Raw genomic sequence first — 334,171 nt, 5'->3', positions numbered from 1 at the left:
TCCGTAAAGCTATAACCGCCCCTGAGGGAGTACACGGGGGCGGTGTCGAGATGCTGTCCCCCATCATAGGTGTAGCCGCCGATCATGGGGGAAACCGAGAACTGCCCCGCCGATACGGCCCCGAACGCCGTGCCCGAGAATGCCAGTACCAGGGATACGGCCGCACATGCACATATTTTTTTCAAAAAAACACCTCCCGTGTTGGCGTAGCCTTGGCAGAATAGCATGGTTGGCGGGACCGGTCAAAGAAGAAGGTTTTCAGACCGGGGTGGCAACAAGCAGGGAGGTGCAGAAACGCCATGCGAAGGGGACAGGCCAGAACTGCGTCAATTTTGATTGACCCCGCCGGGTTGGTAACAGTATATTTTCAGACCACGTAACGCCTTCGTTGACGATGACGACAATGATAACAATACAAGGGGTATCGTATGAATTGTACTATCGAACAGTTTGAGGATGTCGTTGCCAAGTTCAAATTTTTTGCCGAGTCGGTTGAGCTTGAACTTTCATCCGAAGCGGATGGACTGCGGCAGGAATTGGTTGTGGTTTGCGCTGAGTTGCTGACGACCGTGAGGGAGGAGATCAAGGCTGGGGCTGATTCTATCTTATAAGGGACTTCCTGGAAAGCTCTTCGTCTGACAAACGGCAGCGAAACCTTTTCTTGGATTCCCGGCCTGTTGATCTTTTCGATGTTGCGTCCTGAGGCGTTACCGGTAATTAAGGAGATGCTATGCACCTGATTGAAACGATGTGGAGCGGCCTTGGCGGCATGGGCTCGGGAACCATTTTATTAAAAATGTGTTTCATGCTCTTCCTGGTGGGTTTGTTTTGGGTAAGCTGCGAATTCGCCAAACACGTTATCAGCGTCGGTTCCAAGCTGCTAACGGATGCTATGCGCTATCTCGCGGTGATGGTGAGAGGGTGGCCGGAAGGACCTGATAAGCACTCAGAGGACAAATAGGGCAAAAGCTACAAGACGTGATACGCTCGCCGTGGAGGAGGCAATTTGAGATGCCGGTTACATGGTGAAGGGTACTTAAAAGGCTTTCAGGATTTGGACGGACCACATGATATCGCGCACAAAGGCGCATTCGCAGAATACCGTGCACCTTTTTAAATTGTTTTCATCAAAGCAATACCGTGGGCATTCGGGAGATTTTACCTTATTCACGGTATATCGCGTGCCGGTGAATAGATCAAAGAATTCCGCTACGTCGATAGCCAGCGTTGAACTGCACGATGGAGCATGATGGGTAAAGAGCAATAGACCCATCTCAAGGTTTTTGAAGTTGACCTGATAACCATGCAACTTCAAGTATGGATCTGAGAGGAACTTGCTTCTGGTTGACCACGTTGCTCCGCAACAGGGGCATTTCTTGAACAAAGGCATGCGTGAGGTCGCCCTCCGGATTGATAAAAGGCTGTTAGTTGACTCTAACGAACTCAGGGACAAGCTGTCAAGCCAAGTATACAGAATAGCGTAATATTATGGTCGTCTCTGTCTTTATGGCGGACGTGGGTGCTGGTAATGCATTGATTCTTATCAACTGGTCGGGTATATATTTTGAGATTTCTCATTGATTGGGAAAGAAGGGGATACATGGCTGCCGTTACCATTCAGATACAGAACGACATAATGATTGTTAATGTAGTCGGCAGACTGTCATTTGATGAAATTGTCGATACGATCAAGCACCGTTATGACATGGTAACGTGTCATGTATTATGGGACTTCAGTCGCGGCAATGTCGGTGATATCACAACCGAGCAGTTCAAGCAAATACTTGCACTGGCAAAAGAATACCGACCCTTCTGCGAAGGCGCCAAGACCGCCTATGTCAGTACCATCGATAGCAACTTCGGGATGACGCGTATGTTTTCGACAATGGCGGAAATTGCCGGCCTGCCTTACCCCTATAAAGCTTTCCGATCTTTTGAAGAAGCTGTTGATTGGCTGCGGGAGTAGTCAACCTTCTCATCTGCCGAAACTCTGATACTTGCCAAGCAGAGCATTTTCCCCTCAGAATCGTTCTCTATGCGTATTGCTCTTATCTCCCCATACTCCATCGGTGCGATGCGTGGCAACATCACCACCGTCCGCCGTATTGACCAATGTCTCAACAAGGCGCACATCGAGACTCTCGTGTTGGCTGCCGACGTGCTTTCAGTCGAGGAAATGGTGCAGCGCCTGCTCCCGTTTTCACCGACACTGATCCATGGCTTCCATGCCAGATACTGTGGCGAGATTGCCGTGATCCTGGCTGACCGTCTTCAGGTTCCCTCTGTTATAACCATCACTGGCAGTGACCTTCATGATCCGGCCCTGCGCGATCATCCCGCGACCGTCACAGCGTTGGCCCGGGCCGCGGCAATTACCTGTTTCTGTACGTCGGAAGCAGATGAACTGGTTGCCCGTTTCCCAAGGTTACCGGGACGCGTCGCCGTGGTGTCCCAAGGTGCAGAGGCGTTGCCGGACAGCGGAAGGAGGGATTTCGGCATTCCAGGCGACTGCTTTGCCATCTTGCTGCCGGCGGCGCTACGGCCGGTAAAAAATGTCGAATTTGCCATTGCCGCCACCGAGAAGCTCTGGCAAGTCGATACGAGGTTCCGGCTGGTGATTGCCGGAGGGGAGATTGACCGCAGCTACGCCCACAGCATCCGTTCGATGCTTGATGTTGCACCTTGGGCACGTTGGCTTGGCGAGGTTCCGCACGAAGAAATGGGTGCTCTTTACCGCCGTGCCGATCTGGTGATCAACTGCTCAATACATGAGGGGATGCCCAACAGTCTCATGGAAGCCATGGCTCTGGGACGGCCGGTCGCGGCGGTTGACATCCCCGGTAATCGTCCGCTGGTTCGACAGGGGGATACCGGCTGGCTATTCGACGATGAATCGACTTTCAGGACACTGGTGGTAACGCTTGCGGGTGATAAAATGCTGCGGCAGGAGATCGGAACGCGTGCAAGGGAGTACGTCGAGGCCAACTTATCGCCCTACGCCGAAGTAGAGAAGTACCGGAACCTCTACCGCAGCTTGGTCTGAACAGGGCACACATCCCCGGCACATGGGGAGGCGATGTTGCATTACGGCATTTACTATGGTACACGAACAAAAAATGACCTAGCCATAACGTGGCTAAGTCATTGATTATGCTGGTCGGGGAGACAGGATTCGAACCTGCGACCCCCTGTGCCCAAGACAGGTGCGCTACCAGACTGCGCTACTCCCCGACGCGAAAGAGATACTTAATATCACATGTATGGCGGCATGGCAATAGAAATTACTTTTCCTCCGTACTGCCCCCAACAAGACGTTCGCGCCATTCCCTGATGATTCCGTCATAGGTCAGGTTATAGTCGGCCAATGCCGCTGTAATAGCCGTCTCGATATTCAGACCGTTACCCAGGCCGACGAGTATCTGCTTTACCCGGTGCCAGCCATAGGTGGTCACCAGATAGTCCACCATGCTGTAGCTCTGCTGGTAGGCCAGCATGGCATCGGCAGAGGCGAGGCCGCTGAAGCTTTTTTCGAGTTTTCTGAAGTCGGTAACGACGCCTTTGCGAACGGCATGCTCCAATTCGGTCAGGGGGCGGTTATACTGCGTCCTGCCGAAGACTTCGGCAATACCTTCGTTGAGCCAGAGCGGGCAGTTGCCGCGTGTCAGTTCGAATACCACCACATGGGCATACTCATGATACAGAACTGCCCGTAAGGCCGGGTTTATCTCTTTTGCGGAGCCGAAGGGGAGCCTGATCTTGCCGTCGTAGACCCCGCCGGACCAGTCGGGCGAATCGGTTACGGTCCGGTAGTCGCTACGTTTGTAAATGCCTACCGGTACGCGTGCCTGAGGATAGTGGTCAAGTTCGGAATTGACCGTGCTGGCCGCCGATTCCAGCACGTCCAGGACTGTCAGGGCAAAGGCCGTATCCACATCAGGATCGTAGGAAAGATCGAAACGGGAGCTATGTCCCTGGTCCATGGACGCTTCGACGGCCGTTTCCTTGCGCGCCTTGCTGAGTACATCGAGAATTTCCTTGCGTCCCGGCGCGCGTTTCAGGGCGAGTTCCCAGAGTTCCACCGCCTGTTGGCGGTCGTCGGTATCGTACAGCACCAAGCCAAGAAAAAAGAGCACCTCGATAGAGTCGCCCGCCTGTGAACGGGCCTGTTCCAGTTCGGAACGGGCTATCTCGTATTTTTTGAGGTGGTAGTTGCAGATGCCTCGCAGCAGGGCATAGGCTGCGTCATCGGGATAAAGTTCCTGGGCCTTGAGGAATACCGCGTCCGCCTGTTCGTAGCGTTTTTGCGCGAAGAGTTGGTGCCCGTACGCCGCATATGCGCTTGCCAGATTATACGTAATCTTCTCGTTGAGCGGGAACAGGCGATGGCTGCTTTCCAGTTGTTCCAGGTCTTTTTCGCTATACCGGGGAGCCGTTGAGGGGGACGTTTTATCGTTTTGGGGGGGATCGTTATTGACCGGCTCGGCGGCGTAGAGGAGAGAAGACGACAGGCATGATGCCGTCAGGAAAAGGGCGGCGTGGTACAACAGGGAATGCCGGCATCTTCGCAATGCCGGCATTCGGCGGTTTTGGTGCCCGCGCGGCGTCATGGGCGGGAGATGAAGGCGTGCACCGATGCTACGATCCCGGCGCAGTCGAGTCCCACCATGGCGCGCAGTTCGTGCTGTTCGCCCTGGGGTATGTAGTGGTCGGGGTAGCCGAGGCGCAGAACCGGTACGCCGGTCAGGCCGTGCTGTTCCAGCAACTCCAGTATGGCCGTACCGAAACCGCCTTGCAAGGCGTTCTCCTCCAGGGTCACAATCCGGCCGTGCGTGCGGGCGAGTTCCAGGATCAGCGCCTCGTCCAGCGGCTTTACGAAGCGGGCATTGACAACGGCCAGTGCCATGCCGTGCTCTTTTTCAAGTTGCCCGGCCGCCTCCAGGGCGGGGTAGACCATGGTGCCCAGGGCCAGCAGCACGCCGTCCCCTCCTTCGCGGAGCAGTTCGGCCCGACCCACGGGGAGCGGGGCCAGGGTCTGCTCCAGCGGCACGCCATAGCCGTTTCCCCGGGGATAACGCACGGCGGCCGGGCCGCCCAAGTGAAGGGCGGTGGTCAGCATGTGCTGGAGTTCGTTTTCGTCTTTGGGCGCCATCAGGGTCATGTTGGGCAGGTGACGCAGGTAGGAGAGGTCGAAGGCGCCGTGATGGGTGGGGCCGTCGCTGCCGACCACCCCCGCCCGGTCCACGGCAAAGGTCACCGGCAGGTTCTGCAGGCAGACATCGTGGAAAACCAGGTCGTAGGCGCGTTGCAGGAAGGTGGAGTAGACCGCGAATACCGGCCGCAGGCCACTGGCCGCCAGGCCGGCGGCAAAGGCCACCCCATGCTGTTCGGCGATGCCCATGTCGAAAAAACGTTCGGGGTATTCCTTGGCGAATCCGCTCAGACCGGTGCCGTCGGGCATGGCAGCGGTGATGGCCACGATCCGTTCGTCTTCGGCAGCCAGTTTACAGAGGGTGTTGCCGAAGATTGCGGTGTAGGATGCGGCACCGCCTTTCCCCTTGAGCACCTTGCCGGTTTCGATCTCGAACGGTCCGACGCCGTGGAAAAGCGACGGGTTGTCTTCGGCAGGTTTATAACCTTTGCCTTTCTTGGTCAGGACATGGATCAGGACGGGATCATGGAACTTCTTGATCCCCTCCAGGGTTTCCAATAGCTTCGGCAGATCGTGTCCATCGATGGGACCGATATAATTGAAGCCGAACGCCTCGAACATCATGCCGGGGGTGAAGAGCCCCTTGAAGGACTCCTCCAGCTTGCGGGCGACATGCAGAACCCCTTTGCCAACGTCCATCCGTTTGAGAAACGCCTCCGTATTCTTTTTAAAGCGATACACGAATTCGCTGGAGGAGGTACGGCTCAGAAAGGTGGAGAGGGCGCCGACATTTTCGGCAATGGACATCTCGTTGTCATTGAGGATGACGATCAGGTCCTTGGCCAGGGCGCCGGCGTTGTTTATCCCTTCGTAGGCCATGCCGCCGGTCATGGAGCCGTCGCCGATCACCGCAACCACCTTGTTCCTGCGCTCATCCAGGTCACGTGCTGCGGCATAGCCGGTGGCCGCCGAGATGGAGGTGGAGGAGTGGCCGACGCCAAAAGCGTCGTGGGGCGATTCGGCCCGTTTGGGGAAGCCGGTGATGCCGTTCAGGGTGCGCAGGGTGGGGAACCGCTCCCGCCGGCCGGTGAGGATCTTGTGGGCGTAGGCCTGATGGCCCACATCCCAGATGATCTTGTCGGCAGGCGAGTCGAATGTCCGGTGCAGGGCAATGGTCAGTTCCACAACGCCCAGGCTGGGCGCCAGATGGCCGCCGTTCTTTGCGCACGTTTCGATGATCATGGTGCGAAGCTCCGCAGCCACGGCCGGAAGTTGGGACAGAGGGAGCTTTTTCAGGTCATCGGGGGAGTTTATCGTTTCAAGGATAGCCATTGACAGGTCCTTATCTAATTTAAAAACATTACCACGGAGGGAGACTGAGGAAAGCGGAACGGACAGGATTGAAAACTAGGTTATTCAGGATTTTTAAAATTGCATTTGTGCATCCTGTCCATCCCTGTAAATGGTTTTTGTCTTTCCTCCGTGTCCTCCCTGGTGGACACTTCCCGTTTCAGTTCTTCCTGTTGACGATATACTGGGCGATGTTCCGCAGCGGATCGGCCTCGGGGCCGAAGATCTCCAGGGCGGCCATGGCCTCATCCATCATGGTCCGGGCTTCTGCCTTGGCCGCCGGCAAGCCCATTACCGCCGGATAGGTCGCCTTGCCGCGGGCCTCGTCGCTGCCTGCATCCTTGCCGATCTCCTCGGTGGTGCCCTCGATATCCAGGATATCGTCGGCGATCTGGAAGGCCAGTCCGGCAGCCTCGCCGTATCGCTTGACGGCAGCCAGTTTGGTCTCGTCCGCTCCCCCCAACAGTGCGCCGGCAACCACCGAGGCCTTGATCAGGGCGCCGGTTTTGTGGGTGTGGATGTACTGCACGATGGGCAGGTCGATATCCGGCTTGCCTTCGCTCTCCATGTCCACGACCTGTCCGCCCACCATGCCGTGGGAGCCGGCACCGACCGCGATTTCGTTGATGACCGCCAGGCGTGCGGCAGGCGGTACATCGCTGTTGAGGCGCGGGTCGCTGGCCAGCTTGAAAGCCTCGGTCAGCAGGGCATCCCCGGCCAGGATGGCGATGGCCTCGCCAAAAACCTTGTGGTTGGTGGGGTTGCCGCGCCGGAAATCGTCGTCGTCCATGGCGGGCAGGTCGTCGTGGATCAGGGAGTAGGTATGGATCATCTCCATGGCGCAAGCCGCCGGTATGGCGCGCTCCGTGTCGCCGCCGACCGCCTGGCAGGCGGCCAGCATCAGGATCGGCCGCACCCGCTTGCCGCCGGCAAAGACCGAGTAGCGCATGGCCTTGTGCAGGTTGTGGGGAAGCTCGGTTTCCTTGGGGAGGAAGCGGTCCAGGGCTTCGTCAACCCGTGTGCACTGTTCTTTCAGGTATGTCTTCAAATCCATGGTGGGGGTCCTTTTTTTGCCGCGGAGACACCCGGGTGCCGAGCTAGCCGACCGAAGAGGTGCGAGCAAGTATCTGGGGCGGGGAAACTGCGTTGTGTCTCTGGGGCAGAAGTTTTGACTTTGATTTTATTCTTCCGGTTCGAACGGCTCTCGGCCAAAGGTTCCGTCCTTGCGCTTCAGCAGCACCTCGACCCGTCGTTCGGCCTCGTCCAGTTTTTGGGAACAGAAAGCGGCGTGTTTGACCCCTTCTTCGAAGGCCTTGAGGGAGTCCTCCAGGGAAATCGAGCCGCCTTCCAGGCGTTTGACGATCTCTTCCAGCTTTTTCAGGGACGTTTCGAATTTTTCCGTTGCCATGTTAAAAACCTTTTTTTGCCTATTTTCACTATCGGGACATTATACAGATATGCCGTCTACGGTCAAGTATTCACGCTTCCCGGCTCTCCACCCGGCAGAGGGCCGTGCCCCGGCGGAAGTTGAGCTTCAGCAGTTCGCCCTCCGCAAGCTGCGCGGCGTCGGTGGCCACCGTGCCGTCTTTACAGCGTCGGGCAATGGCGTACCCCCGGGCAAGGGTGGAGAGCGGCGAGAGCACTTCCAGCCGTGCGGCCTGTTCCCCGAAAGCCAGTTTGAGAACCTTCAGTTTCGATTGTATCAGCCGTTCACCGTCCGACTCGAGTTGGTGCAGGCGCTGCCGGCGATCGGCAATCAAATATATCGGACTATTGAATGAAAGCGATTGATTGAGGCGATTTAGCTGTTCTCTGCGCCGAATCAGGACGTTCTCCAGGCTTACGGCAAGCCGCTCCGTCAGGTCGTCCACCCGCTGGGCCAAGTGCCCCACCAAGGTCGTGGGGTCGTGGAGTGCCCGCCGCAGCAGATCGAGCCGCGCTTCCCGGGCGGCCAGGTACGATTCGATCCCCAGGCGCAGGCGATGGGCCAGGGAATCTATCTGGCCGCGCAGCTCCTCGGCGCTGGCGGAAACCAGCTCCGCGGCAGCGGACGGGGTGGGGGCGCGCAGGTCGGCGGCAAAGTCGCAGATGGTCCAGTCGGTCTCGTGCCCCACGGCCGAGATGATCGGGATGCGGGAGCGGCGTACGGCTCGCGCCACGATCTCCTCGTTGAACGCCCACAGGTCTTCCAGGGAACCGCCGCCGCGGCCGACGATCAGCACGTCCACCTCGCCCAGGCGGTTCATGTCGGCGATGGCCGAGGCGACTTCCCGGGCGGCGCCGTCGCCCTGGCCGCGCACCGGGTAGAGCAGCACCTCCAGCGATGCGAAACGGCGCTTGAGGACATTGAGGATGTCGTGGATAGCGGCGCCGGTCGGCGACGTCACCACCCCCACCCGTTTGGGGAAACGGGGCATGGGGCGCTTGCGGACCTCGTCGAAAAGCCCCTCCCGGGCCAGGCGTTCCTTGAGTTGCATGAAGGCCAACTGCAGGGCTCCGACGCCGGCCGGCTCCAGATATTCGCAGATGATCTGGTATTCGCCGCGCTGGTCGTAGACGGAGAGGCGCCCCCTGACGATCAGGCCCATGCCGTCGGAAAGGCGGAACTTCAGGTTCTTTGCGGCGCTTTTGAACATGACGCACCGCACCTGGGCCCCGGCATCCTTGAGGGTGAAATAGAGGTGCCCGGAGGAGGGGAGGGACAGGTTGGATACCTCTCCTTCGACCCAGACCTGGTCGAAGTTGTCCTCCAGTACCCCCCGGATGAGGGCGGTCAGGCGGCTGACCGTGAGAATGGTCTTTTCGGCAAAGATATCCATAGGGGTATCTTAAGCGTCGCGCTCTCCGGCGTCAATCCCTATCGCCTGAATCCGTGACGCCTCCATGCCGCCGCTTGTCCGGAAGGCGTATGCTTCTGCTGGGATGCTGATCGCCGGCCGTCCGGCGGCGGACCGGCGTGGTGAGTGGTTTGCTGCAATACGGGCGGCGGCTCTTCCGGCCACTACGGCATTCCGGCGTCAGGTGAGGAACTCCCCCCTGCGCGGGTCAACCCCGGGACAGCGCGGGAATGGCGGCGGTCCGGCTTTTCCGCTTTACTTTCAGGCCATATTTATCTATCCTTCACAATTCCATTTTAGTGTGCGTAACCGAAGGATTTATGGCCATCAGCAGATTACGAAATTTTTCCATCATCGCCCACATCGATCACGGTAAATCCACCTTGGCCGACCGTCTCCTGGAATACACCGGCGCGCTTTCCGACCGGGAAAAACAGGATCAATTCCTGGACAAGATGGATCTGGAACGTGAACGGGGCATCACCATCAAGGCCCAGACCGTTCGGCTCAACTACCGGGCCGACGACGGCAACGATTACGTCCTCAATCTGATCGACACCCCCGGCCATGTGGACTTCACCTACGAGGTGTCCCGCTCTCTGGCGGCCTGCGAAGGCGGGCTCCTGGTGGTTGACGCCTCCCAGGGGGTCGAGGCCCAGACCCTGGCCAATGTGTACCTGGCCCTGGACAATAATCTTGAGGTCTTCCCGGTCCTCAACAAGATCGACCTGCCCGCGGCCGACCCGGAGCGGGTCATCCAGGAGATCGAGGAAATCATCGGCATCGATGCCCACGACGCGGTGCTGGCCAGCGCCAAAGAGGGGATCGGCACCCACGAGATCCTCGAGGAGATCGTCAAGAAGATACCGGCGCCCTCGGGGGACCCCTCCGCGCCGCTCAAGGCGCTCCTGTTCGATTCGTGGTACGACCAGTACCAGGGAGTCATCATTTTGGTGAGGCTCTTCGAGGGCACCCTCAAAAAGGGTGACAAGATTCAGCTCATGTCCACCAAGCGCTCTTACGAGGCGCTCAAGGTCGGGGTGTTCGCCCCGGTGATGCTTGAGGTACCCGCGTTGAGCGCCGGAGAAGTCGGTTTCGTGATCGCCGGTATCAAGGATGTGGCCGACGCCAAGGTAGGCGATACGGTGACCCTGCTGAACCGGCCGTGCGAACGGGCGCTTGCCGGGTTCAAAGAGGTCAAGCCGATGGTCTTCTCCGGCCTGTATCCGATCGATACGGCCCAATACGAGCAGTTGCGCGACGCCCTGGCCAAGCTCAAGCTCAACGACTCATCCTTCTCCTACGAGCCGGAAACCTCGGTAGCCCTGGGGTTCGGCTATCGTTGCGGCTTTCTGGGCCTGCTGCACATGGAGATCATCCAGGAACGGCTGGAGCGGGAATTCGGCCTGGACCTGATCACCACCGCACCGACGGTTGTGTACAAGGTCCATCGCGTCACCGGCGAAGTGGTCACCATCGAGAGCGCCAACCAGCTCCCCGAACCACAACACGTCGACTATCTGGAAGAGCCGTTCATTCTCGCCCATATCCACGTGCCCAATGAATTCGTCGGCGGCGTGCTGGCCCTGTGCGAGGAGAAGCGCGGCGTGCAGCGGGAGATCAAGTACCTGACCCCCACCAGGGTCATGATCATCTACGAGATGCCCCTGAACGAGATCGTGCTCGATTTTTACGACAAGCTGAAATCCATCACCAAGGGGTACGCCTCCCTGGACTACGAGCACCTGGATTACCGCCGCAGCGAATTGGTCAGGATGAACATCATGATCAACGGCGAGGTGGTGGACGCCCTGTCCCTGATCATCCACCGGGACAAGGCCTATTTCCGCGGTCGCGACCTGGTAGCCAAGATGAAGGAGTTGATCCCGCGCCAGATGTTCGAGGTGGCCATCCAGGCGGCCATCGGCAACAAGATCATTGCCCGCGAGACGGTCAAGGCCATGCGTAAGGACGTGTTAGCCAAATGTTACGGCGGGGACATCACCCGCAAACGCAAACTCCTGGAGAAGCAGAAGGAAGGCAAAAAACGTATGAAAAACGTCGGGAACGTGGAACTCCCTCAGGAAGCGTTTCTGGCGATTCTCAAGGTGGACGACAAATAAATCCCCATTTCCGCAAAGGAACACTCAAATGGAAGACAACAGCGAAACATCACCGCAACCCTCAGTACCATCCGCAAAATCATCCCTCAATGACTCTGCGCCGGACGTGAAGCAGAAGAGCATCATCCGCGAATATGCCGAATCGATCCTTATTGCGTTACTCTTGGCGCTGGTCATCCGCACCTACCTGGTGCAGGCCTTCAAAATCCCGTCCGGGTCCATGGAAGACACCCTGGCCATCGGCGACCACCTGCTCGTCAACAAGTTCATCTATGGCACCAAGTTCCCCTTCAGCGATAAACGGCTGCTTACGCTTCGCGATCCGCGCCGGGGCGACGTGATCGTCTTCGAATACCCGGAGGACCCCAGCAAGGATTTCATCAAGCGGGTTATCGGCACGCCGGGCGATGTGATCGAGGGCAAGGACAAAAAGGTCTTCGTCAATGGCAAGCCCTACGAGAACCCCCACGAGGTGCACAAGGAAAAGGATATCGTCCCCAAGGAGATGAATCCGCGGGATACCTTCGGCCCGGTCACGGTGCCGCCCAACTCGTATTTCATGATGGGGGACAACCGGGACCGTTCCTATGACAGCCGCTTCTGGGGCTTTGTGACCCGGGACAAGATCAAGGGCTTGGCGTTCATCAAGTACTGGTCGTGGGACAAGGATACGTTCAGGCCCCGTTTCGGCAGCATCGGGAAACTGATAAACTGATTTTAAGTCGAAAACAAAACCATAATCTGCCACAGAGGCACAGAGACACGGAGAAAATCGGGAAAAACTGGACAAAATATGGATTCCACTTTCCCTTAAACCTGTTTTGCCTTTCTCTGTGAATCTCTGTGTCTCCGTGTCTCTGTGGCGGGTGTTTGATTCATTAAAAGCATTATTGAATGGAGGATTGAGATATGGACACGTTGGGAAACTGGAAGCGGACACACTACTGCGGCGATTTGCGCGCCGCCGATATCGGCTCCGAGGTGATTCTGATGGGCTGGGCCCTGCGTCGCCGGGACCATGGCGGTTTGATTTTCATCGACCTGCGCGACCGGGAGGGGATTGCCCAGATCGTCTTCGATCCCGAGGTGTCTGCTCCGGCCCACGGCGTGGCGGAATCGGTGCGCAGCGAGTTTGTCCTGGCGATAAAGGGCACGGTCATCCCGCGGCCGGAAGGTACGGTCAACCCCAACATGAAGACCGGCGAGGTGGAGATCCGGGTCACCGAATGCAAGCTGCTCAACCGTTCCAAGCCGCTTCCCTTCATGCTGGACGAATTCAGCGAAGCGAACGAGAATATCCGTCTCAAGCACCGCTACCTGGACCTGCGCCGTCCCCAACTCCAGAGCAACTTAATCCTCCGCTCGAAGGTTGCGCAGCTAACACGTTCATATCTGACGGAAAATGGATTTATCGAATTGGAAACACCCTTTCTGACCAAGTCGACGCCGGAGGGTGCCCGCGACTTTCTGGTGCCGTCCCGCATCAACCAGGGCTCGTTCTATGCTTTGCCCCAATCGCCCCAGATCTTCAAGCAGATCCTGATGATTTCCGGCTTTGACCGCTATTTTCAGGTGGTGCGCTGTTTCCGCGACGAGGACCTGCGGGCCGACCGCCAGCCCGAGTTTACCCAGATCGACTGCGAGATGTCCTTTATCGACCGCGAGGATATCATCACGATCATGGAGGGGTTGATCGCCCGCATCTTCAAGGAGGCCAAGGGGGTCGATGTCCGGCTGCCGGTGGAGCGGATCACCTATGCCGAGTCCATCCGCCGTTTCGGCGTGGACAACCCGGATATGCGCTTCGGCATGGAACTGTGCGATCTGACCGATCTCGTCAAAGGTTCCGGTTTCAAGGTCTTTGCCGATGTGGCGACCAAGGGGGGCATCATCAAGGGGATCAATGCCAAGGGGTGCGCCGGCTTTTCCCGCAAGGAAATCGACGACCTGACCGAGTTCGTCAAGATCTACGGCGCCAAGGGGCTGGCTTACGTCAAGTTCGAGGAAGGGGAGTGGCACTCTCCCATTGCCAAGTTCTTTACGCCGGAAGAGATTGCCGCCATGAATACCGCCTTTGGTGCAGAGGAGGGCGACCTGCTGTTCTTCGTGGCCGATAAGCCCAAGGTGGTGCACGATTCCCTCGGCAAGCTGCGCAATCATCTGGCCGGGATTCTCAAGCTTGCCAGCAGGGACGACTATCGTTTCGTGTGGATAACCGACTTTCCGCTCCTGGAATGGGACGAGGACGAAAAACGCTGGGCTGCGGTGCACCACCCCTTCACCGCGCCCATGGACGAAGACCTGGAATACGTGGAATCGGACCCGGGCCGCTGCCGTGCCAAGGCCTACGACCTGGTGCTCAACGGCAACGAGATCGGCGGCGGCTCCATCAGGATTCATCAGGAAGAGGTCCAGTCGCTGATGTTCAAGATGCTCGGCCACTCCGAGGAGGACAAGCGCGCCAAGTTCGGCTTCCTGCTGGATGCGCTCGATTACGGTACGCCGCCCCACGGCGGCATCGCTTTCGGCATGGACCGCCTGATCATGTTGCTGACCGGCAGCGACTCCATCCGCGACGTCATCGCGTTCCCCAAAACCCAGAAGGGCGCCTGCCTGATGTCGGAAGCCCCCTCGACGGTGGATACCAAACAACTCCGCGAGCTTGGGATCAAGCTGGCGGAGAAACCGGCATAGCGAACCGTAATGGTGCGCTGGCCCACCGCCATACTGCTCCTCGTCTGTTGCTGTCTTGTCGTTGCATGCGCCACGCAGGCGCCGCCGCCGTCTTGGCGCCTGCAGGCCATGGCCCTGGTGGATGACTTGTCCCTTCATGACGGCCCGCGCCAATTCCCGGTGGAGTATCGCAACATCGTCGAGACCTTCGAGCACGGTGAAGCGGTGCTGCAGGTGCAGAAAAACGACAGGGAGGCTGATGCCTATTATCTTCTGGCCCTGCAAAAGGGCGATCTGCTGAAAGCCGAATTACAACGGCTGAAAAGGGAAGCAGAGGAAGAGGCGAGGCGGCAGGCGGCCGAACGTGCGGCTCGCGCCGAGGAAGAACGGCTTCAACGGGAAGCTGCCCAGGCGGAAGCCCGCCTGCAGGAGCGCAATCGCTTGAAGGCCGCCGCCGAGGCCGCGGCGGCCAGAGCGAAAGCCGCTTCGAAGGAGCCGCCCGTTGCGCTCCCTTCCACCTACACGGTTCGCCGTGGCGAAACCCTTCCGCAAATTGCCGGAAGAACTGAAATCTACAATGATGTTTCACTCTGGCCCCTCATTTACCGTGCCAATCGTGACCAGATACGCGACCCTAAGCGGCTCTGGCCGGGGCAGGTGCTCACCATTCCGCGCCACTTCTCCCATGACGATGCCGTCGAGGCGCGCCGTTATTCCGGCAAAAAATAAAACAACATTATTACGCAGCAATTTAATTCGCAAAGCAGTCGAAACAACAGGTAGTTTTTTCTTGACAGTCAAATGCCTTTTGTATACTGTATACAAAATTAGTGTTCCGTATTAAGTATTGCAATAACAATAAGTTATGGTTTGTTTGCCTGTTTTGGTGGATACGGTTGCCGTAAACCGTCGACTATCGTCCAGGGGGAAAACGGTACCTGGTCCGCACCGTATGCGCATGTTTCCGGTAACGATAAAAAAACTAAGGAGAGGAACACGCAATGACGACACAAAAAATCATTTGGTCGAAAATCGATGAAGCACCCGCACTGGCAACCTACTCTTTGCTTCCCATCGTCAATGCCTTCACCAAGGCGGCCGGCGTTGTCGTTGAAACAAGGGACATCTCTGTTGCTGGAAGGATCATCGCCAATTTCCCGGAAAATCTGACGGAAAGCCAGAAGATGCCCGATTACCTGGCAGAGCTGGGGGCGCTTACCCAGAAACCGGAAGCCAATATCATCAAATTGCCCAACGTCAGTGCTTCGATCCCGCAATTGAAGGCCGCTATCAAGGAATTGCAGGAAAAGGGCTACAATATTCCTGACTACCCTGAAGAGCCGAAAACAGACGCCGAAAAAGCGCTTCACGCCCGTTATGCCAAGTGTCTGGGAAGTGCCGTGAACCCTGTTTTGAGAGAAGGCAACTCCGACAGAAGGGCGGCGCGCGCGGTTAAGGAATATGCCAAAAAGCATCCGCATAAAATGGGCGCATGGAGCGCGGACTCGAAGACGCATGTCTCCCATATGAATGCCGGCGATTTTTACCATAGCGAAAAATCCCTCACCATGAAAAAAGCCGGCACGGTGAAAATCGAGTTTGTGGATCAGAGCGGCAAGGTCACGGTTCTGAAAGAAAAACTGCCTCTTCAGGCGGGTGAAGTGCTTGATGGTTCGTTCATGAGTGTCCGCGCCCTGCGTAAATTCATCGAAGAGCAGATAGAGGACGCCAAGGCCAAGGGTGTGCTGTTCTCCGTGCACCTCAAAGCCACTATGATGAAGGTTTCCGACCCCATCATGTTCGGTCATTTCGTCTCCGTCTACTTCAAGGACGTCTTCGAGAAACACGCGGCCACCTTTAAAGAGCTTGGGGTCATCCCGGATCTCGGCATGGGTGACCTGTACTTGAAGATTCAGAAGCTGCCGGAAGCCAAACGGGCCGAGATAGAAGCGGACATTCAGGAGGTCTACAAGAAACGGCCTGCGCTGGCGATGGTGGATTCGGATAAGGGCATCACCAATCTGCACGCAAGTAATGACATCATCATCGACGCCTCCATGCCGGTTGTCATTCGCGACTCCGGCGGGATGTGGGGGCCGGACGGAAAATTGCACGATGTGAAATGCGTGATCCCGGATACCTGCTATTCGGAGTGGTATCAGGAGTGCATGGATTTCTGCAGGAAAAACGGTCAGTTCGACCCGACTACCATGGGCTCTGTCTCCAATGTGGGGCTCATGGCGCAAAAGGCCGAGGAGTACGGTTCTCACGACAAGACCTTCAAGGTCCCTGCAAATGGTACGGTGCGCGTTGTCGATGAATCCGGCGAAGTGTTGATGCAGCATACCGTGGAAGAGGGGGATATCTGGCGTGGTTGCCAGGCAAAGGATCTGCCGATCCAGGATTGGGTCAAGCTGGCGGTGAAGAGAGCGCGGGCGACCGGGGCGCCGGCGGTGTTCTGGCTGGACAAGAATAGAGCCCACGATGCCCAGATGATCGAAAAAGTTACCACATATCTCAAAGACCACGATACCAACGGTCTTGAAATTCACATCATGTCTCCTGTGGATGCCATGCGCTTCACGCTTCCCCGGGCAAAGGCCGGCCAGGATACCATCTCCGTCACCGGAAATGCCTTGAGGGATTATCTGACCGACCTGTTTCCGATTCTTGAACTTGGTACCAGCGCAAAGATGCTCTCGATCGTCCCGCTTCTGGCTGGTGGCGGCCTCTTCGAGACGGGAGCCGGCGGCTCGGCGCCCAAGCATGTCCAGCAGTTTCTGCAGGAAGGGTACTTGCGCTGGGATTCGCTCGGTGAATTCCTGGCGCTGGGGGTATCGCTGGAACACCTGGCCAGTACCTTCAAGAATGAGAAAGCCCAACTCCTGGCCGATACGCTCGATCAGGCAAATACCAAGTTCCTTGAAAACAACAAGAACCCGGCCCGCAAGGTCGGCCAGATCGACAACCGCGGCAGTCATTTCTACCTGGCAATGTACTGGGCTGAAGCATTGGCAGAGCAGACCAAGGACAAGGAGCTCGCGGCGCGTTTTGCCAAGGTAGCGCAGCAACTCAAGGAAAATGAGGAAAAGATCAACGCCGAGTTGATCGGTGCCCAGGGAAAACCCCAGGATATCGGCGGCTACTATCAGCCGGACCCGGTTAAGGCGGAAAAGGCAATGCGTCCCAGCGCAACCTTGAATGCAATAGTTGACGCCATTGCCTAAAGGGATTAAGAAGCAGAACAAAAATATTCGAGGAGGAAACAGTATGGCACGGAAAAAGATTGCTCTTATTGGTGGTGGACAGATCGGTGGCGTTCTTGCTCAACTGGCGGCTCTGCGTGAACTGGGCGACGTGGTCCTGTTCGATATCGTCGAAGGGCTGCCCCAGGGCAAGTGCCTCGATATCGCTGAGGCTTCTCCGATTGACGGTTTCGATGTCGAACTGAAAGGCACCAACGACTACAAGGATATCGCCGGAGCCGATGTGGTCATCGTTACTGCGGGCCTCCCCCGCAAACCGGGCATGAGCCGTGACGATCTGATCGAAGTCAATTCCAAGATCATCGCGAGTGTCGGCGAGGGGATCAAACAGTACGCCCCCAACTCCTTCGTGATCGTCATCTCCAACCCGCTGGATGCCATGGTTACCTTGCTGCAGCGTATCACCGGTTTCCCCTACAATCGCGTCATCGGCCAGGCCGGCGTGCTCGACTCCGCCCGTTTCGAAGCCTTCATCGCCTGGGAATTGGGTGTGTCCGTGAAGGACGTCACCGCCATGACCCTGGGCGGCCACGGCGACGATATGGTGCCGCTGGTTCGCTATGCCAGCGTCAAAGGTATCCCGGTCCTGGAACTCCTCGAGCGTAAATACAAGGACAAGGCCAAGGCCAAGGAAGTTATGGAAGCCATGGTCAAGCGCACCCGCGGCGCCGGCGGCGAAGTCGTGGCCCTGCTCAAAACCGGTTCGGCTTTCTACTCCCCCGCTTCCGCGGCCATTTCCATGGCCGAATCGATCCTCAAGGACCAGAAACGCGTGCTGCCCACCTGCTGCTTCCTGCAGGGCGAGTATGGCGTCAAGGGGTACTACGTCGGCGTACCGGCGGTCCTCGGCTCCAATGGCGTGGAAAATATCCTGGAGTTTGCCCTTGATGCCGAAGAGCAGGCAATGATGGACAAGTCTGTCGCTGCGGTCAAAAGCCTGGTCGACAGCCTCAAATAGTTCTCGGAAGCGAGTCAGGCTCTTGTTTGGAAATGCAAAAGAAGGGCTAGCGCCCTTCTTTTGCCACATTTGGCCTGATATTTCACACTATTTACTACGGAATAAAGGAGTCTTTCCAGATGGAAAAAACACTGCCAAAGATCGAGATTATCGAAAAGTACTGCAAGGGGTGCCACATCTGTGTGGAATTCTGCCCCACCAAGGTTCTTGAGATGAAGGGCTTTGTCGCCTCCGTCAAGAACCTGGAAGCCTGCATCAAATGCATGCAGTGCGAACTGAGGTGCCCCGATTTCGCAATAAAAGTTATAACTGACTAATTTTACGGGAGGAATGAACAGTGGCAAAAAAAGTAGCGTTTCTTCAGGGTAACGAGGCCGCAGCCCACGGCGCCATCTACGCCGGCTGCAACTTTTTCGCCGGATACCCGATCACACCCTCGACAGAGGTCGCGGAAGTCTGTTCCTTGGAACTTCCCAAGCTGGGCGGCAAATTTATCCAGATGGAGGATGAGATCGGCGCCATGGCGGCCGTCCTGGGCGCCTCCCTGGCCGGTTCCAAGGTTCTGACCGCCACCTCCGGCCCCGGTCTTTCCCTCAAGCAGGAATTGATCGGCTACGGATGCATCGCCGAGATTCCCTGCGTTATCTACAACGTCATGCGTGGCGGCCCCTCCACCGGTATGCCCACCGGACCGAGCCAGTCGGACGTGATGTCCGCCAAGTGGGGCACCCATGGCGATCACCCGGCAATCTTGCTGGTGCCGGCCTCGGTGCAGGAGACCTACGAAGAGATCATTCGCGCCTTCAACCTCTCCGAAAAGTACCGCACACCGGTCATGGTCATGCCGGACGAGATCGTGGCCCATATGCGTGAGCGTATCGTCTTCCCCGAGCCGGGCGAGATCGAGGTTGTGCCCCGCAAGGCGCCGACCGTCCCCCCCGAGCAGTACAAGCCCTACGACACCAGCTTCGGCGATGTGCCGCCCCTGGCCTCGTACGGCACCGGCTACAAATTCCATGTCACCGGCCTCAACAAGATGCAGGACGGTTTCCCCACTACCAAGGCCGAGATTGTCCAGGCCGAAGAGGAACGTCAGGTCCGCAAGGTTAACGCCAACGTGGACGATATCGTCACCTTCGAGGAATATCTGCTGGATGACGCCGAAGTCGCGGTCATCGCCTACGGCTCCACCTCCCGCTCCGCCCGCTATGCCGTCAATGCGGCCCGCGAGCAGGGTATCAAGGCCGGCATGTTCCGCATCAAGACCTTCTGGCCGTTTCCGGACAAGCAGCTCAAGGCCCTGGCCGGCAAGGTCAAGGGTTTCGTAACCCCGGAGATGAACCTGGGCATGTGCACCGGAGAGGTCGAACGATGCGCCCAGGGTAAGGTTCCGGTCCTCGGCATCTTCCGCGTTGACGGTGAGCCGATCAATCCCGATCAGATTGTCGCGAAGATCAAGGAGGTTAAATAACCATGGCTTTTGATTACGATAAGTATATTCGTCCCGGCAAACTGCCCCACATCTGGTGTCCCGGCTGCGGCCACGGCATCGTCATGAAGGGGCTCATCCGGGCGATTGATTCGTTGCAACTGGATACCAAAAACACCGCCATTGTCTCAGGCATCGGCTGTGCATCCCGTCTTCCCGGCTATATGGACTGCTGCACCCTGCATACCGCCCACGGCCGCGCCGCAGCTTTCGCCACCGGCGTCAAGTTGGCCAAACCGGAGATGAATGTAATCCTGGTGGGCGGCGACGGCGACGGCACCGCCATCGGCGGCAACCATTTCATCCACGCCTGCCGCCGCAATATCGACATGACCTACATCATCCTCAACAACAAGATCTACGGCATGACCGGCGGCCAGTTCTCCCCTGCCACGCCGACCGGCGCCAAGGCATCCACGACCCCCTACGGCAACCCTGATCCCCCCTTCGATATCGCCAAACTGGCCATCGGCGCCGGCGCAACTTTCGTGGCCCGCGGCACCGCCTACCACGCTACGCAGATCGATAAGCTCATCGCTGAAGCCATTCAGCACAAAGGCTTCTCCGTAGTGGAGATTCTGGACGACTGCCCGACCACCTACGGTCGCCGCAACAAGTTCAAATCGGTCATCGAGATGATGAACCATCTCAAGGAAACCGCCGTCCCGGTCAAGGCCGCCGAAAAGATGACTGCCGAGCAGTTGCAGGGCAAGGTCCTGACCGGTGTCCTCTACAAGGAGGAAAAGCCGGAGTACACCACCGAGTATGCCAAGGTGATCGAGCGCGCCCAGGCCAAGTAATCATTACAGGAAAAGGAGCGATAGAGAATGTCCAGATATGAACTCAGGTTTTCCGGCGCAGGCGGACAGGGTCTGATCACCGCCGGGATTATTATGGCAAAAGCCGCCTCCATCTATGAAGGGAAACAGGCCGTCCAGTCCCAGAGTTACGGCCCTGAGGCCCGCGGCGGCGCATCCAAGTCGGAGGTCATCATCTCCGACGGGCCGATCGACTACCCCAAGGTTACCGAGTGCGATGCGCTCCTGGCCATGACCCAGGAAGCCTGTAACAAGTACTCCCATGACCTCAAGGACGGGGGGGTCCTGCTGGTTGACTCCGACCTGGTCACGACGCTGCCCAAAGGCAATTTCAAGACCGTGGCCTTTCCGATCATCAATACCGCCAAGAACGAGGTGGGTCGCGAGATCGTCGCCAATATCGTGGCCCTGGGCGCCATGGTCGCCCTGACCGGCCAGGTAAGCCGGGAAAACGCGGAGAAGGCCGTACTCTCCAGCGTCCCCGAGGCGTTCCTGGAACTGAACAAAAAGGCTTTCAGCATGGGCTATGAAAAGGCGCTGGCCGCCAAGATCTAAAGCCAACGCGTGAGCAGTCCCACGATATAAAAGGCCCGGTGCGTTTGTACCGGGCCTTTTATATTTTTGTCCAATCATTGTCCCGTGTCCCACGGCTAACCGTACGGGGCCCTAACGTGTTCCCGCCATGATCCCCGCACCATTGGGAAGCTCGATCTCCAGGCGTCGCGTATCCCTGAGGCCGGCAGCTTTCATCATGTCCTGCAACTCTCCCTGGGCATAGGATTTCCCGGCCGGCGTCCCCACCAGCATGTTGAGCGAGAACAGGGCAGGGTGGAGCGGGGCTGCCCGGGTGTCGTCCAGTATAAATTCCTGGATCAGCAGCAGGCCCCCGTCATTCAGTGCGGCGGCGGCCTTGGCGACGATCGCCGCGCAGGCTGCGGGCCCTTCGCTGTGCAACAGGTGTGAAACCCATACCACGTCATAGCCGGTGCCGATGTCGTCCGTGGTGATATCGCCGGCGCTGAAGGCGATGCGCCCGGAGAGACCGAAGCGGTCCACCGTCTGTTCGGCAAAAGGGCGGGTGGTGGGCAGGTCGAAGACAACCGCGGTCAGGTCGGGATTCCGTGTGCAGAAATGGATGGCATAGGTGCCCGGCCCGCCCGCCAAGTCGAGCATCCTGCGGCGGCCGCTCAGGTCGATCTGCGCCGCTACCTTGGGGGCCAGCAGGGAGGCGAGGTTGAACATGCCCAGCAAAAAACTCTCCCGTTCCGCGGCACCGGCCTCGTGGGACGAACGCCTGCGGACCGGGGCGCCGTTTTTTACCGCCTCGTCCAGGCGGCTCCATCCCTCCACCAAGTGGTGATGGTGCATGATGATATGCCCCATGTAGGTGTCGGATGTTGTGGAGAGGTATGCGGCGCTGAAGGGGGTGGCACGGAACATCTCCTCCTCCTTGGCGAGCAGGTCCATGGCGGTAAGTGCATTCAGCAGCATGTCAAGGCCGCGCTCATCGGCGGCAATGAGCCGCGCCAGTTGGGAGACGGTCAGGGGACGGCCGGCCAGATGGGTGAAAACATCCAGTTTGACACCGGCGTGCAGCGTGCAGGTGCTCCAGTAGCTTCCCGAGAGTTGCAGCAGTTCCGGCAGGGTCATGTGATGTTCTCCTTTCGCAAGTAGAATTAACCTAAAGACGGCAGTTATTCACCACAAAGGCACAAAGATCACGAAGGATTCAAAGAGTTAGCGGCGAAAAGGTGTCCACCCAAAAGGTGAGTCCAGCCAATTATGGGATTGTCATATAACTAACTGAAATTATTATTTGTGTCCTTTGTGTCTTTGTGGTGAACTGCTTTTTCTAGGATTAATGCCCCATGCCTCCCCCCTCCTGATGCGAGGTCCGTTTCAGGAGGAGCAGCAGCGGGAGGATGGCCAGAAAGGTCAAGCCGATGATGAAGAAGATACGGTTGAAGGCCAGGGCGCCGGCCTGCTTGCGCAGGGCACCGTACATCATGCCCAGGGCCGTCCGGTCGGCCTGGGTCACGGCGATGCCCCTGGCGACCAGGGCGTGCTTCAGCCCCTCGAAACGCATCTGCCAGGCCGGATTATAGGGCGAGATATGGGCGACCAGGTTGTTCTGGTAGAACTGTTCCAGACGTGCCAGGAGGGTGGTGGCCATGGCGATGCCGACGCTGCCGCCGATGTTGCGCAGCAGGTTGAACATGCCGGTGGCGTTGCCCATCTCCGGCTTGGGGATGGTGGCCAGGGTAACGGTGGTCAAGGGCACGAAGATCATGGCCAGGCCGAACCCCAGCACGATGCGCGGCCAGGTATAGTTCCAGAACGCCCCTTGGAGATTGAGACCCTGCATGATGAACATGGAGGCGGCGCCGATTAAAAGGCCGAAAAAGACGATCTTGCGGCCGTCACGCTTGGTCATGGCTGCGCCCACAAAGGGCATGGTCAGGAGGGTGGCCACGCCGCCGGGGGCCATGACCATGCCGGCGTCGGTGGCCGAATACCCCATCAGGGTTTGCAGGAAGAGCGGAATCAGCATGATCGAACTGTACAGGCAGAAACCGACCACGAACATGATGAAGTTGCCGGCCGAAAAAGAGACGTTTTTGAACAGGCGCAGGTTGATGATGGGATGCTCGTGGGTCAACTCCACCCAGATCAGCGCTATGAGCGAGATGACGGTGATCACGCTGAAGGTGATGATGAACCGCGAACTGAACCAGTCGTCCTGCTGCCCCTTGTCCAGCACCACCTGGAGTGATCCCATGCTGGCGGTGAGCAGGAACAGCCCCCAGTAGTCGATGGCGATTCGTTCTCTGCCGCGTTTGAGATAGGCCGGGTCGTAGATGAAGAAGGCGCACATGATGAAGGCGACGATGCCCACGGGCAGGTTGATGTAGAAGATCCAGCGCCAGTTGAGGTTGTCGGTGATCCACCCCCCCAGCGCCGGGCCGACGATCGGGCCGGTCATGGCCCCGATGCCGAAGATGGCCATGGCCATGCCCCGCTGGTTCGGCGGGAAGGTCTCCATCATGATGGCCTGGCTGATGGGGATCAGCGCGCCTCCGGCGGCGCCCTGCAACACCCGGAAGAAGATCAGCGAGGCCAGGTTGGGGGCCGAGCCGCACAAAAGCGAGGCCAGGGTGAACAACGCGATGCAGGTCATGAGGAAGCGCTTTCGCCCGAAGACCCGCGCCAGCCAGCCGGTCATGGGAAGCACCACGGCATTGCTGACCAGATAGGAGGTCAGCACCCAGGTGACCTCGTCGGTGCCGGCGTTGAGGCTCCCCTGCATGTGGGGCAGGGCCACGTTGGCCACCGAGGTGTCGATGATCTCCATGATGGTGGGGAGCATGACCGTGATGGTGATCAGCCATTTATTGATGTTTTTGTCTTCGGATGTGGACATGGCGCCTTGGGGCGGGGCGATAGCGGATCGCCCCCGGGGTTCAATTAAACGGGTTCAGGTCTTTGAGGATATCGGCGGTGCTCCGCCCCACCAGCACCGTGGGGATGACGCTCATGCCCACCCGCAGGAGGTGCTCCGGGTCAGAACTGTTGTCAATGGTGATCTTTACCGGAATCCGCTGGACAACCTTGACGTAGTTGCCGGTGGCGTTCTCCGGGGGGAGCAGGGAAAACGCCGCGCCGGTCCCGGCCATGATGCTGTCCACGCTGCCGCTGAAGGTCCGGCCCGGATAGGTGTCCACCGTGAATTCAACCTTTTGGCCGGGCTTGATATAGGTCAACTGGCTTTCCTTGTAGTTGGCCGTAATCCAGGCGTCCTGCAACGGCACCAGTGCCATCAGGGACTGCCCCGCCTGGATGTTGGTGCCCGGCTCGATGGACTTGCGCGTTATATAGCCATCCCGGGGCGCAAGGACCTTGGTGTAGGAGAGCTGCAGTTTGGCTTCATCCATTTGCGCCTTGCGTTGGGCTATTCGCGCCTTGTTGCCGTCCCGGTTGGACAGCCCCGCCTCGGCCTGGGCGCGTTTGAGGGCTTCGGCCGCTTCCTTCTGCTTGGAGTCGGCGACCCGCTTGGCGGTTCTGAGGCGGTCGAGTTGTTCCTTGGGGATCACCTCGCGGCTGAAGAGAGCTTCGCCGCGGGTCAGGTCCAGCACCGCCTGGTCGTAGGTGGCCCGGGCCGACTGGAGGCTTGCCCGCGCTCCTTCGACCTTCAGGTATTCTCCGCCGGTTTCGTTTTCCGCCATGCCGACGCCCGCCTCGGTCTGGGCGACTTTCACCCGGTAATCCCGGTCGTCGAGCTCTACCAGCAGGTCCCCCTGTTTGACCAACTGGTTGTCGTTCACCAGCACGCGCGTCACGGTGCCGGAAACCTTGGCGGAAACCGGGACGATGCGGGCCTCGACGAAGGCGTTGTCGGTCTCGATGTGGGTCTTGCTCCTGATCAGCCATTTCAGGCCGAACCATCCCCCGGCGATGAAGATGATCAGGAGGATGATAAACGCCTTGCGGCGCTTGCTGATGCCCTGTTTGGCCTCCTCCGTCCCCGGTGCCGCCGTGTCGGGCGGGGGCGGGGTGGCGCCGGTTGAAGTTTCCTCGCTCGTTGCTGCAATCGTATCGTCTGCCATTACTTCCTCCGCTGGCGTAATTGGTTTATAGCTCTCCCACGGCGCGTTTCAGGCGGGCCTGGGAAACCTGGTAGTCGTACAGCGCACTGTAATAATCGGTCTTGGCCTGGGTGACCAGGGTCTGGGCATCCAGCACTTCCGTTGCCGTGCCGACCCGCTCCCGATACCGCTCCCTGTTGATACGCAGGTTTTCCTCGCTCTGACGGATGGCGGTTTGGGCCACGCCGATCCGTTCCCTGGCCACGTTGACGTCGTTGCGGGAGGTGTCGATCTCCAGATGCGCCTGGGATTCCGCTTGACGCAGGGCGTCCTGGTTTCTGGAACGGTTGCGCACGGCCCGTTCCCTGTTTGCGGTGGAGGCGAAGCCGTCGAACAGGTTGACCTTGACGCCGATGGTTGCCGCCATGATGGTCTGTTCCAGCGCCTTGTCGTTTTGCACGTAGTTGAGGGCGGCCTGGGTGTAGAGTTCCGGGTAGAATGCGGCCTTGCTTTCGCGCACCTCCATATCGCTGGCTGCCACGCCGTGGCGCAGGGCCAGGACATCGTGACGTCGGGAGAGTGCGTCGCCTTCGTCCACCGGCGTCGCCGCGCCGCTCGACAGGGATACCGCCTCATCCAGTTCCGCGCGAAACCCGGGTTGGGAATCGGTCAGATAATTGAGTTGGAGCCAGTTGTTTTCCAAGCGGTTCTTCATGGTCAGAAGCTTCTGCTTGGCCGCAGACAGGCGTACCTCGGCCTGTAGCACATCGTTGCGGGTAACGGTCCCCTCCTCGAACAGTGCCTGGGCCACGCGGCGGTGCTCTTCCACCTGGGCGACCTCGTCCGCGGCCGCTGCGATCAGCTTGCGGGTTTCCAGGATGGAGAAGTAGGCTTCGATCACCTGCAAGGCTACGTCCGTGCGGCGGGCTTCAAAGGACTGGACGGAGGAGTCGGCAAGTGCCGCGCTCATCCGTTGCCTAGCGTCCCGGCGGCCGAAGTCGTAGATGGTGTAGGTGGCGGAGAGCCCGGCAGAGGCGTAGTCCGCCTGTTGGGTTTCGGCTGCAACGACGCCGATTTTTGCGCCCTGGGCGGCCTGTTGCATGGTATAACCGGCCTGGGCATCGATGCGGGGATAGTTTGCCGCCGATGTCTGGCGAATGTCCTGTTCGGCTATCCGGGGAGCCCAGGCCGCTGCCTTGAGGGTGGGATTGTGCTGTCTGGCCCGCTCCAGGCATTCCTGCAAGGTGAGCGGCGCCGCCCAGGACGGGGTGCCGATCAGAAGCATGCCGCCCGTGAGGAGGCTAAAAAGTAGGTTTCTCATATATCCTCGTTTCTCCGCGAAGGATTTCCAATAGGCGTCCAAGTTCGGCAACATCTTTTTTGCTCAAGCCGCTGGTGAGTTTCGCCAGGGCATTTTTCGAACATTCCCGCAACTGCGATTCAAGTGATCTCCCCCGGGGGGTGAGCTTGATCTGATGCGCCCGCCGGTCATGGGGGTGGGGGTGCCGCTCAACCAGACCGTATTTTTCCAGGCGGTCGATCAAGCCCCCCAGGGTGGTGCGGTCCACCTGGCTTTTTTCGGACAATTCCACTTGGGTCAACCCGTCCTGCTGCCAGAGGAAGGCCAGGATGGCGTATTGGGGAGGCGTCAGGTCAAATTCCTCCAATTCCTCCCTGAACAGTGCAAAAGCCCGTTGATAGGCCTTTGCCAGCAAAAAACCAACGCTCTTTTCAATATGGTACATGGCGTAGAGACCCTCATCCATCTATGATGAATGGTCATTATGCATATAATCAGTATACTGTCAATGGACTGGTGGCGATATGAACAACGTATCGGCACGTTGCAAGAAATAGCTTGAATTTATACGGAATCATGCAATAAATATGAGAACATGCACAACGGCATGAAATTCCCGGCGCAACGGCTGCCGGCTCGAGGGAACCATTACTGACATGTTGCTGACCATGGACTCCGAACATCCCCAGCCCCACCGGGTTGCCCGTGTTGTGGACTGCCTGAAAAATGGCGGCATTATCGCCTATCCCACCGATACGACCTATGGTATCGGCTGCTCCATCTTCAACAAAAAGGGGATCGAGCGTATTTACCTCATGAAGGGGCGCGAGCGGCATAAACCGTTTTCATTCATCTGTTCAAGCCTGTCCGAGGTCGCGCGTTATGCCAAGGTCGGCAATAATGCCTTCAAAATCATGAAACGTTACCTCCCCGGCCCCTACACCTTTGTGCTGGAGGCCACCCGTGATGTGCCCGACCTGCTCTTGACCCGTCAGAAAACGGCAGGGATCAGAATTCCGGACAACCGTATCTGCCTGGACGTGGTCCTGGCGCTGGGCAATCCGATCATAACCACCAGCGCCAACCTTTCCGGGGAGGACCCGGTCGGCGACCCGCTCGTCATCGAAGACACATTTGGGCATCAACTCGATTACGTTATCGACGGCGGCCTGCTCACTACGGATGTCAGTTCGGTAGTGGCGTTGACCGGCACCACCCCCGAGGTGCTGAGGGCCGGCGTAGGCGACGTATCGTGGTGCGTCTGATTAACGCTGAAAAGGGATACTGTTTATGCGTAAACGTACCGTTCGAAGCGGCCTGCGCCTTATCCTGGCCGCCCTTTTGCTGATCGTTTTGGCCAGCTTCTATCATGTGGGCATAGCCGATCTGTTTTCCTTGTCGGACACGGCGGAGATGCGCCTGTATCGTTTGGGCATCTTCTGGGCCGCGGCCTTTGGCGGTTACGGTGTGGTCCTGGCCGCCTTCGGCCTGGTGCTGCCGGGGGATTCCCGTGATGTCCAGGTGCGCATTCTGCCGATGTTTTTTATGGTACTGGCTACGGTGGCGCTCTTTTTCTACCTGCTGGCATCGTCCTTCAATGAACCGCCCCGGCCGGAACGCCTGCAGCCGGGCGATACAATTACGATCTGACTGAGGTGCGGGTAATGGTCCTTGGCGACGCCGCTGCCCCCGTGGAATGTTCCCGGACTGGGGATGGGGGATTGATATCGTTGATTGAAATCGGTACGGCGCTGGCCGGAAGCCTTGCGGTTCATGATGTCCTGGAAGCCATCCTGAAACAGGCCGAACGGCTGATCGGGCCCAGGGCCTGGGCGCTGTTGCTCGTGGACGAGCTTTCCGGAGAGCTGGTCCTTGAGGTGGCTTCCCCGTCCCTGGCCGAACAGCATAAAGGCGTCAGGCTTGAACAGGGGGAGGGCATCGGCGGTTGGGTCGCCTTGCACGGCAGGCCGCTGCTCTTGCCGGATGTGCAGAGCGATGGGAGGTTTACGGCCCATCTGGGCACCCGGATACCCTTCGCCGTTCGCTCGGTTGCCTGCGTGCCGCTCATGATCAAGGAGCGGATCATCGGCGTCGTCGAACTGATCAACAGTTATGACGAGCCTCCCTTTACCGACGCCGATGTGACGATCATCTCGGCCATTGCCGATTTTGCCGCCATAGCCTTGGAAAACGCCCGCAACTATGACCGGATCAATGAACTCGTCATCACCGACGACCTGACCGGCCTGTACAATTCCCGTTATTTCGAACAACTTCTCGACACCGAGATCGAACGCGCCTCCCGTTACGGTACGTGCCTGTCGCTTGTGTTTCTCGACCTGGATCACCTGAAGAGCGTCAACGACACCCACGGCCATCTGGTCGGGAGCCGGATGCTGAGCGAGTTTGGCAGGCTTATTGGCGACAATATCCGTTCCAGCGACATGGCTGCGCGTTTCGGCGGGGACGAGTATGCCGTCGTACTGCCCCAGACCAGCCGGGAGCAGGCATTGGCCATGGCAGCCAAGCTGCTCGATCTCATGCTCTCTGCCGGTTTTCGCGCCGATGACGGTCAGCCTATCCGGCTCACGGCCAGCTTCGGCGTAGCCAGCTTCCCGCAGGATGCCCAGACCAGGGTGGAGTTGATTCGTGCCGCCGATATGGCCATGTATGACGCCAAACGGGCCGGGAGAGGAACTATCAGGTCGTTTGCGCTCAAGACGGCTTCTTCATGATTGTACACAAAACAGATCGGCTTTAAATGCGTAAATCAAGTTGACTTACCCGCGAGGTAATTGTAACGTTTGTTCATAATCACGGCATCTCAGGAGGAACACATGGAAAACAGAACACCAGCCATTGAAACCTTAGCGCTCCATGCCGGCCAATCGCCCGACTCCGCTACGCTTTCCCGCGCAGTACCCATCTACCAGACCTCGTCCTATGTCTTCAAAAATTCCGAGCACGCGGCCAACCTGTTCGGCCTGAAGGAACCCGGCAATATCTACACCCGCTTGATGAATCCCACCACCGACGTGCTGGAACAGCGTCTGGCGGCCATGGAGGGCGGCGTCGGGGCGTTGGCGGTCGCCTCGGGTCAGGCCGCCATCACTTCTGCCGTACTCAATATCACCCAGGCCGGCCAGAACATCGTCTCCACCAGCTATCTGTACGGCGGGACCTATAACCTCTTTCACTACACCCTGCCCAAGCTCGGCATCACGGTAAAGTTCGTGGATTCTTCGGACCCCGAGAATGTTCGCCGCGCGATCGACGAAAACACCCGCCTGGTCTACACCGAATCGGTCGGCAACCCCAAAAACAACGTTGACGATTTCGAGGCCATCGGCGCCATCGCCCATGCCGCCGGAATCCCGTTCATCGTCGACAACACGGTCACGACACCGCTTCTGTTCAAGCCGCTGGAGCATGGGGCCGATATCGTCGTCTACTCCCTGACCAAGTTTATCGGCGGTCATGGCACCAGCATCGGTGGCGCCATTGTCGACGGCGGGAAATTCCCCTGGAACAACGGCCGGTTCCCGGAATTCACCGAGCCGGACCCCTCCTACCACGGTCTGAAATACTGGGAGGCTCTGGGTAATCTCTCCTATATCCTCAAGATGCGGGTTTCGATACTGCGCGACATGGGGGCCTGCCTGTCGCCCTTCAACTCGTTCCAATTCCTCCAGGGGCTGGAAACGCTGCACGTCCGCATGCCGCGCCACGTGGAGAACGCTCGCGCCGTTGCCGTCTGGCTGGAGCAGAGCCCGCTCGTCGCCTGGGTCAATTACCCCGGCCTGGCCAGCCACAAGGATCACGCCCGTGCCCGCAAATACCTGCCCAAGGGGGAGGGGGCCATCATCGGTTTCGGCATCAAGGGAGGCATGGAGGCCGGCAAGAAGTTCATCGACAACGTCAAGCTGCTCTCCCATCTGGCCAATATCGGCGACGCCAAGTCGCTGGTCATCCACCCGGCTTCCACCACGCACCAGCAGCTTACCGAGGAGGAGCAGGAAGCGTCCGGCGTTACGGCGGACTTCATCAGGCTCTCCATCGGCCTGGAGAATATCGACGACATCATAGCCGATATCCAGCAGGCGCTGGAGGCGTCCCAGCGGTAACTCGCCTCCACGCGATAGTGCCATACGAAAAAGGGCAACCCGATGGGCTGCCCTTTTTTAAGCTTTATCGAGAGACTTCGCACGCCGTGATGTCGTTGCGTGACGCCTCCGTTGCTGACAAGAACCGTCGACAGGCGCCCCCTTGTGATTACCTCTGTTTTTGTGTATTATAAAAAAAATTTAGAGCATTCCATCCCGCGTCCAGGAGCCCGATTCATGTATAAACTCACGATCCGCACGAGCTTTGCCGCAGCCCATAACCTGATCAACTACCAGGGGGATTGCGAGAACCTGCACGGACACAACTGGCGGGTGGAAGTGACCGTGACCGCCAAGGAGTTGGACAAGGCCGGGCTGGGCATCGATTTCAAGGTGCTCAAGCGTGAGGCTGGCGTCATCATCAACGAACTTGACCATAAGTATCTCAACGAGAACCCGGCCTTTCACGATGTCTCCCCTTCCTCGGAGCATATCTCGCGCTACCTGTACCAGCGCCTCTCCGAACGCCTCAACAACGACGTCATCACGGTGGATTCCGTGACCGTCTGGGAGTCTGACAACGCCTCTGCCTGCTATTATGAGTAATCCGGCTCGCGTCAGCGAGATTTTTTCCTCGATCCAGGGGGAAGGGTATCTGGCCGGGCGGCGCCAGATATTCATCCGTCTGGATGAGTGCAACCTGGATTGCCGCTACTGCGATACGGCGTACGACAGCGGCACCCCCTGCCAGGTGGAAACCGCGCCCGGCTCGGGGGCCTTGCGCCCATTGCCGCAACCGCCCGGCGGAGACGCCCTCGTTACCTTGGTACGGGAGTGGTGTAACCGCCTGCCGGGTGCCCATCACTCCATCAGCGTCACCGGCGGGGAGCCGTTGCTTCAGGCTGAAACGCTGACGGAGTGGCTGCCGGGGCTGCGCCGCATCCTCCCGATCCACCTGGAGACCAACGGCACCCTGCACGCCGAATTGGGGCGGGTCATCGACAGCATCGACTATATCAGCATGGATATGAAGCTTCCTTCCACGGCGGGCTGCGGCCAGGAACTCTGGCAGGAACATCGCCGTTTTCTGGAGGTTGCCGTGCAGCGGCAGGTCTCGGTCAAGGTGGTCATCGGCCAGGATACGCCAGTGGACGAGATCGGCCGGGTGTGCGCCATCATGGCGGCGGTGGCCCCTTCAACCCCACTGTTTCTCCAACCCCTGACCAACCCGGCAGGCGCGGTTGACGTTACCGCCGTGCAGATCCTGCGCTTGCAGGAAACGGCTGCGGCGCTGCTCCCCGATGTGCGGGTGATCCCGCAGATGCACAAGATGCTGGGGGCGCTGTGATTATCGAAGAGATGACCATGACCGAGTTCGAGGCCGGCCTGGCCCAGACCCGGACCGTCCTGATCCCCTTCGGTTCGGTGGAGGAGCACGGCAGCCATCTCCCCCTCTCCACCGATACCCTGGAGGCCTACGAGGTTTGCAAGAAAGCCTCCCTGGTAACGCCGCTGTTCGTGGCTCCTCCGGTTCATTACGGCAATTGCCGTTCCACGGCGCGGCATCCCGGCACCATCTCCATCTCGACCCGGACCCTTGGGGCGCTGTTCCAGGATATCGTCGTCGCGCTGCGCGGGCAGGGGCTGCGCACCTTTGTCGCCCTGACGGGGCATGCCGGGGGGGCGCATCGCATGGCGCTCCAGGATGCGGGTGAAGCGCTGATCGCCCGTTTCGCCGACATTTCCGTAGCGGTCGTCAGCGAGTTCGACCTGGCCGGGGATGATGGGCGGGACATCATCGAAACGCCGGGCGACTCCCATGCCGGTGAAATCGAAACCTCCCGCATCCTCCACACCCATCCCCAGCTGGTCAAGGGGCGAGCACCCCGCGAGTTTCCCCGTTTTCCCAACGGTATCCTGGTGCGCGACAAGCGCCGCTACTGGCCCGGCGGCGTGTGGGGCGATCCGGGCAAGGCATCGGCCGAAAAGGGGGCCCGGCTGGAAGATCTGCTGGTGCGAAAACTGGTCGAACTGGTGCAGGAGATGGAAGAGGGCTGCGATGAATAGCAAACAGATCATCAGAGAGTATGACCTGGGCGGCGGCGTAACGGCCAGTCTCCGGGATGAAACCCGCCACTATTTCGGCGGTTATTACCATGTGCGCATCGAGGTCAGCGCCGATATACCTCTTTCCGCCTCACCCTTTTCCGGCCCTACGGAGTATCAGGCCGCGCGTCTGCTCCTGGGGGAGCGGATTCGTTTCCGCCATGTCCTGGAAAAGATGGCGGTGCCCGAGGCCGATATCGCGGCCGCGCGCCAGAGCCTTCTGGAGGCATTCGACACGAATGTGCTTCCCTATCTTTCCCGTCCCGATTTCCCCGCACGCTTCATGCGCAGCGAATACGACAAACGCCAGAAGTCGTCGGTCCGCCGGTAACCCCATATGTCGTCACCAGTCGCGATTATCGACAAACTTGCCTTTGGCGGCAACGGCGTCTGCCGCATCGACGGCAAGGTCTGTTTCGTCCCCCTGAGCTGTCCCGGCGACGAGGTCCGTCTGACGGTCATTGCCGAGAAACGCTCGTATGTGACGGCCCGGATCGCCGAGCTTGTTACCCCATCACCGCTGCGGGTCGCCCCTCCCTGCCCGCTGTTCGGCACATGCGGCGGCTGCAGTTGGCAGCACATCGCCTATTCCCAGCAGCTTGCGGCGAAACGAAGCATCCATGCCGAAACCCTGTGGCGCGGCGGCCGGGTCGAAGGCGAGCGGGTAGGGGAGGCCGTGGCCTCGCCCCTGGAATACGGTTACCGCAACCGGGTCCAGTTCAAGCTGCACGCCGGCGCCGCCGGGCTGAAGATCGGTTTTTTCCGTAACGCGACCCATGTTGTGGACGATGCCGCCCAGGGGTGCCCCATCGCCGCGCCGGCCATCAACGAGGCTCTGTCCAGCCTGCGGAGCGTTCTGGCATCGTTTGCCGAAGTGTCAGCCATCCCCCAGATCAACATCGAGTGCGGCGACCGTGAAACGGTCGCAACGATCAATTACATCGGCAACAACCATGATGCTGTTATCCGTTTTTTCCAACGCCATTTTCACGAATTGATACCCTTGACCGGTCTGTTCCTGCAGACCGGCCGTAAATCCTCCCTGCAGAGAGTCTGCGGTGACGGCTACCTTGCCTACGCCATGCCGGCCGCCGCTCCCGATTCCCCGCCGACTACGCTCACCTTCCGTCCGGGTGGATTCTCCCAGGTGAACAGCCCCCAGAACCGGGCCGTTTTGGAGCTTGTCCGGCGTATGGCCGCGTTTCGCGGTCATGAACAGCTGCTCGACCTGTACTGCGGTAACGGTAATTTTTCCTTGCCCCTGGCAGGGGGCGTAGCGAGTGTCACCGGGGTGGAGGGGTATGGGGATTCCATCGCCACGGCCCAGGATAACTGTCGTCTAAACGGTGTATCCAATGCGGAATACGTCTGCGCCGATGCCGCCGAGGGAGTCGCCCGGTTTGCCGCAGCGGGGCGGCGGTTCGATACGGTCATTCTGGATCCTCCCCGCAGCGGGGCGGCGGCAGCCATAACGGGACTCAGCCGTCTGAAGCCGGACACGATCATCTACATATCCTGCGATTCCAGCACTCTGGCTCGGGATTGCGGCCTTCTGGCGGGGCAGGGCTATCACGTGGCGGAGAGTGTTCCGCTCGACATGTTTCCCCAGACATTTCATTTGGAAAGCGTAACCCTGCTTCACAGAGGGCAAGCGGAGGCATCAGCGTGAATATCCTGAAAAAACTGTTTTCCAAAAATCCTGCCGACCTGATGGCTCGTGGCGACCGGCTTCTGATGGAACGCCACTATTTTGAGGCGCGCTGTGCCTATGAGGATGCGCGGCGACTCCTTTCCGGTTCAAACGGTGTTCAGGGAGTGGAAGGGCTGTCGGCTGTCTGCGAAGAGCGGATTGGCAGCGCCAACCGTGCGCTGGCCGAACTGAATATCGGTGAAGCGGAATCCGCCCTGGGGCGTGGGCTGCCGGATAAGGCGCTCGAACACCTGGGACTGGCAAAATCACTGACCGACGATGCCGTGCTACGGGAAAAGGCGGAGGGACTGGTTGCGCTCTGTTGTGGAAGCGACGACGAGCAGAAAGAAACTGTTTCCGTAAGCGGGTGCTCATCATGCAGTTCCTGCGCTCCGGAAGATCTCGTAACAGATGATTCTAGCGACGTAAACATGTCGCAAATGGAATACTATGATCTGTTGATTCAACAGCTTCCACGCGAAATGTATAGCCGGTATTCCGATTTGGGAGAGGAATTTGCATCCATGTACGTGATTGCGAGCGGGAACCGGCATGGCGACGCTTTAGAGCTGCTTGAAGCGTGGTACACCGGTTCAGATCGTGATATCTACTGCTACGAAAAGGGAATGATCCTGTTTCGGCTCGGTCACGTTGACGCGGCCGAGACAAATTTCCGGGATGCGATTGGGGCAAATGCCGCTAATTCCCTGGCGCATCTGGGGTTAGCCCTGCTGTTGATCGAAGGGCGGCGGCTGCACGAAGCGGGGCAGCAGCTTGAGGTCATGATGTCTGCCGGGATATTGGCGGAACAATCCCACCTTCTGCGCGCGGATGTTCACGTGCTTGCCGGCGACACCGACCGGGCAATTGATATGTATAGCGGGCTTCTGACTACTCCGTCTGCCCGCATGGCGGCCGAGAGGCTCCGCGACGTTCTGGTGCAATGCGGCCGCAGCAATGACGCAGCATATATCGTAAGGCGATATCTCGGGGGGTGTGGGCACTGAGGTCGCCGTTACGTTACTTACAACGGCCTGAAGTGGCACAAATCCGGAGGTATGAGCAGACATGAACAAATCCGAGCTTATTGAGCAGTTGGCGGTCAGGAAGGATATCTCCAACAAGCGGGCTGAAGAGATCGTTAATCTCATTTTCAACTCCATGACAGAAGCCATGGTGGAAGGCGAACGCATTGAGATTCGCGGCCTCGGCAGCTTTGTCATCAAGAGTTACGATACCTATACAGGAAGAAACCCCAAAACGGGTGAGCAGATTACGGTCAGCCCCAAGAAGCTTCCCTTCTTCAAGGTCGGTAAGGAGTTGAAGGAACGGGTGCTCGGCTAGGTCTGGAAAACCTCTCAAGCGGAAGCTTTATGATGCGTTGTCGATTTGGTGCGATGTCCCCCTCACCTTTTACGGGTGTGGGGGATGACTGTCGGCTGTTGCCATAATCCCTCATCCCAGGCCTGATATTACTTTCAATCGTTAATTTACTCTGTTGCAGTTGACGGTTCCCGTGGCGTGTTTGTCGGACATGACCCGGTGCCGGAACAATTAGCTGTGCTTTTCGTGGGGGCTCTGGTATAGTTTTCAGATAGAAAACTATACCTTTTTGCGCTCACGTTGCGTGAAATCCGCGCAAAGAATAGCATGATTGATAACGGGGGCATGCCGCAGTTCTGGCTGGTCTCCCCGGAATTAAGGATATGGAGCAGTACCAATATGCCTCTCAGTCTGATTGAGGGCGCTTTGGGTGGGATTGGCCTGTTTTTGCTCGGTATGCGCCTCATGTCGGACGGCATCCGGACCGTGGCTGATGCTCGCATCAGAGACGTCTTTACTAAGCTTACCTCGAACCGTTTCTATTCCATGCTGTTCGGCATGGCCACCGCCTTGGCTGTTAATTCCGGCAGCGCTGCGGTGATCTTTACCATCGGCCTCGTCAATGGCGGCGTTCTGAATATCTTTCAGGCGTTGAGCGTTTTGGGGGGGGTGCTCATCGGTGCTTCACTGCCCCTCCATATCCACATCATTCCCTACAGCCTGATTTCGACCCCGCTCATCTTTTCCGGCGTCGTACTCAAATTCTTCGCCCGCAAACGCCGCTATGCCAACGCCGGCGACCTTATCCTGGGGATCGGCCTGCTCTTTCTTGGGTTGACCCTGCTGGAGGGAAGCTATCGTCCCTTTGATCATCATCCCTTCTACACCACCTTCAATGAGTTGTTTTTTCATCAGCCGATCCTGGCAACCATCTTTGGGGCGCTGATATCGTTTCTCGTTCAGTCGGCCCGTTCTTCGGTGACGGTTGTCGCTTCGCTGTCGTCAGGGTATCAGATCGATCCCATTACCGCCTCGCGCATGGTGTCGGGAGGTCTGATCGGCGTGGCGGCGATGGGGGCCTTGGCCTCGGTCGGAGGGAACTCCGTGACCCGCAGGGTCGCCACGACCTATCTGTTTTTTGCCTTCTCAGTGGCCCTGCTGCTCGTGCCCCTTGCCTCACTCATGTTGGAGGCAGCCCAGCGCCTGCCGTTCGTCGAATGGTCGGGCGCCTGTAGCGAGGGCCAGCCGCTCTTCTGCCAACTGGCATGGGTACACACGGTCTCCAGCCTTCTGGTGGCGTGTCTTCTGATCGCGATTAGCGCCCCGTTGGCCCGCATGCTCGGCGGCTCATCCGTAATCACCGGCAATGGGGCGGTTGCATCCCAACCCTGTGCCGGCTACCTTGACGAGCGCATCCTTAATACGCCCCCGCTTGCCATGGAACAGGTCCGCAAGGAAATTATCCGCATGATGTCGGTGACGGCGTTCATGTACGCCGACATCCACGAAATACTTTCCGATTTCGACGCCCGCAGGGCGGATACCATTCGGCAGCATGAGCAAGTGCTCGATTCGCTCAATCACGAGATCACCACGTTCCTTGCAGCCCTGGCCCGGACTGCGGACAGCCCTGAGATCAGCTACGATATCCCCGGCCTTTTCCAGACGGTCAGCGACCTGGAGCATGTGGGTGACCGTTGCGAGAATATCCTGGAGGGGATCGTGGGTAAAAAGGAGGCCGGCGTCGTTTTCTCGGAGGATGCCATGGATGACCTGAAGCGGCTTGCCCTGGTTGTAGCTACCGCTATCAGCGATACCGAACATATGATCAGGCATGGCTTCATCCGGGACAGTTTTGATTTGGCGGCCGCAAAAACAGCGGCTCGCGTCGTCTTTGAGACGGCACGGCAGAACCATTTCGAGCGGATGAGCAACGGCGTCTGCCCGCCGCGGGCCGCCAAGCTGTTCAATGAAATGACCTCCGACTTCGAGGGGATAGCCAGGCTATGCTGGAACATCATCACCTGCCAGGGGAGGAAACGCTGATGGGTGGCAGGATTGCGGCTATCGATTTCGGTACCAACACCGCCCGCCTGCTCGTGGCGGAACCTCGGGACGACGGCTTTGAGCATGTCCGCCTCGAACGGGAGATCGTCCGCATGGGCGGCGGCTTCAGCCGCGAGGAAGGACTCTCCGGGGACGCCCAGCGGCGCGGCCTGGACTGTCTGCGCCGTTTTGCCGATATCATCGGCTCGCTGGACGTCTCCCAGGTTCGTGCCGTCGCGACCAGCGCCGTGCGGGATGCGGTCAACGGCCAGGCATTCGTGGCGTCGGTCCGCGAGAAGACCGGTATTGAGCTCACGGTCATTGACGGCACGCATGAAGGGGAGTTGACCCTGGCCGGGGTTCTGGCCGGGCTCGACCGCAGGGCAGAGGAGCTCCTGGTCTTTGATGTGGGCGGCGGCAGCACCGAATATACGCTTGCCCGGGACGGCCGTGCCCGGTTCGTCCGCAGTCTGCCCATGGGAGTGGTCAGGCTGACCGAAGGCAAGGTGACGCCCGAGGCGGTGTCGGAAAAAATCGGCAGGGAACTGGATCTGCTTGTGCAGGAGATGGCGACGGCCCACAGCAGGCCGGCATCCGGCGCAACCCTGGTCGGTACCGCCGGCACCGCAACCACCCTGGCGGCCATCGCCATGGAGATGAAGGATTACGACTATCGCAAGGTTAACAATGCCACCATCACCCGGCGGCAGATCGAGGCCATTTACGCCCGCCTGCTGCCCATGACCCCGGAGGAGCGGTTGACGATCCCCGGCCTGGAAAAGGGGAGGGAAGACCTCATTATCGCCGGGACGCTCATCATCCTGCACACCATGGAAAGGTTCGGGTTTGATACCATGAAGGTGAGTGATTACGGGTTGTTGGAAGGGTTGGTGGTTGCGGGCGGCATCGCCGGCTTTTGAGCCGAGGTGCGTTCCGCCAGTTCGCGGGCCTTGGCTTGTGACGCCTCAGCCTTGGAATTATCCCCCAATTCACTGAAAATATCTGCCAGCGCACGCTGGGCCGCGCCGGCCGCCTTTAACCTGCCGGCGCTGTAGTGAACCTCATAGGCCCGTTCCAGATAGCGGGCCGTTTTCTTGAGATCGCCGCCGGCGCGAGCCGTGGCCGCCAGCTCCTCCAGGTCCGAGGCGATCTTGGCGCTTGCGCCGATCTGTTTATCGATCCCCAGCGCCTCCTTCAAAAGCTGCTCCGCCCCGCCGAAATCCTTGCCGTTCCGGGCGACGATTCCCAACATCCGTAGGGAATTGGCCCTTTCCTCCCGGTTGTCGTCCCCGCGATTCTCCTCCAGCGCCCTTTTGACCGTCTGACCGGCCTTGAGCCACTCGCCCTGCACCAGGAGGATACGCCCCACCAGATTGAGCCGCCTTCCCAAGGATGTCCCCGGTCCCGTTGCTACGGACCGTTCCGCCCACGCCAGCGCGGTTGCCGGATCGCCGCCGGCCAGGCAGACCAGCGCCTTCTCATGGGCCGCCTCGCCGTAGAAATCCGCTTGAGGGGGGAGCAGCTCCAGGGCCGCGTCAATGGCGGCCGCTGCGGCCGCAAGGTCGTTGTTCAACCGGCTCAGGCGGGCCAAATTGATGAGCTCCACCGATTTCGCGGGGATGTCCTCGATGGATGAGCTTACGGATAGCGCCTCCCTGAGCAATTTTTCGGCCTCGGCAACCTCTCCTTTCTGCTCGGCACGGATGGCCCGCTTGAGGAGCATGTCGGCCCGGGATTGTGCCTCGGAACGCACCACCTTGTTGCCGCCGCCAAAGCAGCCTGCCAGGGCGAGGCAGATCAGCAGGACGCCCAGCCGTTGCAGGGGCATGTGCAGACTACTCATAACTGTCACCCTTGATGAATAGCTGGTTGCTCGCCGGCGGCGGGGACGAATCCCTGAGCAGCCAGGTGTTCTGGAGGGAATTGAGCAGCTTGTCGGTGCTGAACATGACGTCTTCGGTCTGGGAAAGGAGGCCGGGTAGCTTTGTGCGGGTGTCCCGGGAGATGCGCGCCACGTTGCCCAGGGTCTCGTCGGCCTTATCCAGAAGGGGGGGGAGTTTCTTGTCCAGCGTATCGATGGCGCCGTTCACCTTGTTGAGGGTCGGCGTCAAGTCGATACTCTCGATCTTCCGGTTGGTGGTGTCGAGCACGCTGCCTGCCTGTCCGGCAATGCGGTCGATGTTGCCGTTGGCCGATATGAGCAGTCTGTCGGCGTTCCGACGGGTGCCTTCCAGGTTGCGGGTCAGCACCTCCAGATTGTGGATGCTTTTCTTGAGATCGCCGTTAGGGTCGTTGATATAGCCGATAATGTCCCTGACTTCGATCAACACCGGCTTGACCTTGTCGGCAATCTCTTCGGCCAGTTCGTCCAGCGCCTTTGTCTTCACGTAGCTGATGGCCTCGTTGTTCTTCAACTCCGGCTTGTCGAGGGAGCCGACCGAAACCTCGACGATGGTGTCCCCCACCAGCCCCTCCTTCACCAGCTTGACGATGGAATCGTTGCGGATCCAGGTCTGGTACTTTTTGTCGATCTCGATGGCGATATCCACCATGGCCTGGTCGTTCAGGGCGATGGACGTGACCCGGCCGATTCTGAACCCGGAAAGTTTGACCGGCATCCCCTTGGTGAAGCCGGTGCCGCGGTCAACGGTAAAGTGCAGGTTGTATTTTGAGGAGAATAAATCTTTCTGCAGGCCGAACAGGACGAGGGCCACGGCAATGCCGATCAGGGCAAGCGCAATGAAGATGCCGATCTTTCGTTCGAGGTTTTTGAATCTGGGGTCTTGTTCACGTATCATGGTTCGGCGCGTTCCTCACTGGAGCGAAATGATGCTGTCGACCGGCACGTCCCGGGCCATGCCCTGCGAGGTGGCCAGATAGATTGACGTCATGCCGGGCGCTCCGCGGTGAAATTCCGTTGTGATGGCACCCCATTGGGTTCGTGCCGCCTCCGGCAGGTCGTCGAAGCAGTTGGCGTAGACCATGACCTGCGGGGTGCATAAGGCGGCCCGGATAAAGGCTGCCATGCGTTTCTCGTGGGGCGTCAGATGGGCGGGCAGGGCCATGATGTTGCCGCGGTAGCCGAACATTTCCAGGTACCGCAGGGCCGTTCTCTCCGCTTCGGGAGGGATGCTCCCCCGGGTGTAGAGCAGGGGGAGCGTCATGTTCTCCCACAGTTTCAGGTTTGAAATCAGACCGCCCTTTTGCGGGACAATGCCGATACGGTGCCGCATCCGGTATAGCTGCGTCGGCGGCAGCCCGGCCATGTCCTGCCCGTCCACATGCACCGAGCCGAGGGATGGCTGGGACAGGCCGGTAATGAGCCGCGCCAGCATGGTGCCCACGTCCTCCCGGGCAGTGACGACCAGGGCCGAGCATCCTGCCTGGATCTGGAGCGAAACCCCTTCCACAAGATCCGCACAGACTACGTTTCTGAACTCCACACTCCACGCCATGTCCTACATACTAGCGGCAAATCAAACTATGTCAATTGTTAAGCGCTCGATTCGGGCCCGAGGAACGTGCCTCTTTGCGACTGTTTTCATTCTAGGAAAACGACATTCGCAATTACCAAGGATTGCAAACGAATTGCATTCCCGGCGCTCTTTTAGTATAGTTCACAATCCTACGTGGCTTTATACAAACTGACTACCCCAAGGAAACCAGATGAAGAAAGAAATTCTATCCGGCAATGAGGCCATCGCCCGCGGTGCCTATGAGGCTGGCTGTCGTGTGGCCTGCGCCTATCCCGGCACCCCTTCCACCGAGATCCTCGAAAACACCGTCAACTACAAGGAAATCAATTCCTCCTGGGCCCCCAACGAGAAGGTCGCCCTGGAGGTCGCCATCGGGGCCTCTTTCGGCGGCGGCCGCGCCCTGTGCACCATGAAGCATGTCGGCGTCAACGTGGCGGCCGACCCGCTCTTTACCCTTTCCTATACCGGTGTTAATGGTGGTTTGGTACTGGTTACGGCCGATGATCCCGAGATGCACTCCTCCCAGAACGAACAGGACAACCGCAATTACGCCAAGTTTGCCAAGGTGCCGATGCTGGAACCTGCCGATTCCCAGGAATGCAAGGAATTTACCCGGCTGGCCTTTGAACTCTCCGAACAGTACGATACGCCGGTCATGTTGCGCACCACCACCCGCATCTCTCACAGCAAGTCCATTGTCGCCCTGGGCGAACGGGCGAACGATCTGCCCGAGCCAAAGCTGATCAAAAATGCCGCCAAACTGGTGATGCTGCCGGGCAATGCCCGCGTCCGGCACCCTTTCGTGGAGGAACGCATCAAAAAGCTCTCCGAGGCGGGAGCCGACATGGCCATCAACCGCCGGGAACTGCGCGACACCTCCATCGGTATCATCACCTCCGGCGTCTGCTACCAGTATGTACGCGAGGCCTTGCCCGACGCCTCGACCCTCAAGCTGGGCATGGTGCATCCCTTGCCCCAGGCATTGATCCGTGAATTTGCCGCCCAGGTGGACAAGCTCTACGTGGTGGAGGAGTTGGACCCCTTTATCGAGGAGCAGGTCAAAGCCATGGGTGTTGCCGTGACCGGCAAGGAACTGATTTCGTTGTGCGGCGAGTTGTCGCCGGGCCGCATTCGCACCGCTTTCGGCCTCCAGCAGCCCCCTGCCGATGCCGGGGACAAGCTTCCCGGACGTCCCCCCAACATGTGCCCCGGCTGCCCCCACCGCGGGGTCTTCTTTGCTCTCAATCAGCTCAAGGCCTATGTTACCGGCGATATCGGCTGTTACACGCTGGGTTTCATGCCGCCACTCTCGGCAATGGATACCTGCGTCTGCATGGGCGCTTCCATCGGCATGGCCACCGGCGTAAGCAAGGTCGTATCCGCCGAGGAAAAGAAGAAGGTCGTGGCCGTGATCGGCGACTCCACCTTCCTGCACACCGGCATCAACGGCCTGATGGATATGGTCTACAATAATTCGACCTCCACGGTCGTGATCCTGGACAACCGCATTACCGCCATGACCGGCCGCCAGGATAACCCGGCCTCCGGCTTCACCCTGATGGATGATCCGTCCCATCGCATAGATTTCCCCCTGCTCTGCACATCGCTGGGGGTCAAGCATATCCGGGTGATCAACCCCTTTGACCTGGAGCAGACCAAAAACGTGCTCAGGGAGGAGATGGAACGTCCTGAGCCCTCGGTAATCATCACCGACAAACCCTGCGTCCTGGTCAAACGGGAAGGAGTCTTCCACAAGGGGCCGGTCTACGAGGTCGCGGTCGAGAAGTGCACCGGTTGCCGCGCCTGTCTCAAGATCGGCTGTCCGGCCATCGAGTGGCGTCCGGCCGGGGACGGCAGCAAAAGGGGCACGGCCTTCATCGACCCGCTGCTCTGTACCGGCTGCGACGTCTGCCGGCAGTTGTGCAAGTTCGACGCGATCGGGAGGGCCAAATGAATAACCGCATAACCAACATCCTGCTGGTCGGGGTCGGCGGGCAGGGCATCCTGCTGGCCGCAGAGATCCTTTCCGAGGCCATCCTGTTGGCCGGTTTCGATGTGAAGAAGAGCGAGATCCACGGCATGTCCCAACGTGGGGGGTGCGTGGTCTCCCACGTACGCTATGGCGCGGAGGTCTTTTCCCCTACGGTGCCGGAAGGGGAGGGGGATATCCTGTTCGGTTTCGAACTGATGGAGACCTGCCGTTCCCTGCCCCTTCTCAAGAAGGGGGGAGCCGTGGTGGCCAATGATCTGCGTATCGCGCCGCCGTCGGTGCTGATGGGCCAGGAAGCCTATCCTGAGTGGGTGACGGAACGGATCAGGGAACGCTTTCCCGATTTTCTGCTGCTGGACGGCCAGAAACTGGCCGGCGAGGCGGGCAATGTCCGGGCGGCCAATACGGTGCTTTTGGGGGCGGTCTCCCGGCGTCTGGATATCGACGAACAGTACTGGCTGCAAGCCATCGAAAAGATGGTGCCGAAGAAAGCGGTAGAGGTGAACAAAAAGGCCTTCCTCCTGGGCCGTTCCGTTGATTGGAGTAGGTCATGACCCAGTTGGAATCTATTATCGCAGCAAACCGGCGCTTCACGAAGCCGAACGCCTTTCCGCCGCTGCCCAAGTCTCCCAAGAAGCAGTTGGCCATCTTCACCTGCATGGATACCCGTCTGGTCGATTTCCTGGAGCCGGCCATGGGGCTTAAACGCGGCGACGCCAAGGTCATCAAGAACGCCGGCAACATCATCGTCGATCCCATGGCGGGAGCTGTCATCCGCAGCCTGGTGGCCGGCATCTTCATGCTGGGAGTAGAGGAGGTGTTCGTCATCGGGCACCGGGATTGCGGCATGGCCGGACTGGAACTGGATGCCGAATCGGTCAAGCGCGACATGATCAGGCGCGGTATCTCCCCGGACGTCATCGATATCCATGTGCCTGATCTCAAGCAGTGGTTGGGCCTCTTCGCCCATCCGCTGGAAAACGTGGAGCGAGTGGTCAAGATCATCCGTCACAACCCGCTGATCCCCAAGGACGTACCGATACACGGCCTGCTGTTCTGCCCCGACGATGGCCATCTGGATGTGGTCGTGGACGGTTACACCCAGGAGAATTTTGCTGCCCATATACTTTAAAGAGGTAACGACGCATGTATTTTAATGAAGAGTTTGAGACCCTGCCTCGCCCGGCGCTGGAGGCGTTGCAACTCAAACGGCTGCAAGTCGTGGTTGAGAGAGTGTATGCCAATGTCCCGTTTTACAAAGATTCTTTTGATAGGGCCGGGCTCAAACCTGCTGACGTGCGCAGCCTGGACGATCTGCAACGGTTTCCCTTTACCACCAAGCAGAACATGCGCGACTCCTATCCTTACGGTCTGTTTGCCGCTCCTCTGGAAGAGGTCGTCCGCATCCACGCTTCTTCCGGTACCACCGGTAAGCCGACCGTGGTCGGCTATACCCAGAAGGACATCGAAACCTGGAGTGAGTTGATGGCCCGCTCGTTTATGGCGGCCGGCGCCCACAGGGGGGATATCATCCATAATGCCTACGGTTATGGACTTTTTACCGGCGGTTTGGGAGCCCATTACGGCGCCGAACGGCTGGGGGCGTCGGTCATCCCCATCTCGGGCGGCAATACCAAACGCCAGATCATGATCATGCAGGATTTCGGCTCAACGGTATTGACCTGCACCCCATCCTACTCGCTCTTCATGGCCGAGGAGGCCAGTGCTGCGGGAATCGATTTCAAAAAGCTCAAGCTGCGGATCGGCATCTTCGGGGCCGAACCCTGGTCAGAGGCCATGCGGGGCGAAATCGAGGCGAAACTGAACCTGTCGGCCATCGATATCTACGGCCTGTCCGAGATCATGGGGCCGGGAGTGGCCATCGAATGCATCGAGGCCAAGAAGGGGCTGCATATCTGGGAAGACCACTTCATCCCCGAGATCATCGATCCTGCAACCGGCCTGCGCCTGCCCGACGGGGAGCTGGGCGAACTGGTCATCACCACCATTACCAAACAGGGCATTCCCCTGATCCGTTACCGCACCCGCGACATTACCAGCATCACCTACGAGCCCTGTGTGTGCGGTCGGACCCATGCCCGCATAAATCGCATGTGCGGCCGCTCGGACGACATGCTGATCATTCGCGGGGTCAATGTCTTCCCCTCCCAGATCGAATCGATCCTGGTGGGCATCGAAGGGGTTGAACCCCATTATCTGCTGATTGTGGACCGCAAGGATAATCTGGATACCCTGGAAGTGCATGTGGAGGTGGATGAAGGAATCTTCTCCGACGAGATCAAGATCTTGCAACTCTTGTCGAAGCGGATCGAAAAAGAGATCAAGGATGTGCTGGGGATCACCTGCACCGCCAAACTGGTTGAACCCAAGACCCTTCAACGCAGCGAAGGCAAGGCGACACGGGTTATCGACAAACGGAAATTCTAGGAAATTCTAACATCGAAATCTGCCACTGAGACACAGAGACACAGAGGAAAACAGGAGAAAAGCGAAATTCCTTTAGGGGTTACCCCCAAGCTTTTTTACGATTGGTTTTGAAGTTCTTCGTGCCTGTGTGGCTCTGTGGCAGAAGCCGGGTTTTGACCCCAGGAGGTACATCATGAAAGTCGAGCAGATATCCATCTTCATCGAGAATAAATCGGGCCGTCTGGCCGAAATTACCCGCATCCTGGGTGAGAACGGCATCAACATCCGGGCACTGTCCCTGGCCGACACCTCGGATTTCGGCATTCTGCGTCTGATCGTGAATGATGTGGAGAGGGCCAACCACGTGCTCAAGGGCAAGGGGTTCACCGTCAACAAGACCGAGGTGGTCGCCGTTGAGGTGCCTGACCGTCCCGGCGGTTTGGGAGCCATACTCCAGACCCTGGATACGGAATCGATCAATGTTGAGTATATGTACGCCTTTGTCGAGCACTGCGGTGGCAATGCGGTGATCATCTTCCGTTTCGATGAGACCGATAAGGCTATTAATGTGCTTAAGGCCAACAATTTCAGCGTGTTGGCGGGGGAACGCCTGTACAGCATGTAATCCGGTTCGAGGCATCCGGTTCAACTCTAGGGGGGGAAATGAAAAAACTGATCGCAGTGTGCGGCGTCGTGTGCGTCGGTCTTCTATCTGCCACAGCAGTATTTGCCGCGGGAACAATCAAGATCGGCGGGCTGTTCGCCGTGACCGGCCCGGCGGCCTTTCTGGGGGAACCGGAGCGCAATACCGCCAAGATGGTGGTGGAAGAAATCAACAAGGCCGGCGGCGTCAAGGGGCACAAACTGGAGCTGGTGGTCTATGATACCTCCGGCGATGCAACCAAGGCGGTACAGCTCGCCACCAAACTGATCAGGGACGACCATGTGGCGGCCATCATCGGCCCCAGCACCACCGGCGAGTCCATGGCGGTCATCCCGGTGGCCGAGCGTGAAAAGGTGCCGCTCATCTCGTGTTCCGCCGGTATCAAGATCACGGAACCGGTTAAGAAATGGGTATTCAAGACCGCCCAGAACGATACCCTGGCTGTCGGAAAAATCTACGAATACCTGCAACGGCATAAACAGTCGAAGGTTGCCATCCTGACCGTTTCCGACGGTTTTGGTGCCTCGGGCCGCGAGCAGCTGAAGGCCCAAGCCAGAAAATACGGCATCACCATCGTGTCGGATGACACCTATGGTCCCAAGGATACGGACATGACCGCCCAACTGACCAGGATCAGGGGCTCCCGGGCCCAGGCGATCATCTGCTGGGGCACCAACCCGGGACCGGCGGTTATCGCCAAGAACGCCCGCCAGTTGGGCCTCAAAACGCCCCTGTTCATGAGTCACGGCGTATCTTCCAAAAGGTTCATCGAACTGGCCGGTGATGCCGCCGAAGGGATCAAACTCCCTTCCGGCAAGGTGATCGTGGCGGACCTGCTTCCCGGTTCGGATCGACAGAAAGGGGCCCTGACGGCCTTTGTCAAGGATTACCAAAAGCATTACCGGGCCGAGGGGGATCACTTCGGCGGCCATGCCTGGGATGCGGTCATGCTGCTGAAAAACGCCATCGAACGCGGGGGCGATACACGCGCCACGATTCGGGATCAGTTGGAGAGGACGCGCGGGTTTGCCGGCATCGGCGGGACCTTCAGCTATTCGGCCCAGGATCATGCCGGATTGAACAAAGACGCCTTTGTGCTGGTAGAGGTGAAAAAACGGCACTGGTCCATCGTAAAGTAGCGGACGCCTCACTATGAAAGGGAAACTCCCTCCCCATGAAGGGGAGGGAGTTTCTGCGTAAGAAACGGACGCCAATGCAGCTCGAACAGATCCTCCAATATTCATTTTCCGGCCTGTCCACAGGAGCGATCTACGCTCTGATCGGCATCGGTTTCTCCATCATCTTCAATGCCACCGGCATCATCAATTTCGCCCAGGGCGAATTCGTCATGCTGGGGGGGATGCTGACGCTCTTCTTTCTGGAACTATTGCACCTGCCGCTCTGGGCCGCCGTCCCCTGCGCCGTGGCGGTATCCGCCCTGGCCGGGATACTGTTCGAGCGTCTTGCCATCAGGCCGCTACGCCAGCCGACCCCCATCAATCTGGTGATCATCACCATTGCCGGCAGCATCCTGATCCGCGGCCTTGCCATGCTGCTGTGGGGCAAGGATACCCATGCCATTCCGCCATTTTCAGGGGACGAACCGATTTCCATCGCCGGGGCGACCATACTGCCCCAACACATCTGGATACTGACCATCACGGTGCTGATCATTGCCGTCAACAAATTTTTCTTCTATCACACCATCAGCGGCAAGGCCATGCGGGCCTGCTCGTACAACCGCCGCGCCGCCAGCCTTGTGGGTATCGACGTGCGCCGCATGGTACTGTTCTCCTTCATCATCAGTTCCATGCTGGGATCGCTGGCCGGCATCATCGTGGCCCCCCTGACCATGACCGCCTATGACGTGGGAATCATGCTGGGGTTGAAAGGGTTTTGCGCCGCCATCATCGGCGGGATGAGCAGCGGCATCGCCACCGTGGTCGGGGGGCTGATCCTGGGGGTGCTCGAATCCCTGGGAGCGGGATTGATATCCTCCGGCTACAAGGATGCCATTGCCTTTATCATCCTCCTGCTGATCCTGTTCATCCGGCCCCAGGGACTGTTCGGCAAGGCCGAATCGGAGCGGGTGTGACGGCATGAAACGCGAGCTGCTCAAATTTTTGTTTTTTGCCGTACTGATTCTTGCCGCGCCGCTGGTTTTCACGGGCGGCTACCTGATGAACGTGCTGGTGTTCGTCGGCATCAACACCATGCTGGCGGTGGCGCTCAACCTGCTGTTGGGCTATGCCGGTCAGATCTCCCTCGGCCACGCGGGCTTTTTCGGCATCGGCGCCTATCTTTCCGGGATATTGACCGCCACCTACGGTTGGAATGCGTGGCTCGCCATGCCGCTGGCGGCGCTCACGGTCGGCATACTGGCCGGGCTGATCGGCTTCCCGATCCTCAAGCTCAAGGGGCATTACCTCGCCATGGCCACCCTCGGCCTGGGCATTATCATCTATATCGTGTTCAACGAGACCGTGGATCTTACCGGAGGCCCGTCCGGCCTGTCGGGCATCCCCAACCTTGCCATCGGTTCCCTGGTATTCGACAACGACTTGAAGAACTACTATCTGATCTGGACGTTCGGCCTGGCGGTTGTGCTGTTTTGCGTCAATCTGGCCGGTTCCCGGGTCGGTCGCGCCCTACGGGCGGTTAACGACTCCGAGGTCGCGGCCCGGGTCATGGGGGTCGATGCCCGCATCCTCAAGGTGCAGGTCTTTGCCCTGTCTGCCGTCATATCCTCCCTGGCCGGCAGCCTCTACGCCCATACCATGACCTTTGTCTCCCCGGCTTCGTTTGGTTTTAATTTCTCCGTGGAGTTACTCACCATGGTGGTGATCGGCGGCCTGGGCAGTGTCTACGGCTCGTTTCTGGGGGCGGCGCTCCTGACGCTTTTGCCCGAACTCCTGCGGGGCGCCCAGGACTACGATATCATCATCTACGGCGGCCTGCTGATGATCATGGTCATGTTCATGCCGGGCGGGCTGGTGCGGGGCCTCCCCGAACTTTTCAGAAGAGCGGCCAGGAGACGGGAGGGCGCCGGCAATGCTTGAGGTCTCCGGCATTACCTGCATATTCGGTGGCGTCACGGCCCTGGATGGCGTCTCCTTTACCATCGGGCAGGGTTCCGTTACCGGCGTCATCGGTCCCAACGGCGCAGGGAAGACGACCCTGTTTAATATCATTACCGGCATCTACCGCCGCACCTCCGGCAGTGTGAAGCTGGGCGGCAAAGACATCACGGGGCTTCCCCCGGAACGGCTGGCGCGCCTCGGCATGGTGCGGACGTTCCAGAACATCGAACTGTTCGGTGCCATGAGTGTTCTTGAAAACGTCATGGTCGGACTCCATACCAAGAGTTCCAGCGGGCTCTTGGCCTGTTCCCTGATGATGCCCTGGAGCATCGCCGAAGAGCGGCGCATCCGGGAAGCTGCCATGCATTGGCTTGAGTTCACGGGTATCGCGGGACTGGCGGACGATACGGCCGGTAACCTCTCCTTCGGCAAGGGGCGGTTACTGGAGATCGCACGCGCCCTGGCGGTGGAGCCCCGCATCATCCTGATGGATGAACCGGCCGCCGGGCTCAACAGCCAGGAAACCCTCGGCTTGGCGCAACTGATTGGAAAAATACGCGGGATGGGTATTACCGTGGTGCTGGTGGAGCATGACATGGAGTTGGTGATGGATGTGTGCGACCGGATCGTGGTGCTGAACCTGGGCAAAAAGCTGGCGGAGGGGACGCCGCGGGAGATCCAGGAAAATACGGAAGTAATTGCGGCATACCTGGGGGATGGGTAAGACTTGGAATATCGGTGACGGGTTAATGTTCACGTCCTTATTTTGCGAGGGTAGTGGTTATTCCGATGTTGCGACTTAAAAATATAAATACCTACTACGGTAAGGTCCATGCCCTTAAAAACGTTTCCCTGCATCTGGGGGAAGGGGAGATCGTGACCCTGATCGGCGCCAACGGGGCCGGTAAAACCACGATCCTCAATACCATCTCCGGGGTGACGCCGGCCGGCAGCGGTGAGGTGCTGTTCCGCAAGGAGCCGGTCACGGCCCTGACGCCGGACAAGATCGTCAGATACGGCATCTCCCAGGTACCCGAGGGGCGCCAGGTGTTCAAGCCGCTCTCGGTCGAGGACAACCTGGAGTTGGGTGCCTATCTGCGTTACCGCAGCCGTGAGGATCGAACCGTCATTCGCAGGGATATGGCGCAGGTATTTACCCTGTTCCCCCGGCTGGAGGAGCGGCGTCGGCAACTGGCCGGCACCATGTCGGGGGGGGAACAGCAGATGCTGGCCATCGGCAGGGCCTTGATGGCAAACCCCAGACTCCTGCTGCTGGACGAGCCTTCCATGGGGCTGGCGCCCATGGTGGTGCAGGAAATCTTCCGGGTGTTGGAGCGGTTGCGCCGGGAGAACGGCGTCACCATACTGCTGGTGGAGCAGAATGCCAAGGCCGCCCTGAAGCTGGCCGACCGGGGCTACGTGCTGGAGACCGGCAAGATCATCCTGGAAGGGCCGTCGGCCGAGTTGCTGGAGAATGCCGAGGTCAAACGGGCCTATCTGGGAAAGGACAAAAAAGAGATTTGGGAACGATGATACGTCGTCACGGAATCGCCGGGGAGAGTTAGACCTTGAGGATTTTGCGAAGTAATGAGATCCTCTTTTTGCTTTCACTTTCATCCCGGCGGCCGCGTGCCGCAAAAAGGTAATAACTATTGTGTTGATACTTGCCATTGAATCATCCTGCGATGAAACCGCAGCCGCAGTGGTGCGTGACGGCTGCGAGACGCTCTCGTCGGTGGTGTCGTCGCAGATCGCCATCCATGCCGAGTATGGCGGCGTTGTGCCGGAAATTGCTTCGCGCAAACACCTGGAGATGATTACCCCGGTGGTGAACCAGGCGTTGCATGAGGCTGGTTTGGCCATGGGAGACATCCAGGGGGTGGCGGTCACGCGTGGGCCGGGTTTGGCCGGGGCTCTTCTGGTGGGGCTTTCCGCCGCCAAGGCGATCGCCTTTGCCCAGGCCGTCCCCTTTGTGGGCGTTCATCACATCGAGGGGCATATCTTTGCCACTTGTCTGGAACAGCCGGTGGAGTTCCCCTTCCTGGCGCTGGTCGTGTCGGGCGGCCATACCCACCTCTATCTCGTTGAGGGCTTCGGCCGCTATACGACCATCGGCAGAACCATCGATGATGCCGCCGGCGAGGCCTTCGACAAGTCCGCCAAGATCATGGGGCTCGAATATCCGGGCGGCGCCCGCATCGATGCCCTGGCACGGACGGGGGATTGCCGGGCGGTGCGTCTGCCCCGCCCGCTGATCAATGACGGCAGTCTCAATTTCAGCTTCAGCGGCCTGAAGACGGCCATGCTGCAATGGGTCAACAAACATCCCCTTGCCATGCCGAGCCAGGATGCCAGCGATCTGTGCGCCTCGTTCCAAGAGGCGGTCTGCGATGTCCTGGCATTCAAGACCGAGGCGGCTCTCCGGCGCTGCGGGGCGCGACGCCTGGTGGTAGCGGGCGGGGTGGCCTGCAACAGCGGTCTGCGCGCCCGTATGACCCGCATGGCGGCAGATCTCGGCGTGGAACTGCATATCCCCAAGCCCGCCCTGTGCGGCGATAACGCGGCCATGCTGGGGGTTGCCGGCAATTATTATCTGTGCAACGGTCACGCCTCATCCCTGTCCCTGGACGTTACCGCCACCTGGGAGATGGACCGCATCAAGGACATGTTCTCATGACAGCATTGCGTCGCCCCCTCAAGGCCCTTGGCCAAAATTTTCTCGTCGACGGCAACATCATTGCCAAGATCATCCGTGCTGCCGAACTGACCCCGGATGACCGTATCCTCGAGATCGGCCCCGGGCGAGGCGCGCTGAGCGAACTGCTGGCGCAACACGGCAGCAGGCTGACGCTCGTGGAGTTCGACCACGCGCTGGCGGCCGCCCTGAAAGAACGCTACACCGGAAACGATCGGATCACGGTGATCGACGGCGACATCCTGGCGCTCGACCTTGCCGTGGTGCTGGGCGCGGAACCGGCGGCCTGGAAGGTGGTGGCCAACCTGCCGTACAACATCTCGACGCCGATACTCTTCCGCCTGCTGGAGTTGCGCAGTCTTTTTTCGCGACTGGTGCTGATGCTGCAACGCGAGGTCGGGGAAAGGCTGGTGGCCTCCCCGGATTGTGCCGATTACGGTGTGACGACGCTGCTGTTGGGGTTGTGGTTCGATATCCGCCGGGAGTTCATCGTTCCGCCGACCTGCTTTCATCCCCGTCCCAAGGTGGACTCGGCTGTGTTGAGCTTCGTGCCGCTTGCGCGCCCCCGGGTTGAGGTCGGTGATGAGTCGGTTTTCCGAAAAGTGGTCAAGGGGGCCTTTGCCATGCGCCGCAAGACCTTGTCCAACTGCTTGAAAGCGGCTGAACTCGCCTCGCCGGATGAGATGCACGGGATTTTGGAACAGTGCGGGATCGATGGAAAACGCCGGGGCGAGACCCTTTCCATGGAAGAGTTCGCTGCACTTTCCCGGTGTCTGACGGCTCTTCAAACAGTGGGACGCTGACAACAGCAGGGGATTGAGAGAAGAACGCCACAACAAAAAAACCGCCTCTCAGCGGTTTTTTTGTTGTGGCACTGGGTAGAATAATTAGGCTTTGGCCTTGGCCGGTTTTGCCTTGACGGCTTTCGCTGCTTTAACCGGTTTTGCCGGTTTCGCTGCAGCTGCCTTTACCGGTTTTGCCGGTTTGGCGGCGTCCTTTTTGGCGGCACGCACGGCGCGGGCCTTTTCCAGGTTGGCAGCCAGATTGTTTTCGTTGGCAGCCTTGCGGCGGGCCTCGGAGTAGTTCTTGGCGGTCAGGGACTGGGATGCGGGGATATTGAACTGTTTGCGGTACTGGCCCGGTTTCATGTCATGAGCCTGTTTAAGGTGGCGGGTAAGGGTCTTGAACCCCGTTTTGCCGCAGATCAGGCAGCAGACCTGATCGTTCTGGAAGGCTTTTTTGATCGGCATGGCCGGTGCACCCGGCGCAGCGGCGCCTTCTGCCGCCGTGGCTCCTTCGGTTTCCAGCTTTTTCAACGTCGTGAAGACCCGGTTGATTTCCTGGATAAGATCGTCACTGTTCATCTCTGTACCGGCCGCATGGGAAGAAACAATACCCGCAGTCAGTTCAACAAGAGTTGCTGTCATACGTCCTCCTTGATATATATGTTTAACTCTATTACGGGTTATCACGAAATACCGGTATAAATCAAGAAAATAAATAGGGAAAAATTGATTAACTACTGAGTTGCCGAATACAAAAACTAGTTGCTAAGTATAACGAGGATGTGGCATGAAGAACAGCAGTAAACCAACCACGCATGAAACGGAACAACAGCCATGACAGCACCATTATTTTACCTGCTACTCATAGTGTCGCTACTTTCCCTGATACTGTCGGCCCTGGTGCTGGCGCGGCTCTCGCGCATCGCTTCAAACGCATCGTTTGACGTGCGTATCGATGCCCTGGAGCGGCAGTTGGAACGTATGGAGCGCATGCTGCGCGACGAACTTGCCAGAAACCGTGAGGAAGCCCAGCTCTCGGCCCGCCAGGGACGCGAGGAAGGAACATCGCTCGTGGGTGCCCTGGGGGATTCGCTCCTGAAACGCATGAGCGAGATTGCCGGCTTGCAGAAGAATCAACTGGACATCTTTGCCGGCCAGCTGAAAAACCTGACCGCGAGCAATGAGGGGAGGCTGGACAAGCTGCGGGAGACCGTGGAGGACCGTCTGCGGCTGATTCAGGAGGATAACGCCCGGAAACTGGAGCAGATGCGGGCGACGGTTGATGAAAAACTGCACGATACCCTGGAAAAACGCCTGGGCGAGTCCTTCAAGCTGGTCAGCGAACGTCTTGAACTGGTCCAGCGCGGTCTGGGGGAGATGCAGACCCTGGCCAGCGGTGTCGGGGACCTGAAAAAGGTTCTGACCAACGTCAAGACCCGCGGCACCTTCGGCGAGGTTCAACTGGCCAGTCTGCTGGAGCAGATACTGGCGCCGGGGCAGTACGAAAGCAACGTCGAATCTAAAAAGGGGAGCGGACAGCGGGTGGAGTTCGCCCTGCGCCTGCCCGGCCGGGACGGTACGGCGGAGGGCATGGTCTGGTTGCCGCTGGACGCCAAGTTTCCCCAGGAGGACTATCTCCGCCTGGTGGAGGCCCAGGACAACGCCGATGCCGTTGCCGCCGAGGAAGCTGCCCGTCAGCTGGAACGGGCGATCAAGGAGATGGCCAAGGCCATCCGCGACAAGTATCTGGACCCCCCCCATACCACCGATTTCGGCATCATGTTCATTCCTACCGAGGGACTGTATGCCGAGATATTGCGGCGGCCCGGCCTGGCCGAGACGTTGCAGCGGGAATACAAGGTCCTGGCGGCCGGGCCCACCACCCTGGCGGCGCTTTTGAACAGCCTGCAGATGGGTTTTCGCACCCTGGCCATCGAGAAACGTTCGGCCGAAGTCTGGACCCTGCTTGGCGCGGTGCGGACCGAATTCGCCAAGTTCGGGGGGGTACTCGAAAAAACGAGCAAGAAGTTGCAAGAGGCGGGCAATCATATCGATCAGGCCGCCATCCGCACCCGGGCTATCGAACGCAAGTTGCGGGACGTGCAGGAACTGCCCCAGGGAGAGGCCGCCGGACTCCTTGGCTTACCTGAAATGGGTGAGGGGGATGAACACTGATTATGTCTGAAAAGGGCAATATAGCGCGGGCAGCAGGTATCCTCGGTTCGGCAACCATTCTGTCGCGAGTCATGGGCATGGTGCGCGACATGGTGGTGTCGCGTCTGTTCGGCGCAGGATTTGCGAGTGACGCCTTTTTTGCCGCCTTCCAAATCCCCAACATGCTGCGGCGTTTTTTTGCCGAGGGGGCTCTGACCTCGGCCTTTGTGCCCATTTTTTCCGAGACTCTCAACAAGCGGGGCGAACATGAGGCGCGGGAACTGGCCAATGCCTGCTTCAGTCTTTTGACCATTGTCATGGCCGGTGTGACCCTGGCCGGCATCCTGTTTTCTCCGGTCATCGTCGGCTTGATGTTTCCCGGATTTCACGCGGTGCCGGGCAAGTTCGAGCTGACCGTACTCCTGAACCGGGTGATGTTCCCCTACATCTTCTTCATCAGCCTGGTGGCGCTCTGCATGGGGATTCTCAACACGGTCCGCCATTTTTTCACCCCAGCCATCTCCACGGTCTTCCTCAATCTCTCCATGATCGTTGCAGCCCTCTCGTTGCGGGGTTTCTTCGATGTTCCCATTACGGCGCTGGCAACAGGCGTGTTGATCGGCGGTATCGTGCAACTGTTTCTGCAACTGCCGGTGCTGTGGCGCAAAGGATTTCCGCTCCGTCCCCGTTTCGCCTTCGGCCATCCCCAGGTGCGCCGTATTGCCCTCCTGATGCTGCCGTCCATCTTTGGCGTGGGGGTCTACTATCTCAATATTACCGTCAGCGCCATACTGGCCTCGCTGCTGCCCCAGGGGAGCGTGTCGTACCTCTACTACGCCCAGCGGTTGTTCGAATTTCCCCAGGGTATCTTCACGGTCTCCGTTGCCCAGGCCGTACTCCCCTCCATGAGTCGGCAGGCGGCCGCGGGCGACATGAACGGCATGAAGGAGTCCCTCTCATTTGGCCTGCGTCTGACCCTCTTCATCACCATTCCGGCCATGGCCGGCCTTCTGGTCTGCTCGACCCCCATCTTCAGCCTGATCTTCATGGGGGGGGCATTCGACTACGCAAAGGCGGTCAATTCGGCCCAGGCGCTCTTCTATTACTCCTTGGGCCTTTCCTTCGTAGCCATGACGCGGGTCCTCGCCCCGGCCTTCTATGCGCTCAAGGACACCAAAACGCCGGTCTGGAGCGCCTTTTGCGCGTTCCTGCTCAATTTTGGTTTCAGCCTGGCTCTGATGGGGCCCTTCAAACATGGGGGATTGGCATTGGCCACCACGATTTCGGCCTTGGGCAATATGGTTATGCTGCTCTGGTTCCTGCGGCGCAAGATCGGCCCGTTCGGCGGGCGGGGGGTTGTGTACTGCGGTCTGAAGTCGTTGGCTGCCGCCGTGCCGATGGCCATCACGGTCCGTTATCTGTGCAGTTGGGCCGATTGGTCGCTCATGGGGCATAAAACAGGCAAAGCCCTGGTGCTTGGTGGCGCCATAGCGTCGGGCATCGTCATCTACGGGCTCTGCGTCCGGTTGTTGCGGTCGGAGGAGGCATTTGAGATGCTGGCAATGCTCACAAGGAAACTGGGACGGAAAAGGAGTGCCCCTTGAATTGGCGGCATTGCAGGCAAGGAATATCTTTCACGGATGGAACACGTTGAATTTAAAGGGCAACGAATTTTTCTGAAAAAATGACAGTTATGAACAGGCCAACTTGGCATGGAAATTATTTGTTGTATCCAAGCCGCCGCCAACCGGCTAACTACCCAAAATCCAAAGGGACGAATATAACTTGTTGAAATTGTTTTGAAATGCGTTTGTGTAAAAAAAAGGCAAAGTGCAAAAATCACTTGTAAAAATATAACTTTTGTATTTCATCAACACTGTTGTCCACAGCTTATCCACAATTTTTGTGGATAAGCTGAAACCTGATGGTAAAAGACGTCACATTCCTGTGACTTATCCCCCCGGCACGCCGATCATTCGAGCTTTTTAGCCTCTTCCCATAGGATATCCATGTCGGCAAGCGGGGTCTCATTCATCTTCTTTCCCTGCCCCTGGAGATTTTCCTCCACATACCGGAAACGCCGTTGAAAGCGGTTGATCGTTTTGCGCAGGGCCTCCTCGGGATTGAGCGACAGGAAACGCCCCAGGTTGACGATGGCGAACAGCAGGTCGCCTAGCTCGTCCTCCATGCGGGTCTCATCGCCCCCGTCCCACGCCTCCTCAAACTCGTGCAACTCTTCCATGACCTTGGCAAAGACCTGGTCGGCATGTTCCCAGTCGAAACCGACCCGCGAGGCCTTTTCGGTGATCTTCTGAGCCTTGAGCAACGCCGGTAGATGCGGGGGCACGCCGGACAGGGCCGATGGCCGCTCCTGCCCCTTTTCGGCCTTCTTGATGCGCTCCCAGTTTTCTACCTGTGCCTCGCTGTCACGGATCTCCATGTCGCCGAAGACATGGGGATGGCGTCTGACGAGCTTGTCGCAGAGTTCCTGGATGACGTCGGCCATGTCGAACGCTCCCGCCTCTTCGGCAATTGCGGCATGAAAGACCGGTTGCAGCAACAGGTCGCCCAACTCCTCTTTCAGATGTTCTGGAGATTTTGCGTCGATGGCCTCAATGACTTCGTAGGTCTCTTCCAGCAGATAGCGCGTCAGGCTCTCGTGGGTTTGTTCGGCATCCCAGGGGCAGCCGCCGGGGCCGCGCAGGCGGCGCATGATATTCACCAAGTCGTCGAAGGTGCTGCGGTTTGCGGTCATAACGGTCTCGTTGCTCATTTCGCGGCCACAAGATCGGCGGCCAGCTCATCGTAGACCGCCAGGGATTTTACGCTCGCCGCTTCCTTTTTCGTGATCTCTTCGAAGGATCTCAGCTTGCCGTTGAACCGGTTGGCCTGGGTCTTGAGGTTGCTGGTACTCTCCGACAGGAAGCTTTTTTCCTTGGGGTCGACATCCTTTTTCATCAGCCCCTTGACCTTGTTCCAATATTCATCCGTTCCGCTGGCGTAGTGGTTCACGCTCTCAAGGAAGGAGAGGGCGCCGGACGAAAGGTCGGCGACCGTAGCCAGTTTTGTTTGGGCATCGTTCATGTCTTTCAACAGTTTCTGATCGGCAAAATGGGATGCTTCGGTTATTGCCTTCTCATCGAGCGGTTTGGCCGGGTCGATGACCTCGACCAGCGCGATGAAGCGTTGGGATGAGTTCAGGTAATTGGTGACCGAAACGGAGGCGTTGTTGAGTGCCACCGTAAACTGGGTGACGAACTTGGTGAAGATTGAAGCCTGCCCGGCGTAGGGGATCGGGAGCATTCTGGCGGCAACCGCCGCATAGGAACCGGCCTGGATGTACCGGTTGTAGCCCGCCAGGTTGGTGCTCATCCATTTGACGAAGCCCTGAAAATCGCTGGTGGTTTGACGCTGGGTCTTGACCTCGGCGGCAATCTCCCGGAGGCGCTGGACCTTTTTCTGACGCAGACGTTCGGCTGAGATGGTCTTGACGGTTTCAAGCTGTTTGATTCTGAGTTTGAGCCCTTCGTTCTCCAGTTGGAGATTGAACAGATGCTCCTCGCTCGGCGTGGTCGGGCCGCAGACATTTTCCTCCGCATGTACGCCGGCGGAGGAAAGCAGGATCAGGGCGGCCAGCACACCTATCGTCCCGACTGATGGACGTCGTCTTTCGATCATAATGTTGCATCCTTTTCTGTTGGTTTGGTTATGGCGGAAGTGCATGCGGTTTTTATATAGCTCTGCGCCGGGCACAATGCAACGTCTTTTGCCATGTGGACGTGCATGCGGCGACAATGAATTGCATTTGCCCCCGTTTCTGTACTACCATAGGCGAGCCGTAGTCGTCGGGTACCCTTACCATGCCGCGCCGCCGAACGGATTTTGCGCACTAGAGGCCGATGCCATGCCATTCCTCGGACATTTTCGCTTGAGCCTGATCCAGAAGATGATCATCAGTTTTGCCCTCTGCGGGATATGTATGATGGCCGCGCTGATATATGCCGTCACCGGCCTGGGGTCGATGCATCGCATGGAGGAGGAGATCGCCAGAAGCGATCTGTCCGCAGCCACCATTACCATTACCCTGCGCGAGATGATGCTGACGCAGGAACGCTATGTCGGCAAGTTTCAGATCCTGCGGCAGGCGGAATTCCATGAGCTTTACGACCAAAATGCGGAAAAATTCCGCTCGGAGTTGGCTTCTTTGCAGCGCGTTTACCAGGGCAAGGGCGGCGACAAGCTTGTTGCGGCGTACGCGGCCTACGCAAACCTTACCAGGCGGGTGTTCAACGGCAGGGAGGTCGACGCCGGGGCCATGAAGCAGGCTACGGCCCGGGTGGAAGATCTTATCGAACAGATTCGGGTGGAACAGAAGGAATCCCTGGCGAACAAGTTGAAAGTATCCGATGAAAAGGAGGCCAAGACCGTCACCCGCTCCATCGGTCTGGCCTTTGTCGGCGTGCTGTTCGCCTTCTTGGTGGCAGTCTATCTGATCTATACCTTCGCCTCCTCCATCGGCAAGCTGCAAACCGCCACCCACCGCATTGCCGCCGGCGACTTCGACCACGATCCGGGCATTCCGCCGGGTGACGAGATCGGCACCCTGGCGCAGGATTTCACGCGTATGGCGGCCAGACTCAAGGAGTTGGAGCAGATCAGTCTCGACGCCAGCCCCCTGACCCGGCTGCCGGGAAATATCGCCATCGAACGTTCCATCAGCCGGCGATTGCGTGAGCAGCTGCCGTTTGCCATGTGCTACCTGGATCTGGACAACTTCAAATCCTACAACGATCGCTACGGTTACATCAAGGCCAGCGAGATACTGCGTGAGACCGGTGAACTGATCCATAATGCGGTCAAGCGCCTGCATGATCCCGAAGCCTTTGTCGGGCACATCGGCGGCGACGATTTTGTCGTCATCGTCGGCGCGGAACTGGCCAAATCGGCCTGCCAGACGATCATTCAGGAATTCGACGCCATGGTCCCATTCTTTTATTCGGACGAGGATCGCGCTGCCGGTTCATTTGAAGGGGTTGACCGTTATGGCGTGCCCCGGGTGTTTCCGCTCATATCCATGTCGATTGCCGTTTTGGTCTGCGAGCCGGGCGATTATGCCACCGCCGCCGAGATCGCTACGGCTGCGGCCGAGGTCAAGGATCACGTCAAGGAGTCGTCGGGCAGTAACTATATCATCGTGAGAGAGGCGGGAAACTATGATGTTTGAGCGGGCTGCTCTTGCGCTCATACTGTCGTTGGTGGTGGCGTTTTCCGGTGGCTGCAGCCTGCTGAAGGGCAAACCGCTTCCAGCGGCCACGCCAGCCATGGAACAGGAACGCCGTTTTGCCGGTGCACTGCAGTATCTGATGCAGGGGAAAGAACGGGAGGCACAGGGGTTGCTGGAACAGGTCGTCGCTGGCCAGGCGTTGCCCGGCGTGACGGATGAAGCGCTTTTCCGGTTGGCCTTGCTTCACCTGCGCGACGAGGGAGGAAAGGGGGACACCCATGCCAATGCCTTGCTGGCGCGATTGAAAAAGGAGTTCCCCCGCAGCGCCTGGACCAGACAGGCGGCGCCCTTGGCCGCCTACCTGGTGGCTGTGGGCGCTCTTCGCGACAGCCAGCACGACTTGAGAACCCTCAGGGAGCGAAATCTGTCCCTCACCCGGGATAACAAGGAACTGCGCCAGAGTCTCGAACGTTTGAAAAATCTTGATCTTGAGTTGGAACAAAAGATCAAGCGCTGAATAACGCCTCACCCTGCCAACGCACCCTCTGCGATCTGTGTGCACAGAGCCATCGCTATCGAGCTGCTACCCCTCCATCCTCCAGCATCAGGAAAATAACGGGTGTCGGCAGGCGTTTTACTTCCGTTCATTCCCCAGGTATTCCCCAAGAAACCGACCCTTGTATTCCATGAACCGGTCATTGGCGATCGCCTCCCTGATCTCGGCCATCATGGTCAGGTAGAAGTGGATGTTGTGCAGGGCGGACAAGATCGCCGAAAGCACCTCGTTGGCCACAAACAGGTGGTGAAGGTAAGCGCGGGTGAAATGCCGGCAGGTGTAGCAGTCGCAGCTGGGGTCAATGGGGAAAAAATCCCGTTTGTAGTTCTTGTTGGTGAGACGGATCTTGCCCCGCCGGGTGAAGAGTGTCGCGCTACGGGCGTAGCGGGTGGGGATGACGCAGTCGAACATGTCGACACCTCGCTCGACACTCTCCAGGATGTCTTCCGGGAGGCCGACTCCCATCAGGTAACGCGGCTTGTTTTCCGGCAGATGCGGCGCCGTCCAGCCCACCACTTTTTTGAGCAGTTCCAATCCTTCGCCGACACTGACGCCGCCAATGGCATAGCCGGGCAGGTCCAGCTTGCGCATCTCCCGGGCGCACATGGCCCGCAGATCCTCGTACACGCTCCCCTGGACGATGCCGAACAGGGCCTGGCCGTTGTCGGTCATGGCGTTACGGCACTCCTTGAGCCAGCGGATGGTCTTTTTCGTGGATTGCTCGGCGTACGCCTTGTCGCAAGGGTAGGGGATGCACTCGTCGAAGGCCATGATGATGTCGGCCCCCAGGTCCTGTTGAATGCGGGTGGCGCTGGCCGGGTCGAGATAGATTTCCTCACCGGTCACCTCGTGTTTGAAGAAAACGCCATCCTCGGTGATCCGCTTATTGGGAAGGGAAAAGACCTGAAATCCGCCCGAGTCGGTCAGAATCGGTTTGTCCCACGACATGAATTTGTGCAGACCGCCGGCCTTTTTCACCAGACCTTCGCCCGGTTGCAAATGAAGGTGATAGGTGTTGCTGAGAATGATCCGCGCCCCGGTTTCCTCTATCTGTGCAGGGGTGAGCGGTTTCATGGCGCCGTGGGTGGCCACCGGCATGAAAATCGGCGTGGGAATCTCACCCCGCGAGGTAGTGATAAGGCCCAGTCGGGCGGCACAATGCTTGTCTTTTTTTATTAATTGGAATAACATCTAACCCCTCGTTATCAATTCTGTTCTAAATCTTGTTCGCATCGTAGCTACGGTGACCGGGTCACGGAGAGGTACAGGTGTGAATCATATCATGTGTTCGTAACAAAATGCTTACGATAGCGTGTAGTTTACTATCAGAATGTCGCTCCAAATGCAATCCCGGTGATGCCTGACGCCTGGAGCTGTTTCGCCTGTATTCTGTATACACAAAACCCTTGCAATTTTTTATAACGGTGTTTACTATGCCCTGTCTGGATTCCACAGAGAAAATGACATGGCATTAATTGCATGACTGCCGCATCAAATACACCCGAAGGAGGATAGAATGCAGGTCGTCTCAAGGTCGTGTTGGCGTGGTCCCCCGCCTTTCCCTTATCATCTCGCTATCCCCATGCTTTATTTCCATTGATGCTCCGAGCGTTATTACCATTTTGAAAAGGAAGGAACTCTATGCAACTACTATCATCGTCTATCGGCAGAAAGATCGTGATGGCGATCACGGGACTGCTCATGATCTTGTTTGTCGTGGTCCATCTGATCGGCAATACGACCATTTTTGGCTGGATCAGCGGAGGCATCAACGCCTATGCCCACCACCTCCATGCGTTTCCTCCCCTGGTGTGGGCATTCCGGGCCTTTATGCTGGCTGCCGTTTCCATTCACATCTGGTACGGTATTCAGTTGACCATTGAGAATCGCGGCGGCCGGCCCCAGCCGTATGCCGTCAAGGCGACCCAGAAGGCCACGTTTGCCAGCGAGAACATGATCTGGACCGGCCTGCTCCTTCTCTGCTTCATTATTTATCACCTGTTGCACTTCACCATGAAGGTGGTCCCCGGCATGGCCCTGGTGCCCGATGCCGAGGGGGCGATCAACGTCTTTACCATGGTAGTCTCCAGCTTCCAGAACTTTTTCGTGGCCTTTATCTATGTGGCGGCCATGGTAACCCTGTTTCTGCATCTGTCACACGGCATACAGAGCTTTTTCCAGACGATGGGGTGGAGTACCGACAGGACGCTGCCGATCTATGTCAAGGCAGGCACCCTGGTTGCGCTGGTTTTGTTTCTGGGGTACGTCGCCGTTCCGTTGTCAATCTTTGCTGGAATTCTGAAAGGTTAAGGGGGTTACCGTGATACTTGATGGAAAATGTCCAACCGGACCGATTGAGCAAACCTGGGACAAACACCGCTTTGACCTGAAACTGGTCAATCCTGCCAATAAACGGAAGTACAACGTCATCGTGGTCGGCACCGGCCTGGCCGGCGGCGCTGCCGCGGCTTCGCTGGGAGAGTTGGGTTACAATGTGCAAGCGTTCTGTTATCAGGACAGCCCGCGCCGCGCCCACTCCATAGCCGCCCAGGGCGGTATCAATGCTGCCAAGGCATATCCCAACGACGGCGACTCCATCTATCGCCTGTTTTACGACACCATCAAGGGGGGCGACTTCCGCGCCCGCGAAGCCGACGTCTGGCGTCTGGCCCAGGTGTCCAACAACATCATCGACCAGTGTGTGGCCCAGGGCATCCCTTTTGCCCGCGACTACGCCGGCTACCTGGATAACCGTTCCTTCGGCGGCGCCCAGGTCTCCCGGACTTTCTACGCCCGCGGTCAGACGGGTCAGCAACTCCTGCTGGGGGCCTACTCGGCTCTCTCCCGCCAGATCAAGGCCGGCACGGTCAAGATGTATAACCGCCGCGAGATGCTCGACCTGGTCGTGGTGGACGGTGTGGCCCGCGGCATCACCGTGCGCAACCTGGTGACCGGCGAGTTGGAAAGCTACGCCGCCGATGCCGTCTGCCTCTGCACCGGAGGGTATGTCAACGTGTTCTACCTCTCCACCAACGCCATGGGGTGCTCGGTTACGGCCAGCTGGAAGGCCCACAAAAAGGGCGCCCTGTTCGCCAATCCCTGCTACACCCAGATCCATCCGACCTGTATCCCCCAGGCCGGCGACTACCAGTCCAAACTGACCCTCATGTCGGAGTCGCTGCGTAACGACGGGCGTTGCTGGGCACCCAAGAAAAAGGGTGACACCCGTCCTCCCAACCAGATTCCCGAGGAAGATCGCGATTACTATCTGGAGCGCAAGTACCCGAGCTTCGGCAACCTGGCCCCGCGTGACATCGCCTCCCGCGCCGCCAAGGAACAGTGCGACGAGGGTCGCGGCGTCGGCCCGGGCGGCCGCGGCGTGTATCTGGATTTTGCCGCTTCCATCAAACGCCTCAGCGAGGATACCATCCGCGAGCGCTACGGCAACCTGTTCGAAATGTACGAGAAGATCACCGACGAGAACGCCTACAAGTCGCCGATGCGCATCTATCCCGCCCCCCATTATTCCATGGGCGGCCTCTGGGTCGATTACAACCTGATGAGCAATGTCCCCGGCCTGTTCGTGCTGGGCGAGGCCAACTTCTCGGTCCACGGCGCCAACCGTCTGGGAGCGTCGGCCCTGATGCAGGGGCTAGCCGACGGCTACTTCGTCATCCCCTATACCATCGGCGGTTATCTGGCCACCATCAAGCCGGGCCAGGTCAAGGAAGATCACGCCGAATTCAAGAAGTCGGCGGAGGACGTCAACAAAAATGTCAACAAGCTCCTCTCCATCAACGGCAAACGCACCGTTACCGATTTCATGCGCGAACTGGGCACCATGATGTGGGAAAACTGCGGCATGGCACGCACCAAGGAGTCCCTTGAGGCAAACATCAAGAAGATTCCGGCCCTGCGCGAGGAGTTCTGGAAGAACGTCAAGGTCACCGGCAGCGGCGCCGATCTCAATCAACAGTTGGAGAACGCCGGCCGCACCGCCGACTTCCTGGAGTTCGCCGAACTTTTGTGCCGCGACGCATTGCACCGCAACGAGTCCTGCGGCGGCCATTTCCGCTCGGAATACCAGTACGACGACGGCGAGGCCAAGCGCGACGACGTCAACTTCTGCTATGTGGGCGCCTGGGAATTCAAGGGCGTGGGTGCCGAGCCGGAGTTGCACAAGGAACCGTTGAAATTCGAGAACGTACATCTCGCCGTAAGGAGCTACAAATAATGAGCGATCACAAGACCATGACACTGACACTGATCGTGTGGCGCCAGAAAAATGCCAGCGATCCCGGTAAATTCGAGACCTATACCGCTAAGAACATCACCGAGCACCATTCTTTTCTGGAGATGCTCGACTGCGTCAACGAGGACCTGATCCTCGAAGGCAGGGAGCCGATCGTGTTCGACCACGACTGCCGCGAGGGCATCTGCGGCATGTGTTCCCAGGTGATCAACGGCGCACCCCATGGCGGTCAGGTGCGCACCACCGTCTGCCAACTCCACATGCGCAAATTCAAGGATGGCGATACCATCTACATTGAACCCTGGAGGGCGCGCGCCTTTCCGATCATTAAAGACTTGATCGTCGACCGCTCGGCTCTGGATACCATTATTCAGGCCGGTGGCTATACCTCCTGCCACACCGGCGGGGTGGCCGACGGCAATGCCATCCTGATCCCCAAGCCGGTAGCCGACGAGGCCATGGATGCCGCCGAATGCATCGGCTGCGGAGCCTGCGTGGCCGGTTGCCCCAACGGCGCCGCCATGCTGTTCACCGGGGCTAAGGTCTCCCAACTGTCGATCCTGCCCCAGGGCAAGACAGAGGCTGCCGCCCGCGTCACAGCCATGACCAAGGCCATGGCTGAATGCGGTTTCGGCAACTGCACCAATCATTACGAGTGCCAGGCTGCCTGCCCCAAAGGGATCAACGTCAAGTTCATCGCCCGCATGAATCGGGAGTTTCTCAAGGCGCAGTTTGCCTAATTCTGATACGTTTTACGGCAATATGTGGTATAATCGGGGCATCCTGCGGGACGCCCCGATTTTTTTATCGCGAATGAGGATTTTACTTGGATTTCAGTTTCGTTCACCTGCGTTTTACCATCCATACCAGTGATGTTTCCCGTGTGGTTTCGTATCTGTACCGCAGTGGCCCGGACTTTGCCGAGGTATTCAGAAAACTCGTCTGCACGGGAAACGCATCCGCATGCTCAACGGGCTCCGGTTGTACGGAGTGTCCCTATTGTGTATTGTTCAGCCAGCAGCTTGGTGCCGACCCTTCTGCCGTGAGGTGCCATCAAAAGCCCCCCTTGCCGTTCATCTTTTCGTTCCCGCCCCACGGCGCCGCCCCGAGACAGGCCGACGACTTCGTCTGCACGCTGGTTCTGGTGGGAAAGGCGCTCAACCATACGACGGAGTTCATACGCGCATTCCGTTCCCTGCTCGCAAACGGGCACAACGCGGGGCATTTTGCTGTGGCGACAATTCCCCGGGTGGAATCCTTGGACTTCCACGGGAATCCGGCCGTTATAGCTACCGGGGATGGTGCGCCGGATCTGGGAAATCTGGTTACCCTGGACGCCCAGGGCATTGTTGACAGCCGTTGCCGCCCGACCGATGCCGTCGGCGTTACCTTCATGACCCCCCTGAAGTTGGCCAAGACCGGCAAGGTCATGAACTTTTTCGATGCCGGGCAGTTTGTCCGTTCGCTGATGCGCAGGGTCTCTGCCCTGGCCTACTACTATTGCGGCTACGAGATGCGGGACAACTTCAGGGAGTATGCCCATGTTGCCAACCGTATCGAACTGCTTGAAGACAATTTTTTCTACGCCGACGCCGGCCGCCGTTCCCTGGCCCTGTCCGGGGTCATGGGAGATGGCGTCCTAAACGGCGATTTCAACGATCTTATGCCGTTTCTGGCGCTGGGGGAGTATCTGCATTTGGGCAAGGGGGCCTCCTACGGGATGGGGCATTACCGGTTGGCGTGGTGACATGTCCGGTTTTAACTCGCAACTTTGCAGGCCGCTCGGTATAATTGACGAAAAAATATAATTACTGTATTTTTTAAAATCTTGGAGGATTGTGGCGAAGCAAGCCGTACATAGCCTATCGGTTGACCTGGAGGATTGGTTTCACGTCTGTGGTCTCAAACAGCAGCCGTGTATCCCGCCTGATGACTGGCGTGTCCACAGAGCCACGGAGGTGCTGCTTGACCTGTTCGCAGAGTTTGGGGTAAAAACAACCTTTTTTGTCCTTGGCTGTGTGGCAGAGGCCGATCCGGAGCTGGTGCGCACCATTCATCGGCAGGGGCATGAGATCGCCTCCCACGGTTATTCGCACCGTCTGGTCCACGAACTCAGCTCGGCGGAGTTTGCGGATGAATTGCACAAGACCGAAGACGTCATCATGGGGATCACCGGTAGCTTGCCGGTCGGATTTCGCGCCCCCCAGTGGTCGGCAACAGCCCATACCCCCTGGTTTGACGACATCCTGGCGCAGCGCGGCTATCGCTACGACTCCAGCCGCAACCCGCTCCCCTTTATCGGGGATCGAAACGCTGCTCGTCACCCGTACCGGATCGAGACGGCGCACGGGGCGTTGTGGGAGATACCGCCCATGGTATCAGGGTCACCCTTGGGAAATCTGCCCACCGGTGGCGGATGGGGATTCCGCCTGTTTCCATTCGGGCTGATCGCGGCGACGGTCGAGAGGTATGGCCGGGCCGGCCGGCCGGCAGTGCTGTACCTGCATCCCCGTGAGGTTGACCCCCTGGGGCCGCGTCTCAAGCTGCCGCTCCTGAAACGCTTTGCCTCCTATGGGACGCGCCGGGATGCGTTGCCGCGGCTTCGGAGGCTCTTGGCCGGCTACACGTTTATCACCTTGCGGGAAATGGTCGATTCATGGCAGTCTGTATCCTGATCCCGGCGTTCAACGCCGAGAAGACCCTGGCCGCGATCCTGGAGGAGTGTTCCTGCCTGGGGTATCCGTTGGTGGTGGTGGATGACGGGTCGGCCGACGCCACGGCGAGTATAGCTGCCGGGTATGGGGCGCTCCTGTTGCGCCATAATCGCAACCGGGGCAAGGGGAGGGCGCTCAGGACCGGTTTTGCGTGGGCGCTGGAGCATGACTGCGATGCCGTCGTCACTCTTGATGCCGACGGCCAGCATGATGTATCCTCGATTCCGCGGCTGGTCGCTGCTTTCCGGAATGGCGGTTTCGATATCCTGATCGCCTCCCGCTTCAGCCAGTTCCAGGAGATGGGCGGCCTGCGCAAGGTCTGGAACCGTTTCGGCGTCTGGTGCATGCGCCAGCGGACCGGGTTTGAGATCAGCGACAGCCAGTCCGGGTTCCGTTGCTATTCCGGGCGGCTGCTCCGCTCGGTGGCGCTTGCTGCCGACGGTTATAACCTGGAGATGGAAATTCTCATGAAGGCGTGGCGCAGCGGGTTTTCCATCGGTTCCCTCGCGGTGCCGGCGCGGGTGGCCGATGGCCGCGCCACGAGCCATTTCCGTCCGGTGCGGGATACCTGGAACATCTGCATGACGTTCCTGCGTTACATGTAAGGAAGATAACACCGACGTACCAACCGAACCGATTCAGACGAGTGGAGTGGAAAGCATGATCCAGACACTGAAAAACTATACCAGGGAAAAAGTGCTCTCGTACCTCCTGTCCATGGCGACGAATTCATCGGATGAGACCCTGATCAAGATGACGCACCTGATGGAGTTGATTCCCAAAAAAGACTACTACAAAGAACGTATCCGCTGGATTCGCGGCCTGATCCGCGAGAAACATCCCAGTATCGAATTCCCCCGCCGCATCTTGCGCGACCTGCACCCCAACCAGCGGGACAAGTGGATCAGCAACCTGGCCATAAATCACCTGCTGAACGGCACCAACAAACGCAAGGAATGGGCCGACCAAAACGGCTTCTATCCCCCCTCCACCGTGGTGATCAGCCCGACCATGCGCTGCAATCTCTCCTGCTACGGCTGCTATGCCGGCGATTACAAAAAATCCCTGGAACTCTCCCTGGACGAACTTGATTCGGTGCTGAACCAGCTCAAGGAGATGGGAATCTATTTTGCGGTCATCTCCGGCGGCGAGCCGTTCTACATGAAAGGCATCTTCGAGATATTCAAGAAGCACAGCGACATGGCCTTTCTGGTCTTTACCCACGGCGGCCTGATCGACGAGCGGATGGTGGAGCGGTTGACCGAGGTGGGCAACGTCATGCCGGCCTTCTCGCTGGAGGGATATGAGCAGGAGACCGACGAACGTCGCGGGGCCGGGCATTTCAAAAAGGTCATGCGGGCCATGGACCTGCTGCGCGAGGGGGGGCTCTCCTTCTGCGGTTCGTTCACCCATTCCCGCAAGAACACTGACATCATCACCAATGCCCGTTACATCGACATGCTCCTGGACAAGGGGGTTTTTGCCATGTGGCTGTTCTCCTACGTGCCGGTGGGGCGCAAGCCTGACCCCGAGCTGATGCCGACCCCCGAGCAGCGCGATCTCCTGCGCCGGACGGTGACCGGTTACCGGGCCACCAAGCCGATGCTGTTCGTGGATTTTTGGAACGACGGCCCGATGATCTCCGGCTGTCTGGCCGGAGGGCGAAAATATTTCCACATCAATGCCAACGGCGATATCGAACCGTGCGTCTTCTGCCACTTTGCCGCGGATAACATCCGTCGCACGTCACTGCGCGATGCGCTGGCGTCGCCGCTGTTCCAGAAAATCCGGCAGAAACAGGGGGAGCACGACAACCTGCTGCGCCCCTGCATGCTGATCGATCACCCCGATGCGGGCCGTGAACTGTTCGCCTCGGAAGGGGCCTACGCCACCCACGAGGGAGCCGATGAGATCTTTACCGGCCTGGCGGACAGTATGGACGACTATTCCCGACGCTACGGCGAGATCGCCGATGAGGCGTGGGAGGCGGAATTCAAGGGGCACCCGGTCAAAAAGGGAAAGGCGTCGCGCACCTAAGATGGCCCTCTACAGCGGTATCAACCTGTTCCTTATCAACCTGTTCACCATTGTGGTGCCGCGCAGGCTGTTTCCTCCGGCCGCCTTCTGCTGCGTGATGCTGTTCTACCTCCTTCTTGGCGAGAAGCGCCGCGGCTTTCGGGCAAACATGCGCACCGTCACCGGACGCGCCAATGTGGAGCGGCTGGTGGTTTCAGCCTACTACAAATATGCACGCAACTGGTGCGACGTGATGCTGATGATGCGCCTTACCGGCCCACGGTTGCAGGCCCTCATCGGCCGGCGCAGTACCCAGAAACCGCTGGACGACGCTCTGGCCGCGGGAACCGGCGCCATCCTGGTCTCGCCCCATTTCGGCAACTGGGAACTGGGCGGACTGGGACTGGCCGACCTGGGATACAAGGTCAACGTGCTCACCTTCCGGGAGCCTGATGAGAAGGTGAACGAACTGCGGGAGAAGGTGCGCGGCATGCGCGGTATCGGCTTTATTTACGTCGATCGCGACGATACCTCGCCACTTGCGATCATCGAGGCGGTCAACGCCCTGCGGCGCAACGAGGTGCTCTGCCTCCTGGGGGAGCGCGACGGCTCTTCCCATACCAGCATCATTGATTTTTTCGGAAAGCCGACCCCCTTCCCGGTGGGGGCCGCCTATCTGTCCCTGGCCAGCGGAGCTCCGGTCATCCCGGTCTTCGTACCGCTTGAGGGGGATCGGTACGCCACGTTGATGGATGAACCGATCTATTTCAAAGGGGGCCATGGGGGGCATACCGAGGCGATTCGGAGCGGTATGGAACAACTGGCTGCGGTGTTCGAACGCTATATCGGGCGGTATCCCGACCAGTGGTACAATTTCTTCGATTTCTGGGGCGGGGAACACTCCGCCGCGGAACCGCGCAAACGAAGGGAAGAACGCTGACAAAAGGCACGTGCGAGGCACTATATTGGTGAGAGGACTTGTGAATGAGTGAAGAGTTGATTCCAAAAGTGAAACAGTTGATCATTGAAAGCCTGCGCATCGAAGGGATGTCCCCCGACGAGATCGAGACCGACGCCCCCCTGTTCGGCGAAGGTTTGGGGCTCGACTCCATAGATGCCCTGCAACTGGTTGTGGCCATGGAAAAGGATTTCGGCGTGGTCGTGCCCGACGCGGCCACCGGCACGAAGGTGTTTGCCTCGGTGCGCAGCATGGCGGAGTATATCGCGGAACATAAAAAATGAAGGTGCTCTTCGTCTCGCCCGGCTGGGAAAAGGGGCGACTGTGGGGGGAGTTGGCCTTCAAGTTTCCCACCCTCTCCCTGGCGTCGATTGCCGCCGTTACCCCGCCGGAATGGGACGTCGCCTTCCTTGACGACAATTTCGAGACCATTGACTACTGCTGCACAGCCGACCTCGTCGCCCTGACCGCCATGACCCCCCAGGCGCCCCGCGCCTACGAGATCGCCGACGAATTCCGCCGCCGGGGGAAGACGGTGGTCATGGGGGGCTTCCATGCCAGCAACCTGCCGGACGAGGCGCTCGGCCACGCGGATGCCGTGGTGGTGGGGGAGGGGGAACTGGTCTGGCCGCAGCTTCTGGCCGACTATCGCCAGGGGAGCCTCAAGCGCCTCTACCAATCCGGCACCCAGATGGAGATGGCCGCCATTCCTCGCGCCCGCCGCGAGATCTTTACGGGGAAGCGTTATCTGCTCACCAACACCGTCCAGACCACCCGCGGCTGCCCCTTCGACTGCGAGTTCTGCTCGGTGACCGCTTTCTACGGCCGCAAATATCGCAAGCGGCCGGTGGCAAACATCCTGCAGGAACTTGAGCTGCTCCGCAAGGCCAACTCGTTTCTCTTTTTTGTGGATGACAACATCGTTGCCGACCGGAAGTACGCCCTGGAACTGTTTGCCGGCATGAAGGGGATGGATTTCAAGTGGCTCTCCCATTCACCCATCGATTTCGCCGCCGACCGGGAGTTGATGAAGGCGGCTGGGGAATCGGGCTGCGTGGGGATGTTCGTGGGCTTCGAATCCCTGAACCAGGAGTCCCTGTCGGCCATGGGCAAGGTCACCAACCGGGCCCGTTCCTACCTGGAGGACGCCCAGGCCTTTCGCGACAATGGCATCGGCATTCTGGGCTCCTTTGTCATGGGGTACGATGGCGATACCCCGGCCATCTTCGAACAGACGTTGCGCTTTTGCGAGGACGCCCGTCTCGAGGCGGCCATCTTTCCCATCCTGACCCCGTATCCCGGAACCAGCGTCCGTCGCCGCCTCGAGGCCGAAGGGCGCATCTTTTCCAACAACTGGCGCGACTACGATATGGAACACGTTACCTTCCGGCCGCTCGGCATGAGTGCCGAACAGCTCCAGCAGGGTTATGAACAACTCTGCCGCTCATTCTACTCCTTTTCGTCCATGTACCGCCGGATTTTCAAACTGCACCGCTCGGTGCAGGTCTTCGGACCGATGAATTTCGGTTTCCGCGCGGCCTTGAAGCGCAGGAAGGTGACGGCATGACGCATCGGGCCGTTTGGTCTTCGGCAGGGGAGGGCGCCGCGGCAGCGCCATGCCATCCGGGGGCGGTATCGTTGTGATGACTGCCGCTCCGAGACTGCTGTTGATCTATCCCGCCACCCAAAAATTGGGGTGGGTGCGCCGTTTTCAACTTCCGTCCCTCTCCCTGAAGCAGGTCGCCGCGGCAACGCCGCCCGAGTGGGAGGTGCTGCTGGCCGACGAAATCCATGAAGATATCCCTTTTGACGGCCAATTCGACCTGGTGGGAATTACCGCCATGACCCATCAGGCGGTCCGGGCCTATGAGATTGCCGACCGTTTCAGGCAGCGGGGGACTCCGGTGGTTTTGGGCGGCATCCATCCCACGGTGCTTCCCGACGAGGCGTTACAGCATGCCGATGCGGTGGTGATCGGCGAGGCGGAGCCGGTCTGGGCGCAGCTATTGAGCGATCTGCAGGCCGGGCGCATGGCGCCGCGCTACCGCGCCATCCCCCATGGCGATCTCCTGGAGATCCCCTGGTCGCGGCGCGATTTTCTGGCGGGCCGCACCTACCTTACCACCCAGACCATTCAGGCCAGCCGCGGCTGCCCTTACGACTGCCCGTTCTGCACGGTCACCCCCTATTTCGGCCGCACCTTCCGCTATCGCGACCCCGACGACATCCTGGCGGAACTGCGCTCCTTCGACCGCAAGCTGACGGTATTTCTCGATGACAATATCCTGGGCGACCCGGAGCGGGCCAAGCCGATCCTGCGCGGCATGGCCGGTCTCGGGCTGCGCTGGGGCGGGCAGGCCAATCTCCGCTTTGCCGAGGACCCCGAATTGGTGAGCCTCCTGGCACAATCCGGTTGCATCGGCATCTTTGTCGGCATCGAATCGGTCACCGGGCTCCAGGCCAACCACCCCAAGACCGGCAGCAGATTCAGTCAGGCCGACCTGATCAAACGGGTGCGGGACACCGGCATCGTGCTGGAAGCCTCCATGATCTTCGGCTTCGATGACCATGACGAGAGCGTTTTCGAGACCACGGTCCGGTATCTGGAGGAGTGTGCGCCCAGTATCCCGACCTTTCACATCCTGACCCCCTATCCCGGTACGGCGCTGTTCGAGCAGTTCGATCGGGAGGGGCGCATGCTCCATAAGGAGTGGCAGCACTATGACCATAATCAGGTGGTCTTCCGTCCCAAGCTGATGTCGCCGGAGCAGTTGTACCGGGGATGGCGGGCGGCGCGTCGTGAGGTCTACCGCTGGCCCTCGGTCCTCTCGCGCGTCATGCGGGGAAACGGCAAGCTCGTCAATCTGGCCTATAATGTCCTGCGCCGGGGAGGCGTCTACGGGGACGAGGAGGTCGTGTACCCCCCAAAGGGTTCCGGCGGCCCCCTTGGTCACGAGCAAGGAATAAAACCATGAACATCCTGTTGCTCCGTCCCCATCCCGGCAATGACCGTTTCGGGCTTGGCCCCTTCTTCCGGGTCGAGCCTTTGGGGCTCGAATACATCGCTGCGGCCCTGATGGGTACGGGGCACCATGTCACTATCGCCGACCTGCGTTTTCGGCCAGGTGCCGCAACCTGGGTACGCCGCACACGCCCCCGCCTGGTGGGCATCAGTTGCCTCCACTCCCTGGAATTCGACCGGGTGCTTGAAACCGCCCGAGAGGTGCGACTGGCCTCGCCGGAGGCCTTCATCGTGGTGGGAGGGCATGCCGCCGCGGCCTTCCCGGCGCCTTTGGAGCATGACCCGATCGACGCCATTATGGTGGATGACGGCGAAGAGGCGGTTGTGCGCCTGGCAGCCTGCCTGGAACAGGGTGGGGAGCTTGCCCGGGTGCCGGCACTGCGGCTCAGGACTGCCGATGGCTGGATCACGACCCCTCCCCTGGAGGAACGCACCCCGCTCGACCTGGTCCCCCTGCCTGCCCGCAACCTGGTGCAGCGGCATCGCACCGGGTATCACTGTCTGCTGTTCAAGCCGGTCTGGCTGATCGAGACCGCCCGGGGCTGTCCGCACCGCTGCTCGTTCTGCTCGGTGTGGCAGCTTTACGGCCGCACCTGCCGGGAGCGCTCCATCGCGGCGGTGGTGGAGGATTTTGCCACCTGCGGCGATGCTATCTTTGTGGCTGACGACCTGTTCTGGTATAATCCCGAGCGCAGCCTCGAGCTGGCCGCCGCCCTCAAGCGCCGCGGGGTGTATAAACGCTGGATTCTGGTCCAGACCCGCACCGATCTGATCCGCCGCAGTGGCGAACTCATGGCCGCCTGGCGCCCCCTGGCCAAGGATTTCGACATCTTCCTGGGGTTGGAGGCGGCCAGCGACGACGGTCTGGCCGGCCTGTCCAAGGATTCCGGCATCGGCGACAGCATCGAGGCGGTGCGCATCGCCCGGGAACTGCGCTACGGCATCAACGGCAACTTTCTGGTGGACCCGGATTGGGATGAGGCGCAGTTCCGGGAATTGTGGGCGTTTGTGGAACGCCACGGCCTGCAGCGGGCCGGTTTCACCATCCTGACCCCCCTGCCGGGGACCGACTACTATCAAAGCGAGTTGGCCCGCACCGCCGGCCAGCCGTGGGCCAACTTCGATATGCACCACCTGCTGTGGGAGCCGCGTCTGGGGGCAGAGCGCTTCTTCGAGCTGTACGCCGAGACCTGGCGCCGTTCGATCCTCAATACCGCCGGCAACAAGAGTCTCCTGGACTGGGTCCGCCAGGTGCGCCCCTCCCAGATACCCTATATCATCCGGGTCCTGCTGCGCACCCAACGCATGATGAAGCCGGCCGAATACCTGCGGGAACACCGCGCGAACCGCTGCCGGGCCCCGCAAATCACCTGTGAAGGTAAAAAATGATCTGTTTCATGTTTCCCGGTCAACCTCTGGCCCACGATGCCATACTTCCCTGCAACGCCGATTTCAGCGCGGTCGCCGCGCTGGCCCGCGCCCATACCGGGCTGGACTTGGCTACCTTCACCTGGCCGGAGGGAACGCATACGGAGCAGGTGGCCCTCCAGGTCTACGGGGTGGCCGTGAGTCTCTATCGCCAACGCTGCCTGCGGCTGGAAGGGGTGAAGCCGGCGCTGGCGGCCGAGCACAGCATGGGAATCTACGCCGCCCTGGCGGCCTGCGGTTCGGTCAGCGAAGGGGAGGCCCTGGAGATTGCCTTTCGGGTGGGTGCCTGCATGGAACAGCGCTTCCTGGGACGGGATTATGCCCTGGGATGCCTGGTGGGGCTTACGGCGGAGAAGTTGGCGGTACTGGCCGCCGAAGGTGCGGTCTTTCTTGCCAATCACAACACCTCGCACCATTTTCTGCTGGCCGGCAGGCGTCACGACATGGAGGCCACCTTGAGCGAAGCTCTCGCAGCGGGGGCCTTTTCGGCCAAGCTCTTCCCCTGCGACGCCCCGTTGCATACCCCGCTCCTGGCCGAGGCGGAGGAGGAGTTGACGGCCATTTTCCGGGATTATCGCTACCGGGAACCGGCTATCCCGCTCATGAACCACATTGATCAGGAGTTCCTCACCGCCGCCGAGATTCCCTCGTTCCTGATGCGGGAATTGACGGAAACGGTCCACTGGGAACAGACCTATCGCGCCCTGAAGCGGTCCGGCGCAGCCCGTTTCGTGGAAGTGGGGGCGGGGGATTCGCTCAAGAAATACAATCGCTGGATCGAGAGCAGGCTATGAACTACCACGAAACCGCCATAACCGTGCGCTTCAACGAGGTGGACGCCTACCAGGTGGCCTGGCACGGGCATTACGTTGCCTGGATGGAGATCGGCCGCAGTGAACTGGCCGGCAGATTCGGGCTGGATGCCTTCCAATTGGGGGCTCTCGGCTATCTTGGCCCGGTGGTCGCGCTGGAGATAAAGTACCTGCGTTCCGCCCGCTACAACGACCTGTTGACCGTCCGCACCACCTTGACGCCGAGCGAGACGGCCACCCTGGTCTTTGAAAGCGTCATACTGGACCCTGACGGCAAAAAACTGGCCACCGGCCTGACCCGCCACGCCCTGACCGACCTGAACGGCGTTCTGCAATTCCAGATGCCGCCTGCGGTTGCCGAGCGGGTCGAGCGGATGAAGGCCTGGCTGGAGGCGACATGAAGATCCTACTGGTTTCGGCCAACCGTGAACATTCCCCCTATCCGGTGTTCCCCATCGGTCTCTCCTATCTGGCTGCCCCCCTGGCAATTGCCGGCCATGAACTTGCCGTGCTCGACCTCTGTTTCGAACAGGAGCCCGAAACGGCCTTGGAGGAACGACTCGCCTCATTCTCGCCGGCCCTGGTGGTGGTCTCCCTGCGTAACATCGACAATGTGACCTGGCCCGGTTGCCGTTCCTATCTGGCCGGGGTGCGGGAGGTGGTCTCCGTCTGCCGCAGGAGTGCCCGGGTCGTGGTGGGCGGTTCCGGTTTTTCCCTGATGCCCCGGGAGATCCTGGCCTATGTGGACGCCGATTACGGCGTGGTGGGCGAGGGGGAGGAGGTGCTGCCCCGGCTCGTGGAAGCGATCGGGCAGGGCGCCTGCCCGTCCGGCCTGCCGGGAGTGCTGGCGCGGGGTGCTGATGAATTTCTGCCGGCGTTGCCGGTGGAGCGGATCGCTACCCCTGACCGGAACCTGTTCGACGTGGCACGCTACCAGCGCCAGGGTGGCATGGCCAATGTGCAGACCAAGCGCGGCTGCCCCTTCGCCTGCATCTACTGCACCTATCCCCTGCTGGAAGGGCGTCGGATGCGCCTGCGGCCGATCCGTGACATCATCGCCGAGGTCCGCGCCCTGGTGGAGGATCACGGGGTCAGCTATATCTATTTTGTGGACGACATCTTCAACTACCCGACCGAGTTCGCCGAACAGCTCTGCCGGGCCATGACCGCGGAGCGGCTGGCGATCAACTGGTCGGCCTTCATCAATCCGGCCTTCATGCCGCCCGGCCTGCTGGATGTCATGCTGGCCGCGGGGTGCGACGCCGTGGAATACGGCACCGAATCCGGCTCGCCGGTCATGCTGAAGAATCTGGGCAAGGCATTTACGGTGGCCGACGTCCGTGAAGGTTCGCGTCTATGCCGCGAGCGGCAGGTGGATTTCGCCCATTACATCCTGTTCGGCGGGCCGGGGGAGACGCGGGAGACTATCCTGGAAAGCTTCAACTTGATGGACGAACTGGAACCGACGGCGATCATCGCCATGACCGGCATCCGTATCTTTCCCGGCACGCCGTTGCACCGGACCGCCCTGGCGGAAGGGGTCATCGATAGCGCCACCAACCTGCTGGAGCCGGTCTTCTATATCTCGCCGGCCGTCAGGGACGAGTTGACCGAACTGGTCACGTCGGAGGCGATCAAGCGCAAAAACTGGGTCGTACCCGGCCTGGAGGTGAATATCAGCGACGCCATGCTGGAGGCCCTGCGCATGTTCCCGGTCAAGGGGCCGCTCTGGAAACTGATGAAGCGCCTGGGCAGAAGCCGCATCAGACCGTTGTGATGCCCTCATCGACTCCCGTGATTGCTTCTGCCAAATCATCCGCGCCCCGTATCGACCTGCGGCTGGCGGCACTCCTCATCGGCATCACCCTTTCCACGGTGGATTCCAGCGCCCTCAACCTGGCGCTGCCGTCCCTGGCGGCCCATTTTCACAGCCATGCCGGCGACGTCCAGTGGGCCTCCACCCTCTATCTGGTCGGTTCGGCCCTCGCCTTTCTGCCCCTGTCCGGTCTGGCCGGCAGGGTCGGCACGGTGCGGGTCTACCGCGCCTCGCTGATCTGCTTCAGCATGATCTCGTTCTTCTTGGCGCTTTCGCCCAACCTGGCGGTACTGTACCTTCTGCGTTTTCTGCAAGGGGTTGCCGGAGCAGGCATCGTCGGCCTGGTGCCGGGCATGACCGCCGCCACCTTTCCCGAACGTCGCGGCTGGGCTCTGGGGATGGTGGCGGGTGCAGTCGCTGCCGGTACCATGATGGGGCCCCCCCTGGGCGGTTTCATGGTGGATTGGTTCGGCTGGCGCAGCATCTTCTTCATCAATCTGCCCTTCGGACTGGCGGCCTTTCTGCTCTCCGGCCGTCTGACCGAACTACACGGCGTGGGGCTGCGGGAAGGGCTGCGCCGCGCCATCCGCGCCCCCCGCTTCCTGCTGGCCCTCCTGGCCACGGTCTGTTTCTTTGCCCAGTCCTTCGGCAGCAACCTGTTATGGCCCTTTTACCTGGAAGCGGGCGGCATGACCCCCAGCCGGGTCGGGCTCGCCATGCTGCTGCCCCCGGTGCTGCTGATGGTCCTCGGCCCGGTGGCGGGACGGCTCTCGGACCGTGTCGGCTACGAGCGGGTCAGTTGGCTCGGCAGCGCGGTGTTGGCCCTGTCCTCCTGGGTTCAGGGCATCACCGGCCGGGTCGTGCCCGGTCTGACCGGTATCGGTATCGGCCGGGCGTTGTTTCAGGCCGCCAACAATGCCGCCGTGCTCTCCCAGGCGCCGCCGGAGACCGAGGCGGTCGCCTCGGGCCTGCTCTCCGTGGCCCGGGTGGCCGGTCAGGGCTTAGGCAGCCTGTTGGCGGGGAGCATGTGGGGCGCCTTTGAGCACCATGGAGCGCGGCATGCCTTTCTGGTCTCCAATCTGGTTCTGGGCGCTATTGCGGTGCTGGCCGGCGTGTTGATCCTGTCGCGCAGGCGGATCGGGACCATGGGAAGCCATTCGGAATAAGTATGTCGTATTTTTGCGCCGGGCAACTTTCTGAACAGGCCGCTTTTATGGCAGCTTGCATGTGGCCGGTTGCGTCATGGCGCGAAGTTGCATTCTTCGCCCGGGAACTGGCCGCCCTGCCCAAGGATGGCCCCCATCCGGCCATGAAGCGGATGGCCGTGGGAGAAAAATTTGTCTGGCCCGTTCGCTGACACCACAAGGAGATTGAGCATGGAACAGAGAACACTGGGAACGCAAGGGTTGGTTGTCTCGGCCCAGGGGCTGGGGTGCATGGGGATGTCCGATTTCTACGGCCGGCGGGACGAGGCCGAAGCCATCGCCACCATCCACCGGGCCCTGGAATTGGGCGTCACCATGCTGGATACCTCCGACATGTATGGCCCGTTTACCAACGAGGAGCTGGTCGGCAGGGCGATCAAGGGAAAACGCAAGGCTGTGGTCGTGGCGACGAAATTCGGCATTGTCCGTACCGCGGACCCGAACTATCGCGGCGTATGCGGCCGCCCCGACTATGTGCGCTCGGCCTGCGACGCCTCCCTGAAGCGGCTGGATATAGACCATATCGACCTCTACTATCAACACCGGGTGGACCCGGAGGTGCCGATAGAGGAAACCGTGGGTGCCATGGGCGATCTGGTGACCGCCGGCAAGGTCCGCTTCCTTGGCCTGTCCGAAGCCGGTCCGCTCACCATCCGTCGCGCCCACGCCGAGCATCCCGTCAGTGTGCTGCAAGGCGAATACTCGCTCTGGAGCCGTGACCCGGAGGACGAACTGCTGCCGACCTTGCGGGAGTTGGGGATCGGCCTGGTGGCCTACAGTCCCCTGGGGCGCGGGTTCCTGACCGGGCAGATCACCCGGTTCGAGGACTTCGATGCCGACGACTACCGTCGCCTCTCCCCCCGTTTTCAGGGTGAGAACTTCGGCAGGAACCTGCACCTGGTGGAGCAGATCAAGGCCATTGCCGCGCGCAAGGGGTGCACGCCGGGGCAACTGGCCCTGGCCTGGGTGCTGGCCCAGGGAAACGACATCGTGCCCATACCGGGAACCAAGCGCAGAAAATACCTGGAAGAGAATGTGGCCGCCGCAACGGTGGCGATCAGCACAGCCGAAATGGCCGAGATCGACAGGGTGCTGCCCAAGGGCGCGGCTGCCGGCGAGCGCTATCCTGCTGCCATGATGGCGATCATCAACCGATAGGCCCTGACAATACAATCCATACCGATAAGGAGTTGTCGACATGCACCATGAACTGCGCCGCAAAGAGCGGGCCCTTACGGAGCCGGAGGCGAGGGCGATCCTGGAACGGGGCGAATACGGAATCCTTTCCACCTGTGACCCGGATGGCCAGCCGTACGGCATCCCGCTCAGTTACTGCCTCGGCAACGACGCCATCTACTTCCACTGCGCCCTGGAAGGGCACAAGCTGACCGACATTGCCGCCGACAGCAGGGTATCGTTCTGTGTCGTGGGCACGACCGAGGTCCTTCCCGACCAGTTTGCCACCAGGTATGAAAGCGTCGTCATCTCCGGCAGGGCGACGGAGGTCTTCGAGGAGGAGAAGCAGCAGGCCCTGGAAGGACTCCTGGCCAAGTACTCCACGGCGTTCCGCTTGTCGGGGTTAGACTACATCGAGGCCAAGCGGGAACTAACCAAGGTATTCAAGATCAGTATAGACGACATCTGCGGCAAGGCGCGAAGGTGACGGCACTCCACGGGATGACGCCGTTTCCGCACTAGACAGGGAGTAACGCGATGGAACACGCATTCACCGGTTTTTTGCCCCATGTGACGGGATTTTTCGAACAACTGGCCGCCAACAACACCAAGCCGTGGTTTGAGGCCCACCGCCATGAGTTCGAGAGTTACCTCATGGAGCCCCTCAAGGCGCTCGTTTGCGACCTTGCCGACGCCATGCTGGCCATCGATCCCCAGGTGATCACCATTCCGGCCGTGGACAAGACCATCTCCCGCATCTACCGGGATACCCGTTTTTCCCGCAACAAAGCCCCCTACAAGACCTGTCTCTGGGTCAGTTTCAAGCGTCTCAGCAAGGAGTGGAAGGACGCCCCCTGCTTCTTCTTCGAGATTACGGCGGACAGTTACCGGTACGGTATGGGGTTTTACGGCGCGTCACGGGAGACCATGGATAAACTGCGCCGGTTCATCGACACAAAGCCGGTCGAGTTCAGGAAGATTGCGGCCTGCCTTGGAAAACAGACGGTCTTTGAGCTGGAAGGGGACCTGTACCGGCGGCCGCTCAATCCGGGCTTGGCGGAGGATCTGCAACAGTGGCACCAACGCAAGAATGTCTACCTGGTCTGCAACCGCGAAGCGGATGCGCGGCTGTTCTCGCCGGAGTTGCGCCGGGAACTGGAAGAGGGATTTATCCGGCTTGCCCCGCTCTATCACCTGTTATGGCGGGTGCGGGGCGGGTAGGGCTCACCGCGTCAGCTGAAAATTTTCGGCTGGTACACCATCCCTGTCAGGCAGTTGATTCCGCTGCCATGCCCGCGAATAGAAGCGGCACGGCGGCGGAATCAACCACGTTATCCCCCCTTGATCGCCTCAACGCCGTTCAGGCGTGTCCGCCCTGCTGCCGATAGGCTATCAGGTCGGCAACGGTAACCACCGGGAGCTTATGCTTCTTCGCAAACGAGATAATTTCCGGCATCCGGGCCATGGTGCCATCCTCATTGGTCAACTCGCACAGTACGCCGCACGGTTTGAGCCCGGCCAGGCGCATCAGGTCAACCGTTGCCTCGGTGTGCCCCCCACGCTCCAGTACGCCGCCGGGACGCGCCCGCAAGGGGAACACATGGCCGGGGCTGTTCAAATCCGACGGCCGGGCCCGGTCGGCAATGGCGGCCTGGATGGTGGTCACCCGATCTTGGGCGGAAACCCCGGTGGTCACGCCTTCCGCAGCCTCGACGGTGACCGTGAAGGCGGTCTGATAGCGGCTGGAGTTCTCCGCCACCATCATCGACAGGTTGAGCGATGCAACCTTTTCGGGGGTCAGGCAGAGACACACGATCCCGCTGCACTCCCGGATCATGAGCGCCATCTGGGCCGGGGTCAGGGACTCGGCGGCAAAGATGAGGTCACCCTCGTTTTCCCGTTCCGCATCATCGGTGACCAACACGCCGGCACCGGTGCGCAATGCGGCCAGGGCGCTTTCAACACGTTCAAAAGGGGTACCAAAAGAGACCAGCAGTTCCTGAGACATGATTCGACTCCTTCAACAAGGGGAATTGGTCTCAGGGCGGCAGGACGGCAGACGGGACATGCCGGCGCGCACGTGGATGCGTGTCGGTTGGATGTCGGTTACCAAGTGGGTGGGTCGCTGCCTTATCCTCTTTCATCCGGACTGTTACCGTCGGCTCTGGCGTCTCACCAGATCTGCTGACCCTCCTCCCCACAGGGAAGAAGCGCTCGCGGGCTCCCCGGAAAAACCGGGATACCGCCGGTGGGGAATTTCACCCCGCCCCGAGAATAAGTGCGATCACCATACAAGCGTACCGGCCGCGCTGTCAAGGGCCTTCACACCGAAGCAATCACCCCGGCGGCTGAAAAGCCGTAAAACGAAAGGACTTGGATCTCTGTAGATGGGCACAATTGATGTCAGCTCTGGACATGCTCCGGTGAAAACGTTAGAATGAAGACCTTGTAATCAGATGTTCACCGGAGTTTCGATGGAATTCAAAGACCATATCGTGGTGGTAACCGGCGGCACGCGCGGCATTGGCCGGGCCGTTTCCCTGCTGTTCGCCCGTCAGGGGGCACGCGTCTTTGCCGCCTACCTGAGCAACGACCAGGCGGCGGCAACTCTGGTCGCTGAGGCGCAGGGGCTGGCCGGCACGATCAGCGTGATCAAGGCCGACGTGGGCACGGCTGCAGGGGCCAGGGAGCTGATCGACGCGGCCTCGCGCGAGAGCGGCCATATCGACGTACTGGTCAACAACGCCGGTATCATCCGCGACGGCTGGCTGGCCATGATGGCCGAAGAGGATTGGGCGGCGGTCATGCACACCAATCTTTCCCCCCTGTTCCACTGTTGCAAGTGGGGGGTGCGCAAGATGATGGCCCGCCGCTGCGGCAGCATCGTGACGGTGTCCTCCATTTCCGCCCTGACCGGCACCGCCGGCCAGACCAATTACGCAGCCTCCAAGGGGGCCGCCATCAGTTTTGCCAAATCCCTGGCCCGGGAGGTTGGGGGGATGGGCATCCGGGTCAACACCGTCGTGGCCGGCCTGATTGCAACCGATATGACCGCCGGGCTGAAGCAGGACGTGGTGGAACGGATCGTCAAAGGCTCGGCCCTCGGCAGGATCGGCACCCCCGAAGAGGTCGCCGAAGCGGTTCTTTTTCTGGCCTCCCAGCGGGCCTCCTACATCACCGGCCAGACCTTGGTCGTGGATGGCGGCACGGTCTAGGAACAGATGTGCCCTGGGGGAGGATCCGGGGATTTTGTTGTTCAGGTTTTACTTTATATTGTTAATATAACGTATCGATATACGGTGCTAAATGGTTAAAAAACGCGTTGTCATAACCGGGCTGGGGGTTTTCTGCGGGGCCGGCAAGAATGTGGCCCAGTTCAGCGATGCCCTGCTGAACGGTAAGAGCGGCATCGGGCCCTTGGACCTGTTCGACGTGTCGGCCTTTCCTTCCCATATCGGTTGCCAGGTCAAGGGGTATGATCCGCTGGACCATTTCGACCGTATAACGGCGCGGAAACTCTCCCGTGCCGACCAGTTCGGCCTGATCGCCGCCGCTGAGGCCCTGGCGGACAGCGGCCTGTCCGAGACCTATTCACCCTTTGACATGGGGATTTCCATGGGTGGAGGGGCGGCCGGCATGTTCCAGGCGGAGCGGTGGCTGAAAGCGCAGCTGGTTGGAGAGAACGCGCCGCCGGTCTTGCTGCGCGGCGTGCTGCCCGACAAGACCGCCACCGAGATAGCCCGGGCCTGCAACCTTGCCGGCTACCAGGGGACGGTCACCACGGCCTGCTCCTCCTCGGCCACCGCCATCGGCTGGGGCGCCGAACTGGTTGCCACCGGCCAACAGCGCGCCGTGCTGGCTGGTGGTTCCGATACCCTGTCGCTTCTGACCTTCGGCGGCTTCAATTCGCTGAAGGTGGTCGATCCCGAGCCCTGCTCCCCCTTCAGCCTGGGGCGTCAGGGAATTTCCCTGGGAGAGGGAGCGGCCTTTCTGGTGTTGGAGAGCGAAGAGGATGCCGTGGCGCGGGGAGCCCGGGTGTATGGGGCCGTACTCGGCTATGCCCTGGCCGGCGAGGCGTATCACATGACCGCTCCGGAGCCGACCGGTTCCACGGCGGCGAGGGTCATGCGCAACGCCATTGCCGCAGCCGGTATCGACAGCGGTCGGGTAGGGTGGGTCAACGCCCACGGCACCGGCACGCCGCTCAATGATGTGGTGGAGTCCCATGCCATGCAGCTGGTCTTCGGGGAACGGATCCCCTCGGTTCCGCTGATCTCCACCAAGGCCATGACCGGCCACTGTCTGGGGGCGGCCGGCGCTATCGAGGCCCTGGCCACGGTCATCGCCCTCAATCATCGCATCATTCCCCAAACCTTGAACTTCCGTGGCCGCGACCCGGAATGCGACCTGGACTACTGCCACGAGGGGAAACGCTCCTGCGAGGCCGACATCGCCATGTCCAATTCCTTTGCCTTCGGGGGCAACATCACATCACTGGTGCTGGGCATATGATCTACTCCTTCAACGATATCGTCGTCAGCGGCTTCTCGGCCGTGACCGCCGCCGGCAACGGCATGAAGGCGGTGCTGGAACTCCTCGGGTCGGGTCGGGACGCCCTGTCGCCCGTACCGGACGATGTGCCGGGGGGGGCGGGCCAGCGCTGGGGCAAAGCGTCAGGCTTCAAGGCCTCGGATTTCATGCCGCCGCTCAAGGCTCGCAAGATGGACCGGTGCAGCCACTTTACCGTCGGTGCCTCGGGGCTGGCTCTCAAGGATGCCGGGATTGATCTGAAGAGCATCGATCCCGAGCGGATCGGGATCGCCCTGGGGTGCGGTTTCGGTGGCGTGGCCAATTCCGCCGAATTTCTCGGCGGTTATTTCAAAAGCGGCGCCGAGGGATTGGCGCCGGTGCTCTTCCCCAATACCGTCTCCAATGCTCCCGCCAGCAACGCCTCCATCGAGCATGGCCTGAAGGGCCCCAACGTTACCCTGGTGCAGCGCTTCTGCTCAGCCGAGTCGGCCTTTGTCATGGCCTGTCGTTTCATCGCCGAAGGGCGGGCCGACGTCATGGTGACCGGCGGGGCCGATGACCTGACGCCGCTGATGATCGCAGGCTTTGCCGCCACCGGCCAACTGCGGCGTTATGCCGCCTGTTTCGGCGAGGGGAGCGGCATCCTGGTGTTGGAGAGCGCGGCCCACGCCGCCCGCCGCAATGCCCCGGTCAAGGGAAGAGTCGGAACGGTCGCCACCATCGGCCTGCTCCCGGCCGGTCGTGAACAGGAGGGGGTGGAACGTCTGTTCAGCGGCGTTGAGCGATGCGATCTGCTCTCCCTTTCCGGCACCGTCGGCGGCACCCCGCTTCTGATGCAACGGGTCGAGGCCCGGGGCATCATCGACACCGCCGCCATTCTGGGACGTTCCCTGGCCATGGGGGGCACGGCCATGGCTACCCTGCTGGCCAAGCTTCAGCCCGGCCAACAGGGGGTGCACCTGGCGGCCTCTCCCGAGGGCCCCTACTACGCCATCCGCTTCACGGGAGGCGCAGCCACGGCGTGCATCCCCGGCGAAGTGAAGGGAGCTTCGCATCACGTCTGATCCTGCGGCATATCTCCCCCACCGTTACCCCTTTCTGCTCCTTGACCGGGTCGTCGAACTGGAGACCGGCGCCCGTGCGGCCGCCCGGGTTGCCGTCACGTCGGGCCGCAGCTTTCCCCAGGTGCTGCTGGTGGAGTGCATCGCCCAGTTGGCCGGCATCCTCACCATTCAGGACGAGGGGGAGGGTGGTTTTCTGGCGGCCGTCGACCGGGCCGAATTCTCCGGCGCGCCCCGGGCCGGAGATGAGCTTTCGGTCTCGGTTCGGGTGATCAAGGCCTTTGGCAGGCTTTTCATGGTGGAGGGAGAGGTGACATGCGACGGCCGGACGCTGGTGACGGCCCAACTTACCCTGGGAGTAGGTAAACTATGATGCCGATTGCACGAGGTTCCCGCTTTTTTCAGAGCCCCGCCACCTGGTGGCGGACCTCTGCTGTATGCGCCGCGCTGTTTCTGCTGCTCGTGGGCGCTTTTCCCTGCCAGGCCCGCCAGATCCCGGCCGTGGACGGGCTCGAAGCTCTCCGCAAGGCCTTTACCGGAGTCACGGACTTTACGGCCGATATCAGCCAGGAAAAGCGCCTCTCGGTGATGAAACGGGCCATGACCATGAACGGAACGGTGCGCTTTCGCAAGCCCGACCAGTTCTATCTTGAACTCAAAGCACCCTATGCCAGCCGCATGGTCCTGCGGGACAGTACCATCGAGCAGGTCATGGGTACGGGCGGGGAACGGAACCGGATCGTCCTGCCCCCGGAGCAGGGACTGAAACGGTGGTTCTCCCGACTGGCCACACCGATCACCACCCTGCCGGAAGGTCTGGGCGTCCACGCCGATGCGACCGGCCCGGTCTATACCGTCACCATTGCGCCCCGCGGCAAGGGGCAGGTCAAGGAACTGGTCATAACCTTCCTGGAAGATGGCACGATCAGGAAATTGGTCATCATGGAGCGGAACGGCGACCGTGCCGTGATGACCTTCAAGAAGGTGCGCCGCAACGTGGGGCTGACGGACCGCGATTTCCGGCTGGAGTGACAAACCTAACCAATGCGGGTCCTTTTGCCCTCACGTAAATGCCGTATGACATCATAGCGCGTTGTCTCCGTGACGCTGCGACAAATATTTTTTCGGGATAACCCTTGCGACCAATGATCGGACCTTCGATGAAACGTCATTTTCCCCTATTGTTCCTGTTTTCCATCTTCTTCCTGGCTTCCGGCTGTGCCATCTTCACCCCCAAGCCTCCCCTTGAGTATCGGCCCGGCGTCCAGGTGGATACCCTTTCGGCGGGCGTGTCCCTCTCCATCACCAAGGGTGAACAGGGCATGGGCGCAAACGGCTTTCTGCTCTACCGGCGCCCCGACCGGATGAGGATGGTGATCCTTTCCCCCTTTGGCACCACCATAATGGAAACCGTTGTGGTGGGCGAAGAGGTCACGGTTGTGGACAATTCCAAGGGGGTGGCGTTCCGCGGCTTGCTGGCCGAGCTTCCCCAACAGGGGCAGGGGGATACTTGGCGCCAGGCGCGCTGGGTCATGGAGGTGCCGGCCCCCGGCAGTTCGTTGCGCGACGGTACCGTGGAGCGGACCGGCAGTATGGGGCTGAAGGAACGGGTGACCTTCGAGAACGGGCTGGTGGTTGTCAAAAGTCTGGCTAACGGCGACGAGGCCCATTACAACGATTACGAGCTGGTGAACGGCGTGCCCCTGGCCACGGAGATCATCATGTACAGCCACGACGGCGGCCGCTTCCGCATCAAGATCACCGAACCGGAGGTCAACACCGACCTGGCGCCGGAGGCCTTCACCCCCCATGTGGACAACCTGACCATCTACCCGTTGTCCGCACTGCAAGGAAAGCAATAATCCATGTTCCGCGCGTGGTCCTCACGTATCATCGCCGCCAGCAACTCCCTTACGCGCCGTCACCTGGCTTGGGTCTTCCGTGTCGCCTCGACGCGCCCCCTGGCCGTCATTTGCCTGTTCGCGGCTGCCGTGGTTCTGTCGGTCGCGGTGATTACCTCCATCCATTTCGAAACGGATATCTTCCGGCTTTTCCCGTCCCGCCAGCCAGCACTCAGGCTGTTGCTCGATTCGCTTGAGTGGACCGGCAGCGCCAATGAAGCCTACTTTCTGCTGGAGGGCGATCCACCGTCCCTGCCTGCAGAGGCTGGACGTTTTGCCGAGCGTCTCGGACAGGCCCGCGTCGATGGACAGCCCGCCTTCAAACGAATCACCTGGAGGATCTACGACGAAAGTCAGGCGGCATCCTTCAAAGAACTGATTGCCTATGCCGTCATCCATCCCCAGCTCTTCATTCAGCCGGATGATCTGCCTCGTTTTGTTGCCCGTTTTGCCCCCGACCAGGCAAACGCAGCCCTGCAACAACTCCAGGCCAACCTGGCCGGGCAGTTCGGCGGTTTTGCCAGCGGCTTGGCCACCGTTGACCCGTTTTCCCTGCGCGACCTGATCCTGCCGCGTCTCAAGACCGGCGGTCAGGCCCTCGACCTCGATCCGGCATCCCCCTATTTTCTCTCCCGCAACGGTGCGGTGCTGATCATGATCGCCGAACCTGCCAGACCGGTCCAGGACATGGTGTTCGCCCGCAAGCTGGTGGCGGCCATCAACGATGCCCGCCGTAGTTCTCCGATCTCGATCTCCTGCGCCGGTGCACATATCAGCGCCGTGCTGGATGAAGCGGCGATGAAGTCCAATGTCCTCGTCAGCATCGTTATCTCGCTCTTGGTGGTGTTGGGCATTTTCTACATTGCCTACCGGCGCTTGTTGCCAACCCTCCTCATTCCGCTGATCCTGGCGTGCGGCGTGCTGTTCGCCCTGGGGACCGCCGGGCTGTTTCTCCGGTCGATCCATATCATTTCCTTTGCCTTTACCGCCCTCATCACCGGCATCGGCACCGACTATTCGATCCATATCTATGACCGTTTCCATAGCGAGCGGGCTGCCGGCAAAACATCTCAGGAAGCGTTGGAACTGGCGATTCTCGACACCGGCCGCGGCGTCTTCACCGCTGCCATTACCACGGCGGTCCCGTTTTTGGCGCTGATGGTGTCGGATGTCCGCGCACTCTACGAACTCGGCCTGCTGGTGGGGCTGGGGGTGATCTATTCCCTCTATGCCACTTTGTTTTTCCTGCCGCCTCTGCTGCTGTTCATGGAACGCCGCTTTCCCATCACCTACCGTCCCATACCCGGTCTCGGCCTGCCACGCCTCTGGCGCGCCGTGCTGCGGCATCCGGCGGTGGTTGCCGCAGGTTCCCTGTTGATGACGGCAGGGCTCTGCTGGGCGGCCTTTGCCATCACGTTCGATGGCGAACTCAAAAACCTGCAGCCGCGCCATTCCGAGGCTTTTCTCGCGCAGGAGAAGATTGAACGGAACTTGAGTATCGCGCCGAAACAGATACTGGTGGCGTTGGAGGGGCGTGATCTTCCCGATGTTCTGGAACGGGTTTCTCGGCTGGACGCACTGGCGGCATCCCTCCAGGCGCGCGGACAGATCGTGGCGTGGTCATCCCTCTGCCGTGTGATCAACAGCCAGAAGACACAAATGGAGTTGTCTCTCCGGCTACGGGAGCAGTTTGGCGGCGCACGCCTTGAAAAGTCCATGCGGGGGGCGCTTGACCGGCAGGGGTTTGCCACGGAGCAGTTCCAACCGTTTCTGGATGGGATGAGCAATCTGCAACGAGCCGTACCGGTAAGCCCCGAAGAGGCTGTGGCCCGCCTTTCGGCCTCGCCCCTCAAGGGGGTTGTCGATCGCCATCTGGTTAAAACCGCCACCGGTTACCACGCCCTGGCGTATCTGCACTATTCCGGCTCCACGCTCGATCTGCCCGCCTTTCAAGCCGCGCTGGCGGCTCTGGACCCTGCGGCGCGCATGACCGGCATCGACCTGATCAGCAACCAGTTGAAGGATGCGGTGCGGAACAGCTTTACCGGCGCCTTCCTGTTGGGTGGGGTGCTGGTGTTGTTCTTTCTTTTGGCTCATTTTGCCAGCATGCCGTCGGGGGTGCTCTATTCCCTGTTTCCGGTGGCGGCGGCCTCCGGGTGCATGTTGGGAACCATGGCGTTGAGCGGCATGGGGCTCAATTTCATGAATGCCATGGTGTTGGTGACGATCGTGGGGATGGGGAGCGATTTCGGCCTGTATATCCGCTTCCGGGTCACGGGGGCGGCACCCGGCGAACGGGAGCGGCAGTATGTGCAGATCGGCCGGTCGGTATTCCTTTCGGCCATGACCACCATCGTCGGGTTCGGGTCCCTGGCCCTGACCGACTACGGCGCCATGTCCTCCATCGGCTGGGCCACGAACCTGGGGGTGGGGTTCATCACCTTCTTTTCCCTGGTGACCCTGCCGGCGGCCATGGCCCTGAAAGGGTTTTACCAGGAGGATTGACAAGGCTCAACGATAGAATGTCACGCCCACCAGGAACTTGCTGGAATTGAGCGGCTCGTTGGGCGCGGCGGTTCCGGCGTTTGAGATGTGATGGTAGCGGTACTCGGCCATGAGCGCCGTGTCCTTGCGTACGAAGTACTGCACCCCCGTTCCCCCCTGGTAGGAAAAATCCAGCTTGGTCCCCATGGTGGGCAGCCCCAGATCCACATAGAGTATCCCCCCGCCGGCAAAGACGTAGGGGGAGATGCCCTCCAACCCGGTAAATTTCCAGCTTCCCAATAGATACCCCCCCACCATGGACCTGGCGTCATGGTCCACGGCCATGTGATAGGGCACCTCCACCAGCAGTTCGTGTCTCCCCTGATACCAGCTTCCCCTGCCGACCTCCTGGGAGAGGAAACGGCCATAGCGGGCGATGGCGTCCCAGGTCTGCACCTGGGTGCGGGTGGCGCCGAAATAACGGTGGGTGATGCCGTAGCCGGTCAGCAGGGCATATTCCGATTGGGCCGTGGTGACGACGGTTTCTGCCCGGACCGGGAGCGGGGCGAGGAAGGCAATGAGGGCAAGGGTGATCAGGATTGTTCTTTTTGTCATACGAGAAGTTCACCGACCTGTTGTGTGGAGTGGTATTGCCGGTTGTGCGATATCATGTCTCGAACCCGTCCGGCTTATCCGCGGCCGTTAAACGGGTGGTTTCAAGTTCGGCAATGACCTGAGCGCCCAGGAGCAGGATCAGGGCCGACACCTCGATACTGAGCAGGGTCACCACCACCGTGGCAATGGAGCCGTAGATGATGTTTACCATGGAGAGGGATGCGTAATACCAGACCAGTATGCGGCGGGTGATCTCCCATAACAGCGTGGCAGCCACTCCGCCGATCAGGGCATGGCGAAAGGTGACCCGTACCACCGGCATCACCAGGTAGATGGACGTGAGCATCAGCAGTTCGCCGACGATCCCCAAGGTATATAATGCAATCCGCTCCGTTCCGGCCAGGCTCACGCTCCGGTTGAACAGGACCAAATGCCGGCTTTCAAGGGTCTCCACCGCACCCACCACCACCGATACCAGCACGATGCCCAGGGCAAGGGCACAGATATAGACGAAGGGGATCAGGGCGGAGACGAGGAAACCGCGGCGCTCGTGCCTGACGTGGTGGAAAAAGATCACCGAGATGGCGTTTTCCAGGACCGTAAAGGCGATGGAACTGAAAAACAGCATGACGATAAAACCGATGAAGCCGATCACCTGGCGGTTCTCCATGAAGACCCGCACCTGTTCCAGCAGGGTGGTCGTATAACCGGGCACTACCATCTCCAGATAGGTCGCCATGGTGGCTACCAGCCGTTCCTCGCCGATAACGTGGGATAGCACGGTCAGGACCAGGATCGACAGGGGTACCACCGACAGCAGGGTGTAGTAGGCCACGGCGCCGGACAAAAGAAAACCCTGGTTGCGCCGGAAATCCCGTATGACGGCCGCCATGAAGCTGAAGAACCGGCCCGGCGGCCACGGAGTACCGCGTTGTTCGGTGGTCATGGGCGAGAACTCGCCTTCATGCGGGTCGGTCCCGTTCGTGTCATCACCATTTCTGCTTCCGCTCGAAGGCCAGTATCTCCGGCAGATGGCGCAGGAATACCAGGATGCTGTGGGGCGATTTCCAGAGCATCTTCGTGTAGCCCCAGTGGATGCGGGTGCGATGGTAGAAACGGCGGATGAATTCGTTGTAGAGCCTTTCCAGTTGCTCCTTGGTCATCCCCGCAGGCACGAAGACGAAGTTCATGCAGTTCATCAGCTCCCAGTTCTCGTCGAACTCCCCCTGCTCGCGGATGGTCTTGTAGATCGGCGCGCCGGGGAAGGGGGTGAATTTTGTGACGTTGATCTCTTCCAGCGGCAGAGACAGGGCGTAGTCGATGGTGCGGCGGATGGCGGCCTCGTCCTCCCCCGGCAAGCCGATCATGAAGAGCCCCTTGACGCGCATGCCCGCCTTCTTGACCATTTGCAGCTTTTTGCCGACCTCGTCCAGACCGTAGAATTTGCGATGTTTCTTGAGGACCTCCGGGTCGCCCGATTCGATGCCGAAGTTGACCTGCCAGCAGCCGGAACGCTTGAGCAACGCCAGGAGTTCCTCATCCACGTGTTCGAGCCGGGCGATGCAGTTGTAGGTAACCTTGAGCCCCCTTTTCGCCTTGAGGTCGCAGAATTCGGCCACCCGTGTGCGGTCGAAGGTGAACAGGTCGTCGTAGAAAAAGACGTGGCGGATGCCGTAGTCACGGTTGAGCATGGCCACGTGCTCGACGATGTATTCGGGCGAGTTGAAACGGAAGCCGCGGGAGAATACCGACCGGTCGCAGTAGGAACAGGCATAGGGGCAGCCGCGGCTGGAGATGATGCTCGTGTTGGGGGCCGTGGGAAAACTGAACAGCGGCAGGGTGTAGCGTTCGGGAAAGCCGGGCAGCAGGTGATAGGCGGGGAAGGGAAGGTCGTCAAGGTCGGCGATCAGGTCGCGCTGGCTGGTGAGCACGCCTTTGCCGTCGCGGCGGAAGGCGATGCCGGGCAGGGACTCCACCCCCTTAAAACCGGCCTGGGCCAGCTCCAGCATGGTCTGCTCCCCTTCGCCGATCACCAGGTAATCGATGGCCGGGAAGTCATCCAGGAGCGGCGCGCCCATGGTGCAGGGGTGGGCGCCGCCGAAGACCGTGACGATCCGGGCGTCCCGTTCCTTGATGGCACTGGCGATGCGGTACCCCTCCCGGAAGGCGGAGGTGGTGGTGGAGAATCCCACCGCGTCGGGGCGGCGGCGGATGACCTCATCGGCCAGGTCGTTAACCCCCAGAGGCGTTGCATAACAGTCGATGATCTCGACTTCGATGCCGTGGCGCTCGAGCCAGGCGGCGATACTCATGATCCCCAGGGGGGGCATGATGTTGAAGATGGTGGTGATGTCCTGCACGCCCGGCATGAAGTTGCTGCCGTGGGGGTGGATGAAGATTACTTTCACTCAACGACCTCCAGGATGCCTTCCATTCCCTTGTCCCGGTGACTGGCAAGGAACGGCGGCTTTTTGTCGCAGTAGAACGGATAGCTGCCCACCTTGGTGGGGGTGAAAGCGATGACCTTCGGGTCGCGGGAAAGCGATACATTTACTTTGATGCTGGCCTCCGGGGCATCAATGACGATGGTGTGGGGGATGAACCAGCCGTCCTTGCGCACCAGCATCTCCACCGGTTGGTTGATCTTGACCACGATGTGGCGGGGTTTGAAGAAATAGTCCCCCCCCAGCACCTCCACCCTTTGGACGCCGTCCTTGTCCATGGGCACGACGAACGGCGTATCATCGGCGCAAATGGCTGTCCCGGCAAGCAACAACAGCAGTCCGGCAATAATTGTTTTCATGGCGTACACCCCCTTGCGCACGTCCTCTCTCTTCGCCCCGGAACAGGCAAAGCATTAACCGCGCGCTATTATTTTATAGACTAGCATAGCCGGCCACAAATTCCATGCATTTATTGGCAAAAACGCGTCGTGAAAAGCGGTACTCCTCCTTTGACAATTGTTGCAAAATAGGCCATAGTCTAGCGGTTCATGCCGGTACGATAACAGCGGAGTAGCAATGCAGCAGCGCGCCATAACACCCGAAAAAAGCGACGACGATCTCCAGTTCGATGCCACCCTGCGGCCCCGGGCCCTGGCGGACTATATCGGCCAGGAAAAGATCAAGGGCAACCTGCGGCTGTTCATCGATGCCGCAAAGGGCAGGGGCGAGGCGTTGGACCATGTCCTGCTCTACGGCCCTCCCGGCCTCGGGAAGACCACCCTGGCCAATATCGTGGCCTGCGAGATGGGGGTCAACATCAAGTCCACCTCCGGACCGGTCATCGAGCGCCCCGGCGACCTGGCGGCCATCCTGACCAACCTGGAACCGCACGACGTGCTCTTCATCGACGAGATCCACCGGCTGTCCCACGTGGTGGAGGAGATCCTCTACCCGGCCATGGAGGATTTTCAACTGGACATCATCATCGGCCAGGGACCGAGCGCCCGCAGCATCAAGCTCGATCTGCCCCGTTTCACCCTGGTAGGGGCCACCACCAGGGCCGGTTTGCTCTCCTCGCCGCTACGCGACCGCTTTGGCGTGATCTCGCGTCTGGAGTTCTACACCGAACCGGAACTGGCCACCATCATCAGCCGTTCTTCCCACATCCTGGGTATGGAGATCGAATCCCAGGGCGCCATCGAGCTTGCCCGGCGCAGCCGCGGCACCCCCCGCATCGCCAACCGCCTCCTGCGGCGGGTCCGGGATTTTGCCCAGGTGCGGGCCAACGGCGTCATCACCCGGGCGGTCGTTCAGGAGACGCTCAAGCTGTTGGAGATCGACGAGATGGGCTTCGACCAGATGGACCGCATGATCCTTCTCACGATCATCGACAAGTTCACCGGCGGCCCGGTGGGGCTGGATACCATCGCTGCGGCCATTGGCGAGGAGAGCGACACCATCGAGGATGTGTACGAACCGTTTTTGATCCAGAACGGCTTCCTGAACCGCACCCCGCGCGGCCGGGTCGCCACCCGCGCCGCCTACCTGCACTTCGACCGCATAGCGCCCGAATCATCCCAGGGGAACCTATTCTGACCATGCAGCAGTTTTTCGATTTTCCCATAACACCCGCATACAGCTTCGACAGCTTCGTCGTCTGTGACGGCAATGCCGCGGCGCTCCAGTTCGCCCGGCGCATAGCCGACACCTCCGATGCCGAAAATCTGCTTTATCTGCACGGTCCGGCCGGTTCCGGCAAGACGCATCTTCTTCAATCCATCGCCCATTCCCTCTGTCCCGCTGAAACCGCCTGCTACCTGTCGTGCCGCGACCGCTTTTCCGCCCAGGACCTGATCGCACACTTCAACGGAGCCTCGGCCCTGGTGGTGGACGACCTGCACCTGCTGCCTGACGAAGCCTCCCTGCGGGCCGCCTTGTGGCAGGTGTTCAACGATTTCTACGCCAGCGGCCGGAAGGTTGTCCTGGCCGGTCTCCTGCCGCCGCGGGAACTGCCCCACCTGGACGACCACCTGATCTCGCGCCTTTTGTGGGGTCTGGTTGCCCGCGTGGATGCCTCCGACGACCACTCCCGGCGCATGATCCTGAAAAAAATCGCCGATGACCGCCAGGTGCGGGTGCCGGACGATGTGGTCGATTATATCCTGATGACCGCCAGCCGCGAGGTCGGCGCCCTGATCGAGACCTTTGAGGCGCTGTTCCGTCTTTCCATGGCCGAACAGCGTCGCATCACCTTGCCGCTGGCACGTCAATCCCGTGAACAGATGGTGAGCCGGGGGACGCCCCCATGACACCCCCCTTCCATAATCGTTTGAAGACCCCGGAAGAGGTCGAACTTGAACGCAAACAGCGTGAAGCAAAACGCTATCAACTGGAACTGAACGACTGGGAACGGATGTTTTCCGGCCTCAAGGCCGAGATCCGCACCTTTGAGCAGCTCTACGAGGATACCGTGGGCGGTCGGATCACCGTGCTGGAAGAGCTGGAATGGCAGCTGAACGGCATCCTCGGCACGGAAAAGGCGTCCCCCCGCCAGGAACAGCCGCCGGACGAACAGACGTTCAGCCATTTTCAGCGCACGACCGACCTCTTGGACGATGAGGAGGAGGGACCGCCCGACACCTCTTCCATGAGCATCAAGTCGCTCTATCGCGGGGTCGCCAAGGCGGTGCATCCCGACCTGGCCTCGGACGAGGCGGACCGCCTGCGGCGCCAGGAGTTGATGGCGGTTGCCAACCAGGCTTACGAATCGGGCGACCGCAAGTCCCTTGAAGAACTGTTCTGGGACTGGGAGGTGGGGACCGAAACCGTTTCAGGCAAGGACGTCGCCTCGGAACTGGTGCGGGTTATCCGCCAGATCGCCCGGCTCCAGCAGAATATCCACGCCGTCATCCTCCAGATCGACGAGTTGAAGCAGACGGACATCTATCGCTTCAAACTGCGCGTGGCCGAGGCCCAGGCCGACGGCATCGATCTTTTGGCCGAGATGGTCGCCAAGGCGGACGAGGATATCGCTCACCTGCGCAAACGGCTTTCGGTACTGCGGGGTGAGGAAGCCGTGGCCGAGACATCGAATTCCCCCCATGTGAAAACGCGGGTCATCCGCTTTCCTGCCGATAAGAGCTACGGTACGCTCTATGTGCGCAACATCGGCTCGACGGACTACCGCGACTGGCAATGGCTGGGGAGCGCGCGGGGCGTCAAGGAGGTGTTCCTGGGCAAGGGGGTGCGGCTGGACGTCAAGGGGGTAGACGGCAATGGGCTGGATTTTCTGGACGGCATGCAGCCGGAGGATCTTCAGGCCCTGTTCCTGAACGATATCGACGACAGCGCCCTGCCGCATGTCACGCGCCTTACGGGACTTCAGGAGTTGTGCCTCTCCAATACCACCATCAGCGAGGAGGGGCTGGCCCAACTCGCTTCGCTTGAAGAACTGCAACGCGTCTACATCTACCACACCGCGGTCGGCGACCAGGGACTCCATAAGCTGACCGGCCTCCCGGGGCTGAAATGGTTGACCTGCAGCGGCACCAAGATCAGCGAAGAAGGCTTGAACAATTTCCGCCGGGCAATGCCCGGTTGCAAGGTCGTCAACTTCAAGTGGCGCTACGACAAGTAGGGCTGTGATGACGCCATGATTTTACAGGTCATCCGCCTTTTGTAACCCATTTGCGTATGCTCCCCCTTCCCATTTCCCGCACGCTGTTGTAGTATGCACGCCCCCAAAAACACAAAAGAACAGGAAGCAATATGCCCGTCAGCAAAGATCATCTTACTACGATCATTCGCGCAATCATCGAAGAAACCTCCCTCACGCCACCGCAGGTCACAAACACCGTTGAACTCCTGCAAGAGGGGGCCACGGTTCCCTTTATCGCCCGCTACCGCAAGGAACACACCGGCGAGCTGGATGAGGTGCAAATCCGTGCCATTGAAGAGCGTTTCGCCTATTTCTGCGAACTTGAGGAACGCAAGCAGACGATCCTCAAGTCCATAGAGGAACAGGGAAAACTGACCCCGGAGTTGCGGGAACGGATCGAAGCTACCCGCCAGAAGACCGAACTGGAGGACCTCTACCTCCCCTACAAGCCCAAACGGCGCACCAAGGCCACCATTGCCCGCGAACGGGGACTGGAGCCCCTGGCCGACCTGATGGCCGCCCAAGGGGCGACCGCCGGAACGCCGGAGGATGCGGCCCTGGCCTATGTGGACCCCGACAAGGGGGTGCCGGACGCGGCCGCCGCCCTGGAAGGCGCCGGGCATATCCTGGCCGAACGGCTGTCCGACGACGCCGATGCCCGGGCCATGGTACGGCGTTTGACCTGGGAACAGGGGGTGTTCAACTCGCGGGTGGCTGCCGACAAAAAAGAGCAGGTCACCAAGTTCGAGATGTACTACGACTATCAGGAACCGCTGAAGGCGATTCCCTCCCACCGCATGCTGGCCATGCGCCGCGGCGAGAAGGAAGAGGTGCTCTTTCTGACCGTCACGGCGCCGCTGGAGCAGATTCTGGCCGGCCTGAAGTCCCGCCTGATCCATGGCGACAGTATCTTTACCCCGCTTTTGGAAGGGGTGGCCGAAGACGCCTACAAACGCCTGATCGCCCCCTCCATCGAGGTGGAACTGCGTCTGGAGGCCAAGAATCTGGCCGACGAGGTGGCCATCCGGGTCTTCGGCGGCAATCTGCGCAACCTGTTGTTGGCGCCCCCCGCAGGCGGCAAGCGGGTGCTGGGCATCGACCCGGGGTTGCGCACCGGTTCCAAGCTGGCTGCGGTGGACGGCACCGGGCGTTTTCTGGAACATGTCACCATCTACCCCCACACCGGAGCGGCGCGGGTGCCCCAAGCCCGGCAGGATCTGCTGCGTCTGGTGGAGGCGCACGCCATCGAGATGATCGCCATCGGCAACGGCACGGCCGGTCGCGAGATGGAGCTGTTTGCCAAGGATACGCTGGCGGAGGCGGGCAGGCATGTGCCGGTGGTGATGGTCAGCGAGGCAGGGGCCAGTGTGTATTCGGCCTCGGATATCGCCCGGGAGGAGTTCCCCGACCTGGACCTGACGGTGCGGGGCGCCATCTCCATCGCCCGGCGACTCCAGGATCCCCTGGCCGAGCTGGTCAAGATCGATCCCAAGAGTATCGGCGTGGGGCAGTACCAGCACGATGTGAACCAGACCATGTTGAAGAAGGCCCTGGACGATGTGGTGGAGTCATGCGTCAACTACGTTGGAGTCGACCTGAACACCGCCTCCTGGGCGCTGCTCTCCTACGTTTCCGGCGTGGGGCCGGCCCTGGCCAAGGCGATTGTCGGCCACCGCGACCGTCAGGGAGCCTTCCCGTCCCGCAAGGCGCTCCTGGATGTGCCGCGTTTCGGGGCCAAGGCCTTTGAACAGGCAGCAGGCTTTCTCCGCATCCGCAACGGCGTCCATCCCTTGGACAACACCGCCGTGCATCCCGAACGCTATTTGCTGGTGGAGGCCATGGCTGCGGATCAGGGGGTAAGCCTGGCCCAGTTGGCCGCCGATCCGGCCCTTGCGGCCGGTATCGACCTGCGCCGCTACGTGAGCGACGGCGTCGGCATGCCGACCCTGCGGGACATCCTGGAGGAGTTGAAAAAGCCGGGCCGCGACCCGCGCAGCCAGTTTCAGACCGCCAGTTTTCGGGACGATATCCGGGAGATAACCGATCTTCAGGAAGGGATGATACTGCAGGGGGTGGTAACCAATGTGACCGCCTTCGGCGCCTTTGTGGACATCGGAGTCCACCAGGACGGCCTGGTGCACGTCAGCCACCTGGCAAGCCGTTATGTCAAGGACCCGAACGACGCGGTCGCGGTGGGGCAGGTGGTCAAGGTGAAGGTGCTGTCGGCGGATGCGCAGCGCAAGCGGATCGCGCTTTCCATCAAGGAGGCCGAGGCGGGCGGGGGCAAGCCAAAGTCCCCGCGCAGCCCAAAGCCGGAGGCGGTAACGCAGGAAGTGAAAACGAAAACCGGCCTCGATCTCAGTGCCATGGAGAAGGCCGGTTTCCGGGTCAGGCGGAGGTAAGTGCGGGAAAAATCTTTAAAGATAAAATTCGTCTCTCGCAGAGCTCGCAAAGGCACAGAGAAAAACGTGTAAACCTGGGAACTACCTTTGGTTACATGAAAATTTCAGTACTATAACCGAGACAGAGGTGCTGTTTGTCTTCATCCTTTGAAAAAGGAGGACTGAGGGGGATTGCACCGCGAACAAAGCAAAGCCCCCCTTTGTCCAAGGGGGGCTTTTTCTTTGGGAAATATCTTGCCGCCTGCATTCTGGATTCTCTTCGTGCCTCCGTGAGAGGCGAATTTATCCTTCGATCCTCGGGAACAGGGCTTCGGTCTTGGTAATCACCGTACCCTCCTTCAGCCCGCCCCAGGTCAGACCGGCCAATTCCTTCTCCTCCCCGCATCCCAGGCTGGCAAGCGCCTTCTTCGCCGTGGCCGGCAGGAAGGCCGTCAGGATGATGTGTACGATGCGCTGGGACTCCAGGAGACAGTACATGACCGTGGCCAGCCGTCCCTTGAGTGCCGGGTCCTTGGCCAGGGTCCAGGGAGCCGATTCGTCGATGTACTTGTTGCCCGCCGAGATCACCTCCCAGATGGCCTGGAGCGCCTTGCTGAAGGCTAGGTCGTTCATGCAGGTTTCCATGGTGACGATCATCTCTTCGGTGCGCCGTTTCAGCGCCAGGTCGCTTGCGTTCAATTCCCCCGGGGCGGGCAGGATGCCGTTGAAATACTTGACCGCCATGGCCGTTGACCTGCTGAGCAGGTTGCCCAGGTCGTTGGCCAGGTCGGAGTTGATCCGCTGGACCAGGGCGGGGTGGGAGAAGTCGCCATCCAGGCCGAAAGGCACCTCGCGCAGCAGGAAGTACCTGACCGCGTCCACGCCGTACTTGTCGATCAGCATGTTGGGCTCGACCACGTTTTGCAGACTCTTGCTCATCTTCTGGCCCTCAATGGTCCACCAGCCGTGGGCAAAGACCTTTTCCGGCAGGGGCAGACCGGCCGCCATCAGGAAGGTGGGCCAGTAAACGGCGTGGAAACGCAGGATGTCCTTGCCGATCAGGTGCACGTTGACCGGCCAGAAACGCTGGTAGTCTTCGGTGGCTTCGGGATAGCCCAGGGCCGTAATATAGTTGGTCAGGGCGTCAAACCAGACGTAGACGATATGCTTGTCGTTGCCCGGCACCGGGATGCCCCAGGTAAAGGTGGTACGCGACACGGACAGATCGCGCAGCCCCTCCTTGACGAATGAGATGATCTCGTTACGCTTGCTCTTGGGCTGGATGAAGTCGGGGTGGGAGTCGATATAGGCCAGGAGTTGGTCCTGGTACTTGCTCATGCGGAAGAAGTAGGACTCTTCCTTCAGCTTTTCCACCGGCCGGTTGCAGTCGGGACAGCGGCCGTCGATCAACTGGGTTTCGGTCCAGAAGGTTTCGCAGGGGGTGCAGTACCAGTCTTCGTACTCGCCCAGGTAGATGTCGCCTTTTTCGAGAAGGTCCTTGAAGATATGGCTCACGCCTTTTTTGTGGCGCTCCTGGGTGGTCCTGATGAAATCGTTGTTGGAGATGCCCAACCGCTCCCAGAGCGCCTGGAAACGCTTCACCACACGGTCGGCCAGCTCCAGGGGCGTTTCGCCGGCGGTTGTCGCGGCCTTTTCCACCTTCTGGCCGTGCTCATCGCTGCCGGTCAGAAAATAGACGTCGTATCCCATGAGGCGCTTGTAGCGGGCCAGGACGTCGGCCGCCACCGTGGTGTAGGCGTGGCCGATGTGGGGCACGTCGTTGACGTAGTATATGGGCGTGGTGAGGTAGAACGTAGGTTTCATGTCATGCTCCCGGGGTGTTTGGCGTTGGAGTTGTGCTGGTATCGGGCTTGTCGCCCTGTTTGCGGCGGTGGCCGTGTTTGCGGTGCCGGTTTCTGCGGCGCCCTTCCTGTTTCTTCTGGCCATCCTGCGCCTCGTCGCCTCCGACCTCGGCGGCCGGGGGAGGGGGCGCAACAGCGGCGCGCTTGCTTTCCTCCCGCGTCTCGTCCTTCTGCTGGGGGGCCGGCGTCGGGGATGACGGCTGCCGCTGGTGGTGCCTGCGTTCACGCTGCTCGCGGCGGGCCTCGGGCTGCGGTGCCGGAGCAGCCGCGGGCGTGCTGGGAAGCGCATCGGCGGCGTTGTCGCTCAGGATTTCGTCACGCCTGATGGTGATCTGTTTGTTGTCGTCGAGCCTGAGCGTGATGTTGCCGGTCAGGATGTTGATCTTGTCGATGACGCCGGCGGCTGCGGGGGTGCGGACCCGTTTCCCGCATTTGGGGAAGTTTTTCCGCAGGCAGCAATAGGTTTCGTACTCGTAATCCAGGCAGCAGAGCAGACGGCCGCATTGCCCCGATATCTTGCTGGGGTTCAAGGCCAGGTTCTGCTCCTTGGCCATCTTGACCGACACCGGCTGGAAGTCGCGCAGGAATGAACAGCAGCACAGCTCCCGGCCGCAGATGCCGATCCCGCCGATCATCTTTGATTCGTCGCGCACGCCGATCTGACGCATCTCGATGCGGGTGTGGAAGGTATGGGCCAGATCCTTGACCAGGTCGCGGAAATCGACCCGGCCGTCGGCGGTGAAATAGAACACGGCCTTGCTGCTGTCGAACTGGTATTCAACCCGCACCAGCTTCATCGGCATGGCGCGTTCCATGATCCGTTTGAGGCAGAAGTCGAAGGCGCTTTTTTCCAGCTGCCGATTGCGTTCCTGGGTCGCCATGTCGTCCGGTGTGGCCTTGCGCCGGATGGTGACCAGGTTTTCGGGCACCCCCTCGCTGCGTTCGGCCGGCTCCCGCAAAACGGTGCCGATTCCCAGGCCCCGTTCGGTCTCCACCACCACCTTGTCGCCGGTGGCGAGATCGAGGTTGCCGGCGTCAAAATCATACAGCTTGCCGGCGGTTGAAAATTGTATGGCTACGATTCGTGGCAAAATATCTCCTTTATTCCAAGCGTCCGATGCGAGCGCCGTATAAACCGGCGCCCCGGACCGATTCGTTGTGATTTAGCACGCCGTGGCGGCGATCCGCATGAACAGCCGGTCCAGGGCGAGCTTGCTGTTGGCGTTGCGCTGGACCGCCCGCCGGGTTTCCATGCTATCTTCCAGTATCTGCAGCGTCCGCTGCAGGGGCCATTTGGCGGCAAAGCCTTCCAGCGCCGGGCGAACAGCCGCGTTGACGATGGCATTGCTGCCGGCTGCCAGGTGGGCGGTGTCCTGCATGAACGAGATGAGCATATCCAGGGTTTCCAGGGTCTCGTCCCGGCTGGTGCCCAATTCCTCGGAAGCGTCGAAGATCGTGGCGATCCTGTTCCGGTCAAGAGCGGAAAGGCGCGCCAACAGGGTCTCCTTGCGGTTACCCAGGGTATCGTTGTCCAACTCCTGAGCACGCTGGATACTCCCCCCGGACATGGGGGCCAGCAGTTCGGCCGTCTCGGGAGCCATGCTGTGTTGTTCCAGCAGCAGCCGAACGTTCTCGGTGGATAGGGCCGAGAAACGGATCAACTGGCAGCGGGAACGGATGGTCGGCAGCAACATGCCGGCGTTCTCGGTCAGCAGGATGATGATGGCATTGCCGGGCGGCTCTTCCAGGGTCTTGAGCAGCGAATTGCCGGCTGACGGGTTGAAGCGTTCGGCCGACTCGATGATGCAGGCCTTGCGCGGCGCCTCGTAGGGGCGCATGGACAAGTCGCGCTGCAGCTCCCTGACCTGTTCGATCTTGATGAACTGGCCGTCCGGTTCGATGTAATGGATGTCGGCATGGGAACCGGCAGCCACCTTGCGGCACGAGGCGCAAACGCCGCAGGCGTCGTCCTCCCGCTCCGTGCAGAACATTGCCTGCACCAGGGCGCGGGCGGTCGTCTTGCGGCCACAGCCGGCCGGCCCCTCGAACAGGTAGGAGTGGGAGGTCTTCCCGGATCGGAGCGCGCGGCGGAATACCTCCACAACCCGCTCATGCCCTATGATGTCAGCGAACGGCATGGTGCTGTTCCTCCATGCGCGAGACCACCTGCCGGGCGATGGCGGCGGCGATCCGCTCAATCGTATCGCTGCCGTTCACAATCAGGAAACGGTGCGGCTCTCCGGCAGCCAGGGCCAGGTAACCGTCCCTGACCCGCTGGTGAAAGGCCAGGGCCTCCAACTCAAAACGCTCCTCACGGGGGCCGCTGGAGGCATCTATCCTGCGGCGCGCCCGCTCAAGACCCTGAACCGGTTCGCAATCGATCAGCAGGGTCAGGTCGGGGCGCACCCCTCCGCATGCCAGGGTGTTCAGGGTGTCGACGGTCTCGCGGTCGATACCCCTGCCGTTGCTCTGATAGGCGATGGTCGCGTCGGTGAAGCGGTCGCACAGCACCACGCCCCCCGCATCCAGGGCCGGCTTGACGACCTCGCCCACATGCTGGGCACGGGCAGCGGCGTAGAGTAAAAGCTCGGCGTGGGGCAGCATGGCGCGGTTGTCGGCGTCCAGTAGGATACGGCGAATCTGGTCGGCAATGGCACAGCCGCCCGGCTCCCGTGTCTGTGTGACACGCCGGCCGGCTGCCCTCAGATGTTCGGCCAACAGCTTGATCTGGGTGGTTTTGCCGCACCCCTCGATGCCTTCGAATGTGATGAAATAGCCCACGCCCATCCCTTGATGCCGTTTATCTGCAAATGCTGAATTATAGGCGAGTTGTCGCGAATTCGCAACTGAATTTCTGTTCATAGGTGCATAACTGCGCATGTCTGATAACATAGCTTTCTATTGCCAAACTCGGGTCGCATGACTATAGTTCCTCTGTTAGGAGAGCAGTGAAGTGACGATAGATTACACCCGTTTGGAAGAACGGCTTGCATACCTTTTCAAGGACCGCAGCCTGGCGTGCCGCGCCCTGACCCATCCTTCCTGGCAGCATGAGTGCAATGAGGCGGGCGGTGACGATTATCAGCGCCTGGAATTCCTCGGCGATGCCGTGTTGGGCATGGTGCTGGCCGAGATGCTCTATTCCCGTTTCCCCGGCTGGCATGAAGGGGACCTCTCCCGTTCTCGGGCCCATCTGGCAGGGCAGGGGACTCTGGCAAACCTGGCCCGTTCCCTTGAACTTGGCGGTTTTATTCGTCTCGGGCGGGGCGAGGAGCAAACCTCGGGCCGCAGCAAGGACTCGATCCTGTCGGATGTCCTTGAGGCCCTGATCGCCGCAGTCTATCAGGATGGGGGATTGGAAGCCGCCCGTGCCCTGGTGTCGCGCCTGTTCAGCAACCTGCTTGCCGCCCCCGACAGCCGGGAGGTCGGGCGGGATGCCAAGAGCGAGTTACAGGAACTGCTCTCGGCCAGAAGCCTGCCGCCGCCGGAATACCGGCTGAGCGCAGAGTCCGGCCCTCCCCACGACCGGCTGTTCCATTTTCAGTTGCTGGTGGGGGGGGACGTGATGGGGGAGGGCGAGGGCCGGTCGAAAAAAACAGCCCAGCAGGCCGCGGCTGCACAGGCGTTGGAACGGCTTTCATCCAATCGGGAACGCTGACGTGAGAGCGGTCACGGTTCCCTTCTTCATCAGTCACCAGGGGTGCCCCCACGCGTGTGTATTCTGTGACCAGCGCGTCATTTCCGGCTCCTGCGGCACTCTGCCGAGCCGGCAGCAGATTAGCACCACCATCGGTTCCTGGCAGCGTTCCGCCGCCGGGCGCCCCCTGGAGGTGGCCTTTTTCGGCGGCAGTTTTTCCGCCCTGCCGGAACAGGTGCAGGATGAGTTGCTGGCCCCTGTTCAGTCCTTTCTGGAAAACGGCGTTGTGCGGTCGGTCAGGGTCTCCACCCGGCCGGACTGTCTGGATGGCGCTACGGCGCGCCGCCTGGCCGGCCAAGGTGTCACTGTCGTCGAGATCGGCGTGCAGTCCATGGATGACGGCGTCCTGGCGCTGAGCGGCCGGGGGCATGACGCGGCCGCATCCGAGGCTGCTCTGCGCTGCCTCAGGGAACAGGGCCTGGTTGCCGGGGCCCAGTTGATGCCCGGCCTTCCGGGCGATACTCCCGCCGCTGCGTTCAGGTCGCTGGAGCGGGTAATCGCAGCCGGGGCGGATTTTGTGCGGTTCTACCCGGTAGTGGTGCTGGCGGGGACACCGTTGGCCCGGAGTTATCAAACGGGCGAATACCACCCCCTGGATTTGGAACAGGGCATTGCGCTCTGCAAGCAGCTTCTGCATCGCGCCATGCGGGATGGGATTGATGTCATCCGCATCGGCCTCCAGGCCGGCGATGGGTTGAACAGCGCAACGGTGCTGGCCGGTTGCTGGCACCCGGCGCTCGGTCAGTTGGTGCGTTCGGAGTTGTATTTTGATCTGGTGCGGCAGATCGCAGCGGCTGTGCCCGACGATGCGCCTTTCAGTGTGACCTGCCATCCTGCGCGGGTCTCGGACGTGATCGGCCAAAAACGGCGCAACTTGATGCGCCTGCGGCCATCCGGCATCCCTGTCAGGGTTGTCCCTGATGATTCGCTTTTGCTGGAAGAAGTTACGGTTGAATACTTTGGGCAATGCTTTAAAGGCAATATTGTAACAGATTTGAATTACAACATCAGCGAGGTGTAAGTCATGCGTAAAGAATCACTGGCATTTCTGGAAAAACTTCTCGACGCCCCGAGTCCTTCCGGCTACGAACAGCCGGCCCAGCGGGTCTTTCGCGACTATGTCGCCCCCTACTGCGACGAGTTGACCACCGACGTGATGGGCAATGTCTTTGCCCGCATCTCCGGCAAGGGTAAGGACCTGCCGCGGGTCATGATCGTGGGGCATACCGACGAGATCGGCCTGCAGGTCAAGTACATCGACGACAAAGGGTTCCTCTACTTCGCTGCCGTGGGCGGGGTGGATGCCCACTTGACGGCCGGCAAGCGGGTCAATGTCCATACTGCTGGCGGCCCTCTGGCGGGCGTGATCGGCAAGAAACCGATCCATCTGATGGACGCCAAGGACCGGGAGACCGTGGTCAAGCTGGAGTCCCAGTACATCGATATCGGCGCCAAGGATAAGAAGGAGGCCCAGAAGCTGGTGAGGGTCGGCGATGCGGTCACGTTCGAGAGCGCCTTCACCCGTTTGGCGGGGGACCGGGTGTCGTCGCGCGGCTTCGACGACAAGGCGGGCTGCTTCGTGGTGGCCGAGGTGCTGCGTCTGGTGGCGGCCGGCAAGAAAAAACTGGCCGTGGATCTCTACGGCGTTTCATCCGTCCAGGAGGAAATCGGCCTGCGGGGCGGCACCACCAGTTGCTATGCCGTCAACCCGGACGTAGGTATCTGTGTCGAGGTGGATTTTGCCACCGATCAGCCGGATGTGGAAAAGAAGCACAACGGCGAGGTAGCCTTGGGCAAAGGGCCGATCCTGACCCGCGGGGCCAATATCAACCCCCATCTCTTCGACCTGCTCTCCGCAGCGGCCGACAAGGAAAAGATCGACGTACAGCACACCGCCAATCCCCGGGCCACTGGCACCGACGCCAACGTCATGCAGATCTCCCGCAACGGTGTGGCCACGGCCCTGGTCAAGATCCCGCTCCGTTACATGCACACGCCGGTGGAAACCGTTTCCCTGGGGGATCTTGAGGATGCCGCCAAGCTCATCGTGGCGGCGTTGGAAAGGATTGCGTCCCGGGAGGAGTTCATCCCGCGCTGAAGCGGACCCGCCGCGTAATTGAGAATATCGATGCAGGGGCGCCGCCTGCCGCGCCCCTGCATCACCCCTGCTCCCCGCACATGCGGGGATAAATTGGCAGAACAATGGACGTTCCCATTTTCAGTATACCTTTTCCTTCTCCTTTTACCTTGACATGCCCGTTCCCCTGTACTAACTTCAATAAAATTAATCAAGCGAGGAGTTTTGTATATGCCCTACGACAAGTTAACGGAAGGTCTTACCTTTGACGATGTCCTCCTTGTGCCTGCCCACTCTCTTGTTTTGCCCCGCGATGTCAACCTCTCCACCCGCCTGTCCCGCAACATCCCCCTGAACATACCGCTGGTCAGCGCCGCCATGGATACGGTTACCGAAGCCCGCACCGCCATCTGTATGGCTCGTGAAGGCGGTCTCGGCATCGTTCACAAGAATCTCAGCATCGAGGCCCAGGCCCAGGAAGTCGACAAGGTCAAGAAAAGCGAATCGGGGATGATCGTTGACCCGATTACCATGCGGCCCAACCAGAAGATCAGCGAAGCGCTGGACATCATGTCGCGCTACCGCATCTCCGGCGTGCCGATCACCAAGCCGAACGGCAAGCTGGTGGGGATTCTCACCAACCGGGACCTGCGTTTCGAAACCGATTACGACCTCTTGATCTCGGCCCGCATGACCAAGCGCAATCTGGTGACCGTGCCGGTGGGCACCACCCTTGAACAAGCCAAGGAACACCTCAAGCATACCAGGGTCGAAAAGCTGCTGGTGGTTGACGATGATCACAATCTCAAAGGGTTGATCACCATCAAGGATATCGAGAAGGTCAAGAAATACCCCAACGCTTGCAAGGACAGCCTGGGCCGCCTGCGGGTCGGCGCGGCGGTCGGCATCACGGCCGAGATGGAGGCCCGGATGGAGGCCCTGATCAGGGCCGGGGTCGACGTTATTGTCATAGATACCGCCCATGGCCACTCCCAGGGGGTAATCGACGCCGTGATCCGGGCCAAATCGACCTTCCCCGGTGTCGAGATCATTGCCGGCAACATCGCCACGGCCGAGGCGGCCGAGGCGTTGATCAAGGCGGGCGCCGACGGCATCAAGGTCGGGATTGGCCCCGGCTCCATCTGTACCACGCGCATGGTGGCCGGCGTGGGCGTGCCGCAGATCACCGCCATTCACGAGTGTTCGCGGGTTGCCCACAAACACGGCGTGCCGGTCATTGCCGATGGCGGCATCAAGTATTCCGGCGATCTGCCCAAGGCGATTTCGGCGGGCGCCGACAGCATCATGATCGGTTCGCTCTTTGCCGGGACCGAGGAGTCGCCGGGCGATACGATCCTCTACCAGGGGAGAACCTACAAGAGCTATCGCGGCATGGGCTCCATCGGGGCCATGAAGGACGGCAGCAAGGACCGCTATTTCCAATCGGACGTGGGCGAGGATGTCAAACTGGTGCCGGAGGGGATCGAGGGGATGGTGCCGCTGCGCGGACCGCTTTCGGCCAATATCCACCAGTTGATGGGCGGCCTGCGGTCGGGTATGGGCTATACCGGCTGCGGCTCGATCCCGGATATGCAGGAGCGGAGCCGCTTCATCCGCATCACCGGCGCGGGTCTCAAGGAATCCCATGTGCATGACGTGACGATTACGAAAGAGGCCCCGAATTACCGGGTCGGCAATTAGGGATAAACCGCAGACATTATTAAACGCAATCCGCCACAGAGCCCAGAGAGTCAGACGCAACACTCCCTGGTTCAATCTCCGTGATTCCTCTGAGCCTCTGTGTCTCTGTGGCAAGGTTTGCAGAATATAGGTAGGATCAACGCATGACCACCGATATCCATAGCCAGAAAATCCTGATTCTTGACTTCGGTTCCCAGGTGACTCAACTCATCGCCCGCCGCATCCGCGAGCAGAGCGTCTACTGCGAGATCCATCCCTTCAATATGTCCCTGGAAAAGATCAAGTCGTTCGATCCCCAGGGAATTGTGCTCTCCGGTGGGCCGTGCAGCGTCTATGACGCCGATGCGCCGCTCTCCGATCAGCGGATCTTTGAACTGGGGGTCCCGGTTCTGGGCATCTGTTACGGCATGCAACTCATGACCCAGCAGTTGGGCGGCCGGGTGGAACGCTCCGACAAACGGGAATACGGCCGCTCCCAATTGCAGATCGACGACAATGGCGATCTCTTCAGCGGCTTCAGCGGCCATGAAGAGGTGTGGATGTCCCACGGCGACCGCATCGAGGAGATGCCCAAAGGCTTCGGCGTCATCGCCCATACCGATCATTCGCCGGTCGCGGCCATGAAGGACGGACAGCGGCGCTTCTTCGGGGTGCAGTTCCATCCCGAGGTGGTGCACACGCCCCGCGGCGACGAGATGCTGGGCAACTTTATCTTCACGGTGTGCGGCTGCAAACCGACCTGGACCATGGCCGGCTTCATCGAGACCGAGATCGCGTCGATCAAGGAAAAGGTCGGAACGGGCAAGGTGATCTGCGCCCTGTCCGGCGGGGTCGATTCCTCGGTCGTGGCGGTACTGATCCACAAGGCCATCGGCGACCAGCTCCACTGCATCTTCGTCAACAATGGCCTGCTGCGCAAGGGGGAGGCCGAGAAGGTCGTCAACCTCTTTACCAAGCATTTCAAGATCAATCTGGACTATGTGGATGCGTCGGCCCGTTTTCTGGAAAAGCTGGCGGGTGTCAGCGATCCGGAGAAAAAACGCAAGATCATCGGCAACGAGTTCATCTACCTGTTCGAGGAAAAGGCCGCCAAGCTGGGACAGGTGGATTACCTGGCTCAGGGGACGCTCTATCCGGACGTGATCGAGTCGGTCTCCACCAAGGGGCCGTCGGCGGTCATCAAGAGCCACCACAACGTGGGCGGCCTGCCGGAACGCATGAACCTGAAGCTGCTGGAACCGGTGCGGGAACTCTTCAAGGATGAGGTCAGGCTGCTGGGCAAGGAGTTGGGGATGCCGGACGAGGTGGTCCACCGTCAACCGTTCCCCGGTCCGGGGCTTGCCATCCGCTGCATCGGCGAGTTGACCGCGGAAAAGCTGGAAATCCTGCGCGAGGCGGACGCCATCGTGCTGGAAGAGATCCGCAAGGCCGGTCTGTACCGGGAGATCTGGCAATCCTTCGCCGTGCTCCTGCCGGTGCGGACGGTGGGCGTCATGGGCGACGCCCGCACCTATGATTTTACCGTGGCGCTCCGGGCGGTCAATTCCCTGGACGGCATGACCGCCGATTGGGTCAAACTGCCCTACGAGCTTCTGGGCACCATTTCTTCACGCATCATCAACGAGGTCAAAGGGGTCAACCGGGTGGTGTACGACATCAGCCAGAAGCCGCCTGCAACCATCGAGTGGGAGTAGATGCTGCGTAGCACCTGTCAATAACGCATTACGACAAGCTGGAGGTAACTGATTTGTCCGGAATATCCTTTGAAGAGATTATGTTCACCATCATGTCCGCCACCCAGGATACCTTCAAAAGTTACATGAACATCGACCTGCTGGCCGGCAAGGTCGAAAAGAAGGTGGGTGCGGTGGATTCGGATGTGACCGGCATCGTGGGCGTGGCCGGGGACCGGGTCGGCTACATCATCTTTGCCACCGACAAGAAGACGGCCCAGTGCGTCGCCAAGGAGTTATTGATGGTGGACGAGGCCGACGACGAGTGCATCCGCGATGCGGTCGGCGAACTGGCAAACAACATTGCCGGTGTGTTCAAGACAAAATACCACGAGCAGTACGGCAGCGTGGCCCTGGGACTGCCGCTGGTGGTTTCCGGCCAGTTGCGCGCCATTTCCGAACCGCCCGACCCCAATGAGGGCACCAGTATCAACGTGCAGTGCAAGGGCGTGACGATTCCCTTCACCACGGCCAGCGGCGCCATCAACATCAAAGTCATGGTGTATATGTAGCTTGTGACAGCGCCACTGTCCATGCGGCTCGTGTTGAGATGCTGTCTGGCGGCGCTCCTGCTGTTGCTCTCCGGCTGTGCCGCCACGGTCCCCCACTGGCGTAGCGACGCCTATGCCAGCTTCAACGCGGCCCTTGCCGCGGCCGCCGATTCTCCGGCGCCCGAAGAAACCGACACGGTGCGTCGCACCCTGGAACTTGCCGACCGGTATTACAAGAGCGGCATGATCGAGGAAGCCGACAGCCTGTACCGTCTTGCCGGTCTGAAGAGCCGCCTGTTGTCCCGCGCCCTCCTTGCCGCTCAACTGCGTCAGGGGGCCGGCGTGGCTGTGGACCCGGATGGCAGCGGTCAGCGCGGAGCGGACGTGGCCGTGGCCGACGAGATCGTTTCCTTGAGCGATGCCGTAGCGGACGAACAGCGCCGTGACGACCCTGTCGGGAGAACCCCGGCGGCAATGGCAGGGCAACCGGACCGGGCCGTTCAAGGGGCGGATTCAGGTCGCACGTCCCTCCCGCACCCCCATGATGGATCGTTCCCCGGCGTCAAGCCATTCGCCGTGCCCCCTCTCAACGTTGCGCCCAAGGCCGGGATCCCATCCCAGGCACGCCCGCGAACCGGTCCGGGGCGCAGCATCATCTACCTTACCTTCGACGACGGCCCTTCGCGCCTGACGTTGCCGATTGCTACCTACCTGAAATCCCAAGGCATACGGGCTACGTTTTTTGTGCTCGGCTGCAATGTCAAGGGGCATGAAAAGACCGTTACCTCGCTGGTCGCCATGGGGCACCGGGTTGCCAGCCATACGTTTTCCCATAATCTCCATAAGCTCAAGGCCTCCTTCGCCAGGAATACCAGCGAGATCGGCCGGACGGCCTCCCTGATCGACCGTCTGGGCGGCGATGGCCGCATGGTGAGGATCCCCTACGGCGCTTCGGGCAGAAAGCTGGTGTCCCGGGTGGCCGCCGAAGGTGCCCAGATCTTTACCTGGGATATCGACAGTTATGATTCCACCAAGCGGGGAGCCCACAACCGCCGCCTCATAGAGAAGGCGGTGCTGGGGCAACTGGCCAAAAATGAACGCAAGCATGCCATTGTGCTCTTCCATGACGGTTCCGGCCATGATGCGACCCTGGCGGCACTGAAGGACTTGATACCCATCCTCAAGGAGCGGGGATATGGTTTCGGGCTTCTTTCCCACAACGACAAGCTGGCGAGTTTATCCGCTCCGGGAGGTACAGCACCATGAAAGAACTGTTGGGACGCTATGGAGCACTGCTGCGGGAGGTGGATCGCTGGTTCGACGGCTGCATCCAGCGCCATGGGGACCAGATTGCGTGCCACCGTGGCTGTTCGGCCTGTTGCCGGGGGCTGTTCGACATCACGGTGCTCGACGCCCTCTATCTGCGTAGCGGTATCGACGCACTGCCGGAAGCCGTGCAGTGCTCCCTGCGTCAGAAGGCGACGGAACGCCTGGCCTCGCTGTCCGCCTGCAATCCCTCCTTTGTCGAACCGTGGATTCTCAACCGCATCCCGGAGGAGGAGTGGGAGGAACTGATGCCGGAAGAGGATGAAACGCCGTGCCTGCTCCTGGCTGAAGACGGGAGTTGCCTGGTCTACGAGCACCGCCCCATGACTTGCCGCTTGAACGGCATCCCGCTTTTGGACACCTCGGGCGAGGCGCTGATGGACGAATGGTGTACCCTGAATTTCACGGGCATCGATGTTGCGCAGCTTGAGGATCTCCGCCACCCCTTTCTGGATCTGTTCGCCCAGGAACTGCTCCTGTTCCGGGAGCTTACCCGCAGGCTGCTGGGGGACGCGGTCAATGAACTGGATACCTTCATCCCGGCGGCGGTGGTGCTCGATGCGGGGATGATCGGGGCGCTGCGGCGGAAATAATCCTTAGCCCATCACGTTTGACCGGTTAAGCGCGGGGCGACCCGCTTCAGGATCGGTTCCAATTCGCTTGCCTTGCGGACCGCCGGGTAGCAGGTCCCCTGGGCGCAGATGGCGAGGGCGGGGGAGTCGTCGCTCGCTTCGAAGGTCAGCACAAGGTTGGGGCAGTAGCGTGCCTTCAGGGCGTGCAACAACCCCTGCATGGCGGGATGGTCCCGCTGTCCGCTGAAACGGGCCTCGAACGGTTCACCCTCCAGCAGGGCCATGGCGTGCAGGCTTCCCAGGTGGATCGTGGGCTGGCGCTGCACGTCAGCGGCATAGCTTTCCAGCAGGCGGCGGGCGTGATCCAGCAGGTCGGGCCTTGCGGCGGCGCGGGCCAGGCGGATGAATACCTGGGCGGTCAGGGAGAAGGCTGACGGCACGACACCGTCATGATCCAGGGAGGCCGCCAGGGGCATGGCCTCGGCATCACGGCCGGTTTTCAAAAAACGGCCGCTGTCGGGATCGAGGAAGATTTCCAGCATTTGGTCGGCAAGCTTCACCGCCCGCTCCAGCCAGGCCGTGTCCAGGGTGGCTTCGAACAGTTCCAGCAGGCCGAACGCCAGGAAGGCGTAATCCTCCAGAAAACCGGGGACATCGGCCGCTTCCCCCAGAAAGCTGCGCAGGAGGCGCCCATCCCTGCGGCGCAATCTCTCCAGCAGGAACGATGCGGCACGGCTGGCCGCATCCAGGAACGCGGGAGCTCCGGCCACCGCTCCACCACGGGCCAGGGCGGCAATCATCAGGCCGTTCCAGGCGGTGATGACCTTTTCGTCCCTGAAGGGGGCGATGCGCCGCTTCCGCCGCTCCAACAGCAGCAACCGGCCGTGTTCCAGCCGCAGGCCGGTTGCCGCCGGGTCCAATGCTGCGTCGGTGCAAAATTCATCCAGGCCGAGCGGCGTGTGCAAGATGGTGTGCCCGTCAAAATTGCCCTCGGCGGTCACATCATAAAACCGGCAGAACAGGGGAGCCTCATCGCCGAGGCACTCTTCGATCTCTCTTTTATCCCAGACGTAGCATTTGCCTTCAATGCCTTCCGAATCGGCGTCCAGGGCGGCATAGAAAGCCCCATCGGGCGAGGTCAGTTCGCGGACGACAAAGCCGAAGATGTTTTCGGCCATGTGGAGATAGAAACCGTCACCCGTCGCCTGGTTCGCCTCCAGTGCCGCCAGCCCGACCATGGCCTGATCGTAGAGCATTTTTTCGAAGTGGGGCACGAGCCACTCCCGGTCCACGGCGTAACGGTGCAGCCCGCCACCCACTTGGTCCCATATCCCGCCCCTGCGCATCTTTTTCAGCGTATGGAGCGCCATTCCCAGCGCCTGGTGGTTTCCCGCCGCTCCCTGCCCGGTGAGCCAGCTCAGGTTGATAGGCATAGGGAACTTGGGAGCGGTCCCGAATCCGCCGTGCAGCGGGTCGTATATATTGCTCAACTGGTTTAACGATGTATCTGTAACATGCTTTAAATCAAGGGTAATATTGCGCTCTTGTGAGCGGGGATGATTACCCATGGCATCCATGATGGCGCGGCAGTTCTTTTCGATCAGGTCGGGGCGCTGGCGCCAGAGTGCTGCGATGTTGGGGAGCAGCTCCATCAGGCCGCTCTGCCCCCCGCGTCCCTGTCGGGGCAGGTAGGTGACGGCCATGAAGGGGCGTTTGTCCGGCGTCATGAAGATGTTCAGCGGCCACCCGCCGCTGCCGGTCAACACCTGGGACACGGCCATGTAAAAATCGTCGATATCCGGGCGCTCCTCCCGGTCCACCTTGATACAGACGAAGTGGCTGTTCAACAGCGCGGCAACCTGCTCGTCCTCAAAGGACTCATGGGCCATGACATGGCACCAGTGGCAGGTGGCGTAGCCGATGGAGAGCAATACCGGCCGGTTTTCGCCACGGGCCTTCTCAAAGGCTGCATCGCCCCATTCATACCATGCCACCGGGTTTTCGGCGTGCTGCAGCAGATAGGGGCTGCGGGCAAAAATCAGGCGATTGAAGCCCTGGCCGCCGTCAGGCGGGAGTGCGTTCTTGTCCAGCGCCCTGAGCCGGGCGATGTATGCGGATGTATCAAGCCTTGTATTTGCCATGGGGCACCTTTTGTGCGTCTGGATGGGAGTTGGGGATGGCTAATTCGTAACTATTCGAAATAATGCAACTTTATGATTGACAATGACACCTGTGTTGCTATAGTCAATTGTAACAATTAAATGGGGGGGATTATGAAAAAAGTTTCTTTGCTTGTCGTTTTTTTGCTGTGCGGCGCATTCACGGTGTTTGCCAGGGATACGCTGCCCAGTCCCGATGTTTTGGGCAAGGAATCTATTTTTACCAGCGAGCGCCTGTCCGCCTACGACACGATAGTCGTCAAGGCCTTTGCCACCGAGGGGGCTGAATTGGCCAATCTCGACGACGAGGAAAAGAAGATCGTGGAGGAAATCAAGCCGACCCTCGTAAAGAACCTGAAAGAAAGCCTTGTCAAGTACCTGAAAAAGGAAGGGAAGTTCAAAAACGTGCTTGCCGGCGGCACGCCAAAGGGCAAGGCCATAATCGTGGAGGGTAAATTTACCAAGTTCAACGGCGGCATCGGTGCGGCCAAGTTTTTCCTGGGATGGATGGCCCCGGAGAGCGGCAAGACCAATATCTCGGTCTCGGGCCGTCTGGTTGACGCCAAAACCGGCAAGGAACTGGCAACCTTCAGCGATACCCGCTCCGGCGGCGAGGGGGGCGGATTGGGCCGCATCAGGGGGGTCATGCCGATCCAGGCAACGGACGAGGGTGAGGAAATCGCCAACTTCATCCACAAACTCTACTGACCGTTACTACAGCCCGCGCTGTCACCAGCCGCGGGTTTTTTTCGAGGTAAACTCCGATGCGTGAGATCCACGGCAATATCTGGGATTATCAAAAAACCGCCATTGTTGCCATTACTACCAACGGGGAGGTGGCGAAAAACGGCAAGGCTGTCATGGGACGAGGGGTGGCTGCCCAGGCTGCGCGGCTCTTTCCCTGGTTTCCCGGAAGGCTTGGCGCCTGCATCGCAGAGGACGGCAACCATGTGCATCACCTGGGCGGCAATTTGGTGAGTTTCCCGGTGGAGCAGTCGCCCTATGCCGTCCCCGACCTGGGGTTGATCGAACAGTCCGCCCGTGAATTGGCCGCGCTTGCCGATACGGCTGGTTGGAAGATGATCGTGGTGCCGCGACCCGGTTGCGGGGGAGGGGGGCTGTCATGGCATGATGTGCGTCCGCTGCTGGAACGTTATTTCGATGACCGGTTCCTGGTGATCACGGCGGGGTAAAGGCAATCTCTCACAGAGCTCACAGATGCACAGAGAAAATCAGGAAGACTAACGACTTAGAATAAAATACAAGATTTTGTTTTACCGCTATAAGCCTTTGATTTTGGGTGTCCTCTGTGCCCCTGTGAGCGAGTGAGAAGCCGCTCCGATTCAGGTCACTCCCCCAGCATCTGGGCAAAGAAGGCTGCCGCCAGATCCACCGGTTCCCCCTCCGCGGCCTCGCCGCCATCGGTTGACGCATCAAGCAGCAGGTGCTCCGGTATCTCTGCCAAAAAACGGCTCGGCTTGCGTTCTTCGATGCTGCCGTACTTCCTGCGGGTCCGGCAGCGGGAGATGGTCAGGTGCTGGCGGGCGCGGGTGATGCCCACGTAGCACAGCCGCCGTTCCTCGGCACAGGCCGGGTCCTCCTCAATGGAACGCTTGTGGGGGAGCAATTCCTCCTCCAACCCCACCAGGTAAACATGGTTGAATTCCAGCCCTTTGCTGGAGTGCAGCGACATGAGTGTGACGGCGTCGTGGCCGTGCTCCTTGTCGTCCTCCGATTTTTCCTCGTCCATCAGCGAGATCCTCTCGAGAAACGCCGACAGGGTGGCCCTGGGGGTTTGGGCCTCGAATATGGCCAGGGAGTTGACCACCTGTTCGATATTCTCGATCCGCTTGCGGGCCTGGGAAGCGTCGTTCAGGGTGCGGTACAATTCGTCCTCGATGCGCAGGCGGTTGAAAAGGGCGTTGACCTGGGCCCCCAGGTCGGTGCGGCCGAAACCGGCAATAACCTCCGTCATCATCCGGTGGAAGGCCCCTACCGCTTTTTTCGACGACTCCGAGATGTCGGCGATCTCCGCCACCCGGCCCAAGGCCTCGAACAGGGGAACGTTGTGCGCCAGGGACCACTGGTTGAGGTGCAAAAGGGTGTTGTCGCCGATGCCCCGGCGGGGGAAGTTGATGATGCGCAGCAGGGATGCCTCGTCGCCCGGGTTGTCGATGACCCGCAGGTAGGCCACGGCGTCTTTGACCTCCTTGCGTTCGTAGAACTGCTGTCCCCCCACCACGATATAGGGGATGCGCTCCAGGCGCAATTTTTCCTCGAAGGCCCGGCTCTGGGCGTTGGATCGGTAGAGTACGGCAAAATCGGACCACGGGAGTTTGCCGCGGAACTGCTCCAGCATCATGCTGTCAGCCACCCTGGCGGCCTCTTCCTCTTCGTCGGCCGCAACGATCAGGTCGATCCCGCGCCCCTGGCCGCCGGCCGTCCAGAGGGCCTTGTCGGTACGGACCGGGTTGTTCCTGATGACGCTGTTGGCCGCATCCAGGATCGAGCTGGTGGAACGGTAGTTCTGCTCCAGCTTGATCACCCGGCAGCCCGGATAGTCGTCTCCGAAATTGAGGATGTTCTGCACCTCGGCCCCGCGCCAGCCGTAGATGGACTGGTCGTCGTCCCCCACCACGCAGATGTTGCCGTGTTTCTGAGCCAGAAGCGAGATCAGCAGGTACTGTGAGGCGTTGGTATCCTGATACTCATCCACCATGATGTAGCGGAAACGCTCCTGCCAGTGCCCCAGGATAGCGGCGTTGGATTGCAGCAGCCTGACCGAAAGCATGATAATGTCGTCGAAATCGATGGCGTTGAACCCCTTGAGCAGTTCCTGGTAGCGAGGGTAGACTGCGGCCGTGGCCAGTTCGAGCTTGTCGTCGTGGGCCGGTTTGAATTCGGCAGGGGTGATGAGACGGTTTTTGAGGCCGGAGATCTTCCAGAGCATCAGGTCCGGGTCGCATTGCTTCGGGTCGATGTCCCGCTCCCGCATGGCCTGCCGCAGTACGCCGGCCTGGTCCGACGTGGAGTAGATCGAAAAGTTGGGCTTGAAGCCCAGCGCCCGGATATCGCGGCGCAGGATGCGCACCCCCAGGGAATGGAAGGTAGAGATGATGATCCCGTCCGCCATTCTGCCGGCCATGGCGCCGACGCGCTCCTTCATCTCCCGGGCGGCCTTGTTGGTGAAGGTCACCGCCAGGATGTTGTCGGCGGGGATGCGCTTATCCTTGAGCAGGTGAACGATGCGGCTTGTGATGACCTGGGTCTTTCCGGAACCGGCCCCGGCCAGGATCAGCAGGGCGCCCTCGGTGTGGTTGACAGCCTGTTGCTGCGGAGTGTTGAGTCGTTTCATAGGTGATCAGGTGTACCACAACAGTGCTGTAGACGCAAATCTGTTCCATGCTTGTTGCTACGGTGCCATAATAATGTAACATCTATCAGGTAGAACAAATCCGCACCCTGGAGACCACGGTGACAGCATCCCCCCGTACCAAGAAACAAGCCCAGAAAAAGACCAAGCGAGGCAAGGTGGACAAGGTAGACCCAACACCGGCAAAGCCCCCCAAGGCCAAGGCGACGAAACGGAAGCCGCCTGTGGCCGTTGAGGAAACTCCGGCTGCTCCCGAATTCGATCTGAACGACAGCGAGTGGTATCTCAACCGGGAGTTGACGTGGCTGGAATTTAACCAGCGGGTACTGCACGAAGCCGAGGACAGCCGGACGCCCCTGCTCGAGCGCCTGAAGTTCATCGCCATTGTCAGTTCAAATCTGGACGAATTTTTCATGAAGCGCATCGGTGGCCTTAAGCAGCAGATCGGCGCCGGCATGCGGGAGCTGACCCTGGATGGCCGTACACCGCACCAGCAGGTTCAGGAGTGCCACCTTGTCATTCGCAGTCTTGAGGCCCGCAAGGATCAGCTTTTCCGCCACCTCTGCTCCCTGCTGGAGGAAAAGGGCATCGCCGTAGAATCCTACAACGAACTTACCGCCAAGGAAAAGAAGACATTGCGGGAGCACTACTATACCAACATCTTTCCCCTGCTGACCCCCCAGTCCATCGACCCGGCCCACCCATTCCCGTTCATTTCCAACCTGTCCCTCAACCTGCTGGTGACCCTGCGCTACCCCAGGGCGCGGGAGGTGTCCCTGGCGCGGGTCAAGGTGCCGGTCGGCCTGGGAACACCCCGTTTTATAAGGGTGGGGAAGGGGGACCATTTCGTCTGCCTGGAAGACGTGATGATGAACAACCTGGACACGCTCTTTCCCGGCATGAGTATCGTGAGCTGCGAAATCTTCCGCGTGACCCGCAATGCCAATACCGAACGGGATGAGGAGGAAGCCGACGATCTGATGGCTATGATCGAGTCCGAATTGAAGGAGCGGAAGTTCGCCCCGATTGTGCGCCTGGAGATCGGCGCCGGCATGGATCCGGTCCATCGCGGTCGCCTGGCGGCCGAGTTGGAGCTGGACGAAGAAAACGACGTCTTCGAGGTGCCCGGTCTTCTGGCCCTGCGCGACCTGTTCGAACTCGCTGGCCTCGATTATGCCCGGCTGCACGACCAGCCCCATTACCCCATCGAACACCCCCAGTTGCAGGCGACGCGCAACATCTTCCATATCATCCGCGACTGCGGCTCCATCCTGCTGCAACACCCCTACGAGTCGTTCTCCACATCGGTGGAGCGCTTCCTGCGGGAAGCGGCCACCGACCCCAAGGTACGCGGCATCAAGATGACCCTCTACCGCACCTCCATCCAGGGACGCATCATCGATTCCCTGGTGCTGGCCGCCCAGAACGGCAAACAGGTGGCGGTGGTGGTGGAACTCAAGGCCCGCTTCGACGAGGCGGCCAATATCCGCCTGGCGGAACGGATGGAAGAGGCCGGTATCCATGTGACCTACGGCGTCGTTGGCCTCAAGACCCATTGCAAGGTGATTCTGGTGGTGCGTCAGGACTATAACGGGCTGCGGCGGTATGTGCACATCGGCACCGGAAATTACCATGCCGAGACGGCGCGCATCTACAGCGACCTGGGACTGTTGACCTGCGATCAGACGATCGGCCAGGACGTGACGGAGTTGTTCAACTACCTGACCACCGGTTTCATGGCGAAACGTAACTACCAGAAGATCGTACCGGCGCCCCGGATGCTCAAAAAGGCGCTCCTGGCGGGGATTGAACGGGAGATCGAGTCGCACCGCCAAAAAGGGGGCGGGCTGATCCAGTTCAAGATGAACGCCCTGGAAGATGGCGATATCGTCAAGGCGCTCTACCGGGCGTCCCAGGCAGGGGTGAAGGTCGACCTGGTGGTGCGCGACACCTGCCGGCTGCGCCCCGGCATTCCCGGGCTTTCGGAGAATATTAGGGTTATGAGCGTCGTCGGGCGCTTCCTGGAACACTCGCGTCTCTACTATTTCAGAAACGGCGGCGCGGATGACTATTTCATCGCTTCGGCAGACGCCATGAAACGCAATCTTGAAGCGCGTGTAGAGGTCCTCTGTCCGGTCGAGTCACCGGAGTTGACCAAGGAGTTGCGGGCCATCTTCGATATTCATCTTTCCGACCAACGCTCGGTCTGGGACATGCACCCGGATGGTAGTTACACCCAGCGCGTGCCTGCTGCGGAATCGCCCCACCTGGGCAGTCACCACCTGATGATCGAGCGGGCCTCCAAGCGTCTCAGGGAATCGCTCAAACAAAAGAAAAAGACCAAACCCAAAAACTGATTTTTCAAATTCCCCTGTGCAACGGCTGCTTCGGCAGCCGTTTTTTTGTGGCATCCCAAGAAAGATTGACAAAAAATATTGCAATAGAACATTTTTATATTATACTGAATGGCAATAAATATATTCAATATATGCCCATAATGATTGATGTTAGGTCACTCCAGCCAAAAAGGGGGTTGTGAATGAACAGTCAAGATGATGGTGCTGAAAACGGTTTGTTAGAACGTAATTGCGCAATGCGCGAGTACTCTGTAGGAGAAATACTCAGGGAACGGGGGGTTTCCCGACGGGATTTTTTGAAATTCTGTTCCGCCATGACCGCTGCCATGGCCCTGCCGGTCACCTTCGCCCCCAAAGTTGCCCAGGCCCTGGACGAGGTCAAGCGCCCGCCGCTGGTCTGGCTGGAGTTTCAGGATTGCGCCGGGGATACGGAGGCGCTGCTGCGCTCCGCCAACCCGACCGTGGGGGAGATCGTCCTCGATATCCTCTCCGTCGACTACCATGAGACCATCATGGCCGCCGCCGGGCACCAGGCGGAAGCCGCCCTGGAAAAAACCATTGCCGACTACAGGGGCAAGTACCTTTGCGTCGTCGAGGGATCGATCCCCATGAGGGACGGCGGCGTCTATGGCTGTGTGGGCGGCAAGTCGCACCTTGAGCGGGCGCGCCAGGTCTGCGGCGGCGCCCTGGCAACCATCGCGGTGGGCACCTGCGCATCCTTCGGCGGCATCCCGGCTGCCGTGCCCAACCCCACCGGGGCCGTCGGCGTCAAAGAGGCGGTTCCCGGCGCAACGGTCATCAACCTGCCCGGCTGTCCGGTCAATGCCGACAACCTGACCGCCACCGTGGTCCACTATCTGGTATTCGGCAAGATCCCGGCCCTGGACGGCCACGGCCGGCCGCTGTTCGCCTATGGCAAACGCATCCACGACAACTGCGAGCGCCGCCCCCATTTCGATGCCGGCCAGTACGTGGAGCAGTGGGGCGACGACGGCCACCGCAAGGGGTTCTGCCTCTACCGGATGGGCTGCAAGGGGCCGGCCACGTTCCACAATTGTCCCACTCAACGCTACAACGACAAGACTAGCTGGCCGGTGGGGAGCGGCCACGGCTGCGCCGGGTGCTCGGAGCCGGCCTTCTGGGACACCATGGGCCCCCTGTACAAACGTCTGCCCCACGTGCCCGGTTTCGGTATCGAGCAGACCGCCGACAAGATCGGCATCGGGCTCGCGGCCGGCGCCGCAACGGCCTTTGCCGTCCACGGCGCACTGAACGCCATAAGGAGAGATAAGGAACCCAGCGACGAAAACAGGGAGGGATAGGCAATGGCCAAGATAGTGGTTGACCCGATTACCAGGATTGAAGGACATCTGCGCATCGAGGCCGAGATCGATAACGGCAGGATCACCGATGCCTGGAGTTCCAGCACCATGTTCCGTGGCATCGAGAAGATCCTCCAGGGGCGCGACCCGCGGGATGCCTGGTTCTGGACCCAGCGTTTCTGCGGCGTCTGCACTACCGTGCATTCCATCGCCTCCATCCGGGCCGTGGAGGATGCGCTCAGGATCAAAATCCCGCCCAACGCCCAGTTGATCAGGAATATCATCATCGGCATCCAGAATGTGCAGGATCACGTTATCCATTTCTATCACCTGCACGCCCTGGACTGGGTGGACGTGACCTCGGCCCTCAAGGCCGACCCGGCCGGGACTTCTGCCCTGGCCGCCTCTCTCTCCGACTGGCCCAACAACTCCCCGACCTACTTCAAATCGGTGCAGGACAGGCTCAAAGCCTTCGTGGCATCGGGGCGACTCGGTCCGTTCGCCAACGCCTACTGGGGCCATCCGGCCTACAAGCTCCCCCCCGAGGCGAACCTGATGGCGACGGCCCACTATCTGGAGGCCCTGGAGTGGCAGAAGGACGTTATCAGGATTCACGCCATCCTGGGGAGCAAGAATCCCCATCCCCAGACCTTTCTGGTGGGCGGCATGTCGATCCCCATCGATCCCGACTCCCAGAACGCCCTCAACGCCGACAAGCTGATGGAGATCAAACGCCTGCTGAAGAAGGCGCAGGACTTCGTGGAAAAGGTCTATATCCCGGACCTTCTGGCGGTCGCCTCTTTCTACAAGGAGTGGGCCGCTATCGGCGGCGGGGTGGGCAATTTCCTCTGCTACGGCGAATTCCCCGATGCGGCCGGCAACCAGTGGTTGCCCCAGGGCGCCATCCTGGGCAAGGACATCTCCCAGGTGCTGCCGGTGGACCAGAAAAAGGTGGCCGAGTACGTGGACCACTCCTGGTTCGAGTACAAGAACGGCCCGGAAAAGGGACTCCATCCCTGGGACGGCGAATCCGAGGCGCGCTACAGCGGCCCCAAGCCCCCCTACGAATACCTGGATACGGACAAAAAGTACTCCTGGGTCAAGGCGCCCCGCTACGATGAAAAGGCCATGGAGGTAGGACCCTTGGCCCGGGTGCTGGTAGCGTATGCCTCCGGCCACAAGGAGGCCAAGGCGGCGGTGGATATGGTGTTGAACAAGCTGGGAGTCGGCCCCGAGGCGCTCTTTTCCACCCTGGGGAGGACCGGCGCCCGCGGCATCGATTGCCTGCTGGTCGCCCGCCAGACTCCGAAATGGCTGGACGAGCTGATCGCCAATATCGCCAAGGGCGATTACCGCATCCACGCCAACGAGAAGTGGGACCCCGGCGAATGGCCCGCCGAGGCCAGCGGCTACGGTTGGCACGAGGCGCCGCGCGGCGCCCTGGGGCACTGGATCAAGATCAGGGACCAGAAGATCCTCAACTACCAGGCGGTTGTCCCCTCCACCTGGAACGCGTCCCCCCGGGATGCCCGGGGGCAGCGCGGCCCCTACGAGGCGGCCCTGATCGGAACACCAGTGGCCGACCCCGCCAAACCGCTGGAGATCCTGCGCACCGTCCACTCCTTTGACCCGTGCCTGGCCTGCGCCGTTCATGTGGTGGATACCGCCGGAAATGAAGTGATCAGAGTGAAGGTTTCCTAGAAGGGGGGCCGGTTATGAGCGAACAGTGCAAATTCAAGAACTACATCTGGGAATTGCCGGTGCGCTGGTGCCACTGGATCAACGTGATCTGCATCGTCGTGCTGTCGGTGACCGGCTTCTTCATCGGCACCCCCTTCTCGTTCGGCCGTTCGGCATCCGATTTTACGATGGGCTGGATTCGTTTCATCCATTTTGCCGCGGCCTACCTGTTTGCCGTCAGCGTGATCTCCCGGGTGATCTGGTCGTTCATCGGCAACAAGTACTCGGGGTGGAAAGAGTTTTTCCCGCTCGCCACCGCCAGGGGGCGTCATAAATTGCTCAGGATGCTGCGCTACTACCTGCTGATCGACAAGGATGTGCCCGAGACCGTTGGACACAACCCCCTGGCGACCACCGCCTATATCGCCCTGTTCTGCATCTACTCCACCATGATCCTGACCGGCTTTGCGTTGTATGCCGAACACGCCCCCGCCTCGCCGATGCACCGGGCGCTCGGTTTCATGTATGCCCTGTTCAGCGACCAGGGGATGCGGCTCACCCATCATTTCGGCATGTGGCTGATCGTCGGTTTCGTCATCAACCATATCTACAGCGCCTGGTTGATGGACATCAAGGAGCACGGCAGCGAGATTTCCAGCATGTTCTGCGGTTACAAGTTCACGGTGAAGAAAGAGGATTAGTGTATCCCCAGAATCCGTGACGCCTCCATGCCTCCGCTTGTCCGGAATGCCTCTGCCTCTGCGGGGATGCAGATGGCCGACCGTCCGGCGGCGGCCCAGCGTGGTGAGTGGCTTGGTGCTGCACGGACGGCGTGCGGGCTCCGGCTCTTCCGGCAGCTCAGGTATTCCGGCGTCACGGATTCTGGGGATATTTTAGGTTCAGCCGGGCCACAGGGGGCGCGTCCATTTTCCGCAGCGGAGGGGTGCATGATTTTGCATGACGGTCAAGCCCAAGCCCCAGCTATCCTGGTGCTCGGCATCGGCAATCTGGTGATGTGCGACGACGGGGTAGGCGTGCGGGTGGTCCAGGAACTCCAGAAACGCTACCGCTTCCCGCCCCAAGTGGAGATCATGGACGGGGGCACCCTGGGGTTGGATCTTTTGCCCATGCTGGAAGGGATCGGGCGGCTCTTGGTGGTGGATGCGGTCGAAACGGGGGGCAAACCGGGAACGCTGGTGCGGCTGTCGGGCAAGGAGTTGCCGATTGCTCTGCAAACCAAGGTTTCTCCTCACCAGATGGGGCTCAAGGATCTTCTCGCCGTGGCGGAGTTGCTGGGGCATGCTCCCCGTGAGATGGTACTGGTCGGGATTCAGCCCGCCAGTATCGAGATGGGAGCGGAACTCTCCCAAAACATTACTGCACAACTTGAAAAAATGATTGGCAACGTGCTGACGGAATTGAATGAATGGGGCGTTGAGGCGCGTCCTTTTTAGCCAAGGGATTTTTTCATCTCCAGGACATTGCCTCCGTCGGCCTTTTTGTACTCCACGGAATCCATCAAAGAGCGGATGATGAAGATGCCGCGCCCCTTTTCGCCGAGCTGGTCCGCTTCAAACTTGGGATCGGGTACGCTCGTGAGGTCGAAACCCTGCCCGCTGTCGTAGACCTTGATGCAGATCTCCTGATCGGAGACGCTGATGCGTATCTGGATTTCCTTGCTGGGGTCGGCGGCATTGGCGTGTTTGATGGCGTTTACCATGGCCTCGGTCAGCACCACGTTGAGGTGGTGCGCCAAGGCCTCCCGGTCCCCTTTGAAGCGGTCCAGCTCCCGCACCACATTTTCGCCGATTTTGCCGATCATGCTCAGGTAACGGGTCTGGTTGGGAACAACGATCTCTATGTCGATGGTGTTCTTCATGACAACCTCGCGTGTGAGAAAACTGCAGGTACGTGAATGATGGCTCGGTCAGTAGCTCTCCAGCGCATCGTCCACCGTCGGGAATATGTCGAATACCCGGTGCAGGCGGGTCAGTTCGAACATCGACTTGACCTGGCTCTGGAGCGCGGAAAGCTTGAGGCTCCCCTGGCGCGCGGATGCATTCTTGAATCCTGATACCAGCACCCCCAACCCGGAACTGTCGATGAAACGTACCTCCTTGAGGTCGATCAACAGGTCTTTGGCCCCGTTATCGAACAGCCGGTTCAGTTCGGCCTTGAGCTCGTCGGAGTTGTGGGCGTCAAGGCGTTCCTCCTTTACGTAGATGACCCTGACGGCTCCGTTCTCTTCGATTTTCAACTGCATGGGTAACTCCTTTCGTTATGTGTCCCCCTCAGAGCGCCGAGGCCGGGGAACGGTGCGGTGATTCTACAGGATTTTGAGCACGACCAGGGAGATATCATCCTGGAATGTTTCCGAAGCGGTGAAGCCCCTGACCGCCGCGTAGAACGCATCGATAATCTCCCTGGCCGGCAGGTGCCGCAGCGTGCCCAGGAGAGAGCATACCCGCCCGGTCCCGAACATCTCGTCCCGCTCGTTGCGCGCCTCGGTCAGGCCGTCCGTATAGAAGAGCAGCACATCCCCCGCCTTAAGCTCGAAACTGCGCTCCTCGAATATTACCGAGGTCTTGACGCCGAGGATCAGGCCTTCCGCGTCCAACTCGACGCATGAGTGCTCGCCGTCACGGCTGATCATGGGACGGTTGTGGCCGGCATTGGCGAAGGAAAGGCGGCCGGTGGCGGAGTTGTACTTGGCGTAGAACATGGTGATGAACAGCTCGGAGCGGGTCAGATCGTCGTAAAGCTGGCTGTTGAGGATTTGCAGAATGGCGCTGGCGCTGTGGGCGGAATTGACCTGGGCGCGCAACAGGGTGCGTACCTCGGCCATGATCAGGGCCGCGCCGACGCTGTGCCCGGAGACGTCGGCGATCAGGAGGTCGATGGTGCGGTCGTCGCGCTTGAAAAAATCGTAATAATCGCCCCCCACATGGGCGGCCGAGATGCAGCGGCCCGCCATATCGATCCCGAAGGTCTCCGGGGCGGCGTCGGGCAGGAGCGACATCTGGATCTGTTGGGCGATCTCCATGTCCCGCGTGACCCGCGCGCTTGTCAGGAGCGCCAGTTCCTTCTCATTCCGTTCCCGCTCCTTGGCCTCCATCTCGCGGACAATGGTGACCGCCTGGGCCAGTTGGCCCGCCAAACTGCACAGCAGGCTGATGAACTCTTCGGTGAAAATGCCGGTGATCGATTTGGAAAAAACCGATAACACCCCCAGGGAGGGTTCGCCCTCGCGGAAGATGGGGAGATAGGCGCAGGAAACGATTCCCTCCCCAATAGTCTGCTCCAGGTTGACGGTCCCACTGATCTGGCTGGTGTCGTTGACGAAGTGCGGCTTGCGGTCCAAAAGCGCCATATCCCAGTAGGGAGCGCTTTCCATGAACCAATGCCGCGGAGCCACGGGACGCCGGTTGCTCCCCTGATAGCTCTTGACCGTCAGGGTGCCGTTGCCGTTGCGCAGTTGGATGAAGGCCACATCAAGCTTGAATTCCTTCAAGAGCAGGTTGAGCAGGTCATCCATGATGATCTGGAGGTCAAGGGTACGATTGATGATCTCGGACGCCTTCAGGCGGACGTAGAGAGCTTCGCGGCTCTGGTCGAGGGAGGTGCGCACGGAGCTGAAGATATCGTAGACCGATTCCATGCGTGACCCCATGTCGGAAAGGAAACTGTCCACAATGGCCCCGGCGGCGGCCGCGCCGACCGACCCGGCCAGGGTTTTCTCGGTGAACCGCTTCAGGTTGGGCAGTTCGAACTCGGGAACATTGCCGTCCGCGTCCATCTCCCGGTCGCCCAGGTGGCTGCTGATGGCTCGGTGCGCATCCGCCTCTCCGATGAACTTGGCCATCAGATTGACGAACTGGCCGATGGTAACCGGCTTGGAGAGACGCTTGGTCTCTGCCGGATAGTAGGCGCGCTCCTGCTCGTAGCTACCGATGAAGCGCCGGACCTGCTCGCGCTCCGACTCGTCCTGGCGCAACAGGATCGAGCAGAAGATATATGCGCCCACGTTGAACAGCATGCTCCAGAACAGGGAGTGGCTCCACAGGTCCATGTTGCTGAGGCCGAACAGTTCGGTCGGCTTGAGGAGTCCGATGCCGAAAGGGCCTTTCGTGAACAGTTCCATCCCAAGCCAGCCGGGTTTGCCGAGCGAAGGGAGCAGCAAGGTATAGGCCCAGGTCAGAAAGCCGAACAGGATACCGGTAATGGCGCCGGTTTTGTTGCCGCGCCTCCAATAGAGGCCCCCCAGCATGACCGGCAGAAACTGGCAGGCGGCCGAGAAGGAGATCAGCCCCATATTGACCAGCATGTAGGAGTCGCCCGCGATCCGGTAGTAGAAATACCCCAGGAAGATCACCAGAATGATGCCGAGCCGTTTCAGGTTGATCAGCAGATAGGGAAACCAGGGTTGGGGGGTGAAGCGAACGATGACCGGCATGAAGATATTGTTGAGCAGCATGGTGGATATGGCGACCGATTCCACCATAACCATCCCGGCGGCGGCCGATACCCCTCCCAGAAAGGCCAAGAGGGCGATGGTGCCGTGTCCGCTCAAAAGTGGGACGTTGATGACGAAAAAATCGGCCCCGGTACTGCTGCCGGTGGTCAGGATGCCGCCCAGGGCAATCGGCATGACGAACAGGTTGATCAGGAAAAGGTAGGCGGGAAAGAGCCACATGGCCTTGGTGATATGCTTTTCGTCCGAGTTTTCGATCACCATGACATGGAATTGGCGCGGCAGGAGCATGATGGCGGCCATGGACATGACGAGCATGGTGAAGGAGGGGATATAGCCCGGGTCGTTGCTGGCACCGCCAAAGGTGAAAAGTTGCTCGAACAGTTTGGGGCGGGCGGCATGGAAACGGGTGAAGATATCGCCGAAACCGTCAAAGAGGTAATAGGTGACAAAGATGCCCACCCCGAGCAGGCTGACCAGTTTGACCAGCGATTCGAAGGCCACGGCGGCGATCAGCCCCTCGTGGCGTTCGCTCGATGCCAGCCTGCGGGCTCCGAAGATGATGCTGAAGATCGACAGGATCAGGGCGAGCAAAAGGCCGGTCGGCACCGACAATTCGCCTCCGCCGTGGGGAATGTGGATACTGTTGGCCCGGAATCCGCCGATCAGGTAGAAACTGGTGGAAACCGCCTTTATCTGCAGGGCGATATAGGGCATGATGCCCAAGGTGGAGATCAGGGTCACCAGGGCGCCCAGCCAGAGCGACTTGCCGTAGCGCAGGCTGATGAAGTCGGCGATGGAGGTGATGTTGTTCTCCTTGCTGATCTGGACGATGCGGCGCAGCAGGAAAAACCAGGAAAATGCGGTGAGCGACGGCCCGACATAGATCATCAGGAAGTCCAGGCCGGTGGTGGCCGCCTTGCCGACGCTGCCGTAGAAGGTCCACGACGTGCAGTAGACCGCAATGGACAGGGAATAGACGTAGGGATTGCCGACGATGCTCCGGCCTGTCTCCTTGCGGCGGTGGGCATACCAGGCGATCAGGAAGATCAGTGCGGTGTAGAGGGCCGATATGATTGCCGCATGGGCAAAGCCGGAGCTCACGGTTGTTTGTTCTCCGGTGATTTAGCGGCGGTCGGATTGCTGACTGCCAGGGTGAAGAGATAGATTATGAATATGGACGCGGCCCAGCCGAGATAGAAATAGAGAAACATGAACGGGTAACCGAAGATGGTGCCCGGCTTGTTGAAGATGTGCAAAAAGGGAAAGTTCATCATGATGAAGCCCGCCACGAAGAAGATGACCCATGATTCCCGGAACTGGAGCCGGCGCAGGAGCTTGTGGCGCAGGTGCCTCGTCATGGCGCGAGCCTCGCGTAGATCGGGGTGGTGAGGGTCTCGGGCGCAGCGTCCGTGGCAACGTTTACCACGAGCCCTTCCGACGCATCGGGCGGTTGGAAGCTGTCGCGCTGCAATTCGAGAATCTCCAGGCGTCCGTCGGAGATGTTCTCGCCGGCCGCTTCCCGTGCGACCAGACGGCGGCGATGCTCCGTCTCCGGGCAGGCGCAGTGCAGCACGACGCAACGGACTGCGAGTCTTTCGGCCAGGTGGATGAAGGGGCGCCGCCGACTGCGGCTGATGAAGCAAGCATCGATGACGACGGAACGTCCCGCACCGAGTTCGGCTTCCGCCAGACGCAGCAGTTCGGCATAGGTGGCCTCGCTGGCTGCGGCCGAGTACAGGCCGGTCCCGAACGGCACGCGCATGGCCGTATCCGGCGGCAGGGCCGCCATCTGTTTGCGAACCCTGTCCGAATTGTAGGTCGCAATGCCGAGCTCAAAGGCCAGTTGTGCCGCCAGGGTGCTTTTGCCGCTCCCGGTGAGGCCGCAGGTGATGAAAAGAGTCGTTTTCTGGCGCTGCCGCTCGATGTAACCGCGCGCCAGCCGGAAGTATCCGGCCGCTCTCACTCCGGCGCGTTCCTGCTCCTGCGGATCTATGCCGCTGTCGTTCTGGCGGAGATTTTCCACCTTGCCCCGCACAAAGGCGCGGTACAGCTTGTAGAAATCGACCAGTTCCAGAAGGCCGGCATCACCCGAGGCGGCCAGATATTCGTCCTGCACCGCCTCTGCCAGGTCGTGACGGCGGTGATAGTCGAGGTCCATGAGCAGAAAGGCGATATCGGCGGCCGTGTCGCAGTAGCGGAAGCGCTCGTTGAACTCGATGCAGTCGAAGATGTAAATCCTGCCGTCGGTCAGGCAGATGTTCTCCAGGTGGATATCTCCGTCGCATTCACGGATGAACCCTTGGGCTATCCGTTTTTCAAAAAGCTCAGCCCGGCTTTCGACAAATGAGGACACCCATTCCCGGATCACCGCCAACTCGTCGGGTGAGAGCGGCGTGCGGGAATTGTCTGCCGCGCTCTGGGCAAAGTTTTCCTGCCAATTGGCCATGACCCGTTCCCGTCGACCGTATTCGCTGATGGCGGGCGAGGTGGCGGCGGCGAGGTGGAAGTCGGCGATGACCTTGGCCACCGCCCGCATATCGGCGGCGGTTACCTCTCCCCTGGACACCAGTTGGTCGAGCATCCGTCCTGCCGGGAGTCGCCTCATCTTGACGGCATAATCGATGATCGGGCCGTCCCCGAAAAATGCGGCTCCGCCGGGAGCCTCCCGCACTTCGACGACTCCCAGGTAGATATCCGGGCAGAGACGGCTGTTGAGCCGTACCTCTTCATGGCAGTAAAACCGGCGCCGATCGATGGTCGAGAAGTTGAGAAACCCGAAATCAACGGGCTTTTTGATCTTGTAGACCGTGTCGCCCGCCAGGAATATCCAGGAAACGTGCGTCTGAATCAGTTCGACGACGCCGGCCGCCTCCGGGTATGCGCTGGATTTCAATAATGATTTTAGTATATTGCGTTGCATGATGGTCTCTCTCTTAGATAAGAATACTACCATTAAAACAACGCTTCCGCAAGCAACTGGCCGGTCTGATATTCATTTGACGGTGATTAGGTTTCATGCTAGGTTTTATCACACTTTTCAACAACGAGGAACGCCGCTGTGAAGCCCTGTTTTCTATTGATAGCACTGTCCGCCATTCTGCTCTCCTCCTGCGCGACAACCGGTTCCCCGACGCGTGTCGATCCCTCGCCGTCCCGCTTGGCATACGGCAACCAGTCCCGGGCCCTGTATCTCTATTCCCGGGCTCGTTTGTCGGCCTACGACGGTGATTTCCCCACCGCCCTGTCCATTCTGAGGGATGCCCTTGAGTTGGACCCGGCATCCCCCTTTCTCAACAACGCCGTTGCCGAGGTCAAGCTGAAGATCGGGCAGGCACAAGAGGCCATGGAATACTTCGACAAGGCCATCAAGCTCGACCCGACCTATCGTGAGCCCTATATCATGGCCGGCACGACCCTGTCGTCCATCGGCAAGGACCGGGAAGCACTCGATTATCTGCGCAAGGCGGTCCAGCTCGACCCTTCCCGGGAAGACGCCTATCTGCACCTGTCCCTGGCCCTGTCGCGGCTCAACGAGTACGAAGAGACCGTCACCACGCTCAAGTCGCTGATCAAGGTCAATCCCGACTCCATGCTGGGGTACTACTATCTCGGCAGGGCCTACAGCCAGATGAAGCTGTACCGCGAAGCGGTGGGGTACTTTCAGAAAGCCCTCGAATTGCGGCCCGAGTTCGAACAGGCCGCCCTCGACATGGCCGCTTCCTATGAAGCCCTGGGGGACTATCCCCAGGCGATCGAGACCTATAAGAACATTCTCGATGACGACGACAGCAAGGTCCCGGTCCTGCAGCGCCTGATACAGCTTCTTATTCAGCAGCGCCGCTTCGAGGATGCCCTTGACCTCCTGAAGCGGGCAGCGGATTCCGGACTTTCCGGCCCGGAAACCATGCGTAAGATCGGGCTGCTCCATCTTGAACTGGAACAGTATGATGACGCCATCAAGGTATTCAACGATATGCTCGAAAAGGATTCGAGCGCCGATCAGATACGTTTCTATCTGGGGATGGCCTATGAGGAGAAGGGCGATATCGACCGGGCTTATGCCGAATACACCAAAATACCTCACGCTTCGGCCGCCTACCTGGATGCCATCGGGCACATCGCCTTTATCCTCAAGGAAAAGGGCAAGACCGACCAGGCGGTGGGGATGCTCAAGGATGCCATTGCCGGCAATCCGGGCCAGCTGGACCTCTATCTCAACCTGTCAACGCTCTACGAGTCGCTCGGCAAGGTCGATGATGCCCTGGCCCTGGTGCTGGGCGCGGAAAAGGACTTCCCGAACGAGCCCCGCCTTTTTTTCCGCATCGGCGTTCTTTACGACAAGCAGGGCAAAAAGAACGAATCCATCGAACAGATGAAAAAGGTGCTCGCCATCAGTCCCAAGGATTCCCAGGCGCTCAATTTTCTGGGCTACACCTATGCAGAGTTGGGCATCAACCTGGAACAGGCGTTGGAATACCTCAAGCAGGCCGTTGCCATCCGCCCCAATGATGGGTTTTTCCTGGACAGTCTCGGTTGGGTTTACTTCAAGATGAAAAAGTTCGATGAGGCCGTGAAATACCTGGAGGAGGCCAACCGCCAGGTTGAGGAAGACTCCACCATCGCCGAGCACCTGGGGGACGCCTATTATGCCAAGCGGGAGTACCACAAGGCGCTGAAGCTTTACAAACGCGCGCTGAAGATCGAACCGGAACGCAAGGATTTGGCGGACAAGCTGCGCAAGCTCAAAGGGGAGCCGGGTGATCGATGAACACGGTGCGCCGTTTCAGGCTGCTCTTCCCGGCCCTTTTTCTTTTCGTTTCCGCATGTACCCAAGCGCCGGCGCCTCCCCGGGGAGGCGCCGGCGTTGTAAAACCCGCCTATGGCGATGCCCTGGTGGAGGGGACCATCGGCGATGCCTCCACCCTGATCCCACTCCTGGCAACCGATAGCTCATCCCATGCCGTGGCCGGGCAGATCTACAACGGCTTGGTCAAATACGACAAAAACCTCAAGATTATCGGCGATCTGGCACAATCCTTCGCCATCTCTCCGGATGGGCTCACCATCACCTTCCATCTGCGCCGTGGGGTGAAATGGCACGACGGCGCCCCCTTTACCTCCCGCGACGTACTCTATACCTACCATGTCGTCATCGACCCCAAGACGCCCACCGCCTATGCCGAGGATTTCAAGCAGGTCAAGGGCATTGTCGCGCCCGACGATTATACCGTCCGGGTGACCTACGGCGCTCCCTTTGCGCCGGCCCTGGCCTCGTGGGGGACCGCCATTTTGCCGGCGCACCTTCTGGAGGGGAAGGATATCACCAAGAGTCCCCTGGCTCGCGCGCCGATCGGCACCGGTCCGTACCGCTTCAAGGAGTGGGTCGCCGGCCAGAAGATCGTGCTGGAATCCAACCACGACTACTTCGAAGGCAGGCCGTGGATCGACCGCTATATCTACCGTATCATCCCCGATACCTCCACCATGTACATGGAACTCAAGGCCGGCGCCATCGACATGATGGGGCTGACGCCGGTGCAGTATGCCCGCCAGACCACCGGGACCCGGTTCACGTCGCTGTTCAACAAGTACCGCTATCCCTCATCCAGTTATGTCTATATGGGCTACAACCTGCGCCATCCGCTTTTTCGGGACAAGCGCATCCGGCAAGCCCTGACCGCGGCCATCGACAAGGACGAGTTGATCCACGGCGTGCTGTTCGGCATGGGCCAGAAGGCGGCGGGACCGATTCCTCCCGGCCGCTGGGCCTACAACCCCAACGTCAGGGATATCGCCTACGACCCCAAACATGCGGCCGAACTCCTGGCCCAGGCGGGGTGGCGGGAGAAAAACAGTGACGGCATCCTGACGAAGGACGGCAAACCGTTCAGCTTCACCATCCTGACCAACCAGGGGAACCAGCAGCGGCTGCTGACGGCCCAGATCGTCCAGCAGCGGCTCAGGTACGTGGGGGTCGACGTGAAGATCCGCATCGTGGAGTGGGCCACGTTCCTCAAGGAATTCGTGGACAAGGGGAATTTCGAGGTGGTCATGCTGGGATGGACCACCACGCCGGACCCGGACATGTACGATGTCTGGCACTCCAGCAAGACCAATCCGGGCGAACTGAACTTCGTCGGTTTCAAAAACGCCGAGGTGGACCGTCTGCTGGTGGAGGGGCGCAGCACCTTTGACATGGAAAAGCGCAAGAAGGCTTATTTCCGTATCCAGGAGATCATGGCCGACGAGCAGCCCTATACCTTCCTCTATGTGCCGGACGCCCTGCCGGTGGTCAGTGCCCGCATCCGCGGTGTGGAAACGGCCCCGGCCGGCATCGGCTACAATCAGATCAAATGGTACGTGCCCAAGGCGGAGCAGGTGTACTGATATGACACGTTATCTCATGAAACGCATCCTGATGTTGATCCCGCTCATGGTCGGCATAACCCTCATCACCTTCTCGGTCGTCCATCTGGCGCCGGGCGAGCCGGTGGAGATGCAGATGGCAATGAACCCCAAGGTGGGCAAGGAAGCCCGGGAGCGGATGCGCAAGTTCTACGGCCTGGACAAGCCGCTAGCCGAGCAGTATGTCACCTGGGTCGGCAAGCTGGCGCGGCTGGACCTGGGGCGTTCCTTTTCCTCCGACAACCGGCCGGTCAGGGACAAGATCGCGGAACGCCTCCCCATTACCCTTGCCCTCAACATCATCGCCCTGGTGCTGGAATTCGGCCTGGCGATCCCCATCGGCATCCTGGCCGCCACCCACCGGGATACCTGGCTGGACAAGGGGATCACGGTCTTTGTCTTCGTCGGTTTTGCCGTGCCGACCTTCTGGCTGGCGCTGCTTCTGATGTACCTGTTCGGCGTCAAGCTGAACTGGCTTCCCATCTCGGGGCTGCATACCCTGGGGAGCGACAGTTACGGCCTGCTGCGCTATGTGGGGGATATGGCCAAACACCTCTGCATGCCGATCATGGTGGCCTCATTCGGCAGCCTTGCGGGGCTGTCCCGGTACATGCGCTCGTCCATGCTGAACGTGATCGGCCAGGATTACATCACCACCGCCCGTGCCAAGGGCCTTTCCGAACGGGTCGTGATCTACAAGCACGCCCTGCGCAACGCCCTTCTGCCGCTGATCACCCAGGCAGGCCTGGCCATTCCCGGGCTGATCGGCGGGAGCGTCATCTTCGAGACCATCTATGCCATTCCCGGCATGGGGCAGCTCTTCTACCAGGCGGTCATGGCCCGCGACTATCCGGTGGTGATGGGGATCGTGATCATCGGCGCGCTTTTGACCCTGATCGGCAATCTGGTGGCCGATGTGTGCTATGCCCTGGCCGACCCGCGTATCAGGGAGGGGAGGGGCGTGCAGTGATCGGAGAACATTCCTATTTCCGTGCCGTGTTCTGGCCCCGTCTGGCGCGCAACAGGTTTGCCGTGGCCGGGGCGATCGTGGTGCTGCTGATGCTGGCGGTCGCGCTGCTGGCCCCGGTGATCGTGCACTTCGGCCCCAACGAGATCAATGCCAGGGAGGTTCTGGACCCTCCATCCCTGCGGCACTGGTTCGGTACCGACGACCTGGGGCGCGATGTCTTCAGCCGGGTCGTCTACGGGGCGCGGATCTCCCTGCTGGTCGGCTTTGCGGCGGCCGGGATCGCCGTCTTGATCGGTACGGTTCTGGGGCTTGTGGCCGGGTTCTACGGCGGCTGGGTCGACAACATCCTCATGCGGGTCGTTGACATCATGTTCTGTTTTCCGACCTTTTTCCTGATCCTGGCGGTCATTACCTTTTTGCGTCCCTCCATCTGGTACATCATGATCGTCATCGGCCTGACCGGCTGGATGGGGGTGGCCCGGCTGGTGCGCGCCGAGACTCTCTCCATCCGCGAGATGGACTACATCATGGCCGCACGTTGCATCGGCTGTTCCGACAGGCGCATCATCTTCCGCCACATCCTGCCCAATGCCGTCTCGCCGGCCCTGGTGGCCGCCACCCTGGGCATCGCGGGCGCCATATTGACCGAGTCGGCCCTCTCGTTCCTCGGCATCGGTGTCCAGCCGCCGACCCCCAGCTGGGGCAACATCCTCACCTCCGGCAAGGATTACATCGAATTCGCCTGGTGGCTCTCCCTCTTTCCCGGCCTGGCTATCCTGGTGACGGTTCTGGCCTACAATCTGCTTGGAGAGGGGGTCAGGGACGCCCTGGACCCCCGCATCAAGCATTGATCCACGGCTTCGCCCCCCCTATAGACCATCGCCACGCCGGTGAGAGAGGGCCATGGACTATGACATGCTGCATATGTCAATCAGGGCTTCCATGAAATTGGTGGTGGTCAAAAGCCCCACCAGGTCGCCATTCTTGTCGGTCACGCACAGGCCATAGAGTTTTTTGTCGTGGACCAATTGTGCGGCCTGACAGAGGGGGGCATCGGGGTGGATGGTGTAGGGGGTCGGGTTCATGGCGTCCCTGACCGTGGCCTTGGAGAGCACGTAGTGCACCTCCCAGGTATCCAGAGGGGTTGACTTGCCGGGTGCGTATTCCTTGATCATCCGGTCGGTGATCAGGCCGCAGAATTTGCCCTTGCAGGTAACCGGCAGGCGGCGAATGTCCTTTTCCTTCAGCAGATGGATCGCCTCGATGATGGAAGCGCTTTCCTCGATGGTGATCGGGTTCCGAGTCATCCATTGTTCGACGGTTTGCATGGCGTTTCCTTTCATGCCCCGCCCCGGCCGCCGATATGCCGAATCGACGGCATCCCGGGATGGTGGAGCGGTTTTGTCGGTTACATCCCCAAAAATGCCTTCTTTACGTGTTCGTTGCTGAGCAGATCGTTTCCTTCGCCGGTCAGGACGACCCGGCCGGTTTCCAGGACATAGGCGCGGTGGGCGATCTTCAGGGACTGGAAGACGTTCTGCTCCACCAACAGGATGGCGACGCCCTGCCGGTTGATCTCCTGAATGATTTCGAAGATGATCTTGACGAACAACGGCGAAAGGCCCAGAGACGGCTCGTCCATCAACAACAGTTTCGGGTTGGCCATCAGGCCGCGGGCTATGGCCAGCATTTGCTGCTCGCCCCCCGACATGGTGCCTCCCAACTGCTTCTCGCGTTCCTTCAGGCGGGGAAACATGCCGAACACCCGCTCCACGTTTGCTTCGCGCGCTTTTCTGGCGCTCTTGATATACGATCCCATGCGGAGGTTTTCCAGGACCGTCATCTCGGGAAAGATCTTCCGCCCTTCGGGAACCTGGACGATGCCCCGTTCCACCACCTGATGGGATTCGAGTTTTTCAAGCTCCTCTCCCTGGAAGGTGATGCTGCCGGAGGTCGGCTTCACCAGACGGGAGATGTTCTTGAGGGTGGTTGATTTGCCGGCGCCGTTGGCGCCGACCACGGTGACGATCTCGCCCGCATGGACCTCCAGATCGATGTCCCAGAGGACCTTCAGGTCGCCGTAGCTGAAGTTGAGCTTGTCGATGGTGAGCATGAGGACCTCTTTTAAAGTCTGCCACAGAGACACAGAGAAAGGCCAAACGGAGAACAACGACTCATTTCCAGGTTTACCTCAAAAATGTTTTGTTTTTCTCTGTGAATCTCTGTGTCTCCGTGACTCTGTGGCAGATGTTTGTTGTTTTGTTACTACTCACTGCCCAGATACGCCGCGACCACGTCGGGATTGCTGACGATCTCCTGGGGGGAGCCCTCGGCCAGCTTTTCGCCCGAGTTCAAGACGACGATCCGGTCGGAGATGCGCATGATGGCCTTCATGTCGTGTTCGATGACCATCTGGGTGATTCCCCGTCCCTTGATCGCGAGGATCAGTTGAATGATGTCTTCGCTCTCCGCCGGATTGAGGCCGCCCATGACCTCGTCCAGGAGCAGCAGTTTTGGCTGGGTCGCCAGGACGCGGGCCACCTCGAGCTTTTTGCGCTCGCCGATGGGCAGACCGCCGGCCAGGAAGTTGGAACGATGCTCCAGGCCGGCCACCTTGATTTGCTCCATGGCCATGTCGCGGGCTATTTTTAATGAACCGGTCCGACAAAGGGCGCCAACCATGACGTTGTCCACGATGCTCATCTTGGCCAGCGGCCGCACCTTCTGCCACGTCCGGGCCATGCCCAGCTTGCAGACCTTGTCCGGCTGGAGGCCGTGCATGCTGCGGCCGTCAAAGACCACATCCCCCTTGGAGGGAGGGTAGTAGCCGGTGATGCAGTTGAACAGCGTCGTCTTTCCCGCACCGTTGGGCCCGATCAGGCCCATGATCATCCCGTGCTGCATCTCGAAGGAAACGTCGGAGTTGGCCGACAGGCCGCCGAAGAATTTGCTGACGTGTTTGATTTCAAGTATGGCCATCAGACGACCTCCTTCCGCTTTCTGGCCGCCAATGCCTTGGCGAATCCCAATACGCCGTCGGGCATGAAGAGGATCACCACCACCACCAGAACCCCGTAGATCAGGACGTGGGCATGGGACAGGTTTTCGGTCAAAAAGCTGCCGAACGCCGAGTCGGCCTTGACGATACCCGAGTTTATCAGGGATTCGCCGATCATGTTGCTGCGTAGTGCCTCCGAGAGCGGCACCAGTACCAGCGCTCCGATCACCGGTCCGAAGATGGTGCCGATGCCGCCGATGATGCAGATCAGGACGATCTGCACCGACAGGTCCAGCGCCAGGACCGTGGAGGGATCGATAAAGCCGACGTAGACGGCGTAGAGGCTTCCGGCCAGCGAGGTCAGCACCGCCGACAGGGAGAGGGCGGCGTTTTTGTAGAAGGTGAGGCTGATTCCCAGGGAATGGGCTGCATCCTGGTCTTCGCGGATGGCCTGGAAATAGTATCCGAGCTTCGAGTTCTGCAGCAGCCAGGTAATCATGATGACGAGCAGGACGAATGCCAGGCCGGCGTAGTAGAACGGCACCTTGGAGGAAAAGTCGGTGATGAGGGTCCCACCGATTTTCAGCGGCGGTATCTCCGTAGTCAGGATGCCTTCTGCGCCGTTGGTGACGTTTTTCAGGTTCAGGGCCGATACCCGGAATATCTCGGCCACGGCGATGGACGCCAGGACAAAGTACGGCCCCCGCAGGCGGAAACAGATGCTGCCGATGATCAGCGCCACCACCAGGGCAGCGGCCATGCCGCACCAGATGCCGAGCCACGGGGGGACTTGACGGAACTGCATCAGCATCATGGTGGTGTAGGCCCCCATGCCGAAATAGGCAGCGTGGCCGACCGAATACTGGCCGGTGTAGCCCCCCAGAAGATTCCAGCTTGACCCCATGATGATGCTGATGAAGATCAGGATCATGATATGCAAGGCATAGGTGTTCTCAACAAAGCGGGGAAAGAGGAAAAGCAGGACAACAACCGCCAGGCCCGCCATAACCGACAGTGCACCGATTCCCCTGGTAGTTCCGAAGAGTGGTTTCATGGTCGTATCGGTCCCCCGTCACGTGTTGGATTTGCCCATCAGACCGGAGGGCTTGAACAGCAGCACCAGCAGAAACAGCACGAACACCACCACCTCTTTCCAACCGGAGCCGAAGTAGACCCCGCCGATGGACTCGGCCACGCCGATCAGGATGCCCCCCAGGGTGGCGCCGACAATGCTCCCCATGCCCCCCAGGACCGTGATGACGAAGGCTTTGAGGGTAAAGGTGCTCCCCACCTGGGGGAAAATGTAGTAGGTCGGCGAGATCAGGGCGCCGGCGGTGCCTGCCAGGGAGGCGCCGAGGCCGAAGGCGATGATGGACATGCGCTTGACGTTGATCCCCATCAACTGGGCCGCTTCCCGGTCCTGGGCCGTGGCCCGGATGGCCTGGCCGGTATCGGTCTTCAGCAGGAACCAGTACAGGACGACCGTGATGCCCGCCGTGATGGCGAAGGAGATCAACAGCGGGGTGGAGATGGATATGCCCAGAATATCGAAACTGCTGGAGGAGTAGTCGGTGGAGAGGATCTTGTAGTCCGACGTGAAGGCCAGCATGATGCCGTTGCTCATGATCAGCCCCATGCCGATGGTCAACAGTATCTGGTTCTGGGGCAGGGAGCCGAGAATACGGTTGATGAATACCTTTTGCAGAAAGCCGCCGTAGAGGAACATGAACGGCATGGTTATGACAATCGAGATGAATGGATCGATATTGAACAGGGTGAACAGGTAGAAGGTCCCGTACATGCCGACCATCAACAGGTCGCCGTGGGCGAAGTTGATCACCCGCATGACGCCGAAGATAATGGTCAGGCCGATACCGATCAGGGCGTAGACGCCGCCGATCAGGATGCCGCTGATCAGTGATTGCAGGAAGATGGTCATGGGCGCGTCTCCGAGTAGGTGGAGGGGCGGTGAGAAACCCGCCCCTTACGGGTTTCTCAGTCTGTTACCTCCAACCGGGGAACGGATAAACCGGCTTCTTCGAAACATACTTGGGCGGATAGACCGTCTGGTGCACGCCGTTCTGGATCTGTTCCACCAGCATCTGGTGTTTGTTCTGGTTGGTGTAGCCCTCGTAATCGGCAAATTTTACCTCACCCATGATGCCGTTCCACTTGCCGCTCTTCAACGCGGAGCGGATTTTTTCCCGATTGCCGCCGGACTTGGCCGCGGTTTCGGCCATGATCATCATCGACTCGTAGGCGGTCGCGGCGTGGTAGGTCGGCTCCTTGCCGAACTTGGCGATATAGCGTTTGTCGAAGTCCTTGGCTCCCGGCCAGTTCACGTCGCCGGTCCATTGGGTGCTGGAGAAGACGTTGCTGGAGATGGCCTTTTCCTTGGCGAACGATACGGTGGCGAAGCCGGCTCCTGCGCCGAGGAATGCCTGGGGCGTGATGCCGATCTCCCTTGATTGGCGCATGAGCAGGATGGCGTCGGCCACGTAGGAGACCATGAACACCAGGTCAGGTTTTTTCGATTTGATCTTGGTCAGGGTGGAGCGATAGTCGGGTGAGCCGGGCGCATAGGCCTCTTCGGCCACAACCCTGATACCTTTTTTGCCGGCATAATCCTTGGCGGACTTGGCTCCCGATGTGCCGAAATCGGTGTTCTCGTTGATGATGGCGATGGTTTTCGGCCTGCCCAGGCTGGTCGCCATATCGAGCAGGATGGTGGCATAATCGTAGGTGGTGGCGCTCAAGCGGAAGGTCCACTTCAGATTCTGCCGGGTGATCTCCTCTTTCGACGCAACCGGGATGAGCAGGGGGGTCTTGTACTTCTCGGCCAGTTTGGCTATGGCGTTGGCGCACTTGGAACTGTAGGGGCCGACGATGCCGGCCACCCGGTCTCGGGTGGCCATTTTTTCAAAGGCGGCCATGGACTTCTCCGGCTTTCCGGTGTCGTCTTCCTTGACCAGTTCCACGTCGATCCCTTTTTTCTTCAGATCTTCCAAAGCCAGCGTAACGCCGTTTGTCAAGTTCTCTCCGATGGGCGCTTCTGCGCCGGTAATGGAGTTGACAAAACCGATTTTGACTTTAGCGGCCTGTGCCGCCACCGGCAATGCCAGGATCAGGGCCAATACTGTTGCCTGAATCTTTCCGAACATGGGTAACCTCCTTGTGTCTGTGGTCAAAATACGAGGCGCACGACTGTTTGTCTTTTAATAATATTGCGTTCTATTTTCATGTAAGCAGTATATCACAAGTCAGGACGAATGCAATGTTATGGTTGTGCAGAAGGTTTTATTCGCATGATCGGATGGAGAACGGAAAAAGGAGGGCCGGTGGATATGTGAATTTTCTCTTCATGTCATTACGCGGAAAACAGAAACCGTGCCTGGTGCACGGCGCGTTCCGTCACGTTCCCGGCGGCAGAACGATGGACCGGAACTTCCCGGCGCGGCGCAGGGGCTCCATTCGTAGCAATCCTGATTGTGTTTGTTTGATTACAATGATAATCTGGACCATCGAAGTGCTCTATTTATTTGCGAGGTGAGAGGTGCCGGGATTATGAAACGTGTTGGTGTCCGGATTTTATCCTTTATTCTCCCGATGATGGCCGCCGCGCCGGCCCTGGCGGGAATGCAGCTGTACCGGGGGACCATGGAGGCGGTGACCGCCCCCAGCAAATCCTGTGAAGGGGTTTTGGGAAAACACCCCGCGACCCTTCTCATAAACGAAGACAGCGCCCTGGACGGCTTGAGCGGCTATCTGGAAAGCGAAGGGATTGTGGTCGGCAAGGTCGCCGGCCCGGATCTGGCGCACCTGGGAATCATCTATCCAGGGCAGACGGGGAGGGGCAACACCCTCTCCCTGAGCCGCTCCGGCGTCGCACTTACCGGAGAGCTTAACGGTGCCACTACGGTCAACCATTGCACCTTCGATCTCGGCCGCCTGGCGCTGGACCGCGTGGATGGCGAGGGAAGCGCACAAGCCGCCCACCAAAGACTGGCCAACCTGTTTGCCGCCCAGGCCACCCTGTACCAGGCATTTTCCCTGACCCAGAACGGCAGTTGCGAGGAGGCGCTGCCGCTCTTTGAAAAAGCCCTCGGCCTGGCCGATTCGGTTTTCGACCAGGGGTCCCCCCAGCTTACCCACTTCATCAGGGGGGTGTCCAACTGTTACGCCAGGCTCGGCCGCACCAAAGAATTCAATGCCCTCTACGACCAGCGGATCGGCACCATCTCCGACGAATCCCTCAAAGCGGGGCTCACCAAGCTTCGCATCAGCGCGCTGATGCAGGATGGACGCATACTGCTTGCCCAGGCGGAATATGAAGCGGCGCTGAAGGTCCTGATGCAGGCGTATCAACTCAACCCCCAGAATAAGGACAGCATCCATACCGTCATGGCCGTATATATCCGCAGCAGCCGTTACAGCGAGGCGGTCGCCTTTCTCGAACAGGCTGCCGGCAAGTTGGAAGAACCGGCCGACCGCAAGGAAATCAATGACATCATCGCCCTGGTGTATTTCAAAAAGGGGATGAAGGATGCCCAGAACGGCAAGGAGGGTGAGTCCGAAGCTTCGTTGCGCAAGTCGGTGGCCCTTGATCCCGGGAGTTCCCAGTACCTTGTGGCGCTGGCCCGGATGCGCCACAAGGCCGGCCACTTCGACGAAGCGCAGAAAATGCTCAGCCAGGGGCTGGAGCGGATCACGGATGAACCGTCGCGCCAGGAGATCCTGGCGATGCAGGAAAAGCTCCGCCAGACCGAAATGATCATCAAGAAGCTTAAGTAAGGCGGGTGGCCGATGGGATACCGTAATCTACAGGAATGCGTCGCCGACCTGGAACGCCACGGCATGCTGCTGCGCATCAATGCGCCACTCGACCCGCGTCTCGAAATCGGGGCTGTTCAGCGGCGCGTCTACCGCTCCGGCGGGCCGGCGCTGCTCTTCACCAATCCGGTCAACTGCAGCTTTCCCCTGCTGGGCAACCTGTTCGGCACTTTGGAACGCACCCGTTTCATCTTCCGCGACAGTCTGGCCGGCATCCGTCGCCTGGTTGACGCCAAGATCAATCCGCTTTCCCTGATCAAGCATCCGCTTGATGCCCTGAAGACCCCCTTTGCGGCGTACCATCTCCTGCCCAGGAACGTCTCCCATGCGCCGGTGCTGGAGTGCCGCACCACCTTGTCCCAGCTGCCCCAGGTCGTATCCTGGCCCAACGACGGCGGCGCCTTCATCACCCTGCCGCAGGTCTACACCGAAAGCCCGGCCAAGCCGGGCTTCGGCGCGTCCAACCTGGGGATGTACCGGGTGCAGATCTCCGGCAACAGGTATCTCCCCGACCTGCAGGCCGGCCTGCACTACCAGATCCAGCGCGGCATCGGGGCGCACCACGCCGAGGCCATCGAACGGGGCGACCTGTTGCGGGTGAACGTCTTTGTGGGGGGAGCCCCTTCCATGGCCGTGGCTGCGGTCATGCCGCTGCCGGAAGGGATGCCGGAGCTTTCCTTTGCCGGGCTGCTGGGCGGCCACCGTATTCCCATGACCAAGCTGCCGGGTCACCTGCCGGTTTCGGCAGAGGCCGATTTCTGCATCTGCGGCGTGGTCGATCCCGGGAAAACCTTGCCGGAAGGCCCTTTCGGCGACCATCTCGGCTACTACAGCCTGGCCCACGATTTTCCCTACATCCAGGTGGAGGCGGTCTACCACCGCCGTGACGCCATCTGGCCCTTTACCACTGTGGGGCGTCCGCCCCAGGAAGACACCAGCTTCGGCGCCTTTATCCACGAGTTGACCGGCCCCCTGATCCCCACCGTGGTCACCGGCGTCAAGGAGGTCCACGCCGTGGACGCCGCCGGCGTGCATCCGCTCCTGTTGGCCGTGGCCAGCGAACGGTATGTCCCCTATGCCCCGGAACGCCGGCCCCAGGAGCTCCTGACCATCGCCAACGCCATCCTCGGCCAGGGCCAGCTCTCCCTGGCCAAATATCTGTTCATCGCAGCCCATGAGGACGCCCCCGGCCTCCATACCCACGACATTGCCGCCTTTTTCCGCCACGTGCTGGAACGGGCCGATTGGCGCACCGATCTGCACTTTCAGACCGCCACCACCATCGATACCCTCGATTACAGCGGTAACGGCCTTAACGAGGGGTCCAAGGTGGTCATCGCCGCCGCCGGTCCCAAACGACGCGACTTGGCAACCGAGGTGCCGGCCGGCCTGGAGTTGCCGCCCGGTTTCGGCCCCGCCGCGGTGTGCTTGCCCGGTGTTCTGGCGATTCAGGGACCGCGGTCGGGGCAGGGGAGGGGCGAAGGCGATCCGGGCATGGAGGAGTTCTGCCGTTTTTATGGCGAGCGGACCTGTTTCGACGGTTTCCCCTTGATCGTGATCTGCGACGACAGCCCCTTTGCGGCGGCTACCCTCAACAATTTCCTTTGGGTGACCTTTACCCGCTCCAACCCGGCTACGGATCTCTACGGTATCGGCGCTTCGCTACACGCAAAGCATTGGGGGTGCAGCGGGCCGTTGGTGGTCGACGCCCGGGTGAAGCCGTTCCATGCCCCGGTGCTGGAGGATGACCCTGAAGTTGAACGAAAGATCGAAACATTAGGTGCTAACAATGGTCCACTGAAAGGTTTTATTTAGATGCGCGATGTTGCGCTTCGTCATTATTCCCCCTTACCAATTTACTCTCATTACCAGCGAGGTTGAATGCTCACACAACAACAATCGAGAGGTTTTCTGATCGTCCACGGCTGGCACGGTTCCGGCCAAAATCACTGGCAGACCTGGCTGGCAAACCGCCTGGCGGCGGCCGGAGAATACGTCCGCTACCCGGTGCTGCCCGATTTCGACGCCCCCCGGCTGGATGAATGGCTGGCAACGCTTCGCCTGGAGCTGTCTCTGCTTGCAGACCAAGAGGAGCGGGTGGTGGTCTGCCATTCCCTCGGGGTGCTCTTGTGGCTGCACCATGCCGTGGCCCCCGCTTCGGTATCGGTGGACCGGTTGCTCCTGGTTGCCCCTCCCGGCCCGGCGCTGTGTGTGCCGGAGGTGGCGAGCTTCTTCCCGCCGCCGTTGGATGGGACTGCTCTCAAACGGTCGGCCGCGGAGATACGCCTGGTATGCACGGACAACGATCCCTGCTGCCCGGAGCGGGCCGCCCTGTTTTACGGTCGCCCCCTGGATATCGAGACGGACATCATTGCCCCCGAGGCGCAGCATATCAACGAGGCTGCGGGCTACGGCCCCTGGCCCGGGGTTGAGCAGTGGTGCCTCACCAACACGTTCCCTATGTAAGGTCGCCATGCCCGCAGCCATAACCACCCATAGCCTCACCAAGCGTTACGGCGATTTGACCGCCCTGGACAACTTCGACCTGGAGGTGGCCCAAGGGTCGATCTTTGGCCTGCTGGGGCCGAACGGCGCCGGCAAGACCACCCTGATCCGCGTCCTGACGACCTTGATGCGCCAAACCTCGGGCGAGGCTTTTATCGAGGGGCTGGATACCCGCACGAGCGGTCGCGAGATTCGCCGGTTGATCGGGGTGGTGTCCCAGGAAAACAGCCTGGACCGCTATCTGACGGCACGGGAAAACCTGGAACTGCACGCCCGGCTGCACGGGATGGAGCATAGGCACTACCGGAAACGGATCGACGAATTGCTGGAACTGATGGGACTGGCGGCCCGGCAGAATGATTTTCCCGACACCTATTCGGGCGGCATGCAGCGCCGGCTGGTGGTGACCCGGGCGCTCTTGCACGAGCCGCGGGTGCTGTTCCTGGACGAACCGACCACCGGGCTCGATCCCCAGTCGCGGCGGGCGGTGTGGGACTATATCAAATCCATAGCCGGCAGCATGACGATCTTCCTGACCACCCATTATCTGGAAGAGGCGGAGCAACTCTGCAACCGGATCGCCATTGCGGACCACGGCAGGCTGATCGCCCTGGGCAGCACCCAGGAGTTGAAGGACCGCCTGACCGGGGGAACGTTCTACCTGATAGAATTTGGGGAGGATGCCGAACGGTATGGGGCGATTCTCAGGGCAATGGCCTGCGTGCGGGAGATTGAGGTGGACGGGCGGACGGTCTGCGTGGGACTCAACAGTTGGGAATGCCTTTCGGAGGTGGTTACCGCCTTGAACGGCGCTCCGGTGCGGCGTATCGCCCTGCGGGAGCGGACCTTGGAAGATGTCTTTATCAGCCTGACCGGCGAGAAGGTGAGGGAGTAGTGTTCAAGGGGGCCTTTGCCATCTGGCGCCGCGACATGCTGGTCCTGCGCCGCAGCATATTATCCGAACTGGTGGCGGTGGTGGCCTATCCGCTGACCATCTACCTGGCGTTCGGCATCGGCATGAAAGGGTACATCGGCCTGGTGGACGGCGTGCCCTACAGCATGTTCATCGCGCCGGGGCTGATCACCATGACCGCGGTCAATGCGGCCTACAGCGAGAGCACCTGGAGCCTCTGGTTCCACCGCAAGGTGCAGTTTACCATCGAATCCTACCGGGTCACCCCCATCTCGGTCTCGGAGATCGTGATCGCCAAGATCCTGTCCGGCTTCTCCCACGGTCTGGTGAAGGGGCTGGCCGTAGGCCTGGTGATCTTCGCCATCACCCCGTTCCGCTTCTCGCCGGTTCACCTCCTGGCGTATCTGGCCTTTCTGATCCCCGGTTCGGCCCTGTTCTCCTGCGCCGGTGTGATCTGCGGCACGGTCATGGACAAGCCCGAGACCATCGGCAAGGTCGAGGCGGTTTTCATCATGCCGCTGATCTTCATGTCCGGCCTCTTCTTCCCGCTCTCCTCCTATCCGGCCAACGTCATTTCCTGGATCAGGGTGCTGCCCACCACGGCCCTGTTCGAGGGAGCACGCCAGACCTTGGTCAGCGGCGGTTTTCCCCTGGTCTCTGCGCTCCAGGTCGCGATTACGGCCTTGCTTACCTTTGGGGCGGCGGTGTGGATCTTCCGGCTGAAGATGTCGGAGTAAATCGGCCGGACCATCTAGTGAACCGGACGGTGGTCAGCCGGTTTTCCTGCGCGCTCGTCCCGCAGTATTTCAACCCTTCTCTGCAGGATGAAACCGGGCCGTTTTCCCGGCGCCATTTCCTTCAAACGGGCGTCATCGATCCCCATGGTATCGGTGGTCATTGTCGCAATCCGGACAGCCCGCTCCCACTCCTGCCATGCAAACGGCCCACCCGGTTTATCCGCCGCAGACACCAAGGGCAGTATCTCGCCAATCCGGGCCTTCACGGCTTGCTGCGCCGTTTTCAGCACGGTGGAGTCCCGCAGTTCACCCCATTTGTTGAGCAGGCCGTGCAGCCTGCTGGTCCAGGCCAGGGCCGCCCGGTAATCGGAGGAGAGGCGCAGGCGTTCGCCCAGGCCGCGGGCCAGGTCAAAACCGGCGTCGTCGTGGCCGTGGTGCCTGGGATAGAGCGCCGGATCGGTGGCAAGTTTGCCGATGTCGTGAAAAAAAGCGCAGAATCGGGCCAGTGGGTTGTCGCTGTCACGTGCCACCCGTTGCAGCACCTGGATGCTATGGGTGTACAGGTCCCCTTCGGGGTGGTGCTGCAACGGCCCGGCCGGGATGGCAGGCATGGCAAAGAGTTCCGGCAGATAGCCCCGACCCACGTCAAACTGGAGCATGCGGTTAAAAAAACGTTCCGGCTCCACACCCTCTAGGGCTTTCACCATCTCGCGGGAAAAACGCTCCACGGGTACAAGGCTCAACGGTCGGTGCCACCCTTGCTCCCGGACGAGGGCCTCGCTTTCGGGCGTCATCCTCCAGCCGTCGGCCTCGAACCTGAAAGCGCGGAAGATGCGCAGCGGATCGCCGCTGAACGTGAGGGGGGAACAGGGCGTCAGCCGCCGCTCTTCCAAGTCGCGCCTGCCGCCCAGCGGGTCGATGAGTTCGCCGTCAAGGGACATGGCCATGGCGTTGACGGTGAAATCGCGGCGGACGAGGTCTTCGGCCAGTGCCGTGTCCAGGTCGGGCAATTGCGTGATCTCGATGGAACCGAAGGTCTGGTCATGCCGGAACCAGATGGGGGCTATGCTCCTGGGCTCCAGTTTTCGGAAGCCGCAGGCGGCCAGTTGGGGCGCATCCAGGCTGACCGCCAGGTCGATGTCGGAACTCGCACGCCCCAGGAGGTGATCCCTCACGCAGCCGCCCACCAGGAGGATGCGCCCGTGGCAGGAGGGTGGGAACAGCTCTTTCAAAAAGGCGATGGTCGTGTTCATGGTCGTGTTATCCGAGCCTGATCAAGGCCGCCCCGGCCAGGATGAGCAGGGCTGAAACCATCCGGATTCTGCCGAACGACTCGCCGAGGAAAAGGATGCCGATCAGCACCCCCATCAAAATACTGACTTGGCGGACCGGTACGGCATAGCTGACCGGCGACAGATTGAGGCCGTAACGGAAGGTGAGAAACGAGGCCATGATGATCGGCCCGCTCCAGAGCACCAGTATCCAGTGCTCGCGCAATTCCTGCCCGATGTGGGATCGATACTTGGGGCGGGCCAGATTGATGGACATCATGGCCAGCATGGAGAGAACCAGAAAATAGGTGAAATAGAGCGGCGAGTAGTTCTTGACGCCGGTCTTTTCGGCTATGGAGCCGATGGAGTAGATGAATCCGGCGGTCAGTGCCGCCTGGACCGACTGGCTGTGCAGGTTGCGAAAAGGGCGCACCAACTCCATCAGGGAAAAGCGTTGCATCTGTACCGAGAAGGTCCCGAGGATCACCAGCAGAATCCCGCCGACGCCCACGAAGGATAGGCGTTCTCTCAGCAGGATCATGCCCCAGATGGGGACGTAGATCATGGAGGTCTGGGACAGGGGATAGACGACCGACAGGTCGCCACTCCGGTAGGCGCGGCCGTTGAAGAGGTGGTAGAGGACGTAGCAGACCGCGCCGATGGCGATCATGAACACGGTTTTGGGGCCGGGCCAACGGAACGGTTCGGCGACCAGCGGCAGACACAGGCTGAAGAGCAGGCTGGAGGCGATGAACATCCACCAGATGAAGACGGTCTTGTGGCTGCTCCGCTTCACCAGCAGGTTCCAGAGGGCGTGCATGACCGCCGAGATGACGATCAGGGTAAAGGCTGGTGTGCTCATGGGGGTATTATAGTCGAGGTTGGCATCAAGGGGAAATAATCTAATTATGGCTGCGGTCTTTCCATCTCCTGCCTGCCGACCCCGTAACGTCCGGTCAACAGGTTCTCTCCCGGCGAAGCGCCAAGGACTCCCTTCAGGCCACCTTCAGCATCAATCCGCTCGAACAGGGCCACGGTGCGTCGTACAACCTCCTGTGCCAGATCGTCGGGCGTTTCGGCCTTCTCTTCGCCCGTCACCGGGTGACGCCAGTTGCCAAGCAATTGGACAGGGTCGTTCCCGGACCGGATCAGGGGATAGAACAGGTGCCGCGCCTGCTTGAACAGGGGGAGCGGCAGGCAGGCCAGCAGGCGGGCGACCAGTTTCCAGAAGGTGCTGCCGTACATGGCCTGGATGCGGCAGTGGAGTGTCAGGGCTCGTTCCAGCGCCTGATGCGGCAGTTGCCCCTCGGGATCGAAGAGGAGGGCGCTTGCCGTGACCAATTCGACCCGGACGGCGGGGGTCATGAGGGCAGCCAGCCGTCGTGCCGGGAGGTGGGTGCCCTGGCGGGAGAAATGGCAATCGAGGGCGGTCTCCACCCGGTAGTGGCGGCCGATGTCCCGCGTGCCGCCGCGGGCATAGACGAAGGGGTGGAAGACGATGTCGGCCTGCATGTGGGAGAGCACCCCCAGCAGGCAGGCGAACAGCCCGGCCGGAAAACCTTTCGCCCCACAGCTTTCCTCGGCCCGGATGAGCGGCGCATAGCTGTTGCCTTCTGCATCGTGGAAGCGATGGGCCAGTCCCCGTGCGGTCGGGCCATGGGGGCCGCCTATGAGGTGCAGCAGGGTGTCGGGCAGAACCGCGCCGGCCAGATAGAGCGCGCGGTTTTCGCGTATAAGGACGGAGAGGCGGCTCGTGTCTTCCAATCCGGCCAGTGATCGTTCGGCCAGCAGCCAGTGGGTCAGTTCCTTGGGCATGGTGTGACTTTCTCCAGGATGTCAAGGGGAGGTGTTGGGCAGAAGCTCTTTTCTAATGGGATCGAAAGAATCATCGTTTTCCGCCACAATCTATCCCAAACCGGTTCACCTATGAATATTCAGAATGTTGACCTCACCCTCTGTCTTCGCAAACGCAAACCGGCGCCCGGAATTATTCCGCAGCGCCGGTCGTTTTAGTCAGTACCTAAAGCAGCTTCGGACGTTACGCACACTCCGAGTATCCGCACACGCGGCAGACGCAGCAGCCCCCCTCGTGCTCGATGATACCGCCGCAATCGGGGCAGGCGCCCCGTTCCTGGGTGGCGGTTTCGGCGTCGATGTCGTAGCCGTTGGCCACCATGTGAGCCTGGATGGCCTTGGCCACGGCGTCGGCGCAGGAGAGGATGCGGTTGTCGCCAAAGCCCGAGGGACAGTGGCAGGAGATCCCCAGGAGTTGTTTGATGACCTGGCGGGCCTGGACGCCGCTGCGCCATGCCAGGGAAACCATGCGGCCGATGGCCTCGCTTTGGGACGCGGCGCAACCGCCCGCCTTGCCCATGGTGGTGAAGAGCTCGAACAAGCCGTTGTTGTCCTCGTTGACGGTCACGTAGAGCGGCCCGCAGCCGGTCTGCATCTGGTAAGTCCACCCCTTGAGCGCCTTGGGACGGTCGCGCTTGATGCTCTTTTTCTCGGCTTCCACCGGCGTGGCGGCCACGGCAGCCTGTTGTTCCTCTTTTTTGCCGGTGGAAAGCACCTGCTCGTCGCGGGAACCGTCACGATAGATGGTGACGCCCTTGCAGCCGGTTTCGTAGGCCAGCATGTAGGCCTTTTCCACATCGTCCATGGTGGCAGAATTGGGGAAGTTAACCGTCTTGGAGACGGCGTTGTCGGTGTAGAGCTGAAAGGCTGCCTGCATCTGGATATGGTCTTCGGGGGTGATGTCGTGGGCGGTGACGAAGACCCTGCGCACGTCTTCCGGCACCTCGGGGATGTCGTGGACGGTGCCGTGTTCGGCAATTTTCTTCATCAGCGCTTCGGAATAGAACCCCCGCTCCCTGGCGATTTGTTCGAAGATCGGGTTGACCTCCACCAGCACGTTCTTGTCCATGACGGTGCGGATGTAGGAAACGGCAAAGAGCGGCTCCACGCCTGAGGAGGCGTTGGAGATGATCGAGATGGTGCCGGTGGGCGCAATGGTGGTAACCGTTGCGTTGCGCATGGGCGGCGCGCCCTTTGTATCGAAGATCGAACCCTGGAAGTTGGGGAAGGAGCCGCGTTGCTTGCCCAACTCCTGGGAGGCCAGATGCCCCTCGTCGTTGATGAACTTCATTACCTTCTTGCCCAGTTTGACCGCCTCTTCGGAGTTGTAGGGCACTCCCAGCAGGATCAGCATGTCGGCCCACCCCATGACCCCCAGGCCGATCTTGCGGTTGCCGTGGGTCATGTCATGGATCTGTTGCAGGGGGTAGTTGTTGGCCTCGATGACGTTGTCCAGGAAGTTTACCGCATCGTGTACAACGGTTTTCAGCTTCTTCCAGTCAACGGTGCCGTCCTTGACGAATTTCCCCAGGTTGATGGAGCCCAGGTTACAGGATTCGTAGGGGAGCAGGGGCTGTTCGCCGCAGGGATTGGTGGATTCGATCTCGCCGATATGGGGAGTCGGGTTGTCACGGTTGAGCCGGTCCAGGAAGATGATGCCCGGTTCGCCGTTTTCCCAGGCCTGCACCACGATGCGGTGAAAGACCTTGCGGGCGTTTTGGCGGCCAAAGACCTTCCTGTCGCGGGGGTTGATCAGGTCGTACTCTTCGTCCCGCTCCACGGCCTGCATGAATTTCTCGGTCAAGCCGACCGAGATGTTGAAGTTGTTGAGTTGCTTCTGGTCGGCCTTGCACATGATGAAATCCATGATGTTGGGATGGTCGACCCGCAGGATGCCCATGTTGGCGCCGCGCCGGGTGCCGCCCTGCTTGATGGTTTCGGTGGCGATGTCGAATACCCGCATGAAGGAGAGCGGGCCGCTGGAGATGCCGGTGGTCGAACTGACCACGTCATTGGCCGGGCGCAGGCGCGAGAAGGAAAAACCGGTGCCGCCGCCGGATTTATGGATCAGGGCGGTGAATTTGACGGCGTCGAAGATCTCTTCCATGGAATCGCCCACCGGCAGGACGAAACAGGCCGAGAGCTGCCCCAGTTGGCGGCCGGCATTCATCAGGGTCGGGGAGTTGGGAAGAAATTCGAAGTTGGTCATCATGCGGTAAAACGTGTCGGCCAAGCCTTTGAGGTCGGCCTTCTTGTCGAATTTTTTATTGGGGGCCGCAATGGTCTCGGCGACGCGGCGGAACATGTGCGCCGGCGTCTCCAGCACCTTGCCCTCGGTATCGCGCCTCAAATAGCGCTTTTCAAGGACGGTTGCGGCATTTTTCGAAAGGTCGGGGATCGTGTCGTGCGAGGATTCCTTTTTCATGGGCGGTTCTCCTTGTGGCGTGAAAAAATCGAGTTATTTTGAGGAATTGGGGGTAGAATGAATTACTCGCGCAAAACCACAATATTTGGTGGAGCGCGCAAAATAAAACCACAACATATATGACAAGTCAATATAATATTTACGACAAATATAACGTACTGAAAAGAACAAAAAATTTACAGTTACCCCGCAACTATGGTAGAAGCTAAGACACTACCGAATGGAGCACCGTGTGAAGAACCTTGTTTTCAGGTGCGTCGGCATCTGCCTCATCATAATCCTGTCCATGGCCGTTTGTCGGAACACCTGCGTCGCGAATGAAGAAGCCCCGCTCACCAGAAGCGACATGGCGGCACGGCTTCAAGGCATTGTCCCCCTTGAACCGGCCCGTCCCCAGGTATCACATGCCTTTGACGGCCCCTCCTCGTCCCCCCCAAAACGCCCCGATATCCGTTACGACCATGCGACCCTCACCGAAGACGTCACCTGGCGTGGAACCGTACTGATCAAGGGGGCTTTGGTGATTGCCCCTCAGGCAACGCTTCGCATCGAACCGGGAACGACGGTGCGCTTTGCCCGGGTCGATGGCGCTCTCCGCAAGGCCCGCCTGGTTGTCATGGGGCGTATTCAGAGTATCGGCACGGCCGAACGGCCGATCCTGTTTTCTTCGGACGCCCCCATGCCGGTCACGGGGGACTGGGGCGGTATCCTGCTGCTCGCCACCGAAAAACGCAACCAGTTCGAGCATACCACCATCGAAGGCGCGGAAACGGGGCTTGAGGCGCATTTTTCGGCCCTTACCGCCAAGTCGGCGCGCGTCACCCTGTCAAAAACAGGTTTGTCGCTGCGCGACAGCATCGCCACCGTCGAGGCGTCGAGCTTCTCCGCCTGCGAAACGGGCATGGAGGTTCATGATGCCGAATTCGAATTGCGCGACAGCAGCGTAAGCACGAACCGCCAGGGGATGTCCCTGTCCCGTTCGTCGGTCGTCCTGGCGTCCACCAGCGTGACGGACAACGGCCAGCGAGGGATTCGGGCCGAGGAATGCCGCCTCAGGATCAGTTCCTGCAACATCTCCTCGAACGGTGCCGGAGCCGTGGTGACGGGCGGGGAGGGGCAGATCTTCATGACGCGCTTCATGCTCAATAAGGATACGGCCCTGCATCTCGGCTCCAGCCGCATGAAGATCAATCGGTCTCTTTTCGCCGACAACGACCACGATGCCCTGCGGACGGAGGACGGCCGGGCCACGGTCTGGGGATGCGCTTTCCGCGGCAACGGCGGCTTCAATCTCTATAATGCCGGACGTGAAGAGGTGGTTGCCGTGCAGAACTGGTGGGGGGACGACGATGAAAAGGCCATTTCATCCAAGGTGTTCGACGGTTCACGGGAGCCGCGTTCCGGTACGGTGCAGGTATTCCCCTGGCTTTCCAGCCAGCCGGCCATTCTGCCTTGAAGCGTAACCCTATGTCCATTTATCTCGATAACGCGGCGACATCCTACCCCAAACCGGAATCCGTTTACCAGGCGGTCATGCACGCCATGCGGGAGGTCGGCTCGTCGCCGGGGCGCGGGGGGCATCGACGCTCCCTGGAAGCCGGCCGTCTGCTGCTCCAGGCACGCGAAGCCATCGCCACCCTGTTCGCCATCCCCGACTCTTCGCGGATCATCATGACCCATAGCACCACCGAGGCGCTCAACCTGGCGCTTCGGGGCGTTCTCGTTCCGGGTGACCATGTGGTTACCACCTCCATGGAACACAACTCCCTGGTCCGTCCTCTGGCCGCCTTGCGCGCATCGGGGGTGGAGGTGACCGTGGTCAGGGCCGACGGCACCGGCATGGTGGACCCGGACGATGTCAGACGCGCCCTGAGGCCCACTACCCGGATGGTCGCCATGGCCCATATCTCCAACGTGTGTGGTGCCATCCAGGCCATAGGCCCCATTGGGGCGATCGCCCGGGAGGCCGGCGCGCTGTTCCTGGTGGATGCGGCCCAGTCGGCGGGCAGCGAACCGATCGATGTGATCGGGACCGGCATCGATCTTCTGGCCGCACCGGGACACAAGGGGCTCTATGGCCCCCAGGGAACCGGTTTCCTCTACGCCTCCCCGGCTGTGCATCTGAAACCGCTTCTTCAGGGAGGGACCGGCACCAGCTCCACTGCCGAGGAACAGCCCCTGACCCTGCCGGACGGCTTCGAGGCGGGCACCCATAATATGCCCGGCATTGCCGGGCTCAAGGCCGGGGTGGAGTTCGTCCTGGAACAGGGGGCTGCCGCCATCGGGGAGAGGGAGCGCCGGCTGGTGACGTCGGCCGCCCAGCGCCTGGCCGAGGTGCCGCAGGTCACGCTTTACGGTCCATCCGACCCGGCCCTGCGCGGCGGCGTGCTCTCCTTCACCGTGGCGGAAACCGACCCTGCGGCCCTGGCATTCATGCTGGACCACAACTATGACATCGCCGTGCGGGCCGGGTTGCACTGCGCCCCCCAGGCCCACCGCACCCTGGGCAGTTTTCCCGGCGGCACCCTGCGCATGAGCCCGGGCTGGTTCTCCACGGGCGAAGAGATTGCTATTTTCTGCGATGCCGTTGTAGAATGCTGCCATCCTAGGTAGGCACAGACCGTCTGCCGCAAGGCGCAAAGGCAGGGACCAACCATTGCGGTATATAAATAGCTAATAAAATTATTGATATGTGTGGTAATTCTGTAAGTTGCAGGTCAAGCTTTTGCGCAGTTCTCCGAGTCTCTGTGGCAGATTGAGGTTTTGGTTCGTTTGATTAATCCTCCCGACAGAAAGGCCTTCCGTGAAAAACTTCATCCTCGACACCAATGTGCTGCTGCATGATCCCCAGTCCCTGTTCAGATTTCAGGACAACAACATCATCATCCCCATAACCGTGATTGAAGAGGTTGACCGTTTCAAGAAGGACATGAACGAAACCGGCCGCAACGCCCGCCAGATCTCGCGCATCCTCGACACCATGCGGGAAAAGGGCTCCCTGGCGGCCGGCGTCACGCTCCCGGGCCAGGGTACCCTGCGGGTTGAGCTGTTCAGTGAAAATTACCTCAAACGGTTGCCGGTGGACCTGCGGGTGGACAGCGGCGACAACCGCATCCTGGCGGTAGCCCTGGATATGCGCGACCGCTTTCCCGACACCGAGCTCATCTTCGTCACCAAGGACACCAACCTGCGCATCAAGGCCGATGCCATCGGCCTGTCCGCCGAGGATTACGAATCGGACAAGATCGATATCCAGGATCTCTATTCCGGGACCCGCAGCATCGAGATGGCGCCCGACGCCGTGGACCGGTTTTACGGGCAGAACTGGCTGGAGGCGCCGGAAGGGCTTGCGCCCAATGAGTTCATCACCATTACGGACAGCAGCAACGCCTCCCATACCGCCATCTGCCGCTACGACGCGGAGAGCGGGCACATCGTCCCGGTGCGCAAGGTCCCCAAGGAAGGCATCTGGAGCATCTTCGCCCGCAACCGCGAGCAGTCCTTTGCCCTGGACGTGCTGATGGACGACTCCATCAAGCTGGTGACCCTGGTGGGCAAGGCGGGCACCGGCAAGACGCTTTTGGCCATCGCCGCCGGCCTGCACAAGACCGCCGAGGAGAATGTCTACAACCGCCTGCTCGTTTCCCGGCCGGTTTTCCCCATGGGCAAGGACCTGGGATTCCTGCCGGGCGATATCGAGGAAAAGCTGACACCCTGGATGCAGCCGATCTTCGACAACGTGGAACTGCTCATCTCGGGGCACGAATCGGAGAAGCGCCACAGCAAAGGGTATAAGGAGTTGATGGCCATGGGGCTTCTGGATATCGAGCCCTTGACCTACATCCGCGGCCGCTCCATCCCCAACCAGTACCTGATCGTGGACGAGGCCCAGAACCTGACCCCCCATGAGATCAAGACCATCGTCACCCGGGTGGGGGAGGGGACCAAGATCATCCTGACCGGCGACCCCTACCAGATCGACAACCCCTACGTTGATTCGTCCAGCAACGGCCTGAGCTTCCTGGTTGAGCGGTTCAAGGGGGAGAAGATCGCCGCCCACGTGACCCTGACCAAGGGAGAACGTTCCGAGTTGGCGGAACTGGCGGCGAACCTGCTGTAGAACAAAATCTAAGCGACAAAATCAAATTCCGCCACAGAGACGCAGAGGTTCACAGAGAAAGGCGAGAAGGGCACAAACGATTCGGGCAAACCGGCATCGAAGTCCGTGTCGTTTGCCTTACTCCTTGTTTTTCTCTGTGTCTCCGTGTCTCTGCGGCAGGTGTAAAAAGAGGTGTCGTATGACATATGAAGAAGCGCGCGATAAAATCATCTTTGCCCTGGATGTGCACGGCCTGGCCGACATCGACCGCTGGGCGGCGCAACTGGCCGGCCATGTGGGGATGTTCAAGGTGGGCAAGGAGCTGTTCACCTCCTGCGGCCCCGAGGCGGTCAGGACCGTGCAGCGTCACGGTGGCAAAGTCTTTCTCGATCTCAAGTACCACGACATCCCCAACACCGTGGCCAAGGCCATGGTCGAGGCGGCCCGGCTCGGGGTGCAACTGGCCAACCTGCATGCCCTGGGGGGCGAAGAGATGATGGCTACGGCCGCCGCTGCGGTGCGCACGGAGTTCGGCGACGAGCGCCCCCGGCTCCTGGCTGTGACCATTCTGACCTCGTCCACGGCCGAGACCCTGCGCCAAGTGGGGATCGAGAGGCCGGTGGAGGAGATGGTCGTCCGCCTGGCCCGTCTGGCCAAGGATTCCGGCATGGACGGCGTGGTCGCCTCGCCCCTGGAGATCGAATCGATCCGCGCGGCCTGCGGCCCGGATTTCCTGATCGTCACCCCCGGCGTCCGGCCCTCGTTCGCCTCCCTGGACGACCAGAAACGCGTCATGACCCCGGCCGAGGCGGTTACCGCCGGGGCAGACTATCTGGTGATCGGCCGCCCCATCGCCAAGGCGGGCGATCCGGTGGCCGCCAGCCGGATGATCGTGGACGAAATCGCAGGGGGATGCCCATGAAAGGCGAACTGGTCTTCGGCGTCAATCCGGTCAAGGAGGCGCTGCGCGGTACGCGTGGCGCCTTCGAGCTGTATGTGCAGTCATCGGCAACCGACCATCGCCTGGAGAAGATCCTCAAGCTGGCCGAGGAACGGGGCGTCCCGATCCGCCGGCGCGAGCGCGACGATCTGACCAAGCTGTGCGCCTCCAGCCACCACCAGGGGGTTGCGCTCATGGTGGAGCCCTACCGGTATGCCGACCTGGACGACCTCGTGGCCCGCATTGACGAGGCGGGACGCAGCGGTTTTCTGCTGGTGCTGGACGGCATCCAGGACCCCCACAATCTGGGGGCGCTGATCCGCACCGCGGCCTGTGCCGGTTGCGACGGCATCATCATCCCCAAAGACCGCGCCGTCGGCGTTACCCCGACCGTGGAAAAGGCTTCGGCCGGTGCGGTCGAGACCATCCCGGTCGCCCAGGTGACCAACGTGGCCCAGAGCCTCCAGGTGCTCAAGGATGGCGGTTACTGGGTCTACGGCCTGGCCGGCGAGGCCGGGCAGTCGCTCTACGATGTGGATTTTTCCGGCAAGGTCGTCCTGCTGGTGGGCAACGAAGGGGAGGGAATTCGTCCCCTGGTGCGCAAACAGTGCGACGTGGTCCTGTCGATCCCGCTCTATGGCGGCGTATCTTCCCTGAACGCCTCGGTGGCCGGCGGCATCGCCCTGTTCGAGGCGGCGCGCCGCCGCGCCGTTTAACCTGAATCCGTGACGCCTCCATGCCTTCGCTGGTTCGGAAGGCCTCTGCCTTTGCGTTTGAAAAGTTTGCGACTATCAGTCGGAGTACCAGCATAGTGTGTAATCTGTCACGACACGGCGACGTACGAGCCCCGGCTCTTCCGGGCACTACGCCATTACGGCGTCACGGATTCAGGTTTAATTCATGAGCACGGACATCCCCGAAATACCCACACCCGAACGACGCCTGAATCTCCTCAAAAACCGTGTGAAGCCGACCCTGCTGCTGGCCGTGGGGTTGGGTGTCGCGAGCGGCTTCGTGCTGATCGCCCAGGCCCTGATCGTGGCCAGACTGGTGCACCGGGTCATGATAGATGGTTCCGGTTACCGGGAGGTGCTGCCCCAACTGCTCTGGCTCCCCCCCTTGATGCTGGCGCGGGCCGGACTCTCCTGGATTTCGGAGCGGGTCGCCTTTGCGGCCTCGGCCACCATCCGCCAGGAGGTGCGCAACGATCTCTTCCAGCGCCTGCTGGATGCCGGTCCTTTGCGACTCAAGGGGGACCGAGCCGGCGAGGTGGCCACGGTGATCGTGGACGGCGTGGAGGCGCTGGAAGGGTACTACAGCCGCTACCTGCCCCACCTGGCCGTGATGGCCGTGGTGCCGCTCTCCATCCTGGCGGCGGTTATCCCGGCCGATTTGGTTTCGGCGGGGATCATGCTCTTCTCGGCCCCCTTCATCCCTTTTTTCACCATCATGATCGGCCGCGGCGCCGAACGGCTCAACCAGCGCCAGTGGCAAACCCTGGCCCGCCTGGGGGGATACTTTCTCGACCGGGTCAACGGCCTGGCCACCCTGCGCATGTTCAACGCCTCGCGGCGCGAAGCCGGGATGATCGCCCGCATCTCCGACGATTACCGCCGGGCCACCATGTCGGTGCTCTACATGGCTTTCCTCTCCGCCCTGGTCCTGGAGTTCTTCGCCACGGTCAGCGTGGCGTTGATGGCGGTGGTTATCGGCTTTCGGCTCTTGAAGGGGGGCATGACCTTTCAGGACGGTTTCACCGTGTTGCTGCTGGCGCCTGAATTCTACCTGCCGCTGCGCCTGATGGGGAACTACTACCATGCCCGCATGGAGGCCATCGGCGCGGCCGAACGCATCTTCAGCCTGCTGGACACCCCGCCTGCCCCCCGCCCAGTGACGCCTCGCCCGCTCCCCCCCATCTCGCCGCTCCAGCTCTGCGTCGAAGATGTCCGCTTCCGCTATGCCCCGGACTCGGCCCCGGTGATCGACGGCGTGACGCTCAACCTGGCGCCGGGAGAACGGGTCGCCCTGGTGGGGCCGAGCGGCGCCGGGAAGAGCACCCTGGCGGCGCTGCTGTTGGGCTTTGCCCTACCGGAACAGGGGAGGGTGCTGGTCAACGGCGTGGACCTGGCACAATGCGATCCCGACCAATGGCGCTGCCATGTGGCCTGGGTTCCCCAGAGCCCCCACCTCTTTCACGGCACCATCGGCGACAACATCCGCCTGGGGCGCCGGGACGCCACCGAGGCGGACATTGTCCGGGCAGCCGCCCTGGCCCGTTGCGGGGAGTTTATCGCCCGCCTGCCCCGGGGGCTGGATACGGTCATCGGCGAACAGGGGGCCGGACTATCCGGCGGTCAGGCGCGGCGCATCGCACTGGCACGGGTATTCCTCAAGGACAGTCCCCTGATCATCACCGACGAGCCGACAGCCGGACTGGACGCCCATTCGGAGGCGTTGGTCCGGGAGGCGCTCGGCGAACTTGCCCAAGGCCGGACCGTATTGTCCATCGCCCACCGCCTGGCCACCCTGGAGGATGCCGATCGGGTCGTTGTCATGAGTGGCGGGAGGATCGTCGAGCAGGGGCGCTATGAGGAACTGAAGGGTGCGGGTGGGCTGTTCGCTCGCATGGCGGCCGCCGGGGAGGGGGCATGAGGGATATCCTGCGCCTCCTGAAGCTGGCATGGCCCTATCGCTCCTGGCTCGTGGCCGCTCTCGGGCTCTCGCTGATGACGCTCTTTGCCAATGTGGGGCTCTTGGCCCTCTCGGGCTGGTTCATCGCCGCCATGGCCCTGGCCGGGATCAGCGGCACCCCCATCAACTATCACTACCCGGCGGCCGGTATCCGCACCCTGGCGATCGGGCGCACCCTTGGGCGCTACGCCGAACGGGTGGTCAGCCATCAAGCCTCGTTGCGGCTCCTGGCGGGCCTGCGGGTCTGGATCTACCGCCGCATCGAACCGCTGGCCCCGGCGCGATTGGAGAGCTACGCCAGCGGCGATCTTCTCAGCCGTATCCGGGCCGACATCGACAGCCTGGACAATTTTTACCTGCGTCTACTGGCGCCGGTACTGACCGCGCTCTGTTCCAGCCTGCTGTTCGTCCTGTTCCTGTGGTATTTCAGCAGCGCCGTGGCGTTGGCGACCGGGGCGCTGCTCCTCGCGGCCGGCGGTTTCCTCCCCCTGGCGGTTCACCTGCTGGGGCGCAAACCGGGGGCGCGGGTGACCCAAACCTCTGCGGAACTGCGCACCGCCGTGGTGGACGGACTGCGGGGGATGGAAGAACTCCTGGCCTACGGTGCGGCAGGGCGCCAGAAGGAGCGGGTAGTGGAACTGAACCGGCGCCTGCTGGCCGATCAGGCCCGTCTGGCCGGACTGGCCGGTGTCTCCGCCGGTGGCGTGGGGCTCTGTTCCGGCCTTGCCCTCTGGCTGGCGCTGGTCGTCTCGATCCCCCTGGTGCGCGCCGGTTCCCTGACCGGGCCCCAGATGGTCATGCTGGCGCTCTTCTGCCAAGCCGCTTTCGAGGCGGTCCTGCCGCTCCCGCCGGCCTTTCGCCTGCTGGGGCAGACCCTGGCGGCGGCCCGGCGCATCTTCTCCCTGGCGGATGAGTCCCCGGCGGTCACCGAGCCTCAGGAGCCCGCCCCACTGCCGGAGCAACCTCTCCTCACCCTGCGGGGAGTGGGTTTTTCCTATGGGGATGGCGCGGCAACCCTGGTGGGGATCGACCTGGACGTGGCGCCGGGCCGCAAGGTGGCTGTGGTGGGGACCAGCGGCGCGGGCAAGAGCACCCTGCTGGCCTTGCTGCTCCGTTTCCGGGAGTACGATAGCGGCTCCATTACCCTGGCCGGGCGGGAGATCAGGGCGTATGACGGCGAAACCGTGCGGCGGCTCATGGCGGTGGCCAGCCAGCAACCGTTTCTGTTCAACGCCACCCTGCGGGAGAACCTGCTGATAGCCCGGCCCGAGGCCAGTGATGAGGAAATGATCGCCGCAGCCCGCATGGCAGGAATCCACGACGAGATTGTAGCCCTGGTACAGGGGTATGATACGCCGGCCGGCGAGGGGGGGGTGAAGCTCTCCGGCGGCCAGATCCGCCGTCTGGCCATTGCCCGTGCCATCCTCAAGGACAGCCCTATCCTGCTGTTGGACGAACCGACGGAAGGGGTGGACGCCGCCGCCGCCCGTTCGCTGCTGGAACGGGTGTTCAGCTATGCCGAGGGCAGGGCGCTGTTGGTGATCACCCATAGCCGGATCGGGCTGGAGGCCATGGACGAGGTGCTGCTCATGGACGGGGGGCGCATCGTCGAGCGGGGCAGCCACGCCGAACTGCTGGCACGCAGCCGGCGTTACCGGGACATGTGGGAGTTGGACACCGGGATGCCTGATGGGGCGGGTGGGCATGAGGGGGGCGGCTTGTGCTGAAAATGTGGGGAACGTGGACCTGCCCCTTGAGCAGGTCTCGTTCCACTCCTGCTTCATATGGTGCACTTACCAATGAAATCTACCTGGCGTGTATCCCCTTCAAAAATGATATCCTACCAGCGCGACGATGCTGGCGTTTATGTTCGTTGCGGCGATAGGGCTGGATGCGGCGTCGCTTAGCAACCTTTTGACCCGGCCATCGCCCGATACGAACCAATTTTTATCAATCGAATACGTTACGTTAAGCCCAATGCCGGCATCCTTCATGCCGGCTTTAGCCTTGTAGGCCGAAAACTGCGAACGTGTCGCCTGCTCCGGGGTAACGCCGAAGTAATCCTGCATGTAATGATCGTTGGCCCAGGTCGTAGCGACCTTCGGCGTCAGCCGCCAGTTCTGGCCGAGTTGAAATGGCATCGAAATGTCGCCCTGCACGAGTACACCGTCGTTAGTGCTGCCGCCGATCAATTTGATAACCGAGGCATCGAGTACGATCAGGGGAATGTGTTGGAAAGGATGCACGTCATAGGAAGCAAATGCTTTGAGGCCTGCAGCCGGCTTGATATCGCCCAGTCCCGCCAGACGGTGATCGCCCGATGACATGCCTAACAGGTTCTTGCCGTTTTCCTTGCGGCCCGGGTCATAGGTCAGGCCCACGCCATAGCGGACCCCCCCACTCTTATGATAAAGTGACAGGCCATTGATGCCAAGGGATACGGTATCGCGCCACGTGATGGCGACCACGGGTATCGGCGATGCCAGGTAATGCGTGCTTCCCTCATAGGCGGGGGCAGCAGCGAGGCCGAGGCCGAGCGAGACATCCCAGTCGTTTTTGCCTTCTTTTCCCGACTCTTCCGCCAAAGCCATCGCCGGGATGGAACATGAAAGCGCGAGAGCAATCACAGCTTTAATGAACAGCTTCATTCCACCATCTTGCACTATCTTCAACAACATGTAACTCTCCTTTTTGTTTGGCGTTGTATTTGGGGCTTCACGGTTTCTTTGTGCCGGCTGCTTCCGGCTCGCTGCGGTCGCAGTATAATTTAATTTAGAAGGGTATTGTGTATAAAGAATGTCTGTTTTCGTACAGCGCCGATATATTGTGTCCGACTTGACACAAATTGCCGATATCCAGACATAGCACCGTGGATTTAAAATGGTAGACTTGGGGGTATGATTGAGATGCCGCAGCTTTTGATTGTTGATGACGATGAGGAAATCTTATCGTTGCTGACCAAGTTTTTCAGCCAACATTACCATGCCGTCACGGTCGCCGGGGACGGGACGGAGATATTGTGCTCAGAAACAGGGCTGGGGCGGGCTGGAAGCGGTCATTACGCTTCCATTTTCAGGTTAGGTTCATAAATTCCTGTGGGTAATCCCCCGGTTTTGCCGGGGACCCCCCTAGGTTTAACAGCCCGTGATCAGGTGTGCTCAATGCCGCTTGCGTCGAACATGCCGTTCCAGTTCATCTTTTCCGTTATTTTCCGGAAGTGGTAGCCATAGATGGCAAAGGTGATGGCGAGCGGGAGCAAGCGCGGCCGCCTGACAAGGGACCAGAAGAAGAGTTTCCAGAACTGGAGCCGCTCTTTGCCGATGATCCCCAGCATGACGATGGATTTGAAGAACGCCCCGCAATAACCGGGCTTCACATGGAAGCCTCCCCGCTTGAGAGGCCGGTACTCGCGGAGAAAGCCGGTCACCCGCCGATAGTAGTTCTTTGGGGCGTAGATGCTGGTAAGAATGCTCCGGTAGCCGTTGATGAGCGCCTCCACCTTCATGCGGGGGATAAAGTTGAGGGCGACGGCCGTGTTGTTGCCGGAGGTATCGCCCAACAACCTGCCTTCCTTGAAGAGCCGCTGGTGGAGCTTGGTGCCGCGCAACGCGGTGAGCATCCCCACCATGGCCGTGGCAATGCCGCTTTCCTGGATGAAGCGGATCTGCCGCTCGAAGATCGACAGGGGATCGCTGTCGAACCCCACGATAAACCCGCCTTGGACCTGCAACCCCGCGTGCTGGATTTTTTTGACGCATGCAAGGAGGTTGCGGTTTTTGTTCTGAACCTTGCCGGTTTCGCTCAGGCACTCCTCATTCGGGGTTTCTATGCCGATGAAGACCTCTTCAAATCCGGTCCGCACCATGAGGTCCATGAGGTCCGGGTCGTCCGCCAGATCGATGGAAACCTCGGTAAAGAAGGCGAAGGGATGCTTGTGCCGCTCCATCCATGCGAGCATGGCCGGGAGGGTTTCCTGCTTCAGCTTGCGTCTGTCGCCGATGAAGTTGTCGTCCACAAGAAAGATGCCGTTGCGCCACCCCCAGGCATAGAGGGCATCGAGTTCCCCGGTCAGCTGCGCGGTGCTTTTGGTACGCGGCTTGCGCCCGAACAGCTGGGTAATGTCGCAGAACTCGCAGTCGAACGGGCAGCCCCGGGAATACTGGATATTCATGGCTGCGTATTTTGAGGGATCGATCAGGTCCCAGAGCGGGACGGGGGTTTCCCGCATCTCCGCCCAGTGGTCGGAAACATAGCTATGGGCAGCCTTGCCGCGCTCAAGGTCGTCAAGGAAACGGGGAAGGGTGACCTCGGCCTCGCCCAGCACCAGGTGATCCGCCGAATCAAACTCGGTCGGGGCGGCGGTGAAGAGCGGCCCCCCCACGACCGTCTTGATCCCCAGGCTCTGGCAGCGCGCCAGAACGTCGTTGACGGATTCCTTCTGGACCGTCATGGCGCTGATGAACACATAGTCCGCCCACAGGATCTGCTTGTCGGAAAGCGGTTGCACGTTCATATCCACCAGCCGCTTGTCCCACGCAGGCGGAAGCATGGCGGCCACGGTCAAGAGGCCAAGGGGCGGGAACGCGGCCTTTTTGCCGATGAACTTGAGTGCGTGGCGGAAACTCCAGAAGGTGTCGGGGTAATGGGGGTATACGAGAAGGATTTTCATGCTTGCTGCCTTTACGGTGTTCCGGGGGAGGTGGTTGCGGGTGGAGGGTTAACCTTTAAAAAGGATACAGCAGTTATGGCAAATGCAATGTAAATCTATTGTAATATTCTTGAAAAAAACGTGTGTCTCGGAGACGCTTAGGGGAGGGGAAAAGGACGGCTGTCGGCCGGGGCGGGATACTCAAACCCCTACGCTTCGGTGCCTTTGGGGGAATGTCGGTCAGGCCTCGCCATATCTCTCGCCGAACCTGCGGAAATATTCCTCCCGGCACCAGTTCTCCACATCCACCAGCGCCTGGAAGGCCTCTGCAAAATCGTTCCGGCCGAGGGTAAATACTCCGTGGCCATAGACGATGGCCCGGCCCGGCTCTCCGATGACCGGCGGAACGTTTTTGGCAATCCCTCCGGCGCCGATCTCGCCCGCCACCACGGGCGTGCCCCCCAATATCCTGACCTTGGGGCACTCTTTCCAGCAGTCGGCTATGGGGCAGTGTTCCGTCTCGTCGCAGAGCATGCTCATGACCACGGCGAAGCGGGGGTGGCCGTGCAGGATGGCGCGGCAGCCGGCGGTTTCGAAGATGCGGCGATGGGCCACCAGTTCGCTGGAGGCGGTGATGCCGACGGTGGAACTGTTTTCAAAGGGGACCGGGTCGATGCAGCCCGCCAGTTCGTCCAGGCTGGAAGCGGTCTGGGAGATGTAGATAAGATCGCCGTTGGAGTAGGAAATGTTGCCGAAAAACGAATCGACCAGGCCCCGTTCCACCGTATAGCGTCCCACCCGTGCCATCTCGTCGAGGATATCTGCCTTGTCCCGCAGGGGGCCGTCTCTGAAGATCAGCCCCTCCGCCGTAAGTCGCGCCAGCCATTTGGTGCGGAAGTGTTCAAAGGCCCGGGCCTCGTCGGGCAGCTTGAAGCCGTCCCGCAACACGTCCTCCAGATACTTGATGAACGTGGAGTGGAACACGGAGGACCAGTTGATGAAGGCCTGTTCGACGGTCAGGGCGCCGCTGGCCACAATGCCGATGCCTTGGACGATGACGCCCTTGCGGTTGCCCAGCACGCGGGCGATGGCCCCCACGGGATCGGCGCCGAGATCGCTGTGGCGCAGGATCGGGATGTCGTGCAGAAAGGTGCGGGTTTCGGTGTCGCGCGGCACGATCTCCCGCTCGTTGTTCCCGGCACGCTGCAACAAGAAATCGGCGAAGGGGAGGGCCGGTGCTGCGGCGCAGAGCGCCAGGCAGTTGAGCCGTTCGAGAACGGCGGCCGCCAGGCGGGCCAACCCGGCGTCTCCCGCGGCGATCACGGCGTCGTCCTGGGCGGCAAAGGCGATCCGGTCCGGCAGGGCCGCGCGGTCGGAGATCAGCTTACGGCTGTATTTTTCTATCTGATCGTACATCAGGGAACGGAGGCGGGGATATTGGTGAAGAGAACCGAGCCGTCGGCCAGGACCTGTTTGCGGAAACTGCTCCTGTGTTTCGCCGCCGCCAGGTGCGTCCGGGGCAGGGGCACGGTGCTGCCGGGCATGAAGGCCGGTGTGACGTTGACGCCCGCCTGCCACGCCTCGAAATGGAGGTGGGGCCCTGTTGACCGTCCGGTGCTGCCGGACAGCGCAATGGTCGTATCGGCGTCAATCTGCTGTCCCTGGGCGACCAGCAGACGGCTGTTGTGACCGTAGAGCGTGACCATGCCGTTGACGTGTTCGACCAGCACCGTGTAACCGTAGCCGGAACGGAAGCCGCTGTAGACGACGACCCCCGGTCCAACCGCCTTGACGGCCGTTCCCTCGGGGATGGCGATGTCGACGCCGTTGTGGTGGCGCAACCTCCCGTCGATGGGATCGATGCGCATGCCGACCCCCGAGGTTATTGTCCCGCCCACCGGCGGCAGGTGCGGCTCAAAGTTCGCCGGTGGCGTTTCCCGGGGATTGATCGAGGCGTTGACGGTTTTTTCCACAACCTCGTTCAGGGAGACATCCCTGACTTTTTCGTTTTTTGCAGCCTTCTTTTTCTTTTTGGACACGGGCGTTCCATACTCCTTGATGACGACCTTGGCCGTCTTGTTCTGGGGAGCATCGGTGAACGTCTCAACGCCGTCAACCGTAACGAAACGGTAAATATCGGCGCGGCACTGCCCGGGCAATGCCGGGATGGATGCGCACACCCATAATATTACAAGGGGTTGTATCCTGAACACGGGGAATGTGCGCCGATTGTGCATAATTGTTTCCATTAGTGCTTGTCGTTCGAAGGCATTTCTGTTAAAAAAAGTCCTGCCCGTTTATACAACAGTCGTGTGTTTTCTGCAATTCAATCAATTCCCCGGGGAATTTTGTGATGTTCCAGTATTTTGACAAAATCGTTAAAGGGACCGAGCGCGAAGATTCCTTGGTAATTATTCAAAATATGAAAGAACTGATTGGGACGAATTTTTCCTTTCTCAATTATTATAAAGAAATTCCGGTATCCTACGATGCCAAGTTGGTCAACGTTGATAATGAAATGGCTGAATTCGAAGTGCATGAGTACCAGGCAAAGGTCATTACCCTGGAACATAAGGCCCTGATTCGCTCCCATGAAAAATTTTCCTTCCGCGAAGATATGTTCGGGGAGGCTTTTTACGTCAACGTTGCCCGGAAAAAGGTCATACTCTGCAACTTCGGCTACGCCAAGATCAGGTCGGATATGCGCCGCTTTGTCAGGGTCGTCCTCGATAGGCCGCTTGAAGCCGAAATAATAGTTGCGGAGGATATTCTCAAGGGAGACATTAAGGATATCTCCCTTGGCGGTGCCTCCATAAATGTCATGTCCACGGAACAACTGCCCACGGGGCTCGACATCAATATGTTCCTGAAGCTCCCCGATATGGTCAATGGTTCGATACACGAGGTCGGGGTTGCCGCAACGGTCATCAAGGTAACGGGGGATGAAGCCCCCTACAATTGCTTTGTGGAATTCTACCCGGAAAAACACTCCCAGCAGCAGATATCCTACTACATCAACCAGCGTCAGGTTGAAATCATCAAAGAGCTCAAAGAACAAACGTTGTAATCGGGAATTGTCGCACTGCCTCTTTTGTGGGCACATCCCCGCAATGGTGCTTTGTTTTTGTGCAGCACCGCCTTTCCGATCCGCGGTGCTGATTTGTCCGGCAATTGTATTTGCCTGATATTGTTGAAATTTATATGTGATGATTTTGGCAAAGTGTTTGCAAGAATAATCGGTGGAATGCGGCAGCTTACCGCTTGCAATTTGAGTGATAATTCATATAATCTCCCCTGTCCAATTTCAAGAAAGGGAGGGTCACGCGTTTGAAAAAAGTCGAAGCTATAATCAAACCGTTCAAGCTTGATGAAGTCAAGGAAGCTTTGAATGAGATCGGCGTGCAAGGTATTACCGTCAGCGAGGTCAAAGGTTTCGGCCGTCAGAAGGGACATACCGAGTTGTATCGCGGCGCCGAATATGTCGTGGACTTTATCCCTAAGATCAAGCTCGAAATCATCGTATCGGATGCGATTGTTTCCAGAGTCGTGGAAGCCATCGAGCAATCCGCCAAAACCGGCCGGATTGGCGACGGCAAGATATTCGTGACGTCGGTTGAGGCCGTGATTCGCATCAGGACCGGCGAAACCGGCGAAGACGCGCTGTAAGGCACAAAAGCGGTTTATTACATATCCCCCCGAAAGGAGAAACTGATGACCCCGAAACAGGTAGTAGATTTTGCCAAAGAAAATGGCGCACTGATGGTAGATTTCAAGTTTATGGATTTTGTTGGTATCTGGCAGCATTTTTCCACACCCATAAGCGAATTCGGTGAGGATATATTTGAGGACGGCCTTGGCTTCGATGGTTCTTCCATTCGTGGTTGGCAGCCCATTCATGCTTCCGACATGATCATCATCCCCGACGCCACCACCGCCAAAATGGATCCGTTCACCGCTCTTCCGACCCTGTCGCTGATCTGTAACATCTTCGATCCGATCACCAAGGAAGGCTACAGCCGCGACCCGCGCAACATCGCCAAAAAGGCGGAGGCATACCTCAAGTCCACCGGTATCGGCGACACCGCCTTCTTCGGCCCGGAAGCCGAATTTTTCATCTTCGACGACGTGCGTTACGACTCGACCGCCAACCAGTCCTTCTACGCCGTTGACTCGGTTGAAGGCGCCTGGAACTCCGGCCGCGAAGAATTCCCCAACCTGGGCTACAAGCCGCGCCACAAGGAAGGTTACTTCCCGGTTTCCCCGACCGACTCCCAGAACGACCTGCGTAACGAAATGGTCATGGAGATGCAGAAGGTCGGCATCCAGGTCGAGTGCCAGCATCACGAGGTAGCCACCGGCGGCCAGGCCGAGATCGACATGCGTTTCGACTCCATGGTCAAGATGGCCGACAAACTCCAGTGGTTCAAATACATCGTCAAGAATGTTGCCTACCGCAACGGCAAGACGGCTACTTTCATGCCCAAGCCGCTCTATGGCGACAACGGCTCTGGCATGCACTCCCACCAGTCCATCTGGAAGGACGGCACCAACCTGTTTGCCGGCGACAAATACGGCGGGCTTTCCCAGATCGCCCTGTACTACATCGGCGGCATCATCAAACACGCCAAGGCCCTGTGCGCCTTCACCAACCCGACCACCAACTCCTACAAGCGTCTGGTGCCGGGCTTCGAGGCTCCCGTGAACATGGCTTACTCCAGCCGTAACCGTTCGGCCTCCCTGCGTATCCCGATGTTTTCCACCAACCCCAAGTCCAAACGCGTCGAATACCGTACGCCGGACCCGTCCTGCAACGGCTACCTGGCCTTCGCCGCCATGCTGATGGCCGGCCTCGACGGCATCGAGAACAAAATCGATCCGGGCCAGCCGCTGGACAAGGATATCTACGGCCTTTCTCCGGAAGAGCTCAAAGACATCCCGTCAGCGCCGGGCACCTTGGAAGAAGCGCTCAAATGCCTGGAAGAAGACCACGACTTCCTGCTCAAGGGCGACGTCTTCACCTCCGACGTTATTGAAAAATGGATCGAGTACAAAACCGAAGCCGAAGTCAACCCGGTCCGTATGCGTCCGGTACCGATCGAGTTCCAGCTCTACTTTGACATCTAGTCTGGGCACAACGGCTGAGCAACACCAAAGAGGCGGGATTTTCCCGCCTCTTTTCGTTTTTGCTTCAATTGACTTTACACGGTCACTCTGTTAGAAAGACAGTGGTTATCAAGTTTTAAAGGATGTTCATGGAAAATTTCCTCTTCAAGCTCTCCGTCATGCTTGTGCCGGGTATGCTGGCCATTGTCTGCCATGAGGTCTCCCACGGTTTCATTGCCTGGCGTTACGGAGATCCCACGGCACGGATGCTCGGCAGGCTGACCCTTAATCCGTTCAAGCATATCGATATCATCGGCACCCTGATGATCTTCTTTATCGGTATCGGTTGGGCCAAGCCGGTTCCGGTGAACTTTTCAAATCTGCGTAATCCCAAACGCGATATGATCTGGGTGGCGGCAGCCGGCCCCATAACCAATATCATTCTGGCGACAGCTTCCGCTTTTTTGCTGCGGGGGCTGGTTGCTGTCGACAATTCGATGGTTGCACAGGGGGCGCCCCTTTCCATGCTGGTTGAGCCGGTTGCCCTTATGCTGGCTTTCTCGGTCTACATCAACCTGCTGCTGGCGATCTTCAACATGATTCCGGTGCCGCCGCTTGACGGCGGCAGGGTATTGGTCGGGCTCCTCCCCTATCGCCAGGCGTCGGCATGGGCTCGCATCGAACCATTCGGGATGGTGATCATAATCGTACTGGTATTCTTCACGAATATCTTTTCCTATGTCATTTCGCCCATTCTCAACGTGGGGGTCCATATGTTGGCAGGACCGCAGAGCGGTTTGGTGTTGGGTGTTACACAACTCATGATGCGTTAGATTACGGGAAACCGCTTCCGGTTCCGGCCTTGTAACACTCAACATCTCTTGGGTGAAGCCGTGCTGTTATGCCCCCGCATAATTCCTCGACAATCGTGCCGGGCCGAAGACTCGCGGTTTCCATACTATAACTTCTGGGAGCACTAAAATGGGTACACAGCAGCGTATTGTCAGCGGCATGCGGCCGACCGGGAAACTGCACATCGGCCATTATCACGGCGTATTGGAGAACTGGATCAAGATTCAGGACTCCTTCGACTGTTTTTTCTTTGTAGCGGATTGGCATTCATTGACCACGGAATACGACAATACCGCCGGTATCCGCACCAGCATCCACGAGATGGTGCTGGATTGGATCGGTTTCGGCCTCGACCCGGCCAAAAGCGTCGTTTTCCGCCAAAGCCTGGTGCCGCACCACTCCGAATTGAACCTGATCCTGTCCATGATTACGCCGGTCTCCTGGCTGGAGCGCAATCCGACCTACAAGGAGATGCTGGACAACCTTGCGGCCAAGGACCTTTCCACCTTCGGCTTTCTGGGATATCCGGTGCTGATGGCGGCCGACATCATTCTCTACAAGGCTACCCGCGTGCCGGTTGGCCACGACCAGTTGCCGCACCTTGAAATTACCCGGGAGATCGCCCGGCGCTTTAACTACCTGTACGGCAATGTCTTTCCCGAGCCCGAGGCGTTCCTGACCGAGACCCCCAAGCTGCTCGGCCTTGATGGCCGCAAGATGAGCAAGTCATACGGCAACTCCATCTACCTATCGGACACGGCCGAGGAAACCACCAAAAAGGTCTTGTCCATGATGACCGACCCGGCGCGGATTCGGCGAAGCGACCCCGGCGATCCCGATGTCTGCGTGGCCTTTAATCTCCATCGTATCTACGTGCCCCAGGAGAAGCTGGATGAGATCATCCCGGCCTGTCGCAACGCCGCCATCGGTTGCGTGGAGTGCAAAAAAATCCTGGCCGAGTGCATGAACGAACGCTTGTCGCCCTGCCGGGCAAAGCGGGCGGAGTTGGCCACCCGCCCCGATTTTGTGAATGATCTGTTGCAGGATGGCAGCCGTCGGGCTTCGGAGATCTCCGATGTCGTCATGGCCGAAGTCCGTGAAGCCCTGAAGATCTGACCGTGGCTCTGGATTTGGCGCACTACCGATGAATCCGACCCGGGAGGAAAACCCCACGCTTCTTGACGGCTTCCGCGATGGTTACAGCGTTCATCTCGACAAGTTCGACGGACCGCTGGACCTGCTGTTGCACCTGATCCGCAAAAATGAGGTCGATATCTGCGATATTCCCATTGCAGACATCACCCGTCAGTACCTGGACTACATCAAATTGATGAAGGTGCTCAACCTGGATGTGGCCGGAGATTTTCTGCTGATGGCATCCACGTTGTTGCACATCAAGTCCCGCATGCTGCTGCCGTCGGATGACGAAGAGGAAAACGAGGAAGAAGAGGGGGACCCCAGGGCCGAACTGGTGCGGCGCCTGCTGGAGTATCAGCAGTACAAAGAGGCCGGCATGGTCATTGGCGCCAGGGCGCTTCTGGGACGCGAGGTCTTTGCGCGCGCCTGCCCTGACCCTGCGTTGGCTGCGGCCCGCACGGAAGAGGGGCCGCTGGAGGTGTCGCTGTTCGAGCTCGTGGATGCCTTCCGCGCCCTCCTGGCGCGTATTCCGAAGGAAAGCTTCCATGATGTCGCCCCCGGCGACTCCCTTAATATTGCAGACTGTATCAATGAAATACTTTCCCTGCTCCAGGATCGTGATACACTACAATTCGATGAGCTCGTCAAAGACGAATTGACCAGCGAGCGGGTCATCGTCACCTTTCTGGCCCTCTTGGAGTTGTGCCGTCTTAAACTGATCCGCATCTTTCAGAATGGGGAGTACGGCGCCATCTGGTTCGTTCCTGCCGTTGCCCCGGAACAAGCGGGGAGTGACGGAGAGGCCGTTCAATCTCCCGCGTAAAGGCGCGGCCTTCAACCAAGTGGTGCAATCGCTGGTGAACGACATCGATTTCACTTGCGACCCCGCGGCTCTGCGGCCTAACTCACGTCTTAAGGTTTGACCATGTCTTTGCCTGCCATTATTGAAAGTATCATCTTTGCCGCCGATGCGGCCCTGCCCCTTGACCGGCTCTGCGAGATGCTGCCCGAATACGAACGCGGCGACATCAAAACCGCCTTGACCGAACTGGCCGAATTCCATGAGGGGAGGGGAGGGGGCTTCGGGCTCGTGGAGGTCGCCGGCGGCTGGCAGTTCAGGACCCACCCGGTATTGCAGGAATACGTGGTCCGGCATACAAAGGCCAAGGCTGCCAAATTTTCTCAATCGGCTCTGGAAACCCTGGCCATCATCGCCTACCGCCAGCCGCTGACCCGGGCCGAGGTGGAGCATCTGCGCGGCGTCGATTGCGGCGGCGTCCTCAAGTCGCTTTTGGAAAAAAAAATGGTCAAAATCCTTGGCAAAAAGGATATCCCCGGTCGGCCACTGATCTATGGAACCTCTAAAGAATTTCTTGAAGTATTTGGACTTAAAGACCTAAAGAGCTTGCCGACTTTGCGAGAGATTCAGGCTCTTGACGAGGCCCCTGCGTTTGAACGCCAGGAGGAGTTGCCGCTGGAGTCGGAGCAGCCATCCCCGGTCGATAGTTCGCTTCCGTTTGACGATCCTGAATAACCGGGCGGGAAAAAGCCTGATAAACGCAGGAGGTATGCCATGCAACGTTATGCGGCGGTTGCGGGACAGTTCTATCCTGGTACGCGGGAACAGCTTCAAACCGTTTTGGGCGAGCTGGTCCCGCGCGAGTCGAAAAAACGGCGCGCCTTGGGCATCATCGCGCCCCATGCCGGTTACGTCTACTCTGGGGCCATTGCCGGTAAAGTCTACGGCCAGATCGCCATCCCCCCCACTGTAGTGATCATCGGCCCCAACCATCATGGCGCGGGAGCGGCCGCCGCCCTCTATCCCGACGGGGAGTGGTTGACTCCCCTCGGTTCCATCGCCATCAACCCGCATCTCAATGCGCTGTTGCGGCACCATGTCCCCTTTGTGGAGACCGACAGCAGCGCCCACCGCTTCGAGCATTCTCTTGAAGTTCAAGTCCCCTTTATCCAACACATGCGTTCCGATGTCACCATGGCGGCGCTCTGTCTTGGCCATGGCGACTTTCCGGCGGTAGAGGCGATCGGCAAGGGGGTTGCTGCGGCTGTGCGGGAGTACGGCGGGGACGTGCTGATTGTGGCCAGCTCTGACATGACCCATTACGAACCGGCCGATTCGGCTCGGCGCAAGGACGAGTTGGCGTTGGCGCGCGTGCTGGCCTTTGATCCGGAGGGGCTGTTGAAGATCTGCCACCGTGAGCACATCACCATGTGCGGCGTGATTCCGGCGGCGGTCATGCTGGTGGCGAGTCGCGAACTGGGGGCTACCCGGGCCGAACTGGCCGCCTATGGGAACAGCGGCGATATTACCGGTGACAGCAATCAGGTAGTGGGGTATGCAGCGGTTTCGGTGTGGTAGTCGGGTCAGGGCGACTGATTGGCGTCGAGGGAGCGTCGCGCATTGGCTGCAATCCTGGCGCGCAGGCGTATGGCCTTTGGAGGGGTATCAAGGGGCACGAGATGCTGAAGGCCGTCGTGTTCGCCCGTCAAGAGCTCCAGATCAGGCTTGAAGATCGATACGATTACCAGCAGGACCAGGGCTGCGATCTGTAGGGAAACCGCAACGATTCCTTTGTGGAAAAGCTGCTGGTAATCGATGCTCTGTGTCACGTCGTCCCGAAGGATGTCTGAAAAATGCGCCAGATCCCTCATCCAGGGATTGAGGTAGGCTATCCCCACATAGATGGCAACCAGGGTTCCGATCCACTTCATGATTACCCAGCCGTGCTTGAAGAAACCCCATTTCGATGTGAGGCAGAGGAGTGCGCCGCTCAGAAGCGACAGGGCGGCCGCCGGTCCTATGAGCATATCGTCGATGGTCGTGATGGCGGAATTGAAGGCGAATAACTCGTCGCCATTAATGGTGCGCCGGTCGTTGTTGAGGATTATCATGACGGCTGATACGCCTCCGACCCAGGCGCATGAAGCAAAGGTATGAAGGGTTCTCAGCAGGAGCTTTGCCCTACGGCTGTATAGAAGCTGCATCATGCAGTTGGTTCCTTCCCGGGCGCAAGCCGTGGATATCTTCAGTCGGGGGTAGTAATGAGCAAGGACAGTGCCCATATTGCTTGTCTGTGGTTTACGTTTTAACTAGCTGGTATTGCTCGATATTGAATTATTATTCAGATATTCCGTTTTCATTATAAAGAGACCAAGATGACACACTATTGGTTGCGGGGTTTGTTCTGAGGGGGTGGTAAGACGTGCTTCAGGGCTGTGGGTCGACTGATTTTTGTTGCTTGCAGTGATTTATGGGACGGAAGTGGCACATAAATCTTTGAAGTGCTATGAGACTGTAACCAATTGACATGGGCCAATTTGAAGTGTATACAGTATGCATTTTTACACGTGGCAGATGATGGACAAAGACAAATAACGACCGCAGTATATATCCCAAAGGAGGATGTCAGATGATCGAAGCCTATTTAGCTCACGAAAAAGAACGGGCGGCTCAGGGAATCCCCGCCTTGCCGCTCACTCCCGAACAGACCGCCGAGCTGTGCAAGTTGCTGGTCAAGCCCCCCAAGGGAAAAGAACAGTTTCTGCTGAACCTGATCACCAACCGCGTTTCTCCGGGCGTTGATCCGGCCGCCAAGGTAAAGGCCGAATTTCTGGCCGGGATCGTCAGCGGCAAGAAAAAATCTCCTCTGATCGATCCGGTTGCCGCCATCAAACTGCTCGGCACCATGATCGGCGGCTACAACGTGGCTCCGCTGGTAGAGGCCCTGAAGGACAAAAAACTGGCCGACGAGGCCGCCAAGGCGCTCTCCCACATCACCCTGGTCTACGACGCTTTCGACGAGGTGGTCGCAATGGCCAAGGCCAAAAACGCCGCGGCGGCCACGGTGCTCAAATCCTGGGCCGATGCCGAGTGGTTCACCAGCCGCAAAGGCGTGCCCGAGACCATCAAGGTCAAGGTCTACAAGGTGGACGGCGAGATCAATACCGACGACTTCTCGCCCGCCGGCGACGCCTGGAGCCGCCCCGACATCCCGCTGCACTCCCTGGCCATGGGTAAGACCCGCTTCAAGGACGGCCTTGCCACCATCGCCAAGTTCCGCAAGGAAGGATTTCAGGTCGCCTTCGTGGGCGATGTGGTCGGCACCGGTTCTTCCCGCAAGTCGGCCTGCAACAGCGTGCTTTGGGCCATCGGCGACGAGATCCCCTGCGTGCCCAACAAGAAAACTGCCGGCGTGATCATCGGCGGCGTCATCGCCCCGATCTTCTTCAACACCGCCCAGGACTCCGGCGCCCTGCCGCTCAAGGCCGACGTGACCGGCATGAAAACCGGCGACGTGATCGTGATTGATACCAAGAAGGGGGTTATCACCGACGAGAAGGGCAAGAAGGTCCTCTCCAAGCTGGCCATCGCCCCCAATACCGTGCCCGACGAGTTCCGCGCCGGGGGCCGTATTCCGCTGATCATCGGCCGTGCCGTGACCGACAAGGCCAGGAAGGCCTTAGGCCTCAAACCGACCACGGCCTTCACCCTGCCGGACAACCCCAAACCCAAGGCGAAACAGGCGTACTCCCTGGCCCAAAAAATGGTCGGCGTCGCTTGCGGCGTGGCCGGCATCCTGCCCGGCACCGCCTGCGAGCCCAAGATGACCACCGTCGGTTCCCAGGACACCACCGGCCCCATGACCGCCGACGAGTTGAAGGAACTGGCCTGCCTCAAGTTCCAGGCACCTCTGTTTATGCAGTCCTTCTGCCACACCGCCGCCTATCCCAAGCCGGCCGACGTCAAGATGCACAAGTCCCTGCCCGGTTTCGTGGCCGAGCGCGGCGGCGTTGCCCTGCGTCCCGGTGACGGCGTGATCCACTCCTGGTTGAACCGCCTGCTGTTGCCCGATACGGTCGGCACCGGCGGCGACTCCCACACCCGGTTCCCCATCGGCATCTCCTTCCCGGCCGGTTCGGGCCTGGTTGCCTTTGCCGGTGCCATGGGCTTCATGCCGCTGGATATGCCCGAATCGGTCCTGGTGCGCTTCAAGGGTACGCTCAACCCCGGCATCACCCTGCGTGACGCGGTGAACGCCATTCCCTACTGGGCCATCAAACAGGGACTTCTGACCGTGCCCAAAAAGAACAAGGTCAACATCTTCAACGGCCGCATCCTCGAAATGGAAGGGCTGCCCGACCTGACCGTGGAGCAGGCTTTCGAACTGACCGACGCCGCTGCCGAGCGTTCGGCCGCCGCAGGCTGCATCCAGCTCTCCGAGAAATCCATCGCCACGTACCTGAAATCCAACGTGGCCCTTATGAAAAAACTGATCGCCGATGGCTACTCGGACAAGAAAACCCTGCAAAACCGCATCAAGGCGGTTGAGGCATGGCTCAAGAAACCGAGCCTGTTGAAGGCCGACAAGGGGGCCGAGTACGCGGCCGTGATCGAGATCAACCTGGCGGATATCACGGAGCCGATCCTGGCTTGCCCGAACGACCCGGATGACGTCAAACTGCTCTCCGAGGTGGCCGGCGACAAGATCCAGGACGTATTCCTCGGCTCCTGCATGACCAACATCGGCCACTTCCGCGCCGCAGCCGAGATCTGGCGCGGTCAGAAGTTCAACGCCGACGTCCGCACCTGGATTTGCCCGCCGACCCGTATGGATCAGCAGCAGCTCAAGGACGAGGCATACTTCTCGGTCTTCAGCGCTTTCGGCGCCCGCATCGAGATCGCCGGCTGCTCGCTCTGCATGGGCAACCAGGCCCGCGTACCGGACAAGTCCCACGTCTACTCCACTTCGACCCGCAACTTCGACGACCGCATGGGTGACGGCGCGCGCGTCTACTTAGGTTCCGCCGAACTGGGAGCGGTAACGGCCCTCATGGGCAAGCTGCCCAAGCCATCGGAATATATGAAGATTTACAAGGAAAAGATCGAGCCGAACAAGGAGAAGATTTACCGGTATCTGCAGTTCGACGAGATGCCCGAATACAAGAAGTAGGGTAGTGTGAGGAAATGCTTGAGGCTGAAAGGCCGATGGCGTACTATGACCCCCCGTTCCGGCTTGCCGGGGCGGGGGGTCATGTTTCCTTTTGCGCTAAATTTCAAGCCTGACGCTGGCAGGATCGGACATCAGTCCTGGTTACGCCGCAATCGCAACACGAACAGATAGGTGATGAGCAGGACGGGGAAGGTCGAAAAGGAAGCCGCCAGGTTGCCCGCAAAGAGTTGCCACGTCGCAAAGCCAACCAAGCCAAGGACAAAAACAAGAAGTATGATCATGCTGAATTTATTCATGGGGTCCGCCGCTTAATGGGATGACAGGCACGGCTAGTGATAGCACACCGCCGGCAGAAGCACAAAGGGGTAAACGCGAGACGAGACGTATTTAGCGTATTGATGCCGGCGTGGAGAAAAAACGCAGTGCTAAGGCGGTCGTGACGTGTCGCTCTATTATGATACGACAAAACAATCTATTCCATGACAGGAGATGTGAAGTAATGAAATTCAGTTATGAAACGACCGGCACCTGCAGCAAGCGGATCGACATCGAGGTGGAGGCGGGCGTGCTCGTGAGTGCCGACTTCATCGGCGGTTGTTCCGGCAATTCCCAGGGGGTGGCCGCCCTGGTCAAAGAGATGCCGGTGGCGGAAGTGGTGCGGCGCCTGAAGGGGATCGCCTGCCAGGGGGATACGTCGTGCCCCGACCAGTTGGCGCGGGCCTTGGAAGCGGCTGCAAACGAGTAAATAACGGCGGAATCGTCAATCCGTTGTAAAAAGTTGGTGTGGAATCCCGTCCCCATACATCTCTGCGATCAACTTCTCCTCCTTGCCCTTTTTACGTCGTGCATCGCAAAAATACTTGAAGCTGAAAAGCCGATGGCGTAATGTGCGTACCCCCGCGGCTTGCCGGGCGAGGGTACGTTTGATGGTGAGGAGCTTACACGTGCAGATCGTATTCGGTATCGACTTTGGCACCACCAATTCAGCGCTTTCGGTTTACCGGAACGGTTCGGTCGAGGTGGTTGCCGTGGACGGCGGCGACCGGGATGGGGAGTTGATGCGGTCGGTGCTCTATTTTAACGAGGAACACGAGATCTCTGTCGGGCAGGAAGCCATTCGCCAGTATGTGGACGACGGTGCCTGCGGGCGCTTCATGCAGTCGATCAAGACCTTCCTGCCGAACACCAGTTTCGACAGCACCGAGGTGTTCGGCAGACGCTACGCCATCGATGACCTGGTGGCGATTATCCTCAGGAAGATCAAGGCCCGGGGCGAGGCGCATGTTGGCTGCCCCGTGGAGAGCGTGGTGCTGGGCAGGCCGGTGGTGTTTTCCCCGGACCCGGAGAAGGACGCCGTGGCCGAACAGCGCCTTGAACGGGCCGCCCGCAAGGCCGGCTTCAGGAACATCTGGTTCCAGTACGAGCCGGTGGCGGCGGCGCTGGCCTTTGAAGAGACGTTACAGGCCGGGCAGGAACGGATCGTATTCATCGGCGATTTCGGCGGCGGCACGTCTGACTTCTCGGTGATCCGGGTCAAGGGGGGCGCCTTTGCCCGCTCCGACCGGCGCAGCGACGTGCTCTCCCTGGGGGGCGTCTATGTGGCCGGGGACAAGTTCGATTCGCAGATCATGTGGGACAAGGTGGCGCACCATTTCGGGCGCTATGCCCGCTACAAGACCATGGGCAAGGATGAGTGGGTCAATGTCCCCAAGAGCATCGTCTACACCCTCTGCCAGTGGCATCGTATCCCGCTGTTGCGATCACGCAAGACCAGGGAGCATATCCGGGTGATCAAGGGCACCACCGATGACCGCCAGGCCATCGAACACCTGGAGAACATCATCGGCGACAATTACGGTTTTTTTCTCTTCCAGGCCATCGAAAAGGCCAAGTGCGAGCTTTCCGACCGGGAACGGACCCTGATCAGCTTCCGAGAACGCGATCTGTACATTGACGAGGAAATCGGCAAAGGGGAGTTCGAGGCGATCAATGCGGAAAATATCCGGCAGATTTCCGACTGTATCGATGCGGTCGTGGCCCGCTCCGGGCTGGTGCCGGCCCAGATGGATACGGTCTTTCTGACCGGCGGCACCTCGCGGATTCCCTGCATCCAATCTCTTTTCGCCGAACGCTTCGGCCGGGAGAAACTGGACAAGCGGGACGCCTTCACCAGCGTCGTCCATGGCCTGGGCTCCAGCGTGCCGCTGTTTGTCTGACACCTGAAAACACGGCCATCGGGGGAGCTTCGTTGTATGAACGGTTTTGCCATGTTACCGACCCCATACATCAAACCATAAATCCTGTGGAATGGTACGTCTACATCATCCTCTGTTCCGACAACTCCCTCTACACCGGTGTTACCACGGATATGGAGCGGCGCTTCCGTCAGCACGCTGAGGGGAAGGGTGCCAAGTATTTCCGGGGGCGGCAGCCGGTGCGGGTGGTTTATCTTGAGGGTGCCCACAGCCGCTCTTCCGCCGCCAGCCGGGAAATCAGGATCAAGGCCATGGATCGGACAGAAAAATTAGTTCTGATATCCGGACGTACCGCGATTCCCCTGTCACTAAATGCTTGAGGCTGCATGCCTGATGTCGTAAAATAACCCTGCCCGGGCTTGTGCGGGCGGTTTTTAGTAACCTATTTCAACCAGCAAAGGTACGTATTCCATGAATCGACAAAAACCTGAAATCCACCTTAAAGAATGGCAGAGGCAGGAAGCCGTTGCCGAGGGCATGTTGCCGGTCATCGGCCGGCTGTACCGCGAACACAACATCGTGTTGACCGTCTATGGCCGCTCGCTGGTGCATGGAACGGTGATCGACCTGCTCAAGGCCCACCGCTTTGCCCGGCTCACCCTGGACGGCGAACTGACGGTGCTGGATACTCAGCCGGTGCTGGAGGCCATCGCCAAACTCGATCTGGCCCCGGCCCGGATCGATCTGGGCAAACTCTCCGTGCGCTTTTGCGCCTCGGGCATGCCGGTGGATGCCTTTGTGGCCCGGGAGCTCGCCTCCGTCAATACCGGCAGGACCTCGCTTCTGGCCGAACCCCAGGATATCGTGCTCTACGGCTTCGGCCGCATCGGCCGTCTCCTGGCCCGCATCCTGATCGACAAGGCCGGCAGCGGCGAGAAACTGCGCCTGCGGGCGGCCGTGGTGCGCAAGGGGGGGGACGACGATCTGGTCAAGCGCGCCAGCCTGCTGCGCCGCGATTCGATCCACGGCCAGTTCAACGGCATCATCACCGTGGATGAGGAAGAGAACGCCATTATCGCCAACGGCAACATGATCCGCATCATCTATTCCGATGCGCCCGATTCGGTGGATTATACCCAGTACGGCATCAGCAACGCCATCCTGATCGACAACACCGGCAAGTGGCGCGACCGGGAAGGGCTGTCCCGCCATCTCAAGTCCCCCGGCATCGAGAAGGTCATCCTCACCGCCCCGGGCAAGGGGGATATCCCCAACGTGGTGGCCGGCGTCAACAACGAGCTGATTACCCCCCAGGAGCGGGTGTTCTCCGCCGCCAGCTGTACCACCAACGCCATCGTGCCGGTCATGAAGGCCATCAACGACCGCTTCGGCATCGTGCACGGCCACATGGAGACCTGCCACTCCTACACCAACGACCAGAACCTGATCGACAACTACCACAAGGCCTCGCGCCGCGGCCGCAGCGCCCCGCTGAACATGGTCATCACCGAAACCGGGGCGGCCAAGGCGGTGGCCAAGGTCATTCCCGATCTGGCCGGCAAGCTTACCGGCAACGCCATCCGGGTGCCGACCCCCAACGTCTCCCTGGCCATTCTCAACCTTGAACTGGGGCAACAGGTCACCGTCGCGGAGATCAACGACTACCTGCGCGGTATCTCGCTGGACTCACCCTTGCAGAACCAGATCGATTACACCAATTCCCCGGAAGTGGTCTCCAGCGACTTTGTCGGCTCACGTCATGCCGGCGTGGTGGATTCCCTGGCCACCATTGCCGAGGGGAACCGTTGCGTCCTCTATGTGTGGTACGACAACGAATTCGGCTACAGCCGCCAGGTGGTCCGCATGGTGCAGAAGATGGCCGGCCTGGAACTGCCGACCCTGCCGTGCTGATCCCGGTAACGGTTGCCCATTGGCATTGCTGAATGGACAGAGGGGGCAGGTCGCTTGTTTGGGGGACCTGCCCCCATCTGGAAAAAAGGGGTGCACACATGAAACGCCTCAGGCTGGAACAGAGAACGTCGCAGTTGCTTCCCCGCGGGGATTTTCTGGTACGCTTGGGGTGGTATTGGTTGTTTGGCTGCCTGTTTTTGGCGTTTTCGTTGGGCATCGGCACCGTCGGCTATCACATCTCCGCTCATCTGAACTGGGTCGATGCCTTTCTAAACGCCTCGATGATCCTTACCGGCATGGGACCGGTCGATAAGCTCGAAAGTGCCGGCGCCAAACTTTTTGCATCCTTCTACGCCATCTTCAGCGGGGTTTCATTCCTGACGTTCTGCGGCGTTCTCTTTACCCCGATCTACCATCGCTTCATACACCGCTTCCATCTCGACCTGGGTGATAAGAACCTTTAGCGGCGTCGGGGCTTTTTTCACCAGGCCCATAATCAGTGGCAGCCCCTAAACCCTCCTCGACGTTCAAAAGCCGGCGCCGACTACAGGCCGACGGCATCCCTCAGTTTGCCACATGTCAAGCATCTCTACGACGGACCATACTCACACCCTCCATGGATTGTAACAAGACAGGTTTATACCCTCGCTCTCCAGGTGAATTTCGAAAGGAGCGAGGGCCTTGAGATCTGCGTATATTGTGCTATCGTCAATCCATGGTTTGATGGAATATCGCTCGGTAAGCACAAGGAGATATCGCCTATGAAAAAGAGTCTCGTGACAGTGGTACTACTCTCGGCCGGAGCCTTAGCCATAAGCGCGCAGGCGGACATGGAGGGGAAACTGGATGCCAAGGCGGAGTTCGAAAAACACTGCGCCGCATGCCATCCCGGGGGCGGCAATACCATTAACCAGGCAAAGCCGTTGAAGAGGGAAGCCCTTAGGAAAAATGGCATCAAGAGCTGGAAGGACATTGTGGCAAAGATACGCAACCCTGGGCCGGGCATGACCAAGTTCGACAAAAAGGAGATGCCCGACAAGGAAGCGAGGGCAATTGCCGAGTACGTTTTAAAAACCTTCAAGTAGCAAAATCAGGGCAACCAAACAGGGACACCGCCGGGGGAACGGCCGGAATCGGCTCGTTTCCCCGGCGGTTAAGGAAGGCAACAGGAGCGACGGCGTATAACCCGCTGGAGTTATGGTGTCGAGGACGTGTCAATCTTCGGACATGCCACGGCACACCGCTCACACCCGCCGGGGCATGGTTCGATATGCACCAGGGTATGGCTGTAGGGCAGGCATTGCTCGATGTCTGCCGTGATCTGATGGGCAAGCGTATGCCCGGCTTCAACGGTCATCTGTTTCGGCACGACCAGATGCATGTCGATATGGCGAATATGACCGGACTTGCGGGTGCGCAGCTTGTGATACTCGATAAAGCGACCGGTGTAGCGCTCCATAACGTCGTGAATCCTGGCCTCCTCGTCATCGGGAAGCTTGACGTCAAGGATGTGGAAGAAGGCTGTCTTGATGAGATCCCAAGCGGCTTTGATAATCAGGAACGCCACGGCGACGGCGACGATCGGGTCGAGCATGGCGATGCCGGTGAGTTTGATGGCGGCCAGCCCCCCCAGTACGCCGACAGAGGTGTACACGTCGGTCCTCAGGTGCAAGGCATCGGCTTCAAGCGCCACCGAATCGGTTTTGGCCGCAACGCTCAGCAGATGCCGGGAAACCAAGTAGTTTGCCAGGGCAGACACCGCCATCACAGCAGCACCCATTCCCAGGCTCTCGATCTCTACGGTCCCCGTTCTCAGCTTGCGCACCGCCTCCAGGATGATATAGACGCCGGCGCCGAAGATCAGGACCGCCTCGATGGTTCCGGCCACGTTCTCGATCTTGCCGTGACCGAAACGGTGATCGTCATCGGCAGGTTTGCCCGCCTCTCTGACCGAAAACCAGGCGATGATTGCGGCAATCAGGTCGATGCCGGAATGTACCGCTTCCGAGATAACGCTGACCGACTGCATCGCAATGCCGACGATCAGTTTCAACAGGATCAGTATCGTATTGGAGGCTATGGACAGGGCCGCGGCTCTGTTTTTCGCCGCCAGGACTTCGGGGGATTGAATCATTGCGGTACTCCGGCTTGTGCAAGTATGGATTGGTGTTTTTCAGCGGTTCCGTGGGAGGATTGCTGCTTTATGTGACTTATTAGCATGATTCCGTTGACGAGATCAATCCGTGGATAACGATTTTGACGCAGAGACGTATGGCCAGACCGGGCGCCAAGCTGGGAAAGCACGGCAATTGACCAAGCCGCCGCATGGTATATAATAAGAGCGAACCATCGATAATCAATGCCGTTAAGGAGAATAACCATGTGGAAACAGATCATAGTCGCAGCGGCTCTCGTCGGTTGTGCAGCCTCTGCCGAGGCTGCCGTCAAGACCAAGGTCATAGAATACAAGCAGGGAGACACCGTGCTGGAGGGATACCTGGCCTGGGACAACGCCAAGGCCGGTAAACGCCCCGGGGTGCTGGTGGTGCATGAGTGGACCGGGCTTGGCCCTTATGTGAAGAAACGGGCCGAGATGCTGGCAAAACTGGGGTATGTGGCCTTTGCGGCCGACATTTACGGCAAGGGGGTGCGCCCAGCAACTCCCGCCGATGCCGCCAAGGTCGCCGCCATCTACAAGGATGACCGGCCTTTGATGCGTGCCCGCGCCCGGGCCGGGTTGGAGGTTTTGAAAAGCCAGAAGTTGGTTGATCAGAAACGCCTTGCCGCCATCGGGTATTGCTTTGGCGGCACGACCGTGCTGGAACTGGCCCGTGATGGCGCCGACCTGAAAGGCGTCGCCAGCTTCCATGGCGGTCTGGCTACGCCCAGGCCCGAGGATGCCAGGAACATTAAGGCCAAGATCCTGGCGATGCATGGCGCCGATGATCCCTTCGTCAAGGCGGATGAGGTCGCCGCCTTTCAGCAGGAGTTGCGCGCAGCCAGGGTGGACTGGCAGTTCATCAGCTATGCCAATGCGGTACACAGCTTTACCAATCCCGAAGCCGGAAACGACAACAGCAAAGGTGCCGCCTACAACGAAAAGGCCGACAAACGATCGTGGGAGGCGATGAAGCTGTTCTTCTCGGAGATTTTCAAAGAGGGCAGGTAAGTTTTCCGCCAGTCGGATGGTGAAATTTTCGCGAATGGGGGAAGAAAAATATGAAAACCATGAAAGCGGTGCGCATTCACGCATACGGCGGCCCCGAGGCACTTGTGTATGAAGATGCGCCATTGCCGCAGCCGGGAAAGGACGAAATCCTGGTTCGCGTTCATGCCGCCGCGGTCAACCCCGTGGACTGGAAAATCCGCGAGGGGTACCTCAAGGGGATGCTCAATAGCCGCCTGCCCTTAATCATGGGCTGGGATTTGTCCGGGACGGTGGAGGCGGTGGGCCCGGAGGTGGTCCGTTTCAAGGTGGGGGATGAGGTGTTCAGCCGCCCGGATATCGAGCGGGACGGCGCGTATGCCGAGTTCATCGTCATCAGGGAGAATGAGGCGGCGTTCAAGCCGCAATCCATCGACCACCTGCACGCTGCCGCCATCCCCCTTGCCGGTCTGACGGCGTGCAAGTCGCTCTTTGCCGCCGCCAAACTCTCAGCCGGGCAGGCCATACTCATCCATGGGGCGGCAGGAGGGGTGGGAACCTATGCCGTACAGTTGGCGAAATGGAAGGGCGCCCATGTCATCGCCACCGCTTCCGAACGCAATCACGACTACCTGCGCGAGCTGGGCGCCGACGAGGTCATCGCCTATCAGAACGTACGCTTTGAGGACAAGGTCCGGGATGTCGACGTGGTCTTCGACACCATAGGCGGAGAGACCCAAACCCGTTCCTGGAACGTGGTGAAGCAAGGGGGCGTCATGGTCTCCATCGTCAGCCCCCCGTCGCAGGAAGAGGCGGTGGCCCACGGCGTGCGCGCGGAGTTTGTCTTTATCCAGCCCGATGCGGCGGAGTTGTCGGCGCTCGCCAAGCTGGTGGATTCGGGAAAGCTCAGGGTCATGGTGGAGGCGGTACTGCCCCTCGCCGAAGCGCGACGTGCCCAGGAGTTGAGCCAAAACGGCCATACGCGGGGCAAGATCGTTCTGAAGGTGCGATAGATCACATATGCTGGGATTTGCGAAAAAATGCCCATTCTGTTCCGATGAAATACAGCACCGCATCCTGATGGAGCAGGGGACGGTCTTTGCCATTGAAGACCTCTATCCGGTCACCCAAGGACACCTGCTCGTCGTCACCCGTCGCCACACCCTTGATTACTTCACCATGACCGACGAGGAACGTTTCGACGCGCAACAGCTATTGCTTGCACTCAGGGATCAGGTCATGCGGTATGACTCCACCGTCCAGGGGTTCAACATCGGCGTGAACTGCGGCCCGGTCGCCGGCCAATCCATTCTGCACGCCCATATCCACCTGATCCCGCGCCGTGAGGGAATCGAGCTGTTCAACAAACATTTCGATTATCTCAGGATGAGTCATTCATAACTCCGCCTGCGGCCGTGTCGGCCATCAAATTTCCTTCATATTGCGGTGTACGTCCAGGAGGCATACTCTCGTTACGCGATTGCATGAATTTTTTTTAACATATTGAAAATACTGTTGAATATCATACAGTTTTGGTGTAAACATGATAAAAAATAAAAGCTAAGAGAGAAGACGTCTATGAATGCTCTTCAGGATTATTATTTCCGCCTCTCCATCAAGATGCGAATTGCCCTGCTCTGTTTCTGCTACAGCATCTGCATGATCGCATTGACCGTTCTGGCCCGTTCCGACTCCTGGACGGTACGTTGGGGGGCGTTGGGGCTCTTTATCGTTCTGGGAGCTTTCTTCGGCTTACTGAATATCCTGGGCATCGGAAGTTCCATCGACCGGGTTATTGCCTACCTTCAAACCATGGCCAACGGCGATTTGTCCCAGAATATTGCCGCCAAGCGCAATAATGAAATCAGCCTTATTATCAAAACCATAGGCGAGTTGCAGCAAAATATGCGCTCGATGATTTCCGCGATTCAATCCACTTCGGAAGGGTTAAACAAGGCGGCTGGCGATCTGCGCCGGACCTCCGAGGGGATGGCGGCCGGCGCCGAACAGGCGGTGGGGCAGTCGGCCTCGGTGGTGAATGCGGTGGAAGACCTGACGTCGGTCAGTTCGGATATTGCCCGAAATTGCCAATTGATGTCCAGTAAAGCGACGGAGACAAAGGAATCCACCCAGGATGGCGAGCGGACCATCGATGCCATGTCCCGGATGATGACGGAGATCGGCTCGTTAGTGAGCGACACGACCCGTGCCGTTGAGTCGTTGGGCAACAATTCCCACCAGATCGGTGAGATCGTGGGTACGATCGAGGATATTGCGGACCAGACCAACCTGCTGGCCTTGAACGCGGCCATCGAGGCGGCCCGCGCCGGCGAACAGGGGCGTGGGTTTGCCGTGGTGGCGGATGAAGTCAGAAGCCTGGCGGTACGCACGACAACGGCAACGCAGGAAATTCAGAAGATCATCGCCGTGCTGCAGAACGACGTCAGGAACGTCGTCGATTCCATGGGGCAGAGTTCTCGGAGCGTCAAAAACGGCGAACAGGGGGTCCAGCTTTCCAGCCAAGCCATATCCGACATCAAGTCCCACATCGAGGTCCTGACCGACAGCGTTGCCCAGATTGCAACCGCAATCGAGGAACAATCAGCCACCACCGCCGGGGTCAGAAACAACATCAGGGCGATCAGCGACGTCATCGACACGGTTTCCCACGGCACCAGGGATACCGACCAATCGGCATCGGGGCTGACGAGTTCGGCGATCGAACTGAAAACCCTGGCGAGCAGGTTCCGGGTGTAAAGAGTCCCGCCTGCCGCGTCCCAACCGGAACGGTGTAAGATTCATCCCGTTTTCACTTCCAACAGAGGCGTTGCCATCCGGCACGCCCACATCACCACAAATGCAGATTCATGGTCTTTTCTCCAAGCGCAACTTGGAGTATGGCGATTACCAACGGGATAGTAAGCAGCGAAAGCGCCGTGGACAGGAATATGCATCGTGATGCGAGTTGGGTGTCGCCATCGAATTTTTCGGCGAACATGGCGGTGTTGGCCGCCGCAGGCATTGCCATGCTCACGACGCAAATCCCCAGGACCATCCCCTTGATTCCCAAAAGCGACAGGACCGCCAGGACCAGAAGCGGTACGATCAAAAGGCGTACCGCACTGCCGTAGTAGATCGCCAGGCCGGAGAAGAGATCGCGCAGCCGCGTATCGGCCAGGGATGCGCCGACGACGATCATGGACAGGGGAGTGGTGGTAGCCCCCACCAGTTCGCAGGCCTTGAGCAGGGGCGTGGGGAGTTTGATGGAGCCGATGAAGATGACCAGCCCGGCGGCAACCGCCAGAACCCCCGGATTGATGAGCGCCTTTTTGAACGCCTGCGGCCCCTTTTCCCCGGTAAACAGCATTACTCCCAGGCTCCAGAGGGCGATGGTGAAGGGGACGCCAAAGATTGAGGCGTAGAAGATGCCGATCTTTCCGTACAGGCTTTGCAGCACCGGATACCCCATGAAGGCGCTGTTGGAAAATATGGTCATAAAACGCAGCACGCTGCGCGTTTCCTGGGGATGGCGCCGAAAAAACAAGCCGCTGATGAGATAGAGAGCCACATGCAGGGCAAAGGAGACCATGAGGAGTTTCATGGCGGTGGAAAGCATCTGCCGGTTGAAGTCAAAGGTAAAGGAAACCAGGATCATCAGTGGAAGGGTCACATTGAGAATCAGTTCGGTGATGGCCCGGTTGGCGGCCGCGTCTATGAACCTTCTGCGGCGGGCGTAGTAGCCTGTTGCCATGATCAGAAAAAGGACCAGAACTTCCGTGACGATGTCGGTTTGCATACGGTACATCTCCTGTTGAAAGCCACTCCTGGGGCAGTCTGCGGCGTTGCTGCCCGTTGTTCAACAACAGAGGCGTACCTCTTGGTACGCCTCTGTTTTCTCCTGCGCGTGCGCCTTGTATGGCAACCGACTCAGAGCGCTGCCCGACAACCTGCTTCTGCAACACGGTCCATGAATCAGACGATCTCTCGCAACTCTTCAATCAAGTCCTTCAGGACGTCATACCCCTTCTGCCAGAAATCCCCCGCGGTAATGTCGATCCCCGCCAGGCGGGCCGTGTCGGCCGGCGGCAGCGCCCCCCCCGACTCCAGCAGACGGCGGTAGCCCGGTTTGAAAGCGTCACCATCTTCGCGGTATTTCTGGAACAGCGCCAGAACCAACAGCTCGGCAAAAGTGTAGGAATAGCAGTAAAAACGGCTGTGGATAAAATGGCTGATATAACTCCACCCCCAGCGGTAGGCGGGGATGGACTCCACGGCATCGCCGAACAGCCGGTTGTTCTCCTCCAGCCAGATTTCCGCGATACGGTCGTTGGAAAGCAGGCCGGCCTGCCGCTCGTTATGCAGGCGCAGTTCGAAGCGGGTCAGCACGGTCTGGCGGAAGGTGGTGGCGATGATGTCCTCGATCTTGGCGCACAACAGGGATGTGCGCACCGCCGGATCGGTTTCCTTTTCAAGCAGCATGCGGGTCAACAGCATTTCGCCGAATACCGACGCGGTTTCGGCCAGGGGCAGCGGGGCGTGGTAGTTGAGCATGTTCTGCTTTTGGGACAGGACGAAATGCAGGCCGTGGCCGGCCTCGTGGGCGATGGTGGCCAGATCGCGCAGGGTGCCGGTATAGTTGAGCAGGAGAAACGGCGGGGATTGGGGCGAAATGCCCATGGCAAAGGCCCCGCCCGATTTTCCGGTACGCGGCAGCACATCCACGCGGCGTTCGTCGAAAAATGCCCCGACGATGCGCCCGAAATCCGGGTCGTACTGGGCGTAGGACGAAACCACCATGGCGCGGGCCTCGTCAAAACCGTACTGCTTCTCCGCTTCAGCCACCGGGGCGTACATGTCGCAGTTGCGGATTTTATCCATGCCGAGCATCTTGGCCTTGAGACGGAAATAGTCCTGGGCGAGACCGTAGTTGGCCTCGGTCACGCTCATCAGGTGTTCCACCGCCTCGTCCGGAATCTCGTTGCCGATGTTGGTGGGCTGGATCGGCGCGGCATAGCCGCGCAGTTCCATCTCCTGGCCGTGGTCCAGGGCCATGTTGTTGAACACCGCGTTGAAGACGATGCCGTGCTCGGCGTGGCGCTCCAAAAAGGTGGTCTGGGCCCGGAAGCGCACATCCGCAGACGGGTGGTGCAGCAGCGAGAGCAATTCCTCGCCGGTGAAATCACGCTCCTCGCCGTCCAGTTCCATCCGGTAGCTGAAGGATGCCGACAACTCGTCGAACAGCTTGGTGAAGGCGTTCACCCCGGTCAGGTCCTTGCGGGTCAGGAGCCGTTCTTCGTTTTCCTTGAGGCTGTAGGGGCGGAATTTGCGGATGCCGGTCAGGAAGTGAACGTAGGGGGCCGCCTCCGGCAGGTTGCAGAGGGATTCGAAACTCCGGTCGTCCAGGTGCATCAATTCCAGATCGAAGAACAACAGTTGCTGCGACAGGCTGCTCCCAAGCTCGGAACAGCGCTGCGCCAGGGCGCGGTTGGCTTCGTCGGCCGAATCCGCGGCAAAGAGCAGGTGGGCGTAACAAAACGGCTTGGCCATGCGCACCTGCAAGGCCTCGTACTCCTGAACGGCCGCCAGGATGGCGGCGCTGTCCAGACCGGCTATCTTTTCAAAATACCGCTCGCGGAAGGCAGCGGCCAAGGCGTCGAAGGAGGCCAGGTCGCTTTCCAGTTCGGGCGAATCCGGTGCGGGGTAGAGCAGGGCGGTGTTCCAGGTCAGATCGGTTTGAGACATGTGGGGCTCCATTGGTTGTTTTTACCTGCGCCAAATGATGTGCTGGTGAAGAAGATACCCTGTTGGACTGACGGCGTCAAGGCGGGGCGTTCCCTCCCAGAATTTATGCTGGATACCAGTAATTTATCTTGAAACGCACACCGGTATTTTGTAGATTACCGATTATCGCTATCGCAATTGCAAATAGAGGTGATTTTCCATGACCTTAAAACAACTCGAGGTGTTTGTTGCCGTTGCCGAAACCCGCAGCTTTTCCCGGGGGGCCGACAAGACCTGCATTACCCAATCAACCGCCAGCCAGCATATCCAGGGCCTGGAGGAGGAGTTGGGCATCAGGCTCTTCGACCGGGGCAGGGGGGGCGCCCTTCTGACCGAGGCGGGCAAGCTGCTCGTGGGGCGTGCCCGGAAGATCCTGGCCGAATGCGACGAGTCCCGCTCGGCGGTGCGTCGCTTCGTCGGCATGGAGGATGTGGTGCTGCGCGTCGGTGCGAGCAACACCCCCGGAACCTGTCTGATCCCGGCGCTCCTTGACCAATTCCACAAACAATACCCCCGCGTCCGGTTGGAGGTGTTGCAGGGGGACAGTACGTCGGTCATTGAGCAACTGGTCAACGAGGAGGTCGAACTGGGGTTTATCGGCGGGCGTTTCAATGACGAGCGGATTCATTTCGAAGCCTTGGGCGAAGACACCATTGTGTGCGCCGTTACTTCCGATATCGCTGCAAAGAGCAAGCACAGCCTCAGCCAGGCCGAATTGTGCAAGGTGCCGCTGATCGTCCGCGAACAGGGATCGGGAACGCAAAAAGCGGTCTATGACGCCTTTGCCGGAACCTGGATCAACAAGGAGTCGTTGCGCATCGTCGCGGTGCTCGGCAGTAGTGAAGCCATCAAGCGCGCTATCCTGAACGGCATCGGTTATGCCTTCATTTCCAGCATGGTCATTGCGGAAGAACTTAACCATGGGCAACTGACCACGGTCAGAATCCCGGGGCTGAATATTTCCAGGACATTCTATGCCGCCCGGCGGGACGGCAGGGAACTCTCGCCGGCCGCCGCCGCCTTCTGGGATCTTATGCTCTCCCATTGGAAAGGGTAATATCGAAATAAGTAGCCAATAAACTATCTGATTTTATCGAAAAACCGGGCGCCGACTGGTTGATGAAGCATATCTCCGATGGGGATGTAGCGCGAGAGCAGGCCGGAGCCCGGGGCGGCCCGCTCGTTTGGAGCCCCCCGGGGGATGCCGGCTACTCAGCCTTGACAAACTTTCCCTTTTCTCCGCATTTTTCGCACTTTTGGGGTTTGCAACGCCCTTCCTTGGTAAATCCGCAGACACATTTCCAGGTTGCCATCGTGTATCACCTCCCGGTTTTGTTGTGGTCCCGCCCGGCCAGGCTTCATCCGGAAAACAGCCGTGGCGCCCGGATTGAAAAGCGGCTGGCGAGTGCTATAGTTGTAAAATAATAGCCCATTATTTGCGAGGAAAAAATGAGCGAACTGGCCTTCCTGTTGTTGCTGTTCGGCTTGCCTGCCGCCGTCGGTTTCTATATGGCTCGAAGGCGCGGCAAAAATCCGTTTCTCTGGGGGGTAATATCGGGAATATTCCCCTTTTTCCTGGTGGTTCTTCATATGCAGCATAAGCCGCTGGACAAAAAAAATACCCCTTAGCATTTGATCTGATCCTGCTTTCTTCTGCCGGTGAGCAGGGCCGGGTACCTCTGCCCAGCCCCCCAGCCTCTCCGGCCCCATCAGGATGCCCCTGAATCGTGTCCCGTTTATTCCATCCGCATGCGCACGTGGCCGGTATGTTGCCGAGCTACAAGTCGGTTAAATAACGTTATTAATCTGTGTATTTCATCAGGAGAAATTCTGTTTTGTCGCCAGCATAGAGGCATCAGCCGAGTATGCTTTTTAATAATATGCGCTATATGACCATTGTATGCGCACATTTGTCGTCCATTTTGCGCAATAAGCCCCCACACGTGGAGATGGATTTATGCAGTGAACTGAAAGGCCATATGTAACAAGCTGTAATAGCACGGTTTTGAGCTTTGTTTTAAAAAATTGTACACCTGAAGCAGGTTGGGCAGAATTTTGCAACACAGTCAAAAGTTTCGATTCAAGCAGCACCAAGACCATACGATGGAGATTTACCATGATGTCGACGCTAACGGCCCTTATGATGACATTGCTTACCATGGTCACATTCTGCATGATCCCCCGCATCGGCTTCGACTGGCTGCGGTTCAGGGAATACGCGAAAGAGGATGATCGGGAAAAGCTCCTCATGCTGCAAAGACAGGAGAATGGCTGGGTTATCCGCCATGTGGCCTGTGCGCTTTGTGCCGTTGCGCTGGTCGTTGCCATGAAAACCTGCCCAAATCTTGGGCAGCCCGAGCGATTGGCTGCCGTCACGGCACTCTATGCGGTGATTTCATTCTGCTTTGCCCTGGTTGAATCGATCCTGTCCCAGAGGATCGATCAGCTTACCGCGAGCCGCTTGGAAGCGGTCAAGCAGCGGAGCGATGATTAGGCCGTCATCCCGCCCGCCAAACCAACCATTGCCAGGCCCTCCGGAAAGTCGATTCCGGGGGGCCTGGCAATTTCAAAATGCTGCGGCTCACTCCGTTCCTGAGGAATTAAATGATATCTGCCAATTTACTCCCGCAGATATGTTGATACAATATGCGTGGGGAAGCTATCGCCCGGGCTTGACGCGGAGGGCAGCAATGATACAGAATGCGGCCCAACGGTTTTCTGGCGTAGGAACAGGGCCACGCGGAGAGGGGATACATGAAATTACGGGTATTGGGGAGTGCCGGGGCGGAATTTCCCGGCTTCAGACCACCGGCCTTTCTGGTCGATGACCATCTGCTGCTGGATGCGGGCACCATCGGCTCGGTGCTGACGGCTGAGGAACAGTGGGGCATCCGGCATATCTTCATCACCCACGCCCATCTCGATCATATCCGCGCCATTCCGGCCCTGGCCGACAATATCATCGTACAAAACCTGCGCCAGACCGTTTTTGTCCACGCCATCCCCGCTGTCATCGCCGCCATGCGGGAGCATCTCTTCAACGGCGTGATCTGGCCCGACTTCACCAGCTTGCCGGACCGGGACACCCCGGTTATCTCCTTTCAGCCCCTTGAGGCCGGAGCGGTTTCCGTTGTCTCAAATTACGATATACGCGCCGTTGCCGTTGATCACACGGTCCCTGCGGTCGGTTATCGTGTCAGTCACGGTGGGAAAACGCTGGCATATACCGGCGATACCGGCCCGACCGAGGAGTTCTGGCGTTGCGTGGACGGCATCGATGCCCTGATCGTCGAGGTTTCCTTCCCCGACAGCATGGAGGCTTTGGCGCTGACGACCAAACATCTGACCTCGTCTCTGCTGCGCGCCGAACTGAAGAAGATCAGAAACCTGCCCCGCCGTATCCTGATCACCCATCCCAAACCCCAACACCGTGATACCATCCGCAGGGAGCTCGAAAACCTTGCCATGGAGGAGATTGAACTCCTCCATGATGGCGCCGTTTTCGCGCTTTGACTTCGGAGTCGCCGTTCATGTTCACCGCACTGGGCCGCTGGGCCGTCATACGTTGTTCCATCGTTGCGGATATTTTTCTCACCCTTGGGCGGGCGGGCAAGAACACTCTATCCTTCGAGGGACGAGCCGCAACCCGTGCGGTCTTCCTGAAGCAGATCTATTTCACCGGCCTGGAGGCCTCGGGCATCATCATGACCATCGCTCTGATCCTGGGCACCGTCATTATTACTCAGGTGGTCAGTCTGGTGGGGGATAACGGTTTTCTGACCGGAAAAATTTTGGTGTGGGTCGTGCTGCGGGAACTGGCGCCGCTCTTGACCGCCATCGTCGTCATTGCCCGAAGCGGAACGGCAATCGCCGCCGAGCTCGGCGCCATGAAGATCAACGGCGAAATCGAATCTCTGGAGATGATGGGGATTCCCAGCGAACACTACCTGATTTTTCCTCGCATCGCAGGAGTGACCATTTCGATGGTCATCCTGACCGTCTATTTTGTCCTGACGGCGTTTATCGGGAGCTTTCTGATCGCCTCCGTGGGCTGGCACGTCCCGTATGAGCAGTTCATCCAGGGAATTCTGACGGCACTCGGGGTTAAAGAGGTTGTGGTCCCTCTTCTCAAGAGCGTGCTCTTCGGCCTCTGCACCTCGGCCACCTGCTGTTGCTTCGGCCTCAGCGTTGACCGGAGCGTCACCGAGATCCCCCAGGTCGCCACCAAGGGGGTCATGTTCAGCCTGTTCGTCGTTTTTTTCATGGATGCCCTGGTTACCTACATTTCATCGTTGTAACTCTCCGGTTCATCGCCACTGGGGGGCGTTCGTGCCGCCGCATCAATTGTGTTTGCCTCATCGCCTCATCATACGCTTGTTTTTTTCATCACTTCGGCTCTTTCCCTGGTTTTTTTTTGCCGCCAGGGCCCGGTTCGACAGGCTTTTAGTATTGCTAAAAACGGCTATTTACAGTATGGTTCCAACGTTGCAACATTCAAATAAACGTGACTCAAAGCGGAGGTCGGCAATGCCCAGCGAACCAGGAAAAACCAAATTCCAGATAGATCTGCGCGCGCATTTGCGCGAACAGAACATCAGCGACAACTTGGTTCATCTGATCTGCGAAATCGCCGAGGCAAGCAAATACGTCATCAATGCGGTGCGCACCGGCGATCTGGGCGTTGCAGGGACCTCGAACCTCTATGGCGAAGAGCAGTTGGCCCTGGATGTGCTCTCCGATCGCATCATGCGCAAGCGTCTGATCCATTCCGGCGTGGTGTGCAACATCGCTTCCGAGGAGATGGAAGAGATTTATCAGGTCACCAGTAATCCCCAGGGGATGTTTTCGGTGGCGTACGATCCCCTGGACGGCTCGTCGCTGGTGGATGTGAATCTGGCCGTGGGAACCATTGTCGGCATCTACCAGGGGTGCGACCTGCTCCAGCCGGGGCGAAAGATGGTCGGCGCCATGTATATCCTCTACGGGCCTCGGGTTTCGCTGGTTTACTCCATCGGCAAAGGGGTCTACGAATTCACCATGAACCAGTTGATGGAGTTCACCCTGACCAAGGAGGATGTGCAGATGAAACCGAGCGGGGATATCTACGCCCCGGGCGGCCTGCGCAAAAAATATACGGAAGAGAATGAGCGGTTCATCCGCCACCTGGAGGATAAAGGCTCGAAATTGCGTTATTCCGGCGGTTTTGTGCCGGATATCAATCAAGTGATGATGAAAGGGAAGGGGATATTCATGTACCCGGCCCTCACGGACAGCCCCAACGGCAAGCTGCGTCTGCTTTTCGAACTCAACCCGATGGCGTATCTCATCGAACAGGCCGGCGGAGCGGCCACCAACGGAAAGATTCCTATCCTGGACATCGTGCCGGATGGCCTGGACCAGCGCGCCCCGGTTTACATCGGGAGCCGCGAAGATGTGGAAAAGGCCGGCGAGTTCCTGAACGGTCACGCATAAAGTAAACGTATAGAAACAAGGGAGGACGGGTCGTGCCCGGCAAAGACGACATCGAAGAAAATGTAGCGGGGAAGCCGGTACAGCGGCTGTGCAGCGAAATCCAGTTGTTCGACCTGTGCGAACGGGAACGGTGCGATTATAAGCAAGGCCGTTTCTGCACCAACGGTGAACTGCTGATGCGTTTTGAACGTATCTCCGAAAAAGACGACGCGCGCCCTCTGGCGGTTGACTCTTACCGGTCCGGAGGCCAGGAGGATGGGGACGATCTGGATGAGGATGTCTATGGTGAGGATGATGCCCAGGACGACCGGGACGACGATGACCTGGACGACTGGGAGGACGACTGAGCAAGAGCGCTCGGTGATAGAGGTAAAAAGAGGGGGATGGCTCGTGCCGTCCCCCTCTTTTCGTAAAATATCATGGAATCAGATGAACTTTTTGCCGGCGCATTCTTCCCACTGGCTGCGGGTCAAGGAGAGGAAGAGGTCGGCAATGTCGGGGTCGAACTGGCTGCCGCGGTAGGTGCGCACCTCGCTGCTCACGGCATCGAACGGGAGCGCCTTGCGGTAGGGACGGTCTGAAGTCATGGCATCCAGCGTGTCCACCACGGCAAAAATCCGCGAACCGATAGGAATCTGCTCACCCTTGAGCCCCTTGGGATACCCGGTGCCGTCAAAACGCTCGTGATGGGTGAGGATAACCTCTGCCGGACCTTTCAGAAAACCGATCTCGGATAAAATGGCATATCCCACCTCTGGATGGCGGCGCATTTCTACCCATTCGCCGTCATCCAGAGGACCCGGTTTGAGCAGGATATTGTCCGATATGCCGATCTTGCCGATGTCGTGCAGCAGAGCCCCCTTGGCCAACTGCTCGAGATCGTTTCCATGAATTCCCAGCTTGGCGGCCATGAGTGAGGTGTAGTTCATCACGCGCTCCGAATGGGAGCCGACCTCCTTTTCCCGGGCGTCCAGCGCCCTGACCAGGGCGGTCAGGGTATGGTCGTAAGCCTTGTGCAACTCATTCATGGTGCGGCGGATTTGCTCGGTCTGTTCCAAGACCTTGAACTCAAGGCTGATCTGGTAGTTTTTCCTTTCTATGGCAAGATTGCGTTTTTCTATGAGGTTTTTGACCGTCAGGAACACGCGGTTGATGCTGAACGGCTTGGATATATAGTCGTCCGCGCCGAGGTGGATGCACTCCAGGGCGGTGTTCATATCGGAGAGCCCCGTGACCATCAGGACCGCAATGTCGGCATCGACCTTTTTGATGTCCCTCAGCAGATCGACGCCGCTTCTGCCCGGCATCATGATGTCGGAGATAACCAGAACAATCGGATGTTCGCTCAGAATGGCGAACGCCTCATCCACATTGGATGCCAGATGGCAGACATAGCCTTCCTGGAGAAGCGCCGAGGCGAGCAGTTCTCTGATCATTTCCTCGTCATCGACAATCAGAATGTGTTCATTCATGAAAGGTCTCCGTTCGTTTCGCTCCGGGGGGTGGTTCTGATGTGCTCGGTAAGATCTGCGACAGTTCAAACGGGTTATACGGTTTCATGATAAAGTTCGGTCGTCCGATGGTCTCCATTTTCCGGGCTGTGCCTATCTTGAACGGTTGGCCGAAAAACGGTTCAGAAGCGGGGAACAACTCATGGAACCAGCCGAACGTCATGGAAGCGTCGAACTGGATAGCGGCCATCTGGCTGACGCTGCCGGATTCGATACAATGCAGGTTGGCCGTGGTAATGGCTTCGGTCGAGGTAAGCCGACGTCGCTGGCTGATCTCGGCACTCCGGCAGGAACGCCCCGGCTCGGCGGCAGCCAAGAACATCGATTTTGTGGAATGAGGCTGATCAGGGATCATGGATCCTCGGGACTTTCTTCGCACCGGTAGTATTCCCTTTTACATATCTACCATCCAATCGCGATGTTTTCAAGTGGGCGGCATAATATTGTATCTCTTGCGGTATTCTGGTATCGTTTTGACAGTGATCCCTGCGGTTATTGTCATGGGTGCCGGAAATTCTCTCTGGAGATGAACCGATGTGTTACCGCCCACCTACTGTCCCCCCTCCATGCTCCGGCGCCATCCGCTGCTGATACCCTTCTGGGCGATGGCTGCCGGCCTCTGCCTGGCGGATAGCCGGGCTATGGCCGTGCCGTTCAGCCTCCTGGCCGCTGTTTTCTGCTGTTTGCTGCTCAGTTGTCTGATAAAAACACCCATTGTATATCTCCTCTGCACTACAGCCTTTTTCTTTGCCTTGGGGCTCCATGCCCTGGGGCCTTACACAACTCCTGCCGTCCCGGCAAGCGATATACGCAATTTTGCCGCACGCACCCCGGCCATTGTGGAGGGGGTCATAGATTCACGGCCAACGGCCACCTCCCGTGGGAGCAGTTTTGTGCTGCGGGCTGAAGGGGTTTGCAGGGAAGGTGGCACCACGGTCCCTGCCTGTGGCAGATTGATGGTTTCTCTCGATGGGGGGGACGTCACCCTGGCACGGGGCGACCGGGTCCGGTGCGCCGCGCGAATCGCACTGCCGCATCGGCTCGGGCTTCCGGGGGAATTCGACTATGCGCGTTACCTGGCCTATCGGGAGGTGGCGGCTACGGGGCGGGTCGCGACACCGGACGGGATCATCCTGATTCGCGCCGCCGCCGAAGATTCGCTCCTGCGGCGTATGGATCTCATTGCGCGCCGTCTCGGCGATTTCATCAGGATTGCGGTCCCGGACCGGGAGCGGTCATCGGTTCTCATAGCCCTCCTGATCGGCGACCAGAAAGGTATCCCCGACGACCTGAACGATGCCTACACGCGGGCTGGCGTAAACCACATCCTCTCCATATCCGGGTTTCATGTGGGCATCGTTGCCTGGTTCATGGTCACGGCAGTCCTGTCCCTGGCAGCCCGTTCCGAATGCCTGGCACTCCGTTTCGACCTGCGTCGTATGGCGCTGCTGATCGCACTGCCGGTCATGCTGGCCTATCTCTTCCTGTCCGGCGCGGCACCTGCTACCTCCCGCTCGGTCATCATGTTGGCCGCCTTTGTCCTGGCGCTCCATGCCGAACGTGAAACCGATCCGCTCAATGCCTTGCTGCTGGCAGCCTTTCTCCTGGTCGTGCTTACGCCGCCATGCCTGTTCGATCTTTCCTTCCAGCTCTCTTTCCTGGCCCTGTGGGGCATCGTCATCGCCGTCCCGCCGGTCATGGAGCGCCTCGGAGGAGTGACGAGGGGCTGGCAGCGTAACCTCCTGCAGTTTGTCGCCGTATCCTGCGCTGCGTCGTGCGCCACCATGGTCCCGGTTTTATTCTATTTCGATCAAGCCTCGCTCAACGGCATTGTCTCAAATTTTCTGATTGTACCGATCCTTGGCTATGGCGCGGTGCTGACCGGCTCCAGCGCCCTGCCGTTCGTCTATCTCTTCCCGCCCGCGGCCCGGGTGCTCATGTGGTGTGCGGCGCAACTCACGGCGCTCTCCAACTGGCTGGTGGCTTTGTTCGCACGGCTTCCGCTCTTTTCCTTTCACGGCATTACCCGTCTGGACATGGCATGTTTTATCTGCTTCATGGTGTTGGTCACCTTCCTGCACCGTTCCCGAAGGGCGTTCGCACTCTGTGCCTTGCCCCCCCTGGTGGCGGTTGTGGCGCACCTGAACACCCCTGCCGCGGCTGACGGACGTCTGCACATCACCATGTTCAGCGTGGGGCAGGGGGAGTCGCTCCTGGTCCGTTCTCCCAACGGCGAGACCATGTTGGTGGATGGGGGAGGGTATCTGTACGACAACGGCCGTGACTTTGGCCGCCAGACCCTGGGGCCAGCCCTGTGGAAGCTCGGCGTGCGCAGAATCGACCGTTTGGTGTTGACCCACAGTCACCCCGACCATATGGGCGGCATGCCGTTCATTGTCCGCACCTTTCCGGTGCGTGAATTCTGGGAACCGGTTCAGGGCGGCGTCGGCGCCCAGTACGAGCAGTTGCAGGCAGTTCTGGCCGAGCGGGGCGTTCCGAGCCGACGTCTGGCCGCCGGCGATACATTCGTCTTTGGCGACGGCATCGAACTGACGGTGCTCTCTCCGCCGCGCGGCGCTCTTACCCGGCGGCCGTCCGATGACGAGATGGGAATGAACGATGAGTCGTTGGTTTTTCGACTCCGTTTTCGCTCGTTCAGCATGCTCTTCACCGGCGATGCCGGTTTCCCTGCCGAGGAGCGAATGCTGGCGGACAAGGGCAATTTTGCCTCCACCGTACTCAAAGCGGGACATCACGGCAGCCGCTACTCCACGTCGGAGATGCTGCTCGACAAGGTCTCACCATCCGTGGCCCTGATCTCGGCCGGGCGGGGCAACAGTTTCGGACTGCCGGCCCGGCAGACTCTGGATCGCCTGGGGCGGCGCGGCATCCATGCCTGGCGTACGGACCGGGACGGCACCATAGAATTGACCAGCGACGGCGACGGGTGGAGCGTAAAAGCCCCCTATGGTACGGAGTAATTGTGCCGCAACAGGATAAAGCAATTTGACATGGCTTGCGTAAATGCGGTAAAGAGATACTAACAGCATTTTACGCATCCACGGGCCCACTTCATGGAAAGAATCCTTATTATAGAAGACGACCGTTTCTTTCGCGAGACCTTCTCCGACTTGTTGCAGAAGGAAGGGTATGACGTGGATTGCGCCTGCGGCGGCGGCGAAGGGTTCGAGATGCTTGCCGGGAAACACTACGATCTGGTGATCACCGACCTGATCATGCCGGAGGTTGACGGCATGGAGGTACTGTCCCGCGTCAAGGGCTCCACCCCCGATATCGACGTTATCATGGTGACCGGCAACACCGACCTGGAATCGGCCATTTTTGCCCTGAAACACGGCGCACGGGATTATCTGCTCAAGCCGGTCAATCCCGACGAGTTTCGTCACTCCGTCGCCCTGTGCATACAGCAGCGCAGGCTTTTGAACGAAAACGAAGAGCTCAAGAAGATGGTGAGCCTGTTTCAAGTCAGCCAGACCATCGCCAGCTGCCTTGAGTTGGAGCGGATCTACCATCTCATGGTCGAGGCGGTGGCGCGCGAGGTCGGCGTTGGCCGCTATCTTGGTTTTTTTCAGGCCGACAATCAGCTTGAACTGAAAGAGATGCGCGGGCTTACCTCCGATAGCGCCGAGCATTACCGCACGATTGTCCAGGCCGCGCTCCCCGAAAAACTGCCGACAAGCCACCAGATCGACATGCTCGCGCTTCCTGGCGAGGCCGACAATGAGATCGAGGAGGCCTGCCTGATATATGTCTGCAACCGGGGAATGCTCCACGGGGTAATCGTACTGTTCAATGAACCGGGACATCGGCTGCCCGATATCCAACGTGAGCGGAAAAACATCCTTTTCCTCCTGGAGCAGTCTTCACAGGCCTTCGAGAATGCCGAAACCTATTCCCGGGCCAAAGACATGCTCTTCATCGACGACCTGAGCGGCCTGTTCAACCACCGCTACCTGGAGGTCGCCCTCAATCAGGAGTTGAAACGGGTCGAGCGCTACTCGTCGCATCTTGCCGTTCTGTTTCTTGATATCGACTCCTTCAAGAGCGTCAACGACACCTATGGCCATCTGGTCGGAAGTCAGGTGCTGCGGGAAATGGGCGCCCTGACGCAAAAAACGGTGCGTGAGGTCGATGTGGTGATCCGTTACGGCGGCGACGAGTTCACGATCATTTTGGTGGAGACCGGATGCGATATCGCCCTCCTGGTGGCCGAACGTATTCGGAAACGGATCGAATCCCATGTATTCCTTGCACCGGAAGGCTACAATATCCGCCTGACCTGTAGCATCGGTTACGCCTGTTGCCCCGATGATACCCTGTCCAAGTATGAACTTCTGGAAATGGCCGACAAGGCCATGTACTCCAGCAAGTCCAGCGGCAAGAACTGCGTCAGCCATTTTTCATTCACTTCCTGAACCATTTTCATCATACGTTTATCTCACTAAACCGAGGATACCCATGTCCATTACGGCAATCAAAGGATTTAACGACATCCTTCCGACAGAATCGGAGCGATGGCAGTATATAGAACGGGCCGCGCGCCGCGTTTTCGAACTGAACGGTTTTTCCGAAATACGCGTGCCGATCATGGAGAAGACCGAGCTGTTCTGCCGCTCCATCGGTGACGCCACGGACATCGTCGAAAAGGAGATGTACACCTTTACCGACAAGGGGGATAACAGCATTACCTTGCGCCCCGAGGGAACGGCCAGCGTCATGCGGGCCTTTATCGAGCACAAGCTCTATGCCCAGGACCCCGTGGCCAAGCTGTACTATTTGGGCCCCATGTTCCGTTACGAACGCCCGCAAAAAGGGCGCTACCGCCAATTCCACCAGATCGGCGCCGAGATCACCGGCGTCAACGCTCCCCTGGCCGATGCCCAGGTGCTGAACATGCTGGTTCAATTCTTCCGGGAGATCGGCCTGGACGAACCGTCCCTGCAGATAAACTCCCTGGGGTGCCCCGAATGCCGGCCCGCTTACCGTGCGGCGCTGGTGGCATTCCTTGAGGAGCGTCTGGACCGTCTCTGCGAGGATTGCAAGCGGCGCTTCACCACCAACCCGCTGCGCACCCTGGATTGCAAGGTGCCGGGTTGCGTCGAGGCCACGGCCGGCGCGCCTTCCATGCTGGATCATCTCTGCGGCGATTGCTCCGACCACTTCGCCAGCGTCAAACGCTACCTGGACTCCACCGCCACCCCCTACAACATCAACCCCCGCATGGTCCGCGGCCTGGATTACTATACCCGCACCACCTTCGAACTGGTGACCAGCCTGTTGGGGTCCCAATCGGCCGTGGCGGCGGGCGGGCGTTACGACGGTCTGATCTCCGACTTGGGCGGGCCGGCCATCCCCGGCATCGGCTTTGCCATCGGATTCGAACGTGTGGCCCTGCTCCTGGGAGACAAGGATTTTTCCCGCCAGCCGGACCTGTTCATTGCCACCATGGGGGCCGGGGAGCGTGATTTTGCCTTCCGGCTGATGCATGAACTGCTGCGGTCGGGGGTGCGGGTCGAGATGGATTACGAAGGCAAGAGCCTGAAGAGCCAGATGCGACGCGCCGATAAGCTGGGCGCGCGTTACAGCGTGGTTATCGGCGAGAACGAGGTTACTTCAGGCAAGGCAGCTTTCAAGCGGATGGAGGATGGGGAGCAGATGGAGGCTCCTCTGAAATGCGCTGATATCGTGAATATGGTGGCATAACGAAACGGCGGGGTGACCCGCCGTTTTTATTTCCGTTTTAATCGTCCTTCTTGATCCGCACCACCTGGCTTACCCCCGGCATGGCCTCGATTTCGTGATCGTTCAGGGTATCCGTATCGCCGATGACGCCGATGATCGTCCGGTTGGCCCCGGTTGATTGATGAATATCGAAGTCGCGGGTGATAAGATATTCCTTTATCCGGTCAAGGGTGTCGTCAGGCGCGTGTTTTTTCATTATAATCAGCATGGTAAACTAACTCCTTTCACTCATTGCTTTAAACATGGCTTCCGCACCGCGCATCTGCGGCGAAGCGGTCAAGCCTCCTCTTCCTGATGCGACATGATGCGTTCCAGACGGCGCGATTCATCCACGACCCTCTCGAAAAGCCTCACAATTGCCCCATCGTCAAGGGGGCCGGGGTTCTCGTCCTTCATGCGGGCGAAGATGCGTTTTTCGCGATTCGGATCAAAGACCGGCAGACTCAGTCCCTTCTTGAGGTGCCCGATCTCCAGGGCGAGGCGGGCACGCTCGTTGAAGATGCGCAGCAATACATCGTCCAACAGGTCTATCCTTGTGCGAATTTCATTGATATCCAATGGTTTCTCCCCAGTACCGAAGAATAAGAGACATTTCTGTTCGGCAAGAAATCAGAATTGCTTCTTGATGAACGAATCCTTTTTGCCATTGACATCATCCCGCTCCGGATAGTCGATATTGTAATGCAGGCCGCGGGATTCCTTGCGCATCTGGGCGCAGGTCACGATCAACTCGGCGACAGTAGCGATATTGCGCAGCTCGATCAGGTCCGAAGTGACAATGAAATTCCAGTAGTACTCCTCGATCTCGTCCTGGATCAGTTTGATGCGCCGCATGGCCCGTTCCAACCGTTTGTCGGAACGGACGATCCCCACATAGTTCCACATACTGCGCCGGATCTCGTCCCAGTTTTGGGAGACCACGACCATCTCGTCGCTGTTCGTGGCGGTGCCCGAGTCCCATCTCGGCAACTCCGGGTGACCGTTGGGCAGTTTTTTCACCGCCTGGATGGCATGGCGATAGGCCTTGCCGGCATAGACAGCCGCTTCCAGCAGTGAATTGCTGGCCAGGCGGTTTGCTCCGTGCAGCCCGCTGCAGGCGGCCTCTCCGATGGCGTACAACCCGGGGATATCGGTCTGCGCGTCGGTGTTGACCGCCACCCCGCCGCACAGGTAGTGAGCCGCGGGCACCACCGGCAGCCATTCCTTGGTCATGTCCAGCCCGAATTCCATGCAGGTTTGGTAAATATTGGGGAAACGGCTGCGCACGAAGTCCGCCGGTTCGTGGGTGATATCCAGGAAAACGCAATCGTCGCCGCTGATCTTCATTTCGTGATCGATGGCGCGGGCCACAATATCCCGGGGCGCAAGGTCCTTGAGCTTATGGTATTTTTCCATAAAAGCCGTGCCGTCCCGGCGCCGCAGGATGGCCCCTTCGCCGCGCACCGCCTCGGAGATCAGAAACGACTTGGCCAGGGGGTGGAAAAGGGTGGTGGGATGAAACTGCATGAACTCCATATTCGCGATGGTAGCGCCGGCCCGGTAGGCCATGGCCACGCCGTCGCCCGACGCCACGTCGGGGTTGCAGGTGTAAAGGTAGACCTTGCCGGCTCCGCCGCTTGCCAGCAGGGTGATCTTGGATGAAAAGGTCTTTACCTCGCCGGCGGTAATATCCAGGGCATAGGCCCCCAGACAGCGGTTCTGTTCCACGGGGCGGCGTTCGACCTTGGCTTGGGTGATCAGGTCGACGGCGATGTGATTTTCGTACACTCTGACATTGGGGTGCTGGCGGACCGCCTCCACCAGGGCCCGCTCTATTTCGCGGCCGGTGATATCTTCCGCGTGCAGGATGCGGCGGGCGCTGTGGCCGCCTTCGCGGGTCAGGTCGTAGGCTTGGCTACCGCTGCCGGTGGTGAATTTGACGCCCCATTCGATCAGATTGCGGATCGTCTGGGGGCCTTCCTCGACCACCATACGCACCACATCCTCATGGCAGATGCCGGCCCCCGCCACCAAGGTGTCGTTCACATGGGCGTCAAAGGAGTCCTCGGTGGAAAAAACCGAGGCAATACCTCCCTGGGCATACTTTGTGGCAGATTCGGAAATGTCACGTTTGGTTACAAGGACGACGCTGCCATGGTCGGCAGCCTGGAGGGCAAAAGAGAGTCCGGCAATACCGCTGCCGATGACGAGAAAATCACTTTCGATAAGCATAACGCACTGTCCCTTCTGGTTTGTATACGCGAAATTTTTGAATTATTCTCCTGTGGGGAAACTTTGTCAAGCGGAGAGGGGCCGAACAATAAAAATGGGTGCAACGAACAAAGCCGTACCTGGGTGAGCAGGTACGGCTTTGTTCCCGTGGCGGTATCTCTTTGAACGCTGATCTTTTATTTGAGCCCTTTCTTGTTCAGATGGGGACCGTAACGCTTGTCGAGTCCCTGGATGTGGTTGACCAGCCAGCTTTTCAGAAAACTCATGACCTCCTGGCTCAGGGCTGTACCGGCCCGGTACTTGTTTTGAATATCCGCGACCTGTTGCACCAGGGCTTCATGGGCGCGTTTTTGCTCATCGTAACCGGCGTATCCCGCGTCCTGCATCAGGCGCTCCTCGTGGGCAAAGTGGGTTTTGGTGTAGGCAACCAGTTCGTCCAGAATGGTGCCGATGGCATCCAGGCCCCGGCCGGAGCGCATGGCGCCATACAGGTTGTTGATGATTTCGATCAGACGTTGGTGTTCCTTGTCCATGACGGGGACATTGACGCTGTAGCTGGCGCTCCAGTTGATCAATTTGTCGGATGCGGCAAGCTTGAATTGTCCCACCAGCCGTTGCAGCTCGTCCGAAAGCCGGGAAAGCTGTTGCGCGGTGGTGGAGGTGTTGCGGGCACCTTCCACCGTATTTTGGGCCACATTGGTGATCTGGTGGATATTGGTGCTGATTTCGCCGGTCGTGGCGGTCTGCTCTTCTGCGGCCGTTGCGATCTGTTGCACCTGTAGATTGACCGCATTGATCTCGTCCTGGATCTTCCGTAACGCTTCGCCCGAACGGGCCGCCTCTTCGGTTCCCTGCTCGACTTCGGCAACCCCCTCTTCCATGGCGGATACGGCGGTCTTGGTCTCCTGCTGGATGGCCTTGATCATTTGCCCTATCTCCCGGGTGGCCTTGGTCGTCCGTTCCGCCAGGGCGCGCACTTCATCGGCCACAACGGCGAACCCGCGTCCCTGTTCCCCTGCCCGGGCGGCCTCGATGGCTGCGTTGAGCGCCAGAAGGTTGGTTTGATCGGCAATATCCTCGATGGTGCCGACAATCGCACCGATCTCGTCGGAACGTTTTCCCAGGGCTTCAACGGTTGTGGCCGAAGACTGGACACGCTCGGCGATGCGGTGCATGACGGAGATCGAATTTTCCACCACACCGGCGCCGTGGTCGGCAGCCTTATTGGCACGCTGGGCGCTTTCCGCCGCAAGTTGGCAGTTCTGGGCAATGTCTCCCGATGTTGCCGACATCTCCTCGCTTGCGGTTGCAACACCTATGGACTGAGCGGCAACCTCTTCCGCACCGAAGGCCATCTTTTCCGAATCGGATTGCATCTCCGACGAGGAGTTCGAAATCTGGGTCGACGAATCGGCCAAGGTGCCGATCATCTCCCGCAGGCTATTGACCATCTTTTCGAAAGAACGCGCCAGTTGGCCGACCTCGTCCTCGGAATCGATCCGGACCTGGACCCCCAGGTCCCCCGTGGCGACAAGCTCGGCATCGGACGCCAGGCGGCGCAGCGGTGCGCAGATCACCCTGACGGTGACCAAAGCGAGCACGACGCCGACGATCAACCCGAACATGACGAGCATGATGATCCAGGTGCGCGTCATGGAAGCCAGCTGATGCACCTGTTTGACGCCGTTATCGGCCTTCTTCTGGTTGTAAACCTGCTGATCGCCCAGGAGCTTATTTGCCTGATCGTACAGCTTCTTGCCCTCGCCACGGGTCTGTTTCTGTGCTTCCTCGAGGTTACCGGCCCTGATCAGGTCCAGCGCCTTATTGGCGGAAGCCGCATATGCCTGCCACACCGAGTCGAAGGTGGCAATCTGTTTCTTTTCCTCATCGGTCAGGTTAAGCTTGACATAGCTTTCCCGTGTTGTTTTCAACTCGTCCTGCATCTTGACCATGCGGTCGCTGTAACGTTTGAAGTCCTCTTCCGTATTCGGCAGGTAAAACTGCAACTCGGAGCGCCGATAGGTGTCCACGGTGTTCCGCATCTTTGCCAACTGCGACACGCTGGGCATGAAATTCTGCCCCATGTCGTCGGCCACCCCGGTCACGCTGGAAAGTCTTACAATGGACAGGATGCCGACGAGGATCATTAAGACCAGGATCGTGGCGACCGTTCCGAGGATTTTGGTGCCGACACTGACATTTTTGAACATAGGTGCAGTTCCTCCCGGTGACTCGAGTAAAAACATTTCGACGAATTGTATAACCTTTTTTAAAAATATCAAATCAAATCGGGATTTATGGTGTGGTATGCATTTCAGCTTCTCCGCTGACATCCAGGGCGCCATCCTTGACCTGCACCCGCAGTTTGCTTCCCTCCGCCACATTACCGGCAATGATGGCGCGCGCCACCCGCGTCTCCAGCTCCCGCTGCAGGTAGCGTTTGAGCGGCCGGGCGCCGTAGACCGGGTCATAGCCGGCCCGGGCGATAAAGCGTTTGGCCTCGTCGGTAATTTCAAGGGTTATGTGGCGATCCTTCAGTCGTTCCTTCAATTGCTCCGCCAGGAGGTCGGCGATGCGCACCACCTCATCAAGATGTAACGGCTTGAAGAGTACGATGTCGTCAACCCGGTTCAGGAACTCGGGGCGGAAGCTGGCCCGCAGTTCGTTCATGACCGCCTTGCGGGCATCCTCCCGAATCTCGCCGTCGGCGGTGATACCCTCCAGCAGATGGGGGGCACCGATGTTCGAGGTCATGATGATAACCGTATTCTTGAAGCTGACCATGCGTCCGTGGCTGTCGGTGACCCGGCCATCGTCCAGAATCTGCAGCAGGATATTGAAGACGTCGGGGTGGGCCTTCTCGATCTCGTCGAACAGGAGAACGCTGTAAGGCTTGCGCCGGACCGCCTCGCTCAACTGCCCCCCCTCCTCGTACCCCACATAGCCGGGAGGCGCGCCGATGAGACGCGACACGGCAAATTTCTCCATGTATTCCGACATGTCGATACGCACCATGTTCTCTTCCGAGTCGAACAGGGCGGCGGCCAGGGTGCGGGCAAGCTCGGTCTTGCCGACCCCCGTGGGCCCCAGGAAGATGAACGAACCGATGGGACGCCGCGGGTCCTTGATGCCCGAACGGGCGCGCAGCACGGCATCCGTCACCAGGCGTACCGCTTCGTCCTGTCCCACTACCCGCTGATGCAGGATGTCCTCCAGGCGCAGCAGCTTTTCCCGTTCCCCCTCCACCAGTCTCGTGACCGGGATACCGGTCCAGTGGGCCACGATCTCGGCAATTTCGTCTTCGGTGACCTCCTCCCTCAGCAGTTTCTCCCCGCCCTGTTTTTCGCTCAGGGCTGCCTCTTCGTTCTTCAGAGCGGTTTCCAACCCCGGCAGCTCGGAATATTTGAGCTTGGAGGCCTGTTCCAGATTGTAGGTACGCTCGGCCTGCTCAATGTCGCGGCGGGTCTTCTCGATCTGCTCCCGCAGCCCCTGAATGCGCTGGATAGCTAACTTTTCCGTGTCGTAGCGGGCCCGCATGCCAGAGGCCTTCTCCCGGTCAGAGGCCAGCTCCTTGCGAAGCGCCTCCAGCCGCTCCCGGCTGGCCGGGTCCTTCTCCTGTTTCAGGGCCTGCTCCTCGATTTCCAACTGCATGACCCTTCGGGATATGGTATCCAGTTCGGAGGGAAGCGAGTCGATCTCGGTACGGAGCATGGCGCAGGCCTCGTCCACGAGATCGATAGCCTTGTCCGGCAGGAACCGTTCGGTGATGTAGCGGTTGGAGAGGGTAGCGGCCGCCACCAGGGCGTTGTCCTGGATCTTTACCCCGTGGTGCACCTCGAATCGTTCCCTGAGCCCCCGCAGGATGGAGACCGTGTCCTCCACCGAGGGCTGCTCCACCAGGACCGGCTGGAACCGGCGCTCCAGGGCGGCATCCTTCTCGATATGCTGACGGTACTCGTCAAGGGTCGTAGCGCCGATGCAGTGCAACTCCCCCCTGGCCAGCATCGGTTTCAGCATGTTGCCGGCGTCCATGGCGCCTTCGGCCTTGCCGGCCCCCACGATGGTGTGCAACTCGTCGATAAAGAGGATGATGCCTCCCTCGGCCTCCTTGACCTCGTTCAGGACCGCCTTGAGGCGTTCCTCGAATTCGCCGCGGTATTTGGCCCCGGCCACGAGCGACCCCATATCCAGGGCAAAGACCGTCTTGTCCCTGAGCCCCTCGGGCACGTCGCCCCGCACGATACGCTGGGCCAATCCCTCCACGATGGCGGTCTTGCCGACTCCCGGCTCGCCGATCAGCACCGGGTTGTTCTTGGTCTTGCGCGACAGGATACGGATTACCCGACGGATGTCCTCATCCCGGCCGATGACCGGATCGAGCTTGTCGCTCCTGGCCATCTTGACCAGATCGCGGCCATACTTTTCCAGGGCCTCGTAACTGGCCTCCGGGTTGGCGGAGGTCACCCGCTGGTTGCCGCGCACGTCGGTCAGGGTTTTGAGAAATTTTTCCCGATCGATGCCGGCCTGCTTGAGTATCCGGCCGGACGGGAATTTGTCCCCTTCCCCCAGAAGCGCCATGAAGAGGTGCTCTACCGAGACATACTCGTCCTTGAGCCGCTTGGCCTCGTTCTCGCCGGCAACCAGGATGCGCGACAGCCGCTGGGAGACGTAGATTTTGCCCGGTTCCGCTCCGGGGCCCGAGACGTGCGGGCGGCGGTCCAGTTCCGCCTCAACCTCCTTTTTGATCGTTTCGGGGCGGACATCCATCCGGGTCAGCAGGCGGGGCACCAGACCATCCGGTTGTTCCAATAATGCCCAGAGCAGGTGTTCGCCGTCCACCTCCACATGGCCGCTGGTTACCGCCTTGTTCTGGGCCTCTGCAAAGGCTTCCTGGGATTTTTGCGTCAAACGGTTGAAGTCCATGATTCGTTCCTTCGGATAAAAATGGAATGTGCTGCTCTCTACATAGTTTAGGTAAGCATGGAAGCGGGGAATGTCAAGAAGGGGAGGGGGAGATTACGAGGAACGACGCGCGTCAACCATGCGCTTGAGTATGTTCAGAAAATTTCGGGCCAGGAGGGGGTGAAAATCGCTCCCGGATCTGTCCACGATCTGGCCGACGATGGTCCGCAGGTCAACCGGGGCGCGGTACGGGCGCCGGGTCCGCATGGCATCGAAGAAATCGGAGATCATGGTGATCTGGCTGCATAGATTGAGGCGTCCCCCTTCTGGCGCGGCGGGATAGCCGGATAAATCGTATTTCATATGATGCTCGTAGGCGGTCACCACCGCCAGGCGGGGAACGCCGGGAACTTCCAGGAGATGCCGGGCGCCCTGCACCGGGTGTTCCTCCAACAGTTTGAACTCCTGGGGGGTCAGTTTGCCGCTCTTGATGAGAATCTCCTCGGGAATGAGGAGTTTGCCGATATCGTGCAGCATGGCGGCAATGCCGATATCGTGCAGCATCTGTCCCTCGATGCCCAGGGAGATGGCCTGGGCCAGATTGAGAATGCAGACATTGGCGGAATGGGTGAAGGTATACTCCTCGTCGCTGCGCATGGTTGCCATGACCAGACGGGATTCGCCCTCCTGCCGGAAGGCGGTGATAAAACCGGACACGATCTCGACGATACCGGTCACCTTCATCTTCTGCTTCTTTTTCAGCGCCCCGTAGATCTCTGTGAAACGGGCCAACTCTTCAGCCGGCATGTCCTTCAGGGGAATTGGGCCCTGAGCGCCGTCTCCGTCGGGCGAAACGGCATATCCGCCGCCGCTCCCCTCGCTGAGTGCCACTTGGCCGAAACGGATATGTTCGCTGGAGGTTAAAGCAGCCCGCCCCATTTCCTGACTGGCTAAAGCAGCGATGAGGGCGGTGATCTCCTCGCGGTCAAGCCCCTCGATGAATTTTACATGACCGATCCCCCTGGATTTGAGCACCTCGGCGAATCGGTTCATAGAGAGGCTGAAGGAGGGCGGTTCGCCGTTGATAATCAGCTCATCCTCGATAACCGTGAGTGATATCTGCCGGGAGATGCCAAGGGCCGCGCTGATGCCTTTAAAGGCCGATTCGGCCAGACGGGCCACCTGAGGATGCCCCATGGTGTAGAGCGCGGCATTGGCGGTTGCCGAGAGTAGCGAGCGGATGGATTCCTGTATGATGAGGCTTTCACTGTCCATCGGATTTCATCCTGACGGTCCGTAGGGACTCTTCGGCCTGCCGGGCCAATTCGTCGCTCCCCCTGGCGATATTTTCCAGGATCGGCAGGACGCTGGGAGGGGGATACGCTTCAAGGGAACGGACGATATCGAGCTTGAGGCGGGTGAGCGCCTTGGCCCGGATCAGGTTCACGGAGCCCAGAAACTTGAGTAATTCGGGGAGGGCCTCCTCCCGCCCCATCTCCTTCAGGGAGGCAATGGCGGTACTTTTCAGCTCGATATCCAGTTGCGAAAGACCGCTTTTGGCGACAATTGCCAAAAGTTTCCTGCAGACATCCGGGGAGCGGCTCTTCTCGGCCATGCCGATGGCCGCAAGCCGGACCTCCTTGTCGTTGCTCTCCAGGTCCCGCAGTAGCTGGCGTTCCGCAACCGGATCGTTATAGGAGAGCAGGGTGCGCAGGGCATCCTGCCGGACCTTGGGATTCCTGTTCATAACCAAGGGCCTGATGTGGGGAACGATTTCGGGATCGTCCAGGGAACGCAGCATGATGAGCAAATTGCGCAGATAATACCAGCGCTGGTCGTCGAGGCGCACCAGGATCGACTCCTTGGCGGCAGGGCCGAATTCCAGGAGGCAATCCATCATGAAACGCCGCAACGACATGTTTTCTTCCTCGGCCAGACTATCCAGAAGCGGTCCGATGAACGGGGTTCCGATCGTTTCGACCAATAGGCGGATGTCCTCGAAGCGGCTTTTGCCCCAGGTGGTAAGGCCATTGAGGACCTCCTCCAGGAAGTCGCGGCGGCAAAATCGTTCCGCGAGGTGTTCCCTGAATGCCGAGGGAAGGGTTGGGGAGTTTGCCTGTTCAATGATCCTGAGCAGTTGGTGGTAATCGCCGGTCTGGAGCAGATAACCGCACATATCCCCCAGGTTCTGGGCGAGGCTCTCCGTTTCCGCCGGGTCGTCCGCGGCAGTCACGAGGCGCAGGATGATCTGGCCGACGCAGTTCTCCAGCCAACCGGCCTGCATGGTTTCCCGCAAGAGGCAGAGTTCCTGGCGGGGGGATGGGAAGGCCACGCCGGAAGAGGAACGTGGCAGAGCCGTCACCCCGTCGTTCTGGAATTTATGTTCCTCCGCAGCATGTTCGCTGAAGACGATGTGTAATTTTTCCTGCGCATTTGGGGAAAAGGGCAGCGAATCGTGAGCCCCGCTCGCCGAGTGCAGGGACAACCGTTGCAGGAGCGCCATGATTGCCGGCGAAACCGAGACCCTGTTGCTGCCGATATCGTCCAGAATTCCTGCAATCACATGGTCTGGCATGTGCCCGAGGATGTCTTCGAGTGCCGAGGGGGTGCCCCATGCGCCGATATCGAAGGATTTGGATAGGAATGTACGGCGGAGGCCGGGGTCCAGGTCTGCCACAAAGGCTGCAATCCGGCTGCCGGGAATGCCCAGGTTGGTGTTATCTTCCCGGTCCCCCTCTTCCGGTTCGATCAGGTCGGCGAAGACGTCGATGTACTCGTCATCCTCGCCGGCGCCCGATTCGCGGTACCGGCGGTTCAAGGCCTGGGCCAGCAGTTTCGGGTCAATCCCGGCCGCATCGTCTGCCGCGTCGAAGCCGAGCGAGCCTCCCAACAATCCGCGGGCAAACTGTTCCCAAAGCCCTGCGCCGGATGGCTCCATCTTCAAGGAGCCGGCCAGAGCATCATCCTCGGTAGCGCTGAACAGGTCATAGCGGATGGCGCGCATGTCAAGGGCGGTGATGTGCGACTGCTCCCAGACCTTTCCGATTCCCCCCCGAGCGCTGAGTTCCTCCCGCTTGAGCCCCAGAATCAGGTTAAAGCTCCTGAGTTCTTCGACGTTCAGGCCCTTGTGGAAGATCAAGGCGCCGATGCCGTGTTCGAAAAGCGCGCCGGCAAAATCGCGAAAGACAAGATTCGATTTGTCGAGGGGGGCGTTTTCCACCACCAGGGCATTTTTTGCGGCGGCAACGACGATTTCGTCATGCGCCGTCATTAATTGTGCATACAGAGCAACCACCTTGTTCAAGGAGGCGTTGATGACAGGGTGCCCAGCGGGATAGGACTTGAAATAGCGGAGCGAGATATTGAGCTCGATGATCAGGGACGCCAGAAGCTTGGTATCGATAGCGCGTGCCGGTATGCCCAGGGGGTGCTTATTCATGAGGACCGTAGAAGATGGTTAGTGAAATGTGTACTCATTTATAGAACTATACCCGAAATAAGCCGACAATTGAATTGTATTTTAATAGTTGGCAATATATTGATTTTATTTGCAAAGCAAGGTCGTATATGGCTTAATTGCACCACTACGCTTCAGGAGGCACACAATGCTGAAGAGACGGAGTTGCGGGGTCCTGCTTCATCCAACGTCGCTTCCAGGACACGACGGCATCGGCACGCTGGGAGACAATGCGCGACGGTTTGTGGACCTGCTGTCAACCATGGGGATGAGTTACTGGCAGGTGCTCCCCCTGACCCCGCCCGCCTGCGGCAACTCCCCCTATTCATCACTGTCGGCCTTTGCCGGCAACCCCCTGTTGCTGGACCTCCAGCAACTTGTCAAGGAGGGCGATCTGCCGCTTGAGGCGCTCGGCAGCCATTTTCCCGAAGGACGGGTGGACTATGGCGGCGTTTCCGATGTGAAGCTCGGCCTGCTCCATCAGGCCGCGGCAACCTTCCTTGGCGCCGGGAGAAGCTCGCGGACCGAGGAATTCTGGCACTTCTGCGATACGACGCCCTGGTTGCACGATTTTGCGCTCTTCATGGCGCTCAAACAGCATTACAGGGGGAAAAGCTGGCAGAAATGGCCCCGGGAAGCGGCGTTGCCGACGGCGGAAACCTATGAAAAGGCTTCGCTGAAGCTGGGGCCCGAGATCGGAGCCCAGAAATATCTGCAGTGGCAGTTTTCCCGCCAGTGGCAAGCGTTGCGGTCATATGCCGCAAGCCGCGGGGTCTCGTTCATCGGCGACATACCTATCTTTGTGGCCTATGATTCGGCAGATGTCTGGCGCAACCGCGACCTTTTCCTGCTTGACGGCCAGGGCAAACCGACCGTCGTGGCCGGCGTACCGCCCGACTATTTCTGCAAGACCGGCCAACTCTGGGGCAACCCGCTCTATGACTGGGAAATCCTGGAACGCCGGGGATTCGACTGGTGGGTCGAACGTTTCCGCCATGCGTTTGCGCTGTTCGACGGCGTGCGCATCGATCATTTTCGCGGTTTTGAGGCTGCGTGGCAGGTGCCGGCCACTGAACACACGGCAGAGCGGGGCGTGTGGGGGGGCGGGCCGGGAGGACGCCTGTTCGAGGCGGTTCGGTCGGCACTGGGAGAGTTGCCGATTATTGCCGAGGACCTGGGTGTCATCACCCCCGAGGTCGAGGCATTGCGCGACCGTTTCGGCTTTCCCGGCATGAAGATCCTGCAATTCGCTTTTGATTCCGGTCCGGCCAACCCCTACCTGCCTCACAATTGTGTCAAAAACTGTGTCGTCTACACCGGCACCCACGATAACGATACGACCCTGGGATGGTATTCCAGCCTGGATGAACACCACCGTAGCCTGGTACGGGACTATGTCGGCTCGAACGGGCGCGATATCGTTGCGGATATCATCAGGGTGGCCTTGATGTCCGTAGCCGATACGGTCGTCATACCGTTCCAGGACATCCTCGGCCTGCCCGGTACGGCCCGCATGAATCTTCCCGGTACGGCATTCGGAAACTGGGGGTGGCGTTTTTCCTGGGATATGATCCACCGGGGCCTGGCGGGCGAGATGAACAATCGGCTGGAACGCTACGGCCGGCGGCGCGGGAGCATGCCGTGACGGGTACCATGTCGATTTGTTCTTGAACAATTCATACTTATTTGGGATTATGAAAAATTATGCGACTTGATCGAATCATCAGCAGGAAGAGGATAGCCCTTTGTGTAGCGGCGGGAGCGTGGTTCGCGGGGCTCCCGGTCATGCCCGCCCATGCCGATATCTACCGTTATGAGGATGCGGAAGGGATCGTCCACTTTACCGATGCCCCCACGGACAAACGCTTCAAGGTCTTCATGCGCGACCTCAAAAAGGACCGGCAATTGCGCACGAGATTGAAGTTCGCCGCCTCGGTCAACCCGGCGGAATACGATCACATCATCAAGACCTATGCGGATAAATACGGGGTCAACCAGTCACTCATCAAGGCGGTCATCCATGCCGAATCCGGATACAACCCCAACGCAGTTTCCCCCAAGGGGGCCAGCGGCCTGATGCAACTCATGCCGGGAACCGCCAAATCCCTCAAGGTCAGCAACAGCTTCGACCCGAAGGACAACGTGGAGGGGGGGGTGAAATACCTCCGTTTTCTGCTGGATACGTTCCGCGGCGATGTGTCCCTGGCCGTGGCCGCTTACAACGCCGGACTGAACAAAGTGGCCCGATACGGGGGCATCCCTCCGTACGCCGAAACCCGCACCTATGTCAACCGGGTGCTATCCTACATGCAATCCTACCAGGCGAACTGAATCCATGACGACACGCACCTCCCATCCCATACTCAATATCCCCAATATCCTGACCATGCTCCGGATCGCCGCCATTCCGCTCATGGCGTTTCTGCTCCTTTCGCCGGACCAGTCGGCAGGCTTCTGGGCCGCGGCGGTTTTTGCCCTGGCATCCATCACCGACTGGCTGGACGGCTACCTGGCGCGCCGCATGGGGATTGTCACGGTGTTCGGCAAGTTTCTCGACCCCATCGCCGACAAGCTGATCGTGATGGCGGCCTTGATCATGATCCTCCCCTTTGGAAGGGTGCCCGCCTGGATGGTGCTGGTGGTTTTGGGACGCGAGATCATCATTACCGGACTGCGGGGGATTGCGTCGAGCGAGGGGATCGTCATTCCTGCCAGCGATCTGGGCAAGTTCAAGACGATCTTCCAGATTGTGGCTATTCTGGGATTGGTGCTGCATTACGATTACAACTGGCTGTTCGGGATCGACAATCCGCTGGTGCATGTCAACATGCATAATGTGGGGATGTTTTATCTCTGGATCGCAACCCTGCTGACCATTTGGTCGGGGGTGGATTACCTGGTGAAATTCGTCCGGGTGATCGTGCGCTGACGGGGGCACACCCCGTTCAGCGCCAGAGCCGAGAAGACGCTGAAATTCTCAAAGCCGGAATGACGGGGGGGCCGGGGTATCGTCGCTCCCCCGGTGAAATATGTAACTCAGCGCCTCCGCGGCACATGCTTTTCCCGGGTTAATTGGACTTGCCCAGGGAGACATCGAACTTCTCCCCCCCATAGCTGAACCGAATGTGATCCTTCCCGATATCTTCGACCTTTGCCCCTTCAACCGTTGCCCCAACAAAGACCGTGTTCCCGTTGACCACGGCAAGGCTGTCGGCGCTGCCGAAATGGTAGGCGATGCCGTCCACCCTGAGGGTGGGGATACGCCTGGACGGCGCTGACGGCACGGCAACGACCGGCTGTGCCACGGCTCCCGGCTGCGCTTGTCCGGCCGTTGCGGGCAGGGCGGCACGGGGATGTTTGGGAGGCTTGGGAGGCTTGGCATGGGGCGCGGCCACGGAAACCGGGGCCGGGGCATCCTGTGCCTGGCGGCGCGGCCGGTCGGCCGGTACGACCTTCCCCGGGGCTTCCGTAACAGCCGCACGGGGGGGGATGGTGCGCTCCGGCGACGGGACCGTGGGCGCTGCGGTGCCGGCCGGGTTGGCCCCGCGCTTCACATACAGGTACGTAAACAGGGAACCGCAGATAAAGAACAGAACCGCCAGCAGGATCACGTTGCGATAGGGGAACCGGGACGAGCTTCCGCCACGCAGGATCTCCGAATCTATCTTGAGGGCATCCGGTGTCCGGGCCGATTTTTCTTCTTCCAGCTTTTTCAGCGCTTTGAGAATGGAACTCATCTGTTTACCCGATCAATTTCCCTTAAGGGAAGGGATGTTGGCGTTTTTATCGTACGCTACAAGCGCAGCCAGGGTCAGTTCACCAACCAGATCGTCCACGGCGATGCCGTGAGCGTGCTGAAACTCCCGCACGGCCGCGGCGGTTGCATCGCCGTAGATGCCGTCGAACGGCCCATGGTACGACCCAGCCTGTTTGAGGAGCCGTTGCAGGGTTCCTATTTCATTCCGGCGTTCTCCGGGCGTAATCGTGACCGGAACGCGGCCGATATTTTTCCAGACAAGATAGAAGGTCCCGTTTACCAGGGAGGCCAACTCCTGCTTCGCGATAGTGCCCTTGCCGAACAGGGCGGGCGAAACGGTGACGCCATCGCCGCGAACCGCCGTCACGGCAAGACAGTAGGGCCCCAATTCACCCGATACCCTGGTGACCGCCAGGAAGGGAAGACCAAAACGGATAGCCTCGTCAAGCGTTCCCTTGAAGGGGGTCAGGCGCAGTCCCCGCTTGGCGGCAAGGCGCGAAAACGTATCCGGGGTTGTCAGCCGGACACCGACCGCGCCGTAGGATTGCCCCCGCCACCGGCCGATGAGGGCATTCAGGGCGTGCAGATGGGTGCTGACCTGATCGTAGGAGAGGAGTTCCTGCTCCGCGCTGGAGATCCGGCGGGCAGCCGATGCCGACAGCGGTGGCGCCTTGACGGACGAACCGCCTGCCTTGGCAGGTGTCGTTGCATCGGGCGGCTCCGTCGGTGCCGGGGCAGGGGAACGGGCCAGCAGGCTCCGTCCCGCGTGCAAGAGGCGGCCGGACTGCCACTGCGCAGCCCAAAGCGCCAGCAACACCACGATAATGACGGCGGCGATCATCGCTGCCAGGTGCCGGGGCGCAAACCGATTCCGCGGCAGATTGAGAATCTCCCTGATGGCTCTGCTGATGATGCCGGCGCTGATGTCCCGGCGCTCGTCACCGTAGGCGATCAGGAGAGCCCGGTCGCAGAGGATGTTGATCATGCGGGGGACGCCGCGGGTATAGAGATAGATGTATTTGATGGCGTAACGGCTGAAGGAGACGCCCCCGCTCTCGCCGGCCACCTCCATGCGATGGCGGATATAGGCGCGGGTTTCATCCATGCTGATCGGGCTGAGCCGGTAGCGAACGGCGATGCGCTGATTGATCTGACGCAGTTCCGGTTTGGACAACAGGCGTTCCAACTCCGGTTGCCCGGCGAGGATGATCTGGATGAGCTTATCATCCTCGGTCTCCAGGTTGGAGATCAGCCGGATCTGCTCCAGGGTGGCCGGGTCGAGGTTCTGTGCCTCGTCGATGACCAGGACAACGGTTCTGCCGTTGGTGTTTTCCTCCAGCAGAAAACGGTTCAGGACCGCCAGGAGTTCATTGGCGTAGTGACTGCCGGCGTCGATGCCGAACTCGTTGTTGATGCTGCGCAGCAGTTCCACGCCGGTCAGGCTGGGGTTGAAGATCAGGGCCGTCCGGTAGTTCTTGTCCTGAAGCTGCCCCAACAGGGTGCGTAATACCGTGGTCTTGCCGGTGCCCACTTCGCCGATCAGCTCAATAAAGCCGTAATGGCTGTTGATGCCGTACAGAAGATGGGCGAACGCTTCCTTGTGATGCTTGCTGAGGAAGATGAAGCGGGGATTGGGCGTCAGGGTAAACGGTTTTTCTTTGAATCCGAAATATTTGGTGTACATGGATACCGCCGTCGCGCAGCACAACAGATGATTTTAATCTGTTGTATATTTCACATAATATGGTTATTTTCAAGACAATTCGGTCTTGCAGACGGATTGCCGTCCCCCGCGAATCGATTCAACCTCAACCGGAAAGCACGATCTCATGAAATACATCAACTACTCAAGCGTAACCGTCGATAAATTAAACATAAATCAAAACATGATGCCTGCCATCAAAGCGGTGGCGGCACGCTATCCGTTCCTGGTCTCCTCATCCTATGCCGGACTGATCCGAGAGCCGGGCGATGCCGTCTGGCGCCAGTGCATCCCGGATGTGCGGGAACTCGAGGATGACGGCCAGCTTCCCGACCCGTTGGCCGAGGTGTCCCTCAGCCCGGTCCCCGGCTTGATCCATCGCTACCCCGACCGGGTCGTGCTGCTCGTATCGAACCGCTGCCCGGTGTACTGCCGTTTCTGCATGCGAAAGCGCCATGTGGGGTGCGGGGATCAACCTCCCGGCACTGAGCGTTTGGAGCAGGCACTGGCCTACATCGGGGCGACCCCGGCCATCCGGGATGTGACGCTTACCGGCGGCGACCCGCTCATGCTCGACGATGCCTCCCTGCACGACATCCTCACCCGGCTGCGCGCCATCGCGCACGTCGGCATCATCCGCATCGGCACCCGCATGCCGGTCACCCTGCCGGAGCGTGTGACCCCGGAGTTGTGCGCCATGCTGAAGCGTTTTCATCCGCTCTACGTCAATACCCATTTCAACCATCCCGCAGAGATCACCGCCGCATCGACGGCTGCCTGCGGCCTGCTGGCGGATGCCGGCATCCAGATGGGCAATCAGACCGTGCTCCTACGGGGGGTCAACGACGACATAGCGACCATGCGCGCATTGATGACGGGGCTTTTGGGCATCAGGGTGCGGCCCTACTATCTCCACCAGATGGACCTGGTCAAAGGCACGGCTCATTTCCGCACGCCCCTGGCCAGCGGCCTTGAGATCATCCGGGCGTTGCGCGGCCATATCTCGGGCTTGGGGGTTCCCCACTACGTGATCGACCTGCCGGGGGGCAAGGGAAAGGTTCCCATATTGCCCGATCAGTTCGAGCGGGACGGCGACGTGGTGTTTCTGACCACCTACCGTGGCGAGCGGGTTGCCTACCGCGACATTACAACTCCTCCGGCGTAAAGGCGACAACATCGTCGATTCTGTCCGCGTCGGCGCAGAGCATGACCAGCCGGTCGATGCCCAGGGCAATTCCGGCGGCAGGCGGCATATCCCCCAGATCGGCCAGAAACGGTTCCGGGAGGGGCAGGGGCGGGAGCCCGGACCGGAGCCGTTTGTCGTTGGCCTCCAGAAAGCGCGCCCGCTGTTCCCGGGGATCGTTCAGCTCGCTAAAGCCATTGGCAAGCTCCAGGCCGCCGGCGTACAGCTCGAACCGCTCCCCGACTGTCGGGTCGCCCGGTTTGAGGCGGGCCAGAGAGGCCGCTGCGGCCGGATAATCCATCAGGATGGCCGGCACATCCTGCGGCAAGGCCGGTTCTATGGCGGTAACCATGATCTCGTCGAATGTGCCGTCGTGGAGCGCCGCCTCCACGGTTGTGCCGCCGAACCGCTCGAACGCCTCGCGGACCGTTATCCGCCTGCTGCCGTTATGTACCTCGATCTTACGGCCCTGGTACGACAGTGCCGTCCCCCCGCTCGTCGTTTCAACCACGGATTTCAGCAACTCCTCGCAGTCTCTCATGAGAACGAAATAATCGCTATCGGCCCGGTACCACTCCAGCATGGTGAATTCCGGCACATGCCTCCTGCCGCGTTCATCGCTTCGCCAACAACGACAGATTTGGAAGATATTCCCGTATCCGCGGCACAAAAGCCGCTTCATGCAGATTTCCGGCGAGGTTTGGAGGTGGCAGGCATCGGACCGATAGGGCTCGATATGCTCTTCGGGCGCGTTGGCCGGAATACGGTGCGGGGTCTCGACCTCCAGAAATCCGCGTGAACGGAAAAACTCCCGGATTGTTTGAATTACGCGGGCCCGCAGGTGAAGATTAGCCAGACGAGATGACGACATGATCCATCCTTTTTTTATGGAATCGGTGAGGCCGCAAGATTAGCACAGCCCGCCCGACAAGCTCAACCGGTCATTCGATAGCGTAAACGCCGACAATCGGACAAAGTGTTTTTTTACGTGCATTTAGCTTGAAATGTCGTCATTTCTAGTATAGTTTCTCATTAGATCGTAATATCATTGCTGGGTAGATACTACAGAGGGAGGGGCCGCACCATGAAGAGGATTGTACTTGCGCTGGCTTTTGTAACGGCTGTTATGGCAGGAGGCACCAACACGGTTCACGCGGATGAGATAAAGGTCGGCGGCGGCGGCGCGCCGATCGACAACTTCATTCGTCCGGTGCGCGACGGTTTTGAAAAGAAAACCGGCAACAAGCTCAACATCGTCTTCACCAGTGCCACCATCGCCTTTAAGCAGTTGGCCAACAGCGAGATCGATATGAGCGCTGCCGGTTCGACCTTCGACGAACTCCTGGCAAGCGCCAAAAAGGACGGGCTCGATGTCAAGGACCCGGCTGCCTATCATCACACGGTCATCGGCCAGGGCAATATCTATGTCGTGGTCAACAACAACAATCCGGTGGGAAAACTGACCGGGGAGCAGGTCAAGGGGATCTTCACCGGCAAGATTTCCAACTGGAAGGAAGTCGGCGGCAACGACGCCCCCGTCATCGTTGTCCTGAGCAACCAGAACCCCGCAACCATGGGGTCGTTCAAAAAGCTGGCCTTGAACAAGGAAGAGTATGCCAAGGACGTAATCGAGGCGGCCAAATTCGAGGACATCAGGAACGTTATCGCCTCCAACCCCGAAGCGGTCGGGTTCGGCCCCTATTCGATCATCGATGCGACGGTCAAGAAGGTGGAGACCCCCGACTACGCGCGCCCCATCATCGCCGTGACCAAGGGAAAACCGTCCCCGAAGGTGCAGCATTTGATCGATTACATCAAGGGCGAGGGTAAGCAGTTCACCAAGAACTGAGGGGTATCTGCCAAGAGCGGAGCAGAAATGCCCCGCTCTTTCATTTATTTTTTTGCTCGTTTTCCCAATAATCCATCAGTTTCATTTCCCGCGGCGTCAGCACCGACACATTGGTGTGATGCGTGCGATGCATGTGCGGAACGAGACCTGCCAGGGGCACTTTCATGACGATCAAAACAAAATTGACGCTGAATGTCGTTATTGTCATTATTATCATCGCCGTAGTGGCTGTCGGTAGTATTGTGGGCATGAGCTTCATAAAGACAAAACTCCAGTATCTGACCCAACGCAGCACCCCGTTCCAGATGCGGACGGTTGAATTCCAACGTTTTATCCAGAGCGCCACAGCATCCCTTATCAAAGTGGAGACATCCCGCAATCAAACGGAGTATAGCGCGGCTAAACCCGCCGCCGAAAAAGCCCTGGCGGAAGTAAAAACCGCCCAGGAAAATCTCGAGGCGCTTTCCAGCGATACCAAGAACCAGACCTATGACGAGTTTGTTGCCGTTGCAGCCGATATCTACTCCGTGACGGAGAGCAAGCTCAAAGCCGAGGCCGAGGCCAGCGCCGCCAGCAAAACCATCATCGACAAGATTCGCGAAAGCAACCTGAAGCTGCGTGAGCTTGACAAGAAGATTCAGGGGCTGCAGAAAACATCCTCGTCGTTGTACTCGAAATCCATCGAAACGACGAAGACGGTATCGGGCAAGGTCCGCGGCATCGAAATGCTTAAATTGTCGCTCAAGGACCTGCAACTGAACCTCTTCGAGCTGCAGAGGGCGACAACGAGGAAGGCGCTCATCCTGGCCCAGGGAAAATTCAACACATCCCTCAATAAAACTCAGCAGAGCGACTACATCAGGGCTTCTTCACACCTGTCGGGCGAACTTCGCATTATTGCCGCCAAATCCGCAGAGTTGCTCAAATCGCTCGGCGCATCCATCGGCCAGGCCAACGCCGATACGTCCAATCGCGACGCCCAGGTCAAGGAGATCAACGACAAGATCGGCGCCATGATGCTCGTCATCGAACAGGAGATGACGACCGCCGGCGAGACCTACTCTACGGAAACCGGACGCCAGGGGGGGCTCTTCACCCAAAACAGCACGGCTACCGGAATCCTTGTGGATAATTCGGAGCTTATCTCGCTTGGGCTTACGGTTGAGGGCATGTCGTCGCGTCTGTTCACCCTGGCTACGGCCAAGGAGGTAACCGATGCCGAAGGCGAAATTCAGCGCACCTTTGTCCGCATAGACAAGCTGCGGGGCGAACTGGACAGAAAACTGACCGGTGTACGAGCCCAGCAGGAGGTGCAGATTCTGCGCGGCGTCGCAACCAGCCTCGCATCCATTAAGAACCTGCTCTTGGCGAAGGACGGAGTGATCGCCAAGATTCAGAACAGGATCGCCATGGAGGCGAAGGCTGCCGCAGTAACGGTCAAAATGAACGAGATTGTCTCCAAGCAGCTGGAGCGGGGAAAAAGCACCGTCAGCGTTGCCCAGGGGGATCAGGAAAAAGCGATCCTGACCGTCAACCGGATGGTGAGCTTTACGACGCTTCTGATAGTCGGGATCAGCGCCGGCGCAGTTATCTTCGGCATCATATTCGGCATCTGGGTCTACCGCTCCATATCCCGGCCGCTGAGCACCCTCCAGCGGGTTTCCAGCAACGTGGCCAACGGAGCGTTGGATACCGATATTTCCGGAGCCGGAACCGATGAAATCGGCAAAGTCCAGGAATCCATGGCCGTCATGGTCGTCAATCTGCGCGATATGGTCGGGAAGATCAAATCGGCGACCTTCAGCCTGGCGAGCAGTTCCGATCAGATGTCGACCACCTCCACCTCCCTGGAAAAGGGAGCCGGGGAACAGACCGCCCGCATCGAACAGTCGGCGGCGGCCATCACGGAAATGTCCCAGACGACGCTGGAAGTGGCGCGAAATACCGCCGAGACATCCGAAGCGGCGGAAAACATGAAGCGCATCGCCATGGATGGCAAAAACGTGATGCAGAGCACCATGACGGAACTGCTGTCGTTTGCCGACATGGTGAAAGATGCGTCCCAAAAGGTGGAGGATCTGGGGGCGCAGTCGGAGGAGATCAACAATATTGTCACGCTGATCAAGGACGTTGCCGATCAGACCAATCTGCTGGCGCTCAATGCGGCCATTGAGGCGGCCCGCGCCGGCGATATGGGACGAGGATTCGCCGTGGTCGCCGACAGCGTCCGAAAGCTGGCGGAACGCACGACCGAAGCCACGGACGACATCGCCCGCACCATCACCAAGATGCAGTCCAGCGTCACGGAGTCTGTGGACTGCATGAAAACGGAGCGGGAATCGGTAGAAAAGGTTCTGGAACACGTCAACCAGACCCTGGCATCCATCGACGGCATCGTGGCCTACGTGGGCCAGGTTACCGACATGGTCCAGCGTATTGCGGTAGCCACGGAAGAGCAGTCATCCACCTCCGAAGACGTGTCGAAGAATATGAACGACATCGCGGGTATCACCCGGAATATTCAGGGCTCATTCACCGACATCAAAAATTCGTCGGTGAGCCTTTCCGCACTCGCCTCGGAGCTGAATGTCATGGTCGAGTGGTTCAAGGTGTAGCTGTCGTGCCGCGGTGAGAAGCGCACCAAAAAGCCCCGTCTTTTCAGGCGGGGCTTTTTGGTGCGCGTGCTAAAGAGAAAATTGTGCGCTGTTGTACGGTTATCCTTTAACGCGGGTGGAATACTCCCCGGTACGGGTGTCGATGGTGATCAGTTCCCCCTCGTCGATGAAAGGCGGCACCCGGAGGACGTAGCCGGTTTCCACCGTTGCGGGCTTGGAATCGTTGCCGCTGGTATCCCCCTTGGCCCACGACTCCGTTTGGGTGACGCGCAGGTTGACGAAGTTGGGGAGCGCAACGCCGATGGCCTTTTCACCGAACAGCATGACATCCACCTTGAGGTTTTCCAGCAGGAAGTTCTTGGCATCGCCCATGGCCTCTTCCTCCATGACGACCTGCTCGTAGGTCTGCTGGTCCATGAAGGTGTAGTGGGTCCCCTCTTTGTAGAGGTACTCCATCTGGCGTTCCTCCAGGCTGGCCGGCTCGAAGGTCTCTCCGGAACGATAGGTGCGGTCGAGGATGGTTCCGTTGATCATGTTGCGCATCTTGGTCCGATAGAGCGCCTGGCCTTTACCCGGTTTGGTAAAGTCAAAGGCGATGACGATGTAGGGATCACCGTCGAGAGTAATCTTCAGCCCCTTTTTCAGATCTGCTACTGTGTACATTCGTTCCTCACTGAAATAAATTGGGTATTCAAAATACGACAAAGCCCATCGTAAGGACGGGCCCTCGTACCAGCCGGCTCGTAGAGGGGGCTATTTGGCGCGATAGGTGATCCGGCCGCGGCTCAGGTCGTAGGGGGACAACTCTACCGTCACCTTGTCGCCGGGAAGTATTTTGATGAAGTATTTTCGCATCTTACCGGAAATGTGGGCAAGGACCACATGGTCGTTTTCCAATTTGACACGGAACATGGCGTTAGGCAGTGGCTCGATGACCGTTCCTTCTACTTCAATCGCTTCTTCTTTGCTCATACCGAAGGGGACTCCTCATGTGTTCATATGTTACGAAACTTTCTTACATTACTGGCAGTCTCGCAAAATTGCAAGTCCAATTACGCTGGATCGCTCAATTATCGATGCTTTTGCTGAACCCTTACGGGAGGTTAATGGTCAATTGGGTGGTGATCGCCGGTTTTCCGCCGGGTATGGCACCGTTGTCCGCCGGGGAAAGGCGGTAGAAGGGATTGAAAATAACCACACCGACCAGCAGGGCAACCTGTTTGGAAAAAGCCCAGCTGCCGGCAAAGCTCATCTCCCCGTTGGGGTTGTTGCCCCCCATATATTCCACGCCAAACCAGAGCTTATCGGAAAGCTCCGTGACGGTGCGATCCCAGGACGCCAGAATGCCGCTGTTGTTCCGCCTGGCATTGGCCGGCGTCGCCAAGGCACGTTCAGACCCGTAATATCCGCCGCAGGTAAGACGGCCAACCAACGGCAGGGTTTTGGCAGCCAGGAGGTAGGCAAGGTTCTGCCGCGTGGAGATGCCATCCCTGATTTCCGGCTTGTCGTATGTCCCGAGATTGTACATACCGACGGCAAAGGCGGGCGAACCATTGCCGATCGCATTCTCGGCCGTGGCCAGCTTCACGTTGAAGGAGAAGGGGTGGGTATCGGCCCTGGAACCGGTGCCGGTTGTGGTGTAATCGACCCCCGCCTCCAGTTTGAGCCGTTCCCAGGGAAACAGGCCGGTTACGATACCGACATTGTACAGGGAACCTCCGGCGTCGGGCGCGTCCGATAACCGGGCATAATTGCTGATATTGACAGCGACTTCCCTGAGCGCCTTGGCATCGGTTGACGGGATATTGATCTGCGCCGTGGGGCCGGCCAGGGCTGGGCGGCATGAAAGAGACAGAACCGTGGCGGCCGTCGTCATCAGGCGTGCCAGGCGCAGCATCGCGGCCGGCCTATCGCGTATGATCCCGTTCATACGGTTCCCCCTGCGCCAACGGCCGCCCGTTGGCAACGTCCATGCCGAGGGTGATTTCCCGGATAATGCCCATGCGAATGTAAAGCGGACGGATCTTCTCCCGGATTTTGGGGAGGTTCCGGGCAAAGATCCCCGCACCGGCCAGACAAAAGCCTGCCCCGATCAGCAGCGTGTACCGGACGCCGACGATGTCTGCCATTGCCCCGGCGCCGAGACTCCCGAACGGCGCCATTCCCATGAAGGCCATGGTAAAAAAGCTCATGACCCGCCCCCGTTTATCCTCTTCGAGGATGGTTTGGAGTATGGTGTTGCACGACGCCACCAGCGTGATGGAGCCGAACCCCGCCATGGCGAGTGCGGCAAGGGAGAGAGGGAGGTAGCTCGACAGGGCGAACAATGCGATGCCCACGGCGAAGAGGATGACGGCCAAAACAATTATCCTGCCGAGCCCCACGACACTCCTGCGGGAGGCGAGGTACAGCGTGCCGATGAGCGCGCCGCAGCCGGCCGCGGTCATGAGGAAACCGAAGGTATGGGCGCCGCCATGGAGGACCTCCTTGGCAAAGACCGGGATGAGAACGATATAGGGCATCCCCAGAAGGCTCACAAAGGCTACAAGCAGCAGAATACTCCGTATCGGGCTAAACCCGAAGGCATAGGCGAACCCTTCACGGAGCTCGTGTATGACGTGCCGTTGCCGGAGGCGGGGAGGGCGGGGCGCGATGCGCATGGCTGCGAGCGCCATAATGACGGCCAGGTAGCTGATGCCGTTGATAATGAAACAGACCCCTTCGCCCGCCGATGCGACGAGGATTCCGGCAACGGATGGCCCAATGAGGCGGGCGCCGTTCACCATGGAGGAGTTGAGGGCGATGACGTTGCCAAGGTCCTCCCGATGTTCGACCAACTCCACGACAAAGGATTGGCGTATGGGAATCTCGAATGCCGTGATGGTGCCCAGGAGAAGACTGAGCAGAACAATCAGCCAGATTTGAGCGAAACCGGCCAGGACGGCGGTTGCCAAAAAAGCGGCCTGGAACATGGCAAACGTCTGATTGATCATGAGAAGGCGGCGCCGATCCCAGCGATCGGCCAGCACGCCGGCAACAGGAGCTATGAGGAGGGTGGGGATCTGGCTGGTAAAACCGATAACACCGAGGAGAAAGGCCGAGCCGGTCAGGCGGTAGACGAGCCAACTCATGGCCACCTGCTGCATCCAGGTGCCAACGAGGGATATCCCTTGGCCGGCAACGAAAAGCTGGTAATTCCTGGAGCGCAATGCCCTTAGCAGGCCATGTTCACGGGAGTTTACGCCCACGATTAGCAACCCTTAGGGGCATGACAGCCCCACATCCTGTACGTTGGCGTCGAAAGCGTTATTTTTTGAATATTTTATCGATAATATCGACTTGATCAACCACGGCTGCGGCCAGTTTGCCATATTCATCGGGGGTTTTCGCCACTTCAAAGCGCTTCATGATTTCGGCAAACTTCTTTACTTCCTTTATCCCGCCATGAGCGGTGACTTGCGGGATCAGTTGCTGCCACGCCAAGTGCAGCTTGGAAACCGTGTCGGAGAGTTCGAAAACGCTTTCAGTTTCCGCGAGTATCTCCAGCTTGCGGCCGCAAAAGCCAATGACCGCAACGTTTATCGGCGTAGCGGCACTACTGGTTTCTGCCAACCGTGCGCCGAGCAGCATAATTTTGTTTGCTGATTTCATTGCAACTATTCGGTCTTGTGCGGCAACGGCCCGCTCAAGGTCCGATGTGGCGCCCATAAGATTCTTATAGTAGGGGATATCCTTGTCGTGCACCATACCGGAGATGGATTGTTCCGCTTTAATAATGGAATTAATTTTTTTATCGAGATGCTTCCAGTGGTTTGTTTTGGCTTTCTCGTAAATATCCCTGGCGCTGCCGATCAAAATTTCAAATTCGTTCACAGAGGTGGGAACCGGCAGATTGGCGGCAGGGGCAGTCCTGAACTGTCCGGCAAAACAGACCGGCACACCAGAAACGAAGGCGGTCAGCAACAAAATTACAACCACTCCGGGAATGCCACAAACTGGAACTAACTGTTTCTTATTCATAGATCTTTCATGACTATTCTGCCAAAGCAGATAATTTTTAGTGGTTGGTGCAACCGTACAACGAAAGGTCACATCCAATATTATTACGCTCAATCATCGTATTTTTCAAGGGGGGTGATATTCTCTGCGAGGCCTGCTGCGTCGATGGACGTTACAGCCACTTTTAAATAAATGTCCCATAAGTTATATTGTATGTAGCTAATATTATTCATAAAATACAATTTCCCTTACCCGGTTTGTCACGGAATTGACGGCAGCCAAAGTCAACCTTTTGGCAGCCAAGTTAAATCGTTTTTTCCGATTGGTCTACTCCTTTCTGTNAGGCTGGTTTTTTAAGGGTGAATGGGCTTGGTCCTGAAAAAGACCGTACGTGGCGACCGTGGCCAGTAGATCATTCCAGATCGACACCAGCAAAGGCTGGTTGTTTGTCTTCGACCCTTGAGGGTCAACGACAGTCAGGGCAACTAAATCGTGCCTGATGGCATCCGAAAAAAGCGCCCATAAGTTATATTGTATGTAGCTAATATTATTCATAAAATACAATTTCCCTTACCCGGTTTGTCACGGAATTGACGGCAGCCAAAGTCAACCTTTTGGCAGCCAAGTTAAATCGTTTTTTCCGATTGGTCTACTCCTTTCTGTTTGAATGTCTGTTTTTGGCCCTAAAACGCCCCTCAGCTCGAAGGGTTCGTTTAACAAGATCGTGGGTCGCCCAAGGGTGAGAAACGGACTTCAGAGCAAAATTTGTTCGCTTGACGGCCTCAGCAGAGGTGAACCCCTGATCGATGAGACTGTCATAGATCGAACAGACCTCTTTGCTAAAATCTGCCTTTGCTTGCTCACGTTCAGCAATCGCCGCCGGGTCAATCGTTTTGAGGTGAGCAGCAGAAGAAACAGCTTTGCGGCTCATTAGCACAAAAACGCTTGTCATGGACTCCATGAGGGTTACGAAGAACCGGGCAAGATCGTAGGGCAAAGCGACATTGAACAAATAGCGCCCGTCACGAACTCCCGCAGCTTGGCAATCGAACAAATTGCCTTGATGCAGCGGGTTGAACGTGGTCGAGACATCGAACAGCAGCTGGTTGATATCAACGGACAAGTAGCCAAGTGCAGCCGCTGCGCCTAACGGCTCCACTTTCGGCGGGCAAACGCCCGCCGAACTGCCGTTCGCCGCCATCCGGCCCCCGCCGGCAGAGCGGGTGCCTGACGGCGGCTTTGTTGATTGCAAGGTAGCCATGTCAAAAGCCCCCAATCGACGGCACAAGGACGGCACAGCGATCATTGAGGAAACGAGCCACCAGATGCCGGATGATAGCAGCCGGATCAGTTCCCTCATGCTCGGCATAAGCCCGTAGCGCATCGTAATGTTGTTCGGAAAAGCGAACCGTAACCCGCTTGGAAAGCACTTTGCTCATTGGCTGGCACCTCCCGGAAAAATCCTGTATTCGGAGTCAACGTTGAGAGCCTCGGCCTTAACGATCTCGGCCCAGAGTTTGTGAGCTGCTTCGATGCTTGAAGCGAAGATCTCCCGTTTCTTAATCGCAACGGATGAGTTTTCATCCAGGTCATCCGATGGCAACAAAAAGTACAGCACCAACCAGGGCAATAAATGTGTTCCAGGCCTCAAATCTTCTTTCAAAAAAACTTCCATTTTTTACTCCTTTCTTAGCAGGTTTTAATCGTTCTTTAATGAATATGTAACGCATTGAAAATACAGGAAATCAGCAGTTTTGTGCCACCATAACCCATTGAAATTACATGAGGGGGGGGGTTGCGTGATTTCGTATTGTTACCAAGGGGGTTCCAGCGACCTCTCAAAACAGGGGTCACAGAGCAGCCGAAGACAGACAACGTCATCGGGCAAATCGTACTCCTTTGACATGCTACCGAGGAAACCAGCAGCGGGTTCCTCCAAAACAACGGACATGTGCACCGGCGTTGCGATCTGGGAGCCGCAGACCGGGCAGTGTTTGAAATCGTATGACAGCTTGACGGAACTGGACATGATGACGCCTCCGTAGGTTGTGCTGGCCCACAAGGCACACAGGCTGACCCGTTCGCCGAGCGTGGCGTTGCCGCGCTCACGGGACGCCTGTGCACTTGTGGACAGCATGAGAGAGGGGGAAAAGACAAAACGGAGAAAGGCTGGTTTTTTAAGGGTGAATGGGCTTGGTCCTGAAAAAGACCGTACGTGGCGACCGTGGCCAGTAGATCATTCCAGATCGACACCAGCAAAGGCTGGTTGTTTGTCTTCGACCCTTGAGGGTCAACGACAGTCAGGGCAACTAAATCGTGCCTGATGGCATCCGAAAAAAGCGCCCATAAGTTATATTATGTAAAGTACAATTTATGGAGCATTAAAACAAAAATACCGTGTAACGGGCTGGAATGACAGACCCATCTTTTCTTTCTAAACAAAACCGCTTAATCACTTTGGCAGACGCTTGGAGAAAAGCCCGCCGGCAGTTCTACCCTGAATTCAGCGCCATCCCGGTGATTCAACACCGTCAGCCTACCGTTCATGTTTTTTTCGATGATCACTTTTGACATATACAAGCCGATGCCGGTGCCTTTGTCCGGCTCTTTCGTGGTAAAGTACGGATCAAAGATCTTGTTGCAGATGCTCTCATCAATACCGCCTCCGTTATCACGCACCGTGACGACCGAAAGATCATTGTCACGGAAAGCCCGGATGGTAATTCGGGGATTATCGACGCGCCTCTCCTGTAGGACATCCTTGGCATTGTTTATGATGTTGAGCAATACTTGGGAATATTCATTCTTGTAGCCAACGGCTGTCACGTCGGTGTCGAGTTGCAACTCCGTCGCGATGTACCCATTTTTCAAGGTGGCGTCAATAAGCCCGACAGCTAATTCCACAGCCTTGGCGACGGAAAAGGTGTGTTTCTCCTTATCCTGTCGGAAAAAATTTCGGAAGTCATCTATAGTGGCCGACATATGGTGGATGAGCTGCATGGTGTCGGCAACTTCCCGGTCGAACTCCTCTCCGCTGATTTCTCCCGACTTCTGAGAGATTTGCAGGTTCTGTATGATGAGCCCCACATTATTAAGCGGCTGACGCCATTGGTGGGCGATGTTGTTGACCATCTCTCCCATAGCCGCCAGACGGCTTTGCTGGAACAGCATCTGGTCTCTCTGGCGAAGTTCGATGATGGTTTCCGACACGCGTTTTTCAAGAGATTGGTTAAGCTCTTCAAGTTGTCGGCTTTTTTGCGAAAGCGTATCTTGCACCCGTTTCCGCTCCGTGATGTCATGAATGATCGCCCACATTGCAAACGGATTTCCCTGGTCGTCGCGAATAAGTTGAGTCCGCAGTTCTATCGGGAAGACCGTGCCGTCTTTTCTCCGGTATTCCTTTTCATATACATCGGAATACCCCCGGGGAATAACCTGCTCCTCAATGATTCTAAGCTCCATAGCATGCCACTTCTCGGGCGTAAGCTCCTCGTAGGTCTTTGAGCGCAACTCTTCAGCTTCGTATCCGAGCATCGTGCGGAAGACTTCGTTGTATTGCAGTATCCTGCCGGTCATATCGACACTGGCAAAGGCGTCCATCATCCCCTCGTAGAGAAAGCTGAACAATATGTCCCTGTTCTTTATCCCCTCCTTGAGCTGTCTGGATTCCAAAAGATAGCGGCTGATAAGTTGATACAGAAGCGTACCGGTGATGACGACGAAGAAAAAACCTTTGAAGACGGAGATATGTACCAAGGTAGCTGGATCGGTTATGATGAGGCCCAGAGCCGTATCGGAACAATAAATCCATAAACAGCTGAAAATTGCATAAATCGCAATGATTTTGAGCAGATCATAACGATCTGTTTTTTCGAGACCACTTTTCATGGTGCCACCTTGCCGACAGCCGAGCAATCAAAGCCAACCATGTTATATTAAAGAAAATTAGGATACATCATATCATACCAAACAAAAAGTCCCTGTCCAAAATTTTGCATCTCCCAACATGTTACTTTTCATTGGCAAATGGGGCGAAAATATGCTGGTATGCGGAAAACAAGAAAAGGAGGCAAACGGTAGATGACTACTAAACAGCCAAAGGATAAGGACCTCATTCCGTGTAAACGAATCGCTCTCGTCGCACATGACAATAAGAAACACGATCTCATCGAGTGGTCCCTCTTCAACCGGGATTTATTGGCCCAACACAAGCTTTACGCCACGGGGACCACGGGAACTTTGCTGGAAGAAGCGCTCCGAATCCCCATCACCAAATTTCAAAGTGGCCCTCTTGGCGGAGACCTGCAGATTGGCGCGAAAATCGCCGAGGGCGAAATTGATTTGATCATTTTCTTCTGGGACCCACTCGAACCCCAACCCCATGACCCGGATGTGAAGGCGCTCCTGCGGATTGCCGTTGTCTGGAACATCCCCGTGGCATGCAACCGCACCACGGCCGATCTCGTTATTTCGTCCCCCCTCATGTCGTCCGGCTATAAACGGACCATCCCTGATTTCAAGGAGTACCGGGACCGTTTTCGCAACTCAAAAGGGATCTGATTCGCCCCATAAAAAAGCGGGCCATGTGTAAAGACATGACCCGCTTGCGTTGGGTGAACAGAAAAACAGCATCAGAGCTTCACAACTGCCGCCTGTCAATGACGCGATTGGCTTTTCCCTCGTTGCGCGGCAGGCTGTTGGGCTCGACCAGCTTGACGGTGACGCCGACCCCCAACACCGTGTCGATCTTCTTCTCGACCATCTCCAAAAAGGCCCGCTGTTTCTTCATCTCGTCAAAGAAGATATGCTCCGTGACCTCGATGCTGACCTCGAGGGTATCCATGGCGCCCTTGCGGTCAACCACCAGTTGGTAATGCGGTTCGCACCCCTCGATGGCCACCAGCACCTCTTCGATCTGCGACGGGAAGACGTTGACCCCCTTGATGATCAGCATATCATCGGAGCGGCCCATGGTCTTTTTCATCCGCACCGTGGTCCGGCCACACGCGCAGACGCCATAGTCAAGACTGGTAATGTCCCGTGTCCGATAGCGGATCATGGGGAAGGCTTCCTTGCTGATGGTGGTCAGCACCAGTTCGCCCACGCTTCCCGGCGGCAATACTTCACCGGTCTCGGGGTTGATGATCTCCGGGATAAAGCCGTCCTCGGAGATGTGCATGCCGCATTTGCAGCGGCATTCCCCCGCAACGCCGGGGCCGATGACCTCCGAAAGGCCATAGTTGTCCGTAGCGCTGAGGGAAAGACGTGCCTCGATCTCCCGACGCATGGCCTCGGACCAGGGTTCGCCGCCAAACAGCCCTACCTTGAGGGACAAGGTCTTGGGATCGATGCCCTGCCTTTCAATGCGGTCGGCAATGTTGATGGCATAGCTCGGCGTGCAGACCAGAACCGTGCTTTTGTAATCCTGCATGATCATGATCTGCTTGTCCGTGTTGCCGCCGCTCATGGGGATGACGGCGGCGCCGATGGTTTCCGAACCGTAGTGCAGGCCAAAGGCGCCGGTGAACAGGCCGTAGCCGAAGGCGATCTGCACCACGTCGTCAGGAGTGACGCCGGCTGCGGTCATGAAACGGGCCACCAGGTTCGACCATATTTTGAGGTCGTTTTTGGTATATCCCACCACCGTCGGTTTGCCGGTCGTACCGGATGACGAATGGATGCGAACCACCTCCCTGAGCGGCACGGCAAACATCCCATAGGGATAATTGAGCCGCAGGTCCTCCTTGGTGGTAAAGGGGAGCTTTGCCAGATCGGAAAGGGCGGTGATATCCTCGGGAACAATACCCCGTTCGGTGAACTTCGTCCGGTAACAGGTTACGTTTTTATAGACACGGTTGAGGGTCGCCTGGAGCCGCTCAAGTTGGAGCTGTTCTATCTCGTCCCGGGGCATGCATTCATGCTGGGGGTCCCAAATAGTATTCTGCATCACAACCTCATAACCGTTTAATTTCAGACCAAGGCCGCGTCGACAAGTTGCTTGATCCGGGCGATAGCCTCTTCAACCGGCAGCAGGAGCACCTCGCCGGTTTTACGGATTTTGACCTCGACCTTCCCTTCGGCCAATCCCTTGCTGCCGACCACAATGCGCAGCGGGATACCGATCAGATCGTTATCCTTGAATTTGACGCCCGGCCGTTCGTCACGGTCGTCGAACAGCGTCTCCACCCCCAATTGCTCCAGCTTTGCGTAGATTTCCTCGGCCGCGGCCATGACGCCGCCATCCTTGGCGTTCAGGGCCACAACCGAGCAATGGAAGGGCGCCAGGGGCAACGGGAAGATGATGCCGTTCTCGTCATGGTTCTGCTCGATGGCCGCGGCAACCGTCCTGCCGATGCCGATGCCGTAGCACCCCATGAAGATGACCTGCTCCTTGCCGTCGGCATCCAGGTAGGTGGCATTGAGGGCGGTGGAATACTTGGTGCCCAGCTTGAAGACATGCCCCACCTCGATACCGCGCCACATCTCAAGTTTCCCCTCCTGGCAGCGCGGGCAGGCATCGCCGGCCACGACCATGCGGATATCGGCAAAGCGCTCGACCGGGAAATCCCGTCCCGGGTTGGCATTGATGAAGTGCATATCCTTTTCATTGGCGCCCATGGCGACGTTGGTCATGCCCTCGACGACCAAGTCGGCAATAACCGTCACCTTTTCCTTGAGCCCCAGCGGGCCGAGGAACCCGATCGGCGATCCGGTGATGCGCAGGATATCCTCTTCGGTCGCCATTTCGATCTCGTCCCACCCCAGGCTGTTCTTGAGCTTGATCTCATTCAGCTCGTGGTCGCCCCGCAACAGCGCCATGACGAACTCGCCACTGCCCGAAGCGTACACCAGGGTCTTGATCGTCTTGTCGGCGGTCACTTTCAGGAAGGCCGCAACATCGGCAATGGTTTTCATGTCCGGCGTCGGGATCTTCTCCAACGGCAGCAATTCGCCACCCTGCGCCACCGGTTGCGCCGGCCGCGCCTCGGCCTTTTCCACGTTGGCGGCATAGCGGCAGGAGTCACAGGAGGCAATGCCGTCCTCACCCGAATCCGCCAGGACCATAAATTCGTGGGAGAACGACCCGCCAATGGTGCCCGAGTCCGCTTCAACGGCACGGAAATTCAGCCCGCACCGTTCAAAGATGCGGATATAGGCCTGGTACATACGGTCATAGGAGTCGTCCGCGGCGCTGCTGTCCACATCAAACGAGTAGGCGTCCTTCATGATGAATTCGCGGCCACGCATGAGGCCGAACCGGGGCCGGATCTCGTCGCGGAACTTGGTTTGGATCTGGTAGAAATTGATCGGCATCTGCCGGTAGCTCTTGATCTCGCGGCGGATCATGTCGGTGATGACCTCTTCATGGGTCGGCCCCATGCAGAACTCGCCTTCCTTGCGATCCTTGAAACGCAGCAGCTCCTTGCCATAAAAGGTCCAGCGCCCCGACTCCTGCCAGAGTTCGGCCGGTTGGACGCTCGGCATGAGCAGCTCGATGGCCCCGGCGCGGTCCATCTCCTCGCGGACGATGTTCTCGAACTTGCGGATGGAGCGCAACCCCATGGGCAGGTAATTGTAGATACCGGCCGCCAGCTTGCGGATCATGCCGGCACGGAGCATCAGTTGATGCGACACGACCTCGGCGTCGGAGGGGGTTTCCTTAACGGTGGGGATGAAATAACGGGAATAAAGCATTGTCACCTCAGAGGATGGTATAGTACATTTTTACTTCTAAAACGCCAAAGGCGGTCTCTCGCAAAGCTCACAGAGGCACAGAGAAAAACACAAGAAAAAGAATAGTGAGCGGGTGAGAGAACGGTTCAGATTCTCAGAGTTTATCGATCTCTTCGAGCAGGGCGTCGGCCAACTTGTTTTCCGGCACCTTACGGACGATCTCGCCGTTGCGGAACAGGAGCCCCTCCCCTTTTCCACCGGCAATGCCCACATCCGCCTCGCGGGCCTCTCCGGGACCGTTGACGGCGCACCCCATGACTGCGACCGTAATCCGCTTGTCCACCCCCTGGAGTCGGCGTTCGACCTCTTCGGCGACCTTGATCAGGTTGATCTGACACCGGCCGCAGGTGGGGCAGGAAACAAAATTGACGCCGCGCTGGCGCAGTCCGAGGCTTTTCAGGATCTCGTACCCTACCCTGACCTCGTCCAGCGGATCACCGGTCAGGGATACCCGCATGGTGTCGCCGATACCGTCGGCGAGCAGGATGCCGAGGCCGACCGAGGATTTGACCGTCCCGGAAAAGATGGTTCCGGCCTCGGTGATGCCGATGTGCAGGGGATAGTCAACCCGTTCCGAAAGCAGGCGGTAGGCGGAAACCGTCTTCATCACATCCGAGGCCTTAAGAGAGATCTTGATCTCCCGGTAGCCCAACTCCTCCAGGATGCGCACGTGGCCAAGGGCGGATTCCACCATGGCCTCGGCCGTGGGATGGCCAAAGCGCTCCAGCAGTTCCTTTTCGAGAGAACCGGCATTGACGCCGATTCTGATGGGCACCTGGCGTTCAGCCGCCGCCTTGACCACCTCGGCCACCTTCCACTTGTCGCCGATATTGCCCGGGTTGAGCCGCAGCCCGTCTATGCCGCCGTCAAGCACCTGCAGGGCCAGCTTGTAGTCGAAGTGGATGTCGGCGATGACCGGGATGGGGCTCTCGTGTTTGATCTTTCCCAAGGCCACGGCCGCATCCATGTCCGGAACGGCGCAACGGATGATCTCGCAGCCGCCGGCAGCCAGGCCGGCAATCTGGGCCAGGGTGGCGGCGACGTCCCGCGTATCGGTGGAACACATGGATTGGACCGCGCAGGGGGCGCCGCCACCCACGGGAACCGATCCGACTCGTATCTGTCTGGTTAGCTTTTTCATATCTGTGCATACTAGCCAAAGAGCGGGAACAAAGTCAAGGAAGACGAGAGAATCAGGCGCCCTGCCCCCCTATTCAAACAAAAAGACCCGCCGGTTGCCCGGCGGGTCCTGATCAAAAAAAGTTACGGCCCCTTCCCTACTTCAGCCGGTTGGCATAAAGCGGGAACCGCTTCATCATGGTATTGACCTGCACCTTGATGGCGGCCAGTTTTTCGTCGTTGTCGATATTGGCTACGGCATCGGCGATGAACGTAGCCACCTGCTCCATTTCCGCTTCCTTCAGGCCATGGGATGTGGCCGCCGGCGTTCCGATCCGGATACCGGAGGTGACGAACGGGGAACGGGTCTCGAAAGGAACGGTATTCTTGTTGACCGTAATGCCCGCCTTGTCCAAGGCCGCTTCAGCCGCCTTACCGGTGATTTCGGTGCCGGAGAAATCAACCAGCATCAGGTGGTTGTCGGTACCGCCGCTGGTCAGCTTGAAGCCGCGCTTCATCAACGCCCCCGCCAGAGTTTGGGCATTCTTCACGATCTGCTGCTGATAGACCTTGAACTCCGGCTGGAGGGCTTCCTTGAAAGCCACCGCCTTGGCGGCGATGACGTGCATCAACGGCCCCCCCTGGATACCGGGGAAGATCTGGGAATTCAAAGTTTTGGCGAGATCTTCACGGCAGAGAATCATGCCGCCGCGCGGGCCACGCAGGGTCTTGTGGGTGGTGGTGGTCACATAGTCGGCATAGGGGACCGGGCTGGGGTGCAGCCCTGCCGCCACCAGGCCGGCGAAGTGGGCCATGTCCACCATGACCACCGCCCCCACCTTGTCGGCAATGGCACGGAACGCCGGAAAATCAATGATGCGCGGGTAGGCGCTGGCGCCGACCACGATCATCCGCGGCTTGTGCTGTTCGGCCAGACGCTCCACCTCGGCGTAATCGATGGTCTGGGTCTCGGGAGAAACACCGTAGGGCACGATGTTGAACAGTTTCCCGGAGAAGTTGACCGGGCTGCCGTGGGTCAGATGGCCGCCGTGGGAGAGGTTCATGCCCAGGACCGTATCTCCCGGCTTGCAGGCGGCGAAATAGACCGCCATATTGGCCTGAGAGCCTGAATGGGGCTGAACATTGGCATGTTCGGCGCCGAACAGCTCCTTGGCGCGCTCGATCGCCAGATTTTCGACCACATCCACCTGGTCGCAGCCGCCATAGTAGCGTTTGCCCGGATAGCCCTCGGCGTATTTGTTGGTCAGGATGCTTCCCTGGGCCTCAAGCACCGCCTCGGAGACAAAGTTTTCCGAAGCGATCAGCTCCAGGTTGTACTCCTGACGTTCGGTCTCGTGGCGAATGGCTTCGGCAACCTGGGGGTCAAATTGGTCGAGAATCGACATGGTGTGTCTACTCCTTATGGGATGGATTCAGTCAGCAGGGGGTTGAAAAACAGGGAGCGGGACTTGTGGTCAAGTCCCGCTGTTATTTATCATTATCTCATTGTATCGAAAAGAGAATTAACTACAACGATATTTTTGTTCCAGGTGGGCGATCTTGTCCAGCCGTTTCTGATGCCGTCCTCCCTCGAAGGAGGCGTCCAGCCAGGCGGCCACCAATTCCTGGGCGGTTGTTTCGTCAATCACCCGCCCCCCCAGCACGAGGACATTGGCGTTATTATGCTCTTTTGCCATGCGGGCCATGAAGGCATCGGTCACCAGTGCGGCGCGAATACCGGGCACCTTATTGGCGGCAATGGAGATGCCGATGCCGGTCCCGCAGACCAAAATGCCGGCATCCGCCTCGCCGTGGGCGACCAGGAGCGCCACCCGCTCGGCAAAATCGGGATAATCCACCGAATCCTCCGAATTGGTGCCGGCATCGGCGACCTCGATGTCCTTGCCCTGCAGGAAGGGGATCAGAGACTGTTTCAGGCTATAGCCGCCATGGTCACTTCCCAGTGCGATTTTCATGTCAGACCTTTTTGAAAAGCAGCGAGGCGTTCGTGCCGCCGAAACCGAAGTTGTTGCTCATGGCGTACTCGATCTTGGCCTCACACGCGGTGTTGGGGGTGTAATCGAGGTCGCATTCCGGGTCCGGTTCCTCGTAGTTGATGGTCGGCGGGATCACGCCTTTCTCAAGGGCCAAACAGCTGAAAACCGCCTCGATGCCCCCGGCAGCCCCCAGGAGGTGGCCGGTCATGGACTTGGTTGAGGAAATTTTCACCTTGCCGGCATGGTTGCCAAAGACCGTCTTGATGGCCATGGTCTCGTACAAGTCGTTCATGGACGTCGAGGTGCCGTGGGCGTTGATGTAGCCAACTTGCTCAGGGTTGACGCCGGCGTTGGCGAGCGCCATTTTCATGCAGCGTGCCGCCCCTTCGCCATCCGGTGCCGGCGCGGTCAGGTGATAGGCGTCGCCGGTCAGGCCATAGCCCACGACCTCGGCATAGATCTTGGCGCCGCGTTTTTTGGCGGCCTCGTACTCCTCCAGGATCACGATACCGGCACCCTCGCCCATGACAAAGCCGTCACGGTTTTTCTCAAAGGGACGTGAGGCGGCCTGCGGGTTGTCGTTACGGTCGGAGAGCGCTTTCATGGCGGAAAACCCGCCGATGCCGAGCGGAGTTACCGTTGATTCGGTTCCCCCGGCGATCATGGCGTCGGCGTCGCCCCGTTTGATGATGTGGTAGGCATCGCCAATGGAATGGGTGGCGGTTGCGCATGCCGAAACGGATGAGATATTGGGACCCTTGGCGCCATATTTGATGGAGATGTGGCCCGGGGCAAGGTTGATGATCAACATCGGGATGAAGAAGGGGGAAATTTTCTTGTAGCCCCCTTCAAGCAGTGCCGCATGGTACTTCTCGATGGTCGGCAGCCCGCCAAGGCCGGCACCCACGAGCACCCCTACCCGCTCGGCGTTCTCATCCGTGATGGCCAGACCGGAGTCCTCCATGGCGAAGTGAGAAGCTGCCAGCGCATACTGAATAAAGAGATCCATCTTCTTGATCTCTTTCTTTTCAATGAAATCCTCGGGGTTGAAGTCCTTGACTTCACCGGCAATGCGCACCGGCATGGCCGAAGCGTCAAAGCGGGTGATCTGTGCGATGCCGGAACGGCCATTGATAAGCGCATCCCAGTTTTGGGCATTGCCGCATCCAAGAGGAGAAACGACCCCAACGCCGGTAATTACGACTCTTCTCATAATTGTATGCTCCTGGTAGATAATGACGGGGTGGAACCGGATAAACAAAAAGAGGGGAGCGTCTCCCCTCCCCTGTTTCGTCGTCGGCCTGCCGTATTAGCTGTGCTCGGTAATGTAATCGATGGCGTCCTGTACGGACTGGATCTTCTCGGCATCCTCATCGGGGATTTCGATATCGAATTCCTCTTCAAGGGCCATGACCAGTTCGACGGTATCCAGGGAATCTGCGCCCAGGTCATCCATGAAGGATGCCTCGGGAACGACCTGAGCCTCTTCCACACCCAGCTGTTCCGCAACTATTTCCTTTACTCGCTTTGCAATGTCAGACATCTTTCACCTCCGTGTTGTAGTAACCCGTAACAGGTCGTAGTCGTTTTGAGCTACAGCTTCTTAACAATGAACGAATCAAAAGTCAAAGATTTATTTGGAAAGGGTTCTTTTCCGCCCATGCGGCGTCAATCTTCAGGCTTGCTTGTGACTTCGGCCGTTGGCCTCACCCTTCGGGCGCCTTCGCGGTCCAATTTAACAAGCTAAATTGTGCGGCGTACCGATGTACGCCTCCGCGCAATCCCTTGATTTCCTTGCCTGGACGAAAAATCCCTCCTTTCCATTACATGTACATTCCGCCGTTGACGGAAAGCACATGCCCGGTGATGTAGCCGGAAGCCTCGCTGGCGAGAAAGACCACCGCATTGGCGATATCGTCGGCGCTGCCCAGACGTTCCAGGGGGATCTGGGCGGTCAGTTCGGCCCGCACCTTGTCCGAGAGGGCATCGGTCATGGCGGTGGCGATGAAGCCAGGGGCAACGGCATTGACCGTGACGTTGCGCTTGGCAAGTTCCCGGGCATTGGACTTGGTAAGCCCGATCAGACCGGCTTTGCTGGCGCAGTAGTTCGCCTGGCCCGCATTACCCATCTGGCCGACCACCGAGGCGATGTTGATGATCCGGCCGTAACGCTGCTTGGACATGACCTTGAACGCGGCACGGGTGCACAGGAACGCCCCCTTCAGGTTGACCGTAAGCACGGCATCCCAATCCTCCTCCTTCATCCGCATGAGAAGGCCGTCACGGGTAATGCCGGCGTTGTTCACCAGAATATCGACCCGTCCGAAGGCTTCCACGGCGGCATCGATCATCCGTTCCACATCCGCAGGTACGGTAACGTTCCCCACGACCCCCAGGGCGTTCCCGCCGGCAGCCTTCAATTCGGCGACAACGGCATCGGTTGCGGCCTGGTCCATGTCAACGGCAACGATCGTAGCGCCTTGTGCGGCCAGCGCCAGGGCGATGCTCCGGCCTATTCCACGGGATGCACCCGTGATGACAGCTATTCTGTCCTTTGGCATCAGCTACTCCTTTCTTCTTTCAGCAGCGCAGGACGCTGAAGTGAGTACATGTATCTATTTATCGGCAAACGTGGCCATCAAGTCCGCCGCGGCGGCAAGCTTGTCCGCTACCAGCACCTTGCCGGCAAACTTCCATATGCCCCGCTTACAGCCGACAGCCTCAAGTTCAAGGCGGAGCTGGTCGCCGGGAAAAACCGGTTTGCGAAAACGTGCATTGTCGATACCCACGAAATAGGTGACCTTGGAGCGGGCGCTCTCGTCGGACGAGACATAGGCCAGGACGGCGGCTACCTGGGCCATGGCCTCGACGAGCAGGACCCCCGGCATGACCGGATGGCCGGGAAAGTGCCCTTGGAAGAACGGCTCGTTGATGGTGACATTCTTGATGCCGACGATACGCTTGCCCGTTTCCACTTCTTCAATGCGATCCACCAACAGGAAAGGGTAGCGGTGCGGCAAGATCTTCATGATGTCGTTGCAATCGAGCATAGCTTCCCCGTGAGTGATCATGCTTACTCGGTCAGCGTCTTCAGGCCGGCACAATCCTCAATGTTTGCTGTTTCCACCTCTTTTGAAATCCGCTTCACCAACCCCGACAGAACCTTCCCGGGACCGATCTCCACAAACCGCGTAACCCCCTGTTCGATCATACCCGTCACCGACTGCTGCCATAAAACCGGAGCGCAGACCTGGGTCACCAGGAGCGGCTTGACGCGGTTACTGTCGGCATTCGGGGCGGCATCGGCGTTGGCGACCACCGGCAGGGTCATCGGGTTGGCCGGTACGGTCTCCAGCACCCCGGCGAGCCGTTCGGCAGCCGGCAGCATAAGGGTGCAATGGAACGGGGCGCTGACCGGCAGCAACAGGGTTTTGCGGAAGCCGCGCCCCTTGGCGATCTCAATGGCGCGCCCCACGGCGCCGCTGTGGCCGGCGATCACGATCTGGCCGGGCGAATTGAAGTTGGCCGGCGCAACGACCTCTCCCTGAGCCGCCTCGCGGCAGATATCCTCGAGCACCTCGCGCTCGATGCCCAGCATGGCAGCCATGGAGCCGGTGCCGACCGGCACCGCTTCCTGCATGAAGGTTCCCCGTGCCCGGACGGTCCTGACGGCATCGGCAAAGCCAAGCGCCCCGGAACAGACCAAGGCCGAATACTCGCCCAGGGAGTGACCGGCCAGATAGTCGGCCCGGAGGCCGGTTTCCTGCTCGACCACCCGCAGGATGGCGATGCTGGCGGTCAGGATGGCCGGTTGGGTCGTGGCGGTCAGCTTCAATTCTTCTTCGCTGCCGCTGAAGCAGGTGGCGGACAGCTTCATGCCGAGGGCGTCGTCGGCTTCTTCGAAGACCCGGCGGGCAACGGGAAAGGCCTCGGCCAACTCTTTGCCCATCCCCGGATATTGCGACCCCTGTCCAGGGAATATGAAAGCGGTTTTACTCATGAGAAACACCTTTCGATGAATAAAAAATCCTTTTTTCCCGCGTCTGATCCGTATTCGAGTGGGGAACAGTCTACCAGCGTACCAGGGCGGAACCGTAGGTAAAGCCTCCGCCAAAGGCATCCATCAAGATGATGTCGCCGGCCTTGATGGCGCCGGAACGGTTTGCCTCGTCGAGGGCGATCGGAATTGATGCGGCCGACGTGTTGCCATAATGGTGAAGATTCACAAACACCCGTTCCTCGGGAAGCCCCAGGCGTTTGGCGGTTGCGTCGATGATGCGGCGATTGGCCTGGTGGGGAATGAGCAGCGATATATCGGAAGGCGACATGGCGTTTGCCGTAAGGGCGGCGGTGGCGGCCTCTTCCATGGCCCGCACGGCGTGTTTGAAAACGTCGTTTCCCTCCATACGGATATAATAGAGGCGCTCATCGATGGTGCGCGGATTGGAAGCGGGGTTCCTGCTCCCGGCGCCGGGCAGGTAGAGCTGGTCCCAGTGGGAGCCGTTACTGAATATGTGGGTGGAGAGGATGCCGTTCTCACCCTCGCAGGCCTCCACGACCGCGGCTCCGGCACCGTCTCCGAAGAGGATGCAGGTGTTGCGGTCGCTCCAGTCGACCACGCGCGACAAGACCTCGGCTCCGATGACCAGGGCCTTCTTTGCCATGCCGCTGCGGATATAGGTCGTGGCGATGGACAGGGCGTACAGAAAGCCGGAGCAGGCGGCAGAGAGATCGAACGCCGTTGCCTTATGCGCCCCAAGTTCCTTTTGCAGGATGCATGCGGTTGCCGGAAAAGGGAAATCGGGGGTCACGGTGCCGAGGATGATCAGATCGAGCTCATCTGCTTCGATCCCGGCCATGGCAAGGGCACGTCTGCCGGCTTCGGCGGCAAAGGTAGAGGTATATTCACCCTCGACGGCGATTCGGCGTTCTTTGATGCCGGTCCGGGTGGTAATCCATTCGTCGCTGGTTTCAACCATCTGTTCCAGGTCGCGATTGGTAAGAATTTTATCCGGCAGAGAGGAACCGGTTCCGGTTATCCGCGCTCCCGACATGGTATGCTCCTTCATGCGACCGCCTGCGGTTTCAGGTTGTCGCGCTGCATGTTGACCATGCTGTTTTCCGACAGTTTTTCCGCCACCCGTTCGGTGACACCGCTTTTGGCGTAGTCATGGGCAAAGCGTACGGCGTTTTTGATCGCCTTGACGTTGGAACCGCCGTGACAGATCATGCCCACGCCATTGATGCCCAGCAAGGGAGCACCGCCGTATTCGGCATAGTCAACGATCTTTTTGAAACGGCGGAATGCGCCGTGCACGAAGAGATACCCGAGTTTCGACACCCAGCTCTTGACGATCTCTTCCTTTAACATCCTGGCCGCCGCTTCCGCAAGCCCCTCGGACAGCTTGAGCACGACATTCCCCACAAAACCGTCGCAGACGACCACCTCCACCGTGCCTTTGAAGATGTCGCGCCCCTCCACATAGCCAGCGTAATTGAGCGACGTTTCCCGCAGGATGGCGTTGGTTTCACGGGTCAGTTCGTTGCCCTTGGAATCCTCCTCGCCGTTGGACAGCAAACCGACCGCCGGATTGGTGATCCCCATGGCATAGTGGGCGTAGACCTCGCCCATGATGGCGAACTGGGCCAGGTGTTGCGGTTTGCAGTCAACGTTGCCGCCCACATCCAGCACGAGGGTCTGTCCCTTGATGGTAGGAAAAATCTGGGCGATGGCAGGCCGCTCGATACCGTTGATACGCTTGAGCACGACCATGCCCGCCGCCATGGTGGCACCGGAGTTTCCGGCGCTGACCGCAGCGCAGGCCTTACCCTCCTTGACCAGTTCGAACGCCAGACGTACGGAAGAATTTTTCTTCTTGCGGACGGCATCGGAGGCTGAGTCGTGCATCCCCACGACTTCACTGGCATGGAAGATGTCGATGTCCAGACCGTGAGTCTGATGCTTGGTCAATTCGGCCTCAAGCCTGGCACGATCGCCCACCAGGGTTATTGCTATCCCAAACTCACGGCAAGCGGCAACGGCTCCGGCGACTTCCACGGATGGGGCATTATCCCCCCCCATTGCGTCAACGGCAACTCTCATCATTCCCGGTAGTAACACGGATGGCTGCGCTTACTGGGCCGAAGAGAGATCGATGACTTCTTTGCCCTTGTACGTGCCACACGTCGGACATACGCGGTGGGGAAGTTTGGGGGATTTGCACTGGGGGCAGGTCGAAACCGACTGGGTCGTCAGGAAATCGTGAGCCCTTCTCATATTTTTCCGGGATTTGGAGGTTTTCTTCTTGGGTACTGCCATGTCGATTCTCCTTTTTTCGGTGGAACGGCAACGCCGTCACCTTGGTAATTATCGGGAAACCTTGAAATCCTTCAGGGCGCTGAACTTGAAATTAACGTCATCGCTCCCGCAGGAACAGTCTCCCTGGTTCAGGTCTATCCCGCATGTCGGGCACAACCCCTTACATGTTTCACTGCAAAGCGGCTTGAACGGAACCTCCATGGCGACCTGTTCTTCGATTTCATGGGTAAGATCTATCTCGTCGCCGCTGTAGGTGGCCGAGACAAGGTCCTGATCATTCAACTCGGTCTCTTCTTCATCGCTTTCCTGGCTTGCCGGGCCTTTGCGGAAAAAAATCGTAAAGTTCGATCCGATCTGCGTTCCATAGGGCGCGAGGCAACGGGAGCAGGTAAATGTTGCCGGCACCGTGACGTTGCCCACAATCCGCAGATGGTCGTATTCGCGCACGGCACTGATCCGGCCCCTGACAGGGCCATTGAAAATGCACGTCCCGTCGGCCTGCATCCCCGAAAGCACCGGAAAGGTATCCACCGGCTCATCTACCTCTATAGTAAGCGCTTTCTCCTGAATATGGTCAACACTGATTTTCATGTATCAATCCGCAGCCATCGCCAAATAACAGCGCTTAAAATAGAAAGCTAGTTAGTATATGCAACGCGACCGGTTTGTCAAGACAATTGCAAATAAAGCGAGTCAGGCTGCGCATATTTCGGTCAGAATACGCTTCATCAGACCCGGCGGCGGCATCTTTCCGGTCCAGATGCGGAAAGCCAACTCCCCCTGGGCCGCCAGCATCCCCAGCCCGTTGGCGTGGCGCAAGCCCAGCCGCCGGGCTTCCTGGAGCAACGGCGTGACCGGCGGCGCATAGACCATATCGTAGACCACGCAGGTTGGGGGCAACGCCCCAAGGTCGAGACCTGCAATGACTTCGTTGTTCATGCCCAGCGACGTGGTATTCACCACCAGTCCGGCCTCATGGAGCGAAGTCGTCATCTGTTCGCCGTATTCAGCGACCATGAGGGCGACGCCCGGGTAACGCTCCGCCATGGCGGCAACCAAGGCCGCGGCCCTATCCTTGCTGCGATTGGCGACGATGACCCGCCGGGCGCCGGCCCGGCAGATGGCGGCCACGGCGCCGCGGGCCGCGCCACCGGCGCCGATGATGACGACCGTGCTCCGCTCGGGAAGAAAGGCGCATTCCTCGGCCAGCGATCTGACCAGTCCGTCGCCATCGGTGTTGTAGCCTATCAGGCGGCCATCCTCGTTGTTGACGGTGTTGACGGCCCCCGCAGCAGCGGCGCTTTCGTCGAGTCCATCAAGGTACGGTATGATGCCGACTTTGTGGGGGATGGTCACGTTAGCCCCCCTGACGCCGAGGGCGCGCAGGCCGGCGACAGCCTCACCCAGCTCTTCCGGCCGGACATCGAACGGGACATAGACCCCGTCAAGGCCGCCCGCTTGCATGGCTGCATTCTGCATGGCCGGGGAAAGGGAATGGCGCACGGGGTGCCCGATAATGCCGAAAACCTTGCTGGCTCCGCTCAGAGAGACAACCACGCCGTCACCTCGCCATGCCGTAGCGCATGAGCACCTGCTGGATATTGGGCTTCATCTCGGGCGAGATCTGTCCCGCCATGGTCAGCATCCGCATCCCCTCCGTGGGCCGGCCCACACTGAACAGAAAATCGCCGGCCTCAAGATAGCTGTTGGCATAGATCAGGATCGCCTTGCCGGTATCCAGATCCAGGAAAGATATCTTCTCCAGAATCCCCCGGTTGTTGTAATTTTCCCAAACGGAGATGTCCGGCAGTCCCCCGGGTTCCGAACTGCGGCGCATACGGTAGACAAGCCCTTTTTGGACCGGTATGAATTCACTGGACGTGATCGAGTAACGGGTCGAAAAATCTATATACACCGGCCGTTGGCCGATCTGTTCGGCAATGGCCATGCGCAGGCAGGCTTCGGGGTCCATGGCCTGAACATCCATTCTTTTCAGGGCGGAATTCCGGAATACCCGCGGCATGGAGTCAAGATACCAGCCGAACACCAGATGGGGCGTATGGGGCAGGTCCACATCCTCGCGCATCCGCTCAACCCCTTGCAGATACCAGAGCGGGAAGGCGCCGCTGTCGCCCCAGGTGAACATGATCGTATTCTGGGGCAGTGACCGCAGGGAGTTAGTGGCATAATCGTAGGCGATATAGTTGTCGTGCTGGTCGTTCTCGTAATAGTTCACGGCGCACAGGGATACCGGCAGCGCAAAAAACATCACCGCCACCAGGAGATACACCCGCAGGTCGTAGCGTTCGGGAAGTTTTGCCCTGTGCAGCGCAAATCCGAGCAGGTGAAACAACCCGATACCGATCAGCACGGCGGTCAACAGATAGAGCGGGGTAAAGAACTCCTCGGTCAGGAAGATGGTTTCATTCGGCGTATTGAAGTACCCGGCGATGACGGCAAGAAACGTAATAACGCCGGCGAGATAGACGATAACCACCTCCCGCTGCCGCCGCCAGAGGCAAACCAGGGCCAGGATCGCCAACGCCCCCCCCAGCCAAGTGAATTCGTGGGGGATGTTGAATGCCTTGATTTGAGCCCACCACAAAGAGGCGTCGCGCGTATGGGGCTCGGCCGGGTACCCTTTGCGCAGGAAATGCCACATGAATTGCCCATAGGTTTTGGGGTCGCCCCAGTTCAGGAGGGGATTCTGGGTTGCCCGCAACGGCAGGTAGAGGTGTATGGAAAACCCCAGCAGGGCAAAGGCCGTGGCCAGGATCAATTCCTTGACCCTCAGAACCATGCGCCAGTCAGTCAGCACAATCAGCAAAAACCATGACGGCAGGAGCAGAACGACCGACTGGTGGGCCGCCATGCTCATCCCGGCCAGAAAGGTGCACGCATAGACATAGGCCGGCCGTTCACTGCCGTTTTGGTAATGCTCGCGCCACTTCCACAGCAGGAGAAAAATAACCGCCGTGATAAAGGCGAGCAGGGGATAAGGCTTATCGTGATTGGATTGGAGCCAGAGCCGCGGGGTGACGCCGAAGGCGAGTGCTGCGGCCAGTCCAGCGCCTTTGACGGCAAAACCGGCAAAACGCTCCTGTTCCACAATCCGCTCGTCCTTGAGGATGCGGAGCGTGAGCAGGTAAACGCTCATGCAGGCCAGGGATGACGAAAAGGCCGTGGCCATATTGATGCGAAAGGCGATATTGCCGAACGGCAGCCAGGTAAAAGGCTTGGCATACATGAGAAACAGGGGGTAGCCGGGCGAGTGGGCCGACCCCAGGGCGTAGGAGGCGGTCAGAAATTCACCGCTGTCGAAAAAAGTCACCGAGGGGGCCAGGGTCGCCATGTAGAGCCCGAACGGTATGGCGAAGGCCAGAATCAGATAGGGGTCCACGCCTTCCGGGAGAAGAAATTTCCAAAAAACGAACGAGAATTTTTTCTTCATGAAGCCTCACCAGCCTTTCGAACCGAATTAAGCGATATTCCGCCGCTCCAGAGGTGGTAAAATCCGGCGATGATAACCGGGAAAAAAGCCGTGCCGTGAATGATCAGGGCGATGCTGACCGAGGTGACGTCGGCAATGCCGAAAGCCGAAAGCCCCTTGAAACAGGCATAATGGTAGGTGCCGATAAAGCCGGGTGAGGCCGGCACCATGACGGCAAACACCAGCAACACCAGAATGAACATGGAGGCGGTAATGGGGAGATGAATGCCGAACCCCCGAAGCGCCATGTCCACCGGCAGCACCGCAAACATCCAGATGAAAAACGATGACGCCAGAACGGCCAGGATATGCCCCCCCTTGCCGGACAAACGGATGCCGGTGATGAACGACCCCAACAGCGGGATGAGATGCCCGCTCACCCTTTGGGGAAACGGTTTCAGCAGCCACGCCACCAGATTAAGGGTCCTCATGGTCTGCCGCTTCAGCAGATAGAGGAACACGAGCACGCCGCAGTAGAGCAGGAACATGGCCACACCGCCGGCCCGCAGCGCCGTTTCGGCGTCGGCCATGTTGCCGGGCAGGCGCAGAGTGAACAGGGTCGCCAGAAGGATCAGGAGCACCGTGAATCCGTCGAACAGCCGGTCAATGACCAGGGACGCGAAGACCGCCGGCGTCTCCAACCCCTCGCGCCGGGCCAGGACATAGGCGCGCACGAACTCCCCCAGTCGGGCCGGGAGCAGGTTGTTGGCCATATAACCGATGATGGTTGCCGGATAGAGCGATGCCAGCGGAATCGCTTTTTCGGAGATCAGCAGGTAATGCCAGCGCACCGCCCGCAGGAAATAACTGACAAAGGTGAACAGCACCGCCAGCGCGATATAGCGGTAATCCACCATCCGCAGGGCCGCGCCCAGTTGCTGGAAATTGATTTTCCTGAAGAGCAGCGCCATGAAAAAGACGCTGATGCCGATCCCCAGCCAGAACTTCACATCAAAGGTGCGTTTCACGTCATTCTCCGATCCGTTCCGGGGAAAACAAGGGCTTGATCAGGCTCCGATCGGCCGCGGCCAGGATTGATTTGGTAGTAGCCACATCCTGCTGAATGGCCGTGATGAGCGCAGCGACATCCGGGAATTTCATGACCTCCCGCAAACGCTGCACAAAGCAGATAGCGATTTCATGACCATAGAGGTGGCCGGAAAAATCGAGCAAAAAGGCTTCGATGGTCCGCGCTCCGCCTTCGAAGGTCGGGTTGTTGCCGATGTTGCAGGCGCCTTGCAGGATGCGGCCATCCACGGCAACCATGACCGCATACACGCCATCGGGGGGAAGCAGCTCATTGCGGGTCGAGATATTGGCGGTAGGGAACCCCAGGGTCTGGCCGATCTCCCGACCATGTACGACCGTGCCCGAGATGACGTGATACCTCCCCAGAATGCCGGTGGCCGCCGGCATATCTCCGCGGCTGATGAGGCGGCGCGCCAGGCTGCTGCTGAAAATGGTGCGCCCCTCCCCGACCGGGCTGATATCCTCTAGGGTGAATCCGTATTCTCTCCCCAGCCGTTCCAGGGTTTTCTGGTTGCCCTGGCGGTCCTTCCCAAAGGCGTAATCATGGCCGATGATGATATGGCGCATCCCCAGGCACCCCATGAGGATGTCGCGCACGAACGCCTCGGCCGGCATCCGGGAAAATTCGGGCGTAAAGTCGATCACAGCCAGGCAATCGACACCCGCTTCGGCGATCAGGGCCTTTTTCTGGGCAAACGTGGTGATCAGCGGAGGAGCGTTTTTAGGCGCCAGCACCGCCAGCGGGTGCGGTTCGAAGGTGACCACCACCGAGGGGAGGCCCCGCTGGGCGCCCGCTGCCTTCACCTGCCGGAACAACTCGGCATGGCCCCTATGAACTCCATCGAAATTACCAATAGTTACAACAGAACTATCAAAGTTTTTCTTTAAAACGTCCACACCTGTCAGTACACGCATACCGCAAACATCCTATTCACCAGTGAGAAGTAAAAACTACCCGATCAACGCCAACTCCAGCCGCTGTCCCCAGCGGCGGAGCAACTCTTCCCTGAGGGGGCCATGGCCCACCGCCGACAGGTCGGGGTCCTGCTCCAACAGCCCGAACGCCGCCTGGCGGGCCTGTTCCAGGATGCCCCCGTCCCGCAGGATATTGGCCACCCGGAAATCGGGCATGCCCGACTGGCGGATACCGAGAAAATCGCCGGGTCCCCGAATCTCCAGATCGGCTTCGGCAATGCGAAAGCCATCGTTGGTCGACTCCATGACCCGCAGCCGCTTTTCGCCATCATCGGAGAACTTGCCGGCGGTCAAAAGGATGCAGCGGGACCGTGCGCTGCCCCGCCCCACCCTCCCCCGCAACTGGTGCAGTTGGGAGAGGCCGAAGCGTTCGGCATGCTCGATGACCATGACCGTGGCGTTGGGGACATCGATTCCCACCTCGATAACCGTGGTGGACACCAGGACGTCCAGTTCCCGGGCCTTGAAGGCCCCCATAACGGCTTCCTTCTCATCCGGCGCCATACGGCCGTGCAGCAGGCCGATGCGCAGATCGGGAAACACCGCCCGGCTCAAATGGTCGGCCATCTGGCTGGCCGCCTTGAGGTCCGATTTCTCGGATTCCTCCACCAGGGGATAGATGACATAGGCCTGCCGTCCCTGGCGTACCTCCTCGCGAATCGCGGCATATACCTGCGGCCGCCGCGATTCGAAGGCTATTCGCGTCTCTACCGGCGTGCGGCCCGGCGGCAGTTCGTCGATCACCGACAACGACAGGTCGCCGAACAGGGTCATGGCCAGGGTCCGGGGAATCGGGGTGGCAGTCATCACCAGGATATCGGGGTTGGCGCCCTTCTTCTTGAGAATGCCGCGCTGCAGGACACCGAAACGGTGTTGCTCATCGATGACTCCCAATCCCAGGCGGGCAAACTCGACCTTATCCTGGATGACGGCATGGGTGCCGATGACGATCTGGGCGGCGCCGGACGCCACGCGCCCCAAGGCTTCCGACTTTGCCTTGCCCTTCATGCCTGCGGTAATCAACGCTGTTTCAACGCCCAATTCCTTGCAAAAGCGGTGGATGGTATGCCAGTGCTGTTCAGCGAGGATCTCGGTCGGGGCCATGATGGCCACCTGATAGCCGTTTTCCACTGCGATCAGCGCCGCCATCAGCGCCACCAGCGTCTTGCCGCTCCCCACGTCCCCCTGCACCAGCCGGTGCATGGGATGCGGCGCCATCATGTCCACCTTGATCTCGGACAGGACCCGGCGCTGGGCAGCGGTCAGCTCGAAGGGGAGCATCTTGGCCAACTGTTTGGTGTAGCGATGGGTCACCTGGAAGGCAATCCCCTCCTCCAGGGTCACGCCGCGCTTTTTCAAGGCCAGGCCCAGCTCCCAGAAGAAGAACTCGTCAAAGGCGATGGCCCGGTGAGCGGGGGTGCGCCCCTGGTTGAGGTCGTCCAGCCCGGCTTCGGGCGGCGGCAGGTGCAGCTCCCGCACGGACTGCCGCAGGCCGGGCAGCAGCAGCGGTTCCAGGATGGGCGCGGGGATCAGTTCCTGGAGCGAACCGAGGAAACCGTCCACCACCTCCTTCATCACCCGCCGCATGACCTTCTGGCTCAGCCCTTCGGTCAGGGGGTATACCGGCACGATCCTGCCGAAGTTGACCGGGTCGGCATCCAGGATATCCTGGATGTCCTTGCCCTCCGCAAGCCACTCGACGTCCGGGTGGTGTACTTCCCGCTGGAAGCCGAACTGAGTGACCTCGCCGACGAAGACGCCGGTCCGGCCCGCCTTCCAAACCCGCTTCATGAAGGTGGGGTTGGCATTGAACCACTTCAAGGCGATGGAGCCGCTGTCGTCCGCCACCAGGGCCTCGAAAAAACGTCTCCCCCCCTTGGTGGCCGCGATATCGGCCGACAGCACCTTTCCGGAAAAGACCGCACTGAAACCGGGCTTCAAACGGGCAACAGGGGTCAACTCGCGGCGGTCCTCGTAGCGATGCGGCAACAGGTACAAGGCATCCTCGACGGTCACAACGCCGCGTTTTTCCAACAGTTCCGTGAGCTTGGGACCAACCCCCTTGATGAACTGCATGCGGGTCTGGAGGTTCTTGCGGGCAATAGCCTCCTTCAGCGGAGCGCCATCATCTTTGGGGTGAGACCTCACCGGTGCGGGATTTTCCACCGCCGCTTCCGGGGACGCGGCACAGGGGGAGACGTCCCCTGCCCCACGAAGCACCAGTGTACCTCCCGCCTCCAACTCAACGGAAACAACGCCGCCCGGTCCGATACCGAGATGGGCGAGCCAATCGGGGGGGATTACCAGGGCGTTATTGGACGAAAGCGTTACCTTCGGCACAGGACAACTCTCAACTCCGGTGCGGTTCGGGCCGCCTTTCCGGAAAGGTGTGCGGGGCCGGCAATGGTTATGGATGCTGAACAGCCTGGGCCGATATCCATGGTGAGACGGCAACTTTCCAGAATCGCGCTGAAGTTTATGGGGTCAGAGATAATTCGGCATTTATACACCATAACAGCGCCAAAATCCACATCAAACGGGGCACGCCCGCCTCCCCGACCGGAAAGGGCATACTCCCGGCGTCAGCCGGCTGGAACGGATGGGCAGGACGATCAATTTTCCTCCAGGGCCCCGCTGGACGCCGCATCAGCCCAAAGGGCAAACCCTTGTACCGGCGTATGAATGGCCCCCTGGGGCGTCAGCCGGCTCTGAAAGAGAAGAAACTCCCGAACGTCGATCGGCGGGAGCTCCAGCGTGCGGTGACGCGTTAGAAACGCCTCCACCTCACGGGGAGCGGGCAGCTTGAGGCGGGCAAGGGTGATGTGGGAGAAAAAGGGGCGCTCCTCCTGGGCGATGGCGCACGCCACCGCCGCTTCGCGCACCAGAGAGGCCAGATCGTCCAGCTTTGGCTCCGGTTCCAGTCCGGCCCAGAGCACCCTGGGCCGGCGCAGGTCGGGAAAGCAACCGGTGCCGTTGAACCGGAGGGTGAAACCTGGCACCCGAATCCTCGCCAAGGCCCCGGTCAACTGCCTGAGCGTGCCGTCGTCAACCTCTCCGAGGAATGCCAGGGTCAGATGGAGCTGGTCAGCCGGCACCCAGCGGCCACCCGGGATCCCGGTGCCCATTCCTTCCAGTTGCCGCTTGATCTCGCCGGGAAGCTCGATGGCGATGAAGAGTCGCATGGCGACCTCCCTTACGCTCAGTCTTTACCGTTTTGATTGTACACACTTCATTCCGGAAACGCAAAAAGCCCCGGGGGAAGAAATGTTCCCCGGGGCTTTTTGCAATAATCGGCCTGGCTGCGAATCAGGCGATGGCCGCGTTCAGGTCCTTTACCAGCGCCTCCACATCGATGCCGTGGGCATTGGCTCCCTGTTCGAGGCTTTCGTTCTGGGCGCCCATGCAGCCGATACATCCCAGGTTGTACTTCTGCAACACCGCGACGGCGTCGGGATACATGCGCATAACTTCAAAAAAGGTCATATCCTTCGTAATCGTACCAGCCATTGTCGTCTCTCCTCGCAAAAAGGGGGATGCCCCGCCCTTTACTCGTATTTGATGTCGATGATTTCGTATTCCTTGGTGCCCGATGGGACCATCACCTTGACGGTATCGTCAAGCTTGTGGCCGATCAGCGCCTTGCCAACGGGAGACGTGCACGATATCTTGCTCAGCTTGATATCCGCCTCATCCTCGCCGACGATCTTGTAGCACACCTCTTCCTCGGAGGCGGTGTCGTACAGGGTGACGGTGGAACCGAACACCACCTTGTCCGGTTTCATGCCGGAAAGGTCAACCACATAGGCCCGGGCCAGCTTGCCATTCAACTCCTGAATGCGTCCTTCGATAAAGGCCTGACGGTTTTTAGCCGCGTCATACTCGGCATTTTCCGAGAGATCGCCGTGACTGCGTGCCTCGGCAATATCCTGAATGACCTTGGGGCGTTCCACGCGGATCAGGCGTTTCAACTCTTCCTGGAGCGCTTCAAAACTTTCTTTTGTCAACGGTATGGAATGGGACATCTACTATCGATCTCCTGAACACATAAATTAATGTCACTATTGCACAAGCACACAAAACAAATCGGCGGGAGGACATGCCTCCGGCCGCTATTCTTCCAGATATTCCTGCAGGGTCTTGACGTCCAGATCCTGGGCTTTCAGTGCAATGATGCTGTCCACTGCCGCCTTGGCACCGGCCACCGTAGTGTAATAGGCGATGCCGTGCATCAGGGACTCGCGACGAATGGAGAAGGAATCTGCCACGGCCTGGGCTCCATGGGTCGTGTTGACCACCAGGCTGATCTCGTCGTTCTTGATGGCGTCAACCACATGGGGACGCCCCTCGACAACCTTGTTGATCCGGCGGACCGGAATCCCCTTTTCTTCCAGAAACGCGGCGGTGCCGCCGGTCGCCCAGATTGCGAAACCATTTCTATACAACTTTTCAGCTGTGGTTACAACATGTTTCTTGTCGGCGTCCCGCACACTGATAAAGGCATTGCCGGTCAACGGCATCTTCACATTGGCCCCCAGTTGCGACTTGGCAAAGGCCTTGGCGAAGGTGTCGCCGATACCCATCACCTCGCCGGTGGACTTCATCTCCGGCCCCAGAATCGTATCCACGCCGGGGAATTTGACAAAGGGGAACACCGCCTCCTTGACCGATATGTGCTTCGGCACGATGTCGCCGTGCACACCCAACTCCTTGAGGCTTTTGCCGGCCATGATCCGGGCCGCTATCTTTGCCAGGGGGCGTCCGGTCGCCTTGGAAACGAAGGGCGCGGTGCGTGAAGCCCGGGGGTTGACCTCCAGGATGTAGATATCGCCATTCCTGACGGCGTACTGCACGTTCATGAGCCCCTTGACGTTCAGTTCCAGGGCCATCAGGACGGTCTGGCGGCGAATCTCGGCCACGGTCTCGGCGGCAATGGAGTACGGCGGCAAGGAACAGGCCGAATCGCCGGAATGGATGCCGGCCTCCTCGATATGCTCCATGATCCCGCCCATGACGACCTCGCTGCCGTCGCAGAGGGCATCCACGTCGATCTCGATGGCCTCGTCCAGGAACTTGTCGATCAGGATGGGGTGCCCGGGCGAAGCCTTGACGGCGGTGGTCATGTAACGCAGCAGGTTTTCCGCGTTGTAGACGATCTCCATGGCGCGCCCGCCCAGCACGTAGGATGGGCGCACCACGACCGGGTACCCGATACGGTTGGCCACCTTCTCGGCTTCTTCAAAAGAGCGGGCCGTGCCGTTCTCGGGTTGGCGCAGCCCCAGTTTATGGAGCATTTCCTGGAACCGCTCCCGGTCTTCCGCCCGGTCGATGGCATCCGGCGAGGTGCCGATGATCGGCACGCCCGCTTTTTCAAGCGCCACCGCCAGCTTGAGCGGTGTCTGGCCGCCAAACTGCACGATCACGCCCGCCGGGTTCTCTTTGGCGACGATCTCCAGCACGTCCTCCAGGGTCAAGGGTTCGAAGTAGAGCCGATCCGAGGTGTCGTAATCCGTGGAAACCGTCTCCGGGTTGCAGTTGACCATGATGGTCTCGTAGCCGTCCTCGGCCAGGGCAAAGACGCCGTGCACGCAGCAGTAGTCGAATTCGATCCCTTGGCCGATGCGGTTGGGGCCGCCCCCCAGGATCATGATCTTCTTGCGGTCCGTCGGTTCGGCCTCGCACTCTTCCTCATAGGTCGAGTACAGGTACGGGGTATAGGCCACGAACTCGGCGGCGCAGGTATCGACCCGCTTATACACCGGGCGCACCCCCAGAGACCAGCGCAGGCCGCGCAGCGCATCTTCGCCCATCCGCCAGAGCTGCGCCAGGAATTTGTCCGAAAAGCCCATCTGCTTGGCTTCGCGGATAATCTGTTTAAGGTCGTCTTCGCTGGATTTCTTCGGCTCGACCAGCTTCAGCCGTTCCTCCATCTCGATGATCTGGCGGATATTGTGCAAGAACCAGGGGTCGATGGCGGTGTGCCTGTGGATCTCGGCAACGGTCATGCCGCTGCGCAAGGCGTCGCCCACGTACCAGAGCCGCTCCCAATTGGGGGTGTGCAGCTTCTCTATCAGAAGTTGCTGCTCCTTGACGGTCAGAGCCCGGCGTGTTTCGGCATTCAGGTCGAACAGGCGCGACTCGAAACCGGAAAAACCGATCTCCAGGGAACGGAGCGCCTTTTGAAACGACTCCTTAAAGGTACGGCCGATGGCCATCACCTCCCCTACCGATTTCATCTGGGTGGTCAGGATGGCATCGGCGGCCGGGAACTTCTCAAAGGTGAAGCGGGGTATCTTGGTGACGACGTAATCGATGGTCGGCTCGAAGCAGGCCGGCGTCTCGCGGGTGATGTCGTTGGTGATCTCGTCCAGGGTATACCCCACCGCCAGTTTGGCGGCGATCTTGGCAATGGGGAAGCCGGTGGCTTTGGAGGCCAGGGCCGACGACCGGGAGACGCGCGGGTTCATCTCGATCACCACCAGGCGGCCGTTCTGGGGATTGATGCCGAACTGGATATTGGAGCCGCCCGTATCCACGCCGATCTCGCGGATGATCTTGAGGGCCGCGTCACGGAGAATCTGATATTCCTTGTCGGTCAGGGTCTGGGCCGGGGCGACCGTGATGGAGTCGCCGGTATGCACCCCCATGGGGTCGAAGTTTTCGATGGAGCAGACGATCACCACGTTGTCGGCCGTGTCGCGCATCACCTCCAGTTCATATTCCTTCCAGCCGATGACCGACTCCTCCACCAGGATTTCGTCGGTGGGCGACGCGTCGATGCCGGCCAGGGCCATCTTTTCGTACTCTTCCATGTTGTAGGCGATGCCGCCGCCGGTGCCGCCCAGGGTGAACGAGGGGCGGATAATGGCCGGGAACCCGACCTCCTTGACGACTTCCATGGCCTCCCGGTAGTTGTGGGCCAGACCCGAGGAAGGAACGGCCAAACCGATCTTTTCCATCGCCTGTTTAAAAAGCGTGCGATCCTCGGCCTTCTTGATGGCCGGCAGCTTGGCGCCGATCAACTCCACGCCGAACTTGTCCAGGATACCCGCTTCGGCCACCGCCACGGCGGTGTTCAACGCCGTCTGGCCGCCCAGGGTGGGCAGCACGGCATCGGGACGCTCCCGCTCGATAATCTTGGCCAAAATATCGGGGGTTACCGGTTCGATGTAGGTACGGTCGGCAAAATCCGGGTCGGTCATGATGGTGGCCGGGTTGCTGTTCAACAGTACCACCTCGAATCCCTCCTCCTTCAAGGCCTTGCAGGCCTGGGTGCCGGAGTAGTCGAATTCGCAGGCCTGACCGATGACGATCGGGCCGGCTCCGATGATGAGAACTTTCTTGATGTCGGTACGTTTCGGCATATATGCATGACTCCTTCTCGTGATTAGCGAAATATGAAAAAAACGGCTCCAGCCAGACAAAGACCGGCCCAGAGATAATTCCAGGTCAGGGAGGTGCCCATGTACAGTACGGCAAAGGGTACAAAGACCGACAGGGTGATGACCTCCTGCATGATCTTCAACTGAGCCAGGGAAAAACGGCCGTAACCGATGCGGTTGGCCGGCACCTGGACCAGGTATTCAAAGAAAGCGATCCCCCAGGAAACCGCTACGGCGATCAGCCAGTGCCGGGTACGCAGGTTCCTCAGGTGGGCGTACCAGGCAAAGGTCATGAAAATGTTGGATACTATCAGCAACCCTATCGTTTTCATCCGTCCCTCTCCGTCCGGGGCTTGGTCACATCGGTCAGGAATTTCTTCAGCAGCTGGACATGCTCCTGATCGAAACGCATCATCGCTCTGAAGATCTTTTGGATGGAATCATCCGCAAACCTGACGACGCTCTCCATGTGTAGGTCGGCCAGCGCTTCCTCCATCTCGATGGCCCGTGACAGGGCCGTTTCGAGATCGGGGGGCTGCTGCCGGACATGGGACACAAGCATGCCCAACTTGTGGCATACCCTTTCCGCTCGCTCGGGATCAATCGCTACGACAAAGTCCACATTGCGATAGAGCCGGTCGGCAAGCTCGAACTGCCGGAGGTGATTTTCCTCCTCAAGCGCTGTTTTGTGCCAAAGTTGCGCCGCATCGCGGTTCTCGCGAAAAAGTTCGCTGTAATAGTGATAGAGTTCCGCGGTCTGGGCCTCTATCCTGGCGCAGATTTTAAAGATAAGGCAATGATCCGCATGGTTGCTCGTGGTATCCATCGCCGTTATGCCCCTTTCGCTCAATCCTGCACCCAGCCGTTGTCCAGATCGAACTCTTCCAGTGCTTCCAGCGCCTCATCGTACTCGTCATCGGTGAGCTTGCGGCCGAGTACCGGCATGTCCACGGCCAGGTGGGCCGGGAAGTACTGGCGCATCAGGGAGATATGGGTTGCCGTCCCCAGGTTCCCGGCAATCCAGGACAAGGTTTTACGCGTTTCCGCCAGCCCCTCCGGCAGGACCAAATGACGGATAATCAACCCCTTGACCGCCAAGCCTTCATCGTCGAGTTCAAGGTGCCCCACCTGCCGGAGCATCTCGGCGACAGCCGGCCGGTTGATGTCCGCATACCCCGGGGCCGAGGAGATGCGCTCGGCGATTCCGTTATCGGCATACTTCATATCCGGCAGAAAGATGTCCACCACACCGTCCAGGAGCGCCAGGACATCAACCTTCTCGTAGCCGCTGGAATTCCAGACCAGGGGGAGCCGGAACCCCTGGGGAATGGCCAGATAGAGCGCAGCCAGGATCTGGGGCAGGTAGTGGGTGGGGGTGACGAGATTGATGTTGTGCACCCCCCGCTGTTGGAGCTTGAGCATCCGATCGGCCAAGACCTTTGTCGTTATCACCTCGCCGTTGCCCATCTGGCTGATGGGAAAATTCTGGCAGAAGCGGCATTTCAGGCTGCACCCGGTGAGAAAGATCGTGCCGGACCCCCGGCTGCCGGAGATGGGCGGTTCCTCGCCGTTATGGACATTGGCCGAAGCGATTGCCGGATGCGCCCCGGCGCCGCAGATTCCCCGCTCCCCCCGAAGACGGTTCACGCCGCAGTCGTGGGGGCAGATATCGCAGGCGGCCAGGCGGCCATAGGCTGTGCGAACACGTTCCAGCAATTCGCCCGATTGATAAAGGGTCAGATAGTTCAAAATCATTTTTTCTTCGGCCTTCGGTTTTCCTGTCGGTTGCCGATTTTGCGTCAGATCAAGGCTGTCGAGGGAGGCCGCGGAGGCGTAGCAGCGCTACGCCGCACAAGGACCTCCCGAAGACTTACGCAGAGCTGGCGCAAAAGCGGCGGCCGTAGCCGTTAGCGATACTTCTCCATCATTTCCACAAACCTTCCAAACAAATACTGGGAATCGTGCGGTCCCGGCGAGGCCTCGGGGTGATGCTGCACCGAGAAGATCGGCAGGTCGCAGTGACGGATCCCCTCCACGGTCTGGTCGTTCAGGTTCTCGTGCCCCAGGCAGGCCACAGTGCCCAGGGAATCGAGATCAACGGCAAAACCGTGATTCTGGGCCGTGATCTCGACCTTGCGGGTCGCCATGTCCATGACCGGCAGGTTGGAGCCGTGGTTGCCAAAGGGGAGTTTCATGGTCTTGCCCCCCAGGGCCAATCCCAGCAACTGGTGGCCGAGACAGATGCCGAAGATCGGCTTTTTGCCGATAAGCTTGCGCAGGTTCCCGATCACGCCGGTCAGCGGCTCCGGGTCGCCCGGGCCGTTGCTGAGGAAGATGCCGTCCGGATTCATGGCCAGCACCTCTTCGGCCGGGAACGCGGCCGGCACCACGGTCACGTCGCAGCCGGCATCCACGAGGCAGCGCAGGATGTTGTACTTGATGCCGAAATCGAAAGCCACCACCTTGTAGTTGAGGGTGGCGGGATCAACCGTGGCATAGCCCGTCTCCAAGTTCCACAGCCCCTCGGTCCAATGGTACGGCTTGTCGCAACTGACGCCGCTGGCCAGGTCCAGACCGGCCATGCTGGGGATGGCCCGCGCCTTTTTGACAAGACTCTCCCGGTCGAAATCAACCGTGGAGATAATCCCGTTCTGGGCTCCCTTGTCCCGCAAGTGCCGGGTCAGGGCACGGGTGTCGAGACCCTGGATGCCCACGACGCTGTTTTCCTTGAGGTAGGCGTCCAGGCTCATGGTGGCGCGCCAGTTGGAGTAGCAGTCCATATACTCCTTGACGATAAAACCGGAGAGGAAAAGACCGCGGCTCTCGATGTCCTCGGGGTTGATGCCGGTGTTGCCGATCTGGGGGTAGGTCATGGTGACCATCTGCCCCTTATAGGACGGATCGGTCAGGACCTCCTGATAACCGCACATGGAGGTATTGAAAACCACTTCACCCGTGGCCTCGCCGCCGGCTCCAAATGATTTTCCCTCAAAAATGCGCCCATCGGCGAGCGCAAGGACTGCTTTCATACGTATGACTCCTTTTGATAAGACTCGATGACTTGCTTCAGAACCACTGCATTGTTCCGGTCGCTATCGCGCGCGGCAAACAGCAGGGTTATGGTTGTATCGTCCGCTTCGTTGCGCAGTTGCTCCACCAGGGGGGCATGTTCCCGGAGCTCTTCACGGTAACGGCTGCGGAACTCCTCCCATTTTCCGGGGTCATGGCCGAACCAGCGGCGCAGTTGGTCGCTGGGCGCAATGTCCTTGAGCCAGGCATCTATCCGCGCCGCATCCCGGGAGATCCCCCGTGGCCAGAGGCGGTCGACCAGGATACGCTTGCCGTCCCCAGCTTCCGCTGGTTCGTACACCCGCTTGAGTTGCAGCATGGTGTCCTCCGCCGTCAATTACCGGGAAAAAACCACTGCGCCGCCCCGGATGGTGCAGGCCGCCGCCCCTTTCATCTTCCAGCCGGCAAAAGGGGTGTTCCGGGACTTGCTGACCAGCTTTTCCGTCTCCACCGTCCACTCGGCGGCGGGATCGATTACGGTCACGTCCGCCACACCGCCGACGCGAAGACTTCCGCGCGATATGCCAAGTATTTTCGAAGGATTACACGACATTTTTTCAATCAGTTGATTAATGGTCAGGATACCGTCCCCGACCAGTTTCAGGGAGAGCGGCAGCGACGTCTCCAAACCGATGATGCCGTTTAAGGCCGCATTGAACTCCACGTCCTTTTCATCCAGATGGTGCGGCGCGTGATCGGTGGCGATACAGTCGATGGTGCCGTCCCGGAGCCCCTCCTTGACGGCGGCCACGTCGTCGGCCTCGCGCAGCGGCGGGTTCATCTTGGCGTTGGTGTCGTAACCGCGGACCGCGTCATCGGTCAGGGTGAAGTAATGGGGCGCGGTTTCGCACGTCACCTTGACGCCGCGGGCCTTGGCCTCGCGGATGATGCGCACCGACCCTTTGGTGGAAACGTGGGCGATGTGGAGCGGCGAATTGGTGTATTCTGCCAGCATCACGTCCCGGGCCGTGGCGATATCCTCGGCAACCCGGGGGATTCCCTTCAAGCCGAGTTCCGTGGAGGTGAAGCCTTCGTTCATGACCCCCTCCCCCACCAATGCCAGGTCTTCGGCATGGGAGATGACCAGGATGCCGATGCCTCGGGCATATTCGAGGGCGCGGCGCATGAGCTCCGCATTGGCGACCGGCCTGCCGTCGTCCGAAACCGCAACGCAACCGGCTTCTTTCAACTCGCCCATCTCGGCCATGCGCTCCCCGCCCATGCCGTAGGTGATGCAGCCGACCGGAAAGACGTTGCAGAACCCGTCGGTAGTGGCTTTGTTGATGATATAGCTGACCACGGCCTTGTTGTCGATGGCCGGCTTGGTATTGGGCATGCAGGCCAGGGAGGTGAAACCGCCCGCCGCCGCGGCCCGGGTGCCGCTGACGATATCCTCTTTGTACTCCAGCCCCGGATCGCGCAGGTGCACGTGCATGTCCACCAGTCCCGGCACCACGTACTTCCCGGCGGCATCGACGGTCTCCACGCCGGCCGGCGCCTTCAGGTTCTTGCCGATCTCCTTCACCAGCCCGGCTTCCACCAGCACATCCGCTATTTCGTCCAATCCCTGGGAAGGATCGATCACCCGGCCGTTCTTGATCAAAAGATTCATATGGTCACCCCTAAGTGTTAGGTTTATGTGTTCCCTTGAAGCGGTCGATTTTTCGTCAGATCAAGGCTGTCGAGGTATCGCGCGGAGGCCCTCACCCGGCTTTGGCCACCTTCTCCCCGGGGGAGAGGGTAACGGTATCCCTTCTCCCCCGGGGAGAAGGATAGGATGAGCAGCGCTATGCCGCACAAACGGTACCGAAGACTTACGCCGAGCTGGCGGAAAAGCGGCCGCTTCATCACACCAACTCCCCGCCGCATACGTGGTAGAGCATGGCCATCCTCACCGCCACGCCGTTCTCCACCTGTTTGAGAACATGGGACTGGCTGCCGTTCACCACGTAGGAGGACATCTCCACGCCGCGGTTGATGGGGCCGGGGTGCATGACCATGGCTCCCGGCTTGGCCAGCTTGAGGTTCTCGGGATTGAGCCCGAAGTAGCGGGAGTATTCCCGAGCATTGGGCATCAAGGTCTTGCCCTGGCGTTCCTGCTGGATGCGCAGCATTATGACCACGTCGGCATCCTGGATGGCTTCCCGCATGGTGGCGCACACCGTGACGTTCCCCAGCTTTTCCACTGCCGGCGGCATCATGGTCGGCGGGCCGGCCAGGTAGATGTGGGACCCCATCTTGGTCAACCCCTGGATATCGGAGCGGGCCACCCGGCTATGGGTGATGTCGCCCACAATGGCCACCTTGAGGCCATCCAGCCGGCCGAACCGGTCCCGTATGGTCAACAGGTCCAAAAGCCCTTGTGAAGGATGTTCATGGGCGCCGTCACCGGCGTTGACCACCGAGCAGGTCACCTTTTGGGCCAGGTGGTAATGGGCGCCGGAAACCGCATGGCGCATGACGATGATATCAGGCTTCATGGCCAGGAGGTTCAGGGCCGTATCCGCCAGGGTTTCCCCCTTGGTGGCCGAACTGGTGGAAGGGGAGATATTGACGGTATCGGCGGAAAGCCGTTTGGCGGCTATTTCAAAGGAAGTCCGCGTGCGGGTCGATGCCTCGTAAAACAGATTGACGATGGTCTTGCCGCGCAACGTGGGGACCTTCTTGATGTCGCGGCTGTTGATCTCCCGCATGTTTTCGGCCGTCGCCAGGAGCAGCTCCATATCTTCCCTGGTCAGGTCCCTGAGTGCAATGATATTTCTGTGTTTGAACTCTGCCATGCCCCCTCCCCCCTATGAGGTTGTTGAAAAACAGCCATCTCGCCGCCATCCTCGAAAGCCCTTTTGTGCGGCGTAGCTCTGCTACGCCTCCGCAGGGCTTGTCTAGCGGGTGCGACGATCTGACCATTTTTGAACAACCTGAGTTTTTTTAACAGACTCCTATTTTTCAAGAACAACTTCAAGCGGCTGATTCTGTGCGCTGAATATGACCTGAACATTTTCCTTCAAACTGGTCGGCACGTTGCGCCCGACGAAATCGGCCCGGATGGGCAGTTCCCGGTGTCCCCGGTCGATCAGCACCGCCAGCTGGATGCATTCCGGCCTGCCGTGATCCATCAGGGCATCCATGGCGGCCCGGATGGTGCGGCCGGTAAAGAGCACATCATCCACCAGGACGACCTTTTTCCCCTGCAGCGAAAAGCCGATCTCCGTTTTTCCCACCGGCAGACGGGAGGTATGACTCTTGATGTCGTCGCGGTAGAGGGTGATGTCGATCGCCCCCACCGGAACCGCTGCACCTTCAATCATCGCAATGGATTGCGCGAGTTCCTCGGCCAGGAAGGCCCCGCCCGAGCGGATGCCGATCAGGACCACATCCTGCACCCCTTTGTTTCGCTCCAGGATCTCGTGGGAGATGCGGGTCAACGCCCGCTTGATGCCGCTTTCATCCAGCAGTACCGTCAGATTGTCCGCCATGGTCGGCCACCTTTCCGTGAGACACAAAAAAAGAGCCTCACCACGCATGCGGCAAGACCCTTCGATATATGATTCGCTTCGGTCATCGGTGTCACCCTTGCCAACCTCTCGGGCTGGATTAAAAGGTAGTGGGTATGTTGTGGTGGGAGACTACCACTCTCCGTAGTCAAGGTCAAGGATAATTGATCGCGGGGCCGCCCCCCCTACGAACCGGACCTCTTGCTCTTTTCAACCGGTTCGTCCAGTACCACCAGATAACCGTCCGGGTCGAAGCACCACAACTCCTTGATGCCGTAGGGCTTGACTTCAAGGGGGTAGAGAAGCTCCAAGCCCTCTTCAATGATGGCCTCGCTGATGCCTTCGATATCGTCGACCCGAAAATGCAGCGTCATGCCGATGCCGCGGGGGAACATGCTGAAGCGGGGTTCAAGCATTGGATGGGACTTTATGACGTCATCCTCTTCCACGAAGATCAAGGCCATGTTGTCCATATCCATTACGAGGTAGTCCGGGGCGCCCGGGGAGGTAAAGGAGCGCTGCACCGGCAACTCCAGTATGCCGGCATAGAAGGCTTCGGTCACCGATAGTTGCGACACGGCAAGTTGCATGGAGTGCCGCGCCCGGTGAATCTTCACTCAATCCCCTTGAAGAGCATGCCGGCATAACCGGAAAGACGCGCCAGGCCGTTCGTATAGATCAGGACGCCGACCAGCACCAGGAAAAGGCCGGTACAGATCTCGAATACGCGAATAAACTTTTTGAACCGGTTGAAGACGGCCATGAAGTGATGCATGGCCAGGGCTGAGAGGAAGAACGGGATACCCAACCCCAGGGAATACAGCAGCAGCAGAATGATTCCCTGCATGATGCTGCCTTCGGTGGCGGCCACCATCAGGATCGAGGCCAGGATCGGACCGATGCAGGGGGTCCATCCGGCGGCAAAGGCGATACCCACCAGAAAACTTCCCACATAGCCCGCCGGCTTTTGATGAAGCTGCACCCTCTTCTCGCCCATCAGGAAATGAAGCGGCACCAGCCCGGTTACATGGATCCCGAACAGGACGATCAATACCCCGCCGACCTTGCGCACCACCCCGATATGCTCCTGGAGGAACGAACCGACAAAGGTTGCCGAAGCCCCCAACAGTACGAATACCACGGTAAAGGCAGCAATGAAGGCAAGGGCGTGCAGCATAGCCTTGCGGCGGACGATGTGAGACGGATGCTCGGCCTGCAGATCGGCAAAGGAGAGACCGGTGATATAGGTGATATAGGAAGGGATCAGCGGCAGGACGCAGGGGGAGAGAAACGAAAGCAGTCCGGCGATGAAAGCGCCTGCATATGTGACATGCTGGGAATGCACGGCAAGACTCCTATTTTGTCAAACCATCCAGATAGGACAGGACATCGGGGGAATCCCACGCCATCGGGCCGATGACCTTTTTCAACAGGATGCCATTTTTGTCGATGACAAAGGTTTCAGGTACGCCGGTTATGCCGTATGCCTTGGCAGCGCGGTTATCCGGATCGGTATAGGCAGGCAGGCTGAATCCGCTGGTCTTGAAGAACGACTCGATCGCCGGTTGCCCCCCCTCGTCGATGGAAACCGCCACCATTTGAAACGGTTTGCCGGCCATGGCGCTGTTGAGCTTCATCATGGAAGGAATCTCCTCGCGGCAGGGGGGGCACCAGGTCGCCCAGAAGTTGAGGACCACCACCTTGCCCTTCAGGTCCGAAAGGTTCAGCGGCTTGCCGTCCAGGGCGTTTACCGTGATCGCCGGGGCCGGGCTGTTTTCCTGGAGCGGCCCTTGGGGTTTGGCTGTTTCCTTTTTGGTACATGCCGTAAGCGCCACCACTGCACCCAGAACGACGAGACACAGAAACCGTTTCATGTATTCCTCCAGAAATTTGCGGTACGTGGCAGTCGGGAAAGGCTTAGCGGCTTCGGGTAACCACATAATCGGCAAGCTCCGCCAGGGCGTCCCTGAGCGGCGACGGGGCAAACAGGTCGAGGCGCCCCTGGCTTGCGGCAATGTAGCGTTTGGCCGCCTCCACGGTATATTCGATGCCGCCGTACTGCTTGACCAGGCCTGAAACCTCGCGGAATTCATCCAGCGACATCTCGTCCTTTTCCACAACCACTTCGATAACGGAGCGTTCTTCGGCGGTACACTGGCGCAGGGTGTGGATCAGCGGCAGGGTGATCTTGCCCTCTTCCAGGTCATGGCCGATGCTTTTGCCGAACTCCTCCTCAGAGGCGGTGTAATCGAGGAGGTCGTCCATGAGCTGGAAGGCGATTCCCAACTCCATGCCGAAATCGGCCATGGCTTTTTGCCGGTCAGCCGGAACAGCCCCCAGGATCGCCCCCGCTTCGCAGGCAGCCGACATGAGGATGGCGGTCTTGGCGCGCACGACGCCGATGTAACGTTCTTCCGTCAGATCGAGTTCACCGGTGGAGAGCAGCTGCAGGACCTCTCCCTCGGCAATGATCGTGGTGGCGCCGGAGAGCACCCGCAGGATATCAAAGCTGCCCACGCCGACCATCAGGGAAAAGGATTTGGAAAAGAGAAAATCACCGACCAGCACCGAGGCCTCATTACCCCACAGGGTGTTGGCCGAGGCAATGCCCCGGCGCAGGGTGGCACTGTCAACCACATCGTCATGCAGCAGTGTGGCGGTATGGATGAACTCGATCACGCTTGCCAGAGGGACCGCCTTGTCCCCCTGATAGCCGCAGAGCTTGGCGGCGAGCAGCAGCAAGGCCGGACGGACGCGTTTGCCGCCGCTGGACAGCACGTATTCCCCGACTTTGCGGATCAGGGGTACGTCGGATTCCAGGTCTTTGCGAAATTGCTGCTCGACGAGCTTGAGTTCGTCTCCAATGATGTTCAGGGCGGCCTGCATCTGGGTGGTTTCCTTGAAGTGAAGTTTTGTCATAGTAATGGAATGAAAAACGGTTTGTCAAAGCATTTCTGGCCGCCGCACCGCGCAAATTCTTCATGTTTCCATTGCCAGACGCTACGTCACGGTATATGGTATGGAACTGGCAACAATCAGATATTTTTGCGTAACATGAGGAAGCAGACTAATGCGATTCGACGAGCTTTCAATCCCTGAAGAGGTCCGGCAAGGCATCCGGGACGCCGGTTTCAGCGAATGTACCCCTATTCAGGAACAAACCCTGCCGCTCACCCTGAGCGGGAAGGATGTGGCCGGCCAGGCCCAGACCGGTACCGGCAAGACCGCCGCTTTTCTGATCACCCTGTTTACCCGTCTTTTGGAAAACAAAGGTACTGGTACGCACCAGCCGCGGGCCCTGATCCTGGCACCAACGCGGGAACTGGTGGTCCAGATCGAGGAAGACGCACAACTGTTGGGCCGGCACTGCGGCCTGGTCACCCAGGCGATTTACGGCGGGGTCGACTACATGAAACAGCGGAGCGCCCTGCGCGAAGGGGCCGACGTCATAGTCGGCACCCCGGGCCGGTTGATCGATTATCTGAAACAGAAGGTCTATTCCCTCAAAGGGATTGAGATGCTGGTAATCGATGAGGCCGACCGCATGTTCGACATGGGCTTTATCGCCGATCTGCGTTTCATCCTGCGGCGGCTCCCCCCCTACGACAAACGCCAGAACCTGATGTTTTCGGCCACCCTCAGCCTGCGGGTCATGGAACTTGCCTACGAGTTCATGAACATGCCGCAAAAGCTCTCGGTCACACCCGAAAAGATGACCGCCGAGCGGGTCGAACAGGTTCTGTACCACGTCTCCCGCAAGGAAAAATTCCCCCTTTTGCTGGGATTGCTCCGTCGCACCGGGATGGAGCGCACCATGATCTTCATCAATACCAAGCGTGAGGCCGAGTACCTGTTCGATAGGCTGAACGCCAACGGTTTCCCCTGCCGCGTCATCTCGGGCGATGTGGAACAGCGCAAACGCATGCGCATCCTCGACGATTTCAAGCAGGGCAAGCTCCCGATCCTGATCGCCACCGATGTCGCCTCACGCGGCCTGCACATCGAGGGGGTTACCCATGTCATCAATTACGACCTGCCCCAGGACTGCGAGGACTACGTCCACCGCATCGGCCGCACCGCGCGGGCCGGTTCCACGGGTAAGGCCATCTCCCTGGCCGATGAGGACGGCGCCTTTTTCCTGGAAGCCATCGAGGAGTATATCAAGGACAAGATCCCCACGGAGTGGGCCGAGGACGAGCTGTTCGTCAACGACTACGTGCGGACTCCGCGCCCCAAACGCAAGCCGCTCGAGGCAAAAACCGGCGGCAGCCGGGGCCGGGGCGGCGAACGGACGGCTCGTCCCGGAAGGAGCGGCAGCGTAAAACCGAAACCGGCGGCTGCGGCAGTCCTCCCCTCTCCCGCCGCCGCTACGGAGGGCGCAGCCGGAGAAGCACCGGCGAAAAAACGCCGCCGCAGACGCCGCAAACCGGGTGAAAAAACGGAACCGGGAAGTGCTGCCGCTCCCCAGGCAGAGTAGCAGCCCGGCCGCCCCGCCACGGCAGAGCAAAAGCCCGTTGGAATCGTCTCCAACGGGCTTTTTTCGTTTGACCCGCCAACCCGCTAAAACCTAAGGGAACTCTCCATGTGCATGCTGCCCCCCGGATAGGTGAACAGCATCACGAATCCCCCCCAGACCTCGACGCGCCGCTACCCAGGCCTGTGCCTGCCGATTTTGCAACTCCCATCGGCGCAGGCAGCGTTTTGCTTGGGCAAGAACCGGCGAATCCGGGCAAAAAGACGATAGCCCAATCGGGCAATGGCGGTACAACCGGGCAGCGATAGTACGGTTGCGAGAAGACCGTAGCCTGTCGAAGCCGGAAAGGCCCGCCAGATAGCCCCGAAGGCGTCTGTTCCCCGATAGACCGTGTTGTTCCGGTCGATGGCATGCAACTGATACATGAACTCGGCCAGGGGGATGCCATAGGCCACAGGATCGAATTCCGGAGCGCTGATATCGATGAAGTTCAGCTTCCCGCCGCCGTCCTTGACACGATAGCGGGCCATTGCCGAACTGCACACCGAGCAGGAACCGTCATAGAAAATACGCAGGGGAAATTGGGGAGCACTCTTCACCAGGCTGCCTCCTGCACGTCAGGCACGGGATACTAGCTGTCGGAGAGATCGGCCTCTCCGCGGATCTCCCGCAGGAATGCCGCCCCGTAGCGGGCCAATTTGTGTTTCCCTACCCCACTGATACGCGCCAGGCCATCGTCATCCGCGGGGCGATAGGCGGCCATCTCCACCAGGGTGGCATCCCCGAACACAACGAAGGGGGGCACCTGCTGTTCGTCCGCCAGGCGCTTGCGCAGCATACGCAACCGCTCGAAAAGCTCCCGGTCATACTCCAATTCGCCCCTGCCCCGTTTCGGTTCCTTCTTCGCCGCCACCACCCTGACCCGCGGCCGGGCCAGCACCACTCGCTCTTCCCCCCGCAGGACCGGCTTTGAACGGGCAGTCAGATGCAACACCGAGTAATTGCCCACATCCTGCTCCAGATAGCCCAGGTGCAGCAGTTGGCGCATGAGCCCGCCCCAGGCGTCCTGGGACAACTCCTTGCCGATGCCGTAGGTGGAGAGCCGATCATGCCCCAGGCTCTGGATGCGTTGACTGCGTGAGCCGCGCAGCACCTCGATGACATGCCCCATGCCGAAGCGCTGTCCGACCCGGTAGACGCAGGAGAGCGCCTTCTGGGCATCCTCGGTGGCATCGTAGCGTTCCGGCGGACTCTGGCAGACATCGCAGTTGCCGCAGTCCTCCTCCAGATGCTCGCCGAAATAGCCCAAAAGGACGCGACGGCGACAGGTCAGCGCCTCGGCAAAGCCGACCATGGCATTCAACTTGTGCAGTTCGATCCGTTTTTGGTCCGGGTTGCCGCCATTTTCGATCAAGGCCCGGGAGATGGCGATATCACCGTAACCGAACAGGAGCAGCGCCTCGGCCGGCAGTCCATCCCGGCCGGCACGGCCGGTTTCCTGGTAGTAACTCTCGATGTTCTTCGGCAGGTCATAGTGCACCACAAAACGCACATTGGGCTTGTCGATCCCCATGCCGAAGGCCACGGTAGCCACCACCACCCGCAGGTCGTCCCGCTGAAAGGCGTCCTGGGTCTGCTGCCGCTCCCTGTCCGAAAGGCCGGCATGGTAGGGGGCAACCTTGATGCCGGCCTCGGCCAGACGTCCCGCCAACTCCTCCACCCGTTTGCGGGAAAGGGCATAGACGATCCCGGCCTCATCGGGACGTCCCTTGAGAAACGAGCTCAACTGCTGGAACGGTTTCTGTTTTTCCAACACCGTGTAGCGGATGTTCGGGCGGTCAAAACCGGCCACGTGACAAACCGCCTCCGTTAATCCCAAACGCCCGATGATATCGGTGCGTGTCTGGGGGTCGGCGGTGGCGGTCAGGGCAATCAGCGGGATTCCGGGAAACAGGTCCCGCAGCCGGCCGAGTTGCACGTATTCCGGCCGGAAGTCATGTCCCCACTGGGAGACGCAATGAGCCTCGTCAATGGCGAACAGCGCGATGTCCAGGCCCTGCAAACGGTCCAGGAAACCATCGCTCATCAGCCGTTCCGGCGAGACGTACAGCAGGTCCAGTTGGCCGCCATGGAGTCGGGCCAGCACCTGCCGGGCCTCAGCCTCCTTCAGCGAAGAGTTGTAGAGCGCGGCAGCGACGCCGTTGGCCGTCAGGGCGTCCACCTGGTCCTTCATCAGGGAGATGAGCGGCGAAACCACAATGCCCACCCCGGCCCGGTGCAGGGCCGGCACCTGGTAGCAGAGGGACTTGCCGCCGCCGGTCGGCATGAGGACAAAAGCATCCTCGCCGGCGATGATGGCGGAAATAATCTCCAACTGGTGCGGCCTGAAGGAGGTGTAGCCGAAAATATTCTTCAGGGTTTCCTGCAAGGACGTGGTCATGGCGCCACCGGGTGTTGCGGAGGACGACTCATCAGCTGATCACCATGCCGCCGGAAACCACGAATTTCACGGCTTCCTCCACGGTCATGCCGCTGTCGAAGACCTCATCCTCCCGGAAGAACAGGGCGAAGCCGGAGGTGGGATTGGGCATGGTCGGCACATAGACCACCACCAGCGGCACCCCGTCACGCACGACCTCGGCCGTCACGAATCCGATGGCGCGTACGCCGGGACGCGGCCACTCCACAAAGACCGCCCGGCGATAGGAGGTTTTCCCTTCCCGGAACACCTTGAGCAGTTGTTTGCTGGACGAGTAGATCGACTTGACGAGCGGGATGCGCTCCAGCAGGTTATCCCCAAGCTTGAGGAACTGGTTTCCCAGAACATTGGTGGCGAAGATGCCGGCAAAGTAGATGACGACCGCGCCGGTAATCATGCCGAGACCGGGTATATGGAGATCGTGGTGAATAAAGAGACTGAACAGGGTGTCCAGGTAGCTGCCCAGGATGCCGTCGGCAAAGTTGAACAGGAAGGTCAGGATAAAGATCGTGATCCCCACCGGGATCACCACGAACAGGCCGGCGATGAATTTTTCCTTCAAATGATCGACAATGACTTTCATGAAACCCCTCGCGATGATGATGTGCCGAGCATACCTTGTGCTTTGATAAAGTCAATAGCGGAGGCACGGTCAGGACATGCAGCATGAAGCAGTCATAGAAACGGCCCGCCGGTAGGGACAGGCCATGGGTAGAGCGGGAGGTTTCTTCAGCGATGCGTGGATAAAACGAAATCGCCACCGGGTTGATCGCTAAAAAGCCGGCAAAAACGGGTAATTCAGCAATATAATGTAAAGTGTTACACCAGTCTACCGACTATTTCAGCCGATCCTGACCCCTTTGATCGTTTCGCCGCCCTCTTCCCTGGCCGATGTGAGACAACGATCCGCATTATCAATCAGCACATCCGCGGTCATGCCGGTCTTCTGCTGGCTGGCGGTAAAACCGGACACGCCGAAACTGGCGCTTACCCGCACCTCTTTGTCGTACATCGTGATGACCTGGGAAGCGATCCTGAGTCGCAGGCGCTTGGCCACGATCATCGCTCCGGCCATGTCGGTTTCCGCCAGCACCACCACGAACGAGTCCTCGCCGTAGCGCGCCAGCCAGTCCACGTCCTTGCGAATCGACTCCGCCAGGCAATCGGCGCAACTTTTGAGCACCACATCGCCGGAGTAGTGTCCGTAAGCTCCGAGAACATCCCTGAACTGATTGATACTGACCAATATCAGGGAAAGCGCACGTTCATAACGATACGCCCGCTTGATCTCCTGGGGGATATGATCCTCCATGTAGCGACGATTGAAGATTCCGGTCACCGGATCGATGAGGGAGAGGTTTTTGATCTCTTCGATGTAGCGCTGCTGGGAACTTTCCAGTTCTAACACCCGCTTGGCCGTTTTCAGGCGGGAAACCAGTTCGGCCTGATGGGCCGGTTTGATCAGGTATTCGTCGGCCCCGGCCTCAAGCCCGGCAATGATGTCGTTTTTGGAATCCTGGGAGGTGAGAAGGATAATATAGGTATAGCGGCCGGAATCGTCGGCGCGGATGGCCCGGCATAGCTCAAGGCCGTTCATTTCGGGCATCACCCAATCGGTCATGACGATCGGGTAATACCCTTTCCTGAAGATCTCCAGACCTTCCTTGCCGTTTTCGGCAACGACCACCTCATGCCCCGCCGCCTTCAGGCCGGCTTCGAGAATGGTTCTTTGCAGAAGGTTGTCATCCACGACAAGGATGGGAAACGGTTTTTGCGGATTTTGTTGGGGTTCTTCCATTGGCGAATCTCCCGGCGGATTTTACCGCCCAGCAGCCGGCGCAAGATACGGGCTATTGACCACGTTGGCCGGAACTCCTGCAAGATATGATGCGACATTGGCGGAAACAATACCCATGAGCCGCTGCCGCGCCGCCAGCGAAGCCCATGCTATATGGGGCGTAAAGATACAGTTGGGAGCGTCGAGGAGCGGGTTATCGGCGAGCATCGGCTCATGGGCGACCACATCCAGCCCGGCGCCGGCAATCCGGCCGGTTTGCAACGCCTGGGCCAGATCGGCTTCGTTCACCAGCCCTCCCCGCGCCACATTGATCAGGAACGCGCTGGACTTCATCATCCCCAGAAGCCGCGAGTTGACGAAGCCGGCATTGTCGCCGGTCTGGGGACAGTTGAGACTTACGACATCCGCCGTAGAGAACAGCTCTTCCAGAGCGACGAACCGGATCGGGACCGTTCCCGGATCCTGAGGGATGCGGGGGGCGTGGGCGATGATCCGCATGCCGAAAGCTGCGCCGATACGCGCCACCGCCCGGCCGATCGTACCGTACCCCACGATCCCCAGCGTCAGGCCGTCCAACTCGACGATCGGCGCCTTCCAGAAGGAATGATCGGGGCAACGGGTCCATTCACCGGCCCTGACGGCGGCATTGTGAACCCCCACCTGCACGGCCAATTCCAGCAGCAGGGCAAAGGCGGTCTGGGCAACCGATTCGGTGGAATAGGCAGGAATATTTGAAACCGGAATGCCAAGCCGGCCGGCGACGGCCACATCGATATTATTGTATCCCGTGGCCAAAAGCGAAATATATTTGAGTCTCGGCAGGGCGTTCAGGATGGCTGCATCCAGCTTGACCTTGCTGGTCAGAATTATTTCCGCTTGAGCGGCGCGCTCCAGGGTGAGTTCAGGCGGGGTGCGGTCGTAAACGGCACATATCCCCTGGCTCTCAACCGGGGTCCAGGGATTGTCGCCGGGGTTGATGGTATAGCCGTCAAGGATAACGATCCTGGTGGTTTCAGACATGAATATTCACTCCTTTTTGGAATAACCGCCATTTTCGGACACGCCGACGCAGGAGAACCTCACGTGGTACACGGCAGGGGTTCCCGCCAGCGCCGCGCTCTTTACTCGATACCCCACGTGCGAACCATTGCCGCAAAGCCATCGGCAGGCAGGGGCCGGCTGAAGTAGTATCCCTGGATCATCTCGCAGCCGTGCTCAGCAAGAAAATCCAATTGTTCCCCGGTTTCCACCCCTTCGGCCACGACCTTCATATTGAGGTTGTGCGCCATAAGGATAATGGTCCGCACAATAATCGCGTCATCCGGATTAATAAGAATATCGTCCACAAAGGATTTGTCTATCTTCACGACATCGATGGGAAACCGCTTCAGATAGCCCAGAGACGAATAGCCCGTTCCAAAGTCGTCCAGAGAGAGGCCGAGTCCCATACTCTTGAGCCCGTGAAGTTTTGCAACCGCCTCATCGACATTGTTCATGAGATAGCTTTCGGTAAGCTCCAGCTCCAGGAGCCCGGGGTCAAAACCGGTTTCGGCAAGGATTGCACCTATTCGCTCCACCAGGTCCTGCTGCTTGAATTGGCGCGCCGAAATATTTACCGCCATCTTCATCGTCGGCAGCCCCGCCGCCTGCCACTTACTGCTCTGCTCACACACCGTGCGCAACACCCACTCGCCGATCATGATAATCAGACCGGTTTCTTCCGCCAGGGGAATGAACGTATCCGGCGGAATCAAGCCACGCTCGGGATGATTCCAGCGCAACAGCGCTTCCATCCCCTGTATCCGCCGGGTGGCCAACTCGACCTTTGGCTGATAATGGATGACGAATTCTCCCCGTTCAAGGGCACGTCTCAGCCCGACTTCCAGCTCCATACGGTCCACGACGCGAGTGTTCATCTCGGTTGTAAAGAACTGGAATCCGGCCCTTCCCTTGTCCTTGACGTGATACATCGCCGTGTCGGCCTTGGTGAGCAGGGCCGCCGCGCTGTCGTCGTCGTTGGGGTACAGGGCGAGCCCGATACTGGGCGACACGAAGAACTCATTGTCATTGACCACAAAGGGCTTGAAAAAGTGTTTCAAAAGGTGTTCCGCCACCAGGATCACGTCCTCAATCCTGCCGATGCGGGTGAGGATAATCACGAATTCATCGCCGCCGAGCCGGGCGATGGTATCGCCGCTCCGGACAACGGATTTCAGCCGATTGGCAACGCTTTTCAGAAGTTGATCACCAACCGGATGACCGTAGGTATCATTGATGATCTTGAAGTTGTCCAGATCCAAAAGCAGGACCGCCACGATATGCCCTTCCCGTCGTGCCGCCGCCAGGGCCTGTTCCAGGCGGTCATGGAGAAGATAACGGTTGGGAATGCCGGTCAGAAGGTCGTGATTTGCCTGAAAAAACAAGGTTTCCTCAAACTGTTTTCGCTCTCTGATATCCTTGACCATAATGCACAGGGCTTCCCTGCCGTCATAGGGTATCAGGCCGGCGCTCAATTCAGCATCAAGGGCAGAGCCGTCTTTACGACGGAGGCGATACTCCCGTTTTTGCTGCAAAAGCCTTTCTATCAGGGTATCGGTTATGGCGGCATCGCCAAAGGCAAGCTGACCGAGATACAGGCCGATCAACTCTTCAGCGGTGTATCCCAGATAGTTCTGGATCGCACCGTTGGATTCTATGATCGCCCCGGTTGTCCGCTCCGTGATGAGGATCCCCTCGTTGGCCCCCTCGATAACCAGACTGTAGCGCTGCTCAAGCTCCTTACCCTGTTGCTGCGACACGGCGAGTTTTTTCAGCAAAAAATGCACGATGACCGCAAATCCCAGAACCAAGCCAAAGAAGCAGAGCAAGAAATATCCTACGGCCCGCATCCCCCTTCCATAGATGGTGCGCCGGTCGGTTACTTTGACAATAAAAGCCTTGTGGCCGTAAATATCCTTTACCAAGGCATATCCGTTAATATAGCGGAATCCGTCCGCCACGACCGTACGTGGGCTGGCCTCGTTCAGCATCACCCCATCCTCGCCCAAGACGCTCGTTGCCCCTCCTGGCAGCAGGCGCAGGGAAAGGCGGGCCATCGTTGCCAAACCGGCAACCTCCGACGCATTCAGGTACCGCCCCATGATCAACGTGCCCCGGATGGGCCCCCTGTACTCACTGGTCAGTATCGGCCGAGAAGCGACTATCATCAGGCCTTCCGGCAGGTTGATGACACCTTTGACCGTGCTGTCGGGCGTGGAGTGGCTCAGCAGCAGGTTCCCGGGAGCGATGTGGCGAAAAAATCCGGCAGGAACTGGCGTAAACCGGCCTTTTTCAAGATCAAAGACCTTGCCGAAGATGACATCCCCGGCACTGTCGAGATACATGATCAGGTTGAGACGTTGCTTTGCGAAGGTGGGGGCGGTCAAATTCGATTTTTCAAAAGCATGGTTGCCATCCCTCACGTAGCGGTAGGCATCATCCCAAGCGGAATAATCACCACAGACTATGTTGAGGTTATTGGCTTCATCGTTGATCAGGTTGACCGCTCGTTCCACGTTCTCTGCGGCTTCCCGCACTTCGATCCTGGCAAAGCTATCGAGCAGGAACACCTTGGTAACAAAATAGAGCAACAGAAACATCCCAGCCAGAGACACAGACAATATCGGCAAAGATTTGGAGCGCAACTTCATAGAGGAGCCCGGTAAGACGAAGTGGATAGAATAAGAAAATGATCATAAAAACGCGGCACAGCGTTTCAATTGGACTGTGCCGCAGTTTCAGTCATTATATATAATTAAAAATCAATGGGTTGCAAGTAAAAAAACAAGTGATTACTGTGGAGTTGGGTTAAGGAAGGATATTGAAGGGGTTTCGTTTATGTTAGCGCCGCCCCCGCTCTGCAAAATTCGCAACGAATTCGCTGACAGCGGGCAGAAAACAACGGAAGTCCTCGCGCAACTCGGCATAGTTCCGTCTCAGTTCCCGTTCACCGCCGGCCAGAGGGTTATCTCGCGTCACCCGGCGCGACATGCGCTCAAGGGCTAGGCCGATGCCGTCTATCTCGCAATAGGAGGGAAGCAACTCATCAAAAACAACCGGCAGCAGGCCCTGCAGACGTTCCGGCAGCCATACCCGCCGTGCCTCAACCATCTTCTTGGCTCGGGCCAGATAACTCGTCAAGGATTCATCCGTCCACTCGTTCCAGCCCGCAGATAAGAAGTGATCATAAAACAGATCGACAAATACCCCACGCCATAACCGGTACTGCGGCGCAATTCGGCCATAGCTCCGACGAAAGATAATATGCTGTTGCGCAAAACTGTCGATACGACGGTGCAGCATGATCCCAGCCGCCACACCGGGAGGGTAGTTTTCACCCACCCTCCCCTTGACAAAATCGCCCATGAAATTGCCGGTCAGCAGGTCCGGATCATTGTCGGAGAGATAGAGATGGAAGAGGAAGTTCATGGTACTCCGAATTCAATTTATCCATTTCATTAAAATAGCCTCCGCTCAGGCAAGCTATAAGAGTACATCATCAGCCTTTAATCGATATGGTGCAGCTGAACACTTGGGACGGAACATCAACTTACCATAAACTGTCTACTTGATAGGACAACTTGCGCACGAGGCAAAAAACATATGCGATCTGCTCTTGAAAATACGCATTGAAGAAGCAGAAGAAGCTATACGCCAATCGCATTCCTTGTTAATATCAAACCAAATTAACGCTTCTATCCGCTCAAATCGTGATGGCAGAATTGAAAACATATCACTTATCCAATCTGGCTTTTCTCCGCCTAACTCTGCACACCCGACTTCGCCAATTATCACAGGTCTTCTTGAAAGAGAAGTTACAATATCATACCCATCTCTGAACAAATCAACGAAACTATGCCAATTACTCCATTCAGTTGACGCCCCCCAATTGTAGCCGTCAAGAGCTATCATATCGATTTGGTCATCACCAGGAAAATAATTACAGATTCTGTTTTCATGAGTATCTGGATATGATGAAGTATATGGCGACCAGACCCATTTAACATTTGATGCACCAACTTCAAAAAAAAGTGTTCTGATATGGTTCCAAGCTTTCAGAAATTCCTCAGGTGTATTATTATTTACAGTGCCACCCCAAGGGTACCAAGAGCCATTCATTTCATGCATCGGACGTAGTAAAATAGCCTTTGGGCAAGCTGCCAGAGTAGAGGCAAATGCCCTAATGTAGGTATCAAATACTCCGGCGGTAATGTTTATAAGTGAAAAATGGGGCTGCTTTTCGAGCACACCAAATTCAGAATTGATGGACCAAGGTTCCCATGTTAAAAGGATTTCTTTTGGCGCAGACAAAAGCCAACTCAGCCAAGGCAGGTCATCTTCAATCTTGCAATCATTCCAGGCTCTATAAAAAGAAAGGATGGAAATTTCGGTTCCATATTTTTTTTCAAGAATAGCAAGAGCAGCTCTATCTAAATTATAATTTAGATGGTAAATTCCAAACTTCATCGCATGTACATTTGGGGCCACAAGCTAAGACCGATAAATCTACTAAGGGTAACGATAGTCCAGGTCGCCCAAAAAATATTTACTATTAAAAACCAGGGATCATTATGTATTGTCACAATACCATATACTATTGCTATAAGTGAAAACAGGGAAATGAGCATATGAGGCCAACATGATAAAATCTTTGTCGTGAACAGGGAATGTTTTTTGACCTTGCTAGTTACAGTGTAGTCAGGAAGCTTTGTGCGACAGCGAAGAGCAGTCACCACAGCGCTGAAATACACATAAAAAAGTCCCGCTTGACACTGAAATACTTTATAGTTGTTGAGGCCATCCGTGAGAAGCTTGTTAGCTATCAAATAGACAATAAAGTATGGTAATCTGGCAAGAAAGTATTCCGACAAATTCGCCTTAAGCATGAAATTATGTGTGAAAAGAGACCAAATAGGTAGGAGGAAAAAAATCGGTAAAAAAACGCCGAAAGAGATGTAATTGTAGCCAAAGTGCAGATACTGAGCTTTTTGCCTCCAAGAGAGCCCTTTGTGACGCAGAGGCGAATCCCAAAAAAAAAGTCGCAACGAATCCACTGCCCATTGCCATCGTTGTTTCAGGTGGCTGCAAACATCTTCCGGAGCATGGCCAATAGTAAAGGCTGTATCATGGTATACAGTTTTCCACCCCTTAGCATGGATACGCATAGATGTGTGAAGGTCTTCCACTAAGTTCCACTCTGAAAACCCTCCAATTTCCATCAATGCTTCTCGACGATAGACGACTCCATTACCGCAAGAAATGGCAGCATTATCATTATCTTTACCAGACTGCATGGCTTTGTAGAAAACCTCGTCAGAATTTCCCCATGGATCGTTTTTCGGTAGGTTAAAGCGCTGTTCAGTCTGTACAAAAGCAATACGAGGAATTGAAAAATAGCCGACAATACTTTTCAAAATATTACTTTCAGCAACTTGATCGGCATCAAGAGCAAGGATCAAGTCTCCATTGGTTCGACTAAATGCATAATTAAGGTTGCCAGCTTTGCGGTTTTCATGGGTGGGACGACGGATATAGCCTATACAAAATTCCTCGGCCATAGAGAGAAGTTTATCGTCTTCGCCATCGTCGAGGATGTAAACAATCTTGTTCTCATAATCAATAGTGCAGGCGGCCATAACCGTCCGTCTTACGATTTCAAGCGGCTCTCTGCAAACAGGAATAAAGACGTCTACTGAATATTTTTTTTGAGAAATAACCCCTTCAGGGTGGTGATGGCGTTTGTACCAGAGCAAATTAATCCAGAGTAGGTAGTGAACAAGGAATACACTTTCACTTAAAATAAAAGGTATGAAAGTATACCAATACTGCCAATTAGCTTTATAAACACACCAAGAGAAATAAAACACCGCACACGGAATATTGAGAATTGCAAATATTTGCCCCAAGACCCTTCTGGTACGAGTTTCTTGTTCTTTGTATCGTTGATATTTTTTCTTACCCTGAATATCATCCAGCCAGCTCTTTATGGCTGTATTTATGGACATGTGCCCCTCCTAGAACAAGACAAAATAAGACAACAGAATTTGCTGGGCGGCATAATGACCACTAAACGAATCCCGATTTTCTCCTCTATTCTGATAAAAATACTTTGCCTCACAATGCAGCCCTTGGGTGTTACCAATATCAAGGCCGGTAAAGATTGAAATAGTGTTGCCAATGCCCCCGCTACGTTGAAGATAGTTTAGGTTCCACTCCCCTCCGTAGATAAAGCGATCTGATTTTACGCGGTATGCCATTCCGGTAGTGTGGGCAGAAAAATTTGAAGGGTCAAAATACGCACTCTCTAGAGCTTTATGGGAATAATCCAAAAAAAAGTAACTATAATATGCCTTAAAATTTGGAAACAGTTCTGGTGAATAATCTACTCCAACAACGGAGCTAAGTTTAAGATTATCGTCAGAATAATCGCCATATGTCAGTTTTCCCCACAGAGCCCATTCCTTGACGATCCCTTGTCGAAGATAAACAGAATAGTCATTTGTGGTCAACTTTAGACGTGCTGCGCCTATAGAGACGACAGGGTTATAGAATTGATTACCAAAGGCCGGTTCTGTGTCGATTATGTCAATATGGTCATAACTTAGCTTAACTACGCCTAAAGAATTAAGTTCAACGGTTGAAGACAGGCGTAAGTTTAGGTGATTTTGTTGATTGTCATAGAAGTTGCCATCCAACCGACCGGTTATAGCGAGATAGTGTTGAATTTTCTTTTCTGCCTGCACAAAAACTGATTGACGGTTAATGGTATTAAAACCGTTTTGGCGAAACCTAGAGTAGATATAGCCAGTTTTGGTTAACAGTCCCACCCACAGTGGGCCTTCAAAATCAAAACCACTATTTAAACGGGAATAATTATTAGAATTGCTGTACCAATCTGTCCGAACAGTTATTCGTGGCAAGCTTGATATTTTAAGTATCTCTAGCAATTCATAAATACGTGGGTCACTATCGTTAATAGTTTCAAGTTGTTTAATAGCATTCATCGCATCGTAAACAGGGCCAGTTTTAACGGAAATTTCAGCAAGTCCCCAGAGAGCTTCCTGATTGGCAGGATATAAGGCAAGAATCTGTTTGTATAGTTGCTGTGCTTTATTTCCATTCCCAAGAAAATGGTTACAGCGCGCCTCTGTCAAGGCCGCAATTAGCGGTCGTTCCTTGTTTTGAAGAAGTAGTTGAGTTGATTTTAAAGATTTCTGGCTGTCCCCCCTACGAGCATGCAGTTCGGCCAAATCTTTGATAATTTCGGGTGTTGCCGGTGCAAGTAGTAATGCCCTCTCAAGATTTTTTCCGGCCTCTTCAAGCCTATTTCTTGCCGACTGAACTTTTGCCCATTCCCAAAGTATAAAAGGATTGTCTGGATGAGTTGCGGCCATAGATGCAAACTCAGAGTCGGCTTGTTCAAGTCGATTACTCCAAAAAAGCATGCGCGCAAACTCCCAGCGAAAATGAAGATTGTTAGGATCATCGTTGCGAATTTGTTGACCGATGCGAAAGGCATCGTCCCACAACCTCTGATAGGTATATGTTCTGAACAGTTCTTGTTGAGCAGAGGTATCCGATGGTGACTGGGAGAGATGGACAAGAAGCTTATTTATTTTAGCGGCATTATCTTCGCTAAGCCGACGACGGATACTAACTAATGTCCTCGACTCAAGGAATGTTGATGATATATCAGGAATAACTTTTCGATATGTTGCAACAGACTCAGCCAGATGCCCGACAGCCAATTGGTTCCAGGCAAGTCCACGATAGATAGTATCAGTCGGTTTAATTTTTACCAAATTTAAAAAAAACTTTTCGGCTTCTTCAGAGAAGCCATATTCATTGAGGAACCACGCGTTATGTTCTTTATAACCCGTATTGTCTGGCTCTATCTGGGTCGCTTTAGCAAAACAACTACGCGCTGCAAACGTCTGGAGAGATGCCTCCAGTGACATACCCTTCATAAACATTGTGTGGGCATCTTCTGTTGCCGAAGAAAATTGTGGGAACAAAACGATCAGAGCAATCAGGGGGTATAGCAGAAACTGGGCGAACATCATTTTCCTTTCGCTCAGACAGAATAAATTCAATTAAACAACAACTTACCAGCCAATTGGTCGACTATTCAATTAGTTTCAATCTAAATTGGAATATAATTTAGATATTACAATACATTACAAAGAAAGTGTTTGTCTGCAACGATTTAAATATTTAAATAAAGTCTGGCACTATTAAATGGTTTCCTCCAACACAATATCAGCAATATAGCCCCACCGGTAAAGAGCATCAAGAGACCGGAAGGTTCCGGTACGGGGGCAACATCCACAATTACATTGTCGAGCCCCCATGATTCGTCAAGATATGAAGAGCCATCTAATCCAGTGACATAGTTATCTTGCAAACCTTTACCCGAAAAAGTAATAGCCATGAGGTTGGAGAGGCTTGGGAGCGTAAGGACAAAGTGGTAAACTGAATCCATGTTGGAATATGTTACATTATATCCGGGGAGGCCATTGTAATAGGAATATCCAAGGGTATAGCGTTCAGCAGCTTGTGATGCGTTTGACTGCATACTGAGGTCACCGTTGCTGAAAGATTGGTGTAGAAGCTGAGAATTGTTGATTGCCACATTAAAATAATCAGGGCCAAAAGCCTGGTTGTCGCCGTCCCATGATCGGATAAAATACACATCAAATGATACAGTTGCTAAACCTGCAGAAAGGCCACTCAGAGTAAGAGTTGTAGAGTCGTTGGAAAAATCACCTAAAAAGTGACGATTGCCTATGGGGGTTACAGATGTTGTATTGACTGACCATTCACTTCCAACGGTATCCTCAAAATTATTTGAATAAATCAAGGTTGCATTAGCATCAACTCCCGATACAAAAAATATCGCTAGAGCTGCGAGGATAGCCTTGGTAATTTTAAAATTTGTTAGTTTCATCTTATCCCCCCAATAAGTGCAGCGCTTTGTTTACTACAGAAATTAGAAGCAATTTGTGTGCCACCTTAAACAGCGAGACCAGTATTGCTTTGCTTTACATTTACTTTTCATCTCCAATTAAGCTGCACGTTTCATTAATATTAACAACAAGCTAAATATGCAAATACATATATTTGATATTCACAAACATGATAAGGGCACGAGACTAACCTGTCAGTAATTTTTACACTTTTTTAGATGTATGAGAGGTCCCGTGTCGGATAATTTAACAAAGCTCTTGGCAATTTTTTAGGCTATTATTAGACCTCATTTTATTATCGTAAGACTCAATAAACATACCTTTCCCGCAACGCCACCTTATTAATCTTCCCCACACTCGTCTTATCAATAGTCTCCACCATCCGCGTCCTGAGAAGGACGACCTGCTTGGAGATCATCCCCTTGTCGGCGTATTCCCGAACATGGTGCTGAATCTGCTTTTCAACGACCACCGTGCCCGGTTTTGGCACCACCAAGGCCAAGGGCCGCTCGCCCCATTTTTCATCGGGCAGGCCGATCACGGCCACCTCGGCCACAGCGGGATGATGGGCGATGATATCCTCCAATTCCAGAGAGGATATCCACTCTCCACCGACCTTGATGACGTCCTTGCTCCGGTCGGTTATCTTCACGTATCCCCGCTCATCCCGCACCGCCACGTCACCGGTGTGCAGGTAGCCTCCCTCCCAGAGTTTCTCGGAGGTTTTGTGATCCTTCAGATATCCCTGGGTCAACCAGGGGGCGCGGACGACAATCTCGCCCGTGCTGCGGCCGTCGCGAGGCATCTCGTCCCGCCCTTCCCCCACCACTTTCAGATCGACCAAGGGAAGCGCCAAACCGGTCTTGCAGCGGATCTCGGCCTGCTCTTCCGGGCTTAGCTTCAGCATATCGGGGGTCAATTGGGCAAGGGTCAGGATGGGACAGGTCTCGGACATGCCGTAGCCGGTAAAAATATCTATGCCGTGTCCCAATGCCGCCATGCACAACGCCTGGGACATGGCAGCGCCGCCGATGATCAGCTTCCAGTTGCTCAGGTCGATCTTGGCCGCATGGGGATGTTTGAGCAGCATGTGCAGAATGGTCGGCACGCAATGGGAAAAGGTGACCTTTTCGCGTTCGATCAGTTCCAGCAGCATATCCGGTGCGTAACGACCGGGGTAGACCTGTTTGAGCCCCAGTGACGTGGCCACATAGGGCAACCCCCAAGCATGAACATGGAACATGGGAGTGATGGGCATGTAAACGTCGCCGCGATGCAGACATCCCTGGACAACCGAGGAGCAGAGCGCCGCCTGGACCCCCAGGGTATGCAACACGAGTTGGCGGTGACTGAAGTAGACCCCCTTGGGCATGCCGGTGGTGCCGGTGGTATAAAAGGTGGTGGCACGGGTATTTTCGTCGAAGTCGGGAAATTCGAATTCCGGCGGGGTCGAGGCCAGCAGTTCCTCGTACTCGGCGGTGAATGTCAAGGTTGTCTCGTGGGGATGCGGTTCGTCGCCCTTGAGGAGAATAAAGTCGCGCACCGTGTCAATGCGGCCGCGGATCTGTTCCAGGATTGGCAGAAACTCGGAGTTGACCAGAAGCACGTCATCCTCGGCATGGTCGATGGTGAAGAGAATCTGTTCCGCGGAAAAACGCACGTTGATGGTGTGCAGCACCGCGCCGATCATCGGCACGGCAAAAAAGCACTCCAGATAGCGGTGACTGTCCCAATCCATAACCGCCACAGTATCTCCCGGTTTCACTCCCATCCGTGTCAGGGCCGCCGCGAGGCGCTGGACCCGCTCGCGGAACTGGCGGTAACTATGGCGGACTTGGTCCCGGTAGACGATTTCCTGGTCCGGCGCATCCACTATGGGGTGCAGGAGCAGTCGTTTGATCAGTAATTGGTAGTCATGGGCGGATTCGGTGCGGGGAATGGGGATGCATTTCATGAAAACAGTGTCCTTTCGACATCATTGTTCGCTTTCGCTGCGGGCCGATCCGGCCGCAGACAAACGGATTCATACTACCGACGTGTTCTCCAAAAGTCCACCCGCTATGTTGTATTTATGTATCCTTCTGTGCCTTTTTGCCCTCCTGTTTTATGCCGTTGCCCTTGTCAAACTCTTTCCTTAGCCGCTCCAACCCTTTGCGATAACTTTCGGCGTCGCCGTACTCAAAAAAGCGAGGATAGCGATCATGGGCGGCCCGGATGCGGCGAGCATGCTTGATCGGGCACCAGTACTGTTCGGTGCGGGCGGCGATCTCCCGAAAATAGGCTGCCAGTCCATTGCCATAGGAGCAGTAAAAGCAGTTCAACTTTTCTATGATGTTGAGATAGGGGAGGTCCTCACGATCAAAAACCAGGTATTCCGCACGCTTGACCTTGGGAATTTCGTAGATCGGGAAACAGACCGCCTGGTAGATCAACAGGAAAAGATCCAACAACAGAAAAGGGATGAATCCGGCATAGATGACCGGGGCGGTCAGAACGTTCAGCGGCCGGGATTCAGCCAAATAGCGGAAAAACCCGGTCTTGAGGCGGCGCTGCTGGCGTGCCGCCTCTTCGGCGAAACGGACGCGCTTCTCCTCGATGATAAACTGGAACTGCTCCCGTTTGGTGCGGAACTCGACCTCCAGTTCTTCTTCAAGCTCCCTGATCTTCTGGATCAGTTCATCGATTTGTGGTGCCATGATGGTCTCCCGGCGGACAGAATTGCAAAAAAAAAAAAAAACGCGCAGCCTGACCTCTATTCAGACTGCGCGGTATGATCACGAGAGATACTACTGATGTTTCCATCCTGCAACTACGGGGGAAGAGAGCGACAGCGTTTAGCGCTCGCCGGGGTTCCCTCCTCCCTTCATCTGTCGCCTCGCAACTCTGCGATCATCTGGTGAATCTCCAGAAGGGCCTGGTCCTGGGCTGCCAAATGATCCAGAATGGCACGGATTTCCTTTTCAGCCTTTTGGTTGATCAGGTAGTCGTTGTGGGCCTCCAACCGGTCCCTGGCCGCCTGCCGGTTCTGGCTCATCATGATGATGGGGGCGGCATAGGCCGCTTGCATGGACAACACCAGGTTCATCAGGATAAAGGGATAGGGATCCCAGTGCCGAGCCCAAGCGGTCACGTTGACCACGATCCAGACGCCCAGGATGATGGACTGGATGGTAATGAACCACCAGGAGCCGAGATTCAGGGCGAACCAATCCGACGCCTTCTGGCCGAACGTCAATTGAGCTTCGAGTATTTCGTTGACGTTTTGGACCGGTTCGTGTTCATGCTTGAACGGTTCAGGGAATCGCAGTGAGCTCATGTGATCCTTTCAAGATAAAACTGAGGCTGCACTAGGTCGTTTTTTCCGGTCCTGTTCCTCCTGCATCACCGCAGGCTAGAAGTAGGTGACCTGCAACAGCGGTGCGAGAATGCCCCGGTTCGTTCCGGTGGTATCGTTGATTTCAATAAGCCCCGACGAAGCGATCCCCGCATCACGCAGGATACGGACCTGGAAGTTGAGCAGTCCCAACCGCTGTGCTTCCACCATCAAACCTGTCACATCCACCGTTACATGCTTTCCGAAATCTGATTGGGAAATGGGAGGGGTGATCGTGGTGGTTGCCAGCGCCGGTTGGAGCGTTCGATCAAAATCCGTTCCCACCAGCGTTGGCGGCTGAAAGGAAACAAGGTCGATGCGGACCGGGATCGTACCGCTCAGGGGCTGGGGCTGGATACTGGTGATAACGATATCCAGGAACGCCGACAAAATAACGGCATTCCCCGGGACGCCGCCCGCCTCGGTCAGGGGGAAATCGAGGAATGCGCGGTATTCGGCCCCGGTAGCCGGATCTATGCCGGCGAACACGCTTTGGACAGTTGGCGACATGCCCTGCGTAACGGTGAAAACGCCGCTGACGGAATCCCGTGCGATATCGCCGTCAGAAGTAGAATCGCTCACAATCTGGGCAACGAATGTCGGGTGCGCTCTGCCGCCGTCATTGCCGCACCCTGTCTGGATCAAGATCGTGAGCCCCATCAGTGCCGCCAGGATAAGCCGTTTCATAGCCACCTCCCGTTGTGCGACGCGAGAAACCAAACCATCCCCTTTTCTAGGAACATACTACCACAACTGAGGTACAAACTAAACACAACGTCACAGGGATAACTTTACGCCACCCGCCGCACGACGACCTTTTCGACCTCCAGGACGGCGAACAGCACTATTCCCGGGACAAAGACCCAGGCCAGCGCCTCGGCAGCCAGGGTGGTGGTTTTGAAGAAGGCCTGCATGGCCGGCAGATAAACGACCATCCCCTGCAGCAGGATCACTAATCCGACCATGGAGAGGAGCAGGGGGTTGCCGAAGAGCCCCATGCGGAAAAAGGAGTGCCGAAATGAGCGCAGGGCCATGGCTTGGCCGATCTGGGCAAAGGCCAGGGAGGTGAACAATACGGTCTGCCAGTTCTCGGGGTGGAACCGCCAATGGTGATAGGTCAGCAGAATGGTCGAAGTGCCGATAATCCCCCCGGTCAACAGGGTATGGCGCACCATGCGGCGATCGAAGATCTGGGAGGTTGGAGAAAGCGGGGGACGGGCCATGACGTCCGGCTCGGAGCGTTCCACTCCCATCCCCAGGCCGAGCAGGCCGTCGGTGAGCAGGTTGAGCCAGAGCAGTTGCAGCGGGGTAAGGGGGCTGGGCAATCCCAGAAATGGCAGGGTCAGCACCGCCAGAATCTTGCCCAGGTTGCCGGCCACGGAGAATTCGATGAACTTGCGGATATTGTCGTAGATGGTGCGCCCCTCACGCACCGCAGAGACAATGGTGGCAAAGTTGTCGTCCAGGAGCACCATATCGGCCGCCTCGCGGGCCACGTCGGTGCCGGTTATCCCCATGGAGACGCCGATATCGGCCTTTTTCAGGGCCGGGGCATCGTTGACGCCGTCCCCGGTCATGGCCACCACCTGCCCCTGGCGTTGCAGGGCATCGACGATCATCAGCTTGTGCTCCGGCGAGACCCGGGCATAGACCGACACCTCCCCGCCCGCCGCAACCAGGCCGGCCGTGCCGATATGCTCAAGCTCGGCACCGGTCATGACCCGCCCCCCCTCCCCCATACCCAGCCCGTCGGCAATGGACCTGGCGGTCAACGGGTGGTCGCCGGTTATCATGACTGGCCGGATGCCCGCCTGGCGGCAGAGTTCAACCGCATCCCGCGCCTCGGGGCGCAAGGGGTCCATCATAGCGACCAAACCGATCAGGGAAAGACCGTGAACAGCGTGTGTGTCCCGGCCGCCGATGCCGCAGGCAACGGCCAGCACCCGCCTTCCCTGGCCCGCCAGGCGGTCGACGGCCGTCATGGCCGCCTGACGCTCCGCTGCCGCAAGCGGCTGGTCGCCGACCCGGTCGCACAGTTCCAGCACCGCCCCCAGCGCCCCCTTGCCGACCACAAGACATTCACCGGTGTTCAGAGGGGCGGGAAGTCCAAGCGATGCCGCAACAGCAGCATCTCCAACCGTGTGGAAGGTGACCATGCGTTTGACCGTGGAATCAAAGGGAGTCTCGGCAACGCGCGGCAGGCGGGCCTCCAGCTCATGGCGCAACAGTCCCTCTTGTGCCGCGGCCGCAAGAAGCGCGATCTCGGTCGGGTCCCCTACCCCCTGCCCCTCTCCTTCCGCCAGCACGGCCTCGTTGCAGAGCGCAACACAGGCCAGTATTCCACGGCGGGCGGCTTCAGCTTCCGATTCCGCGCCGTCGAGCTGCGGAGCGGCCTGTTGCAGGACTTCTGCGCTGGTGACGACCTCGGTGACCGTCATGCGGTTCTGGGTCAGGGTGCCGGTCTTGTCGGAACAGATCACGGTCACCGAGCCGAGGGTTTCAACAGCCGGCAGCTTGCGGATCAGGGCGTGACGTTTCAGCATGCGTTGCGAGCCGATGGCCAGGGTAATGGTGACTACCGCCGGCAATCCCTCCGGGATAGCGGCCACCGCCAGGCTGACGGCGGTCATCAGCATCAGGCGCAGGTCCTCGCCACGCAGCAGGCCGATGGCCAGAAACAACAGCGAAACCGCCACCGCGGCAAGGGCCAGAATTTTTCCCAAGCGGTCGAGGCGCTTCTGCAACGGCGTCCATTCCTGGGCCACATCCTGCAACATGCCGGCGATACGCCCCAACTCCGTGTTCATGCCGGTTGCCACCACAACGGCCGCCCCACGGCCATAGGCAACCGTGGTGCCCATGAAGACCATGTTCACGCGCTCGCCGGTCGGAATGGGATCATCCATTGTTCCCAAGGCCTCGACACACTTTTCGACCTCTTCGGCCTCCCCGGTCAGGACCGCCTCCTGCACCCGGAGGCTGTAGACCTCAATCACCCTGCAATCGGCCGGCACCAGGTTGCCTGCCTCCAAGAGGACGATATCGCCCGCCACCAGATCGACTGCCGGAATTTCAACCGGCATCCCGTTGCGCCGCACCCGCACCACAGGCACGGCCAGCCGTTTGAGCGCCCGCATGGCCCGCTCCGCACGGTATTCCTGTACAAATCCCAGGAGGGCAAAGAGGCAGACGATGGCAAGGATAGTCAGGCTGTCTTTGAAAGAACCGACAAAAGCAGAAAGGAACGCTGCCCCGGTCAGGATCAGCGCCATGGTCGAGGTGAACTGCTCCCACAGAATCAGCCAGGGCGACGTGCCGCCCCGCTCCCGCAATTCGTTACTGCCGAAACGGGACAAGCGGCAGGCGGCTTCGCCGGATGAGAGGCCGCAGGCGGCATCGACCTTCTGTTCCGCCAGAACGGTTGCGATGTCCCGCAGGTGCCACTCCATCAGTAGACCCGGGGATCCGGGGTGTCGAGCATGGGGTTGAGGCGGACGGCCAGGGAAAACAGGTAGGGGTAGTCAACCCTGAGGTGTTGCATGTACAGGACCCATTCACGGGACAGGTGCCCGAAAACGCGCTTGATATCACCATTGATGTGTTCGGTATCGCTCGGAGACATTGCCTCAAAGGATGACCGCGCCTCCAACTCCTCCACCAGATGGAATACGGCCCACAGCAGGTCGGTAAACTGCTCGTGCTCCAGCAGGTTCTGATTTTCCAGGAGCCCAACCAGAAACGTGCGCTTTTCGATCAGGAACGCCTTCAGCCGGTTCTTGCCCCCTGCATCGCAACTGATCCTGATATCGGTCCGGCCCAGGTAGTCCAGCGCCTTTGCGAATTCGTCATCTTTCCAGTTCCCGCCAATCACGAGATGGCCTTTCAATTCTCCACAGGTCGCCACACAGGTCGATAGCTCCCTGAGCAGACGGTTGCCGACCTCGCTGAAAAAAACACCGATCACCATATTGAGCTTGCGCATGACCGCCTGGCGCTCCCGCTCCCGGACAATTTGCTCAACTATTAGTGTAATAAATATGACATAAAGTGGCAGGAATGCCAGATTTCCTAAAAAACTGGAAGCGATGTCGCGGCTGTTGCCGAGAACAGAGTAGTCAATCAGGTACAGGGCCAGCGATGCCCCGGCCAGGGCCGCCAATACGATGTGTTTTTTACGGAACAATCCGTTCATCAACGCTTCTCCATTTCAACCTTCCCGCAGGGCATCGACGATATTCAGACGACTGGCCCGCACGGCCGGGATTACGCCACCCACAAACCCCATGAGCAGTGAAAACAAGAGTGATTTGTAAATAATTTCGACAGTAAGGGTAAATGAAAAGGCAAGCTCGGAAAAGGTCTGCCAGTTCATGGTCGAGATGGTGATAAATTGCATGAATGACGCCATGAAAAGTCCGGCGACACCGCCGATCAGGCCGAGCAGCAGGGACTCCATCAAAAAGGCCAGCATGATGCTGCTGCGCTGGAAACCGAGGGCCCGCAGGGTGCCGATCTCTCCGACCCGGTTGGCGACGGCGGCATACATGGTGATCATGGCACCGATGATGGCGCCCAGGGAGAAGATCACCGTCAACGACATGCCGAGTATGCGTAAAAACTTGGCCATGGCCTCGGATTGATCTCGATAGTAGCGGGTTTCGCGGCGCACATCCAACGTCAGTCGCGGGTCGGCATCCAGCTTGGCCTTGACCGCAGAAAAGTCGCCGCTGTCGCGCAGCCGGAAGGTGACCGAGGAGTACACCGGCCGTCGGAAAGCCTGCATCAACTGGATGGCATCACCCCATATCTCGGAATTGAAACCGGTAGCGCCGGCATCAAAGATACCGACTACCGTCCAGTCGCGCATGCCGAAGCGCAGCGATTCGCCGATCCCGCCGCCTTTGAAGCGCTGCGCGATACTGCCGCCCGCCATGATTTCCGTTGAACCGGGACGTGGCATGCGCCCCTCTACCAGTCGCACCTGGGGACGGAGCTTGAGGGACGCCGGATCAATCCCCCTGATGACCACATTGGCCGGCTTGTCGCTGCCCCGCTTGGGAAGGCTTATCAGGACGACCAGTTCCTTGGCCGCCAGGAGGGTGCCGTCGCTTCCGGTAGCGATATCCGGCAGGCTCTCCACAATGGCGGCCTGGGAGCGCTCCACACCGCTTTGCACCTCCGAGTTGGCCGCCTTGCGGGTGACAATGACATTATCGTCGGAACCGGTTTCAACCAGCGTTTTCTCCAATCCCGCCGACAACATCAGGATCGAAGCGAAAACGAACACCACCAGCGCCATTCCCGTTGCCGTCAGAAAGGTTGTCAGGCGGCGGGTGAAAAGATTGCGAAAGCTGTAGGAAACCGGGATGGGCATCTCAATCGGCCTGTCCGTTACACAGGGAGCGTGATGGTAAAACAGCAGCCGCCCTCGGGAGGCGATTCGACGGTGATGGTCCCGCCGTGGGCTTCGATAATGCGGTAGGTGACGGCCAGCCCAAGGCCGGAACCCTCCGCCTTGGTGGTCCAGAAGGGTTCGAACAGGTGGGCCGCCGTAGTGCTGTCGATACCGCAACCGCTGTCGGTCACCGTAATAACCGCTGCGGGGGTTTTGTTGAAACCATCCGCTCCGCTGAGTTGAAAACGCGATTCGATCCCCACCACGCCCCCCTCCGGCATGGCCTCCGCGGAATTACGGAACAGATTCAGCAGGACCTGCCGCAGTTGATTGATATCGGCTTGAATCAGTATATGCGCGGCAACGAGATTACGAAAGGACACCGTACTGAAGTGACTGTCCGAAGACAGGAGCATAATCAGGTCTTCCACCAGCGGCCGCAACTCGAACCGCTCCTTGCAGGGGGATGAAGGACGGGCATAGGCAAGAAAATCGGTAATCAGACCGTTGAGCCTTCCCGCCTCGCGCAGCACGATCTTCAACAGCCGCTGATCGTCTTCCGATACGGAACCGTGCTCGGCCAGCATCTGGACCGAGCCACTCATGGCCGCCAAAGGGTTTCTGATTTCGTGGGCCATGCGGGCGGATACCTCGCCGAGCGCCGCCAGCCGGTCCGCCCTTTTCAGGGCCGTTTCCATCCGTTTCATGGAGGTGAGGTCCTTGAAGTTGACGATTGCCCCCGCCGATGCTCCCTGGCTGTCGCAGAACGACACGGTGTTGTAGCCGAGGGTCATCATCTCGCCGCTTGGCAGTGCATATTCGAGCTCCCCGTCCATCCGGGAGTCCATATTGCCGGCAATATCCGCAAGCGCCGGAAAGATGTCCGCAAGCCGGGTATCATAGGCATCAGCCTGCGTCATGCCGGTAATCGTTTCGGCATAACGATTGAAAACCCTGATCCTGCCGGCCGGGGTAATCGTAAGCAGACCGCTTTCCAGATTCGATACGATGCTCGTGCTCAAACGCTCCAGCTCATCATAGTTGACGGTTTTCTCGCGGAGCGCTTCCTCGCTTTCCCTGGCGCGCGCCGAAAGAAAACTGGTGATAAGGGCCGTCAGATAAAAGCCCATGAGGTTGAAGAAGATCGTGTAAAAAATGTGCGATGCGCCAAGTTGCTGGGCATCGGACCGGCTGAGGCCGATCGAGGCCAGCAGGCCGAAGTATTGCAGATCGACGATGGAACCGTAGAGTATGCTGCAGAGGGATGCTGCGTAGAGCGCTTGCCGCCCCCCCAGCAACAGACCGGCGCTCATGATGGAAAGGAGATAGAGAAAGGAATAGGGGCTGAGTATGCCGTTGGTGAACAGCAGGAGGACCGTTACGAAGAGCAGATCCCAGATCGTCTGGAGGTAGGCGATAAAGGCGTGGTATCTCTGGAGCCGGAGAAACAACAGGCAACACAGGGAGAACAGAAACGAAAACGCCATCAAGCGGATCAAACCGCTTTGAAGGTGCCCATCAGCCGAGGTAAGGTCCTGATAATTCAGGAGTACGGTAGACGCCAGGAACAGGAATGACACCACGATCCTGGCATAGATGAAAAGCCTGAGTTTTCGTTCAAGCCCCATATCTTAGCCGCCGACGGTCCCCGCCAGCTTGAAGATCGGCAGGTACATGGCAACGACCAAACCACCGACAGCCGTTCCCAGAAACACCATCAACAGCGGCTCCATCATGGCGGTCATGGCCGAAACGGCATCGTCCACCTCGTCATCGTAGAAATCGGCGATCTTGCCCAGCATGGCGTCCATGGCGCCGGTCGCCTCGCCAACGGCGATCATCTGGACGACCATGGGGGGAAAAACGCCGCAGGAGGCCAGCGGCTCGGCCATGGTCTTGCCCTCGGAGATGGCTTGGCGCACGCCGTAGATCGCCTCTTCGACGATCTTGTTGCCGGCGGTCCTGGCCACGATATCAAGCCCGTCCATAATCGGCACGCCGGAACTGACCATCGTGCCCAGGGTCCTGGTGAACTTGGCAACGGCAACCTTCCTGATCAGCGGCCCGGCTATCGGCGCCTTGAGCGCCATGCGGTCGATCTTCTTCTGCCCGCCGGCCGTGGCGTAGTATTTCTTGATGGCGGTAATAATGCCGAAGATGACGGCAATGATGACAATGATGTACTTCATCAGGAAATTGCTCAGGCCGATGACAAACTTGGTCGGGGCCGGCAAATCGCCGCCGAAATCGGCAAACATCTTGGCGAAGGTCGGGATGACGAAAATGAGGATGACCCCGACGACAATAACCGCGATGGACATGATGGTGATGGGATAGACCATGGCCCCCTTGATCTGTTTCTTCAGCTTCATGGCCTTTTCGATGTAGGCCGCCAAGCGGTTCAGGATGGTGTCGAGGATACCGCCGACCTCGCCTGCGGCCACGAGATTGACATAAAGCTGGTCAAAGGCCTTGGGATGCTTGCCGAGGGCGTCGGCAAAGGTGGAACCGCTTTCCACACTCTCCTTCACCTTATAGAGTATATCCTTGAAGGTCTTGTTCTCCTGCTGGCTGGCAAGGATCTCAAGGCATTGGACCAGCGGCAGGCCCGAATCGATCATGGTGGCAAACTGGCGGGTGAAGACGACCAGATCCTTGGTTTCGACCTTGCCGCCGCCAAACTTGGGGAGTTTGATGGAAAACGCCTTGACCTGTTCATTGATGCTGATATTGGTAAAACCGTACTTTTTCAACTGGGCTTCAACGATGTTGGTATTTGCAGCCTCAATGACGCCCTTCTGCACGCCACCGGTTTTGGTGCGTGCTTCCCATGAAAATTTTGGCATTGTCCGATACTCCTCGCTTTTAGTGAGCAGGCGGCCGTCTCTGCATATTCAGGCCGGCAGAGGGGTTATTGATCATCTGCTTGAGTTCTTCCGGGTCCTGAGAGCGCCCAAGGGCCTCTTCCAGGGATATCATTCGTTTCTGATACAGGGACAGGAGCGACTGGTTCATCGTCTGCATGCCGTACTTCTCCTGCCCGACCTGCATCTGTGAATAGATTTGATGGACCTTGTCTTCACGAATCAGATTGCGAATGGCGGCATTGGGAACCATGATCTCCAGGGATAACGCACGTCCCCGCGAGTTCATTCTCGGGATCAGCGCCTGGGATATGACTCCCTCCAGTACAAAGGAAAGCTGCGCCCGTATCTGGGTCTGCTGATACGGGGGGAACACATCCACAATACGGTTTATGGTCTGGACGCAGGAGTTGGTATGCAGAGTGGCCAGACAGAGATGCCCGGTTTCCGAGAGGGTCAGCGCCGCCTCGATGGTTTCCAGATCGCGCATCTCGCCGACCAGAACCACGTCGGGATCCTGGCGCAGCACGTACTTGAGGGCATTTTTGAACCCCTTGGTGTCGGCCCCCACCTCGCGCTGGTTGACGAGACACCCTTTATGGGGGTGCAGGTACTCGATCGGGTCCTCGATGGTGACGATGTGCTCGTGGCGGTTGATATTGATGTAATCGATGATGGAAGCCAGGGTCGTGGACTTGCCGCTGCCGGTCGGGCCGGTCACGAGAATCAGCCCCCGGGACTTGGCCGCCAACTCGGAAACGATGGCGGGCAGCCCAAGCTCTTCGAACGTCAGGACGCGGTAGGGGATAACCCTGAATACCCCGGCCACGGCCCCGCGCTGGACGAATATATTGCCCCTGAAGCGGGAAAGCCCCTTGACCCCGAACGAAAGGTCCAATTCGTTTTCTTCTTCGAACTTGTGCTTTTGGGCATCGGTCAGGACGCTATAACAGAGCTGCTTGGTCTCAACCTGGTTCAGCGGCGGGAAATCCAGCGGCGTCAGCTTGCCGTCAACCCTGATCTGGGGCGAGGTGTTGGTGGTGATATGCAGGTCGGAACCATTGCTTTCGACAAGAACCTTCAGCAGTTGGTGCAGATTAACCATTGAGCCCGTCCTTTCTAGTCGTCAGCAACAGTTACCCGCAGGACCTCTTCAAAGGAAGTGACTCCTTCCTTGAGCTTGGTGAGCCCTGACTGACGCATGGTCTTGATGCCCAGCCGCATTGACTCCCGCTTGATCTCGGCGGTATTGGCGCCATTGAGGATCAGTTCACGGATTTCATCAAGCATGGGCATAACCTGATAAAAACCGACCCGCCCCTTGTAGCCGGTATTGTTGCAGACGGAACACCCTTTGCCGCGCATGCAGACAAAGGAAGGCGCCTCATCGGGTGAGACGCCGGCGTCGATCAATGCCTGGACCGGGATGTCTTCCGGTTCCTTGCATTCGGCGCAGACCCGGCGGGCAAGGCGCTGGGCCGTAATCAGGTTGACGGCCGACGCTACCAGAAACGGTTCGATCCCCATGTTGAGCAGGCGGTTGATGGTGGCCGGGGCATCGTTGGTGTGGAGGGTGGAAAGCACCATGTGGCCGGTCAAGGCCGCCTTGGTTGCTATTTCAGCGGTCTCGAAATCACGAATCTCGCCGATCATGATGATATCGGGATCCTGCCGCAGAAAAGAGCGCAGCGCCGCGGCAAAATTGAGGCCGATATCCTCGTGCATCTGCACCTGATTGATGCCGGCAAAGTTGAATTCAACCGGGTCCTCGGCGGTGGAGATATTCTCGGAAACCTTGTTGAGCTCCGCCAGGGCCGAATAGAGGGAAACCGTCTTGCCGCTGCCGGTGGGGCCGGTGACCAGCACCATGCCGAACGGCTTGTGAATCTCGCGCAAAAAGTGCGCCAGGGCCTCAGGTTCGTACCCCAGCTTGGTCAGGTCCGTTTGCAGGTTGCTCTTGTCCAGGAGCCGCAGGCAGATCTTCTCGCCGAACAGCGTCGGCAGCACCGAAACGCGAAAATCCATGTCCTTGCCGCCGCCCAGTTTGATCTTGATACGGCCATCCTGGGGCAGTCGCCGTTCGGCGATATCCAACTCCGACATGATCTTGATACGGGAGGTAATGGCGTTTTTCAGCTTGAGCGGCGGTTTCATCACCTCGTAGAGGACACCATCGATACGGTAGCGGACGCGGAACACCTTTTCGTAGGGTTCGATATGAATATCGCTGGCCTTTTTCCTGATGGCGTCCTGGAGGATGGCATTGACCATCTTGACAACCGGAGCGTCCTCGGTGGCCCGTTCCAGGGAGTTGACGTCCACCTCGTCGGTCTCGCCGACGACCTCCACATCCTCAAAATCCATGTCGCCCATGACATCGGCCAGCGACGCGGACTGATCGTAATTCTTGTCGATGGCGTTTTTGATGTCCGATTCGGACGCAACCACCATCTCCACATTATAGCCGGTCATGAACTTAATGTCTTCGATGGCGAACAGATTGGACGGATCACTGACCGCGACGATCAGCGTTGCGCCGGCGCGGTTGACCGGTATAAGCTGGTATTTCTGGACAACTTCCTGGGGAATGACCTTGATGACGGCGGGGTCTATGTCATAATCAGAGAGATTGACGGCAGGAACGCCGTATTGCTTGGAGAGAAACGAGGTAAGATTTTGGTCGCTGATGGCATTTTGCTTGATCAGAATCGTGCCGAGACGCATCTGGCCACCGGAAAGCTTTTGTTCCTCAAGCGCCTTGGCAAGCTGTTCCTTGGTGATCAGGTTGTTTTTTACCAGGATCTCTCCCAGCCGGCTCGACTGCATATCACCCCCGCTAATGTCAGCGTCGTGAGATATTATGCGGAGTACCCAGTATTGTCAAGCTGTTGTTGTTGCCGGACCGGCACGCTACCAGAGCCGAACAAATCAGCTTTTGCAGTTTGAAATTGACATTTTACCGCCCGTGTTTTACAAAAGTTTTTCATCTAAGGAGGTAGAGGGTTTGAGCGAACGAAGGATAACCTATAAGGATGCCGGGGTTGATATAGCGGCCGGCAACAGCTTTGTCAGCATGATTAAACCGCTGGTCAAGGCCACGTCCCGCCCGGAGGTCATGGCAGATATCGGCGGTTTCGGCGGCCTTTTTTCGTTAAATACCGCCAAATATAAAAACCCGGTGCTCGTGTCCGGGACCGACGGCGTCGGCACCAAGCTCAGGATCGCCTTTATGGCAGACCGCCACGATACCGTTGGCATCGACCTGGTGGCCATGTGCGTCAACGATATTGTGGTACAGGGAGCGGAGCCGCTCTTTTTTCTCGACTACCTGGCAACCGGCAGGCTCCAGCCCGAGAAAGCGGCGGACATCGTCAAAGGAATTGCCGAAGGATGCAAACAGGCCGGCTGTGCCCTTATCGGCGGCGAAACGGCTGAAATGCCCGGTTTCTACGCCGATAACGAGTACGATATCGCCGGTTTTGCCGTAGGGGTGGTGGAGCGGGACAACATCATCGACGGCTCGGGCATATCCGTCGGCAACCGCCTGATCGGCATAGCCTCCAGCGGACTCCACAGCAACGGCTACTCGCTGGCGCGCAAACTCATCTTCGAACGCCTGGGGCTGTCCCTGGACTCCCAGCTGGCCGACACCGGCCGGACCGTCTGCGAAGAGCTGCTGACGCCGACACGCATCTATATCCGTTCCATCATGAACCTGCTCAAGGATTTCAGGATCAACGGCATTGCCCATATCACCGGAGGCGGACTGCTGGAAAACATCCCCCGCATCCTGCCCAAGGGGTGTAAAGCCACCATCCACCTGGATCGCTGGGAACGGCAACCCCTTTTTCACATCTTGCAGGAGGCCGGCAACGTCGAACGTGCGGAGATGTACCGCACCTTCAACATGGGGATCGGCATGGTGGTGGCTGTCTCGGAGGAGGAATCCGAGGATATCGTCTACCGCCTGAAGGGGCTTGGCGAGCAGGCTTGGGTTATCGGCGACATTACCACCTGCGCGGACGGCAGCGAGTGCGTCGAACTGGTGGAGGGGTAGTGACTGACGGAAATCCGGTCAGGCTGGCGGTTCTGGTTTCGGGAAACGGCACCAATCTCCAGGCCGTTATCGACCGCATTGCGTCAGGCGGGATCAATGCCACCATTGCGTGCGTGATCAGCAACAGACGTGATGCCTTTGCCCTGAAACGCGCCGAAAAGCACAACATTCCGGCAATCATCCACGAGAGTGGCGCTTACGCCGACCGCCGGGAGTACGATGCCGCCCTGGTGGATCTGTTGCGGGACCATGGCGCCCAGTTGGTGGTCCTGGCCGGCTTCATGCGGATTCTGACCGATGTGATGGTCACGGCGTTTCCCCACGCCATCATGAACATCCACCCAGCCCTTTTGCCGGCTTTCCCGGGCCTTCACGCCCAGAAACAAGCCCTTGACTACGGTGTCCGCTTTAGCGGCTGCACGGTTCACTTCGTGGACGGCGGAACCGACACCGGTCCGATCATCCTCCAGGCGGTCGTTCCCGTCCCGGAAGACGACACGGAAGAAAAGCTCGCGGCCCGCATTCAGCATGAGGAACATCGTATCTATCCCGAGGCCATACGCCTCTTCTGCGCGGGGAAGATTCGTGTGGAGGGCAGACGGGTCAGGCTGTCGCCATAATTTATCTTGACAACGCAACCGCAGTAGTGTTACTAAACTAGCTTCAATTTAGACATTACACGCGAAAAGAATCATACGGAGGTGCAGCTTGGCACATCACAAATCGGCAATCAAACGGATTAAACAGAACGCCAAGAGGAATGCCCGCAACCGGCACGTTACCTCAACGCTGAAGACATATATCAAACGGGTGCGCGAGGCTGTCGAGGCCAAGGACAAGGAAGCCGCCACCGCAGCCCTGAAGGCCGCCATTCCGGTCATCGACGCCTCCGCTTCCAAGGGCGTGATCCACACCTCCAACGCCTCCCGGAACGTGTCGCGCCTGACCAAGCTCGTCAATACCCTGGCGTAAGACACACCGGCACATACACATATGAATCAAAAAGGGAACCTCCCTCAAACGGGGCGTTCCCTTTTTTCGCATCTGACGACCATGTGGCGGCGCCGGCACTACCCATCACCTATCGGTGGTTGCCCCGTTCATCCCCGTTTCAAAATGCATATGCATTACCGTGCCAGCGTTGCCGTACAGATCCCGACCACCAAGCCGTGCATCAAACCGGCCGACTGCCCTCCCCCTGTCTTGGACGCAACGTCGCAGCGATAAAGTTCCTCGAACAACATTCCCAATTCATCCCGCGAAAAATTGCGCGCCTGCTGGACCACTTCCCCCAGAAAAAACGTGTGGATATTGAGTTCCCGGCCGATATCGGCCTGGGACACCCTGCGGTCCAGCAACTCCCTGATCCGCCACAACTGCCGGAAATGCCGGGTCAGGGCGCCGATCATCATCGGCGCATCCTCGCCGTTGCGAAAGAGAGCCCCCAGACTCTTGAGGGCATTCTGCAAATCGCGCATCCCCAGGAAGCGGGCAAGCTCGAAGGCGGTAAACGCCTTGCTGCTGCTGGCGATGACGCGTACGTCCTCCACGGTTATCCGCGACCGGTCGCCGCAGTACACAGCCAGTTTTTCAATCTGGGACGCCAACTCCTGGAGGTTGTTGCCGATCAGAAGAGACAGCAACCCGGCGGCGGCCGGGTCGATCGTTTTTCCCTGGACCACCGCTTCGCTCTGGATGAAGCCGCTCAGCTTGTTGTCGTAGAGCCGCTTGTATTCCACCAGGCAGCCCTGTTTCTTGAGCTCCTGGAAGAATTTCTTGCGCTGGTCGATCTTGGCGCCGGTGAACACGAGGCACGTGGTTGCCGCCGGATTGCGGACATAGGGCAGCAGGCTCTCCAGCACATCGGCCTTGAGCGCATCGGCGCGTTTTACCAGCACGGCCCGCCGCTCGGCGAACATGGGCAGGGTCTGGGCGGCATCGAGGATTTCGACCCCTTTGGTTTCATTGCCGTAGAAAACGTTGAAGTTGAAATCCTTGAGCGAAGGATCGATGGCCCGTTCCAGCAATTGGCGCACGGCCCGTTCGATCAGGAACGTCTCCTCGCCGTACAGATAGCTGAGCGGCGGGATGGTCCCCTTGTTGACGGCGGTTTCGAACTCCTGGGCAGTCATGATCAATAGGCCTGTTCCACGGCCACGAGAAACCGGTCGGCCAGGGTCCGGGAGGCCGCCTTCAGGGCCGCCTCCTCGGCGTTATGCTGCAGGGCCAGGTCGGTGGACGCGGGGAAGTCCTGGGATGCCTGGACGGTTCCCTTCCACACAGGGGCCGTCCCGCCCTTTTTATGCAATTCCAGATCAACGGAGATGGTCAGACGGTATTCCTTCACCTGGTCGGCGGCAGAATAGGAGACCGCCTTGAGGGTATAGGAGGCCAGTTTGCCCCGCACCCTGAGGTCGGCCGCCGCCTCTTTGTCCGCCGGGGACAATCCCCTCATGGTGTGGCTTTCCTCGTACAACGCCCGCCGGATCACGGTCTGCGCAGTTGGGCTGACCGTCTCGTTGACGATGAACGCCACCCAGATCGACTGGCCCGTTGCCAGCGTGTTTCCGGCCGTTCCGGCGAAGCGATAGCCGCACCCCGCACATAACAACGTGCAGCAGAGCAGCAGGAGCGGGAAAAGGCGGAATAGACCTCCGAAAGACATGTCCCCTCCCCCTACGCCACCACGATGTTGATCAGCTTGCCCGGCACGCAGATGACCTTGCGCACCTGTTTGCCCTCGAGAAACGGGAGCACCTTTTCGTCCGCCAGGGCAGACTTTTCGAGCTCCTCCATGCTGGTCCCGGCACTCACCGTGATCCGGGTACGGAGCTTCCCGTTGACCTGGACGACAACCAGCACCTCTTCGTCCACGACCGCATCCCGGTCGTATTCCGGCCAGGCGGTGCGGGAAAGGGGCGTGGCATTGCCGAGGCGCTGCCACAACTCCTCACTCACGTGCGGGACAAAGGGAGCCAGCAGCAGCACCGTGGTTTCCAGGGCCTCTTTCATGACGGCGCCGTACTGCGGCGTTTGGAGTTCCGCGGGCTGAAGCGTGTTGAGCAGTTCCATGATCGATGCGATGGCGGTATTGAAATGGAACCGTTCTTCGATGTCCTCGGTCACTTTTTTGATGGTCTTGTGGACGGCACGGCGCAGGGTGCGCTCCTCGGTCGTAAGCGTTGCCAGGTCCGGCGCAGCGGCGTTTTTCACCAGGTCGAGGCGGTCATGGACCAGTTTCCACACGCGGTTGATGAAACGGAACGAGCCGTCCACCCCTTGGTCGCTCCAGTCCAGATCCTTTTCCGGCGGCGCTGCAAACAGGGAGAAGAGGCGGGCCGTATCGGCGCCGTAGCGCTCGATGAGGGCATTGGGATCGACCACGTTGCCCTTGGACTTGCTCATCTTGGCGCCGTCCTTGATGACCATGCCCTGGGTCAGCAGGTTGGTGAACGGTTCGTCGCAGGAGACGTACCCCAGGTCGCGCAACACCTTGGTAAAGAAACGGGCATACAGGAGATGCAGGACGGCGTGCTCGATACCGCCGATATACTGGTCAACGGACATCCAGTAATCCACCCGCTTTTTGTCCAGGGGGCCGTCCTGGAAGTCGGGGCAGCAGTAGCGCAGGAAATACCAGGACGACTCGACGAAGGTGTCCATGGTGTCGGTCTCGCGCCGCGCCGCCTTGCCGCATTTGGGGCAGGTGCAGGTGACAAAGGAGTCCAGCTTGGCCAGCGGGCTTCCCCCTTCGCCGCTGAACTCCACGTCCATGGGGAGCCGCACCGGCAGGTCCTGTTCCGGCACCGGCACCACGCCGCAGTCGTCGCAGTAGATGACCGGGATGGGGTTGCCCCAGTAGCGCTGCCGGGAGATGCCCCAATCGCGCAAACGGAAATTCACCGTCTTCTTGCCGATCCCCTCCTGCTCCAGGTAATCGGCGATGGCCTCTTTGGCGGCATCGCTCTTCAGACCGTCGAACCGGCCCGAGTTGACCAGTGTTCCGACCTCGGTGAAGGCGGCCTGCATGGAGGCGGTATCGAGGCTCTCCCCTTCCGGCTGGATCACGACCTGGAGCGGCAACGAATATTTACGGGCAAACTCGAAATCGCGCTGGTCGTGGGTCGGCACCGCCATGACCGCGCCGGTGCCGTAGTCGGTCAGGACAAAGTTGGCCAGATACACCGGCATGCGGGCCTTGGTGAGGGGATTGATGCAGTAGGAACCGGTGAAGACCCCTTCCTTTTCAAAGTCATCGGCGGTCCGCTTGATGCGGTCGGTCTTTTTGACCTTCTCGATAAAGGCGTCGACCTCGGCTTTCCGGTCGGAAGTGGTCACCTGTCGGGCCAGGGGGTGTTCGGGGGCCAGGGACATGAAGGTGGCGCCGAAGACCGTATCCTGGCGGGTCGTGAAGACCTTGACGGACTCGCTGCGCCCTTCCAGGGGAAAATCGATCTCGCAGCCGATACTCTTGCCGATCCAGTTGCGCTGCATGGTCAGCACCCGCTCCGGCCACCCGGGGAGCTTGAAGGTCCACTCCAGCAGCTCCTCGGCGTAATCGGTGATGCGGAAGAACCACTGATCGAGCTCCTTCTGCTTGACCTCGCTGTCGCACCGCCAGCAGGCGCCGTCCTCCACCTGTTCGTTGGCCAGCACGGTCTCGCATTTCGGGCACCAGTTGACAAAGGAGGTCTTCTTGTACGCCAGCCCCTTGGCGAGCATCTCCAGAAAGATCTTCTGCTCCCAGCGGTAATAGGCCACGTCGCAGGTGGCAAGTTCGCGGCCCCAGTCGTAGGAAAGCCCCATTTTCTTGAGCTGGCCGCGCATATAGTCGATGTTTTCATGGGTCCACTTGGCCGGATGGCTCTTATTCTGGATGGCGGCGTTTTCAGCCGGCATCCCGAAGGCATCCCATCCCATGGGGTGAAGCACGTTGAAGCCGCGCATCTTCTTGAACCTGCCGACCACGTCGCCGATGGAATAATTGCGCACGTGGCCCATATGTATCCTGCCGGAGGGATAGGGAAACATCTCCAGCAGATAATACTTCTTCTTATCCGGATCTTCGGTGACGGCAAAGGATGCCGCTTCCTCCCAACAGCGCTGCCATTTTTGTTCTATATCCTTGGGGATGTACTTCTGTTCCACAATGATGTTCCTTTCTGGACCATAAAATTGGATTACGTATAAAGAGCACGTGTGCGTACCGGCGGCGATACGAGATTAGGTAAATGGGCCTTTGGCCAGGATTTCCCGGTGCACGCATTGCATGGGGACAACCCTGTCCACAAGGCCGGTCGCTACGGCTTCGCGCGGCATCCCGTAGACAACGGCCGTTTCATCGGATTCGGCGATCACAAAGCCGCCCTGGCCTTTGACTTTGCGAACGCCCTTGGTGCCGTCATTTCCCATGCCGGTCAGGATGACGGCAATCATGCGCTTTTTGTAGATATCGGCACAGGATTCCAACATGACGTCCACCGACGGCACATAACGGTCGGCACTCGTGGGAGGGACGACCCGCGCAACCGCCCGCCCGTTGTGCAGTTCCAACACGAGGTTCGAACCTCCGGGGGCTATCAGCACCCTGCCCGGCAGCACCAAATCGCCATCTACCGCCTCCTTTATCTCGAACAGGGAGGCGCGGTTCAAGCGCTCGGCAAAGGCGTGGGTGAACCCTGACGGCATATGCTGGGCCACCACGACGGCAAAGGGGTATGCCCTCTCGAATGCGGAGAAGAAAAATTGCAGCGCCGGCGGCCCGCCGGTTGAGGCACCGATGGCGACAAGATCGAAGGGCGATTGGCCAACAACGCCGGGCTTCGCCGCGCCCGCATCTCCCCGCCCCCTTTCATGGGACGGCAACGGTGGCTGCTTTAACCGCGGCAAGCCCTGATTGACAAACTGGAGCACCTTCTGCTGAAGGTCTTCCCTGATGAGCAGCAGATCGTTGGAGGCCCCGCTGGAAGGCTTTGCCACGAAATCCAGGGCGCCCAGCTCCAAGGCCTTGAACACCTTGTCTGCACTGCTCAGGGCGCTCACGATAATCACCGGGGTCGAATAGCGGACCGTCAGGATGCGCAGCAGCGTAAATCCGTCCATTTTCGGCATCTCAAGGTCAAGGGTGACGAGGTCCGGCTTAAGGGTTGCCACCTTGTGGATCCCCTCCTCGCCATTGGTGGCGTAGCCGACCACTTCGACACACTCAAGTCCCTCGAGCATCTTGGTGATGGTGCGTCTGCTGAAGGCGGAATCGTCTACGACAAGCACCTTGAGCCTTCTCATAAATCGTCTCCCAGTGCAGAGCGCTCCGGCTTCTGATAGATCATATCATTCTTGAAGTGGCGCAGCGTAAAAAGCGTGGTGACGTTCATCAGCGACTCGGAATGCCCCAGAAGCAGGAAACCTCCGTCATGGAGGGAGCGGTGAAACTCTTCGACGACTCTCTTCTTGGCCGCCAGATCGAAATAGATGATCACATTGCGGCAGAAGATGAGATCCATCTTGCCGAGCATCATCATGCGGATCTTGTCGAAGAGGTTGAGATGGCTGATGGTGACCATTTCCCGGATATCGTCCGTCACCTTGAGCCCGCCGTCATATTCGTAAAAGAAACGTTTGATATAGCGTTCTTCGGTCGCCCTAAACGACGATTTCGTGTAGACTCCGCGCCGGGCGTGCTGAAGGACCCGCTGGCTGATGTCGGTGCCGATGATCTCGATCTTCCACCCCCGCAAACGGGGCATGTCCCGCAGCAGCATGGCGATGGTGTAGGGTTCTTCTCCCGTTGAACAGCCTGCGCTCCAGATGCGCAACGTTCGGTCCCCCCGAGCCGACTTTACGCTGATGAGTTCCGGAACGACTTCATCCGTGAAAGCGGAAAGCTGGAACGATTCCCGAAAGAAATAGGTTTCGTTGGTCGTAAGGACATCCATGATGTCCATCATTTCCTGGTCTTTATTCCGGTCGTATTTCAAAAAGTGATAATATTCGCGGAAATTATTCAGGCTCAGGGCGGTCAGGCGGCGGGCAAGACGCTTCTCCAGAAGGTATTTTGAGTCGTCGTCGAAAAAAATGCCGCAATGGCTGTAAATACTGTCCCGTATGACCCGGAACTCATCATCGGACATGGGCTGTCCTGTATCCAGGGATAAAGTCATGCGCCCCCTTTCAACAGACGTTTCATCAGGTCCCTGACCAGATTGTTCCCTTCATTCCTGAGGGCGTTTTTCAGAACGGCCCGGGGCCGTTGGCCGGCAAGTCCCGCCAGAGTCACCGCCGTGTCATACCTGATGCCGGCATGGTGATGGGCAAAAAGCCGCTCGGCATTCCGCAGGATTCGGTCCTTGTCGTGACGGGCAAGGATGTTGAACGCCAATATGACCAATTCTTCATCCCTGTTATCCAGGACCGTCTCCACCAGGTCCAGGGCGGCGGCATCCCCTAACGACTCCAGCACTTCAAGGCAGGTGATCATGAGCAGACCGCCGGCAGCGGGAAGCAGGGGTTCGATCACGTCGAGAATAGCCGCCGGTTCCAGGCGGGTCATGCTTTTCAGGGCCGCGCACTGCACCCGGGAGTCGTCATCGCGCAGGGCCAGCCTCAAAGGCTCGAGGGCAGCGGCGTTCCCCGATTCACCCAAGGCCTCGGCCGCCACCATGCGCACCTCCGGGGTCTCGTCCACCAGGGCAATCTGCAACACCCCCTGCAGGGAGGGAATATGGAGCTTCCCAATGGCAGCCGCCGAGGTCTGCCGCACGGAGGGATCCTCGTCCTTGACGAGCCGCGACAGGTAGTCGCCGTCACGCAGGGCGGCAAAGAGCGAGGCCGCGTCGCGGCGGCGCTGTGGCTGCTCGGAATCGGCCAATTGGCGCGCAACCGCCCTGACGGGGTTGCTGTCCTTTTGGGCCAGGAGTTGAAGGCAGGAGATGATGGCGCCGCAGAAGCCATCGTCCGCCTCTTCGAGCAGCCCGATGATCTCCGGGATGCAGTCCGATAGTCCCCGCCGGCCGGCGGCCTGTACCGCGGACCTGCGCACCAGCGGCGAGGGGCTGCGCAAGGCGCTGCGAATCAGGTCGTCTCCCCCGGGGTAGCCCAATTCCCCAAACAGCGTACAGATGGCGCCGCACACCTTTTCGTCGGCGTTGGGATAGATTTCCCGCAACGTATCCATGCCGGCGGGGCCTAAAGCCGAAAGGGCGTTGAGCGCCAAACTCGAAAGCCGTTCGGTGAGATATGCCGCCAAAAGAGGCACAGCGGCGCGCGGGTCGCCGATAACCCCCAGCAGGTTCGTTACCGCTTCCGCCAGGGCGGTATCATGCCCTTCCACCTCCAGCAGTTCCATGAAAGCCGGCACGACCTCGCCGCCCGACAGGCGGCGCACTGCCCCCTGGAGTCGCTGACGTTCCATGGCGCCGGAACGGAGCAGGATACGGTTGAAGGCCTTGACGGCAGCGCAACGGGCGCTCTTCTGGCTGGAGAGAAAGCCCTCCAGGAGAATGGGTGCGGCCGTATGGTCACCGATGCTCCCGAGGCAGTCATAGAGCACCTTGCTGAAGATATCCTGCCCGACAAGCTTCTTGATCTCCTCCGGCACCGGCCCCGGGGTCCCGAGTTTTCCCAGGGCGGACAGGACGCTGAAACGAAAGAAGGCGTTTTCATTCGCGGCGATTGCCGCGAGCAGTTCCGGCACCACCCCGGCGTCGCCGATGGTGCCCAGATGTTCGGCTGCGGCGGCGGAAACGTTCACATCGGAGTCATAGAGGGCGGCCAGCAGCACCGGGATGAACTCGACGTCCCCGATCCCCCCCATGACATCGACCACGAACTTCCGCACGCCGGCATCGGGGTCGGCGGCAAGGGTTTTCAACTGGAGGGCCGCCCGCGCCCCAAGCAAGACAATAGCCTCGGCAGCGGAATTTCTCAGCCCGGCATTGCCCTCATCGCGCAACAGTTCCAGCAGTTCGGCGATAAAATGGCCGGAGGGCTCTGCCGCCACAAACACATTGACCGCTTCCTTGCGCACCCGCCAGCTGCCATCGCCCATGGCGGTAAAAACAAACTCGCCCACATCCTCCAGGTTCCTGCCGCGCAGGGAATCGATGACCGCGCGCCGCAGTTCTTCGTCGGCTGATTTGAGGGCGGTGCGTATATCTTCCCGATTATCCACGAAGCGACTCCAGGCGCATATCAGAGGGGGCAAGCAGGGAGTCGATGTCCAGGATCATGAACATCTGCTCATGTGAAAGGCACATCCCCAAAACGTATTCCATGCCGATTCCTTCGGTGATATCGGGAGCGGGTTTGATCTCGCCCGCCGGAACGGTGATGACCTCCTGGACGTTATCCACCGCCAGAGCCAGCATCTGTCCCTGAAGCGAGACGATCAGGAGTCGGCCCGGGACGCGCTCGCGCTCATCGGCTTTCGGCATGCCGAAACGATTCCGCATGTCCATGACCGGAATCAATTCGCCGCGCAGGTTGATGACCCCTTCCAGCAGGTCCGACTCCCGGGGCAGACCGGAAAGCTTCTGGGGCAGGATGATCTCTTTGATGCGCATGATATCCACCGCAAAGAGCCTGTTACCCAGGCTGAAACACGCCAACTCTATGTTCTGCAGATCTGTTTTCATAATCTATTCGTGCGGCTCCGTTCAAACAGCCATAGTGGTGAACAGCGGCCGGCAGGGCCGGGACCGGCGTGCTTCAGCAGAGGTTGATATCGGTAATGCTTGCCACATTGAGCAGAATGATCATCATGGTTCCGGTGCGGCCGATGCCGCAGACAAAATCCCGGTCAATCCCCTCAAGAACGGCTGGAGCGGGTTCGCGTTCCTCTTTCCCGATACGCACGACCTGAATAACCTCGTCCACCAACAGGCCGGCGAACCCTTCGTTGCGCTTCGCGATCACAATACGTTCCCGGCCGGTGCGGTCCCCCAGAGGGAGGCCAAGGCGTTCACGCATGTTGAATATGGGAATGATGACGCCGCGCAGGGAAATCACCCCCATGATAAACAGCGGGGCACGGGGGACCTCGGTCGTCTCACGGGGTTTGATGATCTCCTTGAGTTCCATGATGTTGATGCCGTATATCTCGTCCGATATCCGGAAACAGAGTATTTCCTCGTACTCCGATACCTCGGCGACCACCTGGCCTTCGGACGCCAGCGGCAGGTCGTCGTCGCATCCGGCCGCTGCCCGCCCCGCGAGGATGATGTCGAGAGGATCGATATTCCTGGCCCGCCTCGGCAAGGGGTTTTGCCGGCTTTCAGGAATCACTGCGACCGCCGTATCGGCAACGGACGGGCGATCATCAGCGGCAACGGGAGAAGGGGCGGCGGCGACCTGGAGTGAAGGCGCCTCCAACGGCGGCGCGTCCAGACTGATGCGCTCCGCTTCGACAGTCCGCTCCCGGGCCTCTCTGTTTTGGACTTTTTGCCGAATCTTTGCCAGGTTCATGCGGTTGGAATCCTTCTACATCATCAGTTCGTCTTTAATTTCATCGATGACCGTCGAATCGATCAGGGCTGCGTCGTTGCCGTAGGCGACCAACAGGGCATTGGTTGCAATGGAGTTGATCTTGCGCGGGACGCCGCCGGTAATCTCGAATATCTTCTGGACAGCGTCGGGGGTGAATAAACCGGGCATACCGCCGGCCTTTTCAAGCCTGAAATCGAGATATTCCATGGTTTCTTCCAGCGTAAGCGGCTCCAGATGGTAATTGAGGGCGATCCGCTGCCGCAGGGGCTCGAACCGGGACGAAGCCAGCATGGGACGCAATTCCGGCTGCCCCATGATGATCACCGCGAGCAGATTGCGGTCATCCAGCTGGAAATTGGTCAGCAGGCGGATCTCGTCAAACACCTCCGCATCGGAGATCATCTGGGCTTCATCGACCACGATGACCGGGCAAATCCCCTTCTGGTAGCTGTCGTAGACGACCGTATTGATCTGCTCAAGCAATTCGTCCTTGAGCGCCGCCGGCTCCTCGATATCGAGCAGGCGGGCCGTGGTCCGCAGGAATTCCAGTCCCGTCAGGCGCGGATTGACGATGTAACAGAAGCGGTAGCCATCACCAAGCCGGTCCATAAGCGCCCGGGAGAGCGTTGTCTTGCCGCAACCGATCTCGCCGGTAAGGACGGCTATTTCCCGTTCCTCCAGCACAAACTCCAGGCGGGCCAAGGCCTCTTCATGCCCCGCGCTGAGAAAAAGAAAACGAGGGTCGGGGGTCTTGCTGAACGGCTTCTCCCGGAATCCGAAAAAGGCTTTATACATGGCCTCAGCTCCCGGATCTCAAGGTATCGTTGACCATGCCGCCCACATCCAGTACCAGGATCGTGCGCTGATCCCCGAGATCGGCCGCTCCGGCGATGCCGGGAAACCGCCTGAAGCCATCGCCCAAGGACTTGATCACGATGTCCTGCTGGCCAAGCAGTTCGTCCACCACGACGCCCAGCCGCTTTTCGGCTACGCCGACCACCACGACATAGAACTCCTCGGGGCGGTCCGACCGGCGGTTCAGACAGAGGAACTCCTCCAGCCGGAGAAGCGGCAGGGTCGTATCACGCAGTTGCGTGACTTCACGGCGCTCCACGGTCTTGATATCACCGCCGGTCAAAAGCAGCGATTCCAGCACCGAGGTCACCGGCAAGGCGTAGGTTCTGCCGGCACAGGAGATGATCAGGGACTTGATGATGGCCAGGGTGATCGGCAGGGTGATGATGAAGCGGGTACCCCGCCCTTTCGTGGTCTCAATATCGACCATGCCCGAAATAGCGGCGATATTGTTTCTGACCACGTCCATACCGACACCGCGTCCCGAGACCTCACTCACCTGGTCGGTGGTGGAAAAGCCGGGAAGGAAGATGAAATCGAGCGCGTCCTTGTCGGAAACGGCGCCCAGATCCTGCACAAAGCCCTTCTGGAGCGCCCGGTCCTTGACCTTGTCGATATCGATCCCGCCGCCATCGTCCTCCACCTCGATAACAACGTGGTTTCCCTTCTGGAACGAGGAAATTTTTATGACGCCCTTTTCAGGCTTGCCGGCCGCCAGCCGCTTTTCCGGGCTCTCGATGCCGTGGTCGATGGCGTTTCTGATGATGTGCATCATCGGGTCGGAGATATCCTCCACGATCAGTTTGTCCAGTTCCGTATCCGCCCCGTAGAAGAGCAGTTCAACCTTTTTGCCCTGTTCGCGGGAAATGGTGCGGACAATGCGGGACATCTTCTCGTAGAGTTGTCCTACCGGGATCATGCGAATATCCATGACCCCTTTCTGTAGGTCGGTCAACTTGCGCTCCAGCACCTTGGCGGACTTGCCGAGCTCGACGGCTACCCGGGAAAAACGCTCGTTCCGCAACCGCTCCGCCAAGGCGGCAATGGAGGAGTGGGCCAGGACAAGCTCGCCGACGATGTTCATCAACTCGTCAAGCTTGCCGATATCCACACGGACCGTGCGGCTGATGCTCTTGGCGGACAGGGGGGGCGTCCCGGCGGCCGGGCTTGCCGGGGCAGGGGCCGGCAGAGCGTCCGGGGGCGCGGGAAGGTTTGCCGGTTCTTCGTTCCCGTTTTTTGGGGGAGCGGTGGCCGCACCAGCGGCCGGCTGTTCCGGATCGCCGTTCAAGAGCGCCACGGTCACACTGTCGTGCCGGACGGCCGGCGCAAATTCTTCCAAGGCATGAGCGGAACCGGCCAGGATATCGAAATCGATGTTGGTTTCCATGTTGCTGCTCATGCTGGGCAGGGTACTGATAATCTCGCCGCAGGTCTTGATCGCGTCGGAAATCGCCGCCAGGTCCTGATCAAAGGTCGCCAGTTCGAGGGAGGCATGGACACGGTAGATGTTCTTGCCCTTGGAGAGATTCTCCAACAGGCGATGTTCCTCATATTCCGTGAGGGATTTCAACACCTGCTCGGAAAGCCCCAGGGCCTCCAGGGGCGAAGCCTGCGCCGCATCGCGGTTCGGTTCTTCCAGGCAGGCATTGATCCTGGCCGTGCAGGCCGAGATCTTTCCGTCAGGCTCGCCCCCCCCCTCCCCTTCGGGCAGGCTCCGCACGAGGGAAAGCAGAACATCGTGGGCTTCGAGCAATACTCCGATCACTCCGGCATCGAGCTTGAGCTTGCCGAGCCGAAGCCAGTCCAGAAGATTCTCCATATTGTGGGACAATTCGGAAATGTCCGCAAAGCCGAACATGCCGGCCAACCCCTTCAGGGAGTGAGCTCCCCGGAAGATGGCATTCAGCAGGTCGGGGTCCACATCGCCATTGTCGGCCACATCGGCGAGATCGGCCAGTTCGGAACCGAGGTGCTCGACAATTTCCTCGGCTTCGGCCAGAAAGTCCCGTACGGCTTTGCTTATAAGGGGGTTATTGTTGTCAGCCATGGAGGGTGTCCGTCATCTCAGGTGATCATCCCAGATATTTCACGATGATATGCTTCAGGTCAGAGCAATCCAACGGTTTGACGACATATTCATTGGCGCCGAGCAATCTGCCTTTTTCTATATCGCCCTGGCTTCCTTCCGTGGAGATGATGATGACCGGTATGTGCTCGTAATTGGGGTTGTTGCGCAGATAGCTGAGCAGTTCCAGACCGTTGATATCAGGCATATTGATGTCCGTGAAGATCAGGTCGACGTGTTCCCGCGGCAGAAGGCGCAGGGCCTCGAAACCATTGGCAGCCTCTACGATGCGGAAATCGCCCAGAGATTCGATGATGGACACCAGCATGGCCCGAAGCGCCGTGGAGTCGTCCGTAATGAGTATTGTCTTTCTGTTCACCGCTTCACCTGTCGTACCCACAAGCATCATACCTCAGCGCCACACGTGATTGGTTCATTAAAGCTCTTCACCATAGTCGATACGATATCCCCTCGTGCGCCACAAAACTGCGGCATCATACCCGTGCCGCTTCACCCGCTTCCGAGCGTTGCAACGCTTCCAGAAGCGACGGCAGAAATGCCCGCAGGCTTTCAGGTGAAGAACATTCGGCGCGGTGGGGTTTCATCACGCAGCGGTAGCCCATGTCGCTGACCCTCTTTTCCGCTTCCGCGTGATGGTAGTCGGTCATCACCACTATGGGGATGTCCGTGAAATTGTTGTGGAGAAGTTCCAGCAGCTCAATCCCGCCGAGGACCCCCGAACCGTCCATCCGGGGCATGATCAGATCCACGAGAACAAGGGGATACCCGCCGCCGCGATAGAGATTATCGACCCTGATCAGCGTATCCTCGCTGCTGGTCATGGCATGGACTTCGTAGCCGTTTTCCCGCAGCAATTCCGCCAGTGTCTTTAATGTCGTGCCGTCATCGTCGACAATCACCAACGGGCGGGCGATTGCCTCTTCGGGTATGGTCTCCGGCGTGTGGACCACATCGGATAGGTTGAAGGAGATTTCCGCCTCATCGGTGCCGCCGCTATCGTGGCCCGCTTCGACGGCGGCGCGGCTCTCGCTGGCGGCCTGGGCGACTTGGGTCCCTTCCATGGCCAGAAACTGCGGGTTAAGCCCCTTGGAAAGCATGAACTGCAGCGGGTCGACAATACCCTCGTCAATGGCCTCGATATTATCCTGAGGCTCAAAATCGAACGTTCCCTCAAGCCAGGTGAAAAGTGACAGGACAAGCTGTTCGATCTGTTCGCGGACGACCTCTTCAATGGTTTCGTGGACCACAGAGAAACGTTTGGTCAGGATTATTCCCAGGTGTTCGCTGAAGCCCCGTTCCTTCTGGAGTTCCAAGGCCTTGTCGAGGGTATCATGGTCTATGACGCCCCTCTGGACAAGCAATTCCCCCAGCCCCATCCTTGAGGCGGACGAGAGCGCCTTTACCACCAGCCCATGCCTGAAGACGATCGTTCCTTCACGCCCCCCGCTGCGGAGGGAAAGCACCCCGGTCTTCCGACTGAGGCTGATCAGTTGCAGAATCTCGCCCAGTCCAAGCTCTTCAAGGTTTCCGACAAGACTCATACGGAAATGCCCCTACCTGTGTGGTGATGCAAAAAATGGACTGAATTGTAAACCATCGATATTGGCAAGTAAAGCCTTTATCAATGCCGCTCACGCTTGGCCAGGGGGTGGCGGGCAGCGCCGTTTTTTTCGCGTCCTCTGAAGATAAGCCGGATCGGCACGCCGTCGAAACCAAAGGCTTCCCTGAAGCGGTTGACCAGATAGCGTTCATAGGAAAAATGAATGCTGTCCGGCTGATTGGTAAAGATGACAAAGGAAGGTGGACGGGTAGCGACCTGGGTGGCAAAGTAGAACTTTACGCGGCGACCATGGGCCAAAGGCGCATGGTGAGTATCCGTAGCCTCGGAAAAGACCCGGTTCAAGTCCGAGGTCGTCACCCGGTGTATGTACTGCCCCATGACCTCATCCACGGTGGTCATGATCTTGCCGATGCGCTGGCCGGTCTTGGCGGATACGAAGACGATCGGGGCATAGGCCAGGTACTTGAAGCCGGTCCTGACCTTGTCCACATAGACCCCCAGGGTGCTGTTGTCTTTTTCCAGGGTATCCCACTTGTTGACCACAAAGACGCATCCCCTGCCCGCCTCGTGCACATAACCGGCGATGCGCTCATCCTGCTCCGTCACCCCCTCCTCGGCATCGAGGACGACCAGAACGACGTCGGCCCGCTCGATGCTGCGCAGGGAGTCCACCACGCTGTATTTTTCCAGTTTTTCAGTGGTCTTGCCCTTGCGGCGGATACCGGCGGTATCGATCAGCAGGTAATTCTTTTTGTTGCAGGTGAAGAGGGTATCCACCGAATCGCGGGTCGTACCGGCCGTCGGATTGGCCACCATCCGCTCGAAACCGAGCAGCCGGTTGACCAGGGACGATTTGCCCACATTGGGACGCCCCACCACGGCAATCCGGGTGATCTCGTCATCGGGTATGCCGGCATCCGCCTCGGGAAAGACATCCAGCAACTCCTCCATCAGGTCGATGATGCCCCGATTATGTTCGGCCGATATGGTATGGAGGCGCTCGATCCCCAGGGAGTAGAACTCGGCCGACTCATTCTCCAGCTTCTCGCCGTCCACCTTGTTGACCACGTAGAAGATCGGCTTCTTAACGCGGCGCAGCATCGTGGCCACTTCGATATCGGCGGGGGTCAGCCCGCTCCTGGCATCCATCATGAAGATGATGACATCGGCCTCTTCCATTGCCAGACGGGATTGTTCCCGCATCTGCTGCAACAAGCGGTCCTCGGTCACCGGTTCGAATCCGCCGGTATCGATCAGGATGAACGGCTTGTCGAATCGGGTGATGGTGGCGTAGTTGCGGTCGCGGGTTACGCCGGGCAGATCGTCCACGATGGCGCGGCGATGGCCCAGCAGGCGGTTGAACAGGGTGGACTTGCCCACGTTGGGGCGGCCGACTATGGCGACAATAGGTTTCATTCGTATCCCAACTCCCTCAGAACGGCCGTCCGTTCGGTCCAACGCTCCTGCACCTTGACGAACAGTTCCAGAAAGACCCGGGTCCCCAGCAGGCGCTCAATATCGCCGCGGGCCGCCTGGCCGATCTTTTTGAGCATGGCCCCCTTTTTGCCGATGATGATCCCCTTCTGCCCTTCCCGTTCCACCAGGATGGTGGCACTGATGGCGATCACACCATTCTCCCGTTCCTTGAAGGAATCGACCATAACAGCCGTAGCATAGGGAACTTCTTCGCCGGTCAAACGAAAGATCTTCTCCCGCACCAGTTCGGCGCAGATCACCTTTTCCGGCTGGTCGGTGAGGATATCGTCGGGGAAATAGGCCGGCCCTTCGGGGAGGCGTCCGCGGATCACCTCCACCAAGCGCTCCACGTTGCCGCCGGTCTGGGCCGAGATCGGCACCACCTCGGCAAAGGGGTGCAGGCGCGAAACAGAGGCGATCAGCGCCAGAAGCCGCTCCTTGGGCTCGACCAGATCGACCTTATTCAGGACCAGGAAGACCGGAGCGCCAGCCTTGGTCGCGACCTCCCGCACAAAGGCGTCGTCCCGCGGCGCCGTGGCGTCCACCACCAAGAGGAGCAGGTCGATGCCGGAAATGGCCCCGTAGGCCGCATCCACCATGGCCCGGTTCATGCGGCTTTTGGCGGCGTGGATGCCGGGCGTGTCCACGAACACGATCTGGCTCGCCTCATCGGAGACGATGCCGCGAATAACGGTGCGGGTCGTTTGCGGCTTATCCGAGACCGCCACGATCTTCTCACCGAGGATGCGGTTCAACAGCGTGGACTTGCCCACATTCGGGCGGCCGACAATAGAGACGAATCCCGATTTAAATTCTTTGTTTTTCATATAATTGGATCACACTCTTTCATGTATCACTTTTTAGTCCAGGCATCCCTGAGGGTGACGATCCGATTGAACACCGGTTTTCCCGGTTGCGCATCCACAGGGTCCGGACGGAAATACCCCTGGCGCTCGAACTGGAAACGGGTCTCCGGGTCGGCATCGGCCAGGCTCTTCTCCAGTTTGGCGGTCCCTATGACCTCAACGGAGAGCGGATTGAGAAACTGCTTGTAGTCTGCCCCGCCCCGGTCGGGATTCGGGTCGCTGAAGAGGCGGTCGAACAGGCGCACCTCGGCATCGATGGCATGGGCCAGGGAAACCCAGTGGATGGTGCCCTTGATCTTCCTGCCATCGGCGGCAGAGCCGCCCCTCGATGCGGGATCGTATTCGCAATGCACCTCGACGATGGCGTCGTTCTCGTCCTTGACCACACCGGTGCAGCGCACGATATAGGCGTAACGGAGGCGCACCTCGGAACCGGGGGTCATGCGGAAGAACCCTTTGGGCGGCTCCTCCATGAAGTCGTCCTGTTCGATGAACAGCTCACGGGAAAAGGTGACCTGGTGGCTCCCCATTTCCGGTTTCTGGGGATGATTGGGGGCCTCGAACTCCTCGGTCTGCCCCTCGGGATAGTTATCAACCACGACCTTGAGTGGCCTGAGCACCGCCATGGCGCGGGGGGCGCGCTCGTTCAGGTCGGCGCGGACGCATTCCTCCAGGATGGACATATCGATCCAGGAATCGCTGCGCCCCACCCCGATCATTTCGCAGAAGGCCCGAACAGCCTCGGGCGTATAGCCGCGCCGCCTGATGCCCATCAGGGTCGGCATGCGCGGGTCATCCCAGCCGCTGACGATCCCCAGATTGACCAGTTCGTGGAGCTTGCGCTTGCTCATCACCGCATAGGTCAGATTGAGCCGGGCAAACTCGTACTGCCGCGGGCGGCTCGGCACCGGCAGGTTGTCCAGGAACCACTCGTACAGCGGCTTGTGGTCCTCGAACTCCAGGGTGCAGATGGAGTGGGTGATCCCTTCAATGGCATCGGATTGCCCATGGGTAAAGTCGTACATGGGATAGATGCACCAAGCGTCGCCCACGTGGGGATGGGTGGCGTGAATGATACGGTACAGCACCGGGTCGCGCAGGTTGATGTTGGGAGAGGCCATGTCGATCTTCGCCCGGAGCACCTTGGACCCGTCGGCGAATTCGCCGGCCCGCATGCGGCGGAACAGGTCGAGGTTCTCGTCCACGGAGCGATTGCGCCAGGGGCTCTCCTTGCCCGGTTCGGTCAGGGTGCCGCGATAGGAGCGCATCTCATCGGCGGAGAGATCCTCCACATAGGCCTTGCCCTGCTGTATCAGGTACTCGGCCCATTGGTAGAGCTGCTCGAAATATTCCGAGGCGCAGTACATATGCGTGCCCCAGTCAAAGCCGAGCCAGCGGACACTCTCCTTGATGGACTCGATGTACTCCATCTCCTCCTTGGCAGGGTTGGTGTCGTCGAAACGCAGATGGCAGCAGCCGCCGAAATCCCGCGCCAACCCGAAGTTGATGCAGATGGACTTGGCATGGCCGATATGCAGGTAACCGTTGGGCTCCGGCGGGAAGCGGGTGACAATGGCCGTGTGCTTGCCGCTTTTCAGGTCGTCCTCGATGATGGTACGCAGAAAATTGTTGGCTACGGGTGTTGGTGTCGATTCGGTGGACATGATTGCCTCTCAAATTCAAAATGACTTCTGCCACAGGGACACAGAGGCGCGGAGAAATTCATAGACGTTTTACCGGGACAAACAGAATAACATCGTAAAACTGTTTTGGAAAATCAAAAAAATCGTTATCCCGTTCATTCCTGCTTTTGGTCTTTCCCCCGTGTTCCGGGTCTCTGTGGCGGATTTATGGTTACGGGTTTTGCGCTAGTTCCCCCAGCAACGAATTCTGGTAGGCCGCCACGATGCGCACCGTGACGAAGCTTCCGATCAGGGCGGGATCCCCCGGGAAATTGACGATCCTGCCGCTCTCCGCCTTGCCGGACACCTGGCCGGGCCGCTTCCCTTCCCCTTCTACCAGAAGTTCCTGGAGCGTGCCGAGATACGACCTGTTGATCTCAAGGGTGATGCGCCGTTGCAGCCCCAGCAGGCGCTCCAGGCGCTCTACCTTTTGCTCGCGGGAGAGTTCCTCGGGCAGTTCCGCGGCCTTGGTGCCGGGGCGCGCCGAATAGACAAACAAAAAGAGGTCGGCGTAGCGAACCTCTTCCATCAGGGTCAGGGTCTGCTCGAAATCCGCCTCGCTCTCGCCGGGAAAGCCGACGATCATGTCGCCGGTGATGGCGATGCCCGGCCGGGCCGCCTTGAGGGCGCGAATCCTGTCCAGGTAAGCCGCGCGGGAATAGCCCCGGTTCATGCGGGACAGCACCACGTCGCTGCCCGACTGGGCCGGCAGATGAACCTGGCCGCACAGCTTGGGCACATCCGCAAAACAGGCGATCAGTTCATCGGACATATCCTTGGGATGGGAGGTGGTAAAACGGACCCGGCGAATGCCCTCCACCCCGGCGACCTGCCTGATCAATTGGGCAAAAGTCGGCTCGTTGGCGCTCTTGAGGCCGTATGAGTTGACATTCTGGCCGAGCAGCACCACCTCCTGAACGCCCTCTGCGGCGAGCTGCCTGACCTCGTCAAGGATATCGGCCGCGCGTCGGCTGATTTCACGGCCCCGGACATAGGGCACGATACAGTAGGAGCAGAAATTGTCGCACCCCTGCATGACGGTCACGAAGCGGCTCAAGCGGCTCGCCCCCTTGACCGGGGGGAACAGGTCGAGACGCTGGTCGTTATCGATAAAAGCCGTCTCGCAACGCCGCTCGCCCTTTTCCGCGCCCCGCACCATGTCGGGGAGCAGGTGCAGGTTATGGGTGCCGAACACCAGATCCAGAAAGGGAAACTTTTGCAAGAGGTGGTCCCCCTCCTGCTGGGCCACACAGCCGCCGACCCCCAAAATAAGGCCGCTGTGCGCTTTTTTCAGGCTGCGGAAATGACTGAGGCGCTTGTAGACCTTTTCTTCCGCCCCACCCCGGACACTGCAGGTATTGAGCAGGATCATGTCCGCATCCGCCGGCACCGTCGTCGGTCTATACCCCAAATCGGCCAGCATGGTGACGATCCGCTCGGAATCGTTCACATTCATCTGGCAGCCGAAGGTTTCAATAAAGAGATGTTTTTCGTTCATGGTTAAGTGATCGTTTATACGCAATTCATACCTGCAAAGTCAATTAAATTGGGAAATTGACGCTGTTCCGGGCCGGGGCTGCACACCACCACATCCATGCTGCCGTTCATGCAGGGCATGGCCTTTGGCGGAATGCCGCCCCACCAGCCAGACGGTATACAGCCTGTCACCCATGGAATTATGTTTAAGTTTTATGACATCTTCGCTACTATTGCATCCGAATCCAGCACTTCACCAGGGAGAGAGAGCATGCCAAAGGTACTGATTCCGTTAGCCGAAGGCTTTGAAGAGCTTGAAGCCGTTACCATCATCGACGTACTCCGCAGGGCCGGGATCGAAGTCGTCACGGCCGGCCTGCATCCGGGACCGGTGACCAGCACCCGCAAGGTCGCCGTCATACCCGATACGACCATCGATACCGCCCGAGTCGACGAATTCGACATGATCATCCTTCCCGGTGGTCAACCGGGCAGCGACAACCTCAACTCGGACATCCGGATAGACAAACTGCTCAAGGATTTCCACGCAGCCGGCAAGCTGCTCGGCGCCATTTGCGCCGCGCCGATCGTGCTCGCCAGCGCCGGCCTGCTCAACGGCCGCCAGGCGACCTCCTACCCCGCGTACCGGGAACGGCTTGGCGGGGCATACTACCGCGATAAAGCCGTGGTGAACGATGGAAAATTCATCACCAGCCAGGGGCCGGGCACGGCGCTCCCCTTTGCCCTGGCCGTCGTTTCCCGGCTGGCCGGCAACCACGCTTCGGAAGATGTGGCCAAGGCCATGCTGGTCAGCGATGCCATGGATGACGAGGTATGGGATCAACGTCTGTTCAACAGTACCATCCAGGCGCTGGTGGGAGCACTGGAATTGAAGGACACCTATACCCAGGGGCATGCAAAACGGGTTACCGAATACTGTCTCTGCATCGGCTCCAAACTGAAACTTTCCGAGGCCAAACTGCGCGACCTGTACCTTGGCGCCATTCTTCACGATATCGGAAAATTCGGCACCGAGGACGATCTGCTCAACAAGCCGGGACGCCTCAACCGGCGTGAGGAGACCCTCATCCGGGAACACCCCCTCAAGGGCACGCTCTTTATCGTGGGGATCGAAGGCCTGGGCCACATCGTGCCGACCATCCTGCACCATCACGAGCGTTGGGACGGAACCGGCTATCCCGCCCGCCTCAAGGGTGAGCAGATCCCGCTCCACGCGCGTATCGTCAGCATAGCCGACGCCTTCGATGCCATGCTCTCCGTCCGCTCCTACCGGCCGGCCCAGGAAAAAGAGGCCGCCGTCCGGGAGCTGCAAGAACAGAAGGGGGCCCAATTCGACCCGTTCCTGGTGGACGTCTTTATCGAGTGCCTGAACGAAGCACCTTTTGAAATCAAGGATTTCAGCTACTACTTTTAGGCTGCACGCAGCGCCGGGCAAGGAAGGCCAGGCCGAAAAAGGCTAGATTGAGGAGTACGATCATCGCACTGGTGGGCAGGTTGGTGGCGAACGACAGAAAGATGCCGGCCACGACCGAGCAGCCCCCCTGGAGGGCCGCCAGGACAACGCAGGACTTGAAGCTGCGGGCCAGCTGCAGGGCCGATACCGCCGGCAGGATCAAGAGCGACGAGATCAGCATGATCCCCACCAATTTCATCGCCAGGACCACCGACAGGGCCGTCAGCAGCACCAGCACCGCATTGATGGTGGCGGTCCGTATGCCGGAGACCCGGGCCAACTCCTCGTCGAAGGCGATGGCGAGCAGGTCGTTGAAAAAGAGGGACAACAGCAGCACCACCACGCAGAACAGCACGGCGGCAATGCCCACCTCCTGGGAGGTTATGGAGAGGATATTGCCGAACAGGTAGCTCAGCAGGTCAACGTTGTACCCCCCCCCTACGCTCGCCAGGATGATACCCGCCGAAATCCCCAGCGCCGACACGATGCCGATGGCGCTGTCGCCGCTCAGGCGCGCCTTTTCCGTCAGCTTGAGGATGCCCAGCGACGAGAGCAGCACGACCGGCAGCGACACCAGCAGGGCCGAGGCGGAATAGAGCTTGAGCGACAGGGCGATGGCGGTGCCGCCGAAGGTGACATGGGCCAGGCCGTCCCCGATCAGGGAAAGCCGCCGCAGCACGAGGAACACGCCCAGCACCGAACAGAGCACGGCGATCAGCGTCCCCGCCAGAAGTGCCCGCTGGATGAAACCGTATGAGAGTATTTCGATGAAATTCATGGTTCGTTAATGCCTGTGGCACATCAGGTGTTGGGAATACTCGCCAAACAGGGCGGACATATCCGTGGAGCGGCAGAATTCCTCGAAATTGCCGTAAAAGAGCATACGCTTATCCAGATACAGCATCTTCGAGGCGTATTTCCCGATGGCGCCGGTATCATGGGTCACCAGCAGCACCGTAACCTGCCGGGAACGGTTTATCTCTCCCATCAGGGAATAGAAGCGTTCGCGCATCTCGGGGTCGAGCGCCGCAGTCGGCTCGTCCAGGATCAGCAGATCCGGGTCGTTGACCAGGGCGCGGGCCAGAAGAACGCGCTGTTGCTGACCGCCGGAAAGTTCACCTATCAGTTTAGATTTTATATCGCAAATATCCAATTGTTCGAGAACGGCATCGACCTTCGTTCTGTCGGCAGCGGTCAACCGGCGGGGGAAGCGCTTCAACGACAGGAGGCCGAGTCCGACCGTTTCGGCCACGGTGGCCGGGAATATGGGGTTGAGCAGATGCAGGCTTTGGGGGAGATACCCGATCCGGCCCCAAGCGTTGAAACGGCTGCACGGCACGCCGAACAGGGAGGCGGTGCCGTCGCTGATGGCGCTTAATCCCATCAGTGCGCGCACCAGCGTGCTCTTGCCCGAGCCGTTGGGGCCGACAATCCCGACGTAATCGCCCGCCTCCACCGAAATGGAAATATCCTCCAGCACCCGGCCTGTCCGGTAACTGCAACAGAGCCGCTCCGTCCTGACTATTTCGTCCGGCATGCCGCCCCTCCACGCGGGGTGCTGCAGGTAGCGCACACCCCATTGATCTGAAGGATATGGGACGTTACCCGCCCGCCCGAACGCTGGACCGCATCGAGTGTCCCCTCGCCGAGCGCGCACTGCCCCAGGTCCTCCACCCGCCGACAGGACTCGCAGACAAAATGGTGATGGTGGTGGTCCTGATTGGCGCAGAGAAAATAGTACTGCTTGCGGTCGGCCAGGAAGATGCGGGTAATGACGCCGGCCTCGGCCAGTTCATCGAGGATGCGGTACACCGTGGGCAGCCCGATGCTGGCCACCCGGTCCTTGATGCGGTGCCAGACCTCATCGGCGGAGAGGTAGAGCGGTTCGCTCCCCAGGCAACACATAACCTCCAGCCGCTTGGGAGTGACCTTCATATTCAGCCGTTTGAGGATGTCGCGCCCCTGTTCTCTATTCATAAAGAATTATCCGCAATTAAATGAAAATTATTTTTATTTATACCCGATAGTATCCCGTACGTCAAGCGGAAGCGCGCTTCTGGTGAAATATCGGCTGATTTCGACTAGATCGGGGGAGGACACGCAGGGGGAGATGTTCGGGGCGAGTTTCCGGTTCATTCCGGATACTCGCCCCGAACAAATTGGCAGTACTGATTCCGCACAGGGACAATGAAGCTTATAGGGACGTTACCGGCTATTTCCTCTTTTCCACGATTCCCAGGAAGAAGCTCTCAAGATCCTTGCGTTTTGTTTCGACCAGGGTAACCTCCACCGAATGCCGGCCGGCCAGCGCCATGAATTCATTGAAGCCCGCCACCGGCACAAAGTACTCGATAAAGGTTTCATTCGTGCGCGTGACGGCAAAGCCGGCCAAAGGCTCGTGGTTTCCCTGGTTCAGCCGGGTCTGCACGATGTACCCTTCGATCCCTTGCCGCACGATATTCTCGACGCTGTCCAGGGCCTCGAGCTGGCCTTTGACGATCACCCCTACCCTGTCGCAGACCTTTTCCACATCATCGGTGATGTGGGTGCTGAAGAAGACACTCTTGCCCCGCTTCTTCAGGTCGAGAATAATATCCTTCACCAACGCCCTGCCGATGGGGTCGAGCCCGCTCATGGGCTCGTCCAGGATATACAGGTCGGGATCGTGGATCAAGGCTTGCGCCAGCCCGACCCGCTGCACCATCCCCTTGCTGTAGCCGCGCATGGGACGTTTGCGGGCATCCCACAGTTCAAGCTGCTTCAGCGTTTCGTCCGAGCGGCGGTCCAGGAGGTCTTCCGGCATCTTGAACGTCTTGCCCACAAACCGGAGGTACTCCTCGGCGGATAGATAATCGTAAAAGGCCGGGTTCTCGGGCAGGAAACCGATTTTAGTCCGGGACGCAACGCTGCCGATCGGCTCGCCCATGATGGTTGCCGTGCCGGCCGTCGGCCGGATCAGCCCCATCAGGCACTTGATGGTCGTACTCTTACCCGCGCCGTTGGGGCCGAGGAAGCCGAAGATTTCGCCTTGCGTTATGGAGAGTGTGAGATTCCTGAGCGCTTCAATACGCAGCCGACGCTTGCCAATAAATGTTTTTGACAATCCGCGGATATCCAGCATGTTCATCACTTAACTCCCTTTTTTGCTTGCGGGAACGCAAACTTACTTGTCGTTGCGACTGTGCCGTCGGACTGTAAATAAAACTGCCCTCCATAGGGATCACTGGGCAATGCTTCCAAAAAACCCGATTTGAACAATTCCGCCACCGAAAAGGGTTCTCGTCCCTGCTTTTCCCGAAAACGGTCGCGGGCGATTTCTATTTTTCGCACGCCCTCAAAGGCCTTAAGTCTCGTTCCGAATGATTTTCGTGCCGTTTCGTTGCGCGAGGTCGCAATCATTGCCCTAAGATACCCGATAGCAAGACTTGTCTGTCCTGACTCTTGCAGGTATCTGCCCGCGAGGTTGATATGCAATTCCTGGCCGGACAGTTCTCCAGCCTTGCTGTAGTATTCCGCGGCTTTTTTGAAGTCCTTCAAAAAATAGGCGTAATTAAAACCAGCGTAAAACGGTAGATACCAATCCCAGGTGCGATATTTCATACCGTATTGGAGCATGTTGTTGGCCACGTTGAATTGTTGGGCATCCCACGTTAGAAAACCCTGTGCGAAATAGTAGGCATCCATATTATATGGATCGAGCTGCACCGCGCCATGAAGCAGCCGGGACATTCCCTGAAGATCCGGTGATTCGGCAATTACCTTGCTGCCCTGCATTTTGTCGAGAACGCCGCCATAATACATCAGCACCTTCATGGCCAGCGAGGCTCCAACCAACTCCTTCTGGTCAACGCTCAACGGTTTCAGCAACTTAACGCTTGGCACGAAGCCAAGTTTTTCTTCAATCGGCTTGTTACGCATATAGTCAGTGAAAGGGCAAACGAGAAGGCTATAGACAAGTAAACCTGCGATCACCAGACTGACAGGCGTTATATCGCGGGTCACTTTAACTCCCTCCGGCTGAACAGCAATGACGCACAACCCAATAAAATGGCAGTATAGGCCAGGAAATAGGCGAATGTCATACATAATCCCCGCGGATCAGGTGCAATACTATAAATGGCATTTACCTTCAGATCAAAACCAGCCAAATTTGGTAGGAGATAATATACCGCTGTCGCTGCTATTTTGAAAACGGGTGAAATAGCTGTCTGTGCTACAGGCGAGTTAATATATTCGTACACTTGCTGCGTTATGCCGCCAGCGATAAAAACACAAATGGTACCGAAGATCGGCAAAAAGAAGGAGGTGCTGACGGTTGATAACAAAATAGCCACAGAAATCAACAGAATATATTTGAGGGTGGCAAATATAACAGCTAATGCCAAATACCCCAATATGATTGGCCGATCAGGGGGGTAGATGCCCGACGTTACCTTAACCACCAAACACGTGACCGCCCCCAGTGCTGCGGAAGTAAGAACCAGAAACAGAGCCAGACCGAAAAAACGTCCAAACAAGTAGAAACTGCGATTGATCGGAAGACTGAGAACGCTAAAGGTATAGCGTCGCTCCATATCCCTCCAAATGGAAGTTGCACCCAAAAAAACCGCCAGCAATAACAAGATAAAGGAAATAAGCGATAATGACAGCGTGACGGATAGTTCCGTCACCTGACGCATTGACAGAGATGCAGCGGATGGAATGAACAGAAACAGCACCAATAGAGCCGCAATCCCCAAGAAAACACGGTCACGGAAAACCCCTTTCAGGGTAACAAGAATGACATTCATCATATTGGTCTGGTCTCCTTGGTAAAATTCATGGACAAGAAAACGCCCCTACAAATTCATCGATCCGTCAGGGATGAGAGGCTTATAAAAATTTTATTAGTATACCTTGCCACCGTTATTATCACAAGCTCTCTGCAAGCTTCTTGGCGGCATTATGATAATAACAGTCTGGCGCTGAATTCCGCCATGCGCTCTCAAAAGATTGTTTGGCAGCCAATCTGTTCCCCAGTCGTAATTGCACCAGTCCAATCCGGTAGAAATACACCGGATCTCCCGACAGTGAATGAAGATTCCCCAGGATTGTAAGCATTTCCATGCGTATTTTCCGGGACTGGCTCTCGCTTTTTGAAGCTATGAACCGTTGTTCGTTGATCAGGTACATAAGATCCAGGGAATCCTTGTCCTCCTTCCCCCCTCTTGCTTTCCGCTCCCCCATCATCCTGTATGCTTCCTCATACCTGCCGTTGTTCACGGCAACCTTGATTTTATTTATGGATGAGGGCTGGGTATCGTCTCCGCTGTTGGCAAGCAATATCTTATTGGCCTCGTCGGTTTTTCCTCTGCCAACTAGGGCAATAGCCAGCTCATTTTTTGCTGCCGGAAAATTGGGGGATTTTTTTACGGTATCTTCAAACAATGATACATTATCCTGCCAAACGACATTGCGTTTGATTGTGGCAAAACCTGAACAAAAGAGCAGAATGGCCACAAAGAACGTAATTGCCAGGGGCGGCAAACGTGATCGCAAACAGCGGATAAACAGAAACGAGAGAGCGACGAGGAAGGGTGCGGAAGCAATATACGCATACCGTTCGGCGACCGGGGTCCACGTAATCTTTAACAGCGGTACAATAAAGGCGGGCGATACCAGACAAAAAGCGGCAATAAAAAGGTAAGAGACCGTAGTACGTGCATACAGGCAATAACAGCCCCCTACACACACCAGAAGCCCCAACCAGATATAATGGGGCGATATTTCAATAATTCCGAAGTTGAGCGGAAAGGGTACGACCAGTTTTTTACAATAAAAACCGGATGTTTTGAGACCGACCCGAATCATGTCCCATATGCCAAACGCAGCACCGGAACTACTTGCCCCACTCGCCATGGTACTGACAATCTTGTCGCCACCGTTTAAGGCATACCAACGCATCACCAAATAAGCAAAACCTGACGCGAGGTACGATGCAAAAAGAAACGCCCGCAGGCGTCCTGAAGCCATGCAGGCATAATCTCGTGGCGGGACAAGGCACCATAACAATAGAACCGGAAGAACAAACAGGGCGGTTTCTTTTGATAGACACCCGCACAGTAAGAGGAAAGCACCTGCACCCCCTTGCCAAAAGGATGATATATGAATCGACCGCGTGAATAACAAAACTGCCGAGAGGACGAATACCCCGGCCAGGAGGTCTGTACGCCCGGATACCCAGTTGACCGGTTCGGTGGCTATGGGATGGAGACCAAACAGCAGGGCAACAACAAAAGGGAAATATTGCGTATCCCAACGCCATGCTTTTATGAACTGCCGGGCAAGACAAAAAACCAGCAGAGTATTGACAAGATGAAATAAAACATTCTCCAGGTGCATGAAACTTTCCTGCACCCCCCAGACGAATTTATCAAACAGAAACGTGAGGAATAACAGGGGACGGTAGTATTGTCCGCCGGCGCCGGGAAAGAACAAACCTTTAAGGGAAATGGTGTCAACGTTGATGAGCTGGTTGACCATTTTGACGTCATCTACGGAATTAAAGGGGGCAAAGAGTGAGGGGTAATAACTGCTCAGCAGGATAATGATGATAAGGAGAGATTGATTTCGAATCCTAGCGGCAGGGTTTTGCACAAAGAAACTCCAAAAAAAACGGGATGCCGAAGCATCCCGTTACGGTGTAGGAAGGAGATGCTACATAGATGTCCACGAGGTCATCTGGCTGGTATCAGCTGCATTAAGACCGGTCATACCTGTGGAAGCAGTGGAAAGTTCATGATAATACATCTTGGTATCTTGAGAAGAGGTGCCGTACTCGCGAACAGACTGAGTATGCTTCGATGTTATCGAGTATTGGTCTGAGGTAGAATTGATAAAGCAATGCAAAATCACGTTGTTCGACAGCTTGGCAAGATCTTTATAATTTGTACCATCGACACTGTACTGGATTGAAGCTCCAGCCGCCGCAACAAATTCACTCCCTGCTGCTGCAGCAGCAGCTAATGTCAGAGAAGCATTTGACATTATCATGGCTACAAGTCCGGCCATTGCGAAGATTTTCCTTTTCATTAGAACGCCCCTTTCATCGTATTATTAAATTTACTGGAGATTGGTTGGGTACTTCTGGGCATCTGCCATAACGGATTCAAGCGCTGTTTTCGTGTTTTTCAGATCGCTTGATGCAGCACTGTTGTAAGCTTTTTGACGATACGCGTTAAACTGCGGGATGGCGATAGCAGCCAGGATACCGATGATCGCAACAACGATCAGCAGTTCGATCAGGGTGAAGCCTTTTCTGTTTTTCATTTTTTGTAGCATGTTTTTCCCCTTTCGTTGTGTTGTGTTCTTTACAGGTCAAGTAATGATCAAATACGCAATTAGTCATGCAAATCGAAGGCCAGCTTTAAAACAAACATAACAATTTGATATTACATATATATACACAGAGCCCCCACAATACAACTATCTGAACCGGGGCCAAACACGTCACCACTCCTGACAATTATTGTCACTCTTCCCCATTATCCATCCCCAACTTCGCCAACCGATAGCGAAACGACCGAAACGTCATACCCAGCAGCGCCGCCGCCTTTTTCTTGGCGCCGCCGGTCTTTTCCAGCGCCTTCAGGAGGTAGCGTTTTTCCAGATCGTCCAAGAGCGGTTCCAGGAACATCCCCTCGTCGGGGATCACGACCTCCGCGCTCAGGCAGGGCGCCCTGCCGGCGGTGACCTGTTTCGGGAGGCTCCCTTCGGCAATGAGCTCGCTGTCCAGGATCAGGCTGCGCTCGACGATATTCTCCAGTTCGCGGATATTGCCGGGGAACGGGTAATTCATCAGCGCCTTGAGCGCGCCGGGGGCAACCGTTGTCGGGCCGCCGGGATGGAGCTTGCGGCAGAAGTGCTCCACCAGGAGCGGGATATCCTCGATCCGCTCCCTGAGCGGCGGCATGACGATCTGCACCACGTTGATGCGATAGTAGAGGTCCTCGCGGAAGCCCCCACTCTTGATGTCTTCATCCAGATCGCGGTTGGAGGCGGTCAATACGCGCACATCGGTCTTGAGCACCTTGGCGTCCCCCACCCTGCGGAACTCCCGCTCCTGCAGGACCCGTAGCAGCTTGGTCTGCAAGAGGAGCGGCAGTTCGCCGATCTCGTCCAGAAAGAGCGTCCCGCCGTCGGCCTGTTCGAAAAGGCCGGGCCGGTCGGCCACCGCGCCGGTAAAGGCACCCTTCTTGTGGCCGAACAGCTCGCTCTCGATCAGGGATTCGGGGATCGCCCCGCAGTTGACCGCAACGAACGGCTTGGCCTTGCGCGGGCTGCACCCGTGGATGGCGCGGGCCGCCAACTCCTTGCCGGTGCCGCTCTCCCCCAGGATCAGCACCGAGCTCTGGCTGGGGGCGACCTTCTGGATCATGTCGAACAGCTCCCGCATCCTGGCGCTCTTGCCGATGATCCCGCAAAAGCCGTCCCGCTGGGCGACCTCCTGCCGCAGGATGGTGTTTTCCCGTTTCAGCCCCTGTTTCTCCAGGGCCTTGCTGATCAGGACCTTGATCTCCTCGTTCTTGAACGGTTTGGAGATGTAATCGTAGGCCCCCAGCTTCATGGCCTCCACCGCCTGTTCCGCGGCGGTGAATGCCGTCACCATCAGCACGGCGGTGTCCGGGGTCGTCTGCTTGATCCGGGCCAGTAGTTCGATGCCGCTCAGGCCGGGCATCTGCACATCCGAAATGACCAGATCGAACAGGGAACCGCCTATCTGCCGGAGCGCCTCCTCGGCGTTGCTCGCCACCACTACCTCGTACCCCTCCCGCTCCAGCAGGATCGCAAGGAATTCGCGCATACTCAGTTCGTCATCGACGATCAGTATTCTGGTTTTCATGGATATACCTCGTCTAACAGGCTGATCAAAAATTCAGGTCGTGCAAAAATAGCCAGGTCGCCGCACCCACGAGCCAAGCCCCGCGGAGGCCCTCACCCGGCCTTTGGCCACCCTCTCCCGGAGGGAGAGGGTAACGGTATCCCTTCTCCCTTGGGGAGAAGGATAGGATGAGGGGCGCTACGCCGCACAAAGGGGCTTTCGAGGACAAAGGCCTGATGGCTGTTTTTCAACGACCTCCTACTATCCGATCCTGCGCAAGCCGTCGGCAATCCCGATCCTGACCGCCCGCCAGGTGGGAAAAACGGCCGCCACCAGGCCGACCACCAGGCAGAAGACCACGTCCAGGTACAGGGTTGAACGCTCGACCTGGAATACGGGAAAGAACGCACCCATGACCTTGCCGAACCTGGCGGCCACCGGAAAGGTCAGGACAATGCCGGCCGCACAGCCGGTCATGGCGATAAACAACGACTCGCCGAACACCATGCCGGCAATGTAGTACCCGCGAAAGCCCAGGGCCTTGAAGATGGCATACTCGCCGATCCGCTCCCGGGCGGTCATGGCCATGGTATTGGCTACCACCGCCATGATGATGACGATCACCACGTACGACACGATACGGATGGCCACAACAATGGCCTCGGTCATGGAGACGAAGCTGAGCTGGAAGGCCTTTTCCGTCTCGGTCAGGGTTTCGGCCAGGGAGTTCCTGAACCGCGCATCCACCGCCAGGGAGGTCTCCGCCGCTGTTTGCGGGTTTTTCAGCCCCAGGATGATGACGCCGAGCTGGTCGGCCCGGCGCGCGGCCGTCTTCTTCAGGGTCTCGTTCAGATAGTCCCACTGAAAGAAGAACTGGTTCTCATCGGTGGACTTCTCCGCGCCGCGATAGATGCCGCGCAGGACGAATTCCCATGTGCCGGGAAAGATGGTGCCCTTGAGCGTGATATTGTCGCCCACCTTCCAGCCGAAGCGCTCGGCCAGTCTCCGTCCGACCACACACCCCTTGCGGTCGGCCAGAAAGGCCCGTTTGTCTTCGGGAGCGAGCACGAATTCGGGATACAACTCGAAATAGCTTTTCGGCTCCACGGCAAAATTCGGGAAAAAGTTCTTTTCCGTGATGTAGATGCCCCCGAACCAGTTGGCATAGGAAACCGACTTGACCCCCTCCACCTGTCTGATCCGCTCCAGATAGGAAAGGGGCAGGGAAAAGGTCAGGGAGATGGCGTTGCGCGAGATCAGCCGCGCGGCCGACGAGGCGTTGACCCCGGCATACCAGGCGCTGACCACCGTCCGCAGCAGGCCGAAAGCCAGGATGGCGATGGTGATTCCCAGAATGGTGAGCCCGGTGCGCAGATGGTGGCGCAGGGCGTTCCTGGTAAGCAGCTTAAGAAGGAACATCGCTCAACACGCCCTTTTCCAGGTGCCTGACGGTATGGGCCTTCTCGGCGGCGCGGGGGTCGTGGGTGACCATGATGATCGTCTTGCCGAACGCGCTGTTCAGGTGCGTCATCAGGTGCAGGATCTCCTCGGCGGAAACCCGGTCCAGATCGCCGGTCGGTTCGTCGGCCACCAGAATGGAGGGGTCGCTCACCACGGCCCGGGCGATGGCGACCCGTTGTTGCTGGCCGCCCGAAAGCTGGGAGGGGTAATGTTCCATGCGGTCGGCCAGACCGACCACCTCCAGGGCGGCCACCACATGCTCCCGGCGTTCGCGGCGGTTAAGCGGCGTCAGAAGGAGCGGCAGTTCCACATTTTCAAACGCGGTCAGAACCGGGATCAGGTTGTAGAACTGGAAGATGAAGCCGACGTGGGCCGCGCGCCAGTCGGCAAGTTCCCGTTCCCCCAGGGTGGCGATATCCACGCCATCCACCACGATAGCGCCACTGTCCACCGAATCGATGCCGGCAATCAGGTTGAGCAGGGTGCTCTTGCCCGACCCGGACGGCCCCATCAGCGCCAGGAACTCCCCCTGGAAGATCTCGAAGGAGAGATCCTCCAGAACCGGCACCACCTGGCTGCCCCGCAGGTAGGACTTGGCTGCGTTGCGGATACTGACGACGACCCGCCGTTCCCCGGAGTCGGCCATTTCCTATTTTTCCCCGGCCAGACGGATCCTGGCCCCGTCCTTCAGTTTATCCAAGGGCTTGAGCGCGACCCGATCGCCGGACTTTACCCCGCCTACCTCCACCAGATCGCCCAGCGGGGCGCCGCGGGTAATCGGCGTGAAGACCACGCGATCCCCCGTGACGAGATAGACCCCCTGGCGACCGCCGGAGGCGACGATTGCCGACGGTTTGACGGCGATGCGCGGCCGCTGGTCC

The 334,171-nt window shown here is 58.9% G+C and carries 307 protein-coding genes, 1 tRNA gene, 1 pseudogene and 1 riboswitch (1 of these 310 running past the window's edge); of the genes and pseudogenes, 146 read left to right on the top strand and 163 right to left on the bottom strand.

What is annotated here, in order from left to right; genetic code table 11:
- Window positions 1-185 (bottom strand): annotated as a pseudogene (locus tag F6V30_RS13900) (OmpA family protein); the annotation flags it as partial.
- A gap of 243 nt (window positions 186-428) precedes the next feature.
- Between F6V30_RS13900 and F6V30_RS13895 the strand changes: the two are divergent.
- The 4 genes from F6V30_RS13895 (at window position 429) to F6V30_RS13880 (ending at window position 3,043) form a co-directional block, all read left to right on the top strand.
- Entirely contained in the window at window positions 429-611 is a 183-nt protein-coding gene (locus F6V30_RS13895) for a hypothetical protein (protein WP_151157531.1), read from the top strand.
- Window positions 612-730: 119 nt separating this feature from the next.
- Window positions 731-961 (top strand): hypothetical protein, encoded by a 231-nt coding sequence (locus tag F6V30_RS13890; RefSeq protein ID WP_151157530.1) that lies wholly within the window; start codon window positions 731-733, stop codon window positions 959-961.
- Window positions 962-1,600: 639 nt separating this feature from the next.
- Window positions 1,601-1,966, top strand: coding sequence for a hypothetical protein (locus F6V30_RS13885; protein ID WP_151157529.1), 366 nt, complete (start codon window positions 1,601-1,603; stop codon window positions 1,964-1,966).
- Window positions 1,967-2,035: 69 nt separating this feature from the next.
- A complete protein-coding gene (locus tag F6V30_RS13880; protein ID WP_151157528.1) occupies window positions 2,036-3,043 on the top strand; it encodes a glycosyltransferase in 1,008 nt (335 codons plus the stop codon).
- 111 nt (window positions 3,044-3,154) lie between these two features.
- On the opposite strand, the gene F6V30_RS13875 is transcribed toward F6V30_RS13880, so the two are convergent.
- The 6 genes from F6V30_RS13875 to xseA form a co-directional block, all read right to left on the bottom strand.
- Window positions 3,155-3,231: transfer RNA gene (locus tag F6V30_RS13875), tRNA-Pro, on the bottom strand.
- A 50-nt stretch (window positions 3,232-3,281) separates the two neighbouring features.
- Window positions 3,282-4,568 carry a peptidase MA family metallohydrolase gene (locus F6V30_RS13870; protein WP_191965699.1) on the bottom strand — a complete coding sequence of 429 codons (1,287 nt, stop codon included), beginning with the start codon at window positions 4,566-4,568 and terminating at the stop codon, window positions 3,282-3,284.
- Window positions 4,569-4,603: 35 nt separating this feature from the next.
- Window positions 4,604-6,481, bottom strand: a complete 1,878-nt coding sequence (dxs, locus tag F6V30_RS13865) for a 1-deoxy-D-xylulose-5-phosphate synthase (RefSeq protein ID WP_151157526.1) — start codon at window positions 6,479-6,481, stop codon at window positions 4,604-4,606.
- Between the two features lie 178 nt (window positions 6,482-6,659).
- Complete coding sequence (locus F6V30_RS13860) at window positions 6,660-7,553, bottom strand: polyprenyl synthetase family protein (RefSeq protein ID WP_151157525.1); 894 nt, start codon at window positions 7,551-7,553, stop codon at window positions 6,660-6,662.
- A gap of 126 nt (window positions 7,554-7,679) precedes the next feature.
- Window positions 7,680-7,907: an exodeoxyribonuclease VII small subunit gene (locus F6V30_RS13855; RefSeq protein ID WP_149305566.1), complete on the bottom strand. Its 228-nt coding sequence runs from the start codon at window positions 7,905-7,907 to the stop codon at window positions 7,680-7,682.
- 70 nt (window positions 7,908-7,977) lie between these two features.
- A complete protein-coding gene (xseA, locus tag F6V30_RS13850) occupies window positions 7,978-9,318 on the bottom strand; it encodes an exodeoxyribonuclease VII large subunit (protein WP_151157524.1) in 1,341 nt (446 codons plus the stop codon).
- Between the two features lie 338 nt (window positions 9,319-9,656).
- Between xseA and lepA the strand changes: the two genes are divergently transcribed.
- The 10 genes from lepA to F6V30_RS13800 all read left to right on the top strand — a co-directional run bounded on the left by lepA (window position 9,657) and on the right by F6V30_RS13800 (window position 21,218).
- Window positions 9,657-11,459 carry a translation elongation factor 4 gene (lepA, locus tag F6V30_RS13845; RefSeq protein ID WP_151157523.1) on the top strand — a complete coding sequence of 601 codons (1,803 nt, stop codon included), beginning with the start codon at window positions 9,657-9,659 and terminating at the stop codon, window positions 11,457-11,459.
- A gap of 28 nt (window positions 11,460-11,487) precedes the next feature.
- Window positions 11,488-12,174 carry a signal peptidase I gene (gene lepB / locus F6V30_RS13840; protein ID WP_151157522.1) on the top strand — a complete coding sequence of 229 codons (687 nt, stop codon included), beginning with the start codon at window positions 11,488-11,490 and terminating at the stop codon, window positions 12,172-12,174.
- A 194-nt stretch (window positions 12,175-12,368) separates the two neighbouring features.
- Complete coding sequence (gene aspS / locus F6V30_RS13835; RefSeq protein WP_151157521.1) at window positions 12,369-14,153, top strand: aspartate--tRNA ligase; 1,785 nt, start codon at window positions 12,369-12,371, stop codon at window positions 14,151-14,153.
- A gap of 108 nt (window positions 14,154-14,261) precedes the next feature.
- Window positions 14,262-14,861: a LysM peptidoglycan-binding domain-containing protein gene (locus F6V30_RS13830; RefSeq protein ID WP_246163517.1), complete on the top strand. Its 600-nt coding sequence runs from the start codon at window positions 14,262-14,264 to the stop codon at window positions 14,859-14,861.
- A gap of 272 nt (window positions 14,862-15,133) precedes the next feature.
- On the top strand, window positions 15,134-17,359 hold the full coding sequence (locus tag F6V30_RS13825) for an NADP-dependent isocitrate dehydrogenase (protein WP_151157519.1): 2,226 nt from the start codon (window positions 15,134-15,136) through the stop codon (window positions 17,357-17,359).
- Between the two features lie 43 nt (window positions 17,360-17,402).
- Window positions 17,403-18,356, top strand: coding sequence for a malate dehydrogenase (mdh, locus tag F6V30_RS13820; RefSeq protein WP_151157518.1), 954 nt, complete (start codon window positions 17,403-17,405; stop codon window positions 18,354-18,356).
- Between the two features lie 119 nt (window positions 18,357-18,475).
- Window positions 18,476-18,673 carry a 4Fe-4S binding protein gene (locus F6V30_RS13815; protein ID WP_149210461.1) on the top strand — a complete coding sequence of 66 codons (198 nt, stop codon included), beginning with the start codon at window positions 18,476-18,478 and terminating at the stop codon, window positions 18,671-18,673.
- Window positions 18,674-18,693: 20 nt separating this feature from the next.
- Window positions 18,694-19,827 (top strand): 2-oxoacid:acceptor oxidoreductase subunit alpha, encoded by a 1,134-nt coding sequence (locus tag F6V30_RS13810; RefSeq protein ID WP_151157517.1) that lies wholly within the window; start codon window positions 18,694-18,696, stop codon window positions 19,825-19,827.
- Between the two features lie 2 nt (window positions 19,828-19,829).
- Window positions 19,830-20,645 carry a 2-oxoacid:ferredoxin oxidoreductase subunit beta gene (locus F6V30_RS13805; protein ID WP_151157516.1) on the top strand — a complete coding sequence of 272 codons (816 nt, stop codon included), beginning with the start codon at window positions 19,830-19,832 and terminating at the stop codon, window positions 20,643-20,645.
- Between the two features lie 27 nt (window positions 20,646-20,672).
- Complete coding sequence (locus F6V30_RS13800) at window positions 20,673-21,218, top strand: 2-oxoacid:acceptor oxidoreductase family protein (protein ID WP_151157515.1); 546 nt, start codon at window positions 20,673-20,675, stop codon at window positions 21,216-21,218.
- A 111-nt stretch (window positions 21,219-21,329) separates the two neighbouring features.
- On the opposite strand, the gene F6V30_RS13795 is transcribed toward F6V30_RS13800, so the two are convergent.
- The 5 genes from F6V30_RS13795 to F6V30_RS13775 form a co-directional block, all read right to left on the bottom strand.
- On the bottom strand, window positions 21,330-22,313 hold the full coding sequence (locus tag F6V30_RS13795; protein ID WP_151157514.1) for a methyltransferase: 984 nt from the start codon (window positions 22,311-22,313) through the stop codon (window positions 21,330-21,332).
- A gap of 208 nt (window positions 22,314-22,521) precedes the next feature.
- On the bottom strand, window positions 22,522-24,084 hold the full coding sequence (locus F6V30_RS13790; protein WP_151157513.1) for a DHA2 family efflux MFS transporter permease subunit: 1,563 nt from the start codon (window positions 24,082-24,084) through the stop codon (window positions 22,522-22,524).
- Window positions 24,085-24,124: 40 nt separating this feature from the next.
- Window positions 24,125-25,267: an HlyD family secretion protein gene (locus tag F6V30_RS13785; protein ID WP_151157512.1), complete on the bottom strand. Its 1,143-nt coding sequence runs from the start codon at window positions 25,265-25,267 to the stop codon at window positions 24,125-24,127.
- A 25-nt stretch (window positions 25,268-25,292) separates the two neighbouring features.
- The gene (locus F6V30_RS13780; RefSeq protein ID WP_191965698.1) at window positions 25,293-26,567 is read right to left on the bottom strand and encodes a TolC family protein; all 1,275 of its coding nucleotides are present in this window, start codon (window positions 26,565-26,567) and stop codon (window positions 25,293-25,295) included.
- A complete protein-coding gene (locus tag F6V30_RS13775) occupies window positions 26,548-26,991 on the bottom strand; it encodes a MarR family winged helix-turn-helix transcriptional regulator (RefSeq protein WP_151157510.1) in 444 nt (147 codons plus the stop codon). The genes F6V30_RS13780 and F6V30_RS13775 overlap by 20 nt, the downstream gene beginning before the upstream one ends.
- A 211-nt stretch (window positions 26,992-27,202) precedes the next feature.
- On the opposite strand from F6V30_RS13775, the gene F6V30_RS13770 reads away from it, so the two are divergent.
- The 13 genes from F6V30_RS13770 to F6V30_RS13710 all read left to right on the top strand — a co-directional run bounded on the left by F6V30_RS13770 (window position 27,203) and on the right by F6V30_RS13710 (window position 38,734).
- On the top strand, window positions 27,203-27,811 hold the full coding sequence (locus tag F6V30_RS13770; RefSeq protein ID WP_151157509.1) for an L-threonylcarbamoyladenylate synthase: 609 nt from the start codon (window positions 27,203-27,205) through the stop codon (window positions 27,809-27,811).
- 25 nt (window positions 27,812-27,836) lie between these two features.
- Entirely contained in the window at window positions 27,837-28,196 is a 360-nt protein-coding gene (locus F6V30_RS13765) for a hypothetical protein (protein WP_151157508.1), read from the top strand.
- A 71-nt stretch (window positions 28,197-28,267) separates the two neighbouring features.
- Complete coding sequence (locus tag F6V30_RS13760) at window positions 28,268-29,281, top strand: GGDEF domain-containing protein (protein ID WP_191965697.1); 1,014 nt, start codon at window positions 28,268-28,270, stop codon at window positions 29,279-29,281.
- A 102-nt stretch (window positions 29,282-29,383) separates the two neighbouring features.
- The gene (locus F6V30_RS13755) at window positions 29,384-30,670 is read left to right on the top strand and encodes a homocysteine synthase (protein WP_151157506.1); all 1,287 of its coding nucleotides are present in this window, start codon (window positions 29,384-29,386) and stop codon (window positions 30,668-30,670) included.
- 216 nt (window positions 30,671-30,886) lie between these two features.
- Window positions 30,887-31,255, top strand: coding sequence for a 6-carboxytetrahydropterin synthase QueD (queD, locus tag F6V30_RS13750; protein WP_151157505.1), 369 nt, complete (start codon window positions 30,887-30,889; stop codon window positions 31,253-31,255).
- On the top strand, window positions 31,248-31,997 hold the full coding sequence (locus tag F6V30_RS13745; RefSeq protein WP_151157504.1) for a 7-carboxy-7-deazaguanine synthase QueE: 750 nt from the start codon (window positions 31,248-31,250) through the stop codon (window positions 31,995-31,997). Before queD ends, F6V30_RS13745 begins: the two co-directional genes overlap by 8 nt.
- Window positions 31,994-32,716 carry a creatininase family protein gene (locus F6V30_RS13740; protein WP_151157503.1) on the top strand — a complete coding sequence of 241 codons (723 nt, stop codon included), beginning with the start codon at window positions 31,994-31,996 and terminating at the stop codon, window positions 32,714-32,716. The genes F6V30_RS13745 and F6V30_RS13740 overlap by 4 nt, the downstream gene beginning before the upstream one ends.
- Window positions 32,709-33,086 (top strand): hypothetical protein, encoded by a 378-nt coding sequence (locus tag F6V30_RS13735; RefSeq protein WP_151157502.1) that lies wholly within the window; start codon window positions 32,709-32,711, stop codon window positions 33,084-33,086. The genes F6V30_RS13740 and F6V30_RS13735 overlap by 8 nt, the downstream gene beginning before the upstream one ends.
- 6 nt (window positions 33,087-33,092) lie before the next feature.
- Window positions 33,093-34,424, top strand: coding sequence for a class I SAM-dependent RNA methyltransferase (locus F6V30_RS13730; RefSeq protein ID WP_151157501.1), 1,332 nt, complete (start codon window positions 33,093-33,095; stop codon window positions 34,422-34,424).
- Entirely contained in the window at window positions 34,421-35,452 is a 1,032-nt protein-coding gene (locus F6V30_RS13725; RefSeq protein ID WP_151157500.1) for a tetratricopeptide repeat protein, read from the top strand. The genes F6V30_RS13730 and F6V30_RS13725 overlap by 4 nt, the downstream gene beginning before the upstream one ends.
- A gap of 61 nt (window positions 35,453-35,513) precedes the next feature.
- Complete coding sequence (locus F6V30_RS13720) at window positions 35,514-35,789, top strand: HU family DNA-binding protein (RefSeq protein ID WP_149305592.1); 276 nt, start codon at window positions 35,514-35,516, stop codon at window positions 35,787-35,789.
- Between the two features lie 378 nt (window positions 35,790-36,167).
- Window positions 36,168-37,814 (top strand): Na/Pi cotransporter family protein, encoded by a 1,647-nt coding sequence (locus F6V30_RS13715; RefSeq protein WP_191965696.1) that lies wholly within the window; start codon window positions 36,168-36,170, stop codon window positions 37,812-37,814.
- Window positions 37,814-38,734 carry a Ppx/GppA phosphatase family protein gene (locus F6V30_RS13710; RefSeq protein WP_151157559.1) on the top strand — a complete coding sequence of 307 codons (921 nt, stop codon included), beginning with the start codon at window positions 37,814-37,816 and terminating at the stop codon, window positions 38,732-38,734. The genes F6V30_RS13715 and F6V30_RS13710 overlap by 1 nt, the downstream gene beginning before the upstream one ends.
- Here the strand turns inward: F6V30_RS13710 and F6V30_RS13705 are convergent.
- From F6V30_RS13705 to F6V30_RS13695, 3 genes are read right to left on the bottom strand one after another with little or no spacing between them, the layout of a single operon-like run.
- Window positions 38,683-39,657 carry a tetratricopeptide repeat protein gene (locus F6V30_RS13705; protein WP_151157498.1) on the bottom strand — a complete coding sequence of 325 codons (975 nt, stop codon included), beginning with the start codon at window positions 39,655-39,657 and terminating at the stop codon, window positions 38,683-38,685. The two genes, F6V30_RS13710 and F6V30_RS13705, sit on opposite strands and share 52 nt — an antisense overlap.
- Window positions 39,650-40,612 carry an MlaD family protein gene (locus F6V30_RS13700; protein ID WP_151157497.1) on the bottom strand — a complete coding sequence of 321 codons (963 nt, stop codon included), beginning with the start codon at window positions 40,610-40,612 and terminating at the stop codon, window positions 39,650-39,652. Before F6V30_RS13700 ends, F6V30_RS13705 begins: the two co-directional genes overlap by 8 nt.
- A 15-nt stretch (window positions 40,613-40,627) precedes the next feature.
- Complete coding sequence (locus F6V30_RS13695; RefSeq protein ID WP_191965695.1) at window positions 40,628-41,257, bottom strand: ATP-binding cassette domain-containing protein; 630 nt, start codon at window positions 41,255-41,257, stop codon at window positions 40,628-40,630.
- Window positions 41,258-41,480: 223 nt separating this feature from the next.
- Between F6V30_RS13695 and iorA the strand changes: the two genes are divergently transcribed.
- The 12 genes from iorA to rsmA all read left to right on the top strand — a co-directional run bounded on the left by iorA (window position 41,481) and on the right by rsmA (window position 52,949).
- Window positions 41,481-43,244: an indolepyruvate ferredoxin oxidoreductase subunit alpha gene (iorA, locus tag F6V30_RS13690; protein WP_151157495.1), complete on the top strand. Its 1,764-nt coding sequence runs from the start codon at window positions 41,481-41,483 to the stop codon at window positions 43,242-43,244.
- A complete protein-coding gene (locus F6V30_RS13685; protein WP_151157494.1) occupies window positions 43,241-43,834 on the top strand; it encodes an indolepyruvate oxidoreductase subunit beta in 594 nt (197 codons plus the stop codon). The genes iorA and F6V30_RS13685 overlap by 4 nt, the downstream gene beginning before the upstream one ends.
- Window positions 43,831-44,412, top strand: coding sequence for a beta-class carbonic anhydrase (locus tag F6V30_RS13680; RefSeq protein WP_151157493.1), 582 nt, complete (start codon window positions 43,831-43,833; stop codon window positions 44,410-44,412). Before F6V30_RS13685 ends, F6V30_RS13680 begins: the two co-directional genes overlap by 4 nt.
- A gap of 14 nt (window positions 44,413-44,426) precedes the next feature.
- A complete protein-coding gene (locus F6V30_RS13675) occupies window positions 44,427-45,728 on the top strand; it encodes a phenylacetate--CoA ligase family protein (protein WP_151127384.1) in 1,302 nt (433 codons plus the stop codon).
- A 172-nt stretch (window positions 45,729-45,900) separates the two neighbouring features.
- Entirely contained in the window at window positions 45,901-46,332 is a 432-nt protein-coding gene (locus tag F6V30_RS13670) for an ACT domain-containing protein (RefSeq protein ID WP_151157492.1), read from the top strand.
- A 38-nt stretch (window positions 46,333-46,370) separates the two neighbouring features.
- Window positions 46,371-47,510 carry an ABC transporter substrate-binding protein gene (locus F6V30_RS13665; protein ID WP_151157491.1) on the top strand — a complete coding sequence of 380 codons (1,140 nt, stop codon included), beginning with the start codon at window positions 46,371-46,373 and terminating at the stop codon, window positions 47,508-47,510.
- Between the two features lie 74 nt (window positions 47,511-47,584).
- Complete coding sequence (locus tag F6V30_RS13660; RefSeq protein ID WP_151157490.1) at window positions 47,585-48,466, top strand: branched-chain amino acid ABC transporter permease; 882 nt, start codon at window positions 47,585-47,587, stop codon at window positions 48,464-48,466.
- A gap of 4 nt (window positions 48,467-48,470) precedes the next feature.
- Window positions 48,471-49,430, top strand: coding sequence for a branched-chain amino acid ABC transporter permease (locus F6V30_RS13655; RefSeq protein WP_151157489.1), 960 nt, complete (start codon window positions 48,471-48,473; stop codon window positions 49,428-49,430).
- The gene (locus F6V30_RS13650) at window positions 49,423-50,175 is read left to right on the top strand and encodes an ABC transporter ATP-binding protein (protein WP_151157488.1); all 753 of its coding nucleotides are present in this window, start codon (window positions 49,423-49,425) and stop codon (window positions 50,173-50,175) included. Before F6V30_RS13655 ends, F6V30_RS13650 begins: the two co-directional genes overlap by 8 nt.
- A 65-nt stretch (window positions 50,176-50,240) precedes the next feature.
- Window positions 50,241-50,984, top strand: a complete 744-nt coding sequence (locus F6V30_RS13645; protein WP_151157487.1) for an ABC transporter ATP-binding protein — start codon at window positions 50,241-50,243, stop codon at window positions 50,982-50,984.
- Between the two features lie 121 nt (window positions 50,985-51,105).
- The gene (gene tsaD, locus F6V30_RS13640) at window positions 51,106-52,128 is read left to right on the top strand and encodes a tRNA (adenosine(37)-N6)-threonylcarbamoyltransferase complex transferase subunit TsaD (protein WP_151157486.1); all 1,023 of its coding nucleotides are present in this window, start codon (window positions 51,106-51,108) and stop codon (window positions 52,126-52,128) included.
- Window positions 52,125-52,949 carry a 16S rRNA (adenine(1518)-N(6)/adenine(1519)-N(6))-dimethyltransferase RsmA gene (gene rsmA, locus F6V30_RS13635; RefSeq protein WP_151157485.1) on the top strand — a complete coding sequence of 275 codons (825 nt, stop codon included), beginning with the start codon at window positions 52,125-52,127 and terminating at the stop codon, window positions 52,947-52,949. The genes tsaD and rsmA overlap by 4 nt, the downstream gene beginning before the upstream one ends.
- Before the next feature lie 84 nt (window positions 52,950-53,033).
- Here the strand turns inward: rsmA and F6V30_RS13630 are convergent, their stop codons facing one another.
- Window positions 53,034-53,573 (bottom strand): Ros/MucR family transcriptional regulator, encoded by a 540-nt coding sequence (locus F6V30_RS13630; protein WP_151157484.1) that lies wholly within the window; start codon window positions 53,571-53,573, stop codon window positions 53,034-53,036.
- Between the two features lie 192 nt (window positions 53,574-53,765).
- Between F6V30_RS13630 and F6V30_RS13625 the strand changes: the two genes are divergently transcribed.
- Together F6V30_RS13625 and murJ are read left to right on the top strand one after the other, a co-directional pair.
- Window positions 53,766-55,106, top strand: coding sequence for a DNA recombination protein RmuC (locus tag F6V30_RS13625; RefSeq protein WP_151157483.1), 1,341 nt, complete (start codon window positions 53,766-53,768; stop codon window positions 55,104-55,106).
- 2 nt (window positions 55,107-55,108) lie between these two features.
- Complete coding sequence (gene murJ, locus F6V30_RS13620) at window positions 55,109-56,689, top strand: murein biosynthesis integral membrane protein MurJ (protein WP_151157482.1); 1,581 nt, start codon at window positions 55,109-55,111, stop codon at window positions 56,687-56,689.
- 368 nt (window positions 56,690-57,057) lie between these two features.
- Here the strand turns inward: murJ and mazG are convergent, their stop codons facing one another.
- Both mazG and F6V30_RS13610 read right to left on the bottom strand, forming a co-directional pair.
- The gene (mazG, locus tag F6V30_RS13615; RefSeq protein WP_151157481.1) at window positions 57,058-57,840 is read right to left on the bottom strand and encodes a nucleoside triphosphate pyrophosphohydrolase; all 783 of its coding nucleotides are present in this window, start codon (window positions 57,838-57,840) and stop codon (window positions 57,058-57,060) included.
- Window positions 57,841-57,854: 14 nt separating this feature from the next.
- Window positions 57,855-58,763 (bottom strand): hypothetical protein, encoded by a 909-nt coding sequence (locus F6V30_RS13610; protein ID WP_151157480.1) that lies wholly within the window; start codon window positions 58,761-58,763, stop codon window positions 57,855-57,857.
- Between the two features lie 226 nt (window positions 58,764-58,989).
- Between F6V30_RS13610 and F6V30_RS13605 the strand changes: the two genes are divergently transcribed.
- Window positions 58,990-60,309 carry a GGDEF domain-containing protein gene (locus F6V30_RS13605; RefSeq protein ID WP_151157479.1) on the top strand — a complete coding sequence of 440 codons (1,320 nt, stop codon included), beginning with the start codon at window positions 58,990-58,992 and terminating at the stop codon, window positions 60,307-60,309.
- On the top strand, window positions 60,299-60,826 hold the full coding sequence (locus F6V30_RS13600; protein ID WP_151157478.1) for an outer membrane protein assembly factor BamD: 528 nt from the start codon (window positions 60,299-60,301) through the stop codon (window positions 60,824-60,826). Before F6V30_RS13605 ends, F6V30_RS13600 begins: the two co-directional genes overlap by 11 nt.
- Window positions 60,827-60,943: 117 nt before the next feature.
- On the opposite strand, the gene tgt is transcribed toward F6V30_RS13600, so the two are convergent.
- On the bottom strand, window positions 60,944-62,056 hold the full coding sequence (gene tgt, locus F6V30_RS13595; protein WP_151157477.1) for a tRNA guanosine(34) transglycosylase Tgt: 1,113 nt from the start codon (window positions 62,054-62,056) through the stop codon (window positions 60,944-60,946).
- 450 nt (window positions 62,057-62,506) lie between these two features.
- Between tgt and F6V30_RS13590 the strand changes: the two genes are divergently transcribed.
- The 20 genes from F6V30_RS13590 to F6V30_RS13500 all read left to right on the top strand — a co-directional run bounded on the left by F6V30_RS13590 (window position 62,507) and on the right by F6V30_RS13500 (window position 81,485).
- Entirely contained in the window at window positions 62,507-63,175 is a 669-nt protein-coding gene (locus tag F6V30_RS13590) for a succinate dehydrogenase cytochrome b subunit (protein ID WP_151157476.1), read from the top strand.
- A gap of 10 nt (window positions 63,176-63,185) precedes the next feature.
- Window positions 63,186-65,099 carry a fumarate reductase/succinate dehydrogenase flavoprotein subunit gene (locus tag F6V30_RS13585; protein WP_151157475.1) on the top strand — a complete coding sequence of 638 codons (1,914 nt, stop codon included), beginning with the start codon at window positions 63,186-63,188 and terminating at the stop codon, window positions 65,097-65,099.
- On the top strand, window positions 65,099-65,857 hold the full coding sequence (locus tag F6V30_RS13580) for a succinate dehydrogenase/fumarate reductase iron-sulfur subunit (RefSeq protein ID WP_151157474.1): 759 nt from the start codon (window positions 65,099-65,101) through the stop codon (window positions 65,855-65,857). The genes F6V30_RS13585 and F6V30_RS13580 overlap by 1 nt, the downstream gene beginning before the upstream one ends.
- A 326-nt stretch (window positions 65,858-66,183) precedes the next feature.
- Entirely contained in the window at window positions 66,184-66,864 is a 681-nt protein-coding gene (cas6, locus tag F6V30_RS13575; RefSeq protein ID WP_151157473.1) for a CRISPR system precrRNA processing endoribonuclease RAMP protein Cas6, read from the top strand.
- Window positions 66,865-66,955: 91 nt separating this feature from the next.
- On the top strand, window positions 66,956-67,792 hold the full coding sequence (locus tag F6V30_RS13570) for a polysaccharide deacetylase family protein (protein ID WP_151157472.1): 837 nt from the start codon (window positions 66,956-66,958) through the stop codon (window positions 67,790-67,792).
- Complete coding sequence (locus tag F6V30_RS13565) at window positions 67,774-68,436, top strand: glycosyltransferase family 2 protein (protein ID WP_151157471.1); 663 nt, start codon at window positions 67,774-67,776, stop codon at window positions 68,434-68,436. The genes F6V30_RS13570 and F6V30_RS13565 overlap by 19 nt, the downstream gene beginning before the upstream one ends.
- A gap of 55 nt (window positions 68,437-68,491) precedes the next feature.
- On the top strand, window positions 68,492-69,868 hold the full coding sequence (locus F6V30_RS13560; protein ID WP_151157470.1) for a radical SAM protein: 1,377 nt from the start codon (window positions 68,492-68,494) through the stop codon (window positions 69,866-69,868).
- A gap of 1 nt (window position 69,869) precedes the next feature.
- Window positions 69,870-70,787 (top strand): lysophospholipid acyltransferase family protein, encoded by a 918-nt coding sequence (locus F6V30_RS13555; RefSeq protein ID WP_151157469.1) that lies wholly within the window; start codon window positions 69,870-69,872, stop codon window positions 70,785-70,787.
- Between the two features lie 44 nt (window positions 70,788-70,831).
- The gene (locus tag F6V30_RS13550; protein WP_151157468.1) at window positions 70,832-71,089 is read left to right on the top strand and encodes a phosphopantetheine-binding protein; all 258 of its coding nucleotides are present in this window, start codon (window positions 70,832-70,834) and stop codon (window positions 71,087-71,089) included.
- Entirely contained in the window at window positions 71,086-72,372 is a 1,287-nt protein-coding gene (locus F6V30_RS13545; protein WP_151157467.1) for a B12-binding domain-containing radical SAM protein, read from the top strand. The genes F6V30_RS13550 and F6V30_RS13545 overlap by 4 nt, the downstream gene beginning before the upstream one ends.
- Before the next feature lie 76 nt (window positions 72,373-72,448).
- A complete protein-coding gene (locus F6V30_RS13540; protein ID WP_151157558.1) occupies window positions 72,449-73,780 on the top strand; it encodes a B12-binding domain-containing radical SAM protein in 1,332 nt (443 codons plus the stop codon).
- Window positions 73,777-75,216 carry a B12-binding domain-containing radical SAM protein gene (locus F6V30_RS13535; RefSeq protein WP_151157466.1) on the top strand — a complete coding sequence of 480 codons (1,440 nt, stop codon included), beginning with the start codon at window positions 73,777-73,779 and terminating at the stop codon, window positions 75,214-75,216. Before F6V30_RS13540 ends, F6V30_RS13535 begins: the two co-directional genes overlap by 4 nt.
- Window positions 75,213-76,049: an ACP S-malonyltransferase gene (locus tag F6V30_RS13530; RefSeq protein ID WP_151157465.1), complete on the top strand. Its 837-nt coding sequence runs from the start codon at window positions 75,213-75,215 to the stop codon at window positions 76,047-76,049. The genes F6V30_RS13535 and F6V30_RS13530 overlap by 4 nt, the downstream gene beginning before the upstream one ends.
- The gene (locus F6V30_RS13525) at window positions 76,046-76,468 is read left to right on the top strand and encodes an acyl-CoA thioesterase (protein ID WP_151157464.1); all 423 of its coding nucleotides are present in this window, start codon (window positions 76,046-76,048) and stop codon (window positions 76,466-76,468) included. The genes F6V30_RS13530 and F6V30_RS13525 overlap by 4 nt, the downstream gene beginning before the upstream one ends.
- Window positions 76,465-77,844: a lipid biosynthesis B12-binding/radical SAM protein gene (locus tag F6V30_RS13520; RefSeq protein ID WP_151157463.1), complete on the top strand. Its 1,380-nt coding sequence runs from the start codon at window positions 76,465-76,467 to the stop codon at window positions 77,842-77,844. Before F6V30_RS13525 ends, F6V30_RS13520 begins: the two co-directional genes overlap by 4 nt.
- Before the next feature lie 17 nt (window positions 77,845-77,861).
- Complete coding sequence (locus F6V30_RS13515; protein ID WP_246163512.1) at window positions 77,862-79,049, top strand: MFS transporter; 1,188 nt, start codon at window positions 77,862-77,864, stop codon at window positions 79,047-79,049.
- Between the two features lie 47 nt (window positions 79,050-79,096).
- Window positions 79,097-79,240 carry a hypothetical protein gene (locus F6V30_RS17140; protein ID WP_191965694.1) on the top strand — a complete coding sequence of 48 codons (144 nt, stop codon included), beginning with the start codon at window positions 79,097-79,099 and terminating at the stop codon, window positions 79,238-79,240.
- Window positions 79,241-79,259: 19 nt separating this feature from the next.
- Entirely contained in the window at window positions 79,260-80,246 is a 987-nt protein-coding gene (locus F6V30_RS13510) for an aldo/keto reductase (RefSeq protein ID WP_151157462.1), read from the top strand.
- 40 nt (window positions 80,247-80,286) lie between these two features.
- Window positions 80,287-80,751, top strand: coding sequence for a pyridoxamine 5'-phosphate oxidase family protein (locus F6V30_RS13505; RefSeq protein WP_151157461.1), 465 nt, complete (start codon window positions 80,287-80,289; stop codon window positions 80,749-80,751).
- A gap of 50 nt (window positions 80,752-80,801) precedes the next feature.
- The gene (locus tag F6V30_RS13500) at window positions 80,802-81,485 is read left to right on the top strand and encodes a DUF2461 domain-containing protein (RefSeq protein WP_151157460.1); all 684 of its coding nucleotides are present in this window, start codon (window positions 80,802-80,804) and stop codon (window positions 81,483-81,485) included.
- A gap of 139 nt (window positions 81,486-81,624) precedes the next feature.
- Here the strand turns inward: F6V30_RS13500 and ribB are convergent, their stop codons facing one another.
- Window positions 81,625-82,272 carry a 3,4-dihydroxy-2-butanone-4-phosphate synthase gene (gene ribB / locus F6V30_RS13495; RefSeq protein ID WP_151157459.1) on the bottom strand — a complete coding sequence of 216 codons (648 nt, stop codon included), beginning with the start codon at window positions 82,270-82,272 and terminating at the stop codon, window positions 81,625-81,627.
- A 120-nt stretch (window positions 82,273-82,392) separates the two neighbouring features.
- Window positions 82,393-82,544, bottom strand: a riboswitch (FMN riboswitch).
- A 194-nt stretch (window positions 82,545-82,738) separates the two neighbouring features.
- On the opposite strand from ribB, the gene F6V30_RS13490 reads away from it, so the two are divergent.
- The 7 genes from F6V30_RS13490 to F6V30_RS13460 all read left to right on the top strand — a co-directional run bounded on the left by F6V30_RS13490 (window position 82,739) and on the right by F6V30_RS13460 (window position 90,261).
- Window positions 82,739-83,479 carry a 3-oxoacyl-ACP reductase family protein gene (locus F6V30_RS13490; protein ID WP_151157458.1) on the top strand — a complete coding sequence of 247 codons (741 nt, stop codon included), beginning with the start codon at window positions 82,739-82,741 and terminating at the stop codon, window positions 83,477-83,479.
- A gap of 91 nt (window positions 83,480-83,570) precedes the next feature.
- Window positions 83,571-84,776, top strand: a complete 1,206-nt coding sequence (locus F6V30_RS13485) for a beta-ketoacyl-[acyl-carrier-protein] synthase family protein (protein ID WP_151157457.1) — start codon at window positions 83,571-83,573, stop codon at window positions 84,774-84,776.
- Entirely contained in the window at window positions 84,773-85,858 is a 1,086-nt protein-coding gene (locus tag F6V30_RS13480) for a beta-ketoacyl synthase N-terminal-like domain-containing protein (RefSeq protein WP_151157456.1), read from the top strand. The genes F6V30_RS13485 and F6V30_RS13480 overlap by 4 nt, the downstream gene beginning before the upstream one ends.
- Entirely contained in the window at window positions 85,848-86,228 is a 381-nt protein-coding gene (locus tag F6V30_RS13475) for an ApeP family dehydratase (protein WP_151157455.1), read from the top strand. Before F6V30_RS13480 ends, F6V30_RS13475 begins: the two co-directional genes overlap by 11 nt.
- Window positions 86,225-86,887 carry a LolA family protein gene (locus F6V30_RS13470; protein WP_246163511.1) on the top strand — a complete coding sequence of 221 codons (663 nt, stop codon included), beginning with the start codon at window positions 86,225-86,227 and terminating at the stop codon, window positions 86,885-86,887. Before F6V30_RS13475 ends, F6V30_RS13470 begins: the two co-directional genes overlap by 4 nt.
- Window positions 86,888-87,015: 128 nt before the next feature.
- Window positions 87,016-87,717: a lipoprotein insertase outer membrane protein LolB gene (locus F6V30_RS13465; protein WP_191965693.1), complete on the top strand. Its 702-nt coding sequence runs from the start codon at window positions 87,016-87,018 to the stop codon at window positions 87,715-87,717.
- Between the two features lie 3 nt (window positions 87,718-87,720).
- The gene (locus F6V30_RS13460) at window positions 87,721-90,261 is read left to right on the top strand and encodes an MMPL family transporter (protein WP_151157453.1); all 2,541 of its coding nucleotides are present in this window, start codon (window positions 87,721-87,723) and stop codon (window positions 90,259-90,261) included.
- 6 nt (window positions 90,262-90,267) lie between these two features.
- Here the strand turns inward: F6V30_RS13460 and F6V30_RS13455 are convergent, their stop codons facing one another.
- The 4 genes from F6V30_RS13455 to F6V30_RS13440 are packed head-to-tail and all read right to left on the bottom strand — an operon-like array spanning window position 90,268 to window position 93,658.
- Window positions 90,268-90,855 carry an acyloxyacyl hydrolase gene (locus tag F6V30_RS13455; RefSeq protein WP_151157452.1) on the bottom strand — a complete coding sequence of 196 codons (588 nt, stop codon included), beginning with the start codon at window positions 90,853-90,855 and terminating at the stop codon, window positions 90,268-90,270.
- Window positions 90,856-90,907: 52 nt separating this feature from the next.
- Window positions 90,908-91,801, bottom strand: coding sequence for a YihY/virulence factor BrkB family protein (locus F6V30_RS13450; protein WP_151157451.1), 894 nt, complete (start codon window positions 91,799-91,801; stop codon window positions 90,908-90,910).
- A gap of 43 nt (window positions 91,802-91,844) precedes the next feature.
- A complete protein-coding gene (locus tag F6V30_RS13445; RefSeq protein WP_151157450.1) occupies window positions 91,845-93,263 on the bottom strand; it encodes a B12-binding domain-containing radical SAM protein in 1,419 nt (472 codons plus the stop codon).
- Window positions 93,260-93,658 (bottom strand): cupredoxin domain-containing protein, encoded by a 399-nt coding sequence (locus tag F6V30_RS13440; RefSeq protein WP_151157449.1) that lies wholly within the window; start codon window positions 93,656-93,658, stop codon window positions 93,260-93,262. Before F6V30_RS13440 ends, F6V30_RS13445 begins: the two co-directional genes overlap by 4 nt.
- 217 nt (window positions 93,659-93,875) lie before the next feature.
- On the opposite strand from F6V30_RS13440, the gene ruvB reads away from it, so the two are divergent.
- The 4 genes from ruvB to F6V30_RS13420 all read left to right on the top strand — a co-directional run bounded on the left by ruvB (window position 93,876) and on the right by F6V30_RS13420 (window position 99,359).
- The gene (gene ruvB / locus F6V30_RS13435) at window positions 93,876-94,895 is read left to right on the top strand and encodes a Holliday junction branch migration DNA helicase RuvB (RefSeq protein WP_151157448.1); all 1,020 of its coding nucleotides are present in this window, start codon (window positions 93,876-93,878) and stop codon (window positions 94,893-94,895) included.
- 2 nt (window positions 94,896-94,897) lie between these two features.
- Complete coding sequence (locus tag F6V30_RS13430) at window positions 94,898-95,608, top strand: DnaA/Hda family protein (RefSeq protein WP_151157447.1); 711 nt, start codon at window positions 94,898-94,900, stop codon at window positions 95,606-95,608.
- Window positions 95,605-96,936 (top strand): J domain-containing protein, encoded by a 1,332-nt coding sequence (locus F6V30_RS13425; RefSeq protein WP_151157446.1) that lies wholly within the window; start codon window positions 95,605-95,607, stop codon window positions 96,934-96,936. The genes F6V30_RS13430 and F6V30_RS13425 overlap by 4 nt, the downstream gene beginning before the upstream one ends.
- Before the next feature lie 131 nt (window positions 96,937-97,067).
- Entirely contained in the window at window positions 97,068-99,359 is a 2,292-nt protein-coding gene (locus F6V30_RS13420) for a Tex family protein (protein ID WP_151157445.1), read from the top strand.
- Between the two features lie 282 nt (window positions 99,360-99,641).
- Here the strand turns inward: F6V30_RS13420 and metG are convergent, their stop codons facing one another.
- From metG to tmk, 4 genes are all read right to left on the bottom strand, one after another.
- Window positions 99,642-101,162, bottom strand: a complete 1,521-nt coding sequence (metG, locus tag F6V30_RS13415; RefSeq protein WP_151157444.1) for a methionine--tRNA ligase — start codon at window positions 101,160-101,162, stop codon at window positions 99,642-99,644.
- A 1-nt stretch (window position 101,163) separates the two neighbouring features.
- Window positions 101,164-102,291 carry a PSP1 domain-containing protein gene (locus F6V30_RS13410; protein WP_151157443.1) on the bottom strand — a complete coding sequence of 376 codons (1,128 nt, stop codon included), beginning with the start codon at window positions 102,289-102,291 and terminating at the stop codon, window positions 101,164-101,166.
- A 72-nt stretch (window positions 102,292-102,363) separates the two neighbouring features.
- On the bottom strand, window positions 102,364-103,338 hold the full coding sequence (holB, locus tag F6V30_RS13405) for a DNA polymerase III subunit delta' (protein WP_151157442.1): 975 nt from the start codon (window positions 103,336-103,338) through the stop codon (window positions 102,364-102,366).
- Window positions 103,325-103,981: a dTMP kinase gene (gene tmk, locus F6V30_RS13400; protein ID WP_151157441.1), complete on the bottom strand. Its 657-nt coding sequence runs from the start codon at window positions 103,979-103,981 to the stop codon at window positions 103,325-103,327. Before tmk ends, holB begins: the two co-directional genes overlap by 14 nt.
- Before the next feature lie 172 nt (window positions 103,982-104,153).
- Between tmk and rnc the strand changes: the two genes are divergently transcribed.
- From rnc to F6V30_RS13360, 8 genes are all read left to right on the top strand, one after another.
- Complete coding sequence (gene rnc, locus F6V30_RS13395; protein WP_151157440.1) at window positions 104,154-104,858, top strand: ribonuclease III; 705 nt, start codon at window positions 104,154-104,156, stop codon at window positions 104,856-104,858.
- Between the two features lies 1 nt (window position 104,859).
- The gene (locus F6V30_RS13390) at window positions 104,860-105,918 is read left to right on the top strand and encodes an elongator complex protein 3 (protein WP_151157439.1); all 1,059 of its coding nucleotides are present in this window, start codon (window positions 104,860-104,862) and stop codon (window positions 105,916-105,918) included.
- 3 nt (window positions 105,919-105,921) lie between these two features.
- Window positions 105,922-106,995, top strand: a complete 1,074-nt coding sequence (locus tag F6V30_RS13385) for a M42 family metallopeptidase (protein WP_151157438.1) — start codon at window positions 105,922-105,924, stop codon at window positions 106,993-106,995.
- Between the two features lie 210 nt (window positions 106,996-107,205).
- Complete coding sequence (guaB, locus tag F6V30_RS13380) at window positions 107,206-108,675, top strand: IMP dehydrogenase (RefSeq protein ID WP_151157437.1); 1,470 nt, start codon at window positions 107,206-107,208, stop codon at window positions 108,673-108,675.
- A 143-nt stretch (window positions 108,676-108,818) separates the two neighbouring features.
- Window positions 108,819-110,369: a glutamine-hydrolyzing GMP synthase gene (gene guaA, locus F6V30_RS13375; protein ID WP_151157436.1), complete on the top strand. Its 1,551-nt coding sequence runs from the start codon at window positions 108,819-108,821 to the stop codon at window positions 110,367-110,369.
- Between the two features lie 53 nt (window positions 110,370-110,422).
- A complete protein-coding gene (locus tag F6V30_RS13370; protein WP_151157435.1) occupies window positions 110,423-110,920 on the top strand; it encodes a chemotaxis protein CheX in 498 nt (165 codons plus the stop codon).
- A gap of 3 nt (window positions 110,921-110,923) precedes the next feature.
- Window positions 110,924-112,165: a polysaccharide deacetylase family protein gene (locus tag F6V30_RS13365; protein WP_151157434.1), complete on the top strand. Its 1,242-nt coding sequence runs from the start codon at window positions 110,924-110,926 to the stop codon at window positions 112,163-112,165.
- Entirely contained in the window at window positions 112,162-112,818 is a 657-nt protein-coding gene (locus F6V30_RS13360) for a YkgJ family cysteine cluster protein (RefSeq protein ID WP_151157433.1), read from the top strand. The genes F6V30_RS13365 and F6V30_RS13360 overlap by 4 nt, the downstream gene beginning before the upstream one ends.
- A gap of 11 nt (window positions 112,819-112,829) precedes the next feature.
- Here F6V30_RS13360 and F6V30_RS13355 read toward each other — a convergent pair whose 3' ends face one another.
- Window positions 112,830-114,938, bottom strand: a complete 2,109-nt coding sequence (locus F6V30_RS13355; protein WP_151157432.1) for a thioredoxin domain-containing protein — start codon at window positions 114,936-114,938, stop codon at window positions 112,830-112,832.
- A 132-nt stretch (window positions 114,939-115,070) separates the two neighbouring features.
- Between F6V30_RS13355 and F6V30_RS13350 the strand changes: the two genes are divergently transcribed.
- Together F6V30_RS13350 and F6V30_RS13345 are read left to right on the top strand one after the other, a co-directional pair.
- Window positions 115,071-115,664 (top strand): DUF4410 domain-containing protein, encoded by a 594-nt coding sequence (locus F6V30_RS13350; RefSeq protein WP_191965692.1) that lies wholly within the window; start codon window positions 115,071-115,073, stop codon window positions 115,662-115,664.
- 56 nt (window positions 115,665-115,720) lie between these two features.
- The gene (locus tag F6V30_RS13345; protein ID WP_151157430.1) at window positions 115,721-116,149 is read left to right on the top strand and encodes a macro domain-containing protein; all 429 of its coding nucleotides are present in this window, start codon (window positions 115,721-115,723) and stop codon (window positions 116,147-116,149) included.
- A gap of 155 nt (window positions 116,150-116,304) precedes the next feature.
- On the opposite strand, the gene F6V30_RS13340 is transcribed toward F6V30_RS13345, so the two are convergent.
- Window positions 116,305-118,311 (bottom strand): ATP-dependent helicase, encoded by a 2,007-nt coding sequence (locus tag F6V30_RS13340; RefSeq protein ID WP_151157429.1) that lies wholly within the window; start codon window positions 118,309-118,311, stop codon window positions 116,305-116,307.
- A 176-nt stretch (window positions 118,312-118,487) separates the two neighbouring features.
- Between F6V30_RS13340 and ppk1 the strand changes: the two genes are divergently transcribed.
- From ppk1 to F6V30_RS13315, 5 genes are all read left to right on the top strand, one after another.
- On the top strand, window positions 118,488-120,686 hold the full coding sequence (gene ppk1, locus F6V30_RS13335; RefSeq protein ID WP_476739156.1) for a polyphosphate kinase 1: 2,199 nt from the start codon (window positions 118,488-118,490) through the stop codon (window positions 120,684-120,686).
- Between the two features lie 296 nt (window positions 120,687-120,982).
- Window positions 120,983-122,008 carry a hydrogenase small subunit gene (locus F6V30_RS13330; protein ID WP_246163509.1) on the top strand — a complete coding sequence of 342 codons (1,026 nt, stop codon included), beginning with the start codon at window positions 120,983-120,985 and terminating at the stop codon, window positions 122,006-122,008.
- A 3-nt stretch (window positions 122,009-122,011) separates the two neighbouring features.
- On the top strand, window positions 122,012-123,709 hold the full coding sequence (locus F6V30_RS13325) for a nickel-dependent hydrogenase large subunit (RefSeq protein WP_151157427.1): 1,698 nt from the start codon (window positions 122,012-122,014) through the stop codon (window positions 123,707-123,709).
- Between the two features lie 14 nt (window positions 123,710-123,723).
- The gene (gene cybH / locus F6V30_RS13320; protein ID WP_151157426.1) at window positions 123,724-124,389 is read left to right on the top strand and encodes a Ni/Fe-hydrogenase, b-type cytochrome subunit; all 666 of its coding nucleotides are present in this window, start codon (window positions 123,724-123,726) and stop codon (window positions 124,387-124,389) included.
- Window positions 124,390-124,635: 246 nt separating this feature from the next.
- Window positions 124,636-125,142 (top strand): HyaD/HybD family hydrogenase maturation endopeptidase, encoded by a 507-nt coding sequence (locus F6V30_RS13315; RefSeq protein WP_151157425.1) that lies wholly within the window; start codon window positions 124,636-124,638, stop codon window positions 125,140-125,142.
- Here F6V30_RS13315 and F6V30_RS13310 read toward each other — a convergent pair.
- The 5 genes from F6V30_RS13310 to F6V30_RS13290 all read right to left on the bottom strand — a co-directional run bounded on the left by F6V30_RS13310 (window position 125,139) and on the right by F6V30_RS13290 (window position 131,082).
- On the bottom strand, window positions 125,139-125,567 hold the full coding sequence (locus tag F6V30_RS13310; RefSeq protein ID WP_151157424.1) for an ATP-binding protein: 429 nt from the start codon (window positions 125,565-125,567) through the stop codon (window positions 125,139-125,141). The two genes, F6V30_RS13315 and F6V30_RS13310, sit on opposite strands and share 4 nt — an antisense overlap.
- Window positions 125,568-125,615: 48 nt before the next feature.
- Entirely contained in the window at window positions 125,616-125,951 is a 336-nt protein-coding gene (locus tag F6V30_RS13305; RefSeq protein ID WP_151157423.1) for an STAS domain-containing protein, read from the bottom strand.
- Between the two features lie 63 nt (window positions 125,952-126,014).
- The gene (locus F6V30_RS13300; protein ID WP_151157422.1) at window positions 126,015-129,263 is read right to left on the bottom strand and encodes a SpoIIE family protein phosphatase; all 3,249 of its coding nucleotides are present in this window, start codon (window positions 129,261-129,263) and stop codon (window positions 126,015-126,017) included.
- Window positions 129,260-129,520: a hypothetical protein gene (locus F6V30_RS13295; RefSeq protein ID WP_151157421.1), complete on the bottom strand. Its 261-nt coding sequence runs from the start codon at window positions 129,518-129,520 to the stop codon at window positions 129,260-129,262. The genes F6V30_RS13300 and F6V30_RS13295 overlap by 4 nt, the downstream gene beginning before the upstream one ends.
- Entirely contained in the window at window positions 129,517-131,082 is a 1,566-nt protein-coding gene (locus tag F6V30_RS13290; protein WP_151157420.1) for a bifunctional aminoglycoside phosphotransferase/ATP-binding protein, read from the bottom strand. The genes F6V30_RS13295 and F6V30_RS13290 overlap by 4 nt, the downstream gene beginning before the upstream one ends.
- A 138-nt stretch (window positions 131,083-131,220) precedes the next feature.
- Between F6V30_RS13290 and F6V30_RS13285 the strand changes: the two genes are divergently transcribed.
- The 4 genes from F6V30_RS13285 to opp4C are packed head-to-tail and all read left to right on the top strand — an operon-like array spanning window position 131,221 to window position 136,388.
- Window positions 131,221-132,930 carry a tetratricopeptide repeat protein gene (locus F6V30_RS13285; RefSeq protein WP_246163507.1) on the top strand — a complete coding sequence of 570 codons (1,710 nt, stop codon included), beginning with the start codon at window positions 131,221-131,223 and terminating at the stop codon, window positions 132,928-132,930.
- The gene (locus F6V30_RS13280; protein ID WP_151157419.1) at window positions 132,927-134,549 is read left to right on the top strand and encodes a peptide-binding protein; all 1,623 of its coding nucleotides are present in this window, start codon (window positions 132,927-132,929) and stop codon (window positions 134,547-134,549) included. Before F6V30_RS13285 ends, F6V30_RS13280 begins: the two co-directional genes overlap by 4 nt.
- Window position 134,550: 1 nt before the next feature.
- Complete coding sequence (locus F6V30_RS13275; protein ID WP_151157418.1) at window positions 134,551-135,537, top strand: ABC transporter permease; 987 nt, start codon at window positions 134,551-134,553, stop codon at window positions 135,535-135,537.
- Window positions 135,534-136,388, top strand: coding sequence for an oligopeptide ABC transporter permease (gene opp4C / locus F6V30_RS13270; RefSeq protein WP_420850283.1), 855 nt, complete (start codon window positions 135,534-135,536; stop codon window positions 136,386-136,388). Before F6V30_RS13275 ends, opp4C begins: the two co-directional genes overlap by 4 nt.
- A 57-nt stretch (window positions 136,389-136,445) precedes the next feature.
- Here opp4C and F6V30_RS13265 read toward each other — a convergent pair whose 3' ends face one another.
- The 6 genes from F6V30_RS13265 to F6V30_RS13240 form a co-directional block, all read right to left on the bottom strand.
- On the bottom strand, window positions 136,446-136,865 hold the full coding sequence (locus F6V30_RS13265; RefSeq protein ID WP_218043330.1) for a CBS domain-containing protein: 420 nt from the start codon (window positions 136,863-136,865) through the stop codon (window positions 136,446-136,448).
- A gap of 80 nt (window positions 136,866-136,945) precedes the next feature.
- Window positions 136,946-137,650, bottom strand: a complete 705-nt coding sequence (locus F6V30_RS13260; RefSeq protein WP_151157416.1) for an ABC transporter ATP-binding protein — start codon at window positions 137,648-137,650, stop codon at window positions 136,946-136,948.
- Window positions 137,651-137,802: 152 nt separating this feature from the next.
- Entirely contained in the window at window positions 137,803-138,516 is a 714-nt protein-coding gene (locus F6V30_RS13255) for an ABC transporter ATP-binding protein (protein ID WP_151157415.1), read from the bottom strand.
- A complete protein-coding gene (locus F6V30_RS13250; RefSeq protein ID WP_151157414.1) occupies window positions 138,516-139,589 on the bottom strand; it encodes a branched-chain amino acid ABC transporter permease in 1,074 nt (357 codons plus the stop codon). Before F6V30_RS13250 ends, F6V30_RS13255 begins: the two co-directional genes overlap by 1 nt.
- An 18-nt stretch (window positions 139,590-139,607) precedes the next feature.
- Entirely contained in the window at window positions 139,608-140,474 is an 867-nt protein-coding gene (locus F6V30_RS13245) for a branched-chain amino acid ABC transporter permease (protein WP_151157413.1), read from the bottom strand.
- A gap of 64 nt (window positions 140,475-140,538) precedes the next feature.
- Entirely contained in the window at window positions 140,539-141,696 is a 1,158-nt protein-coding gene (locus F6V30_RS13240) for an ABC transporter substrate-binding protein (RefSeq protein WP_151157412.1), read from the bottom strand.
- Between the two features lie 403 nt (window positions 141,697-142,099).
- Here F6V30_RS13240 and F6V30_RS13235 point away from each other — a divergent pair, with 403 nt between their 5' ends.
- The 5 genes from F6V30_RS13235 (at window position 142,100) to F6V30_RS13215 (ending at window position 147,520) form a co-directional block, all read left to right on the top strand.
- The gene (locus tag F6V30_RS13235) at window positions 142,100-143,326 is read left to right on the top strand and encodes a tetratricopeptide repeat protein (RefSeq protein ID WP_151157411.1); all 1,227 of its coding nucleotides are present in this window, start codon (window positions 142,100-142,102) and stop codon (window positions 143,324-143,326) included.
- 12 nt (window positions 143,327-143,338) lie between these two features.
- Entirely contained in the window at window positions 143,339-145,180 is a 1,842-nt protein-coding gene (locus tag F6V30_RS13230; protein WP_151157410.1) for a UbiD family decarboxylase, read from the top strand.
- Window positions 145,181-145,246: 66 nt separating this feature from the next.
- Window positions 145,247-145,831, top strand: a complete 585-nt coding sequence (locus F6V30_RS13225) for an RBBP9/YdeN family alpha/beta hydrolase (RefSeq protein WP_151157409.1) — start codon at window positions 145,247-145,249, stop codon at window positions 145,829-145,831.
- Between the two features lie 7 nt (window positions 145,832-145,838).
- Complete coding sequence (locus tag F6V30_RS13220) at window positions 145,839-146,765, top strand: ABC transporter ATP-binding protein (protein WP_151157408.1); 927 nt, start codon at window positions 145,839-145,841, stop codon at window positions 146,763-146,765.
- Window positions 146,765-147,520, top strand: coding sequence for an ABC transporter permease (locus F6V30_RS13215; protein WP_151157407.1), 756 nt, complete (start codon window positions 146,765-146,767; stop codon window positions 147,518-147,520). Before F6V30_RS13220 ends, F6V30_RS13215 begins: the two co-directional genes overlap by 1 nt.
- Window positions 147,521-147,534: 14 nt before the next feature.
- On the opposite strand, the gene F6V30_RS13210 is transcribed toward F6V30_RS13215, so the two are convergent.
- The 4 genes from F6V30_RS13210 to F6V30_RS13195 form a co-directional block, all read right to left on the bottom strand.
- The gene (locus tag F6V30_RS13210) at window positions 147,535-148,773 is read right to left on the bottom strand and encodes an HD domain-containing protein (RefSeq protein WP_151157406.1); all 1,239 of its coding nucleotides are present in this window, start codon (window positions 148,771-148,773) and stop codon (window positions 147,535-147,537) included.
- A 7-nt stretch (window positions 148,774-148,780) separates the two neighbouring features.
- Window positions 148,781-149,653 carry an EamA family transporter gene (locus F6V30_RS13205; protein ID WP_151157405.1) on the bottom strand — a complete coding sequence of 291 codons (873 nt, stop codon included), beginning with the start codon at window positions 149,651-149,653 and terminating at the stop codon, window positions 148,781-148,783.
- A 44-nt stretch (window positions 149,654-149,697) separates the two neighbouring features.
- On the bottom strand, window positions 149,698-150,606 hold the full coding sequence (locus F6V30_RS13200) for a zinc dependent phospholipase C family protein (protein ID WP_151157404.1): 909 nt from the start codon (window positions 150,604-150,606) through the stop codon (window positions 149,698-149,700).
- A 223-nt stretch (window positions 150,607-150,829) separates the two neighbouring features.
- Window positions 150,830-153,070: a vitamin B12-dependent ribonucleotide reductase gene (locus F6V30_RS13195; protein ID WP_151157403.1), complete on the bottom strand. Its 2,241-nt coding sequence runs from the start codon at window positions 153,068-153,070 to the stop codon at window positions 150,830-150,832.
- Between the two features lie 232 nt (window positions 153,071-153,302).
- Between F6V30_RS13195 and F6V30_RS13190 the strand changes: the two genes are divergently transcribed.
- The 7 genes from F6V30_RS13190 to cydC all read left to right on the top strand — a co-directional run bounded on the left by F6V30_RS13190 (window position 153,303) and on the right by cydC (window position 162,527).
- Window positions 153,303-154,526 carry a right-handed parallel beta-helix repeat-containing protein gene (locus F6V30_RS13190; protein ID WP_191965691.1) on the top strand — a complete coding sequence of 408 codons (1,224 nt, stop codon included), beginning with the start codon at window positions 153,303-153,305 and terminating at the stop codon, window positions 154,524-154,526.
- Window positions 154,527-154,537: 11 nt separating this feature from the next.
- Entirely contained in the window at window positions 154,538-155,683 is a 1,146-nt protein-coding gene (locus F6V30_RS13185) for an aminotransferase class V-fold PLP-dependent enzyme (RefSeq protein ID WP_151157401.1), read from the top strand.
- Window positions 155,684-155,873: 190 nt separating this feature from the next.
- A complete protein-coding gene (locus F6V30_RS13180) occupies window positions 155,874-157,190 on the top strand; it encodes a PhoH family protein (protein ID WP_151157400.1) in 1,317 nt (438 codons plus the stop codon).
- A 178-nt stretch (window positions 157,191-157,368) separates the two neighbouring features.
- The gene (pyrF, locus tag F6V30_RS13175) at window positions 157,369-158,091 is read left to right on the top strand and encodes an orotidine-5'-phosphate decarboxylase (protein ID WP_151157399.1); all 723 of its coding nucleotides are present in this window, start codon (window positions 157,369-157,371) and stop codon (window positions 158,089-158,091) included.
- Window positions 158,088-158,825: a 23S rRNA (guanosine(2251)-2'-O)-methyltransferase RlmB gene (gene rlmB, locus F6V30_RS13170; protein ID WP_151157398.1), complete on the top strand. Its 738-nt coding sequence runs from the start codon at window positions 158,088-158,090 to the stop codon at window positions 158,823-158,825. Before pyrF ends, rlmB begins: the two co-directional genes overlap by 4 nt.
- A 184-nt stretch (window positions 158,826-159,009) precedes the next feature.
- Window positions 159,010-160,761: a thiol reductant ABC exporter subunit CydD gene (cydD, locus tag F6V30_RS13165; RefSeq protein WP_151157397.1), complete on the top strand. Its 1,752-nt coding sequence runs from the start codon at window positions 159,010-159,012 to the stop codon at window positions 160,759-160,761.
- Window positions 160,758-162,527, top strand: a complete 1,770-nt coding sequence (gene cydC / locus F6V30_RS13160) for a thiol reductant ABC exporter subunit CydC (RefSeq protein WP_151157396.1) — start codon at window positions 160,758-160,760, stop codon at window positions 162,525-162,527. The genes cydD and cydC overlap by 4 nt, the downstream gene beginning before the upstream one ends.
- A 99-nt stretch (window positions 162,528-162,626) precedes the next feature.
- On the opposite strand, the gene F6V30_RS13155 is transcribed toward cydC, so the two are convergent.
- From F6V30_RS13155 to F6V30_RS13135, 4 genes are all read right to left on the bottom strand, one after another.
- Window positions 162,627-163,478, bottom strand: a complete 852-nt coding sequence (locus F6V30_RS13155) for a MipA/OmpV family protein (protein WP_151157395.1) — start codon at window positions 163,476-163,478, stop codon at window positions 162,627-162,629.
- A gap of 470 nt (window positions 163,479-163,948) precedes the next feature.
- A complete protein-coding gene (locus F6V30_RS13145) occupies window positions 163,949-165,469 on the bottom strand; it encodes a B12-binding domain-containing radical SAM protein (protein ID WP_151157394.1) in 1,521 nt (506 codons plus the stop codon).
- 219 nt (window positions 165,470-165,688) lie between these two features.
- On the bottom strand, window positions 165,689-166,864 hold the full coding sequence (locus F6V30_RS13140; protein WP_151157393.1) for a class II aldolase/adducin family protein: 1,176 nt from the start codon (window positions 166,862-166,864) through the stop codon (window positions 165,689-165,691).
- Window positions 166,864-167,685, bottom strand: a complete 822-nt coding sequence (locus F6V30_RS13135; RefSeq protein WP_151157392.1) for a M23 family metallopeptidase — start codon at window positions 167,683-167,685, stop codon at window positions 166,864-166,866. The genes F6V30_RS13140 and F6V30_RS13135 overlap by 1 nt, the downstream gene beginning before the upstream one ends.
- 185 nt (window positions 167,686-167,870) lie before the next feature.
- Here F6V30_RS13135 and F6V30_RS13130 point away from each other — a divergent pair, with 185 nt between their 5' ends.
- The 8 genes from F6V30_RS13130 (at window position 167,871) to amrB (ending at window position 174,917) form a co-directional block, all read left to right on the top strand.
- Window positions 167,871-168,515: a PilZ domain-containing protein gene (locus tag F6V30_RS13130; RefSeq protein ID WP_246163505.1), complete on the top strand. Its 645-nt coding sequence runs from the start codon at window positions 167,871-167,873 to the stop codon at window positions 168,513-168,515.
- A 260-nt stretch (window positions 168,516-168,775) separates the two neighbouring features.
- A complete protein-coding gene (locus F6V30_RS13125) occupies window positions 168,776-169,114 on the top strand; it encodes a P-II family nitrogen regulator (protein WP_149305706.1) in 339 nt (112 codons plus the stop codon).
- Window positions 169,115-169,159: 45 nt separating this feature from the next.
- Window positions 169,160-170,572 (top strand): type I glutamate--ammonia ligase, encoded by a 1,413-nt coding sequence (glnA, locus tag F6V30_RS13120; protein WP_151157390.1) that lies wholly within the window; start codon window positions 169,160-169,162, stop codon window positions 170,570-170,572.
- A 128-nt stretch (window positions 170,573-170,700) separates the two neighbouring features.
- On the top strand, window positions 170,701-171,384 hold the full coding sequence (locus F6V30_RS13115) for a site-2 protease family protein (RefSeq protein ID WP_151157389.1): 684 nt from the start codon (window positions 170,701-170,703) through the stop codon (window positions 171,382-171,384).
- Between the two features lie 148 nt (window positions 171,385-171,532).
- Complete coding sequence (trpS, locus tag F6V30_RS13110; RefSeq protein ID WP_151157388.1) at window positions 171,533-172,519, top strand: tryptophan--tRNA ligase; 987 nt, start codon at window positions 171,533-171,535, stop codon at window positions 172,517-172,519.
- 28 nt (window positions 172,520-172,547) lie between these two features.
- The gene (locus tag F6V30_RS13105; protein ID WP_151157387.1) at window positions 172,548-173,363 is read left to right on the top strand and encodes a segregation and condensation protein A; all 816 of its coding nucleotides are present in this window, start codon (window positions 172,548-172,550) and stop codon (window positions 173,361-173,363) included.
- Between the two features lie 102 nt (window positions 173,364-173,465).
- A complete protein-coding gene (gene scpB / locus F6V30_RS13100) occupies window positions 173,466-174,074 on the top strand; it encodes an SMC-Scp complex subunit ScpB (RefSeq protein ID WP_151157386.1) in 609 nt (202 codons plus the stop codon).
- 39 nt (window positions 174,075-174,113) lie between these two features.
- Window positions 174,114-174,917, top strand: coding sequence for an AmmeMemoRadiSam system protein B (amrB, locus tag F6V30_RS13095; protein WP_151157385.1), 804 nt, complete (start codon window positions 174,114-174,116; stop codon window positions 174,915-174,917).
- A gap of 5 nt (window positions 174,918-174,922) precedes the next feature.
- Here amrB and F6V30_RS13090 read toward each other — a convergent pair whose 3' ends face one another.
- On the bottom strand, window positions 174,923-175,546 hold the full coding sequence (locus tag F6V30_RS13090; RefSeq protein ID WP_191965690.1) for a DUF2269 family protein: 624 nt from the start codon (window positions 175,544-175,546) through the stop codon (window positions 174,923-174,925).
- Window positions 175,547-175,968: 422 nt separating this feature from the next.
- On the opposite strand from F6V30_RS13090, the gene F6V30_RS13085 reads away from it, so the two are divergent.
- Window positions 175,969-178,509, top strand: coding sequence for a bifunctional aconitate hydratase 2/2-methylisocitrate dehydratase (locus tag F6V30_RS13085; protein WP_151157383.1), 2,541 nt, complete (start codon window positions 175,969-175,971; stop codon window positions 178,507-178,509).
- 131 nt (window positions 178,510-178,640) lie between these two features.
- Here the strand turns inward: F6V30_RS13085 and F6V30_RS17135 are convergent, their stop codons facing one another.
- Window positions 178,641-178,805, bottom strand: coding sequence for a hypothetical protein (locus F6V30_RS17135; RefSeq protein ID WP_191965689.1), 165 nt, complete (start codon window positions 178,803-178,805; stop codon window positions 178,641-178,643).
- A 203-nt stretch (window positions 178,806-179,008) separates the two neighbouring features.
- On the opposite strand from F6V30_RS17135, the gene F6V30_RS13080 reads away from it, so the two are divergent.
- The 6 genes from F6V30_RS13080 to F6V30_RS13055 all read left to right on the top strand — a co-directional run bounded on the left by F6V30_RS13080 (window position 179,009) and on the right by F6V30_RS13055 (window position 183,700).
- Window positions 179,009-179,254 (top strand): TIGR03905 family TSCPD domain-containing protein, encoded by a 246-nt coding sequence (locus F6V30_RS13080; protein ID WP_151157382.1) that lies wholly within the window; start codon window positions 179,009-179,011, stop codon window positions 179,252-179,254.
- A gap of 199 nt (window positions 179,255-179,453) precedes the next feature.
- A complete protein-coding gene (locus F6V30_RS13075; protein ID WP_151157381.1) occupies window positions 179,454-180,725 on the top strand; it encodes an Hsp70 family protein in 1,272 nt (423 codons plus the stop codon).
- Between the two features lie 32 nt (window positions 180,726-180,757).
- Window positions 180,758-181,084 (top strand): GIY-YIG nuclease family protein, encoded by a 327-nt coding sequence (locus tag F6V30_RS13070; protein WP_338042774.1) that lies wholly within the window; start codon window positions 180,758-180,760, stop codon window positions 181,082-181,084.
- Window positions 181,085-181,175: 91 nt separating this feature from the next.
- Complete coding sequence (locus tag F6V30_RS13065; RefSeq protein WP_151157379.1) at window positions 181,176-182,615, top strand: glyceraldehyde-3-phosphate dehydrogenase; 1,440 nt, start codon at window positions 181,176-181,178, stop codon at window positions 182,613-182,615.
- A gap of 98 nt (window positions 182,616-182,713) precedes the next feature.
- Complete coding sequence (locus F6V30_RS13060) at window positions 182,714-183,079, top strand: hypothetical protein (RefSeq protein WP_151157378.1); 366 nt, start codon at window positions 182,714-182,716, stop codon at window positions 183,077-183,079.
- A gap of 297 nt (window positions 183,080-183,376) precedes the next feature.
- A complete protein-coding gene (locus F6V30_RS13055) occupies window positions 183,377-183,700 on the top strand; it encodes a c-type cytochrome (protein WP_151157377.1) in 324 nt (107 codons plus the stop codon).
- A 110-nt stretch (window positions 183,701-183,810) separates the two neighbouring features.
- On the opposite strand, the gene F6V30_RS13050 is transcribed toward F6V30_RS13055, so the two are convergent.
- A complete protein-coding gene (locus tag F6V30_RS13050; protein ID WP_151157376.1) occupies window positions 183,811-184,749 on the bottom strand; it encodes a cation diffusion facilitator family transporter in 939 nt (312 codons plus the stop codon).
- Window positions 184,750-184,995: 246 nt separating this feature from the next.
- Here F6V30_RS13050 and F6V30_RS13045 point away from each other — a divergent pair, with 246 nt between their 5' ends.
- The 4 genes from F6V30_RS13045 (at window position 184,996) to F6V30_RS13030 (ending at window position 188,517) form a co-directional block, all read left to right on the top strand.
- The gene (locus F6V30_RS13045) at window positions 184,996-185,784 is read left to right on the top strand and encodes a dienelactone hydrolase family protein (RefSeq protein ID WP_151157375.1); all 789 of its coding nucleotides are present in this window, start codon (window positions 184,996-184,998) and stop codon (window positions 185,782-185,784) included.
- 50 nt (window positions 185,785-185,834) lie between these two features.
- A complete protein-coding gene (locus F6V30_RS13040; protein ID WP_246163503.1) occupies window positions 185,835-186,773 on the top strand; it encodes an NADP-dependent oxidoreductase in 939 nt (312 codons plus the stop codon).
- Between the two features lie 7 nt (window positions 186,774-186,780).
- A complete protein-coding gene (locus F6V30_RS13035) occupies window positions 186,781-187,161 on the top strand; it encodes an HIT family protein (RefSeq protein ID WP_151157374.1) in 381 nt (126 codons plus the stop codon).
- Window positions 187,162-187,338: 177 nt separating this feature from the next.
- Window positions 187,339-188,517: a methyl-accepting chemotaxis protein gene (locus tag F6V30_RS13030; protein ID WP_151157373.1), complete on the top strand. Its 1,179-nt coding sequence runs from the start codon at window positions 187,339-187,341 to the stop codon at window positions 188,515-188,517.
- Window positions 188,518-188,608: 91 nt separating this feature from the next.
- On the opposite strand, the gene F6V30_RS13025 is transcribed toward F6V30_RS13030, so the two are convergent.
- Together F6V30_RS13025 and F6V30_RS13020 are read right to left on the bottom strand one after the other, a co-directional pair.
- Window positions 188,609-189,556 (bottom strand): AEC family transporter, encoded by a 948-nt coding sequence (locus F6V30_RS13025; RefSeq protein WP_151157372.1) that lies wholly within the window; start codon window positions 189,554-189,556, stop codon window positions 188,609-188,611.
- 176 nt (window positions 189,557-189,732) lie between these two features.
- A complete protein-coding gene (locus F6V30_RS13020) occupies window positions 189,733-191,502 on the bottom strand; it encodes a M3 family oligoendopeptidase (protein ID WP_151157371.1) in 1,770 nt (589 codons plus the stop codon).
- Between the two features lie 199 nt (window positions 191,503-191,701).
- On the opposite strand from F6V30_RS13020, the gene F6V30_RS13015 reads away from it, so the two are divergent.
- Window positions 191,702-192,598: a selenium metabolism-associated LysR family transcriptional regulator gene (locus tag F6V30_RS13015; protein ID WP_151157370.1), complete on the top strand. Its 897-nt coding sequence runs from the start codon at window positions 191,702-191,704 to the stop codon at window positions 192,596-192,598.
- 151 nt (window positions 192,599-192,749) lie between these two features.
- On the opposite strand, the gene F6V30_RS17495 is transcribed toward F6V30_RS13015, so the two are convergent.
- Window positions 192,750-192,854, bottom strand: a complete 105-nt coding sequence (locus F6V30_RS17495) for an RCKP-type rubredoxin-like domain-containing protein (RefSeq protein ID WP_149305731.1) — start codon at window positions 192,852-192,854, stop codon at window positions 192,750-192,752.
- 136 nt (window positions 192,855-192,990) lie between these two features.
- Here F6V30_RS17495 and F6V30_RS13005 point away from each other — a divergent pair, with 136 nt between their 5' ends.
- The 6 genes from F6V30_RS13005 to F6V30_RS12980 all read left to right on the top strand — a co-directional run bounded on the left by F6V30_RS13005 (window position 192,991) and on the right by F6V30_RS12980 (window position 197,360).
- Complete coding sequence (locus F6V30_RS13005; protein WP_151157369.1) at window positions 192,991-193,170, top strand: YrzE family protein; 180 nt, start codon at window positions 192,991-192,993, stop codon at window positions 193,168-193,170.
- A gap of 487 nt (window positions 193,171-193,657) precedes the next feature.
- Entirely contained in the window at window positions 193,658-194,035 is a 378-nt protein-coding gene (locus F6V30_RS13000) for a hypothetical protein (RefSeq protein ID WP_151157368.1), read from the top strand.
- A gap of 260 nt (window positions 194,036-194,295) precedes the next feature.
- Complete coding sequence (locus F6V30_RS12995) at window positions 194,296-195,054, top strand: 3',5'-cyclic-nucleotide phosphodiesterase (RefSeq protein ID WP_151157367.1); 759 nt, start codon at window positions 194,296-194,298, stop codon at window positions 195,052-195,054.
- A 17-nt stretch (window positions 195,055-195,071) separates the two neighbouring features.
- Entirely contained in the window at window positions 195,072-195,839 is a 768-nt protein-coding gene (locus F6V30_RS12990) for an ABC transporter permease (RefSeq protein ID WP_151157366.1), read from the top strand.
- Window positions 195,840-196,068: 229 nt separating this feature from the next.
- Window positions 196,069-197,013 carry a class 1 fructose-bisphosphatase gene (locus tag F6V30_RS12985; protein WP_149305736.1) on the top strand — a complete coding sequence of 315 codons (945 nt, stop codon included), beginning with the start codon at window positions 196,069-196,071 and terminating at the stop codon, window positions 197,011-197,013.
- 32 nt (window positions 197,014-197,045) lie between these two features.
- Complete coding sequence (locus F6V30_RS12980; protein ID WP_246163499.1) at window positions 197,046-197,360, top strand: hypothetical protein; 315 nt, start codon at window positions 197,046-197,048, stop codon at window positions 197,358-197,360.
- A 78-nt stretch (window positions 197,361-197,438) separates the two neighbouring features.
- Here F6V30_RS12980 and F6V30_RS12975 read toward each other — a convergent pair whose 3' ends face one another.
- From F6V30_RS12975 to F6V30_RS17130, 3 genes are all read right to left on the bottom strand, one after another.
- Window positions 197,439-198,485 carry an HD-GYP domain-containing protein gene (locus tag F6V30_RS12975; RefSeq protein WP_151157365.1) on the bottom strand — a complete coding sequence of 349 codons (1,047 nt, stop codon included), beginning with the start codon at window positions 198,483-198,485 and terminating at the stop codon, window positions 197,439-197,441.
- On the bottom strand, window positions 198,478-198,879 hold the full coding sequence (locus F6V30_RS12970) for a hypothetical protein (RefSeq protein ID WP_151157364.1): 402 nt from the start codon (window positions 198,877-198,879) through the stop codon (window positions 198,478-198,480). Before F6V30_RS12970 ends, F6V30_RS12975 begins: the two co-directional genes overlap by 8 nt.
- Window positions 198,880-199,074: 195 nt before the next feature.
- Window positions 199,075-199,239 carry a hypothetical protein gene (locus tag F6V30_RS17130; protein ID WP_191965688.1) on the bottom strand — a complete coding sequence of 55 codons (165 nt, stop codon included), beginning with the start codon at window positions 199,237-199,239 and terminating at the stop codon, window positions 199,075-199,077.
- Between F6V30_RS17130 and F6V30_RS12965 the strand changes: the two genes are divergently transcribed.
- The 3 genes from F6V30_RS12965 to hisS all read left to right on the top strand — a co-directional run bounded on the left by F6V30_RS12965 (window position 199,166) and on the right by hisS (window position 204,248).
- The gene (locus F6V30_RS12965; RefSeq protein WP_246163530.1) at window positions 199,166-201,505 is read left to right on the top strand and encodes a DNA internalization-related competence protein ComEC/Rec2; all 2,340 of its coding nucleotides are present in this window, start codon (window positions 199,166-199,168) and stop codon (window positions 201,503-201,505) included. The genes F6V30_RS17130 and F6V30_RS12965 overlap by 74 nt on opposite strands.
- 93 nt (window positions 201,506-201,598) lie before the next feature.
- Window positions 201,599-202,960 carry a GGDEF domain-containing response regulator gene (locus F6V30_RS12960; RefSeq protein WP_151157362.1) on the top strand — a complete coding sequence of 454 codons (1,362 nt, stop codon included), beginning with the start codon at window positions 201,599-201,601 and terminating at the stop codon, window positions 202,958-202,960.
- A gap of 43 nt (window positions 202,961-203,003) precedes the next feature.
- A complete protein-coding gene (gene hisS, locus F6V30_RS12955; protein ID WP_151157361.1) occupies window positions 203,004-204,248 on the top strand; it encodes a histidine--tRNA ligase in 1,245 nt (414 codons plus the stop codon).
- A gap of 37 nt (window positions 204,249-204,285) precedes the next feature.
- Here the strand turns inward: hisS and F6V30_RS12950 are convergent, their stop codons facing one another.
- The 7 genes from F6V30_RS12950 to F6V30_RS12920 form a co-directional block, all read right to left on the bottom strand.
- A complete protein-coding gene (locus tag F6V30_RS12950; RefSeq protein WP_151157360.1) occupies window positions 204,286-204,495 on the bottom strand; it encodes a hypothetical protein in 210 nt (69 codons plus the stop codon).
- 68 nt (window positions 204,496-204,563) lie between these two features.
- Window positions 204,564-204,845 carry a chorismate mutase gene (locus F6V30_RS12945; RefSeq protein ID WP_151157359.1) on the bottom strand — a complete coding sequence of 94 codons (282 nt, stop codon included), beginning with the start codon at window positions 204,843-204,845 and terminating at the stop codon, window positions 204,564-204,566.
- A gap of 51 nt (window positions 204,846-204,896) precedes the next feature.
- Entirely contained in the window at window positions 204,897-206,498 is a 1,602-nt protein-coding gene (gene nadB / locus F6V30_RS12940) for an L-aspartate oxidase (RefSeq protein ID WP_151157358.1), read from the bottom strand.
- A gap of 176 nt (window positions 206,499-206,674) precedes the next feature.
- Window positions 206,675-208,708, bottom strand: a complete 2,034-nt coding sequence (locus tag F6V30_RS12935; RefSeq protein ID WP_191965686.1) for a bacteriohemerythrin — start codon at window positions 208,706-208,708, stop codon at window positions 206,675-206,677.
- An 85-nt stretch (window positions 208,709-208,793) separates the two neighbouring features.
- Window positions 208,794-211,421: an ATP-dependent chaperone ClpB gene (gene clpB, locus F6V30_RS12930; protein WP_151157356.1), complete on the bottom strand. Its 2,628-nt coding sequence runs from the start codon at window positions 211,419-211,421 to the stop codon at window positions 208,794-208,796.
- A gap of 93 nt (window positions 211,422-211,514) precedes the next feature.
- Entirely contained in the window at window positions 211,515-212,675 is a 1,161-nt protein-coding gene (locus F6V30_RS12925) for an HD-GYP domain-containing protein (protein ID WP_151157355.1), read from the bottom strand.
- Window positions 212,665-214,839 carry a HEAT repeat domain-containing protein gene (locus F6V30_RS12920; protein WP_151157354.1) on the bottom strand — a complete coding sequence of 725 codons (2,175 nt, stop codon included), beginning with the start codon at window positions 214,837-214,839 and terminating at the stop codon, window positions 212,665-212,667. Before F6V30_RS12920 ends, F6V30_RS12925 begins: the two co-directional genes overlap by 11 nt.
- Window positions 214,840-214,948: 109 nt before the next feature.
- Here F6V30_RS12920 and malQ point away from each other — a divergent pair, with 109 nt between their 5' ends.
- From malQ to pgsA, 3 genes are all read left to right on the top strand, one after another.
- Window positions 214,949-216,502: a 4-alpha-glucanotransferase gene (gene malQ, locus F6V30_RS12915; protein WP_275938144.1), complete on the top strand. Its 1,554-nt coding sequence runs from the start codon at window positions 214,949-214,951 to the stop codon at window positions 216,500-216,502.
- 140 nt (window positions 216,503-216,642) lie between these two features.
- Window positions 216,643-217,188: a lytic transglycosylase domain-containing protein gene (locus F6V30_RS12910; RefSeq protein ID WP_151127664.1), complete on the top strand. Its 546-nt coding sequence runs from the start codon at window positions 216,643-216,645 to the stop codon at window positions 217,186-217,188.
- 4 nt (window positions 217,189-217,192) lie between these two features.
- Entirely contained in the window at window positions 217,193-217,786 is a 594-nt protein-coding gene (gene pgsA, locus F6V30_RS12905; protein WP_151157352.1) for a CDP-diacylglycerol--glycerol-3-phosphate 3-phosphatidyltransferase, read from the top strand.
- A 139-nt stretch (window positions 217,787-217,925) separates the two neighbouring features.
- On the opposite strand, the gene F6V30_RS12900 is transcribed toward pgsA, so the two are convergent.
- Both F6V30_RS12900 and F6V30_RS17125 read right to left on the bottom strand, forming a co-directional pair.
- Complete coding sequence (locus F6V30_RS12900; protein WP_151157351.1) at window positions 217,926-218,594, bottom strand: hypothetical protein; 669 nt, start codon at window positions 218,592-218,594, stop codon at window positions 217,926-217,928.
- Between the two features lie 12 nt (window positions 218,595-218,606).
- Window positions 218,607-220,298 carry an ExeA family protein gene (locus F6V30_RS17125; RefSeq protein ID WP_191965685.1) on the bottom strand — a complete coding sequence of 564 codons (1,692 nt, stop codon included), beginning with the start codon at window positions 220,296-220,298 and terminating at the stop codon, window positions 218,607-218,609.
- Between the two features lie 145 nt (window positions 220,299-220,443).
- On the opposite strand from F6V30_RS17125, the gene F6V30_RS12890 reads away from it, so the two are divergent.
- Window positions 220,444-221,481, top strand: a complete 1,038-nt coding sequence (locus F6V30_RS12890; RefSeq protein WP_151157350.1) for a KamA family radical SAM protein — start codon at window positions 220,444-220,446, stop codon at window positions 221,479-221,481.
- Here the strand turns inward: F6V30_RS12890 and epmA are convergent.
- Window positions 221,462-222,370 (bottom strand): EF-P lysine aminoacylase EpmA, encoded by a 909-nt coding sequence (epmA, locus tag F6V30_RS12885; RefSeq protein ID WP_151157349.1) that lies wholly within the window; start codon window positions 222,368-222,370, stop codon window positions 221,462-221,464. The genes F6V30_RS12890 and epmA overlap by 20 nt on opposite strands.
- Window positions 222,371-222,583: 213 nt before the next feature.
- Here epmA and F6V30_RS12880 point away from each other — a divergent pair, with 213 nt between their 5' ends.
- Both F6V30_RS12880 and F6V30_RS12875 read left to right on the top strand, forming a co-directional pair.
- Window positions 222,584-223,348 carry a substrate-binding domain-containing protein gene (locus F6V30_RS12880; RefSeq protein WP_151157348.1) on the top strand — a complete coding sequence of 255 codons (765 nt, stop codon included), beginning with the start codon at window positions 222,584-222,586 and terminating at the stop codon, window positions 223,346-223,348.
- A 164-nt stretch (window positions 223,349-223,512) separates the two neighbouring features.
- A complete protein-coding gene (locus F6V30_RS12875; RefSeq protein ID WP_191965684.1) occupies window positions 223,513-225,963 on the top strand; it encodes a methyl-accepting chemotaxis protein in 2,451 nt (816 codons plus the stop codon).
- 99 nt (window positions 225,964-226,062) lie between these two features.
- Here the strand turns inward: F6V30_RS12875 and efp are convergent, their stop codons facing one another.
- The 9 genes from efp to F6V30_RS12835 form a co-directional block, all read right to left on the bottom strand.
- Window positions 226,063-226,626 carry an elongation factor P gene (efp, locus tag F6V30_RS12870; protein WP_151157346.1) on the bottom strand — a complete coding sequence of 188 codons (564 nt, stop codon included), beginning with the start codon at window positions 226,624-226,626 and terminating at the stop codon, window positions 226,063-226,065.
- Window positions 226,627-226,716: 90 nt separating this feature from the next.
- Window positions 226,717-226,935: a translation initiation factor IF-1 gene (infA, locus tag F6V30_RS12865; RefSeq protein WP_149210216.1), complete on the bottom strand. Its 219-nt coding sequence runs from the start codon at window positions 226,933-226,935 to the stop codon at window positions 226,717-226,719.
- 121 nt (window positions 226,936-227,056) lie between these two features.
- A complete protein-coding gene (locus F6V30_RS12860; protein WP_246163493.1) occupies window positions 227,057-227,893 on the bottom strand; it encodes a hypothetical protein in 837 nt (278 codons plus the stop codon).
- Window positions 227,871-229,211, bottom strand: a complete 1,341-nt coding sequence (locus F6V30_RS12855; RefSeq protein WP_151157345.1) for an MFS transporter — start codon at window positions 229,209-229,211, stop codon at window positions 227,871-227,873. The genes F6V30_RS12860 and F6V30_RS12855 overlap by 23 nt, the downstream gene beginning before the upstream one ends.
- 58 nt (window positions 229,212-229,269) lie before the next feature.
- Window positions 229,270-229,983, bottom strand: a complete 714-nt coding sequence (locus F6V30_RS12850; protein WP_151157344.1) for a hypothetical protein — start codon at window positions 229,981-229,983, stop codon at window positions 229,270-229,272.
- 628 nt (window positions 229,984-230,611) lie between these two features.
- Window positions 230,612-231,223 (bottom strand): hypothetical protein, encoded by a 612-nt coding sequence (locus F6V30_RS12845; protein ID WP_151157343.1) that lies wholly within the window; start codon window positions 231,221-231,223, stop codon window positions 230,612-230,614.
- 1 nt (window position 231,224) lies between these two features.
- Window positions 231,225-231,401, bottom strand: a complete 177-nt coding sequence (locus F6V30_RS17120; RefSeq protein ID WP_191965683.1) for a hypothetical protein — start codon at window positions 231,399-231,401, stop codon at window positions 231,225-231,227.
- Window positions 231,398-231,637, bottom strand: coding sequence for a hypothetical protein (locus F6V30_RS12840; RefSeq protein ID WP_151157342.1), 240 nt, complete (start codon window positions 231,635-231,637; stop codon window positions 231,398-231,400). Before F6V30_RS12840 ends, F6V30_RS17120 begins: the two co-directional genes overlap by 4 nt.
- 773 nt (window positions 231,638-232,410) lie before the next feature.
- The gene (locus tag F6V30_RS12835) at window positions 232,411-233,850 is read right to left on the bottom strand and encodes a sensor histidine kinase (protein WP_151157341.1); all 1,440 of its coding nucleotides are present in this window, start codon (window positions 233,848-233,850) and stop codon (window positions 232,411-232,413) included.
- A gap of 192 nt (window positions 233,851-234,042) precedes the next feature.
- Here F6V30_RS12835 and F6V30_RS12830 point away from each other — a divergent pair, with 192 nt between their 5' ends.
- On the top strand, window positions 234,043-234,522 hold the full coding sequence (locus tag F6V30_RS12830; RefSeq protein WP_149305764.1) for a methylglyoxal synthase: 480 nt from the start codon (window positions 234,043-234,045) through the stop codon (window positions 234,520-234,522).
- A 79-nt stretch (window positions 234,523-234,601) separates the two neighbouring features.
- On the opposite strand, the gene F6V30_RS12825 is transcribed toward F6V30_RS12830, so the two are convergent.
- The 35 genes from F6V30_RS12825 to F6V30_RS12655 form a co-directional block, all read right to left on the bottom strand.
- Window positions 234,602-235,909 carry a phenylacetate--CoA ligase family protein gene (locus F6V30_RS12825; RefSeq protein WP_151157340.1) on the bottom strand — a complete coding sequence of 436 codons (1,308 nt, stop codon included), beginning with the start codon at window positions 235,907-235,909 and terminating at the stop codon, window positions 234,602-234,604.
- A gap of 23 nt (window positions 235,910-235,932) precedes the next feature.
- Complete coding sequence (locus F6V30_RS12820; RefSeq protein ID WP_151157339.1) at window positions 235,933-237,657, bottom strand: proline--tRNA ligase; 1,725 nt, start codon at window positions 237,655-237,657, stop codon at window positions 235,933-235,935.
- Between the two features lie 133 nt (window positions 237,658-237,790).
- On the bottom strand, window positions 237,791-238,837 hold the full coding sequence (ispG, locus tag F6V30_RS12815) for a flavodoxin-dependent (E)-4-hydroxy-3-methylbut-2-enyl-diphosphate synthase (protein WP_151157338.1): 1,047 nt from the start codon (window positions 238,835-238,837) through the stop codon (window positions 237,791-237,793).
- A gap of 136 nt (window positions 238,838-238,973) precedes the next feature.
- A complete protein-coding gene (gene glyA / locus F6V30_RS12810; protein WP_151157337.1) occupies window positions 238,974-240,221 on the bottom strand; it encodes a serine hydroxymethyltransferase in 1,248 nt (415 codons plus the stop codon).
- 117 nt (window positions 240,222-240,338) lie between these two features.
- Window positions 240,339-240,791, bottom strand: coding sequence for a ribose 5-phosphate isomerase B (rpiB, locus tag F6V30_RS12805; protein ID WP_151157336.1), 453 nt, complete (start codon window positions 240,789-240,791; stop codon window positions 240,339-240,341).
- Window position 240,792: 1 nt separating this feature from the next.
- Window positions 240,793-242,025: a beta-ketoacyl-ACP synthase II gene (fabF, locus tag F6V30_RS12800; protein WP_151157335.1), complete on the bottom strand. Its 1,233-nt coding sequence runs from the start codon at window positions 242,023-242,025 to the stop codon at window positions 240,793-240,795.
- 96 nt (window positions 242,026-242,121) lie between these two features.
- A complete protein-coding gene (gene acpP, locus F6V30_RS12795; RefSeq protein ID WP_151157334.1) occupies window positions 242,122-242,355 on the bottom strand; it encodes an acyl carrier protein in 234 nt (77 codons plus the stop codon).
- A gap of 280 nt (window positions 242,356-242,635) precedes the next feature.
- Entirely contained in the window at window positions 242,636-243,373 is a 738-nt protein-coding gene (gene fabG, locus F6V30_RS12790) for a 3-oxoacyl-[acyl-carrier-protein] reductase (RefSeq protein WP_151157333.1), read from the bottom strand.
- A gap of 54 nt (window positions 243,374-243,427) precedes the next feature.
- Window positions 243,428-243,883 (bottom strand): 3-hydroxyacyl-ACP dehydratase FabZ, encoded by a 456-nt coding sequence (fabZ, locus tag F6V30_RS12785; protein ID WP_476739154.1) that lies wholly within the window; start codon window positions 243,881-243,883, stop codon window positions 243,428-243,430.
- A gap of 2 nt (window positions 243,884-243,885) precedes the next feature.
- A complete protein-coding gene (gene fabD, locus F6V30_RS12780) occupies window positions 243,886-244,812 on the bottom strand; it encodes an ACP S-malonyltransferase (RefSeq protein WP_151157331.1) in 927 nt (308 codons plus the stop codon).
- A gap of 70 nt (window positions 244,813-244,882) precedes the next feature.
- A complete protein-coding gene (locus tag F6V30_RS12775) occupies window positions 244,883-245,866 on the bottom strand; it encodes a beta-ketoacyl-ACP synthase III (RefSeq protein ID WP_151157330.1) in 984 nt (327 codons plus the stop codon).
- Between the two features lie 11 nt (window positions 245,867-245,877).
- Window positions 245,878-246,915: a phosphate acyltransferase PlsX gene (gene plsX, locus F6V30_RS12770; RefSeq protein ID WP_151157550.1), complete on the bottom strand. Its 1,038-nt coding sequence runs from the start codon at window positions 246,913-246,915 to the stop codon at window positions 245,878-245,880.
- Between the two features lie 30 nt (window positions 246,916-246,945).
- Window positions 246,946-247,131 (bottom strand): 50S ribosomal protein L32, encoded by a 186-nt coding sequence (gene rpmF / locus F6V30_RS12765; protein WP_149305776.1) that lies wholly within the window; start codon window positions 247,129-247,131, stop codon window positions 246,946-246,948.
- Between the two features lie 48 nt (window positions 247,132-247,179).
- Window positions 247,180-247,722 carry a YceD family protein gene (locus F6V30_RS12760; protein ID WP_151157329.1) on the bottom strand — a complete coding sequence of 181 codons (543 nt, stop codon included), beginning with the start codon at window positions 247,720-247,722 and terminating at the stop codon, window positions 247,180-247,182.
- 102 nt (window positions 247,723-247,824) lie between these two features.
- Window positions 247,825-248,688 carry a shikimate dehydrogenase gene (aroE, locus tag F6V30_RS12755; protein ID WP_151157328.1) on the bottom strand — a complete coding sequence of 288 codons (864 nt, stop codon included), beginning with the start codon at window positions 248,686-248,688 and terminating at the stop codon, window positions 247,825-247,827.
- 4 nt (window positions 248,689-248,692) lie between these two features.
- On the bottom strand, window positions 248,693-250,582 hold the full coding sequence (locus F6V30_RS12750; RefSeq protein ID WP_151157327.1) for a glycosyltransferase family 117 protein: 1,890 nt from the start codon (window positions 250,580-250,582) through the stop codon (window positions 248,693-248,695).
- Window positions 250,579-251,589, bottom strand: coding sequence for a lysylphosphatidylglycerol synthase transmembrane domain-containing protein (locus F6V30_RS12745; RefSeq protein WP_151157326.1), 1,011 nt, complete (start codon window positions 251,587-251,589; stop codon window positions 250,579-250,581). Before F6V30_RS12745 ends, F6V30_RS12750 begins: the two co-directional genes overlap by 4 nt.
- Before the next feature lies 1 nt (window position 251,590).
- Entirely contained in the window at window positions 251,591-252,565 is a 975-nt protein-coding gene (locus F6V30_RS12740) for a bifunctional riboflavin kinase/FAD synthetase (protein WP_151157325.1), read from the bottom strand.
- A 36-nt stretch (window positions 252,566-252,601) separates the two neighbouring features.
- Window positions 252,602-254,965 (bottom strand): ATP-dependent DNA helicase RecG, encoded by a 2,364-nt coding sequence (gene recG, locus F6V30_RS12735; protein WP_151157324.1) that lies wholly within the window; start codon window positions 254,963-254,965, stop codon window positions 252,602-252,604.
- A 272-nt stretch (window positions 254,966-255,237) separates the two neighbouring features.
- Window positions 255,238-255,807, bottom strand: a complete 570-nt coding sequence (thpR, locus tag F6V30_RS12730; protein WP_151157323.1) for an RNA 2',3'-cyclic phosphodiesterase — start codon at window positions 255,805-255,807, stop codon at window positions 255,238-255,240.
- A gap of 124 nt (window positions 255,808-255,931) precedes the next feature.
- Window positions 255,932-256,132 (bottom strand): DUF1858 domain-containing protein, encoded by a 201-nt coding sequence (locus F6V30_RS12725; RefSeq protein WP_151157322.1) that lies wholly within the window; start codon window positions 256,130-256,132, stop codon window positions 255,932-255,934.
- A gap of 38 nt (window positions 256,133-256,170) precedes the next feature.
- The gene (greA, locus tag F6V30_RS12720) at window positions 256,171-256,647 is read right to left on the bottom strand and encodes a transcription elongation factor GreA (RefSeq protein WP_149305785.1); all 477 of its coding nucleotides are present in this window, start codon (window positions 256,645-256,647) and stop codon (window positions 256,171-256,173) included.
- An 87-nt stretch (window positions 256,648-256,734) separates the two neighbouring features.
- Window positions 256,735-259,986, bottom strand: coding sequence for a carbamoyl-phosphate synthase large subunit (carB, locus tag F6V30_RS12715; protein WP_151157321.1), 3,252 nt, complete (start codon window positions 259,984-259,986; stop codon window positions 256,735-256,737).
- Between the two features lie 23 nt (window positions 259,987-260,009).
- Window positions 260,010-260,336: a DMT family protein gene (locus F6V30_RS12710; protein ID WP_151157320.1), complete on the bottom strand. Its 327-nt coding sequence runs from the start codon at window positions 260,334-260,336 to the stop codon at window positions 260,010-260,012.
- Window positions 260,333-260,830: a hypothetical protein gene (locus F6V30_RS12705; RefSeq protein ID WP_151157319.1), complete on the bottom strand. Its 498-nt coding sequence runs from the start codon at window positions 260,828-260,830 to the stop codon at window positions 260,333-260,335. Before F6V30_RS12705 ends, F6V30_RS12710 begins: the two co-directional genes overlap by 4 nt.
- Window positions 260,831-260,850: 20 nt before the next feature.
- Entirely contained in the window at window positions 260,851-261,759 is a 909-nt protein-coding gene (locus tag F6V30_RS12700; protein WP_151157318.1) for a radical SAM protein, read from the bottom strand.
- A gap of 152 nt (window positions 261,760-261,911) precedes the next feature.
- Window positions 261,912-263,033 carry a glutamine-hydrolyzing carbamoyl-phosphate synthase small subunit gene (carA, locus tag F6V30_RS12695; protein ID WP_151157317.1) on the bottom strand — a complete coding sequence of 374 codons (1,122 nt, stop codon included), beginning with the start codon at window positions 263,031-263,033 and terminating at the stop codon, window positions 261,912-261,914.
- Entirely contained in the window at window positions 263,030-263,392 is a 363-nt protein-coding gene (locus F6V30_RS12690) for a DUF488 domain-containing protein (RefSeq protein WP_151157316.1), read from the bottom strand. Before F6V30_RS12690 ends, carA begins: the two co-directional genes overlap by 4 nt.
- An 18-nt stretch (window positions 263,393-263,410) precedes the next feature.
- Entirely contained in the window at window positions 263,411-264,685 is a 1,275-nt protein-coding gene (locus F6V30_RS12685) for a dihydroorotase (RefSeq protein WP_151157315.1), read from the bottom strand.
- A gap of 235 nt (window positions 264,686-264,920) precedes the next feature.
- Window positions 264,921-265,853: an aspartate carbamoyltransferase catalytic subunit gene (locus F6V30_RS12680; RefSeq protein WP_151157314.1), complete on the bottom strand. Its 933-nt coding sequence runs from the start codon at window positions 265,851-265,853 to the stop codon at window positions 264,921-264,923.
- A gap of 159 nt (window positions 265,854-266,012) precedes the next feature.
- Window positions 266,013-266,549: a bifunctional pyr operon transcriptional regulator/uracil phosphoribosyltransferase PyrR gene (pyrR, locus tag F6V30_RS12675; RefSeq protein WP_149305794.1), complete on the bottom strand. Its 537-nt coding sequence runs from the start codon at window positions 266,547-266,549 to the stop codon at window positions 266,013-266,015.
- A 203-nt stretch (window positions 266,550-266,752) separates the two neighbouring features.
- Entirely contained in the window at window positions 266,753-267,184 is a 432-nt protein-coding gene (locus F6V30_RS12670) for a VOC family protein (RefSeq protein ID WP_246163490.1), read from the bottom strand.
- On the bottom strand, window positions 267,181-267,912 hold the full coding sequence (locus F6V30_RS12665) for a cytochrome c biogenesis CcdA family protein (protein ID WP_151157313.1): 732 nt from the start codon (window positions 267,910-267,912) through the stop codon (window positions 267,181-267,183). Before F6V30_RS12665 ends, F6V30_RS12670 begins: the two co-directional genes overlap by 4 nt.
- A gap of 10 nt (window positions 267,913-267,922) precedes the next feature.
- The gene (locus tag F6V30_RS12660) at window positions 267,923-268,441 is read right to left on the bottom strand and encodes a TlpA disulfide reductase family protein (protein WP_151157312.1); all 519 of its coding nucleotides are present in this window, start codon (window positions 268,439-268,441) and stop codon (window positions 267,923-267,925) included.
- A 43-nt stretch (window positions 268,442-268,484) separates the two neighbouring features.
- A complete protein-coding gene (locus F6V30_RS12655; RefSeq protein ID WP_151157548.1) occupies window positions 268,485-269,453 on the bottom strand; it encodes a polyprenyl synthetase family protein in 969 nt (322 codons plus the stop codon).
- Window positions 269,454-269,637: 184 nt separating this feature from the next.
- Here F6V30_RS12655 and F6V30_RS12650 point away from each other — a divergent pair, with 184 nt between their 5' ends.
- Window positions 269,638-271,044 (top strand): DEAD/DEAH box helicase, encoded by a 1,407-nt coding sequence (locus F6V30_RS12650; RefSeq protein ID WP_151157311.1) that lies wholly within the window; start codon window positions 269,638-269,640, stop codon window positions 271,042-271,044.
- Between the two features lie 170 nt (window positions 271,045-271,214).
- Here F6V30_RS12650 and F6V30_RS12645 read toward each other — a convergent pair whose 3' ends face one another.
- From F6V30_RS12645 to pilB, 22 genes are all read right to left on the bottom strand, one after another.
- Window positions 271,215-271,640 (bottom strand): thiol-disulfide oxidoreductase DCC family protein, encoded by a 426-nt coding sequence (locus F6V30_RS12645; RefSeq protein ID WP_151157310.1) that lies wholly within the window; start codon window positions 271,638-271,640, stop codon window positions 271,215-271,217.
- Window positions 271,641-271,672: 32 nt separating this feature from the next.
- A complete protein-coding gene (gene recQ / locus F6V30_RS12640; RefSeq protein ID WP_151157309.1) occupies window positions 271,673-273,481 on the bottom strand; it encodes a DNA helicase RecQ in 1,809 nt (602 codons plus the stop codon).
- A 31-nt stretch (window positions 273,482-273,512) separates the two neighbouring features.
- Window positions 273,513-274,103 (bottom strand): DUF502 domain-containing protein, encoded by a 591-nt coding sequence (locus F6V30_RS12635; protein WP_151157308.1) that lies wholly within the window; start codon window positions 274,101-274,103, stop codon window positions 273,513-273,515.
- A 258-nt stretch (window positions 274,104-274,361) separates the two neighbouring features.
- Window positions 274,362-275,318 (bottom strand): diguanylate cyclase, encoded by a 957-nt coding sequence (locus F6V30_RS12630; RefSeq protein ID WP_151157307.1) that lies wholly within the window; start codon window positions 275,316-275,318, stop codon window positions 274,362-274,364.
- A gap of 21 nt (window positions 275,319-275,339) precedes the next feature.
- Window positions 275,340-276,338 (bottom strand): D-2-hydroxyacid dehydrogenase, encoded by a 999-nt coding sequence (locus F6V30_RS12625; RefSeq protein ID WP_151157306.1) that lies wholly within the window; start codon window positions 276,336-276,338, stop codon window positions 275,340-275,342.
- 101 nt (window positions 276,339-276,439) lie between these two features.
- Window positions 276,440-278,947, bottom strand: a complete 2,508-nt coding sequence (locus F6V30_RS12620) for a bifunctional diguanylate cyclase/phosphodiesterase (protein ID WP_191965682.1) — start codon at window positions 278,945-278,947, stop codon at window positions 276,440-276,442.
- 250 nt (window positions 278,948-279,197) lie between these two features.
- Window positions 279,198-279,785, bottom strand: coding sequence for an acyl carrier protein phosphodiesterase (locus tag F6V30_RS12615; RefSeq protein WP_151157304.1), 588 nt, complete (start codon window positions 279,783-279,785; stop codon window positions 279,198-279,200).
- Window positions 279,786-279,920: 135 nt separating this feature from the next.
- Window positions 279,921-280,823 carry a glycoside hydrolase family 26 protein gene (locus tag F6V30_RS12610; RefSeq protein WP_151157303.1) on the bottom strand — a complete coding sequence of 301 codons (903 nt, stop codon included), beginning with the start codon at window positions 280,821-280,823 and terminating at the stop codon, window positions 279,921-279,923.
- Window positions 280,820-282,361, bottom strand: a complete 1,542-nt coding sequence (locus tag F6V30_RS12605) for a glycosyltransferase (RefSeq protein WP_151157302.1) — start codon at window positions 282,359-282,361, stop codon at window positions 280,820-280,822. The genes F6V30_RS12610 and F6V30_RS12605 overlap by 4 nt, the downstream gene beginning before the upstream one ends.
- A 9-nt stretch (window positions 282,362-282,370) precedes the next feature.
- Window positions 282,371-284,419 (bottom strand): tetratricopeptide repeat protein, encoded by a 2,049-nt coding sequence (locus F6V30_RS12600; protein ID WP_151157301.1) that lies wholly within the window; start codon window positions 284,417-284,419, stop codon window positions 282,371-282,373.
- Window positions 284,420-284,562: 143 nt separating this feature from the next.
- Window positions 284,563-285,303, bottom strand: coding sequence for a PEP-CTERM sorting domain-containing protein (locus F6V30_RS12595; protein ID WP_151157300.1), 741 nt, complete (start codon window positions 285,301-285,303; stop codon window positions 284,563-284,565).
- A gap of 326 nt (window positions 285,304-285,629) precedes the next feature.
- The gene (locus F6V30_RS12590; RefSeq protein ID WP_151157299.1) at window positions 285,630-287,276 is read right to left on the bottom strand and encodes a fatty acid--CoA ligase; all 1,647 of its coding nucleotides are present in this window, start codon (window positions 287,274-287,276) and stop codon (window positions 285,630-285,632) included.
- 115 nt (window positions 287,277-287,391) lie between these two features.
- The gene (locus F6V30_RS12585; RefSeq protein WP_151157298.1) at window positions 287,392-288,018 is read right to left on the bottom strand and encodes a hypothetical protein; all 627 of its coding nucleotides are present in this window, start codon (window positions 288,016-288,018) and stop codon (window positions 287,392-287,394) included.
- A 167-nt stretch (window positions 288,019-288,185) separates the two neighbouring features.
- Entirely contained in the window at window positions 288,186-288,638 is a 453-nt protein-coding gene (locus F6V30_RS12580) for a DUF1003 domain-containing protein (RefSeq protein WP_151157297.1), read from the bottom strand.
- A 75-nt stretch (window positions 288,639-288,713) separates the two neighbouring features.
- Window positions 288,714-289,382 (bottom strand): hypothetical protein, encoded by a 669-nt coding sequence (locus F6V30_RS12575; protein ID WP_151157296.1) that lies wholly within the window; start codon window positions 289,380-289,382, stop codon window positions 288,714-288,716.
- 104 nt (window positions 289,383-289,486) lie between these two features.
- Window positions 289,487-292,144 (bottom strand): cation-translocating P-type ATPase, encoded by a 2,658-nt coding sequence (locus F6V30_RS12570; protein WP_151157295.1) that lies wholly within the window; start codon window positions 292,142-292,144, stop codon window positions 289,487-289,489.
- Window positions 292,144-292,887, bottom strand: coding sequence for a hypothetical protein (locus F6V30_RS12565; RefSeq protein ID WP_151157294.1), 744 nt, complete (start codon window positions 292,885-292,887; stop codon window positions 292,144-292,146). Before F6V30_RS12565 ends, F6V30_RS12570 begins: the two co-directional genes overlap by 1 nt.
- Window positions 292,888-292,902: 15 nt before the next feature.
- Window positions 292,903-294,069 (bottom strand): ABC transporter permease, encoded by a 1,167-nt coding sequence (locus F6V30_RS12560; RefSeq protein ID WP_151157293.1) that lies wholly within the window; start codon window positions 294,067-294,069, stop codon window positions 292,903-292,905.
- A 17-nt stretch (window positions 294,070-294,086) separates the two neighbouring features.
- Complete coding sequence (locus tag F6V30_RS12555) at window positions 294,087-295,718, bottom strand: two-component system sensor histidine kinase NtrB (RefSeq protein ID WP_151157292.1); 1,632 nt, start codon at window positions 295,716-295,718, stop codon at window positions 294,087-294,089.
- Window positions 295,719-295,721: 3 nt separating this feature from the next.
- Window positions 295,722-296,936 carry a type II secretion system F family protein gene (locus F6V30_RS12550; protein ID WP_151157291.1) on the bottom strand — a complete coding sequence of 405 codons (1,215 nt, stop codon included), beginning with the start codon at window positions 296,934-296,936 and terminating at the stop codon, window positions 295,722-295,724.
- A 19-nt stretch (window positions 296,937-296,955) separates the two neighbouring features.
- The gene (locus tag F6V30_RS12545) at window positions 296,956-298,059 is read right to left on the bottom strand and encodes a type IV pilus twitching motility protein PilT (RefSeq protein ID WP_151157290.1); all 1,104 of its coding nucleotides are present in this window, start codon (window positions 298,057-298,059) and stop codon (window positions 296,956-296,958) included.
- A 14-nt stretch (window positions 298,060-298,073) separates the two neighbouring features.
- Window positions 298,074-299,780 (bottom strand): type IV-A pilus assembly ATPase PilB, encoded by a 1,707-nt coding sequence (gene pilB / locus F6V30_RS12540; protein ID WP_151157289.1) that lies wholly within the window; start codon window positions 299,778-299,780, stop codon window positions 298,074-298,076.
- Window positions 299,781-299,958: 178 nt separating this feature from the next.
- Here pilB and purM point away from each other — a divergent pair, with 178 nt between their 5' ends.
- The 3 genes from purM (at window position 299,959) to rpsT (ending at window position 301,983) form a co-directional block, all read left to right on the top strand.
- Entirely contained in the window at window positions 299,959-301,011 is a 1,053-nt protein-coding gene (purM, locus tag F6V30_RS12535; protein WP_151157288.1) for a phosphoribosylformylglycinamidine cyclo-ligase, read from the top strand.
- Window positions 301,011-301,631 carry a phosphoribosylglycinamide formyltransferase gene (purN, locus tag F6V30_RS12530; RefSeq protein ID WP_151157287.1) on the top strand — a complete coding sequence of 207 codons (621 nt, stop codon included), beginning with the start codon at window positions 301,011-301,013 and terminating at the stop codon, window positions 301,629-301,631. The genes purM and purN overlap by 1 nt, the downstream gene beginning before the upstream one ends.
- 88 nt (window positions 301,632-301,719) lie before the next feature.
- Window positions 301,720-301,983: a 30S ribosomal protein S20 gene (rpsT, locus tag F6V30_RS12525; RefSeq protein WP_151157286.1), complete on the top strand. Its 264-nt coding sequence runs from the start codon at window positions 301,720-301,722 to the stop codon at window positions 301,981-301,983.
- Between the two features lie 155 nt (window positions 301,984-302,138).
- On the opposite strand, the gene holA is transcribed toward rpsT, so the two are convergent.
- The 16 genes from holA to miaB form a co-directional block, all read right to left on the bottom strand.
- Window positions 302,139-303,143: a DNA polymerase III subunit delta gene (gene holA / locus F6V30_RS12520; RefSeq protein ID WP_151157547.1), complete on the bottom strand. Its 1,005-nt coding sequence runs from the start codon at window positions 303,141-303,143 to the stop codon at window positions 302,139-302,141.
- Window positions 303,144-303,145: 2 nt separating this feature from the next.
- Complete coding sequence (lptE, locus tag F6V30_RS12515; protein ID WP_151157285.1) at window positions 303,146-303,676, bottom strand: LPS assembly lipoprotein LptE; 531 nt, start codon at window positions 303,674-303,676, stop codon at window positions 303,146-303,148.
- Window positions 303,677-303,687: 11 nt separating this feature from the next.
- Window positions 303,688-306,159: a leucine--tRNA ligase gene (gene leuS / locus F6V30_RS12510; RefSeq protein WP_151157284.1), complete on the bottom strand. Its 2,472-nt coding sequence runs from the start codon at window positions 306,157-306,159 to the stop codon at window positions 303,688-303,690.
- A gap of 75 nt (window positions 306,160-306,234) precedes the next feature.
- Entirely contained in the window at window positions 306,235-307,296 is a 1,062-nt protein-coding gene (locus tag F6V30_RS12505) for a protein-glutamate methylesterase/protein-glutamine glutaminase (RefSeq protein ID WP_151157283.1), read from the bottom strand.
- Window positions 307,293-308,141 (bottom strand): CheR family methyltransferase, encoded by an 849-nt coding sequence (locus tag F6V30_RS12500; RefSeq protein WP_151157282.1) that lies wholly within the window; start codon window positions 308,139-308,141, stop codon window positions 307,293-307,295. Before F6V30_RS12500 ends, F6V30_RS12505 begins: the two co-directional genes overlap by 4 nt.
- Window positions 308,142-308,167: 26 nt before the next feature.
- Window positions 308,168-310,180 carry a HEAT repeat domain-containing protein gene (locus F6V30_RS12495; RefSeq protein WP_191965681.1) on the bottom strand — a complete coding sequence of 671 codons (2,013 nt, stop codon included), beginning with the start codon at window positions 310,178-310,180 and terminating at the stop codon, window positions 308,168-308,170.
- Window positions 310,173-310,643, bottom strand: coding sequence for a chemotaxis protein CheW (locus F6V30_RS12490; RefSeq protein ID WP_151157280.1), 471 nt, complete (start codon window positions 310,641-310,643; stop codon window positions 310,173-310,175). Before F6V30_RS12490 ends, F6V30_RS12495 begins: the two co-directional genes overlap by 8 nt.
- Window positions 310,644-310,716: 73 nt before the next feature.
- Window positions 310,717-311,472 (bottom strand): chemotaxis protein CheW, encoded by a 756-nt coding sequence (locus F6V30_RS12485; protein WP_151157279.1) that lies wholly within the window; start codon window positions 311,470-311,472, stop codon window positions 310,717-310,719.
- 15 nt (window positions 311,473-311,487) lie between these two features.
- Complete coding sequence (locus tag F6V30_RS12480; protein WP_151157278.1) at window positions 311,488-312,288, bottom strand: ExeA family protein; 801 nt, start codon at window positions 312,286-312,288, stop codon at window positions 311,488-311,490.
- A 4-nt stretch (window positions 312,289-312,292) separates the two neighbouring features.
- The gene (locus tag F6V30_RS12475; protein ID WP_151157277.1) at window positions 312,293-314,395 is read right to left on the bottom strand and encodes a chemotaxis protein CheA; all 2,103 of its coding nucleotides are present in this window, start codon (window positions 314,393-314,395) and stop codon (window positions 312,293-312,295) included.
- 25 nt (window positions 314,396-314,420) lie between these two features.
- Window positions 314,421-314,792, bottom strand: a complete 372-nt coding sequence (locus F6V30_RS12470) for a response regulator (RefSeq protein ID WP_275938143.1) — start codon at window positions 314,790-314,792, stop codon at window positions 314,421-314,423.
- 115 nt (window positions 314,793-314,907) lie between these two features.
- The gene (locus F6V30_RS12465; RefSeq protein WP_151157276.1) at window positions 314,908-315,975 is read right to left on the bottom strand and encodes a response regulator; all 1,068 of its coding nucleotides are present in this window, start codon (window positions 315,973-315,975) and stop codon (window positions 314,908-314,910) included.
- An 80-nt stretch (window positions 315,976-316,055) separates the two neighbouring features.
- Window positions 316,056-317,411: a ribosome biogenesis GTPase Der gene (gene der, locus F6V30_RS12460; RefSeq protein WP_151157275.1), complete on the bottom strand. Its 1,356-nt coding sequence runs from the start codon at window positions 317,409-317,411 to the stop codon at window positions 316,056-316,058.
- Window positions 317,408-318,298, bottom strand: coding sequence for a GTPase Era (gene era / locus F6V30_RS12455; protein ID WP_151157274.1), 891 nt, complete (start codon window positions 318,296-318,298; stop codon window positions 317,408-317,410). The genes der and era overlap by 4 nt, the downstream gene beginning before the upstream one ends.
- Before the next feature lie 26 nt (window positions 318,299-318,324).
- On the bottom strand, window positions 318,325-320,001 hold the full coding sequence (locus tag F6V30_RS12450) for a glutamine--tRNA ligase/YqeY domain fusion protein (RefSeq protein ID WP_151157273.1): 1,677 nt from the start codon (window positions 319,999-320,001) through the stop codon (window positions 318,325-318,327).
- A 190-nt stretch (window positions 320,002-320,191) separates the two neighbouring features.
- Window positions 320,192-321,517 carry a tRNA (N6-isopentenyl adenosine(37)-C2)-methylthiotransferase MiaB gene (miaB, locus tag F6V30_RS12445; protein WP_151157272.1) on the bottom strand — a complete coding sequence of 442 codons (1,326 nt, stop codon included), beginning with the start codon at window positions 321,515-321,517 and terminating at the stop codon, window positions 320,192-320,194.
- A gap of 249 nt (window positions 321,518-321,766) precedes the next feature.
- Here miaB and F6V30_RS12440 point away from each other — a divergent pair, with 249 nt between their 5' ends.
- On the top strand, window positions 321,767-322,930 hold the full coding sequence (locus F6V30_RS12440; protein WP_151157271.1) for a DJ-1 family glyoxalase III: 1,164 nt from the start codon (window positions 321,767-321,769) through the stop codon (window positions 322,928-322,930).
- On the opposite strand, the gene F6V30_RS12435 is transcribed toward F6V30_RS12440, so the two are convergent.
- The 13 genes from F6V30_RS12435 to F6V30_RS12375 form a co-directional block, all read right to left on the bottom strand.
- Window positions 322,914-323,747: a metal ABC transporter permease gene (locus F6V30_RS12435; RefSeq protein WP_151157270.1), complete on the bottom strand. Its 834-nt coding sequence runs from the start codon at window positions 323,745-323,747 to the stop codon at window positions 322,914-322,916. The two genes, F6V30_RS12440 and F6V30_RS12435, sit on opposite strands and share 17 nt — an antisense overlap.
- A gap of 6 nt (window positions 323,748-323,753) precedes the next feature.
- Complete coding sequence (locus F6V30_RS12430) at window positions 323,754-324,506, bottom strand: metal ABC transporter ATP-binding protein (RefSeq protein ID WP_151157269.1); 753 nt, start codon at window positions 324,504-324,506, stop codon at window positions 323,754-323,756.
- Window positions 324,491-324,946 carry a Fur family transcriptional regulator gene (locus F6V30_RS12425; RefSeq protein ID WP_151157268.1) on the bottom strand — a complete coding sequence of 152 codons (456 nt, stop codon included), beginning with the start codon at window positions 324,944-324,946 and terminating at the stop codon, window positions 324,491-324,493. Before F6V30_RS12425 ends, F6V30_RS12430 begins: the two co-directional genes overlap by 16 nt.
- A 235-nt stretch (window positions 324,947-325,181) precedes the next feature.
- On the bottom strand, window positions 325,182-326,096 hold the full coding sequence (locus F6V30_RS12420; protein WP_151157267.1) for an ABC transporter ATP-binding protein: 915 nt from the start codon (window positions 326,094-326,096) through the stop codon (window positions 325,182-325,184).
- A complete protein-coding gene (locus tag F6V30_RS12415; protein ID WP_151157266.1) occupies window positions 326,096-326,971 on the bottom strand; it encodes a tetratricopeptide repeat protein in 876 nt (291 codons plus the stop codon). The genes F6V30_RS12420 and F6V30_RS12415 overlap by 1 nt, the downstream gene beginning before the upstream one ends.
- Entirely contained in the window at window positions 326,968-327,762 is a 795-nt protein-coding gene (locus tag F6V30_RS12410) for an ABC transporter permease (RefSeq protein WP_151157265.1), read from the bottom strand. The genes F6V30_RS12415 and F6V30_RS12410 overlap by 4 nt, the downstream gene beginning before the upstream one ends.
- 118 nt (window positions 327,763-327,880) lie before the next feature.
- Window positions 327,881-329,605 (bottom strand): tetratricopeptide repeat protein, encoded by a 1,725-nt coding sequence (locus tag F6V30_RS12405; RefSeq protein ID WP_151157264.1) that lies wholly within the window; start codon window positions 329,603-329,605, stop codon window positions 327,881-327,883.
- Between the two features lie 60 nt (window positions 329,606-329,665).
- The gene (locus F6V30_RS12400) at window positions 329,666-330,040 is read right to left on the bottom strand and encodes a hypothetical protein (protein ID WP_151157263.1); all 375 of its coding nucleotides are present in this window, start codon (window positions 330,038-330,040) and stop codon (window positions 329,666-329,668) included.
- A 30-nt stretch (window positions 330,041-330,070) separates the two neighbouring features.
- Window positions 330,071-330,289 carry a type IV pilin protein gene (locus tag F6V30_RS17465; RefSeq protein WP_151157262.1) on the bottom strand — a complete coding sequence of 73 codons (219 nt, stop codon included), beginning with the start codon at window positions 330,287-330,289 and terminating at the stop codon, window positions 330,071-330,073.
- 190 nt (window positions 330,290-330,479) lie between these two features.
- Window positions 330,480-331,850, bottom strand: coding sequence for a sigma-54-dependent transcriptional regulator (locus tag F6V30_RS12390; protein ID WP_151157261.1), 1,371 nt, complete (start codon window positions 331,848-331,850; stop codon window positions 330,480-330,482).
- 240 nt (window positions 331,851-332,090) lie between these two features.
- On the bottom strand, window positions 332,091-333,248 hold the full coding sequence (locus tag F6V30_RS12385) for an ABC transporter permease (protein ID WP_151157260.1): 1,158 nt from the start codon (window positions 333,246-333,248) through the stop codon (window positions 332,091-332,093).
- Window positions 333,235-333,936: an ABC transporter ATP-binding protein gene (locus F6V30_RS12380; protein ID WP_151157259.1), complete on the bottom strand. Its 702-nt coding sequence runs from the start codon at window positions 333,934-333,936 to the stop codon at window positions 333,235-333,237. Before F6V30_RS12380 ends, F6V30_RS12385 begins: the two co-directional genes overlap by 14 nt.
- Window positions 333,937-333,939: 3 nt before the next feature.
- On the bottom strand, window positions 333,940-334,171 hold the final stretch of the coding sequence (locus F6V30_RS12375) for an efflux RND transporter periplasmic adaptor subunit (RefSeq protein WP_151157258.1). Its footprint extends 983 nt past the window's final position; 232 of the gene's 1,215 nt are visible here — the last part of the coding sequence; its start codon lies off the right edge, out of view; the stop codon is at window positions 333,940-333,942.

Source organism: Oryzomonas sagensis (genome assembly GCF_008802355.1).
GTDB classification, from domain to species: domain Bacteria; phylum Desulfobacterota; class Desulfuromonadia; order Geobacterales; family Pseudopelobacteraceae; genus Oryzomonas; species Oryzomonas sagensis.
This window is presented reverse-complemented; position numbering and strand designations above follow the sequence as displayed.

Excerpts from the sequence above, each read along its gene's own strand:
- F6V30_RS13895 (WP_151157531.1), top strand. The coding sequence starts at position 429 with ATGAATTGTACTATCGAACAGTTTGAGGATGTCGTTGCCAAGTTCAAA.
- F6V30_RS13890 (WP_151157530.1), top strand. The coding sequence starts at position 731 with ATGCACCTGATTGAAACGATGTGGAGCGGCCTTGGCGGCATGGGCTCG.
- F6V30_RS13885 (WP_151157529.1), top strand. The coding sequence starts at position 1,601 with ATGGCTGCCGTTACCATTCAGATACAGAACGACATAATGATTGTTAAT.
- F6V30_RS13880 (WP_151157528.1), top strand. The coding sequence starts at position 2,036 with ATGCGTATTGCTCTTATCTCCCCATACTCCATCGGTGCGATGCGTGGC.
- dxs (WP_151157526.1), bottom strand. The coding sequence starts at position 6,481 with ATGGCTATCCTTGAAACGATAAACTCCCCCGATGACCTGAAAAAGCTC.
- F6V30_RS13860 (WP_151157525.1), bottom strand. The coding sequence starts at position 7,553 with ATGGATTTGAAGACATACCTGAAAGAACAGTGCACACGGGTTGACGAA.
- F6V30_RS13855 (WP_149305566.1), bottom strand. The coding sequence starts at position 7,907 with ATGGCAACGGAAAAATTCGAAACGTCCCTGAAAAAGCTGGAAGAGATC.
- xseA (WP_151157524.1), bottom strand. The coding sequence starts at position 9,318 with ATGGATATCTTTGCCGAAAAGACCATTCTCACGGTCAGCCGCCTGACC.
- lepA (WP_151157523.1), top strand. The coding sequence starts at position 9,657 with ATGGCCATCAGCAGATTACGAAATTTTTCCATCATCGCCCACATCGAT.
- lepB (WP_151157522.1), top strand. The coding sequence starts at position 11,488 with ATGGAAGACAACAGCGAAACATCACCGCAACCCTCAGTACCATCCGCA.
- aspS (WP_151157521.1), top strand. The coding sequence starts at position 12,369 with ATGGACACGTTGGGAAACTGGAAGCGGACACACTACTGCGGCGATTTG.
- F6V30_RS13830 (WP_246163517.1), top strand. The coding sequence starts at position 14,262 with ATGGCCCTGGTGGATGACTTGTCCCTTCATGACGGCCCGCGCCAATTC.
- F6V30_RS13825 (WP_151157519.1), top strand. The coding sequence starts at position 15,134 with ATGACGACACAAAAAATCATTTGGTCGAAAATCGATGAAGCACCCGCA.
- mdh (WP_151157518.1), top strand. The coding sequence starts at position 17,403 with ATGGCACGGAAAAAGATTGCTCTTATTGGTGGTGGACAGATCGGTGGC.
- F6V30_RS13815 (WP_149210461.1), top strand. The coding sequence starts at position 18,476 with ATGGAAAAAACACTGCCAAAGATCGAGATTATCGAAAAGTACTGCAAG.
- F6V30_RS13805 (WP_151157516.1), top strand. The coding sequence starts at position 19,830 with ATGGCTTTTGATTACGATAAGTATATTCGTCCCGGCAAACTGCCCCAC.
- F6V30_RS13800 (WP_151157515.1), top strand. The coding sequence starts at position 20,673 with ATGTCCAGATATGAACTCAGGTTTTCCGGCGCAGGCGGACAGGGTCTG.
- F6V30_RS13795 (WP_151157514.1), bottom strand. The coding sequence starts at position 22,313 with ATGACCCTGCCGGAACTGCTGCAACTCTCGGGAAGCTACTGGAGCACC.
- F6V30_RS13790 (WP_151157513.1), bottom strand. The coding sequence starts at position 24,084 with ATGTCCACATCCGAAGACAAAAACATCAATAAATGGCTGATCACCATC.
- F6V30_RS13785 (WP_151157512.1), bottom strand. The coding sequence starts at position 25,267 with ATGGCAGACGATACGATTGCAGCAACGAGCGAGGAAACTTCAACCGGC.
- F6V30_RS13780 (WP_191965698.1), bottom strand. The coding sequence starts at position 26,567 with ATGAGAAACCTACTTTTTAGCCTCCTCACGGGCGGCATGCTTCTGATC.
- F6V30_RS13775 (WP_151157510.1), bottom strand. The coding sequence starts at position 26,991 with ATGTACCATATTGAAAAGAGCGTTGGTTTTTTGCTGGCAAAGGCCTAT.
- F6V30_RS13770 (WP_151157509.1), top strand. The coding sequence starts at position 27,203 with ATGTTGCTGACCATGGACTCCGAACATCCCCAGCCCCACCGGGTTGCC.
- F6V30_RS13765 (WP_151157508.1), top strand. The coding sequence starts at position 27,837 with ATGCGTAAACGTACCGTTCGAAGCGGCCTGCGCCTTATCCTGGCCGCC.
- F6V30_RS13755 (WP_151157506.1), top strand. The coding sequence starts at position 29,384 with ATGGAAAACAGAACACCAGCCATTGAAACCTTAGCGCTCCATGCCGGC.
- queD (WP_151157505.1), top strand. The coding sequence starts at position 30,887 with ATGTATAAACTCACGATCCGCACGAGCTTTGCCGCAGCCCATAACCTG.
- F6V30_RS13745 (WP_151157504.1), top strand. The coding sequence starts at position 31,248 with ATGAGTAATCCGGCTCGCGTCAGCGAGATTTTTTCCTCGATCCAGGGG.
- F6V30_RS13735 (WP_151157502.1), top strand. The coding sequence starts at position 32,709 with ATGAATAGCAAACAGATCATCAGAGAGTATGACCTGGGCGGCGGCGTA.
- F6V30_RS13730 (WP_151157501.1), top strand. The coding sequence starts at position 33,093 with ATGTCGTCACCAGTCGCGATTATCGACAAACTTGCCTTTGGCGGCAAC.
- F6V30_RS13720 (WP_149305592.1), top strand. The coding sequence starts at position 35,514 with ATGAACAAATCCGAGCTTATTGAGCAGTTGGCGGTCAGGAAGGATATC.
- F6V30_RS13715 (WP_191965696.1), top strand. The coding sequence starts at position 36,168 with ATGCCTCTCAGTCTGATTGAGGGCGCTTTGGGTGGGATTGGCCTGTTT.
- F6V30_RS13710 (WP_151157559.1), top strand. The coding sequence starts at position 37,814 with ATGGGTGGCAGGATTGCGGCTATCGATTTCGGTACCAACACCGCCCGC.
- F6V30_RS13705 (WP_151157498.1), bottom strand. The coding sequence starts at position 39,657 with ATGAGTAGTCTGCACATGCCCCTGCAACGGCTGGGCGTCCTGCTGATC.
- F6V30_RS13700 (WP_151157497.1), bottom strand. The coding sequence starts at position 40,612 with ATGATACGTGAACAAGACCCCAGATTCAAAAACCTCGAACGAAAGATC.
- iorA (WP_151157495.1), top strand. The coding sequence starts at position 41,481 with ATGAAGAAAGAAATTCTATCCGGCAATGAGGCCATCGCCCGCGGTGCC.
- F6V30_RS13685 (WP_151157494.1), top strand. The coding sequence starts at position 43,241 with ATGAATAACCGCATAACCAACATCCTGCTGGTCGGGGTCGGCGGGCAG.
- F6V30_RS13680 (WP_151157493.1), top strand. The coding sequence starts at position 43,831 with ATGACCCAGTTGGAATCTATTATCGCAGCAAACCGGCGCTTCACGAAG.
- F6V30_RS13675 (WP_151127384.1), top strand. The coding sequence starts at position 44,427 with ATGTATTTTAATGAAGAGTTTGAGACCCTGCCTCGCCCGGCGCTGGAG.
- F6V30_RS13670 (WP_151157492.1), top strand. The coding sequence starts at position 45,901 with ATGAAAGTCGAGCAGATATCCATCTTCATCGAGAATAAATCGGGCCGT.
- F6V30_RS13665 (WP_151157491.1), top strand. The coding sequence starts at position 46,371 with ATGAAAAAACTGATCGCAGTGTGCGGCGTCGTGTGCGTCGGTCTTCTA.
- F6V30_RS13660 (WP_151157490.1), top strand. The coding sequence starts at position 47,585 with ATGCAGCTCGAACAGATCCTCCAATATTCATTTTCCGGCCTGTCCACA.
- F6V30_RS13655 (WP_151157489.1), top strand. The coding sequence starts at position 48,471 with ATGAAACGCGAGCTGCTCAAATTTTTGTTTTTTGCCGTACTGATTCTT.
- F6V30_RS13650 (WP_151157488.1), top strand. The coding sequence starts at position 49,423 with ATGCTTGAGGTCTCCGGCATTACCTGCATATTCGGTGGCGTCACGGCC.
- F6V30_RS13645 (WP_151157487.1), top strand. The coding sequence starts at position 50,241 with ATGTTGCGACTTAAAAATATAAATACCTACTACGGTAAGGTCCATGCC.
- rsmA (WP_151157485.1), top strand. The coding sequence starts at position 52,125 with ATGACAGCATTGCGTCGCCCCCTCAAGGCCCTTGGCCAAAATTTTCTC.
- F6V30_RS13630 (WP_151157484.1), bottom strand. The coding sequence starts at position 53,573 with ATGACAGCAACTCTTGTTGAACTGACTGCGGGTATTGTTTCTTCCCAT.
- F6V30_RS13625 (WP_151157483.1), top strand. The coding sequence starts at position 53,766 with ATGACAGCACCATTATTTTACCTGCTACTCATAGTGTCGCTACTTTCC.
- murJ (WP_151157482.1), top strand. The coding sequence starts at position 55,109 with ATGTCTGAAAAGGGCAATATAGCGCGGGCAGCAGGTATCCTCGGTTCG.
- mazG (WP_151157481.1), bottom strand. The coding sequence starts at position 57,840 with ATGACCGCAAACCGCAGCACCTTCGACGACTTGGTGAATATCATGCGC.
- F6V30_RS13610 (WP_151157480.1), bottom strand. The coding sequence starts at position 58,763 with ATGATCGAAAGACGACGTCCATCAGTCGGGACGATAGGTGTGCTGGCC.
- F6V30_RS13605 (WP_151157479.1), top strand. The coding sequence starts at position 58,990 with ATGCCATTCCTCGGACATTTTCGCTTGAGCCTGATCCAGAAGATGATC.
- F6V30_RS13600 (WP_151157478.1), top strand. The coding sequence starts at position 60,299 with ATGATGTTTGAGCGGGCTGCTCTTGCGCTCATACTGTCGTTGGTGGTG.
- tgt (WP_151157477.1), bottom strand. The coding sequence starts at position 62,056 with ATGTTATTCCAATTAATAAAAAAAGACAAGCATTGTGCCGCCCGACTG.
- F6V30_RS13590 (WP_151157476.1), top strand. The coding sequence starts at position 62,507 with ATGCAACTACTATCATCGTCTATCGGCAGAAAGATCGTGATGGCGATC.
- F6V30_RS13580 (WP_151157474.1), top strand. The coding sequence starts at position 65,099 with ATGAGCGATCACAAGACCATGACACTGACACTGATCGTGTGGCGCCAG.
- F6V30_RS13565 (WP_151157471.1), top strand. The coding sequence starts at position 67,774 with ATGGCAGTCTGTATCCTGATCCCGGCGTTCAACGCCGAGAAGACCCTG.
- F6V30_RS13560 (WP_151157470.1), top strand. The coding sequence starts at position 68,492 with ATGATCCAGACACTGAAAAACTATACCAGGGAAAAAGTGCTCTCGTAC.
- F6V30_RS13555 (WP_151157469.1), top strand. The coding sequence starts at position 69,870 with ATGGCCCTCTACAGCGGTATCAACCTGTTCCTTATCAACCTGTTCACC.
- F6V30_RS13550 (WP_151157468.1), top strand. The coding sequence starts at position 70,832 with ATGAGTGAAGAGTTGATTCCAAAAGTGAAACAGTTGATCATTGAAAGC.
- F6V30_RS13545 (WP_151157467.1), top strand. The coding sequence starts at position 71,086 with ATGAAGGTGCTCTTCGTCTCGCCCGGCTGGGAAAAGGGGCGACTGTGG.
- F6V30_RS13540 (WP_151157558.1), top strand. The coding sequence starts at position 72,449 with ATGACTGCCGCTCCGAGACTGCTGTTGATCTATCCCGCCACCCAAAAA.
- F6V30_RS13535 (WP_151157466.1), top strand. The coding sequence starts at position 73,777 with ATGAACATCCTGTTGCTCCGTCCCCATCCCGGCAATGACCGTTTCGGG.
- F6V30_RS13530 (WP_151157465.1), top strand. The coding sequence starts at position 75,213 with ATGATCTGTTTCATGTTTCCCGGTCAACCTCTGGCCCACGATGCCATA.
- F6V30_RS13525 (WP_151157464.1), top strand. The coding sequence starts at position 76,046 with ATGAACTACCACGAAACCGCCATAACCGTGCGCTTCAACGAGGTGGAC.
- F6V30_RS13520 (WP_151157463.1), top strand. The coding sequence starts at position 76,465 with ATGAAGATCCTACTGGTTTCGGCCAACCGTGAACATTCCCCCTATCCG.
- F6V30_RS17140 (WP_191965694.1), top strand. The coding sequence starts at position 79,097 with ATGGCAGCTTGCATGTGGCCGGTTGCGTCATGGCGCGAAGTTGCATTC.
- F6V30_RS13510 (WP_151157462.1), top strand. The coding sequence starts at position 79,260 with ATGGAACAGAGAACACTGGGAACGCAAGGGTTGGTTGTCTCGGCCCAG.
- F6V30_RS13505 (WP_151157461.1), top strand. The coding sequence starts at position 80,287 with ATGCACCATGAACTGCGCCGCAAAGAGCGGGCCCTTACGGAGCCGGAG.
- F6V30_RS13500 (WP_151157460.1), top strand. The coding sequence starts at position 80,802 with ATGGAACACGCATTCACCGGTTTTTTGCCCCATGTGACGGGATTTTTC.
- ribB (WP_151157459.1), bottom strand. The coding sequence starts at position 82,272 with ATGTCTCAGGAACTGCTGGTCTCTTTTGGTACCCCTTTTGAACGTGTT.
- F6V30_RS13490 (WP_151157458.1), top strand. The coding sequence starts at position 82,739 with ATGGAATTCAAAGACCATATCGTGGTGGTAACCGGCGGCACGCGCGGC.
- F6V30_RS13485 (WP_151157457.1), top strand. The coding sequence starts at position 83,571 with ATGGTTAAAAAACGCGTTGTCATAACCGGGCTGGGGGTTTTCTGCGGG.
- F6V30_RS13480 (WP_151157456.1), top strand. The coding sequence starts at position 84,773 with ATGATCTACTCCTTCAACGATATCGTCGTCAGCGGCTTCTCGGCCGTG.
- F6V30_RS13470 (WP_246163511.1), top strand. The coding sequence starts at position 86,225 with ATGATGCCGATTGCACGAGGTTCCCGCTTTTTTCAGAGCCCCGCCACC.
- F6V30_RS13465 (WP_191965693.1), top strand. The coding sequence starts at position 87,016 with ATGAAACGTCATTTTCCCCTATTGTTCCTGTTTTCCATCTTCTTCCTG.
- F6V30_RS13460 (WP_151157453.1), top strand. The coding sequence starts at position 87,721 with ATGTTCCGCGCGTGGTCCTCACGTATCATCGCCGCCAGCAACTCCCTT.
- F6V30_RS13455 (WP_151157452.1), bottom strand. The coding sequence starts at position 90,855 with ATGACAAAAAGAACAATCCTGATCACCCTTGCCCTCATTGCCTTCCTC.
- F6V30_RS13450 (WP_151157451.1), bottom strand. The coding sequence starts at position 91,801 with ATGACCACCGAACAACGCGGTACTCCGTGGCCGCCGGGCCGGTTCTTC.
- F6V30_RS13440 (WP_151157449.1), bottom strand. The coding sequence starts at position 93,658 with ATGAAAACAATTATTGCCGGACTGCTGTTGTTGCTTGCCGGGACAGCC.
- ruvB (WP_151157448.1), top strand. The coding sequence starts at position 93,876 with ATGCAGCAGCGCGCCATAACACCCGAAAAAAGCGACGACGATCTCCAG.
- F6V30_RS13430 (WP_151157447.1), top strand. The coding sequence starts at position 94,898 with ATGCAGCAGTTTTTCGATTTTCCCATAACACCCGCATACAGCTTCGAC.
- F6V30_RS13425 (WP_151157446.1), top strand. The coding sequence starts at position 95,605 with ATGACACCCCCCTTCCATAATCGTTTGAAGACCCCGGAAGAGGTCGAA.
- F6V30_RS13420 (WP_151157445.1), top strand. The coding sequence starts at position 97,068 with ATGCCCGTCAGCAAAGATCATCTTACTACGATCATTCGCGCAATCATC.
- metG (WP_151157444.1), bottom strand. The coding sequence starts at position 101,162 with ATGAAACCTACGTTCTACCTCACCACGCCCATATACTACGTCAACGAC.
- holB (WP_151157442.1), bottom strand. The coding sequence starts at position 103,338 with ATGCCGTTCGCTGACATCATAGGGCATGAGCGGGTTGTGGAGGTATTC.
- F6V30_RS13385 (WP_151157438.1), top strand. The coding sequence starts at position 105,922 with ATGCGTAAAGAATCACTGGCATTTCTGGAAAAACTTCTCGACGCCCCG.
- guaB (WP_151157437.1), top strand. The coding sequence starts at position 107,206 with ATGCCCTACGACAAGTTAACGGAAGGTCTTACCTTTGACGATGTCCTC.
- guaA (WP_151157436.1), top strand. The coding sequence starts at position 108,819 with ATGACCACCGATATCCATAGCCAGAAAATCCTGATTCTTGACTTCGGT.
- F6V30_RS13360 (WP_151157433.1), top strand. The coding sequence starts at position 112,162 with ATGAAAGAACTGTTGGGACGCTATGGAGCACTGCTGCGGGAGGTGGAT.
- F6V30_RS13355 (WP_151157432.1), bottom strand. The coding sequence starts at position 114,938 with ATGGCAAATACAAGGCTTGATACATCCGCATACATCGCCCGGCTCAGG.
- F6V30_RS13350 (WP_191965692.1), top strand. The coding sequence starts at position 115,071 with ATGAAAAAAGTTTCTTTGCTTGTCGTTTTTTTGCTGTGCGGCGCATTC.
- F6V30_RS13345 (WP_151157430.1), top strand. The coding sequence starts at position 115,721 with ATGCGTGAGATCCACGGCAATATCTGGGATTATCAAAAAACCGCCATT.
- F6V30_RS13340 (WP_151157429.1), bottom strand. The coding sequence starts at position 118,311 with ATGAAACGACTCAACACTCCGCAGCAACAGGCTGTCAACCACACCGAG.
- F6V30_RS13325 (WP_151157427.1), top strand. The coding sequence starts at position 122,012 with ATGGCCAAGATAGTGGTTGACCCGATTACCAGGATTGAAGGACATCTG.
- cybH (WP_151157426.1), top strand. The coding sequence starts at position 123,724 with ATGAGCGAACAGTGCAAATTCAAGAACTACATCTGGGAATTGCCGGTG.
- F6V30_RS13315 (WP_151157425.1), top strand. The coding sequence starts at position 124,636 with ATGATTTTGCATGACGGTCAAGCCCAAGCCCCAGCTATCCTGGTGCTC.
- F6V30_RS13310 (WP_151157424.1), bottom strand. The coding sequence starts at position 125,567 with ATGAAGAACACCATCGACATAGAGATCGTTGTTCCCAACCAGACCCGT.
- F6V30_RS13305 (WP_151157423.1), bottom strand. The coding sequence starts at position 125,951 with ATGCAGTTGAAAATCGAAGAGAACGGAGCCGTCAGGGTCATCTACGTA.
- F6V30_RS13295 (WP_151157421.1), bottom strand. The coding sequence starts at position 129,520 with ATGACGAGGCACCTGCGCCACAAGCTCCTGCGCCGGCTCCAGTTCCGG.
- F6V30_RS13290 (WP_151157420.1), bottom strand. The coding sequence starts at position 131,082 with ATGCAACGCAATATACTAAAATCATTATTGAAATCCAGCGCATACCCG.
- F6V30_RS13280 (WP_151157419.1), top strand. The coding sequence starts at position 132,927 with ATGAACACGGTGCGCCGTTTCAGGCTGCTCTTCCCGGCCCTTTTTCTT.
- F6V30_RS13275 (WP_151157418.1), top strand. The coding sequence starts at position 134,551 with ATGACACGTTATCTCATGAAACGCATCCTGATGTTGATCCCGCTCATG.
- F6V30_RS13265 (WP_218043330.1), bottom strand. The coding sequence starts at position 136,865 with ATGCAAACCGTCGAACAATGGATGACTCGGAACCCGATCACCATCGAG.
- F6V30_RS13260 (WP_151157416.1), bottom strand. The coding sequence starts at position 137,650 with ATGCTCACCATCGACAAGCTCAACTTCAGCTACGGCGACCTGAAGGTC.
- F6V30_RS13255 (WP_151157415.1), bottom strand. The coding sequence starts at position 138,516 with ATGGCCATACTTGAAATCAAACACGTCAGCAAATTCTTCGGCGGCCTG.
- F6V30_RS13250 (WP_151157414.1), bottom strand. The coding sequence starts at position 139,589 with ATGAAACCACTCTTCGGAACTACCAGGGGAATCGGTGCACTGTCGGTT.
- F6V30_RS13245 (WP_151157413.1), bottom strand. The coding sequence starts at position 140,474 with ATGACCATCTTCCTGCAATCACTGATCAGCGGCATCCTGATCGGCGGC.
- F6V30_RS13240 (WP_151157412.1), bottom strand. The coding sequence starts at position 141,696 with ATGTTCGGAAAGATTCAGGCAACAGTATTGGCCCTGATCCTGGCATTG.
- F6V30_RS13235 (WP_151157411.1), top strand. The coding sequence starts at position 142,100 with ATGAAACGTGTTGGTGTCCGGATTTTATCCTTTATTCTCCCGATGATG.
- F6V30_RS13230 (WP_151157410.1), top strand. The coding sequence starts at position 143,339 with ATGGGATACCGTAATCTACAGGAATGCGTCGCCGACCTGGAACGCCAC.
- F6V30_RS13225 (WP_151157409.1), top strand. The coding sequence starts at position 145,247 with ATGCTCACACAACAACAATCGAGAGGTTTTCTGATCGTCCACGGCTGG.
- F6V30_RS13220 (WP_151157408.1), top strand. The coding sequence starts at position 145,839 with ATGCCCGCAGCCATAACCACCCATAGCCTCACCAAGCGTTACGGCGAT.
- F6V30_RS13210 (WP_151157406.1), bottom strand. The coding sequence starts at position 148,773 with ATGAACACGACCATCGCCTTTTTGAAAGAGCTGTTCCCACCCTCCTGC.
- F6V30_RS13205 (WP_151157405.1), bottom strand. The coding sequence starts at position 149,653 with ATGAGCACACCAGCCTTTACCCTGATCGTCATCTCGGCGGTCATGCAC.
- F6V30_RS13200 (WP_151157404.1), bottom strand. The coding sequence starts at position 150,606 with ATGCCCAAGGAACTGACCCACTGGCTGCTGGCCGAACGATCACTGGCC.
- F6V30_RS13195 (WP_151157403.1), bottom strand. The coding sequence starts at position 153,070 with ATGAAAAAGGAATCCTCGCACGACACGATCCCCGACCTTTCGAAAAAT.
- F6V30_RS13185 (WP_151157401.1), top strand. The coding sequence starts at position 154,538 with ATGTCCATTTATCTCGATAACGCGGCGACATCCTACCCCAAACCGGAA.
- pyrF (WP_151157399.1), top strand. The coding sequence starts at position 157,369 with ATGACATATGAAGAAGCGCGCGATAAAATCATCTTTGCCCTGGATGTG.
- rlmB (WP_151157398.1), top strand. The coding sequence starts at position 158,088 with ATGAAAGGCGAACTGGTCTTCGGCGTCAATCCGGTCAAGGAGGCGCTG.
- cydD (WP_151157397.1), top strand. The coding sequence starts at position 159,010 with ATGAGCACGGACATCCCCGAAATACCCACACCCGAACGACGCCTGAAT.
- cydC (WP_151157396.1), top strand. The coding sequence starts at position 160,758 with ATGAGGGATATCCTGCGCCTCCTGAAGCTGGCATGGCCCTATCGCTCC.
- F6V30_RS13155 (WP_151157395.1), bottom strand. The coding sequence starts at position 163,478 with ATGTTGTTGAAGATAGTGCAAGATGGTGGAATGAAGCTGTTCATTAAA.
- F6V30_RS13145 (WP_151157394.1), bottom strand. The coding sequence starts at position 165,469 with ATGAAAATCCTTCTCGTATACCCCCATTACCCCGACACCTTCTGGAGT.
- F6V30_RS13140 (WP_151157393.1), bottom strand. The coding sequence starts at position 166,864 with ATGTACGATCAGATAGAAAAATACAGCCGTAAGCTGATCTCCGACCGC.
- F6V30_RS13135 (WP_151157392.1), bottom strand. The coding sequence starts at position 167,685 with ATGCACAATCGGCGCACATTCCCCGTGTTCAGGATACAACCCCTTGTA.
- F6V30_RS13130 (WP_246163505.1), top strand. The coding sequence starts at position 167,871 with ATGAAAGAACTGATTGGGACGAATTTTTCCTTTCTCAATTATTATAAA.
- glnA (WP_151157390.1), top strand. The coding sequence starts at position 169,160 with ATGACCCCGAAACAGGTAGTAGATTTTGCCAAAGAAAATGGCGCACTG.
- F6V30_RS13115 (WP_151157389.1), top strand. The coding sequence starts at position 170,701 with ATGGAAAATTTCCTCTTCAAGCTCTCCGTCATGCTTGTGCCGGGTATG.
- trpS (WP_151157388.1), top strand. The coding sequence starts at position 171,533 with ATGGGTACACAGCAGCGTATTGTCAGCGGCATGCGGCCGACCGGGAAA.
- F6V30_RS13105 (WP_151157387.1), top strand. The coding sequence starts at position 172,548 with ATGAATCCGACCCGGGAGGAAAACCCCACGCTTCTTGACGGCTTCCGC.
- scpB (WP_151157386.1), top strand. The coding sequence starts at position 173,466 with ATGTCTTTGCCTGCCATTATTGAAAGTATCATCTTTGCCGCCGATGCG.
- amrB (WP_151157385.1), top strand. The coding sequence starts at position 174,114 with ATGCAACGTTATGCGGCGGTTGCGGGACAGTTCTATCCTGGTACGCGG.
- F6V30_RS13090 (WP_191965690.1), bottom strand. The coding sequence starts at position 175,546 with ATGATGCAGCTTCTATACAGCCGTAGGGCAAAGCTCCTGCTGAGAACC.
- F6V30_RS13085 (WP_151157383.1), top strand. The coding sequence starts at position 175,969 with ATGATCGAAGCCTATTTAGCTCACGAAAAAGAACGGGCGGCTCAGGGA.
- F6V30_RS17135 (WP_191965689.1), bottom strand. The coding sequence starts at position 178,805 with ATGAATAAATTCAGCATGATCATACTTCTTGTTTTTGTCCTTGGCTTG.
- F6V30_RS13080 (WP_151157382.1), top strand. The coding sequence starts at position 179,009 with ATGAAATTCAGTTATGAAACGACCGGCACCTGCAGCAAGCGGATCGAC.
- F6V30_RS13065 (WP_151157379.1), top strand. The coding sequence starts at position 181,176 with ATGAATCGACAAAAACCTGAAATCCACCTTAAAGAATGGCAGAGGCAG.
- F6V30_RS13060 (WP_151157378.1), top strand. The coding sequence starts at position 182,714 with ATGAAACGCCTCAGGCTGGAACAGAGAACGTCGCAGTTGCTTCCCCGC.
- F6V30_RS13055 (WP_151157377.1), top strand. The coding sequence starts at position 183,377 with ATGAAAAAGAGTCTCGTGACAGTGGTACTACTCTCGGCCGGAGCCTTA.
- F6V30_RS13050 (WP_151157376.1), bottom strand. The coding sequence starts at position 184,749 with ATGATTCAATCCCCCGAAGTCCTGGCGGCGAAAAACAGAGCCGCGGCC.
- F6V30_RS13045 (WP_151157375.1), top strand. The coding sequence starts at position 184,996 with ATGTGGAAACAGATCATAGTCGCAGCGGCTCTCGTCGGTTGTGCAGCC.
- F6V30_RS13040 (WP_246163503.1), top strand. The coding sequence starts at position 185,835 with ATGAAAACCATGAAAGCGGTGCGCATTCACGCATACGGCGGCCCCGAG.
- F6V30_RS13035 (WP_151157374.1), top strand. The coding sequence starts at position 186,781 with ATGCTGGGATTTGCGAAAAAATGCCCATTCTGTTCCGATGAAATACAG.
- F6V30_RS13030 (WP_151157373.1), top strand. The coding sequence starts at position 187,339 with ATGAATGCTCTTCAGGATTATTATTTCCGCCTCTCCATCAAGATGCGA.
- F6V30_RS13025 (WP_151157372.1), bottom strand. The coding sequence starts at position 189,556 with ATGCAAACCGACATCGTCACGGAAGTTCTGGTCCTTTTTCTGATCATG.
- F6V30_RS13020 (WP_151157371.1), bottom strand. The coding sequence starts at position 191,502 with ATGTCTCAAACCGATCTGACCTGGAACACCGCCCTGCTCTACCCCGCA.
- F6V30_RS13015 (WP_151157370.1), top strand. The coding sequence starts at position 191,702 with ATGACCTTAAAACAACTCGAGGTGTTTGTTGCCGTTGCCGAAACCCGC.
- F6V30_RS17495 (WP_149305731.1), bottom strand. The coding sequence starts at position 192,854 with ATGGCAACCTGGAAATGTGTCTGCGGATTTACCAAGGAAGGGCGTTGC.
- F6V30_RS13005 (WP_151157369.1), top strand. The coding sequence starts at position 192,991 with ATGAGCGAACTGGCCTTCCTGTTGTTGCTGTTCGGCTTGCCTGCCGCC.
- F6V30_RS13000 (WP_151157368.1), top strand. The coding sequence starts at position 193,658 with ATGATGTCGACGCTAACGGCCCTTATGATGACATTGCTTACCATGGTC.
- F6V30_RS12995 (WP_151157367.1), top strand. The coding sequence starts at position 194,296 with ATGAAATTACGGGTATTGGGGAGTGCCGGGGCGGAATTTCCCGGCTTC.
- F6V30_RS12990 (WP_151157366.1), top strand. The coding sequence starts at position 195,072 with ATGTTCACCGCACTGGGCCGCTGGGCCGTCATACGTTGTTCCATCGTT.
- F6V30_RS12985 (WP_149305736.1), top strand. The coding sequence starts at position 196,069 with ATGCCCAGCGAACCAGGAAAAACCAAATTCCAGATAGATCTGCGCGCG.
- F6V30_RS12975 (WP_151157365.1), bottom strand. The coding sequence starts at position 198,485 with ATGAATGAACACATTCTGATTGTCGATGACGAGGAAATGATCAGAGAA.
- F6V30_RS12970 (WP_151157364.1), bottom strand. The coding sequence starts at position 198,879 with ATGATCCCTGATCAGCCTCATTCCACAAAATCGATGTTCTTGGCTGCC.
- F6V30_RS12965 (WP_246163530.1), top strand. The coding sequence starts at position 199,166 with ATGGCCGTGCCGTTCAGCCTCCTGGCCGCTGTTTTCTGCTGTTTGCTG.
- F6V30_RS17130 (WP_191965688.1), bottom strand. The coding sequence starts at position 199,239 with ATGGGTGTTTTTATCAGACAACTGAGCAGCAAACAGCAGAAAACAGCG.
- F6V30_RS12960 (WP_151157362.1), top strand. The coding sequence starts at position 201,599 with ATGGAAAGAATCCTTATTATAGAAGACGACCGTTTCTTTCGCGAGACC.
- hisS (WP_151157361.1), top strand. The coding sequence starts at position 203,004 with ATGTCCATTACGGCAATCAAAGGATTTAACGACATCCTTCCGACAGAA.
- F6V30_RS12950 (WP_151157360.1), bottom strand. The coding sequence starts at position 204,495 with ATGCTGATTATAATGAAAAAACACGCGCCTGACGACACCCTTGACCGG.
- nadB (WP_151157358.1), bottom strand. The coding sequence starts at position 206,498 with ATGCTTATCGAAAGTGATTTTCTCGTCATCGGCAGCGGTATTGCCGGA.
- F6V30_RS12935 (WP_191965686.1), bottom strand. The coding sequence starts at position 208,708 with ATGTTCAAAAATGTCAGTGTCGGCACCAAAATCCTCGGAACGGTCGCC.
- clpB (WP_151157356.1), bottom strand. The coding sequence starts at position 211,421 with ATGGACTTCAACCGTTTGACGCAAAAATCCCAGGAAGCCTTTGCAGAG.
- F6V30_RS12925 (WP_151157355.1), bottom strand. The coding sequence starts at position 212,675 with ATGGACAGTGAAAGCCTCATCATACAGGAATCCATCCGCTCGCTACTC.
- F6V30_RS12920 (WP_151157354.1), bottom strand. The coding sequence starts at position 214,839 with ATGAATAAGCACCCCCTGGGCATACCGGCACGCGCTATCGATACCAAG.
- F6V30_RS12910 (WP_151127664.1), top strand. The coding sequence starts at position 216,643 with ATGCCCGCCCATGCCGATATCTACCGTTATGAGGATGCGGAAGGGATC.
- pgsA (WP_151157352.1), top strand. The coding sequence starts at position 217,193 with ATGACGACACGCACCTCCCATCCCATACTCAATATCCCCAATATCCTG.
- F6V30_RS12900 (WP_151157351.1), bottom strand. The coding sequence starts at position 218,594 with ATGAGTTCCATTCTCAAAGCGCTGAAAAAGCTGGAAGAAGAAAAATCG.
- F6V30_RS17125 (WP_191965685.1), bottom strand. The coding sequence starts at position 220,298 with ATGTACACCAAATATTTCGGATTCAAAGAAAAACCGTTTACCCTGACG.
- F6V30_RS12890 (WP_151157350.1), top strand. The coding sequence starts at position 220,444 with ATGAAATACATCAACTACTCAAGCGTAACCGTCGATAAATTAAACATA.
- epmA (WP_151157349.1), bottom strand. The coding sequence starts at position 222,370 with ATGTCGTCATCTCGTCTGGCTAATCTTCACCTGCGGGCCCGCGTAATT.
- F6V30_RS12880 (WP_151157348.1), top strand. The coding sequence starts at position 222,584 with ATGAAGAGGATTGTACTTGCGCTGGCTTTTGTAACGGCTGTTATGGCA.
- F6V30_RS12875 (WP_191965684.1), top strand. The coding sequence starts at position 223,513 with ATGACGATCAAAACAAAATTGACGCTGAATGTCGTTATTGTCATTATT.
- efp (WP_151157346.1), bottom strand. The coding sequence starts at position 226,626 with ATGTACACAGTAGCAGATCTGAAAAAGGGGCTGAAGATTACTCTCGAC.
- infA (WP_149210216.1), bottom strand. The coding sequence starts at position 226,935 with ATGAGCAAAGAAGAAGCGATTGAAGTAGAAGGAACGGTCATCGAGCCA.
- F6V30_RS12860 (WP_246163493.1), bottom strand. The coding sequence starts at position 227,893 with ATGAACGGGATCATACGCGATAGGCCGGCCGCGATGCTGCGCCTGGCA.
- F6V30_RS12850 (WP_151157344.1), bottom strand. The coding sequence starts at position 229,983 with ATGAATAAGAAACAGTTAGTTCCAGTTTGTGGCATTCCCGGAGTGGTT.
- F6V30_RS12845 (WP_151157343.1), bottom strand. The coding sequence starts at position 231,223 with ATGGCTACCTTGCAATCAACAAAGCCGCCGTCAGGCACCCGCTCTGCC.
- F6V30_RS17120 (WP_191965683.1), bottom strand. The coding sequence starts at position 231,401 with ATGAGCAAAGTGCTTTCCAAGCGGGTTACGGTTCGCTTTTCCGAACAA.
- F6V30_RS12840 (WP_151157342.1), bottom strand. The coding sequence starts at position 231,637 with ATGGAAGTTTTTTTGAAAGAAGATTTGAGGCCTGGAACACATTTATTG.
- F6V30_RS12835 (WP_151157341.1), bottom strand. The coding sequence starts at position 233,850 with ATGAAAAGTGGTCTCGAAAAAACAGATCGTTATGATCTGCTCAAAATC.
- F6V30_RS12830 (WP_149305764.1), top strand. The coding sequence starts at position 234,043 with ATGACTACTAAACAGCCAAAGGATAAGGACCTCATTCCGTGTAAACGA.
- F6V30_RS12825 (WP_151157340.1), bottom strand. The coding sequence starts at position 235,909 with ATGCAGAATACTATTTGGGACCCCCAGCATGAATGCATGCCCCGGGAC.
- F6V30_RS12820 (WP_151157339.1), bottom strand. The coding sequence starts at position 237,657 with ATGCTTTATTCCCGTTATTTCATCCCCACCGTTAAGGAAACCCCCTCC.
- ispG (WP_151157338.1), bottom strand. The coding sequence starts at position 238,837 with ATGAAAAAGCTAACCAGACAGATACGAGTCGGATCGGTTCCCGTGGGT.
- glyA (WP_151157337.1), bottom strand. The coding sequence starts at position 240,221 with ATGTCGATTCTCGACCAATTTGACCCCCAGGTTGCCGAAGCCATTCGC.
- rpiB (WP_151157336.1), bottom strand. The coding sequence starts at position 240,791 with ATGAAAATCGCACTGGGAAGTGACCATGGCGGCTATAGCCTGAAACAG.
- fabF (WP_151157335.1), bottom strand. The coding sequence starts at position 242,025 with ATGAGAAGAGTCGTAATTACCGGCGTTGGGGTCGTTTCTCCTCTTGGA.
- acpP (WP_151157334.1), bottom strand. The coding sequence starts at position 242,355 with ATGTCTGACATTGCAAAGCGAGTAAAGGAAATAGTTGCGGAACAGCTG.
- fabG (WP_151157333.1), bottom strand. The coding sequence starts at position 243,373 with ATGCCAAAGGACAGAATAGCTGTCATCACGGGTGCATCCCGTGGAATA.
- fabZ (WP_476739154.1), bottom strand. The coding sequence starts at position 243,883 with ATGATCACTCACGGGGAAGCTATGCTCGATTGCAACGACATCATGAAG.
- fabD (WP_151157331.1), bottom strand. The coding sequence starts at position 244,812 with ATGAGTAAAACCGCTTTCATATTCCCTGGACAGGGGTCGCAATATCCG.
- F6V30_RS12775 (WP_151157330.1), bottom strand. The coding sequence starts at position 245,866 with ATGTCGGGAGCGCGGATAACCGGAACCGGTTCCTCTCTGCCGGATAAA.
- plsX (WP_151157550.1), bottom strand. The coding sequence starts at position 246,915 with ATGAGAGTTGCCGTTGACGCAATGGGGGGGGATAATGCCCCATCCGTG.
- rpmF (WP_149305776.1), bottom strand. The coding sequence starts at position 247,131 with ATGGCAGTACCCAAGAAGAAAACCTCCAAATCCCGGAAAAATATGAGA.
- F6V30_RS12760 (WP_151157329.1), bottom strand. The coding sequence starts at position 247,722 with ATGAAAATCAGTGTTGACCATATTCAGGAGAAAGCGCTTACTATAGAG.
- F6V30_RS12750 (WP_151157327.1), bottom strand. The coding sequence starts at position 250,582 with ATGAAGAAAAAATTCTCGTTCGTTTTTTGGAAATTTCTTCTCCCGGAA.
- F6V30_RS12740 (WP_151157325.1), bottom strand. The coding sequence starts at position 252,565 with ATGCGTGTACTGACAGGTGTGGACGTTTTAAAGAAAAACTTTGATAGT.
- thpR (WP_151157323.1), bottom strand. The coding sequence starts at position 255,807 with ATGCGACTCTTCATCGCCATCGAGCTTCCCGGCGAGATCAAGCGGCAA.
- F6V30_RS12725 (WP_151157322.1), bottom strand. The coding sequence starts at position 256,132 with ATGGCTGGTACGATTACGAAGGATATGACCTTTTTTGAAGTTATGCGC.
- greA (WP_149305785.1), bottom strand. The coding sequence starts at position 256,647 with ATGTCCCATTCCATACCGTTGACAAAAGAAAGTTTTGAAGCGCTCCAG.
- carB (WP_151157321.1), bottom strand. The coding sequence starts at position 259,986 with ATGCCGAAACGTACCGACATCAAGAAAGTTCTCATCATCGGAGCCGGC.
- F6V30_RS12710 (WP_151157320.1), bottom strand. The coding sequence starts at position 260,336 with ATGAAAACGATAGGGTTGCTGATAGTATCCAACATTTTCATGACCTTT.
- F6V30_RS12705 (WP_151157319.1), bottom strand. The coding sequence starts at position 260,830 with ATGGATACCACGAGCAACCATGCGGATCATTGCCTTATCTTTAAAATC.
- F6V30_RS12700 (WP_151157318.1), bottom strand. The coding sequence starts at position 261,759 with ATGATTTTGAACTATCTGACCCTTTATCAATCGGGCGAATTGCTGGAA.
- carA (WP_151157317.1), bottom strand. The coding sequence starts at position 263,033 with ATGAAAGCAGTCCTTGCGCTCGCCGATGGGCGCATTTTTGAGGGAAAA.
- F6V30_RS12690 (WP_151157316.1), bottom strand. The coding sequence starts at position 263,392 with ATGCTGCAACTCAAGCGGGTGTACGAACCAGCGGAAGCTGGGGACGGC.
- F6V30_RS12685 (WP_151157315.1), bottom strand. The coding sequence starts at position 264,685 with ATGAATCTTTTGATCAAGAACGGCCGGGTGATCGATCCTTCCCAGGGA.
- F6V30_RS12680 (WP_151157314.1), bottom strand. The coding sequence starts at position 265,853 with ATGGCAGAGTTCAAACACAGAAATATCATTGCACTCAGGGACCTGACC.
- pyrR (WP_149305794.1), bottom strand. The coding sequence starts at position 266,549 with ATGGCGGACAATCTGACGGTACTGCTGGATGAAAGCGGCATCAAGCGG.
- F6V30_RS12660 (WP_151157312.1), bottom strand. The coding sequence starts at position 268,441 with ATGAAACGGTTTCTGTGTCTCGTCGTTCTGGGTGCAGTGGTGGCGCTT.
- F6V30_RS12655 (WP_151157548.1), bottom strand. The coding sequence starts at position 269,453 with ATGCAGGCCGCCCTGAACATCATTGGAGACGAACTCAAGCTCGTCGAG.
- F6V30_RS12650 (WP_151157311.1), top strand. The coding sequence starts at position 269,638 with ATGCGATTCGACGAGCTTTCAATCCCTGAAGAGGTCCGGCAAGGCATC.
- recQ (WP_151157309.1), bottom strand. The coding sequence starts at position 273,481 with ATGACCACGTCCTTGCAGGAAACCCTGAAGAATATTTTCGGCTACACC.
- F6V30_RS12635 (WP_151157308.1), bottom strand. The coding sequence starts at position 274,103 with ATGAAAGTCATTGTCGATCATTTGAAGGAAAAATTCATCGCCGGCCTG.
- F6V30_RS12630 (WP_151157307.1), bottom strand. The coding sequence starts at position 275,318 with ATGGAAGAACCCCAACAAAATCCGCAAAAACCGTTTCCCATCCTTGTC.
- F6V30_RS12625 (WP_151157306.1), bottom strand. The coding sequence starts at position 276,338 with ATGTCTGAAACCACCAGGATCGTTATCCTTGACGGCTATACCATCAAC.
- F6V30_RS12615 (WP_151157304.1), bottom strand. The coding sequence starts at position 279,785 with ATGAACTTCCTCTTCCATCTCTATCTCTCCGACAATGATCCGGACCTG.
- F6V30_RS12610 (WP_151157303.1), bottom strand. The coding sequence starts at position 280,823 with ATGAAGTTTGGAATTTACCATCTAAATTATAATTTAGATAGAGCTGCT.
- F6V30_RS12605 (WP_151157302.1), bottom strand. The coding sequence starts at position 282,361 with ATGTCCATAAATACAGCCATAAAGAGCTGGCTGGATGATATTCAGGGT.
- F6V30_RS12600 (WP_151157301.1), bottom strand. The coding sequence starts at position 284,419 with ATGATGTTCGCCCAGTTTCTGCTATACCCCCTGATTGCTCTGATCGTT.
- F6V30_RS12595 (WP_151157300.1), bottom strand. The coding sequence starts at position 285,303 with ATGAAACTAACAAATTTTAAAATTACCAAGGCTATCCTCGCAGCTCTA.
- F6V30_RS12590 (WP_151157299.1), bottom strand. The coding sequence starts at position 287,276 with ATGAAATGCATCCCCATTCCCCGCACCGAATCCGCCCATGACTACCAA.
- F6V30_RS12585 (WP_151157298.1), bottom strand. The coding sequence starts at position 288,018 with ATGGCACCACAAATCGATGAACTGATCCAGAAGATCAGGGAGCTTGAA.
- F6V30_RS12580 (WP_151157297.1), bottom strand. The coding sequence starts at position 288,638 with ATGAGCTCACTGCGATTCCCTGAACCGTTCAAGCATGAACACGAACCG.
- F6V30_RS12575 (WP_151157296.1), bottom strand. The coding sequence starts at position 289,382 with ATGAAACGGCTTATCCTGGCGGCACTGATGGGGCTCACGATCTTGATC.
- F6V30_RS12570 (WP_151157295.1), bottom strand. The coding sequence starts at position 292,144 with ATGGAGTGGCACCTGCGGGACATCGCAACCGTTCTGGCGGAACAGAAG.
- F6V30_RS12565 (WP_151157294.1), bottom strand. The coding sequence starts at position 292,887 with ATGAACGGATTGTTCCGTAAAAAACACATCGTATTGGCGGCCCTGGCC.
- F6V30_RS12560 (WP_151157293.1), bottom strand. The coding sequence starts at position 294,069 with ATGCCCATCCCGGTTTCCTACAGCTTTCGCAATCTTTTCACCCGCCGC.
- F6V30_RS12555 (WP_151157292.1), bottom strand. The coding sequence starts at position 295,718 with ATGGGGCTTGAACGAAAACTCAGGCTTTTCATCTATGCCAGGATCGTG.
- F6V30_RS12550 (WP_151157291.1), bottom strand. The coding sequence starts at position 296,936 with ATGCCAAAATTTTCATGGGAAGCACGCACCAAAACCGGTGGCGTGCAG.
- F6V30_RS12545 (WP_151157290.1), bottom strand. The coding sequence starts at position 298,059 with ATGGTTAATCTGCACCAACTGCTGAAGGTTCTTGTCGAAAGCAATGGT.
- pilB (WP_151157289.1), bottom strand. The coding sequence starts at position 299,780 with ATGCAGTCGAGCCGGCTGGGAGAGATCCTGGTAAAAAACAACCTGATC.
- holA (WP_151157547.1), bottom strand. The coding sequence starts at position 303,143 with ATGACTGCCCAGGAGTTCGAAACCGCCGTCAACAAGGGGACCATCCCG.
- lptE (WP_151157285.1), bottom strand. The coding sequence starts at position 303,676 with ATGTCTTTCGGAGGTCTATTCCGCCTTTTCCCGCTCCTGCTGCTCTGC.
- F6V30_RS12505 (WP_151157283.1), bottom strand. The coding sequence starts at position 307,296 with ATGAGAAGGCTCAAGGTGCTTGTCGTAGACGATTCCGCCTTCAGCAGA.
- F6V30_RS12500 (WP_151157282.1), bottom strand. The coding sequence starts at position 308,141 with ATGTCCGATGATGAGTTCCGGGTCATACGGGACAGTATTTACAGCCAT.
- F6V30_RS12490 (WP_151157280.1), bottom strand. The coding sequence starts at position 310,643 with ATGAAAACAGATCTGCAGAACATAGAGTTGGCGTGTTTCAGCCTGGGT.
- F6V30_RS12485 (WP_151157279.1), bottom strand. The coding sequence starts at position 311,472 with ATGAACCTGGCAAAGATTCGGCAAAAAGTCCAAAACAGAGAGGCCCGG.
- F6V30_RS12480 (WP_151157278.1), bottom strand. The coding sequence starts at position 312,288 with ATGTATAAAGCCTTTTTCGGATTCCGGGAGAAGCCGTTCAGCAAGACC.
- F6V30_RS12475 (WP_151157277.1), bottom strand. The coding sequence starts at position 314,395 with ATGGCTGACAACAATAACCCCCTTATAAGCAAAGCCGTACGGGACTTT.
- F6V30_RS12465 (WP_151157276.1), bottom strand. The coding sequence starts at position 315,975 with ATGAGTCTTGTCGGAAACCTTGAAGAGCTTGGACTGGGCGAGATTCTG.
- der (WP_151157275.1), bottom strand. The coding sequence starts at position 317,411 with ATGAAACCTATTGTCGCCATAGTCGGCCGCCCCAACGTGGGCAAGTCC.
- era (WP_151157274.1), bottom strand. The coding sequence starts at position 318,298 with ATGAAAAACAAAGAATTTAAATCGGGATTCGTCTCTATTGTCGGCCGC.
- F6V30_RS12450 (WP_151157273.1), bottom strand. The coding sequence starts at position 320,001 with ATGTCCACCGAATCGACACCAACACCCGTAGCCAACAATTTTCTGCGT.
- miaB (WP_151157272.1), bottom strand. The coding sequence starts at position 321,517 with ATGAACGAAAAACATCTCTTTATTGAAACCTTCGGCTGCCAGATGAAT.
- F6V30_RS12440 (WP_151157271.1), top strand. The coding sequence starts at position 321,767 with ATGCCAAAGGTACTGATTCCGTTAGCCGAAGGCTTTGAAGAGCTTGAA.
- F6V30_RS12435 (WP_151157270.1), bottom strand. The coding sequence starts at position 323,747 with ATGAATTTCATCGAAATACTCTCATACGGTTTCATCCAGCGGGCACTT.
- F6V30_RS12430 (WP_151157269.1), bottom strand. The coding sequence starts at position 324,506 with ATGCCGGACGAAATAGTCAGGACGGAGCGGCTCTGTTGCAGTTACCGG.
- F6V30_RS12425 (WP_151157268.1), bottom strand. The coding sequence starts at position 324,946 with ATGAATAGAGAACAGGGGCGCGACATCCTCAAACGGCTGAATATGAAG.
- F6V30_RS12420 (WP_151157267.1), bottom strand. The coding sequence starts at position 326,096 with ATGAACATGCTGGATATCCGCGGATTGTCAAAAACATTTATTGGCAAG.
- F6V30_RS12410 (WP_151157265.1), bottom strand. The coding sequence starts at position 327,762 with ATGATGAATGTCATTCTTGTTACCCTGAAAGGGGTTTTCCGTGACCGT.
- F6V30_RS12400 (WP_151157263.1), bottom strand. The coding sequence starts at position 330,040 with ATGAAAAGGAAAATCTTCGCAATGGCCGGACTTGTAGCCATGATAATG.
- F6V30_RS17465 (WP_151157262.1), bottom strand. The coding sequence starts at position 330,289 with ATGCTACAAAAAATGAAAAACAGAAAAGGCTTCACCCTGATCGAACTG.
- F6V30_RS12390 (WP_151157261.1), bottom strand. The coding sequence starts at position 331,850 with ATGAAAACCAGAATACTGATCGTCGATGACGAACTGAGTATGCGCGAA.
- F6V30_RS12385 (WP_151157260.1), bottom strand. The coding sequence starts at position 333,248 with ATGTTCCTTCTTAAGCTGCTTACCAGGAACGCCCTGCGCCACCATCTG.
- F6V30_RS12380 (WP_151157259.1), bottom strand. The coding sequence starts at position 333,936 with ATGGCCGACTCCGGGGAACGGCGGGTCGTCGTCAGTATCCGCAACGCA.